At 41.8% G+C, this 461,373-nt stretch carries 382 protein-coding genes, 5 tRNA genes and 13 pseudogenes (1 of these 400 running past the window's edge); 172 read left to right on the top strand and 228 right to left on the bottom strand.

Translation table 11 applies throughout. From position 1 onward, the window contains the following. Positions 1-559 precede the first annotated feature (559 nt). Both HUN01_RS27650 and HUN01_RS27645 read left to right on the top strand, forming a co-directional pair. Positions 560-2,752 carry a GumC family protein gene (locus tag HUN01_RS27650; protein WP_181928833.1) on the top strand — a complete coding sequence of 731 codons (2,193 nt, stop codon included), beginning with the start codon at positions 560-562 and terminating at the stop codon, positions 2,750-2,752. 458 nt (positions 2,753-3,210) lie between these two features. Beyond that, complete coding sequence (locus HUN01_RS27645) at positions 3,211-4,356, top strand: SpoIID/LytB domain-containing protein (RefSeq protein ID WP_181928832.1); 1,146 nt, start codon at positions 3,211-3,213, stop codon at positions 4,354-4,356. Between the two features lie 128 nt (positions 4,357-4,484). Here the strand turns inward: HUN01_RS27645 and HUN01_RS27640 are convergent, their stop codons facing one another. Beyond that, positions 4,485-5,783: a hypothetical protein gene (locus HUN01_RS27640; RefSeq protein WP_181928831.1), complete on the bottom strand. Its 1,299-nt coding sequence runs from the start codon at positions 5,781-5,783 to the stop codon at positions 4,485-4,487. A gap of 215 nt (positions 5,784-5,998) precedes the next feature. On the opposite strand from HUN01_RS27640, the gene HUN01_RS27635 reads away from it, so the two are divergent. Continuing rightward, complete coding sequence (locus HUN01_RS27635; RefSeq protein ID WP_181928830.1) at positions 5,999-6,478, top strand: hypothetical protein; 480 nt, start codon at positions 5,999-6,001, stop codon at positions 6,476-6,478. Between the two features lie 88 nt (positions 6,479-6,566). On the opposite strand, the gene HUN01_RS27630 is transcribed toward HUN01_RS27635, so the two are convergent. The 9 genes from HUN01_RS27630 to HUN01_RS27595 form a co-directional block, all read right to left on the bottom strand. Then, positions 6,567-6,638: transfer RNA gene (locus HUN01_RS27630), tRNA-Gln, on the bottom strand. A 911-nt stretch (positions 6,639-7,549) separates the two neighbouring features. Next, positions 7,550-8,395: an FAD-binding protein gene (locus tag HUN01_RS27625; protein ID WP_181928829.1), complete on the bottom strand. Its 846-nt coding sequence runs from the start codon at positions 8,393-8,395 to the stop codon at positions 7,550-7,552. Then, positions 8,388-9,551, bottom strand: a complete 1,164-nt coding sequence (locus HUN01_RS27620; protein ID WP_181928828.1) for a polysaccharide pyruvyl transferase family protein — start codon at positions 9,549-9,551, stop codon at positions 8,388-8,390. The genes HUN01_RS27625 and HUN01_RS27620 overlap by 8 nt, the downstream gene beginning before the upstream one ends. 203 nt (positions 9,552-9,754) lie before the next feature. Beyond that, entirely contained in the window at positions 9,755-11,236 is a 1,482-nt protein-coding gene (locus tag HUN01_RS27615) for a lipopolysaccharide biosynthesis protein (RefSeq protein WP_181928827.1), read from the bottom strand. Between the two features lie 509 nt (positions 11,237-11,745). Beyond that, on the bottom strand, positions 11,746-12,543 hold the full coding sequence (locus HUN01_RS27610) for a WecB/TagA/CpsF family glycosyltransferase (RefSeq protein ID WP_181928826.1): 798 nt from the start codon (positions 12,541-12,543) through the stop codon (positions 11,746-11,748). Further along, complete coding sequence (locus tag HUN01_RS36260; protein ID WP_257798015.1) at positions 12,515-12,649, bottom strand: hypothetical protein; 135 nt, start codon at positions 12,647-12,649, stop codon at positions 12,515-12,517. The genes HUN01_RS27610 and HUN01_RS36260 overlap by 29 nt, the downstream gene beginning before the upstream one ends. 1,020 nt (positions 12,650-13,669) lie before the next feature. Continuing rightward, a tRNA-Leu gene (locus tag HUN01_RS27605) sits at positions 13,670-13,753 on the bottom strand. Between the two features lie 106 nt (positions 13,754-13,859). Next, entirely contained in the window at positions 13,860-14,984 is a 1,125-nt protein-coding gene (locus HUN01_RS27600; protein WP_181928825.1) for an alpha-hydroxy acid oxidase, read from the bottom strand. Between the two features lie 202 nt (positions 14,985-15,186). Then, positions 15,187-17,739 (bottom strand): endonuclease MutS2, encoded by a 2,553-nt coding sequence (locus tag HUN01_RS27595; RefSeq protein ID WP_420832750.1) that lies wholly within the window; start codon positions 17,737-17,739, stop codon positions 15,187-15,189. A 693-nt stretch (positions 17,740-18,432) separates the two neighbouring features. Here HUN01_RS27595 and HUN01_RS27590 point away from each other — a divergent pair. After that, positions 18,433-19,110 carry an OB-fold-containig protein gene (locus HUN01_RS27590; RefSeq protein WP_181928824.1) on the top strand — a complete coding sequence of 226 codons (678 nt, stop codon included), beginning with the start codon at positions 18,433-18,435 and terminating at the stop codon, positions 19,108-19,110. 20 nt (positions 19,111-19,130) lie between these two features. Then, on the top strand, positions 19,131-21,080 hold the full coding sequence (locus HUN01_RS27585; RefSeq protein WP_181928823.1) for an SPFH domain-containing protein: 1,950 nt from the start codon (positions 19,131-19,133) through the stop codon (positions 21,078-21,080). A 161-nt stretch (positions 21,081-21,241) separates the two neighbouring features. Here the strand turns inward: HUN01_RS27585 and HUN01_RS27580 are convergent, their stop codons facing one another. The 3 genes from HUN01_RS27580 to HUN01_RS27570 form a co-directional block, all read right to left on the bottom strand. Beyond that, the gene (locus HUN01_RS27580) at positions 21,242-21,538 is read right to left on the bottom strand and encodes a DUF2288 domain-containing protein (protein WP_181928822.1); all 297 of its coding nucleotides are present in this window, start codon (positions 21,536-21,538) and stop codon (positions 21,242-21,244) included. A 67-nt stretch (positions 21,539-21,605) separates the two neighbouring features. Continuing rightward, the gene (locus HUN01_RS27575; protein WP_181928821.1) at positions 21,606-22,643 is read right to left on the bottom strand and encodes an AI-2E family transporter; all 1,038 of its coding nucleotides are present in this window, start codon (positions 22,641-22,643) and stop codon (positions 21,606-21,608) included. Between the two features lie 155 nt (positions 22,644-22,798). After that, complete coding sequence (locus HUN01_RS27570) at positions 22,799-23,437, bottom strand: lysophospholipid acyltransferase family protein (RefSeq protein ID WP_181928820.1); 639 nt, start codon at positions 23,435-23,437, stop codon at positions 22,799-22,801. A 244-nt stretch (positions 23,438-23,681) separates the two neighbouring features. Here HUN01_RS27570 and HUN01_RS27565 point away from each other — a divergent pair, with 244 nt between their 5' ends. After that, positions 23,682-29,060, top strand: a complete 5,379-nt coding sequence (locus HUN01_RS27565; RefSeq protein WP_181928819.1) for an ATP-binding sensor histidine kinase — start codon at positions 23,682-23,684, stop codon at positions 29,058-29,060. A 4-nt stretch (positions 29,061-29,064) separates the two neighbouring features. On the opposite strand, the gene fabD is transcribed toward HUN01_RS27565, so the two are convergent. The 5 genes from fabD to HUN01_RS27540 all read right to left on the bottom strand — a co-directional run bounded on the left by fabD (position 29,065) and on the right by HUN01_RS27540 (position 35,663). Next, positions 29,065-29,946: an ACP S-malonyltransferase gene (fabD, locus tag HUN01_RS27560; RefSeq protein ID WP_181928818.1), complete on the bottom strand. Its 882-nt coding sequence runs from the start codon at positions 29,944-29,946 to the stop codon at positions 29,065-29,067. 154 nt (positions 29,947-30,100) lie between these two features. Further along, the gene (locus HUN01_RS27555; protein ID WP_181928817.1) at positions 30,101-31,093 is read right to left on the bottom strand and encodes a beta-ketoacyl-ACP synthase 3; all 993 of its coding nucleotides are present in this window, start codon (positions 31,091-31,093) and stop codon (positions 30,101-30,103) included. A 189-nt stretch (positions 31,094-31,282) separates the two neighbouring features. Next, positions 31,283-32,305, bottom strand: a complete 1,023-nt coding sequence (gene plsX / locus HUN01_RS27550) for a phosphate acyltransferase PlsX (protein WP_181928816.1) — start codon at positions 32,303-32,305, stop codon at positions 31,283-31,285. A 306-nt stretch (positions 32,306-32,611) separates the two neighbouring features. Beyond that, positions 32,612-34,093, bottom strand: a complete 1,482-nt coding sequence (locus tag HUN01_RS27545; RefSeq protein ID WP_181928815.1) for a leucyl aminopeptidase — start codon at positions 34,091-34,093, stop codon at positions 32,612-32,614. Between the two features lie 403 nt (positions 34,094-34,496). After that, positions 34,497-35,663: an EcsC family protein gene (locus HUN01_RS27540; RefSeq protein ID WP_181928814.1), complete on the bottom strand. Its 1,167-nt coding sequence runs from the start codon at positions 35,661-35,663 to the stop codon at positions 34,497-34,499. 371 nt (positions 35,664-36,034) lie between these two features. Between HUN01_RS27540 and HUN01_RS27535 the strand changes: the two are divergent. Beyond that, a pseudogene (locus HUN01_RS27535) lies at positions 36,035-37,403 on the top strand (IS4 family transposase). Positions 37,404-37,789: 386 nt separating this feature from the next. On the opposite strand, the pseudogene HUN01_RS27530 reads toward HUN01_RS27535, so the two are convergent. From HUN01_RS27530 to HUN01_RS27520, 3 genes and pseudogenes are all read right to left on the bottom strand, one after another. Further along, positions 37,790-39,119: pseudogene (locus tag HUN01_RS27530) on the bottom strand (IS4 family transposase). Between the two features lie 443 nt (positions 39,120-39,562). Next, complete coding sequence (locus tag HUN01_RS27525) at positions 39,563-40,390, bottom strand: alpha/beta fold hydrolase (RefSeq protein WP_181928813.1); 828 nt, start codon at positions 40,388-40,390, stop codon at positions 39,563-39,565. Positions 40,391-40,486: 96 nt separating this feature from the next. Next, positions 40,487-41,212 (bottom strand): lysophospholipid acyltransferase family protein, encoded by a 726-nt coding sequence (locus HUN01_RS27520; RefSeq protein WP_181928812.1) that lies wholly within the window; start codon positions 41,210-41,212, stop codon positions 40,487-40,489. 380 nt (positions 41,213-41,592) lie between these two features. On the opposite strand from HUN01_RS27520, the gene metG reads away from it, so the two are divergent. Both metG and HUN01_RS27510 read left to right on the top strand, forming a co-directional pair. Then, positions 41,593-43,197 (top strand): methionine--tRNA ligase, encoded by a 1,605-nt coding sequence (gene metG / locus HUN01_RS27515; RefSeq protein ID WP_181928811.1) that lies wholly within the window; start codon positions 41,593-41,595, stop codon positions 43,195-43,197. A gap of 166 nt (positions 43,198-43,363) precedes the next feature. Then, complete coding sequence (locus tag HUN01_RS27510; protein WP_094348455.1) at positions 43,364-43,993, top strand: LabA-like NYN domain-containing protein; 630 nt, start codon at positions 43,364-43,366, stop codon at positions 43,991-43,993. 46 nt (positions 43,994-44,039) lie between these two features. On the opposite strand, the gene HUN01_RS36685 is transcribed toward HUN01_RS27510, so the two are convergent. Next, a complete protein-coding gene (locus HUN01_RS36685) occupies positions 44,040-44,198 on the bottom strand; it encodes an AlpA family phage regulatory protein (protein ID WP_420832749.1) in 159 nt (52 codons plus the stop codon). Here HUN01_RS36685 and lptC (HUN01_RS36680) point away from each other — a divergent pair. The 4 genes and pseudogenes from lptC (HUN01_RS36680) to menH form a co-directional block, all read left to right on the top strand. Beyond that, positions 44,128-44,409, top strand: a pseudogene (gene lptC, locus HUN01_RS36680) (LPS export ABC transporter periplasmic protein LptC); the annotation flags it as partial. The gene HUN01_RS36685 and the pseudogene lptC (HUN01_RS36680) sit on opposite strands and share 71 nt — an antisense overlap. Before the next feature lie 150 nt (positions 44,410-44,559). After that, entirely contained in the window at positions 44,560-45,201 is a 642-nt protein-coding gene (lptC, locus tag HUN01_RS36675; RefSeq protein WP_420832820.1) for an LPS export ABC transporter periplasmic protein LptC, read from the top strand. Between the two features lie 139 nt (positions 45,202-45,340). Beyond that, the gene (locus tag HUN01_RS27500; RefSeq protein ID WP_181928809.1) at positions 45,341-45,742 is read left to right on the top strand and encodes a metal-sensing transcriptional repressor; all 402 of its coding nucleotides are present in this window, start codon (positions 45,341-45,343) and stop codon (positions 45,740-45,742) included. A gap of 326 nt (positions 45,743-46,068) precedes the next feature. Further along, positions 46,069-46,887, top strand: a complete 819-nt coding sequence (gene menH / locus HUN01_RS27495; protein ID WP_181928808.1) for a 2-succinyl-6-hydroxy-2,4-cyclohexadiene-1-carboxylate synthase — start codon at positions 46,069-46,071, stop codon at positions 46,885-46,887. A gap of 14 nt (positions 46,888-46,901) precedes the next feature. Here the strand turns inward: menH and HUN01_RS27490 are convergent, their stop codons facing one another. Both HUN01_RS27490 and HUN01_RS27485 read right to left on the bottom strand, forming a co-directional pair. Next, positions 46,902-47,552 (bottom strand): glycoside hydrolase family 24 protein, encoded by a 651-nt coding sequence (locus tag HUN01_RS27490; RefSeq protein ID WP_238845672.1) that lies wholly within the window; start codon positions 47,550-47,552, stop codon positions 46,902-46,904. A gap of 222 nt (positions 47,553-47,774) precedes the next feature. Further along, on the bottom strand, positions 47,775-48,434 hold the full coding sequence (locus HUN01_RS27485) for an NAD(P)H-binding protein (RefSeq protein WP_181928807.1): 660 nt from the start codon (positions 48,432-48,434) through the stop codon (positions 47,775-47,777). 177 nt (positions 48,435-48,611) lie between these two features. On the opposite strand from HUN01_RS27485, the gene HUN01_RS27480 reads away from it, so the two are divergent. Next, a complete protein-coding gene (locus HUN01_RS27480; RefSeq protein ID WP_181928806.1) occupies positions 48,612-49,286 on the top strand; it encodes a DUF1997 domain-containing protein in 675 nt (224 codons plus the stop codon). Positions 49,287-49,511: 225 nt separating this feature from the next. Here the strand turns inward: HUN01_RS27480 and HUN01_RS27475 are convergent, their stop codons facing one another. From HUN01_RS27475 to HUN01_RS27465, 4 genes are all read right to left on the bottom strand, one after another. After that, positions 49,512-49,766, bottom strand: a complete 255-nt coding sequence (locus HUN01_RS27475; protein WP_181928805.1) for a hypothetical protein — start codon at positions 49,764-49,766, stop codon at positions 49,512-49,514. Positions 49,767-49,873: 107 nt separating this feature from the next. Continuing rightward, positions 49,874-50,908: a phosphoenolpyruvate carboxylase gene (locus tag HUN01_RS36670; protein ID WP_420832819.1), complete on the bottom strand. Its 1,035-nt coding sequence runs from the start codon at positions 50,906-50,908 to the stop codon at positions 49,874-49,876. A 40-nt stretch (positions 50,909-50,948) separates the two neighbouring features. After that, entirely contained in the window at positions 50,949-53,009 is a 2,061-nt protein-coding gene (locus HUN01_RS27470) for a phosphoenolpyruvate carboxylase (protein ID WP_420832748.1), read from the bottom strand. A gap of 84 nt (positions 53,010-53,093) precedes the next feature. After that, positions 53,094-53,348, bottom strand: coding sequence for a hypothetical protein (locus HUN01_RS27465; RefSeq protein WP_069072037.1), 255 nt, complete (start codon positions 53,346-53,348; stop codon positions 53,094-53,096). Positions 53,349-53,790: 442 nt separating this feature from the next. On the opposite strand from HUN01_RS27465, the gene HUN01_RS27460 reads away from it, so the two are divergent. The 3 genes from HUN01_RS27460 to psbA all read left to right on the top strand — a co-directional run bounded on the left by HUN01_RS27460 (position 53,791) and on the right by psbA (position 59,825). Next, positions 53,791-56,799: a DUF1574 domain-containing protein gene (locus HUN01_RS27460; RefSeq protein WP_181928804.1), complete on the top strand. Its 3,009-nt coding sequence runs from the start codon at positions 53,791-53,793 to the stop codon at positions 56,797-56,799. A gap of 104 nt (positions 56,800-56,903) precedes the next feature. Next, positions 56,904-58,403, top strand: coding sequence for an MBOAT family O-acyltransferase (locus tag HUN01_RS27455; protein WP_181928803.1), 1,500 nt, complete (start codon positions 56,904-56,906; stop codon positions 58,401-58,403). Positions 58,404-58,742: 339 nt separating this feature from the next. Next, positions 58,743-59,825, top strand: coding sequence for a photosystem II q(b) protein (gene psbA / locus HUN01_RS27450; RefSeq protein ID WP_181928802.1), 1,083 nt, complete (start codon positions 58,743-58,745; stop codon positions 59,823-59,825). A 54-nt stretch (positions 59,826-59,879) separates the two neighbouring features. Here psbA and HUN01_RS27445 read toward each other — a convergent pair whose 3' ends face one another. Continuing rightward, positions 59,880-62,171: an alkaline phosphatase D family protein gene (locus HUN01_RS27445; protein ID WP_181928801.1), complete on the bottom strand. Its 2,292-nt coding sequence runs from the start codon at positions 62,169-62,171 to the stop codon at positions 59,880-59,882. Between the two features lie 444 nt (positions 62,172-62,615). On the opposite strand from HUN01_RS27445, the gene HUN01_RS27440 reads away from it, so the two are divergent. The 3 genes from HUN01_RS27440 (at position 62,616) to HUN01_RS27430 (ending at position 66,348) form a co-directional block, all read left to right on the top strand. Next, positions 62,616-63,599, top strand: coding sequence for an alpha/beta fold hydrolase (locus tag HUN01_RS27440; RefSeq protein WP_181928800.1), 984 nt, complete (start codon positions 62,616-62,618; stop codon positions 63,597-63,599). Between the two features lie 232 nt (positions 63,600-63,831). Further along, the gene (locus tag HUN01_RS27435; protein ID WP_181928799.1) at positions 63,832-65,067 is read left to right on the top strand and encodes a class I SAM-dependent methyltransferase; all 1,236 of its coding nucleotides are present in this window, start codon (positions 63,832-63,834) and stop codon (positions 65,065-65,067) included. Positions 65,068-65,469: 402 nt separating this feature from the next. Continuing rightward, positions 65,470-66,348 carry an NAD(P)-dependent oxidoreductase gene (locus tag HUN01_RS27430; RefSeq protein ID WP_181928798.1) on the top strand — a complete coding sequence of 293 codons (879 nt, stop codon included), beginning with the start codon at positions 65,470-65,472 and terminating at the stop codon, positions 66,346-66,348. A gap of 476 nt (positions 66,349-66,824) precedes the next feature. Here the strand turns inward: HUN01_RS27430 and HUN01_RS27425 are convergent, their stop codons facing one another. Together HUN01_RS27425 and hslO are read right to left on the bottom strand one after the other, a co-directional pair. Further along, positions 66,825-68,909: a type 2 periplasmic-binding domain-containing protein gene (locus tag HUN01_RS27425; RefSeq protein WP_181928797.1), complete on the bottom strand. Its 2,085-nt coding sequence runs from the start codon at positions 68,907-68,909 to the stop codon at positions 66,825-66,827. A 154-nt stretch (positions 68,910-69,063) separates the two neighbouring features. Continuing rightward, entirely contained in the window at positions 69,064-69,969 is a 906-nt protein-coding gene (hslO, locus tag HUN01_RS27420) for an Hsp33 family molecular chaperone HslO (protein ID WP_181928796.1), read from the bottom strand. A 214-nt stretch (positions 69,970-70,183) separates the two neighbouring features. On the opposite strand from hslO, the gene HUN01_RS27415 reads away from it, so the two are divergent. Continuing rightward, on the top strand, positions 70,184-70,570 hold the full coding sequence (locus HUN01_RS27415; RefSeq protein WP_181928795.1) for a hypothetical protein: 387 nt from the start codon (positions 70,184-70,186) through the stop codon (positions 70,568-70,570). 256 nt (positions 70,571-70,826) lie between these two features. Here HUN01_RS27415 and HUN01_RS27410 read toward each other — a convergent pair whose 3' ends face one another. The 4 genes from HUN01_RS27410 to ispG form a co-directional block, all read right to left on the bottom strand. Further along, positions 70,827-71,414: a Uma2 family endonuclease gene (locus HUN01_RS27410; protein WP_181928794.1), complete on the bottom strand. Its 588-nt coding sequence runs from the start codon at positions 71,412-71,414 to the stop codon at positions 70,827-70,829. 19 nt (positions 71,415-71,433) lie between these two features. After that, a complete protein-coding gene (locus tag HUN01_RS27405; RefSeq protein WP_181928793.1) occupies positions 71,434-71,859 on the bottom strand; it encodes a universal stress protein in 426 nt (141 codons plus the stop codon). Positions 71,860-72,320: 461 nt separating this feature from the next. After that, a complete protein-coding gene (gene hisD / locus HUN01_RS27400) occupies positions 72,321-73,622 on the bottom strand; it encodes a histidinol dehydrogenase (protein ID WP_181928792.1) in 1,302 nt (433 codons plus the stop codon). A 665-nt stretch (positions 73,623-74,287) separates the two neighbouring features. Next, complete coding sequence (gene ispG / locus HUN01_RS27395) at positions 74,288-75,514, bottom strand: (E)-4-hydroxy-3-methylbut-2-enyl-diphosphate synthase (RefSeq protein ID WP_181928791.1); 1,227 nt, start codon at positions 75,512-75,514, stop codon at positions 74,288-74,290. A gap of 381 nt (positions 75,515-75,895) precedes the next feature. Between ispG and HUN01_RS27390 the strand changes: the two genes are divergently transcribed. After that, complete coding sequence (locus tag HUN01_RS27390) at positions 75,896-76,930, top strand: cysteine hydrolase family protein (protein WP_181928790.1); 1,035 nt, start codon at positions 75,896-75,898, stop codon at positions 76,928-76,930. A gap of 45 nt (positions 76,931-76,975) precedes the next feature. Here the strand turns inward: HUN01_RS27390 and HUN01_RS27385 are convergent, their stop codons facing one another. After that, positions 76,976-77,869 (bottom strand): LysM peptidoglycan-binding domain-containing M23 family metallopeptidase, encoded by an 894-nt coding sequence (locus tag HUN01_RS27385; protein ID WP_181928789.1) that lies wholly within the window; start codon positions 77,867-77,869, stop codon positions 76,976-76,978. A 300-nt stretch (positions 77,870-78,169) separates the two neighbouring features. Between HUN01_RS27385 and HUN01_RS27380 the strand changes: the two genes are divergently transcribed. Continuing rightward, complete coding sequence (locus HUN01_RS27380; protein WP_181928788.1) at positions 78,170-79,378, top strand: HhoA/HhoB/HtrA family serine endopeptidase; 1,209 nt, start codon at positions 78,170-78,172, stop codon at positions 79,376-79,378. Positions 79,379-79,661: 283 nt separating this feature from the next. Here HUN01_RS27380 and HUN01_RS27375 read toward each other — a convergent pair whose 3' ends face one another. The 3 genes from HUN01_RS27375 to ispD form a co-directional block, all read right to left on the bottom strand. Continuing rightward, complete coding sequence (locus HUN01_RS27375; protein WP_094333219.1) at positions 79,662-80,009, bottom strand: DUF760 domain-containing protein; 348 nt, start codon at positions 80,007-80,009, stop codon at positions 79,662-79,664. A 223-nt stretch (positions 80,010-80,232) separates the two neighbouring features. Next, positions 80,233-80,775 carry an SMC-Scp complex subunit ScpB gene (scpB, locus tag HUN01_RS27370; protein ID WP_181928787.1) on the bottom strand — a complete coding sequence of 181 codons (543 nt, stop codon included), beginning with the start codon at positions 80,773-80,775 and terminating at the stop codon, positions 80,233-80,235. Between the two features lie 205 nt (positions 80,776-80,980). Further along, positions 80,981-81,664 (bottom strand): 2-C-methyl-D-erythritol 4-phosphate cytidylyltransferase, encoded by a 684-nt coding sequence (gene ispD, locus HUN01_RS27365; protein WP_181928786.1) that lies wholly within the window; start codon positions 81,662-81,664, stop codon positions 80,981-80,983. A 69-nt stretch (positions 81,665-81,733) separates the two neighbouring features. Here ispD and HUN01_RS27360 point away from each other — a divergent pair, with 69 nt between their 5' ends. Further along, entirely contained in the window at positions 81,734-82,693 is a 960-nt protein-coding gene (locus HUN01_RS27360) for a glycosyltransferase family 9 protein (RefSeq protein ID WP_069072058.1), read from the top strand. Between the two features lie 237 nt (positions 82,694-82,930). On the opposite strand, the gene HUN01_RS27355 is transcribed toward HUN01_RS27360, so the two are convergent. From HUN01_RS27355 to HUN01_RS27340, 4 genes are all read right to left on the bottom strand, one after another. Continuing rightward, on the bottom strand, positions 82,931-83,305 hold the full coding sequence (locus tag HUN01_RS27355) for a DNA-binding protein (RefSeq protein ID WP_181928785.1): 375 nt from the start codon (positions 83,303-83,305) through the stop codon (positions 82,931-82,933). A gap of 199 nt (positions 83,306-83,504) precedes the next feature. Further along, a complete protein-coding gene (locus HUN01_RS27350; protein ID WP_181928784.1) occupies positions 83,505-84,968 on the bottom strand; it encodes a sensor histidine kinase in 1,464 nt (487 codons plus the stop codon). A 3-nt stretch (positions 84,969-84,971) separates the two neighbouring features. Next, positions 84,972-85,649 (bottom strand): two-component system response regulator RppA, encoded by a 678-nt coding sequence (gene rppA / locus HUN01_RS27345; RefSeq protein ID WP_181928783.1) that lies wholly within the window; start codon positions 85,647-85,649, stop codon positions 84,972-84,974. A 96-nt stretch (positions 85,650-85,745) separates the two neighbouring features. After that, complete coding sequence (locus tag HUN01_RS27340; RefSeq protein WP_181928782.1) at positions 85,746-86,231, bottom strand: CRR6 family NdhI maturation factor; 486 nt, start codon at positions 86,229-86,231, stop codon at positions 85,746-85,748. A gap of 667 nt (positions 86,232-86,898) precedes the next feature. Between HUN01_RS27340 and HUN01_RS27335 the strand changes: the two genes are divergently transcribed. Both HUN01_RS27335 and HUN01_RS27330 read left to right on the top strand, forming a co-directional pair. Further along, complete coding sequence (locus HUN01_RS27335) at positions 86,899-87,345, top strand: Fur family transcriptional regulator (protein ID WP_181928781.1); 447 nt, start codon at positions 86,899-86,901, stop codon at positions 87,343-87,345. Positions 87,346-87,355: 10 nt separating this feature from the next. Further along, complete coding sequence (locus tag HUN01_RS27330; RefSeq protein WP_181928780.1) at positions 87,356-87,496, top strand: histidine kinase; 141 nt, start codon at positions 87,356-87,358, stop codon at positions 87,494-87,496. Here HUN01_RS27330 and HUN01_RS27325 read toward each other — a convergent pair. Beyond that, a complete protein-coding gene (locus HUN01_RS27325) occupies positions 87,483-90,488 on the bottom strand; it encodes a pentapeptide repeat-containing protein (protein ID WP_181928779.1) in 3,006 nt (1,001 codons plus the stop codon). The genes HUN01_RS27330 and HUN01_RS27325 overlap by 14 nt on opposite strands. Before the next feature lie 143 nt (positions 90,489-90,631). Between HUN01_RS27325 and HUN01_RS27320 the strand changes: the two genes are divergently transcribed. Next, complete coding sequence (locus tag HUN01_RS27320; RefSeq protein ID WP_181928778.1) at positions 90,632-92,395, top strand: DUF3685 domain-containing protein; 1,764 nt, start codon at positions 90,632-90,634, stop codon at positions 92,393-92,395. A 59-nt stretch (positions 92,396-92,454) separates the two neighbouring features. Then, entirely contained in the window at positions 92,455-93,165 is a 711-nt protein-coding gene (locus HUN01_RS27315) for a diacylglycerol/polyprenol kinase family protein (RefSeq protein ID WP_181928777.1), read from the top strand. Positions 93,166-93,495: 330 nt separating this feature from the next. Here HUN01_RS27315 and HUN01_RS27310 read toward each other — a convergent pair whose 3' ends face one another. After that, a complete protein-coding gene (locus HUN01_RS27310; protein WP_181928776.1) occupies positions 93,496-94,950 on the bottom strand; it encodes a dihydrolipoyl dehydrogenase family protein in 1,455 nt (484 codons plus the stop codon). On the opposite strand from HUN01_RS27310, the gene HUN01_RS27305 reads away from it, so the two are divergent. Continuing rightward, positions 94,944-95,102, top strand: a complete 159-nt coding sequence (locus HUN01_RS27305) for a hypothetical protein (RefSeq protein WP_181928775.1) — start codon at positions 94,944-94,946, stop codon at positions 95,100-95,102. The genes HUN01_RS27310 and HUN01_RS27305 overlap by 7 nt on opposite strands. Positions 95,103-95,138: 36 nt before the next feature. Here HUN01_RS27305 and cobD read toward each other — a convergent pair whose 3' ends face one another. Together cobD and HUN01_RS27295 are read right to left on the bottom strand one after the other, a co-directional pair. Next, complete coding sequence (cobD, locus tag HUN01_RS27300) at positions 95,139-96,233, bottom strand: threonine-phosphate decarboxylase CobD (protein WP_181928774.1); 1,095 nt, start codon at positions 96,231-96,233, stop codon at positions 95,139-95,141. Between the two features lie 26 nt (positions 96,234-96,259). Continuing rightward, positions 96,260-96,544 (bottom strand): HU family DNA-binding protein, encoded by a 285-nt coding sequence (locus HUN01_RS27295; protein ID WP_010998076.1) that lies wholly within the window; start codon positions 96,542-96,544, stop codon positions 96,260-96,262. 477 nt (positions 96,545-97,021) lie between these two features. On the opposite strand from HUN01_RS27295, the gene HUN01_RS27290 reads away from it, so the two are divergent. Beyond that, positions 97,022-97,612 (top strand): Uma2 family endonuclease, encoded by a 591-nt coding sequence (locus tag HUN01_RS27290; RefSeq protein ID WP_181928773.1) that lies wholly within the window; start codon positions 97,022-97,024, stop codon positions 97,610-97,612. Positions 97,613-97,699: 87 nt separating this feature from the next. On the opposite strand, the gene HUN01_RS27285 is transcribed toward HUN01_RS27290, so the two are convergent. The 5 genes from HUN01_RS27285 to pilM form a co-directional block, all read right to left on the bottom strand. Further along, positions 97,700-98,275 carry a Uma2 family endonuclease gene (locus HUN01_RS27285; protein WP_181928772.1) on the bottom strand — a complete coding sequence of 192 codons (576 nt, stop codon included), beginning with the start codon at positions 98,273-98,275 and terminating at the stop codon, positions 97,700-97,702. Positions 98,276-98,565: 290 nt separating this feature from the next. Continuing rightward, complete coding sequence (locus HUN01_RS27280) at positions 98,566-100,980, bottom strand: type IV pilus secretin family protein (RefSeq protein WP_181928771.1); 2,415 nt, start codon at positions 100,978-100,980, stop codon at positions 98,566-98,568. Between the two features lie 205 nt (positions 100,981-101,185). Continuing rightward, positions 101,186-101,953, bottom strand: a complete 768-nt coding sequence (locus HUN01_RS27275) for a pilus assembly protein PilO (RefSeq protein ID WP_181928770.1) — start codon at positions 101,951-101,953, stop codon at positions 101,186-101,188. Beyond that, complete coding sequence (locus HUN01_RS27270) at positions 101,950-102,726, bottom strand: PilN domain-containing protein (RefSeq protein WP_181928769.1); 777 nt, start codon at positions 102,724-102,726, stop codon at positions 101,950-101,952. Before HUN01_RS27270 ends, HUN01_RS27275 begins: the two co-directional genes overlap by 4 nt. A 3-nt stretch (positions 102,727-102,729) precedes the next feature. After that, complete coding sequence (gene pilM, locus HUN01_RS27265) at positions 102,730-103,836, bottom strand: type IV pilus assembly protein PilM (protein ID WP_181928768.1); 1,107 nt, start codon at positions 103,834-103,836, stop codon at positions 102,730-102,732. 141 nt (positions 103,837-103,977) lie between these two features. Here pilM and HUN01_RS27260 point away from each other — a divergent pair, with 141 nt between their 5' ends. Further along, positions 103,978-105,276 carry an ABC transporter substrate-binding protein gene (locus tag HUN01_RS27260; protein ID WP_181928767.1) on the top strand — a complete coding sequence of 433 codons (1,299 nt, stop codon included), beginning with the start codon at positions 103,978-103,980 and terminating at the stop codon, positions 105,274-105,276. Positions 105,277-105,352: 76 nt separating this feature from the next. Here the strand turns inward: HUN01_RS27260 and HUN01_RS27255 are convergent, their stop codons facing one another. The 3 genes from HUN01_RS27255 to HUN01_RS27245 form a co-directional block, all read right to left on the bottom strand. After that, complete coding sequence (locus HUN01_RS27255; RefSeq protein ID WP_181928766.1) at positions 105,353-106,705, bottom strand: bifunctional folylpolyglutamate synthase/dihydrofolate synthase; 1,353 nt, start codon at positions 106,703-106,705, stop codon at positions 105,353-105,355. 194 nt (positions 106,706-106,899) lie between these two features. Further along, positions 106,900-107,025 (bottom strand): photosystem II protein Y, encoded by a 126-nt coding sequence (locus HUN01_RS27250; protein ID WP_069072075.1) that lies wholly within the window; start codon positions 107,023-107,025, stop codon positions 106,900-106,902. A gap of 309 nt (positions 107,026-107,334) precedes the next feature. Beyond that, positions 107,335-107,862 (bottom strand): gamma carbonic anhydrase family protein, encoded by a 528-nt coding sequence (locus HUN01_RS27245; protein ID WP_181928765.1) that lies wholly within the window; start codon positions 107,860-107,862, stop codon positions 107,335-107,337. A 245-nt stretch (positions 107,863-108,107) separates the two neighbouring features. On the opposite strand from HUN01_RS27245, the gene HUN01_RS27240 reads away from it, so the two are divergent. The 5 genes from HUN01_RS27240 (at position 108,108) to map (ending at position 114,170) form a co-directional block, all read left to right on the top strand. Continuing rightward, positions 108,108-108,620, top strand: a complete 513-nt coding sequence (locus HUN01_RS27240) for a TIGR02652 family protein (protein WP_476703933.1) — start codon at positions 108,108-108,110, stop codon at positions 108,618-108,620. A gap of 142 nt (positions 108,621-108,762) precedes the next feature. Continuing rightward, positions 108,763-109,206 (top strand): VOC family protein, encoded by a 444-nt coding sequence (locus tag HUN01_RS27235; RefSeq protein WP_181928763.1) that lies wholly within the window; start codon positions 108,763-108,765, stop codon positions 109,204-109,206. 304 nt (positions 109,207-109,510) lie between these two features. Continuing rightward, positions 109,511-112,228 (top strand): M16 family metallopeptidase, encoded by a 2,718-nt coding sequence (locus tag HUN01_RS27230; protein ID WP_420832747.1) that lies wholly within the window; start codon positions 109,511-109,513, stop codon positions 112,226-112,228. Between the two features lie 309 nt (positions 112,229-112,537). Continuing rightward, positions 112,538-113,062 carry a plastocyanin/azurin family copper-binding protein gene (locus HUN01_RS27225; RefSeq protein ID WP_238845670.1) on the top strand — a complete coding sequence of 175 codons (525 nt, stop codon included), beginning with the start codon at positions 112,538-112,540 and terminating at the stop codon, positions 113,060-113,062. Between the two features lie 280 nt (positions 113,063-113,342). Next, the gene (gene map / locus HUN01_RS27220) at positions 113,343-114,170 is read left to right on the top strand and encodes a type I methionyl aminopeptidase (RefSeq protein WP_181928761.1); all 828 of its coding nucleotides are present in this window, start codon (positions 113,343-113,345) and stop codon (positions 114,168-114,170) included. A gap of 136 nt (positions 114,171-114,306) precedes the next feature. Here map and HUN01_RS27215 read toward each other — a convergent pair whose 3' ends face one another. After that, a complete protein-coding gene (locus HUN01_RS27215) occupies positions 114,307-115,218 on the bottom strand; it encodes a fatty acid desaturase (RefSeq protein ID WP_181928760.1) in 912 nt (303 codons plus the stop codon). A gap of 478 nt (positions 115,219-115,696) precedes the next feature. Beyond that, a complete protein-coding gene (locus tag HUN01_RS27210; protein ID WP_181928759.1) occupies positions 115,697-117,196 on the bottom strand; it encodes a hypothetical protein in 1,500 nt (499 codons plus the stop codon). 208 nt (positions 117,197-117,404) lie between these two features. Between HUN01_RS27210 and HUN01_RS27205 the strand changes: the two genes are divergently transcribed. Together HUN01_RS27205 and HUN01_RS27200 are read left to right on the top strand one after the other, a co-directional pair. Further along, positions 117,405-118,808: an amidase gene (locus HUN01_RS27205; RefSeq protein ID WP_181928758.1), complete on the top strand. Its 1,404-nt coding sequence runs from the start codon at positions 117,405-117,407 to the stop codon at positions 118,806-118,808. 2 nt (positions 118,809-118,810) lie between these two features. Continuing rightward, positions 118,811-119,509 (top strand): Crp/Fnr family transcriptional regulator, encoded by a 699-nt coding sequence (locus tag HUN01_RS27200; RefSeq protein ID WP_181928757.1) that lies wholly within the window; start codon positions 118,811-118,813, stop codon positions 119,507-119,509. A 70-nt stretch (positions 119,510-119,579) separates the two neighbouring features. On the opposite strand, the gene HUN01_RS27195 is transcribed toward HUN01_RS27200, so the two are convergent. The 6 genes from HUN01_RS27195 to HUN01_RS27170 all read right to left on the bottom strand — a co-directional run bounded on the left by HUN01_RS27195 (position 119,580) and on the right by HUN01_RS27170 (position 123,886). Then, positions 119,580-120,071, bottom strand: coding sequence for a hypothetical protein (locus HUN01_RS27195; RefSeq protein ID WP_181932841.1), 492 nt, complete (start codon positions 120,069-120,071; stop codon positions 119,580-119,582). Positions 120,072-120,092: 21 nt separating this feature from the next. Further along, a complete protein-coding gene (locus HUN01_RS27190; protein ID WP_181928756.1) occupies positions 120,093-120,440 on the bottom strand; it encodes a cupin domain-containing protein in 348 nt (115 codons plus the stop codon). A gap of 93 nt (positions 120,441-120,533) precedes the next feature. Continuing rightward, on the bottom strand, positions 120,534-121,310 hold the full coding sequence (locus tag HUN01_RS27185; RefSeq protein WP_181928755.1) for an SAM-dependent methyltransferase: 777 nt from the start codon (positions 121,308-121,310) through the stop codon (positions 120,534-120,536). Between the two features lie 83 nt (positions 121,311-121,393). Continuing rightward, the gene (locus tag HUN01_RS27180; RefSeq protein ID WP_181928754.1) at positions 121,394-121,933 is read right to left on the bottom strand and encodes a GNAT family N-acetyltransferase; all 540 of its coding nucleotides are present in this window, start codon (positions 121,931-121,933) and stop codon (positions 121,394-121,396) included. Positions 121,934-121,973: 40 nt separating this feature from the next. Continuing rightward, a complete protein-coding gene (locus tag HUN01_RS27175) occupies positions 121,974-122,774 on the bottom strand; it encodes an EndoU domain-containing protein (RefSeq protein ID WP_420832746.1) in 801 nt (266 codons plus the stop codon). Between the two features lie 245 nt (positions 122,775-123,019). Continuing rightward, a complete protein-coding gene (locus HUN01_RS27170) occupies positions 123,020-123,886 on the bottom strand; it encodes an aldo/keto reductase (protein WP_181928752.1) in 867 nt (288 codons plus the stop codon). 161 nt (positions 123,887-124,047) lie between these two features. Here HUN01_RS27170 and HUN01_RS35675 point away from each other — a divergent pair, with 161 nt between their 5' ends. Then, positions 124,048-124,809: a hypothetical protein gene (locus HUN01_RS35675; RefSeq protein WP_238845668.1), complete on the top strand. Its 762-nt coding sequence runs from the start codon at positions 124,048-124,050 to the stop codon at positions 124,807-124,809. Between the two features lie 509 nt (positions 124,810-125,318). After that, positions 125,319-125,582, top strand: a complete 264-nt coding sequence (locus HUN01_RS27160; RefSeq protein ID WP_069070640.1) for a DUF3146 family protein — start codon at positions 125,319-125,321, stop codon at positions 125,580-125,582. 66 nt (positions 125,583-125,648) lie between these two features. Here HUN01_RS27160 and HUN01_RS27155 read toward each other — a convergent pair whose 3' ends face one another. From HUN01_RS27155 to ntcA, 3 genes are all read right to left on the bottom strand, one after another. After that, a complete protein-coding gene (locus HUN01_RS27155) occupies positions 125,649-126,101 on the bottom strand; it encodes a RuvC family protein (protein WP_181928751.1) in 453 nt (150 codons plus the stop codon). Between the two features lie 133 nt (positions 126,102-126,234). Next, complete coding sequence (locus tag HUN01_RS27150) at positions 126,235-127,725, bottom strand: DUF3084 domain-containing protein (protein ID WP_181928750.1); 1,491 nt, start codon at positions 127,723-127,725, stop codon at positions 126,235-126,237. Positions 127,726-127,892: 167 nt separating this feature from the next. Beyond that, complete coding sequence (ntcA, locus tag HUN01_RS27145; RefSeq protein WP_010998529.1) at positions 127,893-128,564, bottom strand: global nitrogen regulator NtcA; 672 nt, start codon at positions 128,562-128,564, stop codon at positions 127,893-127,895. 379 nt (positions 128,565-128,943) lie between these two features. On the opposite strand from ntcA, the gene fabI reads away from it, so the two are divergent. The 5 genes from fabI to HUN01_RS27120 all read left to right on the top strand — a co-directional run bounded on the left by fabI (position 128,944) and on the right by HUN01_RS27120 (position 136,309). Continuing rightward, on the top strand, positions 128,944-129,720 hold the full coding sequence (fabI, locus tag HUN01_RS27140) for an enoyl-ACP reductase FabI (RefSeq protein WP_181928749.1): 777 nt from the start codon (positions 128,944-128,946) through the stop codon (positions 129,718-129,720). Between the two features lie 115 nt (positions 129,721-129,835). Continuing rightward, complete coding sequence (gene hisB, locus HUN01_RS27135; RefSeq protein WP_181928748.1) at positions 129,836-130,471, top strand: imidazoleglycerol-phosphate dehydratase HisB; 636 nt, start codon at positions 129,836-129,838, stop codon at positions 130,469-130,471. Between the two features lie 228 nt (positions 130,472-130,699). Then, positions 130,700-131,683 (top strand): ABC transporter ATP-binding protein, encoded by a 984-nt coding sequence (locus HUN01_RS27130; RefSeq protein ID WP_181928747.1) that lies wholly within the window; start codon positions 130,700-130,702, stop codon positions 131,681-131,683. 498 nt (positions 131,684-132,181) lie between these two features. Continuing rightward, positions 132,182-133,654 carry an SLBB domain-containing protein gene (locus HUN01_RS27125; RefSeq protein WP_181928746.1) on the top strand — a complete coding sequence of 491 codons (1,473 nt, stop codon included), beginning with the start codon at positions 132,182-132,184 and terminating at the stop codon, positions 133,652-133,654. Between the two features lie 1,218 nt (positions 133,655-134,872). Beyond that, the gene (locus HUN01_RS27120) at positions 134,873-136,309 is read left to right on the top strand and encodes a choice-of-anchor Q domain-containing protein (RefSeq protein WP_238845666.1); all 1,437 of its coding nucleotides are present in this window, start codon (positions 134,873-134,875) and stop codon (positions 136,307-136,309) included. 124 nt (positions 136,310-136,433) lie between these two features. On the opposite strand, the gene HUN01_RS27115 is transcribed toward HUN01_RS27120, so the two are convergent. From HUN01_RS27115 to HUN01_RS27085, 7 genes are all read right to left on the bottom strand, one after another. Continuing rightward, entirely contained in the window at positions 136,434-138,680 is a 2,247-nt protein-coding gene (locus HUN01_RS27115) for a GumC family protein (RefSeq protein ID WP_203219502.1), read from the bottom strand. Positions 138,681-139,194: 514 nt separating this feature from the next. Next, positions 139,195-140,388, bottom strand: a complete 1,194-nt coding sequence (locus tag HUN01_RS27110) for a glycosyltransferase family 4 protein (protein WP_181928745.1) — start codon at positions 140,386-140,388, stop codon at positions 139,195-139,197. Positions 140,389-140,557: 169 nt separating this feature from the next. Continuing rightward, the gene (locus tag HUN01_RS27105; RefSeq protein WP_238845664.1) at positions 140,558-141,661 is read right to left on the bottom strand and encodes a glycosyltransferase family 4 protein; all 1,104 of its coding nucleotides are present in this window, start codon (positions 141,659-141,661) and stop codon (positions 140,558-140,560) included. Positions 141,662-141,706: 45 nt separating this feature from the next. After that, the gene (locus HUN01_RS27100; protein ID WP_181928744.1) at positions 141,707-142,933 is read right to left on the bottom strand and encodes an O-antigen ligase family protein; all 1,227 of its coding nucleotides are present in this window, start codon (positions 142,931-142,933) and stop codon (positions 141,707-141,709) included. A 424-nt stretch (positions 142,934-143,357) separates the two neighbouring features. After that, positions 143,358-144,455: a glycosyltransferase family 4 protein gene (locus HUN01_RS27095; protein WP_181928743.1), complete on the bottom strand. Its 1,098-nt coding sequence runs from the start codon at positions 144,453-144,455 to the stop codon at positions 143,358-143,360. A gap of 85 nt (positions 144,456-144,540) precedes the next feature. Continuing rightward, entirely contained in the window at positions 144,541-145,935 is a 1,395-nt protein-coding gene (locus HUN01_RS27090; protein ID WP_238845662.1) for an oligosaccharide flippase family protein, read from the bottom strand. A gap of 414 nt (positions 145,936-146,349) precedes the next feature. Further along, complete coding sequence (locus HUN01_RS27085) at positions 146,350-147,792, bottom strand: sugar transferase (RefSeq protein ID WP_181928741.1); 1,443 nt, start codon at positions 147,790-147,792, stop codon at positions 146,350-146,352. 1,852 nt (positions 147,793-149,644) lie between these two features. Between HUN01_RS27085 and HUN01_RS27080 the strand changes: the two are divergent. Beyond that, positions 149,645-155,560 (top strand): annotated as a pseudogene (locus HUN01_RS27080) (amino acid adenylation domain-containing protein); the annotation flags it as partial. 125 nt (positions 155,561-155,685) lie between these two features. On the opposite strand, the gene HUN01_RS27075 reads toward HUN01_RS27080, so the two are convergent. Next, positions 155,686-156,651 carry an RsmB/NOP family class I SAM-dependent RNA methyltransferase gene (locus HUN01_RS27075; RefSeq protein WP_181928739.1) on the bottom strand — a complete coding sequence of 322 codons (966 nt, stop codon included), beginning with the start codon at positions 156,649-156,651 and terminating at the stop codon, positions 155,686-155,688. Positions 156,652-156,861: 210 nt separating this feature from the next. Here HUN01_RS27075 and HUN01_RS27070 point away from each other — a divergent pair, with 210 nt between their 5' ends. The 3 genes from HUN01_RS27070 (at position 156,862) to HUN01_RS27060 (ending at position 162,252) form a co-directional block, all read left to right on the top strand. Next, a complete protein-coding gene (locus HUN01_RS27070) occupies positions 156,862-158,277 on the top strand; it encodes a DUF2157 domain-containing protein (RefSeq protein WP_181928738.1) in 1,416 nt (471 codons plus the stop codon). A gap of 250 nt (positions 158,278-158,527) precedes the next feature. Next, complete coding sequence (locus HUN01_RS27065) at positions 158,528-159,238, top strand: GDYXXLXY domain-containing protein (protein WP_181928737.1); 711 nt, start codon at positions 158,528-158,530, stop codon at positions 159,236-159,238. Positions 159,239-159,723: 485 nt separating this feature from the next. Then, positions 159,724-162,252: a CPBP family glutamic-type intramembrane protease gene (locus HUN01_RS27060; RefSeq protein ID WP_181928736.1), complete on the top strand. Its 2,529-nt coding sequence runs from the start codon at positions 159,724-159,726 to the stop codon at positions 162,250-162,252. Between the two features lie 187 nt (positions 162,253-162,439). On the opposite strand, the gene HUN01_RS27055 is transcribed toward HUN01_RS27060, so the two are convergent. After that, entirely contained in the window at positions 162,440-162,847 is a 408-nt protein-coding gene (locus tag HUN01_RS27055; protein ID WP_069074733.1) for a universal stress protein, read from the bottom strand. Positions 162,848-162,936: 89 nt separating this feature from the next. Here HUN01_RS27055 and HUN01_RS27050 point away from each other — a divergent pair, with 89 nt between their 5' ends. Both HUN01_RS27050 and HUN01_RS27045 read left to right on the top strand, forming a co-directional pair. After that, the gene (locus tag HUN01_RS27050) at positions 162,937-164,139 is read left to right on the top strand and encodes a phosphoglycerate kinase (protein ID WP_181928735.1); all 1,203 of its coding nucleotides are present in this window, start codon (positions 162,937-162,939) and stop codon (positions 164,137-164,139) included. A gap of 104 nt (positions 164,140-164,243) precedes the next feature. Beyond that, on the top strand, positions 164,244-164,861 hold the full coding sequence (locus tag HUN01_RS27045) for an NUDIX hydrolase (protein WP_181928734.1): 618 nt from the start codon (positions 164,244-164,246) through the stop codon (positions 164,859-164,861). Between the two features lie 363 nt (positions 164,862-165,224). Here the strand turns inward: HUN01_RS27045 and HUN01_RS27040 are convergent, their stop codons facing one another. From HUN01_RS27040 to HUN01_RS27030, 3 genes are all read right to left on the bottom strand, one after another. Further along, positions 165,225-165,863, bottom strand: a complete 639-nt coding sequence (locus HUN01_RS27040; RefSeq protein ID WP_181928733.1) for a histidine phosphatase family protein — start codon at positions 165,861-165,863, stop codon at positions 165,225-165,227. Between the two features lie 337 nt (positions 165,864-166,200). Then, positions 166,201-168,372, bottom strand: a complete 2,172-nt coding sequence (locus HUN01_RS27035; RefSeq protein ID WP_181928732.1) for a serine/threonine-protein kinase — start codon at positions 168,370-168,372, stop codon at positions 166,201-166,203. A 64-nt stretch (positions 168,373-168,436) separates the two neighbouring features. After that, positions 168,437-170,125, bottom strand: coding sequence for a serine/threonine-protein kinase (locus HUN01_RS27030; protein WP_181928731.1), 1,689 nt, complete (start codon positions 170,123-170,125; stop codon positions 168,437-168,439). Positions 170,126-170,343: 218 nt separating this feature from the next. On the opposite strand from HUN01_RS27030, the gene HUN01_RS27025 reads away from it, so the two are divergent. Continuing rightward, positions 170,344-171,858, top strand: a complete 1,515-nt coding sequence (locus tag HUN01_RS27025) for a phenylacetate--CoA ligase family protein (RefSeq protein WP_181928730.1) — start codon at positions 170,344-170,346, stop codon at positions 171,856-171,858. 45 nt (positions 171,859-171,903) lie between these two features. On the opposite strand, the gene HUN01_RS27020 is transcribed toward HUN01_RS27025, so the two are convergent. After that, positions 171,904-172,497 (bottom strand): transposase, encoded by a 594-nt coding sequence (locus HUN01_RS27020; RefSeq protein WP_238845660.1) that lies wholly within the window; start codon positions 172,495-172,497, stop codon positions 171,904-171,906. A gap of 95 nt (positions 172,498-172,592) precedes the next feature. On the opposite strand from HUN01_RS27020, the pseudogene HUN01_RS27015 reads away from it, so the two are divergent. From HUN01_RS27015 to HUN01_RS27000, 4 genes and pseudogenes are all read left to right on the top strand, one after another. Then, positions 172,593-173,701: pseudogene (locus HUN01_RS27015) on the top strand (IS630 family transposase). A 321-nt stretch (positions 173,702-174,022) separates the two neighbouring features. After that, the gene (locus HUN01_RS27010) at positions 174,023-174,301 is read left to right on the top strand and encodes a hypothetical protein (RefSeq protein WP_181928729.1); all 279 of its coding nucleotides are present in this window, start codon (positions 174,023-174,025) and stop codon (positions 174,299-174,301) included. Further along, entirely contained in the window at positions 174,294-174,449 is a 156-nt protein-coding gene (locus tag HUN01_RS27005; RefSeq protein ID WP_223265139.1) for a type II toxin-antitoxin system RelE family toxin, read from the top strand. Before HUN01_RS27010 ends, HUN01_RS27005 begins: the two co-directional genes overlap by 8 nt. Continuing rightward, entirely contained in the window at positions 174,446-174,640 is a 195-nt protein-coding gene (locus tag HUN01_RS27000; RefSeq protein WP_181928728.1) for a hypothetical protein, read from the top strand. The genes HUN01_RS27005 and HUN01_RS27000 overlap by 4 nt, the downstream gene beginning before the upstream one ends. 72 nt (positions 174,641-174,712) lie before the next feature. On the opposite strand, the gene HUN01_RS26995 is transcribed toward HUN01_RS27000, so the two are convergent. Continuing rightward, entirely contained in the window at positions 174,713-178,504 is a 3,792-nt protein-coding gene (locus tag HUN01_RS26995) for a HEAT repeat domain-containing protein (RefSeq protein WP_181928727.1), read from the bottom strand. Positions 178,505-178,658: 154 nt separating this feature from the next. Here HUN01_RS26995 and HUN01_RS26990 point away from each other — a divergent pair, with 154 nt between their 5' ends. Both HUN01_RS26990 and HUN01_RS26985 read left to right on the top strand, forming a co-directional pair. Then, positions 178,659-178,919: a hypothetical protein gene (locus HUN01_RS26990; protein WP_338044501.1), complete on the top strand. Its 261-nt coding sequence runs from the start codon at positions 178,659-178,661 to the stop codon at positions 178,917-178,919. Positions 178,920-179,571: 652 nt separating this feature from the next. Further along, complete coding sequence (locus tag HUN01_RS26985; RefSeq protein WP_181928726.1) at positions 179,572-179,964, top strand: hypothetical protein; 393 nt, start codon at positions 179,572-179,574, stop codon at positions 179,962-179,964. A gap of 53 nt (positions 179,965-180,017) precedes the next feature. Here HUN01_RS26985 and HUN01_RS26980 read toward each other — a convergent pair whose 3' ends face one another. After that, entirely contained in the window at positions 180,018-180,605 is a 588-nt protein-coding gene (locus tag HUN01_RS26980) for a Uma2 family endonuclease (protein ID WP_181928725.1), read from the bottom strand. 152 nt (positions 180,606-180,757) lie between these two features. On the opposite strand from HUN01_RS26980, the gene fni reads away from it, so the two are divergent. The 3 genes from fni to HUN01_RS26965 all read left to right on the top strand — a co-directional run bounded on the left by fni (position 180,758) and on the right by HUN01_RS26965 (position 184,303). Further along, a complete protein-coding gene (gene fni / locus HUN01_RS26975) occupies positions 180,758-181,807 on the top strand; it encodes a type 2 isopentenyl-diphosphate Delta-isomerase (RefSeq protein ID WP_181932834.1) in 1,050 nt (349 codons plus the stop codon). 203 nt (positions 181,808-182,010) lie between these two features. Then, positions 182,011-183,846 (top strand): signal peptide peptidase SppA, encoded by a 1,836-nt coding sequence (sppA, locus tag HUN01_RS26970; RefSeq protein ID WP_181928724.1) that lies wholly within the window; start codon positions 182,011-182,013, stop codon positions 183,844-183,846. Positions 183,847-184,063: 217 nt separating this feature from the next. Beyond that, positions 184,064-184,303 carry a hypothetical protein gene (locus tag HUN01_RS26965; RefSeq protein ID WP_181928723.1) on the top strand — a complete coding sequence of 80 codons (240 nt, stop codon included), beginning with the start codon at positions 184,064-184,066 and terminating at the stop codon, positions 184,301-184,303. Positions 184,304-184,419: 116 nt separating this feature from the next. Here HUN01_RS26965 and HUN01_RS26960 read toward each other — a convergent pair whose 3' ends face one another. Further along, complete coding sequence (locus tag HUN01_RS26960; RefSeq protein WP_181928722.1) at positions 184,420-184,698, bottom strand: WCX domain-containing protein; 279 nt, start codon at positions 184,696-184,698, stop codon at positions 184,420-184,422. A gap of 177 nt (positions 184,699-184,875) precedes the next feature. Here HUN01_RS26960 and HUN01_RS26955 point away from each other — a divergent pair, with 177 nt between their 5' ends. After that, positions 184,876-186,876, top strand: a complete 2,001-nt coding sequence (locus HUN01_RS26955; RefSeq protein ID WP_238845657.1) for a P-loop NTPase fold protein — start codon at positions 184,876-184,878, stop codon at positions 186,874-186,876. A gap of 151 nt (positions 186,877-187,027) precedes the next feature. Beyond that, positions 187,028-188,626 (top strand): Hsp70 family protein, encoded by a 1,599-nt coding sequence (locus HUN01_RS26950; RefSeq protein ID WP_181928721.1) that lies wholly within the window; start codon positions 187,028-187,030, stop codon positions 188,624-188,626. A gap of 23 nt (positions 188,627-188,649) precedes the next feature. Here HUN01_RS26950 and HUN01_RS26945 read toward each other — a convergent pair whose 3' ends face one another. The 4 genes from HUN01_RS26945 to HUN01_RS26930 form a co-directional block, all read right to left on the bottom strand. Continuing rightward, positions 188,650-189,213 (bottom strand): Uma2 family endonuclease, encoded by a 564-nt coding sequence (locus tag HUN01_RS26945; protein WP_181928720.1) that lies wholly within the window; start codon positions 189,211-189,213, stop codon positions 188,650-188,652. A gap of 323 nt (positions 189,214-189,536) precedes the next feature. Next, on the bottom strand, positions 189,537-190,076 hold the full coding sequence (locus tag HUN01_RS26940) for a L,D-transpeptidase (RefSeq protein WP_181928719.1): 540 nt from the start codon (positions 190,074-190,076) through the stop codon (positions 189,537-189,539). A gap of 503 nt (positions 190,077-190,579) precedes the next feature. Beyond that, positions 190,580-191,095, bottom strand: coding sequence for a L,D-transpeptidase (locus tag HUN01_RS26935; protein ID WP_181928718.1), 516 nt, complete (start codon positions 191,093-191,095; stop codon positions 190,580-190,582). A 113-nt stretch (positions 191,096-191,208) separates the two neighbouring features. Next, entirely contained in the window at positions 191,209-191,841 is a 633-nt protein-coding gene (locus tag HUN01_RS26930) for a bifunctional 4-hydroxy-2-oxoglutarate aldolase/2-dehydro-3-deoxy-phosphogluconate aldolase (RefSeq protein ID WP_181928717.1), read from the bottom strand. Positions 191,842-192,065: 224 nt separating this feature from the next. Between HUN01_RS26930 and HUN01_RS26925 the strand changes: the two genes are divergently transcribed. Beyond that, positions 192,066-192,311 carry a hypothetical protein gene (locus HUN01_RS26925; protein WP_181928716.1) on the top strand — a complete coding sequence of 82 codons (246 nt, stop codon included), beginning with the start codon at positions 192,066-192,068 and terminating at the stop codon, positions 192,309-192,311. A 570-nt stretch (positions 192,312-192,881) separates the two neighbouring features. Here the strand turns inward: HUN01_RS26925 and HUN01_RS26920 are convergent. Next, entirely contained in the window at positions 192,882-193,961 is a 1,080-nt protein-coding gene (locus HUN01_RS26920) for a coiled-coil domain-containing protein (protein WP_181928715.1), read from the bottom strand. Between the two features lie 53 nt (positions 193,962-194,014). After that, a complete protein-coding gene (locus HUN01_RS26915; RefSeq protein ID WP_181928714.1) occupies positions 194,015-194,998 on the bottom strand; it encodes a coiled-coil domain-containing protein in 984 nt (327 codons plus the stop codon). Positions 194,999-195,539: 541 nt separating this feature from the next. Between HUN01_RS26915 and HUN01_RS26910 the strand changes: the two genes are divergently transcribed. The 4 genes from HUN01_RS26910 to HUN01_RS26895 all read left to right on the top strand — a co-directional run bounded on the left by HUN01_RS26910 (position 195,540) and on the right by HUN01_RS26895 (position 200,790). Then, positions 195,540-196,292: a winged helix-turn-helix domain-containing protein gene (locus HUN01_RS26910; RefSeq protein ID WP_069070698.1), complete on the top strand. Its 753-nt coding sequence runs from the start codon at positions 195,540-195,542 to the stop codon at positions 196,290-196,292. A gap of 53 nt (positions 196,293-196,345) precedes the next feature. Continuing rightward, positions 196,346-197,671: a sensor histidine kinase gene (locus HUN01_RS26905; protein WP_181928713.1), complete on the top strand. Its 1,326-nt coding sequence runs from the start codon at positions 196,346-196,348 to the stop codon at positions 197,669-197,671. A gap of 28 nt (positions 197,672-197,699) precedes the next feature. Continuing rightward, a complete protein-coding gene (phoU, locus tag HUN01_RS26900) occupies positions 197,700-198,368 on the top strand; it encodes a phosphate signaling complex protein PhoU (RefSeq protein WP_181928712.1) in 669 nt (222 codons plus the stop codon). Between the two features lie 778 nt (positions 198,369-199,146). Further along, positions 199,147-200,790 (top strand): iron uptake porin, encoded by a 1,644-nt coding sequence (locus HUN01_RS26895; protein WP_181928711.1) that lies wholly within the window; start codon positions 199,147-199,149, stop codon positions 200,788-200,790. 76 nt (positions 200,791-200,866) lie between these two features. Here HUN01_RS26895 and HUN01_RS26890 read toward each other — a convergent pair whose 3' ends face one another. Next, the gene (locus HUN01_RS26890; protein WP_084227125.1) at positions 200,867-201,118 is read right to left on the bottom strand and encodes a hypothetical protein; all 252 of its coding nucleotides are present in this window, start codon (positions 201,116-201,118) and stop codon (positions 200,867-200,869) included. Between the two features lie 231 nt (positions 201,119-201,349). Between HUN01_RS26890 and HUN01_RS26885 the strand changes: the two genes are divergently transcribed. The 3 genes from HUN01_RS26885 to HUN01_RS26875 all read left to right on the top strand — a co-directional run bounded on the left by HUN01_RS26885 (position 201,350) and on the right by HUN01_RS26875 (position 204,161). Continuing rightward, positions 201,350-201,961 (top strand): DUF3318 domain-containing protein, encoded by a 612-nt coding sequence (locus HUN01_RS26885; protein WP_181928710.1) that lies wholly within the window; start codon positions 201,350-201,352, stop codon positions 201,959-201,961. A 52-nt stretch (positions 201,962-202,013) separates the two neighbouring features. After that, positions 202,014-203,750 carry a hypothetical protein gene (locus tag HUN01_RS26880; RefSeq protein ID WP_181928709.1) on the top strand — a complete coding sequence of 579 codons (1,737 nt, stop codon included), beginning with the start codon at positions 202,014-202,016 and terminating at the stop codon, positions 203,748-203,750. Positions 203,751-203,969: 219 nt separating this feature from the next. Further along, positions 203,970-204,161, top strand: coding sequence for a hypothetical protein (locus tag HUN01_RS26875; protein ID WP_181928708.1), 192 nt, complete (start codon positions 203,970-203,972; stop codon positions 204,159-204,161). A 459-nt stretch (positions 204,162-204,620) separates the two neighbouring features. Here HUN01_RS26875 and HUN01_RS26870 read toward each other — a convergent pair whose 3' ends face one another. From HUN01_RS26870 to acpP, 8 genes and pseudogenes are all read right to left on the bottom strand, one after another. Further along, complete coding sequence (locus HUN01_RS26870; RefSeq protein WP_181928707.1) at positions 204,621-205,025, bottom strand: hypothetical protein; 405 nt, start codon at positions 205,023-205,025, stop codon at positions 204,621-204,623. Between the two features lie 325 nt (positions 205,026-205,350). Continuing rightward, a pseudogene (locus HUN01_RS26865) lies at positions 205,351-205,569 on the bottom strand (hypothetical protein); the annotation flags it as partial. Positions 205,570-205,578: 9 nt separating this feature from the next. Beyond that, complete coding sequence (locus tag HUN01_RS26860) at positions 205,579-206,940, bottom strand: YopA family protein (protein ID WP_181928706.1); 1,362 nt, start codon at positions 206,938-206,940, stop codon at positions 205,579-205,581. A 100-nt stretch (positions 206,941-207,040) separates the two neighbouring features. After that, positions 207,041-207,451: a type II toxin-antitoxin system VapC family toxin gene (locus HUN01_RS26855; protein ID WP_181928705.1), complete on the bottom strand. Its 411-nt coding sequence runs from the start codon at positions 207,449-207,451 to the stop codon at positions 207,041-207,043. Positions 207,452-207,456: 5 nt separating this feature from the next. Then, complete coding sequence (locus HUN01_RS26850) at positions 207,457-207,750, bottom strand: hypothetical protein (protein ID WP_181928704.1); 294 nt, start codon at positions 207,748-207,750, stop codon at positions 207,457-207,459. 134 nt (positions 207,751-207,884) lie between these two features. Further along, positions 207,885-209,897 carry a transketolase gene (tkt, locus tag HUN01_RS26845; RefSeq protein WP_181928703.1) on the bottom strand — a complete coding sequence of 671 codons (2,013 nt, stop codon included), beginning with the start codon at positions 209,895-209,897 and terminating at the stop codon, positions 207,885-207,887. 314 nt (positions 209,898-210,211) lie between these two features. Then, a complete protein-coding gene (gene fabF, locus HUN01_RS26840) occupies positions 210,212-211,462 on the bottom strand; it encodes a beta-ketoacyl-ACP synthase II (protein ID WP_181928702.1) in 1,251 nt (416 codons plus the stop codon). Between the two features lie 256 nt (positions 211,463-211,718). After that, positions 211,719-211,973, bottom strand: a complete 255-nt coding sequence (gene acpP, locus HUN01_RS26835) for an acyl carrier protein (RefSeq protein ID WP_069070709.1) — start codon at positions 211,971-211,973, stop codon at positions 211,719-211,721. A 414-nt stretch (positions 211,974-212,387) separates the two neighbouring features. Between acpP and HUN01_RS26830 the strand changes: the two genes are divergently transcribed. Beyond that, on the top strand, positions 212,388-213,293 hold the full coding sequence (locus HUN01_RS26830; protein WP_069070710.1) for a CoB--CoM heterodisulfide reductase iron-sulfur subunit B family protein: 906 nt from the start codon (positions 212,388-212,390) through the stop codon (positions 213,291-213,293). 370 nt (positions 213,294-213,663) lie between these two features. On the opposite strand, the gene HUN01_RS26825 is transcribed toward HUN01_RS26830, so the two are convergent. Then, the gene (locus tag HUN01_RS26825) at positions 213,664-214,308 is read right to left on the bottom strand and encodes a DUF3318 domain-containing protein (RefSeq protein ID WP_069070711.1); all 645 of its coding nucleotides are present in this window, start codon (positions 214,306-214,308) and stop codon (positions 213,664-213,666) included. Positions 214,309-214,385: 77 nt separating this feature from the next. Beyond that, positions 214,386-214,943, bottom strand: coding sequence for a hypothetical protein (locus HUN01_RS26820; RefSeq protein ID WP_181928701.1), 558 nt, complete (start codon positions 214,941-214,943; stop codon positions 214,386-214,388). 645 nt (positions 214,944-215,588) lie between these two features. Between HUN01_RS26820 and HUN01_RS26815 the strand changes: the two genes are divergently transcribed. The 4 genes from HUN01_RS26815 (at position 215,589) to HUN01_RS26800 (ending at position 219,785) form a co-directional block, all read left to right on the top strand. Next, positions 215,589-216,668, top strand: a complete 1,080-nt coding sequence (locus HUN01_RS26815) for an amino acid ABC transporter substrate-binding protein (RefSeq protein WP_181928700.1) — start codon at positions 215,589-215,591, stop codon at positions 216,666-216,668. Between the two features lie 79 nt (positions 216,669-216,747). Then, entirely contained in the window at positions 216,748-217,674 is a 927-nt protein-coding gene (locus HUN01_RS26810; protein WP_181928699.1) for an amino acid ABC transporter permease, read from the top strand. Positions 217,675-217,816: 142 nt separating this feature from the next. Beyond that, positions 217,817-218,968, top strand: coding sequence for an amino acid ABC transporter permease (locus HUN01_RS26805; RefSeq protein WP_181928698.1), 1,152 nt, complete (start codon positions 217,817-217,819; stop codon positions 218,966-218,968). Between the two features lie 76 nt (positions 218,969-219,044). Next, positions 219,045-219,785, top strand: a complete 741-nt coding sequence (locus tag HUN01_RS26800; protein ID WP_181928697.1) for an amino acid ABC transporter ATP-binding protein — start codon at positions 219,045-219,047, stop codon at positions 219,783-219,785. 36 nt (positions 219,786-219,821) lie between these two features. Here the strand turns inward: HUN01_RS26800 and HUN01_RS26795 are convergent, their stop codons facing one another. Further along, positions 219,822-220,253, bottom strand: coding sequence for an HNH endonuclease (locus tag HUN01_RS26795; RefSeq protein ID WP_069070715.1), 432 nt, complete (start codon positions 220,251-220,253; stop codon positions 219,822-219,824). A 5-nt stretch (positions 220,254-220,258) separates the two neighbouring features. Then, complete coding sequence (locus HUN01_RS26790; RefSeq protein ID WP_069070716.1) at positions 220,259-220,621, bottom strand: hypothetical protein; 363 nt, start codon at positions 220,619-220,621, stop codon at positions 220,259-220,261. A 272-nt stretch (positions 220,622-220,893) separates the two neighbouring features. Here HUN01_RS26790 and HUN01_RS26785 point away from each other — a divergent pair, with 272 nt between their 5' ends. The 4 genes from HUN01_RS26785 to HUN01_RS26770 all read left to right on the top strand — a co-directional run bounded on the left by HUN01_RS26785 (position 220,894) and on the right by HUN01_RS26770 (position 224,162). After that, the gene (locus HUN01_RS26785; RefSeq protein WP_181928696.1) at positions 220,894-221,934 is read left to right on the top strand and encodes a DGQHR domain-containing protein; all 1,041 of its coding nucleotides are present in this window, start codon (positions 220,894-220,896) and stop codon (positions 221,932-221,934) included. A 1-nt stretch (position 221,935) separates the two neighbouring features. Beyond that, positions 221,936-222,220 carry a hypothetical protein gene (locus HUN01_RS26780; protein ID WP_181928695.1) on the top strand — a complete coding sequence of 95 codons (285 nt, stop codon included), beginning with the start codon at positions 221,936-221,938 and terminating at the stop codon, positions 222,218-222,220. A 62-nt stretch (positions 222,221-222,282) separates the two neighbouring features. Then, positions 222,283-223,464 (top strand): hypothetical protein, encoded by a 1,182-nt coding sequence (locus tag HUN01_RS35670; RefSeq protein WP_238845656.1) that lies wholly within the window; start codon positions 222,283-222,285, stop codon positions 223,462-223,464. A gap of 140 nt (positions 223,465-223,604) precedes the next feature. Then, positions 223,605-224,162 carry a hypothetical protein gene (locus tag HUN01_RS26770; RefSeq protein ID WP_181928694.1) on the top strand — a complete coding sequence of 186 codons (558 nt, stop codon included), beginning with the start codon at positions 223,605-223,607 and terminating at the stop codon, positions 224,160-224,162. Positions 224,163-224,370: 208 nt separating this feature from the next. Here the strand turns inward: HUN01_RS26770 and HUN01_RS26765 are convergent, their stop codons facing one another. The 5 genes from HUN01_RS26765 to HUN01_RS26745 all read right to left on the bottom strand — a co-directional run bounded on the left by HUN01_RS26765 (position 224,371) and on the right by HUN01_RS26745 (position 229,293). Continuing rightward, positions 224,371-225,774 carry a ferredoxin:protochlorophyllide reductase (ATP-dependent) subunit N gene (locus HUN01_RS26765; RefSeq protein WP_109011964.1) on the bottom strand — a complete coding sequence of 468 codons (1,404 nt, stop codon included), beginning with the start codon at positions 225,772-225,774 and terminating at the stop codon, positions 224,371-224,373. A 176-nt stretch (positions 225,775-225,950) separates the two neighbouring features. Then, positions 225,951-226,739, bottom strand: coding sequence for a DUF5331 domain-containing protein (locus tag HUN01_RS26760; RefSeq protein ID WP_181928693.1), 789 nt, complete (start codon positions 226,737-226,739; stop codon positions 225,951-225,953). A 32-nt stretch (positions 226,740-226,771) separates the two neighbouring features. Beyond that, complete coding sequence (bchL, locus tag HUN01_RS26755) at positions 226,772-227,638, bottom strand: ferredoxin:protochlorophyllide reductase (ATP-dependent) iron-sulfur ATP-binding protein (protein ID WP_012410753.1); 867 nt, start codon at positions 227,636-227,638, stop codon at positions 226,772-226,774. Positions 227,639-228,474: 836 nt separating this feature from the next. Further along, the gene (locus tag HUN01_RS26750) at positions 228,475-228,729 is read right to left on the bottom strand and encodes a TIGR02450 family Trp-rich protein (RefSeq protein WP_181928692.1); all 255 of its coding nucleotides are present in this window, start codon (positions 228,727-228,729) and stop codon (positions 228,475-228,477) included. A gap of 189 nt (positions 228,730-228,918) precedes the next feature. Then, positions 228,919-229,293: a hypothetical protein gene (locus HUN01_RS26745; protein WP_181928691.1), complete on the bottom strand. Its 375-nt coding sequence runs from the start codon at positions 229,291-229,293 to the stop codon at positions 228,919-228,921. 195 nt (positions 229,294-229,488) lie between these two features. Between HUN01_RS26745 and HUN01_RS26740 the strand changes: the two genes are divergently transcribed. Then, entirely contained in the window at positions 229,489-230,331 is an 843-nt protein-coding gene (locus HUN01_RS26740; protein ID WP_181928690.1) for a GAF domain-containing protein, read from the top strand. Between the two features lie 28 nt (positions 230,332-230,359). On the opposite strand, the gene HUN01_RS26735 is transcribed toward HUN01_RS26740, so the two are convergent. Then, positions 230,360-230,611, bottom strand: a complete 252-nt coding sequence (locus HUN01_RS26735; protein WP_181928689.1) for a hypothetical protein — start codon at positions 230,609-230,611, stop codon at positions 230,360-230,362. Between the two features lie 603 nt (positions 230,612-231,214). Between HUN01_RS26735 and clpB the strand changes: the two genes are divergently transcribed. Next, positions 231,215-233,833 (top strand): ATP-dependent chaperone ClpB, encoded by a 2,619-nt coding sequence (gene clpB / locus HUN01_RS26730; protein ID WP_181928688.1) that lies wholly within the window; start codon positions 231,215-231,217, stop codon positions 233,831-233,833. Positions 233,834-234,078: 245 nt separating this feature from the next. On the opposite strand, the gene HUN01_RS26720 is transcribed toward clpB, so the two are convergent. Beyond that, the gene (locus tag HUN01_RS26720; protein ID WP_181928686.1) at positions 234,079-234,633 is read right to left on the bottom strand and encodes an SRPBCC family protein; all 555 of its coding nucleotides are present in this window, start codon (positions 234,631-234,633) and stop codon (positions 234,079-234,081) included. Between the two features lie 421 nt (positions 234,634-235,054). Between HUN01_RS26720 and HUN01_RS26715 the strand changes: the two genes are divergently transcribed. The 5 genes from HUN01_RS26715 (at position 235,055) to lpxD (ending at position 239,794) form a co-directional block, all read left to right on the top strand. Then, positions 235,055-235,249, top strand: a complete 195-nt coding sequence (locus HUN01_RS26715; protein WP_069070730.1) for a hypothetical protein — start codon at positions 235,055-235,057, stop codon at positions 235,247-235,249. Positions 235,250-235,691: 442 nt separating this feature from the next. Next, on the top strand, positions 235,692-235,856 hold the full coding sequence (gene rd, locus HUN01_RS26710; protein WP_181928685.1) for a rubredoxin: 165 nt from the start codon (positions 235,692-235,694) through the stop codon (positions 235,854-235,856). Positions 235,857-235,905: 49 nt separating this feature from the next. Next, on the top strand, positions 235,906-237,144 hold the full coding sequence (locus HUN01_RS26705) for a BaiN/RdsA family NAD(P)/FAD-dependent oxidoreductase (RefSeq protein WP_181928684.1): 1,239 nt from the start codon (positions 235,906-235,908) through the stop codon (positions 237,142-237,144). A 390-nt stretch (positions 237,145-237,534) separates the two neighbouring features. Then, positions 237,535-238,608, top strand: coding sequence for a hypothetical protein (locus HUN01_RS26700; RefSeq protein WP_181928683.1), 1,074 nt, complete (start codon positions 237,535-237,537; stop codon positions 238,606-238,608). Positions 238,609-238,741: 133 nt separating this feature from the next. Further along, positions 238,742-239,794: a UDP-3-O-(3-hydroxymyristoyl)glucosamine N-acyltransferase gene (gene lpxD, locus HUN01_RS26695; protein ID WP_181928682.1), complete on the top strand. Its 1,053-nt coding sequence runs from the start codon at positions 238,742-238,744 to the stop codon at positions 239,792-239,794. Between the two features lie 306 nt (positions 239,795-240,100). Here lpxD and HUN01_RS26690 read toward each other — a convergent pair whose 3' ends face one another. Beyond that, entirely contained in the window at positions 240,101-240,898 is a 798-nt protein-coding gene (locus HUN01_RS26690) for a 7-carboxy-7-deazaguanine synthase QueE (protein ID WP_181928681.1), read from the bottom strand. 198 nt (positions 240,899-241,096) lie between these two features. Here HUN01_RS26690 and HUN01_RS26685 point away from each other — a divergent pair, with 198 nt between their 5' ends. Next, positions 241,097-242,146, top strand: coding sequence for an anti-sigma factor antagonist (locus HUN01_RS26685; protein WP_181928680.1), 1,050 nt, complete (start codon positions 241,097-241,099; stop codon positions 242,144-242,146). 194 nt (positions 242,147-242,340) lie between these two features. Here the strand turns inward: HUN01_RS26685 and HUN01_RS26680 are convergent, their stop codons facing one another. The 7 genes from HUN01_RS26680 to HUN01_RS26650 form a co-directional block, all read right to left on the bottom strand. Next, positions 242,341-243,798 (bottom strand): YcjF family protein, encoded by a 1,458-nt coding sequence (locus tag HUN01_RS26680; RefSeq protein ID WP_181928679.1) that lies wholly within the window; start codon positions 243,796-243,798, stop codon positions 242,341-242,343. Between the two features lie 104 nt (positions 243,799-243,902). Further along, positions 243,903-243,979: transfer RNA gene (locus tag HUN01_RS26675), tRNA-Met, on the bottom strand. A 46-nt stretch (positions 243,980-244,025) separates the two neighbouring features. Continuing rightward, the gene (locus tag HUN01_RS26670; RefSeq protein ID WP_181932832.1) at positions 244,026-244,979 is read right to left on the bottom strand and encodes an asparaginase; all 954 of its coding nucleotides are present in this window, start codon (positions 244,977-244,979) and stop codon (positions 244,026-244,028) included. A gap of 88 nt (positions 244,980-245,067) precedes the next feature. Continuing rightward, the gene (locus tag HUN01_RS26665; RefSeq protein WP_181928678.1) at positions 245,068-245,568 is read right to left on the bottom strand and encodes a CGLD27 family protein; all 501 of its coding nucleotides are present in this window, start codon (positions 245,566-245,568) and stop codon (positions 245,068-245,070) included. Continuing rightward, positions 245,565-246,023, bottom strand: a complete 459-nt coding sequence (rsfS, locus tag HUN01_RS26660; protein ID WP_181928677.1) for a ribosome silencing factor — start codon at positions 246,021-246,023, stop codon at positions 245,565-245,567. The genes HUN01_RS26665 and rsfS overlap by 4 nt, the downstream gene beginning before the upstream one ends. 595 nt (positions 246,024-246,618) lie before the next feature. Beyond that, positions 246,619-247,893, bottom strand: coding sequence for a glycosyltransferase family 4 protein (locus HUN01_RS26655; protein WP_181928676.1), 1,275 nt, complete (start codon positions 247,891-247,893; stop codon positions 246,619-246,621). Positions 247,894-248,368: 475 nt separating this feature from the next. Beyond that, a complete protein-coding gene (locus tag HUN01_RS26650; protein ID WP_181928675.1) occupies positions 248,369-248,989 on the bottom strand; it encodes a restriction endonuclease in 621 nt (206 codons plus the stop codon). A 63-nt stretch (positions 248,990-249,052) separates the two neighbouring features. Between HUN01_RS26650 and HUN01_RS26645 the strand changes: the two genes are divergently transcribed. From HUN01_RS26645 to HUN01_RS26615, 7 genes are all read left to right on the top strand, one after another. Continuing rightward, positions 249,053-250,231, top strand: a complete 1,179-nt coding sequence (locus HUN01_RS26645; protein ID WP_181928674.1) for a DNA cytosine methyltransferase — start codon at positions 249,053-249,055, stop codon at positions 250,229-250,231. Positions 250,232-250,397: 166 nt separating this feature from the next. Beyond that, positions 250,398-251,078 (top strand): deoxyribose-phosphate aldolase, encoded by a 681-nt coding sequence (gene deoC / locus HUN01_RS26640; protein ID WP_181928673.1) that lies wholly within the window; start codon positions 250,398-250,400, stop codon positions 251,076-251,078. A gap of 111 nt (positions 251,079-251,189) precedes the next feature. Further along, a complete protein-coding gene (gene recO / locus HUN01_RS26635) occupies positions 251,190-252,140 on the top strand; it encodes a DNA repair protein RecO (RefSeq protein WP_181928672.1) in 951 nt (316 codons plus the stop codon). After that, positions 252,127-253,779 (top strand): MFS transporter, encoded by a 1,653-nt coding sequence (locus tag HUN01_RS26630; RefSeq protein WP_181932831.1) that lies wholly within the window; start codon positions 252,127-252,129, stop codon positions 253,777-253,779. The genes recO and HUN01_RS26630 overlap by 14 nt, the downstream gene beginning before the upstream one ends. 352 nt (positions 253,780-254,131) lie before the next feature. Further along, on the top strand, positions 254,132-255,280 hold the full coding sequence (locus HUN01_RS26625; protein WP_181928671.1) for a glycosyltransferase family 4 protein: 1,149 nt from the start codon (positions 254,132-254,134) through the stop codon (positions 255,278-255,280). Positions 255,281-255,404: 124 nt separating this feature from the next. Continuing rightward, positions 255,405-255,791, top strand: coding sequence for a hypothetical protein (locus HUN01_RS26620; RefSeq protein ID WP_181928670.1), 387 nt, complete (start codon positions 255,405-255,407; stop codon positions 255,789-255,791). Positions 255,792-255,964: 173 nt separating this feature from the next. Continuing rightward, the gene (locus HUN01_RS26615) at positions 255,965-256,408 is read left to right on the top strand and encodes a DUF29 domain-containing protein (protein WP_181928669.1); all 444 of its coding nucleotides are present in this window, start codon (positions 255,965-255,967) and stop codon (positions 256,406-256,408) included. 59 nt (positions 256,409-256,467) lie between these two features. Here the strand turns inward: HUN01_RS26615 and HUN01_RS26610 are convergent, their stop codons facing one another. From HUN01_RS26610 to HUN01_RS26580, 7 genes are all read right to left on the bottom strand, one after another. After that, complete coding sequence (locus HUN01_RS26610) at positions 256,468-257,283, bottom strand: peptidase (RefSeq protein ID WP_181928668.1); 816 nt, start codon at positions 257,281-257,283, stop codon at positions 256,468-256,470. A gap of 10 nt (positions 257,284-257,293) precedes the next feature. Next, positions 257,294-257,527 carry a preprotein translocase subunit SecG gene (secG, locus tag HUN01_RS26605; RefSeq protein ID WP_094328436.1) on the bottom strand — a complete coding sequence of 78 codons (234 nt, stop codon included), beginning with the start codon at positions 257,525-257,527 and terminating at the stop codon, positions 257,294-257,296. A gap of 111 nt (positions 257,528-257,638) precedes the next feature. Beyond that, a complete protein-coding gene (gene gpmI, locus HUN01_RS26600) occupies positions 257,639-259,237 on the bottom strand; it encodes a 2,3-bisphosphoglycerate-independent phosphoglycerate mutase (protein WP_181928667.1) in 1,599 nt (532 codons plus the stop codon). A 221-nt stretch (positions 259,238-259,458) separates the two neighbouring features. After that, positions 259,459-261,144, bottom strand: coding sequence for an ABC-F family ATP-binding cassette domain-containing protein (locus tag HUN01_RS26595; protein WP_181928666.1), 1,686 nt, complete (start codon positions 261,142-261,144; stop codon positions 259,459-259,461). Between the two features lie 155 nt (positions 261,145-261,299). Further along, positions 261,300-261,635 carry a hypothetical protein gene (locus HUN01_RS26590; RefSeq protein WP_181928665.1) on the bottom strand — a complete coding sequence of 112 codons (336 nt, stop codon included), beginning with the start codon at positions 261,633-261,635 and terminating at the stop codon, positions 261,300-261,302. Positions 261,636-261,662: 27 nt separating this feature from the next. Next, the gene (locus tag HUN01_RS26585) at positions 261,663-262,520 is read right to left on the bottom strand and encodes an Rpn family recombination-promoting nuclease/putative transposase (RefSeq protein ID WP_181928664.1); all 858 of its coding nucleotides are present in this window, start codon (positions 262,518-262,520) and stop codon (positions 261,663-261,665) included. A 34-nt stretch (positions 262,521-262,554) separates the two neighbouring features. Next, complete coding sequence (locus tag HUN01_RS26580) at positions 262,555-263,052, bottom strand: hypothetical protein (RefSeq protein ID WP_181928663.1); 498 nt, start codon at positions 263,050-263,052, stop codon at positions 262,555-262,557. Positions 263,053-263,407: 355 nt separating this feature from the next. Here HUN01_RS26580 and HUN01_RS26575 point away from each other — a divergent pair, with 355 nt between their 5' ends. The 3 genes and pseudogenes from HUN01_RS26575 (at position 263,408) to HUN01_RS26565 (ending at position 267,520) form a co-directional block, all read left to right on the top strand. Beyond that, the gene (locus HUN01_RS26575; RefSeq protein WP_181928662.1) at positions 263,408-265,447 is read left to right on the top strand and encodes a hypothetical protein; all 2,040 of its coding nucleotides are present in this window, start codon (positions 263,408-263,410) and stop codon (positions 265,445-265,447) included. 87 nt (positions 265,448-265,534) lie between these two features. Next, a complete protein-coding gene (locus HUN01_RS26570) occupies positions 265,535-266,272 on the top strand; it encodes a type I restriction enzyme HsdR N-terminal domain-containing protein (protein ID WP_181928661.1) in 738 nt (245 codons plus the stop codon). A gap of 139 nt (positions 266,273-266,411) precedes the next feature. Beyond that, positions 266,412-267,520 (top strand): annotated as a pseudogene (locus HUN01_RS26565) (IS630 family transposase). A 2-nt stretch (positions 267,521-267,522) separates the two neighbouring features. Here HUN01_RS26565 and HUN01_RS26560 read toward each other — a convergent pair. Beyond that, positions 267,523-267,975 carry a DUF29 domain-containing protein gene (locus tag HUN01_RS26560; RefSeq protein ID WP_181928660.1) on the bottom strand — a complete coding sequence of 151 codons (453 nt, stop codon included), beginning with the start codon at positions 267,973-267,975 and terminating at the stop codon, positions 267,523-267,525. A gap of 83 nt (positions 267,976-268,058) precedes the next feature. Next, positions 268,059-268,421, bottom strand: coding sequence for a helix-turn-helix domain-containing protein (locus HUN01_RS26555; RefSeq protein ID WP_094328443.1), 363 nt, complete (start codon positions 268,419-268,421; stop codon positions 268,059-268,061). A 240-nt stretch (positions 268,422-268,661) separates the two neighbouring features. Between HUN01_RS26555 and HUN01_RS26550 the strand changes: the two genes are divergently transcribed. After that, complete coding sequence (locus HUN01_RS26550) at positions 268,662-269,108, top strand: hypothetical protein (protein WP_181928659.1); 447 nt, start codon at positions 268,662-268,664, stop codon at positions 269,106-269,108. 9 nt (positions 269,109-269,117) lie between these two features. Here the strand turns inward: HUN01_RS26550 and prfA are convergent, their stop codons facing one another. From prfA to rplC, 31 genes are all read right to left on the bottom strand, one after another. Continuing rightward, positions 269,118-270,215, bottom strand: a complete 1,098-nt coding sequence (prfA, locus tag HUN01_RS26545) for a peptide chain release factor 1 (protein WP_069070755.1) — start codon at positions 270,213-270,215, stop codon at positions 269,118-269,120. Between the two features lie 103 nt (positions 270,216-270,318). Then, complete coding sequence (rpmE, locus tag HUN01_RS26540) at positions 270,319-270,561, bottom strand: 50S ribosomal protein L31 (RefSeq protein ID WP_069070756.1); 243 nt, start codon at positions 270,559-270,561, stop codon at positions 270,319-270,321. Positions 270,562-270,708: 147 nt separating this feature from the next. Continuing rightward, on the bottom strand, positions 270,709-271,125 hold the full coding sequence (gene rpsI, locus HUN01_RS26535; protein WP_012410698.1) for a 30S ribosomal protein S9: 417 nt from the start codon (positions 271,123-271,125) through the stop codon (positions 270,709-270,711). After that, a complete protein-coding gene (gene rplM, locus HUN01_RS26530) occupies positions 271,125-271,586 on the bottom strand; it encodes a 50S ribosomal protein L13 (protein ID WP_114081992.1) in 462 nt (153 codons plus the stop codon). The genes rpsI and rplM overlap by 1 nt, the downstream gene beginning before the upstream one ends. Before the next feature lie 129 nt (positions 271,587-271,715). Next, entirely contained in the window at positions 271,716-272,564 is an 849-nt protein-coding gene (truA, locus tag HUN01_RS26525) for a tRNA pseudouridine(38-40) synthase TruA (RefSeq protein ID WP_181928658.1), read from the bottom strand. A gap of 102 nt (positions 272,565-272,666) precedes the next feature. Then, the gene (gene rplQ, locus HUN01_RS26520) at positions 272,667-273,017 is read right to left on the bottom strand and encodes a 50S ribosomal protein L17 (RefSeq protein ID WP_094349105.1); all 351 of its coding nucleotides are present in this window, start codon (positions 273,015-273,017) and stop codon (positions 272,667-272,669) included. A gap of 31 nt (positions 273,018-273,048) precedes the next feature. After that, positions 273,049-273,996, bottom strand: coding sequence for a DNA-directed RNA polymerase subunit alpha (locus tag HUN01_RS26515; protein WP_181928657.1), 948 nt, complete (start codon positions 273,994-273,996; stop codon positions 273,049-273,051). Positions 273,997-274,307: 311 nt separating this feature from the next. Then, on the bottom strand, positions 274,308-274,703 hold the full coding sequence (rpsK, locus tag HUN01_RS26510; RefSeq protein WP_012410703.1) for a 30S ribosomal protein S11: 396 nt from the start codon (positions 274,701-274,703) through the stop codon (positions 274,308-274,310). Between the two features lie 54 nt (positions 274,704-274,757). Then, positions 274,758-275,138, bottom strand: a complete 381-nt coding sequence (gene rpsM, locus HUN01_RS26505; RefSeq protein WP_069070762.1) for a 30S ribosomal protein S13 — start codon at positions 275,136-275,138, stop codon at positions 274,758-274,760. Positions 275,139-275,253: 115 nt separating this feature from the next. After that, positions 275,254-275,367, bottom strand: coding sequence for a 50S ribosomal protein L36 (gene rpmJ, locus HUN01_RS26500; RefSeq protein ID WP_015129703.1), 114 nt, complete (start codon positions 275,365-275,367; stop codon positions 275,254-275,256). A 117-nt stretch (positions 275,368-275,484) separates the two neighbouring features. Beyond that, positions 275,485-275,709: a translation initiation factor IF-1 gene (gene infA / locus HUN01_RS26495; RefSeq protein ID WP_006276978.1), complete on the bottom strand. Its 225-nt coding sequence runs from the start codon at positions 275,707-275,709 to the stop codon at positions 275,485-275,487. 171 nt (positions 275,710-275,880) lie between these two features. Then, positions 275,881-276,435 (bottom strand): adenylate kinase, encoded by a 555-nt coding sequence (locus HUN01_RS26490; protein WP_181928656.1) that lies wholly within the window; start codon positions 276,433-276,435, stop codon positions 275,881-275,883. A 2-nt stretch (positions 276,436-276,437) separates the two neighbouring features. Next, entirely contained in the window at positions 276,438-277,748 is a 1,311-nt protein-coding gene (secY, locus tag HUN01_RS26485) for a preprotein translocase subunit SecY (protein WP_181928655.1), read from the bottom strand. 74 nt (positions 277,749-277,822) lie between these two features. Next, positions 277,823-278,266 carry a 50S ribosomal protein L15 gene (gene rplO / locus HUN01_RS26480; RefSeq protein ID WP_069070765.1) on the bottom strand — a complete coding sequence of 148 codons (444 nt, stop codon included), beginning with the start codon at positions 278,264-278,266 and terminating at the stop codon, positions 277,823-277,825. A gap of 103 nt (positions 278,267-278,369) precedes the next feature. Beyond that, a complete protein-coding gene (gene rpsE, locus HUN01_RS26475; protein WP_012410709.1) occupies positions 278,370-278,897 on the bottom strand; it encodes a 30S ribosomal protein S5 in 528 nt (175 codons plus the stop codon). 93 nt (positions 278,898-278,990) lie between these two features. After that, on the bottom strand, positions 278,991-279,353 hold the full coding sequence (gene rplR / locus HUN01_RS26470; RefSeq protein ID WP_181928654.1) for a 50S ribosomal protein L18: 363 nt from the start codon (positions 279,351-279,353) through the stop codon (positions 278,991-278,993). A gap of 2 nt (positions 279,354-279,355) precedes the next feature. Then, a complete protein-coding gene (gene rplF, locus HUN01_RS26465; protein WP_181928653.1) occupies positions 279,356-279,904 on the bottom strand; it encodes a 50S ribosomal protein L6 in 549 nt (182 codons plus the stop codon). 86 nt (positions 279,905-279,990) lie between these two features. Further along, complete coding sequence (gene rpsH, locus HUN01_RS26460) at positions 279,991-280,392, bottom strand: 30S ribosomal protein S8 (RefSeq protein WP_069070769.1); 402 nt, start codon at positions 280,390-280,392, stop codon at positions 279,991-279,993. 20 nt (positions 280,393-280,412) lie between these two features. Further along, positions 280,413-280,961, bottom strand: coding sequence for a 50S ribosomal protein L5 (gene rplE, locus HUN01_RS26455; RefSeq protein WP_181928652.1), 549 nt, complete (start codon positions 280,959-280,961; stop codon positions 280,413-280,415). A 125-nt stretch (positions 280,962-281,086) separates the two neighbouring features. Then, positions 281,087-281,440 (bottom strand): 50S ribosomal protein L24, encoded by a 354-nt coding sequence (gene rplX / locus HUN01_RS26450; protein WP_181928651.1) that lies wholly within the window; start codon positions 281,438-281,440, stop codon positions 281,087-281,089. Further along, the gene (gene rplN, locus HUN01_RS26445) at positions 281,440-281,808 is read right to left on the bottom strand and encodes a 50S ribosomal protein L14 (protein WP_069070772.1); all 369 of its coding nucleotides are present in this window, start codon (positions 281,806-281,808) and stop codon (positions 281,440-281,442) included. The genes rplX and rplN overlap by 1 nt, the downstream gene beginning before the upstream one ends. A gap of 46 nt (positions 281,809-281,854) precedes the next feature. Beyond that, positions 281,855-282,103, bottom strand: a complete 249-nt coding sequence (gene rpsQ, locus HUN01_RS26440; RefSeq protein ID WP_094328457.1) for a 30S ribosomal protein S17 — start codon at positions 282,101-282,103, stop codon at positions 281,855-281,857. A 6-nt stretch (positions 282,104-282,109) separates the two neighbouring features. Next, positions 282,110-282,337 (bottom strand): 50S ribosomal protein L29, encoded by a 228-nt coding sequence (gene rpmC / locus HUN01_RS26435; RefSeq protein ID WP_069070774.1) that lies wholly within the window; start codon positions 282,335-282,337, stop codon positions 282,110-282,112. A 3-nt stretch (positions 282,338-282,340) separates the two neighbouring features. Beyond that, positions 282,341-282,766 (bottom strand): 50S ribosomal protein L16, encoded by a 426-nt coding sequence (gene rplP, locus HUN01_RS26430; RefSeq protein ID WP_012410718.1) that lies wholly within the window; start codon positions 282,764-282,766, stop codon positions 282,341-282,343. 87 nt (positions 282,767-282,853) lie between these two features. Then, the gene (gene rpsC, locus HUN01_RS26425; protein ID WP_094342453.1) at positions 282,854-283,636 is read right to left on the bottom strand and encodes a 30S ribosomal protein S3; all 783 of its coding nucleotides are present in this window, start codon (positions 283,634-283,636) and stop codon (positions 282,854-282,856) included. 53 nt (positions 283,637-283,689) lie between these two features. Further along, the gene (rplV, locus tag HUN01_RS26420; RefSeq protein WP_181932830.1) at positions 283,690-284,046 is read right to left on the bottom strand and encodes a 50S ribosomal protein L22; all 357 of its coding nucleotides are present in this window, start codon (positions 284,044-284,046) and stop codon (positions 283,690-283,692) included. 81 nt (positions 284,047-284,127) lie between these two features. After that, positions 284,128-284,406 (bottom strand): 30S ribosomal protein S19, encoded by a 279-nt coding sequence (rpsS, locus tag HUN01_RS26415; protein WP_012410721.1) that lies wholly within the window; start codon positions 284,404-284,406, stop codon positions 284,128-284,130. A 93-nt stretch (positions 284,407-284,499) separates the two neighbouring features. Next, the gene (gene rplB, locus HUN01_RS26410; protein ID WP_181928650.1) at positions 284,500-285,363 is read right to left on the bottom strand and encodes a 50S ribosomal protein L2; all 864 of its coding nucleotides are present in this window, start codon (positions 285,361-285,363) and stop codon (positions 284,500-284,502) included. Between the two features lie 107 nt (positions 285,364-285,470). Continuing rightward, the gene (locus tag HUN01_RS26405; RefSeq protein ID WP_069070779.1) at positions 285,471-285,785 is read right to left on the bottom strand and encodes a 50S ribosomal protein L23; all 315 of its coding nucleotides are present in this window, start codon (positions 285,783-285,785) and stop codon (positions 285,471-285,473) included. Beyond that, positions 285,778-286,416: a 50S ribosomal protein L4 gene (rplD, locus tag HUN01_RS26400; protein ID WP_069070797.1), complete on the bottom strand. Its 639-nt coding sequence runs from the start codon at positions 286,414-286,416 to the stop codon at positions 285,778-285,780. Before rplD ends, HUN01_RS26405 begins: the two co-directional genes overlap by 8 nt. Positions 286,417-286,564: 148 nt before the next feature. Beyond that, a complete protein-coding gene (gene rplC / locus HUN01_RS26395) occupies positions 286,565-287,197 on the bottom strand; it encodes a 50S ribosomal protein L3 (RefSeq protein WP_181928649.1) in 633 nt (210 codons plus the stop codon). 950 nt (positions 287,198-288,147) lie between these two features. Between rplC and ndhN the strand changes: the two genes are divergently transcribed. Continuing rightward, positions 288,148-288,624, top strand: a complete 477-nt coding sequence (ndhN, locus tag HUN01_RS26390) for an NAD(P)H-quinone oxidoreductase subunit N (protein ID WP_181928648.1) — start codon at positions 288,148-288,150, stop codon at positions 288,622-288,624. A 108-nt stretch (positions 288,625-288,732) separates the two neighbouring features. Here ndhN and HUN01_RS26385 read toward each other — a convergent pair whose 3' ends face one another. Together HUN01_RS26385 and HUN01_RS26380 are read right to left on the bottom strand one after the other, a co-directional pair. Continuing rightward, positions 288,733-291,996: an efflux RND transporter permease subunit gene (locus HUN01_RS26385; protein ID WP_181928647.1), complete on the bottom strand. Its 3,264-nt coding sequence runs from the start codon at positions 291,994-291,996 to the stop codon at positions 288,733-288,735. Between the two features lie 62 nt (positions 291,997-292,058). Further along, on the bottom strand, positions 292,059-293,588 hold the full coding sequence (locus tag HUN01_RS26380; protein ID WP_238845653.1) for an efflux RND transporter periplasmic adaptor subunit: 1,530 nt from the start codon (positions 293,586-293,588) through the stop codon (positions 292,059-292,061). Positions 293,589-294,183: 595 nt separating this feature from the next. On the opposite strand from HUN01_RS26380, the gene HUN01_RS26375 reads away from it, so the two are divergent. The 3 genes from HUN01_RS26375 (at position 294,184) to HUN01_RS26365 (ending at position 296,299) form a co-directional block, all read left to right on the top strand. Beyond that, positions 294,184-294,726 carry a phycobiliprotein lyase gene (locus tag HUN01_RS26375; RefSeq protein WP_181928646.1) on the top strand — a complete coding sequence of 181 codons (543 nt, stop codon included), beginning with the start codon at positions 294,184-294,186 and terminating at the stop codon, positions 294,724-294,726. A 231-nt stretch (positions 294,727-294,957) separates the two neighbouring features. Continuing rightward, entirely contained in the window at positions 294,958-295,278 is a 321-nt protein-coding gene (locus HUN01_RS26370) for an RNA recognition motif domain-containing protein (RefSeq protein ID WP_181928645.1), read from the top strand. Positions 295,279-295,606: 328 nt separating this feature from the next. Then, positions 295,607-296,299 (top strand): PEP-CTERM sorting domain-containing protein, encoded by a 693-nt coding sequence (locus tag HUN01_RS26365; protein ID WP_181928644.1) that lies wholly within the window; start codon positions 295,607-295,609, stop codon positions 296,297-296,299. A gap of 396 nt (positions 296,300-296,695) precedes the next feature. On the opposite strand, the gene HUN01_RS26360 is transcribed toward HUN01_RS26365, so the two are convergent. Next, entirely contained in the window at positions 296,696-297,454 is a 759-nt protein-coding gene (locus HUN01_RS26360; protein WP_181928643.1) for a YebC/PmpR family DNA-binding transcriptional regulator, read from the bottom strand. Between the two features lie 223 nt (positions 297,455-297,677). Here HUN01_RS26360 and HUN01_RS26355 point away from each other — a divergent pair, with 223 nt between their 5' ends. Further along, on the top strand, positions 297,678-298,973 hold the full coding sequence (locus HUN01_RS26355) for an ABC transporter substrate-binding protein (protein WP_181928642.1): 1,296 nt from the start codon (positions 297,678-297,680) through the stop codon (positions 298,971-298,973). Between the two features lie 57 nt (positions 298,974-299,030). On the opposite strand, the gene HUN01_RS26350 is transcribed toward HUN01_RS26355, so the two are convergent. From HUN01_RS26350 to HUN01_RS26340, 3 genes are all read right to left on the bottom strand, one after another. Next, positions 299,031-300,599, bottom strand: a complete 1,569-nt coding sequence (locus tag HUN01_RS26350) for a metallophosphoesterase family protein (protein ID WP_181928641.1) — start codon at positions 300,597-300,599, stop codon at positions 299,031-299,033. Positions 300,600-300,697: 98 nt separating this feature from the next. Beyond that, positions 300,698-301,123, bottom strand: coding sequence for a type II toxin-antitoxin system VapC family toxin (locus HUN01_RS26345; RefSeq protein ID WP_181928640.1), 426 nt, complete (start codon positions 301,121-301,123; stop codon positions 300,698-300,700). Positions 301,124-301,142: 19 nt separating this feature from the next. Further along, positions 301,143-301,358 (bottom strand): hypothetical protein, encoded by a 216-nt coding sequence (locus tag HUN01_RS26340; protein ID WP_181928639.1) that lies wholly within the window; start codon positions 301,356-301,358, stop codon positions 301,143-301,145. Positions 301,359-301,633: 275 nt separating this feature from the next. On the opposite strand from HUN01_RS26340, the gene HUN01_RS26335 reads away from it, so the two are divergent. Next, positions 301,634-301,774 carry a hypothetical protein gene (locus tag HUN01_RS26335; protein ID WP_181928638.1) on the top strand — a complete coding sequence of 47 codons (141 nt, stop codon included), beginning with the start codon at positions 301,634-301,636 and terminating at the stop codon, positions 301,772-301,774. On the opposite strand, the gene HUN01_RS26330 is transcribed toward HUN01_RS26335, so the two are convergent. Continuing rightward, a complete protein-coding gene (locus HUN01_RS26330) occupies positions 301,755-302,159 on the bottom strand; it encodes a hypothetical protein (protein WP_181928637.1) in 405 nt (134 codons plus the stop codon). The genes HUN01_RS26335 and HUN01_RS26330 overlap by 20 nt on opposite strands. A gap of 87 nt (positions 302,160-302,246) precedes the next feature. Then, a complete protein-coding gene (locus tag HUN01_RS26325; RefSeq protein ID WP_181928636.1) occupies positions 302,247-302,471 on the bottom strand; it encodes a hypothetical protein in 225 nt (74 codons plus the stop codon). A gap of 479 nt (positions 302,472-302,950) precedes the next feature. Here HUN01_RS26325 and HUN01_RS26320 point away from each other — a divergent pair, with 479 nt between their 5' ends. Beyond that, positions 302,951-303,235 carry a DUF427 domain-containing protein gene (locus HUN01_RS26320; RefSeq protein WP_181928635.1) on the top strand — a complete coding sequence of 95 codons (285 nt, stop codon included), beginning with the start codon at positions 302,951-302,953 and terminating at the stop codon, positions 303,233-303,235. Positions 303,236-303,890: 655 nt separating this feature from the next. Beyond that, a complete protein-coding gene (gene ltrA / locus HUN01_RS26315; RefSeq protein WP_181928634.1) occupies positions 303,891-305,678 on the top strand; it encodes a group II intron reverse transcriptase/maturase in 1,788 nt (595 codons plus the stop codon). A 170-nt stretch (positions 305,679-305,848) separates the two neighbouring features. On the opposite strand, the gene HUN01_RS26310 is transcribed toward ltrA, so the two are convergent. From HUN01_RS26310 to HUN01_RS26260, 11 genes are all read right to left on the bottom strand, one after another. After that, the gene (locus HUN01_RS26310; protein WP_181928633.1) at positions 305,849-306,652 is read right to left on the bottom strand and encodes a PEP-CTERM sorting domain-containing protein; all 804 of its coding nucleotides are present in this window, start codon (positions 306,650-306,652) and stop codon (positions 305,849-305,851) included. 288 nt (positions 306,653-306,940) lie between these two features. Then, on the bottom strand, positions 306,941-307,243 hold the full coding sequence (locus HUN01_RS26305; RefSeq protein WP_181928632.1) for a hypothetical protein: 303 nt from the start codon (positions 307,241-307,243) through the stop codon (positions 306,941-306,943). Positions 307,244-307,341: 98 nt separating this feature from the next. After that, the gene (locus HUN01_RS26300; RefSeq protein ID WP_181928631.1) at positions 307,342-310,599 is read right to left on the bottom strand and encodes a HEAT repeat domain-containing protein; all 3,258 of its coding nucleotides are present in this window, start codon (positions 310,597-310,599) and stop codon (positions 307,342-307,344) included. A gap of 69 nt (positions 310,600-310,668) precedes the next feature. Beyond that, on the bottom strand, positions 310,669-311,127 hold the full coding sequence (locus HUN01_RS26295; protein ID WP_181928630.1) for a hypothetical protein: 459 nt from the start codon (positions 311,125-311,127) through the stop codon (positions 310,669-310,671). Positions 311,128-311,466: 339 nt separating this feature from the next. Continuing rightward, entirely contained in the window at positions 311,467-314,478 is a 3,012-nt protein-coding gene (locus HUN01_RS26290) for a hybrid sensor histidine kinase/response regulator (RefSeq protein ID WP_181928629.1), read from the bottom strand. Positions 314,479-314,721: 243 nt separating this feature from the next. Continuing rightward, complete coding sequence (locus tag HUN01_RS26285) at positions 314,722-317,538, bottom strand: methyl-accepting chemotaxis protein (RefSeq protein ID WP_181928628.1); 2,817 nt, start codon at positions 317,536-317,538, stop codon at positions 314,722-314,724. A 61-nt stretch (positions 317,539-317,599) separates the two neighbouring features. Next, entirely contained in the window at positions 317,600-318,097 is a 498-nt protein-coding gene (locus HUN01_RS26280; RefSeq protein ID WP_181928627.1) for a chemotaxis protein CheW, read from the bottom strand. 4 nt (positions 318,098-318,101) lie between these two features. After that, positions 318,102-318,479 carry a response regulator transcription factor gene (locus HUN01_RS26275; protein WP_069071198.1) on the bottom strand — a complete coding sequence of 126 codons (378 nt, stop codon included), beginning with the start codon at positions 318,477-318,479 and terminating at the stop codon, positions 318,102-318,104. Between the two features lie 65 nt (positions 318,480-318,544). Next, positions 318,545-318,910: a four helix bundle protein gene (locus HUN01_RS26270; RefSeq protein ID WP_181928626.1), complete on the bottom strand. Its 366-nt coding sequence runs from the start codon at positions 318,908-318,910 to the stop codon at positions 318,545-318,547. A 53-nt stretch (positions 318,911-318,963) separates the two neighbouring features. Then, positions 318,964-320,031, bottom strand: coding sequence for a response regulator (locus HUN01_RS26265; RefSeq protein ID WP_181928625.1), 1,068 nt, complete (start codon positions 320,029-320,031; stop codon positions 318,964-318,966). A 669-nt stretch (positions 320,032-320,700) separates the two neighbouring features. Next, on the bottom strand, positions 320,701-321,117 hold the full coding sequence (locus HUN01_RS26260) for a Pepco domain-containing protein (RefSeq protein ID WP_181928624.1): 417 nt from the start codon (positions 321,115-321,117) through the stop codon (positions 320,701-320,703). A gap of 450 nt (positions 321,118-321,567) precedes the next feature. Here HUN01_RS26260 and HUN01_RS26255 point away from each other — a divergent pair, with 450 nt between their 5' ends. After that, the gene (locus HUN01_RS26255) at positions 321,568-322,110 is read left to right on the top strand and encodes a caspase family protein (protein WP_238845651.1); all 543 of its coding nucleotides are present in this window, start codon (positions 321,568-321,570) and stop codon (positions 322,108-322,110) included. 57 nt (positions 322,111-322,167) lie between these two features. On the opposite strand, the pseudogene HUN01_RS26250 reads toward HUN01_RS26255, so the two are convergent. Then, positions 322,168-323,194: pseudogene (locus tag HUN01_RS26250) on the bottom strand (IS4 family transposase). 101 nt (positions 323,195-323,295) lie between these two features. Between HUN01_RS26250 and HUN01_RS26245 the strand changes: the two are divergent. Further along, entirely contained in the window at positions 323,296-324,636 is a 1,341-nt protein-coding gene (locus tag HUN01_RS26245; protein ID WP_238845649.1) for a formylglycine-generating enzyme family protein, read from the top strand. A gap of 423 nt (positions 324,637-325,059) precedes the next feature. On the opposite strand, the gene HUN01_RS26240 is transcribed toward HUN01_RS26245, so the two are convergent. The 3 genes from HUN01_RS26240 to HUN01_RS26230 all read right to left on the bottom strand — a co-directional run bounded on the left by HUN01_RS26240 (position 325,060) and on the right by HUN01_RS26230 (position 326,668). Continuing rightward, a tRNA-Leu gene (locus tag HUN01_RS26240) sits at positions 325,060-325,141 on the bottom strand. A 104-nt stretch (positions 325,142-325,245) separates the two neighbouring features. Then, entirely contained in the window at positions 325,246-326,433 is a 1,188-nt protein-coding gene (gene alr, locus HUN01_RS26235; RefSeq protein WP_181928623.1) for an alanine racemase, read from the bottom strand. Positions 326,434-326,521: 88 nt separating this feature from the next. After that, positions 326,522-326,668 carry a hypothetical protein gene (locus tag HUN01_RS26230; protein ID WP_181928622.1) on the bottom strand — a complete coding sequence of 49 codons (147 nt, stop codon included), beginning with the start codon at positions 326,666-326,668 and terminating at the stop codon, positions 326,522-326,524. Between the two features lie 165 nt (positions 326,669-326,833). Here HUN01_RS26230 and HUN01_RS26225 point away from each other — a divergent pair, with 165 nt between their 5' ends. Further along, entirely contained in the window at positions 326,834-327,331 is a 498-nt protein-coding gene (locus HUN01_RS26225; protein WP_181928621.1) for an HNH endonuclease, read from the top strand. A gap of 72 nt (positions 327,332-327,403) precedes the next feature. Here the strand turns inward: HUN01_RS26225 and HUN01_RS26220 are convergent, their stop codons facing one another. Continuing rightward, positions 327,404-327,649, bottom strand: a complete 246-nt coding sequence (locus HUN01_RS26220; RefSeq protein ID WP_181928620.1) for a hypothetical protein — start codon at positions 327,647-327,649, stop codon at positions 327,404-327,406. Between the two features lie 342 nt (positions 327,650-327,991). Here HUN01_RS26220 and HUN01_RS26215 point away from each other — a divergent pair, with 342 nt between their 5' ends. From HUN01_RS26215 to HUN01_RS26175, 9 genes are all read left to right on the top strand, one after another. Beyond that, entirely contained in the window at positions 327,992-329,275 is a 1,284-nt protein-coding gene (locus tag HUN01_RS26215; protein WP_181928619.1) for a DHH family phosphoesterase, read from the top strand. A gap of 380 nt (positions 329,276-329,655) precedes the next feature. Then, complete coding sequence (gene sixA / locus HUN01_RS26210) at positions 329,656-330,150, top strand: phosphohistidine phosphatase SixA (RefSeq protein WP_181928618.1); 495 nt, start codon at positions 329,656-329,658, stop codon at positions 330,148-330,150. A gap of 108 nt (positions 330,151-330,258) precedes the next feature. Further along, entirely contained in the window at positions 330,259-331,395 is a 1,137-nt protein-coding gene (locus HUN01_RS26205; RefSeq protein ID WP_181928617.1) for a citrate synthase, read from the top strand. Positions 331,396-331,734: 339 nt separating this feature from the next. Continuing rightward, complete coding sequence (nuoH, locus tag HUN01_RS26200) at positions 331,735-332,853, top strand: NADH-quinone oxidoreductase subunit NuoH (RefSeq protein ID WP_114083481.1); 1,119 nt, start codon at positions 331,735-331,737, stop codon at positions 332,851-332,853. Between the two features lie 106 nt (positions 332,854-332,959). Continuing rightward, positions 332,960-333,544, top strand: coding sequence for an NAD(P)H-quinone oxidoreductase subunit I (gene ndhI, locus HUN01_RS26195; protein WP_181928616.1), 585 nt, complete (start codon positions 332,960-332,962; stop codon positions 333,542-333,544). Between the two features lie 111 nt (positions 333,545-333,655). Next, positions 333,656-334,270 (top strand): NADH-quinone oxidoreductase subunit J, encoded by a 615-nt coding sequence (locus HUN01_RS26190; RefSeq protein ID WP_181928615.1) that lies wholly within the window; start codon positions 333,656-333,658, stop codon positions 334,268-334,270. Between the two features lie 59 nt (positions 334,271-334,329). After that, positions 334,330-334,635 (top strand): NADH-quinone oxidoreductase subunit NuoK, encoded by a 306-nt coding sequence (gene nuoK / locus HUN01_RS26185; RefSeq protein ID WP_006199065.1) that lies wholly within the window; start codon positions 334,330-334,332, stop codon positions 334,633-334,635. Positions 334,636-334,641: 6 nt separating this feature from the next. After that, on the top strand, positions 334,642-335,562 hold the full coding sequence (locus tag HUN01_RS26180) for an NAD(+) kinase (protein WP_181928614.1): 921 nt from the start codon (positions 334,642-334,644) through the stop codon (positions 335,560-335,562). 499 nt (positions 335,563-336,061) lie between these two features. Next, positions 336,062-336,892 carry a GNAT family N-acetyltransferase gene (locus HUN01_RS26175; protein WP_181928613.1) on the top strand — a complete coding sequence of 277 codons (831 nt, stop codon included), beginning with the start codon at positions 336,062-336,064 and terminating at the stop codon, positions 336,890-336,892. On the opposite strand, the gene HUN01_RS34945 is transcribed toward HUN01_RS26175, so the two are convergent. Then, complete coding sequence (locus tag HUN01_RS34945; protein ID WP_203219501.1) at positions 336,866-339,484, bottom strand: bifunctional diguanylate cyclase/phosphodiesterase; 2,619 nt, start codon at positions 339,482-339,484, stop codon at positions 336,866-336,868. The genes HUN01_RS26175 and HUN01_RS34945 overlap by 27 nt on opposite strands. A 186-nt stretch (positions 339,485-339,670) precedes the next feature. Next, positions 339,671-340,983 (bottom strand): annotated as a pseudogene (locus HUN01_RS26165) (IS701 family transposase). A gap of 394 nt (positions 340,984-341,377) precedes the next feature. On the opposite strand from HUN01_RS26165, the gene HUN01_RS26160 reads away from it, so the two are divergent. Next, positions 341,378-343,033, top strand: a complete 1,656-nt coding sequence (locus HUN01_RS26160; RefSeq protein WP_181928612.1) for a glycosyltransferase family 39 protein — start codon at positions 341,378-341,380, stop codon at positions 343,031-343,033. Positions 343,034-343,206: 173 nt separating this feature from the next. Beyond that, positions 343,207-344,811: a glycosyltransferase family 39 protein gene (locus tag HUN01_RS26155; protein WP_181928611.1), complete on the top strand. Its 1,605-nt coding sequence runs from the start codon at positions 343,207-343,209 to the stop codon at positions 344,809-344,811. Between the two features lie 31 nt (positions 344,812-344,842). On the opposite strand, the gene HUN01_RS26150 is transcribed toward HUN01_RS26155, so the two are convergent. Further along, positions 344,843-347,083 carry a glycosyltransferase gene (locus tag HUN01_RS26150; protein WP_181928610.1) on the bottom strand — a complete coding sequence of 747 codons (2,241 nt, stop codon included), beginning with the start codon at positions 347,081-347,083 and terminating at the stop codon, positions 344,843-344,845. A gap of 320 nt (positions 347,084-347,403) precedes the next feature. Here HUN01_RS26150 and HUN01_RS26145 point away from each other — a divergent pair, with 320 nt between their 5' ends. Then, positions 347,404-348,123, top strand: coding sequence for a DUF4079 domain-containing protein (locus HUN01_RS26145; RefSeq protein WP_181928609.1), 720 nt, complete (start codon positions 347,404-347,406; stop codon positions 348,121-348,123). Between the two features lie 147 nt (positions 348,124-348,270). Here the strand turns inward: HUN01_RS26145 and HUN01_RS26140 are convergent, their stop codons facing one another. The 4 genes from HUN01_RS26140 to HUN01_RS26125 form a co-directional block, all read right to left on the bottom strand. Further along, positions 348,271-349,449, bottom strand: coding sequence for a hybrid sensor histidine kinase/response regulator (locus tag HUN01_RS26140; RefSeq protein WP_181928608.1), 1,179 nt, complete (start codon positions 349,447-349,449; stop codon positions 348,271-348,273). A 105-nt stretch (positions 349,450-349,554) separates the two neighbouring features. After that, a complete protein-coding gene (locus HUN01_RS26135) occupies positions 349,555-350,001 on the bottom strand; it encodes a response regulator (protein ID WP_181928607.1) in 447 nt (148 codons plus the stop codon). A gap of 53 nt (positions 350,002-350,054) precedes the next feature. Next, positions 350,055-352,340, bottom strand: a complete 2,286-nt coding sequence (locus HUN01_RS26130; RefSeq protein ID WP_181928606.1) for a sensor histidine kinase — start codon at positions 352,338-352,340, stop codon at positions 350,055-350,057. 338 nt (positions 352,341-352,678) lie between these two features. Next, positions 352,679-352,879 carry a hypothetical protein gene (locus tag HUN01_RS26125; RefSeq protein WP_181928605.1) on the bottom strand — a complete coding sequence of 67 codons (201 nt, stop codon included), beginning with the start codon at positions 352,877-352,879 and terminating at the stop codon, positions 352,679-352,681. A 707-nt stretch (positions 352,880-353,586) separates the two neighbouring features. Between HUN01_RS26125 and HUN01_RS26120 the strand changes: the two genes are divergently transcribed. Continuing rightward, positions 353,587-354,618: an HNH endonuclease gene (locus HUN01_RS26120; protein ID WP_181928604.1), complete on the top strand. Its 1,032-nt coding sequence runs from the start codon at positions 353,587-353,589 to the stop codon at positions 354,616-354,618. Positions 354,619-354,729: 111 nt separating this feature from the next. On the opposite strand, the gene HUN01_RS26115 is transcribed toward HUN01_RS26120, so the two are convergent. After that, the gene (locus tag HUN01_RS26115) at positions 354,730-356,211 is read right to left on the bottom strand and encodes a GTP-binding protein (RefSeq protein WP_181928603.1); all 1,482 of its coding nucleotides are present in this window, start codon (positions 356,209-356,211) and stop codon (positions 354,730-354,732) included. Positions 356,212-356,460: 249 nt separating this feature from the next. Between HUN01_RS26115 and tpiA the strand changes: the two genes are divergently transcribed. Both tpiA and folP read left to right on the top strand, forming a co-directional pair. Then, entirely contained in the window at positions 356,461-357,192 is a 732-nt protein-coding gene (gene tpiA, locus HUN01_RS26110) for a triose-phosphate isomerase (protein ID WP_181932826.1), read from the top strand. A 262-nt stretch (positions 357,193-357,454) separates the two neighbouring features. Beyond that, positions 357,455-358,315 (top strand): dihydropteroate synthase, encoded by an 861-nt coding sequence (folP, locus tag HUN01_RS26105; protein ID WP_181928602.1) that lies wholly within the window; start codon positions 357,455-357,457, stop codon positions 358,313-358,315. A gap of 3 nt (positions 358,316-358,318) precedes the next feature. On the opposite strand, the gene HUN01_RS26100 is transcribed toward folP, so the two are convergent. Further along, positions 358,319-359,155 carry an SPFH domain-containing protein gene (locus HUN01_RS26100; RefSeq protein ID WP_181928601.1) on the bottom strand — a complete coding sequence of 279 codons (837 nt, stop codon included), beginning with the start codon at positions 359,153-359,155 and terminating at the stop codon, positions 358,319-358,321. A gap of 408 nt (positions 359,156-359,563) precedes the next feature. Here HUN01_RS26100 and HUN01_RS26095 point away from each other — a divergent pair, with 408 nt between their 5' ends. Together HUN01_RS26095 and rpsU are read left to right on the top strand one after the other, a co-directional pair. Further along, positions 359,564-359,908: a hypothetical protein gene (locus HUN01_RS26095; RefSeq protein ID WP_069073042.1), complete on the top strand. Its 345-nt coding sequence runs from the start codon at positions 359,564-359,566 to the stop codon at positions 359,906-359,908. A 570-nt stretch (positions 359,909-360,478) separates the two neighbouring features. Then, the gene (rpsU, locus tag HUN01_RS26090) at positions 360,479-360,658 is read left to right on the top strand and encodes a 30S ribosomal protein S21 (protein WP_069073049.1); all 180 of its coding nucleotides are present in this window, start codon (positions 360,479-360,481) and stop codon (positions 360,656-360,658) included. A gap of 193 nt (positions 360,659-360,851) precedes the next feature. Here rpsU and pth read toward each other — a convergent pair whose 3' ends face one another. From pth to psbH, 3 genes are all read right to left on the bottom strand, one after another. Continuing rightward, positions 360,852-361,493, bottom strand: coding sequence for an aminoacyl-tRNA hydrolase (gene pth, locus HUN01_RS26085; protein ID WP_181928600.1), 642 nt, complete (start codon positions 361,491-361,493; stop codon positions 360,852-360,854). Between the two features lie 210 nt (positions 361,494-361,703). Beyond that, entirely contained in the window at positions 361,704-361,976 is a 273-nt protein-coding gene (locus HUN01_RS26080) for a TatA/E family twin arginine-targeting protein translocase (RefSeq protein WP_069073044.1), read from the bottom strand. A 149-nt stretch (positions 361,977-362,125) separates the two neighbouring features. Further along, positions 362,126-362,329 carry a photosystem II reaction center phosphoprotein PsbH gene (gene psbH, locus HUN01_RS26075; protein WP_069073047.1) on the bottom strand — a complete coding sequence of 68 codons (204 nt, stop codon included), beginning with the start codon at positions 362,327-362,329 and terminating at the stop codon, positions 362,126-362,128. A gap of 85 nt (positions 362,330-362,414) precedes the next feature. Here psbH and psbN point away from each other — a divergent pair, with 85 nt between their 5' ends. After that, the gene (psbN, locus tag HUN01_RS26070; RefSeq protein ID WP_012410654.1) at positions 362,415-362,546 is read left to right on the top strand and encodes a photosystem II reaction center protein PsbN; all 132 of its coding nucleotides are present in this window, start codon (positions 362,415-362,417) and stop codon (positions 362,544-362,546) included. A 240-nt stretch (positions 362,547-362,786) separates the two neighbouring features. On the opposite strand, the gene HUN01_RS26065 is transcribed toward psbN, so the two are convergent. Further along, entirely contained in the window at positions 362,787-366,074 is a 3,288-nt protein-coding gene (locus HUN01_RS26065; protein ID WP_181928599.1) for an alpha-mannosidase, read from the bottom strand. An 87-nt stretch (positions 366,075-366,161) separates the two neighbouring features. Here HUN01_RS26065 and HUN01_RS26060 point away from each other — a divergent pair, with 87 nt between their 5' ends. Continuing rightward, a complete protein-coding gene (locus HUN01_RS26060; RefSeq protein WP_181928598.1) occupies positions 366,162-367,802 on the top strand; it encodes a hypothetical protein in 1,641 nt (546 codons plus the stop codon). Between the two features lie 314 nt (positions 367,803-368,116). Beyond that, positions 368,117-368,413, top strand: coding sequence for a hypothetical protein (locus HUN01_RS26055; protein WP_181928597.1), 297 nt, complete (start codon positions 368,117-368,119; stop codon positions 368,411-368,413). A 4-nt stretch (positions 368,414-368,417) separates the two neighbouring features. Here the strand turns inward: HUN01_RS26055 and HUN01_RS26050 are convergent, their stop codons facing one another. From HUN01_RS26050 to HUN01_RS26040, 3 genes are all read right to left on the bottom strand, one after another. Next, entirely contained in the window at positions 368,418-369,329 is a 912-nt protein-coding gene (locus HUN01_RS26050) for a lysophospholipid acyltransferase family protein (protein ID WP_181932825.1), read from the bottom strand. 497 nt (positions 369,330-369,826) lie between these two features. After that, positions 369,827-374,986: a beta strand repeat-containing protein gene (locus HUN01_RS26045; RefSeq protein ID WP_181928596.1), complete on the bottom strand. Its 5,160-nt coding sequence runs from the start codon at positions 374,984-374,986 to the stop codon at positions 369,827-369,829. A 60-nt stretch (positions 374,987-375,046) separates the two neighbouring features. Further along, on the bottom strand, positions 375,047-376,108 hold the full coding sequence (locus HUN01_RS26040; protein ID WP_181928595.1) for a TIGR03032 family protein: 1,062 nt from the start codon (positions 376,106-376,108) through the stop codon (positions 375,047-375,049). Between the two features lie 412 nt (positions 376,109-376,520). On the opposite strand from HUN01_RS26040, the gene HUN01_RS26035 reads away from it, so the two are divergent. Beyond that, the gene (locus HUN01_RS26035) at positions 376,521-377,441 is read left to right on the top strand and encodes an alpha/beta hydrolase (RefSeq protein ID WP_181928594.1); all 921 of its coding nucleotides are present in this window, start codon (positions 376,521-376,523) and stop codon (positions 377,439-377,441) included. A gap of 105 nt (positions 377,442-377,546) precedes the next feature. On the opposite strand, the gene arsS is transcribed toward HUN01_RS26035, so the two are convergent. The 5 genes from arsS to HUN01_RS26010 form a co-directional block, all read right to left on the bottom strand. Beyond that, complete coding sequence (gene arsS / locus HUN01_RS26030; protein WP_181928593.1) at positions 377,547-378,539, bottom strand: arsenosugar biosynthesis radical SAM (seleno)protein ArsS; 993 nt, start codon at positions 378,537-378,539, stop codon at positions 377,547-377,549. 168 nt (positions 378,540-378,707) lie between these two features. Then, complete coding sequence (locus tag HUN01_RS26025) at positions 378,708-379,667, bottom strand: inorganic phosphate transporter (protein WP_181928592.1); 960 nt, start codon at positions 379,665-379,667, stop codon at positions 378,708-378,710. A 107-nt stretch (positions 379,668-379,774) separates the two neighbouring features. Next, positions 379,775-380,743, bottom strand: coding sequence for an arsenosugar biosynthesis arsenite methyltransferase ArsM (gene arsM, locus HUN01_RS26020; protein ID WP_181928591.1), 969 nt, complete (start codon positions 380,741-380,743; stop codon positions 379,775-379,777). Positions 380,744-380,975: 232 nt separating this feature from the next. Continuing rightward, the gene (locus HUN01_RS26015) at positions 380,976-381,650 is read right to left on the bottom strand and encodes a response regulator transcription factor (RefSeq protein ID WP_181928590.1); all 675 of its coding nucleotides are present in this window, start codon (positions 381,648-381,650) and stop codon (positions 380,976-380,978) included. Between the two features lie 193 nt (positions 381,651-381,843). Further along, positions 381,844-382,131 (bottom strand): Mo-dependent nitrogenase C-terminal domain-containing protein, encoded by a 288-nt coding sequence (locus HUN01_RS26010; RefSeq protein WP_069071038.1) that lies wholly within the window; start codon positions 382,129-382,131, stop codon positions 381,844-381,846. A 523-nt stretch (positions 382,132-382,654) separates the two neighbouring features. On the opposite strand from HUN01_RS26010, the gene HUN01_RS26005 reads away from it, so the two are divergent. Next, positions 382,655-383,272 carry a class I SAM-dependent methyltransferase gene (locus HUN01_RS26005; RefSeq protein WP_069071075.1) on the top strand — a complete coding sequence of 206 codons (618 nt, stop codon included), beginning with the start codon at positions 382,655-382,657 and terminating at the stop codon, positions 383,270-383,272. Between the two features lie 119 nt (positions 383,273-383,391). Here HUN01_RS26005 and HUN01_RS26000 read toward each other — a convergent pair whose 3' ends face one another. Both HUN01_RS26000 and HUN01_RS25995 read right to left on the bottom strand, forming a co-directional pair. After that, positions 383,392-383,889: a GNAT family N-acetyltransferase gene (locus HUN01_RS26000; RefSeq protein ID WP_181928589.1), complete on the bottom strand. Its 498-nt coding sequence runs from the start codon at positions 383,887-383,889 to the stop codon at positions 383,392-383,394. A gap of 521 nt (positions 383,890-384,410) precedes the next feature. Further along, entirely contained in the window at positions 384,411-386,063 is a 1,653-nt protein-coding gene (locus HUN01_RS25995) for a mechanosensitive ion channel (RefSeq protein ID WP_181928588.1), read from the bottom strand. Positions 386,064-386,316: 253 nt separating this feature from the next. Here HUN01_RS25995 and HUN01_RS25990 point away from each other — a divergent pair, with 253 nt between their 5' ends. Further along, positions 386,317-386,757, top strand: a complete 441-nt coding sequence (locus tag HUN01_RS25990) for an SRPBCC family protein (RefSeq protein ID WP_181928587.1) — start codon at positions 386,317-386,319, stop codon at positions 386,755-386,757. Between the two features lie 162 nt (positions 386,758-386,919). Here the strand turns inward: HUN01_RS25990 and HUN01_RS25985 are convergent, their stop codons facing one another. Then, positions 386,920-387,741 carry a SirB1 family protein gene (locus tag HUN01_RS25985; RefSeq protein ID WP_181928586.1) on the bottom strand — a complete coding sequence of 274 codons (822 nt, stop codon included), beginning with the start codon at positions 387,739-387,741 and terminating at the stop codon, positions 386,920-386,922. Between the two features lie 633 nt (positions 387,742-388,374). Between HUN01_RS25985 and HUN01_RS25980 the strand changes: the two genes are divergently transcribed. From HUN01_RS25980 to HUN01_RS25960, 5 genes are all read left to right on the top strand, one after another. Further along, entirely contained in the window at positions 388,375-389,028 is a 654-nt protein-coding gene (locus HUN01_RS25980) for a PEP-CTERM sorting domain-containing protein (RefSeq protein ID WP_181928585.1), read from the top strand. A 563-nt stretch (positions 389,029-389,591) separates the two neighbouring features. Then, positions 389,592-391,040 (top strand): F0F1 ATP synthase subunit beta, encoded by a 1,449-nt coding sequence (gene atpD, locus HUN01_RS25975; RefSeq protein ID WP_181928584.1) that lies wholly within the window; start codon positions 389,592-389,594, stop codon positions 391,038-391,040. Between the two features lie 143 nt (positions 391,041-391,183). After that, complete coding sequence (atpC, locus tag HUN01_RS25970) at positions 391,184-391,597, top strand: ATP synthase F1 subunit epsilon (RefSeq protein WP_069071045.1); 414 nt, start codon at positions 391,184-391,186, stop codon at positions 391,595-391,597. A gap of 451 nt (positions 391,598-392,048) precedes the next feature. Next, on the top strand, positions 392,049-394,184 hold the full coding sequence (locus tag HUN01_RS25965; RefSeq protein WP_181928583.1) for an SPFH domain-containing protein: 2,136 nt from the start codon (positions 392,049-392,051) through the stop codon (positions 394,182-394,184). 673 nt (positions 394,185-394,857) lie between these two features. Beyond that, complete coding sequence (locus tag HUN01_RS25960; RefSeq protein WP_181928582.1) at positions 394,858-396,747, top strand: serine/threonine-protein kinase; 1,890 nt, start codon at positions 394,858-394,860, stop codon at positions 396,745-396,747. 8 nt (positions 396,748-396,755) lie between these two features. Here HUN01_RS25960 and HUN01_RS25955 read toward each other — a convergent pair whose 3' ends face one another. After that, positions 396,756-397,055 (bottom strand): 30S ribosomal protein PSRP-3, encoded by a 300-nt coding sequence (locus HUN01_RS25955; RefSeq protein ID WP_069071048.1) that lies wholly within the window; start codon positions 397,053-397,055, stop codon positions 396,756-396,758. 223 nt (positions 397,056-397,278) lie between these two features. On the opposite strand from HUN01_RS25955, the gene HUN01_RS25950 reads away from it, so the two are divergent. Both HUN01_RS25950 and HUN01_RS25945 read left to right on the top strand, forming a co-directional pair. Then, positions 397,279-397,749, top strand: a complete 471-nt coding sequence (locus HUN01_RS25950; protein WP_181928581.1) for a DUF29 domain-containing protein — start codon at positions 397,279-397,281, stop codon at positions 397,747-397,749. A 314-nt stretch (positions 397,750-398,063) separates the two neighbouring features. Then, a complete protein-coding gene (locus tag HUN01_RS25945; protein ID WP_069070489.1) occupies positions 398,064-398,759 on the top strand; it encodes a response regulator transcription factor in 696 nt (231 codons plus the stop codon). 584 nt (positions 398,760-399,343) lie between these two features. Here the strand turns inward: HUN01_RS25945 and HUN01_RS25940 are convergent. Beyond that, entirely contained in the window at positions 399,344-399,628 is a 285-nt protein-coding gene (locus tag HUN01_RS25940) for an Npun_R1517 family heterocyst differentiation transcriptional regulator (protein ID WP_069070488.1), read from the bottom strand. Positions 399,629-400,496: 868 nt separating this feature from the next. Between HUN01_RS25940 and ndhM the strand changes: the two genes are divergently transcribed. The 4 genes from ndhM (at position 400,497) to HUN01_RS25920 (ending at position 406,465) form a co-directional block, all read left to right on the top strand. Next, complete coding sequence (ndhM, locus tag HUN01_RS25935; RefSeq protein WP_069070487.1) at positions 400,497-400,856, top strand: NAD(P)H-quinone oxidoreductase subunit M; 360 nt, start codon at positions 400,497-400,499, stop codon at positions 400,854-400,856. A gap of 594 nt (positions 400,857-401,450) precedes the next feature. After that, positions 401,451-403,727 (top strand): protein phosphatase 2C domain-containing protein, encoded by a 2,277-nt coding sequence (locus tag HUN01_RS25930; protein WP_181928580.1) that lies wholly within the window; start codon positions 401,451-401,453, stop codon positions 403,725-403,727. Positions 403,728-404,092: 365 nt separating this feature from the next. Further along, entirely contained in the window at positions 404,093-405,670 is a 1,578-nt protein-coding gene (locus HUN01_RS25925) for a CHAT domain-containing protein (protein ID WP_181928579.1), read from the top strand. 147 nt (positions 405,671-405,817) lie between these two features. After that, positions 405,818-406,465 (top strand): hypothetical protein, encoded by a 648-nt coding sequence (locus tag HUN01_RS25920; protein WP_181928578.1) that lies wholly within the window; start codon positions 405,818-405,820, stop codon positions 406,463-406,465. Between the two features lie 287 nt (positions 406,466-406,752). Here HUN01_RS25920 and HUN01_RS25915 read toward each other — a convergent pair whose 3' ends face one another. Together HUN01_RS25915 and HUN01_RS25910 are read right to left on the bottom strand one after the other, a co-directional pair. Further along, positions 406,753-408,135, bottom strand: a complete 1,383-nt coding sequence (locus HUN01_RS25915) for a PrsW family glutamic-type intramembrane protease (protein ID WP_181928577.1) — start codon at positions 408,133-408,135, stop codon at positions 406,753-406,755. A 607-nt stretch (positions 408,136-408,742) separates the two neighbouring features. After that, positions 408,743-409,345, bottom strand: coding sequence for a DJ-1/PfpI family protein (locus tag HUN01_RS25910; RefSeq protein WP_181928576.1), 603 nt, complete (start codon positions 409,343-409,345; stop codon positions 408,743-408,745). A 457-nt stretch (positions 409,346-409,802) separates the two neighbouring features. Here HUN01_RS25910 and HUN01_RS25905 point away from each other — a divergent pair, with 457 nt between their 5' ends. The 6 genes from HUN01_RS25905 (at position 409,803) to HUN01_RS25880 (ending at position 414,973) form a co-directional block, all read left to right on the top strand. Next, positions 409,803-411,131 (top strand): PAS domain-containing sensor histidine kinase, encoded by a 1,329-nt coding sequence (locus HUN01_RS25905; protein ID WP_238845640.1) that lies wholly within the window; start codon positions 409,803-409,805, stop codon positions 411,129-411,131. A gap of 249 nt (positions 411,132-411,380) precedes the next feature. Then, a complete protein-coding gene (locus HUN01_RS25900; protein ID WP_181928574.1) occupies positions 411,381-411,818 on the top strand; it encodes an RrF2 family transcriptional regulator in 438 nt (145 codons plus the stop codon). Between the two features lie 62 nt (positions 411,819-411,880). After that, positions 411,881-412,273, top strand: coding sequence for an Alr5209 family pentapeptide repeat protein (locus HUN01_RS25895; RefSeq protein ID WP_181928573.1), 393 nt, complete (start codon positions 411,881-411,883; stop codon positions 412,271-412,273). A 90-nt stretch (positions 412,274-412,363) separates the two neighbouring features. Beyond that, on the top strand, positions 412,364-413,599 hold the full coding sequence (tnpB, locus tag HUN01_RS25890; protein WP_238845638.1) for an IS200/IS605 family element RNA-guided endonuclease TnpB: 1,236 nt from the start codon (positions 412,364-412,366) through the stop codon (positions 413,597-413,599). Between the two features lie 103 nt (positions 413,600-413,702). Further along, a complete protein-coding gene (locus HUN01_RS25885; protein WP_181928572.1) occupies positions 413,703-414,188 on the top strand; it encodes a DUF2243 domain-containing protein in 486 nt (161 codons plus the stop codon). A 176-nt stretch (positions 414,189-414,364) separates the two neighbouring features. Beyond that, on the top strand, positions 414,365-414,973 hold the full coding sequence (locus HUN01_RS25880) for a DUF4129 domain-containing protein (RefSeq protein WP_181928571.1): 609 nt from the start codon (positions 414,365-414,367) through the stop codon (positions 414,971-414,973). A 52-nt stretch (positions 414,974-415,025) separates the two neighbouring features. Here HUN01_RS25880 and HUN01_RS25875 read toward each other — a convergent pair whose 3' ends face one another. The 3 genes from HUN01_RS25875 to HUN01_RS25865 all read right to left on the bottom strand — a co-directional run bounded on the left by HUN01_RS25875 (position 415,026) and on the right by HUN01_RS25865 (position 418,887). Then, complete coding sequence (locus tag HUN01_RS25875) at positions 415,026-416,303, bottom strand: aspartate aminotransferase family protein (protein WP_181928570.1); 1,278 nt, start codon at positions 416,301-416,303, stop codon at positions 415,026-415,028. A 530-nt stretch (positions 416,304-416,833) separates the two neighbouring features. Next, positions 416,834-418,621 (bottom strand): ABC transporter substrate-binding protein, encoded by a 1,788-nt coding sequence (locus HUN01_RS25870; RefSeq protein ID WP_181928569.1) that lies wholly within the window; start codon positions 418,619-418,621, stop codon positions 416,834-416,836. Positions 418,622-418,677: 56 nt separating this feature from the next. Continuing rightward, entirely contained in the window at positions 418,678-418,887 is a 210-nt protein-coding gene (locus HUN01_RS25865; protein WP_181928568.1) for a hypothetical protein, read from the bottom strand. Between the two features lie 275 nt (positions 418,888-419,162). Here HUN01_RS25865 and HUN01_RS25860 point away from each other — a divergent pair, with 275 nt between their 5' ends. Next, complete coding sequence (locus HUN01_RS25860; RefSeq protein ID WP_181928567.1) at positions 419,163-420,179, top strand: potassium channel family protein; 1,017 nt, start codon at positions 419,163-419,165, stop codon at positions 420,177-420,179. A gap of 169 nt (positions 420,180-420,348) precedes the next feature. Here HUN01_RS25860 and HUN01_RS25855 read toward each other — a convergent pair whose 3' ends face one another. Together HUN01_RS25855 and HUN01_RS25850 are read right to left on the bottom strand one after the other, a co-directional pair. Next, a complete protein-coding gene (locus tag HUN01_RS25855) occupies positions 420,349-421,296 on the bottom strand; it encodes a heme-dependent oxidative N-demethylase family protein (protein WP_181932823.1) in 948 nt (315 codons plus the stop codon). Positions 421,297-421,484: 188 nt separating this feature from the next. Next, positions 421,485-422,042 carry a methylmalonic aciduria and homocystinuria type D protein gene (locus tag HUN01_RS25850; RefSeq protein ID WP_181928566.1) on the bottom strand — a complete coding sequence of 186 codons (558 nt, stop codon included), beginning with the start codon at positions 422,040-422,042 and terminating at the stop codon, positions 421,485-421,487. Between the two features lie 170 nt (positions 422,043-422,212). Here HUN01_RS25850 and HUN01_RS25845 point away from each other — a divergent pair, with 170 nt between their 5' ends. Further along, positions 422,213-422,524 carry a hypothetical protein gene (locus HUN01_RS25845; RefSeq protein WP_181928565.1) on the top strand — a complete coding sequence of 104 codons (312 nt, stop codon included), beginning with the start codon at positions 422,213-422,215 and terminating at the stop codon, positions 422,522-422,524. Here HUN01_RS25845 and HUN01_RS25840 read toward each other — a convergent pair. The 4 genes and pseudogenes from HUN01_RS25840 to HUN01_RS25825 form a co-directional block, all read right to left on the bottom strand. Continuing rightward, positions 422,521-422,727 (bottom strand): glycogen debranching protein, encoded by a 207-nt coding sequence (locus HUN01_RS25840; RefSeq protein ID WP_181928564.1) that lies wholly within the window; start codon positions 422,725-422,727, stop codon positions 422,521-422,523. The two genes, HUN01_RS25845 and HUN01_RS25840, sit on opposite strands and share 4 nt — an antisense overlap. A 146-nt stretch (positions 422,728-422,873) precedes the next feature. Next, a pseudogene (locus HUN01_RS25835) lies at positions 422,874-423,080 on the bottom strand (MotA/TolQ/ExbB proton channel family protein); the annotation flags it as partial. A 91-nt stretch (positions 423,081-423,171) separates the two neighbouring features. Then, positions 423,172-424,065, bottom strand: a complete 894-nt coding sequence (rsmH, locus tag HUN01_RS25830; protein WP_181928563.1) for a 16S rRNA (cytosine(1402)-N(4))-methyltransferase RsmH — start codon at positions 424,063-424,065, stop codon at positions 423,172-423,174. 316 nt (positions 424,066-424,381) lie between these two features. Beyond that, positions 424,382-428,122, bottom strand: coding sequence for a WD40 domain-containing protein (locus HUN01_RS25825; protein ID WP_181928562.1), 3,741 nt, complete (start codon positions 428,120-428,122; stop codon positions 424,382-424,384). Positions 428,123-428,590: 468 nt separating this feature from the next. Between HUN01_RS25825 and HUN01_RS25820 the strand changes: the two genes are divergently transcribed. From HUN01_RS25820 to HUN01_RS25780, 9 genes and pseudogenes are all read left to right on the top strand, one after another. Beyond that, positions 428,591-429,406, top strand: a complete 816-nt coding sequence (locus tag HUN01_RS25820; protein ID WP_181928561.1) for an ester cyclase — start codon at positions 428,591-428,593, stop codon at positions 429,404-429,406. 392 nt (positions 429,407-429,798) lie between these two features. Next, a complete protein-coding gene (locus HUN01_RS25815) occupies positions 429,799-430,983 on the top strand; it encodes an NAD(P)H-quinone oxidoreductase subunit H (protein ID WP_181928560.1) in 1,185 nt (394 codons plus the stop codon). Positions 430,984-431,278: 295 nt separating this feature from the next. Continuing rightward, positions 431,279-431,803 (top strand): annotated as a pseudogene (locus HUN01_RS36420) (helicase-related protein); the annotation flags it as partial. A 705-nt stretch (positions 431,804-432,508) separates the two neighbouring features. Continuing rightward, a pseudogene (locus HUN01_RS25805) lies at positions 432,509-433,533 on the top strand (IS4 family transposase). Between the two features lie 45 nt (positions 433,534-433,578). After that, entirely contained in the window at positions 433,579-434,520 is a 942-nt protein-coding gene (locus tag HUN01_RS25800; protein WP_181928559.1) for a type IIG restriction enzyme/methyltransferase, read from the top strand. A gap of 18 nt (positions 434,521-434,538) precedes the next feature. Then, positions 434,539-435,126, top strand: coding sequence for a hypothetical protein (locus tag HUN01_RS25795; RefSeq protein ID WP_181928558.1), 588 nt, complete (start codon positions 434,539-434,541; stop codon positions 435,124-435,126). A gap of 351 nt (positions 435,127-435,477) precedes the next feature. Then, positions 435,478-436,810 (top strand): annotated as a pseudogene (locus tag HUN01_RS25790) (IS4 family transposase). Positions 436,811-437,237: 427 nt separating this feature from the next. After that, positions 437,238-437,774 carry a GAF domain-containing protein gene (locus tag HUN01_RS25785; protein ID WP_181928557.1) on the top strand — a complete coding sequence of 179 codons (537 nt, stop codon included), beginning with the start codon at positions 437,238-437,240 and terminating at the stop codon, positions 437,772-437,774. A 133-nt stretch (positions 437,775-437,907) separates the two neighbouring features. After that, positions 437,908-438,297, top strand: a complete 390-nt coding sequence (locus tag HUN01_RS25780) for a VOC family protein (protein WP_181928556.1) — start codon at positions 437,908-437,910, stop codon at positions 438,295-438,297. Between the two features lie 144 nt (positions 438,298-438,441). Here the strand turns inward: HUN01_RS25780 and HUN01_RS36255 are convergent, their stop codons facing one another. After that, entirely contained in the window at positions 438,442-438,570 is a 129-nt protein-coding gene (locus tag HUN01_RS36255; protein WP_257798006.1) for a hypothetical protein, read from the bottom strand. A 214-nt stretch (positions 438,571-438,784) separates the two neighbouring features. Continuing rightward, positions 438,785-439,531: a Uma2 family endonuclease gene (locus tag HUN01_RS25775; RefSeq protein ID WP_181928555.1), complete on the bottom strand. Its 747-nt coding sequence runs from the start codon at positions 439,529-439,531 to the stop codon at positions 438,785-438,787. 325 nt (positions 439,532-439,856) lie between these two features. Here HUN01_RS25775 and uvrA point away from each other — a divergent pair, with 325 nt between their 5' ends. Beyond that, a complete protein-coding gene (uvrA, locus tag HUN01_RS25770) occupies positions 439,857-442,748 on the top strand; it encodes an excinuclease ABC subunit UvrA (protein WP_181928554.1) in 2,892 nt (963 codons plus the stop codon). Positions 442,749-443,054: 306 nt separating this feature from the next. Here the strand turns inward: uvrA and HUN01_RS25765 are convergent. From HUN01_RS25765 to hisF, 3 genes are all read right to left on the bottom strand, one after another. After that, positions 443,055-443,127, bottom strand: a tRNA-Ala gene (locus HUN01_RS25765). Positions 443,128-443,224: 97 nt separating this feature from the next. Continuing rightward, positions 443,225-443,416: a hypothetical protein gene (locus HUN01_RS25760; protein ID WP_069071057.1), complete on the bottom strand. Its 192-nt coding sequence runs from the start codon at positions 443,414-443,416 to the stop codon at positions 443,225-443,227. Between the two features lie 99 nt (positions 443,417-443,515). Next, positions 443,516-444,289, bottom strand: coding sequence for an imidazole glycerol phosphate synthase subunit HisF (hisF, locus tag HUN01_RS25755; RefSeq protein ID WP_069071056.1), 774 nt, complete (start codon positions 444,287-444,289; stop codon positions 443,516-443,518). 232 nt (positions 444,290-444,521) lie between these two features. Here hisF and ruvB point away from each other — a divergent pair, with 232 nt between their 5' ends. The 3 genes from ruvB (at position 444,522) to HUN01_RS25740 (ending at position 447,987) form a co-directional block, all read left to right on the top strand. Next, entirely contained in the window at positions 444,522-445,622 is a 1,101-nt protein-coding gene (gene ruvB / locus HUN01_RS25750; RefSeq protein WP_181928553.1) for a Holliday junction branch migration DNA helicase RuvB, read from the top strand. 190 nt (positions 445,623-445,812) lie between these two features. After that, entirely contained in the window at positions 445,813-446,619 is an 807-nt protein-coding gene (locus HUN01_RS25745) for a tetratricopeptide repeat protein (RefSeq protein ID WP_181928552.1), read from the top strand. 87 nt (positions 446,620-446,706) lie between these two features. Then, entirely contained in the window at positions 446,707-447,987 is a 1,281-nt protein-coding gene (locus HUN01_RS25740) for a glycosyltransferase (RefSeq protein ID WP_181928551.1), read from the top strand. A gap of 49 nt (positions 447,988-448,036) precedes the next feature. Here the strand turns inward: HUN01_RS25740 and HUN01_RS25735 are convergent, their stop codons facing one another. From HUN01_RS25735 to ctpB, 5 genes are all read right to left on the bottom strand, one after another. Continuing rightward, entirely contained in the window at positions 448,037-449,425 is a 1,389-nt protein-coding gene (locus HUN01_RS25735; RefSeq protein WP_181928550.1) for a cytochrome P450, read from the bottom strand. Between the two features lie 74 nt (positions 449,426-449,499). Further along, the gene (locus HUN01_RS25730) at positions 449,500-450,315 is read right to left on the bottom strand and encodes a TIGR01548 family HAD-type hydrolase (protein ID WP_181928549.1); all 816 of its coding nucleotides are present in this window, start codon (positions 450,313-450,315) and stop codon (positions 449,500-449,502) included. Between the two features lie 44 nt (positions 450,316-450,359). Beyond that, positions 450,360-450,578, bottom strand: a complete 219-nt coding sequence (locus tag HUN01_RS25725) for a DUF29 domain-containing protein (protein WP_238845636.1) — start codon at positions 450,576-450,578, stop codon at positions 450,360-450,362. A gap of 176 nt (positions 450,579-450,754) precedes the next feature. After that, positions 450,755-451,723 carry a glycosyltransferase family 2 protein gene (locus tag HUN01_RS25720; RefSeq protein WP_181928548.1) on the bottom strand — a complete coding sequence of 323 codons (969 nt, stop codon included), beginning with the start codon at positions 451,721-451,723 and terminating at the stop codon, positions 450,755-450,757. Between the two features lie 267 nt (positions 451,724-451,990). After that, positions 451,991-453,331: a carboxyl-terminal processing protease CtpB gene (gene ctpB / locus HUN01_RS25715; RefSeq protein WP_181928547.1), complete on the bottom strand. Its 1,341-nt coding sequence runs from the start codon at positions 453,329-453,331 to the stop codon at positions 451,991-451,993. 311 nt (positions 453,332-453,642) lie between these two features. Here ctpB and HUN01_RS25710 point away from each other — a divergent pair, with 311 nt between their 5' ends. The 3 genes from HUN01_RS25710 (at position 453,643) to HUN01_RS25700 (ending at position 455,169) form a co-directional block, all read left to right on the top strand. Continuing rightward, complete coding sequence (locus HUN01_RS25710) at positions 453,643-454,341, top strand: YdcF family protein (RefSeq protein WP_181928546.1); 699 nt, start codon at positions 453,643-453,645, stop codon at positions 454,339-454,341. 215 nt (positions 454,342-454,556) lie between these two features. Continuing rightward, positions 454,557-454,850: a type II toxin-antitoxin system RelE/ParE family toxin gene (locus HUN01_RS25705; protein ID WP_181928545.1), complete on the top strand. Its 294-nt coding sequence runs from the start codon at positions 454,557-454,559 to the stop codon at positions 454,848-454,850. Positions 454,851-454,863: 13 nt separating this feature from the next. Further along, a complete protein-coding gene (locus tag HUN01_RS25700; protein WP_181928544.1) occupies positions 454,864-455,169 on the top strand; it encodes a HigA family addiction module antitoxin in 306 nt (101 codons plus the stop codon). Between the two features lie 390 nt (positions 455,170-455,559). Here the strand turns inward: HUN01_RS25700 and HUN01_RS25695 are convergent, their stop codons facing one another. Beyond that, entirely contained in the window at positions 455,560-456,762 is a 1,203-nt protein-coding gene (locus HUN01_RS25695) for a 3-dehydroquinate synthase (RefSeq protein WP_181928543.1), read from the bottom strand. A gap of 473 nt (positions 456,763-457,235) precedes the next feature. Here HUN01_RS25695 and HUN01_RS25690 point away from each other — a divergent pair, with 473 nt between their 5' ends. From HUN01_RS25690 to eboE, 4 genes are all read left to right on the top strand, one after another. Beyond that, positions 457,236-458,117, top strand: a complete 882-nt coding sequence (locus HUN01_RS25690; RefSeq protein ID WP_181928542.1) for an EboA family metabolite traffic protein — start codon at positions 457,236-457,238, stop codon at positions 458,115-458,117. Positions 458,118-458,197: 80 nt separating this feature from the next. Beyond that, entirely contained in the window at positions 458,198-459,208 is a 1,011-nt protein-coding gene (locus HUN01_RS25685; protein WP_238845634.1) for a TatD family hydrolase, read from the top strand. A gap of 151 nt (positions 459,209-459,359) precedes the next feature. After that, a complete protein-coding gene (eboC, locus tag HUN01_RS25680) occupies positions 459,360-460,292 on the top strand; it encodes a UbiA-like protein EboC (protein ID WP_338044499.1) in 933 nt (310 codons plus the stop codon). 151 nt (positions 460,293-460,443) lie between these two features. Beyond that, positions 460,444-461,373, top strand: partial view of a metabolite traffic protein EboE gene (gene eboE, locus HUN01_RS25675; protein WP_181928541.1) — the 5' portion only. Its footprint extends 297 nt past the window's final position; 930 of the gene's 1,227 nt are visible here — the first part of the coding sequence; the start codon lies at positions 460,444-460,446; the stop codon falls past the right edge of the window.

Here is a 461,373-nt window from a genome sequence, read left to right as displayed (position 1 = left end):
TTGGATTTTAGATTTTAGATTTCCTATTGAACCCTTCTAATCTAAAATCTAAAATTAACCAAGCTCTATCTTGGAGTTAACTTAACATCCAGCAAATAGACAGCAGTTTAATTTTATGAGTAAGTCAACTAGTTAACCAACGATTTACGGTTAGCTCAGTGTATCAAGAATATAGAAATAGTATGGTTTAAATATTTTTATCAATATGTTTTTTAAATTACAAGTTATCAAAAGAACTTGATTGTAATAGTACAGTTGTGAATCAGAAAAGTTTTTACTTAAATACTTAGGAAAAATAATTAATTTTTCGTCAAGATTTTTCTTCCTTAAATAAAATATTTATTAAAAATTTATTCTTCCAATACTGATTAAGAATTTATATGCATGAATTGATGAACATGAAAGCGCCAGTTGGCATAATATTGTGCCAAGTGGGCTTGTCATCGTTGGAAGAAAAATTCAGTATGCTATTGCAGCTATTAGGTGTAAAAAAATCATTTCACATTTTTCATAAATCTTCCAAATAAATATAGTGTTTCGATATTAGAGGAGTTGAATAGTGGCTAAGACTAGTCTGAATCAAGAGCAACAGGTTACTACTTCAGCACAAGGTGCAGTTGGCATCAGACAATTATCTACTATTTTGCTTCGCCGACGCTTTCTGATCTTGGGAGTTTCCTGTGTAGTTATGTCAGCGGCTAGCCTCTTAGCTGTCATTGCCAAACCTACTTACCAGAGCAATATGCAGATATTGGTGAGTTCCAATTTATCTGAAGGGGCACAGTCAAATAATATCCCAGTTGGGGTAGATACTCAGGTTACTGATTCCACTACTCAGATGAAACTTATGCTGAGTTCTAAGCTGCTCCAGAAAGCCGTAGATTCACTTCGTTCTAATTATCCTGATATCACCTTAGAAGATATCAATGGTCAAAAAGAACAGAGCAAAAAAGCACCTCTGGAAGTGACTCTAGAAGAGAAAAGCATAGGCGCTAATAAAGTTTTTAATCAAGTATTTGAAGTTTCTTTCAATGATGACGATCCAGTTAAAGCGCAAAGAGTACTTCAATCTCTACAAAAAGTCTATCAAAACTACAATAAAGAGCAACAAAAAGAACGTCTGAATCAGGGATTAGCATTTGTAAACGCTCGCCTACCTGAGATAAAAAAAGAGGTGAGTAAAGCTGATAAAAATTTGGAACAGTTTCGTAAGAAACATAAATTACTCGATCCTGAAGTCCAAAGTAAAATCCTGCTAGAATCTCTAGCCGATATTCAACAGCAGCTACAAACCACTCGTGCCAACCTTCAAGATGTAAACGCTCGCTACAGCAACCTAGAGCAACAAATAGCGTCTTCGTCCCAGCAAAATACACTAATTTCGTCTCGTTTAAATCAGTCAAGCCGCTACCAAGCACTATTGAGTGAAATTCAAAATACTGAACTAGCTTTGGCTAAAGAGCGGCTGCGCTATACAGAGGATTACCCATCAGTACAAAAACTAAAGCAGCAACGCCAAAGTCAACTGTCGCTATTACGAGAAGAAGTAAAAACTATTACTACTAGCAGTAAAAGTGAACCACTCTTACAAGGGCAAATCGTAGGGGTTGAGCCAAAGTTAGTAGACGAGTTAATTCTGGTACAGACAACCGTCTTAGGACTAACTGCCAATGAAAAGAATCTAGCCGACTCAGAACAGCGACTCCGCTCCGAGCTAAACAAATACCCAAGCTTAATCGCAGAATACAACAGTCTGCTACCAAAGGTAGAAACTAGTCGTAAAACTCTTGAACAACTGCTCCAAGCACAACAATCCTTGGGACTGAAAATTGCTCAGGAAGGATATAACTGGCAAGTTTTGACCGAACCTACCCTGGGTACTTATATGGGGAGCAACAGATTATTACTTTTGGTTGCGGGAGCAGCAATTGGGCCGATTTTAGGTATCTTAGCAGCCCTAATTTTGGAAAAGTTTAATGACGCTATTTATTGTGCAGGAGATTTAAAGAAACTGACGAACCTACGTGTATTGGGATCAGTACCAAAACTACCATCGCGTGGTGTCAAAAAGCGGCGGCTGGGACTGCCTTGGAATAGTCGGCGAAGCTCAGATTCTTCTGTAATAGAAGCCACTCCTAAATTGCCCGTCCATGAAACTTTGGACATGATCTACCAAAATATTCAAATATTAAAATATCCCTTACCATTCAAGTCGCTGATGTTTACTTCAGCACTACCAGGGGAAGGGAAGACAACCTTAGTATTAGGGCTTGTGGCTAGCGCTAGCCGGATGCATCGACGAGTATTAGTAATTGATGCTAACCTACACAATCCTAGCTTGCACAAAATCCTAGAGCTATCCAATGACTGGGGACTATCTCTGTTATTAGTTGATGAGACAACTACTCATTTTCAAGATTACATCCAGCCCATTCACCCCTCCATTGATATTTTGACTGCTGGACCAGAACCAGAAGATACGGTTAAGTTGCTCAGTTCTCAACGGATGAAAGAATTAATAGAGTTGTTTGAACAAAATTATGACTTAGTACTGATAGATGCTCCACCTATTTTAGGCACGGTTGATGCCAGGATTGTGGCATCTTTTTGCAACGGTATTGTGATGGTAGAGCGCATGGGGAAAGTGACCCGAACTGAACTGACTCAAGCAACAGAAATTTTGAGTAAGTTGAATTTAATTGGAATTATCGCTAATGAAGTGAGTAATTCTCAAAAGGTATTGGCATCGTAAATTGAAGAAGCAGAGAGGCATTAGGCATTGATTATCGAAACAGAATTCAGGAGTCAGGAGCCAGAATTCAGAATGAATTTTGAACGAAATAGTGGATGAACCCAGAGGTTTAAAACCCCCACTAAATATGCAGGTGAAACAAAACAGTTGCGGGTCTAAATCCCCCACTGATAGTGCGGCGTTAGCGAGTCTTCTCCCAAGGGGAGACGCCAAAGGCGAACGAGCGTCTTCATTCTGACTCCTGAATTCTGACTTCTGAATTCTTCTTCAATCTCTTTGTCTCTCTTGTCTCCTCATCTCCCCTGCCCCCTTCACCTAATTTCTACCTTATAGCTAAAGCAAAATGCATAATTATTAGGAGGTGGCAACCTCCTGCGTTGGAGAAGTGTCTCATCTTAAAGTAGTAGACGCTATAGTTCAAAGCGTCAATTAGATACTAGTGTGATTAGATGATCAGCATGAAATTCCAACTTTACTTAGGCTCTTTATTTTCCCAGATTAAAGTACGTCATTGGTGGGTCAGTGTCTTATTATGGATAGCTTTGGTTGCCCCAGCCCAAGCGTCTGTAATTCTGCGCGTGGCAATTGAGAGGGGCGTTAATCAGGTAAAAGTGGGCAGTTCCACCACTGGGATTGTCAAAGATAGTACTGGCCGGACTCTTGGACAGTTACCAGCGATGAGTGCATATTATGCCCAAGCCATTCCTGGTGGAGTTGCTTTAGATAAGTGGCAGTCTGGTTTATTTTGGATTGAGCCAACTGGTAAAGGATTCGTTTATATTGGCGATCGCTGGTATCGGGGCAGAACTCTGGTTGTCCCCACAGAAAAAGGCTTAACTGCTGTTAATTGGGTTGATGATCAAGAATATCTCTACAGCGTTCTTGGTGGCGAAATGGATGCTAGCTGGCCCCAAGAAGCACTAAAAGCCCAAGCGATCGCAGCCCGCACTTATGCCCTCTACGAACGAGAAAAACAACGGAATAATCCCATTTACGATTTAGGCAATACCCCCGATCGCTGGCAAATTTACAAAGGCGTGATCAGTGAATCTCCTGCTACTTACAAAGCAGTGGATGAAACAGCAGGGCAAGTACTAACTTATAACAACAAGATTATTCTCTCAGTTTTCCACGCTTGTTCTGGAGGACATACCGAAAACGTGGAAGACGTTTGGGGAAATGCCTTGCCGTACCTACGGGCTGTTCAAGACTACGATCAAAATATCAGCGCGTGTAATTGGGTAAAAACCTTCTCGCCCAGTGAGATTAGTGCTAAATTCCCTGAGGTGGGCAATGTGACAGCGATGATTGCAGAAACATTCTCGCCTTTCCGTAGTGTTAAAGTCTTGAAAATTGTCGGTAACAAGGGCACAAAGGTTCTACAGCGCGAGCAAGTGCGGACAGCGCTGAAGTTAAAAAGTACCCGTTTTAGCGTTACGAAGGGAGCCGATGGCAATTTTGTACTCCAAGGGCTTGGCTTTGGTCATGGTTTAGGCATGAGTCAGTGGGGGGCATACAATCTAGCTCGGCAAGGAGTGAACCACCTGCAAATTTTGGGACATTATTATCAAGGTGTAGCCCTCACACCGATTCAGGCGAAGTAGTTGGGGATTGGGGCATGGGGCATGGGGCATGGGGCATTGGGCATTGAAAAGAGGCAGAGGGGCGGGGTGCTACTCTTGCTGAGGGGAAAACTCTTCTCCCTTTCTTCCTATTCCCCATTCCCCATTCCCTATTCCCCACTCCCACGTTCTAAGCGCCGTTGCCATTCAGCATCAATTTGTGCAGAACGTTCAGCTTCCTGATCGAGTAAGTCAGTTTCGCTGGAATACACTAAATCTTCGTTGCCAATGACTTTTTCTGCGGCAAATTGTTGGGCATAGTCGATTTTTTGCTGCAAAGGTGCATCAGGACTTGCCAATAGCCTTGCTCTGGAAAGGCGATCGCGGTTGCGATCGCCAATTTTGCGATTACGCCACCGAATCCAGAAATAACGCAATAACGGTATACCTAAGAAACCTGCTCCGTAAGCCAATAGCAGCCAATAAATTCCTTGCACAAAAGCTACCAGTCCACCTAATTGGACGGCAACAGTGCCATCTCTCAACAAACTTCCCAGTACTAAGGCACCAACAAAATTTAGTACCCCCAATCCAGCACTCAGCATAATTTGCCCTGAACTTGCGGCACTAAAACGCCAGGGAAATTCCTCCAAGTGATCTGATATTGCATGACGGCGCTTTTTAGTTGCACTCACCTGCAACTCTGGGAAGTAATAAACAATTTGCCCTTCTGGACTTACCCCTGGTTGCCCATTAAATCGCGTCAGAACGGGCAGCATATAATCTTCGTACTCTCTTGTATATCCCTCGCCAATATCATCCAAATATGGGGCAATTTGTTCTGCTACCACTGCACCACGGTTACTCCGAATCACCGTAGCAATTTCTTGCCAGCGACGTTCTTCTAGGTTGGCATTAGGATTACCATCGCCAAACAAAAACGAAAACACAGCTTCAAAGAAGTTTAGATTGCTTTCTTCCTGGCTTCCGCGTCGCCGTTCCTGGTAGTGGGTGTCATAATTTGGGCTAAGATACCAGAATAAATTAGGAAAATAGAAGAACCCCCCACCACCGGAACTACTGCCTCGATTGTCGCCATCACGGTCTGAATTGGCAGCGGTAATGATGATGAAGATGGTAACAGTTATCAGCGCAATGGAAACAGTTAAGAAGATTCCAAAAGAAATGCGAATCAGGTAAAACAGAACACTCCAGACCTTTTTCCACCATTCCTGCAATCGTAACCGGAAGTATTTATTACGCAAAATTGCTCGGAAATTTTGTGGAAAAAGGTAAACTATATCACCTGAATCCGCTACCTGTAAATGTCCCCCAGCATCTGATGCCAGGGCTAACAAGCTTTGATTAGCTTCAGCGACGTTCAATCCTGCCTGAGTTGCCACATCACCAACGGTGACACGATAACCCAGTTGTTCCACAGCTTGCATGATGGTGGGACTGGGAGCCATTGCTCTCCCCTCCTATTGAAAATTATTCCTTTTCTTAAGTATAAAGTTTTATTTTGAGCGACTTAGCAAGGGTAGAGGTAACAATTCAAAATTCAAAGTGTTGACGTTCGGTCTTCAACTCTTTAATTGACTGACAATCAACAAATGATCTGACACGCAACATGCTATAATCACTTGCCTCTGCATTGATTAACCAGCAAATTTTCTGCTCAAATATGGTTCAATACACTCTCGCTCAAAGCCCAGAAATTATCCTTACCGTTTCTGGAAAAGATTCAGCCAAAGCCCGTGATAAAGCAATGGATCAGTTGATGGAACTGATGGATGCAGGTAAACTACCCACGGAACTTGAAGAAGGATTTGGCCCTCAACAATTAATTGAGGTTAAAGAGTCAACTATTGATACTGCTAGCGGTGAGGATACCATTACACAAGCTGTACAGGTTCTGAGTAACCTGGCCACACTCAAGCTGAAAGTTCAAGAATCACGATCTGAAGCGTTGGAAATTCGCCAAGCGGTTGATGTTCTGTTCACCGATGAGTCGGTAACAGAAGAGGAAATTACTCGACTCAAGGAAGGTTTTAAAGTTCTCAAAAATTTTGCCCAAGCTAATGTGCGTTACCAAGAAGCGCGATCTAAAGCAGAACAGGCTCGGCAAATTCTGGATCAAGCTCTCAAATCGCCTGACAAGTAAATTTTATAAAATTAGATGCGTCTCAATGCATCTTAAAATACAATTAAATACTCTAAAAGACAGGCTGTTATGCCTGTCTTTAGATTTACTGGGGCGCTAGGATTCGAACCCAGGAATGGCGAGACCAAAACCCGCTGCCTTACCACTTGGCGACGCCCCAATGAATTCACTATAGTAAATATAGCATTTAGTCCTGGGTTAATGTCAAGTACTTTAATAGTTGATTTCAGATAAGAGGTTTTTAACCTTGGGTATTGATTGGTCGAAATCCTTGCACTTAGACTCTTTCATGACTTTGGGGTTAACCCTTGAATCTTTGTGGTTAAGGCAGAAAATTCTGCGATCGCGATTCTTTTGTATCTAAAATATGCTTCACTTGATGATGAACGCCTTATGGTCTGTTCCTCCTGACTAGGGACACCCTATTTCTTTTTATCAAAGAAGGCAGAGGGAACAAGGATGTATTTCTGCTGCCTCCTGCCTACTCCCCTATGCCGCGACCGAAAGGGAGCAAGGGGTTAAGACTCCACCAAATTAAAATAATTTAGGGCTGCTTATTCAAAAGGGGTCTGAATTCCTAGCAGAGTACCCAATTAAGTAAAGAAAATCAAGATTTAGCATTGGTCAAACTCTTCCAAAAGGCTTTTCCAAGCTTGATAAATCCAGCTTGGGGAAATATGTACTTTGCAAAAGCGCCATTTCTTCAGCTTTTTAAGAATGGATATCCCTCTTCTGTCACTCTCCGAAAACATTTGCCTTTTCTAAAATCTAGAGCTTTTGTATAACAAGCGATTGCGCGATTATTTTCTAATAACAAATACAAGTCCTATTTTTTTCTAATAGTATAGCTTGTATTGATTGCCTCATGAGGCTTCTAGCGATCACTTTCCCGGAAAGTGACAGAAGAGGGATATAGGACTCGTATTTGATTTTTGAAAAAAACTCAGTGCACTTTTATTCCTTCTTCCCTGTTCCCCGTTACCTGTTCCCTGTTCCCTCCCTACGCAAATAATTTCAGGAATCAAAGCGGATTCCTGTAGTACTCTATACTTTTGACTGTAACTTAAATCATTAATCAATTGTAATTAGTTCGAGAGCAATTTTTTGTCTAGTTATAAAATGCAAAATCATAGCTATTTTAATTAGTAGAATTATTGAATAGCTACTTTGGGATTTGCTGAGTATCCAGTTACTCGTTTTAGCAGAAAACATAGCTTTACCTATAGACATCCCTCTGAGCTTTTGAAGTATGCGATAATTAGCAATTTTGAATACCGAGCCACAGTTAGGTGCTGTATTATCTTGATGCTCTTTTGCCCAAATTTGTCTTGAAATTAGAGGATTTTCGGTAAATTCTGTAAGTTCAAACTTGAAAATTGCACTCAATATAAGTTTGGAGTGCATACCAGTAAATATAGTTTCACGATAATCTCGTTCAATTTGACTATTTTGAAGTGTTTTTACACATCCATCCTCAAAGAAAGTTACACTTTCAACAAAGTCATATATTGTACATCCATGTTGTCTTCCTCTACCGGCGTTCATTGCTAATGCACCACCAATCGTTGCTGGTACAGACGCAAGATAATAAAAAGAATCCATAGAGTTTTGGTAACAGTACTTGAGTACTTCCATAACTGAAACAGAAGAGGACACTTCTAGTCTATTTTCAGGTAGAGGATTTGTGTACTTAAGCAGTTTATTTTTCAATACCAACGATTGAATATTTTTTTTCACAAACAACGTGTTAGAGCCATTTCCAATTATGTAGATATTTACTTTGTTTTCTTTAGCCCAGTTACAATACATCTGAAGGTCATCTACACTATTAATCTCTCCTACTCGCTCAAAGTGATGTTGAGTTCTATAGTGGGAAAGACTGTTTGATGTTAAAGACTCAATCTTTAAATTAGACATCTACCCCTTTATACTCCTTATTGCATTCAACGTTACTTCTAGTATCAACTACTCCTTGTGTAATCGCTTCAACTAAATATTTTTTTGATTCTAGAATTTTTGATTCTAGGATTTCATGTACTGCTTTATAGTCAATATCAAAGATTTGCTTGTTCAATATTTGATATTTTAACTGGTCAGAGAATATCCTATTTTGCAAACCTAAATCAATAAGTAAATCTGTTACTTTATTTGATTTATCATTAGGAACAAATACGTTAAAAAGTTTTTTAAATATAATGGAAAACACAGCACCGTGATAAGTATTAGTTACGATATAAGATGCTTGGCTATATAATCCGATCCACTCTTTTGGACTTGCAGCTTCTAGATTTATTTGTGCTAATTGATTATATTTACCAACTGAAACTATAGTGAGGTTTTTCTCTTCTGCCAGTAATTTGATGAAATATTCCTCTTCTGTTTCCATATCAGATTGAATATATAACAAAAGATATTGATCTTTTATTTTTGGAGGACTTTTAAGTGCATCATACTTAATTAGAAAAGTAGGATCTAAAACTTTTACAGCTTCTTTGTTGCATTCATTGGTAATAATTTTTAAACTATTAGAATCACGAACTGAAATACTTTGAAACTGATTAATCAAGGTATATATTTCTTTTTGAAAATCCCCTAATTTTATAGTGTTGCCAAAACTCGCTGCATAACTTATCTTACGAGTAGTTGTATTGTTAACAAAATCTAAAAAGAAAGAAGAATTATATCCTCTGAAAGAATCTAGACACCATATCTGATCACTGCCACATATTATTACATCATACTTGTCATCATAGTACTCCAAACCTTTCTTGTTATAAACTTTTCTGTTGCTTAACTTCAGATTAGAAAGTAGGAAACGCCTCATTTTCCAAGCTCTTGAAATATTAATGAAGGATTTTTCATTAATCCGAATTTTTTTATTTTCATTAATATTAATTTTTACCCTTTTGATGGGAAGTAAAGACCTAAAATATATCCATGCTATCTTAGTAGGCCGGTAATCTATTATTTCAACATCATATCCTTGACTGTTAAGAAAATTCCAGAGAGCATAAGCTTGCAATGTTGCTCCGTAATTGTCCACATGGTGAAAAGTTATAATTCCGATTTTCATCTTTCCTCTCTCTGATAAACTAAACTATGATTCTGGTATTAATTTGACAGATAACATTCTTTGCTAACTAGTTGTATGAAGTCGAATATTTTTTCTTTGATTAACAAGACTAATTATAATCTAACTACATTAGGTTAAGTATTAATTAATTAATTAATAAATATTAAAATCTTGTTATTGCAAAGATGTTAACATATTATGTATCATGCTTTCTTTTTTATTTTGATATTCAAAGTTTTTGCTAAGTCAAGTAATTGTCTGAAAAGCTTTGGCGATATTACTGAGAGAACAAAAATATAAATAGAAATACCCAATAACAATGAAATAATTAGTAGCATCCACGCTTCAATAAATTTTCCCAAGAAATATTTAGTTACTAATATAGTTCCAATCATTACTCCAGAAGCTACAAAAGGCACTATGTACAAACGTAAATAGTTAATTAAACTCATTTTAACAAGTTTATTAATAGCTAATAATGAAATAGGTAATATTAAGTAACCACGAACTACGTAAGCAGATGCAACAGCTACAATACCCCATTTGACTGCCAGAGCAAAACCGACGACATTAGTAACTGTATTTATCACTTGTATCCATAGCCTCCACGAAGGTTTTCCCAGCGCCAGAATTACAGAATTGTTATAGAAGAAAATTAAGTGAACAGGGCCAATAAGCGATAGTACTTGCAATACTGGAATACTCTGAATCCACTGCTCACCAAAAAAGACTTTTATAAATTCAGGTGCTAACACTGGTACACACAAAAATACTGGAAAAACAAGTAGACTTGTGAACTGAGTAGCACTATAGAAAGCATTGAGTAACCGTTCTGGCTCTCCCTGTAACCTAGAAAATATTGGTAGTGCAACCTTAGTTGTGGTAGTGATCAAGACTTGCATCATTACTTGAAGCAATTTGTAAGCAACTGAGTAATAACCTAATGCAACTAGTCCTAAGAAGTAGCCAATTAGTAAATCATCGGATCGGCGATTGAAAAAGTTAATTATATTAAATGCAGATATGTTAATTCCAAAGGTAAAAAGTTCTTTAGCATGTATGACAGAAAATTTGAATCCTGGCCGCCAATCGCTAACTCGCCACAATACTAAAACTTGCACTAAACTACTGGATATTTGTTGACCTACAAGACTCCAAACACCAAAATTGAAAAAAGCCATCACTACGCCAACTATCCCACCTATTATTACTGCTAGTAATGAGCGTATTGCTAAACTTTTGAAGGCGAACCTACGTTCAAGAACCGCTTGCTGCACACTGCTCAACCCACTAAGCGTAAAACTTATAGATAAGCATTGAATAATTGGTATTAACTGCGGCTGTTTAAATAAATCAGCGACTAATCCAGCGCCAGCAATACTTAACACCGTCAAAAGTATACTGATCCCTAAAGTTGTCCAAAATGCAGTATCTAAGTGCTCTGCATCTATCTCCTGACGCTGGATAATTGCTACAGAGAATCCTTGGTCAACAAAAATTTGTACAAATTCAATAAAAATATACGCTAGAGCAATTAAACCAAAATTTTCTGGACTAAGTAAACGAGCTAGAATAAAGAAAACAACTAAAGATATTGCTTGGCGTCCCCAACTTTCAATAGCTGTCCAAATGACGCTTTTAACAGCTTTTTCTCGTAAATTTGATGAGTTTTGAGGTGATTCCATTAATAGTTTACCAATAAAAGAATCTAAAGTAATATGTATTTTTAATGCTTTCAGCCTTAAGTAGCTGGATCATTTTTTCACGCCATTAGGTACTACCCTATTTCTGTGTAAGTTTATGATTACCATACAAAAATGACTTAATATATTACAAAAATCACTATTTATGTTAAGTAATTAATCCTAGAAGAGTCTACCACAATCTTTTTACAAATTAGCAGCTATTCAAGGTACTTTTAGGAGAAAATTTATTGATGAGCCTATTAGATTTTTACACAAAATACCTGTTGCTTAGATTCTTAAGCCTTGGATGGAATATGACTTTGATAATTCTTGTGGTAGAATAATGTGATTTTTGTTTTAGATTTTTTCGATTATTACAGTTGACATATTATCAACAATGTTGTTGTCCACAGAAGACTGAATCATGGGATGATTTCGCCCAATTTGGAACGAATTTTCAATGGTTTAAACCGGCAATTCATCCCGCATTTATTCGACGCCCTTTTTCTTCAGTCTCCGGTTTCATGAAGGAATACAGCTGCAATACGACTTGATGATAGTAGTTGCTTCGTAGCTAGCCATATAAAGAGTGGAATGGTCTTGGCATAGCGTCCGCAAAGTCGGCGCGGTTCTTGAATCCACCGATACAGCCATTCAAGTCCTAAGTCTCGAACTATACGGGGTGCCCGCTTGTGAATTCCTGCATAAACTGGGAAAACTCCACCTAGTCCAATCATTACAGCTTGTATTTTACCCTTATGTTGAGCTATCCAATTTTCTTGTTTGGGACATCCCAGAGATACTAAGACGGCGCTGGCACCACTAGAATTAATTTTTTGAACCAAAGCTTCGTCTTCAGTTTCAGTCAGGGGACGAAAGGGAAGAGGTTCCATTGCCGCAATCTTCATCTGCGGAAATTCCTGCTCTAACCTTTTTTGCATTCTAGAAAGAATTTCTGTTTGGGAACCGACAAAGAAAATACTCAAATTTTGGGTTTGAGTTCGCTGACACAATGCGAGGAAAATATCCATCCCTGCCACACGGTCTTGATAAAGCGCTCCCATTTTTCGCATCATCCATACCAGAGGCATACCATCAGGAGTAACTATGTCTGCATTTCGTAATACAGTGGCAAACTCTGGATTCCAATGGGCTTCAATGAGCATGTGTACATTGGCTACATATACAGCTTTACTCTCACGCCTATTCGCCCACTTAAGTATTGTTTGTACCTGGTCGTCAAAGCGTAAAGCAGTAATAGAAAAATCAAGCACTTTTTTAGTAGGTAGAAGCACTCTCGCCACCATCAATAACTCCTGTGTCCAAGAAAAAAATCCATAGATTACCTAGACCATTCCGAATATTGAATAATTTGGATTGGATTACTCCTGACTTTTTGTAGGTTTGTGTCATCGTTGGAATTTAACACATGGAGGTGCAATTACCTTCTTAGTATATTTTTGGCTTAATCAGTAATATTAGGATTCTTTGCTGTTTCGTCCTAGCTTACTGTTTTAAGCTAGTAATTCTAGGCGCTGTTTGACAAAATTCATACTTCCTTCATAATTAATTTTTGATTTGTTCATGCAAGCATTACAATTGCGATAAATTACTATGGATATATATCTAAGTTAAGCAGTATTTGCTACATAGTATAATTAAGTATTAATGTAAAATCCCAGATAGTCTGTCTGCTGATTTAATACGTAAGTATGCGCTTAAAAGGTTTAATTTAAATTAGTATCTTTTTAAGAATGAAGAATAATTTTTTATCAAGAAAGGCAGAGGGCAGGAGGCTCAGTTGGCAGAAGGGAATACTGCTTCCAGCCCTTATTGAGTGACCGAACCGAACACAGGGTCTAAAACCCCGCCGAAAACAAAAGCGCAAACAACATTGGGCGGGGTCTGAATCCCCGACGAAAAAGTTCCTTCAGCATAGCTGCCCTCAGCAAGAACTGCCTTCTTCAATATGAATTTCTAAATTCATTACAGATTTAATTTAACGTGAGTTCGATGAACCTCTCCCTCCCAGCCTCCCTCTCAGAAACGGAAAGGGAGGAGCAACGAAAAATTCAGCCTTTTGCTCCTCTCCGACACGGAGAGGGGTTGGGGGAGAGGTCAAATAAGACTTGTCGAACTCACGTTAATTTAGTCTATGCGTTGAAAAATATCTAAATTTTATTTTTTTCTGAAATAAAAGCCAAAAAAAGAAGGGGAAGATAAACTTATCTTCCCCCGCTCTCTCATTTTTGTCTTTGTTATTGTCTGGTTTGTTACTTTCTTTGAGTCTTTGGAGTAACATTTGCCTTTGCTTTTTGAGTTGACGCTTCCTGGCAGAACCGCCTCTACCTTTGTCATTCCTGCCTTCTTTTCGGGGGGATTCCCATCGTTTCAGGCGCATAAATTTTAACCTCTTTATCACTTGTCTGGTAGTGGGCAGGAGGAGAATCGAACTCCTATGACCGTAAGGCCGCCACATTTTGAGTGTGGTGCGTCTACCAATTCCGCCACCCGCCCTTATATCTAACCTTAACTAGTATACTCTAATTAAGTGATTTTGTAACAAGTCTGAAAATTATTTCTCAAAGTTTGGCTGGAATAACAGTTTTAAGAATTATCTGGCTTAAAAACGTGGCAGAGTCAATAAACTAGGGTCAATATCCTGTAGTTTGGCACAGCCACTAAGTGCCATTCCCACATTTAACTCATCTTGTAGGAGTGAGATGACATGAGATACGCCAATTTGTCCTGCTACTGCTAGTCCCCACAAAATAGGTCGTCCGATCAGTACTGCTTTTGCTCCTAATGCTAGGGCTTTGAGAATGTCTGTGCCCCTACGAATGCCTCCATCCAACAGCACTTCTACTTGACCATCCACTGCTGCTACTATTTCAGCTAGGGCATCTAAAGAAGCGATCGCACCATCGAGTTGTCTGCCACCATGATTGGAAACAACAATTGCTTTGGCTCCATATTCTACAGCCCGCACAGCATCATCTCCTCGTAAAATTCCTTTGATAACTAAAGGTAGTGGAGATAAAGATTGCAACCATTCCAAATCGTGCCAAGTGACTGCTGGGTTTAGCTGTTGGGCAAAATAGGTAAATAATCCAGATTCACCTTTTTCATGGGAAATATCTAGTCCTGAGATGGTGGCTAGATTAGCCAGATGTAAGTCTAGGGGTAAGGAAAACTCATTACGTTTATCTCTTTCTCGCTGTCCGAGAACAGGTGCATCTACAGTTAGACAAAGTGCTTTGTAACCAGCTTTATAGGCTTTTTCTACCAAAGCACGAGTTAATCCCCGATCTTTATGGATGTAAAGCTGGAACCATCGTAGAGAATCTGGAAACTGATTACATGCAGTCGCCACTTCTTCAATGCTCTTTGTTGCCATTGTACTTAACACCATGCCCACACCAGCTGATGCGGCAGCTAGAGCCGTGGCAACTTCTCCGTCTCGATGAGCTAGGCATTGAAAAGCCATCGGTGCGATTAACAAAGGTAGTTGCAGGGGTTGTCCTAAAATGGAGGTAGTTAGATTGCGATCGCTCACATCGACTAACATCCGAGGTCGGAGCTTGACTCGCTCAAAAGCATCACGATTATCTTGCAATGTGATTTCGTCCCAAGCACCACTGCTATAGTAATCGAGTGTCGTTTGAGACAGACATTCTTTTGCTAATTCTTCGTATTCAAAGAGGTTAATGGGTTGAAAGCGATCGTTGTTGGATAAGTCGGTAGACATATTTTGGTGATGATGAAAGGTTACGCGCTTTAAGGCAGAAGGCAGAAGGCAGGAGGGAATACTGACTCTAACGCTGAGAGCAATCGACCAGACGGATCTTGGGTCTAAAACCCCCCGTCTACACGGTGCTTACAATTAATTGGGCGGGAATTCAGACCCCGCCCAATTGTTCCTCCTGCCCCCTGCCTTCTTCAATGCGACTTTATTTGATGTGAGCAACGGTAACACCAGTGCCGCCGTCTCCTTGTTCTGCTGGTTCGTAGTTTTTCACTCTGGAATGCTGTTGCAAAAAGGCGTGAACTCCTTGTCGCAGCTTACCAGTGCCATACCCGTGAATAATCCAGACTGGGCCTGTAGCTTCCGAAATGGCTTTATCTAAAATGTATTCGGCATCAGCCACCCGTTTACCACGCAAATCGATGGTATTTTGGGAAGTCCGAATTTCTGGGACATTTTGCGGTGGTGGAGTTACTGCTGGTGGGGCTGGTTTGGGTTTGACAATTGGTTCGGGTTTTTGACCATCTAGAGATTCTACGTCTTCCAACTTCACATTCATCTTCATTAGCCCAAAGCGAACGCTTAATTCCCCATCTTCATTAGGGGCGGTGATTACATCGGCTGTTTGTCCCAGTTTGGGAACGCGAATGCGATCGCCTACTTTGGGCATAAATCCAGCTTTTGGTTTTGCTGGCGTTGCTGGCTGATATTGCTGGCCAATTTGATTCAAGGCATTGGTGGCTTGCTGGGCCTCTTGGGCTGTGGGCGAACCTTTCTGCAAGCGGCGGATTACTTGGGCAATTTCACCTTTTGCCTGAGCGATCGCTTGTTTTACAGCTACTTCCTGTGAAGCCCGCAAACTGCTTTCCCTCTCCTCCAAACTTGCGGCTTTTGCGGATACTTCTTTGTATAAACGTTCCGCTTGCTGCAACAAACTTTGGGCTTCGGCAGCTTTGGTTTCCTGGCGGCGACGTTGCGCTTCTAACCCGGCAATCACCTGGTTAACTTCATCTGTGGCCTCTCCCACTTGAGTTTTTGCCTGTTGTACCACTTCTGGTTTTAATCCCAAGCGCAGGGCAATGGTTAAGGCATTAGAACGTCCGGGGATGCCCCACAGCAGACGATAAGTAGGCGAGAGAGTACTTTCGTCAAATTCTACAGAGGCATTTTCAAACCGATCGTCTTCGTATTTCAGGGCTTTTAATTCGCCGAAGTGAGTGGTGGCGATCGTTAGCTGGGCATGGTTGGCGAGATATTGCAATAAGGCGATCGCTAAAGCACTACCCTCAACTGGATCGGTTCCAGCGCCGACTTCATCGAGTAAAACGAGTGCTGAGTGCTGAGTGCTGAGTGCTGAGTGTTGAGTGCTGAGTGTTGAGTGCTGAGTGCTGAGTGATGGAGAAATAACTCCAGTCTCCAGTCTCCAGTCTCCTGCCTCCTGCTCCCCTGCTCCTCTGCTCCCCTGCTCCTCTGCTACCCTGCTCCCCAATGCTTCTTCTTCCCCAGTCCCTAATGCTTCTAAAATCCGACTAATCCGGCGGATGTGACCAGAGAATGTGGATAAACTTTGCTGTAAGGATTGTTCATCGCCAATATCTGCCAGCACTTTATCAAACCAAGGTATTTCTACTGGTTCGCGGGCGGGGACAAATAAACCTACTTTGGCCATCAATGCTGCTAACCCCAAAGTTTTTAAGGTTACAGTTTTACCGCCAGTATTTGGCCCGGTGATTGTTACTACTCGAATTAGCGGGTTTATCAGCAAATCTACAGGAACTACTGGTTGCCCTTGTTCGTGCTGTTGTTGCCACACTAACAGGGGATGTCGTAAGTTTCGCAAGGTAATGATTTCATTATCTTTCCGCTGGATAAATCGCGGGGGATTCGCTCCTAGCCAGTAACTATATCGTGATCTAGCGGTTGCCAAATCTAAAGTGGTAGCGATCGCTAATAATCTTTCCAAATCTGGTTTGACTGCGGCGACTTGTTCCGTCAAAACACGGCGAACCGCTTCTTCTTCGGCTTGTTCTCTTCTGATAATCTGCCGCAGTTGGTTGCCTAGAGGCACTACTGAATTCGGTTCCACGTACAACGTCGCACCGCTGGTAGAGGTATCGTGGACAATACCAGGAATGGCATCTTTTTGGGGTGCTTTTACGGGGATGACATAGCGATCGCCCCGTTGCGTAATTAGCTGTTCTTGAACTGCTCCAGATTTTGCTTGTAAGATATTTTGCAGCTTTTGAGTAATTTGACTGCGTAATCGCCGCAAATCTGTGCGAATTTCTCCCAGTTTTAGACTCGCGCGGTCAGTTACCTGGGCCCGTTCATCAATACAGCGGTGAATTTCCTGTTCTAGTTCTGGATAAGTCCGCAAATCGGCAACCAACCCAGTGAGTATCGGCAAATCTTCCTGATTGTCAATAACACGGCGCAAATTTCTGGCACCAGCGAGGGTGGTAGCGATCGCTAACAGTTCATCCCCCGTCAAAATTCCACCGCGTTCTGCCCGTTCTAAGGAATCGCCAATATCTTGAATTCCCTCAAATGACAGTCCCGTGGTTAGACGATTTTCCAGTTGGTAGACTTCTTTGGTTTGCTCTAACAACTGTTCGCTTTGGGTCTGAGAATCGGGTATTTTCAGATGACGCGCAGCTGTCGCCCCCAGCTTAGTTGCCGCAAAGGTGGCAAGATGCTGGCAGAGGCGAGGCCATTCTAATAGTTCTAAGGTTTCAGATTGGATCAAGGATTTCAACATCTAATCTGAAATTATCGTAACAATTCTAGCTCCTAGATGGATAAATCTTAAAGGAGAAAATTTTGCTTTAGTCAATAGTTAATCAATTTCGGATTTTAGTTCTGATGCCTGACTTGGCTGTGACAACGCCCTAAGCAAAAAAATTGTAGGTTGGGTGGAGGCTTTGCGTAACCCAACATCCTGCCCAACATCCTGATATATAGTGATCCGCTTTGATTATTGAACTGACTTGCGTAGGCTGGGAGTAGGGAGTAGGGAATAAGCCTTTTCGATTGGTACTTAATTTGTTCAAAAATCAAATAGGAGTCCTATATGTTGGGTTGCGCTCCGCTTCACCCTACCTACCTACGTCTAATGCACTATTAGCTTGCCACGCCACTACATATACTTAATATACTTAGATTTTTCAGAAATCAAATATGAGTCCTATATTATGATAACGCGACTGTTTATCTGAAAATTATATGCTTGTTGGCCATCAAAGCATTTTTTATTTATTGAAACTTGGGTTAATATTTTATTCAAATCTTTAAGAAGATTATTATTTTATTAAATAAAAATTAAATTTATATTTTTATGGTCAAATGCTCAGTAAATAAGCAATGTAGTTTATTATATTCATAGTGTAGTATTAATCTAATAAACAAATTTAGATGTTACGAAACTACCAGCACATATCATTTACGAAATATTATGCTGTTTAGCCCAGCCAACTTGCCCTATTGGATATTTCTGGGAATTGGTGTCTTACTATTCTTATTTATGATAATTTCCGGTGGGGGAGGGGAAGATATTGATGCAGATGTTGATGTAGATGCAGATCTCGATGCAGATAGCAATAGCGAATTGGGCTTTGGACAATTCTTGGGATGGGTAGGTATTGGTAAAGCACCACTCATATTGTTACTAGCAACAGATATGAGTTTGTGGGGTCTTTTGGGTTGGATGTTAAATGTTTGGATTGGTGGAAATTCAAATAGTAATATTACTGGTTTTATTGGGAGTATTATATTATTTGGTTCGCTGATTATCAGTTTATTAATGGGAGGATTGATAGCACGACCAATTGGCAAGATTTTTGCCGAGTTTAGCGAGGATGCAAGTAGCGATCGCTTGATAGGTTGTATTGGTATTGTTACGTCTGCTTACATTCCTATGGAAAATCTGGGCAGAATTGGACAAATAGATGTGCTGGATACAAAACGTAATCTTTTGACAGTTAGCGCTGTTCTACCAGACTGGGCAACTATTGCACCACAACGTGGAGAAAAAGTTTTGATCATTGAACACAAGGTACAAATTTATGTAGTTATTGCCAAAGATAGTCCCGATGAAGAACACTGGTTAACTAACTCATCCCAGAGAAATTAAACTTAGTGAGAGGAAAAAATATGCTTTTTTGGTTAACTTTTATCCAGTCTTTACCGAGTGTCACAATAGCTGAAGTTCCACAAATTAATTTGCAACCGCAACAAAAGCAAACAACATTAGTTTCTCAGACACTCCCTGTCAGAATCCAGCCGACTGTTGCCCAAATTAATGGGGGATTAGTATTTCCTGGAATAATTGCTGCTTTAGTTTTATTACTACTATTTAGCCTGTTTGCTTATACGCGGGTTTATGTAGTGACACCCAATAACGAAGCTTTCGTCAGGACTGGGGGTCTTTTTATCAAAAAGAAATCAGTGATTTTGTATGGGGGTTGTATTGTTCTACCAGGATTTCATCAGCTAACTCGCGTACCTCTGCGAGAAATTTCCATTGATGTGGAACGTACTGGTAAACTTGCAGTTCGGACTAAAGATTATTTACGAGCAGATATTCGAGTCACTTTTTATGTATGTATTAATGCCTCCGAAGACGATGTTTTAACAGCAGCCGCTAGACTATCTCAAAATGGCATTAAAATTACTCCTGAAGATATTAAAAACGCTTTAGAAAAAAGAGCAGATGATGCAATTAGGGCGGCAGCTAAAACTAAGGATTTAGCAGAAATTGACTCTGACAAATTAGGGTTTGCTCAGGAGGTGTTGAACTTAGTTGGCACGGATTTGAAAAAAGTCGGATTAACTCTAAATAACATCGCCATTTCCGAAATATTAGAAAGTGTTACCTACGATCCAGATAACTTCTTTGATGCTCAAGGTGTGCGTTTGCGAACAGAAATTATTCAGCGCTCAATTCAACAAAAACGGGAAGTTGAGTTAGCAGCGCAAGTGACAATTGAGCAAAAAGAACTGGATGCCCAAAAGCGATCGCTACAAATTGCCCAAGAGCAAGAAAGTGCTAAATTGGAGCAAAAATTGCAAGTAGAAGCATTAAAAGCACAGAAAGAACGCGAAATTCAAGAATCCAAAGATCGGGAAGCTGCAACAGTACGCCGTACTAAAATTTTGCAAGAAAAATCAATTGAAGAAGAAGAAATTCGCAAAAAATTATCTGTGCAGCAAAGCCAAATTGAAGCTGATATTTCCCTAGAAGAACGCAATAAACAGCTAAATGTAGCGCAAACATTGCAAAAACAAGAATCTGAGCTTGCAGAGATTTTACGTCAACAGAGTGTAGAATCTGGAAAGCTACAAGCACAAGTGCAGATAGCTGAGTCAGAACGAGAAGCAAGACTAGCTCAAGAAGATGTAGCGATCGCAATTGCGAACAAAAAACGCGAAAGCTTTGTTGCACAAGCACAACAAGCCAAAGCGGAGGAATCAGTTAAAACAGCAGGTGAAGTTGAAAAAGCCGAACGCAACAAACGCCTATCGGTGATTGCTGCGGAACGAGAAGCCGAAGAACGGAGTATTGGCGATCGCAACGTAGTAGAAATCGATGCTTTCCGCCGTCGTCGTCAAGCAGAAATCGCCCAGCAAGCAGCAGACTTAGAAGCTGAAGCAATTCGCACCCTAGCAGCAGCTAACCGTGATAGAGTTTTAGCAGAAGCAGAAGGTATTCAAGCAAAAATTACCGCCGAAAATTCCATTAGCAACGCCAATCTCACTGCCAAAATTATCACCACCATTTGGCCAGAATTAGCCGATAAATTACCAGAAATTGTCGCCGCTTTAGCACCACAGCCGGGAGTTTTAGGAGATACGCGTATTTATTCATTTCCTGGTGCGAATGGTAGTAGTGGCAGTCAAGATATTAACAAATTGCTACTATCCACAAGCGGACTTTCTTTAATCAATACTTTACTTGACGAAGGGAAATTAGGCGAATTAATCGGTCAAGTCAGCCAGCTAGTGCGTGGCAATAATCAAGTAATAACTGGCACACCAAGCCACATTTCTTTAGAAACTACTCCAACACCAACTGTCATCGAAAACAACACAGAAACTAATTAGAATAATTCGTAATTCGTAATTGTAAGAATTCAGCACCCAGGAGTCAGAAGTCAGAATTGAGAATGAATCTAGTATAATTTATTCATCAAATTTTCTTCTGATTCTTTAACTATTCTGACTCCTGAATTCTGAATTCTGACTTCTTCTTCAACAGAATTTAGTTAAGCAGCGGCTATTTCTTGTGCCAAAACGTAAGGCTGGACGATGAGGGTATTAAATCGCTTACTGCGCTCAAGATTCCATTCTCCCACCTGTATTGTCGTGGGTTTGGTAATTAATTGTTCATCAATCCACTGTTCTACTGATGGAATATTATCACTAGCGATCGCTACTCCAACATCAATCAAGTTTAAATCAGGTGCCACCAAAATAACTGCATCTCGTTGTACATGAGGAATTAGCCACTCCCACTCTGCCTCATCCAAAATTTCTGTCAATTCCGCTCTTAAATCCGACATCACTTCCAAATTATTGATAGATAGCTATTTTTACATTATTCACTACTTCCTAGTTCCTGACAAATGACTAAACCTCTGCCTTCATCTCATCAATTTCAAATAAAGATACAATTACTCCAGCAATGGGAATAGATATAAAAACTCCTAGTAATCCTGCTACTTTAGCGCCTACTAACAAAGCAAAAAACACCACTACAGGATTAAGATTCAGCGCACCTTGCATAATTCGGGGCGCAATCAAGTTGTCTTGTATCTGCTGAAGGATAATACAAGCTATCAATACTTTCAATGCTAACCAAACACCTTGAGACAGCACAAATAGAGTAATTGTGCTTACTCCTAATGTTGCTCCTATGCCAGGAATGATATCAAGAATTCCAACTATTATTGACAATATTAAAGCAAAAGGTACTTGTAATATTAAGAAAACGAGGAAAGTCGTACTTGTCAGAAATGCACTTAATAATAACTGACCTCTAAAAAATCCTAAAAATGACTTTCTGATTATAATTGTAAATCTATTGCGGCGATGTTTAGGTACAATTTTTAAAATAAAGTTCCACAGCTTGTCTCCATCTAATAACATGAAGAAAGCCACAACTGCAATTAATACAAAAGTCACAAAGTTCGTCATAAACCCTTGTAGAATAGCTAAACTAGTCACAAGACTTGAGACAGCTTGGTTCCGCAGTTGTTCTTCAATGAAACTTAAATCTATCTGCAAATTACGGCTTCGCAAAATTCCTTCTATTCGCTCTAATAGAGGTACTAAAGAATTCAAAAATGCAGTGATACTATCAATTAATTGTTGTCCTTGAGATAAAACCGTTAAGCCCACGGTAATTATCAGACCGCCTATAATCACAATACTGAGCAAGAAAACAAGACCAACAGCTACACCGTGGGGTAAAAAACGCCGCAGCCCTTGTACGGGATAGCTGAGTAAAAAGGCCAAAATTGCAGCGAATGTGAAAATAACAATGACTGCTTCAAAATAAGCTAAAAGCTGTACAATTGCCCAGCCAGAAGCAACTAAAAGCAGAAAGCGGACTAACGCCAGATTATTTAATCGCTCCCAAAGATTCTTGGCTTCAAAGCCGCTCATATGCTGTTTAGGGTGAATTATAGATGGTAGATTTGCCTAGCAGTTGCATTTAAGCACAAAGTTAGACTTCATTGCTAGAGCAGATTGACCTTAAACATACAGAAGCGAAGGGGCGATCGCTACCTCCCTAAAGCATATATCTGAGCTTTTCTAACTCATCTTCCCAAATCATGCATCTCGTTAATTACTTTGGTACACTTTTGTGTCAACGCTTCCAATTCCTCTTTATTGCTGGAACTGGGAGCATCAATCAAGTTACCAATTCTCACAGTTATGGGAACTGCGTGGGGTATTTTCGAGCCTTTTTGTAAAATCTCCTCAGTACCCCAGACACTCACCGGCAATATTGGGGCTTTTGCTTTCGCCGCCAGCAGCAATGCGCCTCTTTTGGGGTCTGTAATTCGACCATCTGGAGTGCGAGTACCTTGTAAAAAAACACCGACAGCCCAGCCGTTATTGAGATATTCTAGGGCGGAACGGATGGCATTGCGATCGGCATTTCCCCGACTCACTGGGTAAGCACCGTACAATTTAATCGCTTGCGCCAAAATAGGAATCTTAAATAATTCTTCTTTAGCCATGTACGCCACTGGACGACGTACACAATTAGAAACAATCGGCGGATCAAAGTAACTAGCGTGATTACTTACTATCAGTAGCGGCCCTGATTGAGGGACATTTTCCGTACCATAAATCCGGCCCCGAAAGTAAGCGTGAAGCATGGGGCTGACGACTGACCATTTAAAGGCGTGGTAAAGTGCCAGACTGATAAACGGTTCGCGGTTTTTGTCCACAGAAGATAATACAAATCAAACTGAATTTAGCATAAGCGATCGCAACACCCAGATCAAACATAGACTTCTTGCAGAAGTTGGGGAAAGGGGAAGGGGTAAAGGGGAAAGGGATGGAATTTCCCCTTACCCTTTAACCTTTGACCTTTCCCCGACATCTTGGCATTTGTTACTTTTGCAAGATGTCTCATGAATTGCTTCACCCATCTGGGAAAACTAAATCTAGAAATCTTTAGAATTTAGCAGTATGTTTATCACTACAGTCAGTATTCCTGGATACAAGGTTACCGAACAACTCTACAACGGTTCTCGAACCCTGGTTTATCGCGGTTATCGAGAAACTGACTTATTACCTGTTGTGATTAAATTGCTCAAAAATCCTTATCCGAGTTTCAGCGAACTCTTATCGTTTCGTAATCAGTACACCATAGCTAAAAATCTCAACTCACCTCTAATCATCCAAACCTACAGCTTGGAACCGTATCAAAATGGCTATGCGTTGGTAATGGAAGATTTTGGCGGGATTTCTCTTAAAGATTATTTCATCTCTAACCAGACGCGACATATCGCTTTTATACAAGAGTTTTTACGAATTGCGATCGCACTGTGCAATACCTTAGATATACTCTACCGCGAACGGATTATTCATAAAGATATCAAACCCGCCAATATTCTAATTAATCCCGAAACCAAACAAGTTAAATTAATTGACTTTAGTATTGCATCTCTGCTACCACGAGAAACCCAAACGCTGATCAGTCCAAATGTATTAGAAGGGACACTCAGTTATTTATCACCAGAACAAACAGGCAGAATGAATCGAGGGATTGACTATCGAACTGATTTTTATGCTCTAGGTGTAACTTTTTACGAATTACTAACTGGAAGATTACCATTTAAATCAAACGATCCAATGGAGTTGCTACATTGTCATATTGCAAAAGTTGCAGAAAAAATCAAAAGTGAAGAAATTCCACAAGTGATTTCAGATATTGTCATAAAATTAATGATGAAAAATGCTGAAGATCGCTATCAGAGTGCATTAGGATTAAAATTTGATTTAGAAAAATGTTTACATCAGCTAAAAGAAACTGGTGCAATTGATAGCTTTGAAATTGCCCAAAGCGATGTGTGCGATCGCTTTATTATTCCCGACAAACTATATGGACGAGAAGCCGAAATAGCCACACTCCTTGAAGCCTTTGAAAGAGTTAGCAAAGGTACAACTGAAATGATTCTGGTCGCTGGTTTTTCAGGCATTGGTAAAACTGCTGTTGTTAACGAAGTTCATAAACCGATTGTGCGCCAACGCGGTTATTTTATCAAAGGTAAATATGACCAATTTCAACGGAATGTTCCCTTAATTGCCTTTGTACAAGCATTCCGAAATTTAATGGGCCAATTATTAACAGAAAGTGATACTCAAATTCAGCAATGGAAAATTAAAATTTTAGAAGCTGTAGGTGAAAATGGACAAGTAATTATTGAAGTGATCCCCGAATTAGAAAAAATTATTGGCAAACAAACGCCAGCCATAGAATTATCAGGAAGCGCATCACAAAATAGATTTAATTTATTATTTCAAAAATTTACACAAGTCTTCACTAGCGTTGAACATCCATTAGTAATATTTTTAGATGATTTACAGTGGGCTGATTTGCCATCATTGAAATTAATGCAGTTATTAATAGCTGATACAAAGTATCTTTTATTAATTGGTGCTTATCGAAATAATGAAGTCAACCCAGTACATCCGTTGATGTTGACTGTTAGTGAGATGCAAAAAACAGCAGCAACTATTAACACAATTACTTTAGCATTATTAAGTCAAGGGGATGTAAATCAATTAATTGCTGCAACGCTTAAATGTTCAGAAAATTTAGCGTTACCAATTTCAAAAATAGTCTATCAGAAAACTTCTGGAAATCCATTTTTTGGCACTCAATTTATTAAATCATTATATCAGGATGGGCTAATTAAATTTAACTTGACAGAGGGCTACTGGCAATGTGATATCACACAAATTAATCAACTGGCAGTCACAAATGATGTCGTTAAATTCATGGTATTGCAATTACGAAAGCTATCACAACCAACTCAAGATGTTTTGAAATTAGCTGCTTGTATTGGAAATCAGTTTGATTTGAAAACATTGGCAGTTGTTTTAGAACAATCGCAAGCAGAAACGGCAACTAATTTGTGGAATGCATTGCATGAGGGTTTAATTTTACCTACTAGCGAGGTCTATAAATTTTATCTTAGTGAGGGAAGTAAAGCTATTGCTGAAGAAAATTCGGAAATTGTTACCTATAAATTTTTACACGATCGCGTCCAAGAAGCTGCATACTCTCTTATCCCTGAAGAACAGAAAAAAGCTACCCATCTACAAATAGGCAAGCTATTACTTAAAAACACACCTGAAGTCCAAAAAGAAGAAAAACTTTTTGAAATTGTTAATCAGTTAAATATTGCATTAACGCTGATTATTGATCCGATTGAACGAGAAAAACTCCTCAAATTGAATTTAAAAGCAGGTAGAAAAGCACAATTGGCAACTGCTTATACATTAGCCGTTGAATATTTAACAATAGGTTTAGAACTTTTACCTCATGAGAGTTGGTATAGCCAGTATGAGCTAACACTATTACTATATCAATCCATAACAGAAGTACTTTGTCTGAGTGGTGACTTTGAACGCATGGAAAGTTGTGCAACTGTCGTTATACAACAAGCAAAAACCAGACTCGAAGAAATTCCTATCTACAATGTCAAAATTCAAGCTTACATGGCACAGGCACAGCACAAGAATGCTTTGCAAACTGCACTAACTGTTCTTCAATCAATAGGAGTGGAACTGCCTCAACAAGTCAATCAAATTGATATCGAGTCTGAACTGGAACAAACAAAACGTCTTTTGGCAGATAAACCAGCGATAGATTTACTAGAACTGCCAAAAATGACTGATGAGAATATTCTGGCAGCAATGCAAATTTTGTCGAGTATTATGTCAGCGGCCTATCAAGCCAATCCCGCATTGTTTCGAGTAATTATCTTTAAACAAGTTCAACTATCAATCCTCTATGGTAATGCTCCAGAATCTACCTATGCTTATGCTAGTTACGGACTTATACTCTGCGGTGTTCTAGGAGAAATTGATACAGGATATGAATTTGGGGAAATGGCATTAGTGTTGGTTGACCGTTTAAATGCTTTTAAGCTGAAATCAAAAACTCTATTTGCAGTAAATTGTTTTATTCGACATTGGAAATCGCCTGTTAAAGAAACTTTAAATCCTCTTCTGCAAGCCTATACGAGCGGTTTAGAAACTGGTGATATTGAATATGCTGTAATGTCTGCCTATGTTTTTGGCAGATATGCCTATTTGAGTGGTCATGGTTTGGAGGAATTAGCCCAAGCTATGGGAAACTATGGCACAATTATGCACCAGTTTAAGCAAACTACCTATTTGAATTTCAATAGCATCTATTATCAATCAGTTTTAAATTTGTTGGGAGTGTCAGACAATCCTTGTTTTTTAATTGGCGAAGTTTATGATGAAGTGGCAATGTTACCTCTGCATCAAGCTGCCAATCAAACTAGTATTATTTGTCAGCTTCATTTTTGTAAATTGCTTTTGTGTTATCTCTTTGGCAAATATCAAGAAGCACTAAAAAACGTCGCTGTTGTAGAGAAATATTTAACCAGCGTGACTGGATTAGTGCTAATTCCAACCTTTTATTTTTATGAGGCTTTGACTAATTTAGCCTTATATAAAGACTGCTCAATAACTGAGCAAAAATTAATTATTGAGCGAGTAGTAGAAACTCACAAAAAACTAAAAAAATGGGCAGAAAGTGCGCCACAGAATTATGCCCACAAATACAACTTGGTAGAAGCTGAAAGCTTTCGGATATTAGGACAAAAAACCGAAGCAATAGAATTGTACGATCGCGCCATATCTCTTGCCAAAGAAAACGGCTACATTCAAGAAGAAGCACTTAGCAACGAACTAGCAGCCAAATTCTACCTCGACTGGGGTAAAGAAAAAATCGCCCAAGTCTATATACAAGAAGCATACTACTGCTACGCCCGTTGGGGAGCTAAAGCCAAAGTTAATCACCTAGAAAAAACTTATCCCCAACTACTCAAACCCATCTTGCAACACCAACGGATCAATCTCAATCCCTTAGAAACTATTGCTTTTCGTGGCACCACCTCTTCTTCTAGTATTGGCAGCACTAGTATTGCTGATGTTCTAGATTTTACCTCTGTTTTCAAAGCTGCTCAAGCTATTTCCAGTTCTCTAAAATCAGATCAACTCATTGCCAGCCTCACCCGGATTATCCTAGAAAACTCTGGTGCGAAAAAAGTTGTACTAATTCTTCCCCAAGAGGAGGACACTTGGGAAGTTAAAGCAATTACCTTTATTGAGCATGAGGAAATACAAACTATCCTCAATTCACAATTACTAGACAATTGTCAAGATATTCCCGTAAAAATTATCAATTATGTCAAAAATACTCAACAAACAATTGTTATAGACAATTGCAAAACAGATATTCCTGGGGTAATTGGGAAATATATGTTGGAACATCAACCTCAGAGTGTGTTGTGTGTCCCGATTATTAATCAAGTGCATTTAGTAGGAATTCTCTACCTAGAAAATAGCTTGACTCAAGGAGTTTTTACTAACGATCGCCTCAGTGTAATTAACCTTCTTTCATCTCAAGCTGCAATATCTCTAGAGAATGCTCGACTTTATCAACAAGCAGGAATTGCATTACAAAACTTACAACAAGCACAATTACAAGTTGTTCAAAGTGAAAAAATGTCTGCATTAGGTAATTTGGTTGCTGGGGTAGCCCATGAAATGAATAATCCTTTGGGCTTTATTTCTGCCAGTCTCCAACAAGCTAAACCCACTATTGCAGATATTTTTGAACACTTAAAACTCTATCAAGAAAGTCTACCCAATCCCAGCGATAAAATTAAAGACCATGCCGAAGATATTGACTTGGATTATAGTTTATCAGACTTACCCAAGATCATTGATTCTATGACAATGGCGTGCGATCGCCTCCGCAACATCAGCACCAGTCTTCGGACTTTCTCCCGTGCTGATCAAGATTACAAAGTGTCGTTTAATATCCACGAAGGTATTGACAGCACTATTTTAATTCTCAAACATCGTCTGAAAGCTAATGAAGAACGTCCAGAAATTGAAGTGGTCACTGATTACGGTAATTTGCCCCAGATTGAATGTTTTCCTGGGCAATTAAATCAGGTATTTATGAATATTCTGGCAAATGCCATTGATGCGCTAGATGAATCAAATAGGGGACGGACTTTTGAGGAGATTAAGAAAAATCCCAACCGAATTATAATTAAAACCTCAGTAGAAAATAAAGGGCTGAAAATTGCGATCGCAGATAATGGTCAAGGAATCGATGAAAAAGTGCAAGAAAAAATCTTCGACCACTTATTTACTACAAAAGGTGTGGGTAAAGGTACGGGATTAGGATTAGCGATCGCTCGTCAAATTGTCGAAGAAACCCACAGCGGCAAATTGAATTTTAACTCTGTTCTGAGTAAGGGTACAGAATTTGTAATTGAAATAAAGCTATAAAAAGTTAAGCGGGTAAATCAGCAGCACTCTGGATGTTTTGTAATATTAAATCAGGGCTATTACGTTTCACCAAGCCAGTTAGGACTTTACCAGGGCCAATTTCCATCACTCGCTCGATACCGTTAGCTGGTAATTGCAGACAAATTTCTCGCCATCTTACAGAACCAGTCATTTGTTGGTTCAGGCGCTGCTTTAAAATCTTGGCATCAATAGACGGAATTGGTTCTACATTAGACAAAACTGGTACAACAGCTGGCTGAAATTCTACAGATTCTAGAATGTCTTGGAATTCAGCCGCCGCTGGTGCTATTAAATGTGAATGAAATGCTCCAGAAACTTTTAGGGGAATAGCACGCTTTGCTTTAACTTGAGTCATCACTGCTTGTACAGCCTCAGCCGTGCCTGAAATTACCACCTGAGCCGAACTATTGTCATTTGCCAGCACTACATCAGGCGTTTCGGCAATGACTTTTTCCAACTGTTCGCGGTCAAAGTTCATCAAAGCTGCCATCATGCCACCAACGGCACTATCCATGAGTTCTGCACGACGTTTTACTAGATATAAACCAGCCGACCACTCAAAGACACCCGCTACATAAAGGGCAGAATATTCTCCCAAACTGTGACCCGCAACTAAATCTGGCTGATGTCCTCGTTCTCGGAGAAGGTCAGCAAGAATGCTTTCTACCACATAAAGAATTGGCTGGGTGTATAGCGTTTGTGATAACTTTTCTTCTTCGTTTTGACAGATTTCTGTTACAGACCAGCCCAAAATTTCCTCGGCTTGGGCAAATTTGTTTTTAGCGGATGGTATATCTAATAAGTCCATTCCCATTCCCAGCGCTTGGGAACCTTGTCCGGGAAACACCCATGCAGTTTTTGTCATTTGTCATTTGTCATTGGTCATTTGTCATTTGTCATTTGTCATTTGTCATTTGTCATTGGTCATTTGTACTGAGCTTTGCCGTTGGTACATCCTCTCGTAGAGAAGTATTGGTCATTAACTAAGGACAAATGACTAAGGACTAAGGACAAAATATTTATCTTCCCCATTTAAAAATTGCCGCACCCCAGGTAAGACCGGCACCAAAGCCGGATGCAGCAACGATGTCATTGGGTTTTATTTTGCCTTGCCGTACTGCTTCATCTAAAGCTAAGGGGATGGAAGCCGCAGAGGTATTGCCGTACTGGGCAAGATTACTGATAACTTTATGTTCTGGGATATTTAGGCGTTGGGCAACGGCATCGATAATCCGTTGATTGGCTTGATGCAACAGCAGCCAATCTATTTGATCAACGCTGAGGTTGGCTTGAAACAATGCTTTATCAATAATTTCTGGCACTTTTTGCACAGCAAAGCGGTAGACTTCTTTGCCGTTCATAGTAATCGGTTGGTAAGTGCCTTTGGTGATATTTACACCACTGAGCAGTTCTTGGGAAGTGCCTGCGTAGGCAAGATTGAGGTGATGGTTTTGAGTGCCATCACTTTTAAGTGCAAATCCTAATAAGCGATCGCTTTTGTCAGCCTGTAATACTACTGCCCCAGCACCATCACCAAACAGTACACAAGTGCGCCGATCTTGCCAATCTACCCAGCGAGAGAGGATATCTGCCCCTATCAACAGTACATTTTTATAGACACCGGTTCTAATGTATTGGGCTGCTGTAACCAGACCAAACACAAAGCCAGAGCAGGCAGCTGTCAAGTCAAAGGCCACTGCATTGGTAGCTCCCAATTGAGCCTGTACTTGACAAGCACTACCAAACAAATCATCGGGGGTGGAAGTCGCTAGCAGAATCAGGTCTAGGTCTTCTGGTTTAATGCCCGAAGCTGCGATCGCCTTACTGCTAGCGGCAGTAGCGAGTACACTCAAGGACTCAGACGGCAGCGCTAATCGCCGTTGACGAATCCCAGTTCTTGTGGTAATCCATTCGTCTGATGTTTCAACTAGTTCACTTAACGTTTGGTTGTGTAGTGAAGTTGCTGGTACTGCCGAGCCACTTCCGGTAATTGCTATGCCTAAATTTTGCACTCCTAATCTCCCAAGCTATCAGCTTTTTGTCCTTTGTCCTTTGTCAGTTGTCCTTTGTCAGTTGTCCTTTGTCCTTTGTCCTACCCTGCGGGAAGCCGCTAGCGCGTCTATGCCAGTTGTCCTTTACAAATGACCAATGACTAATGACTAATGACCAATGACCAATGACTAATGACCAATGACCAATGACTAACCGCTCTCGCGCTCTAGGATATATTGGGACTGAATTCGTTGTATCACCTGGTTGTCAACAGCTTCTTTTGCCATCCGAATTGCATTAAAAATTGAAGGAGCTTGTGAGCTACCGTGGCCGATAAAACAGACTCCTGCCACGCCTAACAACAAGGCACCACCGTGTTCTGCATGATCCATTCGCTGTTTAACCCGCTTCAGGTTTGGTTTTAAGAATGCTGAACCGATTTGACCATGCAATCCTTGGGGTAATTCTTCCCGCAGAATTTGCAGAATCACTTCTCCGACGGCTTCGGCAAATTTTAATAATACATTGCCGACAAATCCATCGCAGACAATCACATCAAAGCGACCGGAAAGCACATCACGCCCTTCGGCATTGCCAATAAAATTAATTTGGGAATTTTCGCGTAGCAGTTGGTGGGCACGGACGGCTGCATCATTGCCTTTGGAGTCTTCTTCACCGATATTCAGCAAACCCACTTTAGGCTCGGTTGTACCCAAGACGTACTGACTGTAAGCCGATCCCATGACGGCAAACTGCTCTAAAAATTTGGGGCGGCAATCTACATTTGCCCCAACGTCAAGTACCAGCACTGGCTTACCAGCAACAATCGTGGGAAAAACTGTCCCTATGGCTGGGCGATCAATTCCTGGCAATCGTCCTAACCGGAGTAAAGCTGATGCCATAGCTGCCCCAGAGTGTCCGGCAGAAAATACGGCATCTGCTTGCTGCTGCTTGACCAAATCCATGGCCACATTAATAGAAGCCTTGCGTTTGCGTCTAACTGCGTTTAAAGGCTCCTCATCCATTGCGATCGCGTCCTCAGCAGGAACGATCTCCATCTGCCCTAAACTTGTTTTTGGTGGCAAGGCAGCTTCTATTTGTTGGGGATCACCAACCAACAATATATCTACACCCAATTCTTCCCGTGCTCGCAATGCGCCAGCAACGATTTCACCGGGTGCGTGATCCCCTCCCATTGCGTCAATTGCGATCCTTACGCGAGTCGATCTCATTGCTAAGAGCTTCTAGAAACCTTACAAATTTTACCAGATGGCTTTGCCGAAAAAGCTTAACTTTCTGACCGCCAAATTATTTCTGTTACTATTGCAACAATTTTTACTGGCAAGCTCAAGATAGCACGAATTTGGGTATTGGGGATTGGGGACTGGGGATTGGGCATGGGGCATTGGGCATGGGGCATTGGGAAAGAGAAGGCAGGAGGTACAAGGCAGAAGTTGTTGATTTTTGATTTTTGAATTGATTGCTCCCTCATCTCCCCAGTCACCAATCCCCAATCCCCAGTCCCTAGTCCCCAGTCCCTATTCCCCAGCACCCAGTACCCAATCAACTAGCGTCCTAACGCCGTAGCCAGTTGCCCCTGTGCTGTTGTAGCCATTTTCTTTATCTGCCCACACTGGGCCAGCAATATCTAAATGTGCCCAAGGGGTTTCTTTAACGAATTGTTTGAGGAAAAGGGAAGCGGTAATAGCACCACCTGGACGCGGGCCTGTATTTTTCATGTCCGCAATCCCAGACTTTAGCCCTTCAAAATATTTTTCTTCCATTGGCATCCGCCAAATCTTTTCCCCTGAACTTTGGGCAGCTTTCTCGATCTGGGAAGCGACAGCATCATCGGGAGTGTACAATCCCGCAATATCATCACCCAAGGCAATGACGTTAGCACCAGTCAAGGTGGCTAAATCAACGATCGCATCTAATCCCAATTTGTCGGCATACACCAAGGCGTCTGCTAGGGTTAAACGTCCTTCAGCATCGGTGTTGTTCACTTCGATTGTTTTGCCGTTTGATGCTGTGAGAATGTCTCCAGGACGCATGGCGCGACCGCTAATCATGTTTTCAGCTACCGCCGAGATAAAGTGAACCTCAACATTTGGCTTAATTTGAGCAATTGCTTTTGCCGCGCCCAAGGTAGCAGCTGCACCGCCCATATCCATTTTCATGGTTTCGATGCCGCTACCAGCACCTTTAATGTTGAGTCCACCGGAATCGAAGGTTACACCTTTGCCAATAATTGCTAGTTTCTTTTTGGGTGTACCTTCTGGTTTGTAAGTCAGGTGAATGAATTTAGGTGGCAATTCGGAAGCTTGCGCTACTCCCAAAAAAGCACCCATACCCAACTTTTCACAGTCTTCTTTTTCTAGAATTTCTACTTGTAAACCATACTCTTTTGCGATCGCTTGAGCAGTTTCGGCCAAAGTAATTGGTGTTACTGCGTTAGCTGGCGCTGCTACTAACTGTCGTGCCAAATTTACCCCAGAAACGATTTGATTAGCGCGGGTGATGGCTGCTTCTTGTCCACCGAATCCTAGTAAATCTACGGTTTCTATTTGTGAACCTTTCTCTTCTGGCTCTGATTTAAAGCGAATATCTTGGTAAAGCGCTAATTCGACACCTTCTGCGATCGCTTGGGCACTAGCGGCTGGGTCGTTGTTCCACAATGGAAAACTAAATCCCAGAATTTTGCTTTTTTGCTTTTTTCCTACCCTGGCTACAGCAGCAGCAGCGCGTCGCAGAGTGTCGAGTTTTAGTGCATCTGGTTTTCCTAAACCTACGATAATCAATTTACGCACTGGGCTATCAGCATTTACACGGGTGAAGATTGCACTGTTAGCTTTTCCTTTAAATTCTTCTTCTGTAATTAGTTCTTTTAAAACCCCAGAAAACTTTTGATCTAAAGTTGCCAGTTCTCCGGTTAACTCTACTGCATCTTCAAATAATCCAATTGCCAAACTATCGCCTGCCCACTCTAGCAAAGGCTTATCACTAAGTTGAATTGTCATTTTGGGATTTTGTGTAAATATTCCTTCCTGTACCAGTATTGCTCAAAATTCTTGTTTCATGGTATTGGGCATAGGGAATTGGGCATTGGGCATTGGGGAGCAGGGATCAGTGGCTATAATTTAGCAAATTGGTATAAATAGGACTTGTAAGAGAGTCTTTGATACTCGTTAATCCACCTCGGAACTCCGTTAATGAGTCTTTGATACTCGTTAATCCACCTCAGAACTCCATTAATGAGTCTTTGATACTCGTTAATCCACCTCAGAACTCCATTAACGAGTCTTTGATACTCATTAATCCACCTCAGAACTCCATTAATGAGTCTTTGATACTCGTTAATGAAGCGATGAACTGTACTTTATTTATTTCCTACCCCATGCCCAATGCCCAATGCCCAATTCCCTATGCCCCAATTGTATTTGTGTCAATGTCAAATTTGCTGGCGATCGCTGAGATTATTTCTTGCTCAATTGGTGTAGTGTGATTGTCAGCCTGGGCAATTTTGTAACATTGAGCTAGCAAAGGTATGGCAAAATCACGATTTAGCTGATTGAGCAGTACGTCTAAAGGTTGAGGTGATTTGATATTTTGGGCAATGGCATCCAAGGACTTAGGACTGATGTTTACAGCTTTTAATTCTGGCAAAATTTCTTCCCAAGTCTTTTCTGGATGACTGGCTAGGATCATGTGGACTAAGATTTGATCCATGAGAGTTTGTTGAGCGATCGCACTTTCGAGATACTTTTCGCTTTCGGCTTTTAAGGTTGCCAATGTCTCTGGCGATTCGAGGGATGTTGATTCATCCAGCTTGGCTTCGTAGAATCGACAAGCAGCATACCCCAATGAATAGATCATTGTCGCATTTGAACTAGCTCCGATCACTGCACCAGCAAAAGGTACATTTCGCAGCAACCCTAATCCAGCAGCTTTTAATAAACGGCCTCCACCCAAAGCCAAACCAAAAATTGCCAAAACTTCACCTTTCCGGGTAGGATCTTTTAAATCTAGCCCATAGTCAGATGCAATCTCATAAATCATTTCTGATTGCAATTTTGTTGTTGCTGTTAAATCAATTGCCAACAATGCAACTGCTACTCCTGGCAAAATACTAGTTGCTAGTCCAACAGTGCCAGCTTTAGTTGCTTTTTCCAGCATGATTCGGTGAGCAATCTGGCTAGTTGATTCATTGGGATACTTTTGCTTTAGCTTCTTTACCGCCGCTTCTGCTTTTTCCAAATCAACAATGTCAGTACTACCAATTAGCCAGTTGAGATTTAACACTCCAGATACTTTTCTAATCAGCCAATTTCCGCTGAGGTGGTTCACAAACTGACCACTAGTTTGAGTTGTTTGCTCAATTAACTTGTGTGTTTGTTTTGCGGTGGCTTCTCCCACACCTACTACTGTTTCTAAAACTGCCATGCCAGTGTCAGCAACAGTTTTAACGAAAGACTCTAATATAGATGGTTCATTTTCTACTGATGATTGAGCCTGAATTCCGACTTTTGAAGTTTCTGTAGGTGAATTACCTGATTTTTTCACTTCTATTTCTTGGGGTTTGTCTGCCATTCTTTGACACCATTCTCTAAAGCCTCTCTCTTTCTTTTAGCGAATCCTGAACGGCTCTACATCCCTCTATAAACATAATTATCAGTTTCAGATTAACTATTTTCTTGTTTTAAAAACTGTGTTAATCCATCAAAAATAGGAACATACTCTCAGAGGATGTTTTAAAAGTGGTTGGTTGTAATTTTAGGCACTTGTTGATCCCCCCAACCCCCCTTTTTAAGGCTATGGTGTACACACAAGTCAAATTACCCCCCTTAATCCCCCCTTGCAAAGCTATCCATTATAAACATCTTTCTTAACAGAAAATTGGACAAAAGCCAGAGATTGTGTATTGTCTATACGAAGAGCCGGAAGCATCGCAAAGTCAGCAAATGGAACAATGGATCACACAGGAACTAGAAAGAACCGAATTAGGTGACACCAGAAGAACCAAACGGTTAATCAAAATAGTCGAAAATTTAAGTGCGAAACCGGAAGCCAGTGTTTTGCAAGCAAGTGAAACATGGGCGCAAACGAAAGCCACCTATGACTTCTGGGATTCACCGTACATCAAACCATCCATGATTAGACAAGGACATATCGATGCGACAGTAGAGCGAATTACCCAACATAGAGTAGTCTTGGCAATACAAGATACCACAGAACTTAACTACACCAGCCACAAAGCTCTATCGGGAACAGGATATCTCGATAGTTCTTATGCCAAAGGGTTAAAAGTCCACTCAGTCTTCACTGTCTCCCCACAGGGAATACCATTGGGCATCATCGAGCAAGATGTGTGGTCAAGAAACGAAGAAGAACTAGGAAAATCTGAACAAAGGAAACAAAAACCGACAAAAGAAAAAAGAAAGTCAAAGATGGCTTGATGCTTTGAAAAAAACTGACTCAATCATTCCCGAATCAGTACAAGTAGTGACGATTGCTGACCGAGAAGCCGATTTTTATGACTTATTTGCTGATGCTCGTCGTCCTGGGTCAGATTTTCTGATTCGAGCTACTCAAAATCGCTGTCTAGTTGGCAGTGAGCAGCATTTATGGTCAACTTTAGAGTCTGTTGAGTCGGTTGGCACAATGACAGTAGAGGTAAAACGCTCTGCGACTCAAACGCCAAGAACAGCCATCTTGAAGATTCGTCATGCCACAATTACCATTGCACCACCGCAGAATCGCCCCAAAACAGAACTTCTAGCACTTTAGGTGACATTGCAGGCTATTTTAGTCACAGAAGTTGAGCCACCACCAGAGATCGAGCCGATTACCTGGTTACTGCTGACTACCTTAGAGATTACCTGTCTGGAAGATGTTCAGCTGTATGTGCGATGGTATAGTTATCGCTGGTTGATTGAACGTTATCACTATGTTTTAAAAAGTGGCTGTGGCATTGAGAAGTTACAACTCGAAACTGCCCACAGAATCGAGATGGCTTTGGCTACCTACAGTATCGTTGCTTGGCGTTTGCTGTGGCTGACTTACTTAGCTCGTTTTCAGCCTGATGCTAGTTGTGAACTAGTTTTAGCCACTCATGAGTGGCAAGTCCTCTACACCACTATTCATCATCAACTTTATCCTCATACTACACCACCGACTCTGGCTCAAGTGGTCAATTGGATTGCTCGACTTGGTGGGTTTTTAGGTCGCAAAAGCGATGGCTCTCCAGGTGTAAAAGTTCTCTGGCGTGGATTAAGTCGATTACATGATCTGGTTGAGGGTTGGCTGCTTTGCCAGTCTTTCAATAATTAATTATTGCTCCATCCTATCGTCGGTTTCTGCGGTGTTTTCCTTCTTCCACTACCGATAATTAGTTTTTTACACCAAAGTTGCCATGCGAAAATTTCACTTTTTCAAACTCTGTTGATTCTCGTGCCCATTTTCTCCTGTCACTTGTGATTTTTTGGCTTCCATCCTTCCCTACATAACTACTCTTTTTTGTCAATGTTCTTATTAAGAAAGATGTTTATAATGGATAGCTTGCAAAGGGGGGAAATAGAAAATCCAGTTCCCTCCCCTTTGCAAGGGGAGGGTTAGGGTGGGGTAAAACCTTGGTTAATCAGCGATTTCAGACTTGTGTGTACACCATAAGATGCAAAGGGGGGAAATAGAATAATCCAGTTCCCTCCCCTTTGCAACTACCGTGTATACACAAGTCCATCCAGAGCGAGTTTCCAGCCGATAAAGATGGATTCAAATTGTCTTAAACCATGAACAAGGGTAGGCATTCCAGGAGGCCTACCAGAGGTATAACCAGACCATCCACCAAGTCGAGCAATGATCCAAGTAGCCCAGGGCAAACAACCCCGTGGATAAGGATTTTGTAATTTTTTGGTATCGCCTTCAACAGAAGATTGAAGTCCTAATAAGCATTGCTGCTGCTTTTGACAAAAGGTAAGCTCGGCAGAAAGTTGAGTATTATCGCGTCCCTCAACCATTTGTAAGGTTCGCACGGCTACGGACAAAGCAAGGATTGTTAGGCGTTGAATTGCAATACTAGACTCTAACTGAGTCGCTTCGATATTCAATCCAGCTTTTTTGAGAGTGGCAAAAAGTTGTTCAATCTTCCATCGCCATCCGTACCACTTAATGACTCGCAGTGCCTGTTCCAAGCAGACAACAACGTGAGTTGTCAGCAACCGCCAATGAATCGGTTCTTGTCCTGCGGGTGGTTGGACTTCCAGAGCTTCAACAGCAAAAAGGGTAACACTAGGAGGATAGCCAAAAACGCCTAATTTATCGGGGCGTTGAATCTCAACTTGTCCACAACGAACAATAAGCATTGCTTCTCTTGGCATTCGCTTTCGACGTGAGTCTGCGGGAACGTTAATTATATAAGTACCTTCACAAGGCTGCTGACTTAAGTAGTCGAATAGTGATTCAGACCGCCCTAACAATCGACGATCTTGGCAAGCTCTTATCAGTAAATGATTGTTTTTATTGGGTACAGTTGCAAATTCCTCAAATAAATCCGATTCGCGGTCGCCAATATGAGTTACCATTTTTGCTCCACCCACTTCAAAGCATCGCTTACTACTTTCTGCCGATGCTAACCATTTGTAAGATTCTTTCTCCTCAATTGGTAAATTTTGATAGTCACGAGTTATGTTTATCTGCATGGTTTATAGCTCGGCTCCACAGTTTTACTGTGCTTAACCCCAGTGGAAATCCACTCTCACCATCTAATACCAATGTTGGATGGATATAAAACCCGACATCTGTGTTATTGCCTACTACTCCTAATCCTGGCGGTGACAGCCTACCTGCATGAGACTGCAAGTTAATCTCGCTAGTATCGCTAATCGCTAATACGTGTCGTTTTGCCAGATGAAACTCGCAATCATCCGAAAGGCTACGTACTAGTTCTGATAGTGTTACGTTTTCATTCTCCAAAAACCGATAATAACCCATCTGTTCTGCCCAATTTCGACTTATTTGCCGGATATTTATCGATTGGTGCTTACGAATCGCCTCGTATAATGCTGCCCCCTTTTTATCAGCCTTGGGTCTCCAAATGCCGTTCCTGGTGTCGTCGAAGCGTGAATTAAGATTGGATTATCCATAGTTTTTGCTTCTCAAAAATCCTCTGCACCTACTTTACATCCGACTTGTGTATACACGGTAGCCTTTTTTAAGGGGGGTTAGGGTGGGGTAATTCGACAGACTGGTTGTGATTCTATAACTTGTGTATACACGTAGCCTTAAAAAAGGGGCAAAGTCTCTAAAAGTCCCCCAATTTATCGGGGGATTTAGGGGGATCTAAAACGTTTTGCTACCGACCAGAGGACTTTTAGAACATCCTCAAATCCCTGTGTTTGATCTAAGAAGACAATGAAAACAGAGGCAAACCACCAGCATCAGATGAGAAACGCGGATAGAAATATCCCAATTTGATGCGATCGCACCTTACCCTATCCTCTCACCTCTAACCCGGTACTGATATCAGCATTACTTTCTAAAAATTCGTTATCCTTAAGAATTTCATAGAGATTAGTATCTTGCTCTAGCAAGCAAGCATGTCCACAATGGGGCAATACCACAATCTTGTTATTTGGTAGGATATTCCCTATGCGCTTCACTTCAGTTACAGAAGGCAAAAGGCGATCGCTACCACCGGCAATTAGCATAACTGGTTGAGTTAAGCGACTTAATTGTTCCTCATCAATCTGAAACTCTCGCAGTAAAGACAATCGCCAAAGAACGGTTTCTGATGGTACAGAACGCATAGTTTTCAGCAAATCATGGCGATCGCTCCGGGAAATGCGTGGCAAAGATGCGAGAAATGGCAACAACCCCAGTGCGCCAACATCATACAATCCTGATGGCACTAAGTAAGTTAGTTGGGATGCCCAATGCAACCAAGGGCGAAGCTGAAAGGATGAAGCTGGGTTAATTAGGATAATTCGCTTAAATAAGTGAGGTGCTTGGATTGCTACTTTCATTGCCAAGCAACCACCAAAGGACTCACCACACAGATAAACTGCTCTCTGAGAACTTTTTTCTAATTCTGCGTGGATCAAGTCCAGTACACTTTTAGTTAGCACATCCCAAGTGGTAAGGTCTTGACGGGGAATCGCCAAACTGCGGACATCGAAGCCAGTTTCTAATCCAGTGGTTTGCGATCGCAATAGTTGACCTGTTCCATCCATTCCTGGCAAATATACCAATAGGGGATACTCTGGCTGTACTCGTTCAGGAGTCAGGAAACAAGGCTTTAACTCAACTTCAGAGATAGTCATTAGTCATTGGTCAGTAGTCAATGGTCATTTGTTAATGGTATAAAACTTTTGAACTGTTGATTGTTCGGACGATCCAAAATCCCAAATCGAACGGCTCTAATAGCAACCTTGGCGCAGTAAATTACTAATTTCATCATGACAGTGTTCTGTCAGTTCAGCCACAACAGTTCTGGCTTGTTTGCCATGATATTTTTTATGATGTTGGGGCGTAATCCAATAAGGACGACCGATTAACACTGCAACCCGACGATAAATTACCAAAGGATGCCAACCACTTTGGTTAAATAAAGGTTCTGAGGGGTCAAATACACTCAAAAGCCTTAGTGGAAAGCCATTCGTGTTTACCTCTTCTAAGGAGGCGATCGCGATCGGCAAAATCGCTAAATCCTGCACATTCCCTCGCAATGCCAAATGGGCAAATCCCCGCTGAAACTCACCCACCTGGTTTGGCTGAGTAAATTTCACCATTGGTTCAGTCCCTTCTGGAAATACTCCCACCATCTGCTTGGACTGCAATAGCAACTGCGACTGCGAAAAAAAGCTTTGTTGGCGGTTTTGAGTCTTCTCCAAGGGAAAACACCCCAATTGTCCGGTGACAATCTCCCGCATGACTGGCACTTGTCCCATATAGTGATGGCAAGCAAAGCGAATCGGATTCGATAACGCCGCCATTAAAATTAGTGCATCCATAAAGCTGCGGTGATTGCTAACTACCAACACGCTGGCATCCTGGGGAATGCGGTCTTCGTAATAGCGAAACATTTGCGTTGAGAATGCCGCCACCAAAGCGCGAGAAATCTCTAGGGGGCTATTTCGACTCATACCTAATCAATATATTTTTCCGGTAAATATGGCAGCTTATCTTAATTTAATTTTTACATTTCTTTACTATTGCCATGACCGTCTTAAGATAGAAATATCTAATCGACAAAAGCAAATAGATTTTTCACGTTCTCAATTATGTATTCTTGATCACAAGAATTTCTAATAGAAAGTATTCAAAAACATTATGATTAGTTAATTTTCATCTTTTAGGCAAAAATTATCAGAATTGATGCATATTACAAAACAATTATTGACCTAATAAATTTGCTAGTATGAAGATGTTATTGGAAAAAATAGGAATTTTATTGTATAATTGCGTGGTTTTGCCGCTGAAAGCTAAGGTGTAAAACGTTTTAATAAGTTAATTTTTATTTTGTATGAATCTAGTGAATAAAAAAGAATTGACATTTGCACTAACAACACCCCTGTATTATGTAAATGATGTTCCCCATATAGGCAGTGCTTATACGACGATCGCAGCAGATGTCGTTGCGCGATTTCACAGGCTGCTGGGGCATCAGGTATTACTGATTACAGGTACAGATGAACATGGGCAAAAAATTCAGCGATCGGCAGAAAGTTTAGGCAAAGCACCACAAGAGTTTTGCGATGAAATTGTCCCTAGCTTTGTGAGTTTATGGCAGTTACTAGACATTCAATACGATCGCTTTAGTCGGACTACTGCACCTCGTCATGAAGCGATCGTCAAAGAATTCTTTGAGCGAGTCTGGGAATCTGGTGATATCTACCAGGGACAACAACAAGGCTGGTATTGCGTATCCTGCGAAGAATTCAAAGAAGAACGGGATCTATTAGAAGGACACCGTTGCCCAATTCATACTAACAAAGAAGTAGAGTGGCGAGACGAACAAAACTATTTTTTCCGCTTATCCAAATATCAAACAAAGCTGACAGAATTTTACCAATCTAGACCAGATTTTATTCAACCAGAAAGTCGGCGCAATGAAGTTCTCAGCTTTGTCAATCAAGGACTGCAAGACTTTTCCATTTCACGAGTGAATTTAGATTGGGGTTTTCCCGTACCAGTTGATCCCAAGCACACCCTTTATGTTTGGTTTGATGCGCTGCTAGGTTATGTCACAGCATTACTAGAACCAGATGCAGAACCGACTTTAGCAAATGCTTTAGAAACATGGTGGCCAATCAACCTGCACCTAATTGGTAAAGATATTCTCCGCTTCCATGCAGTTTATTGGCCCGCAATGCTGTTGTCGGCTGGCTTACCCTTGCCAGAGCGAGTATTTGGGCATGGCTTTTTGACCAAAGATGGGCAGAAGATGGGCAAAAGTCTGGGTAATACCCTTGATCCTATTGCGTTAGTTCAGCGCTATGGTAGTGATGCCGTTCGTTATTACTTCCTTAAGGAAATCGAATTTGGCAAAGATGGAGATTTTAATGAAGTAAGGTTCATTAATGTTTTGAATGCAGATTTGGCAAATGATTTAGGTAATTTGCTCAATCGCACCTTGAACATGGTGAAGAAATACTGCGCCCAGAATAAAGTCCCATCAATCGGGAATGAAGCGATTCCTGACGAAAATCCTTTGAAAGCAATTGGTTTACGTCTAGGGGAACAGGTGAAACAAGCATACCAAGAGCTAGCTTTCAGTCAAGCCTGTGGGTCTATCCTTTCACTGGTGCAAGCCAGTAATAAGTTTATTGATGAACAAGCTCCTTGGTCATTATATAAACAGGGACAGCAGGAATCGGTGGAAAAAGTTCTCTACGCAGTTCTAGAATCAGTTAGACTAGCAGCTTATCTGCTATCCCCAATTATTCCGAACATCAGTAGCGATATTTATCAGCAGCTGGGCTTCGGAGTGAACTTTAACGATCAAATACAGAGTTCAGTTACTGCTCCTTTTTCTATTCATGCTATATGGGGAATACTATCCAGTAAACAAGAGTTGGGTACACCCAAACCTATTTTTAAGCGAATAGAACCCCCGAAAAACGATTAGTCCTTATCAAAGTCTGATTTTGTTCAATCTCTTATTTTCTCAAAAAATTTATCGGGGCTGAACTTAAATTAGCCCCGGAACATTATCATAAGCCGCTGTGACTAGCATCTAAAAGTTGGTAATTTGTATCAAAAATAACAGGGATAAAAATTGAGGTATCACAATGATGTTGAATAATTTGGAAAACGATTCGATCTTTACGCCAGAACAAGTTTTGGAGAATCGGGGTAGAGTTGCCATATTTATAGATGGCTCAAATTTATTTTACGCTGCACTGCAACTAGGAATCGAAATTGATTACACCAAGCTATTGTGCCGATTAACTGGAGGTTCCAGACTGCTGCGTTCTTTTTTCTACACTGGTGTAGACCGGACAAACGAGAAGCAACAGGGTTTTCTGCTGTGGATGCGTCGCAATGGCTATCGAGTCATTGCTAAGGATTTAGTCCAGCTACCAGATGGTTCTAAAAAAGCTAACCTGGATGTAGAAATAGCAGTCGATATGATGGCACTAGTAGATTCTTATGATACCGCAGTTTTAGTCAGCGGTGATGGGGATTTAGCTTATGCAGTTAATTCAGTGAGCTATCGTGGCGTGCGGGTAGAAGTAGTGAGCTTGCGTTCGATGACCAGTGACAGCTTAATTAATGTAAGCGATCGCTACATCGATTTAGAAGCCATCAAAGAGGATATTCAAAAAACCCCTCGCCAAAGTTATCCATACCGGCCTTTATCTGGCATCGGTTTTTTGGAAGACCCCAGAACTAGTGATGGACACCTAGAAATCCAAGAATAATGGCGTATAAATTTCATCAAAAGGGGAGATGGGGCAAGAGAAAAATTCAAAATTTCTCCTCCACTCCCTCTTTTCTTATTTTACCTTTGACCTTTTGTTTGGTATTTGGTTTAGTTGCCTGCGGAGGAAAATCTCCCTCTGTTTCCCAAGAAAAAACTGCGGATTCATCTAATCCAGATAGCGATTTGACTTTCTTTGATGTCACCCTAGAACAAGCAGATGAAGTGGGACGACCAATTTGGAAAGTCAGGGCTAAAACCGCAAAATACACCAAAGAAAAACAAATTGGTCAGGCTGAAAGTCCTTATGGTGAACTATACCAAGATGGTAAAGTAGTTTACCAAATCAAAGCAGATGTTGCAGACATTGAGCAAGATGGGAAGCAGCTGTTTCTTAAGGGGAAAATACTTGCCACAGATCCTAGTAATGGAATTGTGTTGCAAGGTAATGAATTAGAATGGCGTCCCCAAGAAGATTTGTTGATTGTCCGCAACCAGATTAACGGCACTCATAAACAACTAAAAGCAGTGGCGCAGGAAGCGCGAGTTAAAACCCGCGAACAGCGGATGGAATTTTCTGGAGGGGTAGTAGCAAATTCTGCTGATCCCCAGTTACAAGTCAGAACCGAGCATTTGATCTGGAATATTAAAGAAGAAAAACTGATTGGCGATCGCCCCATAGAAATTGATCGCTACAAAGATAATAAAATTAGCGATCGCGGCAAAGGAAATTCTGCCGAAGTCAACTTAAAAACAAAAATTGCCACTGTCCAGAAAAATGCTCAACTAGAATTACTAGACCCACCACTGCAAATAGCTAGTAACTCTATGACCTGGAACATGAACACAGAAACTGTCACCACAAATTCGCCCACGCGAATGTTCCAGCGTGCCGAAAATGTCACAGTGACAGCTAATCAAGGTGAAATGAAAATACCGCAAAAAACCGTTTATTTAAAAGGTAACGTCAACGCCGTTGGCCAGCGTCGCCAGTCTTTGAGATCCAATACACTAACTTGGTATCTAGACAAGAAGTTAGTTGAAGCTCAGGGAAATGTGCTTTATCGGCAAGTTGACCCACAATTAAATTTTGCGGGTGAAACAGCCGTTGGTAATCTGCAAACAGAAAATATTGTTGTCAAAGGTGGCAGTCCTAGCGGTAGGGTCGTAACGGAGATTATTCCCCAAGAAAGAGCCAATCGTCAGTAGTAGAGTTCAGGGCATGGGGGATTGTTTATAGTAGTTATTCTCAATCTCCCTCATCTCCCTATTCTCCCTATTTCCCCATTCATAAATTTTGGTCGAGTACTAGGCTAGGATTTTAGTACTACAAGTCCTTTGATAACCCATGAATGGATCAAACAGATTAGGTGAGGAATCCTTGCCAACACCCCAGCAAGTAGAACATTCCCACCATCACGATACAGAGCAAGAGCAGACAGATCCAACTCATGGGGTTGGAAAGTCTGCTCATCCTCACGTCCATAGTGAAGAATCTCTACGGCGAATTGTCAATCGATTATCGCGTATAGAAGGACATGTTCGTGGTATTAAGGCAATGGTGCAGCAAAGTACCCCTTGTCCTGATGTTCTACTGCAAATTGCCGCAGTGCGGGGCGCATTAGATCGGGTTGCACGAATTGTTTTGGATGAACATTTAACCGAGTGCATTGGTAGAGCCGCACAAGAAGGTAATATTGACGTTGAAATTAAACAGTTAAAAGCTGCTTTAGATCGATTTTTACCTTAAAAATTAAAAAAATAATGTAGGATACATTCGCTATTCAATAGTGCATCATGATATTCACCTCAGCAATATCATGTTGCGAACTTGTAGACAACCTATTTTAATAGACTTTCTCTCCTTCTACCTCGTTTCTTCCTATAAAAAGGAACGAGAAAAAAACCTTACTCCATAATACCAATTCTTTATGAAGACGCATAAAAATAACCCTACCACCTGCGGCACCTCCCCTTGGCAAGGGGAGGTTGGGAGGGGTCAAAATAATATGCAGCTTCACAGAGAATTGGTATAAGATAACATGCTGTGCAGCAAAGATGGTTTTTAACTAGAATATGGTCATAAAAAATTATCAATTTTACTATTCTTTCATGGGCAACCCAGAAAAACCACTGATTATTTTTCTGCATGGTTTCATGGGTAATATAGATGAATTTGATGAAGCTATAAAATTACTATCTGATGAATTTTCTTATTTAACAATTGATCTCCCTGGACATGGCAAAACCCAAGTTTTGGCCGGGGATGATTACTATACAATGACAAATACTGCCCATGCTTTAATCAACTTGCTGGATGAGTTAAAAATTGCCAAATGCTTTTTAGTTGGTTATTCAATGGGTGGAAGATTAGCTTTATATCTTACCCTGAATTTTCCAGAACGTTTTTATAAAGTTGTACTAGAGTCAGCTTCCCCAGGTTTGCCAACAGAAGCAGAACGATTAGAACGCATTAAACTTGATACGCAAATAGGTAGAAAGGTAATAAGAAGTTTTGAAAAAAACGATTTTGCCGCTTTTTTATCAAATTGGTATGAGCAGCCGATTTTTGCTTGTATAAAAAATCATCCAGAATACGATCGCATGGTAGAAAGTAGGTTGCAGAACAATCCCCAGGAATTAGATAAATCACTGCGCTTTATGGGTACTGGATACCAACCTTCTTTATGGGAAAAGCTAAAAGATAATACAATTCCTATTCTCTTATTAGTTGGTCAATATGATAAAAAATTTATATCTATTAATGCAGAAATGGCTAAAAGATGTGAATTTGCCCAGATGAAAATAATTGATGATGCTGGACATAATATCCACTTTGAAAATACCTTGGCATTTGTGGAAAATATCAAATATTTTTTGTCCGCAGCAAGTTAAAAATTAATATAACCTTACTGCTTCTTTATTGCCTTGCTAGAAGGAGTTGGGGATGGTGTCAAATTCGGGGCTGTTGGTTGATTAACTGCGGTTAATTCCTCTTGCAACATTTTCTGATAAATCTTAGGTAAAGAGCTACTAACAGAATTAGTTTCTATCCCATATCCTAAACTTGTCCAGGTGGGAGAGAGTCGCCGCAAAACATCATTTATCTTTCCCTGACGCAACAGTTGAGAAATATCAACTCCCCAAACTTTAGAATCATTTAACCATCGGTAAACTACTACATCTTGATATTCTGCTTCAAAACTATAACCAGTCCAAAACATCATCTGCATTGGATTTGGATGATAACGGGGGGCTAAACGATCCCAAGTAATGTTAATAATTTGATATCTGCCAGCAGCGGTAGAACAATTACCTGTATTGGGGCCTGTGACAATTGTGACGCATATCTCAGGATGTCGGCTGAGGTCATTAACTTGCTGTCCACCGTATAACAGCGAATAGGGACGGTTCCCACTAGCCTCACTTGCCGAGATAGTTCGCATTAAAGCGCGAATATAGGGGTCGCCCTGTTTCATAACCAAAGGCGGCTGTTTATTTTCAAAGATGGGATCAGAAGGCGATCGCAAGTCTCCAATATACCATTGCAATAAATACACAAAGCCGAGAAGCGCGGCTATTGGGCCAATAAGTTTTTCAACACCCTTGAATTCAAAGCCTTTCAGAGTCTAACTCCTTCAAATTTGCTCTGTTTGCTAACAACAATAATTGACGCGCTCATTCTGGCAAAGTTCACTTCCATCCAATACATACCGACTGTTCGTAGGGGGCGCATAGATGCACCCCCTAGCGCGTGTTGCTCCTAACTCTTCACTGATTGATTACGCAACGTTAGCAAATAATTCCCCAAAAGTTTTGGAGCTAGCTTCAGGTTTGGCAACAATTTCGACAATTTTATTCCGTGCATCTGCTTCAAACAGCGCCTCAATAGCAACTTGGGCGACTTTCTGCCTGGGGATGCTACCCTCAAACAGTGTATCTGCACTCTGCATCACAATGGGGTCGGAATTATCTTCATTCTTCAAGCCACCAGGTCGCACAATCGTATAAGTAATACCACTTTTTTGGATATACTCTTCAGCTTGTTTTTTCCACAACAAAATCAGCCAAAACAAATTCAGTGGATGGAAAAGCTGCGAAATACACAAAGAAGAAACTAAGACAAAATGTTCAATTCCCTTTGTTTTAGCAGCATCTACTAAATTTTTAGTCCCTTCAAAATCCACTTTATAGGGGCCAGTGGGGTCAAAGCTCGGTTTTGCGCCAGTTGCAACCAACAGAACTGTGCTATCTCCCAACGCAGCAGCCAGACTTTCTGGTTGTAAAACGTCGCCTACAACTAATTCGGCTTCAGGAGAGAGAATACCCCTAGCTTTTTCTATATCCCGCACCAAGGCTCGGACGGGAATATTCCGCGCTATCAATTCTTGCACAATCCGGCGACCTGTTTCACCCGTTGCCCCTGCTACAAATGCTTTCATGAGAAATGCTATCCTGGGAAACTATTGTGTGCTTGTTCAGTTCTTTATTTTAGTAATTCTATGGAGTTGATGGCAGATTAATAAGGTTTCAGTAAAATGGGATTTGAATGCGAAATGACCCAGGCGCGTGGGGAATCATTAATATAGACGAACGCCAAAGTATACAGTAATGCATTTATGCTTTCAAGAAAAAGCGAATATAAATCCTGGGAAATAACAGAAGCAGTTTTACCTGTAGCCTCCACCCAAGAAGAAGCTAAGGAAACATTAACCGAAGCAAATGTAGCAACGCTCACAAAATTTTACGGTCGTTATCAAGACTGTATGGAAATGGCTGCCCCAGTAGAGAAGGTTGCTGAGTATCTCAATGCTCACGCCTCATGGTTTTCGCGCTGCGCTGAACCCATGAAGGTACAATCACTTGGGGAAAATGGCTATGCTTTAGTAATTGGTCGTTTTGGTTCTTTCGGTTATGAAGTAGAACCGAAAATTGGTTTAGAATTGTTGCCCCCAGAGGAAGGTATTTACCGCATCCGTACAATCCCCATTCCTGACTATCAGCCGCCTGGTTATGACGTAGACTACCACGCAGCCCTCAAGTTAATAGAAACGGATGTTTCCTCTAGTATTGGGGAGGTTACAAGGGTTGAATGGGAATTGGATTTAATAGTTTATATTCACTTTCCCCGGTTTATTCAGCGATTACCCAAGTCTCTAGTTCAATCTACAGGCGATCGCGTACTTAACCAAATCGTCCGCCAAGTCTCCCGCCGCTTAACTCGCAAAGTTCAGGAAGATTTTCATAAGTCTTTGGACATACCCTTTAATGCCAATTCCAGGCAAAAGCGGTGAACGAAAGTGTTAAGAAAAATCTGACTAATGGATAGTCACGAGTGGGGACAATACAATTCGGATAAGCAGGCGAGGTAGGGGAGGAAAGAGAGTTATTAAGCAATTTCTTTTCCCCTACTCGCCTCAACAGATAACTTTGTTGTAATTGCAAAGGGACAGGCTTGAACTTTAGTTCAAGTTAAGGAGAGATTCATCGAATTCACGTTTGATTAATTAGTCAACAGACTAATCACGAGCTTGTCGCGTCACCAAACCACCAACAAACGCCCCTAAAACAGTACCTGTCCACAGTCCTGTTGTGCTACCTTGCCATATTGCTCCTGGTGTCATCCAAGCGTTGCACATCTCCTTTAAACCCCAAGGTTGGTTTTGGCACTTTTGGCTATGCAGCATTATGGTAATTTGCCCACTGGTGTAAGCACCAAAAAAACCTGATGACAACGCCAAAAAAGTGCAAATTAAAATTCTATTTTTTGTCATTGGTCATTGGTCATTTGTCATTTGTCATTTGTCATTGGTCATTTGTCATTTGTCATTGGTCATTTGTCCCTTATTCCCATGCCCCATGCCCAATGCGCCATTCCCAATCAACCAGTATTTCTCATCCCGGCGGCAATACCATTAATAGTTAACAATGCCCCTCGCAGTAACTCGCCTTTGCTGTAACGAGAGTGGATGACTCCAGAAGTAGCATTAGTATTTAGGGACTGGCGTAGGCGCTTAAGTAGTGAAACTTGGATAAATCCCAAGGGGACAATTGTGCCATTGCGTAACTGCACAGATCGCTGCAATACAGGATCACCATCTAACAGTCGATTGTGATCGGTGATTTTTAACACCAAATCTCTTGTCAGATAGAACTCGCTGGCAATTTGGTCAAAAACCTTGGCAAAACGAAGTTGATCTTCTGGTTTTGACAATTCTTGGACGTAGTGATGTGCCATTTGCATATCTACTTTTGCCAACGTCATCTCGGCTTTAGAAATCACCATCTTGAAGAACGGCCACTTAACATAAAAGTAGCGCAGCAATTTCAAATGTTCTTCTGGTTCTGCGTTCAAGAAGTCTTGTAAAGCTGTGCCAACGCCGTACCAGGAAGGCAGCAAAAATCTAGTTTGTGTCCAGCTAAATACCCAAGGAATAGCTCGCAGACTACTTAAATCTTTCTTACCAGATGGACGGCGGGCTGGACGAGAACTAATTTGTAGCTGGCTAATTTCTTCAATTGGGGTTACTTGGTGGAAGAAGTCAACAAAATCAGGCTGTTCGTAAATTAAAGCACGATAATGTTGACGCGATCGCGCTGCTAATTCTTCCATAATCTCATTCCAGGGTTCAATATCATCAAACCCTGTCCGCAGTAGGCTAGCTTGAATCACAGCTGTGGTGATGGTTTCCATGTGGTACAAAGCCAAGTCCAACAAGGAGTATTTGGAAGCCAAAACTTCTCCTTGTTCGGTAATCTTGATTCGTCCATTGATACTATGACCGGGTTGAGCCAAAATCGCTTCGTAAGCAGGGCCACCACCTCGTCCTACAGAACCGCCGCGTCCGTGGAAAATTCGCAAACTTAGATCATAGTTTTCTGCTATTTGTTGCAGTGATTTTTGGGCTTTATGAATTTCCCAGTTGCTACTTAAAAAACCAGAGTCTTTGTTGCTGTCAGAATACCCCCAGCATTACTTCTTGCAAGTTGGGGGGTGAGGGGGGGAGGGGGAGGGGGAAAGTAGGGGGGGGGGCAGGGGAGGCAGGGGGAGGCAGGGGGAGGCAGGGGGAGGCAGGGGAGGATGAATTTTCATCCACAACAGCGCTCTCTGTTTTTGTCTGTTCGTAGCCGCCGGCTAATAAGGCGCGATATAAGGGGAGTTCAAACAGTTTTCGCATGACGCTTCGGGAGCGTTGTAAGTCTTCTACTGTTTCAAATAGGGGGACAACTTGAATAGTTCCTACAGCAATGGCGGGGTCAAAAAGTCTGGCTTCTTTGGCTAACAGCAATACTTCCAGCACGTCGCTCACGTCGCGGCACATGCTGATAATGTAAGTTTGGCAGATATTCAGACCAAATTCTTGTTGGAGCGATCGCACGACGCGAAAGGTTTCAATTACATCGTTGGTTTTTTCGGAAAATGGCAATTCTGCCGGAATTAATGGCCGACGGGTTTGCAGTTCTCCTGTGAGCCAAGCGACTCTTTGCTCCTCAGAGAGTTCGTTGTAAGGTTGAGGTAATATTTGCAGGTATTCCAGGATTTCATTCAGCGCATCGGCGTGGCGGGATGATTCTTGGCGAATATCTAGCTGTGTCAAGTTAAAACCAAAAATTTCTACTTGACAAATGAGATTTTCTAATTCTCGACAGCTTAAACCTGTTTCTGTCAAGTTGCGCTGAATCATCCGCAGTTCTGCTAAAAAATCGGCTCCGGAAAGATACAGGGGGCTATCTTGATTTTTTGGCGTTTCTCGATTGTATAAAGCTAGATTGCGATCGCGAGTATTTTCCAGCCGTTTCAGCACATAAGCCAGTTTGAGCCGATAGGGTTCTTGTCGATAACGCAACGCCAGCGCATCATATACCTCACTCAACTGGGACTGATCCAATTCTAGAGATTCCAGTAAGTCTGGTAAAACATCACTCCAGTGCATCGATACACTCAACAATTCAATCAGATTTTTCACTGACTGAATATATCTCCCGATCACCATTTTGCGCTGATAGCAAGCTGTCTTCCAGGTAATTTCGGGTGTGACTGATGGATTCCCATCTCTGTCTGAGCCTACCCAAGAGCCGAAAGAGCAAAAGTTTTTACTCGGTGGTTCTAGCCAAGGAAAGGTATTGGATAGGGTATGTTTGAAACGTTTATAAAGTTGGGGAATGCCATCAAACAAAACTTCTTGGAAGTAGTGCAGGGCATAATCTACTTCGTCTAGCACCGTGGGTTTAAACTGGTGAAGTTCATCTGTGCGCCACCACAAGCGAATTTCTTCGAGCAATTGTTCGCGGACATCTGCTGCTTCCCAAGCATATCCCCCAGATGTACCACCAGAATGGTTTTCCAAGGCATCTAGTTTTTGTAAGAGTTGTACCACCTGGCGCTGCTTATCGCGGATGGTATGACGAACAATTTCCGTTGGGTGTGCTGTGAAAACTAAGCGCACATCCAGATGTGCAATTAGACGTTGAATTTGCTGGGGTGGTACATTCAGTTTGAATAAATAGGGAAATAAAGCAGCAAAAGTCCCTTTTGGTTTGACTTGCGCTTTTTCTAGATAACTCTTTCTTAGCAATTCTGCTGCTATTCCCTTGCTAACAGGCGCATCATCTTCTCTTTGATTGGAAGAATAGTTGACATTAGATGCTCTTTCTGCATCTGTCGCTTCTGTTTCTGCTTCATAGCGGCTCAATTGCTGCCGTTGTTCGTATTCCTGCTCTATGATGTTGATCAACTGAAAATATAGAGCGAAAGCACGAGCCGCACGGATTGCTTCGTTGATATTTAGTTGTTCAATTAATTTAACGGCTGAGGATGCTTGGTCATTTGTTGCTTGTCCTTCTGGTGAACATAGATCGCGCAACTGCCGCAACAGATCTACCATATTTTGACCGCATTCTTGCCGGAGAACTGACTCCCACAATTCTTCCACTACCTGGAGACGATGACGCAAAAATAATTCCGACACCGGGTATATATCCGCAGTTTGAGACGAAGAGTATAAAAGGGAACCCATATTCTCTATTCTTGTAAAGCTAATTACTGTTTACGGTTCTAGGTTTTGCACTTAATGCTCACCGGGTTGTTCCTGAGCAAATAATTATTTGGTGTATATCTTCTCATCTTGATTGATTTCGTGTTCATCTGGGAAGTCGAGGTTGGGTAGGCGATCGCCTCGAAATAATTCTTCACTGGCTTCCCCGATGGATTCTAGTGCTCTTACTGTAGTTTTTCCGGTAATGAGCAGCAGTAATATAGACGCTGTACCTATTTGTAAAAGGAAAGATTGGGGAATGCTAAAAAAATCCAGATTAGATGGCGGGTTAGTTGAGGGTTGTTGGTTGGTAGGAGGCATTGCTAATTTTTGGTTATGGGAATATGAGTCAAAAGGAGTTATGAGTCAGGAGTTAAGAGTTAGGAGTTAAGATGACTCCAACGATCAAGGGATGGAGTTGAAATGAGATAAGCTTGTTGTTTGTTTCGCCTATCAGGGGCGTTACATTAGCACATTGGGACGCGAGTCCGGTTTTAAAGGACAAGTCATCAGCCAGTCATATAAAATTATTCTGACTCCTGGCTCCTAACTTCTGATTTCTGACTCCCTATTAGTAAAATAAACGCAAAACTCAACATTAGTCAGACTTGCAACCTGTACAAGACTATCTTGGCCGATTTTGTGAGCTACGAAGGTAACAAAATTGTTAAAAAAAAACGTCAGAGTGTGATAGACCTATGGTTCTAGTTTACAAGTGCAGGCACTATCCCCCAACAATCGCTTCCTGTAAAGTTAACTGAGCATGAAAACAGTATTACCAGATCGCCAGCAATCCTTAGTGCAATGGGTAAGCCAAGCAACAGGGATCAACACTTTCGGGGTGAAAGTCCGGTTGCGGGGAAATGACCTTCATATTCTTTGTGAAGGTACAGAATGTCCGCAGCGTTGGCACACTTTGTCTGATTTGCTGCAAGCACTACAGCAAACAAACTTAGATATCCTCACAAGTAACGAACAACCCTCAATATATCAAGTATTTGTCTATGGCCGAAGAAAAGGGGAACAGCGCCCCAAATGGTGCCATCGGGTTTACTTGAATCAAATAGATAAGCATCTGGAGCAGGTGGAGCAAGCCTTGCTAGCAGACTCGGAAAAATCCAAACAATCGGGTGGAGCGTTAATTGTCTCTAACGAAAGTTTGGCACGCCAAGGCAACCCAGAAGCGATCGCTCGATATCTCAGCGAAACTCTGAGTACCTTAGGTGTATCGGTACAGGCAAAGATTAAGCTATATAAGCCAAAGAATTCTCAGCCAGAAGAAAATCGCCTGTGGATATTTTGCCAATCGAGCTATAGCCCTGATGCATCCTTGCTTGCTGAACCAATAGCACAAAAGTTGCGTTATCTCAATCTTTCCGGCTACCAAGATGCAGTTATTGTTTCTCAGGTGAGCGGCGAAACTGTACATGATTGGCTGCTGCGGGTGGATTTGACACCACCAGAAGTAATGCTAAAAGAGTGGGCGCGTTGGGGGGATATACAAGCGATCGCTCGATTATTAACTGAGGTACTATCAGGGTTAAAAGTTGCTGTCCAAGTTTCTCTGAAAGAATCAACGCTACATATCTTTTGTACCCCAGCTTTTGATCCCTTAGGAACTGCCCCAATCCCAGACAAGGAAGTGTGCTTAAAGGCGATTGTACCCCAGCTAGAAGCGATCGCTCCTCAAGGCATTCTCGCCGCCACCGTATACGGACAAAAAGCAGGCGACAAGCAACCCACTTGGATTGATTGGCTGGCTTTACCCGCTGCAACACATCCCGCCTTTGCCCCATCACCATTAGAGTTGGCAAATACTGGCGATGAACCAGCCATCATCTTTTTACTAGAGCGCTTACTCAACCCTGACCTGGATTGGCGGCTATTGACAGGTGGAATTCGCGTACTTTTACTGAACAAAAATGATTTATTGCATATTATGTGTGACGCACCTGTTTGTCCAGGGCGTCAACAAGTAGCAAGTAAAATTACGCAGTTTATTCGCCAATTAAAAATTCCCGGTATGATGGGAGTACGTATATACGGTCGCCGCGCTGGGAATAAAGAACCTTTTTGGCATTATGGCGTTGATCTTGAACATCGCCAGCGTTTAGTGCCAGAAGCAACCCCAGAATTCGCTGCTACCTCTAAATACGTTAACGATCTCGTAACCTCTGAGACTAGTGAGCCAATTTTGCGCCCCGACTTAACGACAGAAGAAGTTCAAAGTTTTGTAACCGAAGTAGCGCGAGATTGGATGGCAACGGCGAGTTCAACAGCGAAAAAATTCCTGTTGAAAAGCCAGTTATTTACCGAAAGCAACCAGTCAGCGGAACATAACCATGATGTTCAAGGAATCAAGATTGCTTTAGTTTGGGGAACACTGGGATTATTACTCACTCTCCAAACTGATTGGGTATTGGGTCGAATTATTGCACGGACTAGTTCGCCAAAAGTCGCTAATGTCTCGCTTTCATCATCCTCTGAGCATAAGGCATCTTTGACATCTGGGAAAAATCAGAGTGGAAATACGACATTTTTTAGCAGCACTTCCAAGACAAAATCTCCTCCAAATCAGAGTTCTGTATTTAATGCTTCGGAATTTACCCAAAATGATGATACCCCGACTAAGAATTTGGCAGCCGCACCACTGAAAGAAAAAGCAACCGCAACAGCTATTCTTTTAGCAGCGCGATCGCAGATGCCAAGTTTCAATGTCAGGCAGTTAGATGAACAACTAGCACTGTATAAACAGCGTTTAGCTAGAACTGGTAGTCCGCCAGATGTATTGATTATTGGCTCCTCCCGCGCCCTTAGAGGAGTAGATCCAGCAGCACTTTCTAAAGCTTTAGCGACTCAGGGTTATCCAAATCTGGACGTGTTTAATTTTGGGATCAACGGTGCTACCGCACAAGTTGTAGACTTTGTGATTCGCCACGTGTTAGAACCATCAGAACTGCCTAAAATAATTATCTGGGCAGATGGTGCTCGTGCTTTCAATGGTGGACGCGAGGATATTACCTTTAAATCCATCGCTGCATCAGTTGGTTATAAACAAGCATTCCAAAAAACTCCAACAGATGCAAATAGCGATGATTTAGCCGAAAATACGGTAAATTCGGGAGAGAAAAAGACAAATGAGGACGTACCGGAGATTAGTACGTATCAAGCTGTTAATGAGTCATTGAATCAAGCTCTAGCATCTGTTTCCAGTAGCTATCCAAATCGCGATCAAATAAAAAGTTTACTGCAAAAACAACTCCTCATACTTGGTCATAATCAGACAGTTGCATCAGAAAGACAGCTAACAGACGGTACTTCAGATGAAAGTACTTCTCGGCAATCAGTTGACTTTGATGGCTTTCTACCTTTGTCTATTCGTTTCAATCCCGCTAGATATTATCAAAAATATTCTAGAGTTACCGGAAATTACGACAATGACTATAAATCTTTCCAAGTAGAAGGACAGCAAGATGCTGCTTTTCAAGAAGTGCTTCAGTTTGCCCAATCTCAGAAAATTTCCTTAGTGTTTGTCAATATGCCTTTGACAGGAGATTATTTAGATCCAGTGCGTAGGCAATATGAGCAGGAATTTCAGCAATATATGTTGCGTTTGGCTACTAATCCCAACTTTATTTATCGTGATTTGAGCCAACAGTGGATAAAAGTAAATGACTACTTTTCTGATCCTAGCCACCTCAACCGCTTTGGTGCATACGAAGTCTCGAAAAAGCTGGCTAATGACCCGATGATTCCTTGGCCAGTGAAGTAGGGGAATGGGGAATGGGGAATAGGGAATAGGGACTGGGGAGAATAATCCACAATACCCAATGACAAATGACAAATGACCAATGACAAATGACCAATGACTAAAAAATGAACTTTATATCAATTTTCTATGGGCTGTTCTTATTGAGTGTATTAGGAATTTACTGGTCTTTGGCACAACAGAAATTGCGATTGTGGACGCTGCTAATTGCCAGTTTGGTTTTCTATGCATCTTTGCATATTCAGTACATACCATTACTATTAGCCTTGACGTTTATTAATTTCCGTGTAGGGCTGGAGATTGGGCAAAATACATCACCAGGAAAACATTCTCTTGATTGGCAAATTTCTAATGAAGAGTGGCAATTTGCTCAAGGTGATTGGAATCGTCGCCGTCTAAAAGTTTTGTGGGTGGGTATAATTCTAAATGTTTTACTGTTATTAGGTTTTAAGTATTTTACCCCTTTATTCAAGTTTGTTTTTCATGTGCAAACAAACTCACCAGATAGCTCTTTTAAATTGATTGCACCATTAGGAATTTCCTTTTTTACCTTTGAATGCATTGCCTATTTAGTAGATGTCTATCGTGGTGCCCCTGCTAGTGATAATTTTGTCAAATTTGCCACCTACAAATTATTCTTTGCCAAACTCATTTCCGGCCCGATTACGCGCTATCACAACTTAGCAAATCAATTCAATACACTAAACTTTCCCAGTAGCGATAGAGTAGCTGAGGCGCTGTGGTTGATTGCTAGAGGCGCAGTCAAAAAAGGTATTTTTGCAGACCACCTTGGAATTTTCGTCGATTTATGTTTTGGTAATCTGCAACGGGCGGGTAGTACCGATCTCTGGTTAGCTACATTCGCCTACGGTTTGCAATTATATCTAGATTTCAACGGTTACGTAGACATCGCCCGTGGTAGTGCTATGCTTTTCGGCTTGGTTCTACCTGAGAATTTTGACTTTCCCTACTTCAGCACCAATATTTCAGAATTTTGGCGGCGCTGGCACATGACTCTAGGAGATTGGCTGCGTAACTATGTCTACTTTCCTTTGGGTGGTTCCCGTCGGGGTTTAGTCCGTACCTGCTGGAATTTATTTATTGTGATGCTAATCGCTGGTATCTGGCACGGTGCTGCTTTGGGTTATGTAGTTTGGGGCATATTCCACGGGTTAGCCTTGGTGGTTCATCGACTTACAGATACTATGAGCGATCGCTTTGAAAATCTAGAACATTTCTGGCAAAATCCTCTGGGTATCTTTGTAGCTTGGTTCTTAACTCAATTGATGGTTTTTACCTCTTGGATTTGGTTCCGTCTACCTAATCTTCAAGACTCTTCTTTGGTAATTCGCCATCTTTGGGGTTATCCAGCTGATGCCCAGTTTGCTCAAAAGGTCTATGTAGATGCCTTAAATATGAGTCAATACCAACTCACTTGGGTACTTCTAACTTTAGCTGCCTTCATGGCTATAGTCTATGCCTTCAACCGAATGCTGAAGTTAGAGTTTAACTGGCCTCTTAAGCTTGTCTTCGTTCCCATCTGCTTCTACGCTGTTTGGTTATTCGCTCCTGAAGGCAGTTTGCCCTACATTTACTTTGATTTTTAACAGAAACATAAGTCAATTTACAACTTATTATTTCGTTACAAAACAACAGGACTTAAAATTTTTATAACGGCTTATTTGTAAAGGAATGTAAAGACAATTAACTAGGCGATCGCATCATTAAATTTATAGCTAGGTTGGTCTTGAAGTGGCTTACAAAGCCTCACTTGATTACTTTTATCTAGTAGGAAAACTTTATATTTCGATGATCTTTTTAAAGAATACTGTTACAGAATATTAAGTCAAAGATCGCGTCAAAGTAAATTCATGTAGACTGTATTTCAACAAGCAAAATCAATCTTGCTTGTTCCATATTTAACAACAAATAGCACTTATAAAACAATGACCACAACCTTACAACGGCGCTCTGGCGCTAGCGTATGGGATCGCTTTTGCGAGTGGATCACCAGCACTGACAACCGTATTTACATCGGTTGGTTTGGTGTTTTGATGATTCCTACCCTGCTAGCTGCGACCACCTGCTTCGTAATTGCCTTTATCGCTGCTCCTCCTGTGGACATCGATGGTATCCGCGAACCAGTTGCAGGTTCTTTGATCTACGGAAACAACATCATCTCTGGTGCAGTTGTTCCTTCTTCAAACGCCATCGGCTTGCACTTCTACCCAATCTGGGAAGCAGCTTCCTTAGATGAGTGGTTGTACAATGGCGGCCCTTACCAGTTGGTAGTTTTCCACTTCTTAATCGGTTGTGCTGCCTACCTCGGTCGTCAGTGGGAACTTTCTTTCCGCTTAGGTATGCGTCCTTGGATCTGCGTAGCTTACAGCGCACCTTTGGCTTCTGCTACCGCAGTATTCTTGATCTACCCAATCGGTCAAGGTTCTTTCTCTGATGGTATGCCTTTGGGTATCTCTGGAACCTTCAACTTCATGATTGTGTTCCAAGCAGAACATAACATCTTGATGCACCCCTTCCACATGTTGGGTGTGGCTGGTGTATTCGGTGGTTCCTTGTTCTCTGCAATGCACGGTTCTCTAGTAACTTCTTCCTTGGTGCGTGAAACCACCGAAACCGAATCTCTAAACTATGGTTACAAGTTCGGTCAAGAAGAAGAAACCTACAACATCGTTGCAGCCCACGGCTACTTCGGTCGTCTAATCTTCCAATACGCTTCCTTCAACAACAGCCGTTCACTGCACTTCTTCCTCGCAGCTTGGCCTGTCGTCGGTATCTGGTTCACCGCTTTGGGTATCAGCACGATGGCATTCAACCTGAACGGTTTCAACTTCAACCAATCAATCATTGACTCCCAAGGTCGCGTCATCAGCACCTGGGCAGACGTAATCAACCGCGCTAACTTGGGTATGGAAGTAATGCACGAGCGTAACGCTCACAACTTCCCCCTAGATTTGGCTGCTGGTGAAGCTGCACCTGTAGCAATGACTGCTCCTGCTATCAACGGTTAATACTTCAGTATTAGCTAAATAAAAAGCGCCCTCCAGAGATAGGGGCGCTTTTTTTTAATTACGTAATAAGGACTGATTGGGTGTTAACTGGCTCTCAAAACGGCTGTAAACAATTTGGGTTGGATACCAAGAAGAAAACCAATACAAATCTTGAATAACTTTGCAAGAATTACCCCCATCTGGTAACTCAAAGTGAACCAAAGCTAAATTATTCAATCCAACGACTTCCCGCCCCTCCTGAAACCAACGAGATTTCCAAAACATCACAGGTTGTAACCATTTCCATTTGGCATTTTTGGCTCGTTTCCAGGGAGCTATCAACGAAAATATATCTGCTGTGTAGGCAGAAGTTTGAACACTGTTTCTAGGTATCCACTCCAGCACACAATGCCAGTCAGAGTTAGCTAGCATCTGGCGATTATGGTGTAATTGTTTCTCGGAAACTTCTACCATATTGGGTGGATTGAGCCACCCTATCCAATGTCTCACCTTTTCTGGTAACAGCCAATCTTTCAATCGTGTATGAATGAGCCGTGTCAAAATCTCTTCATTCTTTAATGCACTAGCGGTTAACTGCACTAATACAGACTGTAATTTGGAATGGGTACGTGCATAAGACAAGTGAGCAACAGAACTGTAGTGAATATCCCCGGATAGAATAACGACTTGTTGACGTTCCTCAAACAAGGTAGTTAGGAATTTTGCCAGCGCTTCAGTATTAATGTTCCAGGCATCTCCAACATCGGTTGAAAAAACTTTCTCCTGTTTTAAATGCCAATGGTGAATCCAATCAATCACTTGTAGTCCAAATACATTAGTGGGCGCAATTACAAATGTAGTTTGAATCTGAGTTTGTTCAGCTACTTCTTGTAAAGGCAAAAGTAGTTGTTGCTCAAAGGCTTGTGGACACAACAGCATCGGCGGCGCGATCGCTTTTTGATCGGCTGGATAACCCCGCCAAGTACGCGTATCAAGCACAATTACTTCATGGCAATCGCTCCTGACTATGTAGTGCCAAGTCAGTGCTTCAGGATGTCGATCCAGAATAAATACTGCACCGTCTCGGACTAAGATAGGTAAGCCTGTGTGCGGATCGTTGGCTGGCATACCTACATAACGAGCGATCGCCTCATCAGCCTTTACATCCGTCCCTTGGGAAGCTGACCAAGCTTGTGCAGCCATCAACAGCTTTTCACCAGATTGACCTTCAGCAAATTGCCCTGGTGTGTTGCCCCACGCTTGAAATACCGTGTAGGCTAACAATGCATTTTGAACTATTCTTCGCCCTAAAGGACGCCCCAGCACTCGCAAACACCAAGCTTGGTTTAGGTTCCAGTCATCACTAACATCATGGTCATCAAAGATGGTGTACATGGGAATATTGGCAAGGGCGCGACGCACTTTCCAAAGCGTATAAATTAATTGTCGCAAATGCCATACTGCCCGATTCCAGTCCTTGATAGCGTGGCGATCGCGCATTACTTGATGTCCTTCGGGAAATGTGGTCGGCCAGCATACTGGCGACCAAGCTAGTAAATAAGTAGCGTAATACTCGCCGAGACTGAAAAGATGACTGTTAATTTTCTCAGGTTTATTATGTAATCCTGCGGTCAAGCCTGCTTGATTTGTCGCAACTTCAGACCGCTCTCCAGGGGGTAGTTGCTGGGGAGTGCAGTATACTCCATTCACAGGAAGTTGTTCTTCCCAACCCAAGAGTGCATCACCAAGAGTACTGGCAACCCACAATGACGGTTCTGATACATCGTCGCCGTAAATTTGATCTCCGGTGAGAAACAGCTGGTGAGGGCGGTGTTGGGGTTGATTAGCCGCAGCCTCAATTAAAGTGTCAAGAATTGGCAGTGCATCAAACCCATGACCATGAGGTTTACGGCAGGAAGCATGGACAATTTGTAAATCTTGCAGACAGTTAGGCGGCAAAACAAAGGTTGGTTTTTGATGATCGAAGTAGCTAATGCTGACTGTAGGAGAGGAGTTTGAGCATAATGCTTGTTGCAGAGTTTGCGCGGTTTGGTCAGCAACAGTAAACTGGAGATCGTATGCATAGATGTGACCTCCAGTTAGGCGATGTCCAACCGTAGACCGAGCCGTTATCGCAACTACATGAAGATGCTTACCCAGAGAAAAGGTAGAGCGTTCCCCATCCAATAAGCAATTTTCTAGTGCTTTACCATCATCTGTTGTGTCATAAACTTTAAGTTCTACCTGACAAGACTGTTTCAGTGCTACCCATACCGTTACTGACTCTGGTTCAGTATGTTGGAGGATTGGCCCCGCTAAAATCAGTGGCAGTTCTTGTAAAAACTTGTCCCCAACTTGATACTTCATTGCAAACAGTTAACAAAGTGGTGGTGTTTTAGATGTGTTATTTTGCTCCTAAATTGGTAGCCCAAACTCATCTAATCACCAATCATGCATCAATTCTTATCTGTTTAACATCAGTTCATAGCGCAAATTGATTGCAGCCCAAAAGTTCAGGGAGAGACTTTTCGGAGATTGGTGTCAATTTAAGGCTGATGCCCAGATGTCAAGCGACCTAGAGGCGTTGCGTCGGTGTCGTTGACTAACGCTTTAACCAACCCCATAGAACGCTGATGCTCGATTAACCAAGGAATGAGTTGCAAAAATGGGTTTTGCGATCGCCTCTAAAAAATCAATACCTAATTTTCTGATACTGATATTAGTTATTTCGACCGCACTGGATCAAATTTGACATAATATGCTATCGTTCCACAATGCGGCGCGGCCGTTAACTAGCAAGAAGACTTAACTATGTTGATCCTAATCAGAGTTTTTCTGCTAGTTGCTACAACACTTTATCAAGCGATCGCGTGCTGGTTTGAAGATCGAAAGCTGCCCCCTGGTCAAATGTTTGATGTGGGTGGATATAGTTTACATCTCTACATCGCAGGAAACACTAATCCAACAATTGTCCTAGACCACAGTTTAGGGGGAATTGAGGGCTATCTCCTAGTTGAAGAATTGGCCAAGTTAGCGCGAGTATGTATCTATGACCGAGCGGGTTATGGATGGAGCAATCACAGCCCACATCCCCGAACCAGCAATCAAATTGTGACAGAATTAGATACGCTGCTTACTCAAGCAGGAATTGAACCACCCTACATTTTGATCGGAGATTCTTTTGGTAGCTACAATGTCCGGCTGTATGCCCATCGATTTCCTGAGAAGGTTATTGGCATGGTACTCACAGACGGACTACATGAGACTGAAATGCTCAAAATGTCTTTTCAGTTACAAGCTTTGAAACTCTTTTTTATATCTGGCTTTGTAATGTCTATTCTCGGCTCAATACTTGGCATTATTCGATTAATGAGGATATGCAAAATATTTGAAGTGCTGAAGCCGGAATTAGGTAAATTTCCTCAGCACTTACTTAATTCAATAAAACGTTCCTTTTGCCGTCCTAAACACTGGATTACAATGAGTCGAGAGATGTTAAATCTCAGCGTTAGTGGACGTGAGGTGAGAATAGCTAACCAGTTTGGTGATCTGCCTATAGTTAATATCAAAGCAAATTCTTTTTTAAAACCTTCTCTTTGGACTGTTTTTATTCCTCTGCGAAGTGCTAACCAATTGCGGAAGCAAATGCATATAGAGTTACTAAAGTTATCAACGAACTGTACTCAACTTAAAGCAAGTAAGAGCGGTCATTTTGTATGGGTAGATCAACCTGATGTAATCATAGATGCTGTAAAAATTGTTCTAAATAAAGTTGATCCTTCTCGTCCGGGTTAAGGAACATAGATGCTGAACAGGGAAATTATGAATTTTGTTTTGCATCATCCATAATTCATTTATCGAACAGAATTCAGGAGTCAGGAGTCAGAATTCAGAATGAATTCTGTATGACTGGCGGATAGCGTAGCGTTAGCAAGTCTTCGATAGCGCAGCATTAGCGAGTCCGCGAGCGTCTTTATTCTGACTTCTGAATTCTTCTTCAATTTCTTTTTCCCCAATATTAAATTTTATGGATTCAAATTCAGCATTGTGTGCAGCGATCGCAAATCACATTACCACTAGTCCCCAACAACGAATTACTTTCGCCGAATTCATGGATATGGTATTATACCACCCTGAACATGGCTACTATTCCAGCGATGCAGTCAAAATTGGCTTTGAGGGTGGTGATTTTTTCACTTCTCCCAACCTCTGCCCTGACTTTGGCGAGTTACTAGCAGAACAATTTTTCCAAATGTGGGAAATTTTAGGAAAACCTGTACCCTTTACTCTAGTAGAAATGGGAGCAGGTCAAGGATTGCTGGCATTGCATATCCTCAAATATCATCAGCTACGCTACCCAGATTTTTTTACCACGCTGGAGTACATCATTGTTGAAAAGTCCCCAGCTTTAAGAGAAGAACAGCAGCAACGCTTGCAAGATTTTCCTGTACGTTGGTGCAATTTAGAGGAAATACCACCAAATGCGATCGCAGGCTGCTTTTTTTCTAATGAGTTAGTAGATGCGTTCCCCGTCCATCAATTCGTCCTAGAAACGGGAGAACTCCGAGAAATTTATGTGACAACCTCAAACCTAACCCTCCAAACCCCTTCAAGTGAGTCTTTCTCCCCTCCCCTCATAGGGGAGGGGTTGGGGGAGAGGTCAAATTTTGCATTTATAGAACTAACAGGAGAACCTTCAACGCCCCAATTGGCTGAGTATTTAGACTTAGTGGAAATGGACTTGTCCCAAAGTACATATCCAGATGGCTACCGTAGTGAAATTAATTTAGCTGCTTTAGACTGGTTGAGTATAGTAGCAGACCGCTTGCAGCGTGGCTATGTGTTAACAATTGATTATGGTTACCCCGCCAATCGTTACTATAATCCCAGGCGATCGCAAGGAACGCTACAGTGTTATTACCATCATCGTTTCCATGACAACCCTTATATTAATATTGGGCGACAAGATATCACTGCCCATGTTAACTTTACGGCTTTGGAACGCTGGGGCGAGAAGTACAATTTAAAGAATATTGGTTTTATCCAGCAGGGATTATTTTTGATGGCGTTGGGGTTAGGCGATCGCATTGCTGCCCTTTCTTATCAAAAGCAACTCCTCTCGCAGTTATTACAGCGCCGGGACGCGCTACACCAACTTATAGATCCCACGGGACTAGGCGGCTTTGGAGTGCTAATTCAGAGCAAAGGTCTGAACAATACAGAAACTTCTCAGCCACTAAAAGGATTGACTCTGCCAGGGTAAACGTAAATTTGAAAAGTTAAAACTCTATTTAAGAATGCAGTATCAGTCTTATTTAGACTAGCATAACAGTGATTACTGTAAAGTTAAACACACTACCAAAGTAATAATTATGTCCACTCATGACCTGCTAATGCTAGCAACACTACTTACCCCTGGGATTTTACTTTCAGTGATAATTATGGTAACTTTTGCCGCTGGTGGTTGATTGCCAGAGTTAGGGAGTAGGAAACTGGGATTTGGGATTGTATCTTAAGTCTCAAATAACTACTCCCCAACAAATTTGAATAAATAATGTAAACGCAATGTCCACGATGGGCTATGACGCTTAATGACTCGCTAACGCTTCTCTACGAGACGCTACACGAACGCTATCGGTGACGCTGTATTAAAGGAACGTGAAAAATGAAGGTGGCATTTCTGGGAATTGGACTGATGGGACTACCAATGGCTCAAAGGTTATTAGCCGCAGATATACAGCTAGTTGCCTACAATCGTACCCCAGAAAAATTAGCACCACTACAAGCCGCTGGGGCTGAAATTGTCACACATCCCCGCCACGCCATTCGTGCTGCTGAGTGCATAATCCTCATGCTAACTAATGCCCCGGCTATTTATAATGTGTTGCTTTCAGATACTTCTTGGCAAACTTTGGAAGGACGCACGATCATCCAAATGGGAACAATTACTCCCACAGAAAGCCAGGAAATTAGAGATGCAGTTGTTGGGGGTGGTGGTGAGTATTTAGAAGCACCTGTATTAGGGAGTATCCCAGAAGCAAAAGCTGGCAAGTTGAGTGTTATGGTAGGTGCCGAGCCAGAACAATATCAACGCCATTTAAAGTTACTCCAAAATTTTGGGACAGAACCTTTACTTATAGGGCCAGTGGGATCTGCGGCGGTGCTCAAATTGGCACTAAATCAACTAATAGCTTCGCTAACAACTAGCTTTGCTCTGAGTCTAGCTTTTATCCAGCGTCAGGGTGTCGATGTGGATGTATTTATGCAAATATTGCGCGACAGTCCACTCTACGCACCTACCTTTGACAAAAAGCTACAACGGATGTTGGATGGCAATTATGCTGATCCTAATTTCCCCACAAAACACTTGCTCAAAGATACAGAATTGTTTATCTCGGAAGCTAAATCTCGAAGTTTGGATCTTAGCAGTATTAAAGGTGTGCGGGAAATCTTGCAAACAGCCGTGAAAATGTCATTTGCTGATGATGATTACTCATCACTATTTTCTGTAATTAAAGAATGGGGAGAAGGAATCGGAGAATAATTTTTTTAGGGGCATATATCTGTGCCCCCTATGTGAAAAGTATTGTAATACCGTTTCTTTGTAAAGTTGCATATATTTACCCCACCCTAACCCTCCCCGATGCATTGGGGTTACGGTGTACACACAAGTCGAAAAAAGCTTGATTTTTCATTGTTTTCTCGTTGATCTCGTTCCCATGCAGAGCATGGGAATACCTGATTTAGAGGCTCTGCCTCCAGTCAGATATTGAGTCTCTGACTCAATGAATACATTCCCAGACGGAGCCTGGGAACGAGGAAATGCTTATCAAGCTAGGTTTTTAGGACTTGTGTGTACACCGTAGCTTAACAATGGGGGTCTATTATATGCATCTTCATACATACTTGGTATAATTTGAGACACATTGAAGAAAACTTTTCCTTACACCCCGGCATCCCTGATATGACCTTGGAAAATACTGAATCAAAAAATTTTAACTGAATCGTTAATTCAAGATATTATTGCCCATCAGTAGTTGATTGAGGAAATGGTAAAGATTCAGGCTGAGACTGAACTTCCGGTTGAGGCTGAGGTTCTGGTTGAGGGTTGAGAAATTCCTGCCAAATCCTAATTTGCTCTTGTGCTGCACTGTAAGCAGCACTACCTCGTGGAACCGATTTTGCAATGCCAATCCCTCTAGCAATATCAGACTGACCTTGAGAGCGTGCTATTTCTAACAATTGCTGACTCCATTGGTCAATAGCCAGATTCGCATCCATATGTAAGATGCTATTGTTTGAAACCCGATCTGCCAGTCGTATTGCTTCAGCCAAAGCTTCTGGCGTCCCAGTCGCGCCTACTTCTTGAGCTTTTCTCCAGTTTTCTCTAGTGCGGATTTGCCCTTCCCAGTCATTTATCGCAGCTTGTGCTTCTCCAGCAAGTGCCCTTCCCGACGAAGCAATTTGTTGGGCTGCGCTAATAGCGGCGGTGAGATTTCCACTCTGAGCCAGTTCTTGTGCTTGATCTAAGTAGGGCTGGTCTTGAATTCGCTGAATTTTTCCTACCCAAGTACGAATTTTTTTCCGTGCTTCTGGATATAATGCACGACCTCTACGAATTTCGCTAGCTTGAGCGATCGCAGCTTGCAAGGAATTGATATCGTCGAATATAGCTATCTGTTCGGCGCGTTCTAAATAAGGTTGGTCTTCAATTGTCTCCACTTGGGCACGCCAGCGACCTATTTCTTGTCTAGCTTCTGTACCCCTGGGATTATTAGCAGGGATGAGCTGTACTTGAGCGATCGCTGCTGTTAAATTATTGACTGTTCCCTGGCTAGCCAATATTCTTGCTTTTTCCAGATGGGCAACATCTTCAATTTCCAGTTGCCAACGAGCAATTAGTTGTTGTGCTTCGTTATACACTGGTCTGGAAGGATCAATTTGTTGTGCTTGAGCGATCGCTGCCTCTAAACCAGAAACGTTACCTATCCAAGCACTCCTTTTCGCGTCAGCAATGGCGATAAAGTCATCTGTTTCGCCCTGTAGTTTCGTAATCTCTGGAATTTGTCTAGCAATATTCAGTGCTTCATCGGCATCTTGCTTGTCTAGTTTTGCCTGTGCTAATTGCAGCATTTGGCGTCCAAATGCGGGAATTGCTTCTTGAGCTTTTTGGTAAAGGTAACTTTCCTGACCAATGGACTCCGCTAACTTGATCGCTTCTAATAAATTATCAACAACTTGGCTTTTTGCTAAACTTTCAGCTTTTCCTAACTTATCGCCATCTTCCCGTGCTGTGGCAATTAGACGATTTAATTGGTCGTATTTAGTACTCGCCCAGTATTGATTGTCTACGCGCAGCATTTTGGCGGACAACATGAATGCCGATTGCCACCGCCGTTCCTTTACTTCGGCGATCGCACCGTTGTATGTTTCTTCTGCCTTTGACCAAATTGACTGCCATTTGCCAATTTGCTCATCGACTAATTTATAAGCTGCCACATCTTCGGGTATTTTCTGAGCAGTAGCGATCGCTTCCTCTAAATTCCCAGTTTGGAAACTTTGATCGGCTAGCTTCAAAATATCCCGCGACCATTCTTCGATGAAACGATCAATTTCTCCATGCAACGGGTGAGTTGGTGGTAGTTGCTTCACCAGAGCGATCGCTTGCAATAGGTCGTTAACTGTCTGCTTAGAAGCTGCCAACTGAGCGCAGTGCAGCCGCACAGAAGCACTAGCTAGGGGCCAAAAAATCGAGGGACAATTCGGGGCAGTTGGCAACTTTAGGAGCATTGCCATTGCCAAGAATGCTACACTGCCGGGAATCAAAGTTAGCAGTGCTAGCCACAATACCCAGCTTTTCATCCATCGTGGCAATTTCCCAGAAGTATTACTGAGTTGGGCAGTTTCTTCTGAATGACTATTTATAGGTAATCCTTCCCTATGGTTTTTTTTTCGCCGCTTCACTGACTTGGAGGTAGAACCAGTAGCAGGGACATCAAATGGTTGAGTTTCACCGAATTGTTCTTTTCGGGATAATCTTTTGTTTTGATCTGGCTCTCTTCCACTGGCTGAAGACCAACTGTCTGGAATATCCCGCTCTGTCATCTCTCACACCAAAATAATTGAATAGCGCTCTGTTTTAGGTCGATAATTCCATTGATGTCATAGTAACTTTCTGATAATTAAAAAGCTACTTTTTTTCAGGCTCTCTCCCCACAGATACCATTAGCGATCTAAAAAAATAGTGCCCTTTTATACTTTATCCTGAAACGGTAGATTCAGCTTGCAAATCGGCAATTAGTTGAGCTAAGTGATCGCTACTTGCCTGGTAGACGTTGCCGCAAAACTCGCAAGTTGCTTCAGCACCATCATCTTTAATAATCATATCTTGCAGTTCAGCTTCTCCCAAAATCTTCAGTGCCCCCAAAACGCGATCAAAAGAACAACCACAGTGGAAGCGCAGCATTTGCCGTTCGGGAAAGATTACTAGCCCCATATCTCCCAACAAGTCGCCAAGAATTTCAGGTAAGGTTTTCCCAGCTTGCAACAATGGCGTAAATCCTGCTAGACCAGCAACCCGCGATTCCAACATTTCTACTAGGGCTTCGTCTCTGGCAGCTTTGGGTAATACTTGTACTAGTAATCCTCCAGCCGCAGTTACTCCCCCTGCTCCCACGAACACACCTAAAACTAAAGCTGAAGGTGTTTGTTCGGAATTCACCAGATAATGAGCTACGTCATCGCCAATTTCGCCAGAAACTAGTTCTACTGTACTAGAGTAAGGATAACCATAACCGATATCCCGTACAACATAGAGGTAGCCATCACCCACAGCACCACCAACATCTAGCTTACCTTTGGCATTGGGAGGCAATTCTACAGATGGATTCCCGACATATCCGCGTACCGTGCCATCTAAGCCTGCATCTACCAATATGCCACCTAAAGGCCCATCGCCCTTAACCCGGACATTGACCCTTGATCCAGTTCGCTTCATACTAGAAGCCATTAACAAACCCGCCGCCATCGTCCTACCCAGTGCTGCCGTTGCCACATAAGAAAGCTTGTGGCGTCCTCGCGCTTCTTCTGTTAAACGTGTGGTGATCACACCTATGGCACGAATTCCACCTTCGGCTGCTGTTGCACGAATTAACTGATCCGCCATGAATAACCTTACATTTCTTAACAAGTTCACTTTTTCTATTCTAAGTTCTCTGCTGGTAGAAAAGTAACTTAGTAGGGTGCTACGCAAATAAACTGCTGTTATTGGTCATTGGTCATTAGTTATTTGCAAAGGACAAGGGACTAATGACTAATGACAAAAACTATTTGCAATATTAGAAATAGCGATGTAAACAACTTTAGGTAATCCTATAAAAATGCTGGGTAATTTTCAACAAAGTCAACTACGGATCGAAATCGAAGCATCAACAGATGTAATTCGTGACAGTCTGCTGCATCCGGTGCAATTAAAAAAATGGCTCTTAGGGCAACGTTTTGCGCCAGGAATGCCAGAAGAACTACTTCCCGGATTCCAGTTTACAACCTGGACTGGGCCAGTTGCGATTCATCATCAAGTAAATGTTGTCAAATCTAACTGTCTCCGCTTGGTACTCAGCGGAGGCATTGATGGGTTCCATGAATGGTACTGGGGAGAAGGTTGGGTACAGTCCCGCTTGGAAGGAGTTTCAATTTTGCCCTTGAATTTGGGTCAAACGCTGAGTTTGTTAAGCTTGCGTCAGTTTCTCGCAACTCAAGAACGTTAAATCGATTGAACGTAGAAGGTGGATTTTCCTTGTCTCTAAGACTAGTACCGCAAGGCGGAAGCCAAAATTAAGACAGCGTAAGGGTTTTGTTGATTGGGAATGGGTGGTTTATTTACGCCGTGCTGTACTAGTTCTTTCAAGGTGACTCGAAAAATCTCTTTTTTCTCTCTGTGCCTCTGTGGTTTAAAAGTAATTTATTTAACCACAGAGACTCAGTTAACACAGGCTCGCATAAATTAAAATGCTTAAATTATTTTTAATTGTCGGCTGTTAACACTTGTTCAACTGTTAATTCTAAATGTGGAAAAGTTTGAGATTGAATACGATCACGACCAAAAAACTCTATTGGTTCGTATAATTCTTCAATCAATGTAAAAATAGTCACTTTGTTAGTTAATGGATCGACAATCCAATACTCTGGAATATTTAAAACGTTATACTCAACTCGCTTGGCTCGGTAATCTACAATTTTTGTTGACTCACTGACGACTTCCACCACTAATAAGGGGGGTGGTTCGTTGAGTTCAATAACTGCCTCTCGGTTTCTCAACTCTCGCCATTGAGGTAACGGAATCACAACTACATCTGGAATCCTTGATGTATCCCATCTGCCAGCACGGGGAGAACGAACACCGATAACCATTTGTTTAGAAGTCCAATCCCACTTTAGTCGGAGAATTTCTCCTCGGAAACAAACATTGAGAAATTCTGTTATCGCGCCATGTTTCCCACTTCCCAGACTCATGGGAATTAGTTCTCCATTGACCAATTCGTAGCGGGTATCAGTGCCATCATCATATTTCAGGTATTCTTCAAAGGTTATTTTTGGGGTGGTTATAGTCATTGCTTCCCCTTGCAAATTTTTACCTTGGTTTAACGACCAACACCGAACAATTAGCCTCTTCTGCAACTTGACTGCTGACAGAACCCTGAACAATTCGCTTCATCCCCATCAATCCCCGACTGCCAATTATGATCAAGTCAGTTTTGTAAATATTGGCAAGGCGAATAATTTCTTCAGCAGGATCACCAGTTACTAGTTCTAACTCACTTGTGACTGATAACTTTTCCTGATAGGATTGCAGTTGTTTTTCAATATGAAAATAAGAAAATGTTGGGGACTCTGGCTGAGGACGATCAGCGGGTAGTTCCATTTCTGACTCTGGCGTAGGAAACACATGGCAAAGAATAACCTTGGCGTCTTTTGAAAAAGCCAAATTATCTAAAGTCTGAATTACTCGTTCTGAAATTTCCGAACCGTCCAGAGCTACCAAAACACTATTTAGCACCGCTCTCGTCTCCTAAAGAGTAGACCCCTTACATAAGTATGTAGCAAAATCCGCCGGCAGTGACACTAAACCAATTTTTTATTTGCCAATTTAGTTTATATTAGGATTTACGCAAAATACGTCGTAAGTAGCGGTAATTCATGAATTACCGCTACGGAATAATAGGCTTTTCAATTATTTTTGCGTAAGTCCTATATATATTTAAGGCTGTGCCATAGGTAAGTTTCACGCTACTTTTACGCTAGTGGGTTGTAGCAACTATTGTGGAGAAGCTTTTCACGAGTTTGTTGGAGAGGAAAACCCTCTCCAATAAACTACCGGGCGCTTAAAGGGCGGCTGAAGGTAGGATAGCAAATGGCGTGCGTTAGCGTAGTTGACCGTAGGTATCGCTATCTAAACTTTTAGTTTGAAGCTAGCGAGTTACTTTTACCAACAGTACAAGAAAAATTAAGCATTCCAAATCACTCTTCTTGCTGAATTCGGCGTCGTACTGAATCAGCATGAGAAGGTAAACCCTCTGCTGTTGCTAGCACATCAATTGCACCAGCCACATTTTGCAGTGCGGTTTGGGAGTATTGAATAATACTGGAGTGTTTTAAGAAAGTTTCAACCCCCAATGCCGAAGCATAGCGGGCAGCACCAGAAGTTGGCAAGGTATGATTAGGGCCTGCCAAATAGTCTCCTACAGCTTCTGGTGTTGAGTAACCCAAAAAGATTGCCCCAGCGTGGCGAATCTGTGGTAAGAGTGCCCAAGGGTCTTTGACTTCTAATTCCAGGTGTTCGGGAGCAAATTCATTTGAGAGTTCTGCTGCTGCTTGGAGCGATTCCACAACGATAATCAAGCCGTAGTGAGCGATCGCTTTTTCTGTGTCTATTCGCCGTGGGTGATCCACTAGCTGTCTTTCCAAGGCTACTTGCACGTTCTTCGCCAAAGCCGCATCTGTCGTCAGCAAAATCGCTGCCGCCATTGGATCGTGTTCGGCTTGGGCCAACAAGTCAGCAGCTACATGCACTGGATTTGCGGTTTCGTCGGCAATCACCAGCACTTCGCTGGGGCCTGCCAAAGAATCAATCCCAACTGTGCCGTAGACAAGTTTTTTCGCTAGGGTGACATAAATGTTACCAGGCCCAGTAATTACATTCACTTTCGGAATGGTTTCAGTGCCATAGGCTAAAGCGGCGATCGCTTGTGCGCCCCCAATGCGATAAATTTCTTGCACCCCTGCTTCTTGGGCAGCTACTAAGACTGCGGGATTAATTGCACCCCCTGGGCCTGGTGGTGTTACCATCACCACGTGGGGTACAGCAGCTACCTTGGCCGGAATTGCATTCATCAGCACCGTACTGGGATAGGCGGCACGGCCACCAGGCACATACAACCCGGCTCGGTCTACGGGAGTGTAGCGTTTGCCCAGCACTACTTCATCGTCGCCAAAGTGTACCCAGCTTTTCGGTACTCGCTGACGATGAAACGCTTCAATTTGGCGGCAAGCTAGCCGAACTGCATCAAGCAATTCCTTTGACACCTGCTGATAGGCTGCATCCAATTCCGAGCCTGTAACTCGGAGTTCTTCTGCTTTCAGGGTTTGTTTGTCAAATTCGGCTGTGTAATGCAATACAGCTTTGTCGCCTTGGCGCTTCACTGCTTGCAAAACTTCTCGTACCGTTGCTTCTTTGTGAAGCACCTGTTCGTCATGGGTGCGATCGCAGATCCGTTGCAGTTCTGCTCTGACGTCTGCCTGCTGAGTAATGATTCGCAGCATGGAGTAAGGACAATGCCAAAATTATAATATTGCCACCTGAGACTTAGTATTGCTCTTGACCCACTGGGGTATGCAAGCTGACTCTAATTCTCTTCTCTAGCTTAACCTGGATTTTTTTGATACTCTCAAGGCTGCCAGCATATAATTTGCTTGAGAAGGCGACTTAATTGCTCAGTCCGACAAGCCTTGACAGGCTAGCGGCAGGAAGCAGGTGTGCCATTCCCCGCTACCCTTATGCCCTTACCTTCACTCCTTGCGAAGTGTAGGTGATGTGTTTTCACATCCAAATCCCCAGGATTGACAGGGGGTAGGGTCTGAGTATGATTTTTACTTATTTTACCTAACTTATTAGTAGTTAATGTGTGTACAGACACGATATGTTCGATTCTGTACCTGGAAATTCCTGAAATTTAGCTCTTTACAGTTCTTTGCCTCTGACAATACATCTGCTTTAAGGACAGATTATATTTATTGGCAATCACGTTGCTTTAATCAGGTGGTGAGTTAGGGTCACTATTTTCTTTGATGTAGCTTATTTTAACGCATTTTCTAAATTGACGACACACTGAATTGAGGAGTAGGGAGCAGAGGGGAACTTCCAGTAAGTCTTTCCCCTCTGCTCATTTGCTCCTCTGCTTCTTTCAATGCCCACTCGCCTAGTTGCTTTATGGTTCTACCCAGCGTTCATCTGCCTTAATGAGGTTAATTAATTCCTCTACACCTTTATCTTCTGGGACTTTTTTAATTTCTTCTCGGCCACGGTACAAAGAAATGTAACCAGGTGTTTTGCCAACATAGCCATAATCGGCATCTGCCATTTCTCCGGGGCCATTGACAATACAACCCATAACTGCAATATCCAAACCAGTTAAGTGTTTAGTTGCTTCCCGAACTTTGTGCAGCACTTCCTCTAGGTTAAACAAAGTGCGTCCACAGGAAGGACAAGCGACGTATTCCACCATTGTTTTTCGCAATCCCAAAGCTTGGAGAATGCTGTAGCAAACGGGAATTTCTTTTTCTGGTGCTTCTGTCAATGAGACGCGAATGGTATCGCCAATGCCATCAGCAAGTAAGGTAGCAATACCGGCCGTGGATTTAATTCGCCCGTATTCGCCATCACCGGCTTCCGTAACGCCTAAATGTAACGGATAATCCATACCCAGTTCATCCATGCGCTTGGCGATGAGGCGATAGGCGGCTACCATCACCGGTACTCGTGAGGCTTTCATGGAAATTACCAAGTTGCGGAAATCCAAAGATTCACAGATGCGGATGAATTCTATAGCGGATTCCACCATTCCTTCGGGGGTGTCACCGTAAGTAAATAGCATTCTCTCTGCAAGGGAACCGTGATTTACCCCAATTCGCATCGATTTCCCTTGATCACGCAAGGAAACTACCAGAGGCTCTAAGGTTTCGCGGATTTTATCGCCAATTTCGTCAAATTCGGTTTTTGTATATTCAGTTCTATTGATGTTTGGCTTTTCAAACACATACAAGCCCGGATTAATCCGTACTTTTTCTATGTGCTTGGCGACTTCCACGGCGATTTTCAGCCCATTGTGATGGACATCAGCCACAATTGGCACGTCTTGGTAAGTTTTAATTAATTTTTGTTTAATTTCGGCTAAAGCTTTAGCATGAGCCATACTTGGCACTGTGACGCGGACAATTTCGCAGCCAATTTCGTGCAGACGACGAATACCAGCCACGGAACCATCAATATCAAGGGTGTCTTCGTTAATCATTGACTGCACCACAACGGGGTAGCCACCGCCAATGGTGACATTTCCCACCTTTACGGGACGGGTTTTACGCCGCTTGATGGTTGTATCAAAGGTATCTTGACTTGATGTGGGATTTGAAGTATTTGCTGCGGGCAGAGTTTGCATAACCTGATTAGGTAAATTTATTGTTGCTCAAATATCAGATTTGATAAATCTCTGTTTCCCAGATTGCCACAGCAGGGGCATTTTTGGGCGATTAAATAGAAAAAAAAAGGAAAAAAACACACGTAAAGTAATAAAGAGCGATTTAGAGGTTTTGCTCATTTTTTAAAGATATTTTGCTTAAAAATCTTTTTATCTGAGTAGCTTGAGTAGCGATCGCTAAATTTATATTCCCATAATACAAATATACTATTTAACCAAAAGGACGAGGAGCGATCGCTCCTAGCACCAGCTAAATTAGGCTCTCACGATGACGTTTACTAAATTCACCATTATTTTTAACTAAGGCAAGCTTAATAAGTAGAAAATAATTACAGATTTTAGATGAACACCCAAAAAACAACCCAACTATCCATTCCTCTGCACTTTAAATCCGATAAGGTCGGTGAAGTTTCACGCGTACCTTACCAAGAACGTGCCGCCGAAGCTGAAATTTGGGCAAAACAACACGATATCAAACCAGCATCTTTAGATAAAACCCGTATTTGCCTACTATTAATTGATGTCCAAAACACCTTCTGCATTCCTGGTTTTGAATTATTTGTAGGTGGAAAATCCGGTAATGCGGCGGTGGATGATAACGTCAGATTATGTGAGTTTATCTATCGAAACTTGGGGGTAATTACAAAAATTGTACCTACTCTAGATACTCACACAGCAACGCAAATATTCCATCCGATCTTTTGGGTTAACGCCGCCGGAGAACATCCCACTCCAGCAGCGACTAGCATCACACCATTAGATATTGAACAAGGTATTTGGAAAGTTAACCCAGCCGTTGCTAACAGTGTTACTAATGGGGATTATGAATTATTAGAAAAACACGCTTACCATTACGTTAAGCAACTCAGTCAAGACGGTAAATATCCCCTCACAATTTGGCCTTATCATTCTATGTTGGGGGGTATTGGTCATGCTTTAGTTTCATCGATAGAAGAAGCAATATTTTTCCACGGTATTGCGCGTCAGAGTCAGACGCAATTTGAAATCAAAGGTGAAAATCCTTTAACAGAAAACTATTCCATATTACGTCCAGAGGTGTTAGAAGATTTTGAACAACGTCCACTTGCTCAGAAGAATACGCGCCTGATTAAACAACTTTTAGAATTTGATGCTGTAATTATTGGCGGTCAAGCTAAAAGTCATTGTGTCGCCTGGACAATTGATGATTTATTAACAGAAGTTAAACAGGTAGATGCTAACCTTGCGAAAAAAATCTATCTACTAGAAGATTGCACTTCTCCTGTTGTTGTCCCCGGTGTTGTGGACTACACAGAACAGGCAGATGCAGCGTTTAAAAGGTTTGCAGAGGCAGGAATGCACATCGTAAAATCTAGCGAATTTGGGAATTGGGCATAGGGGATTGGGCATTGGGTTTAGTAGTCTCCCTCATCGCCTATTTCCTCATTTATTTAAATAACCCTTGGGATCTTGCGCGACCCAACCCAGAGATGAGGTAGAACGCACTTCAAAATGGAGATGCGGTTGAGTGGAAGTTGGTCTTCCACTAGTGCCTACCGTTCCTAGTAAGTCTCCTTTTTTTAGTTGCTGACCTACGGTAACTTTGATACTGTCAAGCTGGGCGTAGCGGCTTTGGAGTCCGCCACTGTGGTTGATAATGACCAACTTGCCATAAGAACCTTGGTCGTTGGCAAAGGCTACGGTTCCGGGTGCGATCGCTAGCACATCTGTACCAATTGGTGCTAATAAGTCAATACCACTGTGGAAGAAAACTTCACCAGTTGCAGGATTAATTTGCCAGCCGTAAGGTAATGCCACAGTTACCACTTGCGCCAAGGGGTATCCAGTCAGAGATGCAGGGTTTGGCGTACCTGTATCAGCAGGTAAAGGAGATTTAGTGACAACACCATTTGGCGACCAATTTACCCCCGGAACAAACACAACTCTGGGGTCTTGTTGGCAACCATTCACTTCAAAAAGACTATCAGCACGAACTTTGTATTGTGCCGCCACTTGTCGCCAAGTTTGACCACGAGGTACTTCGACTACAATCCCATTGTAGGGAGGAATTTGAAGTACACTACCAACGGCGGCAGTTGCACCATTCTGCAAAGCTGGATTCATGCCAATAATAGTTGTAGGAATGAGATTGTAGCGCTGCGCTATGCTCTCCAAAGTTTCGCCACGAACAACTTTATGGCGTTGGAAGCGAGATAAAGCTGGAGTTGGGCAACCACCCACAGCAGCATTGGCGCTATTGGTGTTTGGCAGTATGGATACTAGGCCCAAGGCGCTAACTAAGCTACAGAGAAACAGTTGACGAAAAGGTAAAGTCATGTATAAACGTCAAGAGCGCATTAACTTTAGATTTTAGATGGGAAGAGTGGGGATTGGGGATTGGGGATTGGGGATTGAATATTAGAAAACTCTTCTCTAGTCCCTATTTCCTAGTTTCCACTTCTGATCTCCTAGTCCCCAGTCCCCAGTCCCTATTTCTTAGTTCCCACTTCCGATCTCCTAGTCCCCAATGCTCAATACCCAATCCCTAATTCTTCGTAAATTGATCTGTCCACTTGCCGTTAGCTTGACTACACTTAGAAATTAGCAACTGCATTGCTGTCCTTGAGCAAAATGATTATGAAGTTATCTTTAAAGCAACTGGCGGTTTATGTGTTTTTACTGGTGATTGGCGGTGGTGCAGGTTTGTTGGGCAGTCGCTATCTCCTGCCACAAAGTCGCTCCTTCCAACAGTTAAAAAATGTAACGATGGCTTTGCCACCAGAATCCGTAGTTCCGAATTCTCCTAACGGAGCAATTGGAGCTACTGGGGGCGATAACGTGAATTTTATTGCGACGGCAGTCCAAAAAGTTGGCCCGGCTGTAGTGCGAATTAATGCCACTCGCAAAGTAGCTAATCCTATCTCTGATGCATTGAAAAATCCCCTCTTGCGGCGATTCTTTGGAGAAGATGAGCAACCGATTCCCCAAGAACGTATTGAGCGCGGTACAGGATCGGGATTTATTTTGAGCGAAAATGGAGAATTGCTCACTAATGCTCATGTGGTAGCCGACACAGATACAGTACAAGTCACCCTCAAGGATGGTCGGACTTTAGAGGGGAAGGTCGTGGGAGTGGATTCTGTGACAGATGTGGCTGTGGTGAAAATAAAAGCCGATAATTTACCAACAGTAAAGCTGGGAAATTCACAAAACTTGATACCAGGACAATGGGCGATCGCTATTGGCAATCCTCTAGGTTTAGATAATACTGTCACTATCGGTATCATCAGCGCTACGGATCGCACTAGCACTCAAGTTGGTGTCCCAGATAAGCGAGTCAGCTTCATCCAAACTGATGCCGCAATTAACCCTGGTAATTCTGGTGGCCCCTTGTTAAACGCTCAAGGCGAAGTGATTGGTGTTAATACAGCAATTCGCGCTGATGCTCAAGGACTCGGTTTTGCCATCCCCATTGAAACCGCCGCCCGCATCGCCAATCAACTTTTTACCAAAGGGCGTGTGGTACATCCCTTTTTGGGTATTGACATGGCAGACCTTTCTCCAAGCAGAAAACAGCAGATTAATCAAGAAAATCAACTGAATATTCAGCAAGACGCTGGGATTGTGATTAAAGGAGTCACAGACGATTCCCCAGCCAAGCGTGGAGGACTGCTTCCTGGAGATGTGATTCAAAAAGTTAACGGTAAACCAGTCAAAACCTCAGCCCAAGTTCAGAAGCTGGTAGAGTCCAGCCAAGTTGGCGACGTTTTAGCGATCGAAGTCAACCGTAGCGGTAAAATTCAAACCTTTAAAGTCCAATCAGGAGCTTATCCTGAAAAGAAGTAGTCAGAATAATTCGTAATTGATAATGACGCTCTCTACGAGACGCTAAAAGCGTAGCTTGCTTAAGAGTAAGAGGACTCAGTACCGCTGCGAATACAGTAATTCGTAGTTGCAATACGCTCACGGACTCGTTAACGCTGTGCTATCAGTGGAAGTTTGAACTCTCCACTGTTTTGTTGAACACTGAATTTTTACAGTGTGGGTTGCTGTACCCTTATTAATTACGAATTACGAATTACGAATTATTTGGTCAATAGTCCCAGAATGTTTGACTATTGACTATTGATTATTGACCATTAGACAAATGCTCTAACTGCATTCTCTGCTCCATCTGGCGCAGAAAATACCCCGTCATCATGGCCGACGCTAGAAGTCCAGCTAAGTTATCCCGATCTGTTGTGATTTGCACGTTGAAATTTTCTGCTGGGAGCATTCCTACTAGCCCTTGGACATTTTGCGAGATGATTTGTTTAATTTCGGGGCTGGCGGACTGAGCAATCCTAGCTAAAACATCAGGAGACTGATGCTGTAAATATTTGAGTAACTGATTAGGGTATTCCTCAGAGTGGTCGGAAAGAAGTTGATTAGGGTGTTCCTCGGAGTTGTCATTCAAAAAGTCAGGATTAAACACCATTGGCAGTTTTATTTAGCTTAATTGCTAACTCTACTTTAAACCATAGTACAAGGGTAGCGCATTCATCATTGGTATAAGTCAATAGGAGGGGAATGGGGAATGGGGCATTGGGCATTGGGAAAGAGGAGACAGGAGTTATTTAATTTTGAATTTTGAATTTTGAATTGATTTGTCTCCCTGATCTCCTTCATCTTCCCATGCCCCATGCCCCATGCCCCCTTCCCTACTCCTCACTCCCCACTCCCTTTAGTTCTAGTTCTAGTTCTAGTTGTTCTTCCTTTTGTGTGGTGGCAAGTATTTGGGGGAGTTGTTCGATTTGGAAATACTGATGAAATTTTGGGGTTACTTGGAGTGAGTAGGAACGAGAATCGCTGTCTCGGCGTTTGCGGATGAAACCAAGTTCTACGAGTTCTGGAACGTGCTGATATACTCCTGAACCTCGCAGGTTAATCAAGTCACTTTGGAGTATGGGACTATTAAGGGCGATCGCAGCTAAAGTCCGTAATGCACCTACACCCAATTCTACTGGTATCATCGTTTGCACTAAATCATGAAAATCAGACCGTAGTTGCAAACTATAACCATCTGGAGTTTCTATGACCTCTAGGGCGCTATCTCGGTGGGCATAGTTGTCCATGAGTTCAATTATGCCTTCTTTGACACTGGCGCGATCGCACGCGGCATACTCGGCGATTTCGCCGAGCGACAAGGGTTTACCTTTTAAATAAAGAATTGCTTCTATCTTCGTCGCTGTGGCTGTAATCATTTAGTTATTAGTCATTGGTCATTAGTCATTGGTCATTAGTACATGACAACTAACAATCAACAAGTGTGTGGCATTATATCGTAAATTGTCAAAATATTGATACTCTCTGGGAATGGGGCATTGGGCATGGGGCATTGGGCATGGCTCAAGAATCAATAGTTCTTCTTCCCCAATTCCCAATTCCCAATTCCCAATTCCCCATTCCTCAAAATCCTCTAGTTGTGAGAATAAATTCTGCGATCGCTAAATCTTGTGGAGTTGTCACTTTCAAATTTGTCTCCTCTCCCTCGACAATTCGCACTTCAATACCGCATTTTTCAAATAAAGCAGCGTCGTCAGTTACTTCCCAACCTTGACGGACTCCTTCAGCGTGGCACTGTTTCAATAACTTGACATTAAATCCTTGGGGAGTTTGTGCTGCCCACAATTTTTGTCTATCGGGTGTTTCTTGAATTATGCCTTGTTCATCGACAATTTTGATGGTGTCTTTGACGGGTACACCAGCAATTAAACCGGGACAGTGGCGAATGGCCTCGGCACAAGAGTTAAATAAATCTGGTGTGGCTAGGCATCTAGCGCCATCGTGAATCAACACTTGTTCTGCGGCTACTGGCAAGGATTGCAAGCCATTGTAAACAGATTCTTGGCGGGTGGAGCCACCTTGAATGAATTCTACTGGTTTAGTCAGCTTGAGATCGGCGAGAATTGCCTTGAAATCTGGCCAATCAGTCGGCTGAGAAATAATCCCGATCCAACTGATGGTAGTGGCGGCTTCTGCGGCTAATAGAGTCCAAGCAATAATTGGTTGCGATCGCACTTTCAGTAGGAGTTTATTGCGGTTACTCCCCATTCTTTTTCCGATGCCCGCAGCTGGAATTAGTAAATACACAGAATTCCTCAATCTTTAAGCTATATATTTTCCCCTAAAATAGGGAGCGAGTAAGCGTCAATAAATATTATGCGAGTAGTAGCCCTTGTACCTGGCGGAATTGGCGACCAAATTCTCTTCTTTCCGACTCTAGATGACCTGAAGCGCCATTACCCTAACGCTCAGATAGATGTCGTTGTTGAACCCCGGTCAAAGGCTGCCTACCGAGTGAGCAAGTCAGTTCACGAGGTGCTGAACTTTGATTTTCAAGACCGTAATAGTCTGGCAGATTGGGGTAACTTGATCGGCAACATTCGCGATCGCGAATACGATGTCGTCATTGCTGTTAAGCAAATTTGGTTGCTTGGTCTTTTGCTCTGGTTGACGGGAATTCCCATACGTATTGGCTACAAAGGCAAAGGTTCGGTTTTTCTGACCCACGCTGTGCCATTTAAACCATCCCAGTATGCGGCGGCAGTATATCACGATTTGCTGCAACCATTGGAAATAAATAGTCCTGTCCCAGAGTTAGCAGTAAATGTGCCCAAACCAGACATTGAGTGGGCACAAAAGGAACAAAAACGCTTAGGGGTGAATGAAACAGGCTATATCTTGATTCATGGCGGTTTTGGCCAGTTATCCCAGGCTAAAGAACAGGATAAAATTTACCCTGTCGAAAGTTGGCATCAAATTATTCAAGGCTTCCAAGATAAGCAGCCGGATTTGCCTGTGGTGGTGATTAAGGGAACTGACGATGAGCAGTTTGTGCGATCGCTTCTGGGGTCTTCTCCAGATATCAAGGTGACTTCTCCAGATGATATTGGCAAGTTAACTGCTATGATCGCCGGGGCAAATTTGATGTTGTCTACTGATAATGCGGCACTACAACTGAGTGTTGCAGTCCAAACTTATACCATCGCCCTATTTGGGCCTACCGATCCAGCTAAGTTGTTGCCGAAAAACGATAAATTCCTGGCCATTGCATCCCCCACGGGAAAAACGGCGGATGTTTCACCAAACGCCGTTTTAGAGAAAATCTGGGGTGGCTAAACCAGCACTTTGTCGCAATTTCTGCAATCAGTTTATTGGATATCCAATGTAGTTATGCGTTTGTAAATGACCGCAAGACCTGGTTGTGACAGCTAGATTTTGCGGTTATTTCAGTATTTAAAACCAGGCTCAAAGCCAATACGGTTGGGTTAAGGGTTATTGGTGTAGATAATTGGTCTTTGAAGACGCGATAAATCGCGTCTCTACAAAAAACAGATTTTTCTCAATGCTTTGTGCTTATTTGCGATCGCGCCTTCCCCGTCCACCTGCCCAAGGGGGTGGCCCTCCCGCATTGCGAATGCGAATAACTTCTCCGTTACTGCGAGTGATGCTAAAGGCATCAAAATCATAGTCGTCGTATTCTCCTACGACAGTTACTTTTTCACCCTGGCGCAAATTTAGCTGATGATGCCAACGTGGCCCGGCATCGACAATAATCTGTCCAGTGCCGTCCTCTAAGATAAATTCATTGCCAACAACACTGCGAATTTCACCAGAAACGCTGACTCCTGGATCGCGCTGCAAATCACGGATTGGGATCTGTGCTTGAGCGGTGGGAATAACTACCGCTAACAGTGCAGATGTAAAGGTCATAGCAACAGTGGATCTCATAAGAATTTATTGGTTTGAACTTCACTGCATAAACTGTAAATAGGAAGTATGACCAAAAAATGACCACAATTTATTCGGTTTTGTGCGTCAAAAGTCAATACAGTTCAAATAAGACCAAAACACTTGTAGAGACGGCGATTTATCGCGTCTTCTAGAGATGGCGATTTATCGCGTCTCGAAAACCCACAATTTTGTACAATTAGCCCTTAACCCAAGCGTATTGGGTCAAAAGTGGCAGGGTAATCTGAAAGGTTGAGCCTTGATCAAGAGTGCTGGTGACACTGATTTGTCCCCCGTGAACCTGAACAATTTGCTGGGCGATCGCTAATCCTAGTCCAAATCCACCAGATGTTCTAGAACGTTTGGGATCGGCTCGGTAGAATCTTTCAAATACATGAGGTAATGCATGGCTGGGAATGCCAATTCCAGTATCTTTTACTTGAATTAAGGCTTGTTCTAGCTGTCTAATTAGGCTCAGTTCAATGGTTCCACCAGCGGTTGTATAGCGACAGGCATTGCTGAGGAGATTAGCGATCGCCTGTTGTAACAAGTTTGCATCACCTTGAACTACAACAGGCGTATCGGGTAACTGGCTGGTGAGTTCTAAAGAATGGATTTTTGCCTGTGACAGCCATTCAGTAGACATACTCCCTAAAAGCTCTGTTAAATTCACCGATTCCATCGAGTCAGGAGCCAATAATCCTTCGTGTCGCGCCAGAAATAACAAATCACCCACCAATGTACTCATCTGTTTGGTAAGGCTGATAATCTTCTCAATGCGCTTTCGCAGTTTCATTGGTGAGTCGTCTAGCTCATCTAAATCCATTAGCCCAACTTGGGCATTGCTCATGATTGCTGCTAAGGGGGCCCGGAGTTCGTGAGAAGCATTGGCAGTAAATCGCTGGAGTTGATCGCAGACTATTTCTAAACGCTGATTGGTTTCTCGCAGATTGATTTCTCGGTTCGCTAACTCTCGCTCCAGTTGATAGAAAAGATGAACTGCAAACAAAGCTGCGATCGTCCCAAATACAACAGAAATACACAATATAATCCAGGTAATTTGCCGATAAAAATCTTGATGTTGTATGCGTTGTACTAATAATTCTTCCTCGGTTTGAGCGAAGCGATCTATTTGTTGACGCGCCTGATCCATCGTTAATTTCCCTTCTTCTAACCACTCATAAAGGGACGCTACGGGAACCAAGGTATCAGTTTGTCCACGAATTCGTTTCAGTTCTCGCTGTAAGGTTAATTTCTGCTGAAAGATTTCTAAATTATCATCAACCAGTGTGCGAATTTTTTGAATTTGCTGGGTTTGTTGGGCATTGTCTTGTACCAGTTTTTCTAATCGATTTAAGGATGGAGGAATAATTGTCTGAGCTTGCTTATAAGGAGCCAAAAATTCCTCCCGTTGAGTTAGCCCATAACCTCGAACTCCAGTTTCAGCATCAATCAAGGCGTTGAGAAGCTGTTTTGTTTCTAGGCGTACCGTTTGAGTATGCTGCACCCAGGTTTCATCTTCTACCAGACTGGCTTTTAGCCAAGCAAAGGCTGATAGAGCCATAAACAAGCAGGTTATGGGAATGGCAACGATCGCTGTTCCCCGTACTCGAATCGGCAGAGTTTGCCAGCGTTGATAGAGCCGTTGAACCCGATAAGCCATAGATTACCCCGCAGGAGGTTCTAAACGATAGCCAGTGCCATAAACGGTTTCAATCCAAGTTTCTACACCAATCTCGCGCAGTCGTTGACGCAAGCGTTTTACACGAGCAACTACGGCATTACTCTCAGGTTCTTGTCCCCATTCCCAGAGTGCCTGTTCGATCTGATCGTGGGTGAGAATTTGCCGAGGATGGCGCATCATGTACTCTAGTAATTGAAAATCTCGGCTTTTCAATTTCAAGCTACTGCTTCCCCATTCCAGGCGCATGGTGTCGAGATGGAGCGATAGCCCGTTGACTTGCAAAGCATCACCACACCACAGGGGCGATCGCCGTCGTAATGCCCGCACCCGTGCCAGTAATTCTTCAATATCCACAGGTTTGACAAGGTAATCATCGGCTCCGGCATCTAGCCCCATCACTTTATCGACAGTGGTATCTTTTGCCGTCAACATCAAGATAGGAGACGCTTTTCCTGCTTGACGATACTGTTTGCATAGGAAGATACCATCTTCATCAGGCAACATCCAGTCAAAAATCAGCAGATCGTAATCTTTTTCACCCATCAACCATTGGGCTGTTGCCCCATCTTCGACGGCATCCACAATATGCCCTGAACGAGCCAAGGCGTCATGGAGCGGTTCTATTTGCTCTGGATCGTCTTCTACTAGCAAAATTCGCATTGTTCAATTGCAGCTAGTTGGGAATGGGGAATGGGGAATGGGGAATTGGGTTTTAGCCTAGTTTGATTTTAGAGTGCCAACTTAACTTTCACGCAGCTAAAATATCTCAAAAAAAGCGTCATCTAATTCATAACCTAGCATTTGGGCCATGGATTTCAGGCGCGAGAGACTGGGGATGTCTTGCTGTTTGAGCCAATCACCTAAGACAAAGATTTTGTGCATCAAAAATATCTCTAAGGCTTCAGGATTGTACTGAATCCCTTCTTTGGAACTGAATTGGTGTGGTACTAGCATGGCGGCATAACGAGCAAATTCTCCAGCTTTCCAATCTAGTAAAAATGCTAACCAGGGGTATTTGGCATCTAGGCGCACAAACCACAGCCGGATTTCTGGAATTTCTGAGAGTTCCCGTGGATCGCCAGGTTCGAGATCGTAATTGATATCAAAGCGTAGTTGCTGTTCATGGGATGCAGCCCCATCTTGCAGCAGTTGTTCAATCACCGTTGACGCTGGAGATATATCCAGATTGTTAATCAGGTCATTATTGAGTGCGATCGCAATTGTCTTTGACTCAGCAGCCACTTTTTTTTGCTCAACTGTAGGATCGAGAATCTACAGTAGCAGCTTTCAGGGATTGACGCTAGATTGACCTTTAGGATCACAAAGTCTTGTTCACAAATCAATTAGTATTTACTGATACTTTTTTGCTGATAATTTGGTCAACCTATACAAGGTTTAGATTCAAGTCTGAACTGATCAAATTTCTTTGATACTTTGGCTTAATTTTTGCTGGTTATAACAAAATACATTCTAGTTCCTAGCATGGATATGAGACAATAGCGATTCCTGCGGCTGGCTACGCCTACGCCGCTCACTTTTCCGATTTTTAATAAAGTTAAATATTACTTTTGTTATTGTTATAATTACTCACATTTAACTAATAAATTACTACACGATTTACACGCTATGCCATTAGAATTAGCCTACTTGGGTAAGGCAACGCCTGCCCCAAGGTGGACATTTACAGCAATTTTAAGTTAAAGTTGTAATGAGTTTGTTTTAGATTAAGGTCTGAGAAAGTAGCCATCAACAAGCAAAAAAAATCATTATCGCCACCTATGACTTTTGCAACATCAAAAGCCAAAACACAAGCATAGGTAAAACAGCGGTGTGCAATATGATTGCATATATTAAATAACCAATAAACATTTATACGGGAAAATTCCCCCAATAGTTAACAAGCTGTAATATGCAAAAACAAACAATTACTACAAAACCAATTCGTTCCCTAGAAGATGCGCTTGAGCGCTGTCAAATTCTGGGTATGCGCGTCAGTCGTCAGCGTCGCTTTATTCTGGAACTACTTTGGCAGGCAAATGAACACCTTGCGGCAAGAGAGATTTACGATCGCTTGAATCAACAAGGCAAAGAGATCGGTCATACTTCTGTTTATCAAAACTTAGAAGCATTATCCAGTCAAGGCATCATTGAATGTATTGAACGCTGTGATGGGCGTTTGTACGGCAATATCAGTGACTCTCACAGTCATATAAATTGTGTGGATACAAATCAAATTCTTGATGTTCATGTGGAACTACCAGAAGATTTGATCCGCAAAATTGAAGAAGAAACAGGAGTGCAGATTACTGAATACAGTATTAACTTTTTTGGCTACCGGAATCCGCAAGAGGGATAGATAATGGGGAATGGGGCATGGGGCATGGGGAATGGGGAATGGGGAATGGGGAATGGGAGAAGAGTTTTTCCCCTCAGCAAGAGCAGCACCTCTCCCTATTTTCAATGCCCAATGCCCAATGCCCAATGCCCAATGCCCTATTCCCCAATAGCATTATTGCCAAAAACTGTCTCATCGTCGGCATCATCATCATATAAATCTATTGGTAAAATAGTTCCTTCGCAGCTTTCAATTAGTCCGATCGCAGGGGTTTTGCTCCAATTAACATCTGTGTTTGTCGCAATGTGGACGGTGTTTAAGAAGGGTTGCTGCGATCGCAAATTTTTCAGTTTTTGAAATGACTCTTTAGAGAACAAGGCACCATTATCGGTAGCTAATTTTTTGTGAGCCTCAGTCAGAATTGCGTCAAATAAACAGGCATTAGTAAGATTGGCAGAATTAAGATTTATCCCCATAAGGTTAGCCTGTTGCAGGTTTGCGCCTGCGAGATTTGCCTGTTGCAGGTTTGCGCCTGCGAGGTTTGCCTGTTGAAGGTTTGCGCCTGCGAGGTTTGCCTGTTGCAAATTAGCTCCAACCAAATTCGCCCCAATTAACTCCGCATTGGATAAGTTTGTTTGCTCAAGATTTACCCCAGTTAACATTACTTGCAGCAAAGAGGCTCCCGATAAATTCAGTCCAGCCAGAGACTTGATTCGGTTTGCAAAGGCGTTTTTGTGCAAAATGCTTGTTCTCGCAACCAGCGCACTTAAAGCCTCTGGATTGAATTCTGTTAAATTGAGTGGATTGCCACAAGGCCAAAAAGGGATTTTTGTTTCTCGGTAGCACGCACAAAGCAATAAAAACACATTTAGTCCCACAGCAGCATTCACTTGCTCAACATTCACCGGGTTTTGCAGTGTGTGGAAATGAGTCAAACCTTTGTGGGCTATTCCTTCGTCTAGCCAACGCCCTTGACAGTAAGCACGCCAAAAAGACAAAAGCCGTTGGAACAATACTTCAAAGGAAAATTTATGCTTTTGCTCTCGGCGTAAAATTGCAACTGCCAGTTCTTCAATTTCTTGGCTAAGTATCCCGTAACCTAGTAAATTGTAAATATGCTGGGCAACGCTACTAGGAGAATCAAGCATAAAAGCAAGGCTACCATAAGCCTCATCTTGGTACTGAGTTAAAAATTTAAGTTGGGCAGCAATGGCATCTGCACAAAGAGATTCTCCTAGCTTGAGATGCGAAAACTCAATTAAACTACTTTTGGCTGCGCTTTCTAAATCCCGAATTTTAAAATAAAACCCTGGTAGAGTATTAAACTCACTAGCCAAATTAATTTGATGACGTTGCGAGTGTAAAATTTTGAGAGCGATCGCTTGCATCTGCTCAAGTAAATCTTGGGGATGACGATTAGCGAGTAAATTAGCGATCGCTTCTGGAGTTCGGTGGATATGAGCCGATCCTGAACGCAGTAGCATCGTCTTGATCCCACCAGTTAGCGGATAACCCAATAACCATCGACTCAAGCGATGATAAATTTCCCATAACAGAGAAGACTTTGGAGCATTAGCAGCTAATTGCAATAGTTCATCATCTAGCAGTCCGTCGCGGTGTAAAATGCCCAATAAATGCAGCATTAAGGGTTGGCGGATCAGAGCAGATAATTCTCTTAACTTGGACTGGCTGGCAAATAAACCCGCCTGTTTTAACAATGTAAATAAATTTTGAGCGATCGCTAACGATTGCACTTTTGCCCATTGCTGAAACCATTGTTTGAGTTCATCCACATCGAAGGGCTGAATGATAATTCGCCTCAATGGCAACGGTATCTCTGGGGCGATTTCCTGTAATGTTGTTGACCGACTCGTTAACACAATTTTGTGTCTATGCTGAGATTGAAAATTCAGTAATTGCTGAATAAAAATGGCTTTTGCCCTGATACCCTGAGCAGAAGGGGGCAGTTCATCCAAACCATCGAGCAGCAAGAGACAAGGCAGATTTTCTTGCTCTAACCAAGTTGAAAGATTAACAGGAAAAGCAGAATTTAGGGTTTCGGTAAAAGTTTTGCCATATTTTACATCCCGTAACTTAATTAATACAGGCATCCAATTAGGGTACAACTCTTGTGCTACCTGTGCTGCCCAGAGTTGGCAAAAACTAGTTTTTCCATAACCAGGTTCCGACTCAATGACAGCGATCGTTTCTAAATCAGTTAGCTGTTGTTGCGCCCAAGTCTTTAAATCAACTGGTTTAACAGTTTTTTTATCTTGCTCATAAATATTTTCTTCTATTGGTAAGCCTTTTTGCGGCACATAGAGATCCTTAAGGGCAAAGGATTCTATGAGCAAAGGCATACTTAGATTTTTAATCAAACTTGCACGATAATGTTCTCGGTGCAAATCAATTTTTTCAGCGATTGTAGAACCCACTTCTGGAGTGATCAAGCTGGGAGATAATGAAATTCCCAAACGGAAAAATTTTTGCAGTTGGGCTAAAGGGGGAGCATTCTCGGTGACAACTACGAGTATTTCACCAGGAAGTGAGTTGACTAGACGCTGTATTAAAAGTTTAGCTTCAGGTTCCTCTGCACCATTGGCAACTAACCAAGCTATGGCAGCATTATTTATTTGTTGCACCAGTAATGAATCTGCAACCAAAGATAGTGCTTGTTCAGCTTGAGTATCAGTCAATCTACCTGGACTGAGAGTTTTCAGCAATCCTTGCAGTTGCGAATCTTGGAGGATGAGTTTACCCACGTCCTCTTGAAGTATTTGTGCTTGGATTGGTATACTTGCTCGGTCTAGCCACGGTCTTTGTAAGCTTACTTCTTGCTCTAAAATTGCTTGCAAAGCATGAAGATAGGCGATTTGAAACGCTAGCCATGTGCCTTCATTACGTTTTAACGGTTTTTTTTGGCTGAGACTACGCAACAGATTTTCTGTCAACTGGGAAATGAAACTGATTTCTTCCCAAACAATCCCTAAAGGCAGTTCTAAAACCTCTGCCAAGGTACAAATATCAAAAGGCATGAGGCTTTTGACTTCCATATCCTGAACAATCCGGTAGGCAATACCTGCCAATTGTCCCGCTGAAAATCCTCTGATTTGATTGATTGCGATATAGCGTTCCGCCAACCAGTGCCGAATACTCAAGTTCATCTAATTACACAGTGAAGGCTGCACAAGGCAATTATGATCCATTTATCAGTTTGCGAAAACAGGTGACAATGAGGAAGACAAAGTTTTGTATCAAAGCTGTTTTCTGATTGGTAAAAAACAGTGCTTGCGTAATTAAGTAGACTATGAGCGATCGCCATCTAAAATTACTGTTAATCGACCAAGACCCGATTTTTCGTCTGGGATTACGGGTAACTCTAGAAGCAATTCCTAACCTAGAAGTAATAGCAGTGGTAGAAACTGATACCGCTGCCTTGCAAATTTTAGCAGAAATTGCCCAAGAAGACCCCAACCAGCTAAATTTAGTAGTTTTGGAATTAGGTAATGGTCGCTCTAGCATCAGCCAACAACTAGGTTTACAATTCTGTCGGCAACTCAAAGCCTTATATCCCAACCTGCCAATTTTGCTCCTCAGTTCTGTGCAAGAACCAGGACTACTATTGGCTGCAAAATCTGTTGGTGTAAATGGCTACTGCCCCAAAGGTACACCACTTCCTGAATTAGTCGCCGCCATGCAAGAAGTTGTAGATGGTGGTTCCTATTGGTTTCGGGACACAGAAGCAATCACAACCTCACTCCCTAGTACAGACGCGATTAATCGCGTCTCTCCTCACTCCCCACTCCCTTTTTCTAAACTGCGAAATAATTTACGTTTGTCAGGAATTGGTTACATTGATGCTACCTTAGCCGCAGTCACAGCCCAATTACAAGTTCCTGGATTACCAGTATTAGATCGAGCAATTCTAGCGGGACGGCGGCGAGAACTGCTAGCAGCTCGTTGGTTGTTAAATCGGTTGTTGGTTTCATCACAAGAAAGGCAAGAGGAAGATATTCCGGTTGCTGAGGAGCCGCCTTTGACCCCTTCGTTGAGTAGTGCCATTCAGCAAAGGCAAATGTCACCTCTACTTAGTCCAGGAGCGCTACAATCTGCTTTGTTTGCGTCTTGCATTACCAAACTTCAATTTCCCTTACAAAACGTCACAGATGTAGCTTTAGAAATTGACATTTTTCGTGAAGAGAAAAAACGAGAATTACTTTATCTTATCCTGCAAAAATTGGCTGATCAGTTGGATGAACTGCGTGCTTCTCAAATTGAGATTAATCAATTATATGAAGTGAAATCTATCTTGTTGCGCGATTTATGGCAATCAGCAATTACAGATTTTTTTGGAAGGTTTTCTAGAATAAAAGTAGGTGATACAAACATAGAAATTGTTAATTTATTACTGCAAAATACAGAAGTAGTGCAAAGAGATATCCTCAATCAAATTCCGCTAGTTTGTGAGTTGTATTGTTATCTACTATTTCAAACAGAATTGTATATTGATAATGGCTCTTATCCCGCAGTGAGTCATGAAGCCAAGTCCCAAGCATTAATGATTTTAGAGAACTTGTTGATTCAGGTAGCTAATGGCGTAGTGCAACCACTACTCAACTCTTTAGCAGATGTAGAAACGATTAAGCAAAATTTATATAGTCGCCAATTTATTTCTACAAGAGAGATTGAACGGTTTAGAAACGATTTATCATGGAAATATCGGTTAAAAAATTATATAGATGAGCCAAAAGCAGTTTTTGAAAGCCGTTATGATCTATTTGTAATTGCACCTCGTGGTATTGCCAAGACTTCAGTTTATGCTCCTCGAAATCAGGAATTAGCCAAACTTTCTAATATTCCTTTAGTAGTGACATTATTTTTAGAATTTAGTGATGCGATCGCACCACGTTTAAAAACATTAGTAGCCTTTGTAGGTAGCGGTATAGTCTTCATTTTAACCCAAATAATTGGTAGGGGTTTAGGTTTAATCGGTCGTGGTATTCTTCAAGGTATTGGTAGTGTTTCGTTAATAGAAAAAAACTTTAGAAAAAATAGCGATCGGACGAAGTGAACAAGCCAGGAAGCAAAATGACCAATGACAAATGACAAATGACAAATGACAAATGACAAATGACAAACAATGATTTTATCGGGCTAGCAATTTCTTATATTTACGCAACTAGTCTGCTTATTATTGGCGAAGGACTGCGTAGGCTATTGGGCGTAAAGCCAGATTTGACCCGCAAAGTGATCCATATTGGTGCAGGAATGTGGGTTTTCGGCGTCCTGCTGCTATTTAATCGCTGGGAAATCGGAATTATACCTTTTGCTAGCTTTATCGGACTCAACTACCTGTTTTACCGCTACCGATTCATTGGCGCAATGGATAGCCAGGATAGCTCACCTGGCACAGTTTATTTCGCTATTTCAGTGACGCTGTTGTTCGGGTTACTGTGGCGACCAGATGGGCCTGTAGATAGTGTTGCGATCGCTGTAGCTGGGATAATGGCAATGACCTGGGGTGATGCACTAGCAGCATTAATCGGTAGGCGCTTCGGACAGCATAAGTACCAAGTGGGAAATTCTGTGCGTTCCTGGGAAGGTTCAGCAGCAATGTTTGTGGCGAGTACAGTGGTGATTTTCTTGGTGCTATTGTTGCTACCTGGCTCGTCCCTGAGTCCCCTAGCAACGCCTTTAGGTTTAGGATGGGCTTTGTTAACGGCTGTGGTAACTGCTACTTTCGCAACCCTAGCAGAGGCAGTCTCACCTCACGGCACAGATAACCTCAGCGTACCTCTAGTAGCAGCGGGGGTAGTTTGGATTATCATGCAGGGATTTTAAAGAACTCCCAATGACCTCGTTCCCAATACGGTTCGGTTAAGGTTTTTTGATGAAAATTCTAGATCCAAAGACGCGATAAATCGCCGTCTCTACAAGGATCAATCTTTTGTAGAGACGGCGATTTATCGCGTCTCTTGCCTTAACCAAACGTGAGTTCGATGAACCTCTCCCTCCCAGCCTCCCTCTCCGAAACGGAAAGGGAGGAGCAACGAAAAATTCAACCTTTTGCTCCCCTCTCCGTGTCGGAGAGGGGTTGGGGGAGAGGTCAAATAAGACTTGTCGAACTCACGTTAACCAAACTCCTAACTCCTAACTCGCAAACTCACAAACTCACAAATTCCAATTGCGGCGGAAATGGAAAAAGCCTTCTAAAAACTCTTGCATAGCAATGTTGCTATTTAACTTTTGCTTACTCCACTCTCTTGCTGTTTGTTCCAGAATTTCTGAGAAACTGGGATAGACGGGAGATAAATTCGCTAAATCTTTGACTTTAATTTTTTGTGACATTGCCAAAGCAATCAAATTAATTAATTCTCCAGCTTCTAACCCCAATATTGAAGCTCCCAAAATTTCACCATTGCGTAGCACAATTAATTTACATATACCAGTGGTTTCGCCTCGAAGTTGAGCTGCTGCCACTGTTTTAAAATACTGTCGCAAAACTAAAACTTCATCTCGACGAAATTGGCATTTTGCCTGAGCCTCTGTCAGACCAACTTGCGCCAGCATCGGCACAGAAAACATTGCCCAAGGAATGGAGCGATAATTTACTTGTAATCTGGGGAAAAACAGTGCATTGTTCAGGGCAATTTTTGCTTCATAATTAGCGACATTCGCAAAGTCGTAACCACCAATTACATCACCACAAGCGTAAATGTGCTGGTTAGTGGTTTGCAGTTTATCATTCACCACTAAGCTACGCCGATGCCATTTCACGCCTACCATTGCCAAATTTAGAGATTCAAGATTCGGCTGTTGTCCAGTCGCCACTAAAATTTCATCAGTTTCAATGGCCTTATCTCCTGCTTGAATCCACTTTTTATTCTCAATTGCCCTCACCTGAGTCACTGGTTTATCGGTGAGGACGCGCACACCTTCGATTTCCAACTGTGCCTGAAGCAATATGGCTATCTCAGGGTCAATATTGGGTAAAAGATATAGATGCTTGACTGCCAACGTCACACTGCAACCAAACCGCGCTAAAGTTTGAGCAATTTCAATACTTTGGGGAATTCCACCGATAATTACCCAATTTTGAGGTAATGTCTTTCCCTGTAAGGATTGCCAAATATTAGAAAGGGTAAGATAGCCAGTGGTTTGCAATCCGTCAATCTCTGGAATTTCTGGACGTGAACCACTGGCTAGCAAATAGGTACGGGCGCGTAGAAGGCGATTGTTAACTGCAAAAGCTAGTTGGGGTGAAGATTGAAATTGACCACTACCAACGATGATATCGACTCCCTGTGCGGCTAGAATGGCTGGAGAATGCTGTTCTCTGAGATTTGAGGCGACGCATTGAGCATATAGCATCGCTTCTTGCCATGCCATAGATATGTGGCGTTCTTCTGAGGTATTAGTGTGTGTGGCATAAATACCAAAACCAGCAGCATCATTCAACTTCTGCGCCAGTTTACCGATTTCGGTCAGAGCATGGTGATGAGTGAACCCGTAGTCTACTTTAGGTTCCACCAGGGCAACTGTAGCACGTAGTTGGGTTGCAGCAAGAGCAGCGTAGTATCCAGCAAGACTGCCACCAATAATTACAACATCGTAGTCAATTGTCATTTGTCATTGGGCATGGGGCATTGGGCATGGGGCATTGGGCATTGGGCATGGGGCATGGGGCATTGGGCATTGGGCATTGGGCATTGGGCATTGGGCATGGGGCATTGGGCATGGGGCATTGGGCATGGGGCATGGGGCATTGGGGAGAGTGATAAATTATCTCATCTCCCCTACTCCCCACTCAGCACTCAGCACTCAGCACTCAGCACTGAGTCTAGCGCTGTGAGTAAGCGTTGGTTATCGGACTCTTCACGTACAGCAACCCGGAAAAAGCGATCGCCTAGTTCTTTAAAACTAAGGCAATCGCGGATTAAAATCTGATTATGCTTGAGTAATTGTTGCTGTAACTGCGACGTAGACTCTTGGGACTCAACAAGTAAAAAGTTAGCAGCACTTGCTTCGGGTTGCAATCCTGGTACTTTAGCCAAACCCTGAAAGAGTTGATTTCGTGCAGGTGGTAGCCATGCCCAGGTTTGCTGCTGAAACTCCTTATCCTGGAGTGCCGCAATTGCCGCCGCTGCCGCTAGTGTGTTTACAGGCCAGGGGTCACGCCATAGCTGCCATTTAGCTAGGCAGTCGGGGTGTGCGATCGCATATCCTAATCGCAGCCCAGGAAGACTGTAAAATTTGGTTAGCGATCGCAATATTACTAAATTCGGATATTCTTGCACCACCGGAATCAGGCTTTGTTCCTCATTAGGCGGCACAAAATCCATAAATGCTTCATCCACCACAACCAAAGCAAATTGCTCCAGGTAGGGCAATATAGAGTCCCGCGAAAATAGTTTTCCGGTTGGGTTGTGGGGATTATTCAGCAATAATCCTTTGTCCTTTGTCCTTTGTCCTTTATCCTTTGCCAATGACAAAGGACTAATGACCAATGACCAATGACCAGTGACTAATGACAAAGGACACTCCAGCACATTAGCGTTATACGCTGCCAAGGTTCGGTAATAGTCACCAAAGGCTGGAGTGATTAAAATTATCGCGGCTAATTGAGCTAATTCCCTACCTACTAAAGTGAGTAATTCTGCGGAGCCGTTACCCGGCAGAATCCACTCAGGAGGCAATTGATGGAAGTGACTGAGAGCTAGTCTCAGTTCACTATAGTTTGGGTCTGGATAGTGCTTAAGATTACCAATTTGGGACAGTATAGCAGCGATCGCGCTGTTTGGAGGCCCCAATGGGCTGATGCTAGCAGAAAAATCCAGAATAGCGTCAGGGGGACAGCCAGCCAGTGCTGCTGCCCAGGCTAAATTTCCCCCGTGTGCAGGTTGCCGCATTAAAAAAGAGTTCCCGAAGACAGAACCTATGCTTTTGGGGGTGCTACCTTTTCTCTAAACAGTTTTCCTGCCGAGAAGGCAGGAACCCTCGTCGCTGGGATTTCCATCTTTTCATTTGTTTTCGGGTTGCGACCTTCGCGGGCTTTACGTTCCCGTGATTCAAATGAGCCAAATCCCACCAACGTTACCTTATCACCAGAGGAAACCGCTTCAATAATCGTTTCCAGAGCGGCAGTTAAGACTGCATCCGCTTGTTTCTTGGTAACACTAGCTTTTTCAGCTACGGCATCAACTAATTCACCTTTGTTCATGTCAATCTCCTGAAGGTTTACTTGAGATTTTTTTACGGATGCACCTTGATACATCAGTACTGGAATCTCTGTTCGCAGAAATACAAAAATCATCCTTTGGGAGTATTTTTACTCAAAACGGCTGTACATCCCATCGGCTCGACTTTTCAATGAATCATTCTAAGGTGTTGTAGCCTGATGTGGATAGATGAAACCATTAATTTATATAGATTTCAGGATTTTTTGTAATTTTAGGGTACTTGTTTCACTAAAAACCACCCCAAAAGTAGGAAAAAATACCTAGTAAATACCCCTATTGCCAATAAAACAGAGGAGTGGAGAGGTGGAAGATGGTCAGCATTTGTTGTGATTAATTACCGTTGTTGAAGAATTATTGCTGAGTCATCTAGTACCCCCATTAGTTATTCCCAGTCACAGACGAGTCGAGCCAAGGTAAGGAAGCAGTATGATCGAAACGACTACTAGGGGCGATAAATTATGACTCAAGCCATACCCAAACTAGTAACCTTTGAAGATTTTGCAGCCTGGCGGCCCGAAGGCGGAAGGTATGAATTACATGATGGCGTGATTGTTGAAATGGCACAACCACCGGGAGACCATGAAGATGTTGTTGGTTTTGTAGCAAGAAAACTAACAGTAGAATTTGACCGATTAAATTTACCTTATACAATCCCCAAAACTGCGCTTATTAAACCAACTAAGTCGGAATCTGCTTACTCCCCAGATGTGCTATTACTCAATCGCCCTAATTTAGTGAATGAGCCGCTATGGAAAAAAGAATCAACTGTAAGCCTTGCAGCATCAATTCCCTTAGTGGTTGAGGTAGTTGGTACCAACTGGAATGATGACTACTACACAAAACAGGGTAAGTATGAGGGCATTGGAATTCCTGAATACTGGGTTGTAGATTATCTCGGTCTAGGCGCTAAAAAGTTCACTGGCAACCTCAAACAGCCTACTATATCTATTTATCAATTAATCGATGGTGAATACCAAGTTACTCAATTTAGAGGCAGCAATCGCATCCTCTCGCCTACTTTCCCGGAATTGAATTTAACCGCCGAGTAGATTTTTCAAGCTGGAGGTCTGCCAACGTAGCCACAACTCCACAGGCTGTTTTATTATGTGAAAACTGAAATCCACACACCGAACCTTTTACCAAATTCGTTGTATGTTGAGTACAAAACCAGGTAAGATACTTTCCCCGGAAATAGTTTGAGGAAATTCTAAAATTTCCACATCTTGTCCTGGACGATAAATTTCTACTTCCTGTTTTTTTCGGTTGATCAACCAACCTAGACGACAACCATTTTCGATATACTCTTGCATCTTTTTCTGAGTTTTTTTCAAGCTGTCATTAGGTGAAAGTATCTCGATCACAAAATCAGGACAGAGGGGAATAAATTTTTCTTTTTGTTCTTTAGTCAAAGCATCCCAACGAGATTTTTCCACCCAAGAAACATCTGGAGAACGGTCAGCCCCCGACGGTAAAGTAAATCCAGTTGACGAATCAAAAACTTCCCCCAATTGATTTTGGTCGTTCCAGAACCATATTTGAGCGTTAATAGTAGAATTACTTTTTCCTGTTTCTCCTCCTGTAGGTCGCATTATAATCAACTCTCCTTGGGCATTGCGTTCTAATTTTAAATCGGGGTTTTCTTCACACAATTGATAAAACTGCTCTCTTGTCAGTTTAATTACAGAATTGAGGTTTAATGTAAGTGCTGTCATAAGAGTATTTCCCAAATGAATATAATGCGATGTGCAACTTATTCTTAAAACCCCTCTCCAAACCTCTCCCCGAAACGGAGAGAGGCTTTGATTCTTGCTCCCCTTCCCTGGTAGGGAAGGGGTTGGGGGTTAGGTTTGAGAGTAAAGTTGCACATGGCGTAATATAAGTTATTTTCATTCTTCTCTACCCTGTAGCCCTTAATCCTACTTGTCAACAAGAAGAACCCCGACTTCTTAAAGAACTCGGGGATCTGAGTTTTTGCCAGAGGTAACTCACCTGCTCATTATCTTTATTGCCTACCGGGAAGCTTCAACCCTCGACGCTCAAGGATTTGCCGCACTTCTGGGCTGGGATTGTAGTTATAACCATAGGAGGAGTTTTCAGAGTCATCCATAATTTGAGGTGTGAGTAATACAATCACCTCATTGCGCTGGTTGGATCTATTTGTACTTCTAAACAGCGCACCAATCAGTGGAAGATCGCCCAAAATAGGAATCTTGGAAATACTTGTCCGGTCTTGGTCTTGAATAATCCCTGAGAGAATTAGTGTCTGACCATCTCGTAAACGAATTAAGCCAGAAGTAAGGGAACGCTCAGAGACTAAAACAATTTGTCCATTTCCTGTACTTTGTGAGGCTGTGGGAGCGCTGACTGTAGGAGCAACCGATAGAGAAACGAATCCATTATCGTCAATCCGGTCAATTTTCACACTTAAGGTTAAGCCAACTTTTTGTTTTTCAATTGTTCTTTCTGTCCTAGAACCACCAGAAGTATCCGTTGTTTGGAGAGTTATATTTCCCACCACTTCCTGAGTCAGATTGACAAGAGCCTGCTGACCTTCTTGGACAATTAAGGTTGGGTCAGTCAAAATCTTGGCATTGCCATTTGTCACTTGAGCTTGCAAGCTACTGAGAAGACGTTTGGGAAATTGGTATAGAGAAGGCAATGCTGTAGTAGCCGTACCAAGAGTACCTTGTGTGGTACTTGATGTACCATCGGCGTTTATTGTAATAATGTTATCGGTCGCTGGAGTAATATTAGTGAAACCTGGTTGTAAGGCGTTTGTGCTGCCAGGCGAAATAGGTTGATAGAAAGAACCACTTCCTGGGTTTGCAACTCTAGTAATATTACCATTTGCGTCTATTACTACTGTACCTGGGGTAGTTCCTGGAATAGATACGCTACTGTTAGGATCAAGAAAAGGCGTTCCTGTAATTGGATTCGTAATAGTAGGTGTCTCAGTCACACTGTTTGCTACTTCAGAACTAGTAGCTGGTCTTGAACCTCCAAAATTGAGACTTGCTGCACCACCATCACTGCTGAAGTAGTTGTTGCCAATCCCAAAAGAAAAGCTAGTGTTATAGTCCTGAGTGTTATTGAGATTAACATCGATAATCTTGACGTTAACTACCACTTGACGACGGCGGATATCAAGCTGAGTTAGTTGAGCCATTGCCATCTGAACTAGCTTGGGAGGCCCAATCAAGGTTAAAGAATTAGTGCGTTCATCTCCTAATGCCTGTAAACCTCTCAGTAATGGGTTAGAGTCTTTGAAATCAACGCGTTGAGTTTCGACCTTGGTTTCTGTAGTTGTCTGAGCTTGTGTGATGGGAGCAGCTGCATTCCCAACAGCTACAGCACTAACACTGGTAACTTGTCGTTCTCGGCTGATGGCACTTTCTGCCCCCAAGCCAACCAAAAAGTTGATGGCGACTCCCACCGTTACCTGATTGAGTCGCAGGTTACGCATAACCATGTCACGGGTTGAATTAGGTAGTTTAGGCCCCACAAAAACTGTGCGATTACTGCGGTTAGCTTCTAAACCACTCAAGCGCAAGACGTAGTTGAACACATCTTGCACTGGTTCGTTTTCTATATCTAAAGAGATTGTTTGAGAAACTGCTGCACCAGCAGCACCAGCAGCTTGCTCACCTCCGATATAAGCCAGGTTCAAATTAGCCGCACGGGCAAGCAATGACAAAACCTCACGCACTGGCGCATCTCGCAGGACTAGACGGGGTACACGTTCCTGAGTTCCTAAGTCAATGGTGCTAGGAGAAGCATCGGTATTAGAGATGGCAATATCTCCCACCGGTGGGGCGACGGCTCTAGGTAAGAAAGGTGGAGCCTGACTCAGAGGTTGACCTGGCCCAGCAGCCTGTGCAGGTTGTCCGTCAATGGTGACTTCCGGGTTAGGAACGAGAACCCCTGAATTTTGACCCGGTTGGGCTGGGGTATTAGCAGGTGGTGCTGTCGATGTTGGCGCTGTTGGCGTTGGTGCTGATGCTGTAGTGCCTGTGGATGGGCTAAAGCTGAGTGTAATTCCATTTTGCGATCGCACCACGGGTTGACTGCCAGGTGCGTTGTTACTGCCAGTTACCGTCACCCGAATGCTATTGGCATCAAGCTGATTAACCTCAACAGAGGCAATTCCTGGTGCTGGGCTATCTTGACGAAAACTATTACCTTGTGGTAATCGTAATTGAGTATTGATAATATCTGCAATTAAAGCATTGCCTCTTTTCGTAGTGAAAACTTGGGGGCGTGACCCGGAAGAAGTTTTCAAAGCAACGCTAATTCCACCATCAACTGCATTTAACTGTACATTAGTAACTTGGCTGATTTGTGCCCAAACTGGTTGAGCTGCCAAAAATACAAAAGCAGCAGTACTCAATATAAAACTATTACCGTGAAGCTGTTTCACAGTTCATTCCTCACCTAATAAAACCTTGTTTACAGACAATTTGTGCGTAGGCGCTCAGAAACCACGTCTACACGAGACTTTACCCACCTCTGTGGGTTTCAAACCCTCAATTTCTTCTTAGTCTGCGGAGACGGACTACCCTGCGGGAACGCCAAGGGCGAACGCTTGTGTAGCCGCTAATTCTATTTGCCCTGGATTTAGTTGACTACTTTTTCGGGGCATTTTTAGCTGCCGCTGCCGCTATTTCTTCTGGACTAAGTGGCATCAATACCTGTAATTGGAATGATGTATTAATCGCTGCTGGTCCTACCTGCATCGGTGTTTTATCTAATGGGGATCTTGACTCTACTGGAGCCAAAGTTGCCACATAATCTTTAACTATTAACAAAGGCTGTAAGCGCTCAATGTTACGCATTATCGATTGTGTTTGTTCGTAAGTTCCTGTAATTTCGGCATTGATAATGCTGCGTTGCAGCTTACCGTCAACCTGTAGTCCTAGAGTTCCATCGGTAACTGGTTCTGGTTTTTGGGAAACAGGCACAAATTTCTTCAGTTTGGCTCTCACTGCATTAATAGAAGTTGGAGTATTACCAGACTCTATTAAGCGGTTCAGATCCAACAACAATGTATCTAAGGTTTTTTCGTTAGCAAATAAACCTAAAACCTGAACTTTTTGCTGTTTTGCCTGTGCTAGTTCGTCTTTAACTTTTTCAATCTGTTTGATATTGGCTTTTTTTTGCTCAATTTGCCCTTGCAATTCAGTGCTTTTTGCTTGCTGCTGCTGATAGCTTTCCCAAGCTGGCATCAGCAGGTTTAACAATATATAACCTGCTCCTGCTAAACCAATTACCCCCACTAAGATCCCAATAATTTTTGGTGTGAAGGCAATACCAAATACCACGGGGTGGGCTGGCGTTTCCGAATCGAATTCTCCGCCATGTTCAGCAAAATTTAAATCATCACTCAGCGTCATTTTGAAATGACTCCTGTTTGTTGCATATTACGAATTCGAGTAACTAACCCCACTGTGCCTTTTTTTTCTAACTCTCGGATTAATTCCGAAGCTGGAACATCGCTCATACTCGATTGAATAGTGTATTTAACTACCTGGGGTGGCTTAATTATTACAGCAGCAGGAGATTGACCTCCACCTGGTGGTAAGGGAGCATCTACTAACGATGCCGTCAGAATTCTGCTTTCTGTGGACTTCAAGAAGCGAGACTGCTGTAAACTCAACAAGAAATCATTGACATCGTTAAATGAACGAGCCAATCCGGTAATTTCTAATCCCCCGGCGGGATTGCCTGTTGGCTGCCCTGCCACTGCCGCAGTGGGTGAGATTTGCTTGATGTTCTCAATTTGCACTGCTGCTGGAATGCGATCGCGCAAATCTTGCAGCATTGCTGACCAAGGACGAATCTGGTCAAATACAGTCACTAAAGCTTGAGTTTCACCTTTAATGGCATTCGTCTCAGCTTTGATCTTATTCAGATTTCCTATTTCTGTATCTAACCTCTTGCTTTCCTGATCTAGTTGTGCTATCGTCCCCTCTAGCTCAACAATCTTCCCTTGTAACAACCACCAACCAACTCCCAATAAAGCTGGAAGACCTACACCTAGTGCAACTCCCACATACACTGGTGTCATATTCCCTGTAGGCAGCTTTAGCCCTATTCCTCCCTTTCTCTCAGGCTTTTTCTGGTATGCTGGGCGGTCTTTAAGAAAGTTAACATCTAGGCTGTACATTTATTACACCTCCCGCATTCCTAAACCGAGTACGATCGCTAAACCAGAGCGTTGTACCTGTGGATATTTATCAGTGTCAACTTCTAAGGACAAAGCCCCAATTGGATCTATTTGGGTAGTTGGCAAACTCAAGCGTTGGGTAAAGAATTCATCTAGCTGTTGGAGTCCACCTCCTGGCCCAGCTAATAAAATCTGCGCTACCTCCAAATTTTCACTTTGATTGAGGTAAAAATCGATGGAACGGCGCAGTTCATCCGTTAGTTCTCCCAATACTCTTAATATGGCTGCCATACCAGGATCGATTTCGGTGACGCCAGTTTTTCCGCCGTCTATGGGAGTTGGGGGAATAATCATTCCGTGTAACAGTTCCATATCTCGTGATGTGGGTAAGCTCATTGCCCTTGCTAAGGCCGTTTGCATTTGATAAGTCCCGATTGGGACTGTGCGCGAAAATTGCGGCACTCCGTTAACGATGATGGCAATTTCTGTACTATCGAACTCTATATCAACTAGTACTGCTGCTTCTTGCGGCCCAAATTGCCGCAGTTGCTCACGAATAGTCCGAATTAGCGCAAAACTGTTAATTTCTAAAACATCAATTTGCAATCCTGCCTGCTCGAAAGTACTTATATAGGTATCTGTTATCTCCTTACGGGTTGCAACTAAAAGTACATGTACTTTTTCAATGCCATCCTCGTCTATAAAGTAGTCAAGTTTCTGATAATCTACATCAGCCTCTTCACGAGGATAGGGTAAATACAAACCTGCTTCATGGTTTAGCACCATTTCTCGCAGTTCTTTGTCATCTAACTCCGTTGGCACTGGTATAATCCGAACGATGGAATCTCGCCCTGGTACACCAGTAGCAACACGAGAAGTTTTGATTTTGCTCTCAGCTAGCGCCTGCTGGATTAATTGCGCCATTGCTGCGGGGTCAGTTATTTGACCATCGGTAACTACGCCTTCTGGAACTGCTACAGATGTAAAGGTTTCTAGTTTCAAGCCTTGACCCTGCTTGCGTAACTGAACTACATTTACCCGTTCGGGAGCAAGTTCAATGCCGACCCCTTTTTTCGATTTGCCAAACAGACTATTGAAGCTTTTTACCACAGTTGTGCCCGCTGGACTGCTAAATTGAAAATTTAAATGATACTAAAAACGGACTTGGTGCTAAGTAATTTATTTAGCCTATAATCTCGACAATTCTGATCTAAGCTTTTGACACTGAGCAAGCGTAAAAATACTGGGAAAATGATTCAATTGCGAAAATTTAAACAACTTGTTGCTTTTACACTACTTGGCTTATTAACCAGTTGGATGGTAAGTTGTAGCACAGGTAATGTTGGTACAAATACAAAACAAGCTACTTCAGAAACGGCAACTGTTGAGTTTTGGACGATGCAACTCCAACCTCAATTTACCGACTACTTCAAAAGCCTAATTACGAATTTTGAATCGCAAAATCCAGGTATAAAGATTAACTGGGTCGATGTACCTTGGGCGGCGATGGAGAACAAAATATTAACAGCTGTCTCAGCAAAAACGCCACCTGATGTAGTTAACCTGAATCCGGGTTTTGCTTCCCAACTTGCCGGACGAAATGCCTGGTTAGATTTAGATGCAAAAGTCCCAAACGATGTACGTTCCTCCTATCTACCGAATATATGGAAAGCAAGTACGCTTAATGGCAAGAGTTTTGGGATTCCCTGGTATCTCACCACACGGTTAACCATTTATAACACTGATTTATTAAAACAGGCAGGTATCAATAAAGTCCCTGCAACCTACGCAGAATTGGCACAAGCAGCCCAACAAATTAAAGATAAGACAGGGAAATATGCCTTTTTTGTGACTTTCGTACCGCAAGATTCCGGTGAAGTGCTGGAATCTTTTGTGCAAATGGGAGTCACGCTAATAGATGCTGAGGGGAAAGCGGCGTTTAATTCAGCACAAGGTAAGGCAGCCTTTCAGTATTGGGTAGATTTGTATAAAAAAGGGTTACTTCCTAAAGAGACTTTAACCCAAGGACATCGCCACGCGATCGATTTATACCAATCTGGAGAGACTGTATTTCTAGCTTCTGGCCCAGAGTTCCTGAAAACGATCGCAAATAATGCCCCAAAAATTGCTCAAGCTTCGGGAATAGCACCTCAACTGACTGGGGACACAGGTAAGAAAAATGTCGCAGTGATGAACATAGTTATTCCCCGCGATAGCAAACAACCAGACGGGGCTGTGAAGTTTGCTTTATTTGTCACCAATGACGAAAATCAGTTAGCTTTTGCTAAAGCTGCAAATGTCCTACCTTCTACAGCCAAGGCATTATCTGATAGTTACTTTAAAGATGTTCCAGCTAATGCTTCAACAGTTGAAAAAGCACGAGTTATTACTGCTGAACAATTGCAAAAAGCAGAAATATTAACTCCTACTTTGAAAGATTCTAAGAAACTGCAAAAAGCAGTTTACGAGAACTTACAAGCAGCAATGTTAGACCAAAAGACTGTAGATAAAGCTGTAGAAGATGCGGCGCAAGAGTGGAACAATAGATAAATTTGGGCATTGGGCATTGGGCATTGGGCATTGGGCATTGGGCATTAATCAAAAATTTCTCCTTTGTCCCTCTCCTCTATTCCCCATTCCCCATTCCCCATTCCCCATTCCCCATTCCCCATTCCCTATTCCCCATTCCCCATTCCCTATTCCCTTGTTGTAAAAAATCGCCTACTAGATAAAGGGAACCACACAAAACGATTAAATCGTCTGTGGTGGCGGTTGAGGTTGCGGCTTCTAATGCTGTGAATAAATCTGGATGGATTTGGCGATCGCTTAATTGGGGACAAAGGCTGTAAGCTAGGTTTGCTAATTCTTGTAGATCAGCGGAAGTTCTACCTGGCCAAGGTTCTATTGGTATTGGTACTAGAAAAAGGCGATCGCCTGGCCGCAACAGGGCGGTGAAAATATCAGCATGATCTTTATCAGCAAACATTCCCATAACCCAATTGACGGGGTTAGGGTTAACTGCGTCTAAGCTATCAACATACTGGCGAAGAACTTGGGCGGCGGCGGTATTATGAGCGCCATCAAGTAATAATTTATAGTTCTTCCAGATAGTCCATTGCATCCGCCCTGGCCATTTAGTTTTTGCCATACCATTAATTATGGCTTCTTCAGAAATCTGCCAACCCTGTTGTTGGAGAATTTTTAAAGCAGCTAAAGCCAAAGCAGAATTAGTTAACTGAATTTGTCCCGCTAACGGTAATGGGTATTTAATTAATTTAGAATTTTGAATACTTTGATATTCTGCCCATCCTGTAGCGATTTGATGGGCGGGTTGAGGCGTAAAAATCGGACATTGTAATTCTAAAGCACGCGATCGCACAACTTCTTCTGCATCCGGTGGCAATTCTCCAACCACAACGGGACATCCAGGTTTGAGAATACCTGCTTTTTCTCTAGCAATATCAGCGATGGTAGGGCCAAGTTGCTGCCAGTGTTCCCGACTGATGGAAGTGATGATTGTAACCAAGGGTTCCAAACAGACATTTGTAGCATCTAAGCGCCCTCCTAGCCCGACTTCTACCACAGCCACATCGACTTGCTGCTGTGCAAAATATAACCAAGCAGCTGCCGTAATTACTTCAAACTGAGTTGCAGAATCATCACCAGCACGAATAGCAGCTTGGACTTTTTCTAATAATTGGCTCAATTCCTCAGAAGAAATTGGCTGTTCATTTAGACAAATACGTTCCGTCCAATCGACTAAATGGGGGGAAGTGTAGCGTCCTGTACGATAACCAGCTTCAGTCAGTACAGAGGAAAGATAGGCACAGACTGAACCTTTGCCATTAGTACCAGCAACATGAATTACTGGGACTTGGTGATGAGGATTGCCGAGATTTGCCAATAGATTGACAATGCGATCGAGTCCCAGATGGACACCAAAGCGTTGCAAGGGTTGTATTACAGAATCGATATCCAAGTCTTAAGGGTGGGGAATAGGGAGTGGGGGGATGAGGAAGAAGCAGGGGGGCAGGGGAGCAGGGGGCAGGGGGCAGGGGGCAGGGGGCAAATAAAAAATTGCCTCTTATTTCCTCTGCTCCAAGCTTTGTCCACCTCTGCCTCTTTTCAATGCCCAATGCCCAATGCCCCATGCCCAATCCCCGATTAATGAATTTAAGCTTCTCTATCCAAAAAGCCTTGAATTTGTCTTAAAGCCGCAGCGCCAATATTAAACACTGCCCAGCTAGCTGCGATCGCAACTGGTGCTAAAACGATCGCTATCCGGTAATCGATATCCATATCTAGAACCCCTCTCTTAAGTAGAAATTAAAGTTTTGTCAACTGCTCTCATTTTTATTTTTAGCTGAAGTGGGCAATTTTTCCAAATACAAATGTAAAGAATGTTTAATTATGGGGCATTGGGCATGGGGCAAAACAGTTCCAAGTTCCGTTAGCGGTAGCGGGGCATTGAGCCAGTGATGAGTAAAAAAGTGAGATTCCTCACTCAGCACTCAGCACTCATGACTCAGCACTCTTGAGGGGCATTGGGCAGAGGAAAAAAACTTACTCCAACTTCTCCCCCAGTCCCCAGTCCCCAATCCCCACTCCCTAAGCCTTGCTAAAACCAATATCAGTACCCTTACCAGCATGAACTAAAGCTAACTTTTGGTAACGTTTAGCGTGTTCAATCAGTTCTGCGGCTTCAATATCTGTTATTTGGCGTAACACTTTGCCAGGAATACCCACCACTAGGGACAGTGGCGGTACATTTTTTGTTACCACTGCGCCAGCGCCAATAATACTACCAGTACCTACTCGTACCCCGTTTAAAACCACTGCGCCAATGCCAATCAAACTTCCACGCTCAATGTAAGCGGAATGTATCACAGCGCGATGCCCTACGGTAACATGATCTTCTAAAATTGTGGGAGAACCAGGATCGCCATGTAAAATTGCACCATCCTGAATATTTGTGCATTCGCCAATTTCAATCAGTTCTACATCTCCCCTAACCACTGCTCCATACCAAATGCTCACTCCTGGTGCTATATTTACCAAACCCATTACAACAGCATTGGCTGCGATGAAGGCAGCTTGAGAAAAATCGGGAGATGTCCAGTAAGAAGCGGTAGACACGATAGAATATTAATATGGTACCCAGGAACACTGGAGAAACTCCAACCTTTGAGGCTGGTTGCACAACCAGGATATCACAGCGTTAAGCCTCTACGGAGAGGAAAACACTAGTGATAAGTGCTTCTACTACTGCAACTCCGTGTCTGTGTAGCAGTGAGCAAGTAACCCAAAGTAGTGGAGCCGAAGTGTATAATCCAATCCACTAGTGCTGGTGAAGACAAAATTATGTTTGTACGCACTTCATGATGAATCCAGGCTTTCAGTACCCGATGTTTGGGCCGGAAATACAGTGTCCCCATTGTCGCCAGACTATTCCGGCACTGACTTTGACAGATACCTATTTGTGTCCACGTCATGGCGCGTTTGAAGCTGATCCTAAAAATGGAGAGTTAATCCATTTGCAATCAGGGCGTCATTGGCGGAGGTGGAATAATGAATGGTATAGACAGCATACTCATCCCGATGGTATTCGCTTTGAAATTCACGAAGCATTAGACAAGCTGTATACCCAAGGCTATCGAGCAACAAGAGTGATTATTGCTCGACGCTATCAGGAATTAATGAGTGGCTACTTGGAACGCAGTACACCTTGGCGTTCTGGACAACCAGAAGCTACTGCTGCACGCTTGTACGGTTTACCCGTGGAGTTTAGCCCCGATGAAACCCCAGAAGATCCCTGTTGGGAAGTGATTAATTTTGACTTGGAAAAAGAGCCTGGCGTCCCTGTACGCTACCCTTATTTCAGGTTGTTTGAGTAATGGTCAGTAATTAGTGCTGAGTGCTGAGTGCTGAGGAAGAAGGAGTTTTAATTGCACTCAATTAAAAAGTTTTTCATCCCTAGAATTTAAGTTTAAGGTCTTACTCAGCACTCGTTACTCAGCACTCAGCACTATTTTTGTTATGCACCACGCCTCTATTCGGACTGCGAATATTCATCGAGCGATCGCTTTCTACGAACTTTTAGGGTTTACAATTTCGGAACGCTTTACTACCGGTTACACCCTGGCTTGCTGGATGGAAGGATTGGGCGGGAGAATTGAACTGATCCAAATTCCTGAGCCAAAACCAGCCCCAGATGCCTTTGCTGATGAGCATTATGTCGGGTATTATCATCTCTCGTTCGATTTAACTGAGATTACACCAGATTTACCTAGCTGGTTGACAAATTTACAAGAACGTGCAGTAATCGCTGCTGAGACTCAAACCGGAGAATTAGAACCGTTGAAGGTACTTTTAGAACCGACACAACAGCAAATAGGCGATTGCATTTACGAAGTAGCTTTCATCGCCGATACTGATGGTTTACCTCTGGAATTCATTCGAGTTTTAGCAAAACTGCCATAATTTAGCTTTTTTATTACCTTTATTGCTAATATATTGTTTTTCTGTATTGTTACTGAGGCAACAGATTTTTTTGCCAGATTAAATTATGGTCACTTTCCAAAATAATTATGTAACTTAAATTACAGATATATTTACTAAATAGATGTATGGATTTTCCAGATTTTATAAATATCCTTTACCGTTATTACTTTTAAGCTTATGGCTAGTAGCGGTTTTTTTACTGAGTGATCAACCTGCTCATAGCCAACATACAGCCACATCTAACAAAGAAAAATACCAGTCAACCTTGATAGCAAAAAGAATAATGCCCTCAACACTGACAGAAAATGTCCGTAAGACAGTGCTGGAAAATGGTCTAACTGTCCTGACAAAAGAAGTGCATACTGCGCCAGTGGTGACGGTGCAGGTGTGGTACAAGGTTGGCTCACGTAATGAAGAACCGGGCGTGAATGGCATTGCCCACCAGTTGGAACACATGATGTTTAAAGGCACGAAAAATCGTCCGATTCAATTTGGACGTTTGTTTAGTGCTTTGGGTAGTGATTCCAATGCTTTTACCAGCTATGACCAAACTGCATATTACGGTACTGTGGAACGAAACAAGCTAAAAGCGCTCTTAGTGCTGGAAGCGGACAGGATGCAAAATTCCCAGATTGAGCCAGAACAACTGGCGAGTGAGAAGCGGGTAGTAATTTCCGAGTTGCAGGGTTACGAAAATAGCCCAGAATATCGCCTCAACCGCGCCGTCATGCAGGCGGTGTTTCCCAATCATGCTTACGGGTTGCCTGTAGGTGGTACCAAAGCTGATGTCGAAAAATTTGAAGTTGAGCAGGTACAAAAATATTACCGCAACTTTTACACTCCCGATAATGCCGTCTTAGTAATTGTTGGAGATTTTCAAACTGCAAACACCCTCGAAACAATTAAAGAGGTGTTTGGAAAACTACCGAGGAGGCAGGAGGTAGGGGGCAGGGGGCAGGGAGCAGGGGGCAGGGAGCAGGAGGCAGGAGTTATTTCTCGATCACTCAGCACTCAGCACTCAACACTCAGCACTCAGCACTCAGCACTCAGCACTCCCATAGTATTGCGAGAACCTGGAGCAGGAAGACTTTTACAAGTTGTGTATCCGCTACCGGATGCAAATCAACCAGATGTACCTGCGCTGGATGTGATGGATTACATCTTGACAGAGGGGCGGAATTCTAGACTTTATCAGGCATTAGTGGAATCAGGTTTAGCTAGTGAAGTTACAGCATCCGTTACGAGTTTGCGAGAATCTGGCTGGTATGAGGTGTTGGTAACGGTTGGAGCTAAACAAGATTTGAAAAAAATTGACTCAGTATTGAGTCGTGCGATCGCTAATGTAGCAGAAAAAGGTGTGACATCTGAGGAAGTAGAACGAGCCAAAACCCAGTTAACAGCAGATGTAATTTTGAGTAACCGTGATATCACCTCTCAAGCAATGCGATTGGGCACTGATGAGACAACTGTTGGTGATTATCGCTACACAGACCGCTATTTAGCAGCTGTTCGTCTGGTGAAGCCAACGGATGTTGTCGCTGTGATTAACAAATACCTAACAAAAGAAGCACGGACAGTAGGTTTTTTTGAACCAACCCAAAAGTTAATAACAGAAGTTGGTGACAAACCAGACTCAGCCCAAACTACAGAAAATTTCTCTCCTGGCGCACCTGTGCTTCCTTCTGAGGTGGGGAAATATTTACCGCCTGTGGATTTGGCTACAGATGCAATCGCTCAAGTCTTACCACAGGAATTTAAATTTACTAACGGATTGCGGATATTACTGTTACCAGATCATAGTACTCCCACCGTTACTCTGAGCGGTCATATTCAAGCCGGGACGGAATTCGATCCAGATGAGCAAGCTGGACTAGCTGCTTTTGTAGCAGAGAATTTGCTAAGTGGCACTGACAGCAAAGATGTATTCACTATTGCCAAAATCTTGGCAGAACGAGGGGCGAGTTTAGACTTTGAAGCTTACCGCGAAGGTGTGCGGATTGAGGGTGATAGTTTAGCCGAGGATTTGCCAATACTCCTGGAGATATTGGCTGATGTTGTTAAAAATAGTAGCTTTCCAGCAAAAGAATTGGAATTGCACCGTCAACAAACTTTAACTGATCTGCAACAGGAATTAGATGAGCCATCAGAAGTAGCTAGAAGAATATTTGTCCAGTCAATTTATCCGAAAAAACATCCCTTACACACCTTTCCCACAGAGGAGAGTTTACAGCAGATTCAGCGCCAGGATGTGATTGATTTCAAAGCTAAACATTATCGTCCAGACACGACAGTGCTAGCGCTGGTGGGAGATTTTGATCTAGACAAAGTGCGATCGCTCATTAAAAATGAATTTGGTAACTGGGAAGTTAGCGGCCAAGCAGCAACATTAAAATATCCCCCAGTGGCAATGCCGGAGAAAATAGTGAGTGTCAACCCAGTTTTACCAGGTAAAGCCCAAGCTGTTACATATATGGGTTATACGGGTATTAACCGTTATGATCCTCGGTTTCACTCAGCCTTAGTATTGAACCAAATTTTGGGAGGCGATACCTTATCTAGTAGACTGGGTGCAGAAGTGCGCGATCGCCAAGGTTTGAGCTATGGAATTTATAGCTACTTCCAAGCTGGGAAGAATTCAGGGACATTTTTGATTGAGATGCAGACTAGTCCAGAAGATAGCACCAAAGCGATCGCTAGTACCCGCCAAATGCTACAGCAAATCCATCAACAAGGTGTCACCGCACTCGAAGTAGAAACAGCTAAACGCACCCTCATCAGCAACTACAACGTTTCCCTGGCAAACCCTGAAGAATTAACAGATAGAATTCTGATCAATGAAGTCTATGGACTAGAGAAAGGAGAATTACACTCCTTCACTGATAAAATCCACAAAGTCACCCTTGAGCAAGTTAATCAAGCGGCTCGTGAGTTACTTCACCCAGATAAAATCGTGGTAGTTACTGCTGGCCCATCTGTGTTAGCAGAGAAAAGCATTAGGTAGTACTTTGTCAAGCTATTGAGGGTTTGTAGTAAGCACTAAAGTGCTTAAAAAATAAGGACTAAAGTCCTTACTACGAACTTTCTTATACCAATTTGAAAAAAGAATGCGACAAATAGACCATTTGTAGAGACGCTATGAATCGCGTCTTTCACCCAAGGATGTGTTGCAATCATTAATTGAATTGGTATTACCCATCAATTTAAAGTTGACACACTACTAGAGATGGACATTAGGGATGGATAATATAAAGAATGGGTAAAATGGTTTTTCCCGCTACCTATTAATAGCATTGTCTTTTGAGAACTACTGATGATAACTTACAACCATTTATACCAAATCATAGTTACATCTCTTGCTTTCACAACTACTGCTTGGCTGCAAATATTACAACAAAAATACGTGATATTAACGTTGTTCCTAGGACTAAATTTCATCGCTGTTACTCCAGCAATGGCGGCGAATTTGTCTGGCGATTTGCTCAAGCAACCAGCTACAGAAATTACAATTAGCTTGGGTAATTCGGCTAACGAACTCAAGTTTGAACCAAATCATTTGGAATTCCTGGCTGGCAAACGCTATCAACTACAACTTACCAATCCCAGCCAACTGAAGCACTATTTTACTGCTAAAGATTTTGCCGATGGCATCTGGACACAAAAAGTCCAAGCAGGCAAAGTAGAAATTAAAGGAGCCATTCACGAACTAGAACTTAAGCCTGGTGCTGAGGCCGAATGGGTATTTGTGCCTCTGAAATCTGGTACTTATGGCTTGCGTTGTTCAATACCGGGACATACAGAAGCAGGTATGACTGGAGAGATTGCCATCAATAATTAGAAACTATTTGACTAAGTATTTGGTAGCCGTTTAATGTTTCAATTAAAGATAATTGATCTAGATGCCATAGTGTGTATCCAAAAATCAGTGATAGCAGTTTTGATTCAAGTCCAACACATTAAGAGTATGCGAATGTGTTATTCTATATACGTTAGCGGCTAAACTGGAAGAATCTCGATCAGGGATTAAAATAACTTAAATTATAGATATTATTTCTCAAGTAATCTAGAGAAAGCATTCATACTTCAGCGGCAGAGCCACCAGTAATTATTAATTTCCTATGAACATTTTCAGTAACTTACTTTCTCAAGCTACTCAGCCTGCACCTGCGAAAAAACAACGCCGAGGAATTGAAATTAAATCGCCACGTGAAATTGAAATCATGCGGCAATCAGCGACAATTGTCGCAACTGTTTTAAAAGAAATTTCCGAGCTAGTAAAGCCGGGAATGACTACGGCTGATTTAGATGTTTATGCAGAAAAACGTATCCGCGAAATGGGTGCAACACCGAGTTTCAAAGGATATCACGGTTTTCCAGGTTCTATTTGCTCCAGCATTAACAATGAAGCTGTACACGGCATTCCTAGTCCCAAGAAAGTTATTCGTGCAGGGGATGTATTAAAAGTAGATACAGGAGCTTATTACCAAGGCTTTCATGGTGATTCTTGCATTTCAATTGCTGTCGGTGAAGTGACACAAGAAGCTGCTAAATTAATTCGCGTAGCAGAAGAAGCTTTATATAAAGGCATTGAACAAGTAAAGGCTGGTGTATACCTACTTGACTTAGCTGGCGCAATTGAAGACCATGTGAAAGCTAACGGCTTTAGTATAGTTGAAGAGTTCACTGGACACGGTGTCGGTCGTAACCTGCACGAAGAACCTTCAGTATTTAACTACCGTACCCGCGAGATGCCAAATGTTAAACTCCGTGCGGGGATGACACTGGCAATTGAGCCAATTTTAAATGCGGGTTCTAGACATACGCGCACATTATCTGACCGTTGGACAGCAGTCACTATGGATAATTCTTTGTCGGCTCAGTTTGAGCATACAGTATTAGTGACAGAGAATGGTTATGAGATTTTGACTGACCGTTCTAAATTGTAATTATTTGTTGTTGAGAGATGTGAACCAATTCAGTAATCTTTAAATGAGAAAAAGCATGAGGGAGATAAGGTAGAATTTTCTTCCTTATCTCCTCCATACTAGACTTTTTCAAAGGGGTTACCTAAGTCCTGCTTACCTATTCAAGATTAGTGATTGGGCATTTACCTGTAAGCATATCTTTGAGGATAACTAAATATTCACTAAATGAAATATACACAGTTTTGTCTGGTAGAGCATTTGTTTGAGGAAATGGTCGAGTGTAAATATTAGATATAGAGTGATGTAGTGAATGTTCTAGACAATGGTTATGGGTGATAAACAGAAAAAATCTTTCTAAAATACCAGAAGATTTCAAGTTTCTGGTTTTTAAATTACGCTCTTTTAAGTTCCCTTCTATAATCAGGTTTCCATGTTCTATGAGTTCACAATGATGAACTATAAAAGATCCTATCCAACAGGTAATATAATCAGAAACTACAATTTGACCTGTAGTTACTCCTAATAGTAAATGCGAAGTGTAACCAATCCCACCCCAAATAAGAATCCGCATCAAAATAGAAATTATTAGTTTCCTAAAGCAGTAATGCTGTTTAAGTTTTGGATGCTTCAATATTTGGAACTTTGCCACGATTAAAACAAATATGTTCCCTAAACATATTTCCAAAAAGTTATAAATAATTCGCAATATTTTATTCTTAATCTCTCCTAGAGGATGAAACTCTATATCATTGTAAGTATTCACTTGAGAATGATGATAAGGATGTACTATATCAAAGGTTTGTGGATCAAGAAAAATCATCCAAGATAATATTAAGTAAAAAAACTTATTGTCGATGTCGGGGAAATATTCATGCCAACATTCATGCATAAGTTGTGCTAGCAAACAGAGAATATAAACTCCTGGAAAAACTATAAAAAAGATGGAAAACATATTTATTGAAGCATAAACATAAGGCAAAAAAAACAGATATATCACCCAAGCTAGTGAAATATAAAAAAATTTTACAGGTTGTTTATCTACTAATCGAATATTAGTAATAACTGACATATTTCATTCCTCGTAATAGCGAGTTTAAGAAGAAATAACACTTTTTAAAAGCCTTTTCGGCTTTTATGTTGATTAATTAGATAGTAACCATAAAGTTGAAAAACATACTATCTAAATTCAACGATACCTCACAATTATTAGACATAATACTTAATCCTTGAGTTAGAAAATCTAAGTTTTAATATTTACACATCTCAATTTTTCTAGACATAATACTTAGAAGATGTCTGAGAACTATCAAATATTTTTGGATTTGCCCAGCAATAACTGCTGAAAACGTTCTGTGATATCTTACCTTGAGTCAAGACAATGGCTTTGCGTATTAATTGTGCTAAACAATGTTGGTGTTTGTCAAATACGCTTGGGTGAAGGGCTAATAGTACAAAATTGTGGGTTTTCAAGAAGCGATAAATCGCCGTCTCTACAAGTGTTTTGGTCTTATCTGAACTGTATTGGAATATAGACGGGAAGTTGAGTTTTAAATTATTTGACTGATAGCCGCATAGTTAGTTTTATAAATAGGAAGTATTTTTTTAGCCTGTATAGAGACAGACGCACTCTCTGGAATCGCTTCTAATAAATTTATTGCTTGCTCCCACTTATGTTTTGCTTGCTGCTGAATTAGTAGTGAGTGAGGCGAATTTTGGACAAATAAATTAGCTTCTATTGCCAGTTTTTGGGCTGATTCTAAGTTTGCTACCGCTTTCTTTTCAATTAGCACTCTTTGACTGATAGATTTATAGTTATTCTGATAGTAAGCTAATTTATTCTTGGCTTGGTCGTAAATTGATGTTTCATCAGGAATGCTATCTAACAAGATTATTGCCTGATGCCATTTAGTTTCTGCTTGCTGCCAGACTTTTAGAGGATGCGGTGGATTTTGAACCAGAGAGGCTGCCTCTAGTCCAAGTTTTTGAGCAGATTTAAACTTAGCGATGGCTGCGCTAGCGTCTGGGACAATCGCACTTCCTTCTTGAGTTAAACTTAGACTAATCTGTTGTAATTGTGGACTTTGCTCTTTAATTTTCCAAGCACCAAAACCCAAGATTAATAAACTTGAGGCTACAATCAAAGCTGAACGGACTAGTTTTGGTGTCCAAAACTTTGGTACTCTTTCTACTTTCTGACTAATGGTTGCTTCTTTATTGCTTTCCTGTTCAATCTTTTTCAGAGCTTGTTCCGCTTGTTCACTTAAAGCGTCACTCTGAATAATTAAAGCAGCTATTTGTTCTTGAAAAAAATCACAATCATTGAGAATATCTGTCAATTCTTGAAATTTTTCCTCGCTCGATATAATTAATTCGTGGTCATCATCTAACCACTCTAAAGCAAAGCCAGATTTCCCATAAAAAGCAGACACTCCTAATAAAATATTTAATAAGCTACGACTGTTTTTAATAGTATGAAAAATATAATTTAATTTTTGCTGTAACTGTAATAACTCTTTTTGAATATTACTGACTTTTTGAATTTGACGTTGTAAAATATGAGACTTAGCAAAGTCTAAGTTAATCTTTAAGTTTTCATTAAGTGCTTTAAACTCAGTAGCTATGCTTGGATAACTAATATCAGAATTTAGTTTATTTACTAATTGCATATCACTAAGGATATCAGCAGCTATTGCTTGCAAAAAATAACCCCATTCAATCCAGCTATCAATTTTTGATTGTAAATCAGTTAATGAAATTTTAGTTTCTGAGTTCCCGAATTTTTCAGCTATGGTTGGATCTACTAATCCTAGGTTAGGGATAAACAAAGTAGCGACTGTACTGATTCGAGGAAGTGTAGCGATCGCAGAATTTTTGGCGTGATCAAATTTCAATTCCTGAGCAATTAATTTTTTGAGATTCCGTAGTTGTTCCTGAGCATTATTGATCAGGATAATTTGTTCCATGATTTCATTAGAATCGCCAATAGTCAGTTTTAGACTCTGAATCAGTGTTGGCAATTCACTAACAAGTATTTCTAAGTTAGCCATAAATACCCCTTAGGGATTTGTCGAAAGTTTATGCAAAACAATTAAAATGGCTTGAGTAAGAACATAACCTCGTCTGTTGCATCTGAGCATCCTAAATTAGTCACAAATCTCAGGAGCTATGAAATGTATAATTCCCACAAATCCTGCTAAAGTAACAATTTCAGTTTCAAAATCCCAGAGAAAGATAAAATTACCCATTCACTAACCTATGAATGAAGTTGATTTAGCATTTACCCCAGCACTAGAGTTGGCGGAATTAATTCGTCGCCGGGAAGTATCACCACTAGAGTTGGTAGAAATATATTTAGAACGAATTGGGCAATTAAATCCCCAATTAGGAAGTTATTTTACGGTGACGGCAGAATTAGCGATCGCAGATGCCAAAGCTAAAACAGAATTATTGACAACTACCTCAGAACTACCACCATTTTTTGGGGTGCCAATTTCCATTAAAGACCTCAACGCCGTAGCGGGTATTACCTGTACTTTTGGAAATCCGGCATTACTGAATAATATCCCTAACTATGATGATGGTGTAGTAACGCGGATTAAGCAAGCTGGATTTACTATTCTTGGTAAAACAGCTACTTCCGAATTAGGTTCATTACCTTACAGCGAACCTACGGGTTTTCCCCCAGCTAGAAATCCGTGGAATTTAGAATACACTCCTGGCGGTTCCAGTGGTGGCGCAGCGGCTGCGGTAGCAGCGGGATTGTGTGCGATCGCTCAAGGTTCCGATGGCGGTGGTTCGATTCGGGGGCCTGCGGCTTGTTGTGGTTTGGTGGGACTCAAACCATCCAGAGGCAGGGTGAGTAAAGCACCCGTAGGCGAACGCCTCGCTGGAATTGCCGTCAACGGCCCGATCGCCCGTACCGTCGCTGATGCTGCTGCCCTTTTGGATACCATATCTGGCTATGTCACAGGCGATCCTTACTGGTTGCCCGATCCTGAACCATCATTTCTCGCCGCCACTCAGACAAAATTCGGTGCTTTGCGAATTGCTTTTGACACTAGCATTTCTCCTTTGGGAGAAGCTGACGCCAACTGTCAGCAAGGTGTCCGCCAAACAGTTGAGTTATTGGAACAACTCGGCCATCAAGTTGAACACAAATCCCCAGATTTTAGCGGTTTAGTTGAACCATTTCAAATCGTCTGGCAAGCTGGGGTAGCTGCATCGGGACTTCCTGTTGAAGCCTTGCAGCCATTGAATCGCTGGCTATTTGCACGCACAGGTTCTGTTGCCCAATACCTCCAAGCAGTTTCCCAAATGCAGGTAGTGGCACGGCAGATTGTCGCGTTTTTTGATACCGTGGATGTGCTGGTATTGCCAGTTTATCTACATTCACCCATCCGCGTTGGGGAATGGGCTTCTTTGAGTCCAGAAGAGACATTCCAAAATATTATTCAATGGGTTGCCCCTTGTCCGCCTGCGAATGCAACTGGACAACCTGCGATCGCAATTCCTGTAGGCTTTGATAGTAAAGGTTTACCCATCAGTGTGCAGCTAATTGGTAAACCTGCTGCAGAAGCCACACTCATCAGCCTAGCAGCACAATTAGAAGCGGCTAACCCTTGGATTCATCATCGTCCAGCCTTTGCAATATCAGGCTAATCATGCAGGCATCCCTGGAACAACTCTCACAAATTATTGTGTTTGCGGGTTTAGAAACAGCAGAAAAGATAAATTTGCAACCTTACACTCAGGTACAACATCATCGCAAAGGAGAGATTATTCTGCATGAGGGCGATGTCTTACCAGCAAAACTCTATGCTGTTGTCAGTGGTTCAATTCAAGTTACCAAAATAGCAACAACGGGGAAAGAAACCATTCTCCGCGCCTTAACTGCTGGGGAAATTTTTGCGGCTCCTGCTTTGTTAGGAAATAGAATTTCTCCGGCAACTGTAACTGCTGAATCTGATTGTGAAATTCTCACTGTAGAGCGAGATGCTTTATTAAAAGCTATTGGAGAAAATCCTGAAATTGCATTACGAATGCTGATGGTTTTTAACAGTCGGATTCAGCAATTACATGAAACAGTCCACGGATTAGTTTCTGAAAGAGCTATTGTTCGCCTTGCCAGATTAATTCAATATTTTGCTGCCGAATCTGGAACTGAATCTACCTCACAAGGTGAGTGCTTAAAAGTCAAATTATCTTATTATCGTATGGCTCGAAGTAGTGGCATTACTTACGAAGAATGTGTGCGGTTAATTAAAAGTCTCAAGTCAGTAGTTGCCTATCATCGGGGTGGAACGATTACCATACTTGATGCTGATAAATTGGATGCGATCGCTTCTGGAGATATAGATTAGAGTATTTGCTATTACATAGAGAAAACCTGCCTCAGCAGGTTTCACAAGTTTAATTTTCCGTAAAGAGTTATCAGACTGCTACAGCTTCTCTATCTCGTTCGCGTGCAGCGACAACTAGAACTAGACATAAAGCTGCGATCGCTTTTTGCCATTCCTGCCGAACTTGCGCGTCTTCGACACCTTCAAACATCCCTACCAAGCGGGGAATAGAAGCTTCTAAAGCCGGACGAGGTACTGGTTGGTGTAGTTCAACTAAATGAGTTAAACTTTCTTGATTATGGACGAAACCAATTACCCATGTTGTTGTGTGATCAGGACTATCAGGAACCCGCTTGACTCCCAACTCATTTTTTAGCCAATTGTAAAAAGGTGGTAATTCTTTAGCTAAAACTCCTCCTGCTGTGGGTAAAGTTTCCTTAAGCAAATTGGTATCTAAGCTGTTTAATGATTGCTGCAATTGAGGTGAGTTGAGAACTTCAGTTAGAGGTTGTGATAGTATTTCCTCCAACTGAGTTTCCGAGAAATTTAAATTTTGAGCAAAAGTTAAAAGTAGCGATCGCATATTTCCAGACTCCATAAATAACTAATTATTCTCTGCGACTTTCTCAGAAAGTGTGAGTAGAAATGTCAGGTTTTCTTCAGCTTTTAAGGCATGAGGTGCATTAGCAAACATAAAGACAAAAACACCAGGTTTAAGTGCAATATCTTCTCCAGATAAAGTGAGTAAACCTCTGCCTTCGATGACGTTGATAGTGGCATTCCGAGTAGAGGTATGCTCTGAAATATCAGTATTAGCTGCTAGGCAAAATAGAGTGTATTGACAAGCGTTATCTTTCAGCAGCACTTTGCTGAGAACTCCCGCACTGGGATATTCAATTTTGTCTTGGAGTTGAATAACAAAAGATGGGCTAATTGTGATTGAATTGGTCATAGTATTTTAGGATTATGAACCGTAAATCAATGCTGATAATCATTCAAAAATTATCAGTATTTATCAGGCGATGGTTTTGGTGAATAAATTATGTTACTGGGCAACAGCACACAAAATGATGTAGCCTAATTCATGTTGGTATTTATGAAAAACTTGGTGAATTTCTAAAACCCGCTTGCGAATATCTTTCTGCGTCAATATATTCCACAAAATCCGAGTTGTGTTAACAATACCTTCATCTTGAACTACCCGTCTGAAATTCAATAAATTCATTGAATCAGTTTGGCATTTTTGCACTTGCAATCCTGCTGCTGCAAAAGCCGTCATCCAGTTTGATTTTGACAATGGTGTAGAATTAACTCGAATTACTCGTGCTAAGTCATCATGAATTTGTTCTTCTTTGTCACTAGCTAATAGTTCGTGGGAGAGAAATTTACCTCCCGGCTTGAGTCTGTTGTGAATTTCAGCTAAAATCTTGGCTTTTCCCAATGGCGATTGCATTGTGAGAATGGCTTCTGCCAATACATAATCAAACTTTCCTGGGATTGTCTCTAGGTTGAAAATATTACCTTCAATGATTTCAACTTGATTTTCTAACCCAGCAGCGCAGATATTAGCACGCGCACAAGCTACACTATCAGGATTTTTTTCAACGCCTACTACTTTGACATGGTAGCTTTTTGCTAAAGCGATCGCACTATAACCAAAGCTAGAACCTAGCTCTAAAACTCTCTCTCCAGGCTGAAAGTTTGCCCACTCAAATAATTTATCTGTAGCTATTCGTCCACCGGGACGCAGATATTTTTTACCTGCTGCTGCTAAAACTTCGTGTCCGGTAGCTGTTTGGAAATTGAGGATAGTGTTGGTCATCTCTGCGACCCTCTGAACTTGTCTTATCCTCAATTTCTCAGGAATTTACGATATTGTCTCTGAGGTAGCTCATAGAAGCAGTATTACTTTGCTTTCCACTCGTGGTCAAGGATAGCGTAAAGAAAATTGTCGTACCATCTATCTTTGATTAACTCTTTTTCCAGCAGATGACCCTCACGACGCATACCAATGTTTTCTAATACCCTTACAGAAGCAACATTCTCTGCAACACACCAAGACCAGATACGATGCATTCCCAGTTCTTCAAAGCCGAACTTTAAAATGGCTTGTGCTGCTTCTGTTGCATAACCTTGTCCCCAATACTGAGTGTTTAGTTCATAGCCAATGTTTGCTTCCCGCATTTCTGGGTCATTTACACGGATACCACAATTGCCAATAAGCTGATTTTCTGCTTTGAGGATAATAGCTAACTGAAACTTTGTCCGTGGTTGCTCTTTTTGCTGCTCAATAAACATCTGAATAAATTCGCAAACATCCTTTTGTGTGCGGTGTGTCCAGTAGTTGTAACGCAAATACAAAGGATCAGATTGATAAACCAAAACCGCCTGCCAATCTGTCTCTACAAAGTCACGCATTAGCAAGCGGTGTGTTTCTAAAATCATGTCTTTTCTTTATGTGCTGATTACATCCAATCTATAAATTTTAACTTTTACATTTTGCACCTTGAGGAGTAGCATCAGGATAATAGGTAATGATTGCTTTGTCTTTCCTAACAAAAACTGTAGGAAAGGATTTACCTGTTTCTCGGTCAAGTACATTATAAATACATGCTCCCTCATTATTGCCTTGGAGCTTAAATATTTTGGTCGCATCTAAAAGCATTTCTTCGGCATTACTGAGATAGCCATAGCCTTTAATGACATCTGTTACTATCCGATTTTCCTGCTTAATTACTACACCCATTGTATAAATTACATTCGGAACAACTTCCTCTCGTCCCTGATTATTTGGCAACCGTCCGCCTATGCCTTCATTTTGTAACTGTAAATATCTGCCGTGAAAATGTAAGCCACCAATATCATTGGCGTTATATATTTCACCACAAAATATATGCTCAAATCCCCGACGTTGGAACCAAATATTGGTTAAATCTTCGAGAAATTGTGCTTGATTATTACGTCCTGGACGTAGTTCACTGCCACTAACTTGCTGAAGTTTTTGCAGCACATCTGGGTAATAAGATAACAATTGTTTAAAATTATTAGAACTAACTCTCGTACCAATAGGGCCACAGAGTTTAATTACCGCTTTGTCAAAAGAATTTAGCAGTGGTTGAGGTGGTGTGATATCTACCTGTTGTCCTGCGGGAAAACGAATAGTAACCTGGTTATCTACATTATCAAAAAACGGCAGAAGTTTGGTATCTTTCTGTGGCTGCGCGTTCACTGAGTTTTGCCAGCCAAAAGGGGAAACCAGTAGCAAAATAGCAAACATCTTTACCATCTGCTTTAACCTATTGGTTACAGAATTTAACAGCATAAATTTTAGATTAATTAGATGACAATACTACATCAAATTAAACTTGATGTATGTCGTACTTTCTTAAAAACCCGGTTTTTTTTAATAAACCGGGTTGATGAAGTTCTTTAAAATTATGTTGACTTGGAATTTGGAATTGTTTATCTAGCTAAAGATGGCGCGTAAATCTTTTGCAACTTTCACTCAATCTACATTATTTAGTGGAATGATTAAGTTGCCCGATCAATTCTTTGCACTTCTTCATCAGATAGTTTTACATTGATAGCAAGTGCCGAGTCTTCAATGCTGGAAACCTTACTAGCACCAGGAATTGGCAAAATAGCAGGGGACTTGGAACGCAACCATGCCAAGACGATATTGTACACTGATACGCCTTTTTCTTTAGCTAACTGAGCGATCGCAGGAATATCTTGCAAATCCTGATGGCGACGCCTACCACCAAAGGGACTCCAAGGCAAAAATGTTAATCCTTGCTGTTCACAATACTTCAACACGCCGTCATTTTCTGGCTGTCGTTGCCAAGGGCTGTATTGATTCTGCACCGAGACGATATCCACCAGATCCCGCGCCTGCTTAATTTGTTCAACGGAAAAGTTAGAAACTCCCACAAACCGAATCAAACCCGCCTCAACTGCTTCTTGAACTGGCGCAAGAGATTCTTCAATGGTGTAATTAGGATCAGGCGCATGGTATTGCCAAACATCGATGGGTTTAGCACCACCCAACGCCTCAAAACTGACTTGAATTGTTTGGCGCAAATGTTCTGGATTACCGTTGGTTGTCCAGTTGCCATCGGGACGCATCAACCCGCCCTTCGTTGCCACAATTACTTGACTAACATCGCCTTTATAACTCGTAAGTGCCTTGTGAATTAGCCGTTCGTTGTGATGCTTATCTGACTCATCTTTGCAGTAAGAATCGGCAGTATCAATGAATGTAATACCCAAATCCAAGGCCCGATGAATAACTTCGATTGATTCCGATTCGGGAGGGCGATTAGAAATTGACATGGGCATACCACCCAAACCAATCGCACTCACAAAGATACCAGTTTTTCCTAGCTGTTTGGTTTCCATGCTTCTAGCTATAGTTTTCTGCCCCAATTATCTATCAGTTAGGCAAAGCTTTTGTAGCTATTCATCATAAATCCTCCCTGGTACTTAGACTTGACGATATATAAATGGTCTACGAGGGGAATACTCTACTCAGGGGTTCAGTATTCTATACACATACACCGATGAAAATTGTAGAGGAAACCCGTACTAGATTGCAGCTAAAGCATCGACCACTCAGAGATTGGTTCACCGGATGGTGCATTTTTACTGTCTGTTTCGGCTTTTTGATTTACTGCTTATTTTTTGAGTCTGCTTCAGTTAAAATAACTTGCGATCGCCTCTCCCCAAACCAAATGAATTGTGAATTAAGACGGTTTAATTTGCTGGGAAGTATGGAGAAACTCAAAATGTTTGATCTCCAGGAAGCATACATGCTTACCAAGACTGGTAGCAAAGGGGGAAAAACTTATCAAGTGATTATTGTGACTCCTTTTGGAAGCTTTGCTCTTTTATCCCATGTTAACTATGAAGAGAATCAGGAAATTATCTTTAAAATCAACAATTTTATCAACTCTGGTCAAACTTCCCTATTGGTGCAGCAAAATCAGCGCCACTATCTACTTTTATTAATTTTATTTATATTGATTATGATGGCGATCGCTGCTTATTTTTCCACATCACCTGTAACTACCTGTACCTTTTATAAAAGTATTGATAAGGTATTTGTCGAACGCAAAAGTCTTCGTGGCAATCAAATTATTGAACATCCACTAGAGAATATTATGAGTTTTGATATCCAAGAAAAGCAATTTAAATACTCAAAGCTTTATCGGGCTGTAATTGTGGTGAAATACTTTAAGGAAATCCCAATTAATCCACAATATACTGATGAAAGGAGTATCCGATATGCAGTTTCTCGGATACATTCATTCCTAAAAATTTAATAAAAATTCCCCGCAGGATAGTCTGATAAAGCAAATTTTTCGGTATTAAGTCCGCGCAGCTTATAGCCCAATACTGTTCCAATACTGCTCGGTTAAGGATTTTTAACTCGGAATTGGGTTTGGGGAAAAGGTTAAAGGGTAAAGGTTAAAGGTTTTTTCTTTCCCCTTTCCCCCGCCCCTTATCCCCAGAGGGGGCCCCACCTTCCCCTTTTCCCCAAAACCCGACAAGTATTGAATACTTTTCGGATAAGCACTCTTCACTTTCCTTGTGGTCTGGAAAAAGCTTAAAGGGTAAGGGGTCAAGGATTTATTTAAAACCTTTTCCCTTTTCCCTTTCCCCTTTAACCGAACCGTATTTTATAGCCGCAACTCCAATATCCTGAAGTCGTAACACAACCTAGTCAACTACAAATACCCACTTTGTCAGTTTGTCTAATTAAGCTAAGTTTGGTAAATAAAATAAGTAGCCTACATGATCGGCTGTTATTCCACACTTGACATAAAGCATTGTGAGTGCAAAACGTCTGCCAGAAACCATTGCCCATGTCAGAATTACTCGCCAATCCTGGCAACACGGCTTCCTTGAGGGCGAAGTGAGTGCGGGTGAGTTTGAGTGGCATTTCCAGTGGCATTTTCGCCGGGGAGAACTTGCCGTCAAGCCTTCCCAAGGTCGCGCCTTAATCAAAGAACCCCTCGGTCGATTCTTGGAGCAACAAGATTACCAGCTAGAGCCTGGAGGAGACTATGCTTTTACTATTCGGGCGGAACTCTAGGAGTTAGAAGCAATTCAATTTTAGATTTTAGATTTTAGATTTTAGATTTTTTCTTCAATCCAAAATCTAAAATTGGTTGACTGCTGATTCAGTGAGGCGATTTAAGTATCTTTCGATTAAGAGAATGGCAACAATGTCATCTATCGGTCTTGGTGGCTGTCGCAGACCTTGTGGCAATAGCTTTATTAGCCCTTTGGGTGGGAACATTTGCCAATAGCGATCGCGTGCTTCTAAGGTTGTATAGCGCTCATCCACTAAAATAATACTCAGCGGTTCTGTCAATTCCTGGTATAGTTGCTGTCTCCACTGCTTGGCTGTAGTTTGATCGCCCATCACCATCAAAGAGATCGGAAACCTTTGACGTAGTGTCTCAATGGTAGCGATCGCCTCTTTGGCTAGCACGACCTGATGATAATACAGTTGCCGATCCAGTCCCATCACCGCTAAACCACACTTATCTCGACCTGGATCAAACCCCAAGATGACTGGTTGCGTTGGTGAAAATTCACGGAAAGCCATAAAAAATTAAAAATTAAAAATTAGAAATTAAGAAATGCAATCACAGCAACTATTTTGGCTGCTGTTCAATATGTTTAAATCTTGCAAGAACTGCCTCCTGCCTCCTGAATAATAACAGTGTGCAAATAATTTTTTAAGTACTAAAAATAATTTTTCCGTTGACTGTTGCCACTAATTTTACTCTCAATGGCCCAGCTGTATAAGTGTCCTCTGCTGCGATCGCTTTGATCTCCAAGGGTTGATTATACTGTCTTAATTGGTTGACAAAGCGCAAAAAAGTCCCGTCTACTTGGACATTTTCGACAATTCCGGCGTTACGGGCCCGAAATTGGGAAGCAGAAATCAGTATTTCCAGGCGTTGCTGTAACTGATAGGATGTCATGCTTTTGGAATCAGTATTAGTTGTGGCCAGCACCGCGCCTCCCGAAAAAACCAATTGATTCCGGGCTGTATCGGCAAAAAATTCTATCTGCTTTTCTCCCCTGACGTAATTACCAGCGGAAAAAATTCGCACCACGTATTCTTGACCATCCTCAATCTGCTTGCTCAATTTCTCAACCCTCTCCTGGGTGAAGCGTATTAGCTCTGCATTTGCAGGATTTGCACCAGGTTCACTCAATTCCAGGTTGGCGTTGCGATTGGCTTCTTGTAAGAGTTGTACAACTGCCTGACGAGCAGCAGCAGGTTGGGTAACACGAACTACAGCAGCGGACAAAACTTGACCGCGAACTAAGGCCAGCTTACCCAGACGCAAATCGCGGTAGGACTGATAATATTTTTCCAGCCTTGCAACTTCCTGTTCTAGTTGCTCCTGTTGTCCTTCCAATTCTTTAAGACGAGATTCCCGTTTGACAATCACTTGTTCTCGCGCTGCAACTTCGAGATTACGCTTTTGAATCAGTTTATCCAATTGAGCAATTTTTTGATCGCGTTGTTCTATGACTTCTTGGCGGTTTGCAAGTTCGCGATCGCGTTTTTCAATTGCTGTTTTGGCTTCGTCAATGGCTTTTTTCGCTTCAGCATACAGTCGTTGACGTTCTGCTTTCAGTAGTTCAACTGCCGCTTGTAACTCCTTTCTCTGGTTGTAAACGCTTTGCAATTCAGCTATGGCTTTTTGGTACTGAGTTACAACTTGTTCTAGCTGACCTTGAGTGCGTTGGAGTTGAGTTTGAGTTTGGGCTTGTTGACTAATGGTGCGATTCAACTGAGCTTGTGTTTGCCTCTGTTTGGCATTGGCCGCCTGCAAAGATTGGTTGATTGCCTGCAAGTCTTGTTGTGCCTTTGCTTGGGCAATTTTGGCTTGGCTTAACTCACTCTCTACCTGACTTTTCTGAGTTTCTGCGGTTTTTAGCTGTTCCCGCTTCTGTCTGAGGTCTGTTTGAATGTCCTCTAACTCAAAGACTCCTTTTCGCAAGCCTTCGTCAGCAGCGAATAAAATCCCTAAAGTTGATGCTGAAATCAAGCCACCCGTAAAAATAGTGACCAGTACAGCAGTGTTTTTTGGACGAAGCTTAAAAAGTGAGAGGCGGGCTTTGCCAACTCGTGTGCCGATGCGATCGCCCACGGTTGCAATTACGCCTCCCAGAATTAAAATTGCAGCGATGAGGATGTATCCGGTGGTCATCTTTAGCTACCGAAATCCTTCCAGATACAGCCTACTACTTTTAAGCATTGTCTGGAAAGAAGTGGAAATTGGCAATAGCTGAAATTACTCAATTTTGATTTACCTCTAGCTATTAGTGTCATTTTTCAAAATAGAACACGCGCCGATTCCCCTTTCTCCAATTGTTTTTATGTGAATTGCCTACTTAAGGTAACAGGTTTATGCACAGTAATCTTCTTTTTGTGGATAGAAATCATCTTTTTCTCACGCAAATCTCCCAGTAGCCTAGTAACGGTAACACGAGTTGAACCAATTGCTTCTGCGATCGCTTGATGAGATAACTTCAAATCAATAGTGATCCCATCTGCACAAGGAACGCCAAAATCCCGACAAAGAATTAACAAAAAACTTACCAACCTAGAACCCATATCTCGGTGAGCAAGAGTTTCAATCATCATCTCCGTCTGTAAAATTCGCGAAGACAGACCTCGCAGCATTAACATTGATAATTCTGGATTTTCCTTGAGTGCTTGCTCCACCTGTTCAATTGGTGCTGACAGTAATTCCACAGGAGTAAATGCAACCGCATGGTAAAACCGATCCGACTTATTTCCTGTCAGCAATGACAATACACCAAAAACACTATTTTCCCGCAGCAACGCTACCGTTATTTCCTCTCCTGCCTCGTACACCCTGGAAAGTTTAACAGCACCTTTCAAAAGAAAATAAACTCGTTCGGCAGGATCGCCAGGAAAAAAGATCGTTTTATTGCGTTCAAACGTTTCCACAACTGGCGGAAACGCCCCGGTCGCCATCTGACGAAATACATTTGCTAGGGCTTTATCTTGTGTCACGATCATCTCCCTTCCCCTACCCAATGCCGGAAAAACAAAAACTGATTACCTAAGAATACACCCGAAAAATGAATAAAGCACCGTCAACCTTTCTGTACTTTCCTATACTCAAACTAATCTCTTCATAACTCTTTGTTTATAATGATACATAATTCTTGATCCTTTCAGCTACTAATTGTTGATAAGTAGTTCCAATAGCTGTATTTAAAAGGTTTTTTGAAGAACAAATAAAGAAATCTTGAGAATATCTTTATAAAAAATCAAGATTTTTGTCACAGCAAACACCCTTAGCAATATTCATTTTTGCAAATCCTGTATAAAACAAAGACAAAACGTGCCTCAGATTCTAGTATGCTCCTAATGATCGATCGCATTAACAATTTCTATGCTAAATCTGACTGGAAAAAATGCCCTTGTTACAGGTATTGCCAATAACCGCTCGATCGCCTGGGGCATTGCCCAACAACTGCACAAAGCTGGAGCAAACCTGGGTATTACTTACCTGCCGGATGAACGCGGCAAGATGGAGAAAAAAGTTGCGGAGTTGGTAGAACCTCTCAACCCCAGCTTATTTCTTCCCTGTAACGTCCAAGATGAAGATCAAATTAAATCTACCTTTGAGACAATCCGCGAACAATGGGGAAAGCTAGATATCCTCATTCATTGTCTGGCCTTTGCCAGCAAAGATGATTTGAGTGGAGATTTTAGCCAAACCTCTCGTTCTGGTTTCAACACCGCCTTAGAAATTAGTACCTACTCGCTGGTGCAGTTAAGTGGTGCAGCAAAACCTCTGATGACAGAGGGAGGTAGCATCGTCACCCTGACATATTTAGGCGGTGTTAGGGCAATCCCCAACTATAACGTCATGGGAGTTGCCAAGGCGGGGTTAGAAATGAGTGTGCGTTACCTGGCTGCTGAACTAGGGCCACAAAATATCCGCGTAAATGCCATCTCCGCAGGCCCCATCCGCACTTTGGCATCTTCAGCAGTGGGTGGAATTTTAGATATGATTCATCATGTAGAAGAAGTAGCTCCCCTACGACGCACCGTCACTCAGCTAGAAGTGGGCAATACGGCCGCTTTCTTATGTAGTGATTTGTCCAGCGGGATTACCGGACAAATTCTGTATGTAGATGCAGGATATGAAATTATGGGAATGTAAGATAATTTGGGCATGGGGCATTGGGGATTGGGCATTGGGAATTGAGTATTAGTAAAATTCTTGTCCATTTTTCATTCCCCATGCCCCATGCCCTATTCCCCATGCCCTATTTCCTATGCAAATCAGCAAAATTAATTCAAACTACGATCGCTTAACTGAAACCTCTCGGATTGCCACTGTTCACCGCACCACTGGTGAAACTAATGTACAAGTTACTATCAACCTGGATGGTAGAGGAACTTGCACAGCAGCAACAGGCATTCCGTTTTTGGATCACATGTTGCATCAAATTGCCTCCCACGGGCTGATTGATATCGATGTCCAAGCCAAGGGAGACTGGGAAATTGATGATCATCACACCAACGAAGATGTAGGCATTACTTTAGGGCAAGCTTTCAACCAAGCACTAGGCGACAGAAAAGGTATTGTCCGCTTTGGTAATTTTCTTGCACCACTGGACGAGGCCTTAGTTCAGGTAGCGCTAGACTTTTCCGGCCGTCCTCACCTCAGTTACGGCTTGCAAATTCCTACTGGGCGGGTAGGAACCTATGACACCCAACTGGTACGAGAATTTTTTGTGGCTTTGGTGAACCATAGCCAAATGACATTACACATTCGGCAACTGGATGGCATTAATTCCCATCACATTATTGAAGCAACATTTAAAGCCTTTGCAAGAGCAACACGGCTGGCGGTGGAAATCGACCCCCGTCGTGCTGGTGTAATTCCCAGTTCTAAGGGAGTTCTATGAAATGGGCATTGGGCATGGGGCATGGGGCATTTAAAAGAGGCAGAGGGGCAGGGTGCGGGGGGCAGAGAGAGGAAAAAACTCTTCTCCCTTTCTCCCTGCTCCCTGCTCCCTTGCTTCTTTCCCAATCCCCAGTTCACGATAATTGACACACCAGTTGTTGATGGTTATTATCAGCCTACCGGGTAATTTGTAATTAATCCCAAGCTGATAAATAGTGATTTAACCGAGATGAAGTCTGTTGCCGATGACCCTAATTCTCAACTTAATACGAGAGACATTCCGCCAGTAGTCCTAACTTCTGAGTTGCGAAAAGTCTATCGCACTGGTTTTTGGCTAAATCAAAAAGTCGTATCTCTCAAAAACTGTTCTTTAACGGTGTACAAAGGAGAAACCTTTGGGTTGCTGGGGCCAAACGGTGCTGGTAAAACCACACTTTTAAAATTGTTGCTGGGAATTATTCATCCCACCTCTGGACGGGGATCGTTGTTGGGTAAACCAATAGGCGATCGCAGTGTTAAGCAACATATCGGCTATCTGCCAGAAAATCCCTATTTATATGACTATCTCACTGGCTGGGAGTTTTTGCAGCTAGCGGCTGGGCTATTCCAAATTCCCCAAAGTGTCCAACGCCAACGTATTCCCCAACTGCTGGAATTAGTCGGTTTATCCCAAGCCGATGCCCGTAAAAAGCTGCTGCGTCGCTATTCTAAAGGAATGCTACAGCGTGTTGGCATGGCACAGGCACTAATTAACGAGCCAGATTTAGTTTTTCTGGATGAACCGATGTCTGGGCTTGATCCGGTGGGACGCTACCAAATGCGGGAAATTATTCTGGCGCTAAAAGCCGCTGGTAAGACGATTTTTTTCAATAGCCACATTCTTAGTGAAGTAGAACAGATTTGCGATCGCATTGCCATCCTCGCTCAAGGTGAACTAATTTGCTCTGGTTCCCTCAATGAACTCTTAGGCGGAAAAAACACATATCACGTCAAAGGTCAAGGTGGTGACGGGGAAATTCTCAAAAAATGGATACCCACTCTTATATTTGAGCCTGATGGTTCTTGGCACGGTACACTACAAGATGATTACTATGATTTTCTTTCGAGTCTTCGTCTAATGGAGGGTAAAATTATTACCATGAACTTGTCGCGTCACTCCCTAGAAGAATTTTTTATTCAACAAATCCAAAGAAAAGATAACTCATTGAATTAGTCTTGTTACCAAATAGCAAATTGCCGATTGACTTGAAGAACAAAACTCAAAGTTTCTGCCTTTTGGAATTATCTTTGCTCAACCCAACCCAGAAAAAATAAAATTACTACCTCTTCTTAAGGTTGTTTGTATTTATTTAATGAACTTGTTCATAATTTTGGTAGTCTCTTACTACTTATGGCAGATTTAAAATGTCATCAAATTAACTTTGACAAGAAAATTTTTTTCGTAAGTACTTGATTGGCTAAGATAAAATTTATTGTAGAAACTGTGTTTAATTGCGTAAATCCTATATTTTTTGATAATTGCCATATTCAAGCAGCATTAACTTTAAGCTAACTTCACTAAAAATTTAAATTCAATAAACAAATTCCCTCCGGAAAATCACACTTTTCTAGGAAAATAAGAGTGTCGGGGAACTTGAATACTTAGGTATAGTCAAAATAAAAATGTTTAGACAGTACTTTATTGATCGTAGTTTCAGAGTCTCAGGTAAATATGCTTAACAAAAGTTTGTCTAAATTCCTAACTCAGCCAGTTGTGGGTGTGGCTTTATTAACTGCTGTCAATGCCGCTGTGTCATCTGCTAGTCTAGCTCAGGGACAACCATTCCCACCAGCTACACAACCACCAAGCACACAGACACAAATAGATACTAATTATTCTTTAGGAGGCGGCGATCGCATCCGTGTAAATGTCTTTGAAGTCCCTGAATATACAGGCGAATATCAAATTCCCCCAGGTGGAGCAATCAACCTACCTTTAATTGGTAGTGTGTCAGTCCTCGGCCTAACAACTGAACAGGCTGCTGACGAAATTGCGAGAAGATATGCCCGCTTCCTCAAACGTCCCTTGATCTCAGTCAATTTGTTATCGTCTCGTCCCATCAATATTTTCGTTGCCGGAGAGGTGACACGTCCAGGAGCTTACACTCTGAACTTGAGCGGAGGCGCGGGAGACAATCCAGGTGTACAATACCCGACTGTATTAGCTGCATTGACAACAGCGCAGGGTGTAACTCTTGCTGCGGATGTAACTCAAGTTCAATTACGGCGTAAAGTCGGACGTTCTTCAGAGCAAGCCGTCACCATCAATTTGAAGGAACTCATCCAAACAGGCAGGTTATCACAGGATATTACCTTGCGGGATGGAGACACTATAGTTGTACCAACAGCAACCAACTTCAATGTGGCTGAATCTCGCAATATATTTGCAGCTAACTTTGCCGCCAGCCAAACAACACCCCGCACGGTAACAATTATTGGTGAAGTTAATCGTCCCGGTTCGTATCTTGTCACCCCAGCCAGCACAGATGCTGCTCAGGCGGGCGCAACCCCTAATAGTGGTACTGCCACTCCCAATGGTCTACCAAATGTAACACGGGTAATTCAACTAGCTGGGGGAATTACAGCGCAAGCTGATGTTCGTAATCTCAGGTTACGCCGACCTACAAGAAGTGGCTCAGAACAAGCCATAGATATCAATCTTTGGCAACTCTTGCAGAGTGGTGACACCAATCAAGACATCATCGTACAAGACGGAGATACAATTGTTATTCCGACGGCAACTGAAATTAACCCCGCAGAAGCTACTCAATTAGCTACCACTACTTTGTCTCCTGCACGCATTCAAGTTGGTGTGGTAGGCGAAGTTAAAAGACCAGGATTAACAGACGTTCAGCCGAATAGCTCTTTAAATCAAGCTATACTCGCTGCTGGCGGATTTAATGATGCCAGAGCTAGTAGCGATGCTGTTGATTTGATTCGCCTCAACCCTAATGGTTCTGTGACTAAACGTATAGTAAAAGTGGATTTCTCCGCTGGGATTAATGAACAAACTAATCCCATACTCCGTAACAATGATGTTGTAGTAGTCAACCGATCTGGTTTAGCTAAGACTGGGGATACTACAAACACCATAGCTGGCCCTCTAGGTGTTATTTTTAATATTCTGAGGTTGTTCGGAATCTAGTTTAATATATAGATGCAAATTGGGGGCGTTGGTCAATCCTCCTCGTCTCCACAATTGCACTATACCTTGAATCAAAGCTCAATAGTCACGAAAAATTTTGAAAATTGACGCAATAATAAGGGTTTCAGCCGTCTATATTAAGGCTTTCCATCACCACCACAAGCGATCGCTCTTAAGTCCATCCACAATAGAGGTGTCTAAAAGATAACGTAACGTCTCGCAGAGAAGGCATCACTTCCTCCAAAATAGTTTTTTCTATCAGCTATTTCTATAAAAAAAATTTATTTAACAAATTCTGGGGGTTTAAGTTCCCAGCAACTTAACAAACAGCAAGTTTTGTGGCGGGGTCTAAATCCCAGCCCTTTCAACGCGTACAAATGAACTACTAAATCAAAGGCTGAAACCCGCTTCCAGACTAGAACCAACAATGATGCTTCTGGGCTATCAGTGAAATTTTAGGCGATCGCATATCCAAAGCGGTCAATTTATTGCCTCTAGAATTGAGCATTTTTGGGAGAATATCCCGTAAGTCTTATTGTGTAAGGGTTAATTGGGTGTGTATTTTTGGAGAAAAATATAGTACAAATGAACGCTTTGAAAGGTCTGGGTCTAAATCCCTATTACAAAATTTAATTGCAATGACATTAGCAAGACCTTGAGCGCCATTACGAATTACGAATTATTTTAAGTAGTATTACTCATTGACACATTTTTTAGACATTAACAATTCTTAATGTGCATTGGCAGGCTTATGAAAACCTTGTTGTAGGTACTCAGATTTCTTATGATAATGAGAATACTTTAGAGAGTAGAGGCATAAAACCTACTCCCTGACTTGTTTTATTCATTTAATGATTCTTATTATCATAAGAAATATTTAAGTAAATTAACTTATTGATGACAGATATACTATCTTAACCAAAGATACCGCGTATACACAGTAGAATGATGTCGAATTGGAAATGACGCCATTTGTACGGTTGCTTAGTGTCCATTAATGGTGTAGCTGTGGATACTGATAAATTTTATTCAGTATTTTTACCAGATAGCTGCCATTTTTTGAAACACAAGCTGAAAAGGCAGTTCAGCCATATTTACGCGAAAATCCGCAGGTGCAAACCTAAAAAAACGTGTATAAACTTACAAATGGCAGTTATACGACCGTATCCAATACTGAGTTACTGAACGTTACTGAACTAAGGCTAGAGTTACTGACTGTTGACGATTGAGTTTTTGCAACATACCCTATTTTTCCCTATGATGATTCATGGTTTCGGTTTTTTAAGTTTGAGCGCATCTCTTGTGCTTCCTTGGGCATTAACAGGTTTGGTTCAAGGAGAGAGAATAACAGAGTCTTTAGTTAAAGATGTTCGTCAGTCTCCCACTGATCAAGTAATGCCACTACCTAGCCGTAAGTTGATCAGCCAGTCTTCAACTGCGACAACATACTATGTTAGTGGTAGCGGAAATGACAAAAATAGCGGACGCACTACCTCATCTGCCTTTAGGACAATTCAGAGGGCGGCAAATCTTACCAACCCTGGCGACAAAGTATTGATTATGAATGGAGAATACAAAAATACAGGAGGAAGTGGGAGTGTCGTCAGTATAAGACGTTCTGGAAGGGCAAATGCATGGATTAAGTATCAAGCATATCCTGGACATTTCCCAAAAATTCGGCACGATACATGGAATGGTATCCTATTGTCAAATGGAGTCTCATATATTGAGATCGACGGGCTAGAGGTCATAGGGAACAATGCAAACATAACCCTTTCTTATGCATTAAGTCAGAAGACTAATGGATCAAATCCGCGTACAAACGGAACCTGCATAAGTATTGACGGACGCAATAGTTCTGTTCGTTACATAAATATTCTAAACAACAAAGTGAATAATTGCGGAGGAGGAGGTATCTCAGTAATCTCCGCTGATTATGTGAAGATTGATAATAACACAGTGTTCAATAACGCCTGGTATAGTATGTACGGTACGAGCGGTATTTCGTTCTTGAAGAGTCGGAATTCTGACAACAACCAGGGATACAAGATGTTCGTGACAAGAAACAGGGTCTATAACAATCGCAATTACGTTCCCTGGATTCAACGTGGAAATATCACAGACGGTAATGGCATTATTGTCGATCTTTCAAAACAGGGTGCAAATGGTGCATATAGAGGACGGACTTTAATTGCAAACAATATTACCTACAGGAATGGCGGTTCAGGTATTCATGCCCATGAAAGTGAGCATATCGATATTGTCAACAACACAGCATATTTGAACCAGCAAAGTCCAGAACTGTCAAAAAAAGGGCAACTCTATGCTGGTTATTCAAATGATGTCAAGATTTTCAATAACATTGTTTATGGTGTTGCTGGTAAAAATGTGAACAGCAGCTACATGAATAAAAACGTCACTTATAACTACAATCTTTACCCGAACGGTGCGGTGATCGATGCGAAGGCGAGGGGAGCTAACGATATTATTGCAGACCCACAATTTCAAAATGCCCCAAATGGTGACTTTAGACTCAAAGGAACGAGTCCGGCGATCAACAGGGGTTACTATTGGAATGATTTGAAAACTGATCATGCCGGTAACCCTCGTCCTGCTGGTGGTGCATATGATATTGGGGCATACGAAATTAGGTAACGTTCCCTCAGACTGAAGTCTACAGTTACATAAAATAATAAGCCTGCCAAAGCAGGCTTATTATTTTATGGATAATTAATTAAACGTTATGGTGTTCAATTCACTTGTGAGACAAAATCCTAATTTATACAGAGCTTTTGTCTGGAATACGTTTTTGTCGTTTAACCGCTTTTGTCAAATCTTGATAAGTAAAGTATTCTTTCGCATGGTTGAAATAGCTACTAGATTCGTTTTTATCAATCAGACCATTCACAACTAAACCTAAAACGTTGTGACTGGATCTCTCTAACATTTCTTGAGCAGCAGCGGCACTGTTAGAATCAATTACTCCAGGTCGAGCGACTAACAAAATCCCATCAGTCATTTGGCTCAAAGTCAAAGCATCGGCTGCTAAAAGGAGGGGAGGAGCATCAATAATGACAAAATCATAGTTATCTTGAGATGAGAAATTCTCAATTAGTGATGCCATCCGCTTTGAGTCAAGCAGGGCAAGTGGGTTGGGAGGTCTAACTCCAGCAGTTAAAACATCAAGGCTATCCATTACCTTGGATACAGCAATGTCAAATTCAGCCTGACCTACAAGAACCTCACTCAAACCAACTGCATTGGTTAGTTGCCATAGATGATGCTGAGAAGGAACTCGCATATCTGCATCAATTAGTAAAACTTTACGTCCTAGTTGAGCGATCGCTGCCGCCAAATTAGCTGAAACTGTAGACTTGCCTTCTTTAGGAATTGCGCTAGTTACCACGATAGTTTTGAGCACTTTATCTGAACTCAGGAATTTCAGATTGGCTTGAATCATCCGGTACATTTCGCTGGTTAAAGAGTGGGGTGTATCTCTGACGGCGATTGTTTGAACTGTTGATTCTGCATCTGAATAACGGGAGCGAAGCTTTTTAACAGACAAAGGAACAATGCCCAGCAAAGTATATCCAAATATATCTCTAACTTCTTTAAGTGTTTTTAGAGATCTATCTCTCATAGCCAGTAAGAACACAGTTGTTGTGGCAAAAAATAAACCGAACATTACTCCCAGCACCAAAACAATTAGTTTTTTGCCTGCTACTGGATCTTTTGGCACTAAAGCCTGAGCAATAATCCGGGAACTAGCTGTATTTGTATTTTCAACTAACTGTAATTCTTGAACCTTTTTCAATAGAGTTTGATAGGTCGATTCTGCAACTTCAACTTTCCGTTCTAACTCCCGCTGATTTTGTGCCAACTGGGGTATGAGTTTCACCCGCTGTTCGTAGGTAGAACGAGAATTGTATAGAGAAGAGAGTCTTTGAGTTAACCCAAAGCGCTGTATTTCTGACTGTAGGAAATTTTGTATCAGGTTTTGTCTAAGTTCTCCAATCTGCAACAGGCTCTGAGGAACTGGTGTTCGATTACCAATAGTCTGACCAATTTGCTGTTGTAAGAGAGAATTTAAACTAGCTTTTCTTGCTTCTAGGTTAATAATTATGGGGTTGTCATCTAGAAAACGGCTACGCTCAACTGCTAACTGCCGATCGGTCTCTTGAAGTTGTGTAAGGACTCCCTGTACTGCAGGTGACTGGCTGAGGGCACTTACTGCGATCGCTTCCTGAGAATTTAGCTCTACTTTCTGACGTAGTTGATTAGTTTGGGCATTTACCTCATTTAATTGAGCTTTAACACTATTCATCTCATTATCTAGATTTCCAATAGTCGCAACGGCTGACCTTGTCTCCTCTGATAAATCTGCAATCTGATGCTTCTGTTTAAATATACGTAGCGCTACTTCTGCATTATTAACAGCTGCTTGAGTTTTAGGAAGCTGCTTGGCCATAAATTGACGAGCTGCTGCTGCCTCAGAGCGATTTGTCAGAATATCATTTTCTAAATAAAAGCTCATTATTGTGTTGACCACTGCCGCTGCTTCTTCGGGATTAGAACTGCTATAGCTAATTAGCAATACATCTGTCCCACCAATAATTTTTAGATTCAGGGCTTTTTTTAGAGCTTGTACCTCTAGAGGTATACCTTCGTTGTCTTTGAGTTGTAATTTATCTATTGTTCGCTGCAATAACTTGGGGGAAGTAATGACTTCTATCTGACTGCTTATAGGATTTTGAGTTGCTACCAAGGGTTTCAAATCCCCTGAGTCTCCTCCTTCAGAGGAACCAGGCGAAAGATTAGTTCCTGCTACCTTAAAAGAGGGGAGTCTGAATAACAGTTTTCCTTCTGCTTCATAGTCTGGCTTCATAAACCTTGTAGATATAGCACTCAGAATCACTGTAGCCACAAATATGCTGACAGCCGGTAACCACCAACGCTTCAATATCAACAAGTAACGATTAAGGTCTAAATCAATAGATTCTCTAGATTCCATAGATTTTTCTGACATAAATCTTCCAAAGTACAGGTCTTAAACAAGAAACTAAAAATTGACTTAGAGCAATCACATAAGCAGTTGCAATTGACAATACTGATATTATTTTACAATATGACAATAGTATAGACTATATTAAGTTGAAAATTTAGTTTCAATTTGGGCACAAATATGCAGAGGTGTTCCATACACCATTGTCTAGCAAAAACGTTGGTAAATTTGGGATTTGAGGTGAGTTAAAGGTGCCCTAACTACACTGCATTAGCAGAAATCAACCCTTTAACAGCAGGAGGTTCAATTAAAAATTTTTGCTAGCCATTAGTATGAAAATTTATTTCTGGATTATCAAAGGCTTAAATTGTTTCCTCGAATATTATATTGCTCTCACCCTTATCAAATAAACATGCTAACCAAAATTCCTAAGCCTAAGTAAAAAACGGGCAGTCTAGTCAGGTTGTGATTTTTGACCATAAACATATACTCATTACTTTGCCTCACTTAACAGTGATTCTGAAATTTAAAGTAGCTACTAACTTTGCCAAATTTTATCATAAGCCTCTAACAGTTTCGGAGCTTGATATTTCCACTCAAGGATCTCCTCCATTCTGCGCCGTCCCTCTGCTCCTATCTTTTCTCTAAATTCAGGAGAATCCAGAAGTTCCAGAATTTTCTCAGCAAATTCCACCTCATCATTAGGCTTGGCATAAAGAGATGCTTCCTGTGCAGAACGTCTTCCCTCTCGCAAATCAAACTGGACAATTGCTTTTCCCATGGCCATATATTCGAGGATTTTATTCATGGTGCAGTTTTCGTTATAAGTAGATGTTGGAGAAGGCTCTACACACACGTCACAACTGGAGAGCCGCTCTAAAAGTTCTTCCCCTTGCTTAAACCCTGTAAATTCTACGAAATCAGTCACTTCTAACTCTTTAGATAAAGCCTTAAGTTTTTCAATTGCAGGTCCACTACCTATTAGCATAAAGTGAATATCGGAGCGATTTTTTTGCTTAACAATGTAATACACCATTCTCAGGAGATAATCAATTCCCTCTGGTTCACCCATGACACCCATGTACCCTATTAAGTAGTTTTTACCTCTACGGTAATTAGGGTTTGGAGGCATTCGGCAAAAGCGCGAAAGATCAGGTGCACTACGAACTACAAATACCTTCTCTGATTTCTTGTGTCCGCGGTTCAGAGCTACCTCTCTATGTGACTCGTTCGTTGAAATTACCATATCTGCTGTGGCATAGGTCAAGCGTTCAGCCCAGCGTAATCCATGATAAAAAATATCACGCCGTTGATACTTAGCTTCATACATCTCCGGACTGAGATCATGATGATCAAAAATAACCCATATACCATGAAATAATTTAAACCATCCTGCTACTAAGAAAAGCAAATCCGGCGGATTACAAATATGTATGACATCAAAACCTCGCTCTCGCCATACCCTTTTAGCTAAACGGAATTGCCAGTTAATCGCCCAACTGTACTCTCGGAGATAGCCAATGACTGAACTTTCTTCCGGTGGTAGAGGATGACGGTAGATGTGAATCTGCTCAATTACTTCATAGTCTTTGTCAAAACCATTACCTGTCGGTGAAATTACGGCAACTTCATACCCAGCTTTTTGCAAAGTAGTTGCTTCCATCCATACCCGCCTATCAAAGGGAACTGGCAGATTCTCAACGATAATTAGTACTTTTTTCGATGATGCCATAATAATTTCAATTCTTAATGAGTTTAATAAAACACTGACTTGTCAATTATAAAATCTGCCTTTTTGAGTAACTTTTAGTCATACTTGGCAAAACTGGGCTGAATAATCGGCATATCTGCATATTCATGGCTTTCAGTCTTGCAGTTGCTAGATATTTAAACTCATATTATTAATCATCTGAATTTAACACTGAACGATATAAGTTAAGGAAAGAAACCCAGTGATTTTTAATATCGAGATCAAAAACACTGGTTCTCGCCTTAGATCCTAGAGAAAGCCTCAAAGACTCATTTTCAATTAAAGACTTAACAGCGTCTGATAACTGCTCAACATTACCTGGATCAACGATTAATCCATTGTCAGATTGAGTAACTATCTCAGGTATGCCTCCTACTGGTGTAACTATGACTGGTAACTCCCAAGCCATTGCTTCCAGCATTGCTAATGGAAGACCTTCATTGTAAGAAGGCAACACAAAAACATCTGCTTCAGTTAAAAGAATATCACGTTCATCTGACCCTATCCAGCCAGGTAATTTTATATAATTTTCTAGGTTTAAAGTCGTAACTAAATTTCGTGCTTGTTCTATGTCTCCATCTCCTGCCATTATCATACTTGATTTAGTTTTATATTCAGTAGGTAAAAGAGAAAAGGCTTTGATCAAATCAAATGCTCCTTTTCGTTGACCAATTCGTCCTAAAAAAAGTAAGTTCACTTTCTTAGAGACTGAACGGAGTGGAACTTCAGCAGGAATTTTTACTGGATTATAAAAAACTACAACTTGTTCGGGTTTCAGTCCAAGGTTTTCTATGTAAAAAGTTTTCCAACTTTCTGATAAGACAACTAAGCGTTGACACTTGCAAAATACCCAACGTAGTAATTGCTGTATCCATTTTGCAAGTTCAGCGTAGAAAACATGAAATTGACTACCGTGAGCATGTAGAATTATCGGCTTGTGAAATACCCAAGCTAAAAGTGCCATAATCGCTTGTCGTAAGACACTACCCCGCTGGGAAATCTCCAGTTGAACAATATCAACTTCTTCCCTAATTAACATCCAAAAAAATTTATATATAGCGCTCAAAAATATTATTATTTTGAACGCTGTAGATCCTTCTTGGTGAGTAACAATATGACGGATATTCACTTCAGAAGGAGCATAGTCTAAAAAAAGTTTTTCGTAATTGGAAATGCCTCCCTGCTGGAGTAAGCTAGGACCTAACAGGAGAATCTTGATAGTTTTAGTTGAACACATATGCTGCACTGTTTCCATAATTGGACTATCTTTGTTTTTTTTATTTCATGATTTTAATTTTGTTTAATATTTTTTTCTCACTGAGAAAGATACAGCCACATAGAGTATCCAATTCAAACTATTGGATTGCAGCAAGGCAGATTCAGTAAGGCTAGCTAAGGCTATATATGTCATATGTATAAGTGGCCAAATATCTAATGCTGTTTTACTACCACGCAGCCGAGCGAATCCTTGCAGATAACTGCGCCAAAATCCTAACAAAAATAGCCCTAACCCTAAAAAACCCAAATCCAGGCAAATAGATAGATAACCATTGTGGGGGTGGGTTGGCACCCATCCAACTATGCGCCAAATATAAGCAGATTCGCCATCCCATCCTTGCCAGAATCCGCCATAACCATAACCAAGCCAAGGATGTCTCCAAATCCTATCGATCACTAATGGCCAAATGTCTGTTCGACCCGTTAGTGTCGAATCTTTACCAACTGAAGTGAACAGGACATCAGAGTTATTGGAAAACCAAAAATAGAAAGTTTGGATGATAGTTGCCACCATTATTAGTGTTGGTATCATAACCTGGTATGGCCAACGCCAAATTTGAAAAGCAAAAAATGCCAATATTAGAATTAATATATTAAGTAGAGATGAAGTGGAAGCGGAAAGTAGTAAGAGCAGTATTGATAAGCTAAATCCCCCCCAGAAAAACCAACTGCGTCTTTTAGTTTGATAAGCAAGGATAAAAAAAACTATACTACTAACTACCATCTTGCTTCCCAGACCGTTTTTGTGCACGAATACTCCACGCCACATTGGGCTACCAAGATCGGTCTGTATGCCGTATTTAGGCAAGGCGATAGCAAAAACGAAGCTCAATACTATAATAATTCCAAAGTTCCAAGCAAGTAGATGTAATTGCTCTTTTAAGGTGTACCGAGAGGCAAAATATATACCAAATAAACTGGAATTAACTAGTGTAAAACTATCTTTTAATGTTGTTGATGGCTCGAAAGACCACGTGATAGAAACAACTGTTAGTATGATTAAAGAAAAAAGCCAAATGTCGTTACTTAAGATAAAGAAGTAAAGAGTTTTTTTCCAACGCAGAACTATCAGGAAGAAGGTAACTAAGTATATTAAGAAAAAAATAACCCGATTGAAAGAACTATCATATGCTGCCAAATCATTCTGTCCTGCTCCTCCCGACATAATGACGTTTAAGATTGCCCCTGAATACAGCAGCAAAGATACAATTGTGAATCCCTGCTCCGCAAAAATTAGTAGTTTTCTCATACAGCAATCCTAAATAGATCGTGAACACTTATCTGTACATAAAGACTTTATCGAAGGAAAAAACTTGGTGCTTAACAACGAATTTAAACAAGAACTTACATTGCATCGAATGACTTACAGAAGATATAAAATTGGCGGACAAAATTTTTGCCTTGTAACTAGGTATCTTCTACAGGATTTTGTTCAGAAGCCTAAAGAGTAAGATGGATACAGGTAGGTGATTTTCGACTGTTTGGTAGGTAAAGGTAGATTTTAGTTAATTTAAGCAAGATACTTACGTATTTAAAACGTACTATTTTAGCTTATGCTGTAGTAGCTTAGTTTTGAATCAAAATTGACTCCATAGTATTGCTCGATATAATCGAATACTTCGTCCTTTTGTTCGCAAGCTATTTATTTAGGATCGCTGTAAATTAACTAATATTTATTTTTGCATATTCATTTCTCTATGATAGATTTCGACCGTTTGAGCGGCAATATTTGACCAATTTAAATCTTGCTGACAACGAGCTAGTACGGCAGTTTGCATACTTTGTTGCAAGCTGCGATCGCGTAACAAACAAATAATAGCATCCGCTAGAGCTGGAACATCACAGGGTGGAACTAACAAACCATCTTTTTTGTGCTGAACTATCTCACTCAATCCCCCCACCTCAGAAGCTACGACCAGCGTTCCCATTCCATAAGATAAGGCTGCCACACCACTTTGAGAGGCTTCGATATATGGCAAAACTGTTACCGTGCTCCGTTGAAATAGATTACCTACTTCTTCAAGGGGAATAAACTCATTAATAATCTCGTAGCGTTTTTCATCATAACCATCAGGAAAATATTGCCTAATGTTTCCTCCCCTTCCAGCAATAATCAGCTTGATTTCAGGTATAGATTCAGCAATTAAGGGCATAGCATCAAGCAAATATTTCAATCCCTTATAGGGTAAGATGCGTCCAAAAAATAGCAAAGTATATTGCTCACGGGCTTGAATATTTTCATTACCTCGACGCTGATACAAACTACCAAGTTCCCCATGAGGTAAAACATTGACTCTCTCCTGAGGTATACGAAATTGTTCAATGAGAATCTTTTTTAGTTGATGAGTATGGACAATCAACTGTTGGGAACGGTAGAAACTAATACGTCTGGTATACTCAGAACCAAATACGCTCATATTATCCCCTGGGTGACGAAATACATCGTGGATAGTTGTCACCAATGGTGGCATCTTGTTGAGTAACAGAGTCCAATCGTACCAAGGATCGTTAGTTTCCTGCACATGTAAAACATCTGGTTGTATGTCTTTGATGATACGCATCATAGCGCCCATAGACAATATGTTGCGTGGGTCGCGAATCCGTGGTTTTTTAAAGCTAATGACGCGGATTCTGGAGTCAAGAACATTGCTACAGACATTTGAGACTTTTTCCGGCTGAATTAGCGTTAAATCAACATATTTAACCAGACTGTTTGCTAATTCGATGGTGTAGTCTTCAAAGCAAAAATGTAAGAGAGCAACCTTAATCATAATTAAACTTATACTTTCATTTAAATTATTTATTCAATCAACTAATTTTAGATGTATTACTAGCAAGATTTTCTATGTAAACAATTTACTGCACTTTTAAAAGTTTATCCCACAAAAAACGGAAACCTCCAAAGGCACGAATACCGAGATAAGTCACAATTAATCCATAGGCACAAGTTGCAATAATTAAAGTGAATATAAAGTCTAAGCTAATTTTTTGCAGTAATACGAATACAGGTAGCATTAAAATGCTTACTAGTAATGGTAGGCGCATAATTCGCCATAAATTTAATGAGAATAGGCGAGTATAGGTGAAGAATACATACTGGACAAAACCAAGAGTAGTCATTAATAATGCCATAATAGCTGCACCTAGTAACTGATACTGGGAAACTAATGCTACACCTCCCAAGCTTCCTAATGTAGTTGTAATAACCACTTCACGCAGGTTCACGATCTCAAAACCATTGGCTACAAGTAGATATGAGAGTGAGCGGATGAAGGGCAATAACAGCAGTGATGCAGCACTTAAACGAAGGGCTATATTTGCCTGAGCAAAGCTAGCGTCATATATAAAAATTAGTATATCTTTGCCAAAAAATAACATCCCTATAAATAAGGGTAATGACATAATTAGTAGGACTTCAATCATATTTTCAGTGATCTGCTTCTGCTTCTCACGCCCTTGATCTACCGCCTTTGAAAGTCTCGGAAACATTGCTGAAATTATACTGTTAGCAATAATCAAAAAAGGCTGTAGCAATTGTAATATTCCACCAAATAGACCTACTAAAAACTCATTTCCTAATAATGAAAGAATCAGAATCTGAATTCTGCCAGAGACTACAGCTATCGCTTCAATAGCAAAAAATGTCCGAGCACTTTTAATTGTATTAAATACAAAATCTCCATCAATCTGCCATTGTATTTTTACTAATTTTGTTACAAGAATCCATTGAATTACAAGAATTAGTGTTTCTGAAAAAAATAGGATCGCTCCCAGATATTCAATTCCGTATTTCAGTTGCATCGCCCAAATCATTATTATTAGGCGTAAGACATATACTGGAACTGTAGCGATGGCAATCAGATGCATCTTTTCTTGAGCTTGAAAAATTGCCTCAGTTATGTTGGAAAGTGCAAAGGGAATAATCGTTAAACCCATGATGTAGCAAATAGTCGAGGTTGTGGGACTGTAGGGAAGTAAGAAGACTACAATCACCAATGCCCCATAACTAAAGAAACTAAATATTAATTGCAGCCAAGTACCACTCATTAAATAAACTGGCGTTTTTTGTGGCTCACGGGCTAATTCTCTGGTAAATAATGTCTTGAGACCTTGTGAAGCAATACCCACAAAGATAAAGTAGTAGCTATACGCTAATAGATACTGACCTAAAGCCTCAGCTCCTAGAGTACGAGCAATAGCAGCAGTTAATACAAAGGCTGTAATGCTTTGTGCTAACCGATTAACTATCATTGAGAGGGAATTACTTATGAATTTATACTTTTCTACCATTCTAAAATTATTAATCAGCCTATTTTGTTAGCCTATTTTCTTAATTATGAATCACCCATACCTGTAAATATCATGACTTGCTTTTTTCTGAATATATCGCTAGAAGCCTTTTTTAGATTTTTTATACATACCAGTAATACGAGTACAAGGCATCTATCACCGTACACTTGAGGATGCTACTCATCCCACAATTTTATTCATTAACAAAGACTTTGATTCGTAAATGCAAAAGCTTTTATTCCCCTTAAGCAGGCAGTTAATCACTCAGCAAATTAGAAAAATCTAAATTTAATGCGTGAAAAACTGCGCTAAAAACTTCAATACTTGTATAAACAAGTAATTATTGCTGTCTGCTATGATTTCGTTTTTATGACCTTAGTAGGCACCTTCTTTTTTCAAAACTACCATAACTGTTTTTAGCAGAATTTCAAAGTCTAATCCAAGAGACCAATTTTCAATGTAGTTAAGATCAAGATTTATCACTTGTTCAAAATCTAAAATATCGGAGCGACCTGAGACTTGCCAAAGACCTGTAATACCAGGTAAAACTTCATGCCTAATAAAATGATGTTCAGAAAACTTATCTACGTCTCTAGTAGGTAAAGGGCGAGGTCCTACTATACTCATTTCTCCGAAGATAACATTAAAAAGTTGGGGTAATTCGTCTAAGCTATAACGACGGAGGAATTTTCCAACACGGGTAATACGAGGATCATCTTTAATTTTAAAGATAATTCCATCTTTCGTTTCATTTAAAGCTTCTAATTCTTTCTGTAATTTTTCCGCATCAGACCTCATCGTTCTGAATTTCCAGACTTTAAACTGTTGCCCATGTAAACCTATACGGGTTTGTCTGTAAAACACTGTGCCGGAAGAGTCAAGTTTTATAGCTATAGCTATAGCTATATAAATAGGAAATGACAACATTACAAATAAAGTCGCCAAACAGAAATCACAACTACGCTTTATCCAAAAATCTTTACCTGTAATTATCGGACAATCCAAGCTCAGACAAGGCATTCCCCCTATTTTATTAAATTCTACATTTTTATAAATTGGTTTTAATTCCATCGGTAAAATATGTACTTGGATGCCAGATGCTTGAAATAACCAACATAAAAACATTCTATTTTTTAGAGCATCCCAAGATATAAAAACTTCTGTTACACCTAATTGATTAAGTTGGTTCAAGGTTTGCTGACGTTGATATCTGTCTAATGCATTAGCATGTGCAGTTCCAGATACAATGTAGTGCTTTTCTTTTTTGATAAAGCTAGCAATCTGCTCATGATCTTGAGGATCACAAATTATGAAGACAGAAGAACGAACTATTTTTTTCTGCTTCCGGAGATATTCAAGAGCAATATTTACAGCGTATCTACCAGTACAAATAAACAATATACTCAGCAGCCAAGATAACAATATTAGTCTTGGACGTGTAATATCAATAATTGGTTGATACAAAAGACAAACAAGCAGTATTAATCCATGAGCAAAAGTTAGCGATTTGATAATATTCAAATAGTCATAGCGTTTTTGACCTTCTCGATAAATACCTTCGAGAGCTAGCGATCCTATTTGAATCCCAATCGTGATTAAAATTGGTAAATAATTACTAGGTATATTCCAAGCAAAATTCCCATAATCAGATTGATATCCAGCGAAAACCCAAGCTAAGGATAAAAGAGTATAGTCTACTAAAAACAGTGTGATTAATCTTAACCACCACGAACCCTTGCGTACCCTGACCAATGAAGATGCACGTAAATCTAAAGGCACTTCACTCAATTTATTTGTTGCAATGCTTTGATTACTCATAGTTAGTAACAGTTGGTGTAGTTAAAATTTGATGAAACTCTATACAATTGGAGTATCTCACGTTTGACTTTTAAAGAAATCTCTCCTTTATAGTCTACATATTAATCACTTTCTTAAAAGTAACTTTAAGTTCTTGATCAAAAGCATCTTCCAGGATTGGTTTGAGTGTGGCTACTATCCGAAGTCTTAGATTTTTTTGCAGGATAGCATCCAGTTTTTTCTGAAAGTTTTGAGCTTTGATGCCAAGGAAAAGAATTGTTGTTGAGCTAAGTTATAGTTAAATAAAATTCCTGGCATTTATAGTAAAGCAGGTGAAGTAAAAATATTAGAATTTTTAAGGTAGGTAATAAAATAGTTGGGCTTAGTAATTGCAGATTCTTGCTTCCAGAGTACGAGATACAATGATATCTCTTTATGAATTACTGTAGCATGTTAACCTATACTGACTCAGTTCTGCTTAGAAGGGTTTTTGTTTTCTTACGCATAATTACTGATTAACAAAACTTACACACATAACATATAACGAAATGCATCAAAAGTTTGACAATTGTTACAAAACTTAACATAAAGAAACATCATGGCTGAACTTGGGTCATCTTCATGGGCATCTCTAGATAATTGCTCACAGACTAGTGAAAATAAATTCTAATAACTGGAAGTCATATTAGCAATGTGTGATGTCTGTTAATCTTGTCAATTCTACATTTTAGACATTTTTGCCACTGATAAAGAGTTATTTTTCCTGATAAATCTTGGACTGTTATCATCTTGAATTATCAAAAAATGAGGTCTTTCGCACGGTAGTATCACCATAAAAAATCAACACTGGATTTGCTGCAAGTCTTTAATTTTTAGCCAAAGAGCTTAGATGGGTGTTCCTTATGAGAAAAAACAAAGATTCATTGTGTATAATAAGTTACACTTTTATGGCTGTGAAATCCATGTGCAAGGTTTTCGCTTTATGTATGCTTTATATATAGTGAGATGAAATTCACTTGACAATGGTTTCACTGAGTCAGCATAAAAAATATAACTATCTAAAGAAAGATAAACGAGGCTAAAACCCAATACGCTTAGGTTAAGGGCTAATTGTACAAAATTGTGGGTTTTCGAGACGCGATAAATCGCCGTCTCTACAAGTGTTTTGGTCTTATCTGAACTGTATTGCGCTAAAACCCTCTTTTTTCCTACTTTCTGCCGCTTTGAAGTTTCTATAGCTGTGTCAGGGTAGCCCAACACAGGAAGCCGACGCTCTAACTTCTCTCTGGCTCCTGCCTGATTGCAATGACAAATCTTTACACTGATCTACTTAGCTATTTTAGCAAATCATAATTATAGCTTTACACAATTTTTACATATGCAGAATCACAATGAAGATTCGGTAATAATTATTTTTTCTCTCAGTAATTTTTTATAAAAAAGGATAGAGTCTCTTCAGTATTGAATTTTATCTATTGTAATTTGATAAAGAAACAAAAAACTATTGCTCAACTATTGAACTAAAGGTAAATCAGCTAATATAAAGTCTTATCTGTGTTTATAGTTAATAATTTAAGATTAAAAATATGAGAATTTCTATGTTGATTATCAATCAATTTGCTAGACATTTAAGTACCTGTTTTATTTGAAGATGTATATAAAAACTGCCTGATAAAAAGCAGAGTTGGTATGTCTTTGAGGAAGCAAGCTACACACAGCGACCCGCTCTGAAGGCTATCATAGGATTTGTTTCCGAGCCAGTAGCTTCTACTCTGAAGGATTTGTGTGCAGCCTCAGTTGGTATAAACACATATACAATAAATAATAAAATAAAAAAGTGGCATTTCCTGATGGAGTTGATATATAGAAAATGCAGATAAGTAGCCAGACTTCAGATTATAAGCAAAATATTCCGTCAGAGACTTTAACTCACATCATTGGCACTCAAGTTATACAGGCATGGAATGATACCCAAGTCGTTCATCATCAGGCTCTGTGCATCCATCAAATGTTTGAGATGCAAGTAGAGCGATCGCCCCAAGGCATTGCTGTAGTATATGAGAATACACAACTTACTTATCAGCAGTTAAACCAGCGGGCAAATGAACTAGCGCACTACCTACGTACTTTAGGTGTTGGGCCTGATGTACTTGTGGGCATTTGCCTGGAGCGCTCCTTGGAGATGATCGTAGGACTACTGGGCATTCTGAAAGCTGGAGGCGCTTATGTGCCTTTAGATCCGACATATCCCTCAGAACGTTTAGCTTTCATCTTGGAAGACACCCAAACACCAGTATTGTTAACCCAAGAGAAATTGGTCAAGAACTTGCCACCGCATCAGGCGCAAGTAATTTGTCTGGACTCAAACTGGCAAGGGAATATCCCAAACAGTCAAGAAAATCCTGTAAATGAAACGACGGCTGAGAATCTCATCTATGTAATCTACACATCTGGTTCTACAGGACAGCCCAAGGGTGTAATGATCCCTCATCGTGGGATTTGCAATCAACTCCACTGGAAGCAAACAACCTTTGGATTAACTCACGCAGACAAAGTTTTACTGACTATTTCTTTTAGTTTCGACCCTTCAGTGTGGCAGATATTCTGGCCATTGTGCTTTGGAGGGCAATTGTTCATGGCTCGCCCTGGTGGACATAAAGACCCTGCCTACCTTGTACAGGTAATTACTGAGCAGCAAATCACCGTTTTGGCCTTAGTACCTTCCATCCTCCGTGTCTTACTGGAAGAGAAGGGAATTGAGAATTGCCGATTTCTCAGACACATTATCTGCGGTGGTGAAACTTTACCTGGCGAACTCATAGAACGTTTCTTTGCTCAATTGAATTTGGATAATGTTCTACATAATTGTTATGGCCCGACAGAAGCTTCCATTGATACCACTTTCTGGACTTGCCAGCGCGGCACTAATTACACCATTGCTCCCATTGGTCGCCCGATTACTAATGCAGAGATTCACATCCTCGATGAAAACTTACAGCCAGTTCCTATTGGTGAATCAGGTGAACTGCATATAGGCGGTATTGGTTTAGCGCGAGGCTATCTTAACCGTGCAGAATTGACCACAGAGAAGTTCATTGTCAACCCTTTTAACTCTGAACCTGGGGCACGTCTTTACAAAACTGGGGATTTGGCGCGTTATTTGAGCGATGGTAATATCGAATTCCTTGGTCGGATTGACTACCAAGTAAAGATTCGTGGCTTCCGTATTGAATTGGGAGAAATTGAAGCCAGATTAGGTCAACATCCGGAACTGACACAGGCTTTAGTCATAGCCAGAGAGGATGTTCCTGGGGACAAGCAACTCGTGGCATATATTGTTGCTAGTCCAGAGCAAATTCCTAGCCAGGTTGAATTGCGTCGCTTTTTGGAAGGTCAACTACCTGAATACATGGTGCCCGCTTCCTTTGTATTTTTGGACACCTTGCCACTAAATCCCAATGGGAAAATAGACCGTCAGGCTTTACCAGCACCGGATACATTTGCTCTTAGTCTATCAACTAACTTTGTCCCACCTCAGAATCCTAGAGAAGAAGTCTTAGCTACCATCTGGGCAACAGTTTTGCGTCTGGAACAAGTAGGCATTCACGACAATTTTTTTGAATTGGGAGGTCATTCACTGCTGGCCACTCAAGTAATGTCTAGGGTTCGCCAAGCCTTTCGGATAGAAATACCGTTGCAACTTTTGTTTGAGAATCCCACGATCGCTACTTTAGCTCAAGCGATCGCCCAAAATCAGACTCAAGACAATGATCCCCAAAATCAGACTATTCCTCAAGTAGCCAACCGCGAGTCAGCCCCTTTATCCTTTGCCCAACAGCGAGTGTGGTTTTTGCAGCAGTTGCAACCCAACAGTCGAGCATATATCGTCTCAAATGCACAGCGCTTAACAGGCAAGTTAAATGCAGATATATTGCAACAGTCACTAGATGCGATCGTTGTCCATCATGAAGCACTGCGAACAAACTTCATCTCATCACTTGATGGTAGTCCCATACAAGTAATTGGCACGCCTCGACCAGTGGAACTCAAGGTAATTGAGGTAACACAGGAGCAAGTGGAATGTCTGCTAAATCAAGAGGCGCAACGCCCCTTCAACTTAGAAACTGACTTGATGCTGCGAGCTACCTTGCTCCAAATAGACGAACAGCAGCATGTACTCCTGTTAGTCATGCACCACATCGCCTCAGATGGGTGGTCAATAAATATTCTCTGGCAGCAATTAGCAGCTGTTTATGAAGCCTTGTTGAGTGGTAAGCCTTCCCCCCTGGCAAAATTGCCCATTCAGTATGCCGATTTTGCGGTCTGGCAACACCAATGGCTATCGGATGAAATACTTTCTAGCCAAATCAACTACTGGAAAACCCAGTTAGCAGGTGCTAATACTGTATTAGAATTACCAACCGACCGACCACGGCCACCAGTTCAAACTTACCAGGGAACAGTGCAATCCCTGATGCTACCCCAAACCCTGAGTGCATCGCTAAAAAAACTCTCACATCAGCAGGGTGTCACCCTATTCATGACATTGCTGGCGGCTTTTGGGACAACACTGCACCGCTACACTGGGCAAGAAGATATTCTCATCGGTTCTCCGATTGCTGGTCGCAACCAAGTTGAAACCGAAGGCTTGATTGGGTTCTTTGTCAATACCTTAGCCATACGCACTAAGCTTTCAGGCAACCCAAGTTTCCGGCAGTTACTTAGTCAAGTTCGAGAAGTAACACTAGGAGCTTATGCTCACCAAGACCTGCCCTTCGAGAAGCTAGTAGAAGAACTACAGCCAGAACGAAATCTGAGTCATTCACCGTTGTTTCAGGTAATGTTTGCCTTCCACAACACTCCAAGCGAACTCTGGGAACTTCCGGGATTGAACATTACCCCTCTAGAAGTCCATAACGGTGCAGCAAAGTTCGATCTCACCCTCGACCTGGAAGAAACTTCAGAGGGGATCAAAGGTGGAATTGAATACAACACAGATTTATTCGATGCTACAACTATTGCTCAAATGCTAGGGCATTTCCAAACTTTACTTGAAGGTATTGTCGCCAATCCAGAACAGCATATTTCAGATTTACCTCTATTAACAGTAGCCGAACAGCATCAGCTACTAAAAGAGTGGAATAATACTGAAGCTGACTACGATTTATCTCAATGTCTGCACCAGTTATTTGAAGCGCAGGTAGAGAAAACACCAGATGCGATCGCTGTAAAATTTGCAGAAAAACATCTTACCTACAGTGAGCTAAATTGTCGCGCCAATCAGCTAGCAAACTACTTGCAAACCTGTGGAGTCCAGTCAGATGTACTCGTAGCCATTTGTGTTGAGCGTTCCTTAGAAATGGTTGTCGGATTGTTAGGGATTCTCAAAGCTGGTGGCGCTTATGTACCTCTTGATCCCGAATATCCTCAAGAGCGTATAGCATACATGCTAGAGGATTGTCAAGCCCCAGTGCTGCTCACCCAAAGTAATTTAGTGGAGCATCTACCCGGAAAAACTCAGAAAATTTGCTTGGATACCGAGTGGGAAACAATCTCACAACAAAGCGATCGCAATCCCAATTCCAGCGTCAAGCCTCTGGATCTAGCTTATGTAATTTACACCTCTGGTTCCACCGGCAAACCAAAGGGCGCGATGAACACCCATCGGGGAATTTGCAATCGCTTACTGTGGATGCAAGACGCTTATAAACTAAATGCAACTGATAGCATTCTGCAAAAAACGCCTTTTAGTTTCGACGTTTCCGTTTGGGAGTTTTTCTGGCCCCTATTGACAGGGGCGCGTTTAGTGATGGCTCAACCAGGCGGACAGCGAGATGCGACTTACTTAATTAACACCATCGCCCAAGAGGAAATTACAACACTGCATTTTGTACCCTCAATGTTGCAAATATTTCTAGAAACCAAAGGGTTAGAACGTTGCAAATCTTTAAAACGGGTATTTTGTAGTGGCGAAGCCTTACCAGTTGACCTTCAGGAGCGGTTTTTTGAGCGAATGGGATGTGAACTACACAACCTTTATGGCCCTACCGAAGCAGCAATTGATGTCACATTTTGGCAGTGTCAAACAGAGAGTAACTTAACAAGTGTACCGATTGGGAGAGCGATCGCTAACACTCAACTTTATATCCTCGACTCCCATTTGCAACCAGTTCCCTTGGGTGCGAAAGGCGAACTTTATATTGGTGGTGTTGGAGTTGCTACAGGTTATCTCAACCGTCCAGACTTAACAGCCGAGCGATTTATTTCCCATCCTTTTAACAAAGGTGAAAAGCTTTACAAAACTGGAGACTTAGCCCGTTATCTTCCCGATGGCAACATTGAATACATCGGGAGAATTGATCATCAAGTAAAAATTCGTGGTTTCCGCATCGAACTTGGAGAAATTGAAGCTTTACTAGCACAACACCCTGGCATACAGGAAACTGTCGTCATAGCTAGAGTTGATAATCCACAAAACCAGCGACTAGTCGCCTACATCGTTCCTCACCCAGAACAGACACCAACCACAGACGAACTGCGGCACTTTCTCAAACAAAAATTGCCAGAATATATGGTGCCTAGTGCTTTCGTTTTACTAGACACTCTACCCCTAACCCCCAACGGCAAAATTGACCGTCGCGCTTTACCAGCACCAAATTCAACAAAGCTTGATTCAGAAAACACCTATGTGGCTCCTCGTGATCAATTAGAATTCCAACTGACCAAAATTTGGGAACAAATTCTGGGTGTCCAACCCATTGGTGTCAAGGATAACTTCTTTGAGCTAGGAGGACACTCGATATTAGCAGTAAAACTGTTTTGGCAAATTGAGAAGACATTTAATAAAAATCTACCTCTTGCAATTCTCTTCCAGTCAGGTACCGTAGAGGCTCTAGCTAAAATCATCTGCCAAGAAGAAGATTTAACAAAAAACTTGGCTTCAGTAAATACCTTGGACAAATCAAAACCTGCTTGGTCATCCCTGGTAGAAATTCAACCCAATGGTTCCAAGCCACCTTTTTTCTGTATTCATGGACTGGGTGGAGAAGTCTTGTGTTTCCGTGAATTGGCAATGCATCTAGGATCAGAGCAACCATTCTACGGACTACAGCCACAAGGGTTAGATGAAAAATACCCTTTCCATACGCGGGTTGAAGACATGGCAACTCACTATATTCAGGAAATACAGACCCTTCAGCCCAAGGGGCCTTATTTTTTGGGAGGTTATTCTTTTGGAGGTATAGTTGCTTTCGAGATGGCTCAACAACTCCAAGAGCAAGGTGAACAAGTTGGTATTTTAGTTATGCTTGATAGTTGTCGTCCAGGTTATAGTTGGCGGGCATCATTTCTCAAGCGAGGTTTTTTGCATTTAAAGAATATGGTTCAACAAGGGCCTAGCTATCTTTGGCAAAAAGCTGTGAAATGGATCTATTGGCGTAAGCGGCATCTCCGAAATAAATATAACCGTTACTTGGAAGAGTTACTTAATTTACCTGAGAATGACAAGCACTTAAAGAGTATAGATACTAATACTCAAGCCATTAGTGAATATATCTTCTCACCTTACCTTGGTCAAGCTATTCTCTTGCGAACAGAGGATCAAAATCGAAGTGAAGCTATGGGCACACAATACGATCCTCAATTCGGCTGGGGTGACATAGTAACTGGAGAATTAAATATTCATTACCTTCCCGGATCTCACCTTGGAATACTTAAAGAACCCCACGTACAGGTGTTAGCCGAAATATTGGGAAATTGCTTAACTCAGGCGCAGTCTCCAAAGAATTAATTTGAACTTTTTCCCTCGATTCAGGATTTCGAGGGTACGACCGTCAATCGAAGGGTTTTCGAGACGCGATAAATCGCCGTCTCTACAAGTGTTTTGGTCTTATCTGAACTGTATTGTGGTATAATTTACTTTTTTAGATTTTGGTAGATATACAGTGAAGATATTGTATTTAAATCTATTTCTTTACGCTCATCTTCATCGTCATTAGTATTTTTAAACAGAACTGTAAACGCACCAGCACCTAACTTATCTTGAGGAAACATCCGATAACAAGGCATCGTAGTTAGATGCGATTGATATTTGGCTAAATTACTAATTTCTATTGCCTGAAAATGGGGAAAGCGCTCCAAAAACCATTCACATACTTGCTCATTTTCTTCGGGTGAATATGTACAAGTCATATAAGCAAGATAGCCTTGTGATGAAACAATTTTCGCCGAGTTAGCGATAATACGCTTTTGTCGATTTGCACTCTTATTAATAGCAGTTGGGTGAAAACATCCAGGTGCTTTTTCACCTTTAGCAAGTAAAGATTGTCCAGTACAAGGAGCATCTACTATTACTAGATTGCTAGAGCAGGGAAACATTTGAGCAAATATACTCGAATCTCTATTAACCACTACACTAGGGCTAATCTGGCAACGCTTCAAATTAGAAATTAGCATTCCCAGACGTTTGCCAATTACTTCATTACTGATAAGTAAGTCAGGTTGCAAAGCTTTCCACGCGAAGATACTTTTACCTCCTGGTGCAGCACACATATCAAAAACTAAACGCACTGACTGAGGAATTGCTAACAAAGTAGTAGCTGCAAACACCGAAGAAAAATCTAAACAATAAAAATATCCTTTTTCATGCAAGGGATGCTGTCCTGGTTTTTCTCCCAAAGATAAGCGGTCTATAAATTGTGGTTGCCAAGAAGTTGGTGTTTCCACTGCTAAAGGCAAAGTTTCTGACTTTTCTTGACACCAAAGAATACTTGGCGAAAAAGGCTGAGGATTCATCAAAGCCTCAATAAATTTTTCTTGCTCATCTAGATTAGTGAACAAACGTCGCGAGACTTTAAGTAATAAATTAGAAGGTTTTTCCATGTGAATAAATATAATACCAATTTTCAATTATCTGTAACTTAAGTTTCTTCATTACGAATTACGAATTACGAATTTATAGGTTGTATCACAATCCAAATAAAACTGTTACACAAGAACAATGTAATTAAGGCTTTTGGCTTCATACTCAAAATATAATGACCGCCATTGGGATCGCAATGGCCAAGCTACCCCACTGCACCGGAGAAGGTCATGTTCTTAGATAGTTTTCAGGAAAAATTACGCAAACAAGCACAACTATGGAGGGATGAAGGATTAATTAGTTCTTCGCAATATGAGCAAATAGCAGAGCGTTATCAATTTAAAAACCTGGAAGCTGCTGCACGCGATCGCAACAAAGCGATCGCGATCGCTATAGGCAGCATACTTTTATGCTTAGGCATAATTACCTTTGTATCAGGAAACTGGCAAGGAGGATCGCGAGAAGTCAAATTTATTCTGATGATAAGTTTGTTTTTTGCGATCGCAATCACTGGATTTTACAGTTGGAGACCACCTGAAGGAAAGAAGCCAGAACGAAGCAAACGCATACTGGGAGAAGGGTTGCTAATTTTAAGCGCCTTCATCTTCGGTGCAAATTTACTGCTAATGGCCCAGATGTTCAATATCACTGGTTCAGCTTCCCAACTGTTTCTCGCCTGGGGGTTGGGTGTTGTGGTGATGGCCTTCAGTTTGTCCTTAAATTCTTTAGGAGTTCTGTCAATTGTCCTCGTGGAAATTGGTTATTGGACGGGATTAGAAGACTTGTGGTACGCTTCAGGTGAGTTAACTTGGTCGCGTCTAGTAGTCCAGCATATGCCATTGTTGGCATGGCTGGTATTTGTACCCTTAGCCTACTTCTGTCGATCGCGTTGGATTTTTGGTCTAGCAGCCTTTGTTTTTGCTAGCTCCTTACAAGCCAACCTTAATCCTCTGCCACTGCTGAATTATGCTGATATAGCCCCTTGGGTGGCATCTTTTGCTTTTGCACTCCCACCTGCATTATTCTGGAGTTATGATGACCTGCTGTTTCCAACCATAAATTACAGGTTGTTTCAATCTCTAGCCCGTAATTTAGCGTTGGTAAGCTTCGGCGTTGTCTTTTATATTCTGTCTTTTCGTTGGGTCTGGGAATCTCCATATAGTTTTAATCAGCCAACGAATTTGACAAACTTGTTCGAGTCTCTGCCGATCATCGATTTGGGGATTCTCAGCGGCTTGGCGGTATTGCAATGGTTGTTTCTACTGCGCCAAAGAAATAACCCTCCGCGTCGAGAAGTAATTTTCACGACTGCTGTCATTAGTACCTTTCTTGTCTTTATTACCCTAGTACCTTTTTGGCATCAAACTATCAGCCGAATTGATGAACTTGGCATTTTTATTTTCAATGTACTTCTTGCAACATTAGCTTGGGGACTAATTCAAGAAGGATTGAAATTAAGCAACAGAAGTTCCTTTTGGGGCGGTATGCTGTTATTAACACTGCAAATTATCAGTCGCGTGCAGGAGTACGATACAGACTTACTTTTTAAGTCTTTGGTCTTCGTCCTGTGCGGTTCTGCTTTAATTAGCGCTGGACTCTGGTTTGAACGCCGCTTACCTGGTGGTAGCTCTACAAGTAAAAAGTAGTGCAAAAGATGAAAGAATTCAGGAGTCAGAATTCAGGAGTCAGAATTCAGGAAAATTTCACTTAAATTTTAGATTTTTTCTTCAATCCAAAACTCCAAATCTAAAATTGAATGATTCCTAACTCCTAACTCTTAACTCCTAACTCCTAACTGAAAATCTCTGTAAGTTAAAGTTTTTAAAGTTTCTCTGCGTCAGTCCTAATCTCATTACTTTGACCTCCTCAAGACCTCTGCTTTTTAGGACTACGCTCATGACTAATAGTTCTTCTGAATCTAAAAATAAAACCTTGTCTCCCGAAGCCGAATTCTCCAGTAAGGTGACTTTTCGGGATTACTTGATTGCCACTGAACAAAAATCGAATAAGCCCTTACCTTTTTGGCGATTACTAGCTCCCCTGGCGCTGCAAACGGGGTTAATTATGGCAGTACCAGCCCAAGCTGTTTATACAGATGTGACAGGTAAGACGGTGATTTTGCAAACCGTACCTGTAGATCCTAGCAATGTGCTTCAAGGTAACACCTTAGCGTTAGATTACAACATATCCCGTACCGCAAATTTGAGCAGACTGCCTGGTTGGCAACCATTAGTCAGCAAAGGCCGTGGAAGTGGCAGAAGATTGCCTGAAGGAACTAACATCTATGTGATCTTGCAAGAGCAACTATCCTCTGGTAGCGGTGTTCCTAGAGCTTGGAGACCATTACGAGTAACTAGCGATCGCCCCACGACTCTTAGAGCCAACCAAGTAGCCTTAAAAGGTGTTTATCAGGATGGCTCTGTTAACTACGGTTTGGAAACATATTACATCCCAGAAAACCAACGTCAGCAGATTCGGAACGACTTGCAAGCACAACGCGCCCGCAGGGGACAAGTACCACCCATTGTGGTAAAGGCGAAAGTAGATCCACAGGGTAAAGCAGTGCCAGTTAGTATGTGGGTGCGCGATCGCAACTATCGCTTTTAAGCTGTTAGGCAAATAAACATTGCATGTTTACACGCCAAGTTTATTTCCAAAGTTCTGAGCGTTGGAAGCCAACGCTCAGAACTTTCTGTTTGTCATTAGATATTTGGTGAAAAAGAATGTAGAGATGCGATAAATCGCGTCTTTAAAAACCAATTCTCTACACCAATAACCCTTAACCCAAACCTATTGTCATATATCGCCCAAAACACTTGTAGAGACGGCGATTTATCGCGTCTCGAAAACCCAATTGTATTGATATATCGCCTACATTTAGGATGAAATAGTCCTGGATTAGAGACTTCCAAGAAATAAATTATCCAATATCGTGGGGTGGGCATCTTGCCCGCCCAGTTCATAGGGCGGGCAAGATGCCCACCCCACAAGAATTAGTTTAGTCTTTTTTATTTGTCAATCCTTTACAGCAAATACTCAAAACAGTATATTTCAGAGTAAGATTATCAGCAGGTTTTCGTTGCTGATAATATATGATTTTCCGTGGATTGAGTCGAAAAACAAGGCTAATATTTACGAGATTTTTACCGCTAGTGTTCATAGCAGTAATTGCAATCTGGCAACTTTCCTCAACACAACCCCAGTTATTACAGCAAGAAAGCAATTACGCAATCCATATTCAACAAAAATTTAATCAATCTGATTTTTATCCCGTTGCCCAAATTCCATCTGCAAACATTTATAAACCTATTGGCGACTGGGTAGGAAGGTTAATTTTACCAACGAAACAGCAATTAAAAGATGGTTTAGATTGGGTGTGGATAGAAATTCAATATGCACCACCTACAGCCCAAAAATTGGTAGGTAAAATTGTGCGTTTGGAGTGGAAAAAGAATAAAGATTTGCTTGCTTTCGATCAAGCGGTAACACAAGATATAAATTTCACTCCTGAAGTGATTAAAAGTCAAAAACAAGGAAATATTCATCCTTTTCGACTAAATGGAGTTCGTCAGGTAGGGATTTTACGCTCTTTGGCTGGTGCAAATCCTGATGATGAAACAATTGTTGCTTTAGATTCAAGTACAATCATTGATGCAAGTAAAGAAAAAGCTATTTTGCAAATTGAACGCGAACCTATTTTGGCAACTGGTAGATTTTATGGATTGGTAAAAATAGTTAAACCGATTAAATCTAGTTATAAAAATAGTTTATCTCCAGAGCCAAAACAGGATAACGATTATTTTTTAGTAAAGCATTATAATCCGATTTCAAATAAGTTTGATGTTCTTCAAGAAACTATTCGTATTCCCCAACAAATAATAGATCAGCGAAATTTTGCTCCTTCAAGTTTGCAGCAAATCGAACAATCACCTGCTGGTGAAGATGGGTGGTATATTTATGGCGCTCCCGATGCAAAGGGTGTATTTACCGTAGGCGCACTTGCACCTCGTTCTCTATTTCAAATTCAACCCCGTCAAATCATTACTGGTGAAGAATTAGGGCTAAATTACATCCGAGATGTAAATTGGCAAAATACCGAGAAAAATAAAGGTAAATTGAATACTGTATTATTAAAACCTGTAGAAACGCAAAATTTACTTAATCAATCTATATCAACATGGCAAGAAGGCAATAAAGCTATTGTTCTACACCTATTTGGTGGAATTGGCGGAAGTAAAGGTGAATCAGTGGGAGTACCTTATACTATCACCGGACATTTTGCTTTTGGAATTGCAGAAGTTGTCCGCGATGAGTTTACTAACGAATTACGCTTTGAGACTAAATACCACCAAATTTATGCTCATAACCCCGATGGAATTATTGCCGGAACGCATACATGGGCTGATTATATGGGTAATTTACAACGTGGTTGGTTAGCAACACGCCCAGTATCGGATATTCTCATCAAATTCGACCCTGTAACGCAGGATTATGATTTTGATGGTGTTAAAATTTCACCTTTAGAAGAATTCCAGCAACAATTAAAGGTAACAATGGCACGTTATCGGGTTGGCGATGGAACTGGTGGCGCAATGGTGTCACCTGCAACTTCATGTGTCCAAGACGCAAGCCAAGCACTTTATGCGGCAATACTGGCAATTAAAAACCAAATTGCTACAACTCCTCAAATTCAAACTTGGGTACGCACAAACCCCAATCACCCGCAAACATTACGCTTTCAGCAGCTAGTTGAATTAGGTCAATCTTTAGAACAACAATTAGCACCCTTGGGTATAGTTCGCGCTGATTGGCAAAGTCAAGCAGGTATACTCGCAGGTACGGGCATAGGAAAAACGACGGCAGCATTTCAAGATCGTAGTATTTGGGCTGGTTTGACAACATGGCGAACAATAATGCCTAGACTTGCACACGACGACCTTGCCGCAATATTTTTAAAGCATGGTGCAATTATGCAAGTATTGCGGACTAATCAAGTTGGTGGTTGGGAACCTAATATTACACCCATTGCCCCAACAGTACTTCTGGGACAAGTTAAGATTCCCTTTACCAATATTTCACCACTTTCAATTCTTTTAAATCGCACTTTAGCATCCTTAGCAGTTCCGAGGCTAAAAGATTGGTTTGTTGTTGTTGTATTGCTGATAATTTATAGTATTATTGCTATACCTTATGGTTGGAAATTTGGATTTTTACAGATAGAAGTTTGGTCTGCAAGTTGGATTGATAAATGCTTGTTAATATTGCGTTGTCTATTTTTACCTGCAATTATTGAAGAACTATTTTTTCGCATTTTTTTGCTTCCTCATCCTAGCGAAATCAACAATTGGCTCCAATGGTCTTTGTGGGCAATAGTGAGTCTATTATTATTTATTTTGTATCATCCATTGAATGCTAAAACATTTTTTAAAGCTGGAATATCCACATTTTATAATCATGTTTTTCTTGTTTTAACTGCATTTTTAGGAATTATATGTACTGTTGCATATACCCTAACAGGATCTTTGTTTGTAATAGTTTTAATTCACTGGGTTGTAGTAGTAGTTTGGTTAATTGTTTTTGGAGGAATTAGAAAATTAGATAATCATCACAAAATTCAGTAAGGAGGCAGGAGGCAGGAGGCAGGAGTCAGGAGGCAATAATGCTCGATTAAGGCTAAAACTAGATGCCCATATTTAGCATCACTAAATCTAGGACAACCTTACCCCAGCCGCCTTTTTGGAACAATCGGAGAAATTTTTTAGCGATCGCACTACAACTACAAATTCACTAGTATTGAGCAACACACTTCTAAGGCACAATCAGCACTGGGCAAGGGGAAAGGTTAATCACGCGGGTGGTAACACTATCATCTGCTCCCTCTTCAGTCAAGCCTAGACCCCGACAGCCCATGATAATTAAATCTGCCCCAATTTCATCAGCAACATCGCAGATAGTAAAAGCTGGTTTACCTTGCCTTTCCAGGATTTCAGATTGAATTCCTTGCTCAGAAAATAAAGATTGGGCATTTTGTAGCAGTTTGGCAACTACCTCTGGCGACACCATCGGATCGGCACTAGGCGCATCTGGAGGTGGTTCTTCTACCACAGACAGCAGCACCAAGCGACTGCTGTACTTTTTAACTACGTTGGTAACAACGTCAGCAGCTTCCCGCGTTTCCCGACTTTGATCGATAGGAAATAATACCGTCTTAAATATATCTGTCACTTGGGTACCCCTGACTCCGGTAAAATCTTGATGGTTCTACTTTCAAAACAATAACAAAAAGGCAATCAGGAGAGTTTGGTGTGTCCAAAAAAAGTTTAGCAAGTTTATCTTCGGCTGATATCTCTGGGAAACGTGCTTTAGTGCGGGTTGACTTTAACGTGCCTGTGGACGATCAAGGCAACATTACCGACGATACTCGCATTCGCGCCGCTCTACCAACCATCCAAGATTTGACGCAGAAGGGAGCTAAGGTCATTCTCGCCAGCCATTTTGGCCGTCCCAAGGGTGTGGATGACAAATTACGCCTAACTCCCGTTGCCAAGCGTCTCTCTGAGTTACTGGGGCAAGAAGTCATTAAAACTGATGACTCCATCGGCGATGAAGTTGCAGCGAAAGTTGCCGCTTTGCAAAATGGCCAAGTGCTGTTACTCGAAAATGTCCGTTTTTACAAAGAAGAAGAGAAAAACGACCCAGAATTTGCGAAAAAGTTGGCAGCTAATGCTGACTTTTATGTAAATGATGCTTTTGGTACTGCACACCGCGCCCATGCTTCTACTGAAGGTGTGACTAAATTCCTCAGCCCTTCTGTGGCTGGATATTTGGTTGAGAAGGAATTGCAATATCTGCAAAACGCCATTGAAAATCCCCAACGTCCTTTGGCGGCAATTATTGGCGGTTCCAAAGTTTCCAGCAAAATTGGCGTAATTGAAACCCTGTTGGAGAAGTGCGACAAGCTGATCATCGGCGGTGGGATGATTTTCACCTTCTACAAAGCCCGTGGTTTGAATGTTGGTAAGTCGTTGGTAGAAGAAGACAAGCTGGAACTAGCGAAATCTTTGGAAGCTAAGGCTAAGGAACGAGGCGTTGCTTTATTGCTTCCTACAGATGTGGTATTGGCAGATAACTTTGCCCCTGATGCCAATTCTCAAACCGTTAGCATTGAGAATATCCCCGATGGTTGGATGGGTTTGGATATTGGGCCAGACTCGGTGAAATTTTTCCAAGAAGCCCTTGCAGATACCAAAACGGTAATTTGGAACGGGCCAATGGGTGTGTTTGAGTTTGATAAGTTTGCGAAAGGTACGGAAGCGATCGCTCATACCCTTGCAGAAATCGGTAAAACTGGCACAACAACCATCATTGGCGGTGGCGACTCAGTAGCGGCTGTGGAAAAGGTTGGTTTAGCCGATCAAATGAGCCACATCTCCACCGGCGGCGGCGCTAGCTTGGAGTTACTTGAAGGTAAGGTATTGCCTGGAATTGCAGCTTTAGATGATGCGTAATTAAGGATTGGGGAAGGGAATAGGGTACAGGTTACAGGGTACAGATTATTTCCTATTACCTGTCACCTTTTCCCAATACCTAAGCCACTACATGAGAAAAAGATATGCAACCTAAATGGCTGGAATGGGCGCAAAAATTACAAGCGATCGCTCAAAATGGGTTAACTTATTCTGAGGGCGTGTTTGATATTGAACGTTACAAACAATTACGAGCGATCGCCACAGAAATTATGGCGACTTACTCGAATGTAGAACACAGCTATATCCTCGATTTATTTAGCCGTGAACTAGGATATGCAACTCCCAAAGTTGACGTGCGGGCAGCTATTTTCCGTGATGACACTATATTGTTAGTCAAGGAAAGAGTAGACGGCTGTTGGAGTTTACCTGGTGGATGGGCTGATGTTGGTGAATCGCCTAGTCAGGTAGTTGTGAAAGAAGTATATGAAGAATCTGGATATCAAGCACGCGCTATTAAACTTTTAGCAGTCTATGACAGAAACAAACAGGGACATCCACCATTGCCGTTTTATGTCTACAAACTGTTTTTTCACTGTGAACTCATTGGTGGTTCTCCATCATCAAGTATTGAAACTGAAGATGTAGGTTTTTTTCCTGAAGATGGGTTACCAGAACTTTCTATTGGACGTGTGACACCAGCGCAAATCACGCGACTTTTTCAACATTATCGCCAACCAGATTTACCGACAGACTTTGATTAGTAGTTCCTTCAATATTTAATATACTTTGCCAAATTTTTTAGGCAATATACTACTACACAAATTTCCTATCTACAGTAATTAACTATCCCTGTTTTGTCAGTTTCGGCAACACAAATTCTGAAACCTTTCTTTAAAAAGGTTTTTATAGCACAATACGCTTGGGTTAAGGGCTAATAGTACAAAATTGTGGGTTTTCAAGACGCGATAAATCGCCGTCTCTACAAGTGTTTTGGTCTTATAGCAGTCCTAAATCATTCGTGAAAAATTAGATCCCCGACTTCTTTAAGAAGTCGGGGATCTGGACAACGCAAATTTTCACAACTTTCACGTCGCGCATCTCGGCTCAATACCTAGTAGGGACTATTATGTTCCCGGACGAGAGCGAATATGATCGGGTATATGATGTCGATCGCCTAATATTTCTAACAAAGGCCCATGAACGTCAAATTTAACCATACTTACCGATGCAACCAAGATATTCACCCGATAGCGATAGCGTCCCAAATCAATTCCCAGTAAACTGCAAAGCGTAATCCGAATCGTGGCTTTATGGGAAACTACTAAAACATTACCGTGCGGATATTTTTCTTGAATTTCAGCAATTACAGGCATAGAACGGTTAGCAATATCTACCGCAGTTTCTCCACCTTTGGGTGCATTCCAAGCGGGTTCTGTCAACCATTTTACATAGTTTTCTGCGTAATTCTCTTGGGCAAACGATTTACTCTTAGTTTCCCATTCGCCGTAACTACCTTCTCTAAGTCCGTCACGCAACTGCATATCCATACCGAGAGCATCACAAAATGGCTTGGCAGTTGCAATTGCACGCTTCATCGGGCTGACATAAACGGCCTCCCACTTCAATTTTTGATAAACATCGGCAAAACTCTCTGCCATCTGCATCCCTTCAGAAGTCAACTCTGCATCAGTTTCACCGCAGAAATTACCACTTTGACTAAAAGTAGTTTCTCCATGTCGCAGTAAATATAAATTGAGTGTCATAGTTTGTATCGCGATTGGGATCAAGGAGTTTGTGCAAAAATAAACTACCATCAATCTCGCAATCAAGTCTGTGATACTAGGACAAAGTAATCAACTAAAAAAGTCAATCAACTACTACAAACTTTTGAAATCGAAGACAAATAGTGTTGCAAGGTTTGTAGTAAGCACTTAAGTGCTTAAAAATTCAGGACTAAAGTCCTTACTACAAACTTTTATAACCCTTCAGAGCTAATGGGACAGACCACTAGTACAGCACGGCGGAAATAAACCACCCATTCTCAATCAACAAAACCTTTACGCTGTTTTAATTTTTAATTTTTAATTCCGCCTTGCGGTACTAGGGCGTTGTCTCCTGTGTCGGTGTCGGTGTCGGTTCAGGTGTGGAGGTTTCTGTGGGAGTTGGTGTAGGTGTTTCTGTGGGCGTTTCTGTAGGCGTTGGTGTTTCTGTAGGCGTTGGTGTTTCCGTGGGCGTTGGTGTTGGCGATGGGGAAGGGGTGGGATTTTCCGCTGTAATGCTGAGTTTATAATCTACTGGTTTCGATGCTGTGGAAACCACGACAAACTCGTAAAATCCGTTTTCTGGTAATTTAGTTGACAAACTACGCTGGGTAGAATCTTCTAAAAATTGAATTTTGCCAGAGGGTGAATAGACTGATAACAAAACTTGGGAATTTGCTTGTAGGTTCAAGTCTAGAGATTGGTCTTTGGCAAGTTCAGCAATGAATACTTTACCACCACCAGGTTGGAGAGTACCGCTGACTGTTTTGCCAGTAGCCCCCGGATCAAAGACAATTTTCTGGAAAGCACTACCGGCGAGAATAGCACTGAGTTTATCGCTAACAAATCCGTACCAAACTTGTCCAATGGGCTGATCTTGGAAATTTTTACCCCGCTGTTCAGGGAATACACGTAAGAAAGCCGCATCTCCTAAATCATACAAAGAACGACTACCAACGTTAATTTTGTTGACTTCCACTTTCCAGCGATCGCGTTCAGCACTTGTGTAGGTTCCCAACTGTCGTCGTGTATTGGAACTCAATGGTGCAAGTTTTTCCAGCAATTCTGAGGCTGTTTTATCCCATTCTGCCCGCAAACCCTCATCTTCAGGGCCATTGCTAAGAGTGCGTCCTCGCAAACTGGGATTTCTATCCCAAAAAACTTGATTCACCAAATTCACGTAGAAGTTAGAACTAATACCCAACTGTTGACGGCGATCGCTTAATTTCTCTTTGCGTTCCCGTTCTGCTGGTGAATATTGCGCTAAGGGATCGGTTGGTTGTTCACTGGTTGGAATTGGACTGGCTGTAGGTGTAGGTTCGACTTCACCGACATCTCGCCTGCTATTCAATCCCCACGAAATTAATCCAACACTACCAACGACTAACGCCGCTACAAGGAAGATTTTTGTTGGTGTCCACCAGCTTGTGGGCTGAGGAGATGGGGGATATGAGGGAGATGGGGAGGATGGGGGAGGTGGAGAGACGGCGACGGTGGCGGATGTGGGTTGTGGTTGTGGTGGTGTGGGGTATTGAGTTGGGGGAAAGTTAGCTGGGGGCGAGTTGATAGCTTGGAGTACTTGACGGGCTGATTGATAGCGATCGCTTGGTCTAGCAGATAGCATTTTATCTAATACCTCTGCCAAAGTTTGACTCAGGCTTACTTCCCGTCGCCACTGCCAACTAAGAGTGTAGGTATCAATTAATTCTTGGGGTTGTTTGCCTGTCAGTAAAACCAACATTGTTGCTGCTAAAGCATACAAATCGCTGTGGGGAGAGACTAACCCAGTTTGCATCTGTTCTGGAGGCGCAAATCCTATCTTACCTAGTAGGGTTGGTGATGGAGAAGATGCAACTACGCCGGGTTGGTAATATTGGGAAGCAACTACTGCTACTACTTGTTTGACACCGCCAAAATCAATTAATACTGGCAGTTTGTCAACAGTGCGAAGCATTAAATTATCTGGAGAAATATCTCGATGAATTACTCCTAGTGAGTGGATGTATTCCAACACTGGCAAAATTTGCTGCAATAATTGGCGTACTTCTACTTCTGTAAAGCGCAAACCTTGCTTTATCCGAGCATCTAACAACGAGTTGTAAGTTTCCCCTTCTACATAATCTTGCACCAAAAACAGATATTCTTTGCCTCCTAAGTTCATCCGCAGCAGTTCCCGGAAGCGGGGAATTTGGGGATGTTGCAGTTTATAAAGAACACTCGCTTCCCTCTCAAACAGTTCTTCAGCTTTTTGGACAACGTAAGCGGTTTGAACTTGGGGAGAAAATTCTTTTAAAACACAAAGTTCACGGAAACGGTTGACATCTTCAGCTAAATAAGTACGTCCAAAGCCACCCTGGCCAATTTGACGTACAATCACATAGCGATCGCCTAAAGTTAGTCCCGGTTGAATACCATAACTCATGGGCGTATCCAACAAATTTTCACCACACTGGAGACAAAAGCGACTACCTGGAGTATTTTCATGTCCTTTAGAACAATATATTTTAGTCATTAGTTATTAGTCATTTGTCATTTGTTATTAGTAACTCTTCTCCAGTCCCCAGTCCCCAGTCTCCTTACTTGCCAGATTGTACTTTACTGACTTGATCAGCTGCGATCGCATACCAAATTTGACCGAAAGTCTTTTGATTGAGTTTTCCACGCTGCTGATCAGGAAACAACCGATCAAATTTTTCATTTGTGTCTTTGGTCAGCTGATCAATTGTATAGTTCCCAAGCTGCCCCGATCGCGCTTGTCGTCTCCATGTATCGTAATCTTTTTGACTATAGTTCCCCAATTTTCGACGAGATGCTGTACTGAGGTTAGCCCGTTCTATTTTATTCAATAAATCGTCAGCAATACCAGACCATTCATTTCGTAAACCCGCGTCTTCTGGTTTAGATGTCAGGCTACGTCCTTTTAATTCTGGTTTTTTTGTATAAAATAAATTATCGACGAAGGGAATAAAAAATCCTTCAGTAATTTCTAGCTGTTGACGACGACTGATAATTTCCTGGAGATTGCTATTTTTTCCTTTGTCGCTGACTGGTTTACCAATCGGATTTGGAAACTGGGGAATTTCCGGTAAGGAAATTGATGGAATAGTGATTGAAGTTACAGCCCGAATTACTGCATTTCCCGCCGCCAAAGTTAATCCAACTATAGCTGTTCCCCCTAAACTGATCACAAAAGGGCGAATCCAAACAGGCCAAGATATCGGTTTAGCAATCGCTTGCGTTCTGCTCTGAAATCTACTCACAATAGCACTAGCGCGTTGTCTTCCCGGAGCAACAACCATCGTCTTAATCTTGCCAGTAATATAATTACCTGGGGATTTAGTTGCAGTTGACGATGGTAAATCTTTGAGGATTTGCTCGGCTCGTTGGTAGCGATCGCTAGGTTTATAAGCCAGCATCTTTTTTAACACCGCTTCCAATTGGGGACTAACTCGGATTTGTTTTCCCCATCCCCAAATTCCCTGATAGCTGTCGTATAATTTTTGCGGTTCTTGTCCTGTGAGCAACACTAATGTTGTTACCGCCAAAGAGTATAAATCACTACTGAAAAATGCTTTTCCCTGACGTAGCTGTTCTTCTGGGGCGTAGCCCTTTTTACCTAGCAAAGTATTATTTTCAGCTAGCTTAGTCTGCCAAAAACCTTGAGAAGCTGGCAATTGCTTAACACCACCAAAATCAATCAGCACCGGGAGATTATCAGAACGCCGCCAAATCAAATTATCGGGAGAGATATCACGGTGAACTACATCTTGTGAGTGGATGTAGGATAACACTGGTAAAATCTGTTGCAGTAGAGTAATTACTTCCTCTTCATTAAAGGTTTTTCCTTGAGTTTCCCGCTGTTCTAATAATTGGTAATAATTATCACCATCCACATAATCTTGTACTAAAAAGAAAAAATCTTTAGTACCGATTTTCACTTGTAGCGAAGCATGAAAACGCGGAATTTGTGGATGCTGGAGTTTTTTGAGAACATTTGCTTCTCGTTCAAATAACTCTTTAGCTTTTTGTAAATCTTGATGTTCTTGTACTTGGGGTGCAAATTCCTTCAACACACAGGTTTGATGGGATTTATTTATATCCTCAGCCAAATAGGTGCGTCCAAAGCCGCCCTGCCCTAATTGACGGATAATTTGATAGCGATTATCCACAACCTGTCCCACACCAAGAGGTAATGGCTCACCGCAATGGGTACAAAAGCGGTTACTACCATTATTTGTGTGTTGTTTACTGCAATAGAGCTGCATGGTGCCCAAGGATAAATTAAGGTTTTATTGAGTAACTACAACGCGCCTATCCTCATTTTCGGATATCCTACCAAAGGTTAGGAGCATTTGTTTGATGCTGTTAGCGTATAGCTAGGGTTTAGCCCGTGCGATTATTGTTTTTTTAACTCAGCACTAGTTACTCAGCACTCAGCACTGTTTAACGGTGTTGGTTTACTTCAGGATAAACAACAAGCGTCATGAACCACAAATCAAGACAGCAGCAAGTAATTAAAGCATTTGAAGATTTTTTGTCTACCCCCCTAGAAACGCTACTGCAACGGCATCTCAACACTCAAACTTCGGCAGCGTTGACTTTATTTCACGATGTGGCGGCTAATGTGCCAGCTTACAAGGCTTTTTTAGCAGAAAGGGAAATTAATCCCGCGACTATTCAAACCTTGGAAGAGTTTCAAAAACTCCCAGCGATCGCTAAACAAAATTATATACTGCGTTATCCCTTAGCTGACTTGTGCCGCAACGGACAACTCCAAGCGTGCGACATGATAGCTGCTTCATCAGGTTCCAGTGGGAAACCGACATTTTGGCCTCGTTTTTTCACAGATGAACTCCAAATCGCCACACGTTTTGAACAAATTTTTCACGATAGTTTCTATGCAGATACCAGACGTACCCTAGCAGTGATTTGTTTCACTTTGGGCACTTGGGTAGGTGGAATGTTTACTACTAATTGCTGTCGTTATCTTGCTAGCAAAGGTTATCCCATCACTGTAATTACTCCTGGTAACAATAAAGAAGAAATATTGCGAGTTGTGCAGGAATTAGGTTCAGCTTTTGAACAAGTGGTGTTATTGGGATACCCGCCATTTTTAAAAGATGTCATTGATACTGGTATCGCCCGTGGTGTGGAGTGGCAGCAATATCAGATTAAATTAGTGATGGCGGGAGAAGTATTTAGTGAAGAATGGCGGAGTTTAGTTGCCCAAAGAGTTGGTTTACAAAATCCTTGTTATGATTTTGCATCACTTTACGGGACTGCGGATGCGGGAGTTTTGGGTAATGAAACACCGTTAAGTATCTGCATTCGCCGTTTTTTGGCAGAAAATCCCGATGCAGCTAGAGCTTTATTTGGGGAATCGCGTTTACCCACGCTAGTACAATACGATCCTTGCAGTCGCTTTTTTGAAGTTCAAGATGGCGGATTGCTGTTCTCTGGAGATAACGGTATTCCCTTAGTACGTTATGACATCTTGGATACTGGCGGGATAATTAGTTATGATGCCATGCTGCAATTTTTAGCAGAATGGGGATTTAACCCGCTCGAAAATCTGCGTTCTGACACTCAACAATCACCTAGAGGTATTCATCAGCTACCTTTCGTTTATGTCTTTGGGCGTTCTAACTTTACAGTTTCCTACTTTGGCGCAAATATCTATCCCGAAAATGTGACGGTGGGATTAGAACAACCAGGAATTCAAGAATGGGTGACGGGTAAATTTGTGTTGCAGGTGAAGGAAGATGCTGACAAAAACCGATTTTTATCTGTGGTTGTGGAGTTAGGAGCAGGGGTAGAGGGTAGTGAAGATCAAAGAGTTGCGATCGCATCTTCTATTCTTTCACAACTGCTACGTTTAAATAGCGAGTTTGCTAATTATGTTCCGGCAGAATATCAAACGCCACAAGTTACGTTAGCTCCAATGGGGGATGCAGAATATTTTCCTGTTGGGGTGAAGCATCGTTATACGCGTAAATAGTACTAGGCGCGATGAATTAGCAAGAAGACGCGATGAATCGCGTCTCTACAAGGAGGGGGGATGGGGTGGTTGTTCGCGATCGTGTTCCCAATTGATTGGGTTATTGATAATATATTGTCTAATTTGGTCGAGGGCAAATTCATCACGAATTATGTTGTCATGAAACCTTTCTTGCCATCCAAAACCTTCATAGATTTGATTAATTTCAAATGAACATCGTCCTTTGTACCACCTAATAATTTTAGAAAGGGAATTTTTAGACAACATCGGATTAAAAAAACCAGTAACCCCACCCCGTTGAATATCCCCCCGTTGGCTTGTAGAGACGCGATTCATCGCGTCTTCTTCCTGTGTTCGTGGATTCATCGCATCTTCTTCTTGTGTTTGATTCATCGCGTCTTCTTCTCGTATTTGATTAATAACCAAAATCCCATGAATATGATTAGGCATGACGCAAAACGAATCTATCTGGCAATTAGAAAAATTATTAGGAATCTCATACCACAATTTATGAGCAATTTCTCCAATTGGCGATCGCTGCATTTCACCTTGCACAACCTCACCAAAAAAGCATTTTTTATCATCGGTGCAAATAGTAATGAAATATCCGGCATTGCTAGCATAACTCCATGCTGGCAAACGGGTTGAGTCAATGCGATATTTACCTTTGTAAGCTGTTACGCAGCTAGATTGTATAATATTAGATTAAGTAATTAATTTAGTATCAGCCATCTATGCCAGCAAAAAATCATCTTTCCCAAGAGCAGAAGGAAAGGCTACTAAAAACGCTAAAAGAGCATGAAAATCCCTACGTAAGAGAAAAGATTCTGATTTTATTATTAATGAATGATGGAAAAACTTATCAAGAGATTAGTAAGTTTTTAGATATTGCATATCCAACAGTAGCATATTGGGCAGTTCACGGCGATCCAGATAACCTAGAAAGTTTTTTAGATGGAAGAAGAGAAGGGAACTTCCGCAAAGTTACCAAAGAATATGAGGATTTATTATTAGAAATAATTGAAAAAGAGCCACTAGAGTATGGGTATGAATTTGGTCGTTGGACAGCAGCAAGACTAGCTACATACCTCGAAAAGATAACAGGAATTAAGTTAAGTGGTTCACAAGTTGGGAGAATATTAGAGCGAAAAAAAGTACGTTTACCTTTGGGCAAAATACAGCCTAGAGGACAAACAGAATCCTGAAATGCGTAAGGCATTTAAAGAAAAAATTGTCAGAATACTTAAGAATAACAAAGGAAGCCCCAGAGCGTTTACAGGTATGGTTTTGGGATGAGAGTGGATTTAGTTTAAGAGTGATAAGAAGAAAAAACTGGGGTAAGAAAGGTACAAGGAAACAAATCACAGGTCAAAGAAGAAGAGGAAGAGTAAATATTATGGGAGGGTTACGTTATCACGACAAGAAGAGAATGAATTTTGTGATTAAAAAAGGAAATGCCGATGTATTTTATGAGCAGCTTCAATCTTTGAATAATTTTCTATTGCAAGAATGGATAGAGCAAGGAAATAGAATTGAGACTTTCAATAAATGTTCTGCGAAAATAGTGATTATCTTAGATAATGCCAGCTTCCATAAAAGAAAAGATATTTTAGTTCGTATCAAGGCAGAAATGCCAAATATTATCCTGGAATTTCTACCACCTTATAGTCCAGATTATAATTTGATTGAATTGGTTTGGCATTCAGCAAAAGAATATATAGCTCATAGATTGTTCGAGTCAGTATCACAGCTAGAAGAGTTGTTAAATAAATTGTTAAATGAAGGAGGTCTTATTATTAAATGGGAACGCAAAATTAAAAATAAAGGTAATGCTGTTTATTAAATTTAGCTGCGTAACAGCTTATTTAGGTTTGTTGTTTTCTGGTTGAGGATCATTATTCATGATTACATCTTTGATTGATACAAAAATTTATGCAATTATTGCTTTGCATTGATGTAATTGCCAACCCAAAAAACTCGGAATTATTTGCGCTATGTATCGGAATTATTTGCGCTATGTAAATGATGGGAAGGAAGAAGACGCGATAAATCGCCGTCTCTACAAGGGGCGATCGCCTCTGCCGATGTTTTCCCTAAGATAACCAAAGCACTTGGAAGATTTGATGGATAATAAAAACTAAACCTTGAAATTATGAAGTAGGCAATGAATACTACCGATAATTCTCCGATGGATGATGGGTCATCAGCAGATTTGATCTCTGTCGCAGAGTTACAGCAACAGCTTAATGATTTACTCCAGCAACTATCTCCAGAGCGATTACAGGTGCTGACTGATTTTGCTGCTTATTTGGCAAATACTGAAAGCGAAGCTGCAACCCAAGAACTTTTGGCAATTCCTGGATTGTTAGAGCGAGTTAAGCAAAATCAAGTAACGCCTAAAGCCCAATACACCGCCTGGAGAACTCTTCGATCTGATGTATGAAGTTATTCTTCATCCCGATGTTCAAGAAGTTTATGTCAATGCTGACAAAGCTTTTGCTAAGAAAATTGCCCGATGTTTGCAGCAGCTAGAACAAACTCCTCGATCGCACCCCAACATTAAAGCCCTGAAGGATCGCTCATCGCAGTGAGGTATATAAACCATAAAGGCGATCGCTTAATCAATTCATCGCGGCGATCGCAAAAACGATTCCTGCGGCGGGCTACGCCTACGCATTCCCATTCTGTTTACAATATATGTTTTACTAGGGGCGATCGCATTCCCTGGATTGCGGAAATATCAGACGCGATAGATTTACCAGACGCTTACGAGATGCGATGAATCGCGTCTTTACAAGGGATTGCTGCTTCTACATTTCGCTTATGTTTTGGCTGGAGGAAGTATTTTTCTTTCCTACTCTCCATCTTTCACTTTCTCTTGTTGATGCCAAGCTTGATAAAAAGCGGGGTAGGGCATACTTTGAGCGCACTTCCAGATAACTTCGTAGCAATTATCAAATCGCTTAAAGTCATTTTCGTAAGTTTCAGGTGATAAGTAATCTTTCAACACGGTGACAACACTCGGCATCTGTTCCTCTAACATAATTTTCCCTAAGCTTTCTGCCGCTTGCCTTCGGGTATCATCATCCAGTTGTGGATTGCCGATTAACTCCAGCAAAGCAGCGATCGCTTTTTGATTGCCAGAACCAATTTGCCCTAAGCTTTCTGCCGCTTGCCTTCGGGTGTCATTATCCAGTTGTGGATTGCCGATTAACTCCAGCAAAGCAGCGATCGCTTTTTGGTTGCCAGAACCAATTTGCCCTAAGATATATGCCGCTTGCCTTCGGGTAAAATAATCCAGTTGTGGTTTACCGATTAACTCCACCAAAGCAGCGATTGTTTTTTGGTTGCTAGGGCCAATTTTCCCTAAGCTTTCTGCCGTTTGCCTTCGGGTCGAATCATCCAGTTGTGGTTTGCCAATTAACTTTACCAAAGCATCAATCGCTTCTTGGTTGCCAGAGCCAATTTCCCCTAAAATATATGCCGCTTGCCTTCGGGTAGAATAATCAAGTTGTGGTTTGCCAATTAACTCTACCAAAGCATCAATCGCTTCTTGGTTGCCAGGGTCAATTTGCCATAAGCTCTCTGCCACTTGGCTTCGGGTAGAATCATCCAGTTGTGGTTTGCCGATTAACTCTACCAAGGCAGCTATTGCTTTTTGGTTGCCAGAGCCAATTTGCCCTAAAATATATGCCGCTCGCCATCGGGTAAAATCATCCAGTTGTGGTTTGCCAATTAACTCTACCAAAGCATCAATTGCTTTTTGGTTACCAGAGTCAATTTGCCCTAAGCTAAATGCCACTTGCCATCGGGTAGAATCATCCAGTTGTGGTTTGCCGATTAACTCCACCAAAGCATCAATCGCTTTTTGGTTACCAGAGTCAATTTGCCCTAAGCTAAATGCCGCTTGCCATCGGGTAGAATCATCCAGTTGTGGTTTGTTGATTAACTCCACCAAGGCAGCGAGCGCTTTTTGGTTGCCAGAGTCGATCTGCCTTAAGCTTTTTGCCGCTAGCCTTCGGATATCATCATTCAGTTGTGGTTTGCCGATTAACTCCACCAAAGCATCAATCGCTTTTTGGTTGCCAGAGCCAATTTGCCTTAAGCTTTCTGCTGCTAGCCTTCGGGTATCATCATCTAGTTGTGGTTTGCTGATTAACTCCACCAAAGCATCAATCGCTTTTTGGTTGCCAGAGCCAATTTCTCCTAACCTTTCTGCCGCTTGCCATCGGGTAGAATAATCCAGTTGTGTTTTGCCGATTAACTTCACCAAGGCATCAATCGCTTTTTGGTTGCCAGAGCCAATTTGCCCTAAGCTAAATGCCGCTAGCCTTAGGATATTATCATCCAGTTTTGGTTTGCTGATTAACTCCACCAAAGCATCAATCGCTTTTTGGTCGCCAGAGCCAATTTGCCCTAAGCTAAATGCTGCTTGCCATCGGTTAGAATCATCCAGTTGTGGTTTGTTGATTAACTCCACCAAGGCAGCTATCGCTTTTATGCGATTTGTCTGAGAGAGTGCTGTCTCTGCTCCTTTTGCGATTGGTGTGAGAAATTCTACCCACCTATTTACTTCAACCTTAAACTCAGCACAGCGCCATTTAACGATTTCCGCCACAATAGCATCTGTGTTGACAGAATTTTTCCACTCATCAACCCCCACAGCAGCAAGAAAATAAGTGCGAAACTCGTAAAATCCCTTTCTCACTCTATCAATAGCTCTGTATTCTCCGCACCCATCATCAAATTTCACCAACGCCTGAATAAACTCTTCCTTCTTCTCCCTCCCCATATCCTCACGTCCCAACCACAGCAAAATCACTTCTTTCCACTGCGGTGCAAAAATGCGATAAACGCCTAGCGCGGGGTTGTCGGGAACATGATTCAGAAACTCGTGCCAATCATCAACCACTAACGCTGCAAAATATTCCTCAAATGTGGGATGGTAGAAAGCGTAAACTTTCTCTTTTGTTGCTGATTCCGCAGCCAGTCCAACTTCATTTAGCCATCCCAACTTTAACGCTAACCAAAATAAAGAATTTTGCTGTTTTGCATCACCTAATTCCTCACGCACAAACTTATGTCGTAGCCGAAACCGTGACGTTTCTTGATCGATTGCCCGTTTTGCTAAACGTCCCAACGCAGCGTTTAATTCCTCTTGCTGCTGTTCAGTAGTGGGGAAGCGGTTTTCTTTCCACTTGTAAACCTCTTCCACAAAATGCTGATAAAGTCCGGCTTTAGTTTCCGGTAAACCTTTATCGGAACCTTGCCAAGTGCTACACAACAGCGCTAACCGCAAAGGATTTTTAACTAAATCTTGGATGCGCTGACGTTCAGCTTTATCTAATTCCTGCCATAATTTTTCCCCTTTGTCTGCATCCTTGTTGTGAAACCAACGCCCAATAAACTCTTGCACTTGTTGCGGATATTCAAAATTGAGTAACCGATACGTCTCAAAATTTTCTAAAGCGTTGGCGTTTGCTTCCCAAACATTCACCCGACAAGTCAGCACAACCCGCGCATTTTTCACCCATCCCGTCAACTGCTGGGAAATCTCAGTTAATGGTTGGAGTGAAGATATTTCATCTGCTGCATCCAACAACAACCACACACGATTATTCTTGAATAAATCTGCAATAGCGTTTTCCTGTTCTTCTTTTACACGCACCACTTCTAAAGCATTCTTCAGCCAATCTTGCAGCAGATAATTTTCTACACTCTTTTCTTGCAAGTCTGCCAAAGAAATCCAAATTGGTAAACCCAGATTCTTCTTTAATATCCAAAAAGCTATAGTTTGCAACTGAGTAGTTTTTCCCGCACCGGGTTCTCCAATTAAAGCGATGCGGTGTCCTTGAGTTTTACCAACACCATCACGGATAATTTGCTCTAAAAAAGCCTCATGTTCAAATCGCTGCTTCTCTTCATAACTCGGTTCATAAAGCCGCGAACCTTGTTCTGCGGAAATATCCTCGGTGCACTTCTTCGGTTTATTACGTTCCACCAATGCTAAAGGAACATGAATTGCCTCTAGCTCAAATTTCATCTCATCATCAGCAAACAGCAACTCATTTGTGGTGAGACGCTTGTGCTTTTCCAGCATAGCGCCGCAGATTTCTTGCCAATCGAAGCTATCTGTTGTTTGTACCTGGAATGTTTCTTTTAAATTCGTCTTTTGGTATTCGTTCCACTTCTGCTTAACTACCTGCAAATTATCTTTTATCGTCGCTGTCTGATGTTTTAGCGTCAGGGTAAATTTCCAATAACCTTGATTTTTTGTAGATTTTTGGTCTTCTCGCACTCCCAACTCTTTCAACCAGTCGAGTGCAGTTTGAAGCTCGTCTAATTCTCTTTTTTCCTGAGAAACGTTAGATTCTGCTTTTTGCGGGGGAAGTTTTAAAGTTTTGCCAGCATCTTTAATCTGGTTGAATAAATATTCCTTTTTTGTACCAACTTCAGTTGTTTTGCTTCTGTTTCCTCTTGTTTGTTGGCTTTTATATCCGGTAATTCGCAACTTATCAGCATTCCAGACAGCGCAAAGTGGAAGTTTTGATTCACAATCTTGCTTTTCCGACAGTTGCAGCAATGCTTCTACCAGACTGAGTACATTCTCTAAAACTGATTCATCTCCACGAATATTTCTTGACATCAGTCAAATAATTTTTAATTACCCAAACAAACAAGCTTACCCAAGCCGCAAAAGCTGACGATACAAGCATTATAGACGTTGCGTGGGGGATGTGTCTGGGGAAATACCCAAAAAAATAATTGACCTTGTAAACCCAAAAACAAGGTGAATTCAGATGTCAGCTAAAAAACCTGGTAAAAATGCAAGTCAAAAAGCGATGTCTACGACGGGCTACGCCTACGCTTTCTTACTAATTCTGCAAACAATATTAATTGGTGTAAATGCCGAAAACCGCATTCAGCAAGGAGACTCAACAATCGAGGTTTTAATCTGGATGATTAACCAGTGTATTCCAGTCCTAAAAGAAGCCAGCAGTTTGCAAGAAAAACAGAAAAAGAGCTTGTTACCTAAACATCGCCATTCTGAGGAGCAATAATATCACAAGCCCCTCTCTGCAAGCAAAGAGGGGCTGTGGCTATATTGGTTGATTTATATAGGAATCCGGTTTAATTGTGTGAAAAAATCTAATAACAATTTAATTAATGATTGCAACACATCCTTGGTTTAAGACGCGATGAATTGTGGGATGAAGAAGACGCGATGAATTGCGTCTCTACAAGATGTATGGTCTATTTGTTACGTTTCTCGATTGCGTGCAATCCGGTTCGGATAGGGTTTTTTGATAAAAATTATAATAGATGACAAAAACGCCTTGTAGAGACGGCGATTTATCGCGTCTCTCTTGCTCGTCCACAACACAACCCCATTTGTCCACAACACAACCCCATTCGTTCAGAACACCACCCCATTTGTCCACAACACAACCCCATTCGTTCAGAACACCACCCCATTCGTTCAGAACACCACCCCATTCGTCCAGAACACAACCCTATTCGTTCACAACACCACCCCATTCGTTTAGAACACAAGCCCATTCGTCCACAACACAAGTTTATTGTCGTGTAATTACTGAACCAGCAATCCAATCTTATTACAAAAAACACCTTATTTTGCAAGTTTTACTGAACCACTACATCGCTCCATTGAGACACTCTAGAAAGATAAAGTTTAGTAAAAAGTCTGCATTGATGCCACGCCAAAAAAGAAGCTCTACCGTGCTAGAAAAAACCGAACAGAGAGTAATCGGATTTAAATCAATCGATTCTAGCCTCGACTTTGGTGATTCGATCAGCTTAAACCATTTAACCGAGTTAACCGGGCAACTCCGCAACCAGATTGACGAGTATAATATGATGCTAACTGCCATTGACACGGCAAAGGAACAAATAGAAAGCCTTGAAAAGACTATCCGCGAAACCTCAGAACGCTTAGTCAGTGGTGTCGTGTTAAAGTATGGCAAAGACAGCCGGGAATACGAGATGACAGGCGGAGTACGCAAAAGCGATCGCATTCGCAAAGCCACCATTACACGGTTAAAATCCACCGCAGACTCAAAAGCGGCTTCTACACAGACGGCGTAATGAGCAACAAATAGGCATCATTCACCGTGAATGATGCCCATGTTATCGCAGTTTTATTCCTCAATCAACTCAAAATCAACCCGTTCATAAATATCACGCAAGGCAATTTGAAATCCAATAGAATCTAAGATTAAAACTGCATCTTCACCTTCATATTCCTTAAAAATCCATTGACCTTCTGCTTGCTTTGCAAATTGTTCCACAGCAAAACTATACTGGTCAATCATAATATATTCTTTAAAACCAGGGATTGAACGATAATATTTAAACTTATCTGTTTTGTCATAATTTTTAGTTGAATTTGATAAGACTTCAACAATTAATAAGGGATTAGTAATAATTGTTGTACCTGTTCCCTCATAAATAGGCTTACCTTTGATGACGATCACATCAGGATAAGTATAAAGGCGATGACGAGGTATTGATAATTTCACATCCCCTATGTAAATCTCATAATCTTGTCCCTGCACAGTCAGAGGAAACTTTTTATAAAAATTACCTGCAATGTTGTTGTGGTTAGTTGTCCCCCCTGTCATCGGTATAATTTCTCCATCTATGTATTCATTTTTATATTCAGCCTTCTCTTCTAATTCCAAATATTCTTCTGGGGTGTAGTAGCGCTTTTCTGTTTGTAAAACCATATTAATTAACTCATAAAATGGGGGAATGGTTCTGTTATCAATAGCGTAACGTACCCGAAAGATAGCGAAAATAAATAATTTTGTTATACAAATACGGTTGCAGACAATGTAACAATAGCGATCGCAAGCAAATATTTTTAGCCATAGCACCAGTGAACGCCCCTACCAATATCTCTGCACAAACTCAGAATCGCAAAGCGGATCACATTCGGATCTGCTTAGAGGAAGATGTTCAGTCTCATCAAATCACCAATGGACTGGAACGTTATCGTTTTACCCATTCTTGCTTACCCGAACTAAACCACAACGATATTGATGTCAGCACAACTTTCCTGGGGAAACACCTTGGCGCACCCTTATTAATTTCTTCCATGACTGGCGGAACAGAACAAGCCGCAATGATTAACCAACGTTTGGCCCAAGTCGCGCAACACTACAAAATTGCAATGGGTGTTGGTTCCCAGCGAGTAGCGGTAGAAAAACCCCAAGTAGCTGATACTTTTGCTGTCCGCAAGTATGCCCCCGATGTTCTGTTATTTGCCAACTTAGGGGCTGTGCAACTTAACTACAAGTATGGCTTAGATGAATGTTTGCGCGTAGTTGATATTCTAGAGGCTGATGCCCTGATTTTACATATCAACCCTCTACAAGAGTGCATTCAACCCAAAGGTGATACTAATTTTCGGGGCTTGATTGACAAGATATCTGATTTGTGCAGTAAACTACCAGTGCCAGTGATTGCGAAGGAAGTTGGTAACGGCATTTCAGCAGCGATCGCACAGAAACTAATTGCCGCTGGAGTAGCAGCCATTGATGTGGCGGGTGCGGGAGGTACTTCTTGGGCAAAAGTAGAAAGTGAACGGGCAGAAAATCCTTTGCAACGTCGCTTAGGGATGACTTTTGCCGATTGGGGTTTACCGACAGCAGAGTGCATTACAACTATTAGAGCGATTGCACCAGATGTACCCTTAATTGCTTCAGGAGGTTTGCGTCATGGATTGGATGTTGCAACTGCGATCGCCTTGGGAGCAGATATAGCTGGTTTAGCCATGCCTTTCTTGCAAGCAGCAGCAACATCAGAGACAGCAGTTGCGGAACTTGCTGAAGTATTAATCGCCGAAATCACCACAGTCTTATTCTGCACTGGCAACACCACCTTGTATCAGTTAAAGCACTCTGGAAGTTTACAGCGCATAGAATAAATTAAGTAGGTCATTAGTCATTTGTCATTTGTTCTTTGTGAATGACCAATGCCCAATGCCCCTCAAGAGTGCTGAGTGCTGAGTTATGAGTGCTGAGTGGGGAATCTCACTTTTTTACTCAGAACGGGCTAAACGCCCCGCTAACGGAACTCGGAACTCGGAACTATTTTGCCCCATGCCCAATGACTAATGACTAATGACTAATGACTAACTTTATTAAACAAACTTTTGCTAGTTTAGTTGGCACCTTACTAGGACTAATTATTTTCGGTGGTTTGGGAGCCACTGGACTGTTTCTCCTGATATTGGCTGCTACCTCCTCTAAAGATACTGGGCCAAATGTGAAAGATAAGTCAGTGCTGGTTTTTGACTTGTCAATGAAAATTACTGATGGCGAACCTAGTTCAGACCAACTGTTTCAAAACACAATATCAGGTGTGGATGAAGAAAGAATAACACTCCGCAAAGTTGTGGAAACTTTAGAGAAGGCTCGACGCGATCCGCGAATTATCGGGATCTACCTGGATGCAACAAACACAAGCCAAGCTAGTGATGTCGGCTATGCCTCCCTGAAAGAAATTCGGAAAGCATTGGAAGAGTTTCGCGCTGCTGGGAAAAAAATTGTCGCCTATGGCAGTGATTGGAGCGAAAAAGGATATTACGTTAGTTCAGTGGCAGATTCCATTGTACTTAATCCTCTAGGAATGATGGAAGTCAACGGTTTGAGTTCACAACCAGTATTCTTAGCGGGAGCATTGCAGAAATATGGCATTGGTATTCAAGTCGTGCGAGTGGGGAAATTTAAGGGAGCTGTTGAACCGTTTCTCCTGACAAAGTTAAGTCCAGAAAACCGCGAACAAACTCAGAAATTGTTAGATGATGTTTGGGGAGAGTGGCGCACTGCTGTAGGCGCAAGTCGGAAAATTGAACCTAACCAGTTGCAAGCAATCGCAGATAATCAGGCGCTACTAGAAGCCACACAAGCCAAAACCAGCGGTTTAGTCGATCAAGTACAATACCCCGATGAAGTGGTAACTGACCTCAAAAAGTTGACAGATAGCGATAAAGAAGACAAAACATTTCGTCAAATTAGCCTGAATAGCTACGCCCAAGTTTCCGGAAAATCTTTGGGTGTAGAACGTAGCTCAAAAAATCAAATTGCCGTAGTTTATGCTGAAGGTGAAATTGTCGATGGTAAAGGAGAAGATGGGCAAGTAGGAGGCGATCGCTTTGCCAAAATCTTCAACAGATTGCGACAAGATCAGGATGTCAAGGCGGTTGTATTACGAATTAATAGTCCTGGTGGTAGCGCTACCGCATCTGAAGTCATGCAGCGAGAAGTGAAATTAACTCGTGAGGCAAAACCAGTTGTAGTCTCAATGGGTGATATTGCCGCCTCTGGTGGTTATTGGATTGCTAGCGACTCCAATCGCATTTTTGCCGAACCAAATACCATCACAGGCTCAATAGGTGTGTTTGGAGTGCTATTTAATGGGCAAAAGCTGGCTAATGATAATGGCATTACCTGGGATTCAGTGAAAACCGCACGCTATGCTGATAGTCAAACAGTTTCGCGTCCGAAATCGCCTCAAGAGTTGGCACTTTATCAGCGCAGTGTTAACCGCATTTATAATATGTTTCTGAATAAAGTTTCTCAAGGTCGCAAACTCCCAGAACAAAAAGTGGCAGAAATTGCCCAAGGAAGGGTTTGGTCAGGTGTGGCCGCCAAAGAAATTGGTTTGGTGGATGAAATTGGTGGTTTGAATACTGCGATCGCTTATGCTGCCAAGCAGGCGAAACTAGGAGAAGACTGGGAAGTGCAAGAATATCCCCGCACTAGCAGCTTCGGAGAACGCTTTTTTGGGCGTGCAACAGAAGAAGCGCAGACTGTTTTCGGAATTGAGGGTACGCAACTCAAACAATCCAATCCCCTCACCGCTGAATTTCAGAAATTGCAACAGGAAGTAGAGATTCTGCAAAGGATGAACGATCCACAAGGGGTTTACGCCCGCTTGCCTTTCAACTTGAAGATTGAGTAGATGCTTTTTTGAGCATCATCAGGCAAGAACTCAGGGTTTGTAGTAAGCACTAAAGTGCTTAGAAAATTAAGGACTAAAGTCCTTACTACTAACTGGCTTACCCACTATCGCAAGGCGAATAGCTTGGACTCGCCAGCCATAAACCAGCTGACATTTGCTGGATGGATGTGTAAAGTAGTTGAGAGAAACTACTATCTTCCTTCTGACACATCTATCTATGGCTAGAAAAACACAACGTCTTTTGCTGCTAATTATTTCCTGTAGTATGACTGGTGTAATTTTAGGAGGTACTGCTGGTTGGGCAGAAAGTAATCTCTGCTTGGGAGACAGTAAAGTTACCAGTGAGTGCCTAACCCAAGATCCAACTCAAAAAACTATCCAAGGAATGAGTACCGGATTGGTAGCTGGGGCTGGGGCTGCTTTCGGTGCAGTATGGCAGTTACGGCATGAAGATTGAGCATGAACTACCACTAACCCGGAATTTCGGGTTAGATTAGGTTTCTGTACTAATTAGCCAGTGCCTCCACTTTTACTTTCGCCCAGCATAAAGTCATGTGGGTCAATAATCCTTATTTATGTGGCTTTGGAAGAATACCGATCTATTAATGCACGAGCAAATTTCTGGTGTTGTTCAGCTAGATATTGAGGAGAGATGAACTGAGCATTGCCCATGAAGCGGTACACCCAGCGACAAAACTCCTCCAGCGATCGCTCAGGCAATTTAACAATGTAATCTACATAAGTAGGTTTGCCATCTTTTCCCTTCGGGCCCAGTTCAATTTTTTGCTTGGGATGTCGCTTCTTGCCCTCTTGGATAAATTCCATAACTTCAGGAAAAAATCGAACTTTCACTTCTACAAGCTTTAATTCTCCACAAATCTTCCGTCGTTGATTCTTCTCTTGAAGCTAACTTTAACCCCCAACCTGCTTCTAAGAGTCGATGAGCGATATGCACGCTTTTCCATTGGATGTCTGACCCTCGGACTTGGCTATCCAGGAGCTTGAAGCGATCACTTTAGCGATCAATACGTGATACCACAAGATGACTTTAGTAATTTTGTAAGCAAGATGACACAATATAACGCATTAATCAATAGCAATATCACAGACTACTTAGATTTTTACTGTGACTTAGTTTATGCACCTGGATTTGCTGTTTTGCTCAAAGGAGAATGGGGATCTGGTAAGACATGGTTTATCAAGAAGTATTGCAAAAGCATAAAAGAAAAGAACCGGAAATACTTGTACGTTAGTCTTTCCGGTGTGACTACCTTTTCGCAAATAGAAGAGGCCTTCTTACAAGCAAAAATTCCCATTCTGTCATCAAAACCCATAGCGTTATTACGTAGCTTAATCACACAAGCTTTAAAAAGTACAGTAATCATGGATATTAATGGTGATAACAAAGCTGACGGAAGTCTAACTTTAGGGTCTACAAGTGATAGCCTAGCTAAGTATCTTATAAATCTCGATGAAACTATTTTGATATTTGATGACTTAGAACGATGCGATATGAGCATCAGTAGTGTATTGGGGTACATAAACAGTTTTATTGAACATCAAGAATTAAAAGTAATTATCGTTGCAAATGAAGTTCTATTAGAGGAAAAATCTAATTACAAAGAAATCAAAGAAAAATTGATTGGTATAACTTTTGAAATTGCTCTTGATTTTGAAGGTGCATTAGAAAATTTTATTATTAAACTAAAGAATCCAAATGTCAGCAAGTTCTTGTCAGACAACACTGAATTAATCCAAGACTTATACGATAAAGCTCAATGCGGTAATCTAAGAATTTTAAAGCAAATTGTTTTAGATTTTGAGAGAATTTTTGATACATTATCAGAACAAGCTAAAAATAAGCCAGAGCTTCTTCAGGATATTTTAAAGCTACTTATAGCTTTTTCAATTGAAATTAGACGCGCAAAAATACTTCCCAAGGATATTGGCAGTTTGCTACAAGAATATGCAAATATATTCGTGAACAATATTCACAATAGTAGTTATAGACCACCAAGCTCAAGCATAAATGAGGATAGCAGCAAAAAAACGCCGGTTCAAGAAATACTTAGGAAATATCATCCGTTAAAATTATATGACCCATTTCCTAGCGCAATATGGTGGCAAACTTTCTTTGATAAAGGTGCATTAGATGCAAAAGAACTGGAGCGTTCACTTTCAATTAGCCAATATTTCCAGGATGAAAATGCTCCTGACTGGGTTAGGCTTTACTACTTTTCTAATCTTACTGAGGAGCAATTTGATTATTATCTTAAAAAAGTTGAATCAGAATATACCAATATAAATACAAACACAAACATTTTTGATATTGGAGTAATTAAACATATTACAGCGCTTTTCTTAAAGTTTTCTGATGCCGGATTATACAATTCCACTAAAGAAAACATTTTAGATAAGTCAAAGCTTTATATTGACTACTTAAAAGATACAAGACAGCTAGATATTACATCTCAATCTGTGCTTTCATGTGAACACTATGATAGACTCAGTTTTTACGTAAATAAATCTCCAGAATTTCAAGATTTTTGTTGTTACATTAACCAAGTCATAAAATTAGCAAGAGTTGAAAACCTACCTAATGTTGCTCAAGAATTGCTTACTATTATGCAAACAAATGTAGAGGTATTTAGTAGTATGATTCATGTCGGTAATTTTCACATTCGAGATAGTTCAGAGCCAAAATACTATGAAGTACCAATTTTTAAATATATACAACCATATAACTTTGCAGAAAAATTTTTATCTATGAAATTTCAGCAACAGCAATCTGTTTGCTGGGCAATAGCCGAAAGATACGATATTGATAAATTTAATGAAAAATTAATTGAAGAATTGGAATGGCTTAAAGATGTTAGGAGTTTATTACTAAAATCGGCTCACACAAAAGGGAAGCTTACTGAATATCGTTTAAAATCGCTGATCGAAAATAATTGGAACGAAGTAATTCAAAAGCTTGAAGTAATAGCGCATCGATTGCAGCAACAGCAATTGGAAAATAAACCGACGTAGGGATCTGACCTTTATAAGCAAGAAATTAAGCCAGATGGTTGAGATGCAAAGAAGCAAGCATATGGGCGCATTTGCATTCTTGGTAGCTTATAGAGAATAATCACAAATAAAGCAGCTTTGGCATCTTCATGCGAGAGAATAAATATAAAATATGGCGATCGCAATCGATTTTGGTACTAGCAACACAGTCATTGCTCGTTGGAACCCTGTAACCCAGCAGCCAGAAACCCTGACTCTACCAGGTTTATCAATTAAACAAAGTCTCAATCCGCCACTGATTCCCAGCTTGGTTTATGTTGAAGACGCAACCCAAAATAAAGTCTTAGTCGGGCAACAAGTACGCGATCGCGGTCTTGACCTCAAAGGCGAAACGCGATTTTTCCGCAGCTTCAAACGCGGTATTGGTGCAAATATCCAAGGTTTCTTACCCGAACTAGATGGGCAAATTGTCACCTTTGAACAAGTCGGGCAATGGTTCCTCACCAAAGTAATTGAGGAACTAGCACCCCTGCAAGGTGGCTTAGATTCTCTGGTGTTAACCGTACCCGTAGACAGTTTTGAAGCTTATCGTCACTGGTTGGGAAACGTTTGTCAATCCCTTCCCGTCGAACAGGTGCGAATGCTGGATGAACCCACAGCCGCCGCCTTGGGTTATGGCTTGGCAGATCAAGAAATTCTCTTGGTGATTGACTTTGGTGGCGGTACTTTGGATTTGTCTCTTGTGCGGTTGGATCAAGGTGTGCAAGCAACCACAAAGCCGCTGGGATTTATCCTCAAGTGGGGTAATAAGTCCCTGGCTGAAGATTCAAAACAAAAAGTTAAAACCGCCCGTGTCCTGGCGAAAGCTGGGCAAAATCTGGGCGGTACTGATATTGATAATTGGTTAGTAGATTACTTTGCCAAAACTCAAGAGTTGGCGGTAAGTCCGTTGACAACAAGATTGGCAGAACGGGTAAAAATTCAGCTATCAACTCAAAATCAAGCGAGTGAAGTTTATTTTGATGATGAGACATTTGAAAGCTATGAACTAGAATTAAACCGCGATACTTTTGAAGATATTCTCAAAGAACACGCATTTTTTGAGTTACTAGATGAGTCGATGACGACACTGTTGCAACAAGCAAGACGCCAAGGCATAGAACTTCCAGATATTAATGCAGTTTTGTTAGTTGGTGGAACTGTGCAATTGCCGGCAGTGCAGACATGGATTAAACAGTATTTTGAGCCAGAAAAAATCCGTTGCGAACGTCCTTTTGAAGCGATCGCTCAAGGTGCTTTACAGTTAGCACAAGGGATACAAATCAAAGATTTTCTCTACCACAGTTATGGTATCCGCTACTGGGATCGCCGCAACCAGCGTCACAAATGGCATTCTTTAATTAAAGCTGGACAAGCATATCCAATGAGTCAGCCAGTAGAATTAGTCTTAGGCGCTTCTGTGGAAAATCAGCCCAGTATTGAACTAATTATGGGAGAATTGGGAGCAGATACAGGTAACACCGAAGTTTATTTTGATGGCGATCGCTTAATTACTCGCCGTCTAGACAGTAATGAAACCAGCGTCAAACCCCTCAACGATCAAGAAGGCGCGAGGACAATTGCCCAATTGACACCAGCCGGATATCCTGGAAGCGATCGCATAAAAATCCTCTTTCAAGTTGATGAGCAACGCTTTTTGCGAATCACCGTTGAAGACTTGTTAACAAATGACACACTTTTGGAGAATCAACTTGTGGCACAGTTGAGCTAGATATAATGTACGACAAGTTATTTTTAGCTATCCATCTTTAACCATCCAAAAACTTGATTGACGGTTAGTGCAAGTTCAATTTCTGGTAATACAGGCAAAAAATCTTCTCCCTGGATTAACTCTGGTTGTTGGCCCGGACGGAAAACCAAAATTGAGCGATCTCTTGGATCAATTAACCATCCTAGTTGGCAACCATGCTGTAAGCAATAAAGGATGTTGCCAATTACTCGGTTTGAACTCTGTTCTGGGGAGAGGATTTCTATTGTCCAATCTGGCCACAGCAAAAAATCGTTAGGAACTTCCCCATCAGCATCAAATGGAATTCGTGACCATTTAAAAACCGCTACATCAGGCACAATTGACCGGATACCAAAGCTACAGCGCAACTCTGGGAATGCATAAGCAATTTTTTGGCTTTCTGCTACTTCGTTAATGCTATTGCAGAGTCTTAGCTGCAATCGACTATGCTTCCCTTTCGGCATTGGCTTTTGGATAATCTCACCATTAATATATTCACTCGCAGGTTTTGTTTCTGGGAGCTTCAGAAACTCCTCTAGGGTAAGTAGTTGAGTAGTTGAGTAGCTCATAGCTCCTAAATCCCTCGAAGATGTGTATTTTAGTCTAGCAGTGATGTAGAGTGTGTCACACTCAGCAATTCTTACCTGTCCATACATCCAGGTAAGAATTCTAACTTTTCACGTTATGTGGAAAAGTCCACGAAAAACCTAACCCCCTAACCCCTTCCCGATGCGGGAAGGGGGAAATTCAAAGTCTCTCTCCTTCTAGGAGAGAGATTTAGAGAGAGGTTTTCCAGATGCCGTGAAAAGTCAGTAAGAATTGCCACAATGATTAATTCATCTTCACGATAATTCGTTATTAAAACCCCTAATTACGAATTACGAATTACGAATTATTTCCGCACCACTACTAAAGTTCCATTTCTAGCCCAGTTGTAAAGATTGCGAGCTTGCTTAACAGGTAAATTTACACAACCGTGGCTGACGGGAGTTCCAAAACGATTATGCCAGTAAGCGCCGTGGATGGCGTAGCCTCTGTAGAAATACATTGTGTAAGGAACGTCAGGAATATTGTAGCCCCTGCCTCGCATCCGGTGAGTGCGATACTTAGAATTAATCCGAAATTTACCTATGGGTGTAGGGGTCGATCGCTTACCTCCAGAAATTCGGTATGAATAAACAAGTTTATTACCTTCCCATGCACGTAAGCGTTGCTCTGACAAGTCAATTTCAATCCAGCGAGGTTGGGATGTTTGCCTGATATTAGATGCAGTGATGCTGTTTTCATTCACTGACGCGGCTGTTGCTGTAGTCAAGCTGGGTGTACCTGCTAAAGGTGATGACCAAGAAAATAGAGTTGCCACCACCAGCGCCACGCCTGTACAAAAATTCCCTGAGGAGCGAATCTTACCACTGCGAATCCAAGATTGCATTATGCCTCACCTTATAAACTACGCAAAAATTATGAAGTGAAGTAATTGTCTGGAAAACTAAAAATTTCCAGACAATTACTCGCTTCCTGTGGAGGATTTACGCAATTCATCCGCTAATGCTTCTTAAGACAATTCCTAAGCTAATCTGCGTCCAATTTGCTCATTTGTCATTTGTCATTTGTCCTTGATAAATGATGAGTCCTAACTAATGACCAATGACTAATGACCAATGACGACCTTTACAAAAAATCTGTCATTTAAATACCTAAATGCAAACTTTCCCCGAATTCATATTTGCATTTGTAATTTCACACAGGAATTGTCAGGATTTACGCTTATTTTTTGGGTAAATTGTTGAATACCCTCTTCTATATTTTATTTCAACTTCAGTAATTCCGACTCCGAAGATTCCCAGCAAGATTTTATGCTGGGAATCACTTAAATTGTCTTGATTTGTTGTTATTTCTAGTTGTACTTCAATTGACTTCTGGCTACTTCACCTACTATTTATGGATGACTACTGGTGTTCCTATTGTTGCCCACTCAAATAGCCATTTAGCATGTTTAGGTGCAAGATTTACACACCCGTGGCTTACTGGAGTGCCAAATCTCTTATGCCAATAAGCTCCGTGAATACCGTAATTACCTTGGTAAAACATCGCATGAGGAACGTTGGCAACATCGTAACCCCTTCCCCGCATCCGCGTAGTTTTGAACTTGGATTGAATATTAAAAGTACCAACAAGAGTAGGAGTGGATTTTTTGCCAGAGGAAATGGCACTTCCATAAACAACTTTGTCACCTTGCCAAGCTATCAATCGTTGCTTTGAAAGATTAATTTGAATCCAACGCTTATCTGATTGTTGTAATGTCTGGATTTTTTGTGCAATCACTTGATTTTTGGAATTCGCCCAAACTTCACTCGTTCCAGTAGTAGTAAAAACACTTAAGGACAATGCTGTACCAGTGAGGAGTATTTGTAAGCGACGCACCCAGTCAGAATAAATCATTTTTTTCATTTTAGATACACTCACACTCAAATCATGAAGTCTTGAGAAACTTATCAGCTTTCACCTTTATTTCCCTATCTACTACTTTAATAGACGTGAAGTTTTGATGATTTGATTCTAAGCTAACCTAACTGTCGCATTAGGTTTTTTGCCCCAAATGCGATCGCTTCCCAATTTCTCTCTGTGACAAGCTTTTGAGGAAATAATTCACCGCTCAAACCTACAGCGATCGCTCCGGCTTGTAAAAATTCTTTAGCATTTTCGAGTGTCACGCCGCCAGTAGGAATTAAGGGAATCTGACGCAGCGGCCCTTGCAAACTTTTGATATACTCAGCCCCTCCTACTGCTTGCACGGGAAACACTTTTACACAACTAGCACCCTGACTCCAGGCGGTAACAATTTCTGTGGGAGTCAGCGCTCCTGGTATAATTGGCACATTTTTTTCTACCGCTGCTTGAATCATTGCTGGATCAACGTGGGGTGTGAAGAGGAATTGCGCCCCAGATGCGATCGCTTCTTGTAACTGCTGCACATTGAATAGCGTACCAGTGCCAATGATACAGGCTGGTAATTCCGAACGTAATTGACTGATTAATTCCCCAGCGCGATCGCTATTCCAGGTAATCTCAATTAGCTGCATTCCCCCAGATGCTACAGCCATTGCCATTTGCTGTCCTAATTCGATTTTAGGGGCGCGGATGACTGCGATCGCTCGGTGTTTTTGCAACTGTGATAACCAAACTTGATTAGGCATTTTGACTGGAGACTATGGGCTAGAGACTAGGGACTGGGAACTAGAGAATAATTTTCACTCTAGTAAATACCTAATTTTCAATCCTAGTACCCAATGCCCAATCCCCTTAAAACTTGCTTCTTGCATCAAGCTATGAGATATTAGACATATAACATCAAGTCTATCGACTTGCCGTAGTTTAAGATAAAATGCCTTAGCGTTTGGATCTCCAAGGAGTAATTAAAATGACAATTGCACGACAAAACATAGCAGCATCCTTACCAATCACCATTCACGATTCCGAAAGCGTGGATCTAGGCAACCTGTGGAAGCTTGTGCGACTAGGTGCAAATAGATTTTTGTGGCACACTAAGGCGTATGGAACGATTCTAGGTGTTATGCTGCTAACCCTGGTGAGTCTGATTTTGTTAAGTATGCATTGGTTTTACCGCAGACTGTTGCCATTTTTCAGCTATCGAGTCAAACCCTGAATTTTTATCAAACAGCCAAAACTCATTTTTGATAAGCACTTCACGCTTTTTATCATTTATGGGGGGGGCGATCAAAGCGTTTAAATCCAAATATACTGAGCTTATTGCCATTATTGTCAATAAGTTTTGTTTGCTCGCTAGCTAGAATTGCGATTTAGCGATCGCACATAATTTACAGTGTTAAAAAACTTTACATTGTCAGAACTTTAGGTGTTTGTATTCAACACATTTCTACAGTTTTATTCATCTTATTTATTCTTTTTATATAAAGGGAGCTATAGAACCACTTTTTTAGTTAAACATAAATTTTATGTGATATATTTCTGTAATCAACAATACCCGTGGTGTAGATAATACTGTAGTAAATTTTAAAATTTAGTATTATGTCTAGTCAAGAACAAAATTCCAACAAAGCATTAAAGCAAACACAAGCTAGCGCAACAAAGAAGAAGAAGAAATTACAACCTCCCCCAGACATCAAAAAACCAAAGAAAACCGAATAAAAAGCTGTATAGTTCCTTGTAGAGACTTAATTTAAGTCTCTACAATTACCATCAAAAATAAATCAGCTTATTTATTTTTTGCTTGAGTCTTTGCTTGTTCCAAAGCTATTTCTTTGATTGCCTGATATGAATTAACATTAGAAGTACCTTCAATAGCTTTAACTGCCAAATCCTGAACTTGTTTGAGAGCCGATTCAAGTTGTTTAGAAAGATTTTGAATCCGCGTCTCTTGATTAGTAATAGTTTGTTCTAAAGATTGTAGTCTTTGTTCATAGAAACGCTTTTGCCCTTCCACTTCTTTAGAATATAAATCAGATTTTACTTTAGCTTGGTAGTGGGCGATGCCTTTGCCTTCTTCTGTAGCTTTTTTTATAGCTGCTTCTTTATCTTTCGGAAAAGCCTCTACCTTGGCTTTTAACTCTTCAAATTGTTTCTCTCTCTCAGAAATTGCTTTCTCCCGTTCAGCCCACTGTTTTTCCGTTTCTTGTAATAATTCTTCCAGTTGCTTATATAGTGCTTTCTGCCCTTGTTCGTATTCGTCACTTTCTCGTTGCCGCTGGAGTTCTAAATTATACTTGTACTCTGACGCATCACGTTGTCGAGTTTTATTCAAGTTTTCATTCCGTTCTTTTATCGTCCGTTGCTGTTCCTCTTGTTCTTTTCCCCAAGTATTCCTTTGCTCTAATATTTCTTGGAATAACACTTCAGAACGCTGGCTATATTCTTCCTGATAAGCTTTAGTATTATCTTCATAGGCTTGGATGAGAGTATCCAATATATCATCAGAAACTTCTAAATTGTGCAACTGTGTTAGTTGTTGGATTTCTTCTTCTAAAGTTCGTCTGATTTCTTCCAATTTAGAGGCTTTTGTGGTTAGCTGTTCTGATAATTCATTAGCAGCACTGCCAAAACCTAATTGAATCTTCGCCAAGCTTTCAATTGTATTGTTCATCTTTTGTTGGACACTAGAAAGCTGATTCATAGGTGTTTTTTGTTCTAATTTAGGCTGTTCTTTAGTTCCAGATTGGTTTTCTTTGGCAACTTGATCGAGTTCTGATTTCAGTGCTGCTTTTTCTTTAGCTAACTCCTCATACGCCTGAAGAATTTCTACTTTAGTATTCTTATCAGTCGGTTTTTTTACCACCACAACAAACCTCCTCTTCAGGAATTAAAAATGGTTAAGATGCTACAGACTCAAAACTATTTAGGATTAGAACTACCAAAAGCCCTCATAGCTAAGTCTTGTGCTTGTTTTAATGCAGTTTGCAATTGAGCAGAAATGCCTTCTATTTGCTCAGACTGTTTCTTAATTGTTTCTTCCAGAGATTGAATTTTCTGTTCATAACTCTGTTTGTTAGATTCCCATTCCTTCTCAAATAAATCAGCCTCAATTTTAGCTTTTTGGCTTGTTTCTTTAATTGCTTCTTCTCTAGCTTTCTTAACGGCTTCTTCTAGTTCATTAGGAAATGTACTTACCTTTTGTTCATAGTCTGCAAAGAGTGGTTGCCGTTCAGCAAATATCTTTTCTCGTTCTGCCCAATCTTTATCTTTCTTTTGAGAATTTTCTTGTATTTCTCTTTGTTGTTGGCGCTTTATTGCTTCGTAGCTGTCTGTATTTAGTTTACGAGTAGTTTCTAACTTATACTGAGATTCTTCTTGTTCTTGCTGGCGATCTTTGGCTAATAAATTGTTATATTCTTGGAGTTTTTCCTCATACTCTGCCTGCTCTTTTTGCCATTCTTTCCGCCTGATTGTAATTTCTTTTTCTAGTGCTTCTCTTTTGCTGATAGTATCTTGTTCAAGGATTTTTAATTTTTCTTGGTGTTCTTGGCTTAAAACGTCTAGAGTATCTGCTACAACTCTAATTTGTTGAAGCTCTTGTAGGCGTTGAGTTTCAATTTCTATAGCTCGGTTTAATTCATCTAACTTAGAATTTTCCTGAGCTAGTTTTTCAGATAATGCGTTGAGAATACTGCCAAATTCCAATTGTAAATCAGCCAAACCTTTGACAATACTATCAACGGTATATGCAGAAGCCGCTTGCAGTATTTCTTGACTTTTTGCCTTTTCTGCTTCCTCTTGTTTGGTTGCTATTTTAGATTCCAGCTTTTTTCTTTGGATAATAATTTGTTGAAATGCTTGCATTAGTTGTTGTTTGCTGTCCTTGACTCCAACTGTAGTCATCTTCCAACTCCCTTCAATAGGCAAATGATTTATTGGGTAGCAAGCCATACCAAGGACTACCCTATGCAGACATCAGGGTAGCTTTTAAATCAACATTTTTAACCCGGTGGAAATACTGAAATGATCAACAGAGGATACTTAGGTGGTGTACGAATTTTCCACATATATATCCTTATGTTTTTCAAGTATATTTTCCCTTCAAAACTTAATAGTACTTTTGTACTAAAAAGAATATACCTAACTTAATCTGCTTTTGTCAAGACAACCATTTGTACAATTCCGTCAGAAAATGTTTCCCCTATTTTTAGGACAGAATCGAAGCTATTTAGGAATTTGAAAATGCAAAGTCCCTAATTAAAAGACTATTACAAGCTTGCAGCCACACTGTTTGATACTTTATGAGTCCGTTGTGGTGTATGTTACTCTTTGTAAAGAAAATCTAAAAGAATTAACCCTAGTAGAAGCGCGGTTACAGTTAGGCGAGATAATAAACTCATCATCCTAATTGATACAAGCACAGTCCCAGACTTTTGTGATATCAATGTATACCACTGAATCGACCAAGTATTCTGCCAGAACGGACATTGGACAAACCAGCCGTATTCTAGTAGTAGAAGATGAAGAATTAATCCAGGAAATGCTAGCTGTAGCTCTGGAAGAAGAAGGTTATGGGGTGATAACTGCTCCCGATGGGCGGTCTGCTATAGAGTATCTCAAAAGTTTTGAAACCAATTCTGGGGAACCGCCCTTTGATCTGGTCATTCTTGATTTGATGCTGCCGCAAATCAATGGGCTAGATATTTGCCGTTTGCTGCGTCATCAAGGCAACCCAGTACCTATTTTAATGCTCAGTGCTAAGGGTAGTGAAACTGACCGGGTTCTGGGATTAGAGGTGGGAGCAGATGACTACCTGACTAAACCATTTAGTATGCGCGAGTTAGTGGCTCGTTGTCGCGCTTTACTCCGCCGCCAACGCCTAAGTAATTTACCACAACTACCAGTATTAAAATTCAAGGATGTCACTTTGAATCCCCAAGAATGCCGAGTACTGGTTCGTGGTCAAGAGGTGAGTCTTTCCCCCAAGGAGTTCCGCCTGCTGGAACTGTTTATGAGTTACGCCCGGCGGGTATGGTCACGGGAACAATTGCTCGATCAGGTTTGGGGGCCAGATTTCGTCGGCGATAGTAAAACCGTAGACGTTCACATTCGGTGGTTGCGCGAAAAATTAGAGCAAGATCCCAGTCATCCCGAATATATTGTGACTGTAAGAGGTTTTGGCTATAGGTTTGGATAATTAGTTTGGATAGTTGTTAGTTTTTAATAGTCACCAAAAAACTAACAACTCAAATGCTTTTATTGGGATTTTTTCTGGGTTTAGCGGTAGGCATTGGGTTTTGGATTTGGCAACAGGTTCAACTTAACCGCTACCTGGGGCGCTTAATCCGACCGTTAACCCCCCATTCTTATAAGATGGGACTGCTGCTAATTCCTGGGTTGCGGCAGGAAATAGCAATGGTGAAGCAGCAGCGGCAAGATTTGCAGCAGTCGTTGCAAACTTACCAAGACCTGCTAGATTTTGCACCAGTAGGATATTTGCAGGTAGATGAGGAAAATCAACTGCTGTGGTGTAATCGACAGGCGCAGGAAATTTTGTATCTGCAAAGGTGGCAACCAGAACAGGTGCGCTTGTTACTGGAGTTGGTAAGGTCTTATGAACTTGACCATTTAATTGAGCAAACTCGTGATTGGCAAAAACCACAGACGGGAGAATGGATATTTCACCCATCTTGTGATGATGCGGCAGAGATGGCAGCAAGAAAATCTTTGGCTTTGCGGGCGTCTAGCTTGCCTTTACCCAATGGACAAGTGGGAGTCTTTTTAGAAAATCGTCAACCCCTATTGGATATAAATCAAGTACGCGATCGCTCTTTTTCTGATCTAGCCCACGAACTCAGAACACCACTGACTTCGATTCGCTTGGTTGCGGAAACTTTACAAACCCGCTTGGAACCACCTTTAAATCGTTGGGTGAACCGCTTGATGCAGGAAGTTGATCGGCTAATTAACTTAGTGCAAAGCTGGCTAGACCTTACTCAAATGGAAGCAAACCCAACGATGCAATTACAAACCAAAGTTGTAGAATTGCGATCGCTGATTGCATCTGTTTGGGAAACACTAGAACCCTTGGCAGGGCGTCAACATCTGTCTTTTTCTTATTCTGGCCCAGAAAATCTTTGGATTAAGGCAGATCAAGCCCGTATTTACCAAGTTTTTCTCAACTTGCTAGACAACAGCATTAAGTACAGTCTTCCTGGTACAAGCATTCACGTCGAAGCAAAAATCCAATCGACGAATAATAATGAGGGCGATGCTGCTTCCCCAATCTTAGAAATAAATCTTATTGATTCTGGAGTTGGGTTTTCTGAGGCAGATTTGCCCCACGTTTTTGAGCGATTTTATCGAGGAGATAAAGCGCGAACCCATTCCCCACAAGATAGTAACTCCATAGGAGCGATCGTTGGCAATGGTTTAGGTTTAGCGATCGTTGAGCAAATTCTAATTGCCCACGGTGGTTCAATCAAAGCGATGAACCATCCCGAAACTGGCGGTGCGTGGATGCAACTCCAATTTCCTGAAGTTATGGCAAACTCATTAAGCCAAGACTATAGTTAATAATATCTTCACCTTTGAGATCACAAGTGTGAAAGCTGTCCATTACAATCCCAATCCTCAAAGACCACAACTCGCACGCGCCATTAGGCGTTTAGAACGGGATGTATTACGTATGGGTGCTTTGGTAGAACAATCATTTCGCCTCAGCCACCAAGCGTTATTTGCTCGTAACTTAACAGCAGCGGAAGAACTTCCTCGATTAGATAAAAAGATTGATCGCTTTTATAGACAAATCGAATCAGACTGTACGGCGATTATGACGCTACAAGCGCCTACAGCCCCAGATTTGCGCTGCTTAAGTGCCTTTATGCAGTTGGTGCGAGACTTAGAGCGCATTGGCGATTATGCTGAGGATTTAGCTGAGATTGCGATTAAAATTTTTCCTTATGAGCCTCATACATCAATGCCCGACATTGAGGCTATGTCCCTTCACGCGCAGGCCATGCTAGCAACTAGCTTGAAGGCTTTGGGAGATTTCGATGAAGCCGGCGGACGCCGTTTAAAGCACCTAGATGATACTGTAGACGATGCTTACGATCGCGTTTATCAGACTTTAGCTCAACAACGGGATGTGCCTGGTGTGGTCGAGCCAATTGTACTGCTAGCACTGGCAATTCGTTGTTTGGAACGCATGGCAGATCATGCCACTAATATCGGTCAAAGGGTAGCATATATTGTCACCGGTCAACGCTCTTAATTAACCTACTGCCCCGATCCCCGACTGATTCAAGAAGTCGGGGATCTAAATCCAGCCAAAATAAGCGCATTGCAAACTGCTGTATCTTCTAACTATTTGCGCCTACATACTTACTTAGCGCCGTGTGCGACTTTCTTTCAAACCTAACCCCCAGCCCCTTCCCTGCAAGGGAAGGGGAGCAAGAATCAAAGCCTCTCGACCTTTCGGGGAGAGGAATGGAAGTGGAATTCCAAGAATAAGTTGCACATCGCGTTACTTAGTCTTCAGAAAATACCAATTGAAAAAGAATTCAGGATTCAGCAATCTTTGAGTCAAGGATTCAGACCCGCCATTCTCTTGTTGACCACTCAATCTTAGATTGAGTGTGGGACTTAGACACGTTTATTCAGACGCTGGCGGACTTACTACCAGTGCCCTATCCAGCAGTTGCCTAGAATCCAATTCTAAATTCTGTCTCCTGAATTCTTTCTTATTAAAAATAAGTTAACTATATATTTTACTAAAAGCTTACCTATTCTTAAACTTGCACAATTAAGGTAAGGGATAAACAAATAAAAAATTCCGTGTCTATCTGTTTTACGTCAGAAACGCCGCAGATTTTGCGCTTCCCAAATAAATTAATTAAAAAATATAGTTCGGCAATATGCTAACTAACTTGTAATAATCACAAGATAAAGGTATAATGATCACTGTGATTGTGTGTAAAATCCCCGAAAATAAAGTGTTATAAGCATTTTATAATCACTGGATTTGTGTAGGTGTGAGTGAAAGGAAAAACATGACAAAACGATTCTGGAATCTTTTCAAGATTAGTCCGGTTGTTGTCGCTGCTACATTTTTCGCAGCGAATAGTGCCTTAGCAGCTGAAGTCAACGAGCAATTAACAAATGTTGCCCAGTTATCTGAAGCTCAAGAGTCTAACAACATGAGCCAGGTAACATCAGTTTCGCAATTTTCAGATGTGCAGCCCACAGATTGGGCATTCCAAGCTTTACAATCCTTGGTTGAGCGTTACGGCTGTATTGCAGGTTATCCCAACAGTACCTATCGTGGTAACCGTGCTTTGACCCGTTATGAATTTGCCGCAGGTTTGAATGCCTGTTTAGACCGAGTTAACGAACTGATTGCTACAGCTACCGCTGATTTGGTCAGCAAACAAGACCTAGCTACTTTACAGCGCTTACAAGAAGAATTTTCTGCTGAACTCGCAACCCTGCGCGGTCGTGTGGATGCTCTAGAAGCCCGCACTTCTGAGTTGGAAGCCAATCAATTCTCCACTACCACCAAGTTGGTTGGGGAAGCAATTTTTAATGTGTCTCAGGCTTTTGGTGACACAGTGGCTGATCAGGACGCTGACCCTAACAATAATCCTGATTTAGAGAGCAACACCGTTTTCTCTAACCGAGTTCGTTTGAACTTGTACAGCAGTTTCACTGGTACAGACCAACTGCAAATCCGGTTGAATGCTGGGAATATCATCAATAATAGTGGTCAAACTGGTACTCTCATGAGCCGTTTGGGTTTTGAAGAGAATACTGGCAACGATGTTGTGATTGATAAGGTTAACTACGCTTTCAACTTTGGTGATGCCATACGTGTAAAACTTGACGTGACTGGTGCTGAGTTATACGAAAACGTCAACAACTTCAATCCTGACTTTTCTAGTTCTGGTAGAGGTGCTATCTCACGCTATGGACGTTTCAGCCCCATCTATCGCCAAGGTGCTGATGGTGCTGGTTTGACTGTCACTTTTAACCCTAAAGGCGCTATCAGCTTGTCTGCTGCTTATCTATCCAACGATGCTAACAGTCCTACTACCAGTGGTATCGATCCTGATGAAAATAATGGACTGTTCAATGGTGATAGTACTATTTTTGGTCAATTAACTTTCCAGCCAAGCCAAGCCTTGAACATAGGTCTGACCTATGCTCGCAGTTATCAAGAAGATCCTAACGTCTTCGGAAGTACAGGCAGTTTCCTAGCGAATGATCCATTTGGAGGTGGTCGTATTGATTCCAACCATTATGGTGTACAAGCTAACTTCAGACCTAGCTCTAAGTTAACTGTTGGCGGTTGGGCAGGCTTCAGCAATGTGGAAGCTAGAACTGGTGCTGCTGCTGGACAAAGTGCAGATGTGTTTTACTGGGCTGCTACTCTTGGTCTAAAGGACTTTGGCAGAGAAGGCAGTTTGCTTGGCTTCATCTTTGGTCAATCACCCAGAGTAACTAGCAGTGAATTTGCTCCCGGTGGTGTAGAGCAAGAGGATCTAGACACCTCTTATCACGCAGAAGCTCTTTATCGCTTAAAGGTCAGCGATAATATTTCCGTTACACCTGGCTTGTTAGTTATCTTCAATCCTGATCATAACGACGCGAATGATACTGTCTATGTTGGTACTCTGCGTACTACTTTCTCCTTCTAAAATCGGGGAATCGGAAATAACGCTCAGAATTAGATAAACAAAACCCCACCTTGAGGTGGGGTTTTGTTTGGATTTTTCAATCTATGGGAACCGTCGTAATATCTTTTGGGGGGCGATCGCTACTCCAAGCCCACCACACAGAACCACAGTGACAGTAATAAAACTCTTGCCATTTGCGACGACGGTCTTCTGTAAGTACAGGCGATCGCCTATTTAGCCAAACTTTTTCAGCTTCCAGGCTACTGGAGTGGCAGTTAGGACAGCAAAACTCATAAGCGTGTGTTGCTTTATTCGTCCATTCAGGCGGGATAGGAACAAAAGCATCCATGTCGTTAAAAGTGTAGTCTTAATGGTTATCCAAAACTTTGAGGTTTGGAATTTGGCGGCAAACGAATACTATAAAATCCCGCCACACTATCAAACTGCTTAATCAATATTTTTAGGCTTGATCTGAATCTATTCAAGACTGCGGAAGCATCTCACAAATCAAAGGTTAACACGAAAAGTTTATTTTTTACACACCTAGTTACTATGCACATTATGACTAATAATTAAATTTATGGAGCCAAATGTTGAAATTCGCCGTTTGTTAGATGTGATGCCTGCTTCTGGTCGGATGACGACAAAACTTGTTAGTAAGCCGGAGCAAGCAAAAGTGATTGATGCCTCTTTTCCCCAACCCTGGAATCAAGGGCGACCAATATATATTAATTTCGATTTGTGGCGTCGCTTGACAAAGCCGCAACGAGATTTGCTGCTGTTGCAGATGGTTAGCTGGTTGACGGGGGTGAAGTGGTTTAAACCCGACATTTATCAAGGTGTGGTGCTGGCCGGGCTGTTAGGCGGATTCTTGGAAGCAGCACAGTCAGATGTGGTGGGTGTAGGTGTCGCTGGGGGATTAAGTGCGATCGCGGCTTTGCGGATCTGGCGCACTAATAAATCTCAAGAGTCAGAGTTAAATGCCGATGCAGCAGCAATTAAAATAGCACAGCGGCGCGGTTATTCAGAAGTTGAGGCAGCGCAGCACCTATTATCTGCCATTGAAGTGGTAGCCAAAATTGAAGGGCGTTCCAGTTTAAATTTTACTGAGTTGATTCGTTGCCAAAACTTACGAGCGATCGCAGGTTTATCACCAGTGGGTATGCCAGAAAGTTATAACAAGGAAAAATAAACGTCAGTGCTGCTCATTTGTAGCACCTTTAAACTGAAAAGGCTTTATATAAATGCAGATAACAAGCTTGCATAAGTTTTTGACGGCGACTGATGCCAATACATCTAAGTTTCAGATGAGATTTTGGTTTGGTTTAAACCTAATCTTTGCCATATTTTATAGTTTATTAGAACTACAGCAAGCGTTCAGCAACAAATATGCAGTGCAAGATGATGCGCGAGTATATGTTTTTTGGATGCAGCGATTTTTAGAGCCAGACATACTACCAAATGACTTAATCGCCGACTATTTTGAATCAGTAACCCCAGTGGGATTTTCTCATCTTTATAAGATAGTAGCAATGCTGGGTATTGAGCCACTCTTATTTAGTAAATTATTGCCAGTTTTATTGAAAATACTTACTATCTGTTATTGGTTTCCATTATGTATGCAAATATTTCCAGTGCCCACGGCAGCTTTTATCAGTACATTGTTACTGGCTCAAAACCTCTCCATGAGGGACGATTTAGTTTCTGCGTCGCCTAGATCATTTATTTTTGTATTTTTTATAGCGTTTTTATACTATTTATTAAGGCAATCTCTACTACCATGTTTGGGCGCGATCGCATTAGTAGGATTGTTTTATCCCCCGTTTTTGTTAATCATCGCCGGAATTTTAATATTAAGGCTTTGGCATTGGAAAGAAAAGCTACCTCAGCTATCTAATAATCGCCGTGATTACCTATTTTCCGTTACTGGATTGGTAACTTGTCTAATATTTATGTTGCCTTACGCCTTAAGTTACTCTAAATTTGGGCCAAGTATTGCAGGAGTAGCAGCCAGAGAATTACCAGGACTTGCAGAAACAGGAAGAATCTCTTTTTTCAGTGATGATCTAATTTGGTTTTGGTTGCTGAATCAGCACAGTGGCCTAATTCCAAATGTTTTGGAACATCCATTAAACATAATTGGATTATTTTTACCTATTATCCTCCACTATCCTCAACATTTTCCGTTAACTAAGCAAGTTACTGATAAGGTCAAAGTTTTACCTCACATTGCTCTGGCATCTGTGGTAATGTTTGGGCTTGCTCATTTACTACTTTATAAACTTTATTCTCCAGCCCGATACACAAGGTATACTCTAAAATTTATAGTGATTATTGCCACAGGTATAGTAATAGTGGCGATTTTAGATGCAGTTTTTCAATGGGCAAAGCAGCATCGAGAGTATTCATCTGGGCGACAGATATTAGTGTTAGGATTTACAAGTTTATTAGGAATTTTACTTTTCTTTTATCCATGCTTGTTGAAAAATTTCCCAACTAGCCTCTATCGGGTAGAAAAAAACCCACTAATTTATGAGTTTTTTCAGAAACAACCTAAAGACATTCTCATTGCCTCTTTGTCAGAAAATATAGATAATGTCCCTACGTTTTCTAAAAGGTCTATCTTGATCGGCTGGGAATACTCTGCTCCTTATCATGTGGGTTATGATAACCAGATTACCGAACGAGCTACTGATCTGATTCGCGCTCAATACAGCGATAATTTAGCAGAAGTACAAAACTTTATTCAGAAATATGGGGTAGACTTTTTTGTACTGGATGAATCAGCATTTACACCTGAATATATCACCATAAATCCTTGGTTTATCCAGTGGCAATCGATAGCAAAAGATATTTCATTAAAGCTACAGCAAGGAACTAATCCTGCTCTCTTAGGCATTTTACAGCGTTGTTCTGTCTTAGAAACTAAGGGCTTAATTGTTATACAAGCAAAATGTGTCGCCAAAACACCCCAAAAATAACACTTTTGCATCCTTTAGCTAGCTTGCCAGCGCTGATAACTAGCTGCTATGCATGAGGCTAATCTACACTGTAATAAGAGAATGTGTGTTTAACTAACTTAGATGTCCGAGAGTGAGGAGTTTAGTCATACCTTCTCGGTGTTGGGTTATAAAGTGCTTACCTCGTGTGGTAAAACTTAACTTAAATTCTGTCAGTTACTAACGGAGTTGATAGGAATAATGGGTAACTTGATTATTTTTGCCTTGTTAGTGGTTTACGGAGGCGGCGTTTGGAAGTTTTGGAATGGGTTTGGGCGGACAAATTTTAATCCAACTTTGACCAATCGTATTGGTTTATCTTTGCTATGGCCAGCTTTGTTTATTACAAATCAATCCTATCGTCGAAACTTTAGAAAGGCACTGAAGGGCTAGAGTTGACTATTAAGTCTAAGGTCATCTGAATCTTGACGGTGGTATATATCTCAATTGAAGAAGAATTCAGAAGTCAGAATTCAGGAGTCAGAATCTAATCAGTCGGGGATTCAGACCGGCGCAGGAATTGTTGCACCACCAAATCGTAGATTTTGTGGGGGGTATTAAACCCGGTTATTCAGACGCGACTCGAAAATACTCGCTCTAAGCGAAGCCATGCTGTTCGCGTTAGCGTCTCTGAAAGAGAAGGCTTTACGCTACGCTATCCACCAGTTATACAGAAAACATTGCTGAATTCTGACTCCTGACTCCTGAATTCTGTTTGATAAATCTAACTCACCAACCTCCCTTCCCTACTAGGGAAGAGAGGCTGGGTTTGCTTCTTTTAGGAAGGAGAGGAATTAGGGAGGGATAATTTCGTTAACCGTTGGAAAATATTTCGGCTGATGAATTTACTAATTATTTGCCATTGGTTAATAGATGGATTGCTGCACCTACGGCTGCACCATCAACAGCATTGCCTAATGTATCTTTCCTATCGCCAGTAATTACACCAGTTACTGCGCTAGCGCCTGCACCGACTCCGACATCTTGAACAACATTCCGGTTACGGCGATTGCGAGTGTTTCTCAGACCATTTGCACCATTGACAGCTGCACCAGTGACACCACCTTTAACAGCATTGTTTAATACACTACCATTTCCCCTAACTGCTCCGGTGACTACATTGGTAACAGCCCCAATACCTGCATCTCTTAATACTTGGTCATCAGCAGCAGCTGGTTTAGCGGGAATTATAGTTACACCAGCTAAACTTGCAGCCATGAGGCTGGGTAGAAGTGTGCGCTTTAGGATATTATTCATTGTGTTACCTTCTCAAAACATCAAACAATTTGGATAAAGCCGAAGTTACTGGAGTCAGAGAAAATCATATTTTTCACTTGGACAACAGCAACTATTTATTGTTTGAGGACATATATATCATTGCATTTGCAAAGTCATAACTGCATCCACTGAAAGCATGAATATAGATTAAGTCCTGAGAAGGCCTTGCTGATTTATTAGACGATACTAGAGATTACACATTGACAAAATAAACTAAAGATGCAGTATCTATTTTTAGATATGAAAGTTTTATTTTTTCAGTACTAGCAAGCGATTTCTGATGATCAATCGCGTACTGTTTACCCTATCTATCTAAAGATAGTTGCCAAAATAACGAAACTAACTGGTCGAGGTTAATATTTAATTCTCTTAGTTTAGCAGCCAAGCGTTGCGATCGCAGCAAGCAGAAGCGCGATCGCTCCCATCCTTCTTGTAGCAAATTACCCTAATTCTTCCACCAGCGCAACCAAGGTAATTCTAGATTCTGATATTGACCTTGCCAAATTCCTAATTCCACACCCATCGCTTCAGTTTATTTTTTAACCCAAGGAACAGCTTCGATATTTTCCTGATAAAATTCCTTATTTGCTATACGGTTGAAGTAGTCGCCTTTGTACTCAAAAAGATTTAACAGAATGAGTTCTAGATACCATAATCCAAGTTTATAAGTATCTATCTGTTCTGGAAAGGGTCGGTTAAGATATTTTTGACGCTTTTTTGGATTAGGATGAACGATTGCATTACGTATCTCTGTTAAAGCCTGTGCGCCATCAACCCAATTTAATTCTTTTGAGGCTTTGAGCAATTCAGTTAAGCTGTCAGGTATTTTTAGCGGGACACCACACTGTGAAAGGAGACGTCTTAGTTGTTCAGCTGCTGGAAGTTTTTTAAATTCTTGTTGACTGATGATAGCTTTTTCTTCCACTAGAAGAGTCCAAGCAAGGATTTCAAAAGCAGCTTGCATCAAAACAATGGAACCTTGTACAGCTCCGGCTTGAGCAATACTTTCCAAATACCAATGGATTGCAAACCTTATTGGCTGATTCCAAGTAGTACTTCGCCAGCGATTAAGGAAACCTGGAAAAAGTTTACCGAGACTGCAAGAATCTTGTGAATCTGCAAACCACGAATGCACACTTCGCCAGGGTGATGTTGTATAAGAAGTACAGTTTTCCCAAACCTTTTTCCCACTGTTGTCATAACCGACTAATAGAATGGGAGAAGTCCTAAAGCCTCTAGAAAAAGAGAGAAACCAATGCAAAGCTTCTAATATATCATCAGCTTCCTCTGTTGTAAAAGGCTTTTTATCGGAACGTTCAAGTTTCCCCACATGAGTTATGGCGTAGCCTCCTTTTGATTCAAGAGACTTTATAATATCTCCGAGGTTTTGCAGGCTGTCAATGGAAGCACTCCAACTCTCAGCTTTTAATATAAGCCTACCCCACCAAATTTGCCTTGGTGTTGATATAGCCATCCCGTGAAATTTATGAAAGTTGGTTAGGTGAAAGAGTATATGTGATAAATTATTTTCCGACCTTAATATTGCTGGTTTATTTAGAGTACCTGAAATATCCCCACTTTGATGCTCAAAGTCGATAGGAATACTAGAAATCCAAACTTCAGCAGAACTTTGGATTTCTGAAAGGTTTAGATTACCTTTACCAAGTTCAAGTTTAAGAAGGGACTCATTATTAGATTTTGAAAACAGGAACTTAACATCGGGAGATGGCAGCCATTCAAAGGAAACAGTACCATTTCCTTCATATACAGTTCCTTCTTGAGTAATTTTTAAGGAACCTTGATAAAGTTGGATAGGTTGATTAGGTTTTCCAGTCAAGTAAATTGGTATAAGTGCAGGAGGATCTTGTTTAGAAAGCGATTCCAAAGATTCCATTGAGAGTCTGGTTAGTATATTGAATAAATTTTTACTGTTACATCCTTAAATATACTAAGTCAGTTGAGCCAGTTCTTGCCAGGGTGATATCCTCTCAAACTCAAGGTTCTGTTCTTGCCCAATTATCCAAACTTAGTCCTTCAACCCGCAACAAGTCAGAATCATTGGAAACCAGAATTAAACCGCGTGCGATCGCTGTAGCCGCTATCAGTATATCTTGTTCTTGTATCTTCAAACCCCTACGTTGTAAATCCACATGAATTTCACATGCTCTCTCAATAATTTCTATATCATCCAAGAATAAAACTTCATATTTTCTATAAAACTGATTAAATTCTGCTATTTGCCTCGTAGCATTTACATACAAAAGCCCTCTTTTAACTTCATAATAAGTTATACAACTGATAAAAACTTCTTGTCCTGAACGATTAGCATCCCGTAGTTTCCTACTAACAGTTGCATTTCTCCTCAAAATGTAACTAACAATATTTGTATCTAATAAATAAGCCACTTTGTCTATTTTCGCTTTACTGCATCATCGTACATTTTGTTTTGCTCTGGGGTCAAATCATTTAACGTACCAGAAACCGCTTCTAAGACAAGAATCTTATCAATTCTGCGTGTCAGTTCATGCTCGGTTATAGCTCTGATTTCCTCTGGTGATAACTGCCCAAAGAGTTCTACTAACATTTCTATCATTTCCTGTTGGTTTAACTTAACTTGATATAAGCTATTACCTTTAATTAGCTTTTCAACGATTGGTGATATGCGATTACTCACTTCTTGATGATAATTAGCAACTTCTGGCATAATTCCCTCCATTTATCAAATAATTATCTTAATTATAAACAATTTTACTCAGCGAACCTCTGCGTTCCTTTGCGTTAAAAAAAAGGCGGGCCTTTCAGCCCACCCCACAAGATTTTGAGAATATTCTGTTGCTATTAACCCAACAATTGTTTAGCCTTAGCTAACACATTATCAACGCTAAAGCCAAACTTCTCTAAACAAACACCACCTGGAGCCGAAGCACCAAAGCGATCGATACTAACGCAATCGCCTTCAGTACCCACGTATTTGTGCCAACCGAAACTGCTAGCAGCCTCTACAGACAAACGCTTGGTGACAGCTTTCGGCAGAACTGACTCTTTATAAGCCGCATCCTGTGCTTCAAACAGTTCCCATGAAGGTAGCGAGACGACACGAACTTTCTTACCTTCGGCTGTGAGTTTTTCGGCTGCGGTGACGGCGAGGCTCAATTCTGAACCAGTACCAATCAGGATGATATCGGGTGTACCTTGGCTATCCACCACGGTGTATCCACCCTTCGCTACGCCCTCAATTGACGTACCTGCCAAGTTGGGGACGTTTTGACGGGTGAACGCCAACAGAGATGGAGCGTTTTCCTTCGCCTTCTCGATCGCTATTTTATAAGCGCCAGAGGTTTCGTTACCGTCTGCGGGACGAAACACTAATAAATTAGGAATGGCTCTCAAGGAAGCAAGAGTTTCAATGGGTTGGTGTGTGGGGCCATCTTCACCTTGTCCAATGGAATCGTGAGTCATCACCCAAATCGCGCCAGCTTGAGAAAGCGCGGATAAGCGGATGGCAGCACGCATATAATCTGTGAAGATCAAGAAGGTAGCACCGTAAGGGATTAATCCCGAAGTGTGCAGCGCTATACCATTACAGATTGCGCCCATAGCGTGTTCCCGCACACCAAAGTGGATGTTGGGGTTTTCATAGTGCCCTTTTTGGAAGTCGCCCTTGCCCTTGATTTCGGTCAAGTTGGAGTGGGTTAAATCAGCCGAACCACCAATCAATTCAGGTAAAACTGCCGCTAGTTTGTTGAGGCAGTTTTCTGAGTGTTTCCGGGTGGGCAATCCTTTGTCTTCTGGGGTGTAGGTGGGTAATACCTTATCCCAACCGTCGGGTAGTTTGCCGCTGATGTAGCGTTCAAATTCAGCCGCTTCTTGGGGATACTTAGCTTTGTAGTCGGCAAATGTTTTGTTCCAGTCGCCTTCGTAGCCTGCACCGCGTTCCACTGCTTTGCGTGCATGGTTGAGGGCGTCTTGTGGGACTACAAAAGGCTCGTGTTCCCAATTCAGTTGTTTACGAGTCAAGGCAATTTCGTCTGCACCCAAAGCAGCGCCATGAACGCCAGCAGTGTTTTGTTTGTTGGGCGAACCATAACCGATGGTAGTTGTCACCTTAATCATTGATGGTTTATCAGTGACAGCTTTAGCTTCTTCAATTGCTTTGGCGATCGCTTCTAAATCGGTATTGCCATCTTTGACATGCAGAACATGCCAACCATAAGCTTCAAAGCGCTTGGAAACATCTTCGGTGAATGCCACATCTGTGGAACCGTCGATGGAAATGTGGTTATCGTCGTACAGAGCGATGAGTTTGCCTAATCCCAAGTGTCCTGCAAAAGAACAAGCTTCACCGGAAATTCCTTCCATGTTGCAACCGTCACCTAAAATTACGTAGGTGTAATGGTCAACAATCTTGGTATCGGGTTTATTATATTTAGCGGCAAGGTGTGCTTCGGCGATCGCCAAACCGACTCCATTGGCAATTCCTTGACCTAGTGGCCCGGTGGTGACTTCCACGCCTGGGGTCATAAAGTTTTCGGGGTGTCCAGGGGTTTTGGATTCCCACTGCCGGAATTGCTTGATATCTTCAATGGTGACGCTATCGTAACCTGTCAAGTAAAGCAGGGCGTACTGCAACATCGAGCCATGACCGGCAGACAAGACAAAGCGATCGCGATTAAACCACTTGGGGTTCTTGGGATTAAACTTCATAAAGCGATCCCAGAGGACAAAAGCCATTGGAGCCGCGCCCATTGGCAATCCTGGGTGTCCCGATTTTGCTTTTTCTACGGCATCAACAGCCAAGAAGCGGATCGAGTTAATACAAAGTTCTTCGAGGGATTGGGTTGCAACAGCCATAATCTCTTGTTTTTAACGACGGGTTAGCACTCTTCGTAGCTTCTCTTGCTGGGGATTATTTTAGATTCCCCACAGTATCCTCATCATCCCACTCCCGCTTGTCGATGGACAAGCGGGATCTCCTGAGTTTCTGGTGATAAATCAAGCTGATAATTGGGTCATGCTGAACGCTTACTTTATATCGGAATGATATTTCTGATACTTTGGGCATTGGGCATTGGGCATTGGGCAAACGAGCAGAGTCGGATTAAACTACTGAATTCTGAATTCTGAATTCTGAATTCTGCCTCCTGCCTTCTGCCTCCTGACTTCTTTTAAACGTATTTCTTAAAGGCCAGTGTGACATTATGACCGCCAAACCCAAAAGAATTGGATATTGCCACCTCGACTTTTTGAGCGCGGCTAAAGTTAGGCACGTAATCTAAGTCACATTCTGGATCAGGATTTTCCAGATTAATTGTCGGTGGAATTTGGTCATTAGCGATCGCCAGTACTGTTGCCACTGCTTCAATACCTCCAGAACCGCCCAATAAATGACCTGTCATCGATTTGGTGGAGCTAATTGCTACCTTGTAGGCATATTCTCCCAAGGCTTTTTTGATTGCTGAGGTTTCAGTTGAATCATTAGCTGGGGTGCTAGTGCCGTGGGCATTAATGTAGCTGATTTGTTCGGGAGCTATTCCCGCATCTTTAAGGGCCAGTTCGATAGCTCTAGCGGCTCCGAATCCACCAGGTACGGGGGAGGTGATATGGTAAGCGTCACAGGTCATCCCATAGCCGATCATTTCGGCATAAATGTGAGCGCCGCGACTGAGGGCGTGTTCCAGTTCTTCTAGAATTAAAATTCCTGAACCTTCACCCAAGACAAATCCGTTGCGATCGCGGTCAAAGGGACGGCAAGCTTTAGTTGGGTCATCATTGCTAAAAGAGAGTGCCTTGCAGGCGGCAAACCCAGCTACCGACAATGGTGTGACAGCTGCCTCAGTACCTCCGCAAATCATTGCCTGGGCATATCCCCCTTGAATGAGACGAAAAGCATCTCCAATGGCGTTGGAGCCAGCAGCGCAGGCAGTTACAGGACAGGAGTTTGGCCCTTTAGCACCCGTGTGAATTGCCGTTAATCCTGCGGCCATATTGGCGATCATCATCGGGATCATGAATGGACTACAGCGATCGGGGCCACGGTTGAGGTAGATAGTTTGCTGGTCTTCTAATACCTTAATGCCACCAACGCCAGAACCGATCATGACACCGACCTGTTCTGCATTCAGGTCATTGATCACTAACTCCGCGTTAGCTAGAGCCTGTTTGGCTGCCGCGACCCCAAATTGGGAAAATCGATCCATCCGCTTGGCCTCTTTGCGCTCCAAGTAATCATGTGGATCGAAGTTTTTCACCTCACCAGCAATCCGGCAATCATGGCGAGACGCATCAAAAAATGTGATGTAGTCAATGCCATTGCGTCCACTTAATAATCCATCCCAATATTCTGTTGCTGTGTTACCTATAGGTGTAATCGCGCCAACACCAGTTACAACAACGCGTTTACGTGTATGATCTGTCATGATTCAGTTAAAAATGGCGAAAAAGCAGCAGGCAAAAAATTCGGGGTTAGTGAGTAAGTAGCGTCAGCCAGCGTGGTGTTGGGGGCTTCCACCCCACTTGTTTCTCCTGTTCGGAGACGCTACGCGAATACTTGAGGAAACCCCAATACCGCAGGGCTGCACCATGAGCGACTGGCGTTAGCTACGTTAGGAGCATCACCTCCATGTGACTAGGTGCGGGGAAAAATCTTCCCAATCCCCAATCCCCCATCTCCAATTAAGCTGATGCGGTAACTTTGTTATTGATGTAATCTACTGCGTCTTGAACCGATGTAATCTGTTCGGCAGCTTCGTCGGGAATTTCGATATCAAATTCTTCTTCCAAGGCCATCACCAATTCAACGGTATCCAGGGAATCTGCTCCCAGGTCTTCCATAAACTTGGATTGTGGTGTGACTTTATCAGGGGGGTCAACACTGAGTTGTTCGACGACGATTTTCTTGACCTTTTCAAAAAGTTCCGCTTGGCTCATAAATAAAAGTCCTTAACCACTTGCTACGATCTCCTCTAACGAGGAGACATTGTTTTTAGCATATACATCTTATCGTCAAGCGCGATCACCCGGATACTGCCAAGGATTTTTCTGTTAGAAAACCTTTCTTATAAAAAGAATTGGCAAGTTTTCTGGCAACACTTAGGCAGTGGAGGTTGATACGCCATTGCCGACACCGTGTAAATGCTTTGTTTTCCAATTATTGCTAAAATTTTTTACAATGTCTCTATCAGTATTTACAGCCTTGCTAGCAATAAAAATATGTAGCTGCTGCGGCTTTGAACCTAGACGGTTAAAGGGTCGCAAAACATCCAACATTAGAAATTCGGTGCTAACAAGGAATGATAAAACAGTTATTGTTTAGAGCGATCGCTCTAACCCAAACATACTTCTATGCTACCTCAGACACTCAAATACGCTTACTTCCCTGGTTGTGTTGCCCAAGGAGCCTGTCGGGAACTTTACCAGTCAACTCAAGCCCTTACCCAAGCACTAGGTATTGAACTGGTTGAACTTAAAAAAGCTGCTTGCTGCGGTTCTGGCACATTTAAAGAAGATTCCCAACTGCTAGAAGATACAGTCAATGCCAGAAATATTGCTTTAGCAGAAGAATTAAATCTGCCCTTACTTACCCATTGCAGCACTTGTCAAGGTGTTATCGGTCATGTCAACGAACACTTGAAAGAATGTCAGACTTCTAACCCTGTCTACATTGAACAGGTTAATGGCTTGTTGCATAAAGAAGGTTGTTCGCCTTATCGCGGTAGTACTGACGTTAAACATCTTCTCTACGCTTTAGTGACAGATTACGGTTTAGAGGAAATTACCAAACGTGTCACCCGAAAGTTAACTGGATTAAAATGTGCGGCTTTTTATGGCTGTTATCTCCTCCGCGCCCAAAAATCTATGCCCTATGATGATCCGTTCCAACCAGAAGCGATGGAAAATATGTTTCGGGCTGTGGGTGCAACACCAATTTATTACCGAGGTCGGACACAATGTTGTGGTTGGCCACTTTCTAGTTATGCCACTACCCAATCTTTTAAGATGGCGGGGATGCATATTCAGGACGCTTTAGCATCTGGTGCTGATTGTATAGTTACACCTTGCCCTCTGTGCCACTTAAATTTAGATTCGCGTCAGCCAGAGGTAGAAAAGGTAATTGAACAAAAGCTAGGTTTACCAGTGTTGCATTTACCGCAGTTGATTGCTTTGGCACTTGGGGTTAGTCCAAAAGAATTGGGTTTAGAACGCCACATTGTTTCCACAAAGCCAGTGTTGGAAAAATTAGGATTTTAGGGGAAACAATGTTCACGACTATCAATATTAAGCGAACACATACTTAGTGGTCTGTCCCATTAATTTTGCTGGGTTTGTAGTAAGCACTTAAGTGCTTAAAAATTCAGGAATAAAGTCCTTACTACAAACTTTTATAACCCTTCAGAACTAATGGGACAGACCATTAGTTTCAACTAAATTGTGGGAGTCCCCTTCCTCAACGCAACGAAGTGGAGTGAGGAGAGAGGAGGGATAGAAACTAGAAAACAGGGCATCGAACCCTGTTTTCTAGTAATGGATGATAAATTTCACTTGTTGTCAGATATCTCAAGTCCCTTAATTTAGGTATTTTGTAGGGTGGACAATACCCACCCAACCTAATTTCTGGTTTCTAGAGTGCGCCTTCATCTGTAGTTTTAGATTTAGCTTTTGCCTTATTGGCACTGCGTTTGAGGGCAGAAAGTCTTGCTTCGTATCTCGACCGTTGGCGCTTACTAGGAGTATTGTCAATCAGGGTTTTTAAGGCACTACCAAGACTCTTGTAGGCATTGGGGAGGCTATAACCAAAACGAGTTGCCAAAGCGATCGCTTTCTCATCAGCATTGAGCAATTCTTTTAGTTGCTTTTCCCCATTATTCTTTTGGTACAGTCGCCAGCCTGACACGCCACAAAGCGACAAAGCTAACACCAGCAGCAATCCATCTTGTACCCACAATTCGCCTACAGCACCACCTAAACCTATAGCTAGTGCTGCCATTTCCCAACCATCTTTGGGAATTGTGTCATTTTGAACGCGAGCAACTTCATGCCAGAACAGCAGATTACGCTGATCCATTGCGAGGGCATCCCATTTCACCAAGTCAATTTGAATTTCTACCTGGTCTTTACCAATTTCTTCGCAACGAACCAGGGGTGGATTGACCTCAGTTGTGCCTTCAACCGTGACCCAGCTCTGTAATTCTGGCGGTAATAAGCCTTTCAACCGCCGGAGTTCACTCATTTCCGCTTTGGCAGAGGAGGTTGCATAGGATGTCATAATATCCAGCCCCAGAAAATTTCAGTATATAGTGAGGGTATCACTTTGGAGTATAGCTATTTAAGTGATGATCCGTCTCACTCGTTAGGAAAACTTCCTCGCTTTTTCCTCGCCTCCATTGCCTTTTCCAGCAAATCCAACAATCCTGGAGCTTCTTCTTGGATACTGAGTAACAGTCTTTCCCCAAGTTCTATATTCCCCGGATCAAGACCTGTTGCCATCACTTCTTTAAGGCGAGGTATTGCTATACCATCGACAATCTGAATTAACCCACTCAGACAACGGTGAAATTGTCTTTCTGTCAAAATCGAGTCTTCTAGAGGAAACTCAATAATGGCACGGATTTCGCCATCGGATGGGTCATACTCCCATTGCAACATTTTGGTTTCCCAGGAAATGGCAAGCATTGTCTGTAGGATCGCTCCCTTGTGGGGATGATCTTGAATTCCTGCTAGAACTTGAGGGGCAAATACGCGAAAAAATTTTCCTTCTTCATCTAACTGGACAACTATTAGGAAATCTTCTAGGTTATCAGCCTCCACACCTGTTATAATCCGGTCTTCTTCATCATCAAAACGGTAGTCCCAACCAAGGTTGTCTAAATAGTTGGCAATCTGTTCGAGGTTAGCTCCCATAAAAGCCTCATAAGGAACGTGGAGCAGTTGTTACCAGACCTAGTTTAACCTGCTAAGGGTAGTTGTTTGGGTTGGTGTGGATACTTCTAATCACATAGAAGTATGCAATTAGGGCATGGGGCAAAATAGTTCCGAGTTCCGAGTTCTGAGTTCTGAGTAAAAAAGTGAGATTCCCCACTCAGCACTCATGACTCAGCACTCAGCACTCTTGAGGGGCATTGGGCATTGGGCATAAAAATAGAAAAAACAGATGATCATTCTGCGCTGTGAATGATATTTTATGAAGGATTCTTTCTCATTATTAAAGAAGTGATAATGAATTGTTTTTAAATCTTCCGTGGTGAAGGATATAGCACTAACTCGCTGAAATTTTAATATTCTCTTATGGTTTTAATGAATGTACTGCTAGAACAAGCATGGGAGCAGGATTTTAAATCAAACTTGAAAGCTGAAGTCAATTTTAAATAATTTCTATGTAGCATCTGAGGCTTTTGAAAATATAAGTAAAAACAGTTCTTGCGCTTTTAAAAGCGAATAAAAATAGCACATAGACTGGTAAAGTTTTATATTACAAGCAACAAATTGTTTTCACTGAATGATTGTAGTGAGCAATACATTATTTCTGGTCTAGTAATTATGAAGTTTATGCGTAAATCAGCTTTGATTCTAGCGATCGCACCTCTAGTTTTTGCGATCGCCTCTTGTAGTGGAGATTCAGGGCAAACAGCAAATACACCTGGCACTCCAGGCAGTAGTCCAGCAGCACCAGCAACTCGAAATCGTTGGGATAGCATTAAAAGCCGTGGTCAGTTAAGTTGCGGTGTCAGTGGTGAAGTGCCAGGGTTTAGCTTTGTGGGAACTGACGGTAAATACAGCGGCATTGATGTAGATATTTGTCGTGCGATCGCCGCAGCTTTATTCGACAACCCAGATGCAGTAGAATTTCGCAATCTCAATTCCAAAGAGCGGTTTACAGCTCTGCAAACTGGCGAAGTAGACGTTCTCAGCCGCAATACTACCTGGACACTTAGCCGCGATACCTCTGTAGGTCTAGAATTTGCACCTGTAGTCTTTTACGATGGACAAGCCATAATGGTTCGCAAAAATAGCAACATTAAGTCCCTAGCAGACTTGAAAGGTAAAGCTATCTGCGTTCAAACTGGAACTACGACTGAACAGAACTTAGCAGACCAAATGCGGAAAAGGAGCATCACCTACAAACCCGTTGTCTTTGAAGACGTTAACGTTACCTTTGCTACTTATGCCGAAGGTCGTTGCGACGGCATTACAGCTGACCGTTCAGCATTAGTTTCGCGGGGTACAATTTTACCCAAACCAGAAGATAACGTGATTCTCGATGAAGTGATTTCTTCAGAACCCCTTGCACCAGCAGTCGCCAAAGGGGATGCTAGGTGGGGTGATGCTGTCAAGTGGGTGGTTTATTCCCTAGTAAAGGCTGAAGAGTTGGGCATTAATTCCCAGAACGTAGGTCAGTTTGCTGCTAGTAATGACCCAGATATTAAGCGCTTTTTAGGAACCGAAGGCAACCTTGGCGAAGGACTGGGCTTAACAAACGACTTTGCAGCCAGAATAATTAAACACGTTGGTAACTACGCCGAAGTTTACGATCGCAACCTCGGCCCCAAAACAAAACTTAATCTAGCTCGCGGTCAAAATCAACTCTGGAGCAAAGGCGGACTACTTTATTCTCCACCATTCCGGTAGAAGAGATTAGGGAGATGAGGAGAATAACTCATGCCAAATGACCAATGACCAATGACCAATGACCAATGACAAATGACAAATGACAAACTCAAAACCGCTTATATGGCGTGATGTCCGCTTTTGGAGGATTGTCTTGCAATTAGTTGCCGTATTTTTAGCAGTAATTGTAGTAGTAATCCTGTGGGGCAATCTTCAGCGCAATTTGCAGCAATTGGGTATTCAGTTTGGATTTGATTTTCTTAAGCAACAAGCATCTTTTGATATTGGCGAGGCGCTGATTAACTATAAACCCACTGACACCTACAGTCATGCTTTGTGGGTGGGGTTAATTAACTCCTTGCGGGTGGCGGTTGCAGGAATTTTTCTCACAACAATTGTAGGGGTAGGTGCTGGAATTGCCCGACTTTCAGACAACTGGCTAGTGCGGAATATTACGATGGTTTACGTGGAAATTTTCCGTAATACGCCCTTACTGTTGCAATTGCTGTTTTGGTACTTTGCTGTTTTTCTTAGTTTTCCCAAAACAGAAAATAAGATATCCCTTTGGGGTTTTATTGGCGTTAGTCAAAATGGCTTAGAACTTCCTTGGTTTACCTTATCCCCAGAGTTTTCAGCTTTATTATTGGGACTAACTTTTTACACAGGTGCGTTTATTGCTGAGATTGTCCGAGGTGGGATTCAATCAGTACCGAAGGGACAATGGGAAGCAGCGCGATCGCTAGGATTAAAACCAGGGTTAGCAATGCGGTTAGTGATTTTTCCCCAAGCTTTGCGGGTAATCATTCCACCGTTAACGAGTCAGTATCTTAATTTGACCAAAAATACCAGTTTAGCGATCGCGATCGGCTACCCCGATATTTATTTTGTCGCCTCCACCACCTTTAACCAAACGGGGAAAGCCGTAGAAGTGATATTACTGATTATGCTCACCTATCTCACCCTGAGTTTAACCATCTCTGTAGTGATGAATTTATTCAATCGCAGTGTACAAATTAAAGAGAGATGAGGGAGATGAGGAAGCAGTTGAACTCGGAAGTTGAGCTTCTGAACTCGAAAATTGAGTTTCTGAGGTTAAAGTATGAGCCTTTACAAATGACAAATGACCAATGACAAATGACCAATGACCAATAACAAATGACAAATGACAAATGACCAATGACAAATTAACTTGGCTACGTAAAAACCTGTTTAGTACTTGGTACAACAGCTTGTTAACTGTTGCCTGTTTGGTGTTGCTATTTTGGGCAGTGCGAGGAATTATAACTTGGGCAACTACTCAAGCACAATGGGCAGTAATTCAGGTTAATTTACCTTTATTTTTAGTTGGTAGATTTCCGCAAACGCTATATTGGCGAATTTGGATTGTGCTGGCGATCGCTTTGACTTTAGCCGCCATAACGCTAGGTGTATTCTTTGGCAAGCAACAGTTAACAAAACGTGGAATTGCTTTGTTTGCTTTTATCATCGGCGTTGTGTTAGTTGTTTTACCACTAGACTTTACATCCCGCCTTTGGTTACTGTTAATTGCAGTTTTACTATTTGTAGGTTTTTGGCTTGGAGGAAAGTTTACTAAGGTAGTAACTCCTTGGCTTTCCCTATTATGGTTATTGTCTTTCCCCATCATTCTTTGGCTAATTGGCGGTGGATTTGGATTGCAGCCAGTATCTACAAATTTGTGGAATGGTTTGCTACTTACCCTCCTAATGGCAGCAGTCAGTATTGTGCTTTCCTTTCCCATTGGGGTTTTACTGGCTTTAGGGCGCACAAGCACTTTACCCGTAGTCCGTTGGTTTTCCATCCTGTATATTGAAATCGTCAGAGGAGTGCCACTGATTGGAATTTTGTTCCTTGCTCAGGTAATGCTGCCATTGTTTTTATCAGCAGATGTGCGTTTAGATCGAGTATTGCGAGCAATTGCCGGATTGGTTTTATTTAGTGCTGCATACATGGCAGAAAACGTGCGTGGTGGACTCCAATCAGTTCCTCGCGGGCAAATTGAAGCTGCAAAAGCGCTAGGATTAAATACAGCCTTAGTAATTTTGTTAATCGTCTTACCTCAAGCCTTACGTACCGTTATTCCTGCGATCGTTGGTCAGTTTATTGGCTTATTTAAAGACACTTCACTATTATCTTTGGTGGGATTAGTAGAACTAACAGGTATTGCCCGTTCAATATTGGCACAACCACAATTTATTGGCCGATATGCAGAAGTTTATCTATTTATTGGATTTATTTACTGGGTATTTTGTTACTCCATGTCGTTGGCTTCTCGGCGGTTAGAGAGACAGTTGAGTAATTAGTTATTGGTCATTAGTCATTAGTCATTGGTTATTGGTTGTTATAAAACTAATATTCATTATTAGGGTTTTGAATAATATGTCAGAAAGAAAACAAATAATTGTTGCTGAAGATGTTCACAAGTGGTATGGAAAATTCCACGTTCTTCAGGGTGTGAGCTTGACAGTGAATCGTGGAGAAGTAGTAGTATTGATGGGGCCATCTGGTTCAGGAAAATCTACCTTTATCCGCACATTTAACGCTTTAGAAGAATATCAACAAGGAAAAATTGAAATCGACGGCATTACCCTCAGCCATGACTTGCGAAATATTGAAACGATTCGCAAAGAAGTAGGAATGGTGTTTCAGCAATTTAATTTATTTCCTCATTTGACAGTGCTGCAAAATATCTCTTTAGCACCAATTTGGGTACGGCGATCGCCAAAGGCAAAAGCTGAAGAATTAGCAATGCAACTCTTAGAAAGAGTGGGAATTTTAGAACAGGCGCAGAAGTATCCAGGACAGTTATCTGGTGGACAACAGCAACGGGTTGCGATCGCACGTGCTTTAGCCATGCAACCCAAAATTATGCTGTTTGACGAACCCACCTCAGCCTTAGATCCAGAAATGGTACGCGAAGTTTTGGATGTAATGCGAGGTCTAGCCCGTGATGGGATGACAATGGTAGTCGTCACCCACGAAGTTGGATTCGCTCGTGAAGTCGCCGACCGAGTTATTTTAATGGATAGCGGTTCCCTCGTCGAGTCAGCCACCCCTGACGCATTTTTCAGCCACCCCAAAGAAGAAAGAACACGCAAATTTTTGTCGCAAATTCTCTAAAACCTTTGCGCTACTTTGCACCTCTCTGCGGTTTCTTCAATCTTCTGGAGGATGCCAACCCGCAAGTACCCAATAACTGCGAACTTCCAGTGCATCTGCATCATCACTCAAATGTAGAACTGCAACAGTTGCTCTACCAGTCGGCGTTTTGCCAACAATACGTAAACCATCTTCACTCCAGCCAAAATGCTCAAACCAGACTTGAGTACGAGGGTTAAATAGCCTTACTGTTTCGTTCGTTTCTGGATCAACCCCTGTAGTTTTATCACTTTTGTAGCGATTACATAGGGGACAAGCTAGCCACAAGTTGGATTCATCATTGCTACCACCTTTAGATATGGGAATAATGTGTTCAATTTCCAAACGTGCCATCACTAAACGCTGAGGACTCAAACAATAGCCACAGCGATTTCGAGCATCGGTACGAACACGACGTTCTATTTCTACAGGAATGTAAAATCGGGCCATTGCTGTTAATTGAGGGCTGGTTTCAAGCCACGTTCAACAGCCACTTTTAAGGCTCTTGCTTTACTTATTAAGCCACGTCGGTAGACTTGCATTAGTTCATCTAGTAGACGAACTTCTGCATCATTAAGCTGTCCCTCTCGGTAACGCGCTTGCAAGTCACTGAAAACCTCTTGCTGCTGAGTTTCCATCTGCATATCGCACATAGCCAAAACCTGCTCATCCGGTAATGACTCCACAGGTAGTTCGGTAATGGCGCGGTCAATCCATTCTAGTAATACGTCTTCAAGCCGTCGATGTGTGAAAGCAGCGATTTCCTTTGCTTTTTGTGCCAGTGTTTCAGGGAGTTGAAGGGTGACAATTTCAGCCATTTTCTACCTGCTTACCTTTTACTTCTGATTGTATCTGCGATCGCTCTGCATCTTCTGGTTAAAAAGAGCGATCGCTCGCTTTTCTTTATTAGTGTGGGCGGTTGTTAAAAAAGAGTGAGTCTTACAGTTAGTGAAGAGTAGACTTTAAACTAGGTTCAATAGCTACTTAATATTTCTAGTATATTTTTCGTTTATTATAGTATTGTACTTATGGTAAAATAGAATACACATTTTATTTTTGTGAATTTGTAAAAATCAATAAGGCAAAGGGAATGCAAGAGTTTAGCTTTCCATATATAGAGGTAAATCAAGCTAATAGAAAGTTAATTTTGACTAAGTTTCCAGCAGGATTACTTACAGATATTAGCTATGCTTCTGTTCGTGGACAAAGTGATGAAGAGGGTGCAGTTCAGCGTTTACTTAACCCTAGACGAATTACAAATATAAAGAATTTTACTTTGGAAGGTGGAGATTATCCAGGAGCAATAATTTTAAATTGGATTAGTAAAGATAATCAACTTCAGAAGATAAACAACACCATTGTATTTAAAAATATGCCAAAGTCTGCCCAACTTATAGATGGGCAACACAGACTAGCAGGAATTAAGGCTGCTATTGTTGAGCGCGAATCGATATCAACATTAGAGCTTCCAGTTGCTATTTATGAAAATCTTAGTACAAATGAATGTGCAGATATCTTCCTATCAATCAATACAGAGCAAAAAACTGTATCCCGAAGTTTAGTTTTTGATTTGTATGGTTTAGCTAGTCAACCTGTAGTAATAGATCGAGCTGCTGAAAGAGCGAGAGATATTGCAATCTTCTTAAATAAAACTCCAGAATCGCCCTTTCATGAACAAATAAAGTTTCCAGGTTCACCTACAAGAAAAGGTGGGATTGCATTGTCAACTGTTGTGACAACAATTAAACCATTAGTTGAAGAAAAGGGCAGTTTTGAGCATATAGGAGTTTTTGAACTTGAAATGCAGAAGCAAATAATTTTAAATTTCTTTATTGCAATCAAACAGAAATATGATCAAGATTGGTATGTCAAAACTAATGCATTTAATTATGCTGCTGGATTTGCTGGCGCTATGGAGTTTTTGCAACTTAAAATATTACCTTATTGCAATCTTAAATCCTCTTTTAAAATCGATATAATTGATAGCGTTATTAATATTAACAAGAGTAATTTAATACATCAAGATGAAGTTAAGGGTATGGGAGGAAAAGATGCACAAAAAAAAATTTATCAAAGACTTGTCGATGCTTTTAATCCAGAAGATAATACTCCTAGAAGATTGGAAATTTAAAGTGACTCATCAGGCTCAAGCATATATACAAACATTGTTACCTGCTACTTCATCAAAAATAGTTATTGAAAGCCGCACTCTAAGCAAATCGGAGGAAAGAGTCTTACTTAACTCTCTGAAAAGTGATGCCATTAGCTATATTTATTCTGCTACTATTTCTGTTGGAGATGCCACAATAGGTATTAACAAACAACTTTTTACATGGGCTACTGTCAAGTTATATTATGCGACCTTTTATGCATTGCGCGCTCTCCTTGCACTAGATAATATTGTATCCGCTCAATAAATCGGGGTAGTAGAAAAAATAACAAAGTAGAGAGATGCACATAGGGTCGTAGAATATATGACATGGCGCAAAAGCAATCTCCAGAAAAACAAGTAGAGGCATTGTTGCAAACCATCGACCCCTCAAAGTTTGCAGACGAATCCTTGCGCCAGACATTAACTGTTCTGCTAAACGTCATAGAGCAGCAACAATCAGAGATAAAAGAATTACGTGAAGAAAACCAAAAACTACGGGACGAAAACAATCGTCTGAAAGGCGAACAGGGGAAACCAGAAATCAAGAGCAATCAGTCGAAAGGGTTCAAGAGCAATCATTCATCCGAAAAAGAACGACACACTCCAAAAAAACATACGAAAAGTAGCAAAAATCAGAGCATAAAAGTAGACAGGACATGCATTCTGGATTATCCGGCGAGTGAGCTACCGCCTGATGCACAGTTCAAAGGCTATGAAGAGGTAATCATTCAAGATATTTCACTGTTAACTGATAACGTATTATTCCGGAAAGAAAAATATTACTCGCCTAGTGTTGGAAAAACGTATTTAGCATCTTTGCCACCTGGTTACGATGGAGAATTTGGTCCGGGAATAAAAGCTCTAGTAATTAGCTTATATTACGGCGGTAATATGACCCAAGGTAAGTTGCTAGAGTTTTTAGAGAATATTGGGATCTCAATGTCGGCTGGCTATTTATCAAATCTACTCATCAAAAACTTAGGCGATTTTGAAGCTGAATATAATCAAGTTTATACATCTGGGTTAGAAAGTAGCTCGTGGCAGCATATAGACCAAACAAGTGCCCGTGTTAAAGGAGTAAATCAGACCACGAATGTAATTTGTAACCCCTGGTACACAGTCTACTCAACTACAGCTAAGAAAGACCGACTAAGCGTAATTGGGGTCTTGCAAAATAGACAAGAGCTTGAATATGTTCTAAATGGGCTGACTTACGAGTTGCTTACAAGTTTTAATGTCCCAACTAAATGGCACAATCAAATGAAATTGTTGCCGCAAGAAACAGTTTTGACTGAATTAGAGTTTAATTCATTGCTGGATACGTATTTAAGCAAGCTAGGTTCTCAATACCGGACTCGTGTTTTGGAAGCTGCTGCAATTTCGTTCTATCATCAGCAATCTCAAATACCAGTGGTAGAATTTCTGGTCTGCGATGATGCACCCCAATTCAAATTAATTACAGATAATTTGGCTTTATGTTGGGTACATGAAGCCAGACATTATAAATAATTAAGTCCATTTGTTGGTTTTTGTCAACAAACATTAGACAAATTTTTAGGGGAATTTTGGGATTACTACCGAGAATTAGTCAAGCGTTTGCATTCAAATAGAATCCCTGCGTTAGAACAATCTAGTTAACTCTCAATAAATTGGATGTTAGCAAGTCTTTTTACTTTTATTCGCTACCCCGACTTATTGAGCCGATACATAATATTTGTATATTTTATATTGGAAAAAAGCCTTATTTAATAGAGGTTCAAGCTGGAAAATGCCCTCAAAAAAGAGATGGGCAAACACACAAGGTAGTACTTGATGAGTTTAGCAAGCGTAATACAGAACCTTCCTTACTTTCACAACTGATTGACCTTGAAAAACCATTAAATTGGCTAATGATAAAAAGGGAAGACGCAAATTATAAAATAGCAAAATTTTATGAACCGAATATACCTGAACACTTTAAAAAAATAGTAGAATTCGGTGTTAGAAAATCTATTAAAGAATATTTATTAGATAAATCAGATTTATATCTCTTTGATCAAGACCATGCAATTCTTGCTTATCCACTCAGAAGTATTCAACTCGTTTATAAAAAGATAAAAGCAACTGGTAATTTTCAACTTCAAGATGATGAACTTCATTATTTATGCCAGTTATTTAATGATAAAAATGGTCCAATACCTGAAATTCATAAAATGCTCAGAGAATAGATTTATGTATGTTTAACAAATCAGTCATTTTAACAAATATTACCTCCATTAAGATTGAGTTTTGTATATATAAGTCTGAGATTTTTTTCATTTTTTATGATCTATAATTTACAAACTTCATCCTTGTTTATGGGTTCGTAAAAAAAAGGCGAACCCAAAAGTTCGCCCCTAACATAGTATTATGCTGTTGCTCAATCTAAACCCAAATCTAAATCTTCGCTTCTTCTCTCACCAACTTATCCCAACCTAAATCTTTCAAATTATTATTCCGACGTAGCGGACGAGTCACCAACTCTAACATGTCACGCGCATTCGTAAAGCCGTGAATTTGAGCAAAAGTGAACTCCACCGACCACTTTGTATTAATACCCCGTGCTTCCAATGGGTTAGCGTGAGCCATACCAGTAATTACCAAATCTGGTTTCAACTCATAAATCCGCTGAAGTTGATTGTAATTATCTGGCTTCTCCACAATCCTTGGCAGGGGTGAATTCATTTCCTGGCAAGTTTTCTCCAGCAATGCCAACTCAGCAGCTTGATAGCGCTTATCCATGTAGGGAATGCCGATTTCGTGAACTGTCATCCCACAACGGATTAAGAATCTGGCTTGGGAAACTTCCAGTAAGTTATCACCCATGAAGAATACAGATTTACCGCGAATCAGTTTCACGTAATCTTCCAAACCTGCCCAAATTTGTGCTTCCCGTTCATCCAAACCCTTGGGAGTAATACCAAACACCGAGCAGATTTTCTCAATCCAAGCGCGAGTACCATCGGGGCCAATGGGGAAGGGTGCGCCAATGAGTTTACACTTGCGGCGGCGCATTAAGGTGGTAGCTGTGCGGCTGAGGAAGGGGTTGACACCAGCGACATAATACCCTTCTTCCAATACTGGCAGTTCGGTGAAGCGCTTCGCGGGTAGCCAGCCAGAAACTTTGATGCCTTGTTTCTTCAGTTCCAAGGTTAACTGAGTAACTACGGGGTCGGGAAGGGAGCCAAAGAGAACTAAGGGTGGATGATCTACGTATTCAGATTCATCTTGGGCGACATCTTCTTTCTTTTTACCAAAGTTGAGCAATTTAGCGATCGCATTCCGTTCACTTTTTTCTGTTTCCGCCACCGGAGCCTTATCAGGGCAACGGTTAGCCATTGCTGCTAATACCGTGTCTTCCCCTTGGGTGAAGGCGTAATCTAGACCATTTGCCCGCGCTACAACGATGGGAATCCCGATTTCCGATTCCAGTTTCGGTGCCAAACCTTCCAAATCTGTTTTGATAATTTCGGTGGTGCAAGTGCCAATCCAGACAATTACACTCGGATTGCGATCGCGTTTAATCTGCAAGCACAACCGCTTCAACTCTTCATAATCACTCAATTGTGCCGAAATATCGCCCTCTTCCAACTCTGCCATTGCATAGCGGGGTTCAGCAAAAATCATCACCCCCATCGCATTTTGCAGGAAGTAGCCACAAGTTTTTGTCCCAATCACCAAAAAGAAGCTATCTTCAATTTTTTGGTATAACCACGCCACGCAGCTAATTGGACAAAAGGTATGGTAATTCCCGGTTTCACATTCAAAGCTTAAAGCTTCTGGTTGTTGAGCGACAGTCATTTTGGTTTTTTCTCCCCTTGATATTTAATGGCAGTTCAACCAATTTCAGATTTTAGATTGATAATTTTGGATTGAAGGCTGGGACAACAAAAGTATCCGCTGTCTAACGACAATTTCCCTAATTCCTCATCCAAAACCCCAAATCTAAACCTTAAAATTGCGAAGAACGGCAATAATTAAGCGTTGGGGAAGAGGCGGGCAATTTCTGATTCATCAAAAACGCCTGCTGGCAGTTCTTCCCCCAAAAAATCGTTACTTTCTTCAGCCTTTTGTAAAGCTGTTTCATCACCCCAGACATCTGATAACACGTCTTTAAACGCATTCTCATCTAGTGAACTATCTTCAAGTTCCTCGTCTTCATCCAGCTTTACTTCCATCGCAGCTGTTGAATCGAAGGCAATTTCCCCAAACTCATCTGCTTCTAAACTAGAGGTTTGGAGAGACTCATCTTTTGAACTGTGTCCGTTGGTCAAGGAAATATCGCCAAAGCCATCTTCGGTTTCCTCCAACTCGCTGATCCCCAGGCTTTCATCCTCAGAATCCACCATTGTGAACTCTTGAACTACCGCCACCGCCGCAAAGCCATTTGTATGAGAATGTGTCAATGTTTCATCTTCAGGCTTTTCGTCAATGACAGCTGCTGCTTCTTCTACGTATCTCTCGACATCTGGGTTGACGACGAAGCGATTACCGAGAGCTAAATCTGGGTCAAAATGCAAATCCAGCACGTCAATTAGGGTATCGGCGTCAGGATTAAGTTTGGCAAAGGGCAACATTAACTGCGCTAGTTTTGGTTCTAGGGCGTTAAGAACTCCCAGGATGAGGTAAGAAGGTGGTCGCTTCCCGCCATCAGGGGTGTACACTGATTCCACTTGCATGTGCAGGGTAATCCAGTCTCGATTATTCTGGAAAAATTGCAACCACTTTTGCTTTATTGAATCCGTAAAGCTGTTAAAGAATGCCATGTTGTTGTCCCCCATCCTGAGAACTTGGTGATTTATACAATCATCAAGTCTAGTTCCTCTTCTGAATTAGGAACCTGGGGTTTACCCGGATTTAGATAAAAATCGGACAACAAAGAGAACAACTCCCGATCTGGTGTGTCATTCGGTACAACACCTTCGGGACGCGCTAGAATTTGGTCGGCGATGTTGAGATAGTAGTCGCAAACGTAGTCTAGGGAAGGATCTTGCTCTGCCATTTCAAATAAAGTCTTACCTTTCACACGGGAAACACGGATATCTTCAATTAAAGGTAAAACTTCCAAAACTGGCATTGGCACAGCTTCTATATATTTTTCAATCAAGTCGCGCTTGGAGGTGCGGTTGCCAATTAACCCAGCTAAACGCAGTGGATGAGTTCGGGCTTTTTCGCGGACTGAAGCAGCAATCCGATTAGCCGCAAACAAAGCATCAAAGCCGTTGTCTGTAACAATCAGGCAGTAATCTGCATAGTTGAGTGGTGCTGCAAAACCACCACAAACTACGTCACCCAGAACGTCAAAAAGAATTACATCGTACTCATCAAAGGCGTTGAGTTCTTTAAGTAATTTTACGGTTTCGCCCACTACGTAGCCGCCACATCCAGCACCCGCAGGTGGGCCACCAGCTTCTACGCAATCAACACCGCCGTAGCCTTTATAAATCACATCCTCCGGCCAGACATCCTCGTAGTGATAATCCTTCTCTTGGAGGGTGTCGATAATTGTCGGAATCAAAAACCCAGTCAGGGTAAAGGTACTGTCATGTTTGGGGTCGCAACCAATTTGCAGCACTTTCTTGCCACGTTTAGCTAGGGCGACTGATATGTTACAGCTAGTTGTGGATTTACCGATACCACCTTTTCCGTAGACTGCTAGTTTCACTTTTATTTGCCTCTTATAGCTACTTGTCAAACTTGTGGCTCAAACATTTGCCTTCACCTGTCCTGAGATGGCGATGCGTGAGGTCTGTGAATTTCATTATTGGGCAAATTACATAGAAAAGAAAGTGGCTCTTAATTTGTAAAACTGTCTGATCCGATGAATTAAATCTCAAATATAACTATTTGGGTTTTTATGAACCTTAAAGACCTTAATAGCTCTAAAAATAGCCAATAAAGAGTTTTTATTCATTATTTTTATAAAAAGAGTTACAAAAAACAAAAAACTTAAATCTGCTTTTATTAATGCTTTTCATAGAATTAGCTGATATACGGACAACGTGTTTTCAAGGCATTGGGGCGCAGGGTTAAGGGTAAAGCGAGGTATATGCAGCCTTATGCTGGAAATACTAATGGAATTTGCATTAGGGAACTCCAAGAAATAAACTATCCAATTTTGTGGGGTGGGCGTCTCGCCCGCCCAGTTTATAGAGCGGGCAAGATGCCCACCCCACAAGAGTTAATTGGATCTTTTTTTATTTGGAAGTCCCTTAGCGTAGCTCACCGTACCACTTCCCTGCGGGACGCTACGCGAACGTGGAAGCAAGCTACGCGTAGCGTCTGTCTGCGACACGCTGCGCGAACGTAGAGAAGGTATCGCAGATAAGTTGCCAGTTTTTAGTCGATAGTCACAACCATTTAATTGCTGCTTGAGAGTAAGTTAGTGTGATTTTGTAAAAAATTATTAATTTACCAGATATTGTCTAAGATTATTCAAATATTTCGGCTGCCACCAGACGGCGGCAGCCCACTTATGGACAAGACTAGGAGCGAGGCAAATCAGGACACCTCATTTTCAACTCCGTGGATTTCCTGTAATGTTTGCCAGCCAGCTTGCCACTGGGAGTTATCTTGTAATAATTTGGCATTTATCCAGAAACGGACTTTAGGATCACAAGCAGAAACCATTTCGGCGTAAACCCACTTAGCCTGATTTTTACGATTTACTACTTGGAAGTGCCGCCAGCCATCAACTTTTTGCTGTGCTGTCCACTTAGAACCAACTAGGTAAGGAAATTTTTGTTTTTTAGTCATTTGTCATTTGTCATTCGTCATTTGTCATTCGTCATTGGGAAAACACTTTCTTTATCTCTAGTACAGCACGGCGGAAATAAATCACCCATTCCCAATCAACAAAACACTTACGCTGTCTTCATTTTTAATTTTTAATTTTTAATTTTTAATTCCGCCTTGCGGTACTAGTCCCCAATCCCCAATCCCCAACTAAGATGCCACTAAATCACCGTTACGGGTAAACTTCTGGCAATGCAACTCACTATCTTGCTGGACACATAGCGAAAACCATCTTATATGGCTCCAGCAGGTGTTGATGTTGTTGGTAATTTTGCGCTTTTTCTTGGAAAGGCGTTGTCTTACAACTTCATTAGGGCACAGAATTTCTAACGTACCCGTACCATCTTCGTAATCGACAATCCGAAATAGACAATCTTGCAACATAGCCCGACTGCTGCTGTCGAAGAAGCGCTTAAACCGCTGTAGCTTTTCCCCTTCAGTCATTTGGCTGATGGGTTTTATTTTAAATAACTCTTCATCCTCAAAGTCAAAGTCATCATCTTCAAAGTCGTAGGGGTCAATCATTTTCAGCATCCACTAGGCGACCTGGAATTATGGTAACTCTGTGTGGGGACAGGGAAGGTTTATGCAGATTACTGTGCAACAACTGTTAGATATATCTCAGTGAGATTCTGTAAAGTACACCTGTTGTTGTTTATATAGCCTTTATACTGTAATTAAAGGTCTACTGACCACCTCTTTAGATGCCTATCAACAGCTATGGCGTTTAATTTACCAAAAATTCCCAACTGGGTAAAAATAGTTATCAGTTTTCTAGCGTCTTTATCGCTTGCGGCTTTTAGTGGTGTTATTGGCGGCCAAGCAGATAAAGTTTTTTCAGAAAAGCTATTGCCTTTAATTAACGAGCCACTACCTGTCAAACCATGGGTTTTGGCTTTAGTTCTATTAATTACTCTGTTGCCGCTTTCATTGACTGCAATACATTATCATAAAGCGCATCAAATCGCAATCAAGCTTAACGAACTGGATGAATCTTTACTATTGCTTCTGCCTAAGTTAGATGTAAATCCAAACATTCATGAATCACTCAAGCGGCTCTTAGAGCAATTTATTGAAAAAACACTCAACATCATGCCACTTCTAGATGGGTGTGGTATCGCCATTTATGCACCAGATCCTAGTGATCCAGATTTTTTAACTACTTGGTGTCAATCACAATCACCAAATGAATATGGAAATAAAGTACGTTTCTATATTGGTAAAGACCCTAATCCAAATCGGGGGTGTGCGGGTTGTACTTTCATTGACAAAAAACGACGGGTTGTACACTTATCACGCATAAATAATATGTGGCACGCGGATGATCCGCAATACGTTTTTAGCAAAGATAGAACTGGCCGTATTTTAGATTATGCAACATTGATTACTATACCAATAATCGGAGGTACGGATAGTTTAGGAGTTTTGTGTCTCTACAGCAGAGATGTGACAACTTTTGATTCTAAAGCCACCCAAGAGTTGTTATTTGTGATTGCTAATCGCCTAGCTGGAGTTATGCTAGTAGCGCGTAATTACCAAGTACAACATTCAATTACTAATTAAAACTACAATTTCAGCACATAGATAGATACTATCTGAGTTTAATTAAGTCTTGATCTTTGTTTTGCCGCCAAGGAGATGCCAAAAAACGCCATAGCTTTGGCATGAGCTTATCTTTACTAGCTAATTCGAGGGTAACTGAACCATAATCTGTACCATATTTACGTTCAGCTTCCTGAAATTGGCTTAGGCTTTTCTTGCCGCGCATATAATCTTTAGATTCTCTCATTAACAGAGATTGACGTTCTTCGGCTGTTAAATCTCTTATATGAATATCTTTCACCTTTTTCACCACATTAATTAACGATAGATAATTTTACTGGTTTATATTTAGTTTTTATGCATTTTCTGACAAGAATCTTTTCATGACAGATCGTAGTATTATATATTCATTTTACTCAATTTATCAATAAAACTAGCTGCGACTCCCTAGAAACTCATTATATTCATTGTGCTATAGGAATCCGCTTTGATTTCTGAACTGATTTGCGTAGGCAGGGAATAGGCAATAGGCAATAGGCAACAGGAAAGAAGGCTTCTTGGTTGTACTGAGTTTTTTCAGAAATCAAATATGAGTCCTATAGCGCTCTGTTAACAGAAATTTACTGAATATCAGCAATAAGTTAATTTAAATTAAATTCCTGATGATTATGATGCTAGGATGCTCAGGGCGATCGCTTTAGTGTGTCTTTAGCCTGGGAAATTTGTTTGTAGACGAACCAAAAGACGGTAGCAAAACCAGCAAGGGCGGTAATACTACTACTCTACAAAGACGTGAAGACCGATCCAGCTAAGAGCTTACCTTTTTTTACAATGTCTTTATGGGAGACTATTTGTCTCTCTGTGCCTTGTGCGCCTAGAGTGGTTTCTCTAAAAGCCTGCCTATATGCAACCTACTAATCCTAATCAATTTACAGAAAAAGCCTGGGAAGCGATCACCCATACCCCGGATATTGTTAAACAATATCAACAGCAGCAGATAGAAAGCGAACACCTGATGAAAGCGCTGCTAGAACAAGATGGTCTAGCAACAGGGATTCTCACAAAAGCGGGTGTTAACCTCCAAAAACTGCGCGATCGCACTGAACAATTTTTTAAACGTCAACCGAAAGTATCTGGTAGCAGCAGTTCTGTCTACTTGGGACGCAGCTTGGATACGCTTTTAGACCGAGCGGATGGGTATCGCAAGGAGTTTCAAGACGAATATATTTCAATTGAACACTTATTGCTGGCTTACGCTAAAGATGACCGCTTTGGCAAAGCTTTATTCCAAGAATTCGGTTTAGACGAAGGCAAGCTAAAAAATATTATTAAACAAATTCGTGGGAGCCAAAAAGTGACCGACCAAAATCCAGAAGGCAAATACGAAGCACTGGAAAAATACGGGCGTGACCTCACCGAAGCTGCACGTAAAGGTCAACTCGATCCAGTGATTGGACGGGATGATGAGATTCGTCGCACTGTCCAAATTCTCTCTCGCCGCACCAAAAATAACCCTGTGCTAATTGGTGAACCGGGTGTTGGTAAAACTGCGATCGCTGAAGGATTAGCACAACGCATTATCGCAGGTGATGTACCCCAATCCCTCAAAGACCGCAAGCTGATTTCTTTAGATATGGGTGCTTTGATTGCGGGGGCAAAATTCCGGGGTGAATTTGAAGAACGCCTGAAAGCAGTATTAAAAGAAGTTACTGAATCTGGCGGCAATATTGTTTTATTTATTGATGAAATTCACACCGTTGTCGGCGCTGGTGCAACCCAAGGCGCGATGGATGCGGGTAACTTGTTAAAACCAATGTTGGCGCGGGGCGAATTGCGCTGTATTGGGGCGACAACTCTAGATGAATACCGCAAACATATCGAAAAAGATGCCGCACTAGAAAGACGCTTCCAACAGGTTTATGTCGATCAGCCCAGTGTAGAAGATAGCATTTCGATTTTGCGCGGGTTGAGAGAACGTTATGAAAACCACCACGGGGTGAAGATTTCTGATAGTGCTTTAGTTGCCGCCGCCGTATTGTCGAGTCGTTATATTAGCGATCGCTTCCTCCCCGATAAAGCCATTGATTTGGTAGACGAAGCCGCCGCGAGATTAAAAATGGAGATAACCTCCAAACCAGAAGAACTCGACGAAATTGATCGCAAGATTCTGCAATTGGAAATGGAGAAGCTATCGCTGCAAAAAGAAAGCGATGCAGCTTCTCGTGAACGTCTAGAAAGACTCGAAAAAGAAATTGCTGATTTCAAAGAAGAACAAAGAACGCTGAATACTCAATGGCAATCTGAAAAAGATATCATCGACAAAATTCAGTCTGTTAAAAAAGAGATTGAACGAGTCAACTTAGAGATTCAGCAAGCAGAACGCGACTACGACCTTAACCGCGCTGCGGAGTTAAAATACGGCAATTTAACCAGTTTGCATCGTCAATTGGAAACAGTAGAATCTGAATTGGCAAGCACTCAAAAAAGTGGTAAATCATTATTACGCGAAGAAGTCACAGAAGCTGATATTGCCGAAATTATTTCTAAATGGACAGGAATTCCCATCAGCAAGTTGGTGGAATCTGAGAAAGATAAACTGCTGCATTTAGAAGATGAACTGCATCACCGCGTGATTGGACAAGAAGAAGCAGTCACAGCTGTAGCGGATGCAATTCAGCGATCGCGCGCTGGACTAGCTGATCCTAATCGTCCCATCGCTAGCTTTATTTTTCTTGGCCCTACGGGTGTAGGTAAAACCGAGTTGGCGAAAGCGCTGGCGGCGTATATGTTCGACAGTGAAGATGCGCTGGTGCGAATCGATATGTCTGAATATATGGAGAAACACGCCGTCTCCCGCTTAATCGGTGCGCCTCCAGGATATGTGGGTTATGAAGAAGGCGGACAGCTTACAGAAGCGATTCGCCGCCGTCCTTACTCAGTGATTCTCTTCGACGAAATCGAGAAAGCACACCCCGATGTCTTCAATATCTTCTTGCAAATTCTCGATGATGGTCGCGTCACTGATGCCCAAGGTCATAAAGTGGACTTTAAGAACGCTATTATCATCATGACCAGCAACATCGGTTCGCAGTACATTCTTGATGTCGCCGGGGATAACGCCCACTACGACGAAATGCGCCGTAGAGTAATGGAAGCAATGCGAAATAGTTTCCGTCCAGAATTCCTGAACCGGATTGACGAAATCATCATCTTCCACGGTTTAGACAAGAAGGAATTGCGGCAAATTGTGCTACTGCAAGTGGAGAGATTGCGCCAAAGATTGAGCGATCGCAAAATATCCCTGAAACTCTCGGATACTGCACTTGACTTTTTAGCAGAAGTAGGATACGACCCCGTGTATGGGGCGCGTCCACTGAAGCGAGCAATTCAGCGAGAGTTGGAAACTCAAATTGCTAAATCCATCTTGCGCGGTGAATTCAACGACGGCGACACCATTTTTGTAGATGTGCAAAATGAGCGTCTTTCTTTTAGTCGCTTACCTGTCGAGGTATTTACTAGCTAATTGAAGCAATTTTCAGGTATTTACCCATTAGCAAGACGCTTTCTCTCGTGGAGAAAGCGTCTTTGTAGTGAACTATTCTAGAAAAATGAACTTAGCTGCTGCAAAAAACTCCTCTTCCTGTGAACTTGAGGTACGATCCAAAATGCTTTTGCGATGCTGAAAGCCCCCAAAACTCTCAATATTCAGATCAAGCCGATTCATCCGTGAGGTTAATCTAAAATCTAAAATCTAAAATCCAAAATTGATTAACCCTTACAAATAACTTGTCGCATTTTACGCATATTTGCAGGCAACTCTAAATTCATTGCTTGTTGAATGAAAATTGATGGAATTGGAATTAGAGGCGTAGCTTGGACAGTGTAAGCAAGTATTGTGCCATTACCACAATCTTTGAGTTCTAAATTGGCGTTAAAGTCCTCAAAAGTCCCTTTTTCCATGCGAAATTGAATTTGCTGCCCCAGCACTTCTACAACGTTGAGGTAAATTTCTACTTGAGCTGTGAAAAAGAAGAAGGCTTTTTGTGCTGCTTGATACAGACGTTTGACTTCACCTTTATGTAATACCTCGCTCTGGGTGATATCGGGAAAATATTGTACCCAGCGGGGGTAATCAGTTAATTGCTGCCAAACGTGCGATCGCACCATCGGCAAATACATCCAGGCAGTCACCGCACCACCACACATCTTGTGCGATCGCGTTTCTACAAAAATTTCACCCTGTACCAGCAATTTTTGCTTGTCTTGATTCCAAGCCATATCTGAACCTGCAATAATTGAGTCTGATATATAAGACGCAGACATAATGATTTAAGTTACTCCTCAACTCATCCACCTAAATGGAGTTGAAATTACAAGCCATAAAACTTGATTTAAATCCAACCCATTAATTTTAGTTCCAGTCTAATCCCTATTTTTTCCGGAAACGGTGATTTTTTGCTAATTATTTCGGTCACATTACTGTAAAAACTGTATTTTTTCTCAGAATCAACACAATTAGTACTTAAGTGAGTTTTATCAAAGTAATACTTGTAGATGAAAAACTGCATTATTAACAGCTAGAATGTCACAAACACGAACTAATATCAAGCACCTTACCCCAACTTTTGGATAGCATATCTCAATTTTTACGTATTATTTCTGATGAAACTGCAACTTCATCGTAACTTCACATCTTAATTAAGAATATCAAATGTAATCTCTGTTGAGTTGAGAGGAAAAGTAAGTGAGTCAATCTTCTTTAAATCGTAGATTAATCCAGATTTTTGGTATCCTTCTCGGCGTTAGCGTCGCCGTCTGGGTACTGAGAGGCTTTGGTATTCTCACCTTTATTCCAGGTGGAATAATTTGGCTATTGCTACTTGGGGCGATCGCAATTGGGATTATCAGTTACGCCCAAAGGACATGGTGGCGTTTTTAGTCATTTGTCATTGGTCATTTGTCATTGGTCATTGGGCTTTGATAAAGAGTTATTGGGTATATACCGCGCCACTCCTGGGCGAAAAAAACTAATGATCTCGAACTAATTCAAACCACGTCCCAAGGGATAACCTGAGCTTTGCCGTTCGGTGGGCGTGGTAAATAACTAAGCCTATTTTGACTAACTACAAGAACTCCGTGTGCAACTTTCTCTCAGACCTAACCGCCAACTCCTGGATTTACCCCCCTTAATCCCCCCGATGCATTGGGGGAAATATCTGGTTCTCCCCCTTGGCAAGGGGGAGTTAGAGGGGGTCAGAAGGACTTGTGTGTACACCGTAGCTCCAGGAATGGAAGTGGGGTTCTAAGGATAAGCTGCACATCGCGTTACAAGAAGTATTTAATATTGAAGCAATGCCAACAATTTACTAGGGGAAAGGAACATGACAAAGTATCTATGTACTGTTTGCGGCTATGAATATGATCCAGAAGTAGGCGATCCAGATAGTGAGATAGCACCGGGAACAATGTTTGAAGATATACCAGATGATTGGTCATGCCCCGTTTGCGGTGCCACAAAAGAGGAATTTGAACTAGTTGAAGAGTGAAGATAACGGCTAGCCTAGTAAAGTACGTGCTATTGAGAAATTTTAGAACTTGCTACCGTTACAAATTGTAGTTATTGGGGGTGGGGCTGCGGGATTTTTTGGCGCGATCGCTTGTGCTAAAGCTAATCCTGAAGCCGAAGTTACTTTACTCGAAGCCAGTCGCCAACCTCTAGCGAAAGTGCTAATTTCTGGTGGCGGACGCTGCAACGTAACTCACGCTTGCTTTGATCCGGAGGAATTAGTGCAAAATTACCCCAGAGGTGCAAAAGCTTTGCGGGGTGCTTTGACTCGGTTTGGGCCTCAAGACACAGTAGCTTGGTTTGCTGCTAGTGGAGTCTATCTAAAAACGGAAGCCGATGGCCGGATGTTTCCTGTCACCAATACTTCAGAAACCATTGTGGAATGTCTGATTAAATCGGTGGCGAAAGCTGGCGTAAAACTCCGTATCGGTACACATGTAACTTCGGTGAAACGAACCTCAGCAGATGGGGGTTTTGATATTCTTTTGAAATCGGGAGAGACGATTAAATGCGATCGCCTACTTCTGGCAACCGGCAGTAGCCTTGCGGGTTATAAAATTGTCCGAGAATTAGGTCATCAAATTGAACCGCCAGTACCCTCGTTATTTACCTTCAATATTGTCGATCCAAAGCTGCGGGATTTAGCTGGAGTTAGCGTTAACCCTGCCCAATTGCGGTTATCTGCGGGCGGAAAATCCAAATTACAACAAACTGGGCCATTGCTAATTACCCACTGGGGTTTGAGTGGCCCCGCTGTTTTGAAACTTTCTGCTTGGGGTGCAAGAGTCCTGCACGAAAGCCGCTATCAAGCCACATTATTGATTAATTGGCTACCTGATTTGCAACAAGAACAAGTGCGAGAAAAAGTTTTAGCAGTTAAGGATGAATGGGGAAAGAAAGCGATCGCATTGCATCGCGGCGTTGAGTTACCCCATCGTCTCTGGCAATATATCATTGCCCGTGTAGGCATTACTACAGAAGACCGTTGGGCAGAAATATCTAGTAAAACCTTAAATCAACTGGTGCAAGAACTTACTCAGGGACAATACTTAATCAATGGCAAAGGAGCCTTTAAAGAAGAATTTGTTACCTGTGGCGGCGTCAACCTCAAAGAAGTCAACTTCAAGACAATGGAAAGTAGGTTAGTTCCTGGTCTTTATTTTGCCGGAGAAATCTTAGATATTGATGGCGTCACCGGCGGGTTTAACTTCCAAAGTGCTTGGACAACCGGTTATTTAGCAGGAATAGCAATGGCGACTAGCGACTAGTACCGCAAGGCGGAATTAAAAATTAAAAATTAAAAATTAAAAATGAAGACAGCGTAAGGGTTTTGTTGATTGGGAATGGGTGGTTTATTTCCGCCGTGCTTTACTAGTAGTCTGTCAATAAATAATTGATGGATAAATTCCTTGTAGAGACGGCGATTTATCGCGTCTCTCTAACCTGAGCGCCGACTTTCAGCGCTCAGACTTTTCTGCGTGTTAACCTCAATCCATTTACAAAATATCTACGAAGAAGCGATCGCTACTTAACTATATTTACTTATAAAAATTCATACTAATCCTTTCGCATTTCCCACCTTGCCACTCCGCATTCACACCAGCCACCCTAGAGAAGGCAAATTTTTCCGGGTGTATTACTTTTTTCATGAAAAATATATGATCACTGATAAAAATACTGCGTCTGAAATTACGTTACACGCTAGCCAGTATATGCTGCATGGTTTTCCAGTACTTGGTATTCCTGATGAGGAGCGTGCTGTTAAATACTTCAGTCTCAATCCATTTCTGCCAAATGCCCAGAATCGTTGTCCAATTGAATGTGCCTATTGTGTCTGTCATCAAGACCGTGAATGGCATCATTATCCACAAAATTTTCAGGATGTCTCATCTCCGGTTGACCTGCTTGATATTTTGCTAGACTGCATTTTTACTACAGAGGAAGGACAAAAGGGTTTTCCGATTTCACTATGCGACTACTCTGATCCCTTTATTCCAGCCCATCGAGAACGTGTACTCTCAATTCTGGATGCACTGATTGACCGCAAAGCCGCCAATATAGTCTACATCACCACCAAAGTCCATCCTGGTCAATCTTTTCTAGAGCGCCTCAAAACAACTCTAGAGCGACCTAATTCACTTCGAGTCACTGTTTTTGTCAGTCTACCACCCTTGAAACCAGGCTATGAGCAAGCCTCAATTCAGAGTCGGGTACAGTTGCTACAAGATTTAGTAAAACTTGGCATTCCGTGTTGTTGGTATCTGCGTCCACTGGTTGAAGAGTGGTTTGATGAAGCTTTAATGTGGCAATTAGCACGCACACTATTACCTGATGTTTCGCGTCACGTTATTCTGTCTGGGCTTGTCATGTCTGAGGAGATTGAAGCGAGTCTGTTAAAACAGGAGTTAATCGTTCCAGAATGGGATTATACACAACCAGGACGTAAGCAATACTTGTCATTGGAGTTCGAGTCAAAACTGCGCTCAATTCTCAGCACAGTTGCTAGTGAACAAAGTATTTCTCTCGGCCCAGTGATGGGACATCGGCTATGCGGTACTAACGGCAATCATGCCTATGGCTGCTTGATTTGCGCCAAACAAAACCGTTATTGCCAACTTTTTCAACTTCATCACTATGGTGAAACGATCGCAGCCGAAGATAATCAACGCCTCAAGACACTACTGATAGGCTCATCTTTACAACGAGAGCCATCAAAAGAAGAATGTCGGTAAAGTATTCCAACCTGAAGCGAAGTTAGGAAAAATCTGATTAGCTTACTGCTACGCGTCTACAAAATTATTGTATTGGAACATAAAGAGGGAAAATTATTTTGCCATCGTAGATCAATTTTGAACACACCCAACAATGAAATTCAGCGAAATCCTCCGTCAGTTTGGTGATGCGGCCACCAATAATAGCCTGACTAGCAACCCAGACCAAGACCCAGAAATTACAGGGGTAGCAGCCATTGATGAAGCTAGCATCGGTACTCTCTGTTACGTAGAAGGTGCAAAATTTAAATCTTTTGTCGGCAATACCAATGCTAGTGCTTTAATTTTGCCCCAGGATGAAAAATTACAGGCGCTTGCACAAGAGAGGGGTATTGTTTGGCTAGCAACCCCAGATCCGCGATTATTGTTTGCCAAAGCGATCGCACTTTTTTACCAACCATATCGCCCTACCCCAGAAATTCATCCCACAGCTGTGATTCACTCCACCGCAAAAGTTGGTAGTGATGTTTATATTGGCCCCCATGCTGTGATTCAACAAGGGGTAGAAATTGGTAATGGCGCAATCATTCATCCCAATGTAGTGATTTATCCAGATGTCAAAATAGGCGATCGCACCACCTTACACGCCAACTGTACCATCCACGAACGCACCCGCATCGGTGCAGATTGCGTCATTCACAGTGGTGCTGTCATTGGTGCAGAAGGCTTTGGTTTTGTTCCTACCCGTGCTGGTTGGTTCAAAATGGAACAATCAGGCTGTACAGTCTTAGAAGATGGTGTGGAAGTTGGCTGCAACACCGCCATTGACCGCCCAGCCGTCGGAGAAACACGGATAGGTCGCAGTACAGTAATTGATAACTTAGTCCAAATAGGTCATGGTTGCCAAATTGGTTCTGGCTGTGCGATCGCAGGTCAGGCTGGGATGGCGGGAGGTGTTAAACTAGGAAATCGCGTTATTTTAGCTGGACAAACAGGCATAGCCAATCAAGTGAAGATGGGAGATGGGGCGATCGCATCTGCTCAAACTGGAATTCACAGCGATGTTGCACCAGGAGAAATTGTCTGCGGAACACCAGCCATTCCTCACAAACTATATCTCAAGGTATCTGCTGTTTATAGTCGCCTGCCAGATATGTATCAATCGCTAAAACAGTTGCAACGTAAATTCAAAAATAGCAATGATTAAGCTACTGCTGTAATGGATTTAAATCCCTGATTTTTTAATAAGTTGGAGATTTGGGCAGCAACTTTATCAAGACTTACGCAAACAATAACCGAAAAGAATGATTTTCAGGTAGGGGCAATTCATAAATTGCTTCTACAGCATATAGTTTTGCGTAAGTCCTATTTATAAGAATGTTGGTTGAAAACCCCAAAGTTGAATTTGGGGGACGGCAGTTGCGATGAGTCGAGAAAGCCGTTCTAAGCATTTCATAAAATCTTACTTTTTTCTTGACTACATCTTCATCAAACTCAAATTTGACAGAAATTTTTACAGTTGGTTCAGCATTTTATGCGTCTGGGGTATTACACGCACATGCCTGACAAAGCCCTTCATCAAAGCTTGCCACGTCAAAACTTGATCGCTCGAAGGCGCAAGCATCGATATTGGGGAAAATTGTTCAGATACTGCCAAAGGCGTAACAGGTTGTAAAAATACTGAGATATCTGGACTAACCTCTGCCACCAAGGAAGCTGAACGTTCTAACTCGGCGGGATCTGTGTTTTGAGACACAATTATCTTGACAAAAACATTTAAATATGAGTCATAACATAACTGGAGAAATTTACTATGTTCTTGCCAATGACTTTCGCCGCTAACACTGGGCAATTTGAAATCCATACCTACAGAGTCTAAGTAGGGGAGAATCATTGCTAGTTGTTCTGGGCGATGTCCGCCAGTTTCTAAGTATATAGGTAGACCAGTTATGGCTCGCACTTGAGGTAGAAACTGCGTTAGAAATGAGGCATGAAGAAGTGGTTCGCCTCCAGTTAAGCTAATGCTATCGTGTAGACAAGGTAGATTTTGCTGTTCCACCCATTCGATTAAGATGGGTAATGGGACAGGGTTAGAGTGGATTTCAAAGTCGCGCAATCCAGGCGATCGCTCTATCCGACAAGTTGCAGGTGCATTCCAAGTGTGGGCACTATCACAAAAGTGACAGCGCAAATCACACAAAGCAAAACGAATAAATATCTGACGCGTCCCTACATTCAGTCCTTCCCCTTGAATGGCAGAAAAGACCTCAACCAGGCGTGCGGTAGGTGTAACCGTATTTTTAGCAATCATTTGATGAGAGCAACGCGATCGCGCTGCGTCGGCACAACAGCAAGGATGTTTTTTGGCTTCTTGTTCTATTGTGAATCGTCGCTAGCGATCTCCAATCTCAGCCCCGGTAAATAACAATTAGTCCTTACTACTACTGATTCCAATATTAGGTTAGGTAATTTTGTAGGACAAAATAATGTTTGGCAGATTACATTATACATGGCAACGAAAGTGCAAAGCTTCATGACTAGCCAACCGACAGAGGTCGATTTTCCAGTTAATTCCCTAAACGACACGGCTATAGTGCAGGTGCCCGCGCGGTTGAGCGTGCTGGAGGCTTTAGGGTTTAAGCAAACCTGCCAAGGCTTAATCCAGACCAATTCACATCCCAAGCAAATCATCATTGATTTTCACCAAACTACTTTTATGGATAGTAGTGGTTTAGGTGCCCTGGTCAGTAATTTTAAATACGCCCAGACCAAAGGGATTACATTAACACTGCGGAATGTAACACCTCAAGTAATGGCAGTCCTAAAACTTACCGGATTGGATCAAGTTTTTCCCCTAGAACTTGTGGACGATGGGTCGTTAATCAAACAAGAAGACTTAGTAGATAACCGGAAAACAACTTCCCGTAAAGTAGAGCAGTTACCCACTACTCACCCTTCTGTGGCATCTTGGATGAAACGGTTATTAGACATTGTGGGATCTGTGGTCGGTTTATTAATTACAGGAGTTTTGTTTATTCCGATTGCGATCGCTATTCAAATTAATGATCCCGGCCCAATTTTCTTTAGTCAAACCCGCTGTGGTTGGATGGGTAAGCGGTTTCAGATTTGGAAATTCCGCTCCATGTGTGTGGATGCGGAAGCGAAGAAATCCCAAGTCAAAAACCAAGTGCAAGGTGCTTTTTTCAAGAATGATAATGATCCCAGAATTACCAAAGTAGGGCGTTTTTTACGGCGAACTAGTCTTGATGAACTGCCACAATTTTGGAACGTCCTCAAAGGACAAATGAGTTTAGTAGGTACTCGACCACCTACACCCGATGAAGTAGAACGCTACGAAGTACCAGAGTGGCAACGTTTAGATGTTAAACCTGGTATGACTGGGGAATGGCAGGTAAATGGACGTTCTACAGTCCGTAGTTTTGAAGATGTAATTCGCCTAGATTTGCAGTATCAAAAAAATTGGAGTTTGGTGTACGATTTAAAGCTAATTTTCAAAACTATAGCTATTCTGTTTAATAGAAACAGTGGTGCTGTTTAGCTAATTACCCTTATTCACAATTTTTTGCTAACTCTCAACTCTCACAATAATTGTTAGATGCACCCAAGTCTATATTTAGGCTTGGGTCAATTTTAGGTTTACCTACAGCACCAGGTAAGTGTTAGCCAATTTTGGATTTTGGATTGTGAATCATTCAATCCAAAATCTAAAATATGGTAATTCTCTGCGTCAGATTATCCTACTGCCTTCTGAACACCAAGTACTTCAACCGGTTGCACCTCTGGCAATAAACGCTTCATGCCTTGCTTAACAAACCCCTGCAAAAAACCAATCTGCTGATTTTGCTGAAATACCTTTTGCAATGTTTGCCGTAAATTCTCCAAATTCAAACCAGTTCCAGAATCTATTGCTATTTCCTGGTGTTGGAAATACTCAACTAGGCTTAACCCTGCTACTCTGGTCAGATAAGCTGCACTTACGCCCTGGACTACGCCACCAGCAACAAAGGTAACGGCATTACTTTTAAGAACAGTACTAATAGCCTTTGTAGAAAGTTCAACTAAACCCAGTTTCAGCATTAAACTTCCCATTGCTCCAGCTACGGTTTGTGCTTGTTCAAGGGAAAATTTCTGCTGATAGATATTACCCAAATCCATTACCATTTGAGCATTAATTGCCGCAGTCGCCAGAATATCAAGGGCTGGGACTGGGTTAGCAAAGGCAGCAGCAGCAGCTATCCATTGATATTGTTCAATAATTGGAGTGGCGCGATCGCGTCTGGTTCCATTCAGCCAGTTTTTCGCCTCAGCTTTCAACAACCCAGCTTTTCTCATGGTAGTTACCCAAACCAGGCGTTGTCCTTGCTGTACCAAAGCTTCACCCAACTGCTGCGTCAACTGCTGGATATCTGCTGCTGGTTGTTCCATCCACTCTTGCACAGAACCATCAGCCTCATGCTTTCGGACTTTGATGGCAATGGGAGAGGCCGCGGTTGCAACTACATTTCCCTGCATCCGCTGTTTTAATGACAGCAAGATGCTGGCGCTTTCATCAGTTAAATACTGATCTTGTTTGTTGAAAACCAGGATTGTGGATTGATTTGCTGCTTTTAGCTGCTGTAAGGTTTGAAATTCTGAGTCTGTCAAATCACCGTTTGTCAGAAATAGCACAAAATCAGATTTTGCTACTTCTGCCAAAATAGCCGCATCTGAATTTTCACCGACTTCTCTAAATAAAGGTGCTGTTTCTTCTAAAGACACAAAATTTTGTGTTTCTAGATTTTGCTCTAGCACATGAATTAAAGTGCTTTTACCCACGGATTTCCCGCCAGTCACAGCCACTTTAATTTTTTGCCTGTCTAATTCCAACAACAATTGGGCAACTTGTTCTCTGAGTGTTTGTAAGGCCGGATGGTTTTCTGATTCTTGTGCCAGTTGGTTAATTACAGTCTCAGTCTTAGCGATCGCACTTTCCACAGTCGGCCGATCCACAACCATACCATTTAGCTGCTCTAAACTGTCTTTCGGGCGATTTTGTTGGAATAACCACAAACCTCCGCCTACAGCTAAGGCACTCAATAAACCAAACTCACCCACCTGCACTATAGAATCGTGCCAACTGTCCAACATCCACAAAGAAAAGGACAGTCCCAATCCTCCCACTAAAATTGGTCGCTGCAACTTCACAACCATGATTCTCCGCGCCTTTTAGATGGCTATTTCTTCCAGAATAGATCAAAATAAAACAAAAACCCTGCAATCTTAACTGATTGTAGGGTTTTGTTTCATCTTTTATTTGGTGGCGGGAAGTGGATTTGAACCACTGACCTTCGGGTTATGAGCCCGACGAGCTACCAGGCTGCTCTATCCCGCGTTGCTCTCGACTTATTTATAATAACCTATAGTCAAGAGTTTGGCAACTACAAAAATGATAATTCTCCAATTACTTCTAAACGCTTGTATTTTCCCAAGGTGACAAACTTCTCTGAGAGGCTTTGTGCGGCGCTGGGACTAATCCAACCCATTTGTTGGAGTAAGTGAATAGCAACGGCATGTTTTGCCCGTTTTGCCCCATCCATAACTTTAATTGCCAATCCCATGCCTTCACCGAGTCTACCAATGCACTGCACTCCTTCGGCACCAGCTTTACTGACTAGTTCCCCTGGAGTTAAGCGCATCAGTTCGGTATCAAATTCTCCATCTCCTGCTACCAAAGCGGGGTGATGAGTCATCGCACGGACAATGCGCTCCATATCTAAGTTAGTACTAGAGGCTAACAGGGCATATAAAGACGCCATGTGACCGAGTTGCATCAGATAAGTTGGTGCGCCGCAGTCATCATGAGCGCTGATAAATTCCTCCGCTGGCATTCGCAGCAATTCTGCTACTTTGCCCAAAATCAACTGCTGTATTGGGTGCTTGCGATCCAAATAGTTATTCAAGGGCCAATGGCGTTGCTGACAAACAGCTAACATTCCTGCGTGTTTTCCAGAGCAATTGTATTCTAAAGGACTCCGTTTGCCTTCAGGAATTGGACACTGGAGTATAGTCGGGTCAAGATCGGCCCGCCAAAGAATGTTAAATACCTGTCGGACTTGATCTATTCTGCCTTTATGGGAACTTGTAATAATTGCTAAGTCGCGATCGCTGAGTTTATAGCGTTCCAGTGTACCTGTGGTGGTGACTGCGAGTGCCTGAAATGGTTTGAGGGCTGAACGGATAAATGCAGCAGTTTCAGAATTTCCGGCAACGGTTAAAACCCGTCCTCGTTCGTCGCAGACAACAGCTTGGACTATATGCCTGGATTCAATAATACCTTCCCGCAGCAACCGGACTTCCAGTGCTGTGGCTTGAGTTCGTTTTCCCATTGTCATGGGTTTATATTTATCACCTTTTTTAATTAATTTAGTCATTGGTCATTGGTCATTAGTCCTTAGCTAATGACTAATGACCAATGACTTTTTAAAACAAATGCCAAACTATAGTACCAATAACGTACATTCCCGCCAAGCCAGCAAAGGTAAATTGTAACCGCCGCAGAATGGGTTTGATTTCGTATGCAACAATTAAGCGATCGCGGTTGAGGACTTCCTGTGGTTTTGTCCAAGTTTGGCCGTCGTACCAGCCGGACTCTTCATAAAAGACTGTGGGACTACAAAGGCGATCGCACACGTAGAACCAGCCTAAGTACAACCTTACCAGTATAAGCACTAACCCGACACTCGCTCCTGCTGCACCACAGAGAATAAAATGTGCAATATACTTGTGAGGTGCAAAACTTGCCGCAGCTATAGGCCCTGCAAAAAGCCAAGATAAACCCCAAATCCAAACCAGTTTCGTGATATACTCGCGCAAATCTAAAGTAGTATCACGAAACAACCAGGAAGTTTTTAACTCTTCGTATTCATTGAGCGGTTGTTGGTCTGTAGGAACTGGGCAATTAGAAACCGAAGACCTAATCATGTTGGTTTACCCTCACCTTCATCAGATTCTGGAAGGGAAATACGCTCTGCATGAATCCAGAACGCTTCTAAATTATAAAACTCCCGTTCTTTGGGCATCATGATGTGAACGATCACATCACCGTAGTCTTGTAGTACCCAACTCCCCTCAACTTTTCCTTCTGTTCTTAAGGGACGGCGTTGCAACTCAGTTTCTACTTTTCCTTCAATTGCTTGAGCGATCGCCCTGACCTGTACTTTAGAATAGCCAGTCATCATCACAAAGTAATCAGCCAGGTAAGACACCTCTGCTACTTTCAGCAATAAAATCTCACCTGCTTTGCGGTCTGATGCCGCAACAGCGATCGTTGCAGCTAATTTTTCACTCGCTTCTTCGGTTTGGCCGTGGCTTATTACCGCACTCTTTGTCAGTGGGACAGATTGCAATGGGAAATTTCCTTGGAAATAATCAGTCATTAAACCTCAGGTGCTTTCTTCCTTTTGAAACAATTGTTTACATTTACTTACAAACAACAAACAATTGATCTGACCAAATGTGTCAATAGGTTTTTTTGAATACTAACAAAAAAACAGGTGTCTATGGGGCTAGTTTGATAATTGACTGTTTCGATGCAGTTGCGGACGGTTATTATGCAGCGATAAATCAACCAATAGCAATTTCCAGCGAAAATAATCGCAGATTCATCAAACAGCATAATATGTAATGGAAAGCTAGTAATTCGCAGATAAGGCCACATCTAGCCTTTAGACTATCTGCCTGCTAAAAATTACGACACAACACAGCATACTCATAACTGGTCTACCAAAAGTGCAATTCCCATACGTATATTTTATGTAATTCTATATACTTAATTGAGTCTGAGCCACGGATTGAATGAAGCGAAGCCGTGGAATTTTTGGTTCAACAATGTACTTGGAAACCAGCTTTTCTATTGCTGTATATTTCCTGATAAAATTTGGCTACCCTCAAAATCTTCTATATCTAGATTTGAGGGCTTGACACTCTCCGATTCTAGCCTTGTGGTAGTTAAATGTAACTTTGCTACGGAGATTAAACTTCTTGTTTCGTAACTATGCCTGTAGACTGAATTGCTCGACGATCTGCTGTCAATGAGTAACACAAGGACTCATACTGATTTAAAGCTTGCTCAAAAGCATATTGCTCAACGGCATATTGACGACTTTTGTAACCCAGAGTTTTGACTTTTTCGGGGTTTTGGTACAAATCTAAAATTGCCATAGCTAAGGCTTGGGGATCTTCTGGAGGAACGATAATTCCACCACCACTTTGCCTGATGGCTCTTGCTGCCGTACCATTATCGGGGACAGAGGCAACTAAAGCCCCTCCACTGGCAAGTAGCACTTGAATTTTTGACGGCATATTGAAGGATACAACATTTTTCTTTTGCACCACCAAGCCTACATCGGCTGCTGACAACATTTGTGGCAAATCTTTGCGGGGTTGAAATGGCAGTAGCAAAACATTATCTGCGCCGCAGTGTAGACATTCCTGTTGCAATCGCTGTAAACCTTTTGCCTCTCCAACGATGACAAAAACAATATCTGGGATATGGCGCAACACAGAAGCAGCTTTGACGACGCTTTCTAAGCCTTGGGTTAGAGCTATGTTACCGGAATAAAGTACTACAAATTTGCCATTCAGATTATGCGCTGCCCGGAAAGGGTTATCTTCTTTAGGCAAAGGGCGGATAAAATTTACATCAACCCAGTTGGGAATTTGTACAATTTTGTCAGCTTCTACGCCCTTACCTCGCAAATTGTCCACAAACCCATCGGCGATGACGCTAATTTTACTAGCAGTCCGGTAGGCAAATTTTTCCAATAATGTAAATAACTGGATGAGCAGTTTATTTTTCAGTAGACCGACGTGGACGGCTGCTTCTGGTAATATGTCTTGTAGATTTAAAATCACAGGACAAGCACGTAACCATCCTAAAAGAGCAACTGGTACACAGCTTGGTAAGGATGGGGATGTTGACAGAATCACATCTGGACGCCAACCAATCAGGGCGGGCACAAAACTAGTGACAACAAAACTCGCATCTAATAACACCCTATCTAATAAATTGGGTTGTGGACGAATCCAAACGTAACTGCGTTGAATTTGAACGCCATTTTTGTATTCGTTGAGATACCACTTGCCCCGATATTCCTGGTAAATTTGACGCTCAGGGTAGTTAGGCATAGCAGTGACTACGCGCACTTCATGCCCACGTTTTACTAGTCCCTCTGCTAATTCAGTCATCAGTGGGGCTATACCAATTGGCTCTGGATAATAGTTGTAGGAGTAAATTAAAATCCGCATAAAAAGTTAGTCCGAAGTACCCCGGTTTTTTATTTAATGACAAATACTTGTCTTAAACATCATCTGGAGCTTGAAAACTCCTATATCTAATTGTGACCCCAGACTCTTTTTCTGTCAGGGATTTTCCTTAAAGATTGAGTAAACTTTGATATTAAACACTTAGAGTAACTGTGAATTTTTTTGACTATTTAAGCAGTCTTCAAATTGTTCCTTTTTGATTGGTACTTACGTATAAACCCTAAGTTTGATTATATTAATTAAGACTGTTTCAGAATACTAGCAAGGCGCTGGGATAATCTATAAATAATCAGTACTTAAGCACAAGCTACTGAAAATTTTACCACATAGTATGTATATGATACTGAGAAATAAGACTTTGAGAGATTTTTTGTGTAATTCATAAATAATAATATTTATAAAATTATTTTTGGAAAATCACTTTGTAATTGCTTATTTAGAAATACTATAAATATTGTTAGATTTCTTCAAATATTTTTGTCATTTCTGCATTTATTTCATCTGGATAAAATTGTGTTCTACCTGTTCTTTGTCGAAGCCCTTTTTCTAGCTCATCTAATGGATACTGTGATACTACCATTTGTCCATCCATTCCACTAAATCCACTAAGTTGCTCAGTAAATGCAACAATAGCCTGACTTGGTTTTGTTTCATTTGAACTGAAATGAACAACAAAGTTCTTCTCTGTTGAATTATAGTCTACTTTTAATAAGCCTATATTTTCATTTTTTGCTACTTTAATTGCTCCAGACTGAAGTCCAAGTGTTGTAACAAGAATTCCACGTTGTGCTTCTACATCTTTAATAATGTAGGCAAATGCAGCTATTACATTTTGCACTACACATCTTTTTTCATAGTGTTTACATTCAATTAGCACCAGATGATTATCAATATTATAGCCATAAGCATCTACTTCCCATTTAGTTCCAGTCTTTTTACCTATAAGCTTTCTCTTAGGCTTTATCTTTAAATTATGTAAGTTAAAGTATTCTTGGAGATACTTTTGAACCCTGTCATCAGAGAGAATTTTTCTAGTATAATTTTCATATTTCCTCCAATCTGTTTGCTTTTCTAACATTATGAATATTAATTAAATTAAAAAATAAAAGCTAAGTCATATAATACACTATTTGAAATACTAATGTCTAACAGTTACCCTTGTATTTTCTCTTTTTTTGCTGGTTCAGGTTTCCTAGATTTAGGTTTTGAAGCCAGCGGTTTTAATATTGTTTATGTCAATGAAATTTTCTCCCCATTCATCGCTGCCTATCGCCATTCACGGGAAGTTCTGAAAATGCGATCGCCTGAATATGGATATCATCACGGTGAAGCAGCAGATGTAACAAAACTTATCGCTGGAAAAGAAGCACAACGCCTTCAAGAATTAGTCAAAGATTGCCGCAAATCTCATAAGACAATTGGTTTCATCGGTGGGCCTCCCTGTCCTGATTTTTCTATTGGTGGGAAAAATAGAGGACGTTTAGGAGATAATGGCAAGCTTTCCGCTTCTTACGTTGAATTAATTTGCCACAATCTTCCAGATTTCTTTTTGTTTGAGAACGTTAAGGGTTTATGGAAAACCACAAAACACCGTTTATTTTTTGAATCGCTCAAGCAACAATTACAGGAAGCAGGATATATATTAACAGAGCGGTTAATTAATGCTATCGAATATGGTGTACCGCAGGATAGAGAAAGAATTATACTAATTGGCTTCAAGAATAATTTTTTTAAGGATATAGGAATAAAATCCAGTAGTGAAAAGTTACTTGATGGATATTTTCCTTGGAATAATTACATCATATATCCTCAAGAAAAAGTTTTTGCTTACCCCTGGTGTAAGTGTGAGCCATTCAAGGAAAATTCTTTAATACCTTGTCCTGATGGTATACCTGAAGAACTGACAGTTGAATACTGGTTTAGAAAAAATAACGTTCTGAAGCATCCTAATGCTGAACACTATTTTCAACCAAGGGCAGGTATCACAAAATTTGCTGCTGTTGATGAAGGAGATAATTCTAGGAAGTCTTTCAAGCGTCTGCATAGATGGCGTTACTCTCCAACAGCTTGCTATGGAAATAATGAAGTACATTTACATCCTTATAAAGTTCGGCGAATTTCTGTAGCAGAAGCTTTAGCTATTCAATCTTTGCCTGCAAATTTTGTACTTCCAGAGAATATGTCGCTAACGAATATGTTTAAAACTATTGGTAATGGCGTGCCATATTTGGCATCAAAGGCGTTAGCTAAAACTATTATTAACTTCTTAGAAATTGGTGTGAAAAGCACTGTTGATATTACTAACCTTATCACCACATAACGTCAACTTAAATACTTAATGTAATTCCGGGATATCTATGAAGCTAAAATTTCAGACAAATTAGCAGCTTGTTTTCAGGATAAACTCGTAATAAATGTGGTTTAATATATATATAAGAAATGTTTTAATTTTTTATAAAGTTTAATAATCACTGGCAGAAGACACGATGGCAGCAGACTATCCAGACATTGATATTGCGCCATTTATCGATCACTCTCTGTTAACGTCAACAGCTACTCCAGAGCAGGTTGAGCAATGGTGTGAAGAAGCATACAGATTCAATTTTGCGGCGGTTTGTCTGTTCCCCGCTCATGTCAAGCAAGCAGTTGAACTTCTCCACGGTAAGAACCCGAAAGTCTGTACGGTGATTGGCTTTCCTTCTGGTGCGACAACTTCAGCAGTGAAACTATATGAGGCTCAAGAAGCGGTGGATAGTGGGGCCACTGAGTTGGATGTGGTAATGAACTTGGGCTGGTTGAAAGCTGGCAAAACTGAAGAAGTCCACCGGGAGATTGCCGAAATTTGCGAAGAGACTGGGCAAACGGTCAAGGTAATTTTGGAAACCAACCTTTTGACAGATGCGGAGAAAAAAATAGCTGCTGAAATAGCTATGGAAGCGGGAGCAGCATTCTTAAAAACTAGTACAGGTTGGAATGGTGGTGCAACAGTGGCAGATGTACGACTTTTGCGGGAATTGGCAAAAGAAAGGGTGGGAATTAAAGCTTCGGGTAGTATCCGTACTATCAATCAAGCCCTAGAGTTAATTGTAGCGGGTGCTACTAGATTAGGCACATCTCGCGGTATCGATTTGATCCGCCAGCGCGATAACCTGGGAAAAGGTGAATAGTCATTTGTCTTTTGTCCTTTGTCATTTGTCATTTGTCCTAAGCTAATGACCCTTGACTAATGACTAATGACTAATAACTACTAATGATTAGTGACTAATGACTAATGACTAATGAGTAGAACCTACAAAGCAACTGGTATTAATCTTAAAACCCAGGCATTGGGAGAATCGGATAAAATAGTCACGATTTTGACACGTGAATTCGGTCTGATTCGAGCAGTGGCTCCAGGGTCACGTAAGTACAACTCCAGCCTGGGCGGTAGGAGTGGGATGTTCGTTGTGAATGAACTATTGATTGCGAAAGGGCGATCGCTTGATAAGATTACTCAAGCACAGACGTTAAAAACTTATCCTGGTTTAGCTAAAGATTTGGGAAAACTGGCTGCCAGCCAATATTTAGCAGAAATAGTTCTGTGTGAAGCTTTGAGCGAACAACCCCAAGAAGAACTTTATGATTTGTTCAATGAACATCTTCATCGCTTAGAGGCGGTGTCTAGTGTAAATCAATTTGGTGTTTTGGCTCATCTAGCTCATGGTGTGTTTCACCTTTTAGCCTTAGCAGGACTGACGCCGCAAGTGCAAATCTGTTGCATATCTGGGCGCCCCATTAAGCCAGATTTTACAAACCCCAACTGGCAGGTAGGATTTAGTATCCCTGCGGGTGGAACGGTTTCCTTAGAAGCTAGGGAACTTTTACTAAGAGAGGGACAGAGGGAGATGAGGGCAGAGGGGCAGAGGAGCAGAGGAGCAGAGGAGCACGGGGAGATTAATGACCAATTCCCTGTGCCCCATGCCCCATGCCCCATCAGCAATGCCCAAACAATTGTTGTGCATCGGCAAGAAATACCTGTGATTTCTTGCCGTCTAGGTGCTATGGAACTGGCTTTGCTTCAACATCTGTCACAACCAGAGATAATGCAAATTGATGGTGCTAGAGATTATGACTGGTTATCTGTTGAGCAGATTTTGCGCCAGTATGCTCAGTACCAATTAGGTCGCCCTATTCGCTCTGCTACCTTGATCGACTCTTATTTTGCTGCCAACCATGATGCAACCTTCTGATTTGGATAAAAAAATCCTACCTTTGTCACCAAGCCTCGCCAAAAAACAGAATAGGGTATCAGATCCTACAGTTAGGAATCACTTGAGTGCCATTCCCAAGTGTACACCTAGTCAAATAAATGGCCAAGAAATGTCTCCAAAAGACGTTTCTAAAAATGACCAAAGTTGGACAGAGGAGATCCCAAAAACTGATCTTCCAAGTCAATCAGAAACACAATCTGAAAACAAATTAACCACTGCTGAAGCAGATAGCAACGGTAATCGCAATGGGCAGAATTTGCCAGTAGCGACTATCTCAGAAAAAGAACCACCGAAATTAGATGGATCTGGTTCAGGTGGAGAAGGTATTGCAGGGAATGTAAAACAGCTAGGATTTTTACCTGTATTAAAAAATCCTAATTTCTTGGCTCTTTGGGGCGGTCAAGTTTTCTCTCAATTAGCAGATAAAGTTTATTTGGTGCTGATGATTGCCTTGATTAATACTCAGTTTCAAGGAAGCAATCAGAGTATTAGTGGTTGGGTGTCAGTCTTGATGATGTCTTTTACTATTCCAGCCGTATTGTTTGGTTCCGTTGCTGGCGTGTTTGTCGATCGCTGGTCAAAAAAAGCTGTGCTGGTAGCAACGAATATTTGGCGCGGCATCCTGGTTTTGTCAATTCCCTTCCTGGTGTGGTTGACTCATGACTGGAAACCCATAGGAGTGCTGCCAGTGGGTTTTTTGATCGTTCTGGGTGTGACTTTTTTAGTTTCCACACTGACGCAGTTTTTTGCCCCGGCAGAACAGGCTGCAATTCCCTTGATCGTAGAAGAACAGCATTTACTCTCGGCTAATTCGCTTTACACAACAACGATGATGGCATCGGTGATTATTGGGTTTGCCGTTGGAGAACCGTTGTTAGCGATCGCAGATGGACTTTGGCTGCAAATTGGTGGTAGTGGTAGTTTAGGCAAAGAACTTTTAGTAGGTGGTAGTTATGCGATCGCTGGACTAATTTTGTTCCTCCTGGCAACTAAGGAAAAACACCACCACCCCGATACAGAATTCCCTCACGTATTCTCTGACTTGCGGGACGGTTTTGCTTATCTCAAAGCAAATCATCGCGTCCGCAATGCTTTGCTTCAACTGATTATCTTATTTTCTGTCTTTGCAGCTTTAACAGTTCTAGCTGTTCGCATGGCAGAAATAATTCCCAATATGAAAGCCTCACAGTTTGGCTTTTTACTAGCATCTGGCGGTGTTGGCATCGCTGCTGGAGCAACAATTCTCGGTCAATTTGGTCAACGCTTCTCATACACCCAACTAAGTCTGTACGGTTGTATGGGCATGGCAGCATCCTTGATTGGTCTATCAATATTTACAACCCAACTATGGCTAGTTTTGTTACTAGTGGCGCTATTGGGCATCTTTGGGGCACTAGTGGGAATTCCTATGCAAACCGCAATCCAAACAGAAACACCTCCAGAAATGCGTGGTAAAGTTTTTGGCTTGCAGAACAATGTAATTAATATTGCCCTTTCCTTACCTTTGGCATTAGCTGGTGTTGCAGAAACCTTTCTGGGATTACAGGTAGTTTTTTTGGGATTAGCTGCGATCGTCATTTCAGGAGGTATATTAACCTGGTATAACTCACACAAGTAGTTATCAACTAACAGGAGTTATTATTCATTACCTTGATGTAATTAATAATTTACTTAAAGCTTTTGTGTTCATGGTAAACTATGTCCAGTGAAAATTTATCACATACTTGCCGGATATGAGTCTGACATTAGTCAGAATAAGTTGTTTAAATATCAGAGATTAACAACTTATAAGTAGAATAAATAAAGCCATAAATCCATTGGTTTAATCAGCTTAGAATAAGCTTTTTAAACTAGAGTATTGTGGGAATTTTTAATAAATAAAAACCAGCAAGTATAGCTAGATAAAAGAAAAATCACAAAAATCATACAAGTAATAGATTAAACCCGCTTTTCTTACAGCTAAATAAAGAATGCGTATAGCCTGGATTGGAAAAAAATCACCCTTTTGCGGCAATGTCACCTACAGTCGAGAAATTACAAATGCCTTGCTAGATAGGGGACATCAAGTTAGCTTTCTTCACTTTGCCCAGGAAGAGTCTGAACCTGACAATTGGCCAAATCTTCGAGAGGTTTCCCTGCCTTTCATTTACAAGTCACAGGTTTATACAATTCCCACTTTTAAAGCGACCAAACTTTTAACCGATTCACTGCGGGAAATCAAGCCAGATGTAGTCCATGCTTCCTTGACATTATCTCCTCTAGACTTTGTTCTACCAGAAATCTGTGAGGAACTGAGATTGCCCCTAATTGCCACTTTTCACACACCGTTTGCTGGGAAGGGGGCAAAACTGATATCGGGAACACAACTTTTGGCTTATCAACTCTATGCGCCTTTTTTAGTTAACTACGATCGCGTGATAGTATTTTCCCAAATTCAGCGGGAATTATTGGCACGGATGGGCGTGCGGGAAGAAAATATTGCTGTAATTCCCAACGGTGTTGATACCGCCAAGTATTCTCCAGGATTTTCTCAAGTCAAAGCAGAATTTAAAGCCGAACGCTTATTTGTCTATCAGGGTCGCATAGCCCCAGAGAAAAATGTTGAAGCCCTCCTCCGCGCTTGGAAGCAGTCGGCAATGGCGCCTGGTAGTAAGTTGCTAATTGTTGGCGACGGGCCTTTGAAATCTTCTTTAGAGCCGTTTTATGGTTCAGAGTACGGCATTATCTGGTTAGGATTTGTCGCCGATGAAGACCGACGCATCGAAATTTTGCGGGGCGCAGATGTATTTGTTTTGCCTTCATTGGTAGAGGGTTTATCCCTATCTCTGTTAGAAGGAATGTCATGTGGGTTGGCTTGTTTAGCAACAGACGTGGGTGCTGATGGAGAAGTATTGGAAAAGGGCGCAGGTGTAGTTATTAGTACCAAAACAGCGCGTTCGCAATTAAGAACGCTCTTGCCAGTGTTGCAAGACCATCCTGAGTTAACAACCTTACTGGGGCAAAAAGCCAGACAGCGTGTATTAGACCGCTATACCCTTAGTAAAAATATTACTCTGCTGGAAGAACTTTATAAAGAAGTTTTAGCACAGCGACCTCTACCGCTAAGTCGTAGAGCCTAGAGAAAGTGAAGAAGTGCGATCGCACTGTAAATCTTAAGATGGCAATAAGTGCGATCGGGTAAAATACAAATACCTAACTAACAATTCTCTTACCAGTTTTACAAGGCTATCTAGAGTTAACGAAATGAAGTATCACGCAAGTCAGATAAAGGTGAGAAATATCCCTGACTTAGAGCAGCTAGAAGATGGTAAGTGCTGTCGAACATACGTTTATTGCTTCACAAATCCGTTGCCTGAACAAAACGTTATTGACCAAATTGCAAATAGTTTAGAGAAGAGATTCACCTTTTCCAAGGAAGTATATGAGATTCCTGAAGATGTTGAAATTTGTGCATTTATTTGCATAGAGCGTTTACAAGATAACGAAGCCAGAGTTCGTGTTTTGACAAATCAACCAGAAGAAGTTTGCGTTTACATCTTTGGGACACATACTCTGCCACGCAAAATTGAGGAAAGGTTTGGAATTGTACAGTCGATTCAGGGGGAACAGCGAGAGACTTGGATGGACTGACTGACGGTAGGGTAGAACTTTTGGTTGGTTACTCTTTTAGGAGTCGCTGGATCTCTTCTGACTTAACTTATCAGTGCTGTGTATGTTTTTTCTGGGCAATTATCGGCAAAAATTAATAAATTAGTTAACATGCAATAATAAATAATAGTAAATTAAAGCTAAAAAATCAAAAAATGACTGCAATCATCGATATAAAAACATTATATGAATCCAATTACCTGCAATGGTTAGAGGAGACTATTAAATGTCTCAAAAATCGACAATTAGCAGACGTTGACTATGAAAACTTAATAGAAGAATTGGAAGATTTGGCTAAAAATGAAAAAAGGCGAATAAGAAGTTTATTAGAACAGATTATTAGACATTTATTACTTTATCAATATTGGGATTTAGAAAAGCCAAGGAATGCTAATCATTGGGCAGCAGAAATTATTAGTTTTCGTAATCAAATAAATGAAGATTTAAGCACCAATATACGCAAACATTTAGAGGAGAATTCTAGCATAAGTTATAGCAATGCATTAGATTATGTTAAGACTAAGACTAAAGTAAACAATTTACCTGAATTATGTCCTTATACCTTAGAGCAAATTTTGGATAAAAATTGGTTGCCTTAATCTTTGATTCTTTGCACAAAATATATTTATATGTATAACTTATAGCGAGTTTCTATTGATCAATTAATTTTCGAATTATCCCCTAAAGGCCATCCTAAACTGGTTGGCTGTTCATAAACCAGCTTTAGAGTATTTACATCTCTGGGAGAAATAGGCTGCGGGTTACGAACTTGAGAAAAATATAGCGCATCAGTTTGTAGCGGACTATGACCCCAAATTCCCAATGCATGACCGAATTCGTGGCGGGCTGCTGCAATGAGATACTCACCTGTTTGACTGGGACTTAACAAAATGGTGAAGCGGTGGGATAAAACTTTGTTGCTGGTGTATAACTCGTAAGTAGTTTGTGCCGATCGCGCACGGGGTATATTACTACCAGGCGAAATTTGTAGAGGTGGCGCTTTTCTTACAATTGTAATATCAGCAATTTCTGGCTTTTCAACTATTGTTAAAGGTAAATAATTACTCCACTCTTGTACACCCCGCAAGACACCATTAACCCATGCTTGAGCTTGTTTTTCGCTAACGGCTTTTGGTGATTCTACATAAACTCGAATCGGAAATTGCGACCAGACTAAATAACCAACTTGAGTTGTTGTAACTTGGGAAAAGTAGTCACCACTATTAGTATTATCTTGCCACTGTGCGAGTGTAGGCGGTAAGGGATGGGGTTTTGAAGGAGATGATGGAGATAGAGAGATTATTAAGTTTGAATATATATATTTTGGTATTAATGTAAACCCGTCACTTGACTGGAGATTAGTAAAAACGATTAACAGCCCTGTGCCAAGAAAAAAGGCAAGGGCTGTGATTAACCGCCGTGAAATTAAATTTATTAGGCTCTTAAGTATTGGGTGTTGGGTTATTTTCCCCATTAACCTATCCTTATTTAGGCAACCAACCGGCACTTAAAACCACTGTTAAACCTAAAAAGATTACTGTCAATGCCCAAGTAATTCGATTTAAGGTGTTTTCTGCACTTTTGGTGCTGCTAAATAGCTGGGCTTGTCCGCCAATGGCTCCAATGCCATCACCTTTGGGGCTATGCAGTAAAACCAAGATAATCAAACCAGTGGCGGAAAACGCCCAAATGCCTTGCACGATATTAGTAACTGTCATGGTGGAATCTCATTTATAACAAGTTTTAAAAAACAGGAGTCAGAATTCTGAATTCAAAAGTTAGGAGTTCACTAAAAACTCCTAACTCAGCACTCAGCACTCAGCACTATTTTACAGTCCTACTTGCACAGGCGTGCGAGTGCGTTGCAGTTCATAATCTGCTGTTTTTAGCAGCGATCGCCCGGTCATTTCTGGTGGCTGAGGCAGCTGTAAAATCTCTAGAATCGTGGGAGCGATGTCGGATAGCTTGCCATCGCTTCGCAGTTCGACATTTGTACCATATCCAGGGATTTTGACTTTCTCGCCTTCTACCAAAATTAAGGGGACTGGGTTAGTAGTATGAGCTGTCCAGGGATTACCCCCTTCATCTAGCATATACTCAGCGTTGCCGTGATCGGCAGTAATAATTGTTGTACCACCGGCTTTGATAACGCTCTCTAGCAAGCGTCCCAAACAGCGATCAACTGTTTCAATTGCTGTAATCGTAGCGTCGATTTGACCAGTATGCCCTACCATGTCTGGGTTGGCATAGTTAATCACAACTAGGGAATATATACCCTTTTGAATCGCTGCGATCGCAACATCTGTAACTGCTACTGCTGACATCGCTGGGGCGTGATCGTAAGTCGCTACCATCGGGCTGCTTACCAGTTCCCGATCTTCTCCAGCAAAAGGTTCCTCCAGACCACCATTAAAGAAATAGGTGACGTGGGCGTATTTTTCTGTTTCGGCGGTGCGGAACTGATTCAGACTGTGATTAGCTATGACTTCTCCCAGAATGTTACTGAGATTCTGAGGCTCAAAGGCTACAGCCACGGGTAAGTCTGAATCATACTGTGTAAACGTGACAAAAGACAGTGGTGTGATTTGCTGTCTTTCAAAACCGTTAAATGTGGGACTGACCAAAGCTTGAGTCAGTTGTCTGGAGCGATCGGGGCGGAAGTTGAAAAATATCACTCCATCCCCTGGTTCTATTGCACCTGGTGCAATTCGGATGGGGTTGATAAATTCATCTTTTACCCCTTCGGCGTAAGATTCTTGCAAGATTTCCACAGCCGTGCGATTATCACCTGTACCATCTTGGGTCATCACGTCGTAGGCGCGTTTTACTCGATCCCAGCGATGATCGCGATCCATCGCGTAGTAGCGACCGCTGAGGGTGACTATGCGTCCAATGCCTGTGCGGTTTATATAATCTTGCAGCAGTGTGATTGCTTTTACACCGTCAGTTGGGGCGGTGTCACGACCATCGGTGATAGCGTGAATACAAACTTCTGGAATTTGCTGGTTTTTGGCTAAGTCAAGTAGTCCGAATAGATGGGTGATATGCGAATGTACCCCTCCCTCAGAACAAAGCCCGACTAGATGCAGCTTGCTATTCCGAGAGCGAACTTCCTGGCAAATTTTGACGAGTGCTGGGTTTAAGGCAATAGAACCGTCTTCAACCGCATCAGAGATGCGTACCAGTTCTTGCGGTACAACTCGCCCAGCACCAATATTCAAATGACCTACTTCCGAGTTGCCCATTTGACCTTCTGGCAACCCTACGGCTTTTCCTGATGTGCGGATGAGAGTGTGCGGGTAAGCTGTCCATAAACTATCCACAATGGGAGTTTTAGCAGCAACAATAGCGTTTCCTCGCTTTTCCTCGCAGTAGCCCCATCCGTCTAAAATGACTAGCACCACAGGAGCAACAGGTGCTTTGGTCATAGTAAAATTGCCCTTTACTTTTTGTAATACCCGAATGATACCATTGCTAATCCACGCCGCAAGTGAATTTTTGCTTATTAATTTCTTTTATGAAAGACTTGCAGCTTTTTGAAATATTTTTTAAACTTTAGCGATTTTTCTGTAATTTTGTTGAGCGCTAATAATAAGTGATTACTTAGTAGTAGCCTTTTAGCACTACTACTAAGTCCGTATTCAATCTCTTATTTCTTTTTGGTAGAAGCTTTTGCAGCTTTTTTAGCAGCTTTTTCAGCAGTGATCGCAGCTAACTTTGCTTGTTCTTTTTCTTCGGCAATTTTCTGGAGATAGTAATGATAGTCTCCTAAGTAAACGCGGAATTCCCCATCACGAATTTCGACGATTTTGTTAGCTACTTGCGAAATAAAGTAGCGATCGTGGGAAACTACAATTGCCGTACCGTCATAATTTTTGAGCGCTTCTTCCAGCATTTCTTTCGCTGGAATATCTAGGTGGTTTGTCGGCTCGTCTAAAATTAGTAAGTTCGCGGGACGTAAGAGCATTTTTGCCAACGCCAGACGAGCTTTTTCTCCTCCACTTAATGCCCCAACTGGCTTAAATACAGTATCACCTGTAAATAGGAAGCGTCCCAAAAGGGTGCGGACTTCTTGGTTATCCCAGTCTGGAACTTCATCATGGATAGTTTCCATAACAGTTTTATTCAAATCCAAAGCTTCAGCTTGATTTTGCTCAAAGTAACCGGGGATAACGTTGTGATCCCCTAGTTGAACACTACCTTCCGTGGGTGGTTCCATACCCATAATTACACGCAGAAGGGTAGATTTTCCAGCACCATTGGGGCCAAGAAAAGCAATGCGATCGCCCCTTTCAATTAGGAGATTTGCTGATAAAAATAGGATTTTCTCACCATAAAGATGAGTTAAATCTTTAATTTCGACTACCTCGCGTCCACTGCGGGGTGCAGGGGGAAAACGGAAGTGGAGAGTTCTCATACCACCAACGGGTGCTTCAATGCGCTCGATTTTGTCGAGTTGCTTTTCCCGGCTTTTCGCCTGGGTACTGCGGGTAGCACTGGCGCGAAATCTATCAACAAAGGTTTGCTGTTTTTCTAATTCTTTCTGCTGGCGTTCGTAAGCACTCAGTTGTGCTGATTGACTTTCGGCTTTTTGTTCCAAATATGCCGAGTAGTTACCAAGGTAGCTAGCAGAAACGCCACGTTCAGTTTCCACAATTTGGGTGCAGAGACGGTCAAGGAACTCCCGGTCATGGGAGACTATTACCATCGGCGTAATCAGCCCTCTGAGGTAATTTTCCAACCACTCAATAGTTTCTAAATCTAGGTGGTTAGTCGGTTCATCCAGCAGCAACAAGTCAGGTTTTTGCAGGAGGATTTTACCTAAACTCATCCGCATTTGCCAACCACCACTGAAGGCGCTAACGAGGCGATCGCCATCTTCTAGCCCAAACCCCATCTCTGGTAGAATTTTCCCGATGCGTGCATCTAAGTTGTAGCCATCCAAGGCTTCAAATTTGCGCTGCAAGCGATCCAACTTGTCGATCAGTCGATCCAGTTCCTCTGGGTTAGCCGTTTCCATCTCTTGTGGTATGTGCGCCAGAGATAACTGGACTTCGTTGGCTTCTTGGAAGACAGTCCAAAATTCTTCTCTAACGGTGCGGGTGGGGTCTACTTCAAACTCTTGGTTGAGGTAAGCTATATGTAAGCTATTAGGGCGAATGATTTCGCCGGCGGTGGGTTCAATTTCCCCAGAAATGATCTTTAACTGGGTGGATTTTCCAGCACCATTGACACCGACTAAGCCAATGCGATCGCCTGGTTTAACTTCCCAGTTGATATCTTTGAGAACTTCGCCTGTGGGATAAATTTTACTTATATGTTCTAGTCGCAGCATTAAGTTTCTCTCAGGTAGGGAGTGGGTGGTTGAGGACGAAGTACTAACACCGCCTCTAATATTAACAAAAATTAACTATAAATTCGTCGTGAAAATGTCTGGAAGCCGCAAACCAAATTTGGCTTGAGCCACGGATAAAATTTACCACATCTATCTTAAGGCTGGCTTTGTGCGACTTGTCTGACTTCTTCGACACTGAAATCAAATGCCTCAGCCACTTGTTCCACTGTCACCCCAAATTTTAATAAGGTGGGTATTAATTTTAATTTGGCTATACGCTCCCCTATTTGGATGCCATCATGATAGAGTTTCGCGTTTTGAACTTGGTTTATAGTTAAACCTAATCCCTCCGCAACTTGCTCAATAGTTAACGCTAAATCTAATAGACGAGGTACTGATTGCCGTAAACCTTCCAAACGCCCTTCTTCAAATGCTTCTTGATAAATTTTTGTATCTTTGAAACTTCTAGTTCCTATGTTGTAGTCTACCAATTCCTCTACTCCTTGATCAGAAGAATCCTACTGCACGGCTTGTCTGACTTCTTCGACACTCAAATCTAGCGCCTGTGCTACTTGTTCTACAGTCAACCCGGCTGCTAACATTGCTGGTACTGCTTTGAGTTTACCTTCTTCAATGCCTTGAACCCTACCTTGTTCAATGCCTTGAACCTTACCTTGTTCGATGCCTTGTTCGATGCCTTGAACCTTACCTTGTTCAACACCCTCCTGAAAGGCTTCCTGATAAAATCTGGTTTGCTTTAACTCGCTTAATCCAAACATTTGCTGCATCTCCTCCCTACTCATTGTGGGAAACTTATAAGCCAAAATAGTCTCTATAAATTGTAATAATTGCTGCTGTTTTGGTGGTGAACTTATTTCTGACTTAGTTCTGTCTATCAACTCTCTTGCTTGTGCGATCGCTATATCGTCGGTTGCAATTACTAATTTAGCAGTTGCAATGCCAATTGGAAGCGATGCACCTTCACCTAATTCATCCAAATAAATGCGTCTGACGCGCCCACTTGTGAAAAACTCACGGTAATGTTTGATATTGCCTGTATCTACATTCCTGTTTGGGTATAAAACCACAGCACCCCAATCATTAGATGGTTGATTCTGACGGAGGTATAAACATATTTCTGCAATTAGCCGTGAATAAATTTCCCCATCAGCTTGAAATTGCACTTCAACAAAGTAAATCGGGTTCTCGCTTCCTTGTGTAGGAAGAAATACACCATCGATTCTGAAGGCTGTTTGTTTGATTTCAACTGATGAAAATTGATAAAGGCTAGCTTCTTCTGGAGGATTACCAATAAGTTCAAAGAAGATATCAGGGAATTCTTGAAACAGCCGATAAAAAATGATGTCTGTTTTCACAATTTTATCTGATTTGAAGATTCTGATTTGCTATTTATGTGTTGCTTGATTCTTCAGAACCATCTCGCACTTTCAGCAATTGCTCTTTTGCCATACCTAATATACGTGATAGTGGCGCTAACAAACTATCATCAAATGTTTCTCCAGCATAAATATTATTCAGTTCAGTCGGAGATAATTTAAAGGTGTCGCAGAATTTAGCAAACTCCTGATTACTCAAATCAAGCTCTTTTTGCCTATCCTGAAGTAAAACTGCGATCGCTCTAGTTCCATGCTTTGGACGTTCACTAGTTTTTACATATTTTTCCATTAAATAATTGACTTTTCTGGTATCGCCACCGATTTTTTTAATTAAATCAGTACAAGCCATTTTTAGTGCTTTCTTTAAAACTTCTTCTTCGTTTAAAATTTTAATAACTTCACTGGCATATTCTGGTTTAAAAAATCCCACCAAATTACCTTGATGATAAACTGGTATATAAGGATTATTCGTTTCAAGTTGCCAATCTAAAGGCTCATTGCGTAGCGACATAGCTGCACCCCTAAATCATTTAAGATTGCACCATTTTAAAACCATTTATTCCTTAACTGCCAGTAAAATACCCTAGCACTGGCAATTAGAAATCGCAGCTATACAGACAAAACCCATCTCCGTGGGTTTCAACTTGCTGGAGTCCACGCAGACGGACTTAGTTTGTGCAGCCATTACGTATTTCTACCAGAACCTTTAACTCAGCCAAAATTAGCGATCGCCTTGTTCATAACCAAGTGGCTAAAGTCTTACCAGAGAAGGGGGTGGTAGTGTTATGAGGCTGTTGTTAGATATTTAACCATAATGGGCATACTGTAAATATCAAGTAATTAAGCATCGAAACAGGGTAAACAGTATGTTGACGATAACGTGGCAAGAAGAGATCGCATCTTTGAAACAAGATTTGAGGAAGGAAATAAATAAAATTTCAGATCATTCTGAGATTAATATACCTAATTATATTTGCATCAATAACCTAAAATCCAAGTTAGAGCGATTAGATGAAATAGAAAACATCCTTAGTATAGAAAAATATAAAATTGTTTTTATAGGTACTATTGGAGAAGGAAAAACCACAGCTATTTGCCATCTTTTTAATTTAATAAGCGACTTCAATGTTTCAAAAACTATTGCTAACAAGTCTCGAAATGTAATTGAAACTAAAGAGTTACTATCAACCGGAGCAGGTAAAACTACTATATGTGAAGTAATTATCAAAGCTGCGGTAAAAACTTACATAGAAATAGAGCCTTATACAGTTGATGAAATGGAAAATCTGATTTTTGAATTTTGTGACTATATTGCAGATAAAGACAAAGACAATCTTCAAACAGATCAGAAGATAATTATTTCTAAAGAAATTGAAAGGGCTATTAGAAATATCATAGAAATGAAGTTGCAATATAAAACAATTTATGAGGGAGAGAAAAAGAAAACTGAAATAATTGATCCAGCTAAGGAAAAATTTGATTTATTAGGGCTTGAGGAAGTTAAAAAAAATGCGTTGAATAATGCAAAGCTGGAATATAGGACTACGAATAAGATTGAATTTGATAATCAAACAAATGAGAAAGAATGGATAAAAAATGTCTTTGCTGCCATCAATAATGTTGAATTTAAGGAATTTGCTATTCCCAGAAAAATATATCTAAATGTGAGCTATGATGTTTTATCTGGCTCAAACTTGTCTCAGTTTGATTCAGTTGTAGATACTAAAGGACTTGATGAAAATCCAATTCGTAAAGACTTGCAGAAATATATTGAGAATCAGGATACTATCTGTCTCTTTGTCACTTCATTTAATGATGCTCCTGAAGCTAATATTAGAAAATTAATAGGTTATCATCTTACATCTAAATCTAAAGATTTTCATCATAGATTTGTAACTTTGGTCTTGACTCACAAAAATCAACCTGAAAAAGTGCATGGATGTGATGGAGATTGGGATGCAGGAATTCAAATCAGAAAAGAAGAAGTTCAAGCTACATTCAGGAATTTGAATTTAGATTTTTTCCTAGAAAATATTTTGTTCTATGATGCTTTGAGATACTACCGTGATGATATAGTCAAGCTAAATACTGATATTTACAGTGAAGAAGATGTACAAGCAGATAAGAATGAATTCATTGAAGCCATAGTGGGTGTAGTGGAACGTAGACGAAATATTTTATTAGACGAAATCAAGGATATTACAGAAAGCTTTACGAGAATAAAAAATGGTGACGCTTTGACAGGATCAGAAATCAAGGCAATAGAAAAAGCCATTCAGAAGATAAAGGATTTGCGGGATTTGAGTAAAAGAGTACCTAGTTTTGTTTATAAAGATCAAGGTCTAGATAAAGGTTTTGTTACTAAATATATTGAATACTATCGTACTGTTTATAAAGCATGGAATACCAAACACGCTATTCATCGCAACTTTGGTTCCTATGAGCCAAGGAATATAGATATATATTATGATATGAGAGTTTTTGCTGAGGGAATGGATGAAGATGAAATGTTAAAGAAGTTTACTAAAGAAGCAAAACAGGAACTAGAAAATATCCTGAATGACCTGACATCTGCAAATGAATCTTTAAAGACACTTATCCCTGAACTAGTTATACAATTTAACTCCTTGTATGACAATTTTATAAGTGAAGTAGGAAAAGAGATTCAAAAGGAAGCTAAAAGAAAATTATCACCTCAAAAAGAAGATTCTGATTTCTGGACGGCTCTAATTAAGGAAAAGGGAAAGGTAAGACCTCCAGGTGAAACCTATACAGATAATGTATGTCAGACTTTGAAGCACGAACTTGAAAAAGAAGAAAGTTTAAATACATTTTTAGAGATTCAAGCAGTAAAGTCTTGGAAGAAATTAGTTGCTAAAATATTAAGCTTTTTCGGAGAAAAATAGATAGCAATTTAAAATTGTATAGAAAATACTAAGGGATGCAATAATCTTGTGTCCCTAGAACCAGTTGATAAAAAAACCTGATTATCTATGACTAGCTTAAGTGAAGAAATATCCCAAAAACTAAATATATATAAGAGAAACTATGCAGAATATACAAAGTGTTTGATTAGAGGTCGGGAAATTGTTCTTAATGGACGACCAGAAGAAAAAGTTAGGCAATTGTTTATCTACTTTTTGGTAAATCAAAGTGGATTATTCCCGAATGAAATTGATATAAGAGTGGAATCTAATAATCACGATATAGAATTATATAAAACTGCGGAAAATGAATATTTTAAACCATATTGCCCTCCTCTAATGATTGTGGAAGTGAAGCGAGAAGAAGAAAACTTGCGGAATCATGAGAAGCAGATTGAAAGATACCTAAATAAATCTTGTTCAGAAATTGGTATTTTATATAATTATCATCAAATTATTGCTTATATAAAAAAAGACACAGTATTTACGGATAATAATCTCAATAGCCTTGAAGATATACCACCTTTAATCTTGCAAAGTTCTAATAAATTAGATAAAAATCTACTAGAATTTGAAAAAGCTGTAAATGGAAGTTTTGATAGTTTTGTTTATCTTGTTAATCAATATGGGAAATATAAACTTAACAGAATAGTTTTTAGGCTAAAAGGTGAGCAGTTACCCATAGTAGGATCTTTCTTCAAATTTCAAGACAATAAGCTCTACTACGATATATATTTTCAAGATGTGAAAAAACAGCAAAGCTGTGATTTTCAAGATTTTGAAAAACTAGTTTCTATTATTTATTAACAAATATAACGTGTCTCTAAATAACAAATGCTCGTAAGGAAAATGGCAGGAATTATCCTTCCCAGTCTTGACGAGTAAGCTGTTACGCAGCTAGATTGTATAATATTAGATTAAGTAATTAATTTAGTATCAGCCATCTATGCCAGCAAAAAATCATCTTTCCCAAGAGCAGAAGGAAAGGCTACTAAAAACGCTAAAAGAGCATGAAAATCCCTACGTAAGAGAAAAGATTCTGATTTTATTATTAATGAATGATGGAAAAACTTATCAAGAGATTAGTAAGTTTTTAGATATTGCATATCCAACAGTAGCATATTGGGCAGTTCACGGCGATCCAGATAACCTAGAAAGTTTTTTAGATGGAAGAAGAGAAGGGAACTTCCGCAAAGTTACCAAAGAATATGAGGATTTATTATTAGAAATAATTGAAAAAGAGCCACTAGAGTATGGGTATGAATTTGGTCGTTGGACAGCAGCAAGACTAGCTACATACCTCGAAAAGATAACAGGAATTAAGTTAAGTGGTTCACAAGTTGGGAGAATATTAGAGCGAAAAAAAGTACGTTTACCTTTGGGCAAAATACAGCCTAGAGGACAAACAGAATCCTGAAATGCGTAAGGCATTTAAAGAAAAATTGTCAGAATACTTAAGAATAACAAAGGAAGCCCCAGAGCGTTTACAGGTATGGTTTTGGGATGAGAGTGGATTTAGTTTAAGAGTGATAAGAAGAAAAAAACTGGGGTAAGAAAGGTACAAGGAAACAAATCACAGGTCAAAGAAGAAGAGGAAGAGTAAATATTATGGGAGGGTTACGTTATCACGACAAGAAGAGAATGAATTTTGTGATTAAAAAAGGAAATGCCGATGTATTTTATGAGCAGCTTCAATCTTTGAATAATTTTCTATTGCAAGAATGGATAGAGCAAGGAAATAGAATTGAGACTTTCAATAAATGTTCTGCGAAAATAGTGATTATCTTAGATAATGCCAGCTTCCATAAAAGAAAAGATATTTTAGTTCGTATCAAGGCAGAAATGCCAAATATTATCCTGGAATTTCTACCACCTTATAGTCCAGATTATAATTTGATTGAATTGGTTTGGCATTCAGCAAAAGAATATATAGCTCATAGATTGTTCGAGTCAGTATCACAGCTAGAAGAGTTGTTAAATAAATTGTTAAATGAAGGAGGTCTTATTATTAAATGGGAACGCAAAATTAAAAATAAAGGTAATGCTGTTTATTAAATTTAGCTGCGTAACAGCTTATCGCACAGAAAATTGTCTGCGATCGCATCATCAAATAAATAAGGGCAATGCTCTGGAAAAGTTCGTAATGGTAAGTTAGTTTCTCGTAGCGCCAAATCGACTCCCGCTTCAAAGCCATCTAACAAGGCTTCTTCTATTCGAGACTTTAAGCTAGGGTTCTGCCGCAGATGCCTATTGATGGCGCGGCGCTGTTCTCGAATTGTTAAAAACCAACTGCGAGAGCGTTGTTCGGGTTGAAACTCCCACTTTAAGAGATGACCAAGTAATACACTCAGACGGCTCACAAGTTCCCGATACTCCTGTCTCCCCAAAGCTTGAATTTCCTCTTGCAGGTGTTGCCAGTCTAGTTCCTTAACTAGCCTCTGCTCTAACGCTTTAGCCTGCTGCTGTGTCCAGCCATAGAAATCTTGGTCATACAAAAAAGGTTTGTCCATAGAGTTGAATCTTGACAGCAAGAAACCACGAGCTAGTTAAAAAAACTTAATTACGAATTACGAATTACGAATTATTTTAATATTCAACTAGCCTTCGCCTCATCCCCAGATGCTTCTGCCACAGCCGCCAATCTCTCTGCCGCAGCTTGCACAATTTGAGCTACTTGAGCCAAAGGCATGTGCTGGATTTGTCTAAGAATCAGACTCAAATCTGAGGTTTCTGGAATTGGCTTGCCATCTATGCAGCTGATTAACTCTTCCATTGTGTAGCCTGCTTTCGATGCGATTCGAGCCAAATTTTCTGTATCTGGCACCTTCACACCTTTTTCCCACATCTGAACAGCAGTAGCAGATACCCCCAAAAGCTTACCAAATGCTCGCTGACTCATTGAACCGCGAGCTAGTTTAATGATTTCAATCAGTTTTTGTTTGCTTTCGATCTTCACTGCTTATATAGCTAGCCAACTGTATTTACAAGTCTACTTTCAATATTACAAGTTTACTTTTATATTGACAGCCTTGTATTTTAGTACTAAACTATATCTCTGGTTGTAAATCTGCAACTACAGGCATCAAGCTAGTAGAATAACCCATCTATCTTTAATCAACCCAAAAAACTTAGTTTGCTACGGCGCTTATGCTAGTAGCTCAACTTTGCTGCGAAGAAATAATATCGAAGGTGCATCATGTTTCGCAAGCCACGCAAAATTAACCAATATCGCCGCAAAGGTAAAAACTTTATAGCCACTAATAAAATTAAACCAGAACTGTGGAACATTTCTGACGCAGAAACCAAAGAAGCTTTAAAAGTTAAAGGCTACGACGTTAAGCAAATCAAAAAAATCCACCTTCTGAAGCATCAAGTGTGTATTTCCTACTGGGATGCAAAAGGAAATATATGCAGCAGCTTTTTTAGCTACCGGATTTTTGCGCGTTGGCAAGAAGAAGTGGAAAAGCTAATTTATACCTGTGAAACTCTGAAGGAATGGGCAAAGTTAAATTACGTTATGAAGTACGAATTTGCCTATTACCATTATCCCAGTGAAATAGAAGATACACTCCACGCAATATTAGAAAACCACCTGTCTGTGTTAAAAATAACAGTACAACAAGTGGTTTTACAGAATATTTAACAGCAAAAATTAGTTAGCGGCAGAAGTCGCTAACTCCGCGAGACGTTCTTGCTGGTCTAGAGATATACAAGACTGGATAAGTGTCTCTAAATCACCATCCAAAACAGGGGTAAGGGAATAATTCTGACCTAACCGATGATCGGTAGCGCGGTTATCTTTATAATTATAGGTGCGAATTTTTTCCGATCGCGATCCAGTACCAACTTGCGATCGCCGCATGGAAGTTACAGCTGCTTGTTGTTCGCCTAACTTGATGTCATACAACTTTGCCCGCAGAATTTGCATCGCCCGTTCTTTGTTTTGCAACTGGCTGCGTTCTTCTGTACAGAAAATGCGTATTCCCGTTGGTTTGTGCATCAAGTCAACGGCTGTTTCCACCTTGTTGACATTTTGTCCACCAGCACCACCAGAACGGGCTGTAGTCATTTCAATATCTTTCGGGTCAATATGAATTTCCACATCATCGACCTCTGGCATAATTGCCACGGTAGCTGTGGAAGTATGAACCCGTCCCCCAGATTCAGTTGCCGGCACGCGCTGCACACGATGCACACCAGCTTCAAACTTTAACTGGCTATAAACGTCATTACCTTTAATTTCGAGAATGACTTCTTTCCAGCCACCCATTTCTCCACGAGATTCGCTCACTAGAGAAACTTTCCAGCCTTGAGTCTGGGCATAGCGGGTGTACATCTGCATCAAATCGCCAGCCCAAATACTTGCTTCATCGCCACCAGTACCAGCGCGAATTTCCAACATGATATTCTTTTCATCATTGGGGTCGCGTGGTAGCAGCAAGACTTTCAAGCGAGACTCTAAATGTTCTATTTTTTCTTCAAGTTCTTTTACTTCCAGTGATGCCATTTCTTGCAACTCTGGATCACTTGCAGATTCTTTGTAAACCTGACGCGCTCCGATTAAGTCTTCTTGGGCTGTTTTCCAAATTTCATAAGTATTAACTACCTCTTCCAAAGAAGAACGAGACTTAGCAATTTCTTGATACTCATCAGGATTGCTAGCGGTATCGGGGTCGCCAAGACGACGTGTTAATTCATTAAAAGTTTGTTCAACGGATTTTAGTTTGTCCAGTAAGTATGATTCAGCCATGACGATTGCGATCGCTCCTTAAAAAAATAACAAATTGGCTCGAGCATATAAATGAAAATCGACCCAGCTGATGCAGGGCCGTCTTAACAGCAGAGCCAACTCGCTACTTTTTGTCTTGTTCGTCACCAGATGTTTGAGTGCTGCTCATACCGTACTTGCGGAGGAAGCGCTCTACTCGACCCTCAGTGTCAATAATCTTCTGAGTGCCGGTGTAAAAGGGGTGATTTCCAGACCAAACGTCTACATGCAATTCTGGCTTTGTAGAGCCAATGGTCATAACAACTTGACCGTTGCAGTAAACTTTAGCATCTGGATACCACTTGGGGTGAATATCAGCTTTAGCCATTGTTCTTTTTGTGATGAATCTATATAAATTATAACTTTCAGCGTTCAATTGCAGCTAGAAGAAGGGAGAATGGAACAGGTTACAGGTAACAGAAAACTATCACCTGTCCCCTGTAACCTATCACCTTCTTCACCAATGCCCAATTTCCTAACGCTTAGAGTACTGAGGCGCTTTCCGAGCTTTATGTAAACCATATTTCTTCCGCTCTTTTGCTCTCGGATCGCGAGTCAAATAACCTTCGGTTTTCAAAGGTGGGCGGTTATCTGGGTCGAGTTGGCATAAAGCACGAGCAACTCCCAAACGGACAGAATCAGCCTGTCCGGTCAAGCCGCCGCCTTCTGCTTTCACCAAAATGTCATATTCGTTTTCTAATCCCAGAGTTTCCAGGGGCGCTTTAATCACTCCCAGATAGTTGGGGTTAAATTGGAAATACAAGTTTCCATCTTTACCGTTCACAGTCAGTTGACCTGTGCCTGGAACCAAGCGTACCCGTGCTACTGCGTTCTTACGACGACCAGTACCCCAGTATACGGCGCGACCGCTATTAGCATCTGCTACTACCATTAATTTTCTTCTCCAGGAATTGTATTAACTTTCAGTTCTTTAGGTTTTTGAGCATCATGAGGATGCGTAGGCCCAGCGTAAACTTTAAGCTTGGTGAACAACTGCTTACCGAGGCTATTTTTAGGTAGCATACCTTTAACAGCTTGTTCTAAAATTCGCTCTGGTATGCGGTCTTGCAGTTTAGCGAAAGTTTCGGTTTTCATCCCACCGGGACGACCAGAATGGCGGCGGTAAAGCTTTTGAGTGCGCTTTTTGCCTGTGACTGCTACTTTCTCGGCATTAATGACGATTACGAAGTCACCTGTATCTAGGTGGGGTGTATATTCGGGTTTCTTTTTGCCTCTCAATACCTGAGCGATTTCGCTGGCGAGGCGACCGAGGCGTTTATCGGTGGCATCTACTATGTACCACTCACGCTCAAGGGTTGCTTGAGAAGGAAGGTATGTTTTAACTGTTGTCATTTGTCATTTGTCCTTTGTCATTTTTAATTTGTCATTAGTCATTTGTCTTTTGTCATTTGTTATTTGTCCTTTGTCCTTTGTCAGTTGTCCTTAGTTATTCACTAATGACCAATGACTAATGACCAATGACTATTGACCAATGACTAATGACTCTTGACTAGTGACGAACTTTGGCAAGGTGTCGTACCAAATCTCTTTTGGAAAGGGAAAATCGGGATAGCCGACTCGCAACAAACACAAGCCTTGAGGCGGTGCGGCATATTTCACTTCTTCCCGGCGTTCTTCTTTCCAGAGTTCGGTGAAGCTAGAAAGTGTTCGTTGTCCAGAACCTACTTCTACCAGCATCCCTACCAACAGCCGTACCATGCCATACAAAAATCCATCTGCCTGTATTTCAATATGGATAAATGGCCCACTGCGACGACACTCTACTGCTTGCACCTCTACCCAGGAATGCGATCGCTTTGAGCCTGCACGGTGAAAAGCAGCTAAGTGATGCTTTCCCAAGAGAGGTTTCAAGGCAGCTTGGATTAAAGATTCATCCAGGGGTGCATAATAATAATGCCAACTGAAGGGTCTTACAAACAAGTTAAGCCGATCTTCAGTATATATTGTGTAGCGATACCGTCGATAGGCTGCACTAAAGCGAGCGTGCCAACGGTTATCGACACTAGCCGAAGCCCTGATTAATATATCTGGCGGCAGGTAGCTGTTGAGGATTGTTGCCCACTTATGAGGCGGAATAAAACCTGTAGCTTCAAAATGGGCTACTTGAGCAGCAGCGTGAACTCCAGAATCGGTTCGCCCAGCACCATGTAGTGTTACATGATGCCCAAGAATAGTAGCGATCGCAATTTCAATCTCTTCTTGGACTGTCCGGTGTTGTTTTTGCCGTTGCCAGCCATGAAAATGAGTGCCCAGGTATTGGATTACCAAGGCTACTCGATGAGTTTGTGTAGGCTGGTGGCTTTCTAACATACAGATTTTGTCCTTTGTCTTTTGTCATTTGTCCTTTGTCATTTGTCCTTTGTTATTCACTAATGACCAATGACTAATGACTAATGACCAATGACCAATGACTTAAACCAATTCAATTATTGCCATTTTTGCATTATCACCCCGACGCGGTACGGTACGCAGGATGCGGGTATAACCGCCCTGGCGATCGCCATATCGAGTTGGAGCTTGTTCAAATAGAGCGTGAACCAGTTGTTTGTCGAAGATATAGCCAAGGGCTTCCCGACGTGCTGATAAGGAGCCATTTTTGGCTAGGGTAATCATTTTTTCCACTTCACTTCTGAGAACTTTCGCTCTAATTAAAGTGGTGGTGATCTTACCATGACGGATCAGCTCGGTGGCGAGCGATCGCAGTAAAGCACGGCGTTGATCGGCTGGTTTACTGAGTTTTTTGACGCGACAACGGTGACGCATAATTATGCACTATGAATTATGAAGGTTTTTCTTAAGGGTGTTTAGAGCCTCTTTCCATTGGCAGGGTGATGCCCAAGCGTCGCTGCAAAGCTTCCACGACTTCTTCTGCTGACTTCTGCCCAAAGTTCTTAATTTCTAAGAGGTCTTCTTGGGTGTAATCCAACAAATCTGCCACAGAGTTAACTTGTGCCCGTTTGAGACAGTTATACGCCCGCACAGAAAGTTGCAACTCTTCGATGGGTATCTGGGCAGTTGGGTCGTCTGGAATCTCCGAACCTGTGTCTGTTGGTTCTAGGGAGATGTCTTTCAACGGGTTGAATAAATCTACCAAGATTGCAGCGGCCGAAGATAGTGCTTCTTGAGGGGAAATACTGCCATTTGTCCAAACTTCCAACAGTAGTCGGTCTTTTGGAATTAAGCCTTCCCCACGAGATTCTTCAACACTGTAGTTGACTTTTCGCACCGGCATAAATATTGAGTCAATTTGGAGAAAATCCAACGATGTGGCTTCCTCACGTCCTCGCTCTACGGTGCGATAGCCTTTGCCTTTCTCGATCCGAAATTCCATTTCCAACTTTCCACCCTCAGCGATGGTGGCTACATACTGGGTCGGATCGATGACTTCTACTTCACTGGGCAAATCAAAATGCGCCGCAGTGATTGTTGCTGGGCCGTTAACGAGTAATCTACCAATCTGAGGCTGTGAGGAATAGTTTTTTAGGATAACTTCCTTCATTTTCATGAGGATTTCCAGCACATCTTCCCGCACGCCCGGAACTGTGGCAAACTCGTGTGAAACGCCTGCAATCCTCACTGCTGTAACTGCCGTACCCTCTAGATTGGATAGTAAAACCCGCCGCAGTGCGTTGCCAACAGTTGTTCCTTGACCACGCTCCAGAGGTTCCAGAACAAATTTACTGTAATGGTTCCGACTTTCGTCAGTATTCGACTCTACACATTCAATTTGAAACTGCGCCACGGATGAGCCTCCCTTTTTCTAAGGTGCTGCTAGCAGACAAGTCAATTGCCTCCCGAATTGAATTTATGTCCTGTAGATTATAGGTATATCAAAACTACTAGTATGAAATTACGGTATAGTTTGACGCCCCTATTGAGCTTGCAGGCGCTGATAATATTTTGGGTATCCTGAAGCTTAACAGCTTTCCCGGCGGGAAAATCTGACACGCTTCTGGTCGCCCAAGTTTTCACCTAATGACAGTTTGCACGTTAGACGCCCAAGCGGTCATTGCTGGCTGTAACTTTTCGTCCTCACTGCCCAAGTCTTAGTGTTTAAACTCGACGGCGCTTGGGTGGACGACAACCATTGTGAGGAATCGGGGTAATATCCCGAATCAGGGTAATTTCCAGTCCTGCTCCTTGAAGTGCCCGAATAGCAGTTTCTCTACCTGCTCCTGGCCCACTGACCATTACCTCAATTTGGCGCATTCCTTGATCAATAGCTCGACGGGCTGCACTTTCAGCAGCAGTTTGCGCTGCAAAGGGAGTTCCCTTTTTTGCTCCCTTAAAACCGCTAGAACCAGCACTGGCCCAGGAGATGACATCTCCATTTTGATCGGTAATGGTGACAATGCTATTGTTGAAAGTAGACTGGATGTAGGCCATCCCACTGGGCACATTCCGTTTCTGCTTCTTGCTCCCGGATTTTTTAGTTGGTTGTCTCGCCATACTTGTTTCGTTGGTTTAAGGTAAAACTTGCTCGGATTAGCAAGCGTTGCAAAATTATTTCCCTGGAGCCTTCTTCTTCCCAGCCACTGTCTGCCTTCTTCCTCGACGGGTTCTGGCATTTGTGCGAGTTCTTTGACCTCTGACTGGTAAGCCCATCCGATGACGACGGCCTCTGTAAGTACCAATGTCAACTAAGCGCTTGATGTTCAAAGACTCCAAGCGCCGCAAGTCGCCTTCAACTTGATAGTTGCTTTCTATTTCCCCTCGCAGGGCTGTTACATCAGCATCACTTAAGTCCTTAACACGGGTGTCTGGGTTCACACCAGTAGCCGCTATAATTTCTTGAGAGCGTGATAACCCAATTCCGTAAATGTAAGTCAGACCGATCTCGACGCGCTTATCGCGTGGAAGGTCTACTCCGGCAATACGTGCCACAATGAACTCTCCCTATTGTTTTCGCAATTACTGTTGGTTAGAAAAACGTGATTAATCGCGTCTTTTCGTTTTAATGATGATATGCGTGTTACAACTGGCTCTGTTGGTAAGAGCCTTATCCTTGACGTTGCTTGTGCTTGGGGTTCACACAGATCACCATCACGCGACCACGACGTTTGATCACGTTACACTTTTCACAAATTTTCTTGACTGAGGCTCTAACTTTCATGCCTTTTATTTTTTGACTCCAAATATAAAATTATAGCATTTCTAGGGAAAATAATCCAGTTAAATGACTAGCTAACAGTCAAAAAAATGGTTTTATGGTAAAATTCTCTACATATACTTACTTCTTACGCAAGCGATAGGTGATTCTGCCTTTGGTCAAGTCGTAGGGGGTTAACTCTACCTTGACGCGATCGCCGGGCAAAATCTTGATATAATTTCGGCGAATCTTGCCGGAAATGTGTGCTAGCACGTTAAATCCATTGTCCAAGTCAACGCGAAACATCGCATTGGGCAAGGACTCTGTAACCGTGCCTTCCATTTCAATCAAATCTTGCTTAGACAATTTGTTTTTTCCTCAACTCAACAATTTAGTGTTCAGTTGCAGCGCTTCATCTGCAAATAAACACACTTTAAGAAATATATCAACAGTTTATTAATATATCTTAGCTAAAATTGATCTTTTTCTTGGTATGGGGTAGTGGAGGGAATTCTCTACCCTCCACTACCCTTCTTTTCACGAAGCGATTACATTTTGTAATTCACCAGTGACATCTTCTTGGGACTGATTGCCATTGACTGTTAGGAGTTTATGGCGATCGCCATAGTAATCAATTAAGGGTGCAGTTTCAGCGCGGTACACTTCTAAACGACGACGAATAACCTCTTCGGTATCATCTTTTCGTCCTCTAGCAAGCAAACGTGCGATGACAATTTCATCTGGTGCATCTAAATTGACTACTCTTTCGCCACCTTGATGTATTGCTTCTAGTAACTTCTCCAGAAAAGCTGCTTGGGTCACTTTTCGGGGAAAGCCATCAAGAATCCAACCATTTTTGGCATCTGGTTGACCGAGGCGTTCCTGTACCAAGTCCTGAACTAGCTGGTCGGGTACTAACTCGCCGCTATCAACATAACTTTGAGCCTTAATTCCTAAAGGAGTTTGCTCTTTCATGGCTTGTCTTAATATTTCACCAGTAGAAATGTGAGGAATATTCAAGTGTTCAGCCAAAGTTTGAGCTTGTGTTCCTTTACCCGCTCCAGGTGGCCCCAAGAAGATTAATCGCGTCACTATTATTTCACCATTCCTTCATAGCGCTGAGATATGACATAAGTTTGGACTTGTTTGGCTGTCTCAATTGCCACACCAACTAAAATTAACAATGAGGTTGCACCTATTCCCTGGAAAGTTTTCACATTCAAAGCGCTTTCCACTGCGGTGGGAATAATAGCAACAAAGCCCAAAAAGATTGCACCCAAAAAAGTGAGTCGGTTAGAAACGCGTTCGATATACTCGCTAGTTGCCTTGCCAGGACGAATTCCAGGAATACTAGAACCCATTTTCTTTAAGTTCTGCGCCACATCTACTGGGTTGAGAATCAACGAAGAATAGAAGTAGCTGAAGAAAACGATTGAAACCATGTAGACCAAGGCATAGACCCAGGAGCTAGAACCGCCTGGACTCAAATAAGTGTTAACTATATTCGCCAATTCGGCATTTTTAGTAAAATTGGCGATCAGCAGTGGCAAGCTGAGGATGGCAGCAGCAAAAATAATCGGCATTACGCCGCCTTGATTTAGCCGCAAGGGCAGATAGCTACGCTGTTCTGCTAAAACTCTCCGACCTACTTGGCGACGAGCCGAAATAATTGGGATGCGGCGCATTCCTTCTTGCACAATCACAATACCAACAATTGTTGCTAGGAAAACTAAGATCAGCACAATCACGCGACCCACTGTTTCCCGACCGCCGACTTGTACCAAGTCGATGGTATCCCCTAAAGCTTTTGGTAATGACGCGACAATATTGACAAAAATCAACAATGATGCACCGTTACCAATGCCCCGTTCTGTAATCAATTCTGATGCCCACATGACGAACATAGAACCAGCTGTCAGAGCGATCGCAGTTTCAGCTACGAAGATTGGCCCTGGGTTTAAAGCAAATTGCTGGAGGAATAATGCCGAAAAAGCTGTACTTTGCAGAATCGCCCAAACTACAGTGACGTAGCGGGTAATTTGCGATATTTTTCGCCGACCTGCTTCGCCTTCATTTTTCTGTAAATTTTCTAAAGTTGGAATCGCAGCAGTGAGTAATTGGATGATAATAGACGCATTAATGAAGGGCAAAATCCCTAAAGCAAAGACTCCCAAAGTCGAAAGTCCTCGCCCGGAAAATATATCCAATAAGCCGAATATGGAATTACTGCCCGATATGGCTTCGGCAAATCTTGGTCTATCAATCCCTGGAACGGGTAAGAAGATACCCAGGCGAACCAAAATTAAAATACCGACGGTGACAAGCAGCCTACCTCTGAGACCAGCTGCCTGCGCCATCTGCATAAAAGTTTCTTGAGCCGTTGGGGCTTTATCTCGACTGATCATAGAGTGCTACCTTTATAGTGAACCAAGCACTGGCAGCGAGTTGGCTTGCATTTAAGTGCGCTGTTCCGGCTCACTCATAAGACTTCACAACTACCACCAGCTGCCTCAATTTTGCTACGAGCTGAAACAGTGAAAGCTGCCGCTTGTACCTTGAGCGGAATGCTCAATTCCCCGTTACCTAAAACTTTCAATGGCCCTTTGACAGCAGTCAGGATACCTGCGGCTTTCAATGAGGTCAAAGTTACTTCCGTATTAGCGGGAAGGGAAGCTAGCTTCTCTACATTAATCGTAGTGTAAATCTTCTGATTAACAATCGGAAAGCCCTTCAGCTTAGGTAAGCGGCGGTACAATGGCTGTTGACCACCTTCAAAACCTGGTCGGGTACCACTACCAGAACGAGATTTTTGACCCCGCATACCTAGACCAGCACTGGCACCTTGTCCGGCAGAAATACCTCTAGCTACACGCTTCTTGCGTTTCTTTGAGCCTTTTTGCGGCTTAACATCATGGAGTCTCATAATTTATCAAGTTCTCATTTGTCGTTTGTCATTTGTCGTTTGTCATTTGTCATTTGTCCTTTGTTATTCACTAATGACTAATGACCAATGACTAATGACTAAATTAGATGTAGAGATTTTGAATAGGAATACCGCGATCTTCGGCGACTTCAGAAAGGGTACGCAGTGTAGATAAGGCATTAACTGCGGCTCTAGCATTATTGAGCGGATTGTTTGAGCCTAGTTGCTTGGCTAAAACGTTACGAACTCCTGCTAATTCCAACACCGTTCGCACAGCACCACCCGCAATTACCCCAGTACCGGGTGCGGCTGGACGCATAATCACTTTTGCACCGCCACCGACACCATCTATGGGATGGGGGATGGAGTTGGATTTGGTGATTGGGATATCAATGAGGTGTTTTTTGCCGTCAGCTACGCCTTTTTTGACGGCACCTATTACATCTGAAGCTTTGCCTACTCCAACTCCAACCTGACCGCGCTCGTTACCAACGACAACGATCGCTCGGAAGCTGAGTTTTTTACCACCTTTGACCACTTTACTTACGCGGCGGATTTGGATAACCCGCTCTTGCCAAGTGGTTTCTTCTTTTTTGGCACGCTTTGTTCTACTTTTACGCTCTGTTGCCATAATTTATGCTCTGGTGAACGTCATTTGTCTGTTGTCATTTGTCATTTGTCCTTTGTCATTTGTCCAATAACTAATGACTAATGACTAATGACTTTAGAAATCTAAACCAGCTTCGCGTGCTGCATCAGCTAGTGCTTTGACACGACCATGATATAAGTTACCACCGCGATCAAAGACTACCTTGGTGATGCCTTTTTCTAGCGATCGCACTGCGATCAACTTGCCAACTTGCGCCGATGCGTCGCGGTTTGCACCTGACGCTAAACTAGATTTCAAATCTGGTTCTACGGTCGATGCGGACACGATGGTTTGATGCTGAGTATCATCAATTAACTGGGCATAAATATGCTCATTAGAACGAAATACCGCTAAACGCGGACGTTCTGGGGAGCCAATAACTTTGCCACGAACGCGTCGATGACGACGATTTTTTGATTCTCTACGAGTAAGTTTCATTTCTACTTCTTACCACCCTTACCAGTCTTACCAGCTTTCCGTCTGACCACTTCACCGGCATAGCGAATGCCTTTACCTTTATAAGGTTCTGGTGGACGAACAGCACGAATTTTGGCGGCTGTGTTACCTACGATTTCTTTGTCATAGCCACTGACAATGACGTTAGTGGTACCTTCTACAGCAAACTGAATTCCTTCTGGTGGTTCAATTTGCACTTGATGGCTGTAACCCATATTTAAAACTAGGTTACGCCCTTGAAGTTGTGCCCTGTAACCAACACCTTGAATTTCCAAACGGCGCTGAAAACCAAGGGATACTCCCTCGACCATGTTGGCAACTAAAGTCCGGCTCAAGCCGTGCAGTTGCTTTGAGGTACGAGTTTCATCCCGGCGATTTACTTGTAATATTTCTCCCTCTTGGGAGATTGAGACATTAGGTGTGAGAGTGCGAGAAAGTTCTCCTTTCGGACCTTTCACCACAATTTTTGTACCATCGATCGCCACTTCAACTTTGGCGGGAATAGTAATTGGACGTTTACCAATACGAGACATGACTTTTTGTCCTTTGTTATTTGTCCTTTGCCTTTTGTCCTTTGTCTTTCACTAATGACTAATGACAAATGACTAATGACCAATGACTACCAAACGTAACAAAGCACTTCGCCACCCAAGTTCTGACGCCGCGCTTCGCGGTCAGTCATAATACCACTGGATGTAGAAATAATGGCAATGCCAATGCCGCCTAGTACCCTTGGTAATTCTTTTTTATTGGAGTAAACACGCAAGCCAGGCTTACTGACCCGCTTTAAGGCGGTGATCAGAGGCTGACGGTTTTTACCCTTGTATTTCAGGGAAATCACCAGATTGTGTTTTACCCCTTCTTCTGCTTCTTCGATTTCAGCAATAAAGCCTTCCTCCCGTAGCACTTTGGCAATGCTCCGGGTCATTTTTGTCGCTGGCACTTGTGTAGTTTGATGCCGCGCCAGGTTGGCATTGCGGATGCGCGTCAGCATATCTGCAATTGTGTCGTTAGCCGCCATCGTTCCCTCTATAGATGAACTTATTGATCGCGAAAGGGCATTCCTAATTCTTTAAGTAAGGCGCGTCCCTCTTCGTCGTTTTTTGCTGTGGTGATGATGGAAATATCCATCCCACGTACTTGATCGATGCTGTCGTATTCGACTTCTGGAAAAATTAGCTGTTCTCTGACACCCAGAGTATAGTTACCGCGTCCGTCAAAGCTTTTAGGGCTAACGCCGCGAAAATCTCGAATTCTGGGTAATGACAGGCTAACTAGTCTGTCGAAAAAGGCATACATCCGTTCGGCTCTGAGGGTAACCATGATCCCCACAGGCATCCCCTGACGAATCTTAAAGCCAGCGATCGCCTTTTTCGCCCGTGTCACCACTGGTTTTTGACCTGTTACTAAGGCAATTTCGTTGATGGATGCCTCTAGTGACTTCGCATTTTGAGCTGCTTCACCCAAACCTCGGTTAATCGTAACCTTTACCAACTTCGGTACTTCATGAACGTTGGTATATTGAAACTGATTAATCAGTTTGGGGACGATTGTCTCTTGATATAAGGTTTTGAGTCTTGTTGTCGGCATAGTTTTTTGTCCTGATATCCCTGGGCTTGGTCAGGGAACTTTTATTGTCCTTTGTTATTTGTCCTTTGTCTTTTGTTATTTGTCTTTTTACTAATAACTAATGACTAATGACCAATGACTAATGACTATTTATCTAGAATTTCGCCAGTTTTCTTGAGTTTTCTGACTTTTTTGCCTTCTGAGGTAAAGGTGTAACCAACACGACTGGCAACGTTTTGCTTGGTGGAATAAAGCATCACGTTAGAGCTATGAATCGGGAATTCTTGGGTAATAATTCGCCCTGATTCCCCTTCTTGCTGGGGTTTGACGTGCTTGGTTTTAATGTTGACACCTTTGATGATGACTTTACTCAGTTGGGGCAATGCTTGAATAATTTCACCAACTTTTCCTTTGTCTTTGCCAGCAATCACTTGTACTGTGTCGCCAGTTTTGACATGCATTTTGTGGAATACTTTGGGCGTACCCTGTTTGCTTGCCATTAAAGCACCTCCGGAGCCAGAGAAACAATTTTGGTAAAGTTTTTATCGCGCAGTTCCCGTGCAACTGGGCCAAAAACCCGTGTGCCTCTGGGATTACCGTCTTTGTTGATGATCACAGCGGCGTTATCATCAAAGCGAATGCTCATACCGCTGTCACGAGATACAGCTTTACGAGTCCGGACAATTACTGCTTCCACAACATCAGACTTTTTGACAGCCATGTTGGGTGTAGCATCTTTGACAACGGCGATAATTTTATCGCCGATAAAACCATAACGACGATTGCCTCCGCCTAAGATGCGGATGCACATTAGTTTGCGGGCGCCGCTATTATCTGCGACATTCAGGTAAGTCTGGGGTTGAATCACAATTATTCTCCCTTGTAATGTTGTTAGTTTCTAACAACGATGAGGTTTAAGCAGGCTTGACGTTCAGGACTTCTGTGATTTTCCAGCGCTTGGTTTTACTCAGGGGTCTAGTTTCCTGAATGCGAACGCGATCGCCTACTTTACACTTATTTTCTTCGTCGTGAACTTTATATCGTTGGGTGTTAACCACAATCTTGCCGTACTTGGGGTGAGGAGCGCGGTTTTCTATGGCAACTACCACAGTTTTTTGCATTTTATCGCTCACTACCAAGCCAACTCGTTCTTTAACTGCCATAATCTCCTACTTTTCTTCTTTAGCCGATTGACTTGCTGCCCGTTTGCGTTCTGTTTCTAGCGTCAGCAATTGGGCTAGGCGGTGGCGCATTTGTCGGAACTGGTGGGGCTTTTCTAATTGTCTGGTGGCTTTTTGCAAGCGCAACTGAAATAGTTGTCTTTTGATCGCGACAATTTCATCAGAGAGCTTCTCGTCGCTTAATTCTCTAGCTTCTGAAATCTTGGGAAGAGGCATAAGCTACTCCTGCTCCTGTGGTTGAGAGCGCACAATAAATTTAGTTTTGATGGGCAGTTTAAATGAAGCCAAACGCATCGCTTCACGGGCGATTTCTTCAGAAACCCCACCGATTTCAAACAAAATTCGTCCTGGCTTGACTACAGCTACCCAAAACTCTGGATTACCTTTACCGGAACCCATCCGGGTTTCAGCAGGACGCATGGTTACAGGTTTATCAGGGAAAATCCGAATCCAGATTTGTCCACCCCGACGAATATAACGAGTCATTGCCCGACGGGAAGCCTCGATTTGACGCGAGGTAATCCAAGCAGGTTCTTGAGCTTGGAGTGCAAAATCACCGAAGTTGAGGGTACTACCACGGGTGGCTAGTCCTTCCATCCGTCCCCGCTGTTGTTTGCGGAATTTAGTTCTTCTAGGGCTTAACATGGTTTGTTACTTGTCATTTGTCATTTGTCCTTTGTCATTTGTCATCTGCCATTTACTAATGACTAATGACTAATGACTAATGACGATTTATCCTTCATTTGAGCGGTCTTCAAATTGCTGGCGACGACGTTGTTGTTGACGGCGGCGGGGTTCGCGATCGCGATCGCGGGGGTCACGTTCGCGATCGCGGCTTGCTGGTGGTAATGGATCTGGTTCCTGTCCAGGAATAATTTCTCCCTTAAACACCCATACTTTGATACCCAAAATGCCGTAAACAGTTTTTGCTGTGCAATAAGAGTAGTCAATGTCAGCCCGTAAGGTATGTAAAGGTACTCTACCTTCACGAGTCCACTCTGTCCGGGCAATTTCTGCACCGTTGAGGCGACCGCTAACTTGGATTTTAATACCTTGGACACCCGCCCGTTGGGCACGTTGAATCGATTGCCGCACTACCCGCCGAAAGGAAACCCGACGTTCCAATTGTTGAGCAATGTATTCGGCAATCAGGTAGGCATCAGCATCAACTCGTTGAACTTCAACTACGTTAATGCGGATTTGACGATTGCTACCCAACAGTCCTTGGAGTCCGGTACGTAAGGATTCTATACCTTGTCCACCACGACCCACTACTACCCCAGGTCTAGCTGTGCGTACTTCTAAGTCGATTTGGTCGGCTTTGCGCTCAATCCGTACTTCGGAAATTCCGGCGTTGTTTTGAGCCTGTCTACCCAGCTTTTGTTCTATATATTGACGGAGTTTGTAATCTTCTTGTAGAAGTTCTGGATAGCGGTCAGGAACAGCAAACCAACGGGATTGATGTTCATGTGTAATACCCAGGCGAAAACCAACTGGATGAATCTTCTGTCCCACGAATGCTTCCTCTAAAATTTCTTACTTTACGCAATTTATTCGTGTAAACGTGCTTATTTTTCTGGGGCGGCTGCAACGGCCACAGTAATATGACACGTCGGCTTGCGAATTTGGTAAGCTCGACCTTGCGCTCTTGGCTGGAACCGCTTCAATGGCGGCCCTTGATCGGCATAAGCCTGAGTAATCACTAGTTGAGCCCGATCTAACCCAGCGTTGTGTTCGGCATTGGCAGCAGCGCTTCTGAGAACCTTCAAGATGGGTTCAGTGGCGCGATAGGGCATGAATTCCAGGATGATTAACGCTTCTCGGTAAGATCGTCCGCGGATTTGATCGAGTACTCGACGCACCTTGTAGGCCGAGATGCGGATAAAACGAGCGATCGCTTTTACTTCAGTAGTATTAGTAGCCATAATTTTCTCCAATTTTGTCATTTGTCATTTGTCATTTGTCATTTGTCTTTAGCTAATGACTAATGACCTAATAACTAATAACTACCTACCCGCTTTTTTGTCGCTTTTTCCATGACCCCTGTAGGTGCGTGTTGGGGCAAATTCACCCAATTTGTGTCCTACCATCTGTTCATTTACAAAAACTGGAACGTGTTGGCGTCCGTTGTGAACAGCGATCGTGTGACCTACCATTAGGGGCAAAATTGTCGAAGCTCGTGACCAAGTTTTAATAACTTCTTTTCTGTTGTTGTCGTTGAGCTTTTCAATTTTTTTTAGGAGATGATCCGCAACGAAGGGACCTTTTTTTAGAGAACGACCCATAGTTCAATTTTGGATTTAGGATTTAGGAATTATGAGTGAGGAGTTAGGAATTAATAAGTTAGATTCAACTCATAATTCATAACTTCTAACTCTTTAAGATTCACGACCACCGCGACCGCGTTTAGAAGACTTACGACGACGACGCACAATCAACTTGCTGCTAAGTTTCTTGCGATTGCGTGTCTTCGCACCCAATGTGGGTTTACCCCAAGGTGTTACAGGCCCTGATCTACCGATAGGCGCTCTACCTTCACCACCACCATGTGGGTGATCCACTGGGTTCATGACGCTACCTCTAACCTTAGGACGGCGACCTTTCCAGCGATTTCGTCCGGCTTTACCTGCACTCAGGTTTCTCGCGTCGGTGTTGCCTACTTGCCCAATGGTGGCGTAGCACTCGCGCCGAATCAAGCGGACTTCTCCTGAAGGCAACTTGAGAGTTACATAATTACCTTCTTTTGCCACGACTTGGGCGCTAGCACCAGCAGCACGGACAATTTGACCACCTTTACCAGGAGTGAATTCTACGTTGTGAACACTAGTACCTAAAGGAATCTTCCAGAGCGGTAAGGCATTACCATCTTCAAAGGGAGAATCAGGTCCAGAAACAATTATTGTTCCAACTTTCAACCCGTTGGGGTGAAGGATGTACCGTTTTTCGCCGTCTTGGTAATACAAAAGGGCAATTCTGGCATTCCGGTTAGGATCGTATTCAATTGCTGCGACTTTGGCGGGAATATTATGTTTATCCCTTTTAAAATCGATGATCCGATAAAGCTGTTTATGTCCGCCACCCCGGCGACGACTAGTAATCCGTCCGTGATTATTCCGACCTTTAGCGCGATGCTTTGAGGTTGTTAGGGATTTTTCTGGCTCGGCTCTAGTAATTTCCGCAAAGTCAGAGATTGTAACTTGGCGAGTGCTGGGGGTATAAGGGCGATAAGAACGAGTACCCATATTTTTAAGTGTCTGAGTGCTGAGTGCTGAGTGTTGAGTTTGAAATTTTGAGTGCTGAGTTTTGAGCGTAGTAACTCATAACTCATAACTCCTAACTCACAACTTTTTTAGACTTCTGGGAATAGAACTTGTCTAATCTTGTCTTCATCCCCAGGTGCGACGGTAACAATGGCTCGCTTATATTGGGGCTTATAACCAATAAATTTACCAACGCGCCGCTTTTTACGCGGTGGTAGTGTGGTGTTGACTTTTACAACCTTGACCTGAAATAAGTCTTCGATCGCAGCCTTGATTTCTGGCTTAGATGCCTTTGGAATTACTTCAAAGGTGTACTTATTTTGCTCCATCAAGATGGTCGCTTTCTCGGTGACGATTGGGCGACGCACTAAGTCAGCAAGGTCGCGGGGGTCAAAGCTAGGCACTGTAGACCTCCTGAATTTTTTCTAGGGCTGATGCCGTAACTACAATTTTGTCAGCGTGCAGTAAATCAAAAACATTTAGCTGGTCGGCTGCAATTAGTTTTAAATTTTCAATGTTGCGGGCTGACAAATAAACGTTATCTGTATCCGCAATCTCAGACAAAATTAACAGTGCCTTGCTTTCTGGTACTACTCCCCAACGGGCAAGCGCTGCTACTAATTCTTTAGTCTTGGGGCGAGATAGCTCGGTGCTAAATTCTTCTACTACTATCAAGTCGTCAATGCGGCTCACAAATGCTGTCCGCAGTGCCAAACGTCGCTCTTTGCGGTTCAATTTGAGGTTGAAGTCTCTGGGTTTTGGCCCAAAGATCACACCACCACCACGCCACAATGGTGAACGAATAGACCCTGCACGAGCGCGACCAGTACCTTTTTGTCGCCAAGGTTTGCGTCCGCCACCTCTGACTTCAGCACGAGTTTTTGTACTGGCATTTCCTTGACGAGCATTGGTCAATTGCCGTACTAAGGCGCGGTGCACAATATGAGACGCTGTTTCTTCTTTGGCAACGCGCAACTCGAAGGTCGTCTCACCGACCTGTTCTCCTTGCCAATTTTTAACTACGCTTTCAACCATCTTTGTTATCTGTCCTTTGTCCTTTGTCAGCCACTGCGGTCTTGGGGTTTCCCCAAGTAAAGCATGTGGCGTCATTTGTCATTGGTCTTTTGCCATTTGTCCTTAGCCAATGACTTTTGACTAATGACTTTTGACTAATGACTTTTGACTATCCCACTACTTTTGCAGGCACAACACTTACTAAGGCACCTGGTTTACCAGGAATAGCTCCCTTAATTAGCAATAAGTTGCGTTCTGCGTCAACTCTTACTATGGTCAGTTTGCGGATTGTAATACGTTTACCACCTAAACGCCCTGCCATCCGCTTACCTGGATAGACACGACCTGGTGTTGTACCAGCACCAATAGAACCTGGCGCTCTGTGGTTTTTGGAACCGTGTGACATAGGCCCACGAGCAAAGTTGTTGCGTTTCTGGTTTCCCGCAAAGCCGCGACCGATGCTTGTGCCGATGACATCGACAATTTGACCTGCACTAAAAATATCTGCTTTAATCTCTTGACCTAAAGCATAGTCACTAGAGCTATCGGTGTGATATTCATTTAAGTGACGCAATGCTGGGGCAGATGATTTAGCCAAATGACCCAGTAGTGGTCTGTTTAGTGCCTTGGGTTTGACTTCGCCATAACCAACTTGAATGGCAAAGTAACCGTCGGTTTGTTTCGTTTTAACTTGTGTAACGGTGCATGGCCCTGCTTGAATGACAGTCACAGGAATAGCTACTCCTGCTTCGTCAAATATTTGGGTCATGCCCAGCTTGGTGCCGAGAATACCTACAGACACAATAACTGGTTCTCCTTTCTACTTGCTGACCTTGGAATTGGACTCTAGAGGACACGCTTTGTACGCATCAGTTTAGGCTGGGTTAGCCTGCGAAATTTGGAATGGCTTCAATAAACCGCTCCAAATGCTTTGGGACACAACAAACCGTGTCCATACTGCTTGGTGAATCTGTTTCGCTTCACTCAATAGATCACCAGAACAGCCACAAGTCCCTTCCCTTTGGGAAGGAGTAACTTCTGGAATCAATGCAAGGCGCTACAGCTTTAAGCTGTGTGCAGCAATGCTTTCGTCCAAGCAATTGCTCTGGCACTTTCTGGAGGCAGCGCTGTCGGCGGGTTTTCCGATTTATACACGCCCGAAGGGCGGCTTCCCGGAGGTTGGCTACTGCCTTGTTGCAGTTGGACTTAAGCGGTTTTTACCGCCCAGTATCCTTTAACTGAGACTGATGTAATGCCATGAAACCAACATTGCTGCTCAGTTTTCACTTCCCTAAACACCTTAAACTATTGTTTAAGATTTTGCCTGCTTTTTCAGAGGCACAGGAGTAAACTTACCCTGGAGCCTACATAAGCTCCAATGTTGACCTGAAAGCTTTCTTAGTTTACCAGTCTATGATCAATCTGAGTTAGATTATCCAATTTGGATTAATTCATCAGCTTTTGATGCTAACACTACCTCAGAATGAGAGTAAGAAGGGAGTCTAATTTGCGTGTTTGGTCACAATCTAATAATATAAATTATTTATTTATGTTTGTCCAGTAATTTATAGAGTTATTTTTGGAGAGTGGGGAAGAAGTAAGGGAGCAGGGAATAAGGTAGAGGGTACAGATTATCACCTATCACCTGTCACCTCTCCCCTAATCCCAATGCCCAATGCCCAAAAAAATGCTTTTAATCTATCGGTTCAGGGTAAATAATAGAGATATCTAAGTGGGATAAGACGAAAATCTATGGCACTAATTACCACTGGCAATGGTTTAATCCGCGATCTGGAAAAATTTGGCGCTCTTGGAGTGTATGTACCTCTGGAAGGGGGTTATGAAGGTCGATATCAGCGCCGACTACGGGCTGCTGGCTATACCACCCTTCACATTACCGCTAAGGGACTGGGTGACGTAGCTGCGTATCTCACAAGAGTTCATGGAGTCAGACCTCCTCATCTTGGTAAAAAAAGTACTGGTAGCGGTGCAGCAGTAGGTCAAGTCTACTATCTACCCCCAATTCTCAATTCTCATCTAGAACAGTTACCACCAAAGTCAAAGGGGCTGGTCTTGTGGATTATTGAAGGGCATATTCTTTCCAATGAGGAACTTGAATATTTAACGAATTTGCCTCAACTAGAACCACGAGTGAAAGTAGTCATTGAGATAGGTGGCGATCGCGCTTTCCGTTGGACTTCTCTAGAAAAAACTCTGTTAGCTAGCTAACAGTTACAAAAGTGAGGAAGTTATAACTCATAACTTCCTCACTCTCAAAATATTGGCAATTATCGGTCAGAATCAAGTCAGAAGAACTATTTGCAACTTAAATGCTCATTAGTTTGTAAGTTTTTTGGTAAATCCCTGCAACCGGATTAACACTGGCTTCGCCCAATTTCCACCCATTAAATCGTGCAACAGAGTATAAAAACAGGGAATGATAAACAAGGTTAGCACTGTTGCCAAAGACAAACCCGAAAACACAACTACGCCTAATGGTTGAAGAAATTCTGAGCCTTCCCCAATTCCTAAAGCTAGGGGAAACATACCTAAAACGGTGGTAATAGTTGTCATTAAGATTGGTCGTAGGCGTTGAGGAGCCGCTTTCAAAATCGCAGTTTTCCGGTCAACTTTTTCCCGTTCCAGAATTTGATTCGCCAATTCAACCATGATGATGGCGTTATTGACCACAATACCCACTAGCAAAACCGCACCGACAATCACTGTCGCCCCAATGGCAGTTTTGGTGATGTAAAGTCCAAAAATCCCCCCAGCTAATGCCAACGGAATTGTAAACATAATTACTAGTGGGTCAATGAGCGAATTGTATTGTACCGCCATGACCACAAAGACTAGAAAGGCAGCTAATCCACCTAATAGTTGTAGTGAGCTTTGGAGTTGCTGATTAGATTCAGCTGCTGAACTAGGCAATAGACTAACGCCATCAGGTAAATCTATACTGTCTATGATCGTACTGACCTGTTCTAGGGCGTCACTAAGGCTAGCTCCCTCAGTTAAGTTGCCAGCAATTAAGAAAACCTGACGCTGGTTAATTCGCTGAACTTCTCCTGGAGCTTGAGCTTCAGCAATTTTGGCAACATCACTCAAGCGAATTTGGCGATTGTTATCGACAAACAACGGCAACCTCTGCAACTGAGAAGCTGCTTGCAATGATTTTTCATTCAACTTTACGCGAACATCGACTAAACGGTTGCCGCGTTGCAACTGAGTTGGTACGCTACCTTCAAGAGCAGTCTGAATTGTTTCCCCAATTTGTGTGGTAGTTAAACCCAAAGCTGAAACTCTCTCCCAATCAGGAAGAATCTGAATTTCTGGTTGGCGATCGTCTGCATCAGGACGAAATCTCGCTAATGTAGCTTGTTCTTCCAAGGCTGCTAGTACCTGACGACCAGCTTCTTCTAAATTATTTACGTCATTTCCCTGAAGCATCACGTCAACATCAGCACCACGTATCGGAGAGTTGCTGAGAATCAAACCCCGTACTTGACCAGGGGAAAGGCGCAGGCGAATTCCTGCTAAATTTAGCTTATTTAACTCTTGGGTAACTCTTTCTACATAAGCTTGGACATTAGTACCTGTCTTCAGGGTAATGTTGCTGGAAGCTCGTAGGGCATTAGCATTGGTAGTGTTCCCAAACAGGGAGCCACCAATTGTAGAGAAAACATATTCTGTTTCTGGCTGCTTGCGGATAATCTCATCCACCGCAACCATTACTTTTTGGTTGGTTTCTAAAGGTGTACCGGGAGGAAATTGGGCGTTTAAGTTGGCTTGTCCGGTGTTGATGCGGGGGAGAATTTCTTGGGGAATTTGCGGTGCCATCCACAAACTGCCGCCGCCAAAAACGATAATAGCGATCGCTACCGTAGCCACCCGCCAGCGTAATATCCCTGCTAAAAAACTGCCGTATCCTCTCGTAGAAGCATCAAAGCGGTTATTAAACTTTTGCAAAAGCCAAAATTCGCTCAAACGGCTAGAAAACTTCCATGCCAACATCCGAGAGGCAAGCATCGGCACAACGGTTACGGCAATCAAAATTGAAGCTGCAACCGAAAAGGTGATGGTGAGAATTAACTCATTAAATAGTAGTGCGATAAAGCCGCCGATCAGCAAAAACGGTAACACTGCTACCAAGTTTGTACTAGTAGAAGCAATTAAAGCTGATTCTACTTCTTGGCTACTTTTTTCTGCTTGATAAATTAGTTGCTGTGAATTCAAGCGGGTTTTATTATCCTTACCGGGAGTCATCCCAGCCCCCTCGGCAATGTTTTCCAACATGACGATGGAGTTATCTACCACAATACCCACACCTAACGCTAGACCACCCAAACTAAAAACGTTGAGAGATAAGCCAAATAGGCCCATCAAGATGATGGCAGCTAGGGTTGCTAAGGGAATGGCTAGGACGATAATGAAAGTTTGTCGTAGAGAACCAAGAAATAGGAGAACTGCGATCGCAGCTAGTGCAGTGCCGATCAACCCAGAGCTGGTAACATTCGAGATGGAATTGCTAATAAACCGTGATTCATCCAAGGTGGGTGTAAGAATTGTCCCTTCGGGAATTACCCCAGATTGCCGGAGTTCTTCTAAACGTTTTTTCACACCCTCGACAACATTGATGGTGTTAGCATCGGGCTGTTTTTGGATGCTAACTTTTACAGCTTCTTCCCCGTTGAGTAGAACGTATACCCGTTGTTGTTCTGAGCCATCAATGACTTCGGCAAAGTCGCGCAAATAGACGCGGCGGTTGGGGACTGGGGATTGGGTACTGGCGAGTGGGGACTGGGTACTGGTGACTGGGGAAGAAGGGGAAGAGACTTCAAAAGAAAGATTACTGATTTCATTGGCATTTTGAAACCGCCCAACGGTACGGGTTAATGGTTCAGAATTCTGCCCTAAAATCCGACCGCCAGAAATATCTATGTTGCGATCTCTGAGTTCATCTAAGACATCGGTCAAACCGACACCCAAAGCTTGCAACCGATCTAAATCAATATTTACCCTAACTTCTTCTTGAACTCCTCCCGATATATCTACCCCTGCGACTCCGGATACAACACTCAGTTCGCGGGCTAGTTCTTCTTCGGCAAAAACGCGCAAATCAACGCCTTCTAGGGAGGGCGAAGTTAATGCCAATTCGTAAACTGGCAATTGGGAAGGATCGACTTTAAATAAGCGTGGTTCTTCGATGGCGTCTGGTAATGTGCTTCTAGCTCTGTTAAAAGCAGCTGTGGCATCGTTTAAAGCTTGGTCAATATTGCCACCTGGTTGAAAGAACAGATCCAAATTTATCTGTCCCTCACGAGTTTGGGAAAAAATCTGTACTACACCCTCGGTAGCCGCAAAGGCTTCTTCTAGGGGTCTTGTAACTTCATCAACTGCTACCTCTGGGGAAACTCCAGGTGCTTGTATTCGCACACCAATCCGAGGATAGGTAATTGATGGTAGTAAATCCACGGGTAATTTGACGACAAAAAAGACACCCAACACTATCACTGCGAGGGTGAGCATGAGTGTGCCGATGTGTTGGCGGATTGATATAGCACTGATACTAAATCCGCCGTCGTTTTTTACTTGCTGCATTACTGTCGCTGCGCTCCAATTAAAAAGGCAAAATGAAAAATTTCAAAAAACATTTTGAATTTTTAATTCCCCTTAGGGGATGACTCTGCTGTTTCGGAAAGAATTGATAAACGTACAGAGGCTCCATCTTTTAGGGGTTGACCACTGCGAACAACATAGCGCTCCCCGGTTTGTAAGCCAGATAGAATTTCAACTTTGCCATCAACCCTTTTTCCTAAAGTGACAGCACGTGCTGCTACTTTCGTCTTACCATCCGTGTCTTTCACTACAAATAGCGTTCCAGATGGGTTTTCTTGCTCTCCCCCAGTTCTTTTCGCTGTCCCTGCTCCTTTTGCTGCCCCGGCTTGTTTTTGAATAGCTGTTTGTGGCACTATTACTCGCTGTTGAGTCTGAGTTTCAAAATTGACTCGCGCCAGTAATCCGCTGCCAATCTTCCCTTGATTGTTGGGAATCACTACCTCTACAGGTATCAAACGAGATGTGGCATCGGCAGCTGGGGAAATGCGCGTAACTCTGCCAATTAATGTTTCGGTGGGGAAGGCATCTAAGCGGACTTGTACAGATTGCCCAACCTGAATTTGTGCCAGTTCTAATTCGGAAACTTGCACGACAACTTTGACACGGTTAAAGTCGCCAATTTTTAAAACTTCGCTACCTGCTTGCAGAAGGTTGCCTGGTTCTGTCACCTTTTCTGTGACTACGCCAGTAATGGGTGATGTGAGTCGAGCATAAGACCTACGCTCTTTGGTTTGGGCAACCAATGCTTGTTGGGCAAGTACTCTACCTTGGGCAGCAGCGACGGCTTGCTGTTCTGTACGGACTTGTTCTTGGGCTGCCCGGAGTGCCTGGGCGGCTGTTTGCGCCTGGGTACGTGCTTGTTCGGCTGATTGTTGGGCGATCGCTCCAGCTTTGAATAGATCCTGTTGCCGTCTTGAGTCTGACTGAGCTTGTACCACTTCTAGCCGCGCCCGTTCAACATCTGCACGGGCATTACTGACCTGATTAGTTGCCCTAGCTACTTCTGATTTGAGGGCTGCTAGTTCTGCTTCTGCTTGCTTTAATTCGGTCAAAAGGATGGCATCATCTAACTGCCCGACGTTTTGCCCAAGCTTTACCGTATCGCCCACATCTAAGTTCAAAGCCAACAACCGGGCTTCTACCTGCGATCGCACTGATACAATCCGAAAAGGTGTTGTATTACCTGTATATTCTGGTTGTGTTTGCAGGGAGTCAGTTCGAGCGATCGCCGCATCTACAGGCGTTCCACCACCACGTTCTCCACTACCAGGTTGCTGAGATTGTGCTTCGGCTGATTCCTTGGGCAGTGATCCGCAACTCGCCGTCAGCAGTCCTATACCTACCAAACAGGGAATTAATAAACTTCTTACAGAATTGGAAGAAAGGGAATAATTTCCCTCTTTACCTTTCCTACTTATTACACAAGTACTTTTTGCAAGAAGTCTACTCTTTAAATCTGCGATCGCTACCTCAGTCTTCACAACTGAATCTAACTGGATATTAATTAGCTTTTTAGCGACTACTGGATCTGTCATTTTCACCTGTTTGTGCGGCTTATTTGTGTCCAAAATCATTTATTTTTCTCCTATTGGGGAGCTTTTGGGGTTAAACAGCCGTGTTTTAATCAAGTAATTTTGAGAGATATCATTAACAAAAAACGGCGAGAATGAATAAGCTGTCTGACAGTAATTTTTTGCATCAAAAACTACTGTTTTCCCACAAAAGTCCAAAACTTCTCACCGCTCTACTTCTGACGCAGAGGTAGATAATCTTCTTGCAGTTAACAAATTATAAACTTAGTATAAATATTTGTCATTTTTCTGGAATCTACCCATAGGCTAAATCTGGCTTTTTCTAAAGATATGAGCCAAAAAGTTTCACATCCTAACATAATGGGCAGTGTTAAAAAATGATTACTCTTGTTTTTATATATTCAGTACTGACAGTATTGAACTGCATTCTACCGCAACTTCATGTATTTACTGTATTTTAATTGTTAAAAATATTAAAGATTTATTGCTTTTTATGTCTATAATGTAATGGCAAACACTATTTTTTCTTACCCCCTTGCGTAAGATGGCAAGAGACAGGGCAATCAGTGTTATGGCAACAACAGCAAGAATTAACTTTTGCCAGAAATATATTTGGATTAGGTGAGGAAGGTAAGACGTGACATCTCTGTTAAAAATTGCACAAACTGCTGACGAATCCCAGATTTCCGAATTTTTCCAAGAATCAGCGGGTAATTGGCGATCGCAACGGCGCTACTACACCCTACCTGAAGGAGAAACCAAGGAAATGGAGAGTATAGTTACGATCAATTTTCTTGAGCCGGGCAGTGATGAATTGCAAAAGCTAGCTCAGATGCACGATTTGGCTGACACAGGAAGTTTGATCTGTGGTGCAGCAGTTACATGGGAAAGTACGGATCTACTGAAAGCAAGAAAAGAGTCGCAAGGTTCGACGATATTTGGGGTTGTGGGAAACATTTTGTATCGCGATCGCGGTTTTGCCATATCCAAACCAGTCACCGCCCAGTATTATTTCTCCAACCCGAAAACACTGTGTTTACGAACTGAATACAACGGTTCAGTGTTTGAGGAAGAGTTAAAGCTAATTGGCAGCAAATACCGCACCAGACAAACCATTATCTCCCGTGCTGGTGAGCAGTTGATGATTGGTCAGTATTTAGAAAAGAGAGTGGAGAGTTAGTTTATATCATCGATGCGGTTCGCTATAGCCTAGCAACTTTATATAACTTTTTATAACAGTTTTTCAAAAATTTCCCCAGAAAGTGAGTTGCCATGTCATCATGGGAAGTGAAATGAGAATTAATTCGGCGACAGTGTTTGTTTTTAGTATTGACAGGCTTTTTCCTTTTGGTATTACAGACTTCTCTCCGAAATCTAAATCTCTACAAACTTATGATTTTGGAGACATTTAATGTCAATTTACGTTGGTAACCTCTCCTATGATGTTACACAAGATGCGCTAAGTGCTGTATTTGCAGAATATGGTGCTGTAAAGCGTGTTCAACTACCTACTGACCGTGAAACAGGTCGTTTACGCGGCTTTGCTTTCGTGGAAATGAGTTCAGAAGATGAAGAAACGAAAGCTATTGAAGCTCTTGATGGTGCTGAATGGCTTGGTCGTGACCTCAAAGTAAATAAAGCCAAGCCCAGAGAAGACAGAAGTGGTGGTGGTTCCTTCGGTGGTGGTAACCGTGGCGGTGGTGGCGGCGGCTACAACCGTAACCGCTACTAAGGTCAATAGACGAAAGTAACTTAATTGAATCTAGAAAAGGCTCAGGCAGAAATGCTTGAGCCTTTTCTATGGAAAAATTTGACTCTAAATAATTTTGAAAAAGCTCCTCCTACCTCCTTCAAGCCGGATATATAAATATCTGAGTCACCTTGCCAGCAAGCATCCAAAAGTACACTCAGTAATAATACGCAGACAATATTAGATTTTCGATGTTAAATAAAATACTAACTTTATATGTTTTGACTGTTATTTTACTGTGTCTTAACCCAAACATTGAGTACTGAAACTTATATTTGAGAAGTATCAAAACACTCATACACCGGTAAACATGAAAAGTATTAGCAAACTGGCTGTTGTAACTATTGGATCTGTAGCTCTATCTTTGGGTATTGTCGGAAATGGACAAGAGGCTCACGCTTCAGGTTTAATTAATGGTGGTTTTGAGCAGACTCTTGTCCCTAGTAACCAGTCATGGGCATCGATCGACGAATCTCTCATTCCTGGGTGGGAGACTACAGCTACAGATAATAAAATTGAAATTCAAACTCCTAGATTGTTCCACGGTGGAGCATTAGGCACAGATCAATATGCTGAACTCAATGCTAATCAAATATCTACCTTATATCAAGATGTAGAGACTACATCTGGTTCAACTATGTTTTGGCGGTTTTTCCATCGAGGTCGTCAAGGTGTAGATACGATGCGCTTGTCTATTATCGACCTTGCGACTAATTCAACCCTCTTCAGTCAAATATACAACACTGATAACACAGCTTGGGTAGAGTATCAGGGCACAACCGTTGCCACTGGTGGTACAACACGCTGGCAGTTTGACTCAGTAGCTGCTGCTGGTGGTAATCCCACAATAGGGAACTTTTTGGATGAAGTTTACTTTGCAGAGAAACCACCAGAAGGTTTCCAAACAGTTCCTGAACCTGCTTCTGTACTTGGTCTTTTAGCAATGGGTGCATTCGGTATGATTTCCACCCGTAAGCGTAAACAGTTAAATATTGGGAATTAACGACGGTTTGTAGTAAGGTTTTTGGGTTCTACTAACTTTCTTTATGCTCATTAATCCAAGTGAAAGGTCTACAAAAAGTTCCTTTTATAACACTTGAACACCATTTTGCATAAGAGGTATGGTAGAACCATTTTTTTTAGTTTTATTTAATAATACATTTTGATTTCAGAGAAGCTAATACTAAACTTTATTGCAGAGCTACTAGAAACTTTTGCGATTAATAGTAACTATTTATGAGTTTTATTTTTACATCAGTAAAATATAGAGGTTACGGGGAATACTTGGCTAAAAAATCCCCACAACCATAATACTTGCTGACATTTCAAAGTTAGATGTCACATTTTTGACATCATCCAAATAACTACAATTTGGGTATGATGCCGACATGATTTTTGATTAAAAAATGCTGAGAGCCATCAATTCTTCTGTTATTTCAAAGTTAGCTGTGACATTTTGCACGTCATCCAAGCCTTCTAGAGTGTCAATTAACTTGAAAAGCGATCGCGCCTGATCGGGATCAGTAACTTCTACACTATTACTAGGAATCCAGCGCAATTCGGCATCAATTACCTTAATGCCTTGGTTTTTGAGTGTCTGGCTAAGGGTTTCTAAATTTGCAATGTCAGTAAATACCTCAGCCATCTCATCTTCATTCATCTCATAAGACTGGGCACCACCTTCGAGGGATGCTTCTAAAAGCTGTTCTTCGTCAACTACACCCTGCACTAGACAAACGCCTTTTTGGTCAAACATCCAGCTAACACAACCTGTTTCACCAAGATTGCCACCATTTTTACTAAAGGCTACACGCAAGTCAGCAGCAGTACGATTACGATTATCTGTGAGAGCTTCGATTAAAATCGCCACACCACCAGGGCCATAACCTTCATAGCGAATTGCTTCAAAGGTAGCACTATCGCCGCCAAAATTGCCCGCACCTTTAGCGATCGCTCGTTCAATATTATCATTAGGGATACTCGCTGCTTTTGCCTTGTCAATTGCCGTCCGGAGTTGAAAATTCAGCGCCGGATCTGGTACACCGCTTCTAGCAGCAACGATAATCGCTCTGGATAACTGAGTGAAGGTTTTTCCCTTTTTTGCATCTACTACGGCCTTCTGGCGCTTAATATTTGCCCATTTACTGTGTCCTGCCATAATCTGAAATTATCAAAACTCTATTCAAGTTTAGGATATACCTAGCTTTTGCCCCGATGCAAAGGTGCATTTGCTAAAAGGGAGTCGGGAAGTAGTAGTGCTGAGTGAGTAGTCTCACTTCTTTACTCAGTACTCAAAACTGTTTTGCCCAATACCCAATTTAATTAATATCATGCACGATTTTTTTTACCCTCCTCGCCATGCCAAGCGAAAAAGTAAGAAAGTGTCACACTATTTTAGGAGCTTACTCCTTGTATTATTAGTGGGCATAGTAGCTTTAGTTGGATGTCAAAGTATTCTACCTGGTGTTAAGGAAGATAAAATAATTCATTTAACCCTGTGGCAAGGTGTAAATCCGCCGCCAAATCGGGATGTACTGCAAAAGCTGGTAGACAAATTCAATCAATCCCATCCAGATATTCAAGTTGAGTCACTTTATGTTGGGCAACAGGATCAGCAAACGCCCAAGATTTTAGCGGCGGTGGTAGGAAATGCACCCCCAGATTTGTTGTGGTATAACCCGACGATCGCAGGTCAATTGGTGGAACTCGACGCAATTTTACCTTTGGATGAAATGCTCGAAAAATCTTCAATTAAAGCCGAAATTGACCCTGCTTTGTATGAATCGATGAAATACAACGGTAATATTTGGTCTGTGCCCTTTGCTACGAATAATGTTGGTATTTTTTACCGTCCGAGTTTGTTTAAGGCAGCGGGGATTACTGAATTACCCCGCACTTGGCAGGAGTTTGGACAAGTTGCGAGGAAATTAACTCGTGATACCAATGGTGATGGACGAACTGATCAATATGGAATGTTTCTGCCATTGGGAAAGGGAGAATTTACAGTGTTCACCTGGCTACCATTTATGTGGAGTGGTGGCGGTGAGTTGGTGAGTGGTGATTCACAGAATGCGGCAGCAGTAGATTTGCAAGAGAATCAAGGAGCGATCGCAGCTTTGCAATTCTGGCGTAATTTAATTACGGACGGTTCCGCTATTTTATCTGGTCCAGAACGGGGTTATGAGACGGATGACTTGCTGACTGGTAGAGTCGCAATGCAATTAAATGGCCCTTGGACTCTGGGGCAATTTCAAGAAACTGGTGTCGATTTTGATGTTTTTCCAATTCCGGTTGGAGAAAAACCTGCTACTGTTATTGGCGGTGAGAATCTTTTCTTTTTCAAAACCACGCCAGAACGCGAAAGAGCAGCCTTTAAGTTTGTCGAATATGCTTTGAGTGAAGAATTTCAGACAGAATTAGCATTGGAAACTGGCTATTTACCAGTGAATTTGAAGTCTCGTCAAAGTTCAAAATATCAGGATTTTGTAAATGAAATACCACAGGTAAAGGTATTTTTAGATCAAGCTAAATATGGGCGATCGCGTCCGATATTTCCTGGTTACAATCGGATTTCTGACAGTGTAGGTCGAGCAATTGAATCTGTATTGTTGGGTAAAAGTTCGCCAGCAGACTCACTCAAAGTAACTCAGCAACGCTTAGATTTGATTTTTAAGTGACATGGGTAATTTGTAGAGACGCGATTCATCGCGTCTATGATTCATCGCGCATCCCGTTTAAATCACAAAAGGTTCAAGTTCGCTATTATGCCACTTCTCTTCAACCCGTTCAGTAATCAGCGGTCTGATGATAAACTTGGGCGGACGACCATCTAGAACATCAATCCGCACGCATGAATAAGGCAATCGGTTCTGGAAATTGTAGTCATGACGACCCACAAAAAGCATTGAATCTGCAACTTTCCGAGTGGGTTTACCTGCAATCTCAGCAAAAGTCTCCATCAATTCAGTCCCTCCTCGGCGTTGATAGCGGGGACGATGACCACTACCACCAGAGATAATGCAGTTAATGTGAGAGTCAGCAAATCCGGTATCAGTTGTGCAAAGATGCTCCAAACAGTGAGCGTGACCGTTTAAAATCAAATCGACTATGGGACGTTCTTTAATTAGAGAACCAAGAGTTTGTGCTACTTGTTCAAACACCCAGCGCAAGCGATGGCGAACCGCCAAGGTTTGTGCCTGATTCCACTTTGTAGCCTCGGTGACGTATGGTGGATGGTGGAAAAATATTACACGTCCGCGCACTTCGGAGGTATTCCAAGATTCGATTAGTCTGCTTCGCAACCATTCAAGTTGTTCAAAGTCGATGGCAGGCATTTTATGAGATGCTAGTTGTTTTTCAATGTCGATTTTGATCTCGTTGATTTGGTCTAATTTGGCGCTAAGGTCATCAAGTTGTTCTGCTTCGCTTGGTTTATCTGGGTTGAGGCGATCGCATATTTTCAAAATCTGCAATTCTTCTTGATCGATCTCATCGCGGCGCTTTTGCAATTCTCGGCGGTAAATTTCCCCTTCTTGAGTCGCAGGCAAAGGTGACGGTGTATTAAAGGTGTTAGAATCCAGTGCAAAAAAATCAATCCCGCCGTAACGAAAGGTGTAATAACGATTAGGTAAGCGGGTAAACTGTCCAGGTTGATAACGCAAACAGCGTCCTGTATCAGTCTTAGCAGTGTAGTGGCGATCTAAATGACGTTCTAACTCTTGTGGGGACATCGCCTGGGTGTAGTCCATAAATGCCCGTGCATAGGCATTACCTTGATACGATCCATGCCAGCCAATCTCGATATCTTTGTAGCGGAACAGGCGACGTATTGATGATGTTGTGCCAGTCAATAAACGGTACATCAACGGCACATCGTAGTAATCATGATTACCGAGTACTGGCAAGAACGGCAGATTAAACACCATGCGGTCATAAGGAATGCTTTTCGGGTTGTCACCACCAACAAGAAATTCCCGGTAAGGCTCAATAAAATTTGTTGAATAATACTCTTGGGAACCCACCACATAGATTACATCGCCTGTGTGCAACACAAAACTGCAATCATCGCGGTGAGGAAGCATCAGTTCGGCAACTTGTCGTTGGGGGTGGTGTCGAGAATGGGATTTAGTGCCAGAATCACCGATAACTATAAAGGAAAATTCTGGATTATCCTGCCTGCGATCGTCAATAACTAGACTGGTTTGATCAATTCCCCGTTGCACAAAACTTGGATGCATCCACCGCACCCGTTCCTTCATCTTTTGAATTTTGACAGGAATCGGTGGATCGGAAATCAATTTCATGGCTGATAACTCTTGAATGCCTAATGCACACACCGATTGTAACGAAATATTTAATTGTCATTAGTCATTTGTGAATAACTAATGCCCCATCCCAATTTTTAAGGCAAATTTTCTCGCAGTAATGCTCGAAAACCTGCTTGTTGAAAATGCTCATCAGCAGTCAGTGCTTCAGTGATTCCGCTATATTCCATCACAATAAAAGATACGCAATCGATAAATCCCCATTCTTTCTCTGTTCGTTCGCGATATAGCTCGAAAGCACGTTCGTAGAGTTCCTGGGAGAGGGGAACAATTTCTACTTTGGAGTCTGCTACTAGAGAATTTAACAATATGATTGCTGCTTGACGATAAGGTTGTTGGGATAAGGCATTGCCAATTTCCAACATCACAGCTTGGGTTGTTACCAAACGAGTTTCTGCTGCTTGTAACATTTTAGCCAGATGTAAAGCTCTGTCATGCAAGCGATCGCTCGGTGCAGATAAGGCAATGGCAAATGATGTATCAAGAAAGACTTCAGAATGCATGAAAAGTTTACTTAATAATTTACTTACTGTATAAATATTTATCTATATTGGCAGACCAGTCAGGTGGCCCTTCGAGGTTTAGCGATCGCGCTGTTTGCAGAAATGATACCGTTTCATGTTCACTTGGCGGTAAAATTTCAATACTGATTCGCACGCGGGTATTGATTGGCAGTGCGATCGGTTCAGCCGGATAGAACACTTTGCCATTAAACACAGCTGTGATTTTTTCTACCATTTTCCCCAAAAATTGCTTCTAGTCTATCCTAAGCTGGTTGTGGTGATACGGGTAGGGTAGACGACGCTTTAATTAGTGAAGATACGTATACTTGTCTTACAAATTATCTCGATTTTTTATAATGAATTACACCCCCATTGTCCACTTGTCAACCAAGAAGAATCAGATTTGGCTACTTCCTCAATAACTTCTGGTTTGAAACCTATTACTACACCACATTGGTTTAGCTTCACTCCTTTACCATATTTCCTAATCACGCTCGTGTAATGGGAAATATGGTATTTAATGGCAGTCCTTGGGCGCTATGTTCTCGCAATTACCTAGTGCGGATGATTGAGGCGGCAAGACGCGAGGGGTTGGAAATTCGGGCTGCATTGAGCTTGGGAAACTTACTATTTATTCGGATAAATCATTAGTGTTGGTCAATGATGTCAACTGCGATTCAACTGCGTTGAGGTAACTTGAATCATTTAAAACTTGCGCTGGTAACTTGTTAGCCCTGATAGCAGCCTGAACCACATCTTTCGCAGTCAGGCTTCCTATTTGGTATGCAGATATCAAAGCGCCTCCACTGGGAATACCCTGCTCTTTTAAATAACCTTGATAAGCTAGAAAGGCAGTATTGAAGGGTTGCAGATAACTGGCCTCTGTAGAATTTTTGCGTAAAGCATTAGAGTTAACAGCTGTATTTATTTGTCCGCCACTATTGTTAGTATTAGTTGTTTGAGCGCCAGCGATTCCAGGTATAAAAGCAATAGAGGCAATGATAAGTGCAGAATTGAATAAGGTTGTAAATTTCATGATTTTATCCTAAGTAGAACTAGATTAATTAGCGAAAAAGCTGTAAATGATGTAAGTAAAAACTCAAAATTACAGAGGTAATTTAGATTATTCAAAATTACCAAGACCCATCATGTAATAGGCGATAAAAGCACTATCAAAGGGTTTGAGATAATTGACATTTGTAGAATCTTTAGGTAAAGTGTCAGAGTTTACACTTGTGTTTACTGACAGGCTATTATCATTTTTGGCTGTATGAAAGCTAGTGATTTTAGGTATAGAATTAAACCAAGAAACAATATGTGCAGAATTTATCAAGCTTGTGAGTTTCATAGAGTTATCCTCAATTAGAACAAGGTGCAAATGGGTGAGTCAAATTCACCCAAACTGGAGCAGTTGGGAATTCGGAGAAGGTTTAGAAAGAACTTAAAAGAGGCAAATATATGCTAGATAAAATCCTTAGTTCGTAAACATTTCTAGAAGGTGCGTTAGCGTAGCTCGCCATAGGCATCGCTTACTCAAATATCTAGATATTTTTTGCTTTAGCCTATAAACCGAAATCCAACTTTTTTTGGCTAATTAACTTTGCATATCAATATCTTAGAAAATCTTTACGATAGAAGCAAATGCTTTTAGTTTTCAAATTAATAAATAAAAGTGATTGTAATTAATACTGAAAGAAAATCTCGACAACACATTGCCTCTTCGTGACTGATAAACTCTTTTGGTAGCGTTACAGGTTACATAAATTCGCTACAAACAAGCTGATAGTGTCAAAATGTTATGTGTATAGTTTATTTACAAAGTCATTTATGCCGAAAGCAATTTGGAATGGAACTGTTTTAGCTGAGAGTGATAATACTGTAGTTGTGGAAGGCAACCATTATTTTCCTGTTGACACCATTAACAAGCAGTACTTCACAGAAAGTAACACCCACACTACTTGTCCTTGGAAAGGTGTCGCTAGTTACTACAGTATTGAAGTTGATGGGCAAATCAATAAAGATGCTGCTTGGTACTATCCCAGCGCTAAGGAGAAGGCTAAAAATATTGAAGGTTATGTGGCCTTCTGGAAGGGTGTAAAAGTTGAGGCTTAATAAAGGTTCCTGGAAGTATTTTAGTTTCAGGTAATTGATATTATGTCCGACGTGCGAATCGTTGGCTAGAAACTAAGACCCATAAGGGTTTGGAGGATTAGCCGCAAGGTACAATGCCTTGACAACTGAATGACTATGTAGGTGAGAGTTAGTATCCTAGAACCCCCCAAATCCTACCCCGTAGGTGCAACGGTGAAAGCATCACCCCCAGGTTTGAGACTAGCTATCAAAGCCTGAAGCGGGGTGAAAAGGTGTTATTACTGACAGCCTAAGTCGGTAAGCATCGAGCAAAGTACCCATGAGTAAAGCTTTGGCTTGAAGATGCAATTGAGTCGTCGTTACAATGAACCAGCGAAATAAGGCTTAATGCGCTGGAGCCAAAAGGCACAGGATAAGGAGTTGGCAAGAATCGGATTGACCAACAAGCACTTCCAATAAACCCGGCGAAGAGCATCACTCTAAAGGTACACAGTATGGTCACTCGGAACGATATAACCTCTCGTATGCTCTCAGGTGGTCGAATCCCTGAGTAGGTGCTAACCGTATGCAGCGAGTAGGGGAGATTAAGTCAAAAGCGAATGTCTGGGGTAATGCCCAGAATATGCAGACAGACCTACGGTGATTTGGATGATAAAGTCCCAAGTAATGAGTATATATGTCTAATACACAGTCTCAAAGACTGATGGTGGAATGGCACTCTATTAACTGGCGTAAGCTAGAGCGTAGCGTGTATAAGCTCCAAAAGAGAATTTATCAAGCCTCTGCCCGTGGTGATGTAAAAGCATATCGCAGACTCCAAAAGACACTGATGAAGTCATGGTCAGCAAGAGCTTTAGCGGTTCGTAGAGTCACCCAGGACAACCAAGGGAAAAAGACGGCTGGTGTAGATGGCGTTAAGTCGCTGACTCCAAAGCAACGTCTAGAACTCACTGATATCTTAAACCTGGGTACAAAGGTCAGCCCAACTAGGCGCGTATGGATTCCTAAGCCTGGAACGGAAGAGAAGCGACCTTTGGGTATACCTACAATGAAAGACCGAGCCTTGCAAGCACTTGTCAAACTGGCACTAGAGCCAGAATGGGAAGCGCGATTTGAACCCAACTCATACGGGTTCAGAGCCGGACGCTCATGCCATGATGCGGTAGAAGCAATATTTAAGGCAATCAAGCTCAAGCCAAAATTTGTACTCGATGCCGACATATCAAAATGCTTTGACCGCATCGACCATGAAGCACTGCTGAGAAAAATAAATACATTCCCCACCATCCGCCGACAAGTACGTGCATGGTTAAAAGCGGGAGTGATGGATGATAAGCAGTTGTTTCCAACATCTGAGGGTACGCCACAGGGCGGGGTCATTTCTCCGTTACTGGCAAACATTGCCCTACATGGGATGGAAGAACGAATTAAACAATACGCCAATACCCTCCCTTGTAAAGACGGTCTTAATAAACGGGATACCCGTAGAAGTCTAAGTCTAATTCGTTATGCCGACGATTTCGTAATTCTCCACGAAAACATAACCATAGTCCAAAGATGCAAAGAGATTATCTCTGAATGGTTAAAAAGCATGGGTTTGGAACTAAAGCCCAGTAAAACGAGACTGACTCACACCCTCAACCAGTATGAGCAGGAAAAACCAGGGTTCGATTTCCTTGGTTTTTCGATACAACAATTTCCAGTAGGAAAGTATCACTCGAAACGGGGTTTTAAAACAATCATCACCCCAAGCAAGCAGAAGCAAAAGGTACATTATGAACAAATCGCTAATGTTATTGAAACCCATAAGGCAGCTCCGCAAGCGGCGCTAATCAGCCATTTAAACCCAATAATTAGGGGATGGGCAAACTACTACGCGACTGTGGTAAGTAAGGTAGCTTACTCAGATATCGATGACCTCACGTACCAAAAGTTATATGCCTGGGCAAAACACCGCCACCCCAAAAAGAACTGGGGATGGGTGTCAAAAAGGTATTGGCAGTCTATAGGCGGTGATAACTGGATATTCGCAACCAGGAAGGAAGGTTTAACCCCAACTCGGTTACTAAAACATGCCGACACTCCAATAGTACGTCATGTGAAAGTTAAAGGCGAATCGTCACCATACGACGGAAATCTGGTTTATTGGAGTACAAGAATGGGTAAAAACCCCGAAATGCCAAATAGGACTTCAAAACTCCTGAAAAAGCAAAAAGGGAAGTGTACCCACTGCGAAATGTTTTTCCGCGAAAGCGATGTGCTAGAAGTTGACCATAAAATCCCTAAATCGCAAGGTGGTAAGGATATTTACGATAATTTGCAACTTCTACACAGACATTGCCACGATACAAAAACTGCCAACGATGGTAGTCCTGGCATAAAATCCGGCTGCAATAGTGCCGAGCCTAAGCCCACCAGAATACTTGAAAAAGTCAAGGATAAATGGGTAATGAGGTATGCGTGACAAGCACCAAACCATTGAGGAGCCGTGTGAGGTGAAAGTCTCACGCACGGTTTTGAAGACCAACGGGGTTGGTGACAACCTCGTTGAGTTTAATTAATTGCCCATAAAATAATTAGCCCGCTTGTGCGGGCTGACTATTTAAACTATTTGCGAATTTTTTTAATACGTAATTATACCTTCGCCTTGCAAAATGCTGCTTGCTTTCTCTTCGCCAGCCAAGCCAGACTACAAGCAAGTATAGTACCAGCGATCGCACTTGGTTCGGGTACTCTTGTTGTCACTATAAGAGAAACAGGTGTAATAGTTATCTCGCCTCCATTATTACTACCAGCGTTCATTTCCCCAGAATTGTCAATGATAATGCTACCTCCTTCTACTAAAAGATTGCCGGCACTGCCAATTGTCCCAGAATTGCCGCCGTTATGTGTAACTGTTACATTACTATCATTTATGAAAGTCAGTTCATTAGCATTAATCTGCCCATTATTGCCGTTGATAGTGCTATTGATAAATGTTACGTTACCAGTACTGTTATCTATCTTCACATTGTCGCCGCTAACAGTACTATTGGTAAACGTTACGCTACTAGAATTGTAAGCATTGATATTACCAGCGATCGCAAGCCCAGAAAGTGTAACATCGGCGGCGTTAATATCAAACACGGGGAATTGATTATTGCCACTGATGGTAAGTAAGTTAGCACCTGGGCCATTAATAGTAAGATTTTTAGCGATCGCAAGTGCCCCACTCGTCAGGGTAATTGTACTAGGATTACTGCCCAATAAGAACTCTACTACGTCATTGCTAGTTGCAATGTTGATCGTATCTCGCAATGAGCCAACGCCACTGTCATTGAGATTGTTAACCGTCAAGGTAGCAGCCCGTGCTGATTCCACTTGCATTATTACCCAGCCCAAAGCAACGGCTGTGGAAATAGCTTGAGCGACAGCCTTTTTTCTATTGTTTTTTATCACTTAAAACTCCCGGTATTAATTTGTCAAAGAATAAAAAAGTTACTTGTACAATTACATAGATACATCATAATGTTTAAATTTAATTTGCAAAGCGGGTTTTAATAATTAACAGATTCAAAATGTAATTGAATAATTTTCAAAAGGCTGTGAAATATTGCCCGTATCGCTAGAAATGCTTCAATATGCAGCGAATAGCGATCGCATATTCATAACTTTGACTTGAATCAAAGGTGGTTTACTCGGCATCAATACCTTTCCACACTTGAGATACAGGTATAGTATTTCCGATCATCGCACCGTACCAACCTTTCGTAAATCTGAGTTGTGCTGGTAATAGTATAGGATTTGTATATATAAGTTTTGCTTAAGCTGTGGTAACGATCGCATAAGCATTTGCCACAAATAGATAAGCTTTGGTAACGAAACAGGTTGTGTTAGTAACAAAACACGTTGTGTTAGTAACGAAACAGGTTGCGTTAGTAACAAAACAGGTTGTGATAGTAACAAAACAGGTTGTAATAGTAACAAAACAGGTTGTGATAGTAACGAAACAGGTTGTGTTGGTAACGAAATAGGTTGTAATAAAGACAACAACTTTATTCCTAACGATGGCTTTTGTGTTCGTAACGAGTGAACAAGCTATTGTTATCACGGGAATTTCATTTGTAACGTTGCTGCTGGGAAATTGCTCAAATTCTTGTGAAGAGGATTTTCTTTAAGCTTCGCATCGCACGAGTTGCAAAGTTATGCTGATGCCAAGCTTGATAAAAATCGGGGTAAGTCATATTCTGGGAGCATTCCCAGGCTAAATAGTAGTAATAATTATTATTCAATCGCCAATAACCACTTAAAGCTTTAACTGCCTCAAAGCGATCCTTATTATTCTGTAAAATTTTTCCTAAGCTGAATGCTGCGTGTTTACGGTTGAAGTCAGACACATTACTTGATTGAAGCAGATGCATCAAGGCAGCAATCGCATTTTCATTACCAGTATCGATTTCCCATAAGCTTAATGCTGTCTGGCAAAGTGTATCGTCATCCACATCTTGGGAGTGCAGCAATTGCACCAATGCAGTAATCGCAAATTTATTGCTTGTACCGATTTGCCCTAAGCTTGATACTGCCTGCCAACGGGTGGAGTCATGTAAATCAGTTGATTGCAGTAGTTGTACCAAGGCAGTGATCGCAATTTCATTGCCTGTGCCAATTTGCCCTAAGCTTTCTGCTGCCTGCCAACGGGTAGACTCATCAACATTTTCTGATTGCAACAGTTGCACCAAGGCAATGATCGCAATTTTATTGCCTGGGTCGATTTGCCTTAAGCTTGATGTTGCCTGTGTACGAGTAGAGTTATCCACATTAGTTGATTGCAGCAGCTGCACCAAGGTAGCGATTGCAATTTCATTGCCAGGGTCTATGTGCCCTAAAGTTTGTGCTGCCTGCAAACGGGTGTGATCTACAGTGGTTGATTGCAGCAGTTGCACCAAGGCGGTGATCGCAATTTCATTGCCAGGGTCTATGTGCCCTAAGCTAGATGCAGCTTGGCTACGGGTAAAGTCATTTACATCATTTGATTGCAGCAGTTGCATCAAAGCAGCAATCGCTTTTTTATTGCCTGTGGCAATCATCCCTAAGCTCAATGCCGCTGGCCATAGGATGGAGTCATCTAGGTGATTTGATTGCAGTATTTGCACTAAAGCGGCGATCGCAATTTCATTGTCTGTACCGATTTTTCCTAAGCTAGATATCGTCTGAATACGGGTGTTATCATCCACATCTGGGGATTGCAGCAGTTGTACCAAAGCTGTAATCACTTCTGGATTGCCAGTGCCAATTTGTCTTAAGCTCTGTGCTATCTGCCTACGAGTGTTATCGTCCACATTTATTGATTGCAGCAGTCGCACCAAAGCAGCGATCGCTTTTTCATTGCCCATACCGATTTTTCCTAAGCTTTCTGCTGCCTGCCAACGAGTCTCATCATCCAGATTAGTTGATTGCAGTAGTTGCGCCAAGGCGGCGATCGCAATTTCATTGCCAGGGTCGATTCCCCCTAAGCTATCTGCTGCCAGCTTACGGATAGAGTCATCCAGATTAGTTGATTGCAGCAGTTGTACCAAGGCAGTGATCGCAATTTCATTGTCTGTGCGGATTTTCCCTAAGCTTTCTGCTGCCTGCCTACGGGTGGAGTCAGACACATTAGTTGATTGCAGCAGTTGCACCAAGGCGGAGATCGCAATTTCATTGCCAGGGTCGATTTCCTCTAAACTATATGCTGCCAGCCTACGGGTGAAGTCAGACACATTAGTTGATTGCAGCAGTTGCACCAAGGTGGAGATCGCTTTTGTACGGTCTGTTTGTTGCAATACAGACCTAGTTTCCTCTTGAATTGGATCAATAAATTCAGTCCACTCCTGTTTATTGATATTAAAATAACCAAAGCCTGACTTGACAATTTGCGCTAGTATTTCATCAGCTCTAGAATAACCTCTAAACTCTGCAATTCCTGCCGCGGCTAAAAAATAGGCGCGATATTCATAAAATCCTTTATCTACATTTTCTCTATTACCCTTATCACATCCATCTTTAAAGTTGACCAAAGCATCAACAAATTGTTGCTTTTTATCTTTGAGGTTTTCTTCTTCTCGCCCCAACCAAAGTAATATTGTTTGTTTCCATTGCGGATCAAAGATGCGATAAGTCCCTTGGCTGGGATTTTTGGGAACATGATCGAGAAAGAAATGCCAATCATCAATTGCTGTAGCAGCAAAATACTCTTGAAATGAGGCATGAAAGAAAGAGTAAACAGGTTTTCTATTTGTATCTATCCCTACACAGTTTACCCAGCCTAACTTTAGTGCCAATTTCAGCAGCGAATTTTCATCATCAACATATCCCAAAAAGTGATTAACAAAATCCTCCCGCAAGCGAAAACGGGTTGCTTCTTTGTCTATTGCTTCTTTAGCTAATTCCCCCAATTTGATATTGAGTTGCTGACGCTGGTGAGAGTTTGTAGCAAATTCTTCTTTTTTCCACTTGTAGAAGTCATCAACAAATTGCTGATAAAGTCCCGCTTGAGTATCCGGTAATTTTCCATCTCCTGATTGCCAATTCAAGCACAGCAGCGTCAACCGCAGAGGATTTTTCACTAAATCCTGAATCCGTTCCTTACCTGATTTTTTCAGGGCAGTGCATAACTGCTTCCCAATTTCGGGGATAGCAGCGAACCATTTGTCAATAAATCTTTCTACCTGTTGTGGATAAGAAAAATCTAAACTGCGATAGGTATCAAAATCATCAAGTGCATTAATGCTGCCATCCCACAAATTAACGCGACAAGTTAGCACAATTCGTGCTTGAGAAATTAACCCTCCTTCACGAAATTGCCGTGCAATTTCTGTTAGAGGATTAGATGCGGACATTTCATCTAACCCATCTAGCAGTAACCACACATTATTTTGCTTAAATAAAGCAACAAAATTATCCTTCAGTTGCTTAGTGGCTTCAGCTTTCCCTTTTTTCTCAGCAACCTGAGTCAACCAAGTCTCAAACAGATAAGATTTGAGTTCCTTTTCTCGCAAATCTGCTAAAGATACCCAAATGACAATTGACTGGTGAATCTCACGAGATACCCAATCAGCAATCTGCTGTAAAAGTGTTGTCTTTCCTGCTCCTGGTTCGCCAATAATCGCAATCCGCTTACCTTGACTTTTAGGCGTGTTCTTCTGTTTGAGAACTTCTTCAAGAAAAGCATCATGCTCAAACGTTTTAGTGATTTCTGTCTCCTTGTACAGTTCTGACCCCTGTTCTGGAGAAACATCACCCTGACGTTTAGATTGTTTTTTGCGCTCAACTAATCCCAGTGGTACGTAAACATCATCAACTTGTAGGGCGACTCCTTCAGTTGATGTCAGAGGATTTGTAGTCAGCTTTCGCCGTTCTGCTAGCATTTCACGGCAGACTTTACGCCAGTCATTAGGAGTTAACTTTGTCCCATCCTCCCCTTGAGACGACTGTAGTCAGTTGTAAGTATTAGTCTGTTTCTCAATGTTGATTTGTTGGGCAACCATTGCACCTTTCTCTGCTTTTATCTCCTCTGCTAACTTTGCAAAGTTGTTGACTACTGAGGGCTGAGACTGGATTTCTGCTGCTTTATTTTTAATTTCCTTGGCAGTCTCAGACTGGTCATTGTTAACTGCTGTTTCCACATCCACAACAGCTTGAGCAATTTCTGGGTCTGCGTCTGCTGCTGCTTTCAGTTCCAGCACTGCTTGACCATAATCTAATCGCTGCGGTTCATCTCCCTCTATAGCGCTGGTGAGTAATGGCGACTTATTCTTTTGGCGGAGTAATTCGATTAACTTGCCACCTAGTGCCCATGCAGCATCACCAATGTTTTCGCCGATTTTCTCTTGTGCTTTAGTCCAAAGTGTAGTTGCGATCGCAGTAGCAACAGCCGTCAGTGTTACAGTTACCATAAATTCACTACAAATTGAGTTGATGTAGAGATTATTTCAATTGACACGAATAGTATCACGAAAAAGCTAGGCGATTATTAGTGATATCAATAAATACAGTTCAGATAAAACCAAAACAATTGTAGAGACGGCGATTTATCGCGTCTCAAAAACCAAAAATTTTGCCAGTAGCCTTTAACCCGCACAGGCGGGTTTTGTCTGTATAGCCGCGATTTCTAGTCGCCAGGATACTAATACCAATTCAATTAATGATTGCAACACATCCTTGGGTAAAGACGCGATGAATCGCGTCTCTACAAATGGTATGTTTGTCGCATTCTTGTTTCAAATTATGAATTATTAATTAGAAGCTACCTTTTCTGCTACAGGATGAATTATTTCCTCTAGGGTTTGCAATAACTCTTGCTCATTATAAGGTTTAGAAAAATAAGCTCGCGCCCCTAATTGCATAGCTAGTTGCCGATGTTTATTGCTGCTACGAGAAGTCAGCATTGCAACTGGAATATTTTTTGTATCAACGTCTGAATTTACCTTACCTAAAAATCCATAGCCATCAAGGCGAGGCATTTCAATATCACAAATTACTGCCTCCACTCTCAATCCACTATGGAGTTTTTCTAAGGCATCTTGACCATCTTTAGCTTGCTCTACTTGATAGCCTCCTTTTTCAAGGGTCAGAGCTAAAAAGCGGCGAACATTAATCGAATCATCTACGATTAAAATTGTACCTTTCTGCTTAATAGATGCTGCTGATATTTTCTCTTCGTCAAATATTAGGAACGGTGTTTTTAACCTTACTGATGGTAACTGAGTGCCTCTCGGTGTCTTCCGATTTGTAGCAATCCAATACAGCAATTCATTGACATTAACTAGTGGCACTACTCGACCATCACCGAGAATTGTGCAGTTGCTAAAACCTTCAGGTAAGGGGATATTTCCCTCGACTTGGCGAATCGCAACTTCTTGTTCACCCCAGCAACGATCTATTTGAATTGCTACTGGCTGATTATTACCTTTGACTACTAACACGCTGTTAGTACTAATGGCTGCCGGAATTTCCAACTCTGCGCTATCGTAACGTAGGCAATTAAACTCTAAATAACGAGTTAAGCGAATCAGTGGCAGCATGGTTCCTTGCCAATTTAAAACTTCGCTACCAGCCATTTCAAAAACTCGCTCGTCTTGGAGTAAAGATATTTCTGAAATGACATCTGTAGGAAATGCTAATAGAATCTTGTTGATTTCTACCAGCAGAACTCGCGCAACGGAAAGTGTAAACGGTAATGAGAGGGTGAAGGTAGTACCAACTCCTGGTTCCGTATCAACTTTGACATCTCCTCGAATTAGTTTAAGGTTGTTGCGAACCACATCCATACCGACACCACGACCAGATAATGCTGTCACTTGCTCGGAGGTGGTAAAACCTGGTTCAAAAATTAGTGATAACAGTTCTTCATCACTAGCATTAGCGAGTAGAGAAGTATCCAGTCCCATAGCTAGGGCGCGGGTGCGAATTTTCTCCAGAGAAATGCCCCAACCATCATCACGGATAGTAATGAGAGTGCGATTACCGCGGTGAGTGGCTGTAATTTCAATCAATCCTTGTTCTGGTTTACCCAAAAGGCGACGCGTGGCAGAGTCTTCGATACCATGATCGAAAGCATTCCTTAACAGATGCATTAAAGGTTCGTTTAAAGCTTCTAAAATGCTGCGTTCAATTAAAGTGTTACCACCTTCAATTTTTAACTGGACATTTTTCCCATACTCTACATTTAAATCGCGTAAAGCTCTAGGAAAACGTTCGACTAAATCAGACAACGGTCGCATTCTGATGTGATTTAGTTTGGTTTGTAACTGTTTTGATGTTTTGTTGAGTTTACGAGCAATATGGTCTGTATCATCTACACTGAGTTGCACATCTGTTGTGACTTCTTGTACCTGAACAATGGTTTCCATAACTTCCTGCGATCGCAGGTTGAAATCGTTATAGCGATCCATCTCTAAGGCATCAAATTCACTGTCTGTACTTTGTGTTTGCTGGCTATTTTCATCTCGCCCTCTCACTCCAGCAGCTTGAGTGGAAATTTTGTCGGAGACTATACGTAATTCCTGGTTTTCTCGGTCGAGAACTTGGACTCGCTGGTTCAGGTTACGAACGAGTTTGCGTAATCTTTCTAGTTGTGAGTTTAACCCATTTCGCTGAACAATCAGTTCGCCAAATAAATCATTAATTTGCTCTAGTTGTTTGCTAGGAACTCGAACGCTATTTTCATGACTTTCTCGTTCTTTCGTTGGCTCTCCTTTGTTTTCTGCAAATCTGGCATCTGGAGGATTATCTTCTCTGGCAAATATTGTATTGTGTTCAGTGACATTGACAGAATTTACGTCATCGGCAAATTCTGCATCCACAAATGTAAAATTAGCTGCGATTGCTTCATCTTTAACCCAAGTTTCTGGAGTTATCTCTGCTTGCCAAACAGCTGTTGACGCTACTTCTGTGTCGAGGACATCTGTGGGAAGAAGTTGTGGTATTATTTCTGCTGGTAATAGTGCTGGGAATTGCGTAGAACCACCCAAGTGAATTTCTGTAGGTAAGTTATCTAGTTGATTCGTCAGCACCAAAGCTTGCGATCGCCGCCATGCTTGCAATGCTAACTGGGCAATTTCGGAAATGCGTTCCCCGTCGCTACTCACAGTTTCCAAGTGCTGCGTTACTGACTCACAAAGCTTGCTAAAAGCTGGCAACTGGAGCATTTCACCCAAACCACCCAATTCAGCTGCCATGATCACAATTTCTTCATGCAATCCAGGCTGTTCACTATTTGCCAATACAGATTCTAGACGCTGCAAACACTCTTCTACTTCTGTGGAAAATAGCAAAGGGATAACGTCTTGCCCATCTTCTGGGGATAGCATAGTTGAGGCATCCTCTGGGGTGGGGTCGCCCAAGCGATCGTGCAACTCATCAAAAATTGGGTAACAAAAGGTTGCTAACCACTGATCTTCAACAACATTCCCTTGTGCAAGTAATTCTACAATCTGACGCAGCCAGTCAACTCCAGATAGCAATAAACTTTGCAACTGAGTATCAATTTCTAAAGAATTTTTTTTAGTTTTTAAAACTTTAAAGGAATCTTCCAGACGGTGAGATAAATCACTTAGCGATCTAAATCCCATCATCCCCGCGCCACCTTTAATAGAATGAGTAGCTCGGAGTGCAGCATTGATTTTATCTAAATCGATACGGTTACTAGTATCGATTTCCAACAATACCCCTTCTAAGGTATTTAAGTAATCTGTTGCTTCTTCCAGAAACTGCATCTGGATTTCTAATTCTTTGTCTTGTAGCATAGTTTTTGTCCTTAGTCATTGGTCATTGGTCATTGGTCATTAGTCATTAGTCATTGGTCATTGGTCATTAGTCTTAGTAAAAGGACAAAGGACAAATGACAATGGACAAATAACAAAAGTCATTCGTCATTGGTCATTGGTCATTAGTAAAAGGACAAATGACAACAGACAAATAACAAAAGTCATTCGTCATTCATCACTAGCAAATCGCAAAGGACAAAGGACAAATGACAAATGACAAACTTAACTAACTTTGAAAGCCTCGACAGTCTCTTGCAATTGCTGGGAAATTTCTACAGTTTGTTGCAGAGATTCAGAAACTTGGCGAGAAGAATCGCTGGTGCGTTGTGATATGGCAGCGATATCTTTCATCAATTGGCTAACACTTTGGGATGTTTCAACCTGAGATGCGGTTGCAGTGGAAATCGACTGCACTAAGGAGTCAATTTGAGACGATACATCCAAAATTTCACTCAGACTTTGTTTAGCCTCCTCCACAATTCGAGTCCCTTCTACCACTTGGGTAGTGCCTATTTCCATTGCTTGGACTACTTCACTGGTTTCTCGTTGAATATTTTCAACGATTTGTTCAATTTCTTGAGTTGCTGCGGCACTCCTAACTGCTAGTTCGCCGACTTCTTCAGCAACTACAGCAAAACCTTGACCTTCTTCACCTGCACGTGCTGCTTCAATCCCGGCGTTGATGGCTAGTAAGTTGGTTTGAATCGCAATTTGGTTAATTAAGGACACCACGCGAGAAATTTGTTGCGAAGACTCTCCCAAACGTTTCACTTTCTTAGCAGTTTCACCAACAGTTTCCCGCAAAGACAGGATGTTTTGTACTGTTAAATCCATCGCGTATCCGCTCTTAGTGGCAGTGTGAGCAGCATGGTTAGCAATGAAGGCAGCTTTTTCGGCACTTTCGGCTACAGCTTTCATGGATTGGGTCATTTGGTCAACAGCATCAAGGGTGCGGTTGATTTCGGCAGCTTGGGTGAGCGCTTCCTCTGCCAAGTGGCGGATGGCTCCTTCGTTAGAGCCAATGGCACTATTCACATGGATAGCAGCTTGTTTAACTTGGGTAACAATATCCCGGAGGCTTTCGACAATGGAGTTGAAGAAGTCGGCAACAGTGCCTATTTCCCCAGCTGTTACGTCTGCACGTACTGTCAAGTCACCTCTGGCTGCTCCTTCTACGTCGTTAAGCAGTTCTAAAAGTTGCTGTTGCAGTGTTTCGTCTGACCCGGTTACGGTAACATTTCTAACTTTTTCTATCTCTTCTAGTAACTTGGTTTGTTCTAAGGCATAGCCGACTTGAGTTGCTATCTGTTGAAACAAGTCAATTTCCGGCTGTTGCCAAACACGAGGCGTTTCGCAATGATGGGCAATTAATAAGCCTAAAAGTTTTTCTTGGGCAAGAATCGGTACGATTAAATGACCTTTGACAGCAAATTTTTCCAACAGTTGGATGTAACCGTCGGCATTTTTCAGGCTTTGGTCTTGATGAATATTGGCAACTGCTTGCACCTCTCCATCGTGATAAGTTTCTAGATAACGTTCCCGAAAATAGGGGTCGTCAATTTGCACTCCCAGCATTTCCGGCCAATCACCAGTTACCGATTCCGCAACGACAACGCCATCCCGATTATCTGGATTCAGACTATAAATGATTACCCGGTCTGTTTTTAGCGATCGCTGAACTTCTTGGACTGCTGCGTGATAAATATCTTCAGTTTTGAGAATTTTCCGAATTCTTAGAGTAATATCTGCTAATAATTTTACCCCTTCAACGTCTAGTTCCTGTTGCTGCTCCTTAACTAAGACTTGTAATTGTTCAGCCATCAGGTTGATATTTGCACTCAATACCCCTAATTCGTCTTCTCTTTCAATTTCCAGACGGGTATTAAATTTACCTTGACCTAGCTTCGCTAATGCCGCAGTGGCATTGAGAATTGGTTGTGTAGTCAGTTTAGCTAACCGAGATGCGATCGCAGCTACAATCAATGCTGTCACTGCTGTACCAATGGCTATAATCCACAACAATTGTCTTTGCGGCTCAAATACGGTTGCTGTATTTGTAGATAAAAGTACCTGCCAGTTTAAATCAGGTAAGCCATCTATACTATTAGCTGGTACGTAGCTAACTAGTTCTTGTTTTTTCTGAGTTTTGGGAACTTCTATAAAACTATCTAGCTTTTTGGCTGCCAGCAGTTTCGGTAAACTAGAATACTCTCCCTTTGCTTCTTTCCCCAATAATTCCTTTTGGGGACTCAAGAAAACTGTTCCCGAAGCATCGAGCAAATGGTATTGTTGTCCGTTGGCTACGTAGTTCTTAATGACTTCCTCTAAAGATTTTACGGGCATACGTGCTTGTACCAAGCCAATGGTTTGGCCCGTCCTTGTCTCTTTTACAGGTGCAGTTAGATAAATACTCATGACACCAGTATTTTTTGCTGCTTCCGGTTTGCTGATGACAGGAGTATCTTTTTGTAAAGCGTCTTGAAAATAGGTACGTTCTTTTTGGTTTTCCAGTGGTTCGCCTGTGGATTGCACAATCAAGTTACCTTGACGATCAAAAACAGCAATGCTGTCATAAGCTTTGTAGGCTTCGACAACACTATCTAGGACTGCTTGCTTTTGCTGAGTAGTGATACTGACACTAGCTTGAGGACTTGTCAAAAATAGCAAGTTTGATATTACTTGGATATCACCGTAGCGTCCCAGCATAAAGCGGTTAAGTTTATCACTTAAACCAGTGGCTTCGGCTTGTTGAGATTGGGTAATTTGCTTGGTAATCGACTTGTTGGCAAAACCAAAAGCGATCGCACCGATGCCCAAAACTGGTATTGTACCAATTGCGATCGCTAAAATAGTCGCTTTCTTAACCAATCCTAGCCTTGTAAAATAAGCAATTCCCTGATTCAAAGAAGAATTGTTAGCACTTTCAGTAGTCAGTTTAGTGGGTAACTTTACTACAGTTCCAATGGCTTTTTGGGATGAAATCAGTGATGCTCGATTTTGAGCGCTATTACCTTGATTTGTGTTGGTTTTATTAAACATAAAATTAATTCTCCTAAGTATGTGAATAAGACACTAAAAATCTTTTTTTTAGTAGTAAACCCTAATCACTGCGGAGAATAGAAGATTGTACAATCGCCTGTGCATCTAATACCAGTAATATTTCTTCCTGCTGCACAACGCACCCACATAAATAAGGAACTAAACTGGATGTCACTTGTCCTATAGGAGAATGAATCTCATCAACTATAAACTTGGTTGTACCTTTTATTTCTTGTACAACTAAGCCCAACACTAATGATTCTACTTGGATAACGATTACATTGTACTGCCGCAGTCGATAATCTAGGGATTCTAAATTGAGCATTTTTGGCAAATCAACTACCCAAATTATCCGACTCCGCCAATTCATTAATCCTAATATGCAGGGGGGCATATTAGGCATCGACGTAATAGATTCAACAGGCACAAGAATAGCTTCTTGTGTATGCTTCATTGATAAAACAGCAGTAGTTTGTTGATTTAGCTGAAACTTCAGATAACCATCTGCTAAATTATTTTGGGTTGGTTTTGAAGCAAGAGTAATGTTTGTACTAGTCATTGATTTAAATTACCACTGATTTAATAGTACGTAGAAGATGTTCGCGGGTGTAAGGTTTAGTTATATAGGCATCTGCACCTTGCCTCATCGCCCACAAACGATCAATTTCTTGATTTTTAGAACTACAAACCACAATCGGCACTTTTGCCGTAATCGGATTTCTTCTTAGAGAACGACACAATTCAAATCCACTCATTTCTGGCATTACTACATCAGTAACGATCGCATCTGGTTTTTCTAACACAGCTTTTTCTAAACCCTCTTTTGCACCGCTTGCTTTAATTACGTTGTAACCACTTTCTTTCAGATAATGGCTCATCAATTCCAATTCGCTGGGAGAATCTTCTACAATTAAAATTGTGCCAAGCAAAGTCAGGCTCACTATTAAATCTCCTAAAAAAATAAATTAAACGTATTAGCTTTTTATAAGAATTCAGAATTCTGAATTCAGGAGTCAGAATTCTGAATAGAATTAGCATAGCTTGTTAGGAGTTTACTAACTTCTTCAAGTTTAATTTTTAACTCCGAAGTATCACCATATTCTAAATCATTTGAAAGAATTAGATAATAACGACATTCTTCCAGAGAGCCTTGTGCAATATTTAAAAAACGTCCTTTATCTGCTAAACCTTTTTTCTTAAACCCTTCTGCTATATTGGCTGGTATAGAAATTGCTGCCCGTCTAAATTGAGAAGTCAGTCCATATATTTCTGATTTAGGAAAATGAGCAGTAAATGGGTACACCAATAAAATAAATTGATGTGCTTTTTGCCAAACTACCAAATCTTGAAATGTCTTTGCTGGCTGTCTCATTTATTCTAATCTCCTGAATTCTGACTCCTGAATTCTGAATTCTGATTCCTAAATCAACCAAGATGCTTAAAAACCATTTTTAGCAATTCTGATTGTGTAAAAGGCTTAGTCAAATATCCTGATGATCTGACTATTTTAGCCTTTGCTCTGTCGATAAAGCCTGTTCTACCAGTCACCATAATAATTGGTGTATTTTTAAAAGCTGAATGTTTACGTAATAAGGAACATAGCTCATAACCATCTAAACTTGGCATTTCAACATCTAGCAAAATCAGATCAGGCTTACTCCGCAGAATTTGCATTAAAGCTTTGACTGGATCGTTGATCATCACAACTGAAAATGTGTTTTCATCCAAAAAGTGTTTAATGGAATTCAAAACCGTTTGGCTATCATCAATGCAAGCAATTGTATATAGTTTTTTACCAACAGGTGGCTGAGTAATTTGATTATTCTCAGGGATATCAAAATTAATTGGTATCGGCAAGTTCTGCCCAATTTTTATATGCAGTTGTGGCTGAACTTGAGACGATTGTGTTGCAGACAAAACTTGAGAACCGCCACCAGACGGAATTGATGACTGAATATTTTGTCGATTTCGTAACTGCTTTTGACAGTGTTCAACGAGTAAGCGCAAATCCAGGCGACAGAACTTTGGTAGTTCATTCAAAGAGCTTTCTGGACTGAATTCATAGCTACCTTCTTTTAAACACAGAAATGATTCCAGCACTTCCTTTGCCAATTCGTCTATCAGGCTTCCTGCTTGCACAGAGGTAATATAGTCCTGATTTACTAACCAACAAATAGCTTGGTAATCCGCATTTGGTATTGATTGATGTTCATTCTTCGTCTCAAACATCAGCCGCATTTGCACGCGAGTGGCGCTGTTGAGAGCAGGAATTTGCTGGCTTAAGCGTCGCAAGTGACTGTCAAGCCGTTCAAACAGTTTATCTGAATAGGAGGCATAAGTAAGTTTACCGTCCTCTAGATAAATTGACCAAGAAACTATTCCAGTAAATATGCTTAAGCACCCTGTAGCACGCCGACTGGTTAATTGTGCCAACAGAGATAGCGGATGTAGTTTCTGGAACAACCTGTAGCTACCTATAGGAGTTGTGCTCATTTTGCTTTTACTTCAGCTAAATTCGATACGTGTAAGCTAAATTCGTATAGAGTTCTTCCACAATTGAAATCAAGTAAAAAGCATCAAACTTTTGCATTTTAAAGTACATCAGTTTACATCTAGGTTTGTGGTGAAACTCAACGACAGTAGCGTTATTTTCAGATGAGCAAATCTTAGTAAATTCGTAAATTCTTATTAATTTACTTACTGTTACTGAGACTTATCAACATCTTTCGAGAAATAAGACATAAAAATGTCAAGACTAGATGAAGCCACTTTCCATTGAGTAACCCCATTCTGACCACAGGAATAATACTGATTTTGTAAAGGTTAATATATTTGAACTACTGTATTTACACTTAAATACAATCTAGTATGTAAGCAAATAAGAACTATATGAAGCCACTTTTAATTAAATATACCCGTTATGACCACAGGGATAATACTGATTTTGTTGATAAAAATAAAACCAGAATTCAGAATTCAGGAGTCAGAAGGTTTTAAGTAAAGTTTTATACTGTTAAAATGATTTACTGCTTTTGCAGAGTTGTTGTTCAAAAAAATTGTGCGATCGCACAGCCAATTTATTCTTACTGTTGATATTGTGCGATCGCTATGCTTACGGCTATAAATTAGGCCACATCTCTACATTAGGTATTAAGATAGCATTTATTTCCGCTTGAATTTAAAAGTCATCGCTCCTTTTCCCCCAGCTTTCCCACCACCAATCCCAAATAAACTGATTTGTCCTTCGCCATTGACTTCTACTGAGAGTTCTACCTCATCAAGCTGGAGCTTAGAATCGGGTTGGTCAGCTTCATCAAGCATTTCCCGCATTGCTTGCAGAAATCCCTTCATCTCTTGCTTGAGTTTCGTTACCTCTACTTTGTGTCTAGTAATTACTATTTCGTCTCTTTTTCGGCTGACAACTATTTCTTCTGTAGTTTCAACTCCCAGTAGTCCTCCTGTATCTCTACTGCTTCTTGCTCCACTATTTATAAATGTTTCACTAGTTGTACTTGATGTTTGGGCTGTTTCTTCAGTAAGAATCCAGATGGCTTTGGGGGTGGAATTTTCTGCTGACATAAATTTAATTATTGAATTAAGTACAGATAATCATAGGGGTACAACATAATTCATTGGTGTCAACTTAAGCCAAAAATAGCGTACTGATTGGGTGTTGTTCACCCGCCAGCCAGGGATTGTAAATCCCTGGCGGACGTGCTGGCGGACGTGCGGTTTCGCGTTAAGTTGACACCAGTGCAACATATTGTGCCCCTACCTGTATACTTCATTTACCTGAAATACGCGGTAGTGCGCCAAAGTGCCAACTACTACCTCTGTTTTAAATGTGCCAGTCTGTTGAGCTTTTCTAGAAGATAAGGGGGAACTCTGACGACAATTTGAGGTTTAGTTATATCAGGCAATTTTTTTAGTTTCAGATTATAAACTGCATGATCAGTGTATTACTATTATTCAGTAGCAACACGTAAACTTGCAATAGGGAAGAACAAATTAGTCAATACGAACGCAGAAATGGCTAAAAATTGGGTGATCGCGATCGGCATTAACCAGTACAACAATCTTCAGCACCTAAACTACGCCAAACTAGATGCCGAAGCTATGCGCGATTGGTTTCAAAATGAAGTGCGGTTTGACAAAGTATTTTTGTTTACAGAAGATTCTCCCCCAATTAAGACTTCTCCACCCATTCCCACTCAGGCTACTTACGGTAATTTGCGGCGGTTCTTAAGGGCAAACTTTGAAATACCACTATTAGCACCAGGGGATAATCTCTGGTTTTTCTTTGCTGGTCACGGTTGTCGTGAAGCTGACCGTGACTATCTCATGCTGATGGATAGCGATCCAGGGGATGTAGAACATACGGCAATCCCTGTTGATTATGTTACCCAAAGATTGCGCCGTAGTGGAGCAGATAATGTAGTGTTGTTTTTAGATGCTTGCCGCGATCAAGGAAGCAGGGAAGGAAAGGGTATTGGTAAAGAACATCAGGGAGTAGTTACCTTTTACTCTTGCAGTCCCAGTCAAAAGTCTTATGAAATTGACCAGAAATGTTGAATGCTGATACAAAACTTTACATAGATAGTTACACTAACTCTAAAAAGGCTAAATTAGTCAACATAACATCATCTCCTCAAACCAATGAACATAGCTGATTTTCTGACACATACAAGATTGCAAATAGCGGAATTTATCTAATAGTGTATGTCCCCATTGTGCGGGAATAGATAAAAGCTGTAAAATCAGATAAGCTATTAAACTAACGTAAATTTGTATGGTGATACCGTTGACGTTTTTGGTAATTAATTTGTCAAGTTTTAAGTGCATCTTTAAAAAACTTCCACAAGAGTTCAACTCCCCAACGTAATCGATAAATATCCCTAATTTCATCATCATTAACAGCTGCATCTCCCGACTTTGGTAAATTAGTCACTAAGCGGAACTCAGTTTTCGTTTCTAAATCACAAAAATTAATGACTCTATAGGCAATAGCCTCATCAGATGCACCTACTTTGACTAATCCAGTTGCATCCTCAAATTCTAGTAACGAAATTGTTTTTTAATCCGCAAAACAAAATATTTGTTTTCTTGTACCAATTCTTGAATGAATTTTAATCCCGCAAAGCCTCTATCCATTACCCCTACAGCATTAGTTGGGAGACTAGACATCATCTTGGAACCAAATTTATAATCATGATCATGTCCAAAATTGATCAAGTTATCTTCTGGGCTACCTGTAGCTAAATTCAAAGAACTAAAAAGTTTGACTTGATGATGACCCAAAACCCATAACAATTTACTTGTCAGGGTAATAATTGTTGAATCAATAGGACAAATAGCATATTTATCGTGTAATTTTTTGTGAATTTTCTTCTGTACTAATTCATTTAATTTTTGGTAAATTCCTTGAAATTGTTTTTTGGCTTCGATGTAAATTTGCTTTAGAAAAAGTAGAAATATCTACCTCAAATCCTGTATTGTTTAATCTCTTAAATAAATCTCGCATACTTGTTAAGCTATTATCCAGAGCATAGGATAGCCAGCACTCAAAGAATAGACGACTATTCAATACTGGATAATCATTTTTTGGCAGGCTTTTCAAGATATCTTTGACAATTTTGGGAAATGAATTTATAATCACAATCAAACTAATATAGTTTAAGCCTTCGCCCAAAAATACCATATTTTGGGCTATTTTTATCGGATTTTTCTTACCGTTCAACACTTCTGGAAATTGACCAATTGCAACACGGCTCATTTACCCAGGCGTTGTTAGACGGGTTGAGGATAGCAGGTGCAGGAAACTGCGCCACAGTAGAAAGATTGGACAGATATTTACAATCGACAGTACCCACAATCAATCAAACCCACCAGAAAAATCCACAACATCCTTATGCTACAGCCGAACCAGCTACCAAATTACACTTAATTTTGTTGCCCGACTATGCCACCCTAGCTGATATTACCCAGATAAAAATCGATGCTTATGAAGCTGAAGTTAAAGGAGATTGGGAATTAGCCAAGCAATTATGGATTCGCGTGAATGTGGCTGCTAGGGGTTCTGATATGCAAGCAATTGAAGCATTTTCTAGAATTTTTTTGCGACAAGGAGAGTCTTCTGCACCTCCCAAAAATCCTGAACCTTTACCAAACAGCGGGAGGTCAGGAATTTCTGAACCAGCACCTACAGCACATCAAAGTGAACTACAGGTTTTTCAATTTGAGATTGTGAAGGTAAATGCAAGTGGTCAAGTGGTGAAACGAGATACAAGCAAAGCCGAATATTTCACCGAAGACTTAGGAAATGGTGTCAGCTTAGAAATGGTGTATATCCCCGATGGCACATTCCTGATGGGTACAGAAGATGAAGAGATAGAAAGGCTTGTGCAAAAATTCGGTTGGGATGGGTTTAGAAGAGAAAAACCTCAGCACGAAGTAAAGGTTCAATCATTCTTTATGGGTAAATATCCAGTTACCCAAGCGCAATGGAAAAGAGTAGCAGCACTACCCAAAGTTAACCGTGACCTGAAAGCAGACCCATCTAAATTTAAAGGAGATAAAAGAGCAGTAGAGCAAGTATCTTGGAACGATGCAGTTGAATTTTGCGATCGTCTCTCTAGCCTCTCCAAATATGCAAATAAGCAATATCGTCTACCAAGCGAAGCTGAATGGGAATATGCCTGTCGTGCAAGCACAAATACACCCTTTCACTTTGGCGAGACGATTACAACTGAGTTAGCTAACTTCAATGGAGATTCTACTTACGCTTCTGAGCCAAAAGGAAAAAAGTGTGGAGAAACAACAGAAGTAGGCAGTTTTCCACCCAACGGCTTTGGATTATACGATATGCATGGGAATGTTTGGGAGTGGTGTCAAGATAATCGGCATGACAGCTATAAAGGAGCGCCTAGAGATGGAAGTGCATGGATAGATAATGATAATCAAACTCGTCTGCTGCGGGGCGGTTCCTGGTTCAGCAATCCTGAGAATTGCCGTTCCGCGTGCCGCCTCAGCTTCTCGTGCGTCAGCCGCTACGACCTTATTGGTTTTCGTATTGTGTGCGCTGCCGGGAGGACTCTTTAGCCCTTTATACTTTAGCTCTTTTGCCCTTTGCTCTTATTCTCTTTACCCTTTTTGAGTGTAGCGGAGCGGAACGATCTAATTTTTTTTGAGAATCAAAGGTTGAATTATAGAGAGAATTAATCTTACAGTTATTTACATGAAAACTGCTGTAAAAAACACAGACAATAATCTTCTTATGCCACGCGATGTGCGACTTATTCTTGAAACCCCTCTCCAAACCTCTCCCCGAAACGGAGAGAGGCTTTGATTCTTGCTCCCCTTCCCTTGTAGGGAAGGGGTTGGGGGTTAGGTCTGAGAGAAAGTCGCACACGGCGTTGTGCCAGCAAAATATAGCTCTACTGACTTTCCTGCTCACAGTTGAGGATAAATTAATATATTTCAAGTATGAGCCTGTTGGCTCATACAGTTTTCGTCATTTTAAAATGCGGATGAAAGGACTTGAACCTTCACTCCTTTCGGAACTAGAACCTAAATCTAGCGCGTCTGCCAATTTCGCCACATCCGCATCAGTTTACTAACATATCATAAGAAAATAATTATGGCAATAGGGAATAGGGGACAAGAGAGAAATTAATTTCCTATGCCCAATGCCCAATTCCCCATTCCCAATTACATAACTGCAACACGAGGCAGACGATGCTTAAACCCACAGAGAATTTCCCAAGAAATAGTATTTAATTGTTCTGCCCAATCATCCGCTGAAATTTGTTCTTTTCCCTGTTCCCCTAGCAAGGTGACTACTTCTCCTTCTTGGATATTGGGTATGGCACTCACATCCAGCATCAACTGATCCATTGTAATTGTCCCAATTTGCGACACCCGCTGACCGCGAATTAATGCCTGCATTTTGTTGGAAAGACTGCGAGGAACACCGTCAGCATAGCCAATTCCCACGACGGCGAGGCGAAGTTCACGCGGGGCAATAAATTTATGACCGTAGCTGACAGATGTTCCTGCGGCAATTGTTTTAACTTGGGTAACTCGTGCCTTAAGTTGCAAAACGGGCTTGAGGTCGATCGCATTTTGCAAATGGGTTGCTGGGTAGAGTCCGTAAACGGCTAAACCTACTCGCACAATATCGTAGTGCAATGCCGGATTTGTGAGTGCGGCGGCTGAATTTGCCAAATGCAAGCAGGGTGGTTGGATTCCCATTGCTTTGATTTGAGCGATCGCTTCCTCAAATCGTTTATGCTGTTCTTCCATTGCCGTCGGATCAGGATCATCTGCTGTTGCCAAATGGGAATAAATACTGGCAATAGAAAGATGTGGTAAGCGCTGCACTAATTGCACAAATTCGCCAGCTTGCTGCCAATTAGTTCCCAACCTAGACATTCCCGTGTCTAATTTGATGTGTACGGGCACTGGAGAACCATAATTCATCGATTCCAAAGTATCGGAAAATACTAGAGCTTGTTTAGGGCTACAGAGTGTGGGCTGGAGTTTCCAATGTGCGATCGCATGAATCTGCTCTGGTGTATGAGTTGCTCCTAAAATCAAAATGGGTGCTTGAATCCCGCCTTCTCGGAGTTGAATTGCTTCTGGAACTGTAGCGACTCCCAGCCAACTAGCTCCCGATTGAATTACAGTTTGGGCGACTGTTACCGCTCCATGTCCATAGGCATCAGCTTTTACTACTGCCATCAACTGGGTATTCGGCGATAAAAACTGCACCAATTGCTGTACGTTGTAAGACAATGCCCCTAAATCAATTTCTACCCAAGCTCGTTGCGAAAACCACGCGTATGGGTCGCACTGCTGATTAGGAACTACACCGGGGATTTCTTTGCGACTTAACATTTGTACTGACTCCTATCCCACCACGGCTAAACTTCAAGTTATCTATCTATACACGCTCCTAAAAGCGAGATCAGATTAAATAGGAAGTTTACCCTTCATATTGGAATTGATACAAGATATTGGGGCATTGGGCATTGGGCATTGGGCATTGGGCATTGGGCATTGGGCATTGGGCATTGGGAAGAGGACAAGGAGAATCGGGGACAAGGGGAAAGACTGTTGTAAGTTTTCTCACCTTGTCTCCCCCTCATCTCCCTCATCCCCCTCATCTCCCTCATTCCATGCCCAATGCCCGATGCCCAATGCCCAATTCTCCCGAAAGTATAATTTATTCTCATCTCCCTAGCAGGGTGTAATTGTGTTAATATTTATGTAAAGCTAATACCCTGAGCGCAGATAAATGGGGAAGGTTTTAGTCTTAAACGCCTCTTACGAACCTCTCAATATAACGAGCTGGCGTCGCGCTGCGGTTCTGTTAATCAAGGGCAAAGCAGAACGCGTGGAACACAACGGTAAATTCCTTTACTCGGATTTCCCGCTGCCTACCGTGATCCGGTTACGTCATTATGTACGTGTTCCTTATAAAGAAATTCCTCTGACTCGCCGAAATATATTGCACCGTGATGGTCATGCCTGTCAATACTGTGGCTACACAGGGGATGAATTGACACTAGATCATGTAATACCGCGATCGCGCGGCGGGGGCGATACCTGGGAAAACATTGTGACAGCTTGTGTCCGTTGCAATGTCAAAAAAGGCAGTCGGACTCCCCACGAAGCTCACATGCCTTTGCGTCATCCTCCCCGCCAACCTTATAGCAGCCTCTATTTCGAGGTCAGCAAACATCTTAAAAGTGGACTGCACACAGAGTGGCAAAAGTATGTTATAGGTCTTTGAGCAAAAAAGCAAAGGAGCAAAGGAGAAAGAAGAAATACCCTCTTTCTTTGGGACATAGCCAATAACTATTAGTTATGGAGTGTTAGAAAAATTCGCGGCTATATGGCTTGCAACGAAGGCGAGTGCGTCAATCCTCAAGCCTCTACTTAATGTATGGGGTTTCTTCCTTACTTCTCGTCTTCCCTGCCTTCTTTCACTGGACTTCGCTCTAAAATTATCAGAATTATCAGAATTTTCAAAGGGGATACGAAACAGGCGTTGTTCATCAAAAATAATTGTTAATTGCTCAATAGTCACAATAATGAGAATATTAAGCATAAGAATATTTCAAATATCAAGGACTAATCCTAAAGTATAAGATAGAAAATATACCCTAAGTCAGATAAAAATCCCGCTGATTCAATTCACAGAAGAGAGAAAAAGCTCCTAAAACAGATTTATGCTGCCAGATACAGCCCGATAGACTAAACTTCCTTGGTGTATGCCCTTGAGTGGAATTTAGTTGAAGTTAAGCGCTGTTACTGACAAAAAATATACTTAGATGTATAGTGCAATGTCTTAATATTTTTGCGAAGATCAAAATAATGTGGCTAAATTCAGTGAACTGCTGCTCGTAGTATCTCTGAATTAAAGGAGCCTCACACTTTAAAAAAGTTCCCTATGTACTTGAATTCGCCCGTTACTCAGTTTGAGAGTTTGTCATTGACCACAGAGCCAAACCAAGAGGAACCTGAAATCGAGAAAGCGCCAGTGGAAGTTGCATTTAAAAGTCCGTCATTACCGCCATCGGTAGGTGATGGGGCTATATATCTCAGTCACCGCGGTAATTCCCTGGCACAACAAAAGTCAGAAGAACTACAAAGAACACTTCTGGCGCACAGACACGATCGCCAGCTCGTAATTCTGCAAGATTTTCCTGACCCTGATGCCCTTTCCTGTGCCTGGGCTTACCAGTTAATTGCCCAGCAATATGATATCAAATGTGAAATCATTTATGCTGGTGCATTGAGCCATCAAGAAAATATTGCCTTGGTAAGGTTGACTAATTTACCTATCCAACGCTGGACAACACAAACCTTGAAAACCAAAGATTTGTCATCTTATCAAGGTTTTGTATTAATTGATAACCAGGGAACCACTTCACAGCTACTGTCAGCGGTGCAGCAGGCTGGAATTCCCCTAGTGGTACTCATCGACCATCACAGCATACAAGGTGATCTCCAATCAGAGTTTGAGGATATCCGCCCTTACGTAAGAGCGACTGCAACAATTTTTACCCAGTATCTCCAAACAGGATTACTGGCATTAGATAGCAGCATAAATCAACACGTCAAATGCGCTACTGCCTTGATGCATGGCTTGCGATCGGATACAAATCGGCTCATGCAAGCGCAAGAAGAAGACTTTATGGCAGCGGCGTATTTAAGCCGATTTTATGACGCCCAACTGCTGAATGCCATTTTACAGGCGAACCGTTCCAAGCGGGTGATGGATGTGATCGAGCGATCGCTAAAAAATCGCATCGTCCAAAATAACTTTTCCATTGCTGGTGTCGGTTATCTACGTTACGATGACCGCGATGCCATCCCCCAAGCGGCTGATTTTCTCGTCACCGAAGAAAATGTCCACACCGCTGTAGTTTATGGCATTGTTCACGATGAAGATGATGAACTGGAGATAGTCATCGGCTCCCTGAGAACCAGCAAACTTACCCTTGACCCCGATGAATTCATCAAAGAAGCCTTTGGTCAAGATAGCACAGGGCGCTTTTTCGGCGGTGGAAGAACAAGCGCAGGCGGCTTTGAAATTCCAATGGGCTTCTTATCTGGCAGCAACGAAAATTCCGCTTATGCGAAAATGAAATGGGAAGTATTCGACACTCAAATTAAGCAAAAACTGTTGAGGTTAGTTAACCCTAGAGACAACCCGATTCAGTCGGAGTAGAGGGAACCCAAGGAGATGGGGAGAATTCCTAACTAATGCAGCGATCAAAGTGTTTGCTTAGATAGCATCCCTTCCCGATTTTTGATAAAAGTCGGGAATTTGGATTTTATGACAACATCTGAACGAAATCAAAGTTATACCAATTTGAAAAAAGAATGCGACAAATAGACCATTTGTAGAGACGCTATGAATCGCGTCTTTACCCAACGATATGTTGCAATCATTAATTAATATTGGTATTAATTTGCGTTTACCTATTTATTTGTGAACAAGGAGCGCCATGAAGTCTATAAAACTCCAAATCTTAACAAACTCTATATGGTGGATAGCATTTTAACATTGCATAAGAGCAGCCTAACTAATCACTCATAATACAAAGTATGGAACTATATTTAATTCGTCATGGTATAGCCGAAGACAAGGGATTAGGCATCAAAGATGAGGAGCGCAGCCTTACCAAAGAAGGAAGACAAAAAACTGAGAAAGTTGCCCAGAAACTTGTTAAATTAGGTTTAAACTTTGATTTAATTCTCACCAGTCCCTTAGTGCGGGCCCGCCAAACGGCTGAAATCCTCATAGCAGAAAAACTAAGCTCCCAATTCGAGGAATCTAGCCACCTTGCGCCCGATGGTCAAATATCTAGTTGGCTCAAAGACTGGTTAGAGCCGAAGAATTATTCCCAAAATACCCAATTGGCGCTGGTTGGACATGAACCTGGTTTGACCAATTGGGCAGAAATTCTCCTGTGGGGAGAAGTCAAAGAAAGTTTAGTCTTGAAAAAAGCAGGTATGATTGGGATAAAACTACCAGAAACAGGTTCTCCTCTGGGTCGTAGTCAAATGTTTTGGTTGACACCGCCCAAGTACCTGCTGTAACAGTTTTTCAACATTTTCGATTGTTGTTAGAACGGCTACTGTTATGGCGACAATAAATTTCTGGTAAGTTAGCTTGATCAGATATTTCAAAAAGCAAATGGTGTTGCCATGATGGTGTGCGAATACAAGCCTGGTTTAGAAGGCATTCCCGCCGCTCAATCAAGTATCAGCTATGTTGATGGGCAAAAGGGAATACTAGAATATCGTGGCATCCGGATTGAAGAACTAGCAGAAAAAAGTACATTCCTAGAAACTGCTTATCTCTTAATCTGGGGCGAACTGCCAAGCAAGGAAGAACTGAAAACATTTGAGCATGAAGTTCGTTACCACAGGCGAATAAAGTACCGCATTCGGGACATGATGAAATGCTTTCCAGAAAGCGGTCATCCAATGGATGCCTTACAAGCCTCTGCTGCTGCTTTAGGCTTGTTTTATTCGCTTCGCGATTTACATAATCCTGTCTACATTCGAGAGTCGGTGGTGCGCCTGATAGCAACCATTCCCACGATGGTGGCGGCGTTCCAACTGATGCGAAAAGGCAATGATCCGGTACGTCCTCGTGATGACTTAGACTACTCCGCCAACTTTCTATACATGCTTGATGAGCAAGAACCCGATCCTCTGATGGCGCGAGTTTTTGATATCTGCTTGATACTTCAGGTCGAGCATACAATGAATGCTTCCACTTTCAGTGCCAGGGTGACAGCTTCCACCTTGACCGATCCTTATGCTGTGGTTGCTAGTGCCGTCGGAACTTTGGGTGGGCCTCTGCATGGTGGAGCCAATGAAGAAGTAATTCAGATGTTGGAAAAAATTGGCTCTGTGGAAAATGTCCGTCCCTACATAGAGCATTGTCTGCAAACTAAATCTAAGATTATGGGCTTTGGACATCGTGTTTATAAGGTGAAAGACCCACGAGCCATAATTTTACAAGGACTCGCAGAGCAATTGTTTGAAAAGTTTGGCCATGACAAGTTCTATGACATTGCTCAAGAAATGGAACGAGTGGTAGAGGAAAAACTCGGTAGCAAAGGAATTTATCCCAATATTGACTTTTATTCCGGTTTGGTCTACAGGAAGATGGGTATTCCTACAGACTTATTTACGCCAATATTTGCGATCGCTCGCGTTGCCGGTTGGTTAGCCCACTGGAAAGAACAACTAGCAGAAAACCGGATTTTCCGTCCTACCCAGGTTTATAACGGTCTGCACGAAGTTACTTATACCCCCATTGACCAACGGTAAATTGGGCATGGGTCATGGGGCATTGAAAAGAGCAGGGGGCAGGGGGAAAACTCTTCTCCGTTATCTTATCTTATCCTGCTCCCCCTGCTTCCCCTGCTTCCCCTGCTCCCTCATCCCCCTCATCTCCTCAATAGCCAATCTCAATGCCAACCATAAGTAGAAGTTCTCATCTCGCTTCAGAGGGCTAAAACCATCCAAGGATATACTAGGCATGGGAATTAGCGACAAATCTTCAATCAAGCGTCATCTGGGCAAAAATTAAAAATGGGTGAATTTACAGGTATTAATTTAACTAATAGTTGTAACTCACCATGACTCGATGTCTTAAAGAGCGGAAACATGAATTCAGGAATTGACCTCCAAGGAACTTTTATTGAATCCCTCCGGGATTTAGGTATACCAGCAGGAACAGCCAAAGCGATTTGGATGCCACTGCCAATGATACTGATGCTGATTGGGGCAACAGTGGGGGTGTTGGTAGCCACTTGGCTAGAACGAAAAATTTCCGCATCTGCACAGCAGCGAATTGGGCCAGAATACCAGGGCCCTTTTGGGTTGCTGGTGCCTGTAGCGGATGGTTTGAAGTTGGTATTTAAAGAAGATATAGTACCAGCCAAGTCTGACCCCTGGCTGTTTACCCTCGGCCCAATTATTGTTGTAATTCCGGTGTTTCTGTCGTTCCTGATCGTTCCCTTCGGGCAGAATATCGTAATTAGTAATGTGGGCATGGGCGTCTTCTTGTGGATTGCCTTGTCAAGTATTCAGCCCATTGGTTTGTTGATGGCTGGTTACGCATCTAATAACAAATACTCCCTCTTAGGGGGCTTGCGGGCAGCAGCGCAATCTATTAGTTATGAAATTCCTTTGGCGTTGGCGGTGTTAGCGATCGCTATGATGTCTAACAGCCTCAGCACCGTTGATATTGTCAATCAGCAATCTGGCTACGGCATTCTGGGCTGGAACATTTGGCGACAACCAATCGGTTTCCTGATCTTTTGGATAGCCGCCCTAGCTGAATGCGAACGATTACCCTTTGACTTACCCGAAGCGGAAGAAGAAATCGTTGCAGGCTATCAGACTGAATATTCAGGTATGAAATTCGGTCTTTTCTACCTGGGTTCCTACGTTAACTTGATCCTTTCTTCCCTGCTAGTAGCAATTCTCTACCTGGGCGGTTGGGACTTTCCAATTCCCCTCAACCTCATTGCTGGTTGGCTGGGAGTCAGTGAACTAAATCCTGTGTTCCAGATAGTAACTGCTTCTTTGGGGATTACAATGACCGTCTTCAAAGCCTATTTACTAGTGTTTGTCGCCATCCTGTTGCGCTGGACAGTGCCACGGGTACGGATTGACCAACTGTTAGATTTAGGATGGAAGTTTTTGTTACCAGTCGGTTTGGTTAATCTTCTATTAACCGCAGCTCTGAAACTAGCCTTTCCCTTCGCTTTTGGTGGTTAGTCATTAGTCACTAGTTATTAGTCATTTGTACAAATGACTAATGACCAAGGACAAAGGACAAGGGACAAATAACGCTGATAGCTTAAAAAGAGAGAGTGAAACATAAATGCTCAAGTTCCTGAAACAAGTTGGTGATTACGCCAAAGAAACGGTACAAGCTGCGCGTTACATTGGTCAGGGGCTTTCTGTTACCTTTGACCACATGCGGCGGCGTCCGATTACCGTACAGTACCCTTACGAAAAACTGATTCCTGGCGAACGGTTTCGCGGTAGAATTCACTTTGAATTTGATAAGTGCATCGCCTGCGAAGTTTGCGTTCGCGTTTGTCCGATTAACCTGCCTGTAGTAGATTGGGCATTCGACAAGGCCAGCAAAAAGAAAAAACTCAACCACTACAGCATTGACTTTGGAGTTTGTATCTTTTGCGGTAATTGTGTGGAATTTTGCCCCACTAACTGTCTATCCATGACAGAAGAGTATGAGCTTGCCACTTACGATCGCCATGAATTGAACTATGACAGCGTAGCGCTAGGTCGTCTGCCCTATAAGGTAACAGATGACCCAATGGTTACACCACTGCGTGAACTAGTTTACCTACCCAAGGGCGTCCTCGAACCACATGGACTTCCCGCTGATGCGCCACGTGCAGGTGCGCGTCCAGAAGACCTGGTAGAACAAACAGAAAAATAAATGTCATTTGTCCATTGTCATTTGTCCTTTGTTATTTGACTAATGACCAATGACCAATGACCAATGACTAATGACTAATGACTAATGACCAATGACTAAGGACAAAAAACAGTGAATCTAGCAGAAGGAGTACAGTTTGTATCACTTGGCATACTGGGCGTGATGATGATTGGGGCGGCCATTGGTGTAGTGCTGTTCTCTAACATCGTCTATTCTGCCTTTATGCTGGGAGGTGTGTTCATCAGCATGGCGGGAATCTACCTGTTACTGAATGGTGATTTTGTTGCTGCCGCACAAATACTAATTTACGTTGGTGCGGTTAATGTGCTGATTTTGTTTGCCATTATGTTGGTGAACAAGCGGCAGGATTTTGTAGCATTTCCCAACTCTTGGGTGCGGAAAGTACTTACAGGTTTAGTCAGTGTAGGATTGTTTGGTCTTTTAAGTACGATGGTGCTGGCTACTCCTTGGGCTTACTCTACTGCTCCTGTGGCGGGTGGTGAAAGTTCTATAATTTTGATTGGAGAACATTTCTTCACTGACTTTTTACTACCTTTTGAACTGGCTTCCATTTTGCTACTGATAGCGATGGTAGGAGCAATTATTTTGGCACGTCGTGAGTATTTGCCAGACCAACTGACACGATCCGATCTAGGGCAAACTGTTTTGACTTTGCCAGAACGCCCCAGAGAATTGGTATCAACAACCAGCGAAACAAAAGAGTAATATTTGCGACTTTATTCGCAGATAAATAGCCAGTTTTTTCAGGAGGGATACTCAGATTCATGCAACTCCAGTACTTTTTATTACTAGCAGCAGCTTTATTCTGCATCGGCATCTACGGTTTAATTACCAGCCGCAACGCTGTGCGGGTGCTGATGTCAATTGAGTTACTGCTCAATGCTGTTAATCTGAATTTAATGGCATTTTCCAACTTCCTCGACTCAACATTAATTAAGGGTCAGGTTTTCACAGTATTTGTGATTACCGTGGCCGCAGCCGAGGCGGCGGTGGGTTTAGCGATCGTGCTTGCCATTTATCGCAACCGCGATACCGTCGATATGGAGCAGTTTAATCTCCTGAAGTGGTAACTGTGCGTGCAACTAAAGCAGGTAATCATTGCTTATAAAGCGCGGGATGCCCGGAGTAAACAATGGGCAGAAATCTGTGCGAAACAACTAGAAAGTCGCGAGTGCCATGTGTTGATGGGGCCTAGCGGGCCGAAAGACAACCCCTATCCTGTCTTTTTGGCTTCAGCGGGTCAACCAATCGATCTCGCTTTGGTACTCGGTGGCGATGGTACTGTTTTAACTGGTGCCAGACATTTAGCCCCAGCGGGCATCCCTATTCTGGGAGTGAATGTGGGAGGTCATCTGGGGTTTTTAACTGAGTCAGTGGAAGAGTTTCAGGATACTGAGAAAGTTTGGGATCGGCTGTTTGAGGATCGCTATGCTATCCAACGACGGATGATGTTGCAAGCTGCGGTGTATGAGGGTCACGGGTCTAATTTGGAACCAGTGAGTGAGCGTTACCTGGCTTTGAATGAATTCTGTGTCAAACCCGCCTCCGCTGACCGAATGATTACTTCGATTCTGGAAATGGAAATCGACGGTGAGGTAGTCGATCAATACGTCGGGGATGGGTTGATTATTTCTACTCCTACAGGTTCTACTGGTTATACCGTTTCTGCTAATGGGCCAATTATGCATGATGGTATGGAGGCGATTACTGTTACTCCCATTTGTGCAATGAGCCTTTCTAGTCGCCCCCTCGTTTTACCCCCTGGTTCTGTGGTGAGTATTTGGCCTTTGGGGGATTACGATTTGAGTACCAAGCTGTGGACAGATGGAGTGTTGGGGACTTCGATTTGGCCAGGACACCGCGTTGATGTGCGGATGGCAGATTGTCGGGCTAAATTTATTATTTTGCGCGAGAACAATTCCTACTATCAGACGCTACGGGAGAAGTTGCTTTGGGCAGGTACAAGGGTTCATTACAACAATAATCACCGTAATTAATTAAGTATTTTAGAGTGCATCTACCGCAGATTGCGTAGGCGTAGCCCGTCGTAAACATCGCGTACCCGCCAACACTGCAAGCATCGCAACCAAAATTATTCAAGCCCCTGGATTCATCCGGGGGTTTTCTGCCCTGACTATGACTTTCTTTGCTGATACCAATTCAATTAATGATTGCAACACATCTTTGGGTAAAGACGCGATGAATCGCGTCTCTACAAATGGTCTATTTGTCGCATTCTTTTTTCAAATTGGTATGACTTGCATTTATAGCGTATATCAAAGAAAAATTTTGTATATTATTGCCAGATTTTTTGGGAATTAATGTCCATAATAAAAGCACTCTACCTCTAATCCAAGAGAGTAAAAAATCTCTGTAGAGGATCTTTTATCGAAAACCGCCTCAATCACGCTTCGACACATTAATGCATAATGTGAGCTATTTGTATAGTGCCTAAATCCTAGTAGAATATTTTCGCAAATCTAAGTAGGAAGATAGATGGAAGTTTCTGGACGCAACATCAATTACTCACTGAATCCTCCTCCCACTCTTGAAGATTTTCCCGTCCTTCAAACTGAAAAATATACCCTACGCCTGGCATCAACCAAAGAAGAATTAGAATCAATTTTTCGGTTGCGCTTTGAAGTTTTTAATCTTGAACTGGGTTTAGGATTCTCTACTTCTAACTTTACCCAGATGGATATAGATAAGTTTGATGCGGTTTGCCATCATTTAATCTTGATTTCCAAACAAACTGGAAAAACCATTGGAACTTATCGGATGCAAACCTATACAATGGCTTCTCAAAGACTAGGCTTTGATGCTGCCGATATATTTAATCTTAATGCGATTCCCAATTCTGTGCTTCAGGCATCAGTTGAGGTTGGGCGTACATGTATAACTAAAGAATATCGCAATAGTCAGGCACTTTTACTACTCTGGGAAGGGCTGGCAAATTATCTCATCTGGAGTAAAAACCAATATTTCTTTGGCTGTGCATCATTACTAACACAAAGTCCCTGGCAAGCTACTTGTGCTTATGATTATTTTCGGCAGAATGGCTTGATGCATCCAAGTATTTTAGTTTATCCAAATTCACAGTTTTGTCTAGAACTGCCTCAAAATTGTCTAGATTCATATACTGTTGAGATTCCTAAAATTTTGCAGGCATACTTGAACATTGGAGCGAAAATATGCAGCCTTCCAGCTATTGATCGGCAGTTTAAGACTATTGATTTTTTAACTATATCTAATATTGCAGACTTTGTCAGATGGCGCTATCCAAATCCTCTCAAAAAACCCTTACCACTGAGGATTTTTCAAGATTAATTCTACTGCTGCCGCGTTATCCAATGGACGCGAGAAAAAATATCCTTGTCCACATTCACAGTTCAAGTTTCTCAGAAATGCTAGCTGCTCTTTTGTCTCCACTCCTTCGGCAGTTACATCCATACCTAATTTGTGTGCCAGTGTAATAATTGTCTCAATAATTTCTAAATTCTTGCCATTACCATCTATTGGGCTGACAAAAGAACGGTCAATCTTTAACACACTAATCGGAAAGTTATGGAGACGACCTAATGAAGAGTAGCCTGTACCGAAATCATCAATTGATAACTCAATGCCCATCTTCCGAAGTTCTGAGAGGGCGGCATTTGCCTCATCGCCATTTTCTAAAATTGCACTTTCAGTAATTTCTAACATGAGACTGCCAGCATCAAGACCAGTCGAGTGTAAAATTTCCCCAATCTGTTCAATCAAATCCGGTTGAGAAAATTGCTTGACTGAGAGATTGACGCTGATTTTTTCTAACGAGTTTATCCGATCGCTCAACCGCCAGTTTTGCATTTGGCGGCACGCTTCATGTAGTGCCCAATAGCCAATCTTGACAATCAGTCCGGTTTCTTCTGCTAGGGGGATAAAATCTGTTGGACAAATCAAACCACGCTCAGGATGCTGCCAGCGCAGCAGAGCCTCAAAGCCTAAAATTCTGCCATTAGTGATGGAAACAATCGGTTGATAATAAAGCTGAAACTCGTGGCGTTCGATTGCTCGCCGTAGATCGTTCTCTAACTGTAATCTGACCAGAGCGTTAGTATACATCCCTGGATTGAATACTTCATAGCGGGCTTTGCCCAGCACCTTGGCTCGGTACATAGCCGTATCAGCGTCCCTTAGCAGGTTTTCTGCTTGGTCATAGTCTACTGTCGAACTCAGAGCGATGCCAATACTTGCTGTTGTAAATACTTCTTGCCCGTCAAGCTCAAGGGGTAATGTCAGTTCTTGTTGAATTCGTTCAGCTACTTTGATGGCATCTGAGAGACTCTGGATTTCGTCAAGCAGGATTGTAAATTCGTCTCCCCCAAGCCTTGCGGCTGTATCCGTAGAGCGTACACATACTTCTAATCTATTGGCAATAGCAATTAGAAATTGATCTCCTTTTAGGTGTCCTAAACTGTCATTGATCACCTTAAACCGATCCAGGTCGAGAAATAGCACAGCAAATAAATAATTCTCCTGCTGCTTGGCTCGCTGGAGTGTGTTTTTTAAGCGCTCTATAAAGAAAGCTCGGTTGGGTAAACCTGTCAGTGCATCGTGAAACGCATTATGTCGTAACTGTTCTTCTGCCTGCTTACGCTCGTTAATTTCAGCTTCTAACTGCCTGTTAGCCTCTAATATTTCAGCAAATGACTCTTGTAATTGAGTAGCCATTTGATTATGAGCCTGAGCAAGAACTCTTAATTCGTTGATACCCTCTACTGTAACGGTTTGGTTTAACTTCCCATTGGCGATTTCCTTAGAGGCAACGCTCAAACAGAGAATTGGTTCAGTAATCCAATGAGAAGTAATCACTCCTATGACTGTAGCTATTATCAAAGCTCCGAAACACAGCAAAATAGTGGTTCGGGTGTTGGCTTGAATATGCTCCATAAAGTCGGCTTCTGGAACCACCACGATAATCACCCAATTTAGTCCACAGTCGGCTGTAAAGGGCATTAACTGTACAAATTGCCGCTTATGATCAATTTCAAATTCTAGCTGTTGGCTAGAAGAAATGTTTCTAAAGTTACCAAATTGTGACTGCAAATACTGTGTTGTCAGCTGAGTGATCCGATCGCTACTGGCGATCGCTTTGAGCCGTTTGGATGTCTTTTTTCCTCCCTTATAACTTAGGCTAAAAGGTTGCTCCGCCGTTGAAGTTGCTACTAACTCTCCAGAATGCTCGACAATAAATGTCTTTCCTGAGCGACCAATCTTTAAACTGTGCAAAAACTCACTCAGTTGCGAAAGAGATAACGTTGCATTTGTCACTCCAAGCAAAGTACCTTTCTGGTCATAAAGAGGTTGGGTTGCACTGAATGCTAGACCTGATGAAGAGAAATATGAATAAATTTCTGTGCAAGTAGTTTTACCTGCTTTCACGGCATTTGTATACCAGGGGCGAGTGCGAGGATCAAAGGTTTGGTTAACTTGAAGTAACTTGACAGTATTACCTTGATTATCAGTGGTATAAGTGTAGTAATTATTACTTGTCGATTGATCTTTTTTTCGGATGACTAGTGAACCATCGTTAAAGCGATCAACCGAATGAATTTCTCCTTGTGTAGTTGCAAAAGCGATCGGGCTTAAGGGCTTGAATAACTGCATTTGATGCCATAAATGGCGTTCTAAACTTTTTGTATCTTTTAAACTTAACTCACCAATATGGACAGAATTGGCGTTAATCTGAGTGACGAGTTGGGGGATCTCTATGTAATCGGTGATATGTTGATGAATTCGAGTCGTAAGTTCATTTTGCAACTGAGTAGCAACATCATTAACAGCTTTCTGACCATTTTTTAAAGATAAGAATGCTGTTAAGCCTACAGCAGCAGAGATTTGCAGGACGAAAGGGACTACAAGAGCTACACGGAGTGGCATCCTCAATAACCCTTTTGGAATCGAACTCAAGAAATTCTGCTGTGGCATCTGTGCGATCTAGCCTCGCATAGGTTAAAAGCAAGAGTTGATTTTGCTCAGAGAGTATTCTTAATCTGCTGATACAGCTACTTTAAACTGCGATCTCGAATTCTAATCAGTTAACAATATTAACCCTGTTTTGTCACTCTAGGCAGAGGAAAAGTAGAAATCAGGGTGAGACAGGAAAATAAATATTGAACTGGTGAGGTTATAAATAATAGATTGAAGTTTCGAAAAACCCAAAGACAATTGGGGAATAGGAAAAACTGTCAACCAGGGATATATTAGGTTAAATAAAGTAAAAGGTTGAATTATTAAACGGAGATTGTTAAGAATGTTCTTCCAACCCTTCCCATCATCCCACCAAGGATGAGCAGCCAATTTTGATGGAGACTTTGGTGGAGAAGACTGCATTTGTTCAGAGTGTAGACTCACCATTAAGTAGCTACTACAAACAATCTCCCACCAGCGTTCAATATCCGCATAATGAGTCAGCCGATAATCTGCCCAACCTAATTCATTCTTACTTTGCTTCAAGCCATATTCAACCCAAGTTCTTAACCCATAAAAGTTACCAACATCTCTTGGTGTAAGGTCTGCGTATTTACTCATCACATACCAAGTAGTGTTACCGGGTAATTTCTCAATGTCAGTAGTAATCTGCCAATACCTTTTTTTCTTGTCGTTTACCATGAATTATTTCCCTAATAAACCGATTCTCACTACTCAAGTTAGAGAATACTCTTTTAAACTTATGCCACTTTAAATATTGAGTATGTTGTCTAGGAAGTAGCTCTACAGAATGGTTTGAGCGAATCGCCACTAGATAATTTAACCCCAGATCGTCTAATATAGATATGAAATTAGCACTACTCTCACCATATAAGCTATCTGCTAGTACTAGGTTGAATTTAAAACCCATCAACTCTAGCTTTTTTCATCATTATTGCTGCTATTTGAGGCTTCGTAAGATATTTATCCCCTGGCTTTAATCTTTCGCGTGGCTTGTATACTTCAAACAGTAATGGAAAAGTCATCCCACAGAATACACCATACGCCGTGACTGCTACAATTCCATTTTCTACTTTACCCAAATTACCTATGTACTGTCGTTTCACATAATCTGTCTTATTCCCTTTCTTTTTATCTCCTGTCTCATCAATAATTAGAATGATTGGTCTACCTTTTAGAACTTGTAAAATTAGCTCTAATCGCAAGGCTCTTAACTTCTCTATATCCCAAGGTGATGTAGTTAAAAAATGGTGCAAACCCTGCTGATTGTCCAATCCTACAATTTTTGCTATTTCTGGTAGGGTTTTCCGTTTTAGTTCAGAAATACACCCTACATGAAGGTATTTAAAAGCCTCGAAGCTCCTAACATCTGGAAACAGGCTTTTATACCATTGGCAATATTCGTCCACGAATTTTACTGTTGGTGCGGCTGGACGAGGCTGTACCATACTCTGTGTCTTGGTTCTAGCGTTTGTACCTTATTATACTACTGCCAGAGTGACAAAACAGGGTTAAGGGCGTATCGCTAAATGCACTATAGCTGTGGATTAGCCTGACCACAGATGCGGCTACACTTGGTGTATTTTACACTCCATTGATATCTCGGTTTCAAAAACAAGTCCAGTTTTGCGGGATTTGATACAACCTTGCTCATTTGTTTTTGTAGTTAATAAAGGAGAGGTGTTAATTGCCAATCTTCCCAATTAAATAAAGTACGGTTGGCGATGTTTAACAAATAGGCTCCGCTTGAAGTCTTGGCGATGTCTACTACGGGCGTAGCTGAGACACATCATCCAGTCCACTTAATTAGATGATTTGAGAAAAATTTTAGGAAACCCACTTATGCGCCATCTCAAATTTGCTCCGAGTTGGTTGCGATTTTTAATTATTTTCTTATTGGCGATGGGTATATTGTTTCGCTTTTTTAACCTTGATGGTAAAGTTTACTCTCATGATGAAACTTATACCTCATTGCGGATTTCTGGTTACACAATTGATGAAGCAAAACAGCGACTTTTTAATAATCGCGTCATTGGCGGAGAAAGTTTTGCCCAGTTTCAAGGTGTAAATCCAGAAAAAAGCTTAAATGACACAATTATGACTTTGGCAAAACAAGATCCTTACCATCCACCGCTTTATTACATAATAGCCAGATTGTGGATGGAAATATTTGGTAATTCGGTGACGGCGATTAGAAGTTTATCTGCCTGTATCAGTTTACTGGTTTTCCCTTGTGTTTATTGGCTATGCCGAGAATTATTTAATGTGCCGTTATCGGTTCCTGGTGTAGCGATCGCACTCATGGCCATCTCTCCAATTCACTTAGTATACGCTCAAGAAACACAAGAATATATTCTTTGGTTAGTCACAATCTTAGTATCAAGTGCGTCTTTACTGCGAGCTATACGGCTAGAAGATGAGCTAGCAAAAAAACGACAACGACCAGATTTATTCGCTATCTGGAGCATTTATGCAGTAACTTTAGCCATCAGTCTTTATACATTTCTTTGGAGTGCATTTATAGCAGTTGCTCACGGAATTTATGTGTTCATCACTGCTAAATTTCAGTTTACTGGAACTGTCAGAACTTATCTACTAGCATCACTGGTAGCTTTTTTAGCCTTCATGCCTTGGATAACAGTTGTAATCGGTGACTTTTTTCAGTTTTTGATTTCAGCAGATAAAACAACCGCACAGTCATCTTTCATATCTGTATTTCCATTTTTGCTGATGCAGTTAAGCCGAATTTTTTTTGATATAAATCTGAGTTCAGAAAATGCTCTAAGCTATTTAATTACACTAACTTTTCTAACTTTAGTAGGATATTCAATTTATTTTCTTTGCCGAACAACTAACTATAAAGTCTGGTCTTTTATCATCACATTGATTATAGTACCAGCACTACCTCTAATACTGCCAGATTTAATTACTGGGGGTATACGATCATCTATTGAACCATATTTAATACCATCTTATTTAGGAATCCAAGTAGCTGTTGCTTATCTACTAGCTACGCAACTATATAATGGGAGCGTGGCACGCCGGAGCATTTGGCACATAATCATGGCATTAGTGATTATTTGTGGTCTGATTTCTTATAAGGCTAGTTCTCAAGCAGAAACTTGGTGGAATAAGAGTATGAATTATGGCAATACACAAGTTGCCCAAATTATCAATCAGGGTAATCGTCCACTTTTGATTAGTGATGCTTTGGGTAATAATTATGGGAATGTCTTTTCTCTGAGCTATCTTTTGGAACCAAAAGTGCGATTTCTATTGGTGAACAACCAAAAAACTCTCAAAATTCCTGATGGTTTCACGGATATATTTTTATTCAATCCTTCAGAGAGTCGGCGCGAAACAATAGAAAAAAAGTATAAATTAAAAACAGATATTATTTATGGAGATAAGTATTATGCGGTCTGGAAATTGGTTAGTAATCGTAATTTGCGCCGACGTAATATCTCACCTAATAATAAATTAACTGCGAGTTTATGAATAATAATTCAGAATCCAGTAGTCAGAATTCAGTACTATAGTAATCATATTTTATTTATGAAAAAATCTCAGTTGTCTTGTAATAGTGCCGTATTTTCTGTGCTAACACACCTACATATATTTCAAAAATAAAATACTATTCCTATATATACAAATTATTGTGAAATTTTGTTATGCGGTATCTCAAACCTGCTCCAAATAAGTTGCATTTTCTCATCGTTATTCTATTAATGATTGGTGTATTTTTTCGCTTTTTTAACATTGATAGCAAAGTTTATTGGCACGATGAGACTTTCACTTCATTGCGGATTTCTGGTTATACGGCAAATGAAGCAAGGCAGCAAATATTTAATGGCCAGATAATTAGTAAGGAAAGTTTTGCCAAATTCCAAAGTCCAAATATGGAGAAAGGCTTAAGTGACACAATTAAGTCTTTGGAAACAGAAGATCCACAGCATCCACCACTGTATTATATAATCGCTCGGTTTTGGGTGCAAATATTTGGTAATTCGGTGACGGTAATCAGAAGTTTATCTGCTTTGATTAGCTTGTTAATCTTTCCGAGTATTTACTGGCTATGTCGAGAATTATTTAAAGCATCGGTATGGGTATCGGAGGTTGCGATCGCACTTATGGCAATCTCTCCTATTCACCTAGTATACGCCCAAGAAGCACGAGAATATATTCTCTGGATAGTGACTATATTACTATGCAGTGCCTCGTTGTTACGAGCATTACGCCTAGAATCAAAAAACAAAGCACAACGCATATTAACTTGGGGAATCTATGCAGTGACTTTAGCGCTCAGTCTTTATACATTTTTGTTGACTGGATTTGTAGCAATTGCTCATGGAATTTATGTGATTGCGACTGCCAGATTTAGGTTGAATCGGATAGTGAAAGCTTATTTATTAGCATCTTTAACAGGATTTTTTGCCTTCATACCTTGGATTCTAATTGTGATAGATAACTTTTTGCAATTTGACAGTTCAACAACCTGGACAAAAATGCAAGTTCCCCTAGAAATTTTAATTAAATCTTGGTTTTTACAGTTGAGCCGGATTTTTCTTGATTTAAACTTTGGGTTTGAGAATTGGTTTAGCTATGTAATTACGCCAGTTTTTGTAATTTTTATTGGATATTCTATTTATTTTCTTTGTCGAACAACTAACTATAAAGTCTGGTTATTTGTCGTAACTTTAATTATGATTCCGGCATTACCTTTAGTGCTACCAGATGTAATTTTTGGGGGTATACGCTCACTTTCCGAACGTTATTTATTGCCTTCTTATTTGGGCATTCAACTAACTGTTGCTTACCTACTGGCTACGCAGCTACATAGTGAGAGTATTGTACACCGGAGAATCTGGCAAACAATTATGGGACTAGTGATTATTTGTGGGCTAGTTTCTTATGGAGTGAGTTCCCAGGCACAAACTTGGTGGAGTAAGGTTATTAGCTATGGTAATCCACAAGTTGCGACAATTATCAATCAGGTTGATCGTCCACTTTTAATTAGTGATGATTCTGGTATTAATTATGGGAATGTCTTTTCTCTCAGCTATCTTTTGCAATCAAAGGTGCAGTTTCAATTAGTAAAAGACCAAACTATCCCTAATATTCCTGATGAATTAACTGATATTTTTTTACTCAATCCTTCAGATATATGGCGCAAGCAAATAGAAGCAAATTATAAGTATAAATCAAATATTGTATATGGTGATAATCATTACTTGCTTTGGAAGGTGGAAAATCTTCACTCATTGCATCAGAATTAGAAGCATATAACCTCTTTACAGGCTAAAAAAATCAGATTTGGGAAACTTTCATTGCGCTTACATCTACTTTCCGATCAAATAAAATTCGTGGTTTTAGCAAAAGTTTAAATAGTAACAATAACGAATGTAATTCTCCTGGTGCATTCTGGTGCTTCCACTGTCCCGGACGACAAAAGAGGATTTCTACAAGTCGGCGATGTTGATTTAAGCTTACTGATTGAAACCTAATACGTACTGTGGAAAATTCATCTTTAAACCCAGTACTCATAACCTCACCAGTCAACTTGAAACTCTCTTCTATAATTTCTATATCTATTGACTGATTAGTAAATAAATAGGCAGGTAACTTTTGATTTAGAGCAATTTCAACACCTGCTTCAGAAATCATTGTAGTCACACCCCACAAATTTTGATCGCCAACTCTTAGCTGTACTATTCGCCGCAAGTCAAACCATTCATACATATCTGCTTTCGGCACATCTATTAAAATTAATAGGGTAATGCCAATCATTATTAAGTTATAAACACTCCATAGCCAACCTAAATTTATACCTGTAATTTGTTGCGTAGTTTTGGGTGCAATATCGAGATTTAGCCATAAACTAACGGCAGTAGCGATAAACAAAATTATCAACGGTAGGGCTAAATTCCAATTAAAAATATAGCGATTCTTAACCATACCTTTGGGTGTAACTTTAAATCCTTTTGCAAAAGGATCAATCATAACTTGGATAGTATTTACTGCTAAAGGAAAACATATTATTAATGAATAAATATCTGATAGCAAAGCTGAACAAGAACGATAATTTAGCCAAGAGAATGTTGCTAAATTCACTAAGTAGTAAGGTAATAAAAAAAATAACAATTCTGCTCCTGTTGAACGGATGGGAATCACAGCGAAAAATGAATATGCTAATGGGATAAGTAAAAAATAAACACGCGAAATATTACCAAACCAATATAGCAATCCAGCTAAAGAAGCTAACCTTTGCATGAGAGTTAGCCCAGAAATTTTTAAAGGATTAGATTTAATAAATAGCGCCTGGAGTGTACCTTGTCCCCACCTTAATCGTTGGGTTGCATAGCCGGTAATATTTTCTGCTGCTAAACCAGCACTTAATTTTTCATTTAAATAAATCAAACTATATCCTTGAGCAGATAAGCGAATTCCGGTAAAATAATCTTCACTCAAAGACTCAGTTACAAAACCTCCAACCTGATCTAAAGCACTTCTGCGAACGACAAAGGATGTACCAGCACAAATCGCACTACCTGAAGAATCACGACTTGTTTGAATTTGACGATGAAATACTTCTGCCTCATGGGTGAGAACATTTTCTAAGCCTAAATTACGGGCTATAGGATCAGCATTATAAAAGCTTTGAGGCGTTTGTACAAGGGCAACCTTTTCATCTTGAAAAAAGCCAATAGTGCGAGTCAGAAAGTTTTTAGTGGGGACAAAATCAGCATCAAAAACTACAATTAATTCTCCATTTATTTGAGCGATCGCATGATTCAAATTACCTGCTTTCGCATAACTGTTATCAGGTCGCGTCATATAGTGACAGCCCAATTCTTCTGCCAATTCCTTCATTTCTGAACGATTGGTATCATCCAAAAGATAAATTGTTTTATTTGCATAATCTAGCGCTTGACAACCAATAATTGTCCGCCGTAAGATAAAAACTGGTTCGTTATAGGTTGGTATTAAAATATCAACAGATGGTACAAATTTACCACTGATTACAGCTAGTGATTTCATGTCTGCTTCGCGGTGACGTTCTTTGATATTCAACATGAATAATAGCTGTATAGTAGTATTGAGTAGCATTAACATCTCTGCAAAAAATAACCCTAGACTAAATACTCCATTCAACGGATCTACTAAATTTAACGTAGATAGCGATCGCCACAGAATATACCGCAAAGTTAAAATGATTAAAATTCCCACTATTAACCGTTGCGACCAAATTCGGGGTTGTGGGGAGATTTTCATCACTACAAACACAATTAGCAATAATCCGACAGTGGGTAATAGTAAATATTTACTATCTATTCTTGGCACTTCTAACCACATTGGTGGGTGCATTTGCCAGTAATTGATTTGAGCAAAAATTCCACTAATTTTATCTTCACCAGCAAACCATCCTACTACGATGATGCCAGATAAGAAAAAAACGCCTAATAAAATTAGCGTTGCTGTGTGGAATCGAATAACTCTCTTGGAAACAGTATTTTGAGGTGGTTTGTAGCTAAACTTTGATCCTGACATTTCGCCCTTTTTCACCTAAAACGATTCTGCAAAAAAAGCATTTCACCCGATTTTTGTGACGTATTTAAAAAAATGTAACAAAATATTTACAATAATACTTTATATTAAAAAATATTGCCATGTATTTAAGAATACATAAATTATTCTTGACTAAAGTTCTAGTCTTTTATAAGATATTCAAATATTTGATTGATTAAAATCAGTTAAAAATAAAAAAGATAAATATTAAACAGATTCTTATCTGAAATTAATTTAAGTGATGGTACGATGCTTTAAATTGTCCTTTGAGATGAATTTAGTGATTCATTGAAAGGTGTTGTATGCAATTAACAGATTTTCTTGGTCTTGTACATCCAGCGATCGCAATCATATTCGTGTTTCCACTCATCGGTACAGTGGTTAACTTTGCTTGGCAAACACGCCAACGGAGACTGCAAACTCTAGCCGGGAGTAAGAGCAAAATTCCACCAGTGGTGGGTACAGAACATAAGCAGTTAGGCGAATGGCTAACAAGTGCAGTTGTTGGATTAACTTTAATCGGATTAAGCTATCCTATTGGCAAAAATATTATCAAAAATCAATTGTGGAATCAGACACCTTTTCAAGTTGTTTTTATACTGTTAATATTTGCTGCAACCATCGCCTCTTTAGTATTCCTGTTTCGGGCAAAGCAGCGGGTGTGGCGGGCAGTTTTTGCAACTTTAACTGGTACAGGTTTAGTAATTATAGGCTGCCAGGATGGAGTATATCGTCGCACGAATGAGTGGTACTGGTCACATTATTATATTGGTATTACCGCAGCACTGCTGATGATTTTTTCATTAGCGATTGTTCAAGATATTTATCAAGATAAATCCAATCGCTGGCGTATCGTCCATACAATTTTAAACTGTATTGCTTTGTTGCTATTTATTGGACAAGGTATGACAGGGACACGAGACTTATTAGAAATTCCCTTGAGTTGGCAAGAAACCTACATTTATCAATGTGATTTTGCTAATAAAACTTGTCCAACGCCAAATCCCCAAGTAGCAAAATAGGTGGGGGAGTGAGGGATGTGAGGGAGCAGGGGGAGCAGGGGGAGCAGGGGAAGCAGGGGGAGTAGGGGAAGCAAGGGAAGCAGAGAAGAGTAATTAATAAGCAATGCCCAATGCCCCATGCCCCATGCCCAAATCTTATTTGCCTAATCATTGTAGTGGCAGAGTCACAATTACTGTTGTACCAATACCCTGCTCACTTTCTAATTGAATATGACCACCATGTAACTCCACACATTTTTTCACTATAGTGAGTCCTAATCCTGTTCCTTGAATTACGCCTACATTACTAGCGCGATAGAAAGTTTGAAATAGATGGCTTTGGTCTTTGACAGGAATGCCCATCCCCTGATCTTTGACCTGGAAAGTTGCGAGGCGATCTTTGCAAATCAAATCAAACCAAATAGTGCTATTCGGAGGGGAATATTTGATGGCATTAGAAATCAAATTGGTTAAGATACAGTTTAGTAAGTCTTCATCCATTTTGGCTTGGGTCGATTCCCCTTGAAAAGTAAAGATAATACTGTGCTGACTACCTGCATTAACTTGAAGAATATCTGTGAGTTCGTTACAGAAATTTTCTAAATTTAAAAGTGTAGGTTTGTATTCGAGTTTGGCTGCTTCTGTTTTACTCAAGAATAATATCTCATCCAAGAGATGGAGCATCTGGTTGATAGCATTTTGTATTCGATCAAAATATTTAGTTTTTCGACCATCAGTTAGTTTATCACTGTTGTATTCAATGATATCCACAGCCGTCCGAATTGTAGTCATAGGGGTGCGAAACTCGTGGGAAACCATTGCTACAAAGTTCGACTTTAACTCATTGAGTTCCTGTTCTTTTGCCAGCGCTTGACGGGTGCGTTCTTCACTCTCCCGTAGTTGGTTGAGAATTTCGCTTCTTTCAATGGCATAGCGAATGGCACGCACTAACCTTTGTATAGTCATTTGATCTTTAACTAAATAGTCTTGTGCGCCTTCTGCTAATGCTTGCAGTGCTAAATCTTCATCATCAAGGCCTGTTAACACCACAACTGGGATATCTGGTACTGCTGCCCGAAATTCTTTCAATGTGTCCAGTCCAATAGAGTCTGGAAGGCTGAGGTCTAACAAAACTAGGTCGAATCTGCGTTGTCTTCGACTCATCATCCGAGAACTCTCAAGGGTGGACGCGGAGTTTTCCCTGCTAACATCTATTGCCTCAGATAGGCGTTCAACATGTAACATCTGCCATTGTTCTTGATCTGCATGTAAAAATATCCGGCGTAGCAGATGAGCATCACTGGCACTATCTTCTACTAATAGAATGTGAATTGTGAGCTTTTCCATAGTGCAGGGTTATATCAATTTGTTAGATAATCACCTGATTTGCTATTTGTCAGACAGGGTTTAATTCTCTGATTTTGTAGGCAACAATCGAAATTTGCAAGCTTATTATTTTCGTGGTAATGTTGCTGCTGTCAGCCAGAAATCTTTGATCAACTGTAAAACCTGAATGAATTGGTAAATATCAATAGGTTTTATTACATAGCAATTAGCACTAAGATTATAGGAGCGTAGAATATCCTGCTCATCAGATGAAGTAGTAATTATGACAACAGGAATACATTTAAGATTTGGGTCTGATTTGATTTCTGTTAGCACTTCGCGCCCATCCATTCCGGGAAGATTTAGATCGAGTAGGATTAAGTCGGGACGGGGAACATTAGTAAATTCTTCTTGCTCTCGTAAGAAGTTGATCGCACTTTCACCATCCTCAACCCAATGCAAGTTATTAGGGATTTGAGCATTTAAAAAGCCTTTGATGGTTAGGTTAGCATCACTAGGAGAGTCTTCAACTAGCAAAACTTCAATGGGTCGCAATGCCTGATGATGAATCATGCAGTTATCAGGATGTTATTAAGCAGATATAGAGTATATATACTAAAGATACCTTAATTTGCGTTCAGGGTAAGATAAAATACTGTTCCGATGCCCGGTTCTGACTCAGCCCAGATGCGACCACCATGCCGCTCGACGATTTTTTTGCAGATAGCTAGACCAATACCTGTACCAGGAAATTCTCGACGAGTATGAAGACGGCGGAAAACTTCAAAAATCCGTTCAAGATACTGAGGCTTAATGCCAATGCCATTATCCTGTACCCAGATGAGCCATTCTAAGTGCTGAGTGCTGAGTGCTGAGTGCTGAGTGGGGAGTGAGGAGTTAGGAGTTAGGAGTGAGGAGTTAGGAGTGGGGAGTGGGGAGTGGGGATGGGGAGTTAGGAGTTCTTCTTCTGCTTTCTCTCGTTCCTTAAGGAGGACGCCAATGTGAATCTGGGGTGGCTCTTGTCGGCAAAACTTGATGGCATTGCTGATCAGATTTTGGAATAATTGCACCATTTGAGTTTTGTCTGCGAGTAACTTTGGCAAAGGATCATGGGTGATAATGGCTTTGCTTTGAGCGATCGCTACATGTAAATTATTAAGAGCTAAACTGAGTGCAGTATTACAGTCAACGAGAACAAATTCTTGACCGCGAGTCCCGATGCGAGAATAAGCTAGCAAGTCTTGAATCAACTGCTGCATCCGCTTTGCCCCATCGATAATATAACCAAAGTATTCCTGGGCAGACTCATCTAAACGGTCTTGATATTCGTTTTCTAATAGTTGGGTATAGCCCGTCACGGCTCGCAATGGTTCTTGTAAATCGTGGGAAGCCACATAGGCAAATTGCTCTAACTCTTGGTTAGAGCGTTTTAGTTCCTCATTCAGCTTTTGTAATTCTGCCGTCCGCGCTTGTACTTTGATTTCTAGTTCTTCATTGGCCTGTTGTAGTGCAAGTTGTGCAAGGTTGCGATCGCGCAGCGCAATTTGCTGTTCTGTAATATCTGTGTCAGTGCCTACCCACTCTTGAATTTTATTGTTGGCATCCAAGATGGGAACTGCACGGACAGCAAAAAATCGATAGCTACCATCTGCAACTTGTAGGCGATGTTCAATTTGATAAATACCCTTTTTCTCAAGTGCCTGTATCCAAACTTGTGATGTCCGTTCTCGGTCTTCAGGATGAATTGCATCAAGCCAGCCCCATCCCTTGACTTTTTCTTCACTTTGCCCTGTCAAGGCTCGCCAAGCAGGAATGTCTTCTACTACCTCACCACTAGCATCAGTTATCCAAACAGCTTGAGAAGTGGCAATTACCAATGAGCGATAGCGTCGCTCACTTTTTTCTAGGGCAATTTCTGCCAATTTTTGGCGGGTGATATCTTGAAAGAAAATTGATATTCCTTCCGATGAGGGGTACATCCAATATTCAAACCAGCGGTCAAACGGTGGATAAAATTCCTGCATCTGAATGACTCGCTGTTCTGCCAAAGACTGGAAATAGGCATGATAAAACTGATGTTCAACAGCTTCGGGGAATACTTCCCAAATGCTTTTGCCAATTAAGTCTGCGGGTTGCTGGTTGAAAATTTGTCCCGCTCTTTGATTGACGTAGGTGTAGCATGAGTTGCGATCGAGGGCAACAAAGGCATCTGTAATAGTTTCTAAAATATCTGCTAGTTTTGCTTTTGCAGCTTGTTGTTCCAGACGAATAGCTTCTTGTGATAAAGCCTTGTTAAGGCGAATTTGCTTTTGCAGCAGTAAGTAAACCACAATTAGCAAAAGGAAACTCAAAGCATACCCCAAACCAACTACAATCACGATTTGGCGAAAAAGACCATCTGTTAATGCTGTCCGCTGTTGCAATAAAGTTTTTTCTTCATTGTCCATTGCCTGGAGTTGTTCGCGGATCTCTATACTCCGATCTGCGATCGCAATTTGAGTTGATTGATCTAAACGTTCTTGCCCAACCAAATCAATGGATTGTTCAAGCAGGGAAAATTTCTGTGCAATCAGGGGTTTAAGTGTATCAAGCCGCCCTTGTTGGCTAGTGTTATCACTACTTAGCTGTCGGATGACTTTCAGCACCTCATAGACCTTCTGCTTCTCACCTTGATAAATTTCTCGGTAAACTGTGTTTTTGGTAATAATGTAACTACTTCGTGCTCCTTCGGCATTACTGAGACCGATACGTACATGATCTAGGGCTTTGATGACTTGATGAGTATGAACTACCCATCGCTTTTCTTCCGTCAACCTTTGGATACTTAAGTAAGAAGCTGTTCCGACGCCACACAATAGCAGTAATGCCAAGCTAAAACCGCCTGCAACCAATTTTTCTAACAGTTTGTTCATGGAATACTCGCAAAAGTGTAGCTAATATAATCACATCAGTTTTAGCTCTAATAGCAAGCTGCTGACGACCATTAAATTCAACATTACAGTGTTATTACGTATAAACAGTACAGTATTATTACGTAGAATAAATTATTATGTTTATGCTAATGGATGTATTGGGGTTTCGGACTGCGAAACCTGCGGTAAGCCAAGCTAGCGCACCTATGTAGAGATGATGCAGTTTTTGACACAAAAAAATGAGTAGATAATTGTGGTTCTTACACCACATATCCACTCGTTTTTTACTGTATTAGGTTTACAACTTTCTTGTTAACATTTGGGAAAGTTCAAACTGATTAACGTGACTCAGTTCCCTGATTGGGGCTACCTGCTACAGAATCTTCTCCTGGAGCTTCTGGAGTAGCAGTGGATTTAGCATCACTCTTTTCAGCATCGCCAGTTTTGCGAATACTTTCGTCTACGGGGGTTTGGTAACCACCAGAAGCAGTAGGTGTAGCTTCTTGATTATTAGATTTTGGTTTTTGTTGTTCAGCCATGACTACATTCCTAATCATTTATTCTTGAGATGATCTTAAGAAAATAAGGTGTGTGAGTGTATCTATCCAAAATCTAGTTATGGCTGATTAGTCCCTATGTCGGAAGTATTGTTTTGCACTACTCATGTATTTTCCGAGTCACCTTTTTTAGCGCCGTAAGAGAGAAATTCTTTAGTCTTTTGGACTACCTGATACCGCCATCTACTTACCAATATCACAACTGATTTATAGGACTCATATTTGATTTCTGAAAAAACTCAGTACAACTAAGAAGCCTTCTTGACTGTTGCCTATTGCCTATTGCCTATTGCCTATTGCCTATTCCCTGCCTACGCAAATCAGTTCAGAAATCAAAGCGGATTCCTATAGTAGGATTGCTATAGTCGGATAGTTCAGTTTATGAAGTTAGCATACACAAACCATATAAATTGATCACTATGCTCTTTAAAAATTTTGGAAGTAAATTGGTCATGAATGCTGCTGACTTTTCACGTCATGTGGAAAAGCTCATGAAAGACCTAACCCCCTAGCCCCCTTCCCGACACGGGAAGGGGGAAAATTCAAAGTCTCTCTCCTACAAGGAGAGAGATTTAGAGAGAGGTTTTCCAGATCCCGTGAAAAGTCAGATGAATGCTGAGGTGATTCTTCGTTTTAGAAAGAGAAACTGGAGCAAAGACTCTACAGTACAAATGAAAGGTTACTAAAACATGGATTTTATCAACCAAGCACAGAAGTTGGCAGATACGGTTAGAGATAAAACTCAAGAAGTAGCCAATAATGTAGTAAATGGGATGGATGAGGTAGTTGATGGAATAAAGAATGCTACTAGCGAGATAACTATTTCAAGTGTCCATGTAGTTAATGATTTACAAAATTTGTCAACCATTGCAGCACAGTCAGGTTTTCAAACTGTTCAAAATGTTAGTAAAACATTTCAACAAAATGCTGTTGGAGTTGCCGCATCTGGTATAGTTATGGCTGATTCTTTGCAAAATTTACCAAGGACAGCTGCCGAATTAGCCCAAGAGATGCCCAAGATTGCAAATAGGCTGAGATATCGTGCTGGTGTTCGCGTGGGAGACTTGCCTCGCTCTGATGCAGATGTCATGAAGCTTTTTGAGAAAATTCCTGGTACATCAAAGCTTGGAGGTAAAGAATATACAATTCGTCAATTTCTTAGAGATAAGCATGGTAGCCATATAAATCCACGTTCTAAAGGTGGATCGAATGCTGCTGATAATATCCTTTGGGAAGTAGGTGTTGACAATCTCCGCCGAGGTGCCAAAGTAATGACCGTTGGCGAACAGTTTTATATTCGGGTTTATAATGCGGTAGATTCTATTGTCAGCAATTCTGGAACAATCGCCAAACTTGGCATTACTGCAACAGGAACAGCTATTCTCACCCAGGTTATAGTAACGGCAATTTCTTACTCTTTGGATCTTTATCGGGGTGATATTACTGTTGAAGAGTATAAAAATCTAATTTTTGAAGCAGCAAAGGCAGCAGGTATTGCAACACCAATTGTTTTTTTGGTTTTGGTGGCTGTGTTAGCTTTATTTCCAGAATTTACAGTCATTTTGTCGGCACCAGTTGTTGTCGCAGGTTTCAATGCTTTATTTGGTATTAGTATTGCTACACCGATCATCCAATCGCTAGTTCGTCATGTGGAAGCTGGAGGTTTTGGGATAGAAACTGCTGATGCTTACAAGAGCGCGTTTGATGGTTCTGCGCTCTGAAATAAGCTATTCCATACTTAAATTGTATAACTAGGGTGGGTGTCTCGCCCGCCCGTAGCCAAAGGTGAGCTTTTTAGTCTATCTGAAAAGATTGGATAGGTTGGTTTAATATCACTTTTTGAGTTTTACCTTGTAGAGTAATTCATCTTTAATCCGGTTGAGAATTGAAGTCTCATCCAGGTTTGTCAAAATCCGATTAATTACTGCTTTCGGCCCATCAGGCCCCCAAGTTGCGCCATTGGCTAAATAAACTTTGGTAACTTGTCCAATCCCGTAAGAAGAAACACCAGCTACTCCTCCTTGGGTAATTGCCACCGATAGATAAGGGCCTAGCGCAATGCCACCTGTAGCTGTTGCAGAGATCCCAAGTAAAGTTTTTAATCCACTCAAGCCCAAATTTGCTAACAATTCACTCGCACCGATGCCGCCCATACTCAGGGCGATTTTTTGTAGCAGTTGTACAGCGCCGGCTTCGGTCATTGAGAAGCCATAGAGTTTAGATAAACCTAAAATTAGAGCAATATCAATGACCACACTACTCAGAATATCTACCACAGTTACGGGATTAAGTGCGATCGCTAATGCTTTAGTCATCACAGCCTTCCAAATCAACTGATTGGCATTCTGCTCCCGAATCATCAGTTTTCGCTCAACCAATTGCTCATTGACAACATCTGCATAAAGCATGGTGTTAAGAGCAACTAAGGCTTTACCCTCACGATGCAGAATTTCCAAAATTTTCAGCTTCAGTTCCTCTATTTGGGCATTCCCTGTACGCAACTGTATACCCCTCGTACCATCAGGGCGACGAATCGCCGTCTTTACCAATGGCGATGCCGCAGCCATGACAATTTCTAAAGGTGTAAGTAATTCCCGCACCCTTTCATCCCGGATTTTGTGATAAATTGCCATCCGGTCTGCTTCTGGATACTGGTCTACTTTGTTAAACACCAAAATGATCGGTTTACCTGCTTCCCGCAACTGAGAAAGGGCGGTGTATTCTAGCTTTGTCATATCGCCAGATATCACAAACAGAATCAAATCCGCTTGTTTGGCAATCTGTTCAGCTAAGGCGGCACGGGTTGCACCATTTACTTCGTCTAACCCAGGAGTGTCAATTAATTCCACCTGCGATTGACCTACACCAGGGAGAGTGACTCGCAAAGCACGTTCAGTTTCCCCAATTATTTCCTCGCTAATACTCCAATTAACTGTTTGTGCAGCACGGGTGACACCGTGCAACGGCCCAGTTTCAAATACCGTTTGCCCAACCAAAGAATTGAGTAGCGAAGATTTCCCACGTCCCACCATGCCAAAAGCCGCAATCTGCACCACCATCCGGTCTAACTTTCCCAGCATGGTTTCCAACTCAGCAATTTCCGTCTCTAACCCGTTTTTTTCTTGGGGGGTGAGGTCGAGATTGGCTACCAAATTTCGTAGCGCCGTTTGTGCTTGTTTATAATTCAGTTCTGTCTGAATGTCCTCAAAACTGAAAATGGCACTATCTAGTTCTTCCTCCCAACTGAGAGAATTGGGGTCAGTGTTAGCGGAATCGCTTTGATGAGGTTCAGGCATAGGCAATGTCGAAGTCATATTAATTTGAAATTTTAGATTTTAGATTTTAGATACACCCCCTCTACCATCCTAGTTATTTTTAGCAAGGGTTTGGCGAGACGAGACAAAGAGAGCAAAGAGAACAAGAGAAGAATAATTTGTGACCCAATACCCAATGCCCCATGCCCAATTCCCAATTCCCAGAGACTAATGACTAATGACTAACAAAAAGTCATAAACTGAAAAATGCATCTAATATAACGCGTTAGGATCTTGACTAAATTACCTGTGCGGAAAATCGTTATTGCCGGCAACTGGAAAATGTACAAAACTCAGGCAGAAACCCAAGAGTTTCTCCGAGGATTTCTGCCCCACTTAGAGGAAACCCCCCAAGGGCGAGAAGTGATATTGTGCCCTCCTTTCACTGATTTAAGCGTTTTGTCCAAGACTTTGCACGGTAGCCTCATCCAACTGGGGGCACAAAATGTCCACTGGGAAGAATTTGGAGCCTATACGGGTGAGATTTCTGGCCCAATGCTGACAGAAAGTGGTGTGCGCTTTGTGATTGTCGGTCATAGCGAACGACGTCAATACTTTGGGGAAACGGACGCCACCGTTAATCTGCGCCTCCGAACTGCTCAAAGGTTTGGTTTGACTCCAATTCTCTGTGTTGGGGAAACTAAACAACAACGAGATGCGGGAGAAACTGAATCACTGATTGCTCTCCAACTCGACAAAGGCTTGGTAGATATTGATCAGAGTAATTTGGTAATTGCCTACGAACCAATTTGGGCGATTGGTACTGGTGAAACTTGTGAAGCAGCGGAAGCTAATCGAATAATTGGCTTAATTCGTAGCCAATTGACTAATCCAAATGTATCAATTCAATATGGCGGCTCAGTCAAGCCGAATAATATCGATGAAATCATGGCTCAACCAGAAATTGATGGCGTTTTAGTGGGAGGAGCAAGTTTAGAAGCTGAGAGTTTCGCTCGGATTGTGAATTTTCAGTCAGTGTAATGTGCCTTCTTTTCGTTCCCATGCAGAGCATGGGAATGCCTAATGTAGATAAGAAGAATTCAGAACTCAGTAGTCAGAATTCAGAATTGAATTTTGTACGACTGGGTAATGAATATTGCTTGAAAACATTGCTCTTTGTGGGCGAAAGAAAATTAAAATATTTTTCAAGAGTTGATACTCCACCCGTGAAGGGATGGAGTATTCTGAATTCTGACTCCTGTTAGCGGTAGCGGGGCGTTTAGCCCATTCTGACTCCTGTTTTATGCCAAGGAACTTGATAATTCGAGGACGCTGTTTCGATTGGGGACAGCGGACTTATTTGATGGGTATTTTGAATGTGACGCCTGATAGCTTTAGCGATGGGGGTGAGTTTAATACTACCTCTGCTGCTTTAGTACAGGCGCAAGCACTGGTGACTGCTGGTGCTGACATGATTGATGTGGGCGGTCAATCGACTCGACCAGGAGCAAAGCAAATAACTCTGGCGGAGGAACTTGACCGGGTTCTATCGGTGCTACAAGTAATAAGACCAGAAATTTCAGTCCCGATTTCTGTAGATACTACTCGTGCTGCTGTAGCTAGGGCATCTGTAGAAGCTGGAGCGGATATGATTAATGATATTTCTGGCGGCACTTTTGACTCAGAAATGTTGCCAACAGTTGCAGAGTTAGGTGTGCCGATGATTTTAATGCATATCCGGGGAACACCACAGACAATGCAACAACAGACTGATTATCAAGATTTACTCACAGAAATTTATAGTTTTTTGGCTCGGCAAATTGAGGCAGCAACGACTGCGGGCATTGATCTGGATAAAATTATTATTGATCCTGGTATTGGTTTTGCTAAAAACTATGAGCAAAATTTAGAAATTTTTCGCGATTTGCGATCGCTAACAAAACTCAACTGCCCTATCTTGGTAGGAGCATCCCGTAAAAGTTTCATTGGTCGCATTTTAAATCAACCAGATCCCAAAGCACGAGTTTGGGGAACGGCAGCAGCTTGTTGTGCTGCTATTTTTAATGGCGCTGATATCCTCCGAGTTCACGATGTTCAAGAAATGCACGATGTTTCACTAGTAGCGGATGCCCTATTGAGACAAGCTACACAGCGTGATTGTTAGGTATTATCGTTCTTCGTTTTTTTTGCCGTTACCTTCTTGAGTTACTGACTCGGCTATCAATTCCTGAAACATTTCACTTGAGTTAGCTGGGTCTACAAAGACAATTTTGGCATTATTGCTCTCACCAAGTTTTTGGCTAGCATCTACGTAATCTTGAGCCACTAGATACCGCAAAATGTCCCTACTATCTGGATTAGCACGGAGAGCTTGAGAAATAATTTGCACTGAAGCCATAGTTCCTTCTGCTTTTTTGATGGCAGCTTCTTTTTCTCCTTCTGCTTCAGTAATCAACGCCCGTTTTTTGATGACGGCGGCTTGCTCCTCTTCTCTAGACTTTCGTACACTCTCAGGTAGAGTAATTCTCTGAATATCTAACCGGAGAATTTCAACTCCCCAATCTGCCGTTATATTATTCAACTGGTCTAAGATAGCTGCGTCCATCTCCGCTCTGGAGACGTTGGTCTGTTCTAAGGTATTCTGAGCAATAATTTCCCGGAGTGTGGTTGTGGTCAGCTGTGTCAATGCTCCTTGCAGATCCTCAATAGCGTAAAAGCTTTTCTCAATATCTCTGATGCGCCAGTACACAATAGCGTCCACTTCGACGTAAATATTATCTTGGGTGATCACATTTTGAGGTTTAATGTCTGTAAACTGCTCTCGTGTAGTATCTTCCATCACAATCTGATCGACCAAGGGAACGATAAAATTCAGCCCCGGCTTAAGTTTCCGATGATACCGCCCCAAGCGTTCGACTAGGGCTTCATTTCCTTGATTAATCAGTTTTGCAGAACCTAATGCATAACCTATAAGGGCTAAAACTATAGCAATAATTGGCTCCATGTATGCTCCTATTCAGCTTTGGGGAGAATGTAGTGTCAAGGATATGCTACTAGCTTGTCATATCTTTGAGTTTTATGTTTTGAGTCTGTAATTTTATCAACATCAGCAGCGATGTTGAGTCGCTGCGCGTCTTGTAGGCATTCTGTTAAGTAAGACTGTTTTGCAGAATGCTTAGAAGCAGAGCTTCTTGTCGTCAGACATCGCTATTAAAGCACCTTGATTACACCCTGGCAAGGACTACTTGATGTAATTAAGGTTACTCGTACTGATATCTTCAGACAGGCTGGACTTATATGCAGTATATTCACTTAAATTTAATTAAATTAACGTAAAATTTAGTAGCAATTTAAAAACTCCACTATAAATCGGGTTAAAATTGGCTTCAACCATTAAAAATGTAAAAATATTATGGGCAGATTGTTAATCAAAGTTATAGGTTTAATTCTACTTTTCACAGGTTTATACTTTTTTGGTCAAAATATTATATTTGTTAGCGGTTACTACATACCTTTTTCGAGAAGATTACCAGCTACAGTTTCCGTATTAGCAATTATGTCAGGTGTGTTTACATTGGTGTTTTTTCGCAGAGAAGCTAGTCAGTTGGGATGGATTTTGTTAGGTATTGGCATAGTACTAGTTTTCTTGAGTGGTGGAGTAATTTTCAGATCAACTAGCTTATGGAATTTATTTGTTGCTTTTGCTTCATTAGCAGCCGGATATAAATTATTTAATGAGGGTAGAATAAACTTTTGAAATTTACAAATATAGTCATGTTTCCTCATATTTACTATAGCAATCCTATTTAATTAGTGAGAGTTAAAAGTCATAGTTACCCAATTTCTCAAATAAGTTAGGGATTTTTGTCTTACGAATAAATGAGGTTTTTTATAGTAGCCAAAACTACATTTGTCACCAGATCAGATTACAGTCAGTAAAATTTGACATTATGATTTTCTCATCTGCTCTAATGGTGCTGAGACTGTATTAGAGGTTGTCTGAGAAGTGTTTCGCTGTGACTTTAATCACTTTTAGATACCCCTAAATCCCCCTTAAAAAGGGGGACTTTAATTCCGGTTCCCCCCTTTTTAAGGGGGGTTAGGGGGGATCTAAAATTTTTGATACCGACAAGAGGACTTTTCAAACATCCTCTTAGAGCGCTTAAATTAACTTTTGGTTAAGTGTCGATTTCACGACCAAGAAGCACACATAACTAGCGTCAACTGGACGAATAGCCTCTTAACGATGACTTTCACTCAGGGGGATTTTACTAAGGTTGAGGGTAATATTAGAATGGAAACTATTGATGATGAGGAAAAGCCAAGAATGACCCAGGTGGTTCTAGGAGAGAATGAAGGAATAGACTCAGCTTTGCGTCGGTTTAAACGCCAGGTTTCCAAAGCTGGGATATTAGCTGATGTGAAATATCATCGGCACTTTGAAACACCGATAGAAAAACGCAAACGTAAGGCAGTAGCAGCTAGACGAACCAGACGTTTTAAATAAAACCTATAAGAAAACTATGCCGCACCGACAATTAGGGTATAGATGAGTCGCTTTTCCTAAGCACAGAGAACGTTAAGGGCTTTATCTTGGTTGGATGGAAGAAGCTAAAAGCGCTACCCATCAACCAAAATAAGCGCCTTTAAACATCGGTTAGCTTCCTTTCGCAAGCTGATAGGGCAGTATTCATCTAACCCTAAGATTCAGAATTATTAATGGTGCGGCTATTACAAACATTCATCGCCTTTTCTACTCCCTGCTTGAGGCTTAGTTCAAGACACTCAACCACGAACTGAAGTACAAGAGACATCTGCTGATTCTCCGCAGAGGAAAATCGCCCCAGCACGTGGGAGATAGCACCGGAATCATCGTTATCAGCTGCACCTTTGGGTTTACCAATACCGATTCGCAAACGGGGAAAGTTTTGGGTACTAAGATGTGCGATCGCACTTTTCATACCGTTATGTCCCCCAGCCGAACCAGATAAACGCAGACGAGTTTTTCCCAAAGGCAAATCCATATCATCATAAATTATCAGCACTGACTCAGGTGGCAATTTATACCAATTTGTCACCGCTTGTATTGCTTGTCCTGAGCGATTCATATAAGTTAACGGCTTTAGTAAGCGAATCTTACCTCCACCTGGGGCTATACCCTCGCCATACTCACCCTGAAACTTGCGGTTTTCTGCTAAGGAAATGCGCCAAGAACGGGAGAGAGTTTCTACAGCAGCAAAGCCGATATTATGGCGTGTTTGATCATACTTAGCTTCTGGATTCCCCAATCCAACAATTAGCTGGGGAATCACCAAAGCTGGTTGCGTAACTGCTTCTGTCATTTTGCCTACAGTCAATCAATTTTAGATTTTAGATTTTAGATTTTGGATTGAAACAGACCGCAAGGGTACAAGGTTTAGTGATTTTAGATTGACGATAGTGCAGCGTCGGAACTAGCGTTTTTTGGATTTGTTACGTTCACCAAAGACGTTGCTCTAAACCGCAAAACAATCTAAGATCCAAAATCCAAAATCCAAAATTCGTATGTTCTCCTAGCTAGGTTGAGAAGAACTAGCGGTATCCTGCTCAGATTTAGCAGGGTAGATTTGCTTAGGTTCCAATTCAGCAGTAGTCTTGACAACTTCTTCTAATTGTTCTGCTTCTTTTTGAAACTCGCTTTGAAACTCCTTAGAAGCTTCTTGGAAGCTACGAATTGTTTTGCCCACACTCCGACCAATTTCTGGTAGCTTTTTGGGGCCAAAGATTAACAGCGCCACTACCATAATTACACCCATTTCTGGCAGACCGATACCGAATATATTCATTTTTGTCTCCTGTAAACTATGGAACTACTACAGAAACTCACATATTATAAGAATACTCAATAGTTAGTGTGGACTGAGCATTCACAAAAAAACCCGGATAAACCGGGTGTAACTTAACTTGTTATCCAAACTTGATAGCTGTCTATCCGTTAGCGTCCTAGACTGCGCCAATCGACAAATACATCCTGAACCAACAGTGATTGATTGTAAAGTTGCAGAATAATCAGCAAAAACACGAAAAATAGCAGAATAAAAACAGCCATCACCGGGGTAGTACCCCAACCTGGAGCCACTTTCCCATACTCAGAGTTAAGTGGTTTCAGGATATCTCCCAACCTAGTCCTTTGTGCCATAGTTCACCTAAGATTACTTGCCAAAGCTTTTTTTAATCTTCTGTAATATTCTATAAGAATAGCACTCATAATCAATCTCTCAATTATGGAACCCGCAATAGTTCTTAGCATTTCTATGGCTGCCGTGGTGGTTGCCATCACTGGAATTTCAATTTATACCTCCTTTGGTCCTCCTAGCAAGGAATTGAACGATCCGTTTGATGATCACGAAGATTAAAGGAGTTAAGAGTCAAGAGTCAACGCTAGTAAAGCTTAACCTCTCTCCAACCTCCCTTTCTAGGAGCTATGGTGTACACACAAGTCAAGTTACCCCCCTTAATCCCCCCTTGCCAAGGGGGGAAACAAGAAAATCTAGTTCCCTCCCCTTTGCAAGGGGAGGGTTAGGGTGGGGTGAAACCTTTGAATCTTACTCCCCAACTCTAGTAGGGAAGGGGCTGGGGGTTAGGTCTGTATTGACTTATGCAAGACTGGAATTAATCGCTGGGATCACCTTGAAGCTGGCGATTTTCCAAGGCTGTATCGTCAAGATTTTTTGCCCAGATGAGAATTCAGTGGTAGAGGAACGCTCTAATAAATCTACTGTTTCTCCTAGATTCAACCCTAAATCACTTCGCAAAGATAACTCGGCTGTTTCTCCGTGACATTCATAACACCGCAGAATTAACTGCTGTGGGTTATCCTCTGATGGCTTCAAGGCCATCAAGATTAAATTCTCAGCTGATAAGTCTAGGAAACTCACCCCTTTTATAGTGCTGTTAGTGGTAACGGGGCGTTGAGTCAGTGCTGAATTTTGAGTTGTGAGTGGATTTAATATCACTTGCAACGGGATATTCAATTCATAGCCACGCCGTACCGTATGGGCTGATTCCCAGCTACCAGCGTGAGGATACAAAGTATATGTGAACTCGTGAAAACCTCTATCAGCCTGTGAGTCTGGCCAATTAGAACTGCGTAGCAGTGTCAAACGGAGTTGATTTGGCTTGCTGTCGTAACCGTATTTACAATCATTCAGTAAACTAACACCATAATTTTGGATTGCGTCTTCTGCTGTCAAATCAGCCCAACGCAAAGCGGGGACTTCCCATTTTGCTTGTTCTGCGGGGGTTTGTGGTTTAGTTGGGCGGCGAATCGCGCTACAGGGGATTTCATAAGTAGCAAAGTCTGCCTCGATATTTAGAGGAAAAGCAGCTTTCACCAATACATGATTTTCTTGCCAATTGACGGTAGTAGCTATCTTTAGCAGAGGTGAACCAGCTTGCAGAATATAGTCTTGGCAAAATTCCGATTCACCCAACTGACGCACCACGCGCACACTACTTTGCACTGGGCCTGGTTCTAACCACTGAATAGATTGAAGATTTGTTGAGGGTAAAGGATGTTGAGCATAATTGGGGTCTATATTCCAAGCATCCCAATATTGACCACTGTCTTTAAAAGCTTGTAGTTGATTCCCCGCCCCACTCAAAACTTCTCGTTGATAAGTTTTATCAAAAACACTTGATAAATCTCCAGTATCAGGATCTATAACAACTCGTAGGAATTCATTTTCTAAAATCCAGTCTGGGAGGAGGGGGGGAGATGGGGGAGATGAGGTGGATGGGGGAGAAAGCCAAAATATGCGGTAGCCTATGGGTGGAATTTCGGTGGCGAGAAATAATAGCGTTGATGGTTCAGAGAATTGGGAGACAAGCTGCTTTCCAGAAGTGTCGTAAATCTGCCATTCTTCTGGTGTGGGTAAGGCTACAGAGACTACCTCAGAACGTTGCCAGTTGAGAGAATTGAAAACGAAAATAGGCAAACTATCGGGTTTTGTTGGTTCTGATAGAGTAACGTGAGATGCGATCGCTAAAAGTGATTCTTGTAATATCTTCGTTCCTACTTGTTCCACTTGCTGCCACTGGGGCAACGCATCTATGTAAACTTGGGTAATTGAAGAACCAGGTAAAATATCGTGAAACTGTTGAAATAACACTTGCTTCCAAGCTGCTTCAATTTCTGCTTTGGGATATGTCACGCCACAGCTTACAGTTGCCAAGGTAGCAAATAGTTCAGCTTCATACAATAAATTTTCACAACGACGATTCCAGCGTTTTTGATCTGCGTGGGTAGTGTAGCAACCGCGATGGAATTCTAAGTATAGTTCGTCATTCCAGGTGGGGAAGGGAGGGGAAGCAGGGGGGAGCAGGGGGAGGCAGGGGGAGGCAGGGGAGGCAGGGGAGGCAGGGGGGGAATTATAATTACTGACAGACGCGATGAATCGCGTCTCTACAATTTGCTGTAAATATTTTTCAGCTGTTGTGAATTCTAAGTCTGGGAAGAAAGGAGAATTTTGCCAGCGTTGGGCGGTTTCTAACATATCACGGGTGGGGCCGCCGCCGTGGTCGCCGACACCAGGAAGCCAGAGGGATTCTGATAAACCAGTTTGGGTTTGCCATTCAAGAGCGTAGGATGCCATTTTAACTGGGTCTATAGCTTCACCGATGGGTGCAGACATCAAACTAAAGACTTCGCTACCGTCAGGCGATCGCCACCAAAAAGCCCCATAATCAAATTTGGTAGTATCATTCCACCGCAACTTCTGCGTCACAAAATATTCAATACCGGCATTCGCGAAAAACTGCGGTAAAGTTGCACAGAAACCAAAAGTATCTGGAACCCATACTATAGTTGAAAGCTTGCCAAATTTTTCCTGGATATAGCGTTGACCATACAATAGCTGACGTACTATTGATTCACCAGAAATTAGGTTGAGTTCTGGTTCCACCCACATTCCGCCGACAACTTCCCAACGTCCAGCGGCTACCTGTGCTTGAATCGCTTGAAACAAATCCGGGCGATGTTCTTCAATCCAAGCATAAAGTGCGGGAGTCGAATGACAGAAAATTAACTCAGGAAAATCTGCTTGCAACTTTAGAACCGATTCAAAAGTGTTTTGCGCCGCATTCCAAGTTTCACTCACAGGCCATAGCCATGCTAAATCTAAGTGAGCATGACCCAATAAGAAAATTTTAGATTTTTGATCTCCCTTCAAAAAGGGGGCTAAGATTTCAGATTGAATTAGGTTTTGGCGTAGAGATAAAAACGATTTTACTAACTCTTCCTTCTCCTCCGTGTCCTCTGCGCCTCTGGGGTTCGCAACCTCCGCCACCATCGTCGCCAAAACATCCAACTTTTCCGGTGCAAACTTTTCCAAATAAAGTTGCACCACAGCTAATTCATCAGCCACAAAGCCCGGATCGGGATTATTATCAACAGTAGACTCGTAAACTAGGAGCGATCGCACTAAAGCACCATCACAATGTCCCGGACTCACTAACCGCAAAGCCACAATAAATTCTTCACCTGGCGTCACCTCGTGACTGAGAAGCACTCTCGGCGAACAATCAAATAAATCACCCTCCAGCACTAACTCCCCATTTACATAAATCTCAGCAGAATCTGCCCACCAAACCAGCGCCAGCCGCAAAGATAACCCAGCTAAGGGAAAACCCTGTAAATCTTGGGGAACCACCAATCTTTGCACTAGCCATAGCACTTTTTTCCCCCCTGTCCAAGCGATATGTTCTTTCGCATTCAACTCGACAGGTTGCCAATGAGACAAATCAGCAGCTACAACATCAGTAATAATCAGGTCAGATTCCTGGTATAGCCAAGTAGACTGAAGATTAACTTGACAAAAAGAGCGCAGTTGCTCAATTGCTTGTGAGATGGATTTGGTTTGGGATTGAGAGACAGTCGGGGTCATATTTTCGCTAAGATGAGGTGTTGGTCGTTTTTATTGTTTGGCGCGAGTCTCACAACTTAACAAGACTTGAACTAAAAAATTACTACTATGTCTTCTGGTTCCTCTGGACGTTATCAAAGCAGACTATTTAACTTTGTCCACCAGCAATCTCGGCGGGTGACACAACAGTGGGAACACACCTTCCGGCATTTGCAAGTTGCTACTAAGTGGGGTGTCGAGGCACTACTTTATCCAGTGTATCTACTGTTTCAGTCATCGGAATCGTCTGGGAAAACGCTACACACTAAAGAACCACAAACTAGACTAAAGTTACAACCAAATGATACCGATTTCCAGCCAGAAACTCTGCCAAATGCTGATACTCCCATTCAAAATGTATTAGAGGCAGTCAATTATCTATCATCAGATGAACCCTTCTCCACTCCTACGAAAACATCTGAACATTTCAATCTCTTGGCTTCATTGGGAGTTTTTCGGCTGAAATTCATTAATCATGGCTCTAATATTACTCAATCATCAAATATTCCAGAGAATCAAGCCGGAAGTCTCAATCCTTCACATTTGGAAAATGACCTTCAACAGCATCTTCCAATAGTTCGAGGAATTGCCACAAATTTGATGAATCGGAATTTAGTACTTGTTACTGCCGATAATGAAATTTTAGATATCTTAACACCCCAACAGCAGACAAAATTAGAAGATCGAATTATTAACGAAGTTGCTAAATATTGGCAGTCTTGGCGGTTGATTATAGCTCAAAAAGAAACGCAGCTATTACCACAAATTGACCGATTATTAGCAAAACTTACTGGCGGAAATTCAGCCCAAATTCCAGTTCTAGCTGAGGGTATACCAAAAGATTTACTTAATACGGATAGATTATTAGCATTTTTAGATATAGCTGTTGCTAAGTTGGAATCAAATGCTTTAGTCCCAGCGCAAGAACGTAGTCAAGAAATTGTCCAAGTTGCTCAAACTCAGTTAAACATATTTCTTTATGGCAAAGAGCAATTAGCTGGTAGGGGAGAAATTGTACCCAATGCTGATGGTTTGGAAACTCATACACTAAATATTCAGGCTTTGATTGAGGCGGCGCTTAATTACTTTTTTGGTGTTGGTAGTAGAAAAACACTTGAGCCAACAACCAGTGATGAGAGATTACCAGGTAAACTCTTCTCATCACGCTTTATAAAAGCTTTTTCCAAAAGTCCTCAATTAGAGAATCAGGATTTAACAGATGATCCTTGGCTAACGTGGAATGATTTATTTGGTAACACCGAAACCGTTGCTGATAAGTCAGCTACACTTTCTCAAATAACAAATCCTGCTTTAGCTCCAAGTTTATCAGTAGGGCATTTTCCACAAAAGAATTTGAGTGTAAAACAGCCTAAAGTTGGCTCTGGCTTGGTGCGAAGAAAACAAACAACTAGTAATCTCGTTTCCAGTCAAAAAGCATCTGGAAAAGTCGCCTCTGCAAAACAAACCGAAGCTCGCATTTCTCAAACTAAAAGCGAGAGTAGAAAAGGGGAAATTTTACAACAGCAATTTCACCAAAGTAGTCAAGTTGAGGCACAGCCAGACTGGATAGAAATTAAAGCAACTTCAACTGGGTATGAGAAGCACCCCTTAGTGCAAGTTCTGGAATGGCTTGATTATGTTATGCTCTGGCTAGAAGAGAAATTTGTAAATATTTTTCAGTCGTTGCGACAGCTATGGCAGGGAAAATAATACTAATTCGTAATTCGTAATTCAGACTCGTCAGATTTAATCTGGGCTTCCAGGTTTATAAGAAGAATTCAGAACTCAGGAGTCAGAATTCAGTATGAATTATGTACGAGTAGGTGACGAATATTGGTTAAAAGCGAGTGGAATAGTGGGCGAAAAAAGTTAAAATATTCTCACCTTAAAACTCTATCCCTTTATGGGTAGAGTATTCACCAATTCTGAATTCTGAATTCTGTATTCTGACTCCTGTTTTATATTGAGCGTGACTTTTAGTCATGTGAGGTTCAATATCTATAATTTTATTGGTGGTTGTCTAAGTGAAAATTATTGTTTACTGTAAATACTTCAATTTCAAAAATCCATTAGATAAACCAAAAATTGAGACATTTGTGGTAAATGTGCCTCAAATACCTAAGATAGGTGAAACAATTGTAGTCGAAAGAATTTCACCCCAAAAGCAGTTTGTAATTATCTTTGAGTACATTGTTACAGCAGTACAATTTAACGCTTCTAGGGAATCGGTTGATTCAGCAGATGCTCAAGTAAGTGCATTTTTAAACCACTGTTGGGAGGGAACATCAAATTTCAAAGTTACAAACTTTTTAGAACAATAATCCCTCACCACAATATATGATTCAGGAAATAACCTAACAGCTTTAATCCTGTCGGTTCTTGATAGTCAGTTGGCAACAAAGCCAGCATCGCATTCTGCAATTTTTCTAAAGCTAGGTCAACTTCCTGGCGTTTTGGTCTGGTTGTTTGGGCAAAGTGTAACGGTTCACCTACCCGAATTGTTAACTCTTTTCCCAAATAGAGGTCATGAGTTCCAATCAGCGCAACTGGAATAATTGGTACACCAGCCCGCAAGGCATAAATCACAGTCCCGCGCTTCAAGGGGAGATGCAACTGAGCCTCAGTAGTTCCTAGTCGTCCTTCGGGAAAGAGAATCATCCCATCCCCACGAGTCAAAATTGCCAGAATAATCCGGTCTATTTGTCGCAGTGTATGTATATCTTCCCCTGTGGGTACTGTCTGTTTAATTGCTGCGGCTAGCTCAACTAAATCTTGCTTTCCTGCTTTAGCCGCTTCCATGACAGCAATTTCTTCTTTCCACACCCGTTCTAAAGGAATCACGCCCCCCGCAAAATCCAGAATGAAGCGTTTCCAGCACTTGTTATAGAGGGTACGAGCATCACCCAGGATGTAATAGTAAGGTTGGGTGGGAAGTTCGGCTAGGAGAAGTAAGGGATCGATGTGGTGGAGATGGTTGACAGACAAGATTGCAGCTTGCTGAGGTATTCTTTCGAGGTGTTCTACCCGTACCTTAAAAAAGGAATGGATGAGCGATCGCATTACAAAACGACGCAGCCCAGAGCTAGCTTTGGGTTCAGAATGCCCCTGATTAATAGCTTCTAGGCGATTGAGAGTTTTTTCGATAATTTGACGAACAGCGCGTAGGCGTAGCCCGTCGTAGACATCGCTAGCCGCCGCTACACCCTCCTTTACCCGCTTGATTGCGGCGGTTGTCAAAGGCGGCAAAGTTTCTGATTGTGTTCTATTTTCCTGCTGATGGCTAGATTCTGTATGAACTTCGGAAGTTACTTCATCAGCTAGGTCTTCTTGAACAGATTCGCTAGAAGAACTTTTGATAACACCCTCTTTGAATTCATAAACTAATCATAATTCTTGAGGTTATATCATTAACCAACCTACGGTTAGAAGTTGTGGAATTATTTCAGGATATTTTAAATATATGAGGGTAATCCCAATACGGTTCGGTTAAGGGAAGAGACGCGATAAATCGCCGTCTCTACAATAATCAGTCCTTTGTAGAGACGGCGATTTATCGCGTCTTTGCGATCTAGGGCGTGTCATCAAAAAACCTTATCCGAACCGTATTGAGGGTAATCCAATTCCCTGTAATTCTTCCATAGCCAGAAGCTATTTTTATCTAAAACGGCAATTCATCCACTGTACTTTTTAGGTACGGTAGATGAATTGCAAGTGAATTGATAACAGTTATCGGACTATGCCTGCAACATAAAATCTGATGCCGTGAGAGTTGGCGCACCAGTTAAAGTTGCAAATAGACCACCACTGCCAAAACCAGCCGCGCTGCCATTTTGGTTGTAGAACAATTGCCCACTCACAGAATCGTAGACAATTTTTGCCGTGCTAGCCGCTGCTGAAGAAGTGATTTGAAAATCATTGGTATTACTGAAACCTGTTCCCGGAGCAGAAGCGATGCCTACGGCAACCCGAAGCGGGAACGCACTAAAGGTAGTCTTATCCAGTACAATTTTGTCACCTTCAGAACTGTTGAAATCAGCGATCGCATCAATACCAACAGCAGTGGTAGTAAAGTCAGCATTGCTGTTGTAAAGGAAAAAGTCAGCACCTACACCACCGATGAGAATATCATTGCCTCTGCCACCCACAAGAGTATCATTGCCTTCTCCACCGATGAGAATATCATCGCCTGACCCGCCCCGCAAAAGGTCATCACCACTATTACCATTAATGATATCGTTACCCCCTTGACCATTAATTACATCATTGGAGTTATTAAAACCCGCAACGTTATTGTTAAGGTCATTGAGGAAAGTAACAGTGTTCTTGTTAAAGAGATTAGTTTGAGTGGAGTTGGCATTGAAGACATCAAAACTGTCAGTTACACTGGTTTGTCCATCAAACAGGATATTACCAGTTGCAGGTAAGTTATCCAGATTTTCTAATTGGAAGTTTTGCAAGGTAACTTTCGTAGAAGCCGCATCCAAAAAGGTGAGTTCTAAGTTATCACCATTTTGAGTTAGTTGCAGATTTCGGGCAGTTAAACCACTACCAATAAATTGCAACGTATCCAGTTGGCTAATCACCGTTGCTGATGGATTTGAGCCAATTCCTGTTCCAGTAAAATCGGCGATAGTGTCATTTCCATCACCAAGGCGGAAGACAAAAGTATCGTTGCCATTGCCACCGGAGATGGTATCGTTGCCTCCATTGCCAGCAATCGTATCGCTGCCATTGCCACCAAGCAAAAAGTCATTACCATTGCCACCGGAGATGTTATCGTTGCCCTCATTGCCAGCAATCGTATCGCTGCCATTGCCACCAAGCAACAAGTCATTGCCATTGCCACCGGAAATGTTATCGTTGCCGGCACCACCAGAGATGGTATCGTCGCCTCCATTGCCAGCAATCGTATCGTTGCCGCCACCGCCAGAGATGTTATCGTTACCCTCACCAGCAGAGATGTTATCGTTGCCGCCACCGCCAGAGATATTAGCACCAACAGCGATCGCAACTCTAGCAGTACTAGTCAGGCTACCATCACTAATGGTGTAATTAAAATTGGCATCACCACTAAACCCATTAATTGGGGTAAACACGATGAAATCATCTGTCGAGTTGCCCGGAGTGCCGTTATCATTCAGCACAGCAGTGCCATTGGTTGCACCACTAACCCCAGTAATGCTGAGGTTACTGCTATCGATGTCTGTATCATTAGCTAGCAGAGTAGTAGCAAGGATGGTGACAGCAGTATTAAAACCAGTAGTTAGGCGATCGTTGACGGCAATGGGTGCATTGTTAACGGGCTTGACATTGAGGTTGAAAGTATTAGTAATGGTACCGCCATTGTCGTCGCTGACAGTGAAAGTGAAGCTGTCAGTGCCGTTGAAGTTGGCATCGGGGGTGTAGATGAAGAAGTCGTCACCGGGGTTGTCTGGAGTGTTGTTGTCGTTAAGTGACAGTGTGCCGTTAGTGGGGCTGGTGAAGTCACTAATAGTTAATGTATCGCTATCGACATCTGTGTATCTACGTAGAATATTGCTAGCAAGGATGTTAACGGCGGTATCTTCATTAGTGGTAGCCGTAGTTTGAAAGCCAAAGACCACGTAGCTTGACCCTGCCCCAGACTGACCGTTGGGGTCGGCACCTCTTGCACCGATAATCAAGTCATCGAAGCCGTCGCCATTGATGTCCCCCGCACTGCTGACAGACCTGCCTGAGATGTCATACGCAGCAATGCCGTTAATCACAAAGCCGTTGCTGCCATTGAGGGTTGAGAGGTTGATTTGGGCATCAAAGCCACTATTGCTGCCAAAGACCACGTAGCTTGACCCTGCCGCATACTGACCGTTGGGGTCGGCATTTGGTGCACCGATAATCAGGTCGTCGAAGCCGTCGCCATTGATATCCCTCGCACTGCTGACAGAATAGCCTGATCTGTCAGACTCAGTAATGCCGTTAATCACAAAGCCGTTCCTGCCATTGAGGGTTGAGAGGTTGAATTGGGCATCAAAGCCACTATTGCTGCCAAATACCACGTAGCTTGACCCTTCCGCATACTGACCGTTGGGGTCGGCACCTCTTGCACCGATAATCAGGTCATCGAAGCCATCGCCGTTGATGTCCCCCGCACTGTTCACAGAACCGCCTGAGTAGTCACGCTCATCAATGCCGTTAATCACAAAGCCGTTGCTGCCGTTCAGGGTTGAGAGGTTAAGTTGGGCATCAAAGCCACTATTACTGCCAAACACCACGTAGCTTGACCCTTCCCCATACTGACCGTTGGGGTCGGCACCTCTTGCCCCGATAATCAGGTCATCGAAGCCATCGCCGTTGATGTCCCCCGCACTGCTCACAGAACTACCTAATCTGTCAGACTCAGTAATGCCGTTAATCACAAAGCCGTTGCTGCCATTCAGGGATGAGAGGTTAAGTTGGGCATCAAAGCCACTATTGCTGCCAAACACCACGTAGCTTGACCCTGCCGTAGACCGACCGTTGGGAGAGGCATTTCCTGCCCCGATAATCAGGTCATCGAAGCCGTCGCCGTTAATATCCCCCGCACTGCTGACAGATCTGCCTGAGTAGTCATATCTATCAATGCCGTTAATCACAAAGCCGTTGCTGCCATTGAGGGTTGAGAGGTTAAGTTGGTCATCAAAGCCACTATTGCTGCCAAACACCACGTAGCTTGACCCGACATTATTATACTGATCGTTAGTAGAGGCATCTGGTGCACCGATAATCAGGTCATCGAAGCCGTCGCCGTTGATGTCCCCCGCACTGCTGACAGAAACGCCTGAGTAGTCACGCTCGTCAATGCCGTTAATCACAAAGCCGTTGCTGCCGTTAAGGGACGAGAGGTTGAATTGGGCATCAAAGCCACTATTGCTGCCAAACACCACGTAACTCTCCCCTGCACTATCCTGACCGTTGGGGGAGGCACCTGTTGCCCCGATAATCAGGTCATCGATGCCGTCACCGTTGATGTCCCCCGCACTGCTGACAGAACTGCCTGAGTTGTCAAACGCATCAATGCCGTTAATCACAAAGCCGTTGCTGCCGTTAAGGGACGAGAGGTTAAATGAAGTAACCTGAGGTGCGTCATTGACTCCGTTAATGGTCAAGTTGACACTAGCTGTATTATTCAAGCTGCCATTGTTGGTGGTGTACGTAAAGCTATCACTGCCGCTTTCACCAACAGCCAAGCTTTCAAATTGAGCATTTGGGTCGTAGGTCAAGCTGCCATTAGCATTAAGGGTAACTAAGGCACCAGAACTCAGAGTAATGGCAGTGCCAACAACAACTGTCCTACCATTAATAGCTGTCACCCCTAGGGAGTTGCTGTCGTTAGCTAAGACATCTATGTTAACGGCAGTGTCTTCGTCGGTGGTAGCCGTATCATTAACCGCGATAGGAGGTTTATTTGTAGGCGTAGGAGATGCAAAACCAAAGACTACGTAGCTTGACCCTGCATAAAGCTGACCATTGGGGGAGGCAGTAATTACCCCAATAATCAGATCGTCAAAGCCGTCGCCGTTGATGTCCCCCGCACTGCTCACAGAACTGCCTGATCTGTCAAACGGAATGCCGTTAATCACAAAGCCGTCACTGCCATCCAGGGACGAGAGGTTGAATTGGGCACCAAAGCTACTACTGCGACCAAACACCACGTAGCTCGACCCTGCCCCAGACTGACCGTTGGGGTCGGCAAAAGGTGCACCGATAATCAGGTCGTCGAAGCCGTCGCCATTGATGTCCCCCGCACTGCTGACAGAACTGCCTGAGTTGTCATCTGAGTCAATGCCGTTAATCACAAAGCCGTTGCTGCCATTGAGGGTTGAGAGGTTAAGATTGGCTGCAAACCCACTACTGCTGCCAAACACCACGTAGCTTGACCCTACCCCAGACTGACCGTTGGTAGAGACACCTGGTGCACCGATAATCAGGTCGTCGAAGCCGTCGCCGTTGATGTCCCCCGCACTGCTGACAGAACTACCTAATCTGTCAATCCCATCAATGCCGTTAATCACAAAGCCGTTGCTGCCGTTAAGGGACAAGAGGTTGAATTGGGCGTCAAAGCCACTATTGCTACCAAATACCACATAGCTTGACCCTGCATTATACTGACCGTTGGGGTCGGCATTTGGTGCACCGATAATCAGGTCATCAAAGCCGTCACCGTTGATGTCCCCCGCACTGCTCACAGAACTACCTAATCTGTCATACGCAGCAATGCTGTTAATCACAAAGCCGTTGCTGCCATTGAGGGTTGAGGGGTTGAATTGGGCATCAAAGCCACTATTGCTGCCAAACACCACATAGCTTGACCCTGCATTATACTGACCGTTGGGGTCGGCATTTGGTGCACCGATAATCAGGTCGTCGAAGCCGTCGCCATTGATGTCCCCCGCACTGCTGACAGGACTGCCAATGCCGTTAATCACAAAGCCGTTGCTGCCATTGAGGGTTGAGGGGTTGAATTGGGCATCAAAGCCACTATTGCTGCCAAACACCACGTAGCTTGACCCTGCCCCGATAATCAGGTCATCGATGCCGTCGTGGTTGATGTCCCCCGCACTGCTGACAGATCTGCCTGAGTAGTCAAATTGAGCAATGCCGTTAATCACAAAGCCGTTGCTGCCATTGAGGGTTGAGAGGTTAAATTGGGCATCAAAGCCACTATTGCTGCCAAACACCACGTAGCTTGACCCTGCCCCAGACTGACCGTTGGGGTCGGCACCTGTTGCCCCGATAATCAGGTCATCAAAGCCGTCGCCGTTGATGTCCCCCGCACTGCTGACAGATCTGCCTGAGTAGTCAAATTGAGCAATGCCGTTAATCACAAAGCCGTTGCTGCCGTTAAGCTCAGATAGATTTAAAACTGCATTAGCCATTGTTGTTGATTCTCCTTATGATTTTTTTGTCGGCTGTAGAAACGTGAAATTTCACGTCTCTCATCCCATCGTCACTATTCGCCGAATTTCATCACTCTTAAAACCGATCGCCATTGGATGACGCACCTCTGGTAGTGCCACCACATCGTATAATTCCAGTACCGCCCCCTCCATTCGCAGCGAATGCACAATATCGCCGCTTTTCAGGTCAATCACTAATAGCCCACAGCGAGGTTCAGCATTTTTTTGCAATAATTTCTCGTCTAGAGGCAAGCCACTAAAAGTCTTGTTGTGCCTGGGCTGAGAAACTCCGACGATCGCAAAGTCGCCATGAAATGCACAACCACGCATATATCCCGGACAAAATGCCACAGGTTCAAAGCTGCCCCGTTTCAAGTCTAGGTAGCCAAAATCTCCTGTCCCAGAGTTGAGTAACCACAGCTTATCTTTATACCACCGAGGCGAATGGGGCATGGAAAGTCCTGTGGTGACTATCTCGTTACTTTCCACATCAATGACGCAACCACCATCGGCCCGTCTGTCCCGCCATCCTTCTGCCACATCCGACTGACTCACAGCAGTGACGTATCTGGGTTGACCATCTCGTATTGCTAATCCGTTGAGATGACACCTGTCTTCTGCTGCCAATTTACTAATAAACGGCGGTTGCCACAGGGGAATGAAACTGTGGGTTTGACTGACTCTTGCTAAACAGCTAAATAAAGTATTGACAAATATTAGATTCTCTGAATCATTATTTGCTTGAGAATTACTTAGGGCGATATCATGGATATCTAAGTCTCCAGTCACATAACTCACTTGGGGCAAATAGACGGCATCGTAGTTGTCGTGAACTTGTCCCGGTTGTAGGGTGTTTTCAAAGCGCCACAGTTGATATAGCGAACTCATGTATAAGCTGCTACCTTGAGCATACAAACCCATGCAACGTTGAAAGGTGCGCTCGAAAACAGATAGTTTGCCGCTAGATTGCAAGCCGATGAAAAATAATTTCCCTGCTTGATAAGTGGTAAACGCCAGACTCAGATTTTGCTCGAATAGCCAGGGAGTAAACTGGCGGGAAGCGTTCACCTCGAAGGCAGGAGCTACAGGATTTTGATTCATTTTTCTCCTAGCAAGGAAGATGAAAGATATTCACGAGGCAGACACAACTTACGCTTAAAAACGTGGGATTGAATTAAGGATTGCTACTTGCTGTAGCCAGTCAAACCCTTTCAGCGCAGTGGTTTCGCTTTGTATCTTGCTGCACTTAACGCTCGTACCAATATCTTCTTTTTAAACTGGGTTTTCTATTGAGAACTAAAGTTTCTGCTAATACTTCTTTCCTCCAGCAAGAACTTCCTTCTGTTAATAAGAATAGAATGTTGGCTCATCGTTTCTTGTCCGTTCTTTTTTTACCACTTAAGCAAAGTCAGGTAACCTTCTTTACCCAATCTTTATAATTTGAATTTTTAGACATCAGATAAATCTTGACTTTTTAGTAGCTTGTTGGGAAAATACGTAAAAAATTAACCCTATGATTGACCATAGCGATCGCATACTCTCTCATAGAAAAGGTACATTCCAAGGTGTTGGAGGACTTGATCTTTATTACCAAAGCTGGCATCCACAGGGTAAAGTCCGGGCAATATTAGCCATTTTGCATGGACTTGGAGCACACAGCGATCGCTACGGTAATGTAATTCAGCATTTGATACCTAAGCAATACGCTGTCTATAGTTTTGATTTGCGTGGTCATGGACATTCACCAGGTCAGCAAGGCTATATCAACGCTTGGAGTGAGTTTCGCGAAGACCTGGGAGCCTTTTTAGAGTTAATTCAGACTCAGAATCCTGGATGTTCAGTTTTTCTTTTGGGTCACAGTTTAGGCGCAGTGATTGTTTTAGATTACATTCTGCGCTATCCCCAACAAGCATCATTATTACAGGGTGCGATCGCTCTTGCGCCAACTTTGGGAAAAGTTGGGGTTTCACCAATTCGGGTACTTTTAGGAAAAATGCTCTCACGGGTGTGGCCGCGTTTCACCCTAAATACAGGCATTGACATCAGCGCTGGTTCACGAGATCCGCAGGTTTTAGCCGCCTATGCTCAAGATACACTGCGACATACCCGTGCTAGTGCCCGTCTAGCTACAGAATTTTTTGCAACAGTTGATTGGATTAATGCTCACGCAGGTGATTGGCAATTACCATTGTTGATTCTTCACGGTGGCGCAGACCGAGTGGCTTTGCCAGCGGGAAGTGACATCTTTTACCAACGGGTAAATTGCCAAGATAAGCTGAGAATTGAGTATCCAGAAGCTTATCACGAGATTCAGAGTGACATAAATTACCGCGAGGTAATGGCTGATTTGGAAGATTGGTTGGAGCAACACCTACCATCTGAAGTGGCGCAGTTGGCATGGGGAAACGCTCAGTTAGAGTTTCCTAATTCTTAGCTTTCAGCACGTGAGGCTTGATTACCGAAACAGTTCTGAGTGCTGACTTGAGATCATGAGTGCAAAATCAACCTCCTGCCCCCTGCCCCCTGCCTCCTGCCTCCTTCACAGCAAAGCACCACTACAACTAGAACCAGACCCAGCAGTGCAACCATAGCAATAAGCAGCAGTTCGTATCTCACTAATCAAGTCTAAACTCCCAGCTTCTAACAATTTACCAACTGTCAAGGTTTCACCATTGCGAGTTTTTGCTGGCAAATTCATCATTTGGTTAAAGTCACAATCATATACATTGCCCAGATAGTCAATTGAAAGTTCATCGCGACACATTAAATGTTCAACTGTGCTGGGATTAAAATGCAACTCTAAAAACTGCAAATAGCTGGTGTACAGTTTTCTCCGTTCTAAATGCATTTTAGTTCTACCAACTGGTAGGTTGGTAATGGTGAAGAGGTTGTTAAACACAATATCAAAATGTTCTTGTAAGAACATTTTGTAATCTTGTTCTAGGTTACTCTGTTCGGGAGCTAAGGAAAAATTTTCACCATTGGGCAACTGGGGATTAAAAACCAAGTCCAAAATTAAATTTTCGTCTTTACCATAGCCGAGTTGATTAAGCCACTGTAAAGCCTTGACTGAACTATCAAAAACACCAGCACCGCGCATTTTATCAACATTATCGACTAGATAACAGGGTAGAGAAGCCACAATTCTTACTTGGTGTTTAGCAAAGTATTCTGGTAAATCACCAAATCCATCTTCAAAATAAATAGTCAAATTAGACCGGACAATCACTTGTTTACCAGTTGCTCTTGCTGCCTCTACTAGTGGCTTAAATCCATAATTCATTTCTGGTGCGCCACCAGTTAAATCCACAATTTTAATTTCGGGAAATTTATGGATTACTGAAATCAATTGTTCGCAAATTTCAGGAGAAAGTTCTTCTGTACGTTTTGGCCCGGCTTCCACATGACAGTGTGTACAGGCGAGGTTACAACGCTTACCTAGATTAATTTGTAAAACAGTGATTCCTTTTTTTGTCAAAGGTGAACTGAGTTTGTGGTTAAACGGTGTGACTGCTGTATATTGAGCTTGCATTATTTACTATTCCTTACAAATCACACAACTATATTCAATTTTTTGTAAGAATTCAGGAGTCAGAATTCAGGAGTCAGAATAACATTTGATGAATAAATATACTAATTATTCTAAGTTCCTTATAAATTCTGACTTCTGACTCCTGGGTGCTGAATTCTTACAATTTTTCTAACCTTGCAATAATCTGTAGGTTATTCCACTAATAATTGCAGCAGTAGGTAAAGTTAAAATCCACGATAGTAGGATCTGATAAAAAATACGCGTATTGGTTTTCTTGCCAATTAATCCTACACCAAAAATAGAACCAACTGAAACGTAAGTAGTGGAAACTGGAAGCCCAAACCGACTAGCGACAATGACCAAAACTCCAGTTACTATATTTGCTGATAAGCCTTGAGTATGATTCATTGAGGTAATCTTTTCACTCATAGTTACTGCAACTTTTTGGGAGTTTAGTAAACCGCCAAGTGCCATTGCGATCGCTATTGTGATCATTCCTCCCTGAATTGAGAAATATTCAATAATCAGGATGAGTGAAACAATTTTAGGAGTGTCATTTAATCCTCTTGCAAAACTGACAATTCCAGCACTGATAAAATGGCAAGTATCAATCATTTTTTTATTGACTGGTAGATGCCATTTTGAATTAATATAGTTAGATAAACTGTAAATTCCTGCCCCCAAGGAAATAGCAATAATTGGACTGAGTAATAGAGGTAAAATAAAGTAAGTTCCCAAAAGTGCGAAATTAACTTGAAGTCCAAATGCTACTAATCCAGCACCAAGAATAGCACCTGTCAAACTGTGAGTAGTGGAAATGGGAAACCCCATCAGAGTGGCGATGAGTACAGTTAAACCAGCAGCGATCACTACTGCTATATGAAACTCTGGGGCGTTAGCGATCGCATCAGGTACTAGTCCTTTCCCTGAGAAGTTTTTAATTAATGCCCCTGCGAAAAAAGTCGCAGTTATTGCACCAGCAAAGGTTGTAAAAGTTGCCCACAAAATTGCTGTTTGATAGCTGCTTGTTCGGCTACCAAACAGCGTTGCTACACCTTTGAAATTATCATTCGCACCATTTGAATATGCTAAAAAAAGCGTAGCTAAAAACAGACTAATTAACAACATTTTGGGGTTATAGAGAAGAAGTCATAATCCAGAATTCAATTGTCCATTCATTACCCATTTGCACAGAATTATTTTGCATTCTGACACCTGAATTATTTATTAAGAGATTAACAGCAACCACCACCGCTATAGTGCCAGGTTGAATTGGTAACAATTATTTCTAGTGGCTTAATGGCAGCAAGTTTAGCAGCAGTTTTATCACATACGGCTGCGGGAATACCTAGCTGGAGTAGATGACCTGCTGAATCATCAAAGAAGGGTTCAGAACCAGCATAAATTGCCGTTTTACCAGTAAAAATGCAAGCACCATCTTCTGGAATAGCAACTTTAAAAGAGACAGAATCCAGGCTTTCTAAAAGTAGGTTTTCTTCTAAATTATAAGTCTGAGAATCTAGGAGACGATAAGGACGACGGGCGCGAATTTCAATTTGACCAAATCCAGCATTTATGATCCGTTCAGTATACTCTTGATATGTGAGTGCGCCTGATAAACACATGGCTCTCAGTCGCTCATCTTGTTGAAGATGTACTGGAATTGGACGAGTAGCAATTGGATCGCTCATTTGCAAACGTCCACCTGGTTTTAATACCCGATATGCTTCTTTTAAAGCGCGAGTTAAATCTTCTGGCTCAAAGATGTTGAAAAGGCAATTCTGTGCCACGATATCGACGCTAGCATCAGCAACAGGTAAGTTAAAAGCATCGCCTTCACAGATTTCTACAAAGCTGGTGTCAAACCAGGGGTTTTCTTGAGCAGCAATTTCCAAATTACGTGTGGCTGCTTCTCGCATAGCCCCAACCGGTTCAACGGCAACTACAGCACTTGCATGACGGGAAAAATAAGCAAATTGCAACGCTTCTAAGCCGCCACCAACGCCGACATACAGCACAGTAGGTTGGTTTCCTAGTTCGGTGGGGTGAACAGTGGTGCCACAACCATAGTTCATTTCCTGCATTAGCAAAGGAATTTTTAATCCTGGTAGTTGCAGGGGCGTACTTTGCACACAACAAAGTCCAACTTGCGGGGTTTGGGCAACTTCGCTATAGAATTGCGCTGCTGTTTCTAGATAGGTCATGCAATTTTGGATTTTGGATTTTGGATTATCACAGCTTTGTGCATCCTAATATAATTAACTCGGAGTTGGATGAGTTTTTGCTGAGATTGCCAAAAACCCCAAATCTTCATAAAATAGAAAACTTTGTTTGGGGTTTTACCGTTATTTGACACTGGAAGGGAGACAACGAAGGTAGGAGGAGATGAGGGAAAATGCACCATAATGCCCAATGCCCCATGCCCAATGCCCAAAGTCAATCACGTAATGTGTAACCAACACCGCTCACAGTCTGAATAAGGCATTTTTCGTTATTGGCTTCAAGTTTCAGGCGCAGGTAGCGAATGTAAGCTTCAATGATGTTGGTATCGCCCATGAAGTCATAACCCCAGACTTCCTCTAAAATACGATCGCACGTAATTACCTCTCGCGGATGAGCCAGTAGATATTCTAGTAAATCAAATTCCTTAGCAGTTAACTCAATTAACCGTTGATCTCGGTACACTTCCCGCGTGCGACGATTTAAACTCAGGTCTTCAAATTCTAAAATATCTGCTGTGTCTAGTTGGTGGTTTCTTCGCAAGTGGTTGCGGACTCTGGCTAATAATTCATCAACGCTGAAGGGTTTAACGAGGTAATCATCAGCACCAGCGTCTAAGCCTGCAATGCGATCGCTCACTTCATCTTTGATGGTTAATAAAATTATCGGCACTTTATCAGCTATACTTCGCAGACGGCGACAAATTTCCAACCCCGACACACCTGGCAACATCCAGTCTAAAATTACTAAATCCAGATGCAACTCCCGCGCTGCGGTGAGTGCAGTCAATCCATCGTAGGCAATACTGACTTGATAGCCTTCATAATTCAATTCCAATTCGACAAATCGTGCCAGTTTGACTTCATCTTCAACCAGTAAGATGTGCGTCATGATGATGTTAATGATTTCAGCAGGATACGGTAAGCAAAAATACTGTCTGGAAACACTGTCTTCGAGGTGCCAGCTAATTAATAGCTAAACATCTAATTAGGTGTACGTTAGCTTAGTATAAACCTGAGTAGGTAACAACCGTAAGTCTGCAATTACCGATAGCTCCTTGATCAAAGAACTATTCAACTGCCTATCAGCAATAAGCCGTGACATCTTCACCGCATTCATCGGCAAGATAACAGAGCGCTTTAAAACGCAAACCAACCACTTCCTCGTATAGGGGATTTAATTTACACATCGGTGGAATGTGAAATAACTTCCGACCAAATAGCGTGATGTCTCGCTCAAAGGGACACTGAGCAGGAATAACTTTGCACAGAAAATGAGCCAATTTGGAGTTATGAATTTCTATCGTTTCCAACCACTCGCGGACTGGGTGCAGTAGATTATTATGTAACCGAATTTGAATAAAGCTTGTCATAATTTTTCACCTTGATAAATTCAAACTAGATTGAGTTTTTTGTATTTGAACCTCTATAGGAATCCGCTTTGATTTCTGAACGAATTTGCGTAGACAGGCAATAGGCAATAGGCAATAGTCAAGAAGGCTTCTTAGTTGTACTGAGTTTTTTTACCAAATCAAATATGAGTCCTATATAAATAGATACGGTTAGGTTCTATAGTTTTATGCACTGATTGCTCGTTCTTTAGTTCTCTACAGAGATAAAATGAGTTTCTAGGCACACTATTAACTACAAATTCAAGTGCTACAGTTCCCGATAATTTGTCAAAGCGAACATATCTTTTGTGCCAAACTGCATTGTCGTAAGATAGTCGATGCGTTGTTTTATGCGGTAGGCTAACGCACCGACTATCTTAACTAACCCGACAAAAGCCAGGTATTATAACCAATTCAGAACCGCTATAGTTAATTTGTGTTGTTAACCAACTTCTTGGAGGCGCAGCTAAAAAAGCATCAAGCTTTAAAGAAGCTGCGAAAACTAATGAGTGATGACTTTTTCAGTAATAAAAAGCTACTTTTTGATCTATGGGCACCAAGTTATGACTGGCTCTTTCCTTCAATATTTTATCGAGCCGTTCACAAACGGTTGCTGGAATACGTCGATTTACCAGAGTCAGCAAATGTACTTGATATAGGTTGTGGTACTGGACGCTTACTTGAGCGCCTTGCTACTCAGTTTCCCGATCTGCGAGCCACCGGATTGGATTTATCTGCTAATATGTTGCGGGTAGCAAGACAGAGCAACCGCCACCGCCCACGTTTAATTTATATCGAGGGAAAAGCTGAGTCTCTTCCCTTTGCTGATGGTCAATTTAATGCTGTTTTCAGCACTATCAGCTTCTTACATTATTTAGAACCTAAACAAGTGCTTAGTGAGATAGCACGGGTACTTTCTCCCGGTGGACGCTTTTATTTGGTTGACATTACTTCCACAAAAGAGACAGAACCCCAATTATTGCCCATCTCTCCTCGTGGAATTCGACTCTACAGCCCTAATCAACGTCAACTTCTTGGTTCCTCCGCTGGCTTATTGTGTTTGAATCACCATTATTTACTAGGGCCTGTCTTACTAACGATTTTTGCTAAACCTGCGATTTGAAAATGGGGAATGGGGAATGGGGGAAAGTAAAGGGTTGCAAACAGCTTTTTTCAAGCTTAGTTTTGCATATCTTAATTACGAATTACGTTAGCGTAGCGGTAGCGAGTATTCGAGCGTCATTACGAATTAGTCTGACCTCGATATTCCATAAGCACCACAGGAACTTTGAGCAGCCTTTTAGCTAATTGCGACAATCTAAATTTACCCTTGAGCGTAGACAAGCCTCTTGTCCTGGGAAATTTTGGCAATTCTTCAAAAGATATTGGTACAAAGTCAAAGCGACTGTAAAACTGCGCCAGTCGCTGACCTAAACATTCAAGATAAAGTGGTTGCGTTGCTGTATTAATCAAATGCTGGGTTAGCAAAGTACCTAAACCGCGGCCTCTCCAAGCTGATGCAACGACTAAACTACCAAGTTCTTGTGCCCCTGAGAAATTACGTAGCTGTCCACAAGCTACGAGATTTCCATCGCATTCAATTACCCAAAATTGCTGCCAATTTAATTGGGTTGGGTCGAGTTTCGCTGAGAATACCAACAATCGAATCGACCACTGATCCGCAGAGATTGCTTTGCGAAGGACACACCCAGATGGTAACGATAGATTGCTCTGGTTCATTCAATTACACTTTGATGGTTTATCGAGTAAGGCCGGGGGCAGATAGCGGAGTCTTAGCGAGTCCGTGAGCGTCAGGCTTTCTGCCTCCTGTCTCCTTGCTCCAACTCAATAGGTTCGGTTAAGGTGCATAGTTCTTAAAGATCCCCCTTAGTCCCCCTTAAAAAGGGGGAAATAGAGCCATTCTTAGCCCCCCCCTTTTTAAGCTACGGTATATACACAAGTTATCGAATCAACTACCAGTCCTCGAATTACCCCACCCTAACCCTCCCCTTGTAAAGGGGAGGGAACAAGATTCTGTTGTTTCCCCCCAATGCATCGGGGGGATTAAGGGGGGTAATTCGACTTGTGTGTACACGGTAGCCTTTTTAAGGGGGTTGGGGGGATCGAGTCTTATCTAAACCGTATTTAGCTCTAACTTTCAAGCTCTTAGTTAAAATTGCCGATAGATGTTATGCACTATTATTGATGCTTACGGCTGCACTTTCCGAGATTTACAGATGAAGTTGCGCCTTCATCAATTTTTAGTTTCTACCTTTGAAAGAGTTTAGCCATTCTTGAACTTGCTCTCTTGCAATATCGCGCCCTCCTAGACCAAAGGCTAGGGCAATAGCAACTGCGATCGCACCTAATAAAAGTCCAAAGGCCAAATTCACAATATCACTGGCAACTCCAATCTGTTGCAGTGCCATTGCAGAGACTAAGGTAATGATGGCAATCCGCGCCACTTGACCTAAAATCTGTGCTTGTCGATCGCCAGAACTGGTAATGATCTTAAAAGCCAGATTTGCTAGGAATAAGCCAATGGCAAAGATCACCAATCCTGCTAAAATCCGCCCGAATATAATCACAATTCCAGACACTAATGCTGTCAGGGCTGGAATATTCAAGATATTCACCGCCGCCACCGTAGCAAACAGCATGATACCCACTAAGGCAACAATACCTGCAATTTCCGATGGAGTGCGAGTTGGAGTAGGTTCAACTGTTGGTTCTGTTGAAATTTCGATTCGTCTAGTGGGTGTTGTCAGACCCAAAATCGTGAAAATGTTATTAAAGCCTAAATTGGTGAGGATACTTGTCACCAAATCTGCGACAAACCGCCCAACAAAATAGGCAACAATCCAAATTGCTATGGCTGTGAAGATAGCAGGTAGGGCGTTGAGAACCTGTTGCAGCATTGCGATCGCGGGTACGGATATCGCAGCAATTCCCAAAGCATTGAGAGCTGCGATCGCCACAGGAATCAAAATCAAAACATAGACAACTGTGCCGAGAATATTCGATAGAGGCTGCACTCCCGCAGACGCAGATAATCCCAACCGACTACCTAAATGATCGATCCCAGTTGTCGCCAACAAGTTCGTCACAATCCGCCTTACCACATTAGCTATGAACCAGCCAACTACAGCAATTAATATTGCCGCTAAAATGTTCGGCAGAATTAGCAGAACTTCTGTAATTAGAGCTTGTACTGGTTGTAGAGCCTCCCTGAGTCCGAGAGTATCTAAAACTGGTGCGAGAAACAGTAAAAATATAAACCAATACAGAGCATTGCCAATTGTCTCACTTAGAGACAGCTGATTAAGGCTGGGTGTCCTGTCTTCTGGTTCTGGATTCAAACGCTCATCCAGATTGAATGCCTGTAATGAACGGACAGTGATAATCTTCACAATGGTCGCTAAAAACCAGGCGGCTCCCAAAAGGATTCCCGCACCAACCAACTTTGGCAAAAAGCCAATAAGTTGATTGAGAAAATTATTCAGGGGTCGAGAAGCTATCTCTAGATCCAATGTCTGTAAAACAGCTACCGCCGTCAACAGGATAATGCTCCAAAAAACTAAAGTGGAGATGATTTTCTCCACCTGTGGAACATCTTGACGACCCGTTATCCCAGAGGCAATACGGTTATCTATGTTTGTCCGATTGAGGATTCCTCGCGTCACCGCTGCTGCGATCGCTGCAATTAGCCAACCTACTAGTAAAATTGCTACTGCCCCCAGTAGACGGGGTGTAAACAGAATCAACTGTTGAACAATACCTTGCACATCAGCGATTCCTTGATTCACTGCTGGTTGCACCGGTTGTAGGCTGGGCGACTGTGCCAAAAATTGCTGTCCCCTCATCGATAAACCAATATCTATCAACTGGGTTATTCCCTGCCAAGTTGTGTTCATGGTTTTCCGGTATTAAGGTTTTTAGGTGTTTACCAAAAACACTGGAGATACTTATGAGGTGCTTAGAGGGTGTTTGAATGAATAATGTTGCACCCCAGTAAGTTTACTAGTGTTTTGCCTATCAATTTACCAGCAAATTACCCGTAAACTCATTTTATTTTATGATTTGGATAAATGCTCAATACTCAATTAATGTGCTGAAAGTGCTTGATTTTGGGTTATCCTAAGTGCAGCAACAGCATAAAAAAGTAGAATGTCCCAAGTTTTGGAACAATCGATTCAAATTAATGCTACAGCTACGGTGGTGGAGCGCTGTATTAGCGATTTGACCCTCATGCACCGCTGGCTCAACCCCGTTCTTCGTTGCGAACCTGTAGGCGAAGCTTGGAGTACGGATATCGGCAGTGAAAGTCGTTTTATTATTCAAATTCCTCTACTAAAACCCACTTTGAATAGCGTAGTTGTAGAACGACAACCGGGTTTGGTAGTTTGGGAATTTCAGGGATTTTTTCAAGGACGCGATCGCTGGGAATGTCAACCCATAGAAAAAGGAACGCTCCTACTCAACCGCTTTGAGTACGATATCCCTAACCCATTAGTAAGTTGGGGTTTTAACACCTTTGCCGCATCTTGGACAAAAGCAGATATGCAAGCCCAGCTGCGCCGCCTCAAACGAGTCGCGGAAAATTCGTAATTGGGCATTGGCATTGGGCAGAAAATGCAGAGGGGCAGGGGGAGAATTAATAAATTACCTCTTTCCCGTCTTCTCCCTGTTTTGCTGCCCTCTTTCCCTCTGCTCCCTGCCCCCTGCCCCCTGCCCCCTGCTCCCTGCCCCCTGCTTCCCCTGCCCTCTTCCCTAATCCCTCCCCAACTCGGTAAGTAGCCGCCGAATCACAGATGCATCTTCGGCATCGGGAACTTTTGCTAAATATTTTTGTAAGTCGTCTACCGCTTGTGGGTAGTAACCGAGTTGATAATAGATCAAACCGCGATCGCGCAATTCTAAAGTTAAACCAGGAAACAGCAATAAAATTCGTTCAACCGCTGCCAGCGTTTTTTCTAACTCTTGCTGTTTGAGGTAAATAAATTTTAAATTTGTCAGCATCCTTGCCAAAAATTGCCGATTACTGACTACGGCTAAAAATTCTGGTTGTAGCGTCACAGGTTGTTGATAAAGTTGAGACAGTCGTTCTTCGCAATCTTGGGCAAATATTATTTCACCGCCATTGAAAGCATCGACAAAAATTTCTATATCTGGAATATCCGGGCGAATTAGGAAATGTCCTGGCATTCCCACACCCACCATCGGAAAATCAATCCGTCGAGCAACCTCTAGGTAAACCAGCGCTAAGGTAATGGGAATCCCCAGTCGGCGGTCAATTACATCATTCAAAAAGCTGTTGCGCGGGTCGTAATAGTCAATTTTATTACCAGAAAATTTTAAATACTCGTAAATATACTGATTAATACTTTGAACTATCCGCAGAGGATATCGTGAATCAGGGAGGCGTTCTTGTAACTCCCATGCCATTGTATCAAGGGCATTGAGGTATTCTTCTTGATCTAGCTTGGGATATTCTTCTTGTGCAATATACAAAGCTGCCTTTGCTAAGTCAATGTGCTCGTCAGACTGCTGAATCTCTTGGTAAAAATATTGTCGTGCTGACGAGAAATTCATAAGCTGTTGCTCGGTGGAAGTGTGAGGATGAAACCGCAGCTATGCCTAACTCAGGCATCATGGCTTGGCTAAAAGCGGTTTTTTGTATCTATCTTTATCTTATGGATATTCAGAAGTTTTGGAAATGTCGTTTGTAGATAGCTGGATATGTACCTATTGCCAACTAACTTTTAGGACGGGCTGCACCCATATGAAAAGTGCTGAGTTTGTATAGCATATTACTTAGCGCAAGTATGTATTTTTACACGTTAAATCCTATAAATTTATACAATTTTTATATAGTTATTAATTGGACAATAGCAACCAATCGCTATAAAAACCTTATACACCATGTCTTTGACAGTTTTTCTATTTTAGAAAACAATAAATTATTCTTATAAATTTTTAGTAAATATCAGTAATAATACTTGTTTTTTAAATTCAATTTAACAATACTACTAATGGTTATATATGAGCCTGAAATCAAGCTAATACTATGTCAATGTCATAGCAATTACTGCTTGTGTGTGCGATCGCTGCCAAAGGCTGAATCAGTGGGAGATTTTTGCCTAATTTCGCTGGCAAGTTTCTGTCAACTGGTAATGTATAGCAATTTTACTCTTAACATCCTCAATACTTAAGGACATTTGTTTTATGACAATATCCACTGTAATGAAAAAGTTATCCCTAGCTACTGCTGGAGTAACTTGTCTCACTCTGGCGACACTAGGATCAGGAAAGGCACAAGCAGTAGACACTGTGATTGACTTTGATAGCTTGTTGGATCTTGAGATTGTTGATAACCAATTCCTGAATCAAGGTGTAGACTTTAACGGTACAGCATCAATTCTCCAATTAGGTTCAAGCTTAAATTCTTTGTTTCCACCCGTCTCTGCGAACAACTTAATTTATGATAATCCTTCTCTTGGTAATGGGATTATCCGTGTTGATGCTGTAAATTCGCTTTGGTCATCTGTGGGTGGTTTTGTAACTGGAACTACAAATGTTACTTTGACAGCTTATGCTTCTGATAATTCTATTTTAGGTACAGTATCAACGGGTGGGGCTAACTTTCAAGATGCCGCCACAGGTTTATTGCCTAATATATTTCTGTCTCTTACTGCTCCAGATATTTCATATATCACATTTCAAGATAGTGGAAATACTTATACAGTAGATAATTTTACATTTAGTAGTCAATCTGTTCCCGAACCAACTTCCATGTTGGGTTTCTTCGCATTAGCAGCTTTTAGTGCTACTTCTTTTGTGAAGCGTAAACAGCCACAGAATGCGGCTACTAAAGCTTGAAGAAGAATGCAGAATTCAGCAATCTGGATGCTCTCTATGAGACGATCTTGCTATTTTCTACGTAATAATACGTAGCTTTTACAGAGAAGATATCCGCTTTTTCGGTCAGAATACTCAAATGAAAAACTCCACGCCACTTACGGGATGGAGTTTTTGGGCATGGGGAATCGGGCATAGGGCATAGGGAAGATGTTACCTGTTTGTCCCATGCCCAGTGCCCCAAGCGACGGGGCGACATCCCTCTCCACGCCACTTGCGGGATGGAGTTTCCCGTCGCTTTCAATGAATTCTGACTCTTGATTCCTAACTCCTGTGCAAATCGGGAATTTAACAGAGCGGCATTTTTCGCTACAAAGTCTTGTAGCTATGGCGATCGCATCTGAAAAATGAGATTAGGGATCAAGGTCAGGATGAGGACTACAACCACAGCCGCCAAACTCCTTTTTAAGGAATTACTAAGAGAGTTATGTCCCCGTCCGGTGCTAGAGTGAAAGGTGACATTCCTTATTCTTAATGTCTTCTACGACCTTATCTGAAATCTAGCTTCACTCATTAGGCGCAGCATGGTCACAACCGCAGAAAAAACAAACATTGGCTACATTACCCAAATCATTGGCCCAGTTGTAGACGTTAAATTTCCCGGCGGGAAATTGCCACAAATCTACAACGCTTTGAAAATCAAAGGCACCAACGAAGCTGGACAGGAAATCAACATCACCGTTGAAGTACAGCAATTGCTGGGCGACAACCAGGTGAGAACTGTTGCAATGAGTTCCACCGAAGGCTTAGTGCGCGGTTTTGAAGTTACCGATACAGGCGCTCCCATTACTGTGCCAGTTGGTAAAGCCACCTTGGGTCGAATTTTCAACGTCCTTGGCGAACCTGTGGACAACAGAGGCCCAGTAAATGCTGAGGCGACTCTACCCATCCACCGCTCTGCTCCCAAATTTACTGACCTGGAAACCAAACCTTCGGTGTTTGAGACTGGGATTAAAGTTGTTGACCTTCTGACTCCCTATCGACGCGGCGGTAAGATTGGTCTATTCGGCGGTGCTGGTGTTGGTAAAACCGTGATCATGATGGAATTGATCAACAACATCGCTACCCAGCACGGTGGAGTATCCGTTTTTGCTGGCGTGGGTGAGCGCACCCGTGAAGGCAATGACCTCTACAACGAAATGATTGAGTCTGGGGTTATCAACAATGACAACCTCAACGAATCAAAAATTGCTCTAGTTTACGGTCAAATGAACGAGCCACCCGGAGCCAGAATGCGGGTTGGTCTTTCAGGATTGACAGTAGCAGAGTACTTCCGCGATGTGAACAAGCAGGACGTGCTGTTGTTTATTGACAACATTTTCCGGTTTGTACAAGCAGGTTCGGAAGTATCGGCGCTACTGGGTCGGATGCCTTCAGCGGTAGGATATCAGCCCACATTGGGAACTGACGTGGGTGAGCTGCAAGAGCGGATTACCTCAACTACAGAGGGTTCTATTACCTCCATTCAGGCAGTGTACGTACCTGCGGATGACCTCACCGACCCCGCACCTGCTACCACCTTCGCCCACTTGGATGGTACAACAGTACTGTCTCGCGGTTTGGCATCGAAGGGGATTTATCCCGCAGTTGACCCGCTGAATTCAACTTCTACCATGCTCCAGCCCAACATTGTAGGTGATGAACACTACAATACTGCGCGGGCGGTGCAATCAACCCTGCAACGTTATAAAGAACTCCAAGACATTATCGCCATTCTTGGTCTAGATGAATTGTCTGAAGATGACCGTCTCATCGTAGCGCGGGCCCGGAAAGTTGAGCGTTTCTTGTCTCAGCCGTTCTTTGTAGCAGAAGTATTCACAGGTTCTCCTGGTAAGTACGTGAAGTTGGAAGACACCATCAAAGGGTTCCAAAAGATTCTGTCTGGTGAGTTAGATGATCTGCCAGAACAGGCTTTCTACTTGGTTGGCGATATTAACGAAGCGATCGCTAAAGCTGCAAAAATCAAAGGTTAGTCATTAGTCGTTGGTCATTGGTCATTGGTCATTGGTCATTGGTCATTAGTCATTAGTTCAAGTGCTAATGACTAATGGCAATTACAAATGATAAAGGACAAAAGACAAAAGACAAAGGACAACAGACAAAGGACAAAAGACAAATGACATTAACCGTTCGTGTAATTTCCCCAGACAAAACAGTATGGGATGCCCCAGCTGAAGAAGTAGTTTTGCCTAGCACTACTGGTCAACTAGGTATCTTAACTGGACACGCACCACTTTTGACCGCCCTGGATACTGGTGTAATGCGAGTCCGCGCCGCTAAAAATCAGAATTGGCAAGCGATCGCTCTTTTGGGCGGTTTTGCCGAAGTCGAAGAAAATGAAGTGACAATTCTGGTTAATGGCGCTGAACGTGGCGACAAAATTAACCTTGATGAAGCCCGTACTGCTTACAACCAAGCAGAAGCGCGTCTGAATCAAGTTGCAGGAGACGATCGCCAAGCCCAAATCCAGGCAAACCAAGCCTTCAAACGTGCCCGCGCTCGGTTTCAAGCAGCTGGCGGTTTGGTCTAATTTAATTTTCTATTTCTACTTTGTAGGTTGGATATTGCCCAACCTACAAAATATTTATTAAGAAGAATTCAGAATTCAGAATTCAGAAGTCAGAATTCAGGAGCGGAGCCGGAGACGCTCCGCATCCGGTCAGAATTCAGACGCTCGATAGCGACGCACAAAGCGAATCCTTGAGCGTCTGACTCGCTTCCCACCGGCACTATCCGCTTTTTCGTGCAGAATTCATTCTGAATTCTGACTCCTGACTCTTGAATTATGTTCGATAAATTCTCTATGTGTGTAAAAACTCCATCCCTTTACGGATAGAGTATTCTGAATCCTGAATTCTGAATTCTGAATTCTGACTCCTTATTTATTAACTTTTAAAAAAATTACGTCAAGTTTAAGAAATCGAGTCCAGCCTTGGTGAAGTGTTAACTTAACTAATTAGTTGCCCAAATGGGCACAAATTATGAAAAGCTTTTCATCTTTGCTTGGTACTCGTAAACAAAATAAGGTAGCTCGTTTTGCAGCATCTATCGTAGCAACATTAGCGATGGCTGCGCCAACGTCTTTGACGAACGCTAGTAGTATTCATTCTGCTAATGCTACTACCGTAAAAATAACTACTGCAAAAGAAATTACTTCGGCATCAGTCCAGCGAAATCAGACTAAACCAAATATTGCTCAGTTACAAACTAGCAGTACTCAATATCAAGCTGCTGGAATTGATCCTGTTGTACTAATTCCCATCGTCCTTGTGGGCGGTTTCATCATATTTGTCCCTCTGTTCTTTGGTGGACTTGTAGTCATTGGTGAACGCGAAGTAGGCATTGTAGTTAGGAAATTTACCCTTTCCGGGCGTGGACTCCCCGCCGGCAGTTTGATTGCCCTCAATGGGGAAGCTGGCTTACAGGCAGATACTTTAGCTCCTGGTTGGCACTGGGGCTATTGGCCTTGGCAGTATTCTGTAAAAAAAGAGACGGTAATTGTCGTTCCCCAAGGGGAAATCGCTTTAATTGTGGCAGCAGATGGCGCATCCAACCCCCCAGAGCGGATTTTGGGTAAAATCGTAGATTGTGACAACTTCCAAGATGCTCGAAAATTCCTCACCCAAGGCGGGGAAAAAGGGCGGCAAATGGGTTTTCTCACCGCAGGTACGTACCGGATCAACACTGCCCTATTTAAAGTCATCATGGCATCAAATGCCAGCGCTCATGGCATGACTCCAGAACAGTTGCGGGTGTACAGTCTGGCATCGGACAAAGTTGGCATCGTCACTACCTTAGATGGTTTGCCAATTTCTGCCGGTGAACTCGCAGGCCCCACAATTGACGGACACGACAACTTCCAAAATGGTCAGAAATTTATTAATGGCGGTGGGCGGAGAGGCTTACAAGAGCAAACGTTGCTTTCTGGTTCTTGGAACTTGAACCCTTGGTTTGTCCAGGTTGAACAAGTGCCGATGACGGAAATTCCCATTGGGTATGTGGGTGTGGTAATTTCTTTTGTGGGTAAGGCACATCAAGATGTCAGCGGTGCAGCTTTCACCCACGGTAACTTGGTTAATCCTGGACATAAGGGCGTATGGATCGAACCACTGTATCCTGGTAAGCACCCGATTAATTCCCGAATCATGAAGATGGAACTAGTGCCAACGACCAACATTGTCTTAAACTGGTCAGGTCGCACCGAACGTCACAGCTATGATGCTCAACTAGCTTCCTTGACAGTGCGATCGCGTGATGGGTTTGCTTTTGATTTAGAAGTAGCGCAAATTATCCATGTGGGTGCTTTAGATGCGCCGAAGGTAATTTCTCGCGTAGGTGCAATGCAAAATCTGGTAGACCATGTATTGGAACCTACCATCGGTAATTATTTCCGCAACTCAGCCCAAAACTGTACTGTACTAGACTTTCTGACTGCTCGAAGTGAGCGGCAAACTGAGGCTGCTGAGTATATTAAAACAGCATTGCGGGCTTATGACGTGCAAGCGATCGACACCCTTATTGGTGATATTCAGCCACCAGCATCACTAATGCAGACACAGACAGACCGGAAAATTGCCGAAGAAGAACGCAAGACTTATGAAGTCCAGCAGATGGCGCAAACCCAACGGCAGCAACTTGTCCGGGAAACGGCACTCGCTAATATCCAGCAAGAAATGGTGAAATCGGAGCAGAGTGTGCATATAGCTGACCTGAAAGCCCAAGCCCAAATTAAGGAGGCGAATGGTGAAGCCGAGGGGACAAAACTCCGGGCAATTGCTGAGGCTGAAGGTATCCGTGCCACGGGTAACGCCAAAGCTGAAACCTATCGCGCTGGTGTGGAAGCCTTGGGTTCACAAGGTTATACAGCAATGCAACTAATGCAGATTATAGGCGATCGCAATGTCCGCTTGATTCCAGATGTCTTAGTTGGCAGCAACGGCAGCAATAACGGCTTAGTAGATGGGCTACTATCCATGATTTTATGGAATCAAACTGGTAAGGGCGAATTGACACCAACACCTTTGCATCCGCAACCAGTAGTTACCAAAGCGCAACCAACCACAGAAAACGGTCTTCCACCGATAGTGGTGAATTTTCCGGCGGATAAGTCAACTTAACGTTAAAAGGGCGGTTATAAATCCAATTCGCAATTCGCAATTCGCAATTCGCAATTCGCAATGGGCTAACGCCCCGCTCCGCTAACGCAATTAAACTCAGCCCGACACTAGCGGTGGGGTTTTTACCTACCTTGAGATACAAGGATTTTTTCGCCCACAACGGGCGTTAGCGTAGCGGGACGAAGTATGGTTTTGAACCTTTACTTTTTTGATAAACTGCGTCTATACAGGCAAAACCCACCTCCGTGGGTTTGAAACCCTCAATTTTCCTTAGTCCGCCTCTGCGGACTTATACCATTTCACGAAAATCTTGATACATATAGATTTTTCGTAGGGGTTTAGCACTGCTCACTGGTGTCAACTTAACGCGAAACCGCACGTCCGCCAGGGATTGTAAATCCCTGTCTCATAGTTAAAGTCCTCTGAAGAGGACTAAGATAGCGCAAAAATTTTCAGTCTACTTCAGTAGACTTGAGCAATTAGTCAGGGATTTACAATCCCTGGCGGGTGAACAACACCCAATCAGTACGCTATTTTTGGCTTAAGTTGACACCAATGAGCACTGCTAAACCCTTACCCACGTATTTATATCATTATTAAAGTGAAATGGTATTAGTTTGTGTAGCCGCGAATTCTATTCGCTCTGGCTACCTGTAAATCTGGCGGAGAAATTTTGCTTTTACAAGAACGTTATCGTTTACTCAAGCAGATTGGTAAAGGAGGATTCTGTAAAACCTTCCTCGCTGTAGATGAGGGTCAGTTTCCGCCAATTCCTTGCGTCGTTCAAGAATTATCGCTGGAATACGAAACATTTAAAAATTTTCAGCAAAAGGCGCAAAAGCTAGAGGAATTAGGAAAGCATCCCCAAATTCCTGCCTTATTAAATTATTTTCAGCATAACGGGCATTTTTATTTAGTGCAGGAGTTTATTGCAGGCACTAATTTAGCCCAGGTGGTTGAAGAAGAAGGCGCTTTTAATGAAACTCAAATTTGGCAACTGTTAGAAGATGTGTTGCCAGTTTTGCAGTTTATTAGCGATGCCTGCGGCGGGCTACGCCTACGCAACATCATCCACCGCGATATTAAACCCCACAATATCATCCGTAGATCCCCAATTACCAAAAAGGGAAACTTTCTCATAGTCGATTTTACCACTGCGAAAATCGTCACAGAAATTGATCGGCTAACATCCCAAACCAGTATCGGCAGTCCAGAATACGCTGCACCAGAACAAACAAGGGGAAAAGCGGTTTTTGCTAGTGACTTATATAGCTTGGGTGTAACTTGTATTTACTTACTTACCCAGATTTCTCCCTTTGATTTATTTGATATTGCAAATGATTGCTGGGTTTGGCGAGATTATCTTACAAGTACGATAAGTCCTCGCTTGGGGCAAATACTCGACAAGCTGCTGCAAAATGCTCTTAACCGCCGCTTTCAATCGGCTGATGAAGTTATGCAAGCAATGGGTATGGAATATAAGACTCAAAATTTTAAATTACCAAATCCTCCTTGGCGATGTTTGCATACTCTAACAGGTCATTCTGGGACATTGAGTAGTGTGAATGCCCTTGCCATCAGTCCCGACGGTTACACTTTAGCCAGTGCTAGCGATGACAAAAATATCAAATTGTGGGATTTAAATAGCAAAAAAGTCCTAGCTAACTTATCAGGACATTCCCAAGCGGTAAAATCAGTTACCTTCAGTCCAGATGGGAAAATTCTGGCAACTGCTAGCGACGATAAAACGATCAAATTGTGGCAGATTGAAACATTAGAGGAAATCTGCACCTTATTGGGACACTCACATGCTGTAAAATCAGTTGCTTTCAGTCCAGATGGGCAGATTCTCGCTAGTGGTAGTTGGGATAAGACAATCAAACTCTGGGATGTCAATACTGGCAGAGAAATTTGCACCATAACTGGACACCAATTACAGGTAAATTCAGTGGCATTTAGTCACCAAGGGCAGGTTTTAGCCAGTGCTAGTTATGACAGAACAATTCGCTTGTGGCAGATATCTGCATTAGGAAGAGGCAGGGGAGGAGGGAGCCGGGAGCAGGGGGATATGAATAGTGCTGAGTTAAAAGACCACTCACAAAGGACGGAGGACATTCCCCCTTTCTCCCTGCCCCCTGCCCCCTTGCCTCCTGTTGAAAACCGCCCATGCTATAGCTTGTTAAGCACCCTTTCGGGTCATGCATGGGCGGTTTTGACAGTCGCTTTTAGTCCCGATGGGAAAATTTTGGCGACGGGTAGTGATGATAACACTATTAAATTATGGGACGTAAACACAGGTCAGCTAATTTGCACACTTGTAGGCCATTCTTGGTCTGTGGTGGCTGTGGCTTTTACTGCCGATGGCGAAACGCTCCTAAGTGCAAGTTGCGACAAAACAGTTAAACTTTGGAGGGTAAGCACAGCAGAAGAGATTGTTACTCTCTCTGGTCATATAGACTCAGTATCTGCTGTTGCTGTGAACAAAGTTACACAATTAATTGCAAGTGGCAGCCGGGACAAGACTATCAAACTGTGGCAGCTTGTAGAACAGCACAACAGCTAGTTGTAATATCAGGCGCTACCTGTGAAGGCAACTTCTGGAAATTTCAACTGAGCTTCTGCCATTGGACGGTTTCTGCCTTCCTCTTGCCAGTAGTTAATCACTTCTGTTGCTTTGTTAAGCAACTCGACACGATCCACATCAGTAATCCAATGTTTGGATTCTAATTCCTTCTTTAACTCTTCCCAGGCATCATTTCTGGGCCAAAAAAAGTACTTAGTCAAAGGACTGGTGCCTTTGCCGACAATTTGATCGACTGCTAGAGCAACGTTTTCGTCTAACCACAAAATTTTCAAAATAAACTTGGTCAATCACACCTCCGGGAATTTCCGGGCATTACTTAACTAGGATAGCGATCGCTTATTTTAACGCAATACTCTATCAAATGACCAAACAGTGATTGGATTGGGCTAGCATAAGGTGTATTCGGCGCTAACAAAGATCCTTATGACCGAAACAGACTCATGATACAGAGCAAGTAAATTTGTTTATGGGAATTTTTAATTTTTAATTTTTAATTCGGAGCGAAGCAACGTGACTGCCCAACTGCCCCAATCTCAAACAACATCTGGTTCAGGTTTGTATGAGCAAGACTTTTACCTGTGGATTCAAACCACGGCAGAACTGCTCAAGCAAGGTCGGCTCACAGAACTGGATTTGGAGAATTTGATTGAAGAAATTGAAACAATGGGCAGGAGCGAAAAGAAAGCACTTAGAAGCAATTTGGAAGTGGTGCTAATGCACCTATTGAAGTATAAATATCAAGCCGAGAAGCGCTCTGGTAGTTGGCGTGCAACAATTCGAGAGCATCGCAAACGCATCAGACAAGCTCTAGAAGAAAGTCCTAGCCTCAAGCCATATTTTGATGAGGTTTTTGGGCTATGTTATGACGATGCTAGACTCTTGGCTGCCGATGAAACTGAATTGCATTTGGCTACCTTCCCCGAACAATCTCCCTTTACACCAGAGCAAGCCCTCAACCCCGATTTTTTACCTGAGCCATAATCCTGACTTTTCACGGCATTTGGAAAACCTCTCTTCTATTTCTCTCTCCTTTTAGGCTACGGTGTACACACAAATCGAATTACCCCCCTTAATCCCCCCGATGCATTGGCTACGGTGTACACACAAGTCCTAAAAGCTTCTCCCGTCTTGATTATTACTATTATGGTTAACCTGTTACCAGATTGGAAGCCAACCTTCCCTAAGTGCGGCTGCAAAGTATCTGTGAACATGGGTTTCACTTTCAAAACTATACTTTGTACAATGACTGTCAACTTTCGCTAAATTGGAAAAAGGAAAACTCAAGGAAATCTTAAATGTCAGCACAATTGTTACTGGTGGATGATGAACCAGGGATACGGGAAGCCGTGAAAGACTATTTGCAAGAGAGCGGTTTCAGCGTTCAAGTCGCCAGTAACGCCCTTGAAGGTTGGGAATGGATGCAGATGAATACACCTGACTTAGTGATTTCCGATGTGATGATGCCCCAGGTGGATGGCTATCAGTTCTTGAAGCAACTGCGAGAAGATGCCCGCTTCCAAGCACTCCCAGTAGTATTTTTAACTGCTAAAGGTATGACAGGCGATCGCATTCAAGGATATCACGCTGGTGTTGATGCCTATCTTCCCAAACCCTTTGATCCAGATGAGTTAGTCGCCATAGTCGAAAATTTGCTAGCCCGCCGCGCTGCTAAGACTGCAAGTACAGGAGATGACTCTGAAACCCCCGATCTTGCTGAACTAGCCAATCAGATTGCCCAAATTAAGGCATTGTTAACCCAAAGAAATGCCATTTCCCAATCGCCAGCCCCTTTCAAAATTGATTTGACTCCCAGAGAACAAAGTGTTTTGAACTTGGTCGCTGAAGGGTTGATGAACAAAGAAATTGCCCGTCGCTTAGAAACCAGCGTCCGCAATGTGGAAAAATACGTCAGCCGTTTATTTAGTAAAACCGGCACCAATAGCCGTACAGAGTTGGTTCGTTTTGCTCTAGAACACGGCTTGGCTAAATAGGTATTGGGAATTGGGCAATTCAATTTTAGATTTTGGATTTTGGATTTTGGATTATTCAATCTAAAATCCAAAATCTAAAATCTAAAATTCTTGCTACCTTATCTCCCTCTACCCCTGGGTAATTGGTAATAGGTAACTGGCTGCTAAACCATAACCTATTACCAGTAAGATATAAAACATAAGTATTTCAGCAAACTAGGCACTTAGCTCAAGCAAAAAGCTAAAAGAAAGGTTATTTATTTTTACTTTGGTCTTTTAGGTTTTCATTTGATTCGCGCCTGTTGTCCAATTCCCCATCTGTAAAGACACAGGGTTTTATTCTTCCTGCAATGTTTTTATAAAAACTCGGTAAAATGCACCCGGCTGAATTTGCTCTCAGATTCTACCAGTACCCTTTGCTACAAAGTTTTTAATAGCGGAAACTGTTCCTGGGACTTTGTGCTGCTAAATAAGACCTTCAAAAAGTAGAAACCACAATATTTTATGAATCCTACTTGCTGTTTAGTTTTTATGGCAACGGGGGTATGGGATCAACATTTGATTTGATGCCCAATTCACGTTTTTTCATTACTTAAATTACACCTTTAAGTTTGGGGATTTTCAGCAGCATTACGCAAGCGCATAAGCTGGCGTCGCATTTGAGGTGAGGCTTTAAACTCAGACACCTCCTGCGCTTTAACAGACGCTTGCAGCGTCTCCAGAAAGTCGTCAGAACCTTCGGTTAAAGCATCAAGTAGCACTTGTAATAGTTGCTCGCGATCGCTCAATAAACTCTTTTCCTCAATCAACCTGAATTTGAGATGGATTTCGCACTCATAAACACCTACTTCGAGATTATTTATCTGGCGTGGTAATGCTTTGGAGTTCATAGCTATTGAGATTCCTTTACTTGGTTGTCATGAGGGTAAGGAGGTAGATGTCCAGCAAAATTCTTTATATCTCTTTTGAATCCAAAGTGCTTGAATTAAGAATTTTTCTTCATCAATCACCTTTGTATTCCATTTCACTCTCCTGTGTTGTATTTTCAAGCTAGATTTTCACTGTCTAAATTTTGACGTTTCTGTGCCAGATGTAGCTTATGGTAAGCCATAACTATTATTCAGTTTTTAAGATTCTACACAATAAAGTTTCTGTAAGAAGTTGTTGAACCTTTTTAAAGGTTTTTACATCAACTTTATGTTAACGTCAACAACAGTTTGACTTGTTACTTTAATTTTGGTGTTTATACGTAAGTAAAACCGCTTAATTTTTTGGAGTTTATTAAAGCCAGTAGTCGATGTAGCCCTATTCAGTAAAATTACTTGATGTACGTTTTTTGCAATAGAAAATTCAGGATAAATTGATGAGCATAATTATTGATTTAAAAACTTTTGTTCTCCATAAAAAAATGTACACAGATCAAATTATTCCTGCCAAGTGCTTTCCCCTACTGTCTTTTGGGCTTGATGAGTAAAAAAAAATTTAGCAGGAGCTAAGATGATTACACCAAATAAAAATACTCAACCCAGTAATTTTTACAGAAAAATAATTGGACTACTGTCAGTACTGGCATTTAACTTTGTCTTCAAGTCATAACAGAAGTAGCACGCTAATCAGTACAGGTGATATTTTTACTTATGCCTATTCAATATACCCTTTTGAAATTGTGTTCAAAGCTTGTAAATTGAGAGCATTCAAGCGCTGAATATAGCGTCTACAATAATTTCAGTGTAATTCACCCAAATCTTACACCCTTTTATGGATAACCCGATGCTGCTCAAGTCCACAACCCGGCATGTCCGCATTTTTGCAGGCGAGATTGACCGGGATGGCGAACTGGTTCCCAGTCAACAAGTCTTAACGTTAGATATTGACCCAGATAACGAATTTAACTGGAATGAAGATGCGCTGCAAAAAGTTTATCGAAAATTTGATGAACTAGTAGAAGCATCTAGTGGCGCAGACCTCACCGACTATAACTTGCGCCGCGTAGGGTCAGACTTAGAGCATTATCTGCGATCGCTCCTGCAAATCGGCGAGATCAGCTACAATCTTTCTGCCCGTGTCACCAACTACAGCATGGGAGTCCCCCAAGTTGCCATTGACGACAAACAATAAGCGAATGAGTTGGTAGCAGGCTGGCTGAACCTTTTTAACAATTCAGTTCATTTGCAAAAGTCCACCAAAAACCTAACCCCCTAACCCTCTTCCCGACGGGGAAAGGGGGAAAATCCCAAGTCTCTCTCCTACTAGGGGAGAGATTTAGAGAATTTAGAGAGAGATTTTCTTGATTTGTCAGGTACTTTTGCCCAAATTATATTTGCTATTCTTAATTCTTAATTCTTAATTAAAGTTAATTGTTGCTATCCTACTTATAAACTAAATAAATACCAACATTATCTGCTTCTTGATGATGGGGTAATTCAGTAAAAGCAAATAGCACAGTTATGCTTGGGTTATGCTTTGGGAACAGGGTTGGAGTTAGTTGCTTTGGCGATGAAGAGTCACAGGGCAATAAAGGCTATGATGAGGCTGTAGGGTTGAGTTGGGAGCGTATTCTTTGGATAAGTAAGTATTAGCACCTGCTGATATCCGCCAGCTAAAATCATCATCTAAAGTCTGGGTATGTCAAGTTTAAGAAAGATGAGCGGTCTAGATTGTCCCTACTAATGTTATTAAAGAAATTGCCAATCGCTGATCGGTGCGAAAACTATGGAAAATGACGCGGCAACGCTCTACTGTCCAAACGAAAATTGTCAGGCTGCCAACCCTTTGACTCATAAGTTTTGCCAGCGATGTTCCACGCCCCTACCCAAAAATTACCTCTGGGCTGTGGTAGATGGCCCAAGTGTGGGTAGCCCTGGAGAAATATTAGCCGATCGCTATTTAGTCGTTGATAAATTTCTTCTTTTAGATACAAAGCCTGGTTTATTATCGCTAACGCCTGAGTTAGATAATTTACAGCCTCTAAGAGCTTACCTGAGACTCATCCCCTACCGTTTACACGTACCACAAGTATATGGAGTGCTTTTTCTAACTAGTGGGTCGTCCCATCGAGAAATATTACTCCTAGAAAAACCGCCACTATTAGTAGATGACACTCTCCAACAAGTGCATTTGGGCAGCGAGTTAACCACCGCTTGGCATGATGCTACATCGATGCGCCAACTGAATTGGTTATGGCAAATAGCTCATCTGTGGCAACCTCTTGCGAGTGAAGGTGTCGTCTCTAGCTTACTTGACTCATCTGTATTACGGGTAGAAGGATCATTAGTACGTTTGTTGGATTTGCGTTTCGATACCGAAGTATCACCAGAATTGCCCCAATTAGGTGAATTTTGGCAGCAGTTAGTCAAGAATGCCAAACCAGCCATAACTGAATTTGTCGAACGCATTAGCCTTTCCTTAATTCAGGGAGAGATCAACTCAACCGATCAATTAATCGGAGTTTTAGATCGGGGATTGGCACAATTAGGGCGATCGCAAACACCCACGATCAAAATTATCACCAAAACCGACACTGGCCCAAGTCGCCAACGCAACGAAGATGCCTGTAGCCCTCTGAGTGGGACTCTGGTGAGCAAACCACCCCAGCCAACAGCTTTAGCAATTGTCTGTGATGGCATCGGTGGCCACGAGGGTGGCAATGTCGCCTCAAATTTAGCCATTGAAACGATCCAGCAGCAGGTACAGCAACTCACAAAAGTTCCCTACGATCACATAGACCCCTCACTGCTGCTGAATGACCTAGACAAGGCAGTGGCAATGGCCAATGACAAAATTAGTCAGCGCAATGACGTTGAAAATCGCCAAGGGCGTCAACGCATGGGCACGACTTTAGTCATGGCATTACCTGTTGCTCACGAAATGTACATCACCCACGTTGGTGATAGTCGTGCTTACTGGATTACACGGCACGGCTGTTATCAAGTTACCCTCGACGATGATGTTGCCTCCCGCGAAGTGCGGCTAGGTTATGCCATCTACCGCGAAGCCATACAACAAAATTCTGCTGGCTCTCTTGTCCAAGCTTTGGGCATGGGGCCGAGTACTGCATTGCATCCCACATCGGCACGGTTTATGCTCGATGAAGATGCTATTTTTCTACTCACATCCGATGGTTTGAGTGATTTTGATCGGGTGGAGGAGTACTGGGAAACAGAAATCTTGCCGATTCTAGTTGGGGAAGCAAATATAGTAACTGTTGCGGATAGATTAGTCGAAATCGCTAATACGAAAAATGGACACGATAATGTCACCATCGCTTTAGTCCACTATCAAGTTCAATACTGGGAACCAGAAATTACCATCCAAGCAGTGATACCAGAGAGTTATTCTGCCAAAACTGTTGATTTTGCTTCCAGAAAGCCTGACGCAACACTTTTAGGTGGCCCAAACCACAAAACTCAGGTCATTCCCGATACTGAGCCTGCCAAAACGCGCAGTTTACCGCTACAGTGGATAGTTCCGTTAATATTTGTGTTAGCAGCAGGCGCTCTAGGATTATTCGTCAAGCAATTGCGATCGCCATCAGGAGCCTCTCCAGTTTTTTCCAATCCATTACAAACTCAAAACCCTGTCATCGAAGCGACACCCGAAACGCGATCGCTTGCGAAACTTTCTCCTGGTTGGGTAATTAAAACCAACAATGACATCTCTTTGGGAAACAACCAATCACTTCCTCGCGGGACTTTTTTAGAAGTTATTCAGAGAAAATCAAATCCCCAAAGTACTCCTGGGAATTTTTCAGTGTTTATGAAAGTCTGTGCCAATAAAAGCACACAAGCTCCAGCTAATACTAATAACCCAGCACCAACTTCCTCAGTTCCAGCAAATTCAAAACCTTTGCCAGCAACAGTATTACTAGACTCCTCCCAACTGAACCGTTTTGGCGTCTCTGTTTTACAATCAGACGCACCAAGTCCATGTAAAACCGTCACACAACCACCAGATCCAGCGACTCAATCACCTAACAACAGTCCAACTTAATCAAATACTCGATAAACTGGTAAAAACCTGAAATAATAACAGGTAACAATCAGAGTAAAAACTTACAAGGTCAAAAAAGTAGAAAATTTTTACCTTGGAGAATTGTTATCAAAACAGAATTCAGGAGTCAGGAGTCAGAATTCAGAATGAATTATGTACGACTGGTGGATAGTGCAGCGTTAGCGAGTCATCGAGCGTCACGAGCATCTGAAATAACCGAGTTTAAGACCCCACCATATTTCTAATTTGGTGCAAAACAACTAATTCCGGGTTTAAATCCCCCACTCATTTATTCTGAATTCTGAATTCTGGCTTCTGAATTCTTCTATTGAAATTATTTTTGTAGCTTTTAATTTAATGAATCCATGCCATCCCTGAATTTGGCGATCGCCCGTCTCCTAAATACTGGCACTGACAACTTCGCCATTTGGGTGGTCAAGGCTCCCTATCCCAGTGGCTACGTTTTACGTGACTGTGTATGGCCTGTTGAACTCACCCAAGTTTGGCAAGAATGGCAGCAGATGTTTGCTGGTCACGATCGCCTAGATATCTCCCCCAACCCAACATCTCAAAAAGCCAACCCATTCCCCATAGATTGGATTTCCCCCCCTTCAGGTCAGACTACTGGCCCCTACAGCAGTCGTCTGATGCAATACTTGGGAATGAATTTATGGCGCTGGGTATTCGACGGGCAAATTCTTGGGAGTCTAGAACGCAGTCGTGGTATTGCTATGGGTCAGCATACACGTTTGCGCTTTCGACTAGAAATTCGCGACCCGGATCTCATTGCTTTCCCTTGGGAAATTATGCAACGTGAGCCGGGTCAATCGGCTATGTCTCTTTCCCAAGATTTGCTATTTAGTCGCACCAGCAGTGAAGTTGACGCCTTACCGTATTTGCGAACTGACCAAGCTTTAAGTATCCTGCTGGTTTTAGGTCATGATAACAAGAAGCTGCAACTGGAACAAGAAGCTGCTATATTACAGCAAATTCTTGTAGATACGCCTGGTAATTCCCAAAGATATGCACCTTGTGTAGTGAATCAACTCATCCAACCAACTCCACAACAGTTGATTGATCAATTAGAAACCAAAGCATACAATGTTTTCTTTTACGCTGGACATGGTTTGCCAGACCCAGATGGTGGGTTACTGTTTTTGCGACAAGACATGCCCCTCAATGGAATAGAATTGGCGCAAGTATTGACCCGTACAGGTGTGAAACTAGCTGTTTTCAACGCCTGTTGGGGCGCACAACCAGCTGCAATCAATCATCAAGCTATCCCTGCCAGCAGTTTAGCAGAAGTACTGATTCGTCATGGAGTGCCTGCGGTTTTGGGGATGCGCGATGAAATCGCTGACCACGAAAGCCACAGTTTTATTCAAGCCTTTACCGAAGCTTTGCGATCGCACAAGCCAATTGATGAAGCCGTAGCACAGGCTAGGCAAGAGTTGTTAACACTGTATAAATTTAATCAACCTGCTTGGACTTTGCCTGTTCTCTACCTGCATCCAGATTTTAATGGCGAACTGATTAAGAATCTGGATGAAGGTATTACCGAACTACCAGATACAGCCATTCCTGATGTAGGTTCCCCGCTTCCAACTGCAAGTTTACGATCGCTCACCCCAAAAGGTAAAACCTGGTTACTGCGTAATGGAGTCACCCGCATCGGCCGCACAAAAGACAATGATATTGTCATCCCCGAACCATCTGTATCCAAACGCCACGCCGAAATCTTTTGCCGCAATACTCTTACTGATGCTACATTGGTGCGAACTTATTACTTGCAAGATTTTTCCACTTACGGAACAACCTGGTTTTTAGGGCCTAATGGCTGGCAACAAATCCTCCGAGAGGAAGTCCCATTGAAATCGGGAATGCAGGTAAAGTTTGGAAGTGCTAGAGGTGAAACCTGGGAGTTTGTAATTCAAGACTCCTAGCAGAGCTATTGCATAAATGGATTTTAATGTTAATCATCAGCTTTTAAAATCTGCTTTTTTTAGAGAAAAAATCAACAGTTTTTGCGGAAATCTCCTCTGAGAAATTGTAGCTGTCAATACCACCAAATAATCGTGAGATCAGAAAAAATGGCTAATAAAATTAACGGCTCAGACACTTTCTCTTCTTTGCCATCTCAAGTAGATTTAGAGTTATTAGAAGCCTTACTCGAACCAGAAGATGCTAACTATCCTTGGAATCCAGGTGATGAAGAATCAGAAGCTTATTTTCAGGAACTAGAACAACAGTTCGAGATTGAAGATTTGCAGGGCGTTGAACTGACGAAGCGATCGCAAGATTTTTACAACCATTTAGATACACTTTGGTCTGGTATTAATTCTACGACAGACGACAATGACAACCTACAACAGGCAGTAGTACTGAATCTTCAAGAAACATTACGTACTACATTTTCCGCCTGTGTCCCCCAAGCATTGCTCAATACCATCGCCACTAAAGCTGCTGAAATATTTGCTGCTCGCCAATTAATGAGTGAGCAACTAGTTGAGTGCGTTCAGACAGTACTACCAACTTGGGGAACAGAGGATCTTTTAGTTTTGGCTCGTCCTTTTGCTTACGCTATGCGAAGTAGTGAATCACACAATACTGCATCTGCACTCAGTAATCTTAACAATAGCGAATGGGCAGCTTTATCGGAAGTAGAGAAAGCCAAGGTTAGTTTAGCGATCGCTTCTTACGCTTTTACTCAACTCAATAATTCTCAGTCTGAACTATGAATGGGCAATGGGAAAATATTTTATCATCCGTTGTGTTCGCATAACCCAGGCTTTGCGTTCACTCTGTTTAGACGCGTCTCTTGCAAATATGTTGGTTTGCACGATGGAGAGGGGGAAAGAAAGAGTCGCAAGTCAAGATTTTTGCAGCAGTTCTAATGATTTTTATTTTCGTAGGTATAATTACTCCATTATAAAGTTAACAGTACGCTAATTTTCAAACTACGCCATCTATCCCAAGAGGTAAATATTCAAGCATTGGGCATTGGTTATTCCCCTTGTCCCCCTCTCTATTTTGGGCCCAGAAATCGGGTAGCAAAATTTTGCGATCGCGTCGGTGACAGCGCCCGTGCCTTGAGAATTGCTGCCATCAAAAAGGCATAAGATAACACCCCAACAACTACCAACAGCAAAGCATTGATTGATCCTGTAGCATTCCAGAGAGCGTGGAGCGCAGAGGCACTAAGATAACCAATAGAAAGTATTTGCCAACTTCTACTGGGTTTAAGAACAGCCAACCCGATAAAATAACCCAGATAGCCACTATAAGCCATGTGTCCAGCTACAGAGCCTAAAATTCGCGGAATTAGCAGTTGTAAACCCGCGAGTTGACCGGCAGCGCCTATACCCACCTGTGCAGTGACATTCTGAGTAATATCTGGCACATACTGTCCGAGGGTTTCCAAGAGAGTAAAGCCTACAGCAGAAGCAGTTCCCAAGAGAATACCATCTAGAGGTTCCAAGACCCCAATCCGTTCTCGCCAAGGTGAAGGTAATCCACTGCCGATAAAATATGCACCAATGACAGGTAATGCCTTGAGTAATTCTTCCATCAACCCAGCGCCAAAAAACATCCGTACCAACAACTCTGTGAAAGTAATAGATTCTTGGGGTGAGGGCAAGTTTCCAGGAAGAATGCCGCGAAACACGAAGATAAATAGATCCAACACCGGACTTATTAAAATCAGTGTCGTACTTAATGCCGCAGCCATTAGCACCCACCAAGGCTTCTGTTTGCCGCAAAGTTGGTAAACAAAATAGTAGGCAGCGAAGGCGATGTAAGTTGCGACGATCACTTGATTATCTTGGGGGCGACCGACTGTAGCAAACATCAGCACCACAAAGATTACGGTCAGTATTCCCGGTACAAGATAAGCCTTACTAGTTAAATCTTTACCAGTGGAAATAATTGGAAAAAGTTGGGTGAAGCTAACAGAATCTGGCTGCTTTAATTGTGTGTGACCGTGGTAGTTTGTCGCCGAAGGCAGTGGTGTAACTTGGTTCACTGTCGTCGCCGGGGTGAGTAAGGTATACTCGTACTCAAAAACGTATTGCGGTCCATCAGCACCTAGAGAAATGCGATCGCCTGGGTGCAATTCTTGACATTCATACAAGCGCTGTCCATTCAAATAAGTGCCATTAGCACTATTCAAGTCACAAAGCACCCAGCTAAATTTGCTATCTGGGGATAGAGAGAGGGGACGAACCACTGCATGACGACGAGATACCATTCGGTACATCATGGCATCCAAGACAACTTGGCAGCTGGGGTCGCGTCCAATTACCATTTCTTTACTGGGGGGCAGGGAGTAGCGAGATTCTGATCCAGAAGCTGCCCCATTACCAGACACTAGCCGCAGAAATGCATTATGTCTTGCGTTTTTGCCTGTCATCGATAAGAAGTGCGTTTCTAAACTAATTCTTCACATAATTTGGCAGCAGGACTAACCTTAGCCACATTAACAGCAGCATTGCTAAATCCACTATAGCTTCACTTACTGCTAAGAAATTTAAAATTCTAGAAGCAAAATTTCAAATTGTTTCACCTAATGTAAATAAGTATTCCATTTACTGAGAGTTTGTCCTAAACGTGGCTTGTCAGGTGGATAAATCAGATTGTATCGGTGCTTTACTTTTGACATCCTAGCTGCAAATTCCACCCACGGCAATTTATTAAAAAATAGTAGTTTTTACTGCATTAAGTTCCATTCCAAAAATATATAATTTTCAGTCGTCTGTTGTGAACAAGTAAGGTCTTCTCCCTACACGAACAGCGTCTCGTAGAGAAGGGGAGACACTTTAGGGCGTAGCGCAGCGTAATGCCACTGATAATTTACACAACTCAGTGCTGAGTGCTGAGTGCTGAGTGCTGAGTAAATTTAAGAAGTACTCAGTACTTCGCACAGGGCGTAAAAGCCCCGCAAGAGTGTGGGCGGTCTTTCAACTCAGCACGGGCTAAACGCCCCGCTACCACTAACAGCACTTGGAACTCAGGACTCTTCATACAACTGTAGTCAGTTCTGGGTGTTCAATCTTAGTTCCAAGTACTTTGAGGAATTCTGCCAGCCAACGGGGGTGAGCAGGCCAAGCTGGTGCTGTTACCAAGTTCCCGTCCACTATTGCCTCATCAACAGGGATATCAACATAAATTCCTCCAGCACTCTTAACATCTGGACTACAAGCAGGATAACCAGTACATTTCTTACCTTGCAATACATCAGCAGCTGCCAATAACTGCAAGCCGTGGCAGATGGCAGCAATCGGTTTATTTGTTTGGGCAAAGTGACGGGTGATTTCTAGCACCTGCTGATTTAGGCGGATATATTCTGGTGCCCGTCCTCCGGGAATGACTAAGGCATCATAGGTTACGGCTTCGACTTCTGCAAAGGTAGCATTCAAAGTGAAATTGTGACCAGGTTTTTCGCTGTAAGTCTGGTCTCCTTCAAAGTCGTGAATTGCTGTCCGCACCTTGTCGCCAGCTTTTTTGTCTGGGCAAACTGCATGGACAGTGTGTCCCACCATTTGCAATGCCTGAAAAGGAACCATCACTTCATAGTCTTCTACATAGTCGCCAATCAGCATCAAAAGTTTTTTTGCAGCCATATTTTTGTTACCCTCACCTATTAGTCAATAGTCAATAGTATAAAGTCAATAGTTAATAGTTGTTTCTCACCGTTATACATAACGAGAGTGCTATTGCTCAGGCTCATTCATGCTTTGGATGGAGAGCTTTTGCTAGCAATGCTTCAAAGAACATCTTATTATATCGGGCAAGGCAAGAGACGCGATAAATCGCCGTCTTTACAATAATCAGTCCTTTGTAGAGACGGCGATTTATCGCGTCTTTGCGATTAGCGGCGTGTCATCAAAAAGCCTTATCCGAACCGGATTGTATCCCCTTCCTGTGTCTTTGCGTGAGCCTTAACTATAAGTGTTCATAAGAACTTGACATAACTGCTAAACTCCAAAAGCTAAGATCCTCTAAGTAGGGAATCTAAAAGAAAACCCAACTTTAGATATCCAAATTAGGAGCAAGAGCGTGAATTTGGACGATTTGGCCTTGCAAATACACAATATGCGGCAACGCGTTGCCCTTTTGCAACGCCAGAGTGAACAGCAAAAAGCACAGGAAGATATTGAACTCGTCACCGCAGTATTCAGAGAAGTTCACCTAGCTTTGGAAGAACTGCAATTAGTTAATGAAGACCTAAAGCAGCAGAATGAAGAATTATCCAACGCTCAACAGGCTTTGGTAGCCCAGCGTCAACGCTACCAAGAACTATTTGAGGAAGTACCAGACGCTTATTTTGTCACTGATATAAAAGGGGTAATTCAGGAAGCTAACTCAGCCGCTACCACTCTGCTCAACATTTCCAAAAGTTTCCTGTTGGGTAGACTCCTAGAGATTTTTGTGCTTGAGAAAGAAATAATTACTTTTCATTTAAAACTGAATCATCTGCGCGATCGCACTGAAACCCCAGAATGGAAAATACAAGAGTGGGAGGTAAACCTGCGACCGCGTGACAAAACACCCATTATTGCTGCGGTTAAGGTGGTTGCTATCCGTAATCAACAAGGTAAGTTAGTTGGTCTGCGCTGGCTAGTGCGGGACATTAGCGAAAGCAAGCGAACCCAAGCCAAGCTGCAATGGGCAGAAGATGCGATGCGACAAGCACTTGCCAAAGAAAGGCAGTTTAGTGAACTTAAATCCCGCTTACTCACCACTACATCCCATGAGTTTCGCAACCCTTTGGCTACCATCCACTCTTCTGCGGAATTGCTAGAACATTATCGCCATCTCTGGAGCGACGAGCGACAAAATATCCACCTGCGTCGCATTCAAACATCGGTTATGCATATAACCCAGTTGTTGGATGATGTATTGGTGCTGAATCAGGATGAAACAGGCAAGTTAGAGTTTAATCCCACACCTCTGAATTTGGTGGAATTTTGTCGTGATCTCTTAGAAGAATTACAACAGAGCGATCGCTCACAACATGCGATCGCTTTTAGCAGTGAATACCAATGTACACTAGCTAACTTAGACGCTAAACTACTGCGGCAAATCTTGAGTAATTTATTCTCGAATTGTCTAAAATACTCTCCCATTGGTAGCATAGTTAAGTTTTCTGTCACCACTGTCAACGATCAAGCTATATTCCAGACTCAAGACTCTGGTATTGGCATTCCTGCTTCTGACATTGAACATATATTTGAACCCTTCCATCGCGCTAGTAATGTAGGTAATATCCCAGGAATGGGATTAGGGATGTCCATCGTCAAGCAGGCTGTAGATTTGCATGGCGGCGAGATTATTGTCGAAAGTGCGATCGGCGTGGGAACTGCCTTTACGGTCATTCTGCCATTTTCGATAAATTTGCATCTATAGCGGCATTGGGTTGAAGGCTAGACACACTAGGCGTTGAAGCCACTTTCTATTTAGGAAGACTGTACAATAAGCAATCACTTTTATTTATGGAATTAACAAATAAAAATAATTGCTGCTATGCTTAAAGGTCTTTAAAGTAGAGTTAGCCGGTCAACAATAGGTTGATTGTAAAGTTTTCTTTAGCAGTAGCTTCAGGAAACAGAATCAAAGACTTTGTATCTTTAGGTGTGAGTTAAAAATATTACGCCTGTGGTGATATCTAATAAATCAGAATACGCGCTTCTCGCCCTGTTAGAGTTGGCAACCTGCTACCCTAAAGGTGAAGCCCTGCAAATTCGAGAAATAGCGGCGTTGCAAGACATCCCGAACCGCTATTTGGAACAACTCCTGGCAACATTAAGACGTGGAGGTTTAATTAAGAGTATACGCGGAGCCAAAGGTGGCTATGTTCTGGCGCGAGATCCCCAGAAGATTACAGTATTCGATGCTTTTAGCTGCATGGAAGGGTCAGATATTGTTGTCTCTGATTGTGAGCCGACTCCCAACACGGTAGAAGGTGAACTAATTCAGGAAGTCTGGCAGGAAGCACGTCAGGCCGCTAACTCCGTTTTAGAAAAATATACACTCCAAGACCTTTGCGAACGAAGATCAATGCGACAGCAAAAGGAACTAATGTATTACATTTAAAAAGGATGGAGTGGGAAAATTTTTATCCTTAGTTATAACGACATAACCTGTGAAGCTGTTATATGCCTGAAGTCAATTCTCAACAGCCTATAAATAGTGCCGCTATTCTTGTGGAAAGTTATGCAGCAGGAAAACGGGACTTTAGTAAAGCAGAACTAGGTAATGCTGATTTGCAAGGCATTAACTTGAAAGGATCTGACCTCAGTTATGCTGACTTGAGTGAAGCTAATCTGAGTGGCGCTAATCTCAGAGGAACTGACTTGAGCTTCGCGGATCTTAGTCAAGCTAATCTGAAGGATGCCGATCTAAGGGGAGCATTGTTGATGTCAGCGAATCTCCGCCAAGCTGATCTCAAAGGAGCGAACCTGGAAAAAGCAGACTACGATCGCAGCACCAATTTTCCCCAAGATTTAGACCCAGTTAAAGTGGGTATGCAGATTAAATCTGAAAATTGATGTCTCCAAGCCGCACACTCGTGACTTCCAGTCATGAGTTAGGCGGTCTATATTAGTTAAAATTGAATGATATTCAGCAAATTCAAGAAATTGTCATCCATCCAAAAAGCATTTAAAGTTACTCTCATACCCACGCATAATCAAGAAGTCTTAATCAACAAGACAATTGGTTGTGCCAGATATGTGTATAACCGCTTTTTGGCACTAAGACAGGAGTTATATGCCACGGAGCAGAAGACTTTAAACTATAATACTTGCAGCCAGCAACTAACTCTACTCAAAAAGGAGATTGAGTGGTTGAATGTTGTAGATAAATTTGCTCTGCAAAACTCACTCAAGAATTTAGAGACAGCATACAAAAACTTTTTTGCTGGCTTGAAGAAGTCTAAAAATAAAAAAGGTGTCGGCTTCCCCAAGTTCAAAAAGAAGCATGGTTGTAAGCAGTCTTACAAAACCAACCTTACCAACGGTAATATTCAGGTAATAGATAATCGTTTAAAGCTTCCAAAGTGTGGATGGGTAAAGTTTCATAAGTCGCAAGACATTACGGGGAAGCTTATCAACGTTACTATAACTCGCACTTCTTCTGGTAAATATATTGCCAGTATTTTGTGTGAAACCGAGATAGAGAAATATCCCCAAGTAACACAGAATATCGGGTTGGATTTGGGAATAAAGTCCTATCTCGTTACTAGCGATGGTGAAGTTGTAGATAACCCAAAATATTACAGAATTCAAAAAAGGAAGTTACGCTCATACCATAAGAAACTATCTCGCACTGTAAAAGGCAGTAGTAATAGAGTCAAAGCGAAAATCAAGCTGGCTCGTACATACTCACGAATTACCAATCTCAGAGATGACTTTCTGCACAAACTATCAACTCGTCTAATCAAATATTACAGTATTATCTGCATTGAGGATTTACGAGTTGCCAATATGGTGAAGAACCACAAGTTAGCACTGAGTATTTCAGACGCTAGTTGGTCGAAGTTCATTACCATGCTCGAATATAAAGCTTTATGGCATGACAGAATTGTGCAGAAAGTTGGAATGTTTTATCCCTCCTCTCAAACTTGCAACTGTTGTGGTTTTATTAATCCACTAGTCAATAATTTAAACTTGCGTGAATGGTCTTGCCCTAGTTGCAATAGCTATAATTTGAGGGATAAAAACGCAGCACTGAATATATTAAGCGAAGGTTTGAGATTATTAACCGCCGTCGGTACGCCGGAGGTTATAAAAAGCGCCTGTGGAGAACTCGTCAGTCCTGGAGCAATTCAGGCAGAGATTGTTGAAGCAGGAATCACGCGACTTCAAGTCGTGTGAGGTTCAATAAATAAAGTTCACTGCTCCTACTTGCCTCAAGATAGAAGATATTTCTCTCAAAAGAGTTGTATTTTGGTAAAAAAGCCTATCTATGAGGTTGACAATGGAGGCAAAAAGTGAAAACCTCAACCGACGCGCACCACTAATTACTGCTGGAATTTTTCTTGGTGTAGGTATTGGAGGGTTTATTGACGGAATTTTACTACATCAGATCCTCCAGTGGCATCACATGCTTAGTCACATTCGACCTCTGACTAACATGGCGAATATAGACTTGAACATGGTATGGGATGGGTTATTTCATACCTTTAATTGGGTATTCACCGTGGTAGGAGTTGTGTTGCTATGGCGTGCAGGAGGGCGTGATGATGTTCCTTGGTCATCACAGACCTTTATTGGGTCAATACTTATTGGTACTGGGTTGTTCGATTTGGTTGAAGGTTTAATTGACCACCAAATCCTCGGTATCCATCATGTGAAATCAGGGCCAAATGAGTTAGCTTGGGATCTGGGATTTCTTGCATTAGGTGCGTTACTTGTTGTTATTGGCTGGATAATGATAAAAAAGTCAAGGGTCATTAGTCATTAGTCATTAGTCATTGGGCATTGGGCATTGGGCATGGGGCATTGAAAAGAGGCAGAGGGGCAGGGTGCGGGGGGCGGAGGGGAAAATTCTACTCCCTACTTCCCCCGCTTCCCCTACTTCCCCTGCCTCCCCTGCCTCCCCTACTTCCCCTGCCTCCCCACTTCCTACTACTCCCCTCTATGCCTACAGATACTTTTGAAAAAACTAGCTGGAGTTGGCAGTTGTCTCAATTCCAACAACAAGCGGGTGAATGGTGGGAATACCAGTTTTACCGCTTTGGACAGGCTTTGCCAGAATTACCTACTGGATGGTCGATTAGCCCTTGGCTTGGTGAGTTGCTGAAATTCCTGTTTTGGTTGGTACTAGGCTTATTTGTAGCTTGGGTGGGCTGGCGATTATGGCGAGAATTCAGTCCTTATGTATATTCGTGGCTGAATAGAACTGGCAATCTCACTGATTTTCGCGTAAAAACCCGCTCTAATGAGTCATCGATAGCCCTTTTGTTGGAGCGATCGCAACAATTTTACCGTCAAGGTAACTACCGTGAGGCTTGCCGTTGTGTCTATTTAGCGATGTTGCAGCAGTTAGATCAAAATGCGATCGCACCCCAGAAACTCAGTCGCACAGATGGAGAATATCTGCAATTGCTGCGATCGTCTGTGACTCCCATACAGCCTTATGAAACTTTAATTACTACTCACGAGCAATTATGTTTTGGTAATGCCGAGATTTTGCCAGACAATTATGAGCAGTGTCGGCAAGCTTATCGGGAAATTTCCCCAGAATAAAGAAGAGACGTTGCATTGCAACGTCTCTACACAAAACAAACAAAACAATATTCTAGGTGAGAGTAGCGATCGCCTTTTCCACAGCTTCTAAGGCAGTGTTTACTTCCGCTTCTGTGACAATTAGCGGTGGTACAAACCGGACAACTTTTGGCCCGGCAGGTACTAGTAATACGCCCTCCTTGATGGCAGCATTGACGATATCTCCTGCGGTTAGTTGAATATCGGCTCGCAACTCCAAACCGTTGATTAAACCCCAACCCCGAACTTCGCTAATGTGTTGAGGATATTTGGTTGCGATCGCTCTCAATCCAGATCGCAATTGTTCACCTCTGTCTTGCACATTCTGCAAAATATTTTCCCGTTCCAATGTCTGGCAAACACTGAGTGCTACACCACACACAAAAGGATTTCCGCCAAAGGTGCTGGCGTGTTCCCCTGGTTGAAAAACATCGCAGAATTTCTTGCTCATCATTGCGCCGATGGGGATACCGCCACCTAAGCCTTTAGCACTGGTGAAAATATCCGGTTCAACGCCGAGATGTTCGTAAGCCCATAATTTGCCGCTGCGCCCCATACCAACTTGCACTTCATCGAAAATCAATAAAATGCCAGTTTCGTCACAAATCTGCCGGAGCTTTTTGAAATAGGCAACATCTCCTGGACGCACACCGCCTTCTCCCTGCAATGGCTCAATCAGGATCGCTGCTACTCGATAATCGCCTTCATCCAACTCGCTAATTGCCACTTCCACAGCGTTAATATCGTTGTAATTTACGTAGTGGAAACCAGGAACCAAGGGATCAAAATACTTTTGATACTTCGGTTGTCCCGTAGCGGTAATGGTTGCTAAAGTCCGCCCGTGGAAACTGGCATTGGCGGTTAAAATAATTGGTTTTTCAATTTCTAATACTGTGTGGGCATATTTCCGCGCCAGTTTAATTGCGGCTTCGTTAGCTTCAGCACCAGAATTGCAGAAAAATACGCGATCGGCACAGGAATGATCAACAAGCCATTTTGCCAATTCACCTTGCTCAGGAATATAGTACAAATTAGAGACATGGTGCAGCTTTTGGATTTGGCGTGTTACCGCTTCTACCATAACTGGGTGGGCATGTCCTAAAGTACAAGTGGCAATTCCCGCTACAAAGTCTAAATATTCTTGTCCCTGTGTATCCCAAACCCGGCATCCAGCACCCCGTTCTAGGGCTAAGGGAAACCGACCGTAGGTGGACATGACAGCTTCATTAAAGCTATCTGTATCAAAGGGACTAGATGCTGACCCTGAATCTGGGGGGATGGTGGCTTGGTCAACGAGAGTTTGTAGGCTCACTACCGCTCCTCCTGAAAGTTTTTCATTATATAGTTATTTACTAGTTTCCTAGAAATCCCTAAAAATTACTTTTTATTTAGCACAACTTGTACTTCTTCTTAGGCTAACGCTTATATAACCTCAAAGGCATGGCGGTAGTGAAAAAAATTTTGTACTCAACGCTTGAGCAAGAGTATGAGCGACAGGCAATTTGGATAGGCGCAGTCCGTCCTCGTTATCCTGACTAAATCTCTCTCCTTTTAGGCTACGGTGTACACACAAGTCGAATTACCCCCCTCAATCCCCCCTTGCAAAGGGGGGAAGCCGGAAATCTAGTTCCCTCCCCTTTGCAAGGGGAGGGTTAGGGTGGGGTAAAACCTTGCTTAATAAGTTATTTCAGACTTGTGTGTACACCGTAGCCTAAAAGGAGAGAGACTTTGAATTTCCCCCTTCCCGCATCGGGAAGGGGGTTAGGTTAATCGTTACCTTTTCCACATAACGTGAAAAGTCAGCCTCGTTATCAAGGGTGATCTATACGAATTATGAATTAGTTATTTTTCTGTGATTTTCAGTTCATCAATATTCCAAAAAGTTGGCCCCAAGGCAGAAAACTTGATGGGATTGACACGTTCACGCACCGCCTGAAACGAGATTGGATTCACAAGGCAGAATATCGGCAACTGTTCAGCAACGATTTGCTGAAATCTGTTATAAATCGCTTTGCGCTTGTTCTGGTCTAGTTCTTTGACTCCTGCGCTAAAAAGACTGTCAATTTCTCTCTCCCATTCAGAAACTACCCATCCTGGGAGTAGGGGTTTTCCCGGTGTAGCACCTTGGTTGAACTGATGAAATGAGCCTTGACTAGTCCAAAATAAAGATAGAAGGTTAGGTTCAACATCTGCACCGGGAACACCAAACGCACCGACATAACAATCCCAATCTCGACGAGAGAGTAGTTTTTGCAAGACTACATTAAAACTGACTACCTGCATATTTGCTTTGATACCAATTTGACTGAGGTCTTGTTGGATTTGAACTGCGGCATCGATTCTTGATTGATCTTCCGATTTCACCAAGAGATTGAATTGCACGCGATTTCCATCTTGGTCTAACAGTTCTTTTTGGGAGTTGTACCTAAAACCAGCCTCTAACAACATCTGTCTGGTTTTCTGGGGATTATAATCATAAACTTTTAACCCTGCTGCTGGGGACAAGTAATAGGGACTTTGAACAGCAATTGGCGAATGTTGGATTTCACCTAAACCGCGATAGATATTAGTTTTCATGCGGTTGCGGTCAATGGCATAAGCAACTGCTTGCCTAAAAACTAAGTTATTAAACCATCGAGATTTAATCGGATCTATAAAAGGCTTACCTTTGCGATCGCGACCTTGGTTGAGATTGAAACCCACAAAGCTAAAACCCGCAGTGGTTCCACCATTGTAAATAATGTATTTTCCTCGCTTTTCCTCTTTCTTGAGTAAGCCAAATACTGCTGGTGTCACATTTAAATTATCTAGTTCCCCTGAGCGAAATCTGAGTAACTGATTTTCGGTAGAAGCAATAATTTGCCAGACAATACGTTCAATATAAGGCTGAGGATTTTTTTGAATATCTTTGCGCCAGTAATAAGGGTTACGTCGTAAAATCACCCGTTCAGAAGGAGTATAGCTTTCTATTTTGTAAGGCCCATTGGTGATGATTTTTTGCGGATCAGTATTGGTTCCCCACATTGAAAGAAACTGAGGATTACCATTGGCATCATTGGATAATACAGAAGAACGCAAGGCATGAGCGGGCAAAATCGCTAGTCTTTCGGCGTATCTCAAAAAAGGGGCAAAAGGTTCTACAAAAGTAAACTCAACTCGCAGATCATCTAGTTTATGCACTGATGGGAAAGTTTCTGTGTTGCCAATACGTAAAAAATCTCTATATAAAGTGGGAATTTTTTTATTAAGATAAATGTCTCGATAGGTAAAGACTACATCATCTGCCGTCAGAGGTTCACCATCTGACCATTTCAACCCTGTTTTTAATGTAAAAATAATTTGCTTTTTATCGGTAGATATTGACCAAGATTCTGCTAATCCTGGCTCCAATTTGGTAGTGATAACATTCTCATCGATTAATCCCTTGTAAATTAAAGGAAAAACACTGTAGGGAGAGTCATTAATGGCATAGTTAAAAGTAGTCGGGTCACTTAGTGAAACTAAAACTAATTGAGCTACCTGAGATGCTTTGCTTTTCATCTGTGTCGGGTGACAGCTTGTGAGCAAGAAACAACAAGATAGCAGCAAACCAACTACCAAATTCAGAGGTCGAACAACAGCAGCGATCATCTCTAGTTATCTACCTTACAGCTACTATCTACACAGTACAGTATGGTATTGAACAGTTAATAGCTGGGGCGATGCCTGCGGCGGGCAAGGCCTACGCACTGGGCAGTGTTTTCAGATGGTTTTACCAAGGCTGTTTTGGGGCGGTTAAGGCAAGAGACGCGATGAATCGCCGTCTCTACAATAATCAGTCTTTCGTCTTGGTGGCGATTTATCGCGTCTTTGTGATGATTTAACGTAACTAGTTTTCTTTGTAGGAATTGAGCCATTGGTTAATCCTCAAAGTGAAACTGATATAAGCCGAAATTCAGGAGGGAGGAGGCAAGAGGAACCCACGCATAGCCGCTTACTACAAGCCAATTTCATTAATTTTGCGTTGCTTAACTTAGTTTGATTTATTCTTACCCAGTTACTTAGTTTCAATATACTAAAAAGGACGAATGCTAAAAAGTTAGCAGAAAACTAGAAAAATTAGGCTAGAAGAACTATTGTTACCTCATTCTCAACACTTGAACAAAAATATCGACGTATCCAAAAGGAGTTAATGACAGGGGCGATCGCTCTTGGCGGTGTTTTCTTCATTGGCACTTTGTGGTACTGCTTAGTGGAGGGTTGGTCATGGGAAGATGCGGCTTACATGACAGTCATCACTCTCGCGACTGTGGGATATAGCGAGACACACCCACTCGGTAGTAGAGGACGGTTGTTTACAATAGCCCTGATTTTGTTGGGTGTAGTGAATATCGGTTACATTGTCAACAGATTTACAGAAGCGATCATTCAAGGCTACTTTCAAGAAGGAATTCGGCTACAACAACAGAGGCGGTTAATGGAATCCCTATCAGAACATTACATCATCTGTGGATTTAGTCGGACTGGTCGTCAAATTTCCAAGGAATTTCGGGCAGAAGACGCACCTTTTGTAGTGATTGATGCTGACATGGAATCTGTACAAAGGGCGCAGGCTGAAGGTTACACGGCATATCAAGGTGACGCTACCCTAGATGACACACTTTTGAAAGTTGGTATTGAACGGGCGATTTGTATTGTCGCAGCCCTCCCTTCAGATGCCGAAAATTTATATATTGTTTTATCAGCCAAAACCCTGAATACAGGAATTCGGGTGATTGCACGGGCAAGTACAGAAGAAGCTTTGCAGAAGTTACGACGCGGTGGCGCAGATGAAGTGATTTCCCCCTACATTACTGGTGGTAAGCGGATGGCTGCTGCGGCACTCAGACCCCAAGTGTTGGATTTTGTAGACGGGATTTTGACAGGTGCAGACCGTCAGTTGTATATGGAAGAATTTTTACTCGACCCGGCTTTTTGTCCCTTTGTTGGTCAGAGTTTGCAAAAAGCGAGATTGCGATCGCAATCTGGGGCGTTAGTTTTGGCAATTCGCCGTCTTGATGGGACTTTAATCGGTGGCCCCACTGGCGATACGGTTCTAATGTCGGGAGATCGGCTAATTGGTATGGGTACAGCTGAACAGTTGCGTAGCCTGAATCAAATTCTCGGGCCAATTGGTTCTCAGCAATTGCGGCGACCGAAAAATAGCTGATATTAGGGACTTCCAAATAAAAAAATATACCATCGCTATAGAGGCAGGGGGCAGGGGGCAGGGGGCAGGGATAGTCGTAGTGAAGTCCAGAAATTGGATAATTTAATTTCTGGAAGTCCCTTATTTTTCCTTATTGACAGCCGAATCTCTGCAAATAGCATTTAATAGTTTAAGCCTCCTCTAGCCACTGCAAAATACTAGCCTTGCTGTCTACCAAACCTTTGTATACTAAAGATTCTGGTGTCATTGACTGAATTGCAGCATACAGCTTAGACCGTAACACTGGGTCTTTTTTAACTACACCACAATCTCTAAAGTAAGTACGAATACTAAACAGGGCTGCTTCATACTCCGGTAGTCCCCAAATAACTTGTCGCTCAATTCGCAGATAAAGCTGGGGATGTTGTGAATCAAAGCTTCTACCTTGCCATTTACTAACTGATATACCAGGCGGTGGTTCGGGATGGTGGTTAAGGCGAGTGTCGGTACTCAAACCCCAAGCAAAGCGCACCATTGGTTTATGGGTAATCATTGTATGAGCGATCGCACCTGCACGCCGATTAATTTTTTCCATCCCCGCCACAGGCGCATGGATTGCGGCGAAATCTTTGCCAATTTTCTCCTCGGATGACCAGTGGTTAGGATAGCAGAGATGAACTGCACTCAGCCAGTTGCTACCATCAGCGGAACGGCAAATAATTGTCAGGTCTTCCTGTACCTGCGTTGCTAAAGCATCAAGAGTAGAGACGTAAGTTGGAAAAACTGGACTACCCTCGACTTGCTGTAATTGCCAATCTGCATCTAGGTAGAGAGTTTCTCCGGTAAGTTGGCTGTGGAATTTCAGGGTGTTATCTATTGACTTTTGGCAGTAAAAATGATGCGGATGTTCTTGGGTAAGGCGATTAATTATTAAACGAGCGATCGCACCTGCTATAGCCTGAGAATAATTGCAGGTTTGATAGTACTTGTTCAACCGTTCCCCACGGGCTAAAAGTTTAGCTTGACGGTAGTGGGTGAAATTATCATCAATTTGAAATACCTGCTGATCAGCCTGAGTGTTACCCAAACAGGAACCAAAAGCTATCATCCCCGGCTTGACTTCGTAGCGTCCACTCATGAGAGGGAAGTAGCAAGCCGCACTACTAGAGGCTTCGACTGTCCTCGCTTCCTGGAAGAAGTTGGTTGGAGACACAGATTCTATGATGCTTGTTTTTTATTCTCCTCATTTCCAATATATATGAAGGGATGAGGGATGATTGGGAAGAAATAATCCATGCCCAATGACTAATGACCAATGACTAATGACTAATAATCAATTTCTTTCCACCCATGCACAGATGCTATGCCTTTTGTAACCCATTCGATCACAATTGGGGGAGCTTCTGATATCAAAATGCTAGGATAAACTGCTGCACCCCAATCGGGATGAATTAACACACGGCATTGATTTTTAATCACTGGATAGTTGAGCAAAGCTTTGACAACTGCTGTGTCATCATGAGGAATTGCTCCGGGATGGGACAGTAAAGGATAGCCTGTACGAGGGTCGATCAGGTCTGTTAAATAGCCGCGATCGCGCAGATTAAATGCTAAATCACAGCCAAATCTCATAAATTTTTCTCGCAGGCGTTCTTTCTCTGACTCTACTTCTGCTGTTTTTTCGACTAATTGATAACGCGATTGTTGCAAGACAATCACTACTCGTAAAAATGGCTGCCGTTTCCAATCTGGTAATATCCGTTCGCAGTTGGCACAGATATATTGACTGGGAGCATGAATTGAAATTTGAACCGCTTGTCCTGTTTCGCCAACTAAATTAATGGGACAGGCTTGCTCCGAAGTGTAAACTTTGGGATAGTTCACTAAATTGATTCGGCTTATACAAATTTTTTAATTTAATCTACGGTATAGATGATACCTCTTAAAAGTTCAGAAAAATCATCTAATTTATATAATAAGTTACTTTTTTTAGAAGTAGTTGCTAATAATTTGATAATTTTAATCCGAATTTTATCTTTTATTAACCTGTTCTCATGAGATTTGCTGCGATCGCTGTCAGCATTGGCATAGGTGCAGCGTATGCTAGACAAGCGATACCTATGGCGGGGTACGCCTACGCTCTTGAAATATGTTCGATCAAAATCCCAAAAAAAGACCTCCATCTCAGAGAATTTGCAGTTAACAACCAAAATGGTCTAACTATCAGCAAGGTTGGGTTAAACAGCCGTCTGGTGAAGCAAAGCGCGTCGGAGTTTCGCTTAAAGGTGAGCAGAAAAGATAAAGGCAATCTTATCTGCTGGGAAAAAGTTAGAGCTATTAGCCTAGTTTCGATAGCACTCAATTAATTGAGTTTTAAAGAATTCACCGGCACTTCATCCCAAGAATCGACAGTCCGCAATCGCGCTACCCAACCTGCTGCCTTTTGCATCTCAGTCAAATTACTTTGAAAGGAATCATGACAATCTTTGGCTTGAGATTCATTACAAGTGGCAATACAGGCATGAATCATCCCAGACGGATCAATTTGCTCATTTACCCAAATAGTCATGGAATATTTCCTCGGAAACTGTAGCGAAAAAAGCTATTAGTTATTTTAGAGTACTATTAGAGTCAAAATTTAAAGAGTAAAATCGGTAACAAGTAGCGAACTAATCGCAATTACCGATTACTAATTTACAATTACCCAGTTTCGCTTCATTTTGTAGACACATAGGATTTATTTCCTCTTTCATAGCGACGGCGGTAGAGTCCCCGGAAGGTATTGGCAAATAAAAGTGTAAATATTGCCACTAGCAACCCTGATGTTGTGGATACTAAAGCTTCACTAATTCCTGATGTCACACCTGTTGTTTTAGGGAATTGGGCATTGGGAATTGGGCATGAAGAATGGGAAGAGACAAGGAAGAAACTTGTTCAATAATTCCCTTTGTCCCTTTCTTTTGCTCCCCTGCCCCTCTGCCCCTCTGCTCCCCTGCCTCTTTATCCGCTCCTCTTACTGAACACTCAAAACTTTTTCTGCTATCCTCAGTTTGGCCGATCGCGATCGCGGATTTTTCCCAATTTCCTCTTCCTGTGCAATAATTGGTTTTTTTGTCAATACCTTTAATAAAGGTGAATTTCTTAAACCATGCTTCACCGGGCGGTCTTCTAGGCTGTGAAAACTGATAATTGCAATTCTGCCGCCAGGGACAAGGGCATTTGGTGCTTTATCTAAAAAGGTTTCTAGGGATTTTAACTCATCGTTAACGAAAATTCGCAGAGCTTGAAAAACACGAGTAGCGGGGTGAATTCTCCCATAACGGTATTTCGGGGGAACTGAAGAAGCGATCGCATCAGCTAATTCTGTAGTCGTGTGCAACGGTCGCCGTTCTACAATACGACGAGCAATGCGCCGCGATAATCTCTCTTCACCGTACTTAAAGAAAATATCTGCTAATTCTGCTTCATCCCAATTATTAATCACATCAGCAGCAGTTAGCGATCGCCCTCGATCCATTCGCATATCTAAATTTGCAGCTTGGCGAAAGCTGAAACCCCTTTCTGCTTGGTCTAAATGGTAAGAACTTACCCCCAAATCGGCTAAGATACCATCGAAAGTGTTGGGGGGAAACTCGTAGTCAGCAAAATTGCTGTAAATGAATTGTACGCGATCGCCAAACTCTGCTAATTCTTTTCTCGCTGCTGCTAAAGCATCCTCATCTTGGTCAATTGCCGTTAATTTTACATCTGGTGCGGCTGCTAAAATCAAACGGCTGTGACCTCCACCGCCTACCGTCGTATCAAGATAATGACCTCCGGGAGATACCGCTAGACCTGCAATTACTTCTTGCGGTAACACTGGTAGATGGGAAAAAGTCGGTTCTTCAATAGCTAGCTGACGATTCATGAGACTTAGAGGTTGTTTGAAAAGTGTTTCGCTGTGACTTTAGGCACTTTTAGATCCCCCCTAACCCACCTTAAAAAGGGGGGAACCAGAATCAAAGTCCACCTTTCTAAGGGGGAACCGGAATCAAAGTCCCCCTTTTTTAAGGGGGATTTAGGGGGATCTAAAATTTTTGATACCGACAAGAGGATTTTTCAAACATCCTCTTAGGGCACAAAACCACAGATGAACTTTAATTATGTATTCTTTTGTTTGTGTCTTTGTGTATTCCTAATTAAAAATAGTTTTTAAACCACTAATATACTAGTTACGAGCGACTTCACAGGCTTATTGCCCCCAGTGCTTTGAGATTGGCAATCATCGCAGTTGTTAAACCTGTAACGCCTTTAATATTTATGCCTTCGTAGGGGCGATCGCTTTTTAATGTTTTCAGGCAATTATCTGTACTAGGATCATAAAGCTTGATCGTTTCAGCATTGCCACCACAAGCCAGCAAACCATTGGGACTAAAAGCCAATGACCATACTGAACCGATATCAGCCAAAAATGTTTTGATGCATTCACCATTTTTCATATCCCAGAGCTTTACAGTACCATCTTTACTGCCGCTAGCTAAGGTTTCTCCATCGGCACTAAAGGCAATTGAAATTACAGCTTGCCCATGTCTGCCAAAAGTAGTACAACATTCACCAGTTTTGATGTCCCATAGTTTGACGATGCCCATAGTATTCGCGCTAGCCAAAAGATGACCATTGGGACTAAAAGCAATGATATAACCTGCCGGTTCTTTTATGTTTTGGTAACATTCTCCAGTTTCAAGATCCCAAAGTTTGATTGTCGAGTGACCGCTACAACTGGCAATTGTCCGTCCATCGGGACTAAAGGCAACAGAAAGAACTGCACCAGTATGCCCCACAAAGGTGAAGAGACATTGACCAGTTTCACAATCCCAAAGTTTGACGGTGCTATCGCTACTACCACTCGCTAAGATTTTGCTATCTGGACTAAAGGCAATTGACCAAATACTATCTGTATGACCTTGTAATATCTTATCTGGAACTTGGCTAAAATTACCCAGTTGGTTAACTTGCCAAAGTCTAATAATGCTATTGACATTGCCTATATTGCCACAAGCTAGTATTTGTCTATTAGGGCTTAAAGCCGCACAATTAAGCCAATCTTGATAATCATAAAAGGCTTGGATACACTCACCTGTAGTCACATTCCAAAGGGCAATAGTATGTTGACTACCGCTAACAATAATTTCACCATTACTACTAAATCCCACTGAATTTACAAAGTCAGTCCGTCCCCGCCAAGTTTTCAAACATTTGCCATTCACAACATCCCAAAGTTTAACTGTCCGGTCTACACTGCCAGTTACTAAATTACCAAAATTGCTAAAAGTAAGACTGTTAATTGCTGAGATATGTCCTGCTAAAGTTTGCAGATATCTTCCAGTTTTAATATCCCAAATATTTACGGTTCTATTGCCACTGCCGCTACTTGCTAAAGTCTGACCATCGCGGCTAAAAGCAACCAATGAAATATAGCTACTATGTTCTTGTAATGTTTGAATAGGCTTGCTAGTATTTACATCCCAAATGCTGATAATTTTAGCTTTTACACTACTAGCTAAAAGCTTACTATCACTAGTAAAGGCGATTGACAAAACTGCTCCACTTTCTCCCTGAACAGTTTTTAAACATTTACCAGTATTCACATCCCAGATATTTACAGTACCATCTAAACAACCAGAAGCGAGAATATGACGTTGAGGTTCGTAGGCGATTGAAGTAATTCGGTTGCTGTGTTCGATAGCTAAGACACAATTACCTGTTTCAATATCCCAGAATAATATCTGCTTTTCTGTACAAGTAAAAAGCTTTTTTCCGTCTCGACTAAAGATAATATTTCCAATTATCACCCCATAATTTGAGGGTAAGGTTAATAGACATTGACCTGTAGCAACATCCCACAATTTAACAGTTCTATCTACACTAGTACTAGCAAGTTTTTGACCATCTGGACTAAAAGCAAGAGACATTACTATATTGCTATGCCCTTGGAAATTCAAAAGTTGCTGATTCTCCCTCCATCGCCATAAGGAAATTTCACCATCAATACTTCCCGTTGCTAAAAGTGCATCGTCGGGACTAAATGCTAGACCAAAAATAATACCAAAGGTTTCAGTAAAAACTGATTTAGCAAAATTACTATTTTCAAAATTGACATGATTTAATATATAATTCTGGAGGTCAGCTTGCCAAATTGTCAGATGAGAAAAATCTTGATTACTGATTTTTGCTGACAACTGACCAAGTAGATTAATCGTATTGCCTGCCATGTAGCCAGTTATGTAAGGAGACTGTCCGCGAAATTGGTTGAGAATATTAGTAAGTTGTGCTGTGATTTGGTTGGATTTTCCTAGCAGCAAGCATAAATTATTGATAATAGGTTTGAGAATCAGCCGAATTTGACTATCTTTGACATAATCAGGTGATGTCGCTTTGATTAAAGCAAAACTTTTGAATAATGAAACCTCTCCTTTGACCTGACTTTTCACGTCATGTGGAAAAGAAGAGGCGGAACCTAACCCCCCAGCCCCCTTCCCTACAAGGGAAGGGGGAGAATTCAAAGCCTCTCTCCTCGCAGGAGAGAGGTTTGGAGAGAGGTTTTCGAGATCCCGTGAAAAGTCAGTTCTTTTGACAAGCTCTTGACAAACTCGATCAATGAATTTCATAGTTACGTACTCCATAACTACTGGTTGTAGCGTGAAGCAATTGCCATGTTTGGTAATCAGCGCAGGTGTAGCTTTTTCAATTAGAGAGCGTCTTAAGAGAGATTCTATTGTTTCTAATAGCTTTGATGTGGTGCTTGAGTCTAAAATATCGTCTTTTAATTCTGTGATGCCAACTGGCTCCCGATTGATAGCTAGCCAATATATTAATGATTGCTCTAATTCAGTTAAACGCTGAAAATGCTGTTCCATTAACAGGCGGATATTTCCAAATACTCCTGGATCTTGAGAAATAAATTCAGAAATATTTCCATTAAATAAATCTAAAACTGTTGTAGCAATTATTTTAAAATAAAGCGGATTCCCGGCATAGTTAATAATTAATTTTTCCCAGTCCGCATCTGTACCCCCTGTAACTCCTTTCCCTCTAAAAATTTCTTGGATTTCTGAGATTGTCAAACCCGTAATTTGTAAAGAACGAACCAGTCCTTGACTACTTTCAATCGCTGCAAGTTCTTGAGGCTTTTCTCGTGAAGTGAGTAATAAGCAACTTTGATGATTAACTTCCCCTATCTGGCGAAAAAGTTCGCCGTAGCCTTCATAGTCTTCCCGATATAAACCTGCATAATTACCACCTTGAAAAATCGATTCGGCGTTATCGATAACTACAAGACAACGTGATGAACGCAGATATTCAAGTAGGCGATTAATTCTGTAGGGAATGTTTTTTGATAAATCTGTTTCTTCGCCATTGGACAAAAATTGTACTAGAGTTGCTAGCATTTCTAAAAGTGGCGGAGCATTGAGAAGACTTTGCCATATTACATAATCAAACTGTTTTCGCAGTTTTTGAGCTAATTTGACTGACAAAGTAGTTTTACCAATACCACCAAGTCCAATGAGTGTAATTAAACGACAGCGATCGCTAATTATCCATTTTTCTAGTTGCCGTAATTCTTGCGTGCGCCCATAGAATACTGACACATCAGGGGCTTCACCCCAATTTTGATTTGAGCAAGTGATAATTTCTTGCTGCTTAACCGATACAACTTCTGGCTTGGCATAATCGCTTTTGTGCAATTCCAAATCAAAAGCCCTGAAAAACCGTTCTAAAGTCCGCCTATCCACCCCTGCTTCCCGATCCGTCACCTTAGAAACTGTGGATGGATCTAACCCTGTGCGATCGCTTAAGGCTTCAATAGTATAAGCGACACCAAAATTTTTCTCATTCTCCCAGTTTCGCTGCGCCTCTTGGAGTCGCTGCCATCCTAATGTTGTTAGTATGACTCCGCGTTTACTTCTTGATTGCTGCTGATTCATTAGGGTGTCATTACTCGCAAGAAACACATAATACAGAATCGGCTATGAAGTAACGAGATGTCTGTTTCATTCGTTGCCTATTTCTCAAAGCACTAGCTAGAGACGCATATAAAAATCCTGAAGTTCAGGATCTTTTCTGATTTTAATTAACTTTGCCAATCACAATACTTTTGTTTGTTGAGAAGGCTGAAAGAATTGCTAATACAAACTTGCAGTATATTGTTTTGTCAAAATTTACTTGAAATTCATTAACTTCCAGAACTTCCCTGGTGTTGACTGGCTTTATAGTGCAATTATTGTCGTAGATGCAATGGCAAGCAGTTCTAATACCACAGTTGATTATTTCTTAAACTTGTACTCAAAACTGTATAGGTTACTACTGCCAAATTAGAGGGGTTATCACTGCGAAATCTGAGTGTGTATCGGTATTGACAGTTGTTTCACAGTCACATTTGGGCAGAGGTATTTATGAGTTCAATTGACAACAATAATCTTCCCCTTTGGGTACAGAACAGAGATACAGTTCTGGAATATAGTCAGAATATTCAATGGCGCTATGGTAAAAAGCCAGACTACACTCGTTCTAATGAAAAGCTAGCCAGTGAAAGTAAATACAATCACCCTCAAGGTTCATTAGCAGCACTTGTACAAAATTTAGTACGAAGTTTTGATGTTGAAGCAAATTTCAAAACCAATCCTGCTGAATGGTTGACTATTGTCCAAGACAAGTTTCGCATGAGTACCAATGGTGGCACTGAATACACAGTTGCAGATTTAGTCCAATCAGGTACTTATAAACTGTTGATTGGTAATACACAATATTATCGAGCTTCTGAGGAAAATTTTGAAACCTCAACCAATCTATTTCATACAGCATTTCCTGATGGTTTCTTGTGGGAAGTAGTGGAAATTTATTCAGCACCACCAACCATTACTTTCAAATGGCGACACTGGGGATATTTTCAAGGTGCATATAAAGATTATGCACCTACTGGCCAGATGATTGAGGTTATTGGCATCAGTGTCGTTCATGTCACAGATGATCTCAAAATTTTGTCTTTAGAACACTATTACGACAATAATAACTTTCTAGACAAATTGACATCTGGTGGCAAATTAGCAAATTTGTCTCAGTCAAAACAAGCAGAAGGCGGAATACAACCTCCTGGTTCTCTATATCAAAAGTTCTGGGCTTTCATCAAGCAAATTTTCACAAAAAGAAAAGAACTCGCAACTACAAACTTACCAGCCAGTTCTTGTCCTTTTGCTGCTTTGTTGAGGTAATGTAAACCACCCAGCCTTGGCTTCGCCGTTCCCGTTCCCGTAAAGAAGGGTAGGCTGGGTTCCTAGTTTCACCGCCTCCCCCACTCTCCGCATCTTCCTTATAAAAAAATCCGATGCCTTAATTAAGTGCAGATCAAGCTTCCATATAATAGTTGAAGAAGTGCAACAAAATTAAACATCAAGTAAAGTCCCTCCTCTGTCACCCCCTCTCCAACATACCCCCTGTATGGGCAATACATTATAGACGCCTTAAGGGCAGTTTTCTTAAAAGTATTGCTCCTGCAAGCTTAACTTTGGCTTGGCAGACTAGATAAATCGGGTCTGGTTGGCATCTACGCGGTTCAATTCAAAATGGCACGCTACACGAATACAAACAGGAGAACACGAAATCTATGACCAGACTAGAAACCCGCACTGAACCGATGGTGCTAAACATGGGGCCACACCACCCCTCAATGCACGGGGTTCTGCGGCTAATCATGACTCTGGATGGCGAGGATGTCGTTGACTGTGAACCGGTCATCGGCTATTTGCATCGGGGAATGGAAAAAATTGCTGAGAACCGCACTAATGTTATGTACGTCCCCTACGTTAGTCGCTGGGACTACGCTGCGGGAATGTTCAACGAAGCCGTAACTGTTAACGCCCCAGAAAAGCTTGCAGGTGTCGCTGTTCCCAAACGTGCTAGCTACATCCGCGTCATCATGCTGGAGTTGAACCGCATTGCTAACCACTTGCTATGGTTTGGCCCCTTCCTCGCTGACGTAGGCGCACAAACTCCCTTCTTCTACCAGTTCCGGGAACGGGAGATGATTTATGATTTGTGGGAAGCTGCTACAGGTTATCGGATGGTAAATAACAACTATTTCCGCGTTGGTGGAGTAGCAGCCGATTTGCCTTACGGTTGGGTAGATAAGTGTCTGGAATTTTGCGAATACCTATTGCCCAAAATTGATGAGTACGAACGCTTAGTAACAGATAACCCAATCTTCCGGCGACGCGTTGAGGGTATTGGTACTATCACCCGTGAAGAAGCAATTAACTGGGGACTTTCTGGCCCAATGTTACGCGCTTCTGGTGTGCAATGGGATTTGCGGAAAGTTGACCATTACGAATGCTACGACGATTTCGACTGGGATGTGCAGTGGGAAACCGCCGGTGATTGCTTTGCCCGTTACGTAGTGCGGATGCGGGAAATGCGCGAATCTGTAAAGATTATTCGCCAAGCAGTTAAAGGACTTCCTGGCGGCCCTTACGAAAATCTCGAAGCAAAACGTTTAGCCGCAGGTAAAAAATCTGAGTGGGACGCATTTGATTACCAATTCATCGGTAAAAAAGTTTCCCCGACTTTCAAGATGCCGAAGGGTGAAATCTATGCCCGTGTAGAAAGTGGTAAAGGTGAATTGGGAATTTATTTAGTTGGCGATGATAACGTCTTCCCTGCACGTTGGAAGATTCGCGCCGCAGATTTTAACAATCTCCAGATTGTTCCACATTTACTGCGCGGGATGAAGGTTGCAGATATTGTGGTGATTCTCGGTAGTGTTGACGTAATTATGGGGTCTGTGGATAGGTAGTAAATATCTATCTAAGTATTTTTAGAGCAGTTGTATTACGGTGCAACTGCTCTCTTTTTTATAATTTTTGAAGACGCGATAAATCGCCGTCTCTACAAAAGACATCTCCGAAAAAGAATGTAGAGACGTAGCAGTGCTACGTCTCTACAAGGGTTCTGGATATCGCATATTTAATTTCTGGAGATGTCTAAAGGATTGATTATTGTAGAGACGGCGATTTATCGCGTCTCTAATCTGGCTGGAAAAATTTTTTACTCATATAACATAGGTACGAAATATTGATGAGTGTTAAATAATGCCTCGGATTTTTGACAACATTGATTTACAATTACTGCCGATTTTACGAGAAACCCTCAAAGTCTCTTATCGGGCAGATTTTTGCGTAGGCTACTTCAATCTCAGAGGTTGGCGAAGAATTGATGATTTGATTGAACAGTATGTTGGTAGTGAAAATGCTTGTTGTCGCTTGCTAATTGGGATGCAAAGCTTACCCAGTGATGAAGTTCATGCAGCATTTAGCCTTGTTAGTGGTGATGGACGGATTGATAACAGTAGCATTGTGCGGTTTAAAAAACGTATGGCGGCAGAATTTCGCCAGCAGTTGACTATTGGTGCGCCGACTAATCAAGATGAAGCGGGGTTACGGCGGTTAAGTCATCAGCTAAAAAGTCAGAAGGTAATTATTAAACTGTTTTTGCGCCATTCTCTCCACGCCAAGTTATATCTTGTATATCGGAATGACCCCAACGCTCCAACTGTGGGATTCTTGGGTAGTAGTAATTTAACTCTTCCCGGACTGGCGAAACAAGGGGAGTTGAATGTTGATATTTTAGACCACGATGCGTGTAATAAACTGCAAAAGTGGTTTAGCGATCGCTGGCAAGATTACGGTTGTGTAGATATTTCCCAAGAATTGGCAGAAATTATTGACCAAAGCTGGGCTAGGCAAGAGTTAGTTTCACCTTACTACATCTACCTGAAGATAGCTTACCACTTATCCCATGAAGCGATCGCAGGACTTTCAGAATTCCGTATCCCCCGCGAATTTAATAATTTATTTGATTTCCAAAAAGCCGCCGTACAGCTAGCAGCCCGTCATGTAACTAGGCGTGGTGGCGTGTTAGTTGGGGATGTGGTCGGTTTGGGCAAAACTTTAGTTGGAACCGCCCTTGCCAAGATTTTACAAGAAGATTGTTTTTTAGAAACACTAATTATTTGCCCAAAAAACCTAGTTTCAATGTGGCAAGAATATGTAAATAACTATCGGCTACTTGCCGAAGTTATGCCAATTAGTCAAGTACAAAATAAGTTACCAAAACTCCGCCGTTACCGAGTTGTGTTAATTGATGAAAGTCACAACTTACGGAACCGCGAAGGCAAACGTTATCGAGCAATTACAGAATATATTGCTACTAACGAAAGTAAATGTATTTTATCAGAAGTGTTGAACGGTAAGAAAAATCCGATAAAAATAGCCCAAAATATGGTATTTTTGGGCGAAGGCTTAAACTATATTAGTTTGATTGTGATTATAAATTCATTTCCCAAAATTGTCAAAGATATCTTGAAAAGCCTGCCAAAAAATGATTATCCAGTATTGAATAGTCGTCTATTCTTTGAGTGCTGGCTATCCTATGCTCTGGATAATAGCTTAACAAGTATGCGAGATTTATTTAAGAGATTAAACAATACAGGATTTGAGGTAGATATTTCTACTTTTTCTAAAGCAAATTTACATCGAAGCCAAAAAACAATTTCAAGGAATTTACCAAAAATTAAATGAATTAGTACAGAAGAAAATTCACAAAAAATTACACGATAAATATGCTATTTGTCCTATTGATTCAACAATTATTACCCTGACAAGTAAATTGTTATGGGTTTTGGGTCATCATCAAGTCAAACTTTTTAGTTCTTTGAATTTAGCTACAGGTAGCCCAGAAGATAACTTGATCAATTTTGGACATGATCATGATTATAAATTTGGTTCCAAGATGATGTCTAGTCTCCCAACTAATGCTGTAGGGGTAATGGATAGAGGCTTTGCGGGATTAAAATTCATTCAAGAATTGGTACAAGAAAACAAATATTTTGTTTTGCGGATTAAAAACAATTTCGTTACTAGAATTTGAGGATGCAACTGGATTAGTCAAAGTAGGTGCATCTGATGAGGCTATTGCCTATAGAGTCATTAATTTTTGTGATTTAGAAACGAAAACTGAGTTCCGCTTAGTGACTAATTTACCAAAGTCGGGAGATGCAGCTGTTAATGATGATGAAATTAGGGATATTTATCGATTACGTTGGGGAGTTGAACTCTTGTGGAAGTTTTTAAAGATGCACTTAAAACTTGACAAATTAATTACCAAAAACGTCAACGGTATCACCATACAAATTTACGTTAGTTTAATAGCTTATCTGATTTTACAGCTTTTATCTATTCCCGCACAATGGGGACATACACTATTAGATAAATTCCGCTATTTGCAATCTTGTATGTGTCAGAAAATCAGCTATGTTCATTGGTTTGAGGAGATGATGTTATGTTGACTAATTTAGCCTTTTTAGAGTTAGTGTAACTATCTATGTAAAGTTTTGTATCAGCATTCAACATTTCTGATAGAAGAATTAGGTTGGTCTAAACCCTCAAGACAAAAACCTGAAACTTTAAAAATTGATAACAAGACGTATCAATATCAAAAAATTGCTGAATTTTCAGGTGTTGCAATCTTTGAAGTCACCGCAGCAGATGGAAACATACCAGAAGCTAAAGTTAGATTTGCTATTCATCAAGAAATTACTAAACTAATAGCTGAAAATCTCCTCATTTTCGTTAATGAAGAACGCACACGTAGTCTTTGGTATTGGGTAAAAAGAGAAGGAAGCAAAACCTTTGTTCGTGACCATTTATATGTGAAAGGTCAACCCGGAGACTTATTTTTAAGCAAACTTGGTTCTGTAGTAATTGATATTACTGAATTAGAACATGGGGAACCTACTGTTGTCGAAATTGCTTATAAACTACAACGTGGTTTCGATGTGGAAGCAGTAACTAAGAAGTTTTATAATAAATTTCAAGAGCTACACCAAAAGTTTTTGCTGTTTGTTAAAGGAATTGATGATAATGAAACAGATAGACGTTGGTACACATCGATAATTCTCAATCGCCTGATGTTTGTTTATTTTCTCCAGTGTAAGCGTTTTATTGATAATGAAGATTTAAAGTATCTGCAAAATAAGCTTAAGCAAAGTAAGCAAAAAGGTGAAAATCATTTTTATGATGAATTTCTCAAAGCTTTGTTTTTTGAAAGTTTTGCTAAACCTGAGATTGAACGCGATTTATCTGTACAAAAATTGGTAGGAAAGGTTAAATACCTAAATGGTGGTCTATTTATTAAGCATCATATTGAAGAGAAATATCAGATTTCTATAGTTGATGAGGCGTTTGAACAAGTTCTAGATTTATTTGAGCGTTATTCTTGGAATTTAGATGATACGCCGGAAGGAAAAGACGATGAGATAAATCCTGATGTTTAAGGAGATAGTGGGCAAAGGTTGAATTATCAAAAATATAGACTTGCTTTTCGAGAAATAGCTAGAAATACTGATATTCGTACAGTGATTACTACTTTACTTCCTTCAAATGTGTTTGCTAATCATAAGTTATTTTTGAGTAATTTAGATAATTTTAGTATTCTTAACTATCAAGTACTTCTATACATTTGTGGGTTATTAAACTCTTTTGTATTTGACTTTATGGCTCGACAACGAGTCACCACATCAATTTCAATGTTTATTGTATACCAACTACCCGTACCACGTTTAACAAAAAACGATCGCAACTTCAACGATATTGTACAACGCGCCGCCAAACTCATCTGCACCACACCAGAATTTGACGAACTCGCGCAAGAAGTCGGGCTAGGTTCCCATCAACAAGGCGTTACCGACGAAGCAGCACGCGCTAAACTCCGCGCCGAACTCGATGGAATGGTAGCACATCTTTACGGCTTAACTGAAGATGAATTTAGCTACATCCTCACTACCTTTCCGATTGTGAATGCAACGGTTAAAGAAGCAGCATTGTCAGCTTACCGTAACTTTGCCCCAATGTTTGCAAACTCAGAATTAGTCTCTCGTTAGTCTCTCGTTCTCATGCGGAGTATGGAAACAAAGAATACTATCAGTATGACTAAGAGATTGTTTGAAAAGTAATTTGCTGTATTTTTGCACTTATTGATCCTCTCTAACCTCCCTTATAAAGCTACGGTGTATATACAAGTCTTCTATAGTTGTGCTACAGCCTTTTGATCCCCCCTAACCCCCCTTAAAAAAGGCTACCGTGTATACACAAGTCGGATGTAAAGTAGGTGCAGAGGATTTTTGAGAAGCAAAAACTATGGATAATCCAATCTTAATTCACGCTTCGACGACACCAGGAACGGCATTTGGAGACCCAAGGCTGATAAAAAGGGGGCAGCATTATACGAGGCGATTCGTAAGCACCAATCGATAAATATCCGGCAAATAAGTCGAAATTGGGCAGAACAGATGGGTTATTATCGGTTTTTGGAGAATGAAAACGTAACACTATCAGAACTAGTACGTAGCCTTTCGGATGATTGCGAGTTTCATCTGGCAAAACGACACGTATTAGCGATTAGCGATACTAGCGAGATTAACTTGCAGTCTCATGCAGGTAGGCTGTCACCGCCAGGATTAGGAGTAGTAGGCAATAACACAGATGTCGGGTTTTATATCCATCCAACATTGGTATTAGATGGTGAGAGTGGATTTCCACTGGGGTTAAGCACAGTAAAACTGTGGAGCCGAGCTATAAACCATGCAGATAAACATAACTCGTGACTATCAAAATTTACCAATTGAGGAGAAAGAATCTTACAAATGGTTAGCATCGGCAGAAAGTAGTAAGCGATGCTTTGAAGTGGGTGGAGCAAAAATGGTAACTCATATTGGCGACCGCGAATCGGATTTATTTGAGGAATTTGCAACTGTACCCAATAAAAAACAATCATTTACTGATAAGAGCTTGCCAAGATCGTCGATTGTTAGGGCGGTCTGAATCACTATTCGACTACTTAAGTCAGCAGCCTTGTGAAGGTACTTATATAATTAACGTTCCCGCAGACTCACGTCGAAAGCGAATGCCAAGAGAAGCAATGCTTATTGTTTCGTTGTGGACAAGTTGAGATTCAACGCCCCGATAAATTAGGCGTTTTTGGCTATCCTCCTAGTGTTACCCTTTTTGCTGTTGAAGCTCTGGAAGTCCAACCACCCGCAGGACAAGAACCGATTCATTGGCGGTTGCTGACAACTCACGTTGTTGTCTGCTTGGAACAGGCACTGCGAGTCATTAAGTGGTACGGATGGCGATGGAAGATTGAACAACTTTTTGCCACTCTCAAAAAAAGCTGGATTGAATATCGAAGCGACTCAGTTAGAGTCTAGTATTGCAATTCAACGCCTAACAATCCTTGCTTTGTCCGTAGCCGTGCGAACCTTACAAATGGTTGAGGGACGCGATAATACTCAACTTTCTGCCGAGCTTACCTTTTGTCAAAAGCAGCAGCAATGCTTATTAGGACTTCAATCTTCTGTTGAAGGCGATACCAAAAAATTACAAAATCCTTATCCACGGGGTTGTTTGCCCTGGGCTACTTGGATCATTGCTCGACTTGGTGGATGGTCTGGTTATACCTCTGGTAGGCCTCCTGGAATGCCTACCCTTGTTCATGGTTTAAGACAATTTGAATCCATCTTTATCGGCTGGAAACTCGCTCTGGATGGACTTGTGTATACACGGTAGCTTAAAAAAGGGGGGAACCGGAATCAAAGTCCCCCTTTTTAAGGGGGATTTAGGGGGATCTAAAACGTTTTGCTACCGTTAAGAGCATTTTTCAAACATCTTCTAATATCTGTAACGAGGAATACAAACTGAATTGTTACATTAGAATTTGAACTATATTTATTGCCTCAAGCTAGGGAAAGACAAAACACATTATTTGTAAATTTTCAAAATTCTTAAGATTAAATTTATAATTTTGAATTATCTTTGGTGCAAATTAAAAATTGTAGTTTCTTAATAATTTATTTTAAATTTCCTAAAAAGGTTGATTACGATTATGTTCCGTTAGAATCGAATTGCTGCTATAAATACAAAAATGTATTTAAACAAAGTGTAATAAATTACTATATAAATCCGGCAGCATTTACTTAGTCGTAATTTTAGAACCGTGAAAATTCATCCTCACTCCGAGTTTAACCATAGCCGCGATCGCCGTGAACAGGGTTTGCAAAAATTGCTCGACCGCCTTGTTAAAACAATGCAGCGCGATGAGCTAGTCCGGCAAACGACCAATCAACTCAGAGAATCGCTTCAGGTTGATCGGGTGGTGTTGTATTATTTTTACGGGCAGTGGGAAGGACAAGTGACTTTTGAATCTTTGAGTTCTAAAGAATTCTCAATACTTGGTTCCACTGGCCCAGATGATTGTTTTAACAACGAGTATGCTGCTTTATACTTAGCAGGACGGGTAAAAGCGATCGCTGATATTGAAGTAGAGCCAATCCAGCCTTGTCACCGAGATTTTCTCCGCAATATGCAGGTTCGCGCCAACTTGGTTGCACCAATTGTCATCCCCAGAGGATTATGGGGATTGCTAGTAGCACATCACTGTCAAGGGCCTCATGATTGGTCGCCATCAGATATAGAAATGATGCAAGCAGGGGCACAAACTCTAGCAACAGATCGTAATATTTTGGAGAGTTAAAATAATTCGTCATTTGTCATTTGTCATTCGTCATTCGTAGTTAACAGGGCGGTTAGAAACCGCGTCTACACAGACAAAATCCACCTCCGTGGGTTTGAAACCCTCAATTTTTTCTAGATAAGGAGAAAGAATTATGAAATTTGGTTACACGGTCATCTGGGTAGACGATGTAGTTAAAACAGTTGAGTTTTACGAAAAAGCCTTTGGTCTAGTTCGTCGCACTCTCCAGGATAAAGGACAATCTATCTGGGCGGAAATCGAAACTGGAAACACCACATTAGCTTTCTCTTCTAGTAGCGAAGCACAAAAGTTATTTCCTGGTGGTTTCCATCCCAACGACGCTACACAACCACCGCCATTAATTCAAATATCATTTATCACTCCTGATGTTGGTAGCGCTTACATGAGAGCGATCGGGGCTGGCGCAAAAGCATTAGATGCTCCTAAAACCCAGCCTGGGGGAAAAACTATTGCTCGTGTGCGCGATCTCAATGGCGTGCTGGTGTCGTTGGTGAGTGGCTAAGTAGCAAGTTGCTTTGAACACGATTAATTAGGCAAGCGATCGCGATCGCAGTTCTGAATCTCCGTTCCGAGTCATTTCCAATTCGCAATTGCGAATTGTTTGGTCAAGGCTCTGGTTCTACTGCCAACGCTGTTAACTGAACTGCTAAGGGACTTCCAAATAAAAAAACATCCCCAAATTTTCTTGTAGGATGGGTGTCCCCACCACTGGTGTCAAGTTAACGCGAAACCGCACGTCCGCCAGTCCGCCAGGGATTGTAAATCCCTGTCTCATAGCTAAAGTCCTCTTCAGAGGACTTTGGGGCGCAAAAATTTTCAGTCTACTTCAGTAGACTTGAGCAATTAGTCAGGGATTTACAATCCCTGGCGGGTGAACAACACCCAATCAGTACGCTATTTTTGGCTTAAGTTGACACCAGTGGCTTTTCGGCCCACCCCACAAAATGGATAATTTATTTCTTGGAAGTCCCTAATCATTTCACACGGCTTTACTCCTGAGCCAGGGTTCGCACTTCTTCCACTGACAATCCCAAAGCTTGGGCAATGTGTTCGATGCTCAAATTCATTTGCAATAATCGGGGTATGGCATCTCTTCTAGCTTGTTCTGCAAGTTCAGCCCGTTGCCTTTCTTGCTCGGCGTTGCGAGAAATTTCTGTATAAGTTAAAAACCGTTCTCCATCAGGGCGATATAGTTGCAGAGTCTCTGGTAATAAAGCAAACCGAATTTTTAAACGGGGACTCACCCAATCCTCCATTTGGGGGATGACATCTAAACCGTCTTCGCTACGCAACCATCCACGCAAATTATTTTTCTCAGGATCGTAAATGTAATACTCTTCCACGCCATAGCGATCGTAGAAAAGTAATTTCTTGTCCATTTCAGTTTGGGTGTTGCTCGGAGAAAGAATTTCAAACACCACTTGTGGTGCAATTCCCTCCTCTTTCCATTGTTGGTAGCACAAGCGATGTCTACGACGGGCTACGCCTACGCCTTTTGGTCTACCCAATACCACCATCACATCTGGGGCGTTAACAATTTTGTTGCGTCCCTCTACTGGATACCAAAACAAATCGCCAGCGACAAATACATTTGGATCGTCAGCAAATAGCCACTCGATATTCTGCTTAATTTCTACAATCCAGCCAAACTGTATGGTACTGTTAGCAATTGGTTGTCCGTCACTATCTGGGTAGATGACCTCTGGCTGGGTCGGCGGTTGGATTTGCAATACCATAGCTTCGCCCTCAGAAGGATATTTAATCGGGATGCTTCCAAATTAGCAGACTCTTAAGGAACGCCGTGTGCAACTTTCTCTCAGACCTAACCCCCAACCCCTTCCCTACAAGGGAAGGGGAGCAAGAATCAAAGCCTCTCTTCCTGTGGGGGGGGAGGAATGGAAGTGGGGTTCTAAGGATAAGTTGCACATCGCGTTAAGGATGTCTGCGGCATGAATCTGGAATGATAACTAATTAAAACAGTACGATTGTTCTACTATAAACTGATTAAAGATAGTATTATTAAGGACTGTTTCATAAGAAACTCCTTCTTCGCCGCCCAATATGTCAGACCAACAGCTAGCAGCATCCTTGAATGGACATCTTCCGTACCCCAGCCACAACAGCCAGAATACCATTCGGATTCGGGGTGCTAGGCAGCATAATCTGAAAAATATTGACTTGGAATTGCCACGCGATCGCCTAATTGTATTTACTGGCGTTTCTGGCTCTGGTAAGTCTTCCCTAGCATTTGATACCATTTTCGCTGAAGGGCAACGTCGGTATGTGGAATCCCTCAGCGCCTACGCACGGCAATTTTTAGGACAGTTGGATAAGCCGGATGTGGAAGCGATTGAAGGTTTAAGTCCAGCAATTTCTATTGACCAAAAATCAACGTCTCATAACCCCCGTTCCACTGTGGGTACGGTGACAGAGATTTACGACTATTTGCGGCTGTTGTTTGGTCGGGCTGGCGAACCCCATTGTCCGATATGCGATCGCTGTATTGCACCCCAGACAATCGATGAGATGTGCGATCGCATCATGGAATTACCAGATCGCACCCGCTTCCAAATTCTTGCACCCGTTGTCCGTGGGAAAAAAGGCACACATCGTAAGCTTTTGTCAAGTCTTGCTTCTCAAGGTTTTGTCCGCGTGCGAATCAATGGCGAGATCCGCGAACTGTCAGATTCAATTGAATTGGATAAAAATTTTACCCACACCATCGAAGTGGTAATTGACCGCTTGGTGAAAAAGGCTGATATTCAGGAGCGTTTGGTTGATTCCCTGTCTACGTGTCTCAAGCAATCGGGTGGTATTGCAGCCATTCTGGTGAGTCTGCTTGGTGACGACGGACAAGAAAAGGAAGAAGAATTAGTATTTTCGGAAAACTTTGCTTGTCCAGAACATGGCGCGGTAATGGAGGAACTATCGCCGCGATTGTTCTCCTTTAACTCGCCTTATGGTGCTTGTCCGCACTGTCACGGCATCGGGACTTTAAGGAGATTTGCGCCAGATTTGATCGTACCTGACTGGGAAGCGCCGGTTTATGCTGCGATCGCGCCTTGGTCAGAAAAAGATAATTCTTATTATCTGGAATTACTCTATAGCGTCGGACAGATTTATGGGTTTGAATTACAAACAAATTGGAGCAAGCTGACAGAAGAACAGCAGCAAATTATTTTGTTTGGCGAGAAAGATGAACGAGCCGCAGAAGCACAAAGAAAGCAGAGTTTTAAAGGTGCTATTCCAATTTTGCAACGGCAGTATGAGGGTGGTTCGGAATTAGTTAAGCAAAAATTAGAGCAGTATTTAATTGATCAACCTTGTGAAGTGTGTCATGGAAAACGGTTAAAACCGGAAGCTTTGGCGGTGAAGTTGGGTCAATATGGAATTTTAGAATTAACTAGCGTCTCAATTCGGGATTGTCGAGAGAGAATTGAGCAATTTAAATTGAGCGATCGCCAGTTACAAATTGCTGATTTAGTCTTGAGAGAAATCAAAGCTAGATTGCAATTTTTGTTAGATGTCGGTTTAGATTATCTTACCCTTGACCGTCCAGCCATGACGCTTTCTGGTGGCGAAGCCCAACGGATTCGTCTAGCAACGCAAATTGGTTCTGGTTTAACGGGAGTTCTCTATGTCTTAGATGAACCGAGTATTGGTTTGCATCAACGAGATAATGGCAGGTTGCTCAAAACTTTAACTAAGTTGCGCGATTTGGGTAATACATTAATTGTCGTTGAACACGATGAAGAAACAATTCGTGCCGCTAACTATATAGTTGATATTGGCCCTGGTGCAGGAATCCACGGCGGAAATATTATCGCCCAAGGTGATTTTCAGACGTTGTTAGCAGCAGAAGATTCTTTGACGGGTGCATATTTATCAGGAAGGCGAGTAATTACCACACCCGCAGAACGCCGAGAAGGAAATGGGCGTAGTTTGGGAATTAAAAATGCCCATCGCAACAATTTACAAAATATAGATGTAGACATTCCACTAGGTAAGCTTGTCTCCATTACTGGTGTGTCTGGTTCTGGCAAATCTACCCTGATTAATGAATTACTGTACCCATCTCTGCAACACCATTTAACAAAGAAAGTTCCTTTACCAAGACATTTGGATAAAATTCAGGGATTAAACGCGATTGATAAAGCGATCGTTATCGATCAATCCCCTATTGGACGCACACCACGTTCTAACCCTGCAACTTACACAGGAATTTTTGATGCCATTCGGGATGTATTTTCCCAAACAGTAGAAGCCAAAGCTAGGGGTTACAAACCCGGACAATTTTCTTTCAACGTTAAAGGTGGACGTTGCGAAGCTTGTAGCGGCCAGGGTGTGAATGTTATTGAAATGAACTTTCTCCCTGATGTTTACGTGCAATGCGAAATCTGTAAAGGTGCAAGATACAACCGCGAGACTTTGCAAGTTAAGTACAAAGATAAGTCAATCTCTGATGTACTGAGAATGACAGTTGAGGAGAGTTTAGACTTTTTCCAGAATATCCCCAAAGCGATCGCGCGTTTGCAAACTTTATTTGATGTCGGGTTGGGTTATGTCCAACTAGGACAACCTGCGACTACCTTATCAGGTGGTGAAGCGCAGCGGGTAAAATTGGCAACAGAACTATCTCGACGCGCCACAGGGAAGACACTTTATTTAATAGATGAACCGACAACAGGGTTATCTTTTTACGATGTCCACAAATTGTTAGATGTGTTGCAACGATTGGTAGATAAAGGCAATTCAATATTAGTAATTGAACACAACTTAGATGTAATTCGTTGTTCTGACTGGGTGATAGATTTGGGGCCAGAAGGTGGCGACAAAGGCGGAGAATTGATTGCTGTGGGGACACCGGAGGAAGTTGCAAAAAATCCCAGGTCTTATACTGGGCAATATTTGCAGCAGGTATTGAAACAGTATCCGGCGGTGAAGAAGTCGTAGAATGCTTTGGTGAAAGGTAACGCACCTTGTGAGTACATTCAAGGTGTTAAATTTATGTAATATCATGTCCGGTTAATCAAGCTCAATAAAAATGTTCGTAGTGAGGACTTTAGTCCTGGCTTTGGGGACTGAAGTCCCCACTACAAGCTGTTTATTATGGGTGATTTAGCGTAGATCATATAACAAAGTAGTCATGACTTTATGGCATTTTTGTCAAGTCAAAAAGCTGGAAGCATAAGTTTTTCTATACGAAAAACTTATGCTTCCACTCTCATCAATTAACAGAGAGGTTTAAGGTGTGAAGAATGGAGCTAAGCGGATTCGAACCGCTGACCCCCTCAATGCCATTGAGGTGCGCTACCAACTGCGCTATAACCCCTTAAAATCCATTATACATAATGGCTTAATTATTAGTACTTTGTCAAGCTTTTTATGGAAACTAAATTTTAAATATCTCATCAAGCACCTAACACTCACTACGACACTTGCAACAAATAAGTCATACAGTGCCCCATCAAAAAGTAAACTACTAACATGGCAGCAGCAGCCAAAGCAACCAATGTACCAGCCAACATGAGAGAAAATTCTTTACTCTCGTAGGCTCTTTCCATTAAGTGCAGCGACCACGCTACCAGGGCTACATCAAAAAGTAAAATAGGAAGCAACATATTTTTTAATATTTGTTAATACTTGTAAAATAATATTAACACCCTTTCAGGGAAGTGTGTCTAACCTCAGATAGATGTCATTAAATGCTAAATGGCGGTTCAGGAGATTAGTCTGACTGGCACATTGCGATCGCGCAAGTAATTTTTAATTTCTGCTACGCTTAGTTGTCCGTAATGTAACAGGGATGCGAGTAATGCCGCTTCCGCTTTGCCTTCAGTTAGGGCAGTGTAGATATGTTCACAATTACCTGCACCACCAGAAGCAATGACTGGAATTTCTACAGCATCGGCGATCGCTCGTGTAATCTCGATGTCATACCCAGCTTGGGTTCCATCAGCATCCATACTTGTAACTAGCAGTTCTCCGGCCCCCCGTTTTTCAACTTCTTGTGCCCAAAGTAGAGCATCTAAGCCTGTGTTTTCCCTGCCACCCCGCACATACACATCCCAACCTGGATTTTCCGGGTTATTTCTGCGTCTGGCATCAATTGCAACAACTATGCACTGATTACCAAAGCGATCGCTGGCCCGATTAATCAAGTCTGGATCACGCACCGCCGCAGAATTAATACTAACCTTATCTGCGCCCGCTCGTAACAAAGCTTTAACATTTTCTAAGGATTGGATACCACCACCCACAGTCAATGGAATAAAGACCTGTTCAGCAGTTCGGTAGACCACATCTAAAATTGTAGCTCGGTCTTCATGAGTAGCTGTAATATCCAGAAATACTAACTCATCAGCACCGGCTTCGTTGTAAACCTTGGCCAGCTCTACCGGATCGCCTGCATCTTGGAGATTGACAAAGTTAACTCCTTTTACAACCCGTCCCGCCTTCACATCTAAGCACGGTAAGATTCTTTTAGATAACATAATAACTTTTGTACTTCTGGGTAATTGACCGGAATTTAAATTTTAAATTGGCGCGGGTATTTCCAAACGAAAATTTTCACAGGAATGGGGCATGGGGCATGGGGCATGGGGCATGGGGCATTGGGCATTGGTTCTTCTTTGTTTCTCTACCTCCCCTACCTCCCCTGCCTCCCCTGCTTCCCCTGCTCCCTGCCCCCACTCCCTAGTCCCTTATAAAGTAGATAGCTGAATTATGGCGATAATCTCCTCGAAAAAACAGCCTCCAGAACCCAACGGAGAACCAAAGCAGCGTCGAGAGTCGGCGAAAGCACCATCCACAGACAATATTTTGCAACCCGAAGCTGCTATTGATGAACAAGATAAGCAAGAAGAGGGTATTCGACCGCAGCGATTTGCCGATTACATTGGGCAAAAAGATTTAAAGGATGTGCTAGATATTGCCATCAAAGCAGCCAAGTCTCGTGGTGAGGTACTGGATCACTTGCTACTTTACGGGCCGCCGGGATTGGGCAAAACCACAATGGCAATGATTTTAGCATCGGAAATGGGGGTAAATTACAAAATTACCAGTGCGCCAGCCCTAGAACGTCCACGAGATATTGTCGGGCTACTGGTAAATCTTAAGCCAGGGGATATTTTATTTGTGGATGAAATTCATCGCCTCTCGCGGATGACGGAGGAAATTCTCTATCCGGCGATGGAAGATTATCGTTTAGATATTACTATCGGGAAGGGTTCCAGCGCTCGTATTAGAAGTTTGCCGCTGTCAAAGTTTACCCTAGTAGGGGCTACAACGCGTGTAGGTGCTTTAACTTCACCACTGCGCGATCGCTTCGGTTTGATTCAAAAACTCCGATTTTACGAAGTTGATGAACTGACTAAAATTGTACTGCGAACTGCTCAATTACTTAAAACCCCTGTTACAGAAGATGGTGCCGCAGAAATTGCCCGTCGGTCACGCGGAACGCCACGGATTGCCAATAGGCTACTTAAGCGAGTGCGTGATTATGCTGAGGTAAAAATATCTGGCGAGATTAATGAAAGCATTGCATCTGAAGCATTGCAACTATTCCAAGTAGATCCCTGCGGTTTAGATTGGACAGATCGCCAAATGCTGAGTGTGATAATTGAACAATTTAATGGTGGGCCAGTGGGGTTAGAAACAATGGCAGCAACGACGGGTGAAGATACCCAAACCATTGAAGAGGTGTACGAACCTTACCTCATGCAGATTGGATATTTAACTCGGACTCATCGCGGCAGGATGGCGACTAAGGCAGCATACAAGCATTTGGGATTTACGCCGCCTAATGAACAGTTGTCATTATTGTAATTATGGGCATGGGGCATTGGGCATGGGGCATGGGGCATTGGGCATGGGGCATGGGGCATGGGGCATTGGGCATTGATTGTAAATGAGTCTTTGAACTCCATTAATGAGCCTTTGAACTCCATTCTTCTGCCCCATGCTCAATGACAAATGACAAATGACAAATGACAAAAAACAAATTAGGTAAACCTAGATGATTAAGTTGATTAGTATTTTTCTCAGTCTGTTACTTGTGTTTGGCTGGGGTACACCAGTCATGGCACAATCTCAAACATCCAACATTACTGAAGAACAGTTAAAACAAGGTGATGAGTGGGCAAATCAAGCGTTTATAGCGACGAATCAAGGTGATTTTGCGACAGCTGAAACTTACTGGACAAAGATTATTGAGCAATTTCCGACAAATGCGGGGGCGTGGAGTAACCGGGGAAATTCGCGGGTGAGTCAGAATAAGTTGCAAGAAGCGATCGCAGATTATAACAAAGCGATAGAATTAGCACCGAATGTCACCGATCCATATTTGAATCGGGGGGCGGCGTTAGAAGGAATGGGAAAATGGGATGATGCGATCGCAGATTATAATCATGTCTTAGAACTAGATCCTAACGATGCGATGGCATATAACAATCGCGGCAATGCCAAAACAGGTTTAGGAAAATGGGAAGATGCGATCGCAGACTACAAAAAATCAAATGAGATAGCGCCAAATTTTGCCTTCGCCCGTGCCAATTACGCTCTCGCTCTCTATGAAACAGGTAAAAAAGAGCAAGCAATCCGCGAAATGCGAAATATCGCCCGTAAATACTCCAAATTTGCTGATGTGCGTGCCGCCCTCACCGCTGCATATTGGGTAAATGGAGAACAAGGTGAAGCGGAAAGTAACTGGGTAGCAGCTTATGGACTTGATAGCCGCTACAAGGATATCGACTGGGTAAAAAATATCCGCCGTTGGCCGCCTAGCCTAGTTACAGCTTTGGATAAGTTCTTAAAAATCCAGTAGGCACTTGTAACTCAGCAAAAATTTTTTTCTTTGCCTATCTACCTGTTTTCTGGTATACATCATTGTAAATATACAGAAACAGTAGTCATGACTCATTTTGGGCTGATCTGTCCAGCAACAACTGGTCATCTCAACACTATGCTCCCCTTGGGTAAAGAACTTCAAAAGCGGGGTCATCGCGTCACCTTATTCGGTATACTTGATGCTAAATCCAAGACACTAGCGGCAGAGTTAGAATTCCAAGCTGTTGGTGAATTTGAATTTCCTACTGGAGCGATCGCTGAATCGATAACTCAGTTAGGTAAACTGAGTGGACTCGCCGCACTGCAATATACCGTCAACTTCCTCAAAGATCAGGCGGCTGCTATGCTCAGAGATGCACCATCGGCAGTGAAGCAAGCAGGTGTGGAAGCACTTTTAGTAGATCAAGTTTCACCAGAGGGAGGTTCTGTTGCAGAATTTCTGGGCATTCCTTTTATTACAGTTTGCAGTGCTGTGGTACTGAATCGAGAACCTAGCGTCCCACCTTATTTTAAAACCTGGAGCTACAATCCAGCCTGGTGGGCGCGATTACGTAACCGAGCCGGCTATACATTGCTAAGTCGCACCGTAAAACCCATTACAGAGGTGATCAATCAGTATCGCCAAGAGTGGAAATTGCCCCCACAGTCTAGCTCTAACGATCGCTATTCCCAACTAGCTCAGATTAGTCAACAGCCTGCACAATTGGAATTCCCAAGGGAAAATTTGCCCCAGTGCTTCCATTTCACAGGCCCTTATCATAGTCCAACTGGTCGGGAAGTTCCTGATTTCCCTTATGAAAAATTAACCGGACAACGATTGATTTACGCCTCAATGGGGACTGTACAAAATCGCCTATTGGGAATTTTCAAGTCTATTGCAGAAGCTTGTAATGATTTGGATGCCCAACTAGTGATTTCGTTAGGTGGTTCTGCAACTCCAGAGTCTCTGGGAAGTTTGCCGGGAAATCCGCTAGTTGTTGGTTATGCACCCCAATTGGAATTGCTGCAAAAAGCGAATCTCACCATTACCCACGCAGGTATGAATACTACTTTAGAGTCCCTAAACAATGGAGTACCAATAGTAGCAATACCAATTGCTAATGACCAGCCAGGAGTAGCAGCACGTATAGCTTGGGCTGGCGCTGGTGAAGTGATTCCCCTGGCTCGATTGAGTGTTCCTCGGTTGCGAACTGCTATACAAAAGGTGCTAGCGAAAGATTCTTATAAACAGAATGCTTTGAGATTGCAAGAAGTCATAGACAGAGCAGGTGGAGTGAGTCGAGCGGTTGATATTATCGAACAGGTAGTATCTAGTGGTAAACCTGTTTTATCTAATCGAGCCTAAGAAGCTATGTGCGATCGCTCCCACCCTATCTCATATTATTTCAAACTTTCTAAACAAAACTAGTCTCCCGAACTGCCTGATTTTGCTGGCGTTTCCCCTTCACCACCATCTTTACGCCACCTGCTGGACTAAATAGCAAACCCTTACGTACTGGCTGCACTGGTTTGCTATCAGCTAGTTCCATCTCCCAGTTAGATAGCACTTTTGCCAACACCAGTTTCATCTCAAACAAGGCAAATGCCATTCCAATACAGCGACGGTTCCCACCACCAAAGGGTAAATACTCATAAGGAGAAAATTGCCGTTCCAGAAAACGCTCTGGCTTAAATTGCTTCGACTCTGGATATAAATCTTCTCGATGATGGGTCAAATAAATCGAGGGAATGAGCAAAGTACCAGGCTCAAAGTTATATTCCCCAATTTGTAGTGGTGATTTGACCAATCGATTTAGTCCCGATACCGCTACTGGGTAAAGGCGTAGGGTTTCAGAACAGACAGCATTCAAATAAGGCAATCGGAAAATGGCATTTGCATCTGGTTGTTCACCCAACTTATCTAGTTCTTGCAACAGTTTTTCCCGCACCTGCGGCTGATGATGAATCCAGTACAGTGCCCATGATAAGGAAGTTGCAGTAGTTTCGTGACCCGCTACCAATAGGGTCATCAGTTCATCACGTAATTCCAAGTCTGTCATCGGCTCTCCCGCCTCATCACGAGCAGCCATCATCAAAGATAGAATATCAGTCCGAGATGGATCGGGTTGTGCTTTGCGATCGCGAATCTGGGCATAGATAAGTTCATCAATTTGCTGCCGTAAACGCAAGTATTTCCCCCAGGGACTCCACGCTCCTAAATCCTGTCGCAGTGATGGGAAAAGAAGTAGAACTGTTCTTAAAATAGGGATTTTGGGATTCAGAATTGTAATCAGGAATTCATTGAGTTTCTCGTAACGTGGCCCATCTTCCAGACCAAATACAGCCTTCAAAATTACTTGGAAAGAGATTGCTTGCATTGATGACAGAACTGCAAAGGTTTCTCCAACCTGCCACTGATTAGTTACTTGCTCAGTGATATTGCAGATTAATTCACCATAAGCTAGCATTCGTTCCCCATGTAAGGGTGGTGTCAATAGCTTTCGTTGTCGTTGATGAGGCTTTCCTTCCAGCGCCAGTAGCGATTGCCGTCCTAATAAAGGCGCTTGAATCCCTGCTGACTCACCGGAGTCTAACTGTTTTGGGTCTGTAGTAAAAATCTGCCCAATCGCTTGAGGATTGCTAATGAAAACTTGAGGAGCAACATTTTGTCCTAGCTGAAGAGTGAAGATATCACCATAGCGTTTAGCACAGTCTTCGATGTATTCTAAGGGATTAGTAAGCCATTGATACGTCTGTACCCAAGGGTGAGTTTGAGGGCCGTTAGGCAGTTTAAGTGCAGACATTTCTATTAATCTCCCAATGATTAAAGCAAGATTGTTATCAGTCAGTCATTCATGCACCCGTAGCTTGATTAATCTTAGAACACAGATTGGGGAGATGAACTGACCAATTTTTGAATCTGCTTTGGAGTCAATTCTTGCACATTAGGCAAAACTACTGCTGCTCCGGCTGCTATCAATGTCTCACTATATGCATCACTACGCGCTGCTGTTTCCTGGACGTGGGGGGGTAAAACGCCTACACCAACCCAAGTGCGAGTAGAATCTAGACTCCGCGCTTTCTCGACGGTATACATATCTGCTACCGTATCTCCCACATACACGATCGCTAATCTTTCCTCAATTCCATTTTCTAACTCACGAACTGTAGCGAAAAGTCCCGTAGGGTCAGGTTTACCTGGTGCATCTTCCATTGCAATTAACACCGGAGATTCCAAACCCAGGCGTTTTTCCAATACATAGTTCGCGGAAGCACGAGTTGCACCGCTAAAAAATCCCCACGCAATACCTGCTTCGGTAAGTTGTTCTAAATAGCTAGGTTGCAATAACAAAGGTTCATTACAGATATACCCTGTAAAATTATTTGGATCTGAGCCTCGGTAACGGGATTGAAAAAAAGCAACGATCGCAGTGTAATCTAGTTGCAGTTGCTCACGGCTCTGTTTTTGGGTTTCAAAGTAGCGGTAAATTAATTCCTGCGATGCTTCCCAATCGTTATTCCACACGCCTTCAGACTTAAGTTGGTCAATATCTAGTGGGGTTGGCCGATATGCTTGGGTAGTAAAATATTCTACGGTATCTGCGATCGCCCGGCGATAGGAACCGCTAACATCGCGCACAACGCCATCAATATCAAAAATAACGATCGCCTTTGTAAAAGTTTTTTGAGTCATGGAGTAGGAAGCAAAAGAGTTTTACATCATCATAAAACGTGAAATCATGACTCAGGTAAAAAATCGGGGTCAAGGGTTTGCTCTGGCGTGAAGAGAGATTTTTCTGGGAAGATAGCGATGGCTAATCCAGTTTCAATTACAGCCAGTCGTCTAGCGGTTTGATAGCTTTCATCGAAAACCTGATCAAAGTGAGACTTCAAACTCGGACTTTCCTTGAGCGCTTTTTGGACTCGTCTGCGGTGTTCCAAAATTGTGCGTTGCATATTTGCGGGATGATTTTGCTAGTTTTGTGGGATGGGCAACATGAGCGCCCTAAATCTGGGACTGGTGGGGACACCCATCCCACAAGCAAATTTGGGATGTTTTTTTTATTTGGAAGTCCCTTAGTGTCTATTCCAATACCCTTGGGTTGCGCTTTGCTGAACCCAAGCGTATTGATTCATAGTCGATCAATTATCTTGGCATTATCTGGCAGCTTGGCGTCTTTTTGCCCAGCAGTACGCGCCCTAGCTGTGAACAAACCAATGGGAGTATTTAATAAATCCACTAGGGTGGCTTGACCCACAATCGCCTTTTTAATATCTCTTGGTATTTCTTTGAGTAACCAACGTGCCAAACGATAGCCATATTCTTTGGGTGTCATATCTCGCATTAAATCTACACCGTGCAGTTCGTGCAGATAACGATTTGAGCGTCCATAGCGCCGCCATTGACTTTGCAGTTCTTGAAGTGTAGCGCGGTGACGGTGCTGAACGATCGCATTCGGAGCAAATTCCAAACGCCCAATATTTTCCCCCAAAATCCGCCAGCAAATATCGGCATCGCCACCAGTGGTAAGATAGGGACGAAATAAACCCGCTTTTTCTAAGGCAATGTGTCGAATCGCCAAATTAGCGGTTTGACCATAGGGACGAAAGGAATGCTTAAGGGTATGCTTTTGCGACAAAGTTTCTTGACGCTCTGCGTGTTGTTCAAGCAGAGTTGTACCTGGTAGTGCCAAAATTTCACCAGCGACAATCACCACTTCTTTGTTGACAAAAGGCTGAATTAGTGCATCTAACCATTGCGGTTGGGGACGGCAATCTGCATCAGTAAAAACTATAATTTCTCCCTTAGCGGCGCGAATTCCAGTATTACGAGCAGAGTATGAGCTTTGAATTTGGTTTTCGCTCAATGGGCGAATTGTAATTGGGCAATTTTCGGCAGATGTTTTGAGGTTGGTGAGAGTGCGATCGCTACTATTATTGTCCACCAACAAGTACTCTACCCGATCTTTTGGGTAGGTTTGAGACAACAGACAATTGATTAACTCTGGTAAATCCGCCTCACCGTTATAAATAGGAACAACCACCGACACCATTGGTAAAAAGCTGGTGGCGGTGGTTGCATCAACTGGCTGATGATTCATAAATCTGAGATTTTGGAGATGGGATTACTACCTAGTATTCCCAAACAAAAATCCTGGAACAATGAGAAGGAGTCAGAATTCAGAAGTCAGGATTAATTAGTGAGGGATTGGAATTTACCACTTTCTTCTCGACCATTAAATCTGAGATTTAGCTGTGTGTTTAAACGTATTTATTCACCTATCGCTTGGACTCAAATTCATTCTGAGTTCTGACTTCTGACTCCTGAATTCTGCTTTTATAACTCCAAAAATCTTGATTTGGGAATACTAAAATTTCAAGTCACCAGCGCGGCTCATGGGTCGAGTGGGTTGATTTGCCGGCGGCTGGGCGAAGTTGTTATTTGATAAAATTGCGATCGCACGGGCATATTGTGGATCACTCTTAGTTCCAATTAAATCTGGATTAGAAGCCAACTGCCGCTCTTGAGCCTCTGTCAAGTCTAGCTTGATATCTGGTGTAATCCCTTTATGGTTAATATCCGTTCCCGCAGGGGTGTAGTAATGGGCAATGGTGACAGCCAAGCCTGAACCATCTGCGAGTTCATGAACTGACTGCACTAAGGCCTTGCCAAAGGTTTGACCACCAACGACTACCGCGCGTTTATTATCCTTGAGTGCCCCTGTGAGAATTTCACTAGCACTCGCTGAATTACCATCTACCAAGACCGCCAAAGGACGATTTGTTAGAGCAGTGCGATTGGCTTTAGTTTCCTCACTGCCGCCTACACGGTCTACTGTCTTGACAATTCCGCCGTCATCGTACCACATCCGAGCAATTTCAATACTAGCCTGCAACAAACCGCCAGGATTTCCCCGCAAATCCAAGACATAAGAATCAGCTTTCTTACTGTTCAAATCGCGAATGGCTCGTTGCATTTGTTCTGCGGCGTGGGCGCTAAATTCCCGCAAACGGATATAGCCAACGCGACGATTCCCTTCTTGCTTGAGGGTATAACGTACCGTTGGCACTTCAATATTTGCTCTGGTCAATTTTAAATTAAAGGCATTTTGCCCTTTTCGTCCCAACCGGAGATTAATGGGAGTACCCGCTTTGCCGCGAATCAGCTTAGAAGCATCATCCACTTTCATTTTAAGAGTGGGTTTGCCATCAATGGCTAAAATTTCATCGCCCGCTTTGATCCCAGATTTTAACGCCGGAGAATTTTCTATGGCTTCGACAACAGTCAACCGCTGAGTTTTTTCGTTCATTTCCATCCGAATACCAATCCCAGAGACTTCCCCGGATGTTTGGCTAGTCAGGGCTTCAAACTGTTGGGGGTCCATGAATCGAGTGTAAGGATCTCCCAGGGTTTGTAGAGCCACACGGATGGCAGCATAAGCTTCTTCACGAGAAGAGTAGTCTTTGTTCAACAGGCTTTGTCTGGTTGCTTGCCAATTTTGTTGATTAAATTTACCATCAACATATTCATGATTCACCAGTTGCCAAACTTGGTCAACTATCGCTTTTGGACTGTCCTGTAGGGTTAGAGAGGCACGGACAGCACGAGTCCAAGCAGGGCCGAACACTGACATCGTAGCAGTAGTGGCGATCGCTCCACCAATCAAGGCTACTTGGAGCGGCGAGTAACTTTTCGCAGATTGGTTCATGTATAATTAGCTGGAATAATTGTGTTGTTGACAGTTTAGCAATCAGGCTTTCCAGAAAATTTTAAGTTTTTATACCCCAAAATAAACTATGCTCCTTCATCATTTTTATCGTTGAATGATGCCGAAATACTTCATTAGTTATTAACAATCATTTCTCAGTTTGTTAGCCTTCTCCGGAAGGCAAAACTTACTATGTGACACTTTGGTTAGCGTCATGTTTGCATTCTAGATTACTTTTATAAGATAGCACTTTGCTCACTGAATTGCAGCCTTGTTAGACAGTCATTAAATCAGCTTTTCTTACTTAAGTCATGAAACGCAAATTTACCATCAAATCATTAATTTCTATTAAAAAAAAATCGGCTAATTTGTGGCAATTGTTACAAAAACTAACTAGTGTATTGTATGTTGTCCTGGGTGCTTGGCTGATTTTTACTACTATAACCTTAGTTTTTGCTTCTTCGCAGCCAGTAGATGCCTTCTTTGTGCTGGGTGGTAGTATTAGCCGAGAAACTTATGTTGCCCAACAAGCAAAACAATACCCGCAAATCCCAATTTTAATTTCTCATGGTTCCCCAGATCCCTGTATATTGTTAATTTTTCAGGCGGAATTAGCAAGTTTACAAAACGTTTGGTTAGAAAAGTGTGCGAATTCTACTTTTGAAAATTTTTATTATGGTATTCCAATTCTGCGGCGTTGGGGAGTGCATAAAGTCATGTTGATTACCTCGCAAAGTCACTTACCCAGAGCTAAATGGATGGCACAGATTCTCTTAGGCGCTCATGGTATTTGGGTAGAGCCAGAAGTTGTTCAGGAATTGGGTGTCCCTGGTAATAATGAATCTTGGGCCAAAACTGGATTAGATGTAACACGCAGCTTATTTTGGGCGATTTTAAGTCAAATTATTCAACCGCAATGCTCAAATGTGACAAGACTTACCCAAGTAGATATGCAAGCTTGGGAAAATCGAGGTTTTCATTGTGAACACCAAGGTGGGTTGGGGAGATAAGGGAGATGGCAATACTTGTCGGTTAAAGGGTAAAGGGAAAATGGAAAAGGGGAAAGAAAAAACCTTTAACCTTTACCCTTTAACCTTTTCCCCAAACCCAATGCCGAGTTAAAAATGGTTAACCGAGCAGTATTGAGGGAGATGGGGGATCTACCAGAGGACTATAATGCTACTCCGTTTTTTGATAGCATGATGACACGGTTATCATGCTAATTATGATAGTATCATTTAAGGATCAAGGAACCGAAGATATTTTTGATGGTAATGACTCAAAGGAAGCTCGAAAGCAATGTCCTATATACTGTTGGGAAATTGCCCGTAGAAAATTAGATCAACTTAATGCAGCGTTATCTCTAGATGACATTAAAGTTCCACCGGGTAACAGGTTAGAAGTATTAAAAGGCGATCGTAAAGGTCAGCATAGTATTCGGATTAATGACCAATATCGAATTTGCTTTATATGGACACTCCAGGGTACATCAGAAGTTGAAATAGTCGATTATCATTAGGAGATAACAACAGATGAGAGTTCCAAAGTATAGACCTCCATCACATCCAGGTGAAATATTACTTAAAGATTTTCTAGACCCGATGGGAATAACTCAAAGAGAACTTGCAGATGCACTTCACGTTCCTTATCAACGAATAAATGAGCTTGTAAATCAAAAGCGAGGTATTACACCTAGTACGGCAATCAGGTTATCAAAATTTTTTGGAAATAGCTCAGAGTTTTGGTTAAATCTCCAACAAAATTGGGAACTTTACTACGTTCTCAAGGAAGAAGAAGAGGAACTAAAAAGTATTTTGCAATTCCGCACTACGAAGTAGCACTTAAAAATAAAGCAAGTTCGTAGTAAGCACTTTATCCCTTATTTTTTAAGCACTAAAGTGATTACTACAAATCCCAATACTGCTCGGTTAAGGATTTTTAACTCGGAATTGGGTTTGGGGAAAAGGTTAAAGGTTAAAGGTTTTTTCTTTCCCCTTTCCCCCGCCCCTTATCCCCAGAGGGGGCCCCACCTTCCCCTTTTCCCCAAAACCCGACAAGTATTGCTACAAATCCTATACTTTCAACGAAAATCGGTGGGAATCCCATCCTAAGAAGAGGGGTGTCCGGGATAGCCGCCTGCCGATTTAGTCATTAGTTATTAATCATAGGTATCTGGCGACTAGCTTCGATGATTGCCAGATATTTTCCTGATTGCATCCAAGGGATAATTAATGTAAAAGTTCCCAATCTTGCAGCATCAAAATAGCATCTTTATACAAAGACAAATCCACCTGGTTAACTTCTATTCCCTCTCCAATTCCTTGTAGAAGAGTGATTGTTAATTTTCCTCCCAAGTGTTCACGGAACTCGGTAAGCCCCCTAAATATACAATGCGGATGATCTAGTTGATCTAACTGCTCTGTCAGTGCTGATATGTACAAAGTAAAGCCTAGTTTCTTGAGTGTAGTTAGAACCCTTTGCCACTCTGATTGTAAGAGTTGACCTGTTAAATATGAATAGGTCGTATCTAAAGCAATGCCGATCGCTACAGCTTCACCGTGACGTAGGCTGTAATTAGTTAAATGCTCTAGTTTGTGAGCCGCCCAGTGTCCAAAATCTAAAGGACGCGATGAACCCATTTCAAAGGGATCGCCGCCACCAGCAATATGCTCTAAGTGCAACTGTGAACAACGATAGATCAGCCTTTCCATTATGTTCATGTCCCGATTAGCCAATTTATCGGCATTAGTCATAATGAAATCAAAGAAATCTGCATCTTTAATCAGTGCTACTTTTACTGCTTCTGCAATACCCGATCGCCAATCTCGATCATCAAGGCTAGTGAGAAAATCAAAGTCATTCAAGACAGCATAAGGTGGCATGAATGTACCCAAAAAGTTTTTCTTTCCGAAGGCATTGATTCCATTTTTTACCCCGACACCCGAATCGTTTTGCCCTAATACTGTTGTCGGTACTCGTAGCAGTCGGATTCCTCGATGAGCCGTTGTTGCTGCATATCCTGCCATGTCTAGGACGGCTCCACCTCCAATTGCTAAGACGTAGGAGTGACGGCACAATCCAGATGCATTGATCTGCTGATGAATTTGGTCTATAAATCTCGAATCGTTCTTGACTGCTTCTCCACCCGGAACTACTATTGGTTCACCGCTCAGTGTTAGTACGTCTTCATAAGATTGGGCATAGACTGATAATTTTTTTAACAACCCATCTTGATACCGTAAGAATCCTCCATCTACCACTACTAGCACTTGTTTTGGTGTTGCCTCTCCATCTGCGGCGATCACTTGTGCGAGTAAAGGATTATCTAACTGAAACAGGCTTCTAGTAAAGTGAACGTCATAATTGAAGGTCACGCGGACAGATTGATTAATTGGTTGCAGATTAAGAGCAGTCTTTTGTTGAATAGCCATTTGAATATTATTGTTTTTAAGTAACTGTAAATAGATGCACTGGATTCAATGGAAACTAACAGTAAAATGAACACGAATCATCTATTGAACATTCCAAAATGAAACTATCCAATAGAAAATTTTAACTAATAAATAAATCATACTTTTGAAGTATGCTCACTTAGTAGATGAGGTTCAAATTAACATTAGGTTACAATCTTAATAATGCCTAGACTTTATATGTGAGGTTGGCACTGGAGATCATTATTACATAGAATTCTAAGTTTTTTCCGTTAGATAATCTGAGAATTTATCTAATCAAAATGGTATCTTTACAGTAGCTTCTTTAAAATTAGGAGATTTTTATAGATTCAGTGAAGTTATGATCTCATCAGTATATTCTCTAACTGCTCCCATCCCAAAATATCAAGTTTAGTGGTAGATTTTATACTTGGTTGTCACAAAAAAGTTGGGCAACTTGTCCTGAATTTATCATGAGTAAAGTCAACAAGTTACTGCATAACTGGCTGTTAAAATCTGTTTCGGAGAAAGGTTTGGCTTGGCTGGAACAGAAGCAGGCACAGATTGCTAGCGGCGCTGCTGAACGAGTGTTTTTTACAGCTTTTAGTGCTGTGCCGCGTTATCTAGGTAAACAAGATTTGCAGCTAACATTCCAGGATTTGGAAGCAGCACAGGATGTGATTCCCGGTTGGCATCCTGGTCATTGGAGTGTAGATCAAGCAGGTCGCACACTCTTGCTTTTAGCTTTACCCCACGATGATGCTGAGGGCTATGTGCGATCGCTCGATCAAGTCTTCTCCAGTGCCGATATGGGGGAGTTAGTTGCCCTTTATCAAAGTTTGCCGCTACTACCACATCCAGATTTACATCGCCACCGTACTGCTGAGGGAATTCGCAGTAATATGAGTAATGTGTTCCAAGCGATCGCATTACGTAACCCTTATCCAGCAGATTATTTAGACAATGCTGCTTGGAATCAGATGGTGCTGAAGGCTGTGTTTGTTGGCAGTCCGTTGCATCTAATTTGGGGTCTAGATCGGCGTGCTAATCCAGAATTGGCAAAGATGTTGGCCGACTATGCCCATGAACGTTGGGCAGCTAAACGCTCAGTTACGCCAGAACTTTGGCGACCTGTAGGGCGATTTGCCGATAGCGCAATTATCACAGATTTAGAAAAAGTACTGGCTAATGGGGATGTACACGAGCAAGAAGCAGCAGCCTTAGCTTGTGCTGAGTCTCCTTTACCCGAAGCACAAGAATTACTTTCTCGTTATCCAGATTTACAGTCATCCATTCAACAAGGTAATCTGGCTTGGAGCAGTTTTAGCCGCGATGCCTGCGGCGAGCTGCGCTAACGCTTGTCAGTTTACAAATAAAAGGGAGCGGGGAGAGACGCGATTAATCGCGTCTGTACAAGGGAGACGTGGGAGACGAGGTGGACAAGGAAAATGCCCCATGCCCAATGCCCCATGCCCAATGCCCAATGCCCCATGCCCAATGCCCAATGCCCAATGCCCAATGCCCAATAATTAAAACCATGATGTTTATCGATCCTCACATTCACATGTGTTCCCGTACTACTTACGATTACTTAGTAATGCGGGAATATGGTATTGTCGCCGTTATTGAACCAGCCTTTTGGTTAGGACAACCTCGAACCAATTCTGGCTCATTTAAAGACTACTTCAGTAGTCTTGTGGGCTGGGAACGGTTTCGTGCTAGTCAGTTTGGCATCCAGCATTACTGCACAATTGGACTAAATCCGAAAGAAGCTAACAATGAAGCATTAGCAACAGAAGTTATGGAACTGCTACCACTTTACGCCTGTAAAGAAGGTGTTGTTGCCATTGGTGAAATTGGCTATGACGATATGACAGAAGCAGAAGATAAGTACTTTTGTCAACAGTTGGCACTAGCTAAAGAACTCGATATGTTAGTACTAATTCATACTCCTCACCGCAATAAAAAGGCAGGTGCTAGTAAGAGTATGGATCGCTGTATTGAATATGGCTTAGATCCCTCACAAGTCGTTATTGATCACAACAACGAGGAAACCGTTGAAGAAGTATTAGAACGAGGTTTTTGGGCAGCTTTTACGATTTATCCACAGACGAAGATGGGTAACGCCAGGATGGTAGAAGTTGTCCGCAAGTATGGGCAAGATCGCATCATTGTAGATAGTAGTGCTGATTGGGGTATCAGCGATCCTTTGGCAGTCCCGAAAACGGCTCAGTTGATGTTAGATAGGGGCATTCCTGAAGAACATGTGCGAGCAGTTTGTTATGAAAATGCCCTAGCTGCTTACAGTCAAACTGGGCAGATGAAAGCTTCAGACTGGCTCAATCCCCAATCTGTTGATCAGCGTCAGATGTTCAATGGTAATTCTGTGTTGCGGGGACAAGAACCAGGAATCAAATCAGTTTCAGATTTTGTGTTGATTGAGTAGAAAATTATAAGGGGCATTGGGAATTGGGGATTGGGCATTGCAAGATAGATTTTCATCTTTGCGTTGTCAATGTAACTCATGGAGTCTCTCGGTGATTCATCTGTAATATGCGGGTTTGTTTTGAGAAATTAATAAGCACGGAGGCAGATAAGTGAATGTTGCAAGCTTAAATTTTCAAAGCTGGCGGGGTTATTTGGAATTGATGCGTCCTGCTAATATTGTTACTGCCTGGGCAGATATTCTTCTTGGTTTTGCTGCTTCTGGCTCTGGGATTATTTTTGTTCAATTCATTAATGGAGAATCAAATTTTTCTGTATTAATTCCATTAGCTTGGTTGTTATTGGCTACAACTGGTTTATACGGCGGTGGTATAGTTTTTAATGATGTTTTCGATGCAGACTTAGATGCAAAAGAACGACCAAATAGAGCAATTCCTAGTGGTCGCGTATCTCGTCCAAATGCTACTTTATTAGGGAGTATACTTTTTGCCATCGGCATTATAGCTGCCTTTCAAGTCTCGTTATTGAGTGCTGCGATCGCAACATTTATCACTCTTTCATCCCTCCTGTATGACTCACTGTCCAAACATCATCCTTTTTTTGGCCCTTTAAATATGGGCTTGTGTCGTGGCAGTAACTTATTATTAGGTGTAAGTGCTGTACCTGCAATAATAGGAGAACGTTGGTATTTAGCACTAATTCCTGTTCTTTATATTGCTGCGATCACTGCAATTAGTCAGGGTGAAGTTCACGGAGGTAAAAAGATCACGGGAATCCTTGCATTACTGCTGATTGCAATAGTTTTAACGGCAGTTTTAGCTTTAGGATTATTAGAAGATTACACTGCGATCGCAGCACTACCATTTGCTATTTTATTAGCTATCCGAGTGCTGCCTAAATTTGTTAAAGCTGCGCGGGAACCGATAGCCGAAAATATCCGCAATGCCGTGAGAATAGGCGTTTTATCTCTAATAGTTTTAGATGCAACTGTTGCATCTGGTTTTGCTGGTTTGTATTACGGTTTATTAGTTCTAATCTTGCTACCAATTTCGATGAAGTTAGCACAACTGTTTGCCGTTACTTAAGTTTCAATGTACATACCCAGTAATCTAATGAATAGGTTTTAGGGGCGCACAGATAGATATCCGCCTCTAACCATGAATATGTAGCAAGTATTTTGTGCAACAGTATAAGCCAAAGAGAAAAGATTACATATACAAGGGATAAAACTAGAAAATGAAGATTACAAAAGGTAGCAAATTTCACTTAACTTATTGCAGCAATATTCATCCTGGTGAAAGTTGGCTAGAGGTTTTTGCCAATTTAGAAAACTATATTCCCGAACTCAAATCACGTTTATCACCTACAGAAGCTTTTGGTATTGGCTTACGGTTATCAGATGTAGCTGCGAAACAACTTTTAGAAAGTAATAATTTAGCTCAATTTCAAGCTTGGCTGACTCAACAAGATTTATATGTTTTCACCTTAAACGGATTCCCGTATGGCGGATTTCATCGACAGGTAGTAAAAGACCAAGTTTATGCGCCAGATTGGTCTACACACGAACGGGCTAATTACACATTAAACTTGGCACACATTTTAGCTAGTCTATTACCCCAAGGACTTGATGGTGGAATTTCTACACTGCCATTATCCTATAAACCTTGGTGGGTAAAAGACCAAGCAACTTTCGAGACTGTTCTGAAAAAGAGTTGTTTGAACATAGCATCAGTTGTTGCAGAAATGATTCGCATCAGCGAAGAAACAGGTAAATTACTACATATTGATTTAGAACCTGAGCCTGATGGATTAATTGAAAATACCTCAGAAGTAATTGATTTTTATCAAAACTGGTTATTGCCAATTAGTGGTAGTTATTTATCAGAGAAATTAAATATTGACCAGACGTTAGCAGAAACTAAATTACTAGAACACGTTCGGGTTTGCTATGACACCTGCCATTTTTCAGTTGAATATGAGGAACCGCAGTCTGTATTTGCACGTTTTCAATCGGCAGGAATTAAGATTGGCAAGATTCAAATCAGCGCAGCAATTCAAGTAAAAATACCTGCTGATGTTGAGAAACGTAGCTTAATAGTTGAACGCTTACGCCCTTTTGCAGAATCTACTTATCTTCATCAAGTAATAGAACGTCGCAGTGATGGT

The sequence above is a fragment of the Nostoc edaphicum CCNP1411 genome (genome assembly GCF_014023275.1).
Taxonomy (GTDB): Bacteria; Cyanobacteriota; Cyanobacteriia; order Cyanobacteriales; family Nostocaceae; genus Nostoc; species Nostoc edaphicum_A.
Note: the sequence above shows the minus strand (reverse complement) of the source record. Positions and strands in the feature narration are given on the sequence as shown.

Excerpts from the sequence above, each read along its gene's own strand:
- HUN01_RS27645 (WP_181928832.1), top strand. The coding sequence starts at position 3,211 with ATGAAATTCCAACTTTACTTAGGCTCTTTATTTTCCCAGATTAAAGTA.
- HUN01_RS27640 (WP_181928831.1), bottom strand. The coding sequence starts at position 5,783 with ATGGCTCCCAGTCCCACCATCATGCAAGCTGTGGAACAACTGGGTTAT.
- HUN01_RS27635 (WP_181928830.1), top strand. The coding sequence starts at position 5,999 with ATGGTTCAATACACTCTCGCTCAAAGCCCAGAAATTATCCTTACCGTT.
- HUN01_RS27625 (WP_181928829.1), bottom strand. The coding sequence starts at position 8,395 with ATGTCTAATTTAAAGATTGAGTCTTTAACATCAAACAGTCTTTCCCAC.
- HUN01_RS27620 (WP_181928828.1), bottom strand. The coding sequence starts at position 9,551 with ATGAAAATCGGAATTATAACTTTTCACCATGTGGACAATTACGGAGCA.
- HUN01_RS27615 (WP_181928827.1), bottom strand. The coding sequence starts at position 11,236 with ATGGAATCACCTCAAAACTCATCAAATTTACGAGAAAAAGCTGTTAAA.
- HUN01_RS27610 (WP_181928826.1), bottom strand. The coding sequence starts at position 12,543 with ATGGTGGCGAGAGTGCTTCTACCTACTAAAAAAGTGCTTGATTTTTCT.
- HUN01_RS36260 (WP_257798015.1), bottom strand. The coding sequence starts at position 12,649 with ATGACACAAACCTACAAAAAGTCAGGAGTAATCCAATCCAAATTATTC.
- HUN01_RS27600 (WP_181928825.1), bottom strand. The coding sequence starts at position 14,984 with ATGTCTACCGACTTATCCAACAACGATCGCTTTCAACCCATTAACCTC.
- HUN01_RS27595 (WP_420832750.1), bottom strand. The coding sequence starts at position 17,739 with ATGTTGAAATCCTTGATCCAATCTGAAACCTTAGAACTATTAGAATGG.
- HUN01_RS27590 (WP_181928824.1), top strand. The coding sequence starts at position 18,433 with ATGCTGTTTAGCCCAGCCAACTTGCCCTATTGGATATTTCTGGGAATT.
- HUN01_RS27585 (WP_181928823.1), top strand. The coding sequence starts at position 19,131 with ATGCTTTTTTGGTTAACTTTTATCCAGTCTTTACCGAGTGTCACAATA.
- HUN01_RS27580 (WP_181928822.1), bottom strand. The coding sequence starts at position 21,538 with ATGTCGGATTTAAGAGCGGAATTGACAGAAATTTTGGATGAGGCAGAG.
- HUN01_RS27575 (WP_181928821.1), bottom strand. The coding sequence starts at position 22,643 with ATGAGCGGCTTTGAAGCCAAGAATCTTTGGGAGCGATTAAATAATCTG.
- HUN01_RS27565 (WP_181928819.1), top strand. The coding sequence starts at position 23,682 with ATGTTTATCACTACAGTCAGTATTCCTGGATACAAGGTTACCGAACAA.
- fabD (WP_181928818.1), bottom strand. The coding sequence starts at position 29,946 with ATGACAAAAACTGCATGGGTGTTTCCCGGACAAGGTTCCCAAGCGCTG.
- plsX (WP_181928816.1), bottom strand. The coding sequence starts at position 32,305 with ATGAGATCGACTCGCGTAAGGATCGCAATTGACGCAATGGGAGGGGAT.
- HUN01_RS27545 (WP_181928815.1), bottom strand. The coding sequence starts at position 34,093 with ATGACAATTCAACTTAGTGATAAGCCTTTGCTAGAGTGGGCAGGCGAT.
- HUN01_RS27540 (WP_181928814.1), bottom strand. The coding sequence starts at position 35,663 with ATGGCAGACAAACCCCAAGAAATAGAAGTGAAAAAATCAGGTAATTCA.
- HUN01_RS27525 (WP_181928813.1), bottom strand. The coding sequence starts at position 40,390 with ATGACTATCTCTGAAGTTGAGTTAAAGCCTTGTTTCCTGACTCCTGAA.
- HUN01_RS27520 (WP_181928812.1), bottom strand. The coding sequence starts at position 41,212 with ATGAGTCGAAATAGCCCCCTAGAGATTTCTCGCGCTTTGGTGGCGGCA.
- metG (WP_181928811.1), top strand. The coding sequence starts at position 41,593 with ATGAATCTAGTGAATAAAAAAGAATTGACATTTGCACTAACAACACCC.
- HUN01_RS27510 (WP_094348455.1), top strand. The coding sequence starts at position 43,364 with ATGTTGAATAATTTGGAAAACGATTCGATCTTTACGCCAGAACAAGTT.
- lptC (WP_420832820.1), top strand. The coding sequence starts at position 44,560 with ATGGAATTTTCTGGAGGGGTAGTAGCAAATTCTGCTGATCCCCAGTTA.
- HUN01_RS27500 (WP_181928809.1), top strand. The coding sequence starts at position 45,341 with ATGAATGGATCAAACAGATTAGGTGAGGAATCCTTGCCAACACCCCAG.
- menH (WP_181928808.1), top strand. The coding sequence starts at position 46,069 with ATGGTCATAAAAAATTATCAATTTTACTATTCTTTCATGGGCAACCCA.
- HUN01_RS27485 (WP_181928807.1), bottom strand. The coding sequence starts at position 48,434 with ATGAAAGCATTTGTAGCAGGGGCAACGGGTGAAACAGGTCGCCGGATT.
- HUN01_RS27480 (WP_181928806.1), top strand. The coding sequence starts at position 48,612 with ATGCTTTCAAGAAAAAGCGAATATAAATCCTGGGAAATAACAGAAGCA.
- HUN01_RS27475 (WP_181928805.1), bottom strand. The coding sequence starts at position 49,766 with ATGACAAAAAATAGAATTTTAATTTGCACTTTTTTGGCGTTGTCATCA.
- HUN01_RS27470 (WP_420832748.1), bottom strand. The coding sequence starts at position 53,009 with ATGGGTTCCCTTTTATACTCTTCGTCTCAAACTGCGGATATATACCCG.
- HUN01_RS27465 (WP_069072037.1), bottom strand. The coding sequence starts at position 53,348 with ATGCCTCCTACCAACCAACAACCCTCAACTAACCCGCCATCTAATCTG.
- HUN01_RS27460 (WP_181928804.1), top strand. The coding sequence starts at position 53,791 with ATGAAAACAGTATTACCAGATCGCCAGCAATCCTTAGTGCAATGGGTA.
- HUN01_RS27455 (WP_181928803.1), top strand. The coding sequence starts at position 56,904 with ATGAACTTTATATCAATTTTCTATGGGCTGTTCTTATTGAGTGTATTA.
- psbA (WP_181928802.1), top strand. The coding sequence starts at position 58,743 with ATGACCACAACCTTACAACGGCGCTCTGGCGCTAGCGTATGGGATCGC.
- HUN01_RS27445 (WP_181928801.1), bottom strand. The coding sequence starts at position 62,171 with ATGAAGTATCAAGTTGGGGACAAGTTTTTACAAGAACTGCCACTGATT.
- HUN01_RS27440 (WP_181928800.1), top strand. The coding sequence starts at position 62,616 with ATGTTGATCCTAATCAGAGTTTTTCTGCTAGTTGCTACAACACTTTAT.
- HUN01_RS27435 (WP_181928799.1), top strand. The coding sequence starts at position 63,832 with ATGGATTCAAATTCAGCATTGTGTGCAGCGATCGCAAATCACATTACC.
- HUN01_RS27430 (WP_181928798.1), top strand. The coding sequence starts at position 65,470 with ATGAAGGTGGCATTTCTGGGAATTGGACTGATGGGACTACCAATGGCT.
- HUN01_RS27425 (WP_181928797.1), bottom strand. The coding sequence starts at position 68,909 with ATGACAGAGCGGGATATTCCAGACAGTTGGTCTTCAGCCAGTGGAAGA.
- hslO (WP_181928796.1), bottom strand. The coding sequence starts at position 69,969 with ATGGCGGATCAGTTAATTCGTGCAACAGCAGCCGAAGGTGGAATTCGT.
- HUN01_RS27415 (WP_181928795.1), top strand. The coding sequence starts at position 70,184 with ATGCTGGGTAATTTTCAACAAAGTCAACTACGGATCGAAATCGAAGCA.
- HUN01_RS27410 (WP_181928794.1), bottom strand. The coding sequence starts at position 71,414 with ATGACTATAACCACCCCAAAAATAACCTTTGAAGAATACCTGAAATAT.
- hisD (WP_181928792.1), bottom strand. The coding sequence starts at position 73,622 with ATGCTGCGAATCATTACTCAGCAGGCAGACGTCAGAGCAGAACTGCAA.
- ispG (WP_181928791.1), bottom strand. The coding sequence starts at position 75,514 with ATGCAAACTCTGCCCGCAGCAAATACTTCAAATCCCACATCAAGTCAA.
- HUN01_RS27390 (WP_181928790.1), top strand. The coding sequence starts at position 75,896 with ATGAACACCCAAAAAACAACCCAACTATCCATTCCTCTGCACTTTAAA.
- HUN01_RS27385 (WP_181928789.1), bottom strand. The coding sequence starts at position 77,869 with ATGACTTTACCTTTTCGTCAACTGTTTCTCTGTAGCTTAGTTAGCGCC.
- HUN01_RS27380 (WP_181928788.1), top strand. The coding sequence starts at position 78,170 with ATGAAGTTATCTTTAAAGCAACTGGCGGTTTATGTGTTTTTACTGGTG.
- HUN01_RS27375 (WP_094333219.1), bottom strand. The coding sequence starts at position 80,009 with ATGGTGTTTAATCCTGACTTTTTGAATGACAACTCCGAGGAACACCCT.
- scpB (WP_181928787.1), bottom strand. The coding sequence starts at position 80,775 with ATGATTACAGCCACAGCGACGAAGATAGAAGCAATTCTTTATTTAAAA.
- HUN01_RS27360 (WP_069072058.1), top strand. The coding sequence starts at position 81,734 with ATGCGAGTAGTAGCCCTTGTACCTGGCGGAATTGGCGACCAAATTCTC.
- HUN01_RS27355 (WP_181928785.1), bottom strand. The coding sequence starts at position 83,305 with ATGAGATCCACTGTTGCTATGACCTTTACATCTGCACTGTTAGCGGTA.
- HUN01_RS27350 (WP_181928784.1), bottom strand. The coding sequence starts at position 84,968 with ATGGCTTATCGGGTTCAACGGCTCTATCAACGCTGGCAAACTCTGCCG.
- rppA (WP_181928783.1), bottom strand. The coding sequence starts at position 85,649 with ATGCGAATTTTGCTAGTAGAAGACGATCCAGAGCAAATAGAACCGCTC.
- HUN01_RS27335 (WP_181928781.1), top strand. The coding sequence starts at position 86,899 with ATGCAAAAACAAACAATTACTACAAAACCAATTCGTTCCCTAGAAGAT.
- HUN01_RS27330 (WP_181928780.1), top strand. The coding sequence starts at position 87,356 with ATGGGGCATGGGGCATGGGGAATGGGGAATGGGGAATGGGGAATGGGA.
- HUN01_RS27325 (WP_181928779.1), bottom strand. The coding sequence starts at position 90,488 with ATGAACTTGAGTATTCGGCACTGGTTGGCGGAACGCTATATCGCAATC.
- HUN01_RS27320 (WP_181928778.1), top strand. The coding sequence starts at position 90,632 with ATGAGCGATCGCCATCTAAAATTACTGTTAATCGACCAAGACCCGATT.
- HUN01_RS27315 (WP_181928777.1), top strand. The coding sequence starts at position 92,455 with ATGACAAACAATGATTTTATCGGGCTAGCAATTTCTTATATTTACGCA.
- HUN01_RS27310 (WP_181928776.1), bottom strand. The coding sequence starts at position 94,950 with ATGACAATTGACTACGATGTTGTAATTATTGGTGGCAGTCTTGCTGGA.
- cobD (WP_181928774.1), bottom strand. The coding sequence starts at position 96,233 with ATGCGGCAACCTGCACACGGGGGAAATTTAGCCTGGGCAGCAGCACTG.
- HUN01_RS27295 (WP_010998076.1), bottom strand. The coding sequence starts at position 96,544 with ATGAACAAAGGTGAATTAGTTGATGCCGTAGCTGAAAAAGCTAGTGTT.
- HUN01_RS27290 (WP_181928773.1), top strand. The coding sequence starts at position 97,022 with ATGACTCAAGCCATACCCAAACTAGTAACCTTTGAAGATTTTGCAGCC.
- HUN01_RS27285 (WP_181928772.1), bottom strand. The coding sequence starts at position 98,275 with ATGACAGCACTTACATTAAACCTCAATTCTGTAATTAAACTGACAAGA.
- HUN01_RS27275 (WP_181928770.1), bottom strand. The coding sequence starts at position 101,953 with ATGACGCTGAGTGATGATTTAAATTTTGCTGAACATGGCGGAGAATTC.
- HUN01_RS27270 (WP_181928769.1), bottom strand. The coding sequence starts at position 102,726 with ATGTACAGCCTAGATGTTAACTTTCTTAAAGACCGCCCAGCATACCAG.
- HUN01_RS27260 (WP_181928767.1), top strand. The coding sequence starts at position 103,978 with ATGATTCAATTGCGAAAATTTAAACAACTTGTTGCTTTTACACTACTT.
- HUN01_RS27250 (WP_069072075.1), bottom strand. The coding sequence starts at position 107,025 with ATGGATATCGATTACCGGATAGCGATCGTTTTAGCACCAGTTGCGATC.
- HUN01_RS27240 (WP_476703933.1), top strand. The coding sequence starts at position 108,108 with ATGAATCCAGGCTTTCAGTACCCGATGTTTGGGCCGGAAATACAGTGT.
- HUN01_RS27235 (WP_181928763.1), top strand. The coding sequence starts at position 108,763 with ATGCACCACGCCTCTATTCGGACTGCGAATATTCATCGAGCGATCGCT.
- HUN01_RS27230 (WP_420832747.1), top strand. The coding sequence starts at position 109,511 with ATGCCCTCAACACTGACAGAAAATGTCCGTAAGACAGTGCTGGAAAAT.
- HUN01_RS27225 (WP_238845670.1), top strand. The coding sequence starts at position 112,538 with ATGATAACTTACAACCATTTATACCAAATCATAGTTACATCTCTTGCT.
- map (WP_181928761.1), top strand. The coding sequence starts at position 113,343 with ATGAACATTTTCAGTAACTTACTTTCTCAAGCTACTCAGCCTGCACCT.
- HUN01_RS27215 (WP_181928760.1), bottom strand. The coding sequence starts at position 115,218 with ATGTCAGTTATTACTAATATTCGATTAGTAGATAAACAACCTGTAAAA.
- HUN01_RS27210 (WP_181928759.1), bottom strand. The coding sequence starts at position 117,196 with ATGGCTAACTTAGAAATACTTGTTAGTGAATTGCCAACACTGATTCAG.
- HUN01_RS27205 (WP_181928758.1), top strand. The coding sequence starts at position 117,405 with ATGAATGAAGTTGATTTAGCATTTACCCCAGCACTAGAGTTGGCGGAA.
- HUN01_RS27200 (WP_181928757.1), top strand. The coding sequence starts at position 118,811 with ATGCAGGCATCCCTGGAACAACTCTCACAAATTATTGTGTTTGCGGGT.
- HUN01_RS27195 (WP_181932841.1), bottom strand. The coding sequence starts at position 120,071 with ATGCGATCGCTACTTTTAACTTTTGCTCAAAATTTAAATTTCTCGGAA.
- HUN01_RS27190 (WP_181928756.1), bottom strand. The coding sequence starts at position 120,440 with ATGACCAATTCAATCACAATTAGCCCATCTTTTGTTATTCAACTCCAA.
- HUN01_RS27185 (WP_181928755.1), bottom strand. The coding sequence starts at position 121,310 with ATGACCAACACTATCCTCAATTTCCAAACAGCTACCGGACACGAAGTT.
- HUN01_RS27180 (WP_181928754.1), bottom strand. The coding sequence starts at position 121,933 with ATGATTTTAGAAACACACCGCTTGCTAATGCGTGACTTTGTAGAGACA.
- HUN01_RS27175 (WP_420832746.1), bottom strand. The coding sequence starts at position 122,774 with ATGGTAAAGATGTTTGCTATTTTGCTACTGGTTTCCCCTTTTGGCTGG.
- HUN01_RS27170 (WP_181928752.1), bottom strand. The coding sequence starts at position 123,886 with ATGGAAACCAAACAGCTAGGAAAAACTGGTATCTTTGTGAGTGCGATT.
- HUN01_RS35675 (WP_238845668.1), top strand. The coding sequence starts at position 124,048 with ATGAAAATTGTAGAGGAAACCCGTACTAGATTGCAGCTAAAGCATCGA.
- HUN01_RS27155 (WP_181928751.1), bottom strand. The coding sequence starts at position 126,101 with ATGGCTTTCCGTGAATTTTCACCAACGCAACCAGTCATCTTGGGGTTT.
- HUN01_RS27150 (WP_181928750.1), bottom strand. The coding sequence starts at position 127,725 with ATGACCACCGGATACATCCTCATCGCTGCAATTTTAATTCTGGGAGGC.
- ntcA (WP_010998529.1), bottom strand. The coding sequence starts at position 128,564 with ATGATCGTGACACAAGATAAAGCCCTAGCAAATGTATTTCGTCAGATG.
- fabI (WP_181928749.1), top strand. The coding sequence starts at position 128,944 with ATGCTAAATCTGACTGGAAAAAATGCCCTTGTTACAGGTATTGCCAAT.
- hisB (WP_181928748.1), top strand. The coding sequence starts at position 129,836 with ATGCAAATCAGCAAAATTAATTCAAACTACGATCGCTTAACTGAAACC.
- HUN01_RS27130 (WP_181928747.1), top strand. The coding sequence starts at position 130,700 with ATGAAGTCTGTTGCCGATGACCCTAATTCTCAACTTAATACGAGAGAC.
- HUN01_RS27125 (WP_181928746.1), top strand. The coding sequence starts at position 132,182 with ATGCTTAACAAAAGTTTGTCTAAATTCCTAACTCAGCCAGTTGTGGGT.
- HUN01_RS27115 (WP_203219502.1), bottom strand. The coding sequence starts at position 138,680 with ATGTCAGAAAAATCTATGGAATCTAGAGAATCTATTGATTTAGACCTT.
- HUN01_RS27110 (WP_181928745.1), bottom strand. The coding sequence starts at position 140,388 with ATGGCATCATCGAAAAAAGTACTAATTATCGTTGAGAATCTGCCAGTT.
- HUN01_RS27105 (WP_238845664.1), bottom strand. The coding sequence starts at position 141,661 with ATGGAAACAGTGCAGCATATGTGTTCAACTAAAACTATCAAGATTCTC.
- HUN01_RS27100 (WP_181928744.1), bottom strand. The coding sequence starts at position 142,933 with ATGAGAAAACTACTAATTTTTGCGGAGCAGGGATTCACAATTGTATCT.
- HUN01_RS27095 (WP_181928743.1), bottom strand. The coding sequence starts at position 144,455 with ATGATTAAGGTTGCTCTCTTACATTTTTGCTTTGAAGACTACACCATC.
- HUN01_RS27090 (WP_238845662.1), bottom strand. The coding sequence starts at position 145,935 with ATGATAGTTAATCGGTTAGCACAAAGCATTACAGCCTTTGTATTAACT.
- HUN01_RS27085 (WP_181928741.1), bottom strand. The coding sequence starts at position 147,792 with ATGAGTAATCAAAGCATTGCAACAAATAAATTGAGTGAAGTGCCTTTA.
- HUN01_RS27075 (WP_181928739.1), bottom strand. The coding sequence starts at position 156,651 with ATGGAAAAACCTTCTAATTTATTACTTAAAGTCTCGCGACGTTTGTTC.
- HUN01_RS27070 (WP_181928738.1), top strand. The coding sequence starts at position 156,862 with ATGTTCTTAGATAGTTTTCAGGAAAAATTACGCAAACAAGCACAACTA.
- HUN01_RS27065 (WP_181928737.1), top strand. The coding sequence starts at position 158,528 with ATGACTAATAGTTCTTCTGAATCTAAAAATAAAACCTTGTCTCCCGAA.
- HUN01_RS27060 (WP_181928736.1), top strand. The coding sequence starts at position 159,724 with ATGATTTTCCGTGGATTGAGTCGAAAAACAAGGCTAATATTTACGAGA.
- HUN01_RS27045 (WP_181928734.1), top strand. The coding sequence starts at position 164,244 with ATGCAACCTAAATGGCTGGAATGGGCGCAAAAATTACAAGCGATCGCT.
- HUN01_RS27040 (WP_181928733.1), bottom strand. The coding sequence starts at position 165,863 with ATGACACTCAATTTATATTTACTGCGACATGGAGAAACTACTTTTAGT.
- HUN01_RS27035 (WP_181928732.1), bottom strand. The coding sequence starts at position 168,372 with ATGACTAAAATATATTGTTCTAAAGGACATGAAAATACTCCAGGTAGT.
- HUN01_RS27030 (WP_181928731.1), bottom strand. The coding sequence starts at position 170,125 with ATGCAGCTCTATTGCAGTAAACAACACACAAATAATGGTAGTAACCGC.
- HUN01_RS27025 (WP_181928730.1), top strand. The coding sequence starts at position 170,344 with ATGAACCACAAATCAAGACAGCAGCAAGTAATTAAAGCATTTGAAGAT.
- HUN01_RS27010 (WP_181928729.1), top strand. The coding sequence starts at position 174,023 with ATGAATACTACCGATAATTCTCCGATGGATGATGGGTCATCAGCAGAT.
- HUN01_RS27005 (WP_223265139.1), top strand. The coding sequence starts at position 174,294 with ATGTATGAAGTTATTCTTCATCCCGATGTTCAAGAAGTTTATGTCAAT.
- HUN01_RS26995 (WP_181928727.1), bottom strand. The coding sequence starts at position 178,504 with ATGTCAAGAAATATTCGTGGAGATGAATCAGTTTTAGAGAATGTACTC.
- HUN01_RS26990 (WP_338044501.1), top strand. The coding sequence starts at position 178,659 with ATGTCAGCTAAAAAACCTGGTAAAAATGCAAGTCAAAAAGCGATGTCT.
- HUN01_RS26985 (WP_181928726.1), top strand. The coding sequence starts at position 179,572 with ATGCCACGCCAAAAAAGAAGCTCTACCGTGCTAGAAAAAACCGAACAG.
- HUN01_RS26980 (WP_181928725.1), bottom strand. The coding sequence starts at position 180,605 with ATGGTTTTACAAACAGAAAAGCGCTACTACACCCCAGAAGAATATTTG.
- sppA (WP_181928724.1), top strand. The coding sequence starts at position 182,011 with ATGACTAACTTTATTAAACAAACTTTTGCTAGTTTAGTTGGCACCTTA.
- HUN01_RS26965 (WP_181928723.1), top strand. The coding sequence starts at position 184,064 with ATGGCTAGAAAAACACAACGTCTTTTGCTGCTAATTATTTCCTGTAGT.
- HUN01_RS26950 (WP_181928721.1), top strand. The coding sequence starts at position 187,028 with ATGGCGATCGCAATCGATTTTGGTACTAGCAACACAGTCATTGCTCGT.
- HUN01_RS26945 (WP_181928720.1), bottom strand. The coding sequence starts at position 189,213 with ATGAGCTACTCAACTACTCAACTACTTACCCTAGAGGAGTTTCTGAAG.
- HUN01_RS26940 (WP_181928719.1), bottom strand. The coding sequence starts at position 190,076 with ATGCAATCTTGGATTCGCAGTGGTAAGATTCGCTCCTCAGGGAATTTT.
- HUN01_RS26935 (WP_181928718.1), bottom strand. The coding sequence starts at position 191,095 with ATGAAAAAAATGATTTATTCTGACTGGGTGCGTCGCTTACAAATACTC.
- HUN01_RS26930 (WP_181928717.1), bottom strand. The coding sequence starts at position 191,841 with ATGCCTAATCAAGTTTGGTTATCACAGTTGCAAAAACACCGAGCGATC.
- HUN01_RS26925 (WP_181928716.1), top strand. The coding sequence starts at position 192,066 with ATGACAATTGCACGACAAAACATAGCAGCATCCTTACCAATCACCATT.
- HUN01_RS26915 (WP_181928714.1), bottom strand. The coding sequence starts at position 194,998 with ATGACTACAGTTGGAGTCAAGGACAGCAAACAACAACTAATGCAAGCA.
- HUN01_RS26910 (WP_069070698.1), top strand. The coding sequence starts at position 195,540 with ATGTATACCACTGAATCGACCAAGTATTCTGCCAGAACGGACATTGGA.
- HUN01_RS26905 (WP_181928713.1), top strand. The coding sequence starts at position 196,346 with ATGCTTTTATTGGGATTTTTTCTGGGTTTAGCGGTAGGCATTGGGTTT.
- HUN01_RS26895 (WP_181928711.1), top strand. The coding sequence starts at position 199,147 with ATGACAAAACGATTCTGGAATCTTTTCAAGATTAGTCCGGTTGTTGTC.
- HUN01_RS26890 (WP_084227125.1), bottom strand. The coding sequence starts at position 201,118 with ATGGATGCTTTTGTTCCTATCCCGCCTGAATGGACGAATAAAGCAACA.
- HUN01_RS26885 (WP_181928710.1), top strand. The coding sequence starts at position 201,350 with ATGGAGCCAAATGTTGAAATTCGCCGTTTGTTAGATGTGATGCCTGCT.
- HUN01_RS26880 (WP_181928709.1), top strand. The coding sequence starts at position 202,014 with ATGCAGATAACAAGCTTGCATAAGTTTTTGACGGCGACTGATGCCAAT.
- HUN01_RS26875 (WP_181928708.1), top strand. The coding sequence starts at position 203,970 with ATGGGTAACTTGATTATTTTTGCCTTGTTAGTGGTTTACGGAGGCGGC.
- HUN01_RS26870 (WP_181928707.1), bottom strand. The coding sequence starts at position 205,025 with ATGAATAATATCCTAAAGCGCACACTTCTACCCAGCCTCATGGCTGCA.
- HUN01_RS26860 (WP_181928706.1), bottom strand. The coding sequence starts at position 206,940 with ATGGAATCTTTGGAATCGCTTTCTAAACAAGATCCTCCTGCACTTATA.
- HUN01_RS26850 (WP_181928704.1), bottom strand. The coding sequence starts at position 207,750 with ATGCCAGAAGTTGCTAATTATCATCAAGAAGTGAGTAATCGCATATCA.
- tkt (WP_181928703.1), bottom strand. The coding sequence starts at position 209,897 with ATGGCTGTTGCAACCCAATCCCTCGAAGAACTTTGTATTAACTCGATC.
- fabF (WP_181928702.1), bottom strand. The coding sequence starts at position 211,462 with ATGACAGATCATACACGTAAACGCGTTGTTGTAACTGGTGTTGGCGCG.
- acpP (WP_069070709.1), bottom strand. The coding sequence starts at position 211,973 with ATGAGCCAAGCGGAACTTTTTGAAAAGGTCAAGAAAATCGTCGTCGAA.
- HUN01_RS26830 (WP_069070710.1), top strand. The coding sequence starts at position 212,388 with ATGCTACCTCAGACACTCAAATACGCTTACTTCCCTGGTTGTGTTGCC.
- HUN01_RS26825 (WP_069070711.1), bottom strand. The coding sequence starts at position 214,308 with ATGACATCCTATGCAACCTCCTCTGCCAAAGCGGAAATGAGTGAACTC.
- HUN01_RS26820 (WP_181928701.1), bottom strand. The coding sequence starts at position 214,943 with ATGGGAGCTAACCTCGAACAGATTGCCAACTATTTAGACAACCTTGGT.
- HUN01_RS26815 (WP_181928700.1), top strand. The coding sequence starts at position 215,589 with ATGCGTAAATCAGCTTTGATTCTAGCGATCGCACCTCTAGTTTTTGCG.
- HUN01_RS26810 (WP_181928699.1), top strand. The coding sequence starts at position 216,748 with ATGACAAACTCAAAACCGCTTATATGGCGTGATGTCCGCTTTTGGAGG.
- HUN01_RS26805 (WP_181928698.1), top strand. The coding sequence starts at position 217,817 with ATGACCAATGACAAATTAACTTGGCTACGTAAAAACCTGTTTAGTACT.
- HUN01_RS26800 (WP_181928697.1), top strand. The coding sequence starts at position 219,045 with ATGTCAGAAAGAAAACAAATAATTGTTGCTGAAGATGTTCACAAGTGG.
- HUN01_RS26795 (WP_069070715.1), bottom strand. The coding sequence starts at position 220,253 with ATGGCCCGATTTTACATTCCTGTAGAAATAGAACGTCGTGTTCGTACC.
- HUN01_RS26790 (WP_069070716.1), bottom strand. The coding sequence starts at position 220,621 with ATGGCTGAAATTGTCACCCTTCAACTCCCTGAAACACTGGCACAAAAA.
- HUN01_RS26785 (WP_181928696.1), top strand. The coding sequence starts at position 220,894 with ATGCAAGAGTTTAGCTTTCCATATATAGAGGTAAATCAAGCTAATAGA.
- HUN01_RS35670 (WP_238845656.1), top strand. The coding sequence starts at position 222,283 with ATGGCGCAAAAGCAATCTCCAGAAAAACAAGTAGAGGCATTGTTGCAA.
- HUN01_RS26765 (WP_109011964.1), bottom strand. The coding sequence starts at position 225,774 with ATGACTGTCGCTCAACAACCAGAAGCTTTAAGCTTTGAATGTGAAACC.
- HUN01_RS26760 (WP_181928693.1), bottom strand. The coding sequence starts at position 226,739 with ATGGCATTCTTTAACAGCTTTACGGATTCAATAAAGCAAAAGTGGTTG.
- HUN01_RS26750 (WP_181928692.1), bottom strand. The coding sequence starts at position 228,729 with ATGACTAAAAAACAAAAATTTCCTTACCTAGTTGGTTCTAAGTGGACA.
- HUN01_RS26745 (WP_181928691.1), bottom strand. The coding sequence starts at position 229,293 with ATGATTGACCCCTACGACTTTGAAGATGATGACTTTGACTTTGAGGAT.
- HUN01_RS26740 (WP_181928690.1), top strand. The coding sequence starts at position 229,489 with ATGGCGTTTAATTTACCAAAAATTCCCAACTGGGTAAAAATAGTTATC.
- clpB (WP_181928688.1), top strand. The coding sequence starts at position 231,215 with ATGCAACCTACTAATCCTAATCAATTTACAGAAAAAGCCTGGGAAGCG.
- HUN01_RS26720 (WP_181928686.1), bottom strand. The coding sequence starts at position 234,633 with ATGTCTGCGTCTTATATATCAGACTCAATTATTGCAGGTTCAGATATG.
- rd (WP_181928685.1), top strand. The coding sequence starts at position 235,692 with ATGACAAAGTATCTATGTACTGTTTGCGGCTATGAATATGATCCAGAA.
- HUN01_RS26700 (WP_181928683.1), top strand. The coding sequence starts at position 237,535 with ATGATCACTGATAAAAATACTGCGTCTGAAATTACGTTACACGCTAGC.
- lpxD (WP_181928682.1), top strand. The coding sequence starts at position 238,742 with ATGAAATTCAGCGAAATCCTCCGTCAGTTTGGTGATGCGGCCACCAAT.
- HUN01_RS26690 (WP_181928681.1), bottom strand. The coding sequence starts at position 240,898 with ATGATTGCTAAAAATACGGTTACACCTACCGCACGCCTGGTTGAGGTC.
- HUN01_RS26685 (WP_181928680.1), top strand. The coding sequence starts at position 241,097 with ATGGCAACGAAAGTGCAAAGCTTCATGACTAGCCAACCGACAGAGGTC.
- HUN01_RS26680 (WP_181928679.1), bottom strand. The coding sequence starts at position 243,798 with ATGGTTGTGAAGTTGCAGCGACCAATTTTAGTGGGAGGATTGGGACTG.
- HUN01_RS26670 (WP_181932832.1), bottom strand. The coding sequence starts at position 244,979 with ATGACAATGGGAAAACGAACTCAAGCCACAGCACTGGAAGTCCGGTTG.
- HUN01_RS26665 (WP_181928678.1), bottom strand. The coding sequence starts at position 245,568 with ATGATTAGGTCTTCGGTTTCTAATTGCCCAGTTCCTACAGACCAACAA.
- rsfS (WP_181928677.1), bottom strand. The coding sequence starts at position 246,023 with ATGACTGATTATTTCCAAGGAAATTTCCCATTGCAATCTGTCCCACTG.
- HUN01_RS26655 (WP_181928676.1), bottom strand. The coding sequence starts at position 247,893 with ATGCGGATTTTAATTTACTCCTACAACTATTATCCAGAGCCAATTGGT.
- HUN01_RS26650 (WP_181928675.1), bottom strand. The coding sequence starts at position 248,989 with ATGTTAGAAAAGCAAACAGATTGGAGGAAATATGAAAATTATACTAGA.
- HUN01_RS26645 (WP_181928674.1), top strand. The coding sequence starts at position 249,053 with ATGTCTAACAGTTACCCTTGTATTTTCTCTTTTTTTGCTGGTTCAGGT.
- deoC (WP_181928673.1), top strand. The coding sequence starts at position 250,398 with ATGGCAGCAGACTATCCAGACATTGATATTGCGCCATTTATCGATCAC.
- recO (WP_181928672.1), top strand. The coding sequence starts at position 251,190 with ATGAGTAGAACCTACAAAGCAACTGGTATTAATCTTAAAACCCAGGCA.
- HUN01_RS26630 (WP_181932831.1), top strand. The coding sequence starts at position 252,127 with ATGCAACCTTCTGATTTGGATAAAAAAATCCTACCTTTGTCACCAAGC.
- HUN01_RS26625 (WP_181928671.1), top strand. The coding sequence starts at position 254,132 with ATGCGTATAGCCTGGATTGGAAAAAAATCACCCTTTTGCGGCAATGTC.
- HUN01_RS26620 (WP_181928670.1), top strand. The coding sequence starts at position 255,405 with ATGAAGTATCACGCAAGTCAGATAAAGGTGAGAAATATCCCTGACTTA.
- HUN01_RS26615 (WP_181928669.1), top strand. The coding sequence starts at position 255,965 with ATGACTGCAATCATCGATATAAAAACATTATATGAATCCAATTACCTG.
- HUN01_RS26610 (WP_181928668.1), bottom strand. The coding sequence starts at position 257,283 with ATGGGGAAAATAACCCAACACCCAATACTTAAGAGCCTAATAAATTTA.
- secG (WP_094328436.1), bottom strand. The coding sequence starts at position 257,527 with ATGACAGTTACTAATATCGTGCAAGGCATTTGGGCGTTTTCCGCCACT.
- gpmI (WP_181928667.1), bottom strand. The coding sequence starts at position 259,237 with ATGACCAAAGCACCTGTTGCTCCTGTGGTGCTAGTCATTTTAGACGGA.
- HUN01_RS26595 (WP_181928666.1), bottom strand. The coding sequence starts at position 261,144 with ATGCTGCGACTAGAACATATAAGTAAAATTTATCCCACAGGCGAAGTT.
- HUN01_RS26580 (WP_181928663.1), bottom strand. The coding sequence starts at position 263,052 with ATGTCGCTACGCAATGAGCCTTTAGATTGGCAACTTGAAACGAATAAT.
- HUN01_RS26575 (WP_181928662.1), top strand. The coding sequence starts at position 263,408 with ATGTTGACGATAACGTGGCAAGAAGAGATCGCATCTTTGAAACAAGAT.
- HUN01_RS26570 (WP_181928661.1), top strand. The coding sequence starts at position 265,535 with ATGACTAGCTTAAGTGAAGAAATATCCCAAAAACTAAATATATATAAG.
- HUN01_RS26560 (WP_181928660.1), bottom strand. The coding sequence starts at position 267,975 with ATGGACAAACCTTTTTTGTATGACCAAGATTTCTATGGCTGGACACAG.
- HUN01_RS26550 (WP_181928659.1), top strand. The coding sequence starts at position 268,662 with ATGTTTCGCAAGCCACGCAAAATTAACCAATATCGCCGCAAAGGTAAA.
- prfA (WP_069070755.1), bottom strand. The coding sequence starts at position 270,215 with ATGGCTGAATCATACTTACTGGACAAACTAAAATCCGTTGAACAAACT.
- rpmE (WP_069070756.1), bottom strand. The coding sequence starts at position 270,561 with ATGGCTAAAGCTGATATTCACCCCAAGTGGTATCCAGATGCTAAAGTT.
- rpsI (WP_012410698.1), bottom strand. The coding sequence starts at position 271,125 with ATGGTAGTAGCAGATGCTAATAGCGGTCGCGCCGTATACTGGGGTACT.
- rplM (WP_114081992.1), bottom strand. The coding sequence starts at position 271,586 with ATGACAACAGTTAAAACATACCTTCCTTCTCAAGCAACCCTTGAGCGT.
- truA (WP_181928658.1), bottom strand. The coding sequence starts at position 272,564 with ATGTTAGAAAGCCACCAGCCTACACAAACTCATCGAGTAGCCTTGGTA.
- rplQ (WP_094349105.1), bottom strand. The coding sequence starts at position 273,017 with ATGCGTCACCGTTGTCGCGTCAAAAAACTCAGTAAACCAGCCGATCAA.
- rpsK (WP_012410703.1), bottom strand. The coding sequence starts at position 274,703 with ATGGCGAGACAACCAACTAAAAAATCCGGGAGCAAGAAGCAGAAACGG.
- rpmJ (WP_015129703.1), bottom strand. The coding sequence starts at position 275,367 with ATGAAAGTTAGAGCCTCAGTCAAGAAAATTTGTGAAAAGTGTAACGTG.
- secY (WP_181928655.1), bottom strand. The coding sequence starts at position 277,748 with ATGATCAGTCGAGATAAAGCCCCAACGGCTCAAGAAACTTTTATGCAG.
- rplO (WP_069070765.1), bottom strand. The coding sequence starts at position 278,266 with ATGAGACTCCATGATGTTAAGCCGCAAAAAGGCTCAAAGAAACGCAAG.
- rpsE (WP_012410709.1), bottom strand. The coding sequence starts at position 278,897 with ATGGCAACAGAGCGTAAAAGTAGAACAAAGCGTGCCAAAAAAGAAGAA.
- rplR (WP_181928654.1), bottom strand. The coding sequence starts at position 279,353 with ATGAAACTTACTCGTAGAGAATCAAAAAATCGTCGTCATCGACGCGTT.
- rplF (WP_181928653.1), bottom strand. The coding sequence starts at position 279,904 with ATGTCTCGTATTGGTAAACGTCCAATTACTATTCCCGCCAAAGTTGAA.
- rpsH (WP_069070769.1), bottom strand. The coding sequence starts at position 280,392 with ATGGCGGCTAACGACACAATTGCAGATATGCTGACGCGCATCCGCAAT.
- rplE (WP_181928652.1), bottom strand. The coding sequence starts at position 280,961 with ATGCCGACAACAAGACTCAAAACCTTATATCAAGAGACAATCGTCCCC.
- rplX (WP_181928651.1), bottom strand. The coding sequence starts at position 281,440 with ATGGCAAGCAAACAGGGTACGCCCAAAGTATTCCACAAAATGCATGTC.
- rpsQ (WP_094328457.1), bottom strand. The coding sequence starts at position 282,103 with ATGGCAGTTAAAGAACGAGTTGGCTTGGTAGTGAGCGATAAAATGCAA.
- rpmC (WP_069070774.1), bottom strand. The coding sequence starts at position 282,337 with ATGCCTCTTCCCAAGATTTCAGAAGCTAGAGAATTAAGCGACGAGAAG.
- rplP (WP_012410718.1), bottom strand. The coding sequence starts at position 282,766 with ATGTTAAGCCCTAGAAGAACTAAATTCCGCAAACAACAGCGGGGACGG.
- rplV (WP_181932830.1), bottom strand. The coding sequence starts at position 284,046 with ATGGCTACTAATACTACTGAAGTAAAAGCGATCGCTCGTTTTATCCGC.
- rpsS (WP_012410721.1), bottom strand. The coding sequence starts at position 284,406 with ATGGGTCGTTCTCTAAAAAAAGGTCCCTTCGTTGCGGATCATCTCCTA.
- rplB (WP_181928650.1), bottom strand. The coding sequence starts at position 285,363 with ATGGGTACTCGTTCTTATCGCCCTTATACCCCCAGCACTCGCCAAGTT.
- rplD (WP_069070797.1), bottom strand. The coding sequence starts at position 286,416 with ATGGTTGAAAGCGTAGTTAAAAATTGGCAAGGAGAACAGGTCGGTGAG.
- ndhN (WP_181928648.1), top strand. The coding sequence starts at position 288,148 with ATGGCACTAATTACCACTGGCAATGGTTTAATCCGCGATCTGGAAAAA.
- HUN01_RS26385 (WP_181928647.1), bottom strand. The coding sequence starts at position 291,996 with ATGCAGCAAGTAAAAAACGACGGCGGATTTAGTATCAGTGCTATATCA.
- HUN01_RS26380 (WP_238845653.1), bottom strand. The coding sequence starts at position 293,588 with ATGATTTTGGACACAAATAAGCCGCACAAACAGGTGAAAATGACAGAT.
- HUN01_RS26370 (WP_181928645.1), top strand. The coding sequence starts at position 294,958 with ATGTCAATTTACGTTGGTAACCTCTCCTATGATGTTACACAAGATGCG.
- HUN01_RS26365 (WP_181928644.1), top strand. The coding sequence starts at position 295,607 with ATGAAAAGTATTAGCAAACTGGCTGTTGTAACTATTGGATCTGTAGCT.
- HUN01_RS26360 (WP_181928643.1), bottom strand. The coding sequence starts at position 297,454 with ATGGCAGGACACAGTAAATGGGCAAATATTAAGCGCCAGAAGGCCGTA.
- HUN01_RS26350 (WP_181928641.1), bottom strand. The coding sequence starts at position 300,599 with ATGAAATTGATTTCCGATCCACCGATTCCTGTCAAAATTCAAAAGATG.
- HUN01_RS26345 (WP_181928640.1), bottom strand. The coding sequence starts at position 301,123 with ATGCATTCTGAAGTCTTTCTTGATACATCATTTGCCATTGCCTTATCT.
- HUN01_RS26340 (WP_181928639.1), bottom strand. The coding sequence starts at position 301,358 with ATGGTAGAAAAAATCACAGCTGTGTTTAATGGCAAAGTGTTCTATCCG.
- HUN01_RS26335 (WP_181928638.1), top strand. The coding sequence starts at position 301,634 with ATGGTATTTAATGGCAGTCCTTGGGCGCTATGTTCTCGCAATTACCTA.
- HUN01_RS26330 (WP_181928637.1), bottom strand. The coding sequence starts at position 302,159 with ATGAAATTTACAACCTTATTCAATTCTGCACTTATCATTGCCTCTATT.
- HUN01_RS26325 (WP_181928636.1), bottom strand. The coding sequence starts at position 302,471 with ATGAAACTCACAAGCTTGATAAATTCTGCACATATTGTTTCTTGGTTT.
- HUN01_RS26320 (WP_181928635.1), top strand. The coding sequence starts at position 302,951 with ATGCCGAAAGCAATTTGGAATGGAACTGTTTTAGCTGAGAGTGATAAT.
- ltrA (WP_181928634.1), top strand. The coding sequence starts at position 303,891 with ATGTCTAATACACAGTCTCAAAGACTGATGGTGGAATGGCACTCTATT.
- HUN01_RS26300 (WP_181928631.1), bottom strand. The coding sequence starts at position 310,599 with ATGCTAGCAGAACGGCGAAAGCTGACTACAAATCCTCTGACATCAACT.
- HUN01_RS26295 (WP_181928630.1), bottom strand. The coding sequence starts at position 311,127 with ATGGTAACTGTAACACTGACGGCTGTTGCTACTGCGATCGCAACTACA.
- HUN01_RS26290 (WP_181928629.1), bottom strand. The coding sequence starts at position 314,478 with ATGCTACAAGACAAAGAATTAGAAATCCAGATGCAGTTTCTGGAAGAA.
- HUN01_RS26285 (WP_181928628.1), bottom strand. The coding sequence starts at position 317,538 with ATGTTTAATAAAACCAACACAAATCAAGGTAATAGCGCTCAAAATCGA.
- HUN01_RS26280 (WP_181928627.1), bottom strand. The coding sequence starts at position 318,097 with ATGACTAGTACAAACATTACTCTTGCTTCAAAACCAACCCAAAATAAT.
- HUN01_RS26270 (WP_181928626.1), bottom strand. The coding sequence starts at position 318,910 with ATGAGACAGCCAGCAAAGACATTTCAAGATTTGGTAGTTTGGCAAAAA.
- HUN01_RS26265 (WP_181928625.1), bottom strand. The coding sequence starts at position 320,031 with ATGAGCACAACTCCTATAGGTAGCTACAGGTTGTTCCAGAAACTACAT.
- HUN01_RS26260 (WP_181928624.1), bottom strand. The coding sequence starts at position 321,117 with ATGTCAGCAGAAAATTCCACCCCCAAAGCCATCTGGATTCTTACTGAA.
- HUN01_RS26255 (WP_238845651.1), top strand. The coding sequence starts at position 321,568 with ATGGCTAAAAATTGGGTGATCGCGATCGGCATTAACCAGTACAACAAT.
- alr (WP_181928623.1), bottom strand. The coding sequence starts at position 326,433 with ATGTTAAGTCGCAAAGAAATCCCCGGTGTAGTTCCTAATCAGCAGTGC.
- HUN01_RS26225 (WP_181928621.1), top strand. The coding sequence starts at position 326,834 with ATGGGGAAGGTTTTAGTCTTAAACGCCTCTTACGAACCTCTCAATATA.
- HUN01_RS26220 (WP_181928620.1), bottom strand. The coding sequence starts at position 327,649 with ATGCTTAATATTCTCATTATTGTGACTATTGAGCAATTAACAATTATT.
- HUN01_RS26215 (WP_181928619.1), top strand. The coding sequence starts at position 327,992 with ATGTACTTGAATTCGCCCGTTACTCAGTTTGAGAGTTTGTCATTGACC.
- sixA (WP_181928618.1), top strand. The coding sequence starts at position 329,656 with ATGGAACTATATTTAATTCGTCATGGTATAGCCGAAGACAAGGGATTA.
- HUN01_RS26205 (WP_181928617.1), top strand. The coding sequence starts at position 330,259 with ATGATGGTGTGCGAATACAAGCCTGGTTTAGAAGGCATTCCCGCCGCT.
- nuoH (WP_114083481.1), top strand. The coding sequence starts at position 331,735 with ATGAATTCAGGAATTGACCTCCAAGGAACTTTTATTGAATCCCTCCGG.
- ndhI (WP_181928616.1), top strand. The coding sequence starts at position 332,960 with ATGCTCAAGTTCCTGAAACAAGTTGGTGATTACGCCAAAGAAACGGTA.
- nuoK (WP_006199065.1), top strand. The coding sequence starts at position 334,330 with ATGCAACTCCAGTACTTTTTATTACTAGCAGCAGCTTTATTCTGCATC.
- HUN01_RS26175 (WP_181928613.1), top strand. The coding sequence starts at position 336,062 with ATGGAAGTTTCTGGACGCAACATCAATTACTCACTGAATCCTCCTCCC.
- HUN01_RS34945 (WP_203219501.1), bottom strand. The coding sequence starts at position 339,484 with ATGCCACTCCGTGTAGCTCTTGTAGTCCCTTTCGTCCTGCAAATCTCT.
- HUN01_RS26160 (WP_181928612.1), top strand. The coding sequence starts at position 341,378 with ATGCGCCATCTCAAATTTGCTCCGAGTTGGTTGCGATTTTTAATTATT.
- HUN01_RS26155 (WP_181928611.1), top strand. The coding sequence starts at position 343,207 with ATGCGGTATCTCAAACCTGCTCCAAATAAGTTGCATTTTCTCATCGTT.
- HUN01_RS26150 (WP_181928610.1), bottom strand. The coding sequence starts at position 347,083 with ATGTCAGGATCAAAGTTTAGCTACAAACCACCTCAAAATACTGTTTCC.
- HUN01_RS26145 (WP_181928609.1), top strand. The coding sequence starts at position 347,404 with ATGCAATTAACAGATTTTCTTGGTCTTGTACATCCAGCGATCGCAATC.
- HUN01_RS26140 (WP_181928608.1), bottom strand. The coding sequence starts at position 349,449 with ATGGAAAAGCTCACAATTCACATTCTATTAGTAGAAGATAGTGCCAGT.
- HUN01_RS26135 (WP_181928607.1), bottom strand. The coding sequence starts at position 350,001 with ATGATTCATCATCAGGCATTGCGACCCATTGAAGTTTTGCTAGTTGAA.
- HUN01_RS26130 (WP_181928606.1), bottom strand. The coding sequence starts at position 352,340 with ATGAACAAACTGTTAGAAAAATTGGTTGCAGGCGGTTTTAGCTTGGCA.
- HUN01_RS26125 (WP_181928605.1), bottom strand. The coding sequence starts at position 352,879 with ATGGCTGAACAACAAAAACCAAAATCTAATAATCAAGAAGCTACACCT.
- HUN01_RS26120 (WP_181928604.1), top strand. The coding sequence starts at position 353,587 with ATGGATTTTATCAACCAAGCACAGAAGTTGGCAGATACGGTTAGAGAT.
- HUN01_RS26115 (WP_181928603.1), bottom strand. The coding sequence starts at position 356,211 with ATGACTTCGACATTGCCTATGCCTGAACCTCATCAAAGCGATTCCGCT.
- folP (WP_181928602.1), top strand. The coding sequence starts at position 357,455 with ATGCCAAGGAACTTGATAATTCGAGGACGCTGTTTCGATTGGGGACAG.
- HUN01_RS26100 (WP_181928601.1), bottom strand. The coding sequence starts at position 359,155 with ATGGAGCCAATTATTGCTATAGTTTTAGCCCTTATAGGTTATGCATTA.
- HUN01_RS26095 (WP_069073042.1), top strand. The coding sequence starts at position 359,564 with ATGGGCAGATTGTTAATCAAAGTTATAGGTTTAATTCTACTTTTCACA.
- rpsU (WP_069073049.1), top strand. The coding sequence starts at position 360,479 with ATGACCCAGGTGGTTCTAGGAGAGAATGAAGGAATAGACTCAGCTTTG.
- pth (WP_181928600.1), bottom strand. The coding sequence starts at position 361,493 with ATGACAGAAGCAGTTACGCAACCAGCTTTGGTGATTCCCCAGCTAATT.
- HUN01_RS26080 (WP_069073044.1), bottom strand. The coding sequence starts at position 361,976 with ATGAATATATTCGGTATCGGTCTGCCAGAAATGGGTGTAATTATGGTA.
- psbH (WP_069073047.1), bottom strand. The coding sequence starts at position 362,329 with ATGGCACAAAGGACTAGGTTGGGAGATATCCTGAAACCACTTAACTCT.
- psbN (WP_012410654.1), top strand. The coding sequence starts at position 362,415 with ATGGAACCCGCAATAGTTCTTAGCATTTCTATGGCTGCCGTGGTGGTT.
- HUN01_RS26065 (WP_181928599.1), bottom strand. The coding sequence starts at position 366,074 with ATGACCCCGACTGTCTCTCAATCCCAAACCAAATCCATCTCACAAGCA.
- HUN01_RS26060 (WP_181928598.1), top strand. The coding sequence starts at position 366,162 with ATGTCTTCTGGTTCCTCTGGACGTTATCAAAGCAGACTATTTAACTTT.
- HUN01_RS26045 (WP_181928596.1), bottom strand. The coding sequence starts at position 374,986 with ATGGCTAATGCAGTTTTAAATCTATCTGAGCTTAACGGCAGCAACGGC.
- HUN01_RS26040 (WP_181928595.1), bottom strand. The coding sequence starts at position 376,108 with ATGAATCAAAATCCTGTAGCTCCTGCCTTCGAGGTGAACGCTTCCCGC.
- HUN01_RS26035 (WP_181928594.1), top strand. The coding sequence starts at position 376,521 with ATGATTGACCATAGCGATCGCATACTCTCTCATAGAAAAGGTACATTC.
- arsS (WP_181928593.1), bottom strand. The coding sequence starts at position 378,539 with ATGCAAGCTCAATATACAGCAGTCACACCGTTTAACCACAAACTCAGT.
- HUN01_RS26025 (WP_181928592.1), bottom strand. The coding sequence starts at position 379,667 with ATGTTGTTAATTAGTCTGTTTTTAGCTACGCTTTTTTTAGCATATTCA.
- arsM (WP_181928591.1), bottom strand. The coding sequence starts at position 380,743 with ATGACCTATCTAGAAACAGCAGCGCAATTCTATAGCGAAGTTGCCCAA.
- HUN01_RS26015 (WP_181928590.1), bottom strand. The coding sequence starts at position 381,650 with ATGACGCACATCTTACTGGTTGAAGATGAAGTCAAACTGGCACGATTT.
- HUN01_RS26010 (WP_069071038.1), bottom strand. The coding sequence starts at position 382,131 with ATGACAAGCTTTATTCAAATTCGGTTACATAATAATCTACTGCACCCA.
- HUN01_RS26005 (WP_069071075.1), top strand. The coding sequence starts at position 382,655 with ATGAGTGATGACTTTTTCAGTAATAAAAAGCTACTTTTTGATCTATGG.
- HUN01_RS26000 (WP_181928589.1), bottom strand. The coding sequence starts at position 383,889 with ATGAACCAGAGCAATCTATCGTTACCATCTGGGTGTGTCCTTCGCAAA.
- HUN01_RS25995 (WP_181928588.1), bottom strand. The coding sequence starts at position 386,063 with ATGAACACAACTTGGCAGGGAATAACCCAGTTGATAGATATTGGTTTA.
- HUN01_RS25990 (WP_181928587.1), top strand. The coding sequence starts at position 386,317 with ATGTCCCAAGTTTTGGAACAATCGATTCAAATTAATGCTACAGCTACG.
- HUN01_RS25985 (WP_181928586.1), bottom strand. The coding sequence starts at position 387,741 with ATGAATTTCTCGTCAGCACGACAATATTTTTACCAAGAGATTCAGCAG.
- HUN01_RS25980 (WP_181928585.1), top strand. The coding sequence starts at position 388,375 with ATGACAATATCCACTGTAATGAAAAAGTTATCCCTAGCTACTGCTGGA.
- atpD (WP_181928584.1), top strand. The coding sequence starts at position 389,592 with ATGGTCACAACCGCAGAAAAAACAAACATTGGCTACATTACCCAAATC.
- atpC (WP_069071045.1), top strand. The coding sequence starts at position 391,184 with ATGACATTAACCGTTCGTGTAATTTCCCCAGACAAAACAGTATGGGAT.
- HUN01_RS25965 (WP_181928583.1), top strand. The coding sequence starts at position 392,049 with ATGAAAAGCTTTTCATCTTTGCTTGGTACTCGTAAACAAAATAAGGTA.
- HUN01_RS25945 (WP_069070489.1), top strand. The coding sequence starts at position 398,064 with ATGTCAGCACAATTGTTACTGGTGGATGATGAACCAGGGATACGGGAA.
- HUN01_RS25940 (WP_069070488.1), bottom strand. The coding sequence starts at position 399,628 with ATGAACTCCAAAGCATTACCACGCCAGATAAATAATCTCGAAGTAGGT.
- ndhM (WP_069070487.1), top strand. The coding sequence starts at position 400,497 with ATGGATAACCCGATGCTGCTCAAGTCCACAACCCGGCATGTCCGCATT.
- HUN01_RS25930 (WP_181928580.1), top strand. The coding sequence starts at position 401,451 with ATGGAAAATGACGCGGCAACGCTCTACTGTCCAAACGAAAATTGTCAG.
- HUN01_RS25925 (WP_181928579.1), top strand. The coding sequence starts at position 404,093 with ATGCCATCCCTGAATTTGGCGATCGCCCGTCTCCTAAATACTGGCACT.
- HUN01_RS25920 (WP_181928578.1), top strand. The coding sequence starts at position 405,818 with ATGGCTAATAAAATTAACGGCTCAGACACTTTCTCTTCTTTGCCATCT.
- HUN01_RS25915 (WP_181928577.1), bottom strand. The coding sequence starts at position 408,135 with ATGACAGGCAAAAACGCAAGACATAATGCATTTCTGCGGCTAGTGTCT.
- HUN01_RS25910 (WP_181928576.1), bottom strand. The coding sequence starts at position 409,345 with ATGGCTGCAAAAAAACTTTTGATGCTGATTGGCGACTATGTAGAAGAC.
- HUN01_RS25895 (WP_181928573.1), top strand. The coding sequence starts at position 411,881 with ATGCCTGAAGTCAATTCTCAACAGCCTATAAATAGTGCCGCTATTCTT.
- HUN01_RS25885 (WP_181928572.1), top strand. The coding sequence starts at position 413,703 with ATGGAGGCAAAAAGTGAAAACCTCAACCGACGCGCACCACTAATTACT.
- HUN01_RS25880 (WP_181928571.1), top strand. The coding sequence starts at position 414,365 with ATGCCTACAGATACTTTTGAAAAAACTAGCTGGAGTTGGCAGTTGTCT.
- HUN01_RS25870 (WP_181928569.1), bottom strand. The coding sequence starts at position 418,621 with ATGATCGCTGCTGTTGTTCGACCTCTGAATTTGGTAGTTGGTTTGCTG.
- HUN01_RS25865 (WP_181928568.1), bottom strand. The coding sequence starts at position 418,887 with ATGGCTCAATTCCTACAAAGAAAACTAGTTACGTTAAATCATCACAAA.
- HUN01_RS25860 (WP_181928567.1), top strand. The coding sequence starts at position 419,163 with ATGACAGGGGCGATCGCTCTTGGCGGTGTTTTCTTCATTGGCACTTTG.
- HUN01_RS25855 (WP_181932823.1), bottom strand. The coding sequence starts at position 421,296 with ATGAGTGGACGCTACGAAGTCAAGCCGGGGATGATAGCTTTTGGTTCC.
- HUN01_RS25845 (WP_181928565.1), top strand. The coding sequence starts at position 422,213 with ATGAGATTTGCTGCGATCGCTGTCAGCATTGGCATAGGTGCAGCGTAT.
- HUN01_RS25840 (WP_181928564.1), bottom strand. The coding sequence starts at position 422,727 with ATGACTATTTGGGTAAATGAGCAAATTGATCCGTCTGGGATGATTCAT.
- rsmH (WP_181928563.1), bottom strand. The coding sequence starts at position 424,065 with ATGAATCGTCAGCTAGCTATTGAAGAACCGACTTTTTCCCATCTACCA.
- HUN01_RS25825 (WP_181928562.1), bottom strand. The coding sequence starts at position 428,122 with ATGAATCAGCAGCAATCAAGAAGTAAACGCGGAGTCATACTAACAACA.
- HUN01_RS25820 (WP_181928561.1), top strand. The coding sequence starts at position 428,591 with ATGAGTTCAATTGACAACAATAATCTTCCCCTTTGGGTACAGAACAGA.
- HUN01_RS25815 (WP_181928560.1), top strand. The coding sequence starts at position 429,799 with ATGACCAGACTAGAAACCCGCACTGAACCGATGGTGCTAAACATGGGG.
- HUN01_RS25780 (WP_181928556.1), top strand. The coding sequence starts at position 437,908 with ATGAAATTTGGTTACACGGTCATCTGGGTAGACGATGTAGTTAAAACA.
- HUN01_RS36255 (WP_257798006.1), bottom strand. The coding sequence starts at position 438,570 with ATGAGACAGGGATTTACAATCCCTGGCGGACTGGCGGACGTGCGGTTT.
- HUN01_RS25775 (WP_181928555.1), bottom strand. The coding sequence starts at position 439,531 with ATGGTATTGCAAATCCAACCGCCGACCCAGCCAGAGGTCATCTACCCA.
- uvrA (WP_181928554.1), top strand. The coding sequence starts at position 439,857 with ATGTCAGACCAACAGCTAGCAGCATCCTTGAATGGACATCTTCCGTAC.
- HUN01_RS25760 (WP_069071057.1), bottom strand. The coding sequence starts at position 443,416 with ATGTTGCTTCCTATTTTACTTTTTGATGTAGCCCTGGTAGCGTGGTCG.
- hisF (WP_069071056.1), bottom strand. The coding sequence starts at position 444,289 with ATGTTATCTAAAAGAATCTTACCGTGCTTAGATGTGAAGGCGGGACGG.
- ruvB (WP_181928553.1), top strand. The coding sequence starts at position 444,522 with ATGGCGATAATCTCCTCGAAAAAACAGCCTCCAGAACCCAACGGAGAA.
- HUN01_RS25745 (WP_181928552.1), top strand. The coding sequence starts at position 445,813 with ATGATTAAGTTGATTAGTATTTTTCTCAGTCTGTTACTTGTGTTTGGC.
- HUN01_RS25740 (WP_181928551.1), top strand. The coding sequence starts at position 446,707 with ATGACTCATTTTGGGCTGATCTGTCCAGCAACAACTGGTCATCTCAAC.
- HUN01_RS25735 (WP_181928550.1), bottom strand. The coding sequence starts at position 449,425 with ATGTCTGCACTTAAACTGCCTAACGGCCCTCAAACTCACCCTTGGGTA.
- HUN01_RS25730 (WP_181928549.1), bottom strand. The coding sequence starts at position 450,315 with ATGACTCAAAAAACTTTTACAAAGGCGATCGTTATTTTTGATATTGAT.
- HUN01_RS25725 (WP_238845636.1), bottom strand. The coding sequence starts at position 450,578 with ATGCAACGCACAATTTTGGAACACCGCAGACGAGTCCAAAAAGCGCTC.
- HUN01_RS25720 (WP_181928548.1), bottom strand. The coding sequence starts at position 451,723 with ATGAATCATCAGCCAGTTGATGCAACCACCGCCACCAGCTTTTTACCA.
- ctpB (WP_181928547.1), bottom strand. The coding sequence starts at position 453,331 with ATGAACCAATCTGCGAAAAGTTACTCGCCGCTCCAAGTAGCCTTGATT.
- HUN01_RS25710 (WP_181928546.1), top strand. The coding sequence starts at position 453,643 with ATGAAACGCAAATTTACCATCAAATCATTAATTTCTATTAAAAAAAAA.
- HUN01_RS25705 (WP_181928545.1), top strand. The coding sequence starts at position 454,557 with ATGATAGTATCATTTAAGGATCAAGGAACCGAAGATATTTTTGATGGT.
- HUN01_RS25700 (WP_181928544.1), top strand. The coding sequence starts at position 454,864 with ATGAGAGTTCCAAAGTATAGACCTCCATCACATCCAGGTGAAATATTA.
- HUN01_RS25695 (WP_181928543.1), bottom strand. The coding sequence starts at position 456,762 with ATGGCTATTCAACAAAAGACTGCTCTTAATCTGCAACCAATTAATCAA.
- HUN01_RS25690 (WP_181928542.1), top strand. The coding sequence starts at position 457,236 with ATGAGTAAAGTCAACAAGTTACTGCATAACTGGCTGTTAAAATCTGTT.